The following is a 461373-nucleotide window of genomic DNA, read 5'->3' as shown; positions in this document are numbered from 1 at the left end:
ACTTGAGAAGTTTAGAGATAAAACAACAATTACAAAAGATAGACATAAAGTTATAATCGCTGCAAACATTGGTTCACCAAAAGATAGTGATGCTGCTATTAAATTTGGTGCAGAAGCAATTGGATTATTTAGAAGTGAATTTTTATATATGGATTCAAAAGATTGACCAACCGAAGAGGAACAATTTGAAAATTATGCTAAAGTCTTAAAGGACATGAATAACAAACAAGTTGTTGTTAGAACACTAGATATTGGTGGAGATAAAACTTTAGAATATTTTCAATTCCCATATGAAATGAATCCATTTTTAGGCTATAGAGCTATTAGGTTATCATTGGACAAACAAAATGTATTCAGAGATCAATTAAGAGCATTAATAAGAGCATCAGTTTATGGAAATTTAGCTATTATGTTTCCTATGATTTCAACAGTTGATGAATTTAAAAAAGCTAAAGAAATTTTTGATGATGTAAAACAAGAACTTATTAATGAAGGTTTAATTTTACATAATAAAATTGAAGTTGGTATGATGGTTGAAACACCAGCAGCAGCAGTTTTAACTGAACAATTTTGTCGTTATGCAGACTTTGTTTCAATTGGAACTAATGATTTAATGCAATATTCTATGGCTGCGGATAGAATGAATGAAAAAGTTTCTTATTTATATCAGCCACTAAATCCTTCAATTTTAAGATTAATTAAAATGACAATTGATGGAGCACATAAAGCTGGCAAATGAGTTGGTATGTGTGGTGAAATGGCTGGTGATATTAGTGCTATTCCATTATTACTTGGAATGGGATTAGACGAATTCTCTATGTCTGCATCTTCTATTTTAGAAGCTAGAAAACTTATTTCTGAAATTAATTTTAAAGACGCTCATATTTTAATGCATAAAGCAATTAATGCTGAAAATGAAGTTGAAGTTAAAAAATTAATGAAAGAATTTTTTCAAAAATAAATGATTTTTTACAAAAAATACAAAGATATTCCAAATAAATATAAATTTGACTTAGAAAGTTTAATAAGAAAAAATTCAATTCAAGAAGAAATTGAATTTTTTCTTATTAAAAAAAGAAGAATTTTAGAGTATAGAGACAAAAAATATGAAAGTCCTAAAAATTATTTAGAGTTTTTAAACATTGAAAAAGAAAATAATTTAATTTTTAATAGAATATATAATTATTTATCAAATAAATTAAATGTAAATTTAGTTGATGATAAATTAAATAATTTAATTTTAGAGTTTGAAAATAAATTAAATGATATTTATGAAGAAAATGGTTCAGAAATAAACAAAGAAATGCAAAATATTGAAAAATTAAAACAATGAAGTAAATTAGAGATGTTTAAGTCATATAAAAAATATTTTCTTGAAATTTTCGAAATTCAAAAATATAAATTAGATAGCAAAATAGAAGATTTTTTATTAAAAACAAACAAAGCTGAAGTAAATTTTGAAGATTATTTTAGTAATTTAATAAATGTTGAAATAGATTATGGAAGCATCCAAAAAAATAATAAAAAAATCTTTATTTCAGAAAATAATTTTAATGTTTTGATGACATCAAAAAATGAAAAAATAAGAAAAGAAGTGTTTTATAACTATTACAATAGTAAATACAAACATAAAGAAACATTAAGTAAATTATTAATTGATCATTTTACAAAGATTTCTGTAATGGCAAAAGCAAGAAATTTCAAAACAAGCATTGATTCATTATTAATAGAAGAAAAAATTGATGAAAATATTTTGCAAAATTTATATTCTATAATATCCAAAAATAGTTTTTTATTAAAAAAAATGCGTAAGTACAATGAAATATTTTTTACAAAAAAATTAAAAAGAAAACCAAGAATTTATGATAATTGATTAGACCTTATAAACACAAAAGAAAAATTCACAATAGAAGAAGCACAAAAAATTTTACTTATTGCTTTTGAACCATTGGGTCAAGAATATATATCAATGGTAAAAAAAGCTTTTGATGAAAATTGAATTGATTATCATTCAGCAAAAAATAAAATTTCAGGTGCTTATTCTATTAGTGAAGCTTATGGATTGGATAAAATTTTTATTTTGATGAATTGAGATTACACAATAGATTCAGTTTTTACCTTAGCACATGAACTAGGACATTCACTTCACACATATTTTACTAATAAATCACAATCTTTAGAAAATTCATCATATCCTATTTTTACAGCTGAAATTGCTTCTAGTTTTAATGAATTATTACTTTTTGATTATTTTATAGAAAAAGCTTCAAATTTAAAATTAAGGTTCAAAATTCTATCTAAGTATATTGAAAATTTTTTTGAAATTGTTTATCAATCGACTTTTTGATCAAACTATGAATATGATATATATAATAAAATTGATAAAAATGAAAATATAGGAACTTTTAGTGATTTAGTAGAAATTTACAAAAAAAATGAAAAAAAATATGCAATTAAAAAATCTAGTTTTACAAAAAAATATATTCATGCTGTAGATGTGCCACATTTTTATGCTAATTTTTATTTATGTAAATATGCTTTTGGTTTTTTAATTGCTAGCATTTTTTTTCAAAGATATAAATTAAAAGAAAACAAAATAATGGATAACTATATAAATAATTTTCTAAAATTAGGAGATATTGATTGACCTTTAAATATTTTGAAAAAATCTAAAATTAATTTACATGATGAAAATATTTTTAATTTTGTTTTTAAACAACTCGAAAATTATATAAATGAATACATCACAATAGGTCAAAAAATTTTTAAAAAATAAATATTTGTAATTTAAATAAAAATATTATGGAGAAATTATGATTTATAAAAATGCTTTAATTACTACAAAAGATGAACAATTTTTAGGTTATTTAGAAGTTGATGATAAAGGGACAATAATTAAAATAGGTAGAGGGACAACCAACAAAAAAGGAATTGATTGTAAAAAACTTATTCTCATGCCTGCTTTTATTGACTCACATACACATGGAGGTTATGGATTTTCTTTTCAAGAAATAGTTAATGAAAATTGACAAAATAAATTAGAAAATTACCTTGAAAAAATTCATCAACATGAAGGTGTAGCAGCAGTTAACATAACTACTGTTACTGATACTTGAGAAAATATTTTAAAAATTTCTAAAAATTTATTAAACTTAAAAAATACATCAATTTTAAATTGATATTTAGAAGGCCCTTTTATTTCAAAAGAAAAAAAAGGTGCACATAAAGAAGAATTAATTATTCCTATTGAAGAAAAACATTTAAATGAATTGAATTTAAATAAAAAAATTAAATCAATTATTGCTATTGCTCCTGAAAATAACAATAATGAGTTGTTAAAAAAATTTAAAAAACATTTTTACTATACTATAGGACATTCAAATTGTTATGATTTTTCAAAAAAATTTAATTTAAACACTTTTGATTTTTTTACACATTTTTATAATGGTTGCTCATCTTTTGATCATAGACAAGAATCGCTAGTAAATACTATTTTAAATAATAAACTATCTAAAAATTTTTTAGTTGAATTTATAAGTGATGGAATCCACACTACAAAAGAAATTATTAATTTTACTTATAAAAATATTGATAAAAATAATTTAATTATTATTTCTGACTCTTTATCACCTAAAGGTCTAGAAAATGGCGATTATTGATTAGGACCTTTAGAAATAACTAAAAAAAATGATATTTTTTATTTAAAAAATCAAAATAAAATTGCAGGTAGTGGAATGCCATATAACAAAATACTTAATGTTTTTCATAAAGCGACAAATTGTACATGAAGTGAAATGGTGTTATTTTCTTCTTATAATATAGCTAAAAAATTTAAAAAAACCAATAAATTTGGAACTTTAAAATTAAATCAAAAAGGTAATTTTGTATTAATTGATAAAAATTTTAATATAAAAATGAGTTTTATCAATAACAAACATTACACAAATGAAAATTAGTTTTTAAAAATTTTGTAATAAAAAAGTACATCTGCAATAGATACTGCATTTGTACTTTATTTTATTTTAATTTTAAAATATTGTGGCTAACTTTAGTAGGAGTTTTTTTACCAAAAATTTCTAATGAAACTAATGCTGTTTGTTCTTTGTCATCCACTTCAATAATAGGTCCTTCTTCACCTTTGAAAGGTCCTTCAATAATTTCTACAATAGAGCCTGGTTTGAAAGGGGAATCAATAATACCCATATCATATTTTTTTCACTCTTCTAATTCTTTTTTAAACATTTTATCAATTTGTTTTTGTGATAAAGGAGTTGGTTTGGCACCCTTCCCTGATGAACCAACAAGCCCTGTAACATACTGTGTATTTCTTATTAAAAATCAAGCTTTGTCTGTCATGTGAATTTTTATAAAGATATAACCTTTGTAAAGATTTTCTTTTTTTACTTTAAATTCCTGACCTAAAGCTCTTTTTTGTAATTCTTTTAATGTTAAATGTGGTCTAACAAACATTTTAATTTCTTGACAAATGTCTTCTAGCATCTCTGAACTAACAACATTTCTTAATGATTCAATAACTTTTTCTTCTTTTCCAGAAATAGTTGAAACCATATATCATTTAAAAAAAGTATTATTTTCCATAACTAATTACCAAACCCTACATTTGTTTTGCTTCATAAATATGTTGCTATTATAGATATTATAAAAAAAAGAATAACAAAAAAAACAACAAAAAGTATTGTATATATAAAGCTTTTAGTTGATGTTTGTGCATCAGGCCATTTAATTCTTTTTAATTCTTTAATTCAATTTCTAAGAATATACTTTTTATTTTTAGTTCTTTTTTTCATTATTTCTCTTCCTTGTGTAAAACTTGTGTTTTACATTTTTTACAATATTTTTTAATAATTAATCTTTCTTCTTTAGATTTATTTGTTACGTAATTTTTTGATCTACAATCTACACAACATAAAGTAATTTTTGATTTACTCATAATGTCTAAGAATTATACCATAATATTAATAAATTTATTGATCATTAATATAATTTATAGCTAGTTTTTTTGATGTTTTTATTAAATCATTTATTTTATTAGAACTTATATACAAAAGTTTAGAAATTTGTTTTACTGCAATTTTTTCTACAAAATACATTCATAAAATAGATTTTTTTTCATCTGAAAAATTTTTAAAAAAATCTTTTGTTTCAATTTCTTTAAAATTTAAATATTCAAATTCACTATTAGTCGAAGAATTTTTATAATATAATTTTTCATCTGCATAATCTGATTTATAATTCATAATTTTATGATTACTAGATGTAAATTTCTTACAATATTCTAATAATTTTAAATAAATCCTTTTATATAATCATGCATTTGGGTTATCTGATGGTATTAATAATTTTTGAGATAATAACTTATTTAAAATTCCCAAACCTACTACATATAAATCTTCATATTCAATAGGTATATTTTTAAATAAAAATTTAGCTTTTTTAGCTGCTATTTCAACTAAAGAAATATGTTTTTGAAATAAATTACTCATCATTCCTTTCGCTAATTTATTTTAAAAAGCACTATTCCAACTGCTACAGAAATATTAAGTGATTGAACAGTTCCTTTCATCGGGATATAAACTAACTCATCACACACTCTTTCTACTGCTTTGGTTAACCCATTACCTTCTGAACCAAAAATAATAGCTAATGGTTTATTAAAAAGTACGTCATTAATATTTTTAGATTTTTTAGTTAATGAAGTTCCATAAACTCAATAATTATTTTTTTTAAGTTTAAGAATAGTAGAAACAATAGAAGTAACTTTGATAAATTTCATATTTACAAAACCACCTGAAGATACTTTTAAAACAGTGGGTGTTACATCTACTGAACGATCTTTTGGAAAGATAATATGTTTAATTCCATTAGCATTTGCAGTTCTTATGATTGCTCCAAAATTATGTGGGTCTTGTATATGATCTAAAATAATAACCTCTTTTGCTTTATCTTTAATTATTGTATTTAAGTCATAAAATTTTATATCTAATATTTGAGCAACATAGCCTTGATGATTTTCGGTTGTAAGTTGATTTAAAAATTCATTAGTTACTAGTTTTATTTTAAAATTAGGAAATTCTAAGTGTAATTTGTGATTCGTTGTATAAACTAATGAAATAGGTAAGTTATTTTTTAAAGAATCAATAACAGAATTTTTCCCACAAATAAATTTTTTCATATTTTAATTAAATTTTTACCTTTTTTTATTTTCTTTTTCCTATTTTTTTAAACTAATTTTTTCTTTTGTAATTCTGCTCTTAATTTATCAGCTTCTAAATATTTTTTTGCTTTTAATAATTGTTGTCAATTAGCAAATTTTTCTTTATCTTCACTAGTTGGTAGGTTTTTATAAAAATCAAAACCTAATATATCTAAAAGTTTGATAAAAGTTGCTATCTCGTTTTCTTTTAACAAAATATTTAGTTCAAAATTTGCTATAGAAAATTTTAATTTTAAAAATAAATCTAAAATTTTTTCTAATTTTTCAAAATTTACATCTTGTTTTTTATTTTCTAAAAAATATAGATAATATTTTTTTTTGAAGTTTGTAATCTTGTTTTCTGATGATTTTATTAATTCATGTGTTAAATCAATTGGTGCTGTAATATTTGTAGTTAAAATTATATATCTAAATACATTTGAATCATGTTGTTTTACAAAATCTTTTGCATAAACTACATTTCCTAGTGATTTAGACATTTTTTTACCTTCATAATTTACAAAACCTGTATGAACTCATTGTTTAGTTAAAAAATTATTGGTTAATGAATAATGCTGAATATTTTCATTTTCATGATGTGGAAAAATAAGATCAATCCCTCCCCCATGAATATCAATAGTTTTACCTTTGAAGTGTTTATAAATAAAAACAGAACATTCAGTATGTCAACCTGGACGACCTCTCCCAAAAAATGAATCAAATTGAATACCTTCATATGTTTTTTTTCAAAGTGCGAAATCATGTGGGTTATTTTTTTTATATTCAGTTTCAGTAATAATAGAATTTTCTAATTTTCTATTAGAAATACTCCCATAAACTTTATGTTTTGAAACATCAAAAAAAACATTACCATCAACAAAATACGCATTTTTTGAATTAACCAAAAGTTTAATATAATTTTCAATATCTTTTAAATTTTCTGTAACTTTAACTAATTTAGTTGGTTTTTCAATATTAAATAAACTAAAAAGTTTTAGATATTCATTTGTATAAAATTCACTAATTTCTTTTTCGTCCTTTTGCTCTTGGATTGCTTTGTTAATTATTTTGTCATCTATATCTGTGATATTATGAAGATAATTAATTTGATAATTAAAATATTTTTTTACTCTATTTCATATATCAAAAAACATTACTGTTCGCATATTACCAATATGAACAAAATCATAAACAGTAGGGCCACAAACATATATATTTTCTTTTTTCATAAATTACCTTTTTTATAATAATTGTTTCTTTTTTAATTTTTCTTTCATTTCTTTGAACTCAGGGCAATATTTTTTAACTAATTGTCAAAAATCTTTTGAATGATTTTGAAAAAAATGATGAGCTAATTCATGAATTATTACATAATCAATAATTGTTTTTGAAAATAATAATAATTTATTTGAAAAAATAATATTTTTCTTTTTATAATAATTAGAAGCTCAAGCTGATGTTTTTTTTCTTATAACAACATTATAATTTGCATCTACATTCATTATTTTTTCAAATGTTTGAACTCTTTTTTTTAAATATAATAAAAGTTCATTTTTTAGCAAAGTTTCAATTTTATTTTGCAATTTGCTTTCATCTTGAAGTTTAAATTTCAAAAAATGTCCATTAGAATAAATTAAATATTCTAATTTGTTTTTTTGAATCTTGTAATTGAATTTTTTACCAAATAAATAATAAAAATTATTTTGAGTATCAATAAAATTTGAAATTTTAGATTTATCTAACTCTTTTTTTATTATTTCTAAATTTTTTTCAATAATTTCTTTTATTTTTTTTTCTGATAAATTTACAGGAGACATAAAGTAAATTTTTTCATTTTTAACATAAATTTTATAATTTGGCTTTTTTTGGATTTTGAAATTAATTTCGATTTTTTTATTATTTATTGATATAAAAAAAATTTTATTCATTTTTAGTTAAAAATATATTTCAAAAAACAAAATCCTGTTGTTTAGTTGTTATTCTTTTTTCTAAAAGTTTTTTAAATTCTAAAATTTCATTTTGGGTTTTAACTTGAAGTTGTAAATTTTGTTGCAGTTGTTCAATTGAATTAATAATTTCATTCTCTTTTATAAAAACTAAATGCTTGTATGAATTATTAGTAATATTTATATCTTCAACTTTTTTTGAAAAAACGAGTGCAGAAATAAGTGGTATTTTTTTATCAATAATTTGTTGTACATATGAAATATTTTTTTCTGTTAAAAATAATGGATTTCGCATTTTGTCTTCATATTTTTTTCCTGTATCTCAATAAAAAGCATCTACATCACCTTTGATTGATGAATTTTCATTTACAAATTTAATTAATAATAAAAATTTGTTTGTAATTAATATGCTATCCTGAAAAAACAAATTACCATCTTGTGTCTTAAATAAATTTTTAGGAATAAAAATAAAATTATTTTTTTCAGACCATTTTTTTAAAAGTAAAAAAGAACCCTCTAAATTTTCTCTATTTTCTTTTTTACTTTTTCTTACTTTTTGTATTTTAAGTAACAAAAATAAAATAAAAAAAAGTAAAAATAATAACAAAGAAATTGTGGTAAAAATAATAATTATAATAACCATTGTTTCTCCTTAGTTAAATAAATATGCACTTTTTAATAACTTATTAAATTTTCATAAGCATCTAAATCTGTTGTAATGTTTTTTGTTTTATCTAATCATTGACGTAAAATTGTTTTATTTTTTGATCTTTTAATTGATAATGTATCTAATGATCCAGTTCCATAAACTAAATTACCTTGTGTATTTAATGAATTTTTATCATCAAAAAATCCACCTCATAAAATACCAACTATCTGTCCACTTCTATTTAAAACCATTGAACCAGACATACCCTTACCTGTTTTAATATTAGGTAATATAAAATCAGTTGTATGTGTTTTTAAATCAAATACTTTCTTGTCTTTAATAATATTTTGTTGCCTCAAAATATTATTATCTTTATATACAAAAGCTAATGATTCTTGTTCCACTCATTCATGACCACCTAAATAACCACCTAAATAAAGATTCCCGGGTATTATTACATTTTCTGAATTTTCTTTATTATTTAATGTTTCATTTTCAAAAATAATTTTGTCACTAATTAAAAATTTAGGTTTATTTTTATTGTAATAGTTAACTTGATCTGGAATATTTTGATGTTTTAAAATTCTTGCTCTTTCTGGTTTATTAAAAATATGATAAATTAAATCTAATCCATCACCATAACCATTAAAGCCATTAAAATTATAAACAAATGGATTTCTTACTTTATATTCATAATCATTAGGAAAAGTTATTTCTAATATTGCAAAATCTAAATATTCATTATTTTCATTATTTTCATCAAAAAAAGTAAAAGGTTTTAAATTGCCTCAAAATTCCTCTGATTCTTTTGTTATATAAATAGAATTATTAACCTTTTTTCTTGCTCAAGAATATTTACTTTCATCTAATTTTCTATCAAAACGCCTAAAAACATCACTATATTTAGAGTTATTTGCTTCTTCATAACTTAAAAATGTTGGTATTGTGTCATATTTTGAATTAAATGAATATGAAAATGAACTAACGAGATCACGTTTATTAATTAATTCTGATAAAACATGTAAATTAGTTGCTAGATAATAAGTGTTTGATGGTACTAAATTTCCATTTGCATCTAATTCAAATTTTCTATCAAAAATTCAAGCTGTTCCACTAACTATTGACCGACTTGTTCCGTTTGGATCGTTTACAACATAATTTATAGATAAAGTTCTATTTTTAATGTCTTTAAAAATTTGTTCTTTTGAAAAAGTTTTATCTCCAAAATTACTTACAATACTTTTTGAATATTGATTTTCATTAGGATTTAAAGGAATAAATAATTCATACTCTTCACCAGATGCATTATGGAAAACAAAAGTTATTTTTTTTGTTTCTTTTTCAAAGTTAAAGTTAAAAATTGTCAAATATTTATGCGCAGAACTATTAGATTCTAAATAGTTAAAGAAATGCTTTTCAAAATCAGGTCCATTTACATAATTTCTGATGTGTTCACCAATCATTTTATATCTTAATGTTTTGTCTTTGAAATTTAAACTATAAATTGCTAGATCAGTTTTATTTGCCAAATTAATATTTTTATTAATCTCATTTTTATTTGTTTTTGTTAGATTAAATATATTTTTTGAAATCTCATTAAAACTAAAAACATCAAATTTAAATATCCTTGAAAAATTTAGATATTTTACTTTTATTAATAGAACACCATTTTGATCATAATAACTAGAAGCACTATTTCAAACACTTAATTTATAATTTTCAGCTAAAAAAATAGATTTCTTTTTTTGTATATCAAATTTTTCTGCAAGTTTTCCTGAGTCTAATTCTTTAAAACTTGTACTAAAATATTTTGCATTTTCTAATTTTAAATTTAATGCAAAATTTGCATCACTCAATGGATTTTTATCCTCATTAATTATAGTAAAATTAACATTAGAAAGTTTAGCAAGATTTTGGAATTTCTCTTTTGTTAATTTATCTTCTATTTCATAAGAATATCAAAAGACACCATTTTTATCTATATGATTAAATTCAAAATTAAAAAATAACAAATTGTCTTTTTCATATGTATTGCTATTTTTTTTAGTAAGTATAGATTTATCTATTTCAAAGTAATCTCAAAAATTTTCTTTTAAATCAGAATATTGAAAAACTTTTTTATTATTATTTGACTTTTCTTTAATTAATTCTTGAGAAAATAATTTTTTTAATTTATTTTTATATTGAAAACTTTTGTTTTTATTAGATTTAAAACCTGATACAGTATAAATTTTTTTAAAAAGAGTTTCATTAAAAATTGGTTTTTGAACCTCTAATTCAATTTGAATTGTCCCATTGTCATCATTTTTTGAACCTGGCACAATTTTAGGTAATAAATTAAAATCATTGATCTTGTTATTTCAATCAGGATCAATGCTATAAACTAAAAAATTATTTAAATTATTTTGTTCTCTTATTAAATCATCAACCGTAAAATCTTGATTTTGAATTCTCGGTCTTTTGTTTGTAGCTAAAGAAATTCCGATAATTGCTTTATCAAAATCTTGTGTAGAAACTGGATCTTCATCTACTGGTTTTGGAATTATAATACTACTTGGAGGGTCTTTAAAAATACCAAAACAACTAGTTAAAATTAATGAACTAGTTGTGAACATTAAACTAAATAAAATTAGTATTTTTTTAATAAATCAATATTTTTGCTTTTTCATTATTATTTTTTAAAATTTCTTTGTTATAATATAAAGACTATGGCTCATTGGTGAAATGGCAGACACGGTAGACTCAAAATCTTCTGCAAGTGATTGCGTATCGGTTCAAGTCCGATATGAGCCACCATTTATTCTATGGGATGCCAATAAAATATTAAACAGCTTTTTTAAAGCTGTTTTATTTTGTAATTTTTACAATTTTTACTTGATATTTAGTAGGAGCATAAACCTCTACAATATCACCTACTTTATGGTTTAAAATAGCATTAGCTAAAGGTGAAAGGTTGGAAATTTTATGATTAAAAGGATCCACATCAAGCGAACCAACAATTTTTATTTCTAATTCATCTTTGCTGTATAAATTTGTATTTTCTAAAATTTTAATTTTTACTGTTGAACCAATAGAAACAATGTTTTTAGTAGAAACCTCTTGAATAACTTTAGAATTAGCTATTATATATTCAAGTTCACTAATTCTTCCTTCAATAATACCTTGCTTTTCTCTTGCGGCATCATATTCAGCATTTTCTGATAAGTCACCCTGATTTCTAGCTACTTTTATTTCTTCTATAACTTTTGGACGCTCTATTTTTACTAAATTGTCTAGTTCATTTTTTAATTGTTCTAAACGTTCTTTAGACATTAAAAATTCATCATTTTTACTTTTCATTTTTTTCTACCTTTCTTTAATATAAATATTATTTTAAATTTTACTAAATTTTAGCAATTACTAAAAGATAATAATTACCATTTTTGTAAAATTGATGCTTTATCATTTTGTTGCTAATTTTTTTACCTAGTTCTAAAGACATTTTTTTATTAAATTTTTCTTTAAAAACTAACATTCCGCGATGTGTTAATTGTTTATAGAAAAAATCAATTGCATTTTCATCTTTTGGGAAAAAATCTAAATAAATAAAATCAAAAGTATTTTCTGGAATTTTTTCAAATTCTATTTTTTGTTCTACTTTAATTTTTTGTTTAGTTTTATCAATTATTTTATTAAATTCATCAAACTGTTTTTGACTAACAAATTCTTTATCACAATAATAATTCTCAAGGTTTGCTAATTGAAAATTAGTTACTAAAAAAGCATATAAATTCTTTTCCAAAAAGAAATTTTTTTTATATTTATTGTGCAAAATAGTGTTTAAAACAAATTCAAAATCTTCCTGCAACCAGTTGCTATTATTAATCAAGTCTAAAAAAATTGGATCAATTTTTATAGGATTGGGATTTTCAAATTTCTTCATTTGTTTTTTATATTCTTGTTGTTTTTGTTTGGCTTTAGATCTTAAAAAAAAGTATGCTGCAAAACCAAAAAACAAAACTACAAAAATTGATGCTATTAAAATTCATCTTAGTGTTGCGTTCATAAAATTTAGTCTTCTATTTCTTCCTTATTTTCTTTAGTGTATGCTGCTGATAATTGATTTAAATTTTTTAATGCTTTTTCAAATTCTTCATTATTTAATTCAAAATTAGAAAAAGTGTATTCAATTTTTTTATTTCCGAAAAAAAATTCTGTTTCACTTGTCATTATAAGGAAAAGTCTAGCTGCTGTTTCAAATTCCTGAATATTAGCTAATGGTTTAATAAATTCAGTCTCTGAATCAAAGTGAGCAATAATCACTTCCTTTTCTTTTTCTCAATAAAGATATATAAATTCTGAATCAAATTCATTAATTAAAGCAATTACATAAACTTCTATTTCTTCTTCTGTGTTATCTTCAAAAACAAATGGGATTTGCATTTTTCTATCTTTTTGTTTTATTTGTATTCTTTCTTTTTTATCTTTTTTCATATTATTTGCCTCTATTTATGTATTTTTCCAAGATAAGTTGTGCAGCTAATTTATCTTTTAAATTTTTTCTTTTTTTTCTTGAAAGATTAGCATTAATTAAAATTTCTGTTGCTTTTTTTGTTGTTTCATTTTCATTAACATAAACAACTGGTATATCAAAATTTTCTTCTAATTTTTGTTTAAATTTTTCAACATTTAATGTCATTGCAATTTTTTCACCTGATATTTTTGTTGGATAACCTAAAATAAATGTATCAATTGAATATTCAGCTAAAATTTTTTGGATTTTCAAAATAACTGCATCATAATTATTTTCATTAAATGAAAAATTTTCTAAAGGAAAAGCCATCATACTAAAAGCATCGCTGATTGCAAAACCACATCTTTTTGTCCCTAAATCTATAGCTAATTTTCTTTTCATTATTTTTTTAAAAACTCTTTAACTTTTGTTTCTAAATTTTCTTCATATGCAATTGCACCTTGTGCTAAAATAGTACTTCCACCACCATTACCTTTAAATTGGGTTAATATTTTTCTCAAAATGTCATTTGCATTATGTTGTTTGGAAGCAACAGTGATTAGTACTTTATCTTTATTATGTGCACCTAAAATAAAAATAGAATTATGATATTTTTCTCTTAAATCCACAGCTATATTTTTAAATTGATTTAATTGTAAATTAAAATTAATAAAATAATTAATGTCATTAAATATTTCAAATTTAGGTATAATATTTACTAAATTTTGTGATGATTTTTTTAGTAAAAGTTTGTAATCTTCTCTTGCTTTTTCAATTAAAATTATAATATTTTTTAAATATTTTTCTTTATCTTCATCTTTTTTTAGTGAAAGTTTATATTCTGAATCAATTTTGAGATTTTTATTAATAATTTGTTGAAGATTTGTTAATTCTGTTAAAATAACACTATTTAAATATTCATTTATTTTTGCATTAGAAGTAATAGCTCTAATTCTAAAAACACCAGTTCCTTTATTTTCAACACTAATGATTTTAAAATTTTCAATTAATTTTGTATTTTTAATATGAGTTCCACCACAAAGGTCGACTGTAATATCTTTAAATTGAACTAATCTAACATTATTTTGATCCATATATTCAGCTTCTTCAAGCGTCATAATTGCATTCATTTTTTCTGCTTCTTTTGTTGTTGTATTTAAATATTTACGATCAACTTCTTGTTTGATATAACTTTGAACTCTTTCTTCGATTTCTTTAATTTCTTCTTTTGTAGGTTTTCTATCTGATGGGAAATCAAATGTTAAACGTTCTTCATTATTATCAGAACCTAGTTGTTTAATATATAAACCATATTGTTCTCTTAGTGATTTAAAAAGAAGGTGTGTAGATGAGTGATTTCTTTCTAAATTTACTCTATTTTTTTTATCAACAAACACTTTGATAGGTTTGTTTTTATCAATTTTTCCTTTTACAACATGGACATTATTAGCAAATTTATCTTTAAAAATTTCAAAAACACAAATTTCATTTCCATCTTGCCACATGGAGCCTTGATCATGTTTTTGTCCGCCGGCTGTTGCATATAAAACTGTTTGATCAAGAATTAGATATGAAATTTCATCTTTATTAGACATTTCAATTTCATGATCTTTATTAGCTAAAAATAATATTTTTGCTTCAATTTCATATGTCTCATAACCAATAAATTCTGAAATTTTGCCTTGTATAGTTGCTAACGAATTAATAACAGTTTTCATTGCCATCTTGTTACTACTTTTTGAAATTTCAGAATGTTTTTTCTTATATTCATCTAATTCTTTTAAATCAAAGTGAATATCTTTTTCAGCTAAAATTTCTTGTGTTAATTCTAAAGGAAAACCATATGTTTCAAAAAGTTTAAAAACTATTGATAAATCAAAATTATCTTTTGATATTTTTTGTTCTAATAATATTTGCCCTTGTTCAATTGTTTGAGAAAATAATTTTTCTTCTTGTTTTATTATTTCAGAAACTTTTTCAACATTAATATCATATGGTAAAGTTTGTTTAACAATATCAGTTAATTTATAAAGAAAAGTTTTAGACTTTATATTTAATTTTAGACCTGCACGATATGAACGCCTTATTAGTCTTCTGATAATATAACCTCTAGAAACATTAGAAGGAGTTACACCATCATTAATAGCATTTACAACAGCTCTAATATGATCAGCAATGATTTTAAAATATGTATTAATTTTAGTTTGAAAAGGTTCTTTTTTAAAATAGTTATCTATTACATATTCAAATTCAGACATTTTTTCAATTTCTCTGATAATTGGTAAAAATAAATCTGTATCAAAATTAGTTGGCACATCTTGAATTATCGAAACTAATCTCTCAAAACCAGCTCCAGTATCAATATTTTTTTGTCTAAGTTCTGTGTAGTTATTTTCACCATCATTATTAAATTGTGAAAATACAATATTTCAAACTTCAATAAAACGATCATTTTCAATGTCGTTTTGTAACAACTCTATACCTCTTTTATCAAATTTTTCACCACGGTCATAAAAAATTTCAGTACATGGGCCACATGGACCTGAACCTAAATCTCAAAAATTAGTTTTTCTTGTTCCTTTAATAATATGTGAAGGATCGATATTTAAATTTAGTCATTGTTGCTTTGTGTAATCATCTTCTTCAAAATAAGTAAAATATAATTTATTTAAATCAAAACCTAAAACATTAATTAAAAAATCATAAGCATATTCAATTGCTTCTTTTTTAAAATAATCCCCAATTGAAAAATTACCAAGCATTTCAAACATTGTGTGGTGCCTAGTTGTAACACCTACATTTTCAATATCATTGGTTCTTATAGCTTTTTGGGAATTTGTCAACCTTAAACTTGGCGGTTGTTTTTTACCAGAAAAATAATCTTTTAAAGTTGCCACTCCTGAGTTAATTCATAAAAGCGATGGATCATCAACAGGTATTAAAGACTTACTTTCTACTATTAAATGATCTTTAGATTTAAAATAATCTAATCATATTTGTCTGATTTCTTTAGAAGATAATTTTTTATTTTTAAACATAATCAATTTCCTTATTTTTTCTATATATTTTGTCTATTGTTGCACCACCGATACATTTATCACCATCATAAAGAACAATGTGTTGGCCAGGCGTTACAGCTTCAAAGCCTTCTGGATATTCAACAACAATATTATTATTTTTTAAAATAGTTAGTGTCACAGGTACACTTTCTTGCCTGTATCTAAATTTAGCTTTTAAATTATAGTAGTCAAATTCATTTTCTATTAAATTAAAATCAGTAGCTAATAATTTATCTGAAATTAATCATTCTTTTTGGGAAGAAGGAGCTACATAAATTTCCTTTTGCTCAATATTATGACCTACTACAAAATACGGTTCCGACATCCCACCAAGATTTAAACCTTTTCTTTGCCCCAAAGTATAATACATCGCGCCTATATGTTGACCTATTATTTTTTTTGTATTAATATCAATTATATTTCCAGGTTGTGCTGGAATATAATTTTGTAAAAAATCACTAAAATTTCTTTCACCAATAAAGCAAATACCTGTAGAGTCTTTTTTGTTGGCAGTTATTAAATCTAGCTTAGCTGCTATTTTTCTAACTTCTTCTTTTTTTAAATTTTCTAAAGGGAAAATAGTTTTTGATAATTGATAATTATTTAATTGAGCTAAAAAATAACTTTGATCTTTTGAACTATCAGCTGCAACATATAACTTACCGTTTTTAACTTTAGCATAATGACCCATAGCTATATAGTCAGCACCATATTCTTCAAGGGCAAAATTTAAAAATTTATCAAATTTTATATATTTATTACACAAAATATCAGGGTTTGGTGTTCTTCCTTTTTTATATTCTGAAATAAAATTTTCAAAAACATTGTCTCAATATTCACTAATAAAATCTTTTCTAAAAATAGGTATATTTAATTTTTTTGCAACAACTTGGGCATCTTGTCAATCTTTTTCTTGAGGACACTGATTTTGTAACATTTTATTGCCTAAAATATCATTATTCACAATCGAATCTCAATTACGCATAAAAACAGCAATCACTTCATGATTTTGCTGTTTTAATAAATATGCTGCAACTGATGAATCAACACCACCTGAAAGTCCTATTACAATTTTAGCCATAATGTAAATTATATATTATATTGCATATTTTGTTTGTTGTTATTATAAAAAACCCACTTTTTATTAAGTGAGTAGTTATAGTTAATTATTTTTAATGTTATTACAAAAATTAAAATTTAAAAATCCAATAAAAATTCAAAAAATATAATGAGATAAAAGTAGGGAAATACTAAAATAAAAAGCATTATCATCATACAATTTAATTCATAAATAAATCAAACCTGCTGTGATAATAGTAAGAAAAGCAATTCAAAAATAAAAGATTTTGACATTATTCTTATTTGTTGTTTTTTTACAAAAGTCACTATGAAATTTTGGATCAACAATAAAATGTAATTTAATTTTTTTATAAGCTCTTTTTTTAAAAAAGACAACAAGAATAATCATAATTCAAATAAAAAAAGTTAAAAAAATGTGGAAAATCAAAAGTTCAATTTTTATTAAATCGTTTTTATAAACAATGGTGCTTTCTGCGATAATTCCAATAGTTGCCAAAATAAATAAAAAAAAGAAAAAATAAGTTAATAATTTTAATAAAATACTTTTTTTAAACATAAATAAAATTAGTTATTATTGCTTTCTAAAATTTTTTTATTTTCATTTAACAAAATTTCTTGAATTTGTTCTTGTGTTAAATTTTTATCTAAAAAAATAATTTTACCATTTTCAAGAATATAAGGTATTTTTTCTGATGCTTTTTTTTGTTGTATAATTTCAAATTCTTTTTGTTCAATCATCTGTTGAACCATTTCTCGTGGTCAATCTTCTTGGTAAACAAAAACTTCACCATTTGATAGAGTGTGCTCAATATAAACTATTTTCATTGCATTTCTGTTGTTAAACAAATCATAAAGCGCTCTATCGCTACTGTCGTTAATAAATACTTCGAATTTTTTGGTTGTTTCTTCTGTAAAAATTTGATAAGGATTTTTTTGTGAATATTGTACTAAATTAGATGAGGAACGTAAACGATCAACTACATCAATATGATCCTGTCATTTATTATCTAATGCAGTTAGCATTATTCTTCTTTCGTCAGAAACATAATATTCTTCACCTAAATTGTTAATCAAATTAATTCTTAAATTATTAAAATAAATATCACATAATTTGTCATATAAATATTCTATTAATTCTTCACGGTGAAACTTCAACATTTCTTTTTTAGAAAATGTAACTTTAGAAATATAAGAAAAGTTGTTATTTAAAAATTCTTCTAAAACTGAATAATTTACTTCATTATTTGCTAAAGCAATAAAATCTAGTGATAATATATTGCGAACACTTCTTTTAATAACTCTTTTAATAAAAATATCTAAATTATCACTATTTAAGATTAAGTCTCTTTGTGTATAAACAAGATCTCTTTGTTGTCTAATAACATCATCATAGCTTAGGACATTTTTTCTATTATCATAATTGAAACCTTCAATTTTTTTCTGAGCTCTATCAAAAAATCTATAAATAGACTTCCCTCGAATTGGTTCTTTACTATCAGAATTAAAGGATTCTTTAATCATTTCAAAATTTGAAAATCTAGTCATTAATAAATCTTCAATTGAAAGATAAAATTTAGTATAACCTACATCTCCTTGTCTTCCTGAACGGCCTTTTAATTGATTATCAATTCTTCTAGATTCAGCTTTATTAATACCCAAAACATAAAGTCCACCTTTTTCTAAAGCTTCAGGTGATGGTTTGATATCTGTTCCTCTTCCGGCCATATTTGTTGCAATAGTAACAGCATATTCTTGACCTGCTTTAGCTATAATTTCAGCTTCAGATTCATTTTGTTTAGCATTTAAAACTGTATGAGGAATATTTTCTTTTTTTAACATTTCATGTAAATGTTCTGATTCATCAATTTGAGAAGTACCAATTAATATTGGTTGCCCAATTTTATAAACTCTTTTAATTTCTTCAACTATAGCATCAAATTTAGCTTGCATTGAGGCAAAAATTAAATCTTTATCATCTTTTCTAATTATAGGTTTGTTAGTATCGATCACATTAACTCTTGTATTATAGATATCAATGAATTCTTGCTCTTCAGTTTTAGCTGTACCAGTCATACCAGCTAATTTTTTAAACATTCTAAATAAATTTTGATAAGTAATAGTTGCTAATGTTTTGGTTTCAGGTTCAATTTCTAAATTTTCTTTTGTTTGTATAGCTTGTTGCAAACCTTCAGAATAAGCTCTACCTTCCATAACTCTTCCTGTAAATGTATCAACAAGTTCTATTTTTTCATCACGCACAATATATTCAACATCTTTTTTCATAATTTTATGAGCACGTAGTGAATTTTGAATTCTATGAACAAGCTCAGAATTTTTTATTTCATATAAATTTCTAAGTTTAAAATAACTATTAGCTTTATCAATTCCACTATCTGTAAGTTTTATTGCTTGCATTTCATGATCAATAAAAAAATCATCATTTGTTAATGTTCTTACAAATAAGTCAGCAGCAACATAAAGATTAGAATTATTTTTTTGTCCCCCTGAAATGATTAAAGGTGTTTTTGCTTCATCAATTAAAATTGAATCAACCTCATCAATTAAAATATAATTAAGTCCTCTTTGTACCTTGCTTTCTTTATCTGTAACCATATTATCTCTTAGATAATCAAAACCTAATTCTGAATGAACAGAATAAGTTATATCACAAGCATAAGCAAATCTTTTAGATTCTGAATCCATTTGCGTTTTATTAACACCAACCGTCAGACCCATTCAACGGTGGACTTGCCCAACTTCTTCAGCATCCCTTTCTGAAAGATACTCATTAACAGTTGATACAATTACTCCGTTGCCTTCTAATGCATTTAAATATACAGGTGCAATTGAAGTTAATGTCTTACCTTCTCCTGTTTTCATTTCAGCAATAGATCCCATGTCTAAAATAAGACCACCTAAAATTTGGACATCATAAGGTCTCTTTTTCAAAACTCTAAAAGTTGCTTCTCTAATGGCTGCAAAAACTTCTACCCTAATTTGTTCTAATGTTTTTTTATTTTGCAATTGTTCTTTAAAAACATTAGTCATATTTTGCAATTCAGAATCTGGCATCTGAGAATATTTAGAAGATAGTGCATTAATTTCTTCTAAAAGTTTATGTGCAATTTTTATTTCTGCAGATCTAGATAGATTTTCTTTAATTTTTTTTCACATATTTGTAATATTTCACTCCATAATATAAAGAAATAAAGACTCAAAGAGTCTTTATAATTTATTTATTAGTTCTATTTTAATAATATACTAAAAACTCTAAATTTTAATTATTAGTTATTTTTAGAATTATATTCAGCTAATCTTTTAATAACTTTTCTATTAATAATAGGAATTTGTAATTGTTGTTTTGTAACTAAATTTTTTAATTCATCTGCTGTTGTTTTGTAGAATTTAGCTAATTTTTGATATTCTTGTTCATAATCTTCCAGAGTTGCTTCAATAACTTCTGATCTCGCAAGTGCAATATAAACAAAACTTTCTTTTAAGTTTTTTATAGCTTCTTCACGATATTGCTCTTCTATTTTACTTTGTGTTGAACCAGTTATTTTGAAAAATTCTTTTAAATCAAAACCTTGTTGTTTGATGTGTTTTTCAAATGTTTGAACTAGTCTTTTAACTTCTTGTTCAATTAAAATCTTTGAAACTGGTATTTCCACTTTAGAAATGATTTCTGCAAAACTTGCTTTTTGAAAATCAACCAAAGATTTTTCCGCATTTTCTTCAGAAAGTAAATTTTTGTAGTATTTTTTTAACTCTTCAATATTACTTACATTATCAAGATTTAACTCTTTGATGAATTTATCATTTAATTCAACTTTTTCATGAGTTTTAATTTTTTTAATTTCAACATCAAAAATTGCTTCTTTATTTGCTAATTTTGGTGAATGATATTCTTTAGGGAAGGTAATTTTAAGTTGTTTTTTATCTCCTTTTTTTAATCCAATCATTCCATCTTCAAAACCAGGAACAAATTGTTTAGAACCTATTACTAATTCAAAATCTTCTGCAGAGCCCCCGTCAAATTCTTCTCCATCTAAAGTACCTTTAAAATCAAAAACTGCATGATCACTTTCTTTAATCGGACCATCATATTCAACCATTTTCCCTTTTGAAACAAGTAATTTATTGATAGCTTCTTCTACATCAGCATCTGTCGTTTGTTTAAGTTCATATTTGGTTTTTAATTCACGATATTTTGGTAATTCAAATTTTGGATAAATTGGATAAAGTCCAGAAATTACTAATTTTTCTAAAGTTATTTCTTGAATTTCAAATGATCTTGCATTTCCAACAACATCATCTTTTTCTGTGATTTGATCATTCATCATAGGGATAATTTCTTTTTCTATTTTTTGAATGGCTTTAGATAAAATTTGTTCTGGATCTATTAATTTTAATGCTTTTTCTTTTGGAACTTTTCCTTTTCTAAAACCTGGAATTTTAACATTTTTTATTAAATCATTTTTTGCATTCTCTAATGCTTTTTGTCATTTTTCTTTTTCAACTTCTAATGTTATTTTTAATTCTGCTGAATCTTTTAATAAATCTTTTTTAATCATTTTACTCTCCTTACTATTAGTAATTTTAAATTATAAAACTTTTTTTAATTTTCTAATAAAACTTCAAATTTTATTTCTTTATTTTTCTTATTTTCAATAACTTTGTAATACAAATTATTTTCTTTGTGTTTAAATTTTAAGTTCATTTTTTTTGTTGTTAATGTTTCTAAATATTTTCCGATTGTTTCTTCTTCTAATGGGATGTCAACTTCTAATATTTTATTTATTTTATCAATTTTTGTTGAATAATGAACAATAATTTTGTTTGCATTAATTATATAAATCTCATTTTCATCACGAAAATCATGTTCATCATAAATTTCACCAACAAGTTCTTCAATAATATCTTCAATAGTTATAATCCCAATAATAGTTTTATCTTCATTATTTTTTGTTATAAAAGCAAAATGACTTTGATTTTCTTTTAGTTTATACAATGCATTTTTTAATAATGTGTTTGAAGATATATTAGGAACTTTAACAATAAATTTATCAATTTCAAAATCTTCTTCATTTTTTAAATAAAAAATATCTTTTAATAAAATAATACCAATAAACTTTTTATTTTTTTCAACTGGAAGTCTTGAAAAACCAGTGTCATAAAAGATGTTTCTAATTTCTTCTAGTGTGCTTTCATACTTAATAGATGTTGTTTTTCTAAGTCTTGTATAATGTTTGTGAACCTTAATAGAGTCAAAATCTAATGCTCGTTTTGTTAAAAGTGACTCTTCTTTTTCCAAAACACCTTCTTTTCCTGCAATATCAATAATATATTTAAGTTCGCTTTCTGTATTGGTGATAGGATTTTCCTTTGAAATTTTAGAAATCAAAAATGTAATTGGTCAAAATAAATAATAAAAAAAATATATAATTCATCAAGTATTTTTTAAAAAAGTTATTGGGAATTTTCTCGCAATAATTTTAGGGATAATTTCACCAATTAAAACAATAATAGGTGTCATAATAGCTGTTGATATAATAATTTCTCAATTATTATTTAAACTTAATGAACTAACTATAGCACTCATAGTTGCAGATGCTGCAATATTAACAATATTATTAATTAACAAAATTGTTGATAAAGTGCCTGAAAATTTTTTATGCAATTTTAAAATTTTCTTTTTAACGAATTGGTGTTTATCTTTAAAATAATCTTCAAGTTTGGCTGTATTAATTGATAAAAATGATGTTTCAGAAGCTGATGATAAAGATGAAATTATCACTAATATAAATATTAATAATGATAAAATAATTAATTTCAAATCTTGCATTATGATTCACCTTCTTCAAAAAATAAACCTATTTTTGGGTCAAATTGTAACACAATATCCCCTGTTGCTCCATTTCTATGCTTAGCAATAATTAAATTGGTATCTTGAATTTCATTTTTAGGCACATCTTTTTTATAATAATTAGGTCTATGTAAAAATGCTACAATATCAGCATCTTGCTCAATAGCACCTGATTCTCTAAGATCTGACATCAATGGTCTTTTATCTTCTCTTTCTTCAACTTTTCTTGATAATTGTGATAATGCAATAACAGGGCAATTAATTTCTCTTGCCAACTGTTTTAGTTGTCTAGATATTTTAGAAACTTCTACCTGTCTATTATTGCCTGAACTTGCTAAATCAATCAGTTGTAGATAATCTACTATAATTAAATCAATTTTTTTAATTCTATTCATTAATTTTTTAGTTTTTCAAATCAACTCATGAAGTTTCAAACCTCCTGAATCATCAATAAAAAGTTTATAATTATTAATTTTTTTTATATGCTCTGAAATATTTAGTCATTCATAACTAGTTAATAAATGAGGTTTTTTAAAAGAATTACCTTCAATACCTGTGTTAGAAGCTAAAATCCTTGTAACAAGCTGACTAGCTTGCATTTCTAAAGAAAAAAAAGCACATGTTTTATCATTTTCTACAGCATTACGCGCTAAATTAAGAGCCATTGCTGTTTTTCCCATAGAAGGTCTTGCTGCTAGAATTATTAAATCACCATTTTGTAAACCTGAAGTTATACGATCTAAACTTGGAAAACCTGTACTAATTCCTTTAAGATTTTGATCATTTTTTCTAGAAAATAAATCATTAAGAATTTCTTGTGTAATTTTTTTTATTTCTTGAAAATCTTTAATTTCAACACCCCGTGATATTTCGATTAATTTTGCTTCAAAATTATTTAAAATATCTTCTGCATTAACTGTTTCATTAGTGTTGATTTCTTTTACAGCAAAATCAATAGCAATTTTAGCTTTTCTTAAATTTGATTTTTCTATGAGTAAACTCATCGCTTCACGCACAGTTGAATAATATGGTGCATCTTCTAAATAAATAAGCAAATCCGATACTTCTTTTACATATGAATTTGCATTTTTTTCGTTAATTCAATTTAAAATACTAATTTGATCAACAGTTTTTGAAGCAAAAAATAAATCACTCATTGCTTCAAAAACTATCTTATTTTTTGGTCAGTAAAAATCATTTTTTTCAATATAAGGGATAATTTTATTATGTTCTTCTTTGTTTAATAAAATATAACTTATAATCGAGTTTTCAACATCTTCAGTTAAATATAATTTTCTAGACATCTTGTTTTATAACCTTTATTCTTAAATGTGCTATAACATCTTTATGTAATTTAATGTTAAGTGATCTTAAACCAAAAGAATTAATATGAATATGTTCTTCTAGAGTATGTTTTGGAAGTTTGATATTCAATTCTTCTAATTTTTTATGAATTTTTTTAGCTGTAATTGAATTATGAGGAACATCATTGTGTGCCTTTAGTTTAAATTCTATTATAGTATTGTTAATTTTTTCAGCTAATTGCTTCGCTTCTTCAACTTTTTGTTTAATTTTATTGTTTTCTTCTTCAATTCTTTTTTCTAAAAATAAAGTTGTTGTTTTATTCACTGGGAGAGCATAGCCATTTTTAATTAAAAAGTTTTTAGCATAACCATCAGATACTTCCACAACTTGATTTAATTTATAATCTTTATTAAATTCTTTAATTATTATTACTTTCATTTTTCACACTCACTATTGCTTGTCTTATATTATCAACAAAAACCTCAAGAGTTTCACCTGAACTTTCAGCTGCTGATGCAGCGAAGTGACCACCACCACCAACTCTTTCAGCAATAATTTGAACATTAGCTGTTCCATTACTTCTTGCTGACATTTTATATTTATCTCCATTTTTTATTTTAGCTATAATAAATACAGCTTGTCTACCTTGTACATTAAGCATAAAATCTGCTGCCATAGAAATAACATCAATATCTGCTTCTTGCTTAGAATATGCCATAAGATAACCGGGTTTTACTTCTTCATGCTTATATGTTAATTCTTTAATTAAATTGAAAATTTCTTCGCTATATTTTAATGTTTCAACTGAAATTTTACTTTGTGCTCCATATGTAATTAAAAATGCTGCTGCATCAAAAGTTTTAGTAGAAGTAGATTTAGAAAATTGTTTTGTATCCATATAAATACCATTTAATAACATTTGAGCTATAAAACTGTCAATAAATTTAACTTCTGATGTTGTATATAAATTTATAATATCTGTAACTATCTCTGATGTTGAAGAAGTTGTTGTATCTATATATTCATTTCCACTGGATATAAATTCAAGATTTTGATCACCAATTCTATGGTGATCAAAAATAAAGACATTTTCCGGTTTAGTTTTAGCAAAAGCATCTTCATTTTCAATTCTTTTTCTATCTGCTGTATCAACCATAATTACAATTGTATTTTCATCAGTCATTTTTTTAGCAACTGATGGTTTAATAAATATTTTATCAGGAAAGAAATTTATATTTGCTCTTATAAACATTTCAGTTGTTGTATCAAAAGTAGAATTTTGAATATAAAAATTTTTCTTTTGCTTGTACTTATATTTAGAATAATTTACTAAAAAATGACCTAGTCCATATGCAGAACCTAATGCATCTAAATCTGAAAACTTATGACCATAAATAATAATATTTTTTATTTCTGGTTTTTTAAGCCTATTTAATAAATTTTTAGAAACATAATTAAGTTCACTTCTACTAATACTTGGTTCAATTTCCATATTTGAACCATAAACAATCGGTTTATTACCATATTTAAAAACTGTAACTTGGTTACCACCTCTTGTTTTTGAAAAAAGCAAAGCATCTTTTGCAAGTTGATTTAATTTTAAAATTTCATCTGTTCCATAAGCAAATCCTATTGAAAAAGTTATGGGTTGATTCGCAACTTTGTAATTTGATAATTTAGTTTCGATTTCTTTAAAAGTGTCAAAATTTTTTGTTCTAAATTTAGCAAAATTTTCATAATTTGTTATTAGTAAAAATTTACCATTAGCATACTGTTTATATGAAAAATTCATTTTACTTGAAATTTCTTCTAACAAATTAACTGCAGTAATTTGATATTTGAAAAAATCTTCTTGAACCATAACAGTTGATAACAAATGATAATTATCAATCTCTAATTCACCTACAACTATTTTTTCATTTATATAATTCTTTAAAATATTTTCAGAAATTGTAACATCACTTATTGTAATAATGTTTTTATCATTATATTTTTTGATACGATATTCAAAACCAGAATGTTTGTAGTCTCATTCATAATCTAAAATATTTAAATTGCTATTTTGCTTTTCATCATTAAATAAAAAATCAACGCTTTTCCCTATTATTTGTTCACCAAATCTTTTTTTAATAAAAGAAGAAATTCAAATTATCTTTCCATTTGCAGAATATAAAATTAAACCTAAATTATTTTCTTCCACTACATCATTTACATATTCATAAATAGATGAATTAACAACATTAGTTCTTCTTAAGTAATATTTGATAATTTTCATAAACAAATAATTAATTAAAATAAGGTTGAGTATAATAATTATTGATGAAAATCACAATGGGAATGTTATAAACTGCAAAATAATTAATGAAAGCAAAATAAAACTAGTGAAAATAACAAAAAAAATTATTACTAATTCTAAAAACTTGGGTCTAAATTTCATATTTTAAATTATAAAACAAAACAATTTTTTTCACATTAAATAAATTATAAAAATACTTTAAAAATAAAAATATTGTTTTAAAAAAATATTTTTGTGTTAAAATTTAAATACTTTTAATTTTTAATAAATATATAAATTTTAATTAAAGTTAAAATTATAAATTATAGAACTAGAATTATTTAAACTTAATAAATAGAGGTGGATAATGGCAAATATAAAATCAAAGATCAAAAGAATTAAAACAAATGAAAAATCCAGAGTAAGAAATGCAGCTATTAAATCAAGATTAAGAAAAGCTATTAAAAAAGCCAAATTGGCTATTGTCGCTAAACAAAGCAATGCTCAAGAATTAGTTTCAAAAGCTCACAAAGAAGTTAATACAGCTGTTTCAAAAGGTGTTTTACACAGAAATAATGGTTCAAGAAAAATTTCTAGACTTGATCTTTTTGTTAACAAAAATTTAAATCCTAGTTCTAGCAACTAATTAATAAATTTATTTTTTTATTTTAATTTATAAATGCATCATTAAATTTTATTCCCTAAATTATAATGATGCATTTTTTTAATTTAAAATATTTTATATTTAAATGTTTTAAAAATAACACAAACTAAATAAAATAATAATAATAATAATAATAATTTTTATAAATATCTTTTTACACAAACGATATTTTAAAATTTATTTTAGGTGATGGAAAACAAAATATGCAATGATGTAAACGAAATAAAGGTATTTATGACATATATTCTTCTAAAACCATTGACGAAAAACCAATAACTAAAATTAATGAATATGATTTTGAAGATTATTATATAACAATTGCTGGTAGTGGAGCTAATTGTGGAAAATTTTTTTATAGAAAAGGCAAATTTTCTATAATGCAAAGTGTTTGATTAATAGTAAACAATCAAACATTATCACTAACAAATATCTTTATTTTTTACTTGGAAATAAAAAAAAGATGAGCGGTTTTGGTAAGAGAATAAGTGCATAACCTAACATAAATAAAAATGATCTAATAGATTTTAAAGTGAAAATCCCATTATTAAATATTCAAAATTCAATATAGATATTATTAAATTTTAGGTTTCAAGTAGTGGAATTTTGATATTGATTTTTTTTTATTTTCTTCAGTATTAATACCTTTAAAGTTTTTTATCATTAATTTAATAAGTTTGATTGTTTTCATTTGTTTTCTCCTTGAATGTTGGTTTTTTAGTTTGGTGTTCTAAGATGGTGTTTCGGTACTTTTGTTATATGAAGAGAGTAGTCTATAAAAATTTATATTAAATCATGAATGTCTACATTAAAGTAAACTATAGTGGACAGTAAAAAAATGCTTACAAATTACAAAATAAATTAAATATAACTCTAAGAAGAAAGGCCTGAATAATTGATTTTTTTTATAAACTACTCTCTTCATATAACAAAAGGTTTAGTTTTAATTGAATAATAATAGTATCTGTTCTAATTGTTTTGCTCTTGTATCATATAACTTTTTCTATAGAAGTTTATTAATAAATTTAAATCAGTACTATTATTATGATAACTATCTAAATAACCTTTTCTTTTAGCAATAAACTTATCACCTTCTCTTGTAACTACTTGATATGCTAAAGACCAAAAGTAGGTATTATTTTCATTTTCAAACAACTCAATATCGAATACAAAGAAATTATTTTCAAAATGACTAACATTTATGATTATTTCTCTTTAAATTTATATGTTATTTTATCTCATGATTCACCCATAGTGTAACGATAATTCTCAACATCATCATACCTAATTATATGATTTTTTTGTTCTAACTTTACTCGATTCATAATCACAGTTCTACTCATAATTCTTTTTTCTGTCACTTCAAGTTTAAAGTTTCTTAATTTACTATTAGTTTTGAGAATCTCTTGTGATTTTTTGTTAAGAAATAGTGCTGTTAAAATACTTGCATACACAAACGCTTCTCTAACATATAGAACTTTTGCTTGGTAGATTTTGTAAATAATTTTTACAGGTTCGAATAATGGGATGTAATCAATCTTTTTATCTTTTGTTTTGTAACCATACTTAGATTTGATATCACTTCTTGTAACAATGTATAACTTATTATTAACCCTATTGTATCAATAACTAGCAATCTTTATATTTTCGTAGACATTAATTACTCTTTTTAAAAAGTAGGTTTCATTTAAATTGTTCATAAATAACTTTGATTTAGTTTTGTTATATTTTATATCTTTAAATATTTCTGGATGCTTTTCTAATAACTTATCTAACTCTTTGTTACTATCTATTTCTATTATTGTTCGATCATCTTCTGCTATGTAAAGGGTGTATTCCCTTCCTTTTTTTACTTCATTAAACATATTTTTTATAATTTTAAACATGTTCTTTTCTTCAGTAGGTCTCTTTTTTATTGATAACTCTTTATATAATTTCATTTTTTCGTCTCCTTGAATATTGGTTTTGTAGTTTGGTGTTCTGATATGGTGTATTGATGCTTTTGTTATATGAAGAGAGTAGTCTATAGATTTTATTAATTTGTGAATGTCTACCCTAAGGTAAACTTAAAAGAGTGATTAAAAAACTTAAACTATGGATCATTAATAAAAAAAAATAGAAAGGAGGCTTTAAACAATTTAAAAATTAGAACAATTAATCAAAGATTTAAAAACATTAAAAGGCACAAACTTAATCCAAATTTCTCACATATTGGAAAACTTTACTATTAACATAGAAGAGTTAAGAAGTAAGGGAATAGATGTTCTAGACTCTGAAGACTTGGACTATTTAGAAAATAAAACAGTTAACCAATTACTTGGGGAAGTTTCTACCTTTGAGGGAATTAATAACTTTTTTGAAGTGATCCACTTCTTACAAAGAGCTGAGGAGAGCACCCCCCCGTGTTTGGCATCTTTTCATGGGGACAATTTGAGCCAATGAGTGGCCAAGAAGTTGCCGAATTAATAAATGATAACCCCGATTGTTTCACTCCTAAAAATTTAGAGAATTAAAAAGTCATTAAGACATACCACTAGTCCCGAATATAGCAATAAGCGATAAAAAATGCTTAAATAATTGATTTTTTATAGACTACTCTCTTCATATAACAAAAGGTTTAATTTTAATTAAATAATAAGAAATAAGTTTTATTTTTCTTTTTCTTGCTCATTAGCAAATTTAATTGCTTTTTTAATAGATTTTTTAACATCAGGAATTAAATTAGTGAACTCATTAAATAAAATTTCTAATTCATTTTCAATTTCTAAAATTTCTGCTTTTAGTTGTTCTTTATCCACTTCTTCTTCTAGTAAATCAATGTATCTTCCAGGTACAAGTGAATAATCATTTTCTTTAATTTCATTTAATGAAACTCTTTTTGCAAAACCTTTGATACTAAAATCTTTATTTAACTTAGCATCATTATAAGCAGAAACTATTTCATTAATATTTTCTGTGTTAAACACTCTAAGTTTTTTAGTAGCTAATTCTCCTAAATTTTCAGCATTAATAAAGATAACATCGTCATTTAATTTGTTATTATTAAAAATTCAGATTGTGGCAGGAATAGTTGTTGTATAAAATAATTTAACTGGTAAAGAAATTATTGCTTCTATTTTATTTTCTTCAAGCATTTTTTTTCTAATGCTTAGCTCTTCTTTTTGCGAAGAAGAAAGTGCACCATTAGCAAGAATAACAGCTGCTCTACCATTTTTATTTAATTTATATAAAATATGTGATAATCAAGCATAATTAGCATTCGTTGCAGGCGGTAGTCCTCATTTGTATCTTGGATCATCTGAAGCATTTTCATTTTCTCATATTTCAAGATTAAATGGTGGATTTGCTAATACAATATCAAATTGTTCAAAACCACTTAAGTCTTCTTTGAAAGTGCTTTCTGCTTTGGAACCAAGATATGTATCATCAGGATCAAAACCATTTAAAATTAAGTTAATTTTTGCTAATTTTCATGTTGTAGATGAAAATTCTTGACCATATACTCTCATTTGGGTTATATCTTTTTTATGTTTTTCTAAATATTTTTTAGCTTGAACAAACATTCCACCTGTTCCACAAGCTGGATCATAAATTTTACTATCGCTGTCTGGAGCTAAAATAGCAACCATAAGTTCTACAATTGATTGTGGTGTGTAAAATTCTGCACCATTTTGACCTTGTTTTCTAAAAAAGTTTCCTAAAAAATATTCATATAGTCCACCTATAAAATCTTCTTTAAGTTCAGAAAAATTAATGTCAGAAAACTGTTTAATTACTTTACTTAATTTTTGTTTGTCTAAATCTTCACGACTAAAATTTTTTTCAAATAAACCTTTTAATGAATTGTTTTGTTCTTCTAGCGCTAATAAAGCCTCATCGATTTTTATCCCAATTTCTTCTTTACTTATATATTTTTGAATATTTGATCAGCTGGCACTTTCTGGCACAATAAATTGAACATCATACCTTTTAAGTAAATTTAAATCTTTTTTTGCTAATAATCATTTTCTTTCACCATCATTCAAATATTTTTTTCTAATTTGTTCTCCTGCTTTTTCATATTTATCAGACATTGCTTTTAAAAATATAATAGCAATAATAATGTGCATATATTGTTCAGAAGAAACCTTCCCTTTCATTTCATCACATGATTTTCATAATTTTTCTTTGATTGAATCAATATAATTGATTTCGATATTTTGTTTGGACATTTTTTTACCTCTTTTTTTTTTTTTTGAATTTAATATATAAATTCTTATATATAATTTTTAATTAAATAGCTAAATAATTATTTAAAATTGCATTTATTTTTAGATGCAATAATATTATAACATGAATTATGAGTTTTTTTACAAAATTTTTATTTTTTATTAAAAATTTCTTTTTCGTGATTTTGAAAAGTATTTTTTTGTTTCTTTAATTAATATCTTTTATTGAATTTTGTGTTTTTAAAGGAGGAATTTTTACACTATATAATATAATAAATCATTATTGCTTAAGAAACTTTGAGCAGGACCTTTAGCGATTGTGTTTAAATTTAATTGCTCATTTTTAATAAATAAAATAAAAATTTTGTATCTACAATATTATTATCAAGTTTTAAAACAAAAGAGTTACTTGTAGTAGAAAATTTCTCATTTACATAAATAACTGTTCCAGCATATGGACCATGACTTGTAATTAATATATATTCATTATCAAAAATAAAAGTATTAAGTTTACCAAAAATACCATTATTTTTTGTTTTTGATGAATAAACATTAAATTCACCATTTTCTAGTGTTTCATTTTGTTTTATATTTTTACCTTTTAAAAATTTAACAATTTTATTCAATTCATAAATTGCTATTTACATACAAAAAAACATACAAAAACCCAACGCATTTATTTTTTAAAATGTGTTGGGTTTTATTTATAAATGGCAATTTATAAACTTGGTGAAATAATTCAAGTAATTTCAGGTAATAGCAAACTTACAAAAAAATATGTAGATGTAAATAATGGTGAATTTGGTGTTGTATCTAGTAGTTCATTTAATAATGGAATTTTCGGTTATATAAATACATTTATGTATGAAAAAGGAATTACAATTTCTAAAGATGGTAGTATTGGAAATGTTTTTTGACAAGATAAACCATTTTCTATTAATACAGGCGCATTTTTAGTTAAACCAAAAGATTTAAGCATTATAAGCGAAAAATATTTATTTTTTCTTTTAAAAACAAAAGAAAAAAGACTAAAACAAATAGGTGATGGCAGTGTAATCAAACATATTTATGCAAAAGATATTAATAACTTAGAAGCTATTATTCCTGATTTGAAAACCCAAAATTCAATAATAGATATTATTGAATTTTGGATTTCTAAAGGTGGAATATTAATGTTAAATTTCTTTACTAAACTTAAATTTAAATTTTTTTGTGTAGTTCCTGAAGAAAATTTTAAAAAATTATTTTTATTTTTTATTAAATAAAAATATAAATATTTTTGAATTACAATATGTGGGTTTGGAATGATTTTGCAAAAAGACTGATTAATATATAAATCATTATTTTCAAAGTTAATTGCAACAATTCCAGGTGTAGCGTACATAGAATAAACCATTTCATTTTTATTCAATTTTATTAATTTGTGTTTTAAAGGATCAAAATTATATTTTCCAATTTCACCTTGAATTTGATTACTTTTTAAATTTTTAACTAAAAGTCAATTGACTCCACCATATTCACTTTTAAAAGCTTCAATATTTTTTACTCCATTAGGTCCTCTACCAGAAATTACATTAGAAATTTCCCCAAGTTTATAAATTGCCATTTATGAACTCCTTTCTTTAATTTTTTTAAATATAATTTGATTATTAATCAAAATTATTTTCTGTATTTTATTTTGTATATTTGTTAATATTTTTATTAATTTTTCAAGTTTATTTATAATTAATATCATTTTTTGTTGATTTGCTAATGTTGGAAGTGAAAGTGTTAAATTTAAAATTGTTAAAAAATTTATTCCGCCCAATAATGTTGATGTTTTATTTTTTTGTTTTCAATTTAATCAAAAATTTGAATAATTAAAATATTTAAAAAAGTCTTTTTGAATTTTAGTTTCATCAATATTTAATTTTACTAATGAGCTATCAAAAACAGCTGAGTTTTCTTCATAAATATTTTGAATTCCAAAACTAGGTTCTGGGAATCTAGTAAAGAAAACATCATTTTTGTTAGCAAAAAAACTTTCTAATTTTTCATCATAAAATGTCATTTTGTCATTTAAATTATTATTTTTGAAACTCTTGTAAGTTAAAATATATAAATTATTTTTTTTATCATCTGACTCAAAGTTAATTTTACCCATTTTATATGGTTTTTGTTTATCTAATAAATCAGATAATAAATAATTTTGTTTATTACTTTTATTCATAACATAATTAAGTGTTTTAACTAATAAATTATTAATTTGAAATATAGGATTTTCAAAAAATTTTTCAAAAAATACAAGACTTTCGTTTGTTTTTTTTCAATTTTGAACAATTTCTTTTTGAATACTTAATTCAGGAATACTTAACTTTAAGCTTTTTAATTTTTTCAAACTTAAACGTTTGATTAAATCTCCCTCAATTGCATATTGACTAATTTTAGCATTTAGTGATTTTAATAGTAAATATAAAAAATCTAAAATTACAATATTTTTATTTGGTTTTACAATAATTAAGTGTGATGTAGCACTAAATTTATATTTCCTTAATGTTATAAAAATATTATCTTCAATCCCTAATCTTGGCAATGTAATACAATTTTGAAAATTAAATGTCTCAACTTTTCCAATAATCCCATCATTTTTGGAAGTAGATGAAATTAGAGGGTATTCGCCTTTGCTTTCTGTTGGTTTTTTTAAAATTTTACCAAGATAAAATTTAGCTATTTCTTCTAATTTGAAAATATTAGTATTTTGAATTTGTTTCATATTACTTTTCCTTATTGATTTTAATTTTTGTAGTTATAAAATATTTTTTTGCTTTTGTTTTATGGAAAGACTGTTGCTAATTAAATAAATAATAATGAATTGATTCTATTTTTCTTTTTCTTGCTCATCAGCAAATTTAATAGCTTGTTCAATAGATTTTTCAACATCAGGAATTAAATCAGTGAATTCTTTAAATAAAATTTTGAGTTCATTTTGAATTTCTAGAATCTCTGCTTTTAGTTGTTCTTTATCCACTTCTTCTTCTAGTAAATCAATGTATCTTCCAGGTACAAGTGAATAATCATTTTCTTTAATTTCATTTAATGAAACTCTTTTTGCAAAACCTTTGATACTAAAATCTTTATTTAACTTAGCATCATTATAAGCAGAAACTATTTCATTAATATTTTCTGTGTTAAACACTCTAAGTTTTTTAGTAGCTAATTCTCCTAAATTTTCAGCATTAATAAAAATAACATCGTCATTCAATTTGTTATTATTAAAAATTCAGATTGTGGCAGGAATGCCAGTTGTGTAAAATAATTTATCTGGTAAAGAAATTATTGCTTCTATTTTATTTTCTTCAAGCATTTTTTTTCTAATGCTTAGCTCTTCTTTTTGTGAAGAAGAAAGTGCACCATTAGCAAGAATAACAGCTGCTCTACCATTTTCATTTAATTTATATAAAATATGGGATAATCAAGCATAATTAGCATTTTTTGTAGGTGGTAGTCCTCATTTGTATCTTGGATCATCTGAAGCATTTTCATTTTCTCATATTTTAAGATTAAATGGTGGATTTGCTAATACAATATCAAATTGTTCAAAACCACTTAAGTCTTCTTTGAAAGTGCTTTCTGCTTTTGAACCAAGATGTGTATCATCAGGATCAAAACCATTTAAAATTAAGTTAATTTTTGCTAATTTTCATGTTGTAGATGAAAATTCTTGACCATATACTCTCATTTGAGTTATATCTTTTTTATGTTTTTCTAAATATTTTTTAGCTTGAACAAACATTCCACCTGTTCCACAAGCTGGATCATAAATTTTACTATCGCTGTCTGGAGCTAAAAGAGCAACCATAAGTTCCACAATGGATTGTGGTGTGTAAAATTCTCCACCATTTTGACCTTGTTTTCTAAAAAAGTTTCCTAAAAAATATTCATATAGTCTACCTATAAAATCTTCTTTAAGTTCAGAAAAATTAATGTCAGAAAACTGTTTAATTACTTTACTTAATCTTTGTTTGTCTAAATCTTCACGACTAAAATTTTTTTCAAATAAACCTTTTAATGAATTGTTTTGTTCTTCTAGTGCTAATAAAGCCTCATCGATTTTTATTCCAATTTCTTCTTTACTTATATATTTTTGAATATTTGATCAGCTGGCACTTTCTGGCACAATAAATTGAACATCATACCTTTTAAGTAAATTTAAATCTTTTTTTGCTAATAATCATTTTCTTTCGCCATCATTCAAATATTTTTTTCTAATTTGTTCTCCTGCTTTTTCATATTTATCAGACATTGCTTTTAAAAATATAATAGCAATAATAATGTGCATATATTGTTCAGAAGGAACATTCCCTCTCATTTCATCACATGATTTTCATAATTTTTCTTTGATTGAATCAATATAATTGATTTCGATATTTTGTTTGGACATTTTTTTACCTCTTTTTTTTTTTTTTTGAATTTAATATATAAATTCTTATATATAATGTTTAATTAAATAGCTAAATAATTATTTAAAATTGCATTTATTTTTAGATGCAATAATATTATAACATGAATTATGAGTTTTTTTACAAAATTTTTATTTTTTTTATTTTATTAGTTTTTCAAATATGTTGTTTTAAATAATAAAAATATTAAATGTAATAAATCAATATAAAAAAATGAAACATAACAAATTAAAAAAATTAAAATATTAGCTATATTTAAACAAAATGAAATTAAGTAAATAGATTATTTTTAACAAAAAAAACAAAACACTAATATTAAATGCTGTTAAATGCTGTGTTTTGTTTTTTTAAGATTTAATATAAATTTAAAAAATAAATTAAATGTTTTTATTTAAATAAACCAAAAAATATATAAAAATTGTTAAATTAAAAAATTTTATGTAAAGTGAGTATTTGTGTTTTAACAATTAGTTGAAAAATAAACAAAATTTAAAAAAATTATAATTAAAAGCGTTTTGAAAAAAATATAATAAAATTTTTTTAAATTATTTAATGTAATAAACTATTTTTGCAAAGATATGATTTGTTAATTTTGTAATTAGTTTTTGTTTTAAAACAAATATTAATGTTTAAAGTTATACCTTATATTATTTATTATTTAATTTGAAAGTTATAATTAAATTACCATTTGTAAATATTGGAACTTTTTGAATTAAAATTTTTATATTATCCAAAATTTCGTTTGTGGAAATTTGTGTATTAATATAAACATCACCAATAACTCTGCCATCATTTTCTAACCCTCTTTCATTTGAAATGAAAGGCAATCCAAAACTAAAAATAGCTTGATTTACAAATTCATACAATTTTTTAATAATATTAGTTAAAATCTCCATTCAATGATTAATTTGTTTTTCTTCACCAAACAAAGAGTATTGAATTGGAATCTTATCATTTGTATCATATATATTGTCAACTGATAAAGTAGTATACATTGTATTATCAATAATTTTAAATTCATTATCATTTATATTTTGAATTTTTGGAATTAAATTAACTAATTCATCAAAATCATGTTTAATTTCTAATTTAAAAAAATCAGCTAACAATTCAGTTCTTTCTTTTATTTCTGATTCTTTTCAATTTATAGCATTCAAAATAGTACTATTAGTTTTTGAATATTCAAAATTGTCAAGAAGCAATATTTTATCTTTTAATAAATTTGATATGGAATCATTTTTTTCATTTTTAGTTGGTTGTGATCGAAGCATTGCTCAATTACCAATTAAACCAAAGTAATTTTCATTTAAATATGTATATTCTAAACCCAATGCATCTTTTCAATTAGTAGCTAAAATAGGATATATTAATTTTTTGTATGCTTTATTTTTGATGCTTAGACGAGTGCTGTCTTCTGCTCAGTTTGCAAAACCTTTTTCTGCTATATTTAAAATTGTATAACCTAAATAATCTTTATTTTTTAAACCTAATAATTGTTTATCTATGAGCGCATTATGTACATCTTGAGGTGTTGGCATTTTATATGTAGGATATGAATGAAGCGTTTTAACAAATTCCATTAAAGATAATAAATAATTTTCATTATTTTTTATTTTATTTTTAAATGCTTTTTCATGAAATTGTATAAATATTTCATTATAAGTTGCATTGACTTTTGCAATAGATTGTCTAACGAAATAATTAATGAAAAATTTTAATGTATTTACCAATACTTTTTCATCTATTATTTTATTTTTATAATCATCTAATATTCAATAAAATAATGGATAAGAATCATCTGGGGCAAAAACATTAATTTTATTAAGTAAATTATTAACTACTGGTGAAAAAATATCATGCCTTTTTTTTATTGCATAAAAATATTGTGAAAACTTATACAAATCTTGCAAAACATCTAATTTTGTTTTATTTTCCAAATATCTTTTAAAAATTTTATATCAATTTTTTTTATTTTTTCCCTTTCTTTTTTCTTCATGTTTTAGTGTTCCGGCAAAATACAAAAAAGATTTTATATATTCATCAAATAATTCATCTTTTTTTAATAATTCTTCCATTGGTACTCAATAATCATTATATGCTTTTTCATTTGCCTCGTCAGCACCAAGTAATAATGAATTCCTAATTAAATCTGACAACATTAATTCTTTACCTGTAGAATTAATTCTTTCAAAAATTTCTTGTGGGTCATCATTTTTATTATCTAGCATAATAAAAACAATAGTAAGTTTTTTAATAGAATTAAAAATAATTGTTGCTAATTCAGAATATGAATAAAATTCTAACTTTTTTTTGAATAAATACATAAAATGATTGTAATTTTTTCAAATATTTGAATCTAAATCTCTTTCTGATAATTTGTTAGTCATTAAATAAATTAATTGCTTATTATCGCTAGAAATAGGTTTTAATTTCAATTTATTTTGCAAATGAATTTCATCAAAAGTTGAAAAGTTAAAAAGCAATTCTTCAATTTGTTGCATTTGATTCTTAGATTCAAAGTCATTACCATTATCCAATGTATCATATAGAGCTTTTAACAACAGATAAATCGTGGTTAATCTTTGTTGACCATCTACAATAGAAAAGACTCTTAAGTTATTTATTTTTTCATCTTCAACCAAAACAATCGAACCTAAAAAATGTTGTTTATTTTTTTCTTCAGTTTCAAAGACATCGTCAAATAATTCTTCACAGTGTTCTTTTTGTCAATCATAATTTCTTTGATAAACAGGAATGATATATTGAATATTGTTTTTAAATAATAATTCAGCTATGTTATTTTTTACTATTTCCATAATTTTAAATTATAAAATAAAAAGCATTATTTTTTCATAAAAATAAAACTTTAATTCAAAAACAAAATACATTATTGTTAGAAAGTGTCTAAATAAAATATTATTAATATTTATGACTAAAATTGTATAAAAATAACTTAATATTTTTTTGTTTTTATATTTTTTGATTAATGCAAAAAAATCGGTATCTTGTTTTAAAAACTTTTTTTACTATTGATAATTTTAATTTTTTTTATATATTTGCTTAAAAATTTATTATCAAAAATAAATTCTGAAGAATAATAAAGGTCAACAATTTTTTTTAATTCTTCAAATATTAATTTAGTAAGTTTTTTTGAATAATCCATTTTTTTAGCATTCATAAAAAATTCATTTTTATCAATAATATTTATTTCTTTACCATGATATACTTTTATATCAAGATCAAAATCAATATATTTAATTGTGTCGTCTTCCATAAAAAAAGGTGAAGCCAAATTTACATAAATATAATTCTTATTCCCTTCTATTGTGACTATTGCATTAAAAAAATTATATTTATGAAAAAACCACAATGTATTACTTTTAATATTTCAACGATGTGTTTTTTTCTCTTGAACTCTTGTTTTTTTATTCATGTAAGCAACTAAATAGTTTTTCTTATCATCAATTATTCTAACACCATTTCATTGTCTATACAATTTACCATTATACTTATAAGCTTGAACATTAAAATATTTCTCCAATTTATGCGTTTCCATGTTTCCCCTTTTTTTTAACTATTTTAAACCATTTTTTATTTTCAAAATTATTAATAATAATAAATTGATGATCGTATGACAAATTATCAAAAAAACTTCTCTTTGAAGAAATAGTTTTATTATTAAATGTAAAATTATTAGCAACTACTAATTCATTTGGTTCAATTTTACCATTATTATTTTTATCTTTTCAAAACTTTGGAAAAAATTGTTCATTTATTTCTTCTATATTAAAAAAATCTGATGTATAAACGTAATAATCATTTGATAACAAGTTATAACTTGCTGAATCAAAACTTTTTTTAGCTTTGTAAATTTCTTTATTTTGATAATTTAAATTTACTTTTATGTTTTCATTATTTTTATTTTGTAAAATTAAAAAATCATATTTTTCTTTTGTGTATCCAACAAATGAATAATTAGAAAAATTTCTTGTATTTTTAATCTTTGAATCGTTTGTTAAATATGTTTCATCTTTGTAAAAAACAGCACTTATATTTAACCCGTAATTAAATTGTTTTAATAATAAATTATATAATAACTCAATTTGATTATCAAGTTCTAGAATAAAATCATCATTATTTAAAATTTTACCGCTAAAAGCTGTTGTATTTACAAAAAGATTTTCAATAAAAAAATTATCATTTTTTCTTATTATTTTTGCAGTTCTAGACCATTCATTTAAAAAAGAATTTTGATCATAATTAATGGTATTTTTATTAGGAAGATAAAAATGTTTAAAAATTTCAATAGCTATTATTTCTTCTAAAGAATAGTAATAATTAATTAAAAAATCAAGTGTTTCATTTTTTTGAGTTAATAAACCATTTTTAGCATAAACACTAAACATTTTATTTTTTTTGTCTAAAAAATAATTGTTTGTCAATTCTTTTTGCATATTTAATTTTGCAATCTCATTTGCTGTTTTAAAATTAAAAAAATTATTTTTTTCTACAAAAGATAGATTTGGCTTAAAATTAATAAATTTATCATTTGTATAATTCAAATATTTAAAAAAATTTTGCACAAATTTTTTTAAATATTGTTTATTTGAGAATTTTATAACATTGTTTTCTTTTATTTCCTCTTTATTAGAAAGATAAACACTATCTAAATAATGTATGTATTCATGATAAATTAATTGTGTAAGAATTTCAATTTTATCATTACTTTTTTTTATATTTCGATATTTATCTGTATTAATGAAAATTTGTTGAGTATTTGAGATAAATTTTCCTTCATTGTTTAAATTATTCTTTTTTTGAAAAAACAATATATCTTGATCAATAATAATATTTTTTAAAAAATTTATTTCAGGACCAAAAAATAATTTATTTTCAATATTTTGAATTAAAATATTAAGCTCATTTTCATTTAAAAAAAAATTATTATTTTTTGAATATTGAATAATAGAAAAATTATATTTTTGAGATTTAATTTCTATTTTTTTTTGTTTAATTTCATAACATGAAACAGCAAAAAATGTTGGTATTAAAACAAAACCAAAAAAATAAAAAAATTTATTAAAAAAGTAATATTTTTTCATAATATCCTTATTAATTTTAATACATTTTAAAACAAAATAGTATTATAATTGTTATCATGAGATTAAAAAATAATCCGCTTGCAATGAAAAATTTAGAAAATAGTGGTTTTTTAATTAATGATTTTCCATATTCAATTAACACTAATACTATTTTAGAGTTGGGCATGGGCAAAGGAGAAATGATAACAGAATTAGCATTCCAAAACCCTAATGTTAATTATGTAGGTATTGAAAAATACGCAACAGCTGCTGAAAAAGCGGCTAAAAAAGCAAAAAAATTAAATTTACAAAATTTTAAAATTATTGTGTGTGATATAAAAGATCTTTTAAATTTGTTAAATGGGCAAGTAAATTTAATTTGGCTTACTTTTTCTGATCCATGACCAAAGAAAAAACATTTCAAAAGAAGATTAACATATAAGACTTTTTTAGAAATTTATAAAAAACTTTTAACAACTAATGGAGTAGTTAAATTCAAAACAGATAATGATAAACTTTTTGAATTCACTATAGAATCATTAAAAGAATTTGGAGCTAAAATCACTAAGAAAACATTAGATTTACACAAAAGCGAATGAGCTAACACTAATGTTATGACAGGATATGAAAAAAAATGATCAGAAAAAAATAAAAATATTAATTTTTTGGAATTTAAATTTTAAATAAGCATTATAATTTAAAATAAAAAATATTATTAATCGTAGAATGAGGTAAAAAAAATGATTAAATTTAGTAATAAATTTACAAAACAAAATATAACACTTGTAGCCCAATTTAAAAATTCTAATATTTCAAAAGAAATTATTCAGAAAACATTTGCTATTACAGAATTTTTAAATGAACATAAGGCTGTTATTTATTTAGGAAAAGAAAAAGATTATAATTTAGAATTATTAGATGATTTAGTTAATAAATTAAATTCATTAGACAGAAACTATGATTTAGATTTAAATTCATTTATTAATGAAAAAATAAGCGCTGAATTATTTGTAAAAAAATTATATGAAAGTAATTTATTTAAGAATGCTAATATTTTTAGCCTAAAAACTTCAAAAGAAGAAGAAAAGAAAACTCTTACTATTGTTTATGATAAAAAAGATAAATTAAAAGCATTAATTAATGAATCAAATATTTTAATGGATTCTGTAAATTTTGCTAGAAATTTACAAGCTACTCCACCAAATATTTGTAACTCTGAATGATTGGCAGAAACTATTAAAGAAAAAGTTAATGAAAATAAAGAAATTAAAGTAAAAATTTTGAATAAAAAAGAAATTCAAGATTTAAAAATGAATTTACTTTTATCAGTAAACAAAGGTTCTATGTTTGAACCTAGAGTTGTGGTATTAGAATACAATGGAAACCCAAAATCCAATCAAAAAACAGTTTTAGTTGGTAAAGGGATAACTTTCGATTCTGGTGGTTATAATATTAAGACTGGTAAACATATGAATGGAATGAAATACGATATGTCAGGTGCAGCAGTTGCAGCTTCTACAATTAAAGCAATTGCTGATTTAAAAATCAAAGCTAACTTTTCAGCTGTTTTAGCTATTACAGATAATAGAGTAAATGGTGATGCAAACTTACCTGATGCTGTATGAAAATCAATGAATGGTAAAACAGTTGAAATTAACAACACAGATGCTGAAGGTAGATTGGTTTTAGCAGATGGTATGACATATGCTATTCAAAAATTAAATGCAACTAACATTATAACAATCGCTACATTAACTGGTGCTATTTTAGTATCATTAGGTCATACATTTACAGGTGCATTTTCAACCTCTAATGAATTATGAAATAAATTAGAAGAATCTTCCAAAATTCAAAATGAATTAGTATGAAGAATGCCACTACACAAAGATTTTGCTAAAAACATTAGAAAATCTGCAGTAGCTGATTTAAAAAATACTGATCTATCAGGTTTAGGTGGTTCAATTTCTGCGGCTATGTTTTTAAAAGAATTTTCTGAAAAAACTAATTTTATGCATTTAGATATAGCTGGAACTGCTGATATTGGAGAAAATCCAATGGCTCCAATGGTTAAAACTTTAGTTGAATTATCTAAAAAATAAAAAAATTATATTATAAAAGTACAACATTTTTTGTTTGTACTTTTTTTTATTAAAAATATTTAAATTTAACATTTTTTAAATGTTTTAAATTTAAAAAAATTTTATCATTTTTAGATAGAAATTCTTTTAATGTGATTTTCTAAATTCTTTTTAAATTCTAAATTAAAAGAAATTTTTTGAAAATTTTGACTTTGAATTTTATTTTTAACATTTAAAAATAATTCTTCATTAAGCATTTTAGGGTTAGCTTCAAATATTTTTTTATTATAGTTGAAAAAAATAAACCCTTTTTCGAATTCTTTATCATGATTTGGGCAAAGAAAAAAACCATTATTGCCTGATGAAATTAATTTTTGAGCACCTATAAAATCTATTTTTTTGTTTTTATAATCATTTTTTATATCTGAGTATCTATGGATATGAGAAGCGATTAAATTTGTGGAAATATTATAATCACATGCAAAACATTTATTTACATTTAAAAATTTAGAATAGTTTTCTATTATTTGTTTTGTAAATAATTTTTGATTTCTTTTTAATTCATCAATATAATTAATATCAATTTTATTTAAACTATTAGTTGTGCTGCTAAAATCTAAAATTTCATATCCTAATTCTTGTATTTCTTTATATTTAGAATTGATTGTTTTATTTTTTTTATACCCAAATATTTCAGAAAAAAACAGTTTATATTTTTTAAAATTTAATTTTTTTATTATTAGTAATGTAAAAATAAAATCAGAAAAATTGGCTCCATCCAACCTTCCATAAACAACTATTTCTTTTTCGCTATTAAAAATTTTTGTATATGTAGAATTGTTTTTACTGTTTTTGTTTTTAATTTCATTTCTAAAATGTACATAAGTTTCAATTGATGAATAACAATTTATTAATTTTGAAGCATCAAAAATTATACTTTTATTTATTTTAATAGACAAAAAATGTAAATTCATTAAATCTTTTTTTATTGAATTAATATTGACATATGAACGATGTTCCTCTAAATCAAATGGATTAATAGAAATAGATAATTTTACATTTTTTTGATTTGAAAATTTATACGCTGTATAAGAATTTTGACTAATGAATGTGTTTCTAGACCTTGTTTTTCCTAAAAAATTTAGCATTTGTGTAAAACAAATAATTTCTTTTTTTTTAGGTAAATAAACACCTTGAAAAGAATTATTTATTATCTTAAAAGTAACTTTTTCAAAAAATTTTATTTTTTCATCAAAAATCAATGTTTTTTTTATTTTGTCAAAAATATCATTATTGTTTAAGTCTTCTTTTCAATCTCTTTTTCTTAATGTTAATAAATTTGAAATAAATTTTTTTGAAATTAAAATTTCCATAAATTAACAAAATTCTTTTTTATCATTTTTATAATTTACACCATTTCAAACTTGTATATCTTTTTTAAAGATATCATTGCATATTCACATACTTGCAAAAGAAGGCCTTTGTAAATTTTTGACATTATAATTTATATGATCTTTTGTAAAACACATTCTTCTTTTCAAATGAACATATTGAATTCTTTTAAATTCTTGTAATTTATTACAAAATTTTTCAGAATTTAATGCTTGAATACCAAAAATTAGTGCTCAGGGTTTATCTAATTCTAAAAGTCTCTCTAATATTTTGTATTTATTTCTAAATGGAGGATTAGAAATAATAATATCAAATTTTTTATTTGGGATATAATCATAAAAACTTTTGTCATAATTTAAATGTGAATAAATAACTTTATAACCATTTTGTTTAAAAACAGTAACAAAATTAGATGTTTTTAAGTCGAAAGGACATCAAATTACTTTATTTTTAGGTATTTGTGCCTTATTAATAAAATATTGAACATCTTCTTTCGTTGTATATCATTCATCATCATTTGAAAATTGAAATGCAGTATTTTTTTTATTTATCATAACTAAAATTCCTTACTTAAAAATCATACTTTTTTTTTTTTTTTCAAAGGAAATAGTTAAAAAATATTAAATTTTAATTTTTATACACTTATATATTAATTTTGAATTAAAAAATATTTTAATAAAATTTAATAATAAGAAAACATGATTTATTATTTTTGATTTGTAATTTTAATAATGTTTTTAAAAAAAACAAAACCTTAATGCGAAATTAAAGTTTTGTTTTTTTTAAATAATAATTTAATAAAAATATTTTTTTATATTTTTATTAAGTTTGTGGGGTTGCTTGTTCAGTAGTATCGTTGCCTGATCCAGTTTCTGTAGTTTGAGTTTCTTCTGATGTATTAGCTTTATCTCCTGTGTTATCGGAGTTACCACCACTTGATCCGCTTTCTGTTGATTCAGTTCCTTCTGTATTTGGGGTAGTATTTACTTTATCATTACCTGTTTGTTCTGTTGTATCAGGCTGCGCCATGTCTTTAGTTGTGTCACTAGAAGTTTTGTCGCTTGATCCAGTTTCTGTAGTTTGAGTTTCTTCTGATGTATTAGCTTTATCTCCTGTGTTATCGGAGTTACCACTACTTGATCCGCTTTCTCTTGATTCAGTTCCTTCTGTATTTGGGGTAGTATTTACTTTATCATTACCTGTTTGTTCTGTTGTATCAGGCTGCGCCATGTCTTTAGTTGTGTCACTAGAAGTTTTGTCGCTTGATCCACTTTCTGATTTATTATTGTCTTCTGTTGTGTCACCTTTTTGTGTTTTTGTGTCACTTCCTACATCACCAGTGCTATTTTCAGCGTTAGCATCTTTATTACTTTTATCTTCTTTTGGTTTTTCTGTATCTTGTGGTTTTACTTCTGTAGATGTATCGTTATTTGAATCACTTCCCGCGTTTGGATCATCACCATGTAATTTCTCATCCTTATTTTCTTCTTTTTTATCAGGAGTAGTTTTTTCTCATTTTGTTTTTTCTTCTTCTGTTATATCTAAACCATTAATTTTTTTAACAAAATAATTCAAGTGGCTAACTTGGTCATTTGTTGATCCTTCATGCATATATGGTGTTCCTAAAGCATCAGCAATGTCTTTTGCGGTAGTTTTACCATTGGTTAATGTGGTAAATTTATCTTTTGCTTCAGCTAAAGCTGCATCAGCTTTAGTTTTGTTATCACCTTCACCAAATGAGTTTTCAGAAACACTAACAGCTTTATCTGATCTACCGGAGAATATATTTAATGATTTTACACCTTTTTCAAAGCCAGTAATCAATGTGTCAGATGCTTTGTCTTTTAAGTATAAATCTCTTATAACTCTAAATAAAGTATCCCCTAATCTTTTTTCTATAGATGTAAAGAATTTTGCACTTTTATCTTTAAATGCTTTTGATTGGTCTGTATCAACACCAATTACATATTGACTTTCACCCATTGATTCTAACACTGTAGCAGTGAATGGACCTGCAACAGGTAAAATTATTCTAGGGTTGTTTGTTGTTACAATACTTTTAACAGCATTTGTTTTTTCTGATTTTCCAGTATCGAAACCTGTGTCTAAGGTTAATGCATTATGTGATAATTTAACTTTTTTATCACTATTGTTTGTATTTCAATAGTTAATACCACCTAAAAACCCTGCAATAAAATCTGTAACACCAGCTTCATTACCACCACCAAAAGTTGCTAATGTTCTTTTACTTACTTCAGTTTCAATATCAGCTAAGAATTTAGATGCTGCATACCCAGCAATTCAACCTGCTTCATTTGTTCTATATTTAATAGTAATAAATTTTCCAGGTGCAATTTTTGATTCATCTAAATTAAAATCAATACCTACAACTGTAATATTTTTTGCATCAAATTTTCCTTTATTTTCTGGTTTTGCATATCAATCAACAAATGAATTTTCAGGTAACCCATGGTTAAATCCAGAAAGAACTCAAACATTTGAATCTGATTTTAGCATTCTATCATAAAAATCATGCAATCTATCTTGTGATGGTGAGTTAGTATATTTAACTTCACTTGTTGTTAAACCTGCTAAATATCCAAAACTTTGTAAAGCTTCTCAAATTGATTGGTTAAAACTTTGGTCATTAACAGCTCCTGCTGCTGTTAATAATTGAATTTTTAACTTGTTGTGTTTTGCATCATCTTTTGATGCTGTTTCAATTGAAGTTTTATTATCTTTTACTAAAGTTTCGATATTAGAAACAGTATTTTTAGGTTCGGAGAAATTTTTAACTCCACATGAACTTGCAATTCCCACCATTGATAAAGGTAAAATTGCTCCTAATGTAAATAATACTTTTTTGTTTAATAAAATTTTTTTCATAATGTAAAAATTATAATTTAAAAAACAAAGAACTATTAAAAAAAATAATATTTTCTTTGTTTTTTTTAGTTTTTTTAGCCTATTATTCCTTTTTTACGTAATGTCTTAGCAGTTTTAGCACTAACTTTTAAGGTAATAGGTCTGCCATTTCCATCAGTAATTTTGATTTTTTGTAAATTAAGTCTAAAAGTTCTTTTTGTTGCATTTAAAGCATGTGATCTATTGTTACCAACCATTGGACCTTTGCCTGTGATATCATCTCTTCTTGCCATGACTCTCCTTATTTTGAATTATTTTGTGCTTGCTTTACAATTGAATTAAACACTTCAGGTTGGTGAATTGCTAATTCAGACAACATTTTTCTATTTATTTCAATGTTAGCTTTTTTAAGTTTGTTAATTAATTGAGAATAAGTAATCCCAAGTGGCCTTGATGCAGCATTAATTCTAGCAATTCATAATTTTCTAAATTCTCTTTTAACTTGTTTTCTATCTCTAAAAGCATAAGTTCATGATTTAACAACTGCTTGTTTAGCTACTTTAAATCCAATTGATTTATGCCCTCAATAACCTTTAGCTAGTTTTATTCATTTTTTTCTTCTTTGTCTTGTGACTGTTCCGCCTTTTACTCTCATAATTCTTTTCCTTCTTGTTTTATCTCTTTAACTAGTATTTTAAAATAAACCTTTTAATCTTTTTAAATCTGAATGTGATAATAATCCAGCTTTTCTTGATTGTCTTTTTTGTTTAGTTGTTTTATTTTGTGCTAGATGTGATCTATATGCGTTACCTCTTTTAACTTTTCCACTACCTGTTTTTTTTAATCTCTTTTTTAAAGCAGATTTAGTTTTCATCTTTGGCATTATCTACACTTTTTCCTTTCTCTTCTTTTTGAAGTTCTTTTTCAACTTTGGAACTTGTTAAATGTGGTTTTTTCTTTTTATCTCTTTCAATGTACATATCTAAAAAACGTTCATTAGGTTGGCTGTCTTTTGTAATTTTAGCTATATCTTCAACAAATTCATAAAATTGATCGAGAATTTTTTTACCATTTTCTGGACGTGATATTTCACGACCTTTAAATTTAAGTGAAACTTTAACTCTATCACCATCTAATAAAAATTCTCTTGCTTTTTTTGCTTTAGTTTCAATATCTTTGATGTTGATTCTAACTGAAAGTCTAATTTCTTTGTTATTAACAAAAGTTTGTTTTTCCTTTTGTTGTTTCTGTTTCTTTTTTCTTTCATATTTAAATTTACCATAGTCCATAATTTTAGCAATAGGTCTTGGAATTGAAGTGGTATTATCAATTGTAATAACAACAAGATCTAATTTTTGATCTTTTGCCAATTGAATTGCATCTTCTTTAGTCACAACCCCAATTTGCTCATTATTATGATCAATAACAAACATTTTTTTGAAAGGGATAGCATCATTTACCATGTGTTCTGGTTGAGGCTTTTTTTTATTATTTAGTTTATTAATATTTTCTCCTTAAAATCAATAAATATAAATAAAAAGTGGATTATTCCACTTCTTGTTAACTATCAATTATTATTATAAAATAATTAATTGTTTTAATTTCTTATTAAAACAAAAAATAATAAATTGTAGTATACCCAGGCTGAAATTTCCTTAGGTGAGAAGTGAATCTACTTTCTGCAATTTTTATTTGCCAATTAATTATATACATTTTTTTTAAAAAAAGAAATAAAAACACAATTTATTTCAAAATTGTGTTTGGCCATGTTATATGAAATGGTGGGAACGAATGGGATCGAACCATCGACCTCACGATTATCAGTCGTGTGCTCTAACCATCTGAGCTACGCTCCCAATATAAAAAAGCATAATTTAAAATAAAAATAAATTTGCTTTTACATTATACCAAAAAAATATAATTATTATATATTTTTTTAATATTAACGTTTTGAAAATTGTCTTGCTCTACGAGCTTTTCTAAGTCCATATTTTTTACGCTCTTTACTTCTCGCATCTCTTGTGAGCATTTTAAATTCTTTTAATTTAGCTTTGTAGTCTTCTGATGCTTCAAGAAGCGCTCTAGCAATACCTAGTCTAATAGCACCGGCTTGACCTGAAAGTCCCCCGCCTTTCGCTGTCACATAAATATCAAAAGTATTTTCTGTTTCAGTAATTGTAAATGGTTGTAATGCATCTTTAATTAATAAGTCTTGCATTAAATATTGTTTAGCTGGAATTTTATTGATAATAAATTGTCCTGTTCCACTTTTTAAAGTAACTCTTGCTGTTGAAGATTTTCTTCTTCCAAGTCCTTTGTATGCAACTATGTTATTCATTATTTAGTTACCACCTCTAATTTTTCTGGTTTTTGAGCTTGATGTTTATGTTCAGTTCCTGCATAAACAAATAAATTAACACCTTGTTTACGTCCTAATTTGGTATGTGGAATCATTCCCTTAATTGCTTTTTCTAATAATGCTGCAGGTTTTTTCTTTCTTAAGTCTGCTGCATTAATTTTTTTCAATCCCCCAGGGTAGCCAGAGTGAGAATAATAAATTTTATCTTCTTCCTTATTAGCAGTTAATATAACTTTATCAGCATTGATAATAATAATATTATCTCCCATGTCAACATTACGAGTAAATGTAGGTAGATGTTTACCTCTTAAACGATCAGCAACAAAAACAGCTAAACGTCCCAATACTTGCCCTTTAGCATCAATTACATATCATTTTTTTTCTACTTCTAAATGTTTAACAATAGTAGTTTGTCTCATCATAATAATCCATTCTCCTTTCTCTATTATACTAATTCAATGATAGCCATTTTAGCATTATCACCTAAACGATTAGGTAATTTAATAATTCTTGTGTAACCACCATTACGATCTTTATATTTTGGTCCTAGTGTTTCAAATAAGTGTGTTAAAGCACTTTTGTTATTTTTTGTTTCTACATTTCTTAAAAATGCAGCTGCTAAACGACGAGAAGCTAATGTATTTTTCTTAGCTTTTGTAATTAAACGATCAACATGTTTTCTTAATTCTTTTGCTCTTGCTTCAGTGGTTGTAATTCTTCCATAAATAATAATATCTGTTGCTAAAGAACGTAAAACATGTTTTCTTCATGCTGAATTTCTTCTAAACAATTGTGTAGGATTAGCCATGTTTTAATCTCCCTTCTTTTTTAAAACAATTCCATGTTCTTTCAATTTATCAAGAATCTCTTGAATTGATTTTTTACCTAAATTTTTAATATTGTGTAACTCTTCTTCATCAATTTTTTCTAAATCTAAAAGAGTTTTAAAGCCTGTTCTTTTTAAAGCGTTTAATGATCTTACAGTTAAATTTAATTCTGTAATTTCAATAAGTTTTGCTTTAGGAACTTCTTCTTTTACTTTCTTTTCTATAAAGTATTCTTGTTCATTGAAATCAAGATTTTCAGTTTCAGAAACTATTTTTAAATGAACCATTAGTATTTTTGCTGCTTCAGCAATTGCGTCTTTAGCAACAACTGTTCCATCAGTTTGAATATTAAATTCTAATTTTTCTTGAATAATATTTGAAGCTGAGTTTAATTCAACAACTTCGAAGTTTACATTAGTAACAGGTGAAAAATCTGAATCTATTGCAATAAATTTACCAGATTTAAGTTTAGTTTCAAGTCTTGGCATAAATTCAGAAATAGTTTTCTTATTTTCTTCAAAAGAAACAAACCCTCTACCTACTAATAAGTAAATTTCAAATTTTAAAACACCTATTTTTTTAACTTTAGCAATTAGTTGATTTCCATTAACAATTTTTAGTCCAGGTGGTAATGTTAAATCATTAGCTGTTACATCACCTTCTTGTTCTTTATCATAAAAAACTTTAATTGGTTCATTTACTTTAAAAATTTCAGAATCAAAAACAAATTTAACTTTTTTAATATTATTGAGAAGTCTTACAACATCTTCTTCAACAAAATCAATTGAACTAAATTCGTGATTTACATCTTCAATTCTAACAGCAAATGGAGCAATAGAAGTAACTGAAGATAAAAGTGTTCTTCTTAGCGCAATACCAATAGTATTAGCAAATCCTCTTTCTAAAGGTTCTAGAACAAATGATGTTTTATAATCAGAAATTTTTTTATCTTTTTCTTCTTTGTAAAAAACTCTTGTTAATTTTTGCATATTTTGTCCTATTTATTACTATCTTTTAGTTTCTCTTTTGAAAACTTTTCTTGGTGGTCTAGTTCCATTGTGTGGGATAGGTGTTACATCTTTTACTTCAATAACATTAATTCCTGAAACTTCAATTTGCTTTCTAGCAGCATCTTTTCCTGCTCCTAGTCCTTTTAACTGAACTTTAACCTCTTTAATCCCATGCTCTTTAGCCGCTTCAGAAGCTGCTGCTGCTGCTAAACCTGCTGCATAAGGGGTTTTCTTTTTAGTACCTTTATAACCAATAGCTCCTGATGAAGATCAAGCAATAACATTACCTTGTAAATCAGAAAAAGTAACAATTGTGTTTTGATGTGTTGAATGGATATGTGCAATTCCAGAAACAACATTTTTTCTTTTAATTTTAGTTTTTTTTCTGCTATCTTTTGCCATGATTATTTACCTTTCTTCCCAGCCACTGTTTTTCTTGGACCTTTTCTAGTACGGGCATTTTTTTGTGTTACTTGTCCACGAACTGGTAATCCTTTTCTGTGTCTAATTCCTCTGTAACATTTGATTTCCATTAATCTTTTAATATTTAGTGCAACCTCACGAATTAAATCACCTTCTGTTGTATATTTAGAAGCTGCATCTCTAATTTTACTTAATTGTTCTTCTGATAAATCTTTTACTCTGATATTTGGGTCAATATTAGTATCTTTTAAAATTTGTTGTGAAGTAGATTTCCCAATCCCTTTAATGTAAGTTAAAGAAATTTCAACTCTTTTGTTATTAGGAATTTCAATATTTAAAATTCTTGCCATTTTATTCCTTTCTTATTTTTTAATTTAACCTTGTCTTTGTTTATGTTTTGGTAATATACAAATTACTCTAACTACACTATTTCTCTTAATAATTTTGCAATCTTTACAGATTTTTTTAACAGATGCTCTAACTTTCATAGTTCTCCTTTATTTATGACGGTAAACAATTCTGCCTTTAGTTAAGTCATAAGGACTAACCTCAACATCAACTTTATCACCTAAAATAATTTTTATGTGATGGAGTTTCATTTTACCTGAAATATGACCTTTGATAATTAAATTGTTGTCATCTAATAGCACAGCAAATTCACTTGCATTATAAACCTCAACAATTTTACCAGTCAATTTTATTGCGTCTTTTGCCATTTTTAAAACAAGTACCTCGTTTTTTAAATATTATTAATTTTTTATTAAAAATAAAACAATTTAAAATAAATTTTGTTTATTTAAAAGAAATTGCAACTTTTAAATAAACACTTGGACTTACTTAAATTAAATTTAAAGCCAAGAAATTTAGTTATAAATTATAGCACAAAATCTTTAATTATTATTGTTTTAAGTTAATATTTCTGCCTTATTATTTTTGATTAAAACTGTTTGTTCATAATGTGCAGCTTTTTTACCACTTCTAGCAACTACGGTTCATTTATCACCCAAAATTTTTACTTTTGGTGAATCTTGTAAAATCATAGGTTCAATGCAAATGACCATATTATCTTTTAACATTGGACCAGTTTTATTAAAAAAAGTGTGATTTGGAATATCTGGTTTTTCATGTAGATTTTTTCCAATACCATGACCTGTAAATTCAAGTGGTGTATAAAAATTATGTTTTTTAATTTCTTGATAAATAGCATTGGAGATAGTGCTAATTTTAACATTTTTTTCTATTGCATTAATACCTGCGTAAAATGCATCTTTTGCAGCTTTAATTAAGCTTTCATTTTCTTCATTTGTTTTGCCAACACTTTTAGTAAATGCCGAATCTGAATAATAACCTTTGTAAATAACACCAATATCAATTGAAATTAAATCATAATCTTTTAAAATTCTATCATTAGGTATTCCATGAATTAACTCATCATTTAAAGAAGCACAAATAGTATTTGGAAAACCTTGATAGTTTAAAAATGCAGGTTTTCCTCCACGTTTTATAATTTCTTCATAAGCTAATTTATCAATTTCTAAAATAGATATACCTGGTTTAATGAAATCAAATAAAATTTTTTTAACCTCTTTAAGAATTTGACAAGATTGCTTAATTAATTGAATTTCTTGTTCGGTTTTAATTAAATTTGCCATATTTAATTCATTAATTTTAAAATTTCATCAACTAAAATTTCAGGATTATTATTAGCATTTAGTGTAATTAACATATTTTCTTTTTTATAAAAATCAATTAACACTTTTGTTTCTTTTTCATAGATATCTAATCTTTTTTTAATAGCTTCTTCTTGATCATCATTTCTTTGGATTAAAAGTGTATCATCATTTTCACATAATTTACCTTTTGTAGAAGGCTTAAAAATTAAATGATAAGTTTTTTGACATTTTGGACAATATCTTCTTTTAGTTAGTCTTTGGATGATAATATCTTGTTCAACATCAAGTAAAATAACTTTAAAAATTTTAATATCATTTAAAGTTTTTAAAAACTCAGCCTGATTAACAGTTCTTGGATAGCCATCAAGAATAAAATTCTTGTTTTTTTTTGTTAAAATCTGAAGCTGGTTTTCAACAACTTGATTAGTAATAGTATCAGGAACATAAAAACCTTTTTCAACTATTGATTTTAATTCAAGACCTAAAGGGCTAGCTTCTTCAATTGTACGACGGAAAATGTCACCTGTTGAAACATGAACAAGATTAGTTGCTTTTGCTAAAGCATTAGCTAGCGTTCCTTTCCCTGAACCAGGAGCTCCTAAAAAAATAAAATTAAAATTTTGAATTTTTATCATAATAAGAATGTATCTTTCTTTTTGTTAGAATGTTTATTGTGTTTGGAATTAATTTGTTTTGCCATTTGTTTTCTTTTTTTAGAAATCATTTCACTTTGTCTTCTTGCTTTGATTTGACTTATTGTTTCAAGTGCTGTTGTCACTAAAATTATTAATGAAGTACCACTAAATGTAACACTAATTGGTATTCCGATAAAATGCAAGATGGGTTGAAGCGAAGCTAAAACAATTAAGAAAATAGCTGAAAAAAATGATAATCTTAAAACAACAGAAATTAAATAATCCTCAGTTTGTTCTCCAGGTCTCACACCTGGAATAAAAGTGGAATTTTTAGAAAAATCTTCTGCAATTTTATCAACTCTTGATTGTTGAAGACCCATTCCAATAGATAATAAGAAAACTAAAACTATAAAAATGCTAAAGCCTATAGGGTTCGTTATTCTTAAATTTTTTTCAATTCAGTTTCTTGTTGGGGAAGTGTAGGGATCTAAAAGATTACTAAATAAAGTTGGTAAACTTAATAAAATAAGCGCAAAAATAACAGGCATAATCCCAGCGGGATTGATTTTTATTGGTAAATATGAAATGTCTTTTACATTTCTTGTCATACCAGCACCTGTTTGCTGGATTGGGATTTTTCTTTCTGCTAAATGAAAACGTGCAATTATAAAAATTAAAACCAAAAAGGCAACAATATAAAGAATAAAGACAATGGTATTAGAAATAGTAGCTGCATCTTTTCCATTGCCTAAAAAATAGTTAAAAGCATGTCTAAAAGTGCTTTGCAATCTACTTGCTATACCTGAAAAAATTAATAATGATGTTCCATTACCAACACCTTTTTCTGTAATTTGTTCACCTAAAAATAAAGCAAATAAACTTCCACCAATTAAAACTAAAGGAAGAGCTACATATTTAAATCCAATGCTATTATCTTCAATAATAATAAAATTATTTTCTTGTCTATCAACTACTGTTTTAATCAAAACAATAGATTGTATAATAGCTATAAAAATAGTTAATATTCTAGTAATAATATTAATTTTTTTTCTTCCTAAAGGCCCTGAGTTACTTAAACGATGTACAGGTGGAAAAAGTTTCGTTTGAGCTATCATCATAATTAATGATGCAGTAATAAATGGACCTATTCCTAAAGCCATAATGGAAAAATTACTTAAACCACCACCACCTACAATATCAATAACACCTAAAAAGGAATTAGGATCGAGTGAATTTTGTTTTAATTTGATTCCTGGTAAAGTAATAGTTGTAGAAATAACAAAAATAGATAATAATCATAAAGTGAATATTATCTTTTTTGTTAATATTTTTTCTCTTAAAAAAATTTCAATTTTAGCTTTAGTTTTAATATAAAGTTTAGTAATAACAAATCATATTAAAGCTAAAAGTTTGAAAATTTGTTTAAACATTTTAAATTAATTTTACTGTTCCTTTAAGATTTTCGATAATTTCTTTTGCTTTTGTTGAGCAAGCATCAGTTTCAATATGTAATGTTTTTGTTAATTTACCTAAAGCTAAAATTTTAACAGGCATTGTTTTTCTTCTAACTAATTTTTTATCAAATAAATCTCTAATTGTGATTGAACTATTGTTTTCAAATTTTTCTTCTAATTTTGCTAAAGAAACTGTTTGGTATTTAACGGAATTAATATTATTAAATCCAATTTTTGGAATACGTCTGAATAATGGGTTTTGTCCCCCTTCAAATCCAGGTCTTACACTTGATCTTTTTCTTTGTCCTGATTGACCTTTTCCAGCTTGTTTTCCTTTACCTGCAGCATGACCACGACCTTTACGGTGTTTTTCTTTTCTTGAACCTATTGTGCTTTGTAATTCATGCAATTTCATAACCTATCTCCTTATTTCTATAATCTTAATTTTTTTTCAAGTGTTCAACAGGGATATTTCTTAATTCAGCAATTTTTTCAACTGTTCTTAATTTGCTTAAAGCATTCATAGTTGCACGCACAATATTTGCTTTGGTTCTTGATCCATATGTCTTAGTATAAATATTTGAATAACCAGCTAGTTCAACAACAGCTCTAACAGAAGCTGAAGCAATAATCCCTTTTCCTTTTGGAGCAGGTTTTAATAAAACTTTTGAAGCTAAAAATTTTTCTTGAATTTCATGTGGTACAGTTGAATCAACGATTGGCACAGTAATTAAATTATTTTGTGCTGCTTTAATAGCTTTTTTAATTGAATCTTGAACTTCATTTGCTTTTCCATGCCCAAAACCAACTTTTCCTTTTTTGTTACCCACTACTGCATAAGCAGAAAAAGAAAATCTTCTTCCACCTTTGACAACAGTTGTAACTCTAGAAATGTTGATAACTTTTTCTTCAAATTCATTTTGGAATGGTTGAGAATTTTGTTCTCTTTTTTTGAAATTTCTTTTGTTATTGTTGTCTTTGGACAATGATTTAGAATCACGATTGTCTTTACGAGCAAAAGGTTTTGTGTTTTTTACTTTTAATTCATTTTTAATTTTATCAACTTTATTATTATTTTGTCCAACTTTAAAATTAGCCTTGATCTCTTTTGTTGGAGCTGCTTGTTGTACTTTTTTTAGTTCTTTTTTTTCCATTATTAAAACTTCACTCCTTCATTTCTAACTGCTTCAGCGAAAGCTTTAACTCTTCCATGGTAAATGTAACCTGAACGATCAAAAACAATTTTTGCATCTAGTAAATTAAGTTCTTTAATTTTGTTTGCTAATAAAACCCCAAGTTGTTCTGCTGCTTTTACATTTCCACCGTAAACTCCAAGATTTAATGTTGAAACAGAAGATAAAGTTTTGCCTGTTTCAACTTCAACTAACTGCGCATATAAATTTTTTAGTGATTTATAAACTGAAAGACGAATTCCGGTTGTAAGATTAAGTTTTGCCTTAACACGATTGTGTTTATTAATTCTTTTTTTATTTCTAGATAATTTTGCCATTTTATTAATTTAATCTTCAAATTATTATTTAGAAGATTTTTTCCCTTCTTTACGTCTAATGTTTTCGTCTTTGTACATAATACCTTTACCAGAATATGGGTTAGGTTTTCTAATTGCTCTAATGTTTGAAGCTAATTGCCCAACTCTCTGTTTATCAATCCCTGTAATGATTATAGAAGTTGCTTTTGGAATTTCAATTTTTAAATCTTCTGGAATATCAACATAAACAAGGTGAGAATATCCAGCTGCAATTTCGATTTTATTATCTTTTAAAGTTGCTTTGTATCCAACCCCTTTGATTTCAAGTTCCTTTTTAAATCCTTCACTTACACCTTTGAGCATTGAACCTAATAAAGAATTAGTTGTTCCATGTAATTGTTTTGTATGTTTTTCTTCATTTGATCTTTCTGTAGTTAATTTATTTTCATTAACTTTAATTGCGATTAATGGTGAAAAATCTCTTGTTAACTGACCTAATTTTCCTACTACTGTTACTTTTGTTTTATCAACTATAACTTGTGTGTTTTCAGGAATGATTAATATTCTATTACCAACTCTAGACATAAATTATTATCAAACGTAAGCGATAATTTCACCACCTACATTTTCCTTTCTTGCTTCTTTGTCAGTTAAAATCCCTTTAGATGTAGAAATAATTACTGTACCATAACCTGATAAAACTTTAGGTATATTATCTACAGAACTATAAACTCTTAAACCTGGTTTTGAAATTCTTTTAATATCTGTTATTGCACCAATATTGTTTTTGTATTTTAATTCAACAACAATTTTTTTCTCAACTCCTTCACCAACAGCTTCGAATTCTTTTATATAACCTTCATTTTTAATAATTTCAAGAATTTTAATTTTTTTGTTAGAATGTGGAATTTCAACAAATTTATGCTTTCTTATATTAGCATTTTTAATTCTTGTAATCATATCTGCAATTGGATCTGTAAGTTTTTTAGTCATGGATCTTTTTACATTTGCCATAATTATCAACTCGCTTTCTTAATTCCAGGTATTTTACCTTCATGTGCTAATTTTCTAAAACAAATACGACAAATTTTAAATTTTCTTAAAACAGCATGTGGACGGCCACAAATTTCACATCTTGTATATGCTCTTACTTTAAATTTTGGATGTTTTTTTGCTTTAACTTTTAATGATTTTTTTGCCATATTTACCTCTATTTTACAGCCTTAGCAAAAGGCATTCCTAGTTTTTCTAATAAAAATTTTGCTTCTTTGTCTGTTTTAGCACTTGTAACAATAATTACATCTAAACCTTTAATTTTTCTAATTTTATCAAAACTAATTTCTGGAAAAATTATTTCTTCTTTAATTCCTAAGGAATAATTTCCTCTACCATCAAATGCTTTAGGATTTAGACCACGAAAGTCTCTAATTCTTGGGATTGCAACATTCACTAATTTATTTAAAAAATCTCACATTTTATCTCTTCTAAGAGTTACTTTTGCACCCATAGGCATACCTTCACGTAATTTTCAAGATGCAAGTGATTTTTTAGCAACAGTTTGATATGGTTTTTGTCCTGAAATTAATTGAATTTCATTCATTACTTCTTCAATTGCTTTTGAATTAGTAACTTCTTTACCAGCTGTCATATTAAGAATAATTTTTTCAATTTTTGGATATTGCATTACTGAAGAATAATTAAACTTTTCTTTTAAAAGTTTACTAACTTCTTGATTGTACTTATTTTTTAAACTCATAATAATTTAATTACTCCTATTTTATAAATCTTTGTTAGTTTTTTTAGCAAAACGAACTTTTTTATTATCTTTTGTAAATCTATATCCAATTTTTGAAAACTGTGCTTTTTTACCTTTAGACTCTTTTTTGATTAAAAGAGCAACATTTGAAACATGAATTGGCCCCTCATAAATTTCAATACCACCTTCAGATCTAGTTTGTGATGGTTTATGGTGTTTTGTAATTTTATTTACATCTTTAACTATAACTTGTTGTTTTTTAGGGAAGACTTGTAACACTTGTCCTATTTTGCCTTTATCTTTTCCAGAAATAACAACTACTTGATCATTTTTATAAATTTTCATCTTTGTTTAAATTATTTCCTTTCTTTTATAAAACCTCAGGTGCAAGTGAAACAATTTTTGAATAACCTTTATCCCTAATTTCACGTGCTATTGGGCCAAAAACCCTTGTTCCTCTAGGTGTTCCGTCTTCTTTAATAATAACAACAGCATTATCATCAAATTTAATATGTGAACCATTCGCCCTTTTAATTCCGTATTTTGTACGAACAATAATAGCTTTAACAACTTGTCCTTCTTTAACAATCCCATTTGGTAATGCTTTTTTAACTGAACATACAATAACATCACCAATGTTTGAACTTTTTTTAACTGAACCACCAAGATTTCTAATTACTCCTACTTCTTTAGCTCCTGAATTATCAGCTACAACTAATCTTGTAAGCTCTTGTACCATTATTTAGCACCTTCTCTTCCTTTTTCAGTGATTTGAACAAGTCTAAACTTTTTAGTTTTAGATAATGGTCTTGTTTCACTAATTTTTACAACATCACCAACATTTGCTTGTTCAGTTTCATCATGAACTGAAAACTTTTTAGTTTTCTTAAATCTTTTGTGATATAAACGGTGTTTTACATATGTATCAACAACAACTGTTATAGTTTTATCTCTTTTGGTTGAAATAACTTTACCTTGAAATGTTTTTTTAGCATTTTTTCTTTTAATTTCATTCACTTCCATTATTTATCCCCTTTGTTTGATATTTGTTTTTCTCTTATTGCTGTTAAAACACGTGCTATATCTTTTCTAATTTCAGGAATTTTGTGAGTTTTGTCTTGTCTTGAAGTTGAATTTTTAAATCTTAGTAAAAATAATTCATTTTTTAATTCAGTTAAAAGTGTTTCAAGTTCTGAAAGAGATTTATTTTTTAATTCAATAAATTTCATTAATTATCTCCCTCTATTGTTTTTTCTACAATTCTTCATTTTACTGGTAATTTATTACCACCAAGTCTTAAAGCATCTTTAGCAATTTCAGGTTTAACACCCGAAACTTCAAACATCATAGTTTCTCTTTTTACAACAGCAACTCATTTTTCAGGCGATCCTTTACCTGAACCCATTCTTACACCAATTGGTTTAGAAGTGAGTGATAAATGTGGGAAAATTCTAATAATAACTTGTCCTTCACGTCCCATTCTTCTGGTGATGGCAATTCTGGCTGATTCAATTTGTCTTGATGTAATTCAAGCTGAGGTTATAGCTTGAAGTCCGAATTGTCCAAAAGATACATCTTTTCCTCTAAAAGCTGTTCTTTTGTCATGGTGAAGTCTAAAATTTTTTCTATGTTTTGTTCTTTTCGGTTGTAACATTATTTATCACCTTCTTTGTATTCACCTAAAGAAACTCAAACTTTAATTCCTAAAGCACCATAAGTTGTTCTTGCTGTAGCTTGTGCATATTCAACATTTTGTCTTAATGTATGTAATTTCATTTCACCTTCATTATAACCTTCAGTTCTAGCCATATCAACACCATTAAGCCTTCCTGAAACTTGAGTTTTAATTCCTTTTGCTCCAGCTTTAAGGGCATTTCTAATTGCAAATTTTTGTGCAATTCTAAATGATCCACGGTTTTCAATTTTAATTGCAATTTGCTCTGCAATTAAACGAGCATTTAATTCTGGTTGTGGTAAATCAATTACTTCAATTAATAAATTAAGTTTTTTGTTTTTAACAAATTTTTGAATATCAACAACCATTTTTTTAACATTTTCACCACCTTGTCCCAGTACAACACCTGGTCTAGCTGTGTGAATTAATAAAGAAACTTTATTTTTGTGGTCTCTTCTAATTTCAACTTTTCCAATTTGATAATCTCTTACAAATTTTTCAACATATTGTCTAATTTTCACATCTTCTAATAAATAAGTTGCAAAATTTTCTTTTGTTGCAAATCAATTTACTTCATGTTTTTTAGATATTCCGTATCTAAAACCATTTGGATTAACTTTTTGTCCCATAATTACGCTCCTTATTTAACTGTTTTTTCTGTTTTTTCTTTTAATGTAATTGATAAATGTGAAGTTCTTTTTAAAATTGAATATGCTGAACCTTTTGCTCTTGGTTGAAATCTTTTGTATGTAGGTCCTTCATTAACTGTAACATCACTTACATATAATGAGCTTCCATCCATACCATGATTATTTACTGCATTTGCAATAGCAGAGTTTAAAAGTTTAATAAATAATTTTGATGCTTTTTTATTTGTATTATAAAGAATAGATAAGGCTGAAGAGGTATCTTTATTACGGAATAATTCAGCTACTAAACGTGCTTTTTGTGCTGAAATTCTTTGCATTTTAACGTGTGCTTTTGCTTCCATTATTTTTTCTTCCCTTTGTCAGCTCCATGGCCACTATATGTTCTTGTTGGTGAAAATTCCCCTAACTTGTGCCCTACCATATCATCAGTTACAAAAACATCATGGAAAATTTTTCCGTTATGAACTTGGAAAGTTAAACCTACAAATTCAGGAAAAATTGTTGATCTTCTAGATCAAGTTTTAATAGGTTTTTTACTTTTTTGCTCATGCATTTTTTCAACTTTTTTCAATAAATAAGCATCTGCAAATGGACCTTTTTTTAGTGATCTAGCCATTATTTACCAACCTTTCTTCTTCTTACTATCAATTTAGTTGAAGATTTTTTATTATTTCTAGTTTTAACACCAAGTGCTTTTTTACCTCAAGGTGTAAGTGGGGATTTTCTACCAATAGGTTGTTTACCTTCCCCTCCACCATGTGGGTGATCAATTGGGTTCATTACTGACCCACGAACAGTTGGTCTAATTCCAAGGTGTCTATTTCTCCCTGCTTTACCAATGTTAACTAATGAATGTTCTTCATTTCCAACAACTCCAACTGTTGCTTTACATCTTGCTAAAATCTTTCTTACTTCATTAGATTTTAGTTTTAACATTACATATTTACCATTTTCATCTTTACCTAAAATTTGTGCTGAAGAACCAGCTGCACGAGCAATAATTCCTCCACCACCTGGTTGCATTTCAATGTTGTGAACAAATGTTCCTTCAGGAATATTAGCTAAAGGTAAAGCATTACCTGGAAGAATATCTGCATTTTCTCCTGATAATACTTGAGCTCCAACCTTAAGACCCTTAGGTGCTAAAATGTAACGTTTTTCACCATCAGCATAAACTAATAAAGAAATGTTAGCTGATCTATTTGGATCATATTCAATTGATTTTACTGTTGCCGGAATGTTATCTTTGTTTCTTTTAAAATCAATTAAACGATATTTTCTTTTATTTCTTCCACCTTTATGTCTGGTTGTAATTTTCCCTTGATTATTTCTTCCTGAATTTTTCTTTAATATAGTTAATAAAGATTTTTCAGGTCCATGTCCAGATAAATTGGCTTTATAATCAAGTGAAGTCATATTACGACGACCATTAGTGGTGGCTTTATAACTTTTAATTGCCATAATGTACCTTTCATTTAGTTTTACTTTAAAATAGTTAATCTTTAAAGTTTAATAATATTATTCTTTATTAGATTTAGATGCTAATTTTTCAGCAACTTTTTTCTCTATTGCAGAAGCATCTTTAGTTTCTCTGGTAGATTTTTTCTCTTCATTTGAAACTTGTGTGTTTTCTACAACTTCTTTTGAATCTTGACTTTCTTCTAAATCTTCATTTAATAAATTAATTGTATGTCCTTCAGCTAAAGTTACAATTGCTTTTTTATATGAGTTTTTAAAACCTTTGAATCTTCCTAATTTGGCTGGTTTTTTAGGAACATTAAAAATATTAACTTTAATAACTTCAACATCAAAAATAGATTGAATAGCTTTTTTTACTTCTGATCTATTTGTTTTACGATCAACTGCAAAAACATAAACACCTGAAGACATTAATTGATAACTTTTTTCAGTTAAAATTGGATATTTAATAATTTCATTAGCTTTCATTATTTAACAATCCCTTCTAAATATTTAACATCTTCCTCACTTATAATCATTAAATCAGTTCTAATTAACGCTTCAACTGAAATAGATGTTACTTTTGAAAAAGTTATTTTTGCAAGATTTCTCCCTGATAAATAAATAGCTGGATCATTAGTAATAAATAAAACATTTTTTAATTTATCTAAGTCAATATCTTTTTTTCTTAATTCTTCAATTAAAGATTTTGTTGAAATCTTTTCTAATTTAATTTTATCTACAACAACTTGATTATTAAGTCCAAGTTGACTTAAAGCAGATTTAAAAGCTAAATTTCTAACTTTTTTATTAATTTTTAAATTGTAGTTTCTTTCAACTGTTGGTCCAAAAGCTCTACCACCACCTACAAAAACAGGTGTTCTTAATGAACCAGTTCTTGCTCTACCAGTTCCTTTTTGTTTTCATGGTTTTTTTCCTGTACCACTAACTTCGGCTCTACTTTTAACTTTATGTGTCCCTTGTCTTTTAGATGCTCTTTCAGCTAAAATTACATCAAAAACAGTTTGACTATTAAAATCTTTAAAACCAAAAACTTTTTCAGGTAAATTAAACTTTGGTTTTGAAACAGAAGTAGTTGAAACATTTGTGTTTGTATTATTTGTTGTAGTCATTATTAAATGTTTTCTCCTTTTGTTTCATTTGTTTTATTAATTAATTCAACAGGACTTTTAGCAGGTAACTTTTTCACAGCTGATTTAATCACTAAAAATGATTTGTTAGCACCCGGAACAGATCCTTTAACTAAGATGTAATTATTTTTTACATCAATGTCAATAATTTCAAGATTTTGCATTGTTCTTTTAACATTACCCATTTGACCTGGCATTGTCATCCCTTTAACAACTTTGTTCCCTGAAATATCTCCAATTGAACCAGTTTGTCTAATTGGTTGTGATCCTCCACCACCACCATGAGATTTTGGTCCAATAGTTTGATTATGTCTTTTAATTGCACCAGCAAATCCTTTTCCTTTTGAAGTTCCTGTGATATCAACTAAGTCACCAACATTAAAAATAGAAGCATTTAATAGTTCACCTAATTGGTGCCCTTCCATACCTCTAATTTCTTTAACGAAGCGCTTAGGTGTTGTATTGGCTTTTTTAAAGTGACCTTCACTAGGTTTGTTGATTCTAGATTTTTTCTTATCTTCTAAACCTAATTGAGTAGCAATGTATCCATCTTTTTCTTTAGTAAAAAGTTGAACTACAACATTTGGTTTAACTTCAATTACTGTTACAGGTAATAATTGACCTGAAACAGAATAAACTTGAGTCATACCAATTTTCTTGCCTAAGATTCCTTTCATTATTTCTCCTTATTTATTATTTTTTATTAATAATTGTTGTTTGAACATGACTACCTGTTGGTAATTCAAGTCTTTTAATTTTATCAACTAGTTTTTGATCTATTGTGTTGATAATAATTAATCTTTGGTGAGTTCTACTTTCAAATTGTTCACGTGATTTTTTATTAATGTGAACTGATCTTAAAATAGTAATAATTTCCTTTTTAGTTGGTAAAGGAATAGGCCCATCAAACTTAGCTTTATTTTCTTTTAAAAAAGTAACTAATTTTAATGTAGCATTATCAACTAATTTATGATCAAAAGCTTTAATTTTCACTTTAAGTTTTGTCATTATGTTGTTTATCCTTTCTGTTCTTTATTGAACAAGACTCCGCATAAAAACTGATATTTAATAAAACAACTAATCTTGGAATATCACAACCTTATGCTTCATTGTCTAAAATACTTTTAAATTATACATTATTTTAAAAAAAATAAAAGCATTTTACTTAATAAAAGCACAAAAAAAACTCCCTTACAGGAGTGATAATTCTTTGAAAACTGAATAGCAATTATTTTCTACTTTCACCGATTAAATACCTATTTTAGCTATTAAATCAATCAATTTATTAGTATTGGTTAGCTCAATGTATTACTACACTTACACACCCAACCTATCAACCTCATCGTCTATAAGGAATTTCAAGGGAATATTCATCTTTGAGGAGGCTTCCCGCTTAGATGCTTTCAGCGGTTATCCTTTCCGTACTTAGCTACCCAGCTATGCTTCTGGCGAAACAACTGGAGCACCAGTGGTACGTCCACTCCGGTCCTCTCGTACTAAGAGCAGCTCTCATCAATATTCCAACGCCCACATCAGATAGGGACCGAACTGTCTCACGACGTTCTGAACCCAGCTCGCGTACCGCTTTAATTGGCGAACAGCCAAACCCTTGGAACCAACTCCAGCTCCAGGATGCGATGAGCCGACATCGAGGTGCCAAACCTTCCCGTCGATGTGATCTCTTGGGGAAGATAAGCCTGTTATCCCCGGGGTAGCTTTTATCCGTTGAGCGACGGCCATTCCACAATGTACCGCCGGATCACTAAGTCCTGCTTTCGCACCTGCTCGACTTGTAAGTCTCACAGTCAATCACACTTTTACCTTTGCGCTCTACATATGGTTTCTGACCATATTGAGTGTAACTTTGAACGCCTCCGTTACTCTTTAGGAGGCGACCGCCCCAGTCAAACTACCCACCACGCACTGTCTCCCTTCCAGATAATGGAAGCAGGTTAGAAAATCAATATAACAAGGGTGGTATTTCAAGGTTGACTCCATAGTGACTAGCGTCACTACTTCAAAGTCTCCCACCTATCCTACACATGTTAGACCAATTTTCAATACGAAGTTATAGTAAAGCTCCACGGGGTCTTTTCGTCTTGATGCGGGTACCCAGCGTTTTCACTGGGACCATAATTTCACCGAGTCCAATGTTGAGACAGTAGGGAGATTGTTACGCCTTTCGTGCGGGTCAATAATTAGTTGACAAGGAATTTCGCTACCTTAGGACCGTTATAGTTACGGCCGCCGTTCACCCGGGCTTCATTTTACTGCTTCGCTAGTGCTAACAGCTCCACTTAACCTTCGGGCACTGGGCAGGCGTCACCCTCTATACATCGTCTTGCGACTTAGCAGAGAGCTGTGTTTTTGCTAAACAGTCACCCCCCCCATTTTACTGTGGCCTAATTAAATTAGGCATCCCTTCTTGCGAACTTACGGGATTATTTTGCAGAGTTCCTTAACATTGGTTTTCTCGCTCGCCTTAGAATACTCATCTTGGGAACGTGTGTCCGTTCTCGGTACAGGTTCTTATAAATTTAAAGTTTAGAAGCTTTTCTTGGAAGTGTGAAATCATACAATTCGTTACTTGATTACTCTTTCACTATGCATCACATCTAAATATATTGTTATGCGGATTTGCCTACATAACTATCTCGAATGCTTACCCCACAATCCAGTAAGTGGTAGTACTATCCTCCTCCGTCACTCCATCACATTTATAAGAAGTATAGGAATATTAACCTATTATCCATCGACTATGCTTTTCAGCCTCATCTTAGGTCCTGACTAACCCTGGGTGGACGAACCTTCCCCAGGAAACCTTTCCCAATAGGCGTCAGAGATTCTCACTCTGAATCGTTACTCATGCCGGCATTCTCACTTCTAATCGCTCCATTAATCCTCACAGTTTAACTTCGATGCAATTAGAACGCTCCTCTAACGTAGTTTATCACTACCCGTAGCTTCGGTATTATGTTTAGTCCCGTTACATTATTGGCGCAAGCCTTCTTGACTAGTGAGCAATTACGCACTCTTTAAATGATGGCTGCTTCTAAGCCAACATCCTAGTTGTTTATGAAAACTCACAACCTTTCTCACTTAACATAATTTTGGGACCTTAGCTGACGATCTGGGTTGTTTCCCTCGCGAATACGGACGTTATCACCCATATTCCGACTGCATAGTAATACACACTGGTATTCGGAGTTTGATTATAGTCAGTACAGCTAGGCGCCGCCATTCCATATTCAGTGCTCTACCCCCAATGCTTAACACTACACGCTAGCCCTAAAGCTATTTCGAGGAGAACCAGCTATCTCCAGGTTCGATTGGAATTTCACCGCTATCCACAAGTCATCCGGGCACTTTTCAGCGTACTACGGTTCGACCCTCCACTTAGTTTTACCTAAGCTTCAGTCTGCTCATGGATAGATCACCTGGTTTCGGGTATATATCAACATACTAAAGCGCCTTTTTAAGACTCGGTTTCCCTACGGCTCCGTTTTTTTCCACTTAACCTCGCATGTTAACATAACTCGCCGGCCCATACTGCAAGATGTACGCCATCACCCTTTAACGGGCTCTGACTAATTGTAAGTATACAGTTTCAGAATCTATTTCACTCCCCTCCCGGGGTTCTTTTCACCTTTCCCTCACGGTACTGTTTCACTATCGGTGTCTGGTTAGTATTTAGCCTTACCGGGTGGTCCCGGCAGATTCAGACAGGGTTTCACGTGCCCCGCCCTACTCAGGATACATTCAAAAGATTTTATTATTTCGTTTACAGGAATATCACCTTCTATGTTAAAGCTTTCCAACTTTTTCAACTATAATAAAATTTTGTAACTTTATGTAGAATGTCCTACAACCCCATCAAAATGATGGTTTGGGCTCTTTCGCATTCGCTCGCCACTACTAACGAAATCATTATTTATTTTCTTTTCCTCTTGCTACTAAGATGTTTCAATTCACAAGGTGTCTCGCATTTATAACTATGTATTCATTATAAATCAACTAGAGTTTATCTAGTTAGGTTCCCCCATTCGGAAATCCCCGTATCATAGCGTATTCCAGCTCCACGAGGCTTATCGCAGGTAATCACGTCCTTCATCGACTTCCAGACCCAAGGCATCCACTATATACTCTTACTTATTTAAAAGCTAATATAACTTATTTTTTAAGCCTATTGTTTTAGATTTATATATCTAAGGTATCTATTTTAAGCTAACTGTTCAATAAAACAGTTAGACTCGGTGTTGTAATGTCGTTGTTGAAATATTATGAAATTAAAATTTCAATATTTGCTATTCAGTTTTCAAAGAACTATATTAAAACATTTATTAATTAGAAAGAAAAAATTAAATCTTTCAAAACTAGATACAAAACTATTTGGCAAGCCCATAATAACCTTTTTATTTATTATAAAAGGATTTTTAAATAACCAAATTTAATAAGATGTATGTGTACTCCGTAGAAAGGAGGTGATCCATCCCCACGTTCTCGTAGGGATACCTTGTTACGACTTCACCCCAGTCATCAGTCCTACCTTAGATAGTTGCCTCCGAGGTTAACTAACCATCTTCGGGTATTACCAACTCCCATGGTGTGACGGGCGGTGTGTACAAGACCCGAGAACGTATTCACCGCAGCATAGCTGATCTGCGATTACTAGCGAATCCGACTTCATGAAGTCGAGTTGCAGACTTCAATCCGAACTGAGATTGGTTTTTTGAGATTTGCTTGATATCACTATGTCGCATCTCTTTGTACCAACCATTGTAGCACGTGTGTTGCCCCACTCGTAAGAGGCATGATGATTTGACGTCGTCCCCACCTTCCTCCAACTTTCGTTGGCAGTCTCTCTAGAGTTCTCAACTTAATGTTAGTAACTAAAGACAAGGGTTGCGCTCGTTGCAGGACTTAACCTAACATCTCACGACACGAGCTGACGACAACCATGCACCATCTGTCACCTTGTTAGCCTCCATTATATCTCTATAACTTTGCAAGGGATGTCAAGAGTGGGTAAGGTTCTACGCGTATCTTCAAATTAAACCACATGCCCCTCCGCTTGTGCGGGTCCCCGTCAATTCCTTTAAGTTTCACTCTTGCGAGTATACTACTCAGGCGGATCATTTAATGCGTTAGCTGCATCGGTAAATTTTTCTACCAACTAATGATCATCGTTTACGGCGTGGACTACCAGGGTATCTAATCCTGTTTGCTCCCCACGCTTTCGTTCCTCAGTGTCAATATACAACCAGTTAGCTGCCTTCGCCTATTGGTGTTCTTCCTAATATCTACGCATTCCACCGCTTCACTAGGAATTCCGCTAACCTCTTTGCAATTCCAGTTTGCTAGTATCTAAAGCGGGCAAAAGTTGAGCTTTTGGATTTAACTTCAGACTTAACAAACCACCTACGAACTCTTTACGCCCAATAATTCCGGATAACGCTTGCGACCTATGTATTACCGCGGCTGCTGGCACATAGTTAGCCATCGCTTTCTAATAAGGTACCGTCAATTAAGGGTCATTTCCTACCCTATTTTTTCTTTCCTTACCACAGCAGTTTACAACCCGAAGGCCTTCATCCTGCACGCTGTGTCGCTCCATCAAGCTTTCGCTCATTGTGGAAAATTCCCTACTGCTGCCTCCCGTAGGAGTCTGGGCCGTATCTCAGTCCCAGTGTGGCCGTACAGCCTCTCGGCCCGGCTAAACATCATCGCCTTGGTAGGCCATTACTCTACCAACTAGCTAATGTTCCGCACCCCCATTTTTAAGTGAAGCGGAGTTACCTCTTATGCTTCTTTTAAAATTTTTTCATGCGAAAAAATTTGTTATTTGGTATTAGCAACTGTTTCCAGTAGTTATCCCAATCTTAAAGGTAGGTTAGGTACGTGTTACTCACCCATTCGCTACTAAGTCAATATAAATACTGCTTCGTTCAACATGCATGTATTAGGCACACAGCCAGCGTTCATCCTGAGCCAGGATCAAACTCTCAAAAATTGAATTGAAGTATTATGGTTTTTGTATCTAGTTTTGAAAGATCTAATTTAACTTTTTGTTATAAAAGTTTTATTGTGTTAATCAAAAAGACTAACTTATCTATTATACATTATTTTTTTGAAACACCAAAAAAAATATTTTTTTTTATTTAAAAATTTATTTAACTCAATGCTTTAATAAAACAATGCCTTACTATTATACAAAAAAAATAAAAAAAGCAAATAAAAAATTTATTTTTTTTACATATTTTTTTTTAGTCTTATTTTTAATCTAAAAAATATAGTTGTTTTATAGCTGTTTAATAGCTGTTTACTATTATATATATAATATAATATGCTTGTTTTTGACTTATGTTTATTTAAAATAAAAACCACCCTGAGGTGGTTTTAATTGAATTATTGTTTTTTTAAATTGATATAGGAAAAATTTTTTTATCTTTTTCATTTTTGCTTAAAAATAAATAAACAGCATTAAATTGCTCTGTTGTGTTAGATATTTTAAATTTTGTGTATTTACCAAAACGCATTTTTTGATAAATTTCCTCATAATTTGCACCAATTGCTGCATTTGAAGGTCCAGTCATACCTACATCTGTTATATATAATGTACCTTTTGGTAAAACTTTTGCATCATTTGTTTGAACATGTGTATGTGTACCTAGCATAGCTGAAATTTTTCCATCTAAATAAAGACCAAAAACATTTTTTTCAGAAGTTGTTTCAGCATGAAAATCAATAATATGATAGTCAACATTTTGATTTTTTAGATCATTTTTTTCTATTTCATCAAATGCATCAAAAAAATTGTTAGCTATCTCTTCATTTCAAGGTTTTAATAATTTATTAAATATTTGACCTAACATTGATGTAACTCTTAAATTAACACCATTTATTTCAAAAACTTCTGTTCCATGTCCAGGATATATATCATTAACATTGTAGGGTCTTAAAATGTCTTTATTTTCGATTATATTTAAAATGTCTTTATCTGCTCAAACATGATTGCCTAAAGTTATGATGTCAACACCTAATTTTTTAAGTATTTTGTAATCTTTTTGATTCATTCCTTTTCTATTTGTTACATTTTCGCATTGGGCAATTACAACATCAATTTTATATTCAGCTTTTATTTTGTTTAAATATTTTTCAATGGCGTGAATTCCTACATGACCAAAGACATCACCAATAAACAAAATAGCAAGTTCTTTATTTTTATTTTTATAAAACATATTTTAAATTTTAACACTAAAAAATTAAAATATTAAATTAATTTACTAATAAAGATTTTTTTAATTTTTTTGCATTTTTTCTAATACTTTTGCTTTAATTTCTTCAAAAAGTGAATTTGAATTTTCAAGAGCTAGTTTTAAATTAACTTTCCCCTGGGCAATATTTTCATCATTATATGAATATCATGATCCTTTTTTGATGACAATTGCAAAATCTTCAGCTAATTGTGCTACTTCAGCAAATTTAGAAATTCCTTGTGAAAAAATAATTTCAACATTTGCTGTTTTAAAAGGAGTAGAAAGTTTATTTTTTACAACTTTGATTTTAACCATATTACCTAGAATATCACCATTGGCTGCAATTTGTGTTGATTTTCTAACATCCATTCTGATAGATGAATAAAATTTCAATGCTCTTCCTCCTGGTGTTGTTTCTGGATTACCAAATATAACTCCAATTTTTTCACGCACTTGATTAATAAAAATAACAGTTGTTTTATTTTTATTAAGTGATCCTGTAATTTTACGTAAAGCTTTTGACATTAATCTTGCTTGTGCTCCAATTACTTGATCTTTCATTTCACCATTTAGTTCGGCTTCAGGCACTAAAGCAGCAACAGAATCTACAACTATTAAATCAATAGCGCCTGTTTTTACTAAAGTATCTACAATTTCTAGAGCTTGTTCTCCTGAATCTGGCTGAGAAATAATCAAATTATCTATGTTAATCCCTAAATTTATAGCATAATTTGGATCAATTGAATGCTCTGCATCAATAAAAGCTGCAATGCCACCTTGTTTTTGAATTTCGGCAATTGCATGTAAAGAAATAGTTGTTTTCCCTGATGATTCAGGACCATATATTTCTATAATACGACCTTTAGGAAAACCACCTATTCCTAAAGCATTATCAATAGCAATAGAACCTGAAGAAAAAACTTCAGTATTTATATCTGGTTTTTCACCTAAAAGCATAATAGCTTCTTTACCAAACTTTTTTTCAATTTCACTAAATGCTGCTTTTAATAATTTTTTTTCAATTTTCATTTTTACCTCTATGCTTAAATAGATAAATAACTAAAAAAAGTAATTAAAATTTAAAAAAATAAGAAAATTACATATTTTTTTTCAGTAATTTTAGAAGTTTGTCATAAGCAAAATCAACAGCAAATTTAATTATTTCATTTCTTTCTAAATAAAGTTTGAATTCAAAAACTTGTTCATTAATTGCAATATATATTAAACCAGGATCTTTGTTGTCTAAAACACTAGGTCCAGCATTTCCTGTAAAAGCAAAACAATAATCTACTTGAAAAAATTTTTTCCCTTCCATTGCCATAACTCTTGCAACTTCTTCATTAACAACACCATTTTTTGTATCAATGTTAAATTTTTCTTTTATTTCATTTCAATAAGTTACTAATGCACCTTTAAAATATTTACTGGCTCCTGGTTTGCTTACCACTTTCGCAGAAAAAGAACCCCCAGTAAATGATTCAACAGAAGCTATTGTTATGTTAGTGTTTAAAAGTTTCATTTTCAAAATCCTTTTTTTGAAAAATGTATTTATTTGCACAAAAATGACAAATAACTTCTATTTTTCCATCTTCAATTAAAATTTTTTCAAGTTCTTTTTTATCAATTGATTGAATAGTTTCAAACAGTTTTTGTCTTGAACAATTACAATGTCATTTTATTTTTTTAATTTCAATAAAAGTTGAATTTAATTTATTTTCATATTCATTAAAAGTTAAATTATTTAAATTATTATTTTCTATAAAGTTTTCAACTCACAATATATCTTCTTCTTGATGACCTGGTAGAAGTTGAAAAATAACAGAATAAACTTTTTCAAATGAATTTTGATCTAAAAATTTTACAGATGTTTTAATTGCTGTAAAAATTTGTTCAGATGATTGAAAATAGTAAGCTAAATCAGTTATTAAATCAGACTTTACAAGTTTAACTTCGCTTGTAAAAATATCAAATTTATTTTCTCTTGTAACGCGCAAAATTCCTTCACTACCTATTGCTAAAATCAAAGGAATGTTTTCGTTTTTATATTCTTTTTCGACAATTTCAATATTAGGGTTTCCAACTAATGCTTTAATTTCTCCATTACTATTAGTTTCAACAATTATATTTTTTATTGCACCAGAAGATTTTATAAAACTCACAATTTTGCCATGTTTTGATTGTAAAATAAAGGACAAAACACCCAAAGTAACCATTGCTTCTGCTAAAATTAATGAAGAAAAATTTGCTGTTTTATGTTTCTTAACTGCATAATTAACAACATCTGTAAAATCTGACAAAAAAATTCTTACATTATTTTTAATAAAAATTTTACTGAAACTCATTTTAATAAATTACTTTCTTTATTTTTTTAACACTATTATATTTATTTCAAAAACCTTTTTGGTTTTGCATAGCAAATTTTTGTGCTTGCACTAATTGATTGAAATAATTTTTGTCTTTTGTATAATATTTATCTTTTTGATCAAGAGATATATATTCAAATATAGCTAATCCTTCCTTAAGAATTTCTGTTGCAAAATCATTATTTTCATCATAAAGTTTAGCTACTATTCTTCCGTATTTATCTTTTGCAATTTGTTTATATTGAAAATTTGTGTGTTTTTTTGTTCACATTTTTAAAAAATGTTTTGCTTTTTCAGCATAAAATCTTTTTTCACCTTTTGTTGGTTCTTTAGGATTACTTCCTTTAATATTCATTTCTGGTGTATCTATTCCATAAATTCTTAAAGTTTTAGTTTCGAATGTTAATTTAATTTTTAATGTATCTCCATCAATAACTTCATGATCATATATATTATATTTTTCACTAATAACTGATGGTTGTTCTTGAAATTTGTTTAAATTTTCACAACTATAAGCAAAAAAGGCAAAAATAAAAAAGAAAATAAAGACAAAAAATTTTAGTATTTTCTTACTTTTACGCTTTATTTTCTGAGTTAAATTGAGCAATTTTTTCAAAAACTACTTTTTTCATTGCCTCATTGGCATTGAAATAAATTTTTCTTGGATCAAAATTTTTACCAATTTTAATTTTACCACTTTCAACAAATTCAGTTATAGCTGTGGCATTTGCTTGTTGTAATTCTGTATTAACATTAATTTTTGCAACACCCAATGAAATAGCTTTTTGAATTTGATCCACAGGTATTCCTGAACCACCATGTAATACTAGTCCAATTTTAGCTTTTGCTGTTATTTCTTTTATTGCTTCAAAGTTAAGTGACTTTCAACTTGCAGGGTATGGCCCATGAATATTCCCAATTCCAGCAGCTAACATATCAATTCCAGCAGCTGCCATTTTTTTAGCTTCTATTGGGTTTGCAATTTCACCATTACCAATAACACCGTCCTCTTCACCACCAATTGAACCTACTTCAGCTTCGACAGAAACCCCTTTAGCTATTGCTTTTGCTAATAATTTTTTTGTATTTTTTAAATTAACTTTAAATTCTTCATGTGAGCCATCATACATTACTGATGTATATCCTGCTTCTATTGCATTAAAGCAACCTTGTAATGTTCCATGATCAAGGTGCAAAGCAACTGGGACAGTAATTTTTAAATCTTTTATCATTGATGAAACTAGACCATAAACAGTGTTGTAACCACCCATGTATTTTACAGCTCCTTCAGAAGTTGCAATAATAATAGGTGAACGTTTTTCTTGCGCTGCTAATAAAACAGTCTTTGTTCATTCTAAATTGTTAATATTTATATGCGGTATTGCATATTTTCTTTTATAAGCGTTTTTAATCATTAATTTTGCATTTACTAATGACATTCTTACCTCCAATAATCATATTAAATAAACAACTAAATTTAATAAAAAATTTTTTAATTTTTATTTATTTTATTTAATTTATAAAATTATAAATTATTTATTTTTTTTAGATAAAAATAAATACAATTAATAAAATTAAAATTATAAAAATTCAAAAAAGTGATGCTATTTTAAAGAAAAAAGTTTTTGTTTTTCTATAGTTTGTGGATATTTTGGGATTAAACAAAATTAACTTTTGAATATTTTTATATTTATTAATTCTTTTCTCGCCCCAAAGTATTGTTAATATAAACATTAAAGAAATAATGTTAGGTATTAACCAAAAGATAATATTTTTAGAAAAAGAAAATAATTTTAATGTTTCTTGAACTTCTTGTGGACTACCACTAAAAACATTTTTGCTTAAGATGTGAATAGTTAATACATCCGAAGTTCCAATTCCACCAGGGATTGGTGATAAATTATTTGCTGCATCTATTAGTGAAGTTCCTGTTAAAAAATAAAAATATCAAGAAATCATTGATGAAAAATCATAATTATTATTTTGAACCATAAATGCTATTCAAAAATTTGGCATTAAAAAGTATCCAATTATTTTATAAAAAATACATTGAAAAAATAATCATTTATTTTTGAGTGTATTTTTATAATTTTTTTTAAAATTATCTAATTTTAACTCAATTAATTCTTTTTTTCTTTCAGCATTGAAATTTAAAACAAAAAAAGATAAAATAGCTAATCATAAACGTATTAAAAAGAATTGCACTTTTTTAAATGTAGAAACAAAAATAATAATTAATAGTAAAGAAATATTTAAAATAAAGCCTAAAATTGTGAATATAGAAGTAGTTATTGATTGAAAATTAAAATGACCAAAAAATATATCTTTATAAAGAACAAAACCTACAGGAATAAAAATTAAAGACTTCATTAAAACTAAAATTTGAAAAAACGTTGCTGCAATTGTAAAGCTTGCTGCTACAACAGTTTTTTTATAACCTTTTTTTTGCAAATATCAATATGAAATTATTTCACCACCAAAAGCAAAAGGTGTTATGTTAGCCACTAAAATAGATATAATAGTTGAGACAAATGTATGCCATAATGTTATTTTTTCTTTGTTGAATCGCATCAATTTATAAATAACTAGTGAATAGCTTATAAATATGCAAAATAATCATAGCAAAATAATTAAAATAATTTGTAATTTAGACATTGTTGAGCTTAAAAAATTATTGAAAAATTTTTTAAAAATTAATACACCAACAACTGATTCATTATTACTTTTGTAAATAGTAAAAAATAAAAATACAAAAGTTAAAATAATTAATAAAATAAAAAAACTAAATTTAATAATTTTCTTTTGAATATTTTGATTATTTTTTTCTATAGTTTTAAATTGCAAAATATTTTCGACTATTTTTTCTTCATTAAGAATAATACTTTTATAAGTATCTGTACTTTTTTGCAATGAATCAATTTGAATGGTTAAAAGTTGATTAATTTTATTATAATGCAAGAAAACTGTTTGATTACTATCTAAAGTCATTAAATAATCAAATTGATTTTCAGAAAGAAAATGATTATTTTTTACAAAATTATAATTAATTATTTTTAAGTCTGAAATTGTTTTAGTGGCTTTTGATGTTTTCACAAAGTGTAAAAATGACTCATAAGATAATTTGAATTTAGTTTCAAATTTTCTCTCAATTGCAAAATTTTTAGAAATGTTTTGCAATTTTTTAAAAATATCATTATTATTTTTTTTATTATATTCCAACATTTCTATAATCAAAAGAGTATTGCTTACATCATTTAAACCAATAATGTTATTATTTCAGTCTTTTTTAAAGCAATAAATTTTGTCTTTATTAATTAGAAAAAAATCTTGTTTATTTGTAATGTTAAAGTTTTGTATAAAATCAGTGAAATAATTTTTATTAATTTTTTGAATGTTTAAATTATAAAATTCAGTTAAAAATTTTAATAAATAGTTTTGTCCATGATTCATGAAAAAAACATTATCATCTTTTAATTTATTAGTTTTTTTTAAATAATCAATAATAAGCAAAGTTATGGACTGATTATTTAAAAATTTAGTTTTTTTATTATAGTCAATAAAAATATTCTTTTTATTTTTATATTTATCAATATATAAAATTACATTATTTTTACTTTCTTTAGTTTTTTTATAAGACAAAAACTTTAAATTTGAAAATAGTTTTTCTCAAAATGTTTTATCTTTAATTTCATTAAATGTAAAGTGATTTTTATTTTTTAAATTTTCTAAAATGTTTTTTTCATCATTTTTGTTTGTGAAAAAAACATATGAATTTAAAAATGACATATTTTTATCAAAAGAAACTAAATGATTAAAATCTTTTTTTATAAAAATGTTATCAAATTTTTTTTCAATATTTACATCATTTAAATTTGTAAAAATATTTGTCTTATTTAAATAAAATTCATCTTCTTCTGTTAGTTTTTCGAACTTATTTTTTCTAATTAAAATTTTATATGAATTAGAATCAGGTATCTTTAATATAAAAAGAGATAAATCATAATGATTATAAATAGTTTCGTTTATCATTAAATCAAATGAAAAATCATTATCATTTATTTGATAAATAATATTGTTAGAATTTATTGCAAATGTTTTAGAAAAAATTTCTTTTATTGTAATACAAACAGGTTTTGCATCATGAAAAATTAAAATTTTTTTATTTTTTTTCAAATTAGATTTAAGCCATTTATCTAATAAAAAAGCCTTTTGATAAACAAATTCAAAATTAATATCATCTATTTTTTTTATAGATTTTAAAAAAATACAAGAATCTTTTACGTTATTTTCTTTGTCTTTATCTAGTTTTTCCCTAGCTTCATCTATAATTGGCATCTGAGACTTTAAAAGAAATAAATTTTTTTTATCTAAATTTTCCATCTAATTGTTTTCATCCCTTTGTGAACCGAATAAATCAAAAACATCCTCTAATGGTTCTTCAATTGAATCAAAATTTTCATTATAGTTATCAAATTCAGGAAAACTAGGTAAATCTTGGAGAGATTTTAGTCTAAAATAGTCATAAAATCTATTAGTTATTCCATATAATGTTGGTTGTCCTACAGTTGGTGACACTCCAACTTCTTCAATTATACCTTTCATTAATAATGAAGCAACAATAGAATCAGAAGCAACACCTCTAATTTCACTAATCATAGATCTAGTCACTGGTTGTTTATATGCCACAATAGCCGCTGTCTCGATTGCAGCATTAGTTAATTTTTGTCTTTTTGTTGTAGAAACTAGATCAGAAATGTAATCTTTAACAATTTCTTTAGTAGCAAATTTAAAAACATCATTGAATTCAACCACAAAAATTCCGCGTTCTAATTTATTGAAATTTTCTGCAAATCTTTTTAAAAGAATTCTAGCTTCATCAACTTTGTTCAACTTTAAAACAATTTTTAATTGCTCAGATGATAAACCATCTTCACCTTGTAAATACAAAATAGCTTCTATTACTTTATTTTTCATAATTAATTCCTTTTTTAACTTTTATTTCTCCAAATTGTTGTTCTTGACTAATAATTAATTCTTCATTTCTTGACATATCCAGCATTGCTATGAAAGTAATGACAAAATGTTTTAAAGTAGGTAATGAAAATATTTTGTTAAAATGAATTTCTTCATTTTCATAAAATAATGTTCTTATCATATTTTTTTGCTCATCAGGTGTAACACTAATAGAATCAATTTTGACTTGTCTTAATTTTTCTGCACTTAATCTTTCAAACATCATTTTAATTATTTGAGTTAATTTGGCTTTTGATGATCTACCATCTACTTTTGATCTATCAGTAGGTCTAATAAACGGCTCGAGATTAGAAACTTTTTTTATGTAAATATTTAGTCTTTTGCTTTCTCTTTGTTTTAAAACATCAAAAATAGGCTTAAATTGTTGATATTCAGCTAATAATTTTATTAATTTAGCTTTATCTTCCTCAATTTCAGCGTCTTCTAACAGTTCTTTTTCAACCAAAAGCATTCTCGCTTTCATTTGAATGAGAGTTGCTGACATAACTAAATAATCTGCTGCAATTTCAAAATCATTTTCTTTTAAATCCTTTATTATTCTTAAATAATCAGTTGCTAATTCAGCGAGATTAATATCTAAAAGATTCATATTTTTTTCTTTTACAAGCGCTAGCAATAAATCTAAAGGACCATTAAAATTTTCAATGTTAATATTTGTTAGAGAGTTTTGTGCTACATTATCAAATTCATTTTCTTTTGGCATAACTTCACTCTATTTTTTATTTTTTTCTGGAGTACTTGGAATATATTTAGATGCTATTGTTTCAAATGTTTTATTTTTTAAAGATTCTATCGATAACATTGAAATGGTAGAAGATTTAATTAATGGATGAATATAAACATCAACTACTAATTGTTTGCTTCTTAATGAATTAAAAGTATCACCACTATAATTTATAGTAACTGGCAAAATATTTAATAAAGATTTTTTAGCTAAACTAAAAGGTGCTTTTTTAAATTCTTGCATATTTCCATCTTTACTTCTTGTTCCTTCTGGGAAAACAACACCATATGTTTTATTATCTTTAACAAATTTTCCAAAATTTTCTAATGTTTTTACAGATTCTTTAATTTTTGTTCTATCAATAAAAAAAGTATCAATTAAACTAAGAATATTTTTAATAGTTCTTTTTCTTTGTAATTCAGTTTTTGCTAAAAATGTAAGAATTTTTTTAGGTTCATCTTTTGACTCTAAATTAGCTTGTAAAGCATTAAATAAAATAAAAGCATCAGCATTGGAAAGGTGATTGGCCATTATTAAGCTGGATGACTTAGGTATAGCTTCTGGGTTAATGACATTTACTTTAACATTGTAAATTTTTAAAATTTTAGAAGAGTATTTTAAAATAAGATTATTTCTTGCTTGTGCATTTAATTCTAATTTATTTTTACGATACTTTTTAGCTAATTTTCTAAGTTTGTTTAATCTAAATAATCAAATTGGTGAAAGTAAAATTAATTTAATTCTTGGTAACATTTTAATTCTCCTTTTTTAGTGCAATAGCAGTTAATAAATTTTCTTCACACGATGTTGAAATAACAAAATTTTTATATATGTATTTGCCTTTAGTTTTTTTAATATTAATTTTTTTAAAACTATATTCAAGATTGTCTGCTTTAAAAATAGCCTCTTTTATAGCTCATCTTACAGCTAAAAATTTAATTTTGTTTTCTTCATTTTGATATATTAAAAATTCTTCTTCTGAAAGAAATCTTTTAATTGTTTTTAAACTAATATTTCTAAATCTTGCAATATTAGTTATATCTATTCCTAACATAATATTAAAGAATTATACTTGACTTAATATTTTTTATTTTTAAAAAAAAATATTTTTTTCTATTTTTGTTTTTTTTTTATTTGAAAAAAGTGTTTTTTTCTATTTTATTTTATGTTAACAAAAAATAGAGGTATGTTACTTGAAACACTTATTAACAAAACAATTAAATTTTATGAAGAAAACAATATTGCTATTTTTCATAAAAAAAATCTAGATATTACATTTAAAAAAATAAATAAAAATTTAGAATTAAAAAATGGGGTAATTTCTAAAAAAAGCACAGTAGACTACTATGGAGTTTTTAATGGAAAATTTGTCTGTTTCGAAGCTAAAAGTACAAATGATAATTTTTTATCTTGAAGCAATATTAAAGAACACCAATTAAATTATTTGAAAAAAATTCATAAACATCAGGGTCTTGCTTTTTTTATAATTTTACTTAAAAATATAGATAAATTTTTCTTACTTTTTGCAAATGAAGTAAATTACAAAAAAGAAAAAATAAATTTAGATTTTTTAAAAAATAAAGGTTTTGAATTAGATATAACATACCCAGGAATTATAGATTTTATTGAGATTTTGAAATAAAAAATAAAAAAAAATGCATAAAAAAACACATTTTTTCAAATGTGTTTATAAAAATTGTTGTTAATTGTTATTTTTTAAAGCCACAGCTTCTTTTAATGTTTTAGAAGGTTTAAATTTCGGAACTCTTTGTTCTGGTACTTGAAAAACTTCTTTAGTTTTTCAGTATGTTGTTTCCCTTGCTTTTTTCCTTATAGAAACAAACATTCCAAAACCACTAATATTAATTTTTTCATCATTACTTATTTTTTTAGTAACTATTTTAATGAAAGATTCTAGAAATTCTTCAACATTTTTTTGTGTTTGGTTTGTTTTTGTTGCTATTTCTAAAATTAATTCTTTTTTAGTCATAATCATCCTAACTATTTATTTTTATTTTTTAAAATTAATTTTATCGGCGTCCCTCTAAAATTGAAATATTCTCTAATTTTATTCTCTATGTGTCTTAAATAAGAAAAGTGGGCATATTCTTTATTATTTACAAACATTATAAAAGTCGGAATTCTTCCTTCAACTTGTTTAATAAAAGAAATTTCTAATCTTTTACCTTTAAATGAAGGGGCAGGTTGAATCATTTGAATTTCTATAATGGCTTCATTTAATAAATTAGTTGAAATTTTTCTTTCTAAATTATTTTTTACTTCAATTATTGTTTTTCTTAATTTTTCAATTCTTTGTTGGTAAAGTGAAGAAATAAAAACAATCGGCGCTCAATCAAGAAATTTATATTTTTTTCTTATGTCTTTTTCAAATTCATGCATTGTTTGTGTTTCTTTTTTAATTAAATCTCACTTATTAATAACAATAATGATAGGTTTTTGTAATTCAAAAGCATACCCAGCAAGTCTTAAATCAAAATGGCTTAACTCTGTTGTTGCATCAATAACCACTAATGAAAGGTTGGATTCTTCCAACGATAACATCGCTCTCATTAGGGCATAATGCTCAACAGATTCAATCAATTTTGACTTCTTTGTTATACCTGCCGTATCTATGATATCAAATTTTTGATTTTCTATTAATATTTTTGATACAACAGAATCTCTTGTTGTTCCAGGAATTGATGAAACAATTGATCTTTTTTCATTTAAGAGTGTGTTTAAAAGCGAAGATTTTCCAGCATTAGGTCTTCCAATAATTGATAATTTAAAGGCATTTTTTTCTTTTTGGACATCAAAATCAAGATATTGCACAACTTCATCTAACAAATCACCTAAACCTTCACTATGCATTGCTGAAATAGAAAAATATTTTTTAAAGCCTAATGAATAAATTGATGTATCAATGTTTTTATTGTTTTCCAATTTGTTACAACAAACAACAATTTTTTTACCACTTTTTCTTAATAAGTTAGCAACAAAAAAATCATCTTTATCAATTTCTTGATTTCCATTCAACATAAAAATAATAACTTTTGCTTCTTCAATTGCAATTTGAGTTTGAAGTCTTATTTGTTCTTGGAAAGGTTTATTTTCAATTTCTATACCACCTGTGTCAATGATTTTTATTTTTTTACCAACTCAATCAATATCATGATAAAGTCTATCTCTAGTTATACCTGGTGAATCATGAATAATTGAAATTCTTTTTCCAACTAATTTATTAAAAAGCGTAGATTTGCCTACATTAGGTTTACCCACTATTGCCACTAAATTTTTATTTGACATTTATTTTTTCCTCAATTAAATTAGAAATAAACTCAATCACTTCTGACATTGTCATATTTGTTGAGTCCACTAAAATAGAATCTTCTGTTTGATGTAAAGGATCAATTTTTCTATTTTCATCAAGAAAATCACGTTGTTTTATAGCTTCAAGAACTTTTTCATAATCTTCTGAAATGTTTAATTCTTTATTTTGTTTAACCCTTCTTTTAGCTCTTATTTCTGGTGATGCCCATAAAAAGATCTTCAATTCAGCATGAGGTAAAATTGAGAATGTGGTATCTCTCCCCTCCATAATAAAACCTTTTTCTTTTTTAGAATACATTTGTAAAAAATCAACAATTTGTTTTCTTATTTCTTTATGTGTACCAATAATACTTGCACCGCGTGAAATAAAATCATTTCTTAACCTAGTTGAATAATCAAATCCATTTAACAAAATAGTTCCATCTTTTTCAAGTGTTATATATTCCATTTTTCATTGTTTTAAAACAGTATCTTTATCTTTTAAAATATTTAAATCATTTCCATATTTTAAATAAAAATAAAAAGCTATTGTTCGATAAAAAGTTCCGGTATTTACAAAAGTTAAATTATATTTTTTTGCGATTTCACTTGAAATCGAGGATTTACCAGCTCCTGATGGGCCATCGATTGCAACATTAATTTTTGTCATTTCGCCCCTTTGTATGGTTTTGAATTTTTATTTTGTTTAATCTATCTTTTTCATTTTGTAAAAAATCAAATTCTAAATTTATATTTTCTAAAAATGAAAAATCACTAAAGAAATTATTTTCTAAATTTTGAATTTTTAGTTTTAAATTATCAATTTTTCAATTTTTATAATTAAAATTATTTTTAACATCATTATGAGAAAAAATATTTTTAATTTCTTCATTATTTAAAATATTTTCATAGTCAAAACTTTTGATTGTTTTATTCAATTTAGAAATTTTATCTTTTATATTTTTATTATTATTGAAAAAAGCTAAATAAAAAAATGAAAATCCATATATTGATTCTCTATATTTTTTTCATTTTTTTATTCTAGTGATTTTTGTTCTTTCCATAATATATTTAATTATTATATATTAAATTACTTTTTTATTCAGTAAAAAGTTCATCATGCACTAAACCTTTTATTCTTGTTATCAATCTTTTTATAAAATTAGCATCAATCTTCGGAGATTTATAAACATTCAATAATTCATCTTGAGGAAAATTAGATGAAAAATATGTAGGTTTTTTTAATTTATTTCTATAATTTAAAATAGGAAATAAAAAAGTATTTAAAAATCAAAAATTAGGGGTTTCAGAACCAATATCATCTAAAAACAAAACATCTACTTCTTTTATTTTGTCACTAATAGATTGAATTGTAGTTGTTTTGTTGTTGAATAAGTCAAAAACATATGCATATAAATCAGGCAAGTTTAAAAAAGCGATTGTTTCATTATTTTCTCTAGCTCTTTCAATAGCGATAGCTTCTAATGAAGAGGTTTTACCTTTGCCTGATTGACCACAAAGATAAAAAGGAACTCTATAAGCATTTTTATCACTTAAAAGTTCCACAACAGAAACATTATATTTTTGTTTTAATAATTTTTCTTTTGTGTTTTGATAGTTTATATCTGTAATTTCAGTAAGTCAAAATCTATTTTTATATGATTGTTTTTTGAATTCATTACTTAAAAAATAAACTTTTTTTAATTTTTTATTTTCATCTCTTTTCAAAGTTATAAAATAATTTGAATTAGGATTGAGCATTTGAATAAAAGTTGCTATATTATTTTGGATTTCTAAAAGAGTAATATTTTCGTCAATAATTATCTTTTTTATTTTTTCATTTTGATAAATTTTTTTAATAAGATTTTGTTTTTCTTCATCAATATTAAATTCTGATTGCCCTAAAAATAAATTTAAATCATTATTTTTCATCAATCAAGCCTTTAAAATTGTTATTTAAAATTTTTCTTTTTTTATTAGTGTTATCAAAAGATAAATCAATATTAGAATTATCTTGTGGAGAAATAAAATCATTTAAAATATTAACTTGTTTTTGTTGTTTTTTATATTCTAATACTTCTCTTAATTCAGACTTAATTTCATCAGGTAAAATAACTTTTTTGTCAATTAAATCTTTTGCTATTTTTTTAAAATAAGCAAGAGAAATTGAAGAATTAGAGTTAGCTAAATAACAAAAATTTAAAATTGTGTTAATTGCTTCTTGAGATAAATCATTATTTTCCAAAAATAGATTGACACCTTTCACTAAAGAAGGTTTGGGATCTTTTTGTGTTAATTGTTTTAAAAAATCTTCTGTATTTAAAACATTTTTGTAGGAAAATGTTGATTTTTCTTCTTTTTGTTCAATAATAAATTCTTCTTTTTTTAAATCATATGGAAAAATCTCATAAAATTTTTTGCTTATATTTTTAAAACGATCTTTTGAAATAAATTCTTTTTTATATCTGTTTATTAATTCTTCAAAATCAGCTTCAGAAATTTTTTCTTGAATTTTAGATTTAAGTAAGCTATTACCCAACAAATCTGAAATATCTAATGGTTTTTGGAGTAAAAATAAATATTCATCTTTATCTTCATTATAATAAGTTTGAAATAATGAAATAGCCTCAAGGACATTTCTAGTCTCTTCTCATTCATTTTGTTTAATATTTAATTTATTTAAAAAAGCATCTAAATCCAAGTTAAAAATTTGAAAATACCCTTTTTTAAATCTTTTATATAAATTTAAATATATAGCATAACCTATAGTGCCTATTATTGGTAAATAAAAGTCATTAATTATTTCTAAATCTAAACTAGATATTTCTCTTGTAACTTCAATTTTAACCCTTGACATAACCCACCTCTATTTTGTATTTAAAACTATGTGTCATAATTTTATTACAAGTCAAAAGCATTTTTAAAAAATGTTTCAAAAAAACCAGTTTTATTAATATCTTCCCACAAAATATTAACAGTTTTTTTGCCTACATTTCCAATATTTAATGAGTTATTTATATTTTTAACTAATTTATCAACATTCTTATTTTGAATGTTTTGTTGTCTTTGTTTTTCAGGTGTTACTAAGACATATATTTTAGTAAAATATTTACTGAAATCAATATTTTTACCTTGGATATTTGCTATTTCAACAAAATCATATGTATTTTGAATTAAATGTTGTTCTAAAATGGGATAAACTAATTTTTCAATAATATTAATATTATCAGGTTTTTCAACAATAAATTCTCGAAGTTTATCTTTTAAAACATGTTTTTCATTAACAAAATCATTTCCTAATGTTTCTTTTATTTTTAAATAACACAAGTTATTTTTTTGGTAACATTTTGTAATAAATTCATCGCAATTCAAAACTTTGTAACCATAACTTGCAATTTTTTTTAAAAATGTGGTTTTTCCAGAACCATATTTACCTGTTATTGCTATCATCAATGAATTTCCTTATTCTAAATATCAATTTTTTTAAATTTAAATAAGATAAAATTTTTTGAGCATCATCAGAAAAAGAAATATTTAATTTAATAGAGTTTAAATTATGTTTACTAGGTGCATTAAACAATAATTCAGTTATTTTTTTACATAAATATGCATTTTTTTTTGATTCAATAAATTTATTTTGGATGGAAGCACTTAATTTGTCAAGAGAAGCATAAATATTGTCAAGTGTTTGATATTGCAAAAGTAATTTTTTCGCTGTTATTTCTCCAATACCTACAACACCTTTTAAATTATCTGAATTATCTCCAGCAATAGCCTTAAAATCCACTATTTGTGTAGGTTTTAAATTTTCTAATTTTTCAAAATTTTCAATATTTTTTAACAAAAAATTATTTTTAACTTTACATAAAATCGAAACATTTTCAGAAACCAACTGCAAAAGATCTTTATCATCAGATCAAACTATAATTTCATTATTATCTTTTAATTTATTGCTAAATGTTGCTATTAAATCATCAGCTTCAAAATGTGGTATATTTTCATAAACAATTTGAAGTTTTTTTAATATTTTTTTAATTCAATCAAATTGAATTAATAATTCTTCAGGTGGTGATTTTCTATTAGCTTTATAATCACTATTTAAATTATGTCTATATGTTTTTTCTTTTGAATCAAAAGCTAAATAAATGTGGGTAGGATTCATGATCTCTATTACATTAAATAATGAATAAAAAAAAGTATTAATTGCATATGTTGGTATTCCACTATCAGATTTCATCAAAGTGTATTTAGTTCCAGAACTAGCATAAAAAGACTTAAATAAAAGTAAATTTGCATCTATTAATAAAATTCTATTTTTCATAAATTTCCTTTATTAATTTATAAATTGAATAACCTCTTGTGTTTTTTAATATTTCAAATTCATAAATTTTATTTATTTTAATCTTGTTTTCTATATTTTTTCAATAACTACTAAAAATAAATGCTGAAATTTGCTTTGAACTATCTGATAATTCTATTTTTGCCATCAATTGGTGTTTTTTATCATAAAATGGTGAAATTTTTAGTACTTGTAAAGGCAAAACATATTTATTGCCTTGTCTCATATCAGCTAATCTTATTTCGCCTTCAAATGATTTTTTAGCTGCTTTTGTAAAAATAATTCCTAAATAATTTAATTCATTTTTTTGTATTTCTTCTATATCATCTTTATTTTCAAAACCATCAATTTTTTCAGCAAAATTATCTACAATTTCTTTTATTAAACTATTATTTTTATCAAAATCATAAATATTATTTTCAACATTAAAAGCATTAAAAATGGATTTAATTTTTTGTTGACTACCAAATTCACGCAATGCATTTGATTCAATTAAAATTTTAATTATTGATTTGCTAATTTTATTTTCATTCATACGAATTAAAAAGTCTATCAAATCATCAAAAGGTTTTTCACTTCTAATTTTTAAAAGTTTTTGAGTTGCTACATTACCTAAACCTTTAATCATAATTAAAGGTAAATAAATTTTATTATCTTCAATAATCGGTAAATCAGAAATAGAATCAAAAACATTTATAGAGGGAGGTAAAATTTCAATATTGTATTCATTTGCTTCAGCTACATATTTTTTAATTACATCATGAGAACCCCGAGCATTATTTATCAAGGAACTGAAAAAAAATAAAGGATATTTAGTTTTTAAATATGCCATTTTATATGCTAAAACAGCATAAGCAACAGCATGTGCTTTGTTAAAACCATATTCAGCAAAATATTCAATAGATTTAAATATTTTGGTAACAAGGTTTTCACTATAATTTTGTTTTATAGCATTATTTATAAATTGTGTTTTCAACTTATGCATATTGTTATAATCTTTTTTAGAGATAGCTTTTCTAAAAATATCAGCCTCAGCAAAAGATAAATTAGCTATTTTTTGACAAATTTCCATAATTTGTTCTTGATAAACAATTATTCCATATGTAGATGATAAAATATCATCATAAACTTTTGAAATTTTAGGTATAAAAGCACCTTGTTTTCTTTTAACATATTCAGAAATATTTTCCATAGGTCCTGGCCTAAAAAGCGAAATCACACTAGCTAAGTCGTCGAGTGAACTAATACCTACTTTTTTTAATGTATTTTTCATTCCTGGAGATTCTAATTGAAAAATACCTGTAGTTTGGCCTTTTGACAAAAGAATATTAGTTTGAACATCATACAATGGGATATCTTTAAACTCAAGTTTTAAATTGGTTGAGTTATTAATAAATTCTATAATTTCTTGAACAATTGATAAATTTTTTAAAGCCAAAATATCTATTTTTAGTAATCCAAAATCTTCAAGATACTCCATTGAAAATTGTGTCTCTAAATAGCCTTTATCATTTAAAATAGTAGGTACTATGTTTTCTATTTCTTCACTAGAAAGTACAATCCCAGCAGCATGAGTTCCAAATTGCCTTGGTAAACCTTCGATTTTTTTAGCCATTTGATAAATTTTTTGATATAAAGGATTTGAATCTATTTTTGCTTTAAATTTCGGACTATTTTCATATGTTTGTTTTAATGTGGTAGTATCATCAAACATCCTTTTAGTTAATTCATTTACTTCAGTAATAGGAACATTGTGAATTCTTGCAACATCTCGAATTGCCATTTTTGCACCTAAAGATTGAAAAGTAATAATAGAAGAAAAATTTTTAAAACCATATTTATCACTTAAATATTGCAATACTTCTTCTCTTCTGTTGTCTGCAATATCAATATCTATATCAGGCATAGTAATTCTTTCAGGATTTAAAAATCTTTCAAAATACAATCCATATTTCAATGGATTTACTTCAGTTATATTCAAAACAAAAGCAATTAATGAGCCTGATACACTCCCACGTCCTGGTCCAACTAAAATATTTTGTTCTTTGGATCACTTAATTAAATCTCAAATTATTAAAAAATAATCAGCAAATTTAAGATTTTTAATTATATTAAACTCATAATTAATTCTTTGTATTGAATCTTTGTATTTTTTTAGTTCAATTTCTTTTTCTTTTAATTTTTCAAATATTATTTTTTTTAAATATTGTTCAGAAGTTAAATTTTCATTATTTTTAAATTTTGGTAAAAAATTTGGTCTTTCAGGAAAAATAACATTAATTTGATTAATAATGTTATTTATTCTTTTTGAAACTATTTCAGAAACATTTTCATTTAAAGCAAAAGCTAAATATTTTTTAGTATTAAAATCTTTTTTAGAAATAGATTTTAATGTTTCAAGAGCATCATATTCATCTAATGTTAAAATTTTAGTTTCATTAACATAAATAGAATTTTCTACACTTTCATCATTTGTTGAAATATAAAAATTTTTATAATTTAACAGTTGATTGTTTTTTGCATAAATACCATAATCAGGATGATCTATTATAAAAATATTATCATTTTCAATTTCTAATAAACTAATTACATTGTTATTATTTTTTTTAGAAACTAGTTTAGCTAAAAATTGATAACCTTGATAATTTTTAGCTAATAAAATAAAACGATAATTTTCTACATCCAAATCAACTCCAATAATTGGTTTAATATTAAATTCTTTTGCTTTTTTTAAAAATTTTGGTAAAGCAAACATATTATTTCTATCTGTAATAACAATAGTTTTTATATTATTTTGCTTTGCATAATCAAATAATTTATCAATTTTTATAGTTGATTCTAAGAAACTGTATTCTGTATGAACATTTAAATTAACAATTTTTCCCATAGCACCTCTTTTTTAACAAAATTATTATATTTTAAAAAATGGAAAGTATAAAAAAATACTTTCCATCGGTCAATTTGAAATGGCGCGCCCGGAAGGAGTCGAACCCTCAACCTTTTGGGCCGTAACCAAACACTCTGTCCTATTGAGCTACGGACGCATATTGGAGGCACCAACCGGATTCGAACCGGTAATCAGGGTGTTGCAGACCCATGCCTTGGCCGTTTGGCTATGGTGCCATTTTTTTTAAATAATTATATTATAAACAAAAAAATGTTTAAATAAATTTCTTTATAATCTTTGCAATACCTGCATTACGCCTTTTAGGGCCTATTTCATCAGCAATTTTTTTCAATTTTTTTGATCCTGATTTTACAGCTATTAATTTTCCAACAATATTCTTTGTTGAAGAATCATTCATTGAATCACCAATGTGAATAGTATTTTTTAAATCTACATTTAAAATTTTAGCAATTTCTTTCGCAGCAATTCCTTTTGAACAATCTTTTCTTGTTATCTCTATAGCTCAATTTTTACCAACAATTTCAACTGAAACTTCATCTTTAAAATGTTTTTTAATTTCAGAAAAAATTTTATTAATTTTTTTTTGACTTTTGTGAATTAATAAAATTTTATTAGTCTCATAAGGTTTAAAATCTGTGTATTTTTTAGCTTTAAATGAACTAAAAATAGAAAAAAAACGATTCCAAAAAAATGGACCATAAATAAAAAAAGAAGAGTTAGCCACAATAGATGCTTTAAATTGTTTAGCTATTTGAAAAATAGAATCAACAACTGATGAAGAAATCTTTTTATCTTTAATTTTATGAAAATTTTTATCATAAATTAAAGATCCATTTTGGCAAACAAGAAAACTTGCATTAACTGATTCAGCAATTTTTCTAACATGTCATGTAAAAGAACGACCAGTTGAAATAACAACTTTTCCAATTTTGGAAAAATTGCAAACAGCTTCTTGATTATTTTTACTAATTTTAGCTCACTGTCCAACACCAGTGTCTAATAAAGTACCATCTAAATCTAAAAACAAAACATCTATTTTATTCATTTATTAAAAAATTATATAATAATTTATCAAAAAATAATATTTTTTTATTTTATTATAATGTTTTTTATATATAATAATGTTTGTATATGAATAGTATGCGTAGAAAGAAGAAAAAAATAAATGTTTCCATTTACAAAAAATCAATTTAATGATAACTTATATGCGGCCATTTCTTTAAATTTAATTATTTATATTTTTATTTTATTAACATTTCCTGCTTTATTAGCTTTGATTGTTGCTTTTGTAAAACCAAAAATTAAAAAAACCACTAATATTTATTTATATGCTTTTAGCTCAGGAATTTTATTAATGATTGCAACAACAGGTTTACTTAAAGAAGCTTTTGAAGAGAGTGAAAAATTTGCACATACATTTTTAGAGTTAAGAAATATTGACCCACATGCTAACCCAGTATATGAACAACTTATTCAAGCTGGGCTTGTTACAGGTGGTAGTGTTTTAGGTGTGGCAGTATTTTTTGCAATTAGATATTTATTTGTGAAGCGTTTTCAAATTGAAAAACACAAAAATCACGAAGAACATGGGCATCATGATCATATTTTTAATTTTAATGATATTGACAATCCTAAAGCAGCTTGATTAGCTATTTTACTTTTGCTTTCTCATAGAACAATTGATGGTTTTATTTTAGGGGCTACAGTAGCAAGGATGTCAGAAGGTAAAGAATTAAATTATGGATTAGTTATTACTTTTAATATTCATATTGCTATAGAGATTTTGATTGTTCACTATAGACAAATACAATATGGACAAACTATTAAAAAAACAGTTATTTATAATATTTTAACAATAGCTTTAATTATTCCTATTATGATTGTTGGTTCTTTTTTAAATAAATTTTTAAGAGAAACAGGATGAATTTTACCTTTTGTTAATTCATTTGGTGGGTCTATTTTAGCTTTTGCAGTTATCATAGAATTAGTTCCAGAGTTTATCCATTTAAGAAATAGCGAACAAAAAGAATGATATTTAGCTTTATTATTTTTTGGTATAGGAATACTCTTGACTTTAATGCTTTTAGCTTTCCATACACATGATGATGTGGATATGACACATAAAATCAATGAAATAGCTGGGAATGCTGTGGTTGTTCCGCCTGCGCTTGAACCTTGTCCTATTGGTATGCATAGACATGGTACAGGACCTTGTCATTAAAAATTAAACTTCTTTACTGAAGTTTTTTTTATGCACAAAATTTAAATTTACATCACTTATTAATTCCAAATTAGTTTTTTTTATAAGTTTTATTCTATATTTGCCAGAAAATTTTGCTTTAAAATTAATTTCTTCATAATTTTTAGTTATTGAATCTGAAATATCAACCTGCTTTCATGTATTATCTAGATATTCAAGAACTAAATCTATATTATTTGACTCTTTTTGTTTTTGAAAAAAATTATAATTTGTATTTTTAAAAAAATTTATATGTTTTTCGAGCAAAATAAGTGGAATCAATGGTGAAATAAATGCTTCTGATGCTATCAATAAACTTTCATTAATAATTTCTGCTTTTGTTAAAGGATTTGTATTAAAATCTATAAAATTTAAATTTCAAATTGCATTTACATTTAAGTTATCACCACTATTTAAAAAAAATTCTTTTTCTAATAAAACATTGTTTTCTTTTTTGTGATCAATTTTTAAATTAATAAATCCAGAATTTTTAAATATATTTCAAGATTCTTCATAATCTAAAATACCAGAACCAATTTTTATATACTTATTGTTAAAATTTTTCTCACTAAAAAAAGCATGTTTTTTAGTTCCTAATAAAAAAGAATTAAGAATTTTAAAATTTTTATTTATTACTTGATCATTTTCTCCATATACTAAAAAATCAAAAAAAGAAGTGATAAAAAATATTGAAGCATAAATTTTAGGTTCTAATGAGTTATCTATTTTATCATCTATAACATCTTTAATATAAACAACTATATCTGGAGAGTTTTTTTGAAAAAAATTCCTATATTTATTTTGTTTATTTAATACAACTTTAGTTGTTTTTATTTTGTTTTCATTATTTAGTATTTTTGATGTATCTAAAGGTGATATAGTGAAAAAATTTGCAAAATTATTTAATAATGTTTCTTCCTCGGATCAAGGTGCAAAATTAATTATATTATTTTTTATTGTTAATTCATTTAAAAGCGAAAGGCATAGAAGTGCTTCATTAATATTTTTAGAATTTGGAATATCATTATAAATATGAAAAATATATTGTATATTTTGTTCTTTAATTTTTAAAATTTGGTTTCCATATTCCACTACATTATTAAAAGGTAAAAAAATTATTTCAATTTTTTCATTTAAAAAATTAAAAAGTTTTTTTAAAAAAATTATTTTTTCATTAATTATATGTTCACTTTGATCTGGGTATTTGGTTTTATCATAAAAAATAGCTAATTTTTCTGTTTTAACATTAATTTTGGTTTTTTTAATGTTTATAAAATTTATTGCACTTTTAAACTTGTCATAATTTATTATTTGTGTTTTTACATTATCTTGTGTTTGCGCACTAGATCCTACAAATAAAAACAAAAAAAACACAAATAAAAGAAGCGAATTTTTTAACATTTTTTTTATCATATTTTTAAATATAAAAAATATAATTTTATTTTTAAAAAAAGTAAAAAAATAGGAAAAATATTTTTGTTTTTTAATTTAATATTGAAATAATATATTTTTTCAATTAATTCAATGTGGTTAAATTCAAAAATTTATTAATTTATTTTTGCTTTTGAAGCAATTAAAGATTTAAAACATTTTTGGATGAAATAAATTTTGATAAATATATTAATTATGTTCAATATTTACGAACCCACTAAAGATGGCATTGATATTGTCTTGGTTGTAGATATGCTTTTAACAGGTTATGATTCATCTAAAACTAATACCCTTTATAAAAATAAGCAATTATTTAATCACAATTTAATTCAAGTTTTTTCAAGAACTAATAGAATTTATAAAAAAATAAACTTCATGGTTTAATAATTAATTTTTCTGTTTCAAAAAACAAAATTGATGATGCTTTTATAACTTATGCAGAAAGTGATAAAAACGATCTTGTTAACATTATGTATAGTGAGGCATATGATATTTAAAAAATCTTTTATAATATAAAAGAGAGGAAGGGGTTGGAGATTTGAAATTATCAGGTAAATTATGAAATCTTTTAAATACTCAAAAACAAAACTTATTAGATGAAGATCAATCAACTATCCCTGACAATAACTTAAAAAATCTTTATTCTTTAGTTTAGAGAATGGGTCAGGTAAATATAGAATACCTGCGTATTTAAAGAATAAGATACAAGAAGATTTTAATAAAAATAAAGCATTACGTGGAGCAAAAAAAGTAATGGATTCATATGAAGGACATGAAGAAAGCTCTTTTTATATAAAAAGTCATCCTGACAATATATCTCAAAAATTGTGAGAAGCTTTAATAATAACAAAACAAGAGTCAGTGTTATATGTAGACAATAATTTTAATGTTCTTTATGATATATAGAACCAAATCTTAAACCTAAATATTCAAAAGATTCTTGAGGCTTTTTGAGAAAATGAGGTAAAACAAAACCTACAAAGTTAGATTGATCTCATATTGATGGTATCTATTATATTATTACAAAAACAAAAGATGAACCACTTATTAAAGATAGTAAAGGAGAAAATACAATGAAAGCATTAAAATGATTTGGAGATAAAAATAAAAATAGAGTTTGAAATGATTCATTAACTAATCGTTCTTTTAGAGATATTCTTGATTCAAGAAAGAAAATAACTTGAGATAGTGAAACTAATCTTACTAAACAAGATTTAGAAGAATTGAAATTATGAGTTTCTGAAGAACTTTATGATAAAATTTTATTTTTAATTAATCGTAACAATTCTTCTGTTGAAAAAAATGAAGAAAAATCTTTTGAAAAAAATTTAACTAAAATTGAAAAATAATAAAACTCAAAAATTAGATTTAATTAAAATAGTCAAAAACCCAATAGTAAAAATTGTTAAAAATAGTTTTTACTATTGGGTTTTGGTTATAAAAGTTTTTAATTGTTAAAATTATCTATTTTTGCTTTTGAATATGACAATTTCTGCATCTTGCCTCATATTCATCAACATCTCCCAAAACTTTTAAAGCATTACTTTTTGTTTTTCTAAAAGTGGTAGATGCTGCTTTTTTACATTGTAAACAAATTGCTTGTAATTTTGTAATATGTTCTGCGATAGCTAAAATTTGGGGCATAATCCCAAAAGGTCTTCTTAGATAATCCATATCCAGCCCACTTACAATAATTCTTATTCCCTGATCTGCTTTTTCATTAATAAAATTAACAAGATCTTTTTGAAAAAATTGCGCTTCGTCAATGGCGATTGCTTGATGTATTCTAGGATTAAACAATTTTTTAATCTCTTCAATATTTGAAGCGCTCTTTGCTTTCACTTTTGCACCTGTTCTTGAAATAATTTCTTCATCTGAGAATCTTTTATCAAATTTATGTTTTATAACTAAAGTTTCAATATTTGCGTATTTTAAAATTCTTATTCTTTTTAACAATTCATCTGATTTACCTGAAAACATTGGACCTGTAATTACTTCAATCATACCTTTGTAAAATTTTTTATACATTTTTCCTCCATTTTATTAACAATAATTTTTATATTATAATGCTATAATTGAAACAAAAAAACTTTTTTTTGGTAAAATTTTTATAGTTTAATTTAATTAATAATAAATTAAAAATTTATTTTCAAAATAAGAGGTAATAATTATGTCAAAAAAAGAAAGTTGAAAAAAGAAAATTGCTAGACTAAATTCAAAGATAGAAAAAAAAGATAAAAAGAAAAAAGAATTAACTCCTCAACAAATCAAAAGAAGAAAAATTATTAAAATTATACTTGGTCTCTTGGTTTTCTCTGCTGTACTTGGAGCAGGTATTGGTGTACCTTTAGGTGTTATCAACACTAAAAAAACTATTCAAAGCACAAGACAGAAAGAAGATGTTATTGCAAAAATTAATAATAATAAAATTAACATGAATGAAATACTTGGTGTTTTAAACAATAACACAAAAATTGAAAATGATGAATTCAAAAAAGTTGAAAAAGAATTAATAAATTATTTGTATTCACAAGAATTAGAAGGACAAAAATTATTTAAAAAAGCATGAGATAAATCATATGTTAAAGATAAAACAAGCAGCAATGATACCTACAAAGTAACATTAACAAGTTATGAAGATGTAAAGGCTAAAAAACAAAATATTGTTAATGATCACAAATTACAATATCAAAAAACTTTTGGTTATGACAATTGAGAAACTGAATTTAACAAATTTTTAGCAACAGATCCTAAATTTAACAAAGCATCTACTATTGATGAAGCTGTAGAATTTTTAGTTCAAGAAGAAATTAAAGGTCATGCATTAGCTAGGTTTCAACCATTAATTAAAAGAGCTTTTAAACTAAAAGATGTTAAATACAGAGTTTTAAGTGAAGATATCAAAGATGAAAAAGACAATATAATTTACAAAAAAGGCGATAGATTATTTAAAGATATTATTGTTCTTGAAGACACAAATGATTCATCATCAATAGTGAATGCTAAAGCTGCAACAGAATTATCAAAAACTGATAAAGAAAAAACTGCAAAAGAACAAGAAAATATTTTGAACGAATCTTACATAAGTGCTTTTATGACAAATTCTTATGTCAAAAAATACATGAATGGTTTTAATTTAATTAATGAATTTTATTTTGAGGATCAAGCTATTTTTAAAAATAAATTTGAAATTTTTGACATTTCGCAAATTGTTTTAAATATAGTCCCTGATTCTACAAATATAAATAAAAATTGAAAAATCTCACAAGATACCTTAAAAGAGCTTTTGGGTTATTCAATAACAAAACTTGATGAAAAAAATAAAGTCCTTGAAGCTAAAAGTATTTTTAATTTATTAGAAAATTTCCAAGGTGCTATATCTAAAGATAAAACCTTAAATTCTAATGACAAAATTTTGTTAGGTGCTATTAATAAAGATGCAAACAAAAAAAATGTTACAAATTTAGGTCAACAGGAGTTTAAAAATTTATTTCAGTTTTTTGAGCAAGACATACCTTTTGCAACTACTTTTTTAGATGATTTATTTAAAATTCAAAAAAAAGAGAATGTTTTCAGTAAGGATATTTTAGAAAAAATTAAAAAAGACATTTTTGAAAAACATGGGAAAGAAAACTTAATAGTAAATGAAGCTGATTTGGTAGGAAAAGATCCTAATGAAATAGAAGGAATAAATGAATTAATTTTTGAATTTATAAATTCGTTAACAAATGAAAATATGGAAGAAATTGGCAAAATATTTAAAGAAGCTTTTCTAAATCCTAAAGATAAAAAAATGAATATGCTTTTTAAAATAAATGATGTAAATAATTTATACATGACATACAATTCTAGAGGTTTAATATTATTTAACAAAAAAAGTATTTCTAAAATAGATGATTTGAAAAAAATTATTTTAGATGATTTATTAATTGATGCAAATTCAAAATTTAATAAGACAAATGAAGCACGTATAAATATTTCTAATTTATTCAAAGAATTAGAACAAAATAAATTAATTATAAAAAAATTAATTAATGAGCCAGAATTTAAAAATGTTATTTTAGATAAATTGCAAGTTAATAAAACACAAGAACAAAAAACTAAATATATTGAAGCATTAGAAAATAATGTAAATAAATTTGCTAGCGGATATTATGTTTTAAAAGCTATTGAAATTGCTGAAAAAGTTAATAAACACTTTGAAGAAATAAAGAAAAATAATTCTAGCTCTGATCTTATCTTTGACGCAACAAACAAAGAATGAAAATTTGAAAACAAACAAGACCAAAATGATATTGATGCAATTTTTGAAAGTGTATTAAAAAAACTAAAAGTAAAATAAAAGGGGATAACATGAAAAAAAATAAAAAAATTTATACTTATTTAAGTTTTGGTTTGTTGTTCACTCCATTTATTGCTAATTCATGTGGTGAAGTTGTAACTTCAATAGATAGACAAAAAGAAAATCAAGATTTAAAATCAACAGAAGTTAAAAACTATTTAGAAAACAAAACTGTTGAATTAATTTTAAAAGATTATTGATATGGTAAAGATGTTGACTTAGAAAAAGAAATTGAGAAAAGCGAAAGTTCATATTTTAAAGATGCTTGAAAAGCTTTTGATTTTTATCAAAAATATAATTTAAAAAAGAATCCATATTATTCTTGAAACATAATTTCAGAGTTAAATAAAAATAACGCTCTAAGTAATGATGATTATATTAAACTTATAAATAATATTAAAAGCCCAGAAAAATTATTTTCTCAAGAAGATTTTAGATTATTGTTTAAATTGAATAATAGTAATATTAAATATGATATTAATAAAATGTTATTAAATTTAAATTATTTATCTAAAATGAAAAAAGAAAATATAGAAAAATCTAAGAAATATAAAAATGTTTTTGATACTACAAACAACAATAATTCTAAAAATAAAAATATTTATGAAAATATTAGTTTAACTTCTAATGATTTCTTCTTAATTTCTTTACTTTTAAACAAAGAAGTAGCTCAAGTTTGAAATTTTGAATCAGATGAACAAAACAAAGCTAAAACTTTAAGAAATATAAAAATTTATGGCGAAACAAGTGAAAAAGATTTTAATAATTTTTTAAGTCCTAAAACACAAAATTTAGAAATAACAAAATTAGCAAAAGATTTTGAACTTTTTGAAATTAATGATTCAATTGAATTAAAAAATTTGTATGGTTATAAAGGTATTTTATACAATCAAAATAATTTACGAAAATATGATTTTTCTTATTCTTTAAATGATTTAATGCGTTTACCTGAAATAAAAAGTGGTTTTTTAAATAATGAAGAAAAATTAATTTTATCAAAAAACAATTTAATAAATGCTTTAAAATGAAAAGGCAAAAAAGAATTGAGTGTTCAAATAAAAGAAAATTTTGATAAAAATAAAGATAGTTCAGTCATAACTAAAAATGATTTAGAAATTATTAAACCAAAAGATGTTGATGGTGTTAAATATGAAATTCATAGAATTTTGACCAAAGATAAAAATGACAAAAATATTGATGTATTAATCAAAATGACTTTAGATTCTAATGATTCAAAAAATTTAGACTCTAGATATTATTGAGTAAATAATTTAAGCTGAGATAGTACAAAAATTAATAAATCTATCCAAATACCAGAAGAAGGAAAAGAGTTAACACAATATCCTGACTTTATTAGTTATTGAGATTCAGAACAAGACAAATTATTTGCATCATATGTTTTACCAATAGTTCCACTTTACAATAATAATATTCTTGAAAATAATAAAAATAAAATTTACTTTTCTTTAAATTCAACTCCATGAGAAAGCGAAGAAAACAAAATTAAATTAATACATTCTTTATATTTAGCTGATGAAAATTCATTATTTAATGAGGCTTTAAGTTTTTTTGAAGATGAAGGTTATAAAATAGAATACATTGATGATATATTCACACCAACAGAAGACAATAAAGATAATAAAAAGGAAAATTAGAAAAAAATGGATAAATTATTTTTGAAAATAATTAACAAAGAATTGCCAGCTGAAATCATTTATGAAGATGAAAAAATTATTGCTTTTTTAGATAAATTTCCTGTAACTAATGGTCATTTTTTAGTCGTTCCTAAAAATTATTCTAGAAATTTAATAACAATATCTGATGATGATTTAAGTTATTTAATGATTAAAGCAAGAGAGTTAGCATTAATACAAATTAAAAAGTTAAATGTTAAAGGTTTTAGGTTGATAGTAAATAATGAGCCTGAGTCAAAACAAGTTGTTTTCCACACTCATGTTCATATAATTCCTAGTGAGCACTAAAATATAAACAACAAAAAAACAGTAGTATTGAATGATATTACTGTTTTTTTGGTTTATTTAGAAGTTTTTGTAATTCAAATTCTCAGTTCATTTAAAATAGGCATAGGTAATTTTGAATTAATTTGTTTGATTAGTGAAATAATGTTTTGTGCTGATTTTTTTCTAGTGTTGATAAAGATTTTATTGTCTATTGCTTGATATTCTTCAAAAATTGGTCTGTCTGATATAAAAGACAATTCTAAATTTAAAATATTTTCTTTCATAAATGAATATATTTTATTTACAATACACAAAAATAAGTTAGCTCAGCTATTTATTTGCATTTCATTATTTAAAAGTGAAATTTTATATGGTTTACTAAATGTCACATCCCCTAGTTCATAAAGTAAAAAAGAATTTTGTTTTTCAATTATTAAATTTTGTTTTTCTGGATAAAGCAATATTTTCTCTTCTTTTCCAGTTATATAATTCAAATTATTTTTTAAATTTTCACTAACTTTTTTTGCTAAATATTTGTTTCTTTCTTGAATTTCATTCTCACTAAATGTTTTTTGTTCTAGTATGTATTTATTTGTTTCAAAAAAAGTAGATTCACTTATAAATTCTTGCTTTTCGTCGAAAGTCATTTTTTTTATGTTATTTTTTATTTTTAAAGAAGCTATAATTTCTAAAATCATTCAGTTTCCTAACAAACCATAGTTATTATTGTTGATAATTTGTTCATAATAGTTGTGATTCTTTTTTTTATCAAAGAAAAAAATAGGTTCTACAAAAAATGATATGTCTTTTTCTTGAAAATATAAATTTATATTACTTTCTGCTCACTCTGAAAAACCTTTTTCTGCTATTAATAAAAGTGATAAACCTCACGTTGTTTTGTTTTTATCATTAATTTTTTGGTGGTTTAACAAAGCATTTTCTACTTCTGCAAATGATGGCATTTTGTATGTAGATAATTTTTCTTGTTTTTCCATTTCTTTAACTAAACAAGGCAAATAGTTATCATCATTTATTATTGTGTCTTGAAAAGCGCTTGAATAAAAATTTCTAAATAATTCATTGTAAGTTGGTTTTCCTGTTTTAACAATAAAACGTCTAACAAAATAATTAATAAAATATTTTAAAGCATTTGTTAATGTTGTTAAATTAATTTTCTCTTCTTCATAATCCTTCAAAATAAAATAAATTAATGGGAACGACTCTATTGGGGCAATAAAAGTGAATTTGTTTAATAAAGTATTTACAATAGTTGGGAAAATATTACTTCCTTTTTTTATTGCCAAAAAATATTCAGAAAATTTATGTAAATTTCTTAAAATTCCAAATTTTGATTTATTTTTTGCATATCTTTTAAAAATTTTATATCAAAATTTTTTATCTTCTTTACCTACTCTAGCCTCATTTGCAACTAATGTTTCGTCGAAATATAAAAAAGATCAGATATATTCATCTAGCAAATTATCTTTTTTTAATGAGTTTTCCATAGGTGTTCAATAATTCTCATATTCTATTTGATTATCTGTATTTATTCCTGTTAATAAAAAATTTCTTACCAAATCAGAAAGAGATAATTCTTTCCCTGTTGAATTAATTCTTTCAAAAATTTCATTTTGATCGTCTTCTTTTTTATCTAATTCAATAACAACAACATCAAGATTTTTTAAATTTTGTAAAATTTTTTTAGCTATTTCAATTCTTGAAATGTTTTTTTCTTTTTTTAAAAATCAATTTTTAAAAAAATTGTAATTTCTAAATATATTAGAATTTAGATTTATTGCAGGTTCGTTTGATTGCATTAACTTTAACAAATGTTCATTATCAAGTAAAATAGGTTTTAATTTTAATTTATTTTCATTTTTATATTGATTATTAAAAAGTAAATCTTTAATTTTATCTTGTAAATTTTGTTGATTGTTTGTATTTTCACTATTTTTTTCTAAAAGATCGAGAATAACTTTTAATAATAAATAAATAGTTGTTATTCTTTGCTGACCATCAACTATAGAAAAATGTTTAAAATAACTATCTGTATTTTCTTCAATTAAAATTAAGGTTCCTAAAAAATGATTTTTTTTATAAGTATTTATTTCTAATATATCATCAAAAAGATCTTGACATTCCTTTTCATTTCAATCATAGTTTCTTTGATAAACTGGGATATGATATTGAATTTGATTTAATATTAAAAAATTATATATATTATTTTTTTTTACTTTCACAATAAAATAATTATATTCCAAAAAAAAAAAAAAAAGCAACAATGTTGCTTTGGTCAATAAATTGATATGGAGCGAGTGAAGGGAATCGAACCCTCACAATCAGCTTGGAAGGCTGAAGTTCTACCATTAAACTACACTCGCAAATCCATATTATTATACACTATTTTTTCAAAAAAAAATAAAAAAAATTAAAATTTAATTACTACAATTCTTTCTTTACCGTTTATATCTTTGTGAATTTCAATATTTAAATAAGTGAGTGCCTTAAAAAAAAATACATTTGAAGGTGATATTTCAAATATTAAAATTCCTTTTGGTTTAAGAAAAAAAGGTGCTAAATTAATAATTTTTTTATAAAAATAATTGCCTTTATCATCTGCAAATAAAGCCTTTTTAGGCTCATGATTTAAAACAGAAATATTTATTGTATATTGTTTTTGTAAATATGGGGGGTTTGATACAATAACATCAAATTTTTTTTGTCCTAAATTTTCAAATAAATCTGATGTTATTATTTCAATATTATCAACCTGGTTTATTATTTTGTTGATATGTGATTGAGAAATAGCTTCATAATCAATATCACTTAAAACAACATTGCATTTTTTATTTTTAGCAATTGCAATACCTATAAAACCACTGCCAGAACATAAATCTAGAACATATGAATTTTTATTGACAAATTCATATGTTTTTAAAATTAACTCTTCTGTTTCATACCTAGGTATTAAAACATGCCTATTAACTTGTATTTTTACATTTTGCATTTCTACAAAACCTATAATCTTTTGAATAGGTATGTCACTATTTAATAATTTTTCTTCTTTATTACTTATGGTTAGTGGCAAATTATTTCTTAATTTTTCATGTAATAAAGCATCTTTTCTAATTTTATAATCCTGCATTTTGAATTTTTTCTGCTTGTTCTTCGCTTAATAAACTATCTATAATTGAATTAAGTTGCCCAGACATTACTATTTTTAATGATGATGAATATGCAATTCTATGATCAGTAACCCTATCTTGTGGATAATTATATGTTCTTATTTTTTCACTTCTAGCACCTGAACCTGCTAATTTTCTAAAATGATCTTCTTGCTCTTGTATTTTTTTTATTTCTAAATCATAAAGTCTAGATTTTAGTATTTTCATAGCTTGCTCTTTGTTTGCAATTTGACTACGACCATCTTGTGAAGTTGCTACTACTCCTGTTGGAATATGTGTTATTCTTACAGCTGAATCTGTAGTATTAACAGATTGCCCACCCGCGCCTGAAGATCTATATGTGTCAACTCTAATTTCACTAGGGTTAATTTCTATTTCCACATTTTCATCAGCTTCTGGCATAACTGTTACTGTAGCTGTTGATGTATGAACTCTTCCTTGAGTTTCTGTTTCAGGTATTCTTTGAACTCTGTGAACACCAGATTCAAATTTAAGTTTGGAATAAACATTTTCACCTTCTACTAAAAAAACAATTTGAGTAAAACCACCAGAATTAGCAAAAGTTGAATCTAAAACTTTAACTTTCATACCATTGTTATCAGCTCATTTTGAATACATTTTAAATAAATCACCCGCAAAAATATTGGCTTCGTCACCGCCAGCTGCACCTCTAATTTCAATAATAACATTTTTATCATCATTTTTATCTTTGGGTAAAAGCAAAATAACCAATTCTTTTTCAAGAATTGGCATTTGTTCTTCTGTGAAAGCAATTTCTGATTTAGCAAACTCTACTATCTCATTGTCTTTTTCATTTAGCAATAATTTTGCTTCTTTGTTGTTTTTCTCATATTCAAGATATTTATCAAATTTTTCAACAATATTTTTTATTGATGCAATTTCTTTGTTAATTTGAGTATATTTTTTTATATCGTTTAAAATTTTAGGTTCTAACAACAAATTATTTAATTCTTTATATTTATTTTTGATTGTAAGCAGTGAATTATACATTGAAGTTTCCATAGTATTTTTAATTATATTAAAAAAGTGAAAAATTTAAAAATTTATATTTTAAATAATGTTTTAATTTTAATGAGTTTTACTAAAAAATAAAACTTTCTAAATGTTTTTATTTGTTGCTTAATTAAAAAATAAGTAGTAAAACTTGTTTTACTTTTATATTTTGTTTTCATTATTTTTCAATATTTTTTTAGTTCTTTTTCGTTTTGTTGATATTCTTTTATAATTTCAAAATTTTTAAAAACTAAAATAGGTTTTAATTCATCATCGTTTATTATTAACTTTTTAGTTTGTCAATAACTCATTTTTTTTCTAAAAATAATTTTATATCAAATAAAAGCAATAGTGTAAACTATAAAAAATCAAAATAAAATTAAAAGAAGAAAAAAAATTAAATATAAAAACATTCATAGTTCATAATTTAAACCTAAAACAGAAACGGTCTTTCTAATTAAAAAGAGGAAAAATAAATAAAAAATTAAATAAAATAAATTTTTAAAAAATAAAAATAATTTATTTTTTAAAAAGAAAATTTTTTCTTTTTTTAAAAAAATAATTTCTAAAAAATTTATAATAAAAATTGTACAAAACACAATAAAAATATGCAGCATTTTAGAAAAAATTAAATACAACAAAAAACTAGTTGCACTGTTTTTATCTCAATTTCAACTTTGTTTTATAATTGCATTTTCTTCTTTAAAAAATAAAAAATAAACTTTATTTAAAAAATTGCTAAAAATAATCGCTGTTTTTCAACCATATTTATATTCTAAAAAAAGAAAAATAGCTGTTGTGGTAAAAGCAAAAGCTTTTACATAAATATTTGGGTTTAAAAAGTAAATTTTAATACTTTTTGATATTCAATGGATTATTGTTTTTTCATGAAAAAAAATATTTTCTTTGCTTAACATTTTTTTACTGCGTATTTTGTAATATTTTTGTATTAAAAAAATAATTACAAAATATAAAATAGAAAACACTAAATAATATCAATACATTTTTTATTTAACTGCGTGTTTATTTAATGTTCAAGTTCCATCATTATTTTTTATAAAATGTCTATCTACTGTTAATAATTTATATAGTTCACCCATTTTTTTCTCAATTAAAGCATTTGTTTCACTATTAGTTCTAACTTTTTCATCTTCTGATCAAATTGAAAATAAATGTTTTTTTACATAATCGAAAATTTCATAAAATTCTAAAGATTCATTTTTTTGTAAAATTTCTACAGCTAAATTAATTATTTTATAATTATTATTGTTCATAATTTACATCCTTTCAGGTGAAGAAACACCTATTAAATCTAATCCTATTTTTAAAACTATCTGTGTAGCTTTTGCTAAAGCTATTAAGCTTTTTTCATTTGGATTATTGATAAATTTTGTATTTGAATAAAGAGTATTAAAATCTTTGCTTAAATTTAATAAATACTCAGTTAATAAATTAATTTTATAGTTTTTTGAAATTTTATCAATTAATTCAGGAAAAATTTTTAAATTATTTATTAATTTTAATTCTAATTCATTTTCAAAAGAAGTTGCTAAAAATTCCTGTATATTTGTTTTTAAAAGCAATTGACAAATTCTTGCATATGAATACTGAATTGAGAAAACAGGATTCTTGCTGCTTTGCTCAAGGGCTAGATTGATGTCAAAATCTAAAACTGAATTTTCTGATCTATGTAACATAAAAAATCTCATAGAATCTTTGTTTACAACTTTAAGTAAATCTTTTATTGTAAAAGAAGTTCCTTGTCTTTTGGACATTTTAAAAAGTTCTCCATTTTTTAAAAATCTAACAATTTGACAAGTCAAAATTTTTACTTTATCTTTTGAAAAACCTAAAATTTCTAAAGCTATTTCCATCCTTTTAATATAACCTATATGATCTGAACCTCATATGTTTATAAGTTTGTCAATTCCACCATCAGCATTAATTTTTTGTTTATGATATGCAATATCAGGCGCAAAATATGTATACTTTCCATCATTTTTTACTAAAACTCTATCTTTGTCATCACCGTATTTAGTTGTTTTTAATCAAAGAGCTTTGTTATCGATGTATGTATCACTAAGACTATTTAAGGTGTTTTGAATTTCATTATTTTGATATAGTGTTTTTTCACTTGAGAACCTATCAAAAAATACATTAAAATCAGATAAATCTTTTTTAATTTCTTTTAACATGATGTTGATAGATTCATTTTTAAAAATTTTTATAATTTCTTTGTCATCAATACTTTTGTTTTGAAACTTATCATTATATTTTTGCTTTATTTTTTTTGCTGCAAAAATTATATCTTCACCCATATAACAATCTTCAATCATCTTTACTGAAGGGTCGAATAATTGTTTATATCTTAATAAAACAGAAATAGCAAGTCTTTCAATTTGATTACCTGCATCGTTAACATAAAATTCTTTAATAACTTTATTTCCAGTAAAAGTTAAAATATTAGCTAATGTTGAACCTATTGCAGCCCCCCTTGCATGACCAACATGTAAAAAACCTGTAGGATTAGCTGAAACAAATTCAATATTTATCTTTTGGTTTTGATTTTGAGCACCATATTTTTCATTTTTTTTAATTATTTTATTTATAACATCTACAAAAAAATTATTTTTAACAAAAAAATTTAGAAAACCTGGTTTTGCTATCTCAATTTTTTTAATTAAGAATTTATCATAATCAATAGTGTTTTTTATGTTTTCAGCAATTTCTAAACTTGTCTTATTTATTTTTTTTTGCAATATTAAAGCAATATTGGAAGAAAAATCACTAAATTTTTCAGATTTTGTTAGTCTAATATTATCAACAGGATAATCTAATTTTTTAAGCGCTTCTTCTAAAGCTTTTAAAATTAAATTTGAATTATTCATTTAATTATTCACCTACAACAACAATAGCAGGTCTTATCACTCTATCATGTAACTTATAACCAAAACTTTTTATTTCAATAATTAATTCTTTAAATTTAGGATTTGGTTTTTTTTCTGTTATTTGATGAATTTCAGGATTAAATTTTTCACCAATATATGGTTCAATTTTTACAAGACCATAATTAGCAAATAAACCTTCAATTTGTTTGTAAATCATAGAAAAACCTTGTAAATATCTTTTAACTTCAATATTTTCTTGTTTTTCACCTGCTTTAATTGCAAATTCAAAATTTTTCAACACCATTATAAAATCTTCGAAGAATTTTTGATTTCCATATTTTTTTAATTCTGTTGATTTTAATTCAAATTTTGATGAATTTTCATCTTTATGTTTTTGAATTTCATCTTTTGCTTTCTGTTCAATTTCGACTACTTTTTCTTTAAATTGCTTTAAACTTTTTTCCATTTGAAATTTAAGTGTTTCAATTTCAATTCCAGATAATGTTAATTGTGTTTGTAACTTTTCATTTTGTGCTTGGAGTTTAGCAATTTGTGTACTTTCTTTTGTTTTTGGTGTTGATTTAATTTTGTTATCAGATGTTTGTTCTGTTTTTTTGTTTTCTATATTACTTTTATTTTTTTTAAAAAAACTTTTTTTTGTATTTACTTTAGGTTTTTGTGTATTTTCTTGCTTTATTTCTTGTGATTTTTTATTTTGTTTTTGTTCTTTTTTAATTGTATTTTCCATTTTTTATATCCTTACATATGTATTTTTACGAAATTTAATTAATTAAAAAATTATTTCTTTTTTAAAAATTTTTCTAAAACTTTTAAGGTTGTTAAAACCATTGTATAATCTATTTTTTTGGGAGCACCAATAAATGTTATTTCTTTAAAATTACCGTCTAAATCTTTCATTTTTTTGGAAATAAATGCTGTTTCTTTTGAATCTATTTTAATTTTAAGATTATTATTTTCATTGTATTTTGCTTCAATAGATTCTCAAATAGATTTTTTTTCTACTAAATCTAAAATTTCAGCTATTTTTTCTCTTGAAATTTCTTTAGATAAAATTAAATCATTTTTATTAAAAACTTCAGATTTATAATATTTTTTAAAATTAAAAATGTTTTGAACAAAAGTTTGTATAACAAAATCTATGTTTTTAATTTCTCTAGATAAAATAGGAGCTAAAAGTTTAATGATTTTTTCAATTTCCTCAATAGGTACATTGTAAAGTCTCTCATTAAAAACTCTTACTGCGACTTTTACATCTTCTTTTTGAACAAATTTAGAAAAATTAATAGTTTTATTTTCAACCCTTCCTGTTGATGTAACTAAAATAATTACACCTGAGTTTTTATCAATAGGTGTCAATGAAATAGATCTTATTCTTTCTTCATCTGAACTTGTAGAAGTGATAATTGTTAAATTTGTTATTTCACTTATTGCATTCACAGCTTCTTCAATTGTGAAATCAATAGATGTTCTTCTTTTATTGAAAATATTTATTATTTTATTTTCTCAATGTTCATCATTATCATTCACTAAAACATTTGCATAATATTCATATGCCTTTAATGTGGGAATTCTACCACTAGAAATATGTGATTTTTCTAAAAAACCTTTCTTTTCTAAATTGAGCATAAAACTTCTAATTGTTGATGAAGAAACATTTAAATTATAAGCTTCTTTAAGTGTTTTTGAAGCAACAGCTTCACCTGTAGATATATAATTTTCTACAATTTTTTTTAAATAAAATTTTTCTTTTTCACTTGCAAAACTCATGTTTGCATTATATCAAAAAAAATACTATTTTTTTTCAGAATTATCATCTTGAATATTATTTTTTTTGTTTTTAAAATTAACATTTGCTAAAATAGTTGCAACAATAACTAAAATTATTGAAACAGCAATGAAAATATCTGCAAAATTAAATGTTCCTGTGTCAAATCAAGGTAAAAAAATCAAATCTTTAACCCCATAATCAACATATGCGATTCTATCAATTGTATTTCCTAAAACACCACTAAAACATATTGCATATGTAATTATAAAAATAATTTTCTCGCTTCAAAAACTTAAAAATAAAAGAATAATCATAAATAAAAAACTTAAAAAATGTATTCCATTTATACCTATAAATTTGTGAAGGCCAGATGTTACACCATTATGAAAAACGGGTCTAAAACCTATAATTCCATAATTATGTACATTTTCTTTTAAAAAACCTAATTTAAATTCTTCATTAGTAAAAATTTGTGTTTTTGTTAACTGATCAATCAGCAATGCAACAGTAATAATAGTTCAAAAAACAAAAATATTAATTATTCTTTTTTTTATAGGAGTTTTTAATCATTCTTTTTTTATTTTTTTTAATAAATTTTGCATTTTATTAGATTCCTTTTAAAACTTTATCACAACTTTGACAAATATCATTAATTATATCTTTTTGTTCAAAGTGATTTCAACATCTTTCACATTTTATAGAATTAAATTTTTCTATTTTCAATTCATTCCCAAATGTAATTTTACCAATAATTAATAATTTTTTCAAATCAAGAGATTTTAAAAAATTACTTGGATTATTTATTGTTAAATGCACTTCATTCGATCTTCTAATTAAATTAGATTTTATACTTTCTTCAATTAATTTGTAAGTTGCATCTTTTAGTGTGAAAAATTCTTTTCACTGTTCTTCATAATTAGTTTTAATTTCTTCATAGTCGAAGAAAGTTTCTAAATGTATACTTTCTTTTTTATTTTCTTTTTTAAAGAACGAATAAACTTCCTCAGTTGTAGTTGGTAAAATTGGGGCCAATGCAATTGTCAATGTTTCTAATATTTGATAAAAGTTTTTTTGAAACATTCTTCTTTCTCGCGAATTAATTGCCTCTGTATATAAATAGTCCTTTGCAATTGAAAAATAAAAGTTAGATAAATCAATAATAAAATTATTTATATCTTTAATTACAAGTAAAAAACGATAATTATCATAATTTTTTATAATTGAATTTTTAAGTTTTTTTAATCTTTCTTCAATTAATAAATGAATCCCTGTAAGTTCAATATTATTTTTGTAATCATAATCATTGATATTGCCTAATAAAAACCTAATAGTATTTCTAATTTTTCTGTATATTTCTATGTTTTGATCAAAAATTTTATTTGAATAGGAGACATCGCTTGAATATTCACTATTTGCTATTCAAATCCTCAAAATGTCAGCCCCATATTTTTTTATTATATCTAAAGGGCTCACTACATTACCTATTGATTTAGACATTTTTCTATTTTTTTCATCAACAACAAAACCATGACTTAATAATTCTTTGTAAGGACTTTTACCTCTATAAACAACACTATTAATAATTGAAGAATTAAATCAACCTCTATATTGATCTGAGCCTTCAAAATATAAGTCAAATGGCTTTTTAGTGTTTTCAATGTCAACAGCAATTGATGTAGAACCTGAGTCAAATCAAACATCCATAATATCTTTTTCTTTTGTTCAACCTAAATTACGATATTTTTCAGGTAAAAGCTCATCAACTGATCATGAAAATCAAATATCACTACCATGTTCTTCAATTAATTTAATTACATAGTTAAAAATTTCTTCTTTAATTACTATGTTTTTATTTTCATCATAAAAAATAGTAATTGGAACTCCTCAAATTCTTTGTCTTGAAATAGTTCATGCTCCTCTATTTTTAATCATGTTTATTAATCTTAATTTGGCTCATTCATAAGGGAATTTTACATTATTTATTTCAGCTAAAATTTTATCTTTAAATTTGTTGATTGAAACAAATCACTGAGGTGTACCTCTATAAATAATAGGTTTTTTTGTTCTTCAATCATGAGGATAAGAGTGTTTTATAAAACTTAAATTTAAAAGTGTTTTTTCTTTTTCTAAAAATTGGCCAATGTTTTTGTTTGCTTCTTCATAAAAAATACCAGAAAATTCGCCAGCTTCTTTATTTAGTGTTCCATCATCATCAACATGCATAATGAAATCAAGTTTTTCTTTTTTACCAATTAAAAAGTCATCTTCACCGAAAAGTGGTGCCATATGTACAAGCCCTGTACCAACAGAAATATCAACATGATGCCCAGCAACAACTTTTCCAAATTTATCTTTTTTAATCGGTCTTATATATTCCACATTTATTAGTTCTTTTCCGTTGAAAGTTTGTGTAATTTTGTAATTTTCTCATTTTAAAGTTTTAGCTACTGAATCAACTAAATCATGAGCAATAATAAAAATATCTTTATCATGTTTTACTTTAGAATATTCAATATCATTACCTACAGCAACACCTGAATTCGCAATCAATGTTCATGGTGTTGTTGTTCATATAATTAAATTTTCATTTTCAAAAACAATATTATTTCCCTTTGAGATTTTAAATGCAACTAAAATAGAAGGAGATTTATGATCTGCGTATTCAATTTCAGCTTCAGCTAATGCTGTTTGACTAGAAGGAGATCAATAAACAGGTTTTAAATCTTTTGTTAAATATCCATTTAAAGCCATTATTTTTAATAATTCAAGTTGTTTTGCTTCAAATTTAGGATCTAAAGTTATATAAAATTTTGAATAATCAGTCAAAAGTTGTAATTTTTTAAATTGATTTTTTTGATTTTCCACTTGTTCTAAAGCGTATTTTTTAGCTTCACTTCTCAAAAATTGTGCTGACATTTCTTTGTGGTCTTTTTTAAGTTTTTGCAAAATTTTTATTTCAATTGGCATTCCATGTGTGTCTCACCCAAAAACCATAGGTGAATAAAAACCTTTAAGATTTTTATATCTAACAATAATATCTTTAATAACCTTGTTTAAAGCATGGCCAATGTGTATGTCACCATTTGCATATGGTGGTCCATCATGTAAAACAAATTGTTTATTATTTTTGTTTTTTTCTAAAATTTTATAATAAATTTTATTTTCATTTCAAAAGTTTGCATATTGTTCTTCTTTAACAACTAAATTTGCCTTCATTTCAAACTCAGTAAAAGGCATATTTAATGTATTTTTATATTCTTTTGTCATTTTATCCTCATTTCATAATAAAATTGTGAATTTTTTTAATTTTTATAATAAAATTTACTTAATATTATAAGTACAATTTTAAATTATAATATTAAAAAAGTATTTATATTGTATAATTTAAAAAACTTCTTTGTTTTTTGATGATGATTTCTTAAAAATAAATAAAATTTTGAGGTGAAATTATGGAAAAAATTTTAACAAAAGAAAAAAAAGCTAAACCAAGAAAGCATTAACTTCTAGAACTAGAAGAAATAGATGATTATATGGAATTTTTCTTTCATTTTTAATTGTTGGTCTTACATCTGGATCTTGTTTTTTAATTTATTCAATTGTAAAAAAACACGAAGAAAAAAGACAAATTTATAATGATGAACAAGAGAAAAGAGTTGAAACAGAGAAAAACAGAAAATAGTTAAAAAATTATTTTCTGTTTATTTTAATTTATTATTTATTTGATAAAACTAGTTAATTATTTGAATTATGAACAAAAAAAAAATAAGAAATTTTTGCATCATTGCTCATATTGATCATGGTAAATCAACATTAGCTGATAGAATATTAGAATTAACAAATGCTGTTGAAAAAAGAGAATTAAAATCTCAGCATTTGGATTCAATGGATTTAGAACAAGAAAGAGGAATAACAATAAAGTTAAACTCTGTACAATTAAAATATAAAGATCACCTTTTCCATCTAATAGACACACCAGGTCACGTAGATTTTACATATGAAGTTTCTCGTTCATTAGCCGCAACTGAAGGTGCATTGCTTTTAGTAGATGCAACTCAAGGTATTGAAGCACAAACACTTGCTAATGTTTATTTAGCTATTGAAAATAATTTGGAAATTATTCCAATTATTAATAAAATTGATCTTCCATCAGCAGATCCTGAGAATGTTAAAAAAGAAATAGAGAATATCATTGGAATTCCGGCTGATGATAGTATTTTAATTTCTGCTAAAACAGGGTTGAATATTGATAAGGTTCTTGATGCTATTATTGAAAAAATACCATATCCTCAAGATGCGGATGATTCTAAACCTTTAAAAGCTTTGGTTTTTGATTCATATTTTGATGCTTACAAAGGTGTTGTTCTACTTGTTAGAATTATGGAGGGTACAATTTCTGTAGGAGAGCATTTTTATTTGATGTCAAATAAAAAAAGATTTCATGTTGTTGAACTTGGTGTTAAAACACCTGCAGAAATTAAGAAAAATAAATTAGTTTCTGGAGAAGTGGGTTGAATTGCTGCTTCCATAAGGAATGCAAAAGATATTTCTGTAGGGGACACAATTACTTTAGTGGAAAATCCTACAAAAGAAGCTTTGCCAGGCTATAAAAAGTTAAAACCTGTTGTTTATACAGGGTTTTATCCTGTTGATAGTAAAGATTTTAATTTATTAAAAGAATCATTAGAAAAAATTTCACTTTCAGATTCTTCTATTACTTATGAACCAGAATCATCTAAGGCTTTGGGTTTTGGATTTAGAGTAGGTTTTTTAGGTATGCTACATATGGAAGTTTTACAAGAAAGACTTGAACGTGAATTTGGTGTTAGCTTAATAGCTACCACACCATCAGTAGAATTCGATGTTTTTAAAACTGATAAAACTGTTGTAAAAATATCAAACCCTTCTTTATTTCCTGAACCAACTTTTATTGAAAAAATAGAAGAACCTTTTATTAAAACAACAATAATTGTTCCTGATGTTTATGTAGGTGCTATTATGGAATTATGTCAAAATAAAAGAGGTAATTTTATTGATTTAGAATATATTGACCACACAAGAAGAAATGTTATATATGAACTACCCTTAGTGGAAATAATTTTTGATTTTTTCGATAGCTTAAAATCTGTTTCAAAAGGTTATGCGACATTTGATTATGAATTAATAGGTTATAGACAATCACCATTAGTAAAACTAGAAATTTTACTAAATGGTGATAAAGTAGATGCATTCTCAATTATAGTGCATAAAGATTTTGCTTATAACAAAGGTCGAGAATTAACTGAAAAGTTAAAAAAAGCAATTCCTAGACAAAATTTTGAAGTTCCTGTACAAGCTGTGATCGGAGCAAAAGTCATTGCTCGTGAAACTATAAAAGCATATCGTAAAGATGTTACTGCTAAACTTTATGGTGGTGATGTTACAAGAAGAAAAAAATTACTTGAAAAACAAAAAGAAGGAAAGAAAAGAATGAAAGCTATTGGCTCAATTGAAGTGCCTCAAGAAGCTTTTCTTGCTGTTTTGAAAAAAAGTGATGACAAATAGTTTAAAAGTATTTTTATTTAATGAAAGGATTATTTATGAATATAAAGCCATTAAATAGCGAAACAACAGAAAATGAAATTAATGCACCAGAAATTAAAAAAGAAGAAAATTTAGATTTAAAAACCGATGAAGCTTTGAAAGTATTTCATAATGAAAAAGGTTTTCTTTTATTTAGAATAATTATTTATCTTTTTTTATTTATTATTATTTCTATTTTAGTTGTTTTAATTTCTACAAACCAATTCAAAGCTATGAAAATAACAAAATTAGATTTTCATTGATCATGACTAATATTGCCTATTATTGGTTTGACTTTCTTATTTATTAAATTAATAAGTTGTTTTTTTACATTATTTGAATTAAATAGAGGAATTAAAAAATTTAAAGCAACAGCGAACCAAGATGCTGCACTTGTAATGATCAAAATATATAAAAAATTAATTTTTTCTCAAGTGCATCACAATTGATGAGCTTTTATTGTTTCTTTTTATACAACAATTATTACTTTGATTATTTATGGATTATCTAAATGAAAACTAACACAAGAAATTATTAATAATTCTATTCCTAGTTGAGTTTATTTTTACACAATTATTGGGTGTATCCTAGGCTCTATTTTTATTATATGATTAATTTTTACAATTATTAGAAAAAAAAGAATTATTGATATCAGTCATTATTTTGGACTAAAAATTAGTCAATTTGATAGTTTTGATAAACAAAAAAATCAACTTAACAGATTGTATTTAAAATGATTTATTTTAACTTTTTTATTTTTATTATTTCTTCCTTTTTTAATTTTGTTAATTATCAAAAAAGTAAGAAAAAAATAAATAAAAAAGGGAGTAAAAATTTAAAACATGAAAAAATTAAAAGTTTTTGAAACATTTTCAGGAATCGGAGCACAACACAAAGCACTTGAAATTTTGAAAAAAGAAAATCCAAATTTTGATTTTGAAATTGTAGCTACTTGTGATTGAGATGTATATGCTAATATTGCATATGATGCAATATTTCATAACTCTATAAGAGAGAGAGAGAGAGAGAGATTTCGCAAGAAGAAATAAATAATTTTCTCTCTAATTTCAACCACTCTTTAGATGGAAAAACTGCTACTAATATTATTAATAAATTAAATTATAAAACAAAAAAAGACCTTTATTTTGCTATAAAGCGTGCAAATAATTTTGTTGATATCCAAAAAATAAACAAGCAAAACATTCAACAACTTTTAAAAGAAAAAGGAAATGTAGATTTACTTACATATTCTTTTCCTTGCCAAGATCTTTCAACAGCCAATACTTCAAAAAACAATGTAAAAGGAATGAAAAAAAATTCTAATTCAAGAAGTGGTTTAGTTTGAGAAATCGAAAGAATTTTAAATATATTCCAGGAAGAAAATAAACTTCCTGGTTTTTTGCTTTTAGAAAATGTTCCCGCAATGTTAAATAAACACCATAAACAAGATTATGAAAGTTGGCTAAAAACTTTAAAAGAATTAAACTATAGTACTTTAACTCTGGTTTTAAATTCTTTTGATTATGGCTCGATTCAAAAAAGAAAAAGAGTTTATGGGATTTCAATTTTAAACTATAACGGCAAAACAAATGAAAAAGGTGAAATTTTAGATTTAAAAATTCCTAAATCTATAAAAAAAGAAAAACAAAAAATTCAAGATGTTTTAAAACTAGATTATACAAATTCTGTTTATTTAAAAGAAGCAATAGAAGCGCAACCAAAAAGAACTAAATCAAGAGAAAAAATTTATATAAAAAATCCAAAATTAAATTTAAAAACTAAATCAATTAGAACTTTAACAACAAGACAAGATAGAAATCCTAATTGTGGGATTGTTAGTTTGAAAAACACTATTTTAGACAATCAAAAAAGAAAATTAAATAATAAAGCTAATTTTCGTTTTATAACTCCCAGAGAAGCCTATCTCTGTATGGGGTTTAATGAAGAAGATTTTAATAAAGTTTCTATAAAAAATATAACAAAAGCAAAGTTGTATCAACAAGCAGGTAATAGTATAGTTATTTATGCATTAAAAGTAGTAATAAAATTAATTCAAAAACAATTTAATAAAAAAAAATAAAGAGGTGTAAATATGAAAAATTTAAAAAAATTTTGAAAAATAGGTACTAATATTTTTACATACTTAAGTGAATTAAAAGATAAAAAACCTAATTATTTAAGTGAATTTATTATTCTAAAACAAACTACAGATTTAAATAAAGAAATTTATTCTTTGTTATCTATTGATGATCATACATTTAGAATTATAAATCAAAATGAAAAATCAACTTTTTTTCAAAAAATTCGAGTTTTATGTTTTTTAGGAATTTTAAAAATTCATAATTTTGATGAAGAAATTTATAAATTAGATAATTTTGCAAAAGAGTTTGAAAGCAGGAAATTTATATGGAATATTAAATTTAAAAAAGATTGAGATATTTATGATCATATTCTTGTTTTTTTGGATAATCAATACACTTTAATAAACCAAACTTTAAATTGAGAAGCACAAAAAATAAGTTTTTTCTTTTCTTTCGCTTTATCTTTTGTGTTAAATAAATTGTTTCAAAAAAATTGAGAAGAATTTAAAAAAATAACACAAAAATTAAACTTAGATAAAAAAGATTTAAATTATTATTATGATGATGAATTTTATAAAAAAATATCAAATCATTCAAATTTACCTAAAATAATTATTGAATTTTTAGAAAAAAATGATTTTCATATAGAAAAAATTAGCGAAAATATTGATTTAGAAAAAAATGTTTTATCTCACTATGAAAATACCTTACTATTTTTAAAACAAACAATAAATGATAAAGAAAATTTAATTGGTTTTCCAGAGAAAAGAAAAATAATTCACCCATCTTCTGAAACATTTAATCTTGCAAACTTTTTTTGATATATTTATTATAATAGAAATCAAAAATTAAAAATACCTGTATTTCAAAGGAAAATTAGTTGAACTAAAAATATTGTTTATAATTTATTAGAAGATATTAAAAATGTAAGTGATTATACAAGAGAATATATATATTTAGGGGTTTTAACTTGTACTGCATTAAATAATAACAAGAATTTTAAAAATATAATTGATGGTCAACAAAGATTATCAACATTGCTTTTAATTTTTAATGCTTTAAGTGTTTTTACATTAAGTAAAAATTTTTTTTCAGAAGAAGAATTTGAAATAAATTTAGAATTTATGAAAAATGAAAAAATAATTTCTTTTTTAAATATTTTTAATAAATCTAGCGATAATGAAAATTCAATAATTTATAATTATTTTATTAGAATTCAAGGTAATAATGATTATGAAGAGTTTGAAAAAGTTTTAAATTTAAAAAATTTTGATAAAGTTGATTCTAAAATTTCTAAAATTTTATATGATATATTAATTTGAATTATTAATAATTTTAAAAATTCTCAACAAAAATTGTTTAATTTTTGACAAGCTTTTTTGCACAAAATATATTTTATTATTGTTGATCTTGAAAACATTAATGAATTTGATTTATTTGAAAGAATGAACACAAGACAAAGACCACTTAATGCAATTGAATTAGTTAAAAATAGAATTTATTCAGAATTTGAAAATGAAATAATCAATGCTAGTATAGAAAAAGAGTTTCAATTATTATTTGATAAACAAATTTTTTCAAAATTTTGAGATGTAAAGAAAAATGATATTTTTTTAAAAAAAATAAATGATTTTTTATGATACATCGACTCTATTTATAGCGATGATGAATGAGGTGAAATAAAAAGTGAAAATGATGACACAATTGATTTAAAACTTTATAGCAAATTTTGAATTTTTATAAAAGAACAAATAATTGAAAGAAATCTTAATAATAAAATTAATTTTAAAGAATGCATAAGTAAAATAAGTGATGAAATTGATTTATTTTTTGAATTAACAACTCCTGAAAAATATTTTTCAGAAAACCAAAGATTTTATTTTATTTCTAGCTATTTATATTCATTAATGCCTAATAGTAAAACTATTTACATACCTTTAATTAGTAGTATTATTAAAGCAGCTTTAAATGAAGATGTTTTTAATTTTTCAGACCAAATTAAAAACATCAAAGTTAAAAATATTATAATAGATTGTTTAAAAGTAATTCAATCTTTTGAAATTAAAAGACAAATGATTGCACAAAAAGGTGAAAGTTTAATTAGTTTTTTATCTAAAGTTTTAAGAGATTTGAAAAAAAATGATAATCTTTTAAATCCTAAAGCGATTTTTAATATTTTAAAAACTTACAAACATTTTGACAAAATTAATGATTTAAAAACATTATGAAATAAAGTTTCTGGCGATGCTTTAACACAACATGAAAAAAATATTTTATTAGTTATTTTTGAATGATATATTTTTAATGAAGAATGAACTTTAAAATTCTTTGAAAATCACGATTTAAAAATTAAAAATCAATTCACATTAGAACATATTGCTCCAAAAAAATTAAATCTTTGATATGAAAATTACAAATATTCTAATAATGAGAAAAAACAATTAGAATCTTATATAGAAAATATTGGTAATTTTTTACTATTAAAACAGAAAACAAATGCTAAAAATAGTAATAACATTTTTTCTAAAAAAAAGGTTATATATGCTAGTTCATTTAAAAACACTTCTTTAGCTACTTTAAAAGGTGTTGAAGGTTCTAGATTTAACATAATAATCAATGATATTAAAGAACTTATAAACAAATATAATTATGACAAAACTGGTTTTAAAAAATGAATTGTTAAACCTGAAAGAATTGAAAAATCCTTAAATAGTTTAAATCTTTTAGTTGATCATAAAATGACTTTTAATTGAGAAGATATAGAATTGAGAAGTGAGGCTATCGCGTGAGTAATTTGCTTAGCTTTATCTAACAGCAATAATAATTAACAATAAAAAAACTACATTAATAGTAGTTTTTTTAATTTATTTTTTCAATTTTTTCTATCAATATTTTATTAGCTAGTTGTGGATTAGCATTACCTTTTGTTTCTTTCATTATTTGACCTAAAAAGAATTTTAAAACTCTTTCTCTTCTAGTTGAATAATCATTTAACATTTCTTTATTTTTTTCAATTAATGTTTCGATTAAAGCAGAAATTTCATCTATATTTTCTAATTGTTGAATTTTATATTTTTTTACCAATTCTTGAATGTTTAATTCTTCATTATTTTTATAAATAACTAGTTCTTTAGCTTGTTTTGAGGAAATTGAATTATTTTTTTCTAAATTTAAAATTTCAACAATATCTTTTGGTTGAATTTTTAAATTTTTATAACCGTTATTTTTGATTAAAGGAACAATTTCCGAAAATAAAAATTTAACAGATTTGTTTTTGTCTTCATAATTAATCTCTTCAAAGAAATTTAATAAATCTATATCATTAATTAATTGTTCTATAAACTTATTATTAATACCTAATTGTTGATATTCCTCAATTCATTCTCAATGCATTTTATTAACTTTTATACTGTTAATAAAATTATCACTTAGTTTCATAATTGGAATGTTTGGTTCTGGAAAATACCTATAATCTACGCTATCTGTTTTTTCACGCATAACAATATTTTTTTGTTGTATATCATCAAATCTTTTTGTTTGTTGTGTAATTTTTAAATTTTGATCTAATTTTTTTGTTTGCTCTTGAATTTCTAATTCAATAGCTTTTTTAATATTATTTAAAGAATTAATATTTTTAATTTCGACTTTTGTACCAAAAACTTCATTTGGTTTATTAAGTGAAATGTTAATATCAGCTCTTAATGAACCTTCCTCTAGTTTTGCATCAGAAATATTTAAAAATTTTGCAATTTTAATTATTTGATCAACGTATAGTACAGCTTCATTAGCATTATTTATAACAGGTTTTGTTACTATTTCAATCAGTGGCACACCTGCACGATTATAATTTAAATAAGTTAAATTTTCTTTATGTATTTGTTTAGCTGTATCTTCCTCGATGTGAATTCTTTCAATTTCAATATTTTTTTTATTATTATTTTGTTCAATTTGAACAACTCCATTTTTACCTATAGGTCTAAATTGTTGTGTAATTTGAAATCCTTTAGGTAAATCTGGATAATAATAATTTTTACGGTCAAAACATAGATGACTTTCAATTTCCATTTTTAATACTTTTGCTAATTGAATTGCTTTGATTACTGCTTCTTTATTAACTGTAGGCATAGTCCCTGGATATGCTATATCAATTAAGTTAACATTTTCATTTACAGGTGCATTAAAATCATTTGGTGCACTTGAAAACATTTTTGATTTTGTATTAAGTTCAAGATGGATTTCTATCCCAATTACAACATTATATTTATTCATTTTGTTCCATCTCCTTTATTTCTTTTTCAATTCACAAACTATGTGATAAAAGATCTTGGTCATTATATAATTTTGCATCAATGGCGATGCTAAAAGGCAATTGTTCTGCTGGGCTTTCACCAAGTTTTAAAGTTAAAGATGGGTTTCAAGCTAAATTTGAAGCTGTTAATATTGTATCTATATAATTAAATGTTTTTTGTTCATTAATTAATGGTGCAATGCTTTGAGTACATGGATAAATTAAAATATCATATTTAGAATGTATTTCATCAAAATAATTTTTAATTAATCTTCTAATTTTTTGAGCTCTTAGAAATAGAAATTCTTGGTTATTTTTTTCAAGGAAAAATGATCCTAAAATCATTCTTTTTTGCACCATTTTACCCAAATGCTTACTCCTACTTTTTATCATAATATCTTCTCAGTTTTTACCTTGTTCTCTTTTTCCAAAAGCTATTGCATTTAAATTAGCTAAATTTGATGATGCTTCTGAATAAGATATTATTTCATAAGTTGGCTTTATTGCATTTAATAATGTTTCATTTATTTCTACTTTTTCAACAGTTGTTTTTTGTTTTAAATGCTTAATAAATTTGTTAAATTTATTATAAAAATAATCATCAACTTTAAAATCAAAAAAACCAATTTTTAGTGGTTTTTTACTGTATATATTGTTAATATCAACATATTTTGATGTTAAATCTTTTTCATCTTTTCCATATAAAACTTGAGCAATTTTTGCTATGTCATTAACATTATGTGCAAATCATGAAACTGTATCTAATGATGAAGAATAAGCAAACATTCCATATCTAGAAACAGCACCATAACTTGGTTTAAAACCAACTTTACCTACGAAAGATGCGGGCAACCTTACAGAGTCACCCGTATCTGATGCTAAAGAAAAAGAAATATTTTCAGTTAGTGTTGCAGCTGAACCAGAAGATGAACCACCCACTTTTCTTTTTGAATCTAAAGGATTATAAATTAAACCAAAAGCTGAATAAATACCTTCACCACCTAAAGCTAATTCATCATTATGAACTTTAGCAACTGGGCTAGCACCTTCTTTTAATAATTTTTCTACTACTGTAGCATTATAATTTGGTTGAAAATTTTCTAAAAACAAAGATGATGCTTGTGTAGGCGCGTTTTTAGTTGCAAAAACATCTTTAATAGTAAAAACAACATCTTTTAATTTTCCTGTATTTTGTGTATTTTTTTCTGTGAATATAAAGGAGGTTGCATTATTTTTATTATTTTTTAATTCTATTTGTGCTTTATTTCAATTACCTTTATTTATCATTTTTTATCACCTTTGTTAAAGTTATAAAATCACTTGTTTTTTCAGTTGCATTTTCTAAAATAATATTTTTATTTTTTTGTTGATTTTCTGCTATATCATCTCTAAGTTGTAATTCTTCATAATTTTCAATTCTTGATAATGGTTCTATATTTGAAACATCAATTTTTTCAATTAAATTCATCATTTTGTTTAGTTCAATAAAATCTTTTTTTAAAAGCTCGATCGCTTCTTTAGAAGGATTTAGCATTATTTTATGTGCCAAGTCATTAATTTTTTCATCTGTTAATAAAATATTTTTATCATTGTTTTTCATCTATGAACTCCTTGTTGTTTAAATATTTTAATTCATTTTCTAAATTTAAAAATTTAATTTTCCATGAATGTAGAAAAAGACGGCTAGATTTTCGACCACCATATTTTAGATCGCCTTCTATAGGATGTTTTAAATGGGCTAATGTTACTCTTATTTGGTGTTTTTTTCCTGTAATTAATTTAGCATACTTTTCACTTTTTTCTTGATAAAAAAATGTAGTAGCTATAGTTTTAGATTTTTCAGAAACAACCATCTTTTTTAATTTTTCGTTTTTTTCTAACTTTAGCGAAATTTTAATTGGTTTTTCTAAATTTATTGTTGATTTAAAACAATAAATTTTTTGAAAAAATTTTTGTTTTTTCTTTAATTCCACCAACGATTTGTAGTTTTTAGCATAAACAACGATTCCTGAAGTTGCTTTATCAATTCTTCCAATATGCGAAGGACAAAAAGAATTTGTTTGTGCAAAATTTAGATATGATAAAACTTGATTATCTAGAGAATTTGCCTCACTATGTATAGCTACATTTATCTTTTTAGAAATAATTAAAATATTTTCATCCTCATAAAGAATATCAAAGTTATAAACCAAATTTTTATCAAATTCTATAAATTTTTGATTAAATTTTTTTTCATCTAAAGAATAGACTAAAATTTCATCATTTTTTTGAACTATATATTTTTTATTATTTGTTTTTTGTTGATTTATTTTTATTTCTTTTTTTCTGAAAATTTTTTCTATTTTAGATAAAGGAACATTATTTAAAACTTTTGTTAAAAATTTAAAAAGTGTTTTTCCTGCATCGTTGTCAGTTGCTATAAATTTTTTCATACTTTTATTTTACTAGTTTAAATTAAAAACCATGTAAAAAAACAACTTTTTTAGTATAATTTAAAATATTATATTTTAAATAGTTAGGAGGGGAAGATGAGTCATAATTATGATGCAAATAGTATCCAAACTCTTGAAGGATTAGAAGCTGTTAGAAAGCGTCCTGGAATGTATATTGGTGGAACTGGGATTGTTGCGCTTCATCATTTAATTTGAGAAATTATAGATAATGCTGTTGATGAGTCATTAGCAGGTTTTGCTAATGAAATACATATAACTTTAAATAAAGAAGGTTATGTAAGTATTTCTGATAATGGTAGAGGTATTCCTGTTGGAATAAATGATAAACATGGTGTTTCGGCTGCTGAAGTAGCACTTACAATTTTGCACGCTGGGGGAAAATTTGATTCTGATGTTTATAAAGTTTCTGGTGGTCTTCATGGGGTTGGAGCTTCTGTAGTTAATGCTTTAAGTGCTAATTTAAAAGTTTGAATTAAAAGGGATTCAAAAATTTATTTTCAAGAATTTGTTGATGGCGGAAACAAACTAGATGATTTAAAAGTTGTGGGTGAATGTGATGAAAACGACACAGGAACCACTATTGAATTTATTCCTGATTTTAGCATTATGGAAAAACATGATTTTAAACTTGATATGATTGTTGACAGAGTTAAACAAACTGCTTATTTAACAAAAGGTTTAAAATTTGTGGTTGAAGATCAAAGACAAAATATAACCAAAGAATTTTGTTTTGAAGGTGGAATTATTGACTATATTTCTGAATTAACACAAGGTTATGAAAAAGTTATTGAAAAACCTATTTATTCTGAAGGTGTTTTTTCAATGAATGATTCAAGTCCACAAGTTAGTGTCGAAGCTACAATTCAATATGTTTTAGAAGACAGAGAAGAATTGCTTGCATATGCTAACAATGTTTACAATAAAGAAGGTGGAACCCACGAAATAGGTTTATTTGATTCACTTTCAAGAATAATCAACAATTATGCTTTAGAAAATAAATTTATCAAATCAGAAACTGATAAATTTTCACGTGATGATTTAAAAGAAGGAATGTTTGCTGTTGTATCTATCAAACATAGCGATCCTATGTTTGAAGGTCAAACAAAAGGAAAATTAATCAACAAAGATGTAAGACAAGCTGTTAATAAAATATTTTCAGGAACTTTTGAACGTTTTTTAAAAGAAAATCCAAACGAAGCTAGAAAAATAATAGAAAGAAACTTGCTAGCACAAAAAGCAAGAAAAGCAGCTGCGAACGCTAGAGAAGCAACCAAAAGAAAAAATCCTTTTGAAATAGGTTCTTTACCAGGGAAATTAGCTGATTGTACAACTAAAAACGCAGAAATTGCTGAACTTTATATTGTCGAAGGTAATTCAGCTGGTGGAAGTGCTAAAATGGGACGTGATAGACATTATCAAGCTATTTTACCACTAAGAGGTAAAGTTATAAATTCACAAAAAACTAATGATGAAAAAGTTTTTAAAAATGAAGAAATTTTATCACTTATTACAGCTTTTGGAACAGGAATTGGTTCAGAATTCAACATTAATAAATTAAGATATCACAAAATAATAATTATGACTGATGCTGATGTTGATGGTTCTCACATCAGAACATTGCTTTTAACATTTTTATATCGTTATTTTAAACCTTTAATTGAATTTGGTTTTATTTATATTGCACAACCACCTTTATATAAAATATCACATGGTAAAAAAGATTTTTATGCATATAATGATGCTCAAAAAGATGAAATTTTAAACAATTTAAAAGATGCAAAAGTTTCAATTCAAAGGTATAAAGGTCTTGGTGAAATGGATGCAGATCAACTTTGAGAAACAACTATGGACCCTTCAGTAAGAAGAATGATCCAAGTACAAATTCATGATGCTATGATTGCTTCTCAGGTTTTTGAACAACTTATGGGTGGTGAAGTGTTACCAAGACGTGAATTTATAGAAGAGAATGCTAAATTTGTTAAAAACATTGATTTATAAATTAAATATTTGAAAGAGAAAATATGAAATTTTTTAGTAGATTAAAAACAAGACTTTTTGGTACAAGCGAAGAAAAAGAAGAGTTAAAAAAAGCAATTTTAGAAGATAAAATTAAAAAGTTTGAAAAAAATTCTCAAAAAGAATTAGAAAAAAAATTAGCTAAAGAAGATAAGATAAATCGTTATGTAGCTGGTTTAAAAAAATCAAATGTTTCTTTAACTGAAAAAATTAAAGAATTACAAAATTCAAAAAACAAATTAAATGAAGAATTTTTTGAAGAATTAGAAGAAATTCTTATTATGTCTGATATTTCATATTCACTTGTTCAAACAATGATTTATGAAATTAAAAAAGAAGTTAAAAACGAAAACATCGACAACCCAAAGTTGATTGGCGAAATTATAGCTGATAAAATTTATACAATTTATGCAAACAATTCATTCATTAATACTAATTTAAATTATGAAGATGGTAGATTAAATGTATTTTTGGTTGTTGGTGTTAACGGTAGTGGAAAAACTACTTCAATTGCAAAATTAGCTAAAAGATATATAGATAAAAACAAGAAAGTTTTAATTGCCGCTGGTGATACTTTTAGAGCTGCAGCTGTTGAGCAATTAGAAGTTTGAGCTAATAGAGCTAAAGCTGATGTTGTAACACCAAATCATAATGAAAACGACCCTGGTTCAATAATTTATCGTTCTTTAGATAAAGCTTTAAATGAAAAATATGATTTATTAATCATAGACACCGCGGGAAGGTTACAAAATAAAATCAATTTAATGAATGAGTTAGCAAGAATCAACACAATAATTCAAAAAAAGGTTCCTAACGCACCTCATGAGTCGCTTTTGGTTATCGATTCAACAACAGGACAAAATGGTGTTTCACAAGCTAAACACTTTAAGGAAGTTACACCTATTTCTGGTATAGTTTTAACTAAAATGGATGGAACTAGTAGAGGTGGTATAATTCTTTCTATTAAAGAAGAATTAGATATCAATGTTAAACTTATTGGTTTGGGTGAAAAAATGGAAGATTTAGAAGAATTTGATTTAGACACTTTTATTTATGCTTTAACTAAAGATTTAATGGAGAAACAAGAAATTAATGACTAAAAACAAAAAAAATAATGATTATAGTGATAAATATTACATAGATTTATATAGTAAATATTACAAATTTTTAACCCAAAGTCAAAGACAAGTTTTTGAATTGTATTTTTTAGAAGGTTTTACTATTAGTAAAATAGCTGATATAATTGTAACAACAAGACAAGCTACTTACGATAGTTTAAAAAAAGCTAAAGAAAAATTAATAAAAATTTTTGAAAAAATGGAAGGCATGGAATAAATATGATTTTAGTTGTTGGACAAATTATTGTTTTCTTTTTGTGGCATTTTTTTTCCTGTTTAATTCTAATACACAGAATTAAAAAACCTTATATTCAATTTAAAAAAACTCATATTTGAGGTAAGATTGAAAAATTTAATTTATTAACTTTTAATACATATGTTTTTGCTTCTTTAGGTGGTTTGATTTTTTTAATTTACAATGTTACAACTAAAATTCCAAATACAGGATTAGTTATTTTTATATCCATTTTCACTTCTTTTATTTATGTTTTGGTTGTTGGGTTTTATATTTTTGAAATATATGTATATTTAAAAGTCAAACAAAATCCTTTATGACTTTATAAAGAAAAAAATTATAAAGAAACTATTGAAAAAAAATAAATTATTGCAATATTTTTTAAATAGAAAATCAGTTGTTTTTAATTGTAATTTAGAATAAAACAACTGATTTTTTTGTTTTGGATTACAATTAAAAAAATAAAAAGTGTTAATATATAAAAATTTAGTAAAATTAAATATAGTTTATGAATAATAAAAAAAATGATGAATATAAAAATCTTTTTATCACAACAACAGACACAGTTGTGGGTTTGGGTGTGCCTGTTATTAGTGATGAATTAGAATTACTTTTCAAAGTTAAATCAAGAGAAATAAATAAAAAAATAATTATTTTAGTAGCTTCAATAGAACAAGCAAGATTTTTTAAACAATGGAATGCTGAAGCTGAAAAAATGGCTTTAAAATTTTGACCAGGAAATACAACATTAATTGTTAATGATCAAGGTTTTAGAATGCCTAAATGTACAAAATTGCTAAAATTATTAGAAGAAAAAGGCGCTTGTTTTGTCACAAGCGCTAACATTTCCGGAGAAAAAACATTGGATTTTGAAAATGCTATAAATAAATTTCCAATGATTAAACAAAGATATAATTTGTGTCAAGGAAGCGGTGTTGCTTCTAAAATAATTAGAGTAGAAAATAAAGAGGTAATTAGATATGGGGAATAAAAAAATTATTTTTGCTAGTGACCATGCAGGTTTTGAATTAAAACAGGAACTTATAAATTACTTAAAAAGTATGAACATTAAAATTGTAGATCTCGGACCTTTTGATAATAAAACACCTGTTTCTTATGCTTTTTATGGAAAAAAATTAGCCCAAGAATTATTAAAAAACGAAGATTATGTAGGGGTTGGAATTTGTGGGACAGGTCTTGGAATTTCATATGCTTTAAATAGATTTAAAAAAATAAGAGCTGCTAGAGTTACAGAAATAGAAGATGCAAAATTAGCTAGAGCACACAACAATGCTAATGCTATTGCGCTTTCAGGAAGATTTGTATCATTTCAAAAATCTAAAGAAATATTAAATGCTTTTTTAGAAACTAAATATGAGGGTGGTAGACATCAAAAAAGAATTGAGGAATTAGATTTATAATGCCTGAATTGCCTGAAGTGGTTGTTGTCTCTAGACAATTAAATAAAAACATAACTGGTAAAGTTATTAATGATGTTATAGTTTATAACAAAAAACTAATAAAAGAAATAGATGAAAATAGTTTTAAAAATAAATTAATCGATAAAACTATTTTAAAGGTTGATAATTTTGGAAAATTTATTGTTTTTCATTTAACAGACAATGTAATTATGCTTAGTCATTTAAGAATGGAAGGTAAGTATTTTTATTATGACCAACCTAACTTCAAAATGAAACATGATTATATAATTTTTAAATTTAATGACAATAGTTTTTTGCACTACAATGATACAAGAATGTTTGGAACATTTCATTTAAGAAATAAAAATTCTTACAAACAAATAGATCCTTTAAATAAATTATCTCTTGTTCCTTGAAAGTTGCAAATTGATGATTTTTACAATAAACTACAAAGAAAAAATCAAAAAATTAAAACTGCGCTTTTGGACCAAACATTAATATTGGGTTTAGGTAATATTTATGCTGATGAAGTATTATTCGCATCAAAAATAAGTCCTTTTAAAAAAGCTAACAAAATAACAAAAATTGAAGCTGAAAATTTACTTAAAAATTCAACAAAAATATTAAAAGCTTCTATAAAATTAGGTGGAAGCAGTATAAATTCATATACTTCTTTAAACAAAACAGTTGGAGAATATCAAAACTTTTTAAAAGTACACACAAAAGCAAACCAACCTTGTGTTGAATGTAAAAATTTTATTTTAAAAACAAAAATAAATGGGAGAGGCACATATTATTGTGATGTGTGCCAAGAAAATAATGATATTTAATAATCAAACATTTGATTTTCATGGTTTGTTTGGTGATGAAGCTAAAATAAAATTAATGCATATATTAAAAGAATTTAAAGAAAGTAATTTTTATTCAATAAGAATAGTTGTAGGTAAAGGGACAGGAAGACTTAAACAAGTTATATCTTCTCACTTAGAAAGTGAAAATTGAAATTTTTTATATGATAATTATTATGCTGTTTTCACAATTTATAATGACAGTAACAATTATTCTGATTCACAAGAAATAAATGAAGATTTTGAATATTATTTCAACAAATTAAAAAACTAATTTAAATTATTAATTTTTTAAAAAAAACAACAGCAACGTTTAATGGGTTGCGGTTGTTTTTTTATTATGTGTTTTGTTTTTTAAGGTTTTTAAAATTATTTTGAGCATACTATCTCTTTGATGCCTAATTAATCATGGTTCAAATTTATTTTTAAAAGTTTTAGTTTTTTGGAAATAATGAACAAATAAAATTTGTGCAATTTCTCATATTCCACCAAAAATTCAATAAATCTGAACAGAAGCTTGGAATGCAAGTCCCATTATAATAAATACAAACATTATTATATAAGTAACTTTTTGCTGTTTTTTATACGTACTGTTTTCAGTTTCGTTCATCATTCTTTTTGTTTTTTTTCGATTAAGAATTTTTGGTAAAATTTGCTGCATCAGCTGAATTATGAACACCACGATTAAAATAGGTAAATAAATTCATTGTTTTTGATATATTAGTTCTTGATATGATGTAGAAGCTAAATTTATACCTAATCATGTTGTGGCTTTTATGCTTGGAATACCTTGTAAAATTCTTCACATAGCTAAAAATATAGGCATTGTTATTAACATTTGCTTTATAGGTCCTACAGGACTCATACCATGTTTTTTATACAATTCAGAAACTTCTTGTCTCTGACGATTTTCCATTTGCTTATTACCTTTATATTGCGCATATTTTGCATCAATTTTAGCTTTTTTCATTTGAACATCTTGTTGTTTATTTTGTGAGAATAATGTTCTAAATCTAAAACCTAAAGCAATAATTTTAGTTATAAGAGTAGCTATTAAAATTGTTATTATACTTATTCAACCTGATGTTGCTTCTATAGATGAAGAATCATTTATAGCAATCATTAATCTTGACATTGGCCAAACAAATATTGAATAAAATGGTCCTAATTTTCATGACTCACCTCATGTAACAATAGCTTTTTGTTCAACAGGCGAACTAAAAGCAACTCGTCTTTTTTCAGGTGTATTATGTTTTTCTATATCTTTATAAAAGTTGGTTAGCTTGTAGCCATTTTTAGTTACTTCAGGTTGGACAAAAAAAGCTTTTTCTGATAATTCATGAAAGTTTTTAGAATATTTTTTTACCAACTCTTGGTTTTCTAGAGATGCTGTTTTCCCATTTTTAATTACATCCTCTATTGCTTTTTCAAGTTTACCATCTTTATATTGTTCTAAAGCTAGTAACTTAGAATTTAAAAATTCAATAACATCTCTAGCAAAAATAGCTTCTTTTGAGGTCTTTTTATCAATTTCATTATCAAGGGTAATAAAATTTTTTGAATAATCATTGCTTTCGCTATCTTTTTTCAATCCTTCTATGTCAATTAAAACTATTTTTTTTGTTTCTTTTCAATCTTTATTTAGAATTTTAATATCACTTCATTTAGAAAATTTACTTTTATATTCTTTACTTTTTGATGATAAAAAAAGGTAATCTTTTTTATCTTCAGATTTTGGAAATATATATTTATTATCTTTAGAATCATATCAAGAAATAAGAGAATTTTTATTTCCTCAAGCTCCAAAAGCTTCATTACCATCTATAGATTCGCCTGCTTGTTGTCTTAATTCTTTTATAAGTTTAATTCTTTCTTCATCTTGTGTCGAAACATAAAAATTGTCATTGTATTTTTTTACTTTAATTTCGCCATTTTCTTCATAAAAAGTGGTTGTGTTAGGTGATACTGCTTCTTTTGATGCATAAAACTCAACCCCTGATCCTGGTTCGTTTGATGATTTAACCACAAAGGATTGAATACACCCTGTAAGAGAAATTCCGAAAATGATTGTATAAATGAAAACTTTAATTAATTTTCAAAAAAGTTTTCATTTACTTTGTTTATTTTCTTCCTCTAGCTTTCCACGAAAAAAACCGTATGAATTTTTTTTATGATTAGTTTTTTTCATTTTTTAGCCTTTCATATATTTTAAGTATTTCACTTTTCTTTTTTTCAAAACTTAATTTTAAAAAATCTTTTCTTAAAATTAAAATAGTGTGATAATTAAAATTTTCATAATCAACACTTTTCATTATTGCTTTAACTTGTCTTTTATAGTAATTTCTTTTTACAGCATTAGAAAATTTCTTAGGTACTGAAATACCTAATTTAAATTCATCATTTTTTTGAAAATATAAAATTAAGTTTTTAGTAATAATTTGTTTTTTTAAATTAATGATTTTTTGAAAATCTCATTTTTTTTTAAGAATGTATTGTTTTTTCATAAAAAAGACTATTTATCTGATACTGTTAATCTTTTTCTTCCTTTTGCTCTTCTAGCTGATAAAACTTTTCTACCACCTATAGTTTTCATTCTCGCTCTAAAACCATGAGTTTTAATATGTTTTCTTTTGTTTGGTTGATAGGTTCTTTTCATTTTTCCTCCTTAAAAATTTCAAAAATATTTTTAATATTTTATATTAATTTAGGTTTTAATAAAAGTTATTTAATTTTGTTAATTTAAAATTATTTAAAGTATAACAAAAAAAAGTATTTTTTTGCAAATTTAAATAAAAAATTATTTTTTTGTTATTAAAAAATATTAACATTAATTTTTTGTTTTATTCTTTTTTTTTGCCTAAATATAGGGAATTTTAATGTTGAAAAAATGTTAATAATTAATGTTAATAAATGTTGTTTTTTAAAAAAATAATCTTTTTGCTTTATCATTTTAACAATATGTTAATAACTAATGAAAATAAAAAATGAAATTTAAATGATATTAACCAAAAATTATTAAATTGGTTTAAAAAAAATATAAACGATTCAATAGTTTTCGATTCTTTTTTAACACAAATAAAAATTTGCAAAATAGATAAAGAAATGGTTTTTTTTAAAACAGATGATAACTTTGTTGAAAACTTTGTTGAAACACACTTAAAAGATGTTGTTAAAAAGGGATTGAATGTTGTTTTAGAGAAAGATGTTGACTTTGTTTTTGTCAAAGAAAAAACAACATTAAAAACAAAAGAAAGTTTTACTAAAATTGTTGATGATTTAAAAAAAGAAGAAAAAGAAAACTTTTTTTATGATGAAGGTGATTTTTTGATGGAAAATTTAACCTTCAATAATTTTGTAAAAGCTAATTTCAACAAAGAAATTATAGAATTATCAAAAATTGTCATAAACAAAGAACAAGTTGAGTATAATCCTATATTTATCCACTCGAATTCAGGGCTAGGTAAATCTCATTTTTTAAATGCATTAGGTAATGAAGTAAAAAAACAAAATAAAAAAGTTTATTACCTAAACCCTAATAAATTTATCAACATAATTTCAACAAGTTTACAAGAGAAAAATTCTGTTAAATTAAACAATTATGCTGATATGTTGATTAATGTAGATTTATTGTTGGTAGATGATGTTCAAATTTTTGGTAATAAAACTAAAAGTTTAGAAATTTTATTCAACGTTATTAACGAGTTGATAAAAAACAACAAACAAATTGTTATTTGTGCTGATAAAAAACCTAGGTTTTTAGGTGGCTTTGAAGATAGATTTATAACAAGATTTGAAAATGGACTTACTTTAGAAATAAAACAACCAAGTAACGATGATTTAAAAAAGATATTGAAATTTAAAATTGAAAAACAAAAATTAGAATTTAACAATTGAGATGAAAGTTCCTTGAATTTTTTAACAAGAAATTTTTATAAATCAATAAGAGAATTAGAGGGCGCTTTAAATAAAATTAAATTTTTCTCAAAAGATGTTACTAACATGAAGTATACAGAGATTGTTTTGAACAATATTTTCAACGATATAAAAATCTCTAAACAGAGTATTACTCCTGAACGTATAATCCAGTGTGTGGCAAACTATTATAGGGTTAAACCAAGCGAAATAACTTCTAAAAGTAGGCGTAAAGATTTGGTTATAGCGAGAAATATGGCGGTTTGATTAATGCGTAAATCACTTTTTTTTGCCTATGAAAAAATAGGTAAATATTTAGGGGGTAAAAACCACTCTTCTATTCTTGCTTCTTATAAGAAAATAAGCAATCAAATACAAAAAGGTTCAGAGGTTAAAAACGCTGCTTTATCTATCGAAGAAAAAATCAGTAAAATAACATAAAAAATACCTATTTGTAGTTTAAGAAATAAGTTATTAACTTTTTTATGTCTAGTATAATAATATTATTTATTAAAATAATATAATAAAAAATAAAATAAATAAAAAGGAAAAAAATGAAATTCACTATTTTAAAAAAAGATTTAGATAAAAATATTGAAAATATTAGCTCAGCTATAAATAATGCTAATTTTTTAATCCCTTTGAGAGGTGTATATTTAAAATTAACAAGCGAAGGACTTTATTTTATAGGAACAGATAATGAATTAACTATAAGAAGTTTTGTAGAAACTGATAAATTAATTAAAGTTGATGAATTAGGTGAGATTTTAGTTAACCATTTGCTATTTAAAAATGTTGTTAAAAAATTACAAGGTGAAATTGAAATTAAGGTTAAAGATAATTTTTTAGTTATCTCTAGTGGTGATGATTTATTTGAATTAAATATTATGAATTTTGAGGAATATCCAATTTTAGATTTTAGTTCAATTGAAGGATGTAGATTTTTAGTAGATTCAAAAGATATTAGAAAAGCTATTAAAAATACTATTTTTGCCACAAACTCAGAAAGTATTGAATTCGTTCTTGGTTGTTTGAATTTGGTTGCTAAAAATTCTAATTTAACTATTTCAGGAACAGATAAATATAGAATTGCAACTGAAACTATTCAAATTAATACAAATAGCGAGTTTGATATCTCTATTTATGCTAAAAAATTGAAAGATTTTATCCCTAGTAATTATGATGGGGAAATTGAAATTAATGTAAATGAGCATAAAATTGAAACCAAAATTGATAATATGTTAATTCAGTCTAAAGTTGTTGAGTTTCCTTACAAAGATATTTCTAATGTTTTCCCTAAAGTGGAAGATTTAAAATACAAAATTGAAATAGATAAAAAAGAATTAAGTGATTTGATCAACAAAGCTACAGCTATTTCTAGTGATTCTAATTACAAACTTGAATTTAGAGTTAATAAAGATATTTTTTCAATTAGTGGTCACAAAGATGAGATGGGAAGTACATTAGTTAAAACTAAAAAATTTACTTTTACAAATAATAATGAATTTAATTCTGAAAATGAAATATACTTTTGTTTAAATCATAAGTTTTTAAAAGAATCTATTTCAGTTTTTGAAGGTACTATTCATATTTTGGTGGATAAAGTCATTAAAAGAGTGTTGATAATTTCTAATTCAAACAAAACAAACAGACAATTAATAGGAACAACTTAATATGGATATCAAAATTTATGGTGAATTTATAAAATTAGGTCAATTTTTAAAAAAAATTAAAATTATTGATTCAGGAGCGGAAGCAAAAGAGTTTATTTTAAATCACAAAATAACAATCAACAACAAAAAACCAGAAGGCAGAAATTCTAAAATTTATGTTGGAAGCATTGTTTGAATAGATGATGAAATTTTCAAAATAGAATCAGAAAACTAAAAAAATAGATTTTAATTTTAAAGTTAAAATCTATTTTTATTGAAACAAAAAGAAAGGTTGATAATTTGATGGATAAAAAAATATTTGATGCTATCGTTGTGGGTGGTGGTCATGCTGGAATAGAAGCTATTTATGCTTTAGCAAAACAAGGTTTTAAATCACTTTTAGTTACATTAGACAAAACAAAACTAGCTTCTATGCCTTGCAACCCTTCGATTGGAGGACCTGCAAAAGGAATAATTACAAGAGAAATTGACGCATTAGGTGGTGTTCAAGCGATTTTCGCTGATCAAGCTATGATTCAAATTAAAATGTTAAACGAATCAAAAGGACATGCTGTAAGAGCCATCAGAGCTCAAATTGATAAATTAAAGTATTCAAAAATAATTTTAGAAAACATTGAGCAAAATAAAAATATCACATTACATGAAACTATGGTTGATTCTTTGATTTTAGAAAATAATGAAGTAAAAGGTGTTGTAACTAGTAAAAACGAACATATTTATGCAAACACTGTTATTTTAACAACAGGAACATATATGGACTCTAGGATATTAAGAGGTGATGAGATTACAAAATCAGGTCCTGATGGTCAACCAACTTCAAATAAGCTTTCTGATTTTTTAAAAAATAGTGGTTTTGAATTATTAAGACTCAAAACAGGTACACCACCAAGAATTTGAACAAATTCAATTGATTTTTCAGAAGTTGAAGAAGAAATTTTAGATGCAAATGATTTAAATTTTAGTTTTAGAACAAAGAAAAAACTAGATAAACAAATTCACTGTTATTTAACATACACAACACCTGATACTCACAAAATAATTATGGCTAATTTGAATAAATCAAGTATGTACTCAGGTTTAATTGATGGTGTTGGTCCTAGGTACTGCCCTTCAATAGAAGATAAAATTGTAAGATTCCAAGATAAACCAAGACATCAGATTTTTTTTGAACCAGAAACAATCAAAGGAGATGTTATTTACGTTAATGGTTTATCCACTTCGATGCCACAAGATGTACAAGCTGAAATTATCAAGACAATTCCTGGACTTAAAAATGCAAAAGTTGCAAAATGAGGCTATGCAATTGAATATGATGCAATAAATCCATTAGAATTAAAAAAATCACTAGAAACCAAAAGAATTAAAGGTTTGTTTTTAGCTGGACAAATCAACGGGACGAGTGGTTATGAAGAAGCTGCTGGCCAAGGACTTATTGCAGGGATAAATGCTGCTCAGTTTTTAAAAAACAAAGAACCAATTGAAATTTTAAGAAGTGATGGTTATATAGGTGTTTTAATTGATGATTTAGTTACCAAAGGTACAAAAGAACCTTATAGAATGTTGACGTCAAGAGCTGAATATCGTTTATTATTAAGGAATGATAATGTAGATGTAAGAATGTTAGAATACGCTTATAGTTCGGGGATGATAAGTGAGCAAGAATATACAAATGTTAAAGAAAAATACAGTAAAATTTATCAAAAAATAGAAGAATTAAAAAATCAATTTATTTCTTCTAAAAGTGATTTAGCTGCAAAATATCAAGCACAAAATGGTCAATCGATGTATCAATTATTATCAAGACCAGAAGTAGATTACAAAGATATAGTGAATGACTTTGAGTTTGGTTATGAACTTGCAATTTTTGCAAGACTTGATGGTTATATCAAAAAGCAAGTTAATGAAGCAAAAAAAATGATAAGACTTGAAAATTTAAAAATACCTAAAAATATAAATTATGATGACGTAATAAATTTAGCTACAGAAGCAAGACACAAACTAAATTTAATAAAACCCACAACAATTGGACAAGCATCTAGAATAAGTGGCATCAACCCTTCTGATATACAAATGTTAATGTTTTATTTAAACACAAGAAAAAAATAAAATGAAAATAACAGTTATTTGTGTAGGTGATTTAGAGCAAAAATTTAGAGAAATTTTTGATAATTTTTACAAAAAAATTACTTTTATAGCAGAATTAAAAATAACACAGATAAAAGAAATAAATGATAAAAACATTGATATCAAAATAAAAAAGGAAACAAAATTAATTTTAGAAAAAATACCAAAAAATTCTTTGGTATTTCTTTGTTCTTTGAATGGTGTTCAATATGATTCTGAAAGTTTTTCTCATTTTTTTGATAATAGTAATTTAACATTTGTTATTGGTGGTTCTAATGGGGTTGATGAAAAATATTTTGATAAAAAAATTAGTTTTTCTAAAATGACTTTTCCACATCAACTATTCAGAATAATGTTGATAGAGCAAATTTATCGTTCTTTAACTATCAAAAAAAACATTAAATATCATAAATAAAAAAACTACCAAACACAACACTTCTTGATGTGGCTGCATCATTTCTGCTCTGACCAAGTTACAAGGTTGTTGTTTTGATAGCAAAAAAATTATAACATTTTTTTATTAAATGTATATAATTAAAAAATATAAATTTTTAAAAAGAAAGGTAAAAAATGAACTTTTTCTATTGAAAAAAAAATAATTTTTCTTTTATTGATTCAATTTGAGTTTTTTATCTATTTTTCACATTAGCGATAATCGCTTGTTTTTTTATTTGAATTTTCAAAAAAAAGATTTATCTTTATTTTAATTCAAATTCAAATAAAAAATTTTTGTTTAAAACACTAAATTTAAACAATGTTTTTGTTTTAGTTGGTATCATAACTCTCTTTTTTAATTTAATTAGAATTATTATTTTGATAGCTACTGATTATCCTTGAAAATGAGAATTAATTCCTTTACATTTATGTCGTTTTTACATAATTTTAATAAGTATTTTGTTGATTATAAAAAAAATACATTTAATAAAATATTTTGCTATACCATGTATAGTTGGTTCATTGGCGGCTTTTTTATTCGCTAATCTTGGTGTTGTTCAAAGTTTTATAAAAGATGACATTAAATACAATTCTTTAATTAAAGGAACAGTTGAATATGAAAATGCAGGCACTAACCTAGGTGTTGATAATTATTTCTTTTGAGATTATATATTAACCCATTCATATGTATTAATAATGCCTATATTTTTAACTATTGTTTTTAATGACAAAGCCAAATTAAAATTAAAAGAATTTTTATTAGGGAATTTATATTTATTTATTTTTTCAATTTTTATTTTCTTTTTAAATTGAATTTGCTTTGCTATTGGTCAAAAATCTAACAGCCCTAAAATACAAGTTATGTTAAATTCTAACTGATTGTATTTAGGACGTGATGGTGTAACATCACTTGGACCTTTAAGTAAATGACCACAATCTATTATAGGTTTAGTAACTGTTATCTTTATTATAGATTGTATTATTTATTTTGTTTATACATTATTTGAAGCAATTAAATTTGATTTTAAAAATAAAAAAATTAATTTTATTTTTAATAAAAATTTATATAAAATTAAACAGTAAAAAGGAGGAAATGTGGATAAATTTAATGAAGAAATAATTGGTTATATGACCAAAGAAAAAAACAAATTAGAAAAAACTTCTAGATTGTACTGATTTTTAGATACTTTTATTAGATATGCTTTAATCATTTTAAACTTAACTATAATAGCGATTGCAATTGTTGTTATAGTTATTGAAAGCAAACGTTATTCAGTGGCAAAAAATAATGAAGAAAATGGAGCTTTTGGATTAACAATAGTTCTTGCTATTTTTATTGTATTAACATTCTTTTTTAACATGTTTTTATCAGTTTATAAAGAAATAATGAAATATAAAGATTATAAAAAAGCTGTTAGAAAATTACAATACATAAGTTATAAACTTCAAGAAGATCCAGAATACACAGAAGCAGAATTTAATAAACACTATGATGAGATAGTAACAAAATATTTATCAAAAAAAGAAAAATCAAAAATAAAGCTTATTAAAAAATTCTTAATTTCTAAAGGAGGTAAATAGTATGTATTTTAAAGGTAGAATTTTTAGTTCAACAAAACAATTTATTCGATTTATTGAAAAAAAAACATTATTTAAATCAAAACTTTTTCAAACTATTTTTTGAGTAACAAGTATTTTTGCACTTTGCTTTGTAACATTTTCTGCTTTTATGGGAACTGCTAAATTAGCATCTTCAAGATTACCTGAATTTAAAGGTTTTGCTACATTATTTATACAAAAAAGCATTGATAACAAAGGAAAACCAATTGAAATAGACCAATGACCAATTTTTACATTGTGAATAGGTATTGCTTTAGCTATTATTAATGGCTTAGTAGCTTTATTTGTTGTTAAAAAAAAATGAATAAGAAATGAAAAAATCAATACATTAATCCAATTAGAAAAAATACTTTATAACAATTCAAAAGGAAAATACAAAGACGCAAAAAATAAAGATATTGTATTTTTTGACAAAATTTCAGAAATAATAGGTAACAAACATGAATAATACAAAACAAGAGATTATATTAAAAACCGAAGAACAAATTCTTAAAATAAGAAAAAAATACTTTATTTCTAAATGAATTTTCTTATTTGTTAGTGTTTCTTTAATTTTAATGACGGCATTTAATGGTCTTTTATCTGCTTATGCAATTTCAAAAAACCCAAATATTCAAACAGTTTGATTGTTTGTTGCTATAGCTTTTATAACCGCAATTATGACATTTTTAACCTCAGTATTAACATTATTTTCATTTTCAAAAAAGAGAGATGAAAACAAAGAAAGAATAGATTTTTTAACCGAAAAAATTGAGAAATTAACTACAACACCTTCAAAAGTAGATGAAGATGAATTGGTATTATATCTTTCTTCAGTAAACAAAGATGAGTAGAAAAAAAATTATTTTAATTATTTTAACAATTTTATTTGGATGGTTAGGGGTTGGAAGGTTTTATCTTAGAAAATTTTTTTCTGGAACTATCAAATTTATTTTTGCGATTTTATTTTTAATTTTAGCAATTTATGTTTTATATAATTTTTCAACTAATTGAAACGAAGCTACAAAAATAGCTACTGAAAAATCATCAGAAATTGATAAAACAATAAAAGAAATAGAAGAAAAAATAAATAATTCTTCAAATGGAATAGTTGCTCTTGATGGTATAACTAATGCATTGTTAGATATAGTTGGTAGAGAAAACATAAGACAAATAAAAGATGTTGTTTATTGAGTTAATTTTGTAATTTATTTTAAAACAAATATATTATTAACCTTTGTAACTTTGATACTTTTTGTTTTTATAATCACAATGTGAATTTTAGATATAATTAGTGTTATTTTTATAAAGTCTCAGAGATTAAAAACATGTCATTGAGTTGCATAGCAATCAATTTAAAATAAAAAAAATGCACCACTTTTATGTTTTGCATTTTTTTTATTTTTTTATACATAAATATATTTTTTTAAAAGTTTAATTATAAAAAAAGTTAATATACTTTTTTATAATTAAATATGTAAATCTTCATTATTTTTTTCTTCATCTAAATCTTCATCCATCTCAAAATCATCAATAATTTCTTTTGGATTTTTGTTCTCTAAATCTTTTAGTGGATTGGTTTGTTCATCTACAAATAAAAACGTTGACATAATTATAGGGTTTCTTCTTTTTTCTTTGTAGAAAAATGGTTCCAGTCTATCTTTAATTAATTGTTTTAATTCTGGTATTGTTCAATTATCTTTGTTTTTAATTGTGAATAAAATTGCACCATGAACAATTTTTTTAATTTTTTCAATAAGTTCAGTTGAATTTTTAACAAAAAAACAACCTCTTGATATTATTCTTGGTCTTCCAACAATAATGTTTTTATTTTTATCTAAAGCAACAACAACATAAACAAATCCATTTTCTCCAAGAACAACTCTATCTTTAATTAAATTAGAATTTATTTTAGATATGTTACTTCCATCAACAAAAACTACACCAGCTTTAATTTTTTCGTTGCTTTTATATAGATTATTTTTAACTAGATGTAAAACTTCCCCAATTCTAGGGATAATAATATTATTTGGATTAACACCATTTTCAACCGCTGTTTGTCCATGGACAACTGACATTCTAAATTCCCCGTGATAAGTAACAAAATATTTAGGTCTAGTTAATCTAAATATTTTCTCATGTTCTTCTTTATAAGCATGACCTGAAGTATGTAAATAACCATCAATACCATTTTCTTTGATAATCGCACCTAGTTTGTAAAGTTTGTTAACTAATAATTCTATTTTTATTCTATTTCCAGGTATTGGAGAAGAAGAAAAGATAACTAAATCATTATTTTTAATAGTTACTTGTGGGTGTTTACCTATTGCCATTCTTGATAAAGCAGACATTTGTTCTCCTTGAGAACCAGTGGTTAAAATAACAAGTTCATTTTCATCATATTTATTTATATTTTTTTTATTTATAAATAATTCATCTGAAGCATTGATATATCCCATTTTTCTACCAATTTGAATACCATTAACCATTGATCTTCCAAAAGCAATTACTTTTTTACCAAGTTTTGCAGCTAATTCAATAATAACTTTAACCCTTGTTAAATTTGAAGCAAATGTTGTAACTATAATCTTCCTTTTTGCTTCTAACATATAATTTTCAATATCTTTTAAAATATCTTTTTCACTAGGTGAATGGAAAGGTCTCATAGCATTAGTTGAATCAGAAAGCAACACACTCAATCCTTCATCACCTATTTTTTCGAGTTTTGAAAAATCAGTAAAATTACCTATCGGTGTATAATCAAACCTAAAATCACCTGTACACATAATTGAACCATTGGGTGTAGAAACTCTAACACCAAAAGCATCCGGAATAGAGTGTTGTGCGGTTCAAAAATCCACCTTTATGTTATCGAATTTATGAACATCATTTTTATTAATTTCAATAAATTCTATTTTTAATCTAATATTTCTTTCTTCAAATTTAGCTTTTAAATATTGGATAGCTATTCTTGGGGCATAAATTTTAGTTATATGAACTTCTTGCACTAAATAAACAACACCACCTATATGGTCTTCATGACCATGTGTTATAAAAATTCCTTTAATTTTGTTTTGATTTTCTTTTAAATAAGAATAATCAGGTACAATACCTTTTATTCCTGAAGCAAAATAATCTGCAAATTTTATACCAGCATCGATTATAACAATGTCTGATTTATATTCAACAACTAATGTCGATTTTCCTATTTCTTGCATTCCTCCTAAAGCAAAAAGCTTTGTTGGAACAATACTTATTTTTTTCATTGTTCTCCTAAATTAAAATCGTCAAGTAATAAAATTAATTTTTCTTAATTTTAATATTTTAAATTTTACAAAAAAATATTAAATTTGCAATAAAAAAAATATTTTTTTATTTATAACTAAATAATAAACTAATTATTTTTTTGAAAGTGTTATAATTTTTTGAAATTATGGAAAAAAGAAAAATTGTAAAAGGGAAAGTAAAAGAAATTAACAAATCAAACCTTTTAATCTCTTTTGGTGATAGATTTGAAGGTTCAGTTTCGATAAAAGAAATTAGTGATTATTTTATCGAGGATTTAAATGATATGTTTAATATCGGGGATACAATTTCGTTTTATGTTTTAGGTTATAATGAAAAAAAAGGAAAATTTTTATTATCTTTTAAAAAAATAAGACCTGAATATTTAAAAAAACCTTTTAAAAGTGAAATTTCTGAAACTAAAAATCAATTTAATAATTTATTCAAATTTACAAAGGATGAAATTAAAAAATGAAAAAAATAAATTTAGATTTATCAAAAGCAATTAATTTAGAAAAAATATTTGAATTACAAGATAAAGTTACTGAAATAAATAATTCTATGAATAATTTAACTGCTATTGGTTCTGATTTTTTAGGTTGAAAAGATTTAACAGAAAATATAAACTTGGCAGAATTAAAACAAATGAAAAAAATAGCAAATAAACTTCACAAAGAAAACGTTGAGGTTTTGGTTGTTATAGGAATAGGTGGATCTTATTTAGGATCTAAAGCAGCATTAGATTTTATACAAGGGAATTATCCAGGTACTGAAAGAAAAATGGAAATAATTTTTGCAGGTACATCTTTAAGTTCGATGCAATTATCACAACTACTAAATTATGTAAAAAATAAAAAATTTGCAATTAATGTTATTTCTAAGTCAGGTACTACAATTGAACCAGCAATAGCATTTAAATTTTTTAAATCTTTTTTAGAACATAAAATTGGAAAAGAAAAAGCAAATGATTATATTTTTGTCACAACTGATGCAAATAGAGGTCAATTATTTGAAATGGCAAGAACTAAAGGTTATCAAAAATTTGTAATTTTAGATAACATTGGTGGAAGGTTTAGTGTTTTATCACCTGTTGGTTTTTTTCCACTTATTTGTGCAGGTATTGATGTTGATAAAATTATTCAAGGTGCTAAAGAGGCTAATAAATTGTATGAAAAAAATTCATTAAAAGAAAATGATGCATATAAATATGCTGTTGCTAGATATATTTTATATAAAAAATATCAAGTAGAACTTTTGATTTCTTATGAACCAAACATGATGTATTTTAATGAGTGATGAAAACAACTTTTTGGTGAAAGTGAAGGAAAAAATCAAAAAGGACTTTTCCCAGCATCAGCTATTTTTTCAACAGATTTACACTCATTAGGTCAATTTATTCAAGAAGGAAGTAAAATCTTTTTCGAAACTGTTATGACTATACAAACACCAGAAAAAGATTTACTCATGTTTGATGATGAAGAAAATTTAGACAACTTAAATTACCTCACAGGTTTAACTTTACACAAAATTAATAATATAGCTTTTACAGCTACACAAGATGCACACACAAATGTTGGACAAGTACCTAATATTCATTTGTTATTGAAAGATAATAAAGAAAAAACTTTTGGTTGATTAGTTATGTTTTTCGAAAGAGCTTGTGCTATTTCAGCATATTTATTAGGTGTAAATCCATTTAATCAACCAGGTGTTGAGGTGTATAAATCTAATATGAAAAAAATCCTAAATAAAAAATAATTTTTTATATATTAAAAACCCAGTTAAACACTGGGTTTTTAATAGCTTTATTTCCCCACTCTAAAATAACAAATATCACCATCTTCCATCAAATAATTTTTACCCTCTAGACGCATTTTACCATTTTCTTTTGATTTTTTTTCGCCTTGATTTTCAATATAATCATTGTATGAAATAACTTCAGCTTTAATGAATTTTTTTTCAAAATCACTATGAATAACACTAGCGCATTCTGAGGCATTCATGTTTTTAGTAAATGTTCAAGCTCTAACTTCTTTAACGCCTGCTGTAAAAAAAGTTTTAAGATTTAAAATTTTAAAAGCTTCACGAGTTAGTAATTCTAAACCTGAATATTCCAAATTATATTCTTGTAAAAAAATATCTTTTTCTTCGTCGTCAAGCTTACTAATTTCATATTCTAAAACAACAGAAATAGGTAATAAAAAAGCATTCTCTTTTTTTGCAAATTCCTTCATTTGTGTAAAATAATGACTTTTTTCTATGTTTTCTAAATCTTTTTGTGAAATATTAGCAACATATATCATAGGTTTTAAAGTTAATAATTGATAACCTTTAATAATTTTTAGTTCATCTTCTGATAACTCTATATTACGTGCAAAAATATTATTATTAAAAGCATTTTGTAACTTTTTTGCAACTTCATATTCTTGTTTTACTACTTTATCATTAGTGTTTAGTGCTTTTTTTTCTACTCTTTTTATAACATTTTCTATAACCTGTAAATCAGCAAAAAGTAATTCTAAATTTATTAACCTTGCATCTTCTACAGGGTTGATTTTATTTTCAACATGAACTATATCATCATTCTCAAAACAACGAACAACATGAATAATAGCATCTACTTCACGAATATTGGATAAAAATTTATTACCCAAACCTTCACCTTTTGAAGCTCCTTTTACAAGACCTGCTATGTCAACAAAAGTAAAAGTTGTAGGAATAATTTTTTCAGCTTTAACAAATTCATTAATTTTACTCAATCTTTTATCTTTTAATGAAACAACAGAAATATTAGGTTCTATCGTAGTAAAAGCATAATTTGCAGATTCAACTTCAATAGAAGTTAAAGCAGAAAAAAGTGTAGATTTACCAACATTAGGTAAACCAACAATACCAGCTTTTAAAGACATTAGTCCTCCTTTTTATAAAAAAATAGTAATAAAAAAACTTAGAAAAATCTAAGATTTTTTATTTTAAAAATTATTGTTTTCTAACTCTGTCAAGTACGAACGGTAATAATGCAACATGTCTTGCTCTTTTGATAGCATTACCTAGCATTCTTTGGTGTTTTGAACATGTACCTGTCAATCTAGATGGTTGAATTTTTCCGTGTTGTGAAACATATTTTTCAATAACAGGAACATTTTTATAATCAATATATAAAACAGATTCTGAGCAAAAATTACATACTCTTTTTTTATATTTTTTTAAAGGTTTAAAACGTTTTTTCATATTTCCTTCTTTCTGTAAAATTAATAAATATTATCAACATCATCTCATGAAAAATCATCAATATCAGATGAATCGTTTTGATTTTTAATTTCAAAAGTTTCGTTTGTTATTTCTTCAGAATAAAATGTAGGTTTTTTGTTATTTGTTTCATCTGATGTTAGATTTTGAATATTTCTATTCATTCTTTTGTTTTCGACGTCTTTAATAGTTTCTAAAATATAAACATTTTCAGCATTTACTTCATTTGTAACAACTCTTTGACCTTGTGAATTTGTGAATGAATTAGAAACAAATGAACCCTCAACTAAAACTCTAACCCCTTTAGTAGCATTTTTTTCTAAATATAACGCAGTTTTATTTCAAGAAACAATAGGTACATAATCAACAATTTCATTTCCTTGAGAATTTTTATATCTTCTTTGCACAGCAACAGAAAATCTCAAATATGGAATATTACTTTTTGTTAATGTTGATTTTAAATCATTTGAAATTCTTCCAACTATTATAACCTTGTTCATAATATTTTATTTATACCCCTTATTTTTTTGTTTCTAGTTTTGTTTCCTCTGTTTTTTTAACAAAATTTTCTTTTTTAACTTTAAAATTTGGGTTATTTTGTTTTGTAAATTTATTTTCAAAGTTTCTGTTTTTTCTTTTGTCAACCACTTGTTTAGGTTTTTTATTCAAACCTTTTTCTGTGTCTAAATTAATAACCAATGTTCTTCAAATTGTTTTTTGAATATTTGATTTTCTTGTAAATTCAGAGATATCTTTTCTTTCAGCTTCTACTTTTATTAATACACGAGTAGCTGTTTTAGAATTGTTAATTTCATATCTTAATTTGTTGTCTTCTAGTTTTTCAATAGATTCTACACCTTTGCCAAAAACACTATCAGCTATTTTTTTTACAACTGATATATCTTCGTTAGGTGATAGTAACAACATAATTTCGTATTTTGATTTTGCCATCTTGGCTCCTTTCGGTCATCAGGGCCTTTTTTATTAAAAGACCAAGGAGTATATAAGTTAATTATTAAAATATTTCATAAAAAAAATAATGTTTAACACATTATTTAAAATACTCTTTTGTATTATACATTATTTTTATTTTTTTAATAAAAAAATAGGCAAAAATTTACCTATTTTTTTAAAACAATTATTTATCTAAATGATTTTTAATTTGATTTTCAAGTGTTTTAAAATCAATTTGCTCATGAATATCAGTCATATATGAAAATTCTATAATTTTTGAATTTTTGTCTACTAATAAATAACCTCTATTCAATAAGAAAACATCTTCAATTAAAAAACCAAATTTTTTACCAAACTCTCTATTTTTATAATCAGAATAAATTTCAATATTGTGAATTTGGTTTTTAGTTTTTCATTCTGAAATTGTAGGTGGAAGATTTAAACTAATTGAAATAAAATTAACTTCAGGATATTTCTTTGCTAAATTTGAAATACCAACTGTTTGTTCATCGCAAACAGATGTATTTAAAGCTGGGAAAACAGATATAACTGTTAATTTGTTAAAGTTTTTTAATTCTACATCATTAAAAAAAACATCAGTTACACTAAAACTAACTTCTTGTCCCTTTTCGACAGTTTTACCATACAATTTAAAAAAATCATCTTTAAATTTTACTTGCATTTCTCTCCTTGTTTCTAATATTTTGAATATCTAACTATGTTAATAAATTATATATTATTTCAAATAAATTTATGTTAAATTAAAATTAAATAGTATATTTTTTTAAAGCCTTTAAAATTAAATTTAATTTCTTTTGCTTTGTATCCATTTCAAAAAGTATTTTATTTTTTTGAATTTTTGTATTTGTAAAAAATTTTATAACATGATTTTTTTTGTTTTGGAGTGTGAAAACAAGATTTCAATATTCATTATTTTCTTTTTTTATTTTAACTACTTTATATTTTTTTGAAATAAAAAAATTTACAAATTCCTTAATATTAATTTTTTTGTTTCATTCTAAAATATCAATATTTTTATAACTATAAAATTTTTGTAATAATTCTTTAATTTTTTCAAAATTTTGGAATTGTGTTTTTTTATAATTTAAAAATGAAATAACCAATAATATTGGAATTAAAGGATTATTTTTAATTTTGTCATCAATATTTTCGAAAACCAATTGTCCCAAAAAATTAATTTTTAAAATATTATTACCATTATTATTTGTTTCTATATTTAACATTTTGTCAAAATTATTATTTATTACAAAAGAATTATTGGTTGATTCCTTATTTAAAAAATGATGAATTATTACCAAAACTTCGCTAAAAGTAATTTTTAAAAAATGATTCTTTTTTTTATAATAAAAACTAGCTAAATCATTATTTTTTTCTAAATAAATTTTTAAATCTGTTTTTTGTTTTGAAAAAAATTTTTTAGTTCCAATTGAAAAATTAATGTCCATTAATAATGACAATAATTTTTGACAATAATTAATAAAATCATCATCATTAATAAAATTAACATTCAACAATTTATCATCATTTTTTCTCACAAAAAATAAATCATAAATAGTAACAAGCATATCAAAAGCAAAATTTTTATTTTTTAATTTATAAAAATTTCTATTTGAAATTTGATTTTCATAAATTACAAGATTATCAATCAATTCTTTTTTAAAAAAAATATGTTTTAAATCATTATCAAAAATTTCGAAAAAAAATTTATTATTTTCAAAATAAAAAAGAAAAAGATATTTGAACTGAGTTTTTTTAAAAATATAATATGAAAATCATTTGGAAAATTTTTTTTCTAAATTATGAATTGCGATTTTTTTATTTAAAGTATTTAAACCTTCTGAAATAATGTTTAAAAAATTATTGTCTCATGTTTTTTCATCACAAATAATTAAAATTTTTGAATTATCTTTTAAAAAATAACTGTCAAGAAAAAACAAAATTTTTGATAAATTTTTATTTTTAAAAAATTTTTTTACATTTGTTTCATCTACAATTATTAAAGGTCCTTGCTTGTTTAAAAAAAATTTTTTATCCATTTTTTCCTTTATTTTTTTTAGTATTTTATAAAATAATAATAACTTAAATTTATTAATTTTTTTTAGATATTTTATTTTACTTTAAAAAAAGAATTTTTTATTATTGTTTTTTGGTAAAATTTAAAATTAATATAATAAATATTAAACTTTTATTTTTTACAAATAATAATACAATAAAACAAACAGAAGAAAGGAAGAAATGGCTAAAATTAATATATTCGCGCTCGGTGGTTTAGATGAAAATGGAAAAAATTCTTATGTAATAGAAATTGATGATTCTATTTTTTTGATTAATGCAGGTTCTAAAATCCCTATAAATTCAACCAATGGTGTAGATACATTAATACCTAATTTTAATTATTTAGAAAAAAACAAAAAAAGAATTAAAGGTGTTTTTATCACTGATGCAAAAAATGAATCGTTTTCTGCTTTACCATGATTATTAATGAAAATTAAAAAATTAAAAATTTATTGTTCATCTTTTACAAAATTTTTAATTTTAGATAGAATTTCAAAATACAAAATTGATGAACTAAGTTTTGAAGTAATTTCTGTTGGAAGTAGCAAGATAGATTTTGGTGACAATGTTTCTGTATCTGCTATTTCATTAGCTGGATCAATGGTTGGGACATATGGATGAAATTTTGAAACTGAAGATGGTCACATTTTGGTTTTATTAAACTTTGTTTTAGGATCTTTAGGTGTTTATGGAACAACAGATCTTAAAAAAATAAAGCAAAATATAACTTCACCAAAAGGATTACATTCACTACTAATGGTATCTGGTAATGCAATAGGAAATGCTGTTGGAAATGCTATAGATAAAATTTTTATAACCCCAATAATTGAAACTGTTTTTTTTAATGGTAAACCTGATTCTAGAATAATTGTTGGGGCTCTTGATGAGGAAATGGCTAGTTTACATGAAGTTTTAAATTTAGCTATTAAATATGATAGGCCACTAGCTATTTATGGACGGACATATTCAAAATTAATTGAATTAGTCAAAAAAATAAGAATTAATTCTGAATATGTAGAGATGCCTAAATTTATAGATTATAAAGACATTGATAAAGTAAATAATGCAGTGGTTTTAGTAACTTCTACAAACGAAAGACTTTATAAAAGGTTTCTAAGAATAACTGAAGGAAATGATATTTATTTAAAATTAAGAAAAACGGATAATGTAATAATGGTTGCTCCACCAATTAATGGTTTGGAAGTTTTATATGCGCTTATTTTGGATGAAATAGCAAGAATCACACCTTTAATAACAGATGTTACAGAAAATGAACATTACAAAGCAAGACCTGCTAGAAAAGATATTTATACAATTGTAAAACATCTTAAACCTAAATTTTTTATTCCTTTACAAGGGTTATATAGATATTTAGTTGTTACTTCGCAAATTGCAGCAACAGCAGGAATGAATAGAAGTAATTTAATTATCTTGCAAAATGGAAAAATAGCAACATTTATAGATGGAAAATTGTATTCTACAAAAAAATCAATTAAGGAAGTTGGGGAAGTTATTATTGATGGTTTTGGAATGGGTGATATTTCTACTGAAGTTATAAATGAAAGAGAAACCCTCGCAAGAGAAGGGGTTATAGCAATAACAGGACTAATAGATTACAAAACAAAACAACTAAAAAGTGAATTAAAAATTACAACATCAGGAATAATTACAAGTGAAACAAAAAATGAAGCTTATGAAATTATTTCTTCATTAGGATATCAGCTATTTTTAAATAATAAAAAAATTAATTTAAAAGATATACAAGATAAACTAAAAAAAATGGTAAGAAAAAAAATGTACAAACTTTATGAAAAAGAACCAATGGTTGTAGTGGTGTTTTATGAAATTTAAATTTAACAAATTCAAAAAAATTAATTTTAAACTTTTGTGAGTTTTTTTATTATTTATTCATATTTTTCTTTTTTCTATTTCATTTGTTGAAATACCAATATTGTCATCTTTATTTTCATATACTTTTGGCTTATATTTAGGTTATTTCGCTTGAAGTTATTTAATAATTTTTATTTTGTATAGCATTAAAAAAATTTTTAATTTTAATATTTTAAAAATAAAAAATTTAAAAATAAGTATTTGATTTTTGTCTTTTTTAAATATTTTTATTACATTTTTAGCAATTTTTATTTTAAAAAAAGATTGAAATAATTTAAAAGTTGGCTTTTCTTTTTGACCAAATGATTTTAAGCAATGATGACATGATTATTCATTTGAAAAAAATGCTTTTTTTCCAAGTCATAATCATTATGGTTTTTTTAATATTTTTATTTATTGCATTATTAAAACTATTTCTAGTTCAATAGGAGCAATATTAATACCATTTCTTTTACTGTTTTTTTCAATTTTTTTCAATATAAAATGAAAAAATACTATTTTATTTGTTTTAATTTTTAAAAAAACTTTTATTATGAAATATAATTTTTTTAATAAAAAACAAAAGGAGGATAAAGGATCTGAAAAATGATTTATAGATAAAAATGTAACAACTAAAATTAATGATGAAATTAAAATTGATGATGAAACAAATGAATTTAATTTTGATACAGTTGAAAATGAAACTGAAATTTCACTTTTAGATACAGAAGAAAATCAAACAAAAACAAAAACCGATTTATCATTAACTTTACCTTTTGAAGATCCTTTTGATAATGTCTAAATTAATCCATATGAAATGAGCAGATGCTCAAAAAGAAATTGAAAATGGTGTTGTTTACTTAGAATTCGCAGTTGATTGATGTGGTGACTGTATAATGATGAAGCCCATTATTGAAAAAGTAGCCAATCATTTTGAAAACAATAAAAATGTTAAGATGATTAGAGTTGATGCAGAAGAATCTGGTTTGTTTAGAAAAGCAAACACAAGATTTGAAGTGTTGAGAGTGCCAACACACATTATTTTAAAAAATGGCGAAATTATCTTTAAAAAATTTGAATATATTCATGATTCTATTTTGATTAAAGAAATTGAAAAAGTTTTAAATTAATAAAAAAAACAAGCCAAAAATCGCTTGTTTTTTTTAACATAAAAATATCAAAATTATTTGTTGTAAAACTCAACTATAAATGTTTCGTTAATTTCTTGATTTAATTCAGATCTTTCAGGCAATCTTTTAAGAGTAGATGTAAAATCTTTGTATTCCATTCATTCAGCTTTCACTCTTTTTTCCAAGGATTCTAGAATTTGTACATTTTTTCTTGATTTTTCTTTTAATTCAATCACACTTCCAACAGAAATTTGCATTGAAGGAATATTTGCTTTTTTACCATTAACTAAAAAATGGTTGTGATTAACAAGTTGTCTTGCTTGTCTTCTTGTTAGTGCAAAACCTGCTCTATAAACTAAATTATCTAATCTAGTTTCTAACATTTGTAAAAAGTTTGTACCAACAACACCTTTTCTTTTTGAAGCTTTAAAAAATGTGTTTTTAAATTGCCTTTCATTTACACCGTACATAAAACGAACTTTTTGTTTTTCTTGTAGATGTTGACCATAATCTGAAATTTTTGCTCTTCTTTTAACTTGATCTGCTGATGCTCTTGTATTTTTTGCGAATTCTTTTCCTGATTCTAAAATTGAAAAATTTAGTTTTTTTGATTTTTTGAAAATTGGGCCTGTATATCTTGCCATGTCTTACCTCTTTCTGCATTTAACAAAAAAGGGAGCAACTCTATAATAATTTATTTAAATTTAATGATTTCGACATCCAGCAAGTTTACTCTCAACTTTATTGCAAATTTAAATTTTTTAAAATATGTTACTCAGCTGTGTTAATGCATTTTAAATTTTACCTTATTTTCTAAATAACTAAAGCATTTTTTATAATAAAATGTTAAAATAATTAAGTAAAAGTTCAAGGCGGTAATAATGAATCAGATAACTTTAATTTTGTTTTTAATTCTTTTTATATTTATTTTAGGTGGGTTGTTTTTTTTAATGTATAAAACATTAGTTATAAGACACACAAATACATTAATAAAAAACAAGCAAAATTTAAAAAATCACTCTTTATTTTCAACAAACCAAATTTTGATTGAATTAATTCAAAAAATAAAAGAACACTACAAAAAAAATTCAATTAAAAATGATGAGATTAAAAATTTAGAAGCAAAATGAAAAATAATTCAAAAAAAAGAAGAAACAGTGCTAAATGAAGTTGAAAAAGTTAAATTAAAAAAACAGTTAATAAAAAAAGTGGACAAAAGATTAAGCACATTAGATAAACAATCAAAAATCATTGTTAATGAAATAGAAAAAAAATTTTCAAAAATTTTAGATAACAATGAAAATTTAGAAAAATTATCTTTGTTAAATAAAAATTTAGGGCCTTTAAGAAAATTTTTTGAAAAAAACATTTATTTATATGAAAAAGATAAAGAAAAAATTTATTCTATTTTTAAAAAAATAAATTTAAATATTAGAAAAATAAGAAAAGATGTTCAAGATTTAGAAAAAAGGAGTGAGATTTTAACTTTTTTAACAAATCATAAAAAATTAATTGAAAAATTAATTGATATTTTAAATTTTTCTCCCTTTTTTTGATTGCATATAAATAAATATTTACCGCTTTATTTTGAAGAAGTTAAGAAATTGTATTTTCAAAAAAAAGATATTTTAAATTTAGAAAGTTTTTTTGCTTTTGAAAAAATTGAAATATGATTTAATGAAAAAAAACAAGACATAGTTGATGCATATAAAATAGAAGAGTTTGATCTTGCTCAAGAAGAAATAATAACAGCAATAAAAACACTTGAAGAAATTAAAGAAAATATTTATAAAGAACAAAATATTAAAAATTTTCTAGAAGCACATCAAGAAGAATTTAAAAAAATAATAAAAAATTTTATTGATGTTACAAAAATTCAATTAGAGTTTGCAAAACCTAAATATAAAGATTATTTTCAAGAAATTATCAATTATTTTGAATCATTGTATTTAAATTACAAATTGGAAAAAAATAAAACATTTTATAGGCAATTAAATGATTTAAAAAAAGTTTTAAAAATAATTGAAAATGGTAAAAAAGAAATTAAAAACAAGATGGTAACTGAAAATTTATTTGTATTTAAAAATAAGCAAGCAGATCTAGAAAAACAATTTTTCTTTTTGAAAGAAATAGTAAACAATTTTATTTATCAAACAACAGAAAAAGAAGTTATTTTCACAAATAATGAACTTGAACAAATCAATTTATTGAAAAAAAATGTTAGAGATGTTTTAAATGAAAAAGATCAAAAAAACAAAATTAGAAAAATAATTTTTTTCTTTAAAGAAATTTATAAATTTCAAAATATTTTTAATAAATATACACATAAAGTTATTTTAGATAAAATAATTTCTCAAACAAGTAATTATAGAAACGCGCAAAATAAATTACACATATTGATAAAAAACGCTGAAAATTATAAAAGCACAGGTCATTATGAAAAAGGTATTAATGTAATTTATGAACAAACTACAAAAGGAGTTAAATAATGTATGATCAAATACTTTTGAGATATGGCGAATTAGTTTTAAAAAAAAATAATCGTAAACAATTTGTCAATTGTCTAAAACAAAATATTATTAATATAATAAAAGAAGAACCTTTAATTGAATATGATAGAATGTTTTTGAAATATAACACAAATAATATTGATAAGTTAAATTATATTTTTGGTTTATCATCCTATTCTCCAGTTAAAACATCAAAAAATTCATTAGATGATATTATAAAAACTGTTTTGTCTGAAATTGATGATTTTACAAAAACTTTCCGTTTATCTATAAGAAGAAATTGAAAAGGTTTTGAATATTCATCTGAAGAATTAACACATATTATTGCAAAAGCTATTTTGCAGCATAAACCAAATTTAAAAGTTTCTTTAAAAAAATATGATCAAAATATAAATATTGAAATTAGAAAAAATAATACCTATATTTTTTCTAAAAATATTCAAGGATTAGGTGGTTTACCTGTAGGTATAACAGGAAAAAGTTTACATTTAATTTCTGGAGGTATTGATTCACCTGTTGCTGCTTTTCAGTTAATGAAAAGAGGTGTAAAAATAGATTTACTTTCATTTATAACACCACCTACAACAGATGAAAAAACAGTTCAAAAATTAGATAAAATAGTTGAAATTTTAAATCAATATCAAACTAGTACAAAACTCTATCAAATTAATTACACAGATGTAATGAATTATATTTCCCTTGTTTCAGATCAATCATACAAAATAACTTTAATGAGAAGAAGTTTTTATAGAATAGCAACATTTTTGGCTAAAAAATATAAATATCAATCAATTTCAAATGGTGAAAATTTAGCTCAAGTTGCTTCTCAAACAATGGAATCTATTTATGTAATTTCCGCTGTAACAGACATACCTATTTTTAGACCGCTTTTAACTTTTGATAAAAATGAAATTATTAAAATTGGTGAAAAAATCAATACATATAATTTATCAATAATAAAAGCTAATGAAACTTGTGAACTATTCGCTCCTAAAAATCCAATTATAAAACCTACAATTGAAAAAGCATTAGAACTTGAAAATGAATTAGATAACTTAATTCAAATGGAAAAAAATCTTTTGATAAACAAAATGGTCAAGAAAAATTTTAGTAATTAATTTTTGTTTAATAAATAAACTATATTTCATATATAATTCAAATTATGTTTAAAAATCAATTTGACCATAAAAATGTTGAACAAAAATGACAAAAAATTTGAGATAAAACTAATGCTTTTAAAACAACAAATGATAAAAATAAAAAATATTATGTGTTAGATATGTTTCCATACCCTTCAGCTTCAGGACTTCATGTTGGACATCCTGAAGGTTATACAGCATCAGATATAGTAGCAAGATACAAAAGATTAAATGATTTTGATGTTTTACATCCGATTGGTTGAGATGCTTTTGGACTACCAGCTGAACAATATGCGCTTAATACCAAAAATCATCCAGCTACTTTCACAAATAATAATATAGAACTATTTAAAAAACAGTTGAAGTCACTTGGTTTCTCATATGATTGAGCTAAAGAAATAAACACTACAGATCCAAATTATTACAAGTGAACACAATGAATTTTTAAAGAATTATATAAAAATAATTTAGCAGAAATTAAAAAAATAGATGTAAATTGATGTGAAGAATTAGGAACAGTTTTAGCAAATGAAGAAGTTTTAACTGATTCAAAAGGAAATAAAGTCAGTGAAAGAGGGTCTTTTCCTGTTGTTAAAAAACCAATGTTTCAATGAGTTTTAAAAATCACTGAATATGCAGATAGATTAATTAAAGATTTGGATGAAGTAAATTATCCAGAATCTTTAAAAATTCTTCAAAAAAATTGAATTGGTAAGTCTAACGGTTATGTTGTTAAATTTAAAATAGAAAATTTAAACGAAATAATAGATGTTTTTACAACTAGAATTGATACAATTTTTGGTGTTACATTTTTAGGATTGGCACATGACCATGAATTTGCAGATAAAATCAAAATCAAAAATTCTAAATTTGCTAAAAAAATAGAACAAATCAAAAATTCAGTTAATGAAAAATTTCAAAACACTAATCAAAAAAACAAAGATGGTTTTTTTACTGGTTATTACGCAATAAACCCAATAAATAATAATAGAATACCAATTTATATTTGTGATTATGTATTTAAATCTTATGGAACTGGAGCTATTATGGGCGTTCCCTCCGAAGATGAAAGAGATAATGATTTTGCAAAATTATTTAATTTAAAAGTTATTGATATCTACAAAGTTAATAATGGTGAAAAAGTTCTTTTTAATACAATAAATTTTGATAATTTGAATCAACAAGAAGCAACAGAAAAAGTATTTATTTTTCTAAATAAATTAAATTTAGCTATTAAAAAAATTAGTTACAAATTAAGAGATTGAATTTTTTCAAGACAAAGATATTGAGGAGAACCTTTCCCTGTTTATTTCGATGAAAATAATAATATTTATCTTGAGGAAAAATTAGTTGAATTACCTTTTATTGAGGACATTGAACCTTCTAAAACAGGTGAATCACCATTAGCAAACAAAAAAGATTGATTAATTTTTGAAAAAAATGGTAAAAAATACAGAAGAGAAACAAATACAATGCCACAATCAGCTGGTAGTTCATGATATTTTTTAGCATATATATTAAAAAATGATGATGGAACTTACTTAGAATTAAATTCAGCAGAAGCATTTGAAAGATTTAAAAAATGAATGCCTGTAGATCTTTATATTGGTGGTCAAGAGCATGCTGTAGGTCATTTATTGTATTCAAGATTTTGACAAAAATTTTTATATGATAAAAAAATTGTCCCACATAATGAGCCATTTATGAAAATAGTAAATCAAGGAATGATTTTAGGTCCTGATGGTCAAAAAATGTCCAAAAGTAGGGGCAATGTAATAAACCCTGATGATATAGTTGAAGAACTTGGTGCAGATACATTGAGACTTTATGAAATGTTTATGGGGCCTTTAGTTGATACGAAAGAATGAAGCACAAAAACTATTAGAAGCATCAGAAAATGACTAGATCGTGTTTGAGTTATAATTACAAAATTTGCCAAAAACGCTCAATTATTGGATGCTAATTTTGAAGATAAAGAGTTTATTTCTATTTGACAAAACACAATTAAAGATACCACAGAAGCTATTGAAAAATTAAAATTTAATATTGCAATTAGTAAATTTATGGTATTTATAAATGCACTATATAAAGTGGAAAAAATACCTTCATTAAAACCTATTGAAGATTTTTTGATTATGTTATCTACTTTCGCACCTCACATATCAGAGGAATTATTAGAAATAATCAATTCTAAACAAATTAAATACCACAAATGACCAAAATATAATGATGAATTAATTATTTTGGAAAAAATTCAAATCCCTGTTCAAGTTAATGGAAAAATTAGAGGATTTGTTGAAAAAGAAGAAAAAGATACAGCTGAACAATTAATTCAAAAAGCAAAAAACATTACAAATGTTCAAAAACATTTAAAAGATAAGCCTATTAAAAAAGAACATTATGTTGAAGACAAAATTATTATTTTGAATAATTAAAGTGATGAAAACTTTAAAAGTTTACTGATTTTAAAGCAATAAATGATTCTTTTTTCAAAATATTTAAGAAAAGTTATGAAATTTTCCTTTCAAAGTTTTAAAAAGTATTAAAAAAACAATATTTATAATTAAAATTAAGCCACATTTACATAAAAATCAAAAATTTGAATTTATTGTATATAATATTTAATTAGGAACAAAATTTAAAACATGCTTTGCTTTTCCTAATAATAATGTTATTCATGCAATTAATGATTCGAATTTTTATTTTTTAAAAAAATAAGTGATTATTTAGATAAAAAAATGTTCCAAAATAATTATTCTCAAAATACAAAAAAAAATTTTACAAATGTTCTTATAAAAAATGTAAATGATAAAAAACTATTTAGAGGTGATAGTGTTTAAGTTATATTTATTGAAATTTTTTAATTTATAAAATAACAAGTTGAATCATAAATACAACTTAAATCCAAAATACGAACTTTTCACAATAAAACAATTGCAAAGCAATATAATTTTTTGAAAAAGAATTATTTATTTATCTAAATGATCATACAAAAATACTTATTCTTCTATATAACAATATAATTAAAATAGAAGAAAAAATCAAAAAATTTAAAAATAGTTAAAACTATAAAAAACTCTTTAACCCAAGTAGTAAAAGAAATAAATAAAAAAATACAGTTTAATCTTGAAATGGTAATAATTTAACAACTTTTAGATAAATTAAAAAAAAGAAAATGAAATAAGTTAAAAAGACTATAAAAAATGCCCAAAATTCAAACAGTTACCAGTTTTATAACGAATTTGTTGATTTTTAAATGATTAGCATAATTTATTTTTATTAAATATCGAAAACTTTTGTATTAAAAAAATAATCTTTTTAAAAAATTATTCTTTTTATAAAAAAGACTTATTTTTTATTTTACTCAAAATAAGATCTAGATTTTTTTCCAAAAATTGAGTATTTTTGTTGTTAATTATAATAAAGTCAGACACAACCTTTACAGTATGTGCGTTTTTGTTTTTTTTAAATTTTTCCTTTTTTTTAACTTTTTTTAATGTTTTAAAAAAAGTTAAATTAGTTTTTCTTTTTTCTCTTAAAATCCTTTTTAACCAATTTGCTTTTAAAAATATGCAAAAAGTTTGAGAATGTAGTTTTTTAATTTCTAAATAAATATTTTTATCATAAAGAGATTCTAAAACAATATTTTTATCTTTTGCTTCTTCCAAAATTAAATTAATAAAATTTAAATAAATATTTTTTATTTTAAACAACTTGGATAGTGATTCAGAAAAGTTATTTTCATTATATTCTATATTATTAATTTGCATTAATTTTTTTTGAATTTTAATAATTTTTATTCTTTGGAAATTATGTTTTTTTTCCAAATAAATACCTGTATGACTTTTGCCACTTTCACTCATTCCTCCAATAAATACAATAATATTATTTTTCATTTTTATACCTCAAATTATTTTTTTATTTAAAATAAATTTTATACTTTAAATGATATAATAAAAGCGTGGATATTTTTTGAATTTTCTTGCTTTTAATATTGGTAATTTTTTTAAATGTTAAATTTAAATTAAATATAATTTTTTTGTTAATTTCTATGTCTTTTTTAGTCATGCTTTTTACATTTTTGAACAAAAATAATGATTTAGATTTATTTCTTATTTTTAAAAATTATTTTTCATATGCTTTTTCAGAAAAAATAGGGAAAATTGGAACATGAATTTTGTTAGGATATATTTTTTCACATTTAATTGATGAATTAAATTTAATCAATATTAATGATATAAAATTCAATAAAAACACATTATTTATAGCTATATTTTTATTGAATTTTATATCATTAATATTGGCAGGTTTATTATTTTTTGAAATTGTTTTAATAATGTTTTTGTCTTTAATAAAAAAAATAAAACAAAAAATAAATTCTAAAATTTCATGAATGTGTTTATCATTGTTTTTAATTTCTATTGCATTAGGTCATATTTTTGTTTTTCCTTCAGTAGGTCCTTCTATTATTATTGAGAAGTTAAATATTGAGATCATTTCTATAAAAATTTACACAACTATTTTTTTATTTATATTTAATATATTTATTATTATGCACATATTTTTGTTTTTATTTAAAAACAAATTACTAATAAAAAATAATTTAAATTTAAATGAACAAACTCACCCAATCTTGCTATTAAAATATTTTTTATTTTTAATACCATTTTTTAGTATAGCTATTTTTAAATTTTTAAACTTAAAATATAAAAAAAATATTGTTTTTTATATTTTAAGCGAACCTTTAAGTTTTTTTGTAATTTTTATTGCCTTTTTATATTTTTTACTTGCTATAAAGAATATAAAAAATAAATCTAAATATAATTATAATTCATTAAATAATAAATTAAATTCAGCAGGAAACATAATTTTAGTAATTTGTTCTACTTCTTTATTATCATTTGCTTTACAAAACACAAACATAATTACTATGTTATCAACATCATTAATTCATAAAAAAGAACATTTAATTTTTTTGGCATTTGCCTTTTCCTTATTTTTAAGAGTTTCAATTGGATCTGCTACAATTTCTTTTTTAATTACTTTTTCACTTTTGGAAAAATTTATAATTTTTAATACAAGTTATTCACTAAAATATGTGGGTATTATTTTGTCTATTGGTGCAGGTTCTAGCTCTGTCTCTCACATAAATGATACAGGCTTTTGGTTAATTAATAAAACATTTGGTTTAAATTTAAAAGAAACATTTAAAATTTGAACTATACCTTTATTTTTCGTTAGTCTGATAATATTTTTTATTTCAATAATTTTATTTTATTCTGGAAAGGCATATTAAAATGAAAAAAATATTTAAGTTAAACAACTCTATTATAACTTTAAATTTAAACAAAAATTTAGTTTGCAAAAAAAATAATTTAAGTTTTTATCAAATAAGTTTAATAAATGAAATTAAAAAATATTGAAAACTACCTAACATTTATTTAAATGATAAAAAAATTTGTATGAGTATAATAAATGAACCTATTTTATCTGAGTATATTAAATATGATCAAATTCCTAAATTATTTTTTCAATCTCTAAATTTAAGCATTAAAAATATTCAACAAAAAATTTCATACACATACAATGATTGTGAAAAATTTTTTTTAAAAAGATATACAAGACTAAATGATTGGTATGGTATATTTTCAAATAACAAAAAATTGAAATTTATTTTAATTGTAAAACAAAAATACAAAAAAATTATAAAACAATATCAAAATAATTATTGAATTTCTAATGGTGATTTTCATTTTAATAATATTTTTTATCCTAATTTTTTAATAGATTATGACAATATAAATTTTTTTCCAATTTTTTATGACTTAGTAAATTTTTTAGCTTTTGAAATATTAAATAATATTTTTGGTATAAAACAAAAAAATGTTTTGAGATTACAAAAATATTTGAGACAAAATCAAATAAACAAAAAAAAATATTGTAAAAAAAAATGAATAAAAAATATAAAAAAAATTTATTTTTGATTTAAAAAAATAATAAATAATTTTGTTTTTAAAAATTTTATTTTAATTTTAGTTTTTAGACTTTTGACAATGAACAATTGAACAGAAACAAATTTATTTAAGCTTAAATATTTGTTTTATTTAAAAAATGAAAAAAAATTGTGATTATTTATGGAGAAAAATGTTAATTTCTTTTAATGGTTTAGATAAGGTTGGCAAAACAACGATTGCGAAGTTATTTTATTTACGAAATAGTGAAAATTGTATTTTTTTAAATATTATTTCTCCTTTGCAAAAAGGTGAATGATTTAAAATAAAAAATGAAGAATTAATTGATATATTTTTGGATGAATATAAAAAAATATATACTTTATCAAAACAAACAGAAAAAATAATTGTTTTAGATAAAGGATTGAAAGAATTGGAAAGAAGATTATTAGCAACCGCAATATTTAGCGGCATATCTAAAAAAAAATTTTATTTAACATGGAATCAAAAAATAAAAAATAAAAAAATCGAAGAAGAAAATGCTACTTTTTTAATAAAAAGAAAAAAAAGAATAATTGATTATAAAAACAAAAAATATTTTAGGTACCAAAAAATTTTACAAAATATTCATTTTACTTATAAAGCAAACATAGTTTTAAACATGGATAAAATAAGTTTATTTAATTCATTAAAAAAAATTGAAACATTTTTAAATTTAAATAAAAATTATTTAGAAAAATTAAGAAAAATAAAAAATATTGAATTAAATAAAGAAATGACAATAAAAAAATTTAATAAAATATTTTATTGCTATTTTTTGAAATTAAAATCAAAATATAAGTTTGATTATTTTTTAACTGGTAGTTATTCTAATTCTCAAAATTCTGAAAATAGTGATTTAGATATTTTGATTTTAATAGATGATAAATATTACAATTCTTTTATGCTAAATGAAAAAATTGGTACTTGAAATAATGTCGGTATTAATGTTATTTCAAAAAAATATAAAAATTTTGAATACATAAAAAATAGAAGTTATTTATATTTAGAAAAAAAGTTATTTATCAATGAAAAAAGAGATAAAATTGAAAGAGTTTTTAATTCTATTTATTTGATTCATTTGCTCAAATCTAAAATATTAAAAAAAGAAATAATTCCTATAAAAATTATTATTATTTTAATTAAAAATTTTTTTTATTTATTTGGCGTTGTGCCTAAAAACAAAAACGAAACTTTGTTATTTTTTGATTTTTTTATTGACAGAAATAAAAATCAAAAAAATAATTATGATTTAGTCTTGACAATTGAAAAGGAGTTTATAAAATGATGAAAAATATTATTTGGAAAAAAAGTAAATTTTCATTTTTAATAAAAATAAAAATTTTTATTTATGTGTTTTTTCTTTTTTTTGGCACACTTTTTATTTATTTACCTTCTTTATTTTTGCAAAAAATATATAGCAACAACTGAAATGTTTTGCAACAAATTTTTTTATTTTTTTCACTCACTTTAATAGCACGTCTATTTATAAATTACATAATAATGTTCACTGGTGAAAAAATTAAAAAAAGTATTGAATTTAGTTATCGTGAATTTATATATCAGAAATTGGTGTCACAAGAAAATGATGTATTTACAAAAACTAACATAAATTTTTTAAGTATTAGTATTAATAAAAATATAAATATTTACGCAGATAATTTAACAAATATAATTCAAAGCATTATTTTTACAACTGTAGCTTTTCTTTATTCACTAATTTATCTATTGTTACAGCATTATTCACTATTTTTATTTTCTTTTTTTATTATAATAATCTGAATTTTTTTTTCATTGTTTATAAAACCAAAATTATTTTATAGTATGAAAACTTTGAATAAGACTGAGGTTGAGTTTACTGATGATTTTAATAATATATTAAAAAATGCATATATACCAATAAATCTTAAAAAAGATAAATATGTTTTCAATAAAATACATAGCAAAAATCAAAATCTTTATTCAAAATCTAAAAAATTTATTATTATAAAATCTTTAAATAGTGCTTTTACAAATTTAATATTTGGTTTAAGTCAAATTGGGATAATAATTATTGGAATTTTTTTGCAAAAAAAACAATTATTAAGTAATGAAAATAGTTTATCATCTATAATATATTTATCAGGATTAATGAATATACCATTAGTTAGAATAGAAAAATTTTTTAATGATTTAGTTAGTTTGAAAACATCTAAAACAGAAATAATTAATAATATTGAAAAATGAGGTCTTAAAAGAAGAGAATTATTTTTTGAGCCCATTGAAACAATTTGTTTTAAAAATGTTTCATTAAATTTAACACCTAAAATAAACTTGTTTAAAAATGTAAATATTACTCTTGAAAAAAATGATATTTTAAAAATTTCAGGAAAATCAGGTGTTGGGAAATCTACTTTTGCTAACCTTTTAATTAAAAAAAATATAGAATATAGTGGCGAAATTCTTTTAAATAATAAATTTAACATAAAAAATTATAATATTAATTTAGGGTATATTCATCAAGAATTATCTCTTTTTCCGGGAACTATAAAAGAAAATATTGTTTTGGACAAAGGGGATGATGTTAATTGAAACATTTTTTATAAAGTTTTAGAAATTGTAAATCTTGTTTTTTTGAAAGATAAAATAGAATCAGATGTTTCAACATTGTCAATAGGTGAAAAAAGAAGAATAGAAATAGCTAGAGTTTTATATCATGAACCAGAAATTATTATTTTTGATGAAGCATTCACCGGAATAGATGATTTTAATAAAAAAATAATTCTCGAAAAAATGTTAAGTATGTTAAAAAACAAAATTTTTATTTTTATTACTCATGATGAAAAAATTCAAATTCACAATAAAGAAATTAAAATTAAAAAGGTAAATAATGAAAAAAATTAATGAATTAATTAAATTGATAAAAACACAATATAAATGTTTTAATATTATCATAAAAAAACATGGATCTTCTAAATATAAAATAAATTATAACATAACTAATTCCCCTAGACTATCAAGTGATGATGACATAATGATAATTTTTGATTTAAAAAACTTAGACTATAAAGATCTTAAAATTGCAATTCATAAAATAATTAATAATATATTTTTATTAGCTAAAGTTATGTGTGAAAAAGAATTATATAAAGTAAAACTTTTTCCTTCATTATTGAGAATTACAACCAAAGAAAAAATTTTTGATTTGTCATTTTGCTTTTTGAAAAATAACAATTATTTTACATTTGATAACATGAATAGCAAAGTTGTTAAAGTAGATTTGTTTACATTTGAAAACGAAATAAAAAAATTTATTAAAAAAACAAAATATGGTAAACATACCTTGAAATTCATTAAAACATTCATGGCATGTTATAGAATATATCAGCATAGATTGCCCAAAGGTCAATTGCTGACTATTTTGACGTTAAAATTATATAATGAGCAAAAAAACTTAGAATCCACTATTTTTTATACACTTAAAAATATTTTTGAATATGTTAAACAAAATTTTTTATTTTTTACAGATTCTAGTCCAGAAAAATTTATTTATTATAAAAAAATTAAAATAAAAATTAAATTTGATAAACTTGCATTTGAAAGTTTTATAAAAATTTTAAATAGTTTTTTAACTTTAGAAAAATCATTAAAACTTTATTTAAAATAATTTATATATAATTAATTTTGTGATTTTAATATTTGTTAATTTACTTTTAAAATCTAATATTACAAATTCAAAAAAAGTTTAAAATTTAAATAATGATTACAAAATCCATTTAAAATTTTAATGATTTAAGCAACTTTTTAATATAAAAAAATTTATTAAAAAAACAAAACATTTATTTATTGTTTTTTGTAAATTTTTTATTTTTTTTAATTACAGCAGAAATAAGTGTGCTATCTATATTATTAATTTTAAATTGATGTTGCAGTGATGCTATATCTTTAGGTAAACATTTACCACCATACCCTCTATTTTCTTCATAAACAAAAGTATGGCTAGACCCAATTCTTGGATCGGCGATTCATAACTCACGTGCGATGTTGTAATTTATATTTAATTTTTTAGCAATTTCATACATTTCATTACAAAAAGTGACTTTTGTAGCTAAAAAAGCATTTTCCATATATTTGGCAAGTTCAGCTTCATCACTAGAACATTGATAAATTTTAACATTTGAGTTAATTACTTTTTGATAAATTTTTATTGCTAAATTTCTTGCTTTTTCTCCCCCACCTAATGTTATTCAGTTTCTATCGCTCAACTTAGTAAAAGGGTGGGCAATAGTTTCGCCATAATATTCTGGCTGAAAAACAATCAATTTTTTATATTTTTCTACCATTTTTTTAGTAAAACCAATTTCAACTGTAGATCTTATAATAAACAATTTAGCATTACTTTCAGCAATTATTTCTTCAACAATTGATGTATCACAACTACCATCCTTTTTTTGATTAGTAGGAACACAAATAAAAACAGCATCACAAACATCTAGTTTTTTTATGTCTTTTTCAATTTTTACATTTTTGTCTTTGTTTAGCTTAGGGTCTATATCATAAATTAATGAATCAGTAAATAGCGATTTCATTGCTTTCCCTACTACACCATAACCAATTATTCCTGTTTTCAACATTTTAGTTAACTCCTATTTTTTCTTTTAAATCATCAATGTAAAACATTATGTCTTTATTTTGTATAAATTTTTTTGAATATTTTTTTATATTGTTTTTGATAAATTCTTCTAAGCTAAAATTATTTGAATATTCATACAATTTTTGCTTAATAACTTTAAAACATTTTAATTTATAAATGTTTAAAATATTTTCAAAATCTCAAGGTATAGAAGCTCTTAGAACATTTATATATTCAAAATCATTTGAACTATTAATTATTTTGTCTAGTGAATCTTCATTATAAAAAGCACCATTATTGTTAATATAAATAATTTTATTAAAATTTTTATTATTTAAAATTTCATTGTAAATTCTTTTTTCTTGTAAATTATCTTTTTTATAAATTCAAATTTTTTCTTTTAAGTAAACATCATATTTAATTAAAAAATTTATATAATCTTTTATTCTTTCGTTGCAATTGTTCAAAAATAAAAGCACTGTAAAATTTTGATTTTTTTGATTTTTTAATGAATCAAAGAATTTTTTAATTCTTTCTGGCGAAGAATTTTTTCAATTTAAAAATATTAAATTATCTTTTAATTCAATTTCAAATTTTGAAATAGCATTTATTTTATCTACTTTAGTACATTCAAAAATTAAATGCTCACCAATTAAATTTAAACTTTCTGTATTAACACCTGAAGTTTCTCATACATTATTAATTTTAAAATTTCATTTTTCAAAAAGAGCTTCATAAAATTTTATGTTTCTATGATGTTCATTTATTGTTGAAAAAATAGTTTTTTTATAAAAATTATGAGATTTTGAATATTCTTGAGTCCCATTTAACCTTGTTTCGGTTTTGTTTACATAATTATAAAAAGGATTACATATACTAATAATTGCTTTGCCATTTATTTCTAATAAATTATTTATTTTTTGTACAATATTTTTTGCTTCCAAATCATCAACAAAGCAAAGAACTAAGTTCGAATTTATTAGCTCAAATGTTTTTTTAATATCATTAACATCTTTATAAATTTCAATATTGTTTTTAGCATTAGCTTCTATAGTTTTTTGATCAGGGTCATAAGCTGAAAATTTTATTTTTTCGTTTAAGCTATTTGCAATTCTGCATTTACCAGCACCATAATCAAAAGCATTTTTTGGTTTGTGCTTTTCTATTATTTTTTTTACCAATGTATCATGTATATCTTCTTTCCTCAAATCATTAAAAAGCCTATAAAAAATTTCAATTCCATAATTACTATAATCTATTAATTGATATTTATTACAAAAATGACTTAAAACAATTATTTTTCAAAAATTTTGTGAATTTGTTGGGTATTTAAGCATTTTGTAAACAATTTTCATACTTTTGTTAAAGTGTTCTTCATCATAATGTAGAAATGACTCACCATAATCAATTCATTTAAGTTTGTCATTAACAACAATAAAGTTTTCTTTTTTAAAATTTGTAATTTCTAAATTATTTTTTTTCAAAAATTTAATTAAATTAATAATTTCAAGGACATACCCACTTTTGTAAATTTGAAATTTTGGTTCGAAAGGGTATTTTATTATAGAATTGGTTTTGTCTTTAATTACATCTACTTTTATTAATTGATTTTCTTTTTTTAAATTTTTTAATGATTCATTTACTTTATTTAAAATGTCTAAATTTTTTAATTTATAAAAAATTTTGTAAACTCATTTATCATCATGAAAAACAACGGCTTCATTTCCAGAACCTAATTTTTTTATATTCTTAATTTTAAAAACTTTTTTTATTTTATTTTTTAAAGAATCTTCATTTTGTAAAAGAAGTTTTTTTGAAAATGCAAAATTTCAAAAAGTATAATTTGATTTTATATTTTTTTCATCTATTATTTTTCTAAAACGTTCAATAAGTTTTAATAAATTTTTAAAATTAAAAAAATTACTATATTTTTGATCATTTGCAATTTTTAATAAGCCAATAATTCTAAAATAACACAAAACAAAATTAGTGCTTTTTTTTAAAAAATTAAGTTTAAATAGTTCATTAAATTCATCAATTGTTACATATCCATTATGTTCATAAATTTTAGTAAATGAATAACCAATAAAATCATCTATTATTTTTTCTATTTCATCTGCATAATTAAATTTAAAAAAATTATTTTCATGAAAAGTTGTAAAAGTAGAAGATACAATCTTAAATTTTTCTTTTTTAGCTAGAATTGTTCAAAAAAAATCACTTCTTCTTGCAAATTTTTTATTATATAAAAATGAAATGTTAGGTATTTTTAAAATGTTTTTGTTAAAAATTAAGGTATTACCACCTCTGTTTTTTGTAATAATTTGCTTTTCTGAATTGTTAAATAAAAATCTAGTTTGAGCCTTTTTCGCAAAAATATCATCTAATGTTTTGGTTTTGTCAAAATCAACTCTTAATGGTGTTTCTCAATGTGTTTTATTTTTTTCATCTGTCAAATCATAATAATAATCTTTTTTATAGTAAATTTTGTTGTCATATATATCATTTTTATTTAAATATTTAAAATAAACAAAATCTAATAGATTTGTTCTTAATGTAGATAAAAAAGGTAGTGGTGGTTGATTAGAGTAACCTCCTATAAGAGCATCACATTTATCTTTATATTTACTAATGACTTTATCAATTTGAACTTGTTTTTTTATTTTTTTAGTGCCATCAAAATTAATTTCATAAAAATCCATGTCATCATCTAAAATTCATGCTATTTCATTTTTTTGTATTAATTCATAAAGCATAAATTGCAATGTTGTTCTTGCTAAAGCAATTGTGTTTAAATTTTTATTGTTTTTGATTTGTGATTTTAAAATATTCAATTTTAAATTGTGTTTTATAAAATGTTTGGCTTCAGGCAATGTTATAAGTTTTAAATCAATATTTTTATAATCATTATACAAATGATCATATCCATTGTTGTTTTCAAAGTTAGCCAATGCAACAATTTTTGTATTTTTATAATTAAAATCTATAATGTTTTGAATAAATTTTCTTAAATTTTTTTCTGAGGTTGAAACAAAACTAAAGATAATTGTATTTTCATCATCACTTTTTTCTTTAAGTGATGAAAATTTATCATTGTTATTCGTATTTCTAGATCTAATTTTAAATTTTTGTTGAATATTTTTTACTGTTAAATGAACTTTGAATTTTTTTGCTCTTTCTAAAAAACTTTTTGTTTCATTATCATTCATTAATCCACCATATTTAACAAAAAATTTTGAAAAACTATCTCTTTTGTTTTTTACATCTTTTGTTAAACGTGATTTGGAATGTGAAGTGTTAATATTAACTAAAAAATCATTAATAAATTTTATTTTAGGTTTCAATAAAAAAATTCTTGTAAATAAATCTCTATCTGTTGTAGAAGATAGATTTTCATCAAATGCACCTGCTTCTAATAAAGTGTTGAGTTTAACAAATGTATTAGATCCTTGTATACCGGGATTAGTCACTAAAAAATCTTTATAGTTTAATTGTTTTTTAACTTTTAGTTTTGAAAAAAATATTTCATTTTTATCATTCTTATTAATAAAATTTAAATTTGATATTACAAGATCTACATCATTTTTACCATTTAATTTATTAACACATTTTTCTAAATATTCTTTTTCTCAAAAATCATCATCATCCAAAAAAGCAATGTATGTATTTTGAAATTCTAGTTTTTTTTCAATTTTTTTGCTTATTATATAAGTTAATGTGGCATTTAAATTAGCACCATAATTTTTAGCTCCATCATTTTCAAGAAATGTAAAATTAAATCTATTTTTCAATTCTTTTTCATTTTGTTTTTCTTCCAAAATATTTGAATTTGATGAAACTATTATTTCATGTGGCGCAAAGGTTTGGCTACTAACTGATAAAATAGCTTTTTTTAATAATTCAGAACGATTTTTAGTAGCTATTATTACTATAACTTTTATTTTTTTCATAATTATTCCTTAGAACCTTTTCATGACATTATATATATATATATATATTGGAAGAGTTTTTTAAAAAAACAAAAAAAACACATAAAAAATATCATTTTTTATCATTTTTTATTTTATTAATATAAAAATTGCATTTTTTGTACACAAAATTTCAACATAATTTTTTTAAATTTTAAAAAAACTAAAAATGTATTAAAATTTTATAGATAAAATTTATTTTAAATTTTTTACTATAAACTAAATTCAAAAATACATAGATTAAAGAGGTAATATGAAAAAAGGTACATGAAAAAATATTGTTAATGCAATCGAAGAAATGGAAAATATTTTTATTTTTCATCATATTAGACCTGATGGTGATTGTTTAGGTTCGCAATTTGGATTAGGTAAATTAATTCAGAAAAATTTTCCTAAAAAAAATGTTTTTTTTATTGGTGATTCAAAAAATATTTTAAATTTTTTAAATTTTAATCACGATGATGAAAAAACAATTGATAGTAAATTTTTTAAAAATTCTTTAGGAATTGTAGTGGATGCTTCTAGTGCTGATAGATTGGAAAAAGTTGAATTAATTCATTCTAAAAAAATAACAAAAATGGCAAGAATTGATCATCATCCTAATTTAGCTGACATTAATTATGATATTAACTGAGTAGATTCATCATATGTAGCTGCTGCTGAAATGATTGGTTATTTAGCGATGAAAGCAAAATGAAAAATTACTCCAGAAGCTGCTGAATATATTTATTTAGGAATTAACACAGATTCAGGGAGATTTTTGTTTGCTAATACTTCTGCTAGAACTTTTAGTGTAGTTTCTCATCTATTAAAAAATAACTTAAATTTAGATAGAATTCATTTAAATTTAGCACAAAAATCATTAAATTTAGCTAAATTCAATGGTGAAGTTTTACTTAACTTTAAAACTAAAGGAAAAGTAAATTATTACTATGTAACTAGAGAAATACAAGAAAAATATAACTTAAAATATGAAGAAGCTTCACAAGTAAATATACTATCAAATGTTGGTGATTCAAGAATATGAATTTTCTTTATTGATCAAGCAGATAGTTTTATTAGAGTTAGGTTAAGATCTAATGGTCCTAAGGTTAATATAATTGGTAGACAATACAATGGTGGCGGGCATGATCAAGCTTCAGGAGCTATGATTAAAGATCCTGAAATAATTGATGAAATAGTGGAAAAAGCAGCAAAATTAGCGGAGGAATATATAAATGAAAAAAGGTAGCATCCAACAAGTTACAGAAGAAATATTAAATCATAATAATATTGTTATTTTTCACCATATTAGACCTGATGGTGATTGTTTAGGGGCTCAATTTGGACTAAAGGAACTAATACAAAATAATTTTCCTGATAAAAAAGTATTAGCTATTGGAGACAAACAAAACTTATTTACTTTTTTAGATATAGAGCATGACAAAATACCAAATGATGATTTCTTAAAAAATGCATTAGCTATCATTGTGGATGCTAATTTCAAAGATAGAATTGAAAATAGATATCTTTTAGATGAAAACAAATTTAAAACAGTAATAAGAATAGATCACCACCCAAATGATGATGATCTTAATGCTAAATCTTTGTGAGTTGATTCAAGTTATGTCGCTTGCTGTGAGCAAATTGCTCATTTAGCTTTTCGAAACAAATGAAAAGTTACACCCAAAGCAGCTGAATACATTTATTTAGGAATTTATACAGATTCAGGAAGATTTTTATTTAATAATACAAGCCACAGAACACTTTTGTTAACATCTAAATTATGAAAAACAAAAGCAGATGTAAATAAAATACACTCTAACATAACCAGAAGTTCTTTGAATGATATTAGGTTCAATGCATATATTCAATCAAATTTTAAAAGTCTTGATAATGTTGTTTATTATGTTTTAGATTTAAAAAAACAAAAAGAATTTGATAAAACACCTAATCAAGCAACAAGACCAAATTTATTAGCAAATATTGAAAATTTCAACATTTGATTATCATTTGTTCAAGAAGAAAAAAACAAATGAAGAGTTGAATCCAGATCTAATGGGCCAATTGTAAGAGATGTTGCTGTAAAATGAGGTGGTGGTGGGCATGCCAACGCTTCAGGCGCTATAATTAATAGCAAGAAAAAAATTGAATTAATAGTTAAAGACTGTCAAGAAGTTGTAAATGCTTGAAAGCTAAAAAATAAATAGCTTAAATATAAACATTTTTAACAAATAAAAAGTAAAAAGTTATATAATTTAAAATATAAATTATGATTTATAATTAAAAATATAATTAAATTAATAAGGAGAAAACATGAAAATTATATCAATAGGTGCAAATCATGCTGGTACATCTTTTTTAAGAACATTAAAAAAAGTTGCACCTGAACATGAAGTTGTTGCATACGATAGAAATACTGATATCTCATTTTTAGGTTGTGGTATTGCTTTATGAGTAGGAGGAGAATTTGAAAATCCTGATGGTTTATTTTATTCAAGCATCGAAGAATTGAAATCATTAGGAATTGACATGAAAATTTCACATGATGTTATCCAAGTTAACAGAAGTGAAAAATATGTTGTTGTTAGAAATTTAGAAACAGGTGAAGAGTTCAAAGATTACTATGACAAATTAGTTTATGCTGGAGGGACATGACCAATTGTTCCACCATTTGAAAATGTTAATTTAGAAAACATCTTAATTTCTAAAATTTTCGCCCATGCAAAAGAAATTAAAGCTAAAGCAGTAGACCCAACAATAAAAGATGTTGTTATTATTGGAGCGGGATACATTGGTATTGAACTTGTTGAAGCATTCCACAAATATGGAAAAAGAGTAACTCTTGTTGATATGCAAGATAGAATTATTCCTAATTATTTTGATAGTGAATTTACATCAAAAGTTGAAAACTCAATGGCAAGTCACGGAATTAGAGTTAGACTCGGAGAAAAAGTTGAAAAATTCTTAACAAATGATGGTGTTAAAGTTTCTGGTGTTGTAACAGATAAAGATGCTTATAATGCTGATTTAGTAATTTTAGCAATCGGATTTAGACCAAATACAGATTTAATCCAAGGTGTAGACAAATTACCAAATGGAGCAATTAAAGTTGATCAATTCCAAAGATCATTAAGTGATCAAGATATATATGTAATTGGTGATTCAGCATCTATGATTCATAGTTCAACTAAAGAATATGCAAACATTGCTTTAGCAACAAATGCAGTTAAAACAGGTATTGTAGCAGCATTCCATTTATCAGGAAGCGATGAATTACCATTCCCAGGATACTCAGGGACAAATGCAATTAATGTTTTTGATTACAATTATTCATCAACTGGTTTAACAGAAGTTTCAGCATCTAGAGTTGAAGGAATTAAAGATAATTTTGCTGTTGAGTATTTTGAAGACAATGATAGACCTGAGTTTATGAAACATCACTATCCTGTATGATTCAAAATCACATATGATAAAACAACATTAAGATTATTAGGTGCTCAAATTGGTTCAAAAGGTAGAGCAGCTAATCATACAGAAGTAATGTATGCACTTTCATTAGCTATTCAACAAAATTTAACTTTACCACAAATTGCATTAATGGACTTTTATTTCTTACCACACTTCAATAAACCATTTAACTTTATAATTCAAACCATTTTAAATTCTTTAAACTTAAATTATCACAAAAAATAATGTGTATTTCTAGTAAGTACAAACTAGTTCATCACAAAAAATACAAGCGTAAATAAATTCTTGTATTTTTTTAATAACTATTTTATTAATAAAGGAGTTAATATGAAAATTTTTGTAAGTAAAAAATATTCACCTTTTTTTAATTTAACTATAGAAGAGGCAATAGCTAAAGATGAAGAATTACAAGATGATATTATCTTTTTTTATCAGCATGATAATGCTGTAATTATTGGACAAAATCAAAATGTACATAAAGAAGTTAAACTAGATGTTTTAAAAAATGAGAACATCGAATTATATCGTCGTCTTTCAGGTGGTGGAGCTGTTTATCATGACTTAGGAAATTTAAATTTTTCTTTTATTACTAAAAAAGATAATAGCAGTTATGAAAAATTTTTAAGTCCAATTTTAGAATTTTTAAAATCTTTAAATTTAGATGCTAAATTTAAAGGTAGAAATGATTTAGTTGTAAATGATGCTAAATTTTCAGGGAATGCACAATTTATGCACAAAAACAAAATTGTACATCATGGGACAATTTTGTTTAATGCAGATTTAACTAAATTGTCCAAAGTTTTAAATCCAAGTAAATTAAAAATGAAATCAAAAGGAATTGAAAGTGCAAGACAAAGAGTCACCAATCTTTTAAATGAAATGCACAACAAAATATCATTTGAAGAATTTTTCACAAAAATGCTTACTTTTTTTAAATTAAAATACAATGCAGAAATTAGTGATATACCAGAAAAATATTTAACAAAAGCTGAAGAGTTTAAAAAAATTAGAATTTCTGATGAATGATTATATGGTAAAAATCCAGAATTTAGTTTTTTTAATGAAGCAAAAACTGATGGTGGAATTTTACAAATAAGTGCAAATATCATAAAAAATAAAATTAGTGAAATTTTATTTGAAGGAGATTTTTTAAGTAAAAAAAATCTAAATGAAATTAGAAAAAGATTTGTTAATGTTGAATACAACAAAGAAGTACTAACAAATCTTTTGAATCAAATAGAAAATTTAGAAGATTATTTTGGTAATATAAAAATTGAAGAAATAATTAGAATAATGTTCGGAGAAGAAAGTGAATAAAAGCACTTTAAAAATATTAAACGAAGATGTTTATTATGTTTATGAAGATACAGGAAAACCTAAAGTTTTATTTTTACATGGTTTTAATTCTTCATATAGTTTTGCAACTCAAGTTTATAATTTAAAAAATAGAAATTACGATGTTGTTAGTTTGGACTTCCCAGGTTGTGGTAAAAGTACTAACAATGAAACAATAACTATAGAAAGATATCAACAAATTGCAGCAGAATTTGTCAAAATTTTAGGTTTTGAGATTGAATTAGTTATAGGTCATTCTTTGGGTGGGGCAATGGCTTTATATTTACTTAACAACAATTTAGCAAAATATGCATTATTAGCAGCCCCAATAAATTATCAGTTATTAAATCCCTTATATTTAAAAGATAATTTAAAAGGCATAACAACTAAAATTAAACAATGATTATTGCCTGAAAATTTTGAGCAAGCATTTGAAAGTCAAGATAATTTAGTTTATTCAAATGTTAATAAATATAAAGATAATCTTAAAAAAATATCTGATGTTTTTTTAGCTCTTACTAAAAGCAAAAAAGCAATTTTTAGTGATATTGTCACTAAGCAAATCACTAATAAAGAATATTTAAAAAAAGAAATCTTTAACCTTTATAATAAAAATCAAAATTATGAATTTATTATAGGTATGAATGATATGTTTGTAACAGCTTCATCCATTTTTGAAATAGCAAAAGCCCAAAATAAAAATTTAACAATTATCTCTAATTGTGGTCACGCATTATTTTTTGAAAAACCAATTGATATAAATAATAAAATTAATTTTTTAGTTCAAAAAAATAACCACTAATTTTTAAACAATTAACAATTACAATTAAATGTTTAAAAATTAAGAAAACACCTAAAAATAAGCAAAAAATTTATTTTTGTTTATTTTTTTATTTTATTCTATTTATTTTTTGATATAAAAGTATAATTAAAGTGTGTTAAATTATTTTAAATAAATTATTTTATTTTTTAATACAAAAAAAATATTATTTTATAAAAAAGTTTGTTACAAAACATTGTTATAAAAAATGAGTAAATATATTTTTAAGTTTAAACAATGTAAGAACAATATCATTTAATCTGTTAGCTTTGCAAAATCTTGAAACACAAAATTATAAAACATTTGAAAACAATGTTCTTGTTTATTTAGATGCTCTTTCTAAAGAAAAACAAAAACAAATAAAAAAAGAATATGTTCAATCCTTACAACAACTTCAAAAATTCAGTTTTGATGAAGCGAAAAAAATTATTTTCAAGCAAAACATAAATCACAAGATTATTATACTAATATTCAAGATGATGAAGATGATAGATATTTTTATAGATATAGGGGGTACTAAATAAATGGAAAAAACTAATAAAAATTTAAAATATAATGAATTTAAAATTAAAACAATGTATTTTTTTGCACCACGTGTTACTTTATTTTTATTTACGGCTATAATGTTTATAATAATCTGACTTGCATTTATAACTCGCACACCTAGATATAATGTACATTTAATTATTTTCATTACAATTTTGATAATTGAATTCTTAATTTTTGTATTTTTTATATTTTTTAAAATTTTGCCTTTGATTATGTGTTTGAGAGAATTAAAAACAAAACAAATTATTTCTCAAGAATTTCTTAAAACAAAAAAAACATATTGATTTTGAAAAAATGAACTAATTTTAATTAATTCAGGTATTAATGTAGTTGAAAATCCACTTATTCAATAAATAAAAAAAACAATAATAAAAAAACCAGGGAATTAAAAGATAACCCCGGTTTTTTTATTATAAAAATTCACCTATAAATATCGTTTTTAAAACAACACCTATTCCATATAAGGATAAAATAGTTAAAATTAAACCTATAATAACAACAATTAAAATTAAAATATTTTTAATTGTACTACTAGATATTTTTTTAATTTTTGTTAAATTTCTTTTGTTCATTTTTACCCCTTAATTGTAGAACCTTGTCTTGAAATAGCATTTAAAATTCTTTTTCTAAATAAAAAGTAAGCAATAAACATTGGTAATATAGCAAGAATAGCACCAGCCATTTTAACATTTTTAAATGTACCGATTGGTGAATCGTGATCAGGATTTATTCCGACATCTAATAAATAAATATTAATTAATTTAATTGGTGAGTCTTTACCTAATAATAATAATAATGGTCATAAGAATGAATTTCAAGCAGCAAAAGCTGTTAAAATACCTACAGTTCAAATGGTTGGTGTAATCATTGGAAGAGCTATTTTGAAAAAGTATTTAATCCCTGAACAACCATCAACCATTGATGCTTCTTTAATTCTATCTGGTATTGCTTCAAAAGCGTTTCTAAACATATAACCAGAAAAAACAGAAGCAGCAAAAGGCATCATTAAAGCAAGCGCTAATCAAACAGGTTCTCTTTCTCACTCTAAAATAATAATAGTTCTATATTGTCCAATTAATAATGCAACTTCAGGAAGTATTAATATAGATAAAAAGAATATTCATGAAAGTTTTTTAAATCTTCATTTTTTTAATGAAAAAGCATAACCAAAAGTTGCAGAGAAAAATATTTTAACAATAACTGAAACAAATGTAATTAATGTAGTTCAACCTAAAGCAGGTCAATAATCATCGCTTAAAGCCCTATTAAAACTATCGACATTAACACTTTTTGGATAAACAATAGGTAAAACATCATTAGCTTGGCTATCAGGTGCAACAGCTATTATTACCATTATATAAAATGGTACAAAAATAATAAAACCAAAAGTAATTAAAACCAATGCTTTAAAAAGTAAAGATAAAAATATATTTACTTTAGATGTATCTTTAACTTCTTCAAGTATTTTTTCTGTTTTTCTCTTTGCTATATAGTTAGAAAACAAATTTTGAATTTTTAATTTTATTCAGAACATTTCTTTCTCCTAACTTATTTGAGACATAAATAATTAATTTAAATGTATTTTTTAAAACAGTTGAGAAAACAACCCCAAGAGAGAATAACATAACTGTTGCAGCACCTGCGAAGTCATAATTTCCACTTTGAACAACTTTGTAAATATATAACATAATTGTCATACCACCATTACCCTCTGCTTTAGTTACTTGGTTTTCAAAAATCGCAAGTGGGAAAACTTTAATTCCGCCTAAAATTCCTACTGTAATTAAAAAGTTAATTGTTTTATTAATAGATGGTAAAGTAATTCTAAAAAATTGTTTTAATTTGCTTGCTCCATCAATTGTAGCAGCTTTATACAAGGTTTTATCAACAGCTAACATTGCAGTTGTAATAATTAAAACTTGAAAAGCTAAATTTTTTCAAATACCATAACTTAAAATAATGGTAATTGGTTTATATGAATCCATTTCTCCACTAGCCAATCATTTTGTTTTAATACCAAAAATATTGTTTATAATCCCTACTTCATGATCAAAAAGATAAACAAAAGCCAGAGAAATAGCAACGGCATTAGTTACATAAGGTAAGAAAAAAACAGTTTGTCAAAATCCTTTTACTCATTTTTTATGTAAACTTGCAATTACTGATGAAATTAAAATGGAAAAAGTTAATGATAAAGGAAGTGCTAATATTGCATAAATTAATGAATTACGAACACTTATTTGAAATATAGGGTCGCTAGCAACTAATTTATATGCTTCAAAACCAACTTGGATAGAACTTGCATCATTAATATCTGAGTTATAACTAAAAGATTTTATTATTGAATAAATAAAAGGAAAAATTGTAAATAATAAAATAATAAATAAAGAAGGTATTAATAAACTAAAAGGAATTAAGAAAAAAGATTTTTTATGTAAAATGCCTAAATTATGTGATTTAGTTTTATTTTTTTTGTTTAATCAATAAATATAAATTTTTTCAGATAAATTCATTTTAAATATCTATTCTTTCCTTTGTATCTACATCAAAAAAATGTATTTTTTTACTTACAAGATTAAATCTAATAATGTCGTTTTCAAAATAATTTTCTCTTTTTCTTAAAAAAGCATTAAATACACCGATGTTTTCGACTTTTAATTTAGCAAAAATTTCTTTTCCTAAAAATTCAACATTAATAATTTTGCCCTCAAATTTTCCATTGTCATCTTCAACAATGTGTTCAGAACGAATTCCATAACGAATTTTATTTGAATTTAAAGGTTTTTGAAGTGTTTTAATGAGGATACCATTTGTAGCAAAAACTTGATTATTTTTAATCTCAGCATCAAATATTGACATTTCAGGCACACCTAAGAATTTAGCTACAAATTCATTTGTAGGTTTGTTATAAAGGTCACTAGGAGTACCGATTTGCTGTATAATTCCATTAGACATGCAAATAATTTTATCAGAAATTGACATAGCTTCTTCTTGGTCGTGTGTAACAAAAATAGTTGTAGTTCCTAATGCTTTTTGAAAACGCTTAATTCATTCACGAGTTTGAACTCTGAGTTTAGCATCTAGATTACTTAATGGTTCATCCATTAATAAAATTTTAGGTTCTCTAACAATTCCTCTAGCAATAGCAACTCTTTGTTGTTGCCCACCAGAAAGTTTGCTTGGTTTTTTGTTAAGTTGTTTTGAAATTTCAACTTTAGAAGAAACTTCTAAAACTCTTTCTTCAATAGATTTTGAAACGCTTTTATTATTAGCTATTAATTCATTGTATTTAGATAATTGTTCTTCTGAAAGTTTTGAAAGTTTAAGGTTATATTTAGATTTTAGTTTTTTATCATATGCATAATATTCTTTTTTTGTAAATTTATGTAGTGTTTTTAAACTTTTTTTCTTTTCTTTCAAATCTGCTAATTCTCTAGAATTTTTAATTCTATTTTTCTCAATGACTATTTGTTCTTTTAAAAACTCTTTTTGTTTTTTAAATTTGTTTTTAATTTTGTTATAGTTTTTTTTGTATTCCAAACGAGTATCTGTTTTTTCTTTTTGTGAAGTAGCTTTTTTAAGAGATTGAATAACTTTATTACTCTCTTTTTTGAATGCAGCTTGTTTGTGCAAAGGTAAAAGTTCCAATTGTGCTTTTAAATAATTTAAAAGTTTATATAAATTAGAGTTAATATTATTTATTTCAATTTCTAGTTGTTTATAGACATCTAAATAATTGTATAGTAAATTATCATATTCATCTAATTCATCTTTACTAGCACCATTTACACTATAAACTAAAGATTTTGCTTTATGAAAACTTATCAATGATTTTTCTTGAACGCTAATTTTTCATGTTTTGTCATTTGTTAAAGGAAAAGCGATATTATCATAAGAATTTAAATGAGGGTATAAAGCATAATTTTGAAACACAAGACCAATTTTACGATCTTTAGGTGCTACTTTTGTAACATCAATTCCTTCAAAAATAATTTGCCCACTAGTTGGTGTTAATAACCCTGCAATTGAATTTAAAATTGTTGTTTTCCCACATCCACTTGGTCCAAGTAATGTAACTAATTCACCCTTTTTCACTTCAAAATTAACATTATTAATTGCAATAGTTTCACCAAAATCAACAACTAAATCTTTAACTTCGATTGCGTTGATTAAATTTTTAGTTCTAAATCTTTCATCTGCTGAATCTTTTATTTTTTTGATTATTTCTTTATTTTTATTTTCATTATCAATATTCATGAATTTCTCTTTTCACTATTGTTATTTGTTTTTATTTTATTCATCTGTTTTATCAGATTTTAAGCTATTATAAACATACATATATTTGTTATAAAATTCATCTCTCATAAACTCAATGCCAGCTGCGCCATGTTTTCCATAAATACTTTCTAGTTTTTTTAGCAATGATTCATAATCAAGGTATTTTATACCTTTATAAAAACCTCTTTGATTTTTTCATGCTTCATTAAAAGCTTTTCAAGCTTTTGGAGCTTCATAAAAACCAATCTTTGAGTCATCTCCAAAGCTTTCTGTGTCGTATGTTGGGATAGATAAACCAGCAGCTATTATTTCAGTTGAATAATTAATTCACTTTCCACTATCATCTTTATAATAAAATGAACCCACTATTCTATTATAACTTCCAATAGGTTTTGTACCAGAAAAAACATAAAGCAATTCTTTGCCCTTAGGCAGAATCTCTTTTGCATATTCGGTTACTTTTTCAGCTCATTCTCTTTCAATACCCTCTGTTTTTTTATAATTACCATCTGACTTTATACCCATTTCAGGTGTATCTATAAATTCAATTCTTATGTTTTTCTTAAGGCCAGGACTTGCAAAATTTTTATTTTCACTAAATTCTATTTCCGCAGTATCACCATCAGTTCATTTAGAAATAGTAGCTTTAATTGCGCTTATACCTTTAATTTTTTCAATATCAAATTTAGTCTCAGGAATACTCTTATAACTTTGGCATGAAACAAATGCAATTGTTGTTATTGGTAAACTAACAATTAAAGGAATATAAATTTTTTTCATAATTTTTATTTTTTAAATGATGCCCCTAATGCAATTTTTAGTTTCTTGATAAATTCACTAAATTTAGATTCTTTTTCAATATCGCTTGTATTTTTTTCTTGGATAGCAGTATCCATTCTATTTCTTAAATTAGCATAGCTTGAATCAATACTTTTTCTAAATGTATCAGCACGAACTTCTGTTGGATCAGAGTTTCATCTATACTCATTACTTTTATCAAGAGCATCTTGGAATAATTTAGCTCCTTCATTAGCAAAAGGAGTAGTTCCTTTTAACTCTTTATTTTTTTGTAATGCAATGTATCCTGATTTTTCAATAAAGTAATTTAGAGCTGTTTTTTTAACAACTTCTTTCTCTTTAATCTTAATATCAATAGATTTTTCAATGTCTTTTGTTAATGTATTTGTAACATCTTCTGTACCTTTTTTAAATGTTTTAACTCTTCATTCACCATTTGTTAAAGCATTTTTACCTTCGAAGACAAATTTTAAAGTCTTTTTATTATATTTAGCTTTCGCTGTTTTTGTTTCATTATCTTTTTCAAGAGTTAATTCAAATTCTTCAGTTGCATCTTCATACTCTTTAAATCCATTTGCATAAATATCAACTGAATTTTTTGTTGCATTGTTTGGGTTGAAACCTTTTGCACTAAATTTAATGTTTTTAAGATCATCACTCAATTTAACTGATTTTCCTAATAAGTTTTCTTTTTTACCTTTTTCAGTTATTGATGTAATTTCATATCTTGCATCTTCAAGTTTGTTAGCATCTTTGAATTCTAAAGTTATACCATATCCAATTTTATTATTAACAAAACTGTTTTTACCACTTGCAGTTTTGGTTTTTGTTTTATCTGCTTTATCTGTTAAAGTAAAAGTATATTCTTTGTCTTTGATTAGACCAACAATATTATTAACATATATTGTTTGTTTATCTTTATCTGTTTTTGTACGGTTAAAAGATACACTTGGATCATATGATTTTTCTTCTTCTATTTTAATACTAATATCAAAAGTTTTTGCGGTTTCACTTAAAGTGCTGGTTATGTCTTCTGTGCCTTTTTTAAATGTTTTAACTTTTCATTCACCATTTGTTAAAGCATTTTCACCTTTAAATTCAAATCCTAAAGATTTAAATTTATTTTTTCCAGATTCTTTAAATTTAGATTTAGATGTTTTAGTTACATTATCTTTTTCAAGAGTTAATTCAAATTCTTCAGTTTCATTTTCATACTCTTTAAATCCATTTGCATAAAGGTATGTTTTATCTTTTGTTGGCTCTTTTGGTTCAAAGTTTTTTTCACTAAATTTAAAGTTTGTAAATTTACTACTTAAATAAATCTTGCTGTCTAATAAATTTTCTTCAGAATCTTTTAATTTTAATGAAATAATTTCATATTTTCCATCTTCAAGCTTGTCTTTATCTTTGAATTTGAAATCTGCTTTATTTCCTTTTTTCTTTTCATCCTTACTTACTTCATATTTTGCTGTAGCGCTTTTAGTTTTTGTACTATCAGCTTTATTTTTAACAGTAATAACATATTCTTTGTTTATTTCTAAATCTTTTACATTTTGAACATATAAAGTTTGTTCATCTTTAGTAGATCTAGAAGAAAGCCTAATTTCAGTTCCAAAATCTTCTTTTTTTGCTTCTGAAAAATTAGCAATAATTTCCTCTTTTGCTTTAGGATCTAATGTATTTAATAATTCTGTGTCATTACCTTTTTCTTTGAATGAAGTAATTTTGTATTTTCCATCTTCAAGTTTGTTATCATCTTTAAATTCAAATTCAAATCCATAACCTTGACCAGAAACTTCTTTGTTTTTGGCACTAGCTGTTCTAGTTTTTGAATTATCATCTATTTTTGTAAAGACAATTGTATATTCAACATCTTTTTTCAATGTTTTAGATGCATTATTAAAATAGAATTTTTGTGTGTTAGCATCTGATTTGCTTGAAAATCTCATTGAAAAATCTTCTTTTTCAACAAAGTATCTATAATCGTTTGGATAATCTTTACCATCTTCTTTTTTATCTTTTTTATCTTTTTTAGTTTCTTTTTTACTGTCTTCGCTATATTTATCTTTTTCTGCTTCTCAATCAATTTCTTCGGTTAAGAATCATTTTAAGAATTTTAATGTAGCAAGATTTTCCTCTTTATTTGAGTGCATTGCAAAAACACTTGGCCCTTGTAAAGTGAATGTTTTTTTAATTTCTTCTTTATTTACATCACCTTTTGCAGCATATAGTGGAACTCTTAAAGTAATAAGTTCGCTTTCTTGAAGTGTTTTTTCGTCAGATATAGTTTCTTCTACAATTCTAAGTTCTTTTTCTTTATCTTTTGTAGGATTAATAAATTCATTACTAATTAATGCAAGCTTGTCATTTTTATCTATTAAAAGAATTTTGTTTTGTGCTCAATCTCTTTTGGCAATAGATTTTTTAGAATCTTCTTTGTTTTCAAAGCCATTTAAGTATTTTTTAACAAAACTATTAAGTTCAGAATCTGTACTTAATGAAAAATCAAATTGTTCGCCTTCTTTTTTAGAATCATATTTCAACAATTCTTTTAATTGCTTTTCATATTCTTGTCCAATTAAATAACTATATGAACTTCCTAAAATTCCAATTCCTTTTTCTTTTGTTAATTTTTCGCTATAAACATAGTTGTTATATTTATCACCTCTTAAAACAAAAATAATTCCTGCATCAACACCAGCTTGAGTTGGTTTTTCGATTTTCATAATAGTTTTTAATTCAGCACCAGAGGAAGACTCAATATCCTCATTATTTTCATGAACTGTATATTTGTATTGTTTAGTTCCTTTTGCAACATGATTGTGTTTGTATCCTGTTGAAGAACTTATTTGAAATAAAATTCTATGATTTTTAAATTTATTTGATGAATAATCAGAACCTGTTTTTATAAATAAAGTCCCTTCTTTTAACATACTAATAACTTGGTTAAATACTTTTTCAAAGTTTTTATTTGCTTCTTTATCTATTTCATTTGTAAGATTTTTAGCATCCTCTTTTAGACCAGTATAGAATTTTTTAGTTTCTTTGTTATAAAATAAGTCATATAAATCTTTATTTGCATATGAAGCCATCATGGCATAAACAGTATTTGCCATAGCATCTAGACCTAAAACATTTTCAGCTTTTTCTTCAAACTTACCTTCACTAGCTTGTGGATAACTATTTTTAATTTTATTTGAAAGTTCGAAAAGTCCTTCATATGATTCAAAGTCAGATTTTTTAAATTCATGACCTTTTAGTCCTTTTTCACTAGAAACATATTTTCCTCAAATTTCTTTGATCCTTCTACTATCATTTTCACCTTTTTCTTTAATATTTTTAAAAAATTCAGCGTCTTCTTTTTTGATAGTAGCTTCACCATCTTTAACTGAAGTTTCTAAGATATATGCGAAAACTGAACCATTAATAGACAAAATTTCTGTTGATGGAGCTGCTGGGAATAATCACATTTTTTTCTCATCATTACTTTTATCTAAATCATTTATTGCATTGTTAGATGAAAGTAATTGTTCATTATACATGTTTTGAATTACATCATATAATCCAACTGCTTTTTCATCATCAGTTGAACCAGCTAAATTAAGCTTCATATCATATTTATTCAAGTTAGCAACAACTGTTGGATAATTAAACATAATGTTGTATAAATTGGTTTTAGATTTAGCTTGAATTTTTGTATTTAAATCTTTACCTAATGCCTCGTATCCACCTGCTATTGAACGGATTTCTATTTCCATTAAGGTTTTATCACCATTTTCTTTTTCTCTTTCTTCTTTAACATGAGCATTTCATTTTTTAATTATCAACTCTAATGCTTCATGACTTGGAGAACTAGCGCTAAAAGTACTTGCAATAACAAGTTTATTGTCAAGAGTTTGATCATATTTTTTGACACCACCACATGACATTAAACTAACTACTGAAGTAGTACCTGCCAAAACCATAGCACTTATTATCATTTTCTTTTTAAAATTTTTTTTTACCATAATACACCTTTTTTTAATATTTAAATAATAAAATATTTTTTCTATAATTTTAGTATATAAATTTTAATATTTTTTTTAAAAAAATAATAAAATAAACATTTCAAATTTAAAAAAACAACAAAAAAACTGTTTTATTTGTGTTTTTTGTTGTTTGATTTATTTTTTAGCTTGAGCTGCTCTTTTGTTAAATCTTTCTATTCTTCCGGTTGCTCTTGCTTTTGATCTATCTCCAGTGTAAAATGCATGACAACCAGAGCAAACATCAATAGTAGCCTTTTCAACAGTAGAACCAAATTCAAAAGTACTTGAACAAGTTGAACAAGTAACTTGAATTTGTTGATATTTAGGATGAATATCTTTTCTCATTTTTACTCCTTTCACATGAAACATTAAAATTTCATATTTTTAATTAATAATTTTAAAAAATTATATATTAAAATAATACCAAATTTTTTTTATTTAATGAAAAAACAAAATATATTTTCATATTTGGAGTAAAATATATAAATATGAAATTATGAAATAGTCGTAATATTGCTTTTGTCGCAGTTTTTATATCAATTTCAACAATAATGCTTCTATTGGGTATTAGACTTTTTCCAATTGCTGTTTTGCCATCACTAAGGTTTTCAATAATAGGTCTACCTATTAAAATAACAGGTTTTATTTTTGGACCAATTATTGGCTTGTTAACAGGTTTTTTAGCAGATTTAATAAGTTTTTGATTTGCTCCAACAACTTTTTCATATTTTTACACAATAGCTCTTTCATTAACAGGGTTTATCCCTGGTTTGATTGCTAAATTATTTTTAAATTTTATTAAAAATCAAATTAATGAAAAAATTTTAGAGAGAAAAATTAAAATTAAAAAACAAAAAATATCTTTTAAAATCGAAAAATTAATAGAATCTAAAATTGGAATGCCAGAATCTAAAATTATTTTAATTAACAAAAAAATATCAAAACTTAAAATAAAAAAAGAAAAATATGGACCTGAAGTTATTGAAAGAAATCTTAAAAATCTCTATCTTAGTATTTGTATTACAATTATAATGGTTTTATTTTTTATAATTTTTATTTTAATTTATAAAAGTGATAATCAAGTTTTTGATGGAATTTCTAAAAAAATTAAATTTTTCAAAAATAAATATATTTTCTTAGCATTTATATTCGCGGGAACTGCAAGTATGCTTGTTTTTATTACAATAGCAAGATTTTTAAAATTTTTCCAGAAAAAAAATAGATTTTCAACAATGGTACCTATTATAGTTTTTTCAGCTATTTTAGAGCCTTTAACAACTGTAATTCTTTCTATGGGTGATGTTCAATCTAAACAGTTTGATAGTTATGAACTTGCACTTGTTAGTCATTTTACTCTTTCACCAATAAAAATTTGGATAAATTTATTTGTTATATATTTAACAAGTCTTGTTGTTCTACCAATTGTTCAAAACAAAACAAAAAATGTTTATTAATTAAAAAAAGAAAAATGAGGAATAATGCAACAAAATAAAATTATTTCATTTTTAGATGTAAGTTTTAAAAAACAATTTAAACAAATAAGTTTTAGTTTAAAAAAAGGTGAAGATTTGATTATTTATTCATCAGATGACTCTATCCCTTATGCTTTTAAAGAGTTATTAATTTTAAAAAAAAGAAACTATGATGGGTTGATAAATATTGGTGGACAGTTTCTAGAAAAAAATAATAAAGATTTTTTTTTAAATACAAAAGTTTTATCTATTTTTAGTAAAAAAAATAAACAAAATTATTATTCAGAACTTTTATATGATGTTTTGAAATTTTCTTTTATTAACAATAATTTTATTTTTAATATTTTTAATGATTTTATGAAAGATTGAAAAGAAGTTAGTTTTGAATATGGTTTTGATATAAAAAAAGGTGAAATCGAGAATTTAAAAAATTTTAATCTTCAAAAAATTTCTATTTACAAAATTTTTCTAAATTCATTTAAATTTAAAAAAATTCAAAATCTATCTAATCATTCAATAGAAGATATCAATAATTATTTAGACTTTAAAATTAGTTTTTTAAAAAAAATTTTAAATTTAAATTCCATTTTTGAAATTAATAAATTTGAAAATTATCTAAAATTTCAGAAAAAATTCCGTAATAAAGAAGGACAAATTCATGAGTTAAAACTCAAAGCAATTAATTTAAAAACACAAATTAAAAATTTCGCAAATACATCAGACTATAACCAAGCATTGCATAAAAAAAACAAAATTATTGCAGAATTGTTAGAAAAACAAAATAAAATTAAAAATATTTTATCTAAAGGATATGATAATTATGTTTTTTATAATTTTTTACTTAAAAATTTTAAATCTAAAATAAAACTTGCTAAAAAAGAATTAAATGAAGAAAAGAAAAATAAAAATCAGGATTCAATTTATAAAGCAAAAGTTAATTTATTAGTTAAAATAAAGAGCAAAAAAATATTTCAAAAATATAAAAAATATTATAAATTTATAGATAATAATTTATTACATAAATTTTATTTATCATTAAACAATTTTGAATACAAAATGTTTAATGAAATTTTCTTCTTTTTTAAAAGAAAAAAACATTTAAATTTCAAGCAATATAACTTTGTTTATTCAGAACAAAATTTTAAAAATGATAGAACACATATTTTTAACATAATAAAATATAAAAATGAACAAAACGCAAAAGAGTTAACAGAAAAACTAAAAATTATCTCTAATGTGTTGATAAAAAATAAGAGAGTTAATATTAATAATTTATCTAAAAAAACTAATAAATTTCAGGAATTATATTTAAAAAATGAATATTATAAATTTAATGCTGATTATAAGTGGTTAAAAGAAAAAAATGAAGAAAATTTACAAAAACAAATTGCAGATGAAAGTTCTAATATATTAATTTTAGAAAAAGAATTAATTAACTATATGTATAATTCAGCTAAGATTGACAAAAATCTTTTTGTTTATATTAAAAAACAATTTAATTTAATAACTCAAAGCGAAAAAGAAAAAATAGAAGCAAAAATTTCCACAATAAAAAAATTAACACAATTACAATCAACTATTTATAAAATTAATGATTTTATTTATAATAAGCATCTTGATGAAGATAATATTATTACTAAAATAATATACAAAAAAGAAATGAAAGATTTATTGAGTAAAATAAATATCCCATTAAAAAAATTGTGAGAACCATTTGACACATTAACACAAGAAGAAAAAATAAATATTGATTTTGCCAAATATAATTTTTATGAACCAGAAATAACTTTGGTAGATTTAGAAAAAACATTATTTGATCAAAAATATGTTGATAAATTATTAGATTTTAAAAAACCAAATACATCACTAATAATTTTTAGTAATAAATTAATTAATACTAAAAAAATTAATAATTTTTTGTTTATTGAAAAAGGTAAAATTATTGAATCAAGTTTCAACAATAGCAGTCTTATTTTTGACACTAGATTTGCAAAAAACTTTGTAGAAACCAATGAATTAAATTTGAATTTTTTATATACAATAAATGATAAAAATTATGAAGAAATTTATAATGGTAAAAAAAATATAGAAATTAAAAATTCTGTAGTTTATACATCTGAAAATGAACTCATATTATTAGATGCAACATACAATGATAAAAATAATTTAAAAAACACAAAATTAACACAAATAATTTATTTAGATAATGTTCCGATTATTGATAAAACTAAAAAAAATAAGGAAAACTATGAAAAATATTAATCATAAAATAATTGAAAAAAATAGAAATCAAAAATGAATTAATAAAAAATATTTTTCAAATCATGATTTAAGCAAAAAACCTTTTACAATAATTTTACCTCCTCCTAATGTGACTGGAAAATTACATCTTGGTCATGCATGAGATGCATTTATACAAGATGTAATTATTAGATATAAAAAACTTAAAGGTTTTGATGTTTTGTTTTTGCCTGGTGTAGATCATGCAGGAATAGCTACACAAATTAAAGTTGAAGAAAGATTAAGAGAACAAAATATTTTTAAGCAAGATTTAGGTCGTGATAAATTTTTAGAACAGATATGATCCTGAAAAGATGAATATTACAATATTATTAAACAACAATGACATTCATTGGGTATAGCACTAGATTATGAAAGTGAAAGATTTACTTTGGATGATCTTTCAAATAAAGCTGTTTTAAAGGTTTTTATTGATTTATATAATAAAAATATTATTTATAGAGCTAAAAAAGCTATTAATTGAGATCCTAAACAACAAACAACTTTATCAAATATGGAAGTTAATAATAAAGCTGTTGAACAAAAAATGTACTACATCAAATATGAATTAAAAAATCAACCTAATAATTTTTTAATAGTTGGAACAACAAGAATTGAAACAATTCCTTCAGATGTTGCTCTTTGTGTTAATCCAAATGATGAACGTTACAAACACTTAATTAATCAAGAAGTAATTCATCCATTCACTAAAAAAATAATACCTATTATTAGTGATGAATATATTGATATGAACTTTGCATCAGGAGTAATGAAGGTTTCGGCACACTCAATAGTAGACATTGATATTATTAATAAAAATAATTTAGAAATTCATGAATCAATAACTAAAGATGGGAAAATGAATTCATTAGCTTTAGAATTTGAAGGTTTAGACCGTTTTGAAGCAAGAAAAGAATTTTATAAAAAACTTGAAAAAGAAAATTTAATTGACAAAGTGGAAAATGTTATATCTAATGTTGGTTTTTCAGAAAGAAGCAATGAAATAATTGAAATCCTTGTTTTTGATCAATGATTTATTGATATGAAACCATTGAGTCAAAAATTAGAAACACACTTAAATTCCAAACAAGCAGTATCTTTTTTACCAACTAGATTTAAAAAAGTGTTAAAAAAATGATCGGAAAATGCTTATGACTGAAATATATCTAGACAACTTTGGTGAGGACATAGAATTCCTGCATGATACAAAAATGGCAAGATGAAAGTTCAAGTAGAATCTCCAGGAAAAGATTGAAAACAGGATGAAGATGTTTTAGATACATGATTTTCTTCAGGTCTTGCACCTTTTTCATTTTTAGGTTGACCAGAAAATAATACAAAAACTAGTCGCTATTTTCCAACAAGTTTACTTGTTACAGGTTGAGATATAATTTTTTTCTGAGTTCTAAGAATGTATATTTTTGGTTTAGAAGTTATGAATGATAAGCCATTTAACCAAGTTTTATTACATGGTTTAATTAGAGATGAGCAAGGCAGAAAAATGTCTAAAAGTTTGAATAATGGAATTGATCCAATGGATATAATAGATAACTACGGTTCAGATGTTTTGCGTGAATCATTAATTTTTCACTCAACACCAGGTCAGGATATAAAATTTAGTAATGATAAACTAGAAGCAGCATGAAATTTTAATAATAAAATTTGAAATATAGCTAATTTTATAAAACAAATGAAAGACGAAACCACTTCAATACAAGATAGAGATAAATGAATTTTAAATCAAATTTATAAATTAAATAAAACAATTGACAAGCATATGAAAAAGTATGAATTTACTTTAATTTATAAAGAAATTTACAAATTTATTTTTGATGATTTATCATCTTGATATATAGAATTTTCTAAAATTGAGCCAAGTCAAAAACAAGCTTTAAATATTTTTAAAAAAGTTTTAATTATTCTTCACCCGTTTATTCCGTTTTTAACTGATTATTTATATGAAGAGTTATATAATGAAGAATTATTAGAAACTCAAAAAATAAATTTGAAATCATATAAAGATATTGTTTATATTGATGAAGTTATTGAAATTGTTCAAAATTTAAGACAATATAGAGAAAAATACTCTATTTCTAAAAAAATAAGATTAGAATATTGTATTAAAAATAAAAACATTAATTCTAAAGCAATACAAATGATTAATAAGCTTATTAATGGTGAATACAAAGAAAATAATACTGCATTTTATAAAACAAATAACTTTGAGATTTTTATTAATTTAAATTCAGAATTTTTAAAAAAACAAGTTGAAAATCAACAAAAAGAGATTGAAAAAATTAAATTTGAAATCGAAAGAGCAAAAAACTTGTTATCTAATTCTAATTTCTTGACTAAAGCACCAAAAGAAAAAGTTTTAATTGAAAAGAAAAAACTATTTGAATATGAACAAAAATTGAAATCATATACAAAAAAATAAGCAAAATACTTATAAACTTGTTAGTGAAAATATACCACGTGGTGATCAACCTGAGGCTATAGCCGAACTCACTAATAATATTTTGAAAAATCAAAAAAAACAAATTTTGCTAGGTGTTACAGGAAGTGGTAAAACTTTTACAATTGCAAATGTCATTAAAAACACAAATAGACCAGCTTTAGTTTTGTCGCACAACAAAACTTTAGCTTCGCAACTATACACAGAATTAAAACTACTTTTTCCGGAAAATAAAGTAGAATATTTTGTTTCACATTTTGATTATTATCGCCCTGAGTCATATGTCCCATCAAAAGATCTTTATACTGAAAAAAGTAGTAAAACTAATTGAGATTTAGAATCTATGAGAATGTCAGCAATGAATGCTATTTTAACACGAAGCGATACAATTATTGTGTCTTCTGTTGCAGCTATTTATGGCGCACTTAATCCACAAGAATATGAAAAATCTTTTTTTTATATAGAAAAAAACTTACAAATTAAAAGAAGTGCTTTTTTTAGACAATTAACAAAAATTGGTTATTTAAGAAATAATGTAGATTTATCACCTGGAAATTTTAGGGTGAAAGGAGATGTTGTTGAAATATTTCCTGGATGAAGTGATGAATTTATTGTTAGAGTTGATTTTTTTGATGACGAAATTGAATCGATTTCATTGATAGATTATATTGAAAAAACACTTATAAAAAAACAACAAAATTTTGTTATTTATCCAGCTAGTTCTTACACTGTAACAAATAATACAATTGGCCAGGCACTTATTACAATTAGAGAAGAATTACAAGAAAGATTATTATTTTTTGAAAAAAATAATTTACTTTTAGAAAAACAAAGACTTGAGCAAAGAGTAAAAAATGATTTAGATTCATTAGAAGAATTTGGTACATGTCCAGGAATTGAAAATTATGCAAGACATATGGATCAAAGACTTCCAGGCGAAAAACCATATACTTTAATAGATTATTTACCAAATAATACATTAATTATTATTGATGAATCACACATTACTGTGCCGCAATTATTAGCGATGTATAAAGGTGACTATACTAGAAAAAAGAATTTAGTTGATTATGGTTTTAGATTACCATCAGCATTAGATAATAGACCTTTGAAATTTGAAGAATTTGAAAAAATAGACAAACAAACAATTTATGTCTCAGCAACACCTGGAAAATATGAATTAGATCAAACAAATGGTGAAATTGTAACTCAAATAATAAGACCAACAGGTTTGTTAGACCCAATAATAGAAATTAAACCTACTAAAAATCAATTAAGTGTTATTTTAGATGAAATTCAAAAACAAATTTCACAAAAAGAAAGAACTATCATTATTACTAACACAAAAATGTCAGCTGAACAAATTTCTCAAACTTTAAGAAATAATAAAATTAAATCAGCTTATATTCATTCAGAACACAAAACTTTTGAAAGAAATGAAATATTAAGAAAATTACGTAAAGGTATTTATGATGTTGTTGTGGGTGTTCATCTTTTAAAAGAAGGGATAGATTTACCTGAAGTTTCACTTATAATGATTTTAGATGCTGATGTTGCTTCTTTTTCAAGAACTAAAAGTAATTTAATCCAAATGATAGGTCGAGTTGCAAGAAATGATCATGGTCGTGCAATTTTATTTGCTGATAAAATTAATAGTCACATTCAAGAAACACTTGATGATAATAAAATGAAAAGAAAAATACAAATTGCATACAATAAAAAACATAATATTATTCCTAAAACTATTATCAAACCAATACCTGAACCTATTGAACTTTATTTAAATGATGATGATAGTTTAAATAAATTTAAAAGCACTAAAAAATCAAAAAATTCTCTTGATAAATTAATAAAAGAATGAGAAAAGAAAAAACAACAATTAATTAAAGAAGACAAATTGGAAGAAGCTATAAAAATACGTGATTTAATTTTAGAATTAAAATCAGAACAATAAGTAAAATAAAATACAAAATCGCTTAAAAATGTTATAATTTTTAGATAATTATCAAAAAAATAATAATTTACAAAAAAGTTATAATATTTTTAATATTAAAAAATTTTATTTTTTTATTTTTTTTGTTAAAATTTTATTAAAAAATTACATTTTAAGCAATTAAATGGACAGGAATTAGTTGAAAGGCTAGTTATTAGGTAGGTTTTAAGCGCTTAAAATATTTTATTTTTTATACTAAAATCAAAAAATTAATGAAAGGAGCCAAAATGGCAAAATTAAATTTTGATAGATCAAAAGAACACGTAAATATTGGAACAATTGGACATATTGACCACGGTAAAACTACTTTAACTGCAGCTATTGCAACAGTTTTATCAAAAAGAGGTTTAGCAGAAGCTAAAGATTATGCTTCAATCGATGCTGCTCCAGAAGAAAGAGCACGTGGAATTACTATTAATACAGCTCACATTGAGTATGAAACAGAAAAAAGACACTACGCACACGTTGATTGTCCAGGACATGCTGATTATGTTAAAAACATGATTACAGGTGCTGCTCAAATGGATGGTGCTATCTTAGTAGTTGCTGCTACAGATGGACCTATGCCACAAACAAGAGAACACATCTTACTTTCTAAACAAGTTGGTGTTCCAAAAATCGTTGTTTTCTTAAACAAAGTTGACATGCTTGAAGGTGAAGATGAAATGCTTGACTTAGTAGAGTTTGAAATTAGAGATCTTTTATCTAAATATGAATACGATGGTGATAATTTACCAATTATTAGAGGTTCTGCAAAAGGAGCTCTTGAAGGTAACCCACAATGAGAAGAAAAAATTCTTGAGTTAATGAATGCTGTTGACTCTTACATCGATGCTCCAGTTAGAGAAATGGACAAACCATTCTTAATGGCTGTTGAAGATGTTTTCACAATTACAGGACGTGGAACAGTTGCAACAGGTAAAGTTGAAAGAGGACAAATTAAATTAAACGAAGAAGTTGAAATTGTAGGATACAAAGACCAACCTAAAAAAACAGTTGTTACTGGAATTGAAATGTTTAGAAAAAATCTTGATTCAGCTATGGCTGGGGATAATGCTGGAGTTTTATTAAGAGGTGTTAATAAAGACGAGATTGAAAGAGGACAAGTTATTGCTAAACCAAAAACTATTATTCCTCATACAGTTTTCAAAGCAGCTATTTATGCACTAAAAAAAGAAGAAGGTGGACGTCATACACCATTTTTCCAAAACTATAAACCACAATTTTACTTTAGAACAACAGACGTTACAGGTGGAATTAAATTTGACGCTGGTAGAGAAATGGTTATGCCAGGAGATAATGTTGACTTAACAGTTGAATTAATTGCTCCTATTGCTGTTGAACAAGGTACAAAGTTCTCAATCCGTGAAGGTGGAAGAACAGTTGGTGCTGGTTCAGTTACAGAAATTATTAAATAATTCATCAATTTAATTAAATAAAAAAACAAGATTCAATTTGCATCACTGAATCTTGTTTTTTTTATTTGTTTTATTTTAATTTTTCTTTATTTGTTTTATATAAGGTTATCGATGTTGTAACTAAAGGTAATATCAAGAAAACAGCACCGATAATATTGAATATTGGAATTCATAAAAAGAATAAATTTATTCCTAAAAAAATTGAAGAAATAATTCATAAAATAAAAATTGTTATATCAAATTTTTGACTTTTTACAGCTAATATTATTGCTAAAACTAACATAGCTATAAAAATCATAAATATCAAAATAGTGATAATGAACGTCGAAGTAATACTTTTTACATTATAGTCATAAATGGTAGTAGCTATATTAGCGATTAAAATATTTGATATTACTATTAAAACAATAGAAATAATTATTAAAACAAAAAATGCAATATTAATATTTTTTATTTGATTTCTCATTTAACACCTTTCATATTTAATTTTAAATGAATTTAAAATAAAAAAAATAAAAATAATGTTTTATTTTAAAAAAGCATTATTTTTTACAAAAAAAACATTTTTTCAAAACTAAATTCAAATAAATACAAAATATAAATTTATATCAAAATTTAAAATTAAATTAGTCATTTTGTTTATATGTTAAAATTTTATTATATAAATATTTTAAAAAATATGCTTTAAATATTAAGGAGAAAATAAAATGAAAAAAAAGAAAATATTAAAATCATTTTTTTTAGCTATGAGCTTAGGTTTATTTGTTTTTAGCAATATTCCTTATACAAAGCAAAATATTGAAGTAGTAAACTTACAAAAACATATTAGTCAAAATTTTAATCATTCTAAAGTAATAGAAAGAACCGTTTCTTTTGATGTTCCACAAAATGATAATTATCTTGAAACTTCAAAACGAATTAATGGAATTAAAGAACTAAAACTATTATTAAATTATGATATTGAAGAATTCGAAACACACTCAGAAACAAAAACTTTTTTTGAAACACAAAACAATAATTTTTCTAAACTTTTTAAAGAAAAATTTAGTTTTATTAAAAATATTGAAATAAGTAGTTTAACGCCAACTATTTGAATTTATTTTAATAATGATGAAGATAAAAATAAATTTATTAATTTAGCAAAAGAAGATAATTTTATATTTAAAATTATAAATTTAAAATATGAAATAAAACCTTTGTACAAAGTCCCACTTTTATGTATGGATGTTGAGTGTTTACTTAGAACAGACCAAACACCTGAAGAATTTAATGAAGCTTTAAAAAACCACCCTACAATAAGTCCGAGATCTAATACAGTTAAAAGTCCTGATTGAAATAAAATTTCTAAATTAAAAATAGTGGAAGATTATCCTGTTGAATTTATTGAAACAAATTTAGATAAAATTGATTTTAGCATGGCAGATATTAAAACACCATGAAAACCTAATGAGCATAACAAAATTGGAATTTTAGAAGCAAAAAATGGAGTTATTTATAAAGAATTAGACCAAGACATTTTATATGATCCTAAAATTTATAGTGAAAGTAGCAATATAAGAAGTATTCATGCAGGGATAGTTGCAAAAATTGCTGCAGGTTATGATGGGGTTGATAGATATGCAGAGATATATTCTGCAGGGTTTGCAAGTACAGATAGTCTATGACAAAAACAAATAGAATGAATGATTGAAAATGGTGTAAAAGTTATTAATCATAGCTATGGTTTAAGAACACATAGCAAAGAAAATATATATAATGAAGAAGCATTTTTTCTAGATTATATTGCAAGAAAATATGGAATAATTAATGTTTTTTCAGCTGGTAATGATCATGATAAACCAAATAAAAATAAATACATTGATAGTTATAAACTATCTTTTAATTCCATTGTTGTTGGTGCCCTTGATAAAGGTATTAAATATGATAATTTTTGAATAGCTCCTTATTCAAATCGTACATTAGAACCTGAGTATGAAGACTTACCAAAACCATTAGTTGTTGCGCCAGGTTATTTTGAATATTATGATCAACATAAAACAGTAAAAGAAGTAGACGGTACAAGTTTAGCTGCTCCAATGGTTTCAGGAGCTATTAGTGTTTTGTTAGGTAACGAAAAGAAAATTGATTTAAAAAATTCAAGAGTAGCTGCAATTAAAGCTATTTTAGCAGCTTCTTCTAGATTACCTAAAAACATTTCTAACTTAGAATATAAATTAAGCGGATTAGAAAAAACATATGGTTCAGGATTGATTGATTATCAAAGAATGAAAAAAGCTGCATTTAATCTTGAAATTGTAAATGTATCAAAAGGAAGTATAAAAGAATTTATTTATACAAGTAATAGTATTTATTTAGATAAAGATGAAAATATAAAAATTGCTTCAGCATGAATGAATAATGGTGGAGTTTTAAAAAATAAAGTATCTAAACCAGGATTTTGAAAAAATCTTTTTGGTATAGATCAAAATTGAGAAAACATTCACCGTAATGAATATAGTTTAAAATATAATGAAAATAATTCAAGACAAGAAAAAAGATTTTTTACAGATTTTGATTTAGTTTTAGAAAAATATGATGGAAACAAATGAATTGAAATAAAAAGAGTTACATCTATAAAAAGCAATGTAGAAATTATAAATTATAAAGCTATACAATCTGAAAAGTATAGAATAAGAATTTTTAAATATAATGATATATTTGAAAATTCAATAGATGATGTTATAGGTGTTACATATGTTAAAAATTAAAAAGATTTTCAAGTGTTGTGTAGCTATTGTTTCTTTTTCTACATTAGTAGGTTTAAGTTCTTGCTTTAAAACTAAAGACATAATTGAAATTAATAAAGAAGAAAAAAAGGAAGAAAGTAAAGGTAGAATAATAATTAATCAAAGTAAGGATATTATGAGTAAAATGTATTCTTATTTTAATATTAAAAGATATGTTATACGAAAAGAAGTTAAAAAAGATAAATCTATTAGCAACTATATTGAACCAGAAAATTTTGATTATTTAAGACAAAATAAACATATTGATCTAAAATCAAAAGAAGAATATGATAAATATTTTTCTAATATTAAATACCCTAATATAGATAATTTTTTTGAAACACATAATATGTTTGCTTTTTTTTCACATAATCAATCATTTGTTTTTAAAGCATCTGATCAATTTTATCCAATTGTAAATGAAAAAGATAAAAAAATAGAAATTAAAATTTTCGAGCCTGCATCAGAACTTGAAATAGTTTTGCCAGATATACGAGGTCCTGACACAATTTATTTATTTCCTTATGAAAAAAAATATGAAATAAATAAAATATCTGAATTTTCTAAACATGATGAAATAGTAAATATTTTAGAAGAAATTCAAAAAAAGTATAAAGAATATTCTTATAAAGAGGAAGAATTGTATATTAGTAATTAAAAAAATTAATTATATTTAGTTTATAAAAAAAATTTCTATATTTTTTGTTGATAATTAAACAAAAATTATTATCTAAATTTTTAACAATAGCAAAATTAGCTATTGTTTTTTATTTAAAGTAAGCTACATTTTCATTTAAAAATTCTTGAATTTCCTTGTAAATTTTAAAATTAGCACTAGGGGTTGCAAATTTTAAATATAAATTTATATCAAAATTTAAAATTAAATTAGTCGTTTTGTTTATATGTTAAAATTTTATTATATAGATATTTTAAAAAATATGCTTTAAATATTAAGGAGGAAATAAAATGAAAAAAAAGAAAATATTAAAATCATTTTTTTTAGCTATGAGCTTAGGTTTATTTGTTTTTAGCAATATTCCTTATACAAAGCAAAATATTGAAGTAGTAAACTTACAAAAACATATTAGTCAAAATTTTAATCATTCTAAAGTAATAGAAAGAACCGTTTCTTTTGATGTTCCACAAAATGATAATTATCTTGAAACTTCAAAACGAATTAATGGAATTAAAGAACTAAAACTATTATTAAATTATGATATTGAAGAATTCGAAACACACTCAGAAACAAAAACTTTTTTTGAAACACAAAACAATAATTTTTCTAAACTTTTTAAAGAAAAATTTAGTTTTATTAAAAATATTGAAATAAGTAGTTTAACGCCAACTATTTGAATTTATTTTAATAATGATGAAGATAAAAATAAATTTATTAATTTAGCAAAAGAAGATAATTTTATATTTAAAATTATAAATTTAAAATATGAAATAAAACCTTTGTACAAAGTCCCACTTTTATGTATGGATGTTGAGTGTTTACTTAGAACAGACCAAACACCTGAAGAATTTAATGAAGCTTTAAAAAACCACCCTACAATAAGTCCGAGATCTAATACAGTTAAAAGTCCTGATTGAAATAAAATTTCTAAATTAAAAATAGTGGAAGATTATCCTGTTGAATTTATTGAAACAAATTTAGATAAAATTGATTTTAGCATGGTAGATATTAAAACACCATGAAAACCTAATGAGCATAACAAAATTGGAATTTTAGAAGTAGAAAATGGAGTTATTTATAAAGAATTAGACCAAGACATTTTATATGATCCTAAAGTTTATGGCGGAAATAACAATATAAAAGATAGTCATGCCGGGATAGTTGCAAAAATTGCTGCAGGTTATGATGGGGTTGATAGATATGCAGAGATATATTCTGCAGGGTTTGCAAGTACAGATAGTCTATGACAAAAACAAATAGAATGAATGATTGAAAATGGTGTAAAAGTTATTAATCATAGCTATGGTCCAAGAACACATAGCAAAGAAAATATATATAATGAAGAAGCATTTTTTCTAGATTATATTGCAAGAAAATATGGAATAATTAATGTTTTTGCAGCTGGTAATGATCATGATAAACCAAATAAAAATAAATACATTGATAAAACTAAACTCTCTTTTAATTTAATTGTTGTTGGTGCCCTTGATAAAGGTATTAAATATGATAATTTTTGAATAGCTCCTTATTCAAATCGTACATTAGAACCTGAGTATGAAGACTTACCTAAACCATTAGTTGTTGCGCCAGGTTATTTTGAATATTATGATCAACATAAAACAGTAAAAAAAGTAGACGGTACAAGTTTCGCTGCTCCAATGGTTTCAGGAGCTATTAGTGTTTTGTTAGGTAACGAAAAGAAAATTGATTTAAAAAATTCAAGAGTAGCTGCAATTAAAGCTATTTTAGCAGCTTCTTCTAGATTGCCTAAAAACATTTCTAACTTAGAATATAAATTAAGCGGATTAGAAAAAACATATGGTTCAGGATTGATTGATTATCAAAGAATGAAAAAAGCTGCATTTAATCTTGAAATTGTAAATGTATCAAAAGGAAGTATAAAAGAATTTATTTATACAAGTAATAGTATTTATTTAGATAAAGATGAAAATATAAAAATTGCTTCAGCATGAATGAATAATGGTGGAGTTTTAAAAAATAAAGTATCTAAACCAGGATTTTGAAAAAATCTTTTTGGTATAGATCAAAATTGAGAAAACATTCACCGTAATGAATACAGTTTAAAATATAATGAAAATAATTCAAGACAAGAAAAAAGATTTTTTACAGATTTTGATTTAGTTTTAGAAAAATATGATGGAAACAAATGAATTGAAATAAAAAGAGTTACATCTATAAAAAGCAATGTAGAAATTATAAATTATAAAGCTATACAATCTGGAAAGTATAGAATAAGAATTTTTAAATATAATGATATATTTGAAAATTCAATAGATGATGTTATAGGTGTTACATATGTTAAAAATTAAAAAGATTTTCAAGTATTGTGTAGCTATTGTTTCTTTTTCTACATTAGTAGGTTTAAGTTCTTGCTTTAAAACTAAAGACATAATTGAAATTAATAAAGAAGAAAAAAAGGAAGAAAGTAAAGGTAGAATAATAATTAATCAAAGTAAGGATATTATGAGTAAAATGTATTCTTATTTTAATATTAAGAGATATGTTATACGAAAAGAAGTTAAAAAAGATAAATCTTTTAGCAACTATATTGAACCAGAAAATTTTGATTATTTAAGACAAAATAAACATATTGATCTAAAATCAAAAGAAGAATATGATAAATATTTTTCTAATATTAAATACCCTAATATAGATAATTTTTTTGAAACACATAATATGTTTGCTTTTTTTTCACATAATTTAGCAAAAGTTTTTAAAGTATCTGATCAATTTTATCCAATTGTAAATGAAAAAGATAAAAAAATAGAAATTAAAATTTTCGAGCCTGCATCAGAACTTGAAATAATTATACCAAATCAAGTAGGTCCTGACACAATTTATTTATTTCCTTATGAAAAAAAATATGAAATAAATAAAATATCTGAATTTTCTAAACATGATGAAATAGTAAATATTTTAGAAGAAATTCAAAAAAAGTATAAAGAATATTCTTATAAAGAGGAAGAATTGTATATTAGTAATTAAAAAAATTAATTATATTTAGTTTATAAAAAAAATTTGGTAGTGTTCAATGGTTGGTGGTAATGTTTTTTTTAGTAATCACCCCGTTAGCTAAATTATAACATTTTTTTCAATTTTCCTAGTTTTTATTAAAAACGGCATTTTCTCGCGCGTGCGCGCGTTGCTTTGAAGCAGGATAAGACCTGTTACATAACTTCCTAAACGGAAGGTAAAAAAATAAAATTCAATAACATATAATGTTATTGTTTTATCATTTTTTTTTATTAAAAGTTTAATAAAAGGTATTTGTTTTTATTAAAAACCTTAATAAAAATGATTTTTTTTTAGAAGTTATAATACTATGTATTATATTTTTATTATGTTTTTTTATTAAAAACCTTAATAAAAGCATTTTTTTTGCTTAAAAATTTAGTTTATAAATTTAACTGATTTAGTGTTTTTTTGATTTAGAAAAATTAATTTTTTAAACACATCTAGACTAAAAATTGCAAATTTTTTAGTAGTATTTTTTTTGATAAAATGTGAAATCATCGTTTCTGTTTTGCTACCAATATCCATGACTTGATTGTAAAAATTTAATGCTTTTTTATTAAAAATTAAATATTGAATAAACTTGTAAATTTCTAAAACTTTATTTGGTATATTTCGTTTTTTAATTGAATTTAGTTTAATATTTCATAATTTTTTTACAACATTTTTTAAAATAAAAATTGCATTTTTACTATCATTTTCTCTAATTAAATTTTTAATTTTTTTATACAATGTTATATTAGAAATTTTTCTAAAATAATCAAAATATTTTTTATTTTCAGTATTATATTTACCATACCCCACAGTTTTTAAAAGTAATTTAGTTACATGAAATCAGTCTAAAATGTATATTGCATTTAAATGTTTAGAAATTGTTTTCATATACTTGGCACCGTCACCATAAATCACTAATTTTAAATTTAAATCATAATTTTCTTTAATGTGTTTTTTTATACTTTTAATAGTAAAATCTACAAATTTTTTTGATGTATTTGTTTTGGAAGTGTTTACTAAAAGTGAAGTTGCAAATACTTTTTTCTTATTATTTTTTTCTACTAAATGAAAATACATTGCTCTAGTTCTAAACTTACTTTTTTTATTGTTTTCATCTATTAAATCTTGGTATGCATCATCAATATGCATGTACAAATAACCATTGTTTTCTTTAGAATGAATATCTAGTTTTGTAGTTTTAATTTCTACTTTTTTCATTAAATATGTAATGTATCCAATTGAAATTATATTATTATATCTTTTAACGATATTTCTATAGCTAAGTCCCATTTTAACATTTTGTAAAATAGCTTTTTTTAGTTCAGGTGTGATTATTGTTCCTTTTTCAAAAATTAAATGAGGTGCATAACCATAATTTCATTTATCATTTTTATAATATTTATATTTAGTTAGTTGTATTTCGGCTTCTCCATCTTTTATCTTAAAACTTTTTGTTCTTTTTGAGTGTATTATATAACCCAACTGTTTTCTTAATTCAGAATTAAGAAATTTTTCATCTTCATATTGAATTCATTTTACAAAAGAATTTATCCCTTTTTCACTTGTTCAATTTAACACAATTTTTTCCATAATATATAAATTTTAAATAAATTATTTGTAAATTAAATTTTTTTGTTTTAAATATTTATTAAATAATAAAAATAATACAAAAATAAAAACCAACTAAAAGTTGGTTTATTTTTTAATTTTTTTACCAGGACCAAAACGATAATATATTCAGATTACGATTCCAAAAGTTAAAATAGTTAAAACTATTGCTAAAGGAATAATTCACATTAATTTTTTCTTATCTATAGATTTATTTATATTTTTAGAAATAGCTTGATTTTTATTATTTTTTACTATTTTTTCAATAGCATCATTTTCAAGCCCGGGATCACTATAGGGATCATATGTTGAATCATCAGCTTTAAGCATATTATTTATAATATTTAGCTCTGCAGAATTGTACATAATAAAGTTTTTAGGTTTAACAATAGCTTTGATTTTATTAATTTGATTTTCTGTAGTTAAAAGCTCTAATATTTTATCTCAATTTTCTATTATTAAATATTGTTCAAAATTTAAATTATAGTTTTTTAGTTGCTTATTTAAATCTTCAATAATTTTAGCTTTTAATTTATCTTTATTAGAAATATTGGCTTTAATTGTCTTAAGCTTTAGAGTAGCTAAATTTTGTTCTGAAGGCACTTCGAGATTATCAACTAAATTAACTAAAACTATAGTTTTTTTACCAATTAAATTTTCATTATTTTGTATTACTTCTAAATTTAAATAATATTCTTTATATTCTGCATCTTTAAATTTATATACTTTACTAATAGCTTTTTTCACAGCATCACTTAAATTAGTAATTTTTCAATGGTCATTATACTTAAATTTAGAATCCATATTTTTTTCAATTGTTTCAATAATGTAATTTTCAGCTTGCTTTTGTTTTTTAATAGCTTTTAAATTAATTTCATCAATTTTTAAATCATTAAAAATATCTTGTAATTTAGATGTATTAGTTTCGTTTATATTTTTTGTTTTATTTTGATTTAGGTTTGTATCATTTAAAGTTTTTAGTTCATCAAAAGTTAAATAAATTTTAAAAACATTTTTATTTAAGTAGTATTCGTTTTTATATTTTTCTAAAAGTTTATAATTAATAATAATATTAAAGTGTTCTTCAAATGTTTCTTCATTGTATTCAATATTACTTATTAATTTATCACTATTGTCAAAATTTAAATATCATTTGTATCATAAAGTGCTAGTTAAAAAATTTGCTTTTGTTGTATTTTTAGCAAAAAGTTTAATTTTTTCAACATCAACTATTGGATGGATAGCTATTTTAGTTTCATAATCTTTTTCTTCATCTTTAAATTTTAGGTCACTAATTATGATTTCTTTAGCTGATTTATCAATTTGATAATTCAAAGATCTTGTATCATCTTTAATTGAAAAAACAAATTTTAAATTGTTTTTTTCATCAATTGTTATGTTACTATCAACTAATTCTTTGTATTGAAAATCAGCTAAAAATTTATTTAAGGTTTTTAAATTATTAATGAAATTATTTTTTGTTTGACTTTTAGCATAATTTCTTAATTCTTGAATTTTAACTAAAGGTTTAATATAAAAAATTGTATCTAAAGCTTTATTGTTTTGGTAATTAAATGAAACATATTCTTTTCAATAATTAATGACATTTTCATAGATCAAAGTATTTATTTGTTCTTTAGTCATCTTTTTTTCAATATTTAAAAAATTAAATAAATGAATACCTGGAAGACTTGTTCAAAAAGAACTTATTTTTTGATTTACAAATTGTTCTGTAAATAAATTTTTAGGGTTGTTGTCCCCTATTGCAACAATTTTATAACTATCAATACCTTTTTCTGTTCTAGAACTAAAGAGTCAAATTCCTGAAGATGAAAAATAATTTTTTTCTTCTTGTGATAATTGGATTATATTACCTTCTTTTAAAGTGTCGGTGTCATTTTCGTTATCATCAATTAATTCAACTTCATTAATATTTTTAGAATTAATTTTAAATCTTTTAGTTTTTTGATTATCTGCTTTTTCTAATGTGAGTTTTGCCCCTTTTCCAACTAAAGAAGCTTCAGCAATAAAACCTCATTTATATTGTGAAACTGGAATAAGCTTTTTTTCTATGCCTAGAGGATCTTGGAGAAACCTTGTATCATTAGGAAGTTTATTATTTTGATTTTCAAAATCAACTCAAACTAGTTGTTTTTTAGTTCCAGTTTTACGATCAACAAGTGGATCATAATCAGGGTTTTTAATTTTTTCACCATTATTATCTCTTACAAAATCATTTGTTGATTTATCAATCAAAAATTCGGTTATTATACTTTTTTGCTTTGGATTGTTATCTGGATCTCAAGCAAACCATTGCGCTTCTAATTTAGGATTAACTGAATTTATTACAATATCAATGTAATATTTTTGAATAGGTTTTATATTTTCAGCATTAATATTTTTTTTATCATATTGTACAACTTCAACTCGGTATTTGTTTGCGTTTTTAGCTTGATTACTATTAGTGTTATCATCTTTTGCATCAGATCTTAAATCTTCTAAATTATATTGAAAGTACCTATCTAAAACATCAACTTTTTGACCATTAATAAAAAGAATTTCATTTTCTTGTTTTTGTGTGTTGAACATAACTGTAGCTAAAGAATTGTATTCCCATTCACCACCATATTCAACTAAAACATTATCTATATTTTTACTAGGATGTCCTTTAATAATTTCTTTGGGTTTGTCATCAACAAGCTGCCCATTATATACATTAGTTAAATCTAAATATTTTGATGGTTTTACTATAATTCTATTTTTTAAACTTAGTTTTTTTGCTTTATCAGTTAATTCAAAATTAATTTTAACATTTAAAGCTAAAGTAAAATATTCTTTTTTTTGACTTAAATTATTTTTAAATTCTAAATAAAAATCAACAATTGAATTTTTTTTATCATTGGAATTTTTAACATTGTAAACAATTTTTTCTTGATATTTATTCAAAATATTTTTTTCAGTTCATTTAGTTATTTTTAAATCAAAAAAAGCTTGTGTATTTTTTAAATTTAAACTTTTATTAGCTTTAGTATATAAACCATCAGTTGGATAAACATCACTCAAAGATTTAATTGTATTATTTGTTTTTGCAAAACTATTATTAAATTGGCTTTTAATTTTATGTAAATAATCATCAAGTTTTTGAGCATAATTTTTATTTGCAACATTTTCATATTCATATTCAAAATTAAAATTAACTTTAACTTTAAATTCAGTTATTTTATCACCTAGTAAAAGAGTATCTGTTATTGTAACTTCTTTTGTGACTGAAGGTTCACAATAAGAAGAATAATAACCATAGCATTCGCCACCTGATGTTTCAACTCTTGTTGTTTTACCAAAATCCATTTTAAATTTTACTTCTAATTTTAAATTTTTAATTTTTAGATTTTTAATTCTGAAATCACCTGTATTATGTTTGTTGTGAATTTCGTCATTATATTTTTTAATAATATTGTTTTTAATTTCACTTTTTATATTTTTTAATATAGAAGGGTTAGAATAAAAATAGCTATTTTTAGTTTCAGATATATATTGCTCATCATTAGATCTATAGATATCTGTAACATTTTTAAGTTTAATATCTAAATTATCAATTCAATTTTCTAGTTCTTTTTTATTATCAATGGATCAAGAAATATTTGAAAAATCATGTTTTGCAAATGATCCATCATCTAAATTTTTTTTATTTCAATCAACACTATATCAATAGCTTTTTAGTTTTGTAGGGTTTTCATGATAATTATAATCTCAAAGCTTATTTAGTTTTACATCAGCACCAAGTCACTCATTATTTGCATCATTATAAGCAAATCAATAACCATTATTATAACCAATAGCTCGATGTTGCGTATATGTTATAGATGCTTTTTTAATAACATCATTTTGATCTTTAGTTTTATAAGTAAAAGTAGGTACAAGTGTATTTATTAAATAATTTTCTCCACCCGAAATGTAGCCACTAAATTTTGTTAATTGGTAGTCACTAAGTTTTATATTAAATTCTTTGTTAAATGTTGTTTTGTTTGATATTGATGGCATTGTGATTTTTTGATAATTAGTTTTGAAACTCAAAGCTATAGCAAATGGCAAAACAACACTAGAAAAACCAGTTAAAATCAACAATGTTTTTTTAATATTTTTATTCATTTTTATTTCTTATTTCTTTCTTTAGTTTTTCTTCATGAATTTCATCAAAAATATCGCCTTTGCTAAACCTATCAAATATTTTTTCAGTTTTATTTGCATTTTTAGCTAAGGTTTCATTTAAGATTTTTAGTGTTTTTTCATCATTTTTTGCTTTTTGAATGAAATACAAACTTTCATTCAAAGCTTTAGGAGAAGGTTCATCAAAAATTTCATCATTTATATCTATATTTTTAAAAAGGATATTTGATATTAAATCAAGTTTTGAATTTAAAATTTTATTTTTAAAATTTTCATCTGTTTTTCTTATTTGAAATTCTTTGTAGACACTTGACATAGAAGCGAAAATAGCTTTTCTAATTGCATAAAATAAATCATCTTTAATTGACCTTATAATTTGTTTTTCTTGTTCTTTTTTAATATGAGTTATTATTATTTCGCAAATAGTTTGATTTAAAGATAAACCTTTATCAAGGATGTTTTGCTTTCATAAATTAAAAGTTTGGATATCACTTTTTTCACCAAAATAACCACTAAATCTTACTTCTCTTTCTTTAATCATAATTTTTTTTATCTCCTTGTTTGAAATATAGTTTTTTTTCCAAATCATTAAAATAGCTATCAACTAAAAATCTTTGATTAGATGTTAGTCCAAAAAGAAACTCACCAATTTTTGCATTAGCAATAAATTTTTTTTCTTCAGAAGTTAAACCACCTGAATTTTTATATAAATCATCAACAATATCAATATCTTTCGAAGTTAAATTATGAATAACAGCATATTGAGAATTATCAACAATAGCTTCAGATTTTCTTTTGGCTTCTCCTGACACTGAAAAATCACGAGGATTTTGTGTTGTAGCTATTGCAGCTCCATTAAATTTTCTAATAGTTTTTCATGTTGTATTCATAATGTCTAAAGCATAAGTATTTTTTTCATCAATAAATTTATGTGCTTCATCAACAATGAAAAGAATTTTTTGTTTTTTATTAATGTTATTTGAAATTTGACCTTGAATAAACGACATCATTAAGAAAAAACCAGCTTGAACAATTTTTAGTGATGCAGATTCTAATAGTGGAGCAACATTAAAAATAGTAAATTTATTTGAGATTTCAAAATTTGTTTTTCCATTATAAAGTTGTCTAAGTTTTCCATTCTTTCCGAATTCATAATCCAGTAGATCAATTAAATCTAATTTTTCATTTTCTTCTAACGTTGTAAAATTAGAAGTTTTTATTTCTAATATTAAATCATCAATAGTTGGATAATGTTCATTAGCATAAGCACTGATATCAAAATTACGATTTATTGAAATATTAAATTTACGATATAAATTTCTTCAACCTCTACCCAAACCTCTAAGCATTCTCGAAGTTAAAGTTGGAAAAATAGTTTCAAAAAACTTTTCTAAATTTTGTTCATGCAACATCATAATTTCTTGATTGTCAAAAGTGCTTTGGGCATTGTTTGATTCTTCTAAAGTTTTAGGGTTAAAATTTTTTCTAATTTGTAAAGGGTTAAAGGTTGTATCTGAACCTGAACCAATATTTATAATTGATGCATTTAATTTTTGACCTAAAGTTGCATATTCATTTTGAGGATCAATTAAAATGATTTGATTACCCAATGAATATTGATAAGTGATGATTTTGTTTGTTAAAGTTGATTTTCCTGAACCTGAAGTTCCTAAAATGAACATATTGTTATTTTTTCTATGATCATCATTTTTAAATTGATCAAAAAATAATGGTTCATTATTTATAAAGTGCGTCCCTAGAAGATGATAATTTCCATCATTTAAATGAGCATTAGCAAATGGTCAACCATATGCGATGTTTGAAGAAATTATTTCAGTTTGATCTTTGGTTGAATCAAACATTTTAAAATAAACACTACTTAAACCTTCAAATTGTCTAAAAGTTAAATTATTAATTTTAGCCCCTAAAACTATACAATTATTTTTATTAACTTCTTCAATGTAATTTAATTCTTTTTTTGATAATGCTCGATTAAAAAAAATAAAGTCAGATTCAAAAATTTCTTCAGTCCCTGAAGAAGCTATATCAATAATATTATCTAAAGCTTGATATTCAAATGAATCACGTCTTCTACTTACACGGTTTTTTTCATCTTCAATATTACTTTCAATTTTTTTAGCAGCACTGTTAAAACGTCTTTTTTTAGCACTTTCAGATAATTTTCTTAAATTTCAAACTACAACTGAATTTGAGTCAAACAATTTGTTTGCTCAACCAGCTTCAAGCTTAAATGGATATTCACCAATTGTTTGTGTTGAAAATCAATAATCATTAATGTTAAAATGACTAGCTTTAAATTTAATGTTTTGTTGTTTGAAAAAGTTTTCAATATTTTTAGATTTCAAAATTTTTTGAATTTCCTCATCACTAAATTTTGCAGCAGGGTTAATGATTTCTATAGTTAAATTTAACAATTGTTTTAATGTTAATTGTTTATTTTCTAATTTAGAATGAAAAAGATTTTGACTTATTAAATTAAATTGTTTTTTAAGTTTTTCGATTTTGGTGTCAAAAACAATAATATAATAATGATCTTTTGTTCTTTCATTAAAAATATTTTCAATATCTTCTTCATATGATTTGTATAATTCATTTGAAATAGTGTTATTTTGATTTTGAAAATTAGTTTTTAAAAATTCAAGATTTTTACTTAAGTTTTGTTTTTTAGGTAATTTGACAATAGAAATTTTATTTGTAACTAAATTAAGTGTTTTGGCAAAACGATCAAGTAAATTAGAAATTTCATCACTATCATAAGTAGATATATTTACACCTGTTATTTCAAGAGCTCCAAAATAACCTTCACTAATTTCAATAAAATTTTCATTAATTTTTTTATAGGGAATTAGTGCTGAAGTATTAGTAATTTTGTTATTACTTTTATATTTTTTAGGTCTTGCTAAAAAGATAAATCAACGATATAAAAATACATAACCTTTACATTGTTGACTTGGATAAAAAAATACTAAAGGAAATAAAATTAAATTTAAAACAATAAAAATAATTAGTTGAATAAAAACATTTAAAAAATCTAAACCTAAAAAAGCTATAGCAGCACTTGTAAGAAAAATAGCTAAAAGAACCGGGACATCATTTAGTGTTATAAATTTTCAAAGTTTTAAACCTTTGTTTTTAATTCTTTTATTTTGTAATTTCATTTAATTATTCTCCTTTTTTAAACTTATTTTTTATCGCTTGTTTAAAGTTTTGCATTTTAATTTTGTTATTTTCTTTTTTGGCATCTTTATAATCATTTTGAGAGTTTTCAAATTCTTTATATGCTTTAGATATTTCGCTTTGTGTTAAGTCATATTTTTTTAAATTTTCTGTCATTCTTTTTTGAACCGAAGTTTTAGTTTGAGATTTTACAGGATTTAAATTAGATATTTTATTTGCTCATTCTTCCCTTGGTTTATTTTCTTGTTTTAAGTATTCTTTTTTGTTATTTAATAAATCAAGTTTTGCATTATGAATTTTTTGTTTTTCAGGTTTAAGATTTTTATATTCATCACTTTCCATAAAATTAAGTTTTTTATCGATTTGATCATCAATTTTAGCAATTTTATTTTGAGTTTTGTAGAGTTTATTATTTGTTTTACCACCAGCTAATAATCCATCTCTTGTATCTCTTCAACTAAGTCCTTCTGCTTTTCTTTCATTTTTTAAATCTCTTAATGCATTTTTATAACCTAGTTTTGAAATGTCACCTTCTTTTAATTGTTTTTTGAGTTGATTTTTGTGAAAATCTTCACCAATTAATTTTTTAGAAGCAAAACCTGCAGCTGCTGCTCCACCACCGAGAAGCATAGCTCCTGATTTAATAGATTTATCAAACATTTGTGAAGCTTCATTGTGTGAAATGCTTGAACCAAACATTTGGGCAATTTCTGCAGATAAACTATGAATTGTTATTGCCCCTGCTCAAACTAAAGCTAAATGCAAAAGTCAACTTAGTATTTTTGAATTTGCTTCTATTTCAAAAATATTATTCAAATTATTTACAACACCAATTCAAATCATTAAAAGACCTAAGGCAACTTGATAATATAAAAGCATAAAAAATTTACCTAAATAAATATTTTTTCAAGTTTTAAATTTTTCTCCATTATCATAAATACTTCAAACACTAAAAATAGGACTTGAAATAAAAAGCCAAAATATTTCAACAATTTTAACAGCGTAAACAAATAATAGTTTTATCATTCCATAAAGAATTAAAATTCCAGAGATTGAAAGAAAAATAATGGTTTGAACACCTTCACCTCAATTAAAAGTAGAATAAGTATTTATACTTATAACTGAAAAAGGTTTTTTAGTTGTTGCTATTTCACTTCAAGTTTGCGACTCTATTTTGTCAGGTTTATTAGAAATAAATAAAGATTCAGCTAAACCTATTTTTTGACCATTGATAGCAATAAAAAGCAGATCTAAAAAAATTTGTAAAATTATAATAAAAGCAAAAGTTAAAAAAGGGATTAAAACCAATAAAGATATTGAAGGTAATAATTTTTTTAATGCTTTTATTAAAACATTACTTTCTTCATTGTTATGTCGATGCTTAGCAATAAATTTAAAAATAACTGCAATCATAACTACAATTAATAAAACAATTGCAATAATACCCATAGCTCAATAACTAGTTGGTACATTTTTTCAATTTTCATTTTGATTTTCAGAACCAAACAATATTTTTTTAACTATTGGAAAACCTAAATATTGAAATGTTGAAAATGTAATTTTTAATATTGTATAAGGAAATCAAACTAGTATGTACCAAAAAATAGAAAATACACCATAGGCAATGCCATTTATAATTCCATCAAAAATCATTTTAAATTAAACCACCAATTTTAGCTAAGACAATTGGAATAGATGCTATAGCAACAATCACAATCACAAGACTTATTAATACAATTTTGAGTGATTTTTTATAAAATGATCTTTTTTCTTGATCTGTTGATGTACTCATTAATGTTGAAAATATAACTATTGCTGAAATAAATATAATAGCTACAATTGGAATTGAAATAGTTAAAAAATAATAAATTCAATTACTAGCTTCTTCAGCAAGTGTTTTAATAACTTCAGGCGCTTTACCACTTGGTGTGTTAAAACCACCTGTTGTTGTATCGTTTAAATATTGTAAAAATTTCATATTTTTTTTCTCCTAAATGTTTTATATTAAATTTAATAAATGCGCTATAGCTAAAACTCAGGCAATAGAGTTAATAGCTAATAAAATGTAAACTTTTTTATAAAGTTGTTTTTTTGTATATATACTTTTATTTTTTTTAATTTTTTTAAAGTAATAAATAAGTGAATTGATTAAGAAAAATATTGGTACAACTAAAACAAAACTTTGATACATAAAAATAAATAAAAAAACTAACAACAAGATTTACATCTTAATTTGTTAGCATATAAAAATAATGTTTTTTAATAAATTCTTCAGCTATATTTAATAGAGTTTTTACGTTCTCATTCTTCATAAAAAGCATCTATTTCTGAAGTAGTGTAATTAGTTTTAATTGTGGTATTGATTAAAGGATAAAAGTATTTAGTGATGTGTTTGTTGTATTGTCACTGAGTTAAAGGATTATTTGTTTCTAAACCAAGTTTAATTTGGAGCGGAGCTATTTCTTTGTTATATCAATTGATTAATTCTATGTAAAGTTTTTTGTAAAAAGGATTAAAATTTGAAAAAACATATTGCTCATTATATGAATAATGATTGATAGGATCTATATATGCTGAGACACTTTGGTTTAGTTGTTGAAAAATATTTTCTAGATTTTTATTATTTTTTAATTTTTCAAGTATATCATCTCTATAACTGCCTCTTATTTCTTCATAAAATATTATTTTTAATTCAATATAATTTCTAATAATAGAAAAAATGATAGGACTAGTTTTTCAATATAATACACCATCAGCATAAATTGATGATCATCAACTTTTATCGTTTTCATCTAAAATAGTAGAAAGATAACCATCATTAAAAAGTCTGTTTTCATCAGATATTAATTGAAATGCATATTTTGTATCTTTTTCAAGACCGTTTTTAGAGATTTTATCTAAGTCTGAATCTATTTTTTCAAAAATGGTGTTTGTTTTTTTATCTGAAATTTTATATCCTATTTTATCTAATGCTTTTTTATAAATTTCAACTATTTTAGAAATTCTTTCTTCTTTAGATAATGTTGGATTATTTTTATTAACAATATTTTCTAATTCTTTTGCTCATTCTCAATTTTTCTCTAATGTTTCATATACATAAAAATCAGGAATTGGCATTTCTTCAGTTAAATATTGATTTTGAACTTTAGCAGTAGGAGTTTTTGGTTCCGTAATATCAGAAGATGGTGGACTAGAAGGTGGAGTGTTTTCAATATCTTCAGAACTTTTATTTGGTTCTTTAAGTAAACCTTTTCAACATGAACTAGATAATAAAACAAAAACAGTGGGTATTACTAATAAATTACAAAATAAAAAAAATTTTTTAACGTGTGAAATCATCACCTTCTTTTTCAAATTCTTCATTTTTTTCATCTCCTATGTTTTGTAATCTTTTTTGCTCTATTTTTTCTTGTTCGAATTTTTTATCATCTTCTCATTCCCATAAAATATCTGAAAATTCTTCTCGTACACCATTTTTAAGGTTTCTTAATTCAATTAATGTTTCTTCAATTAAATTTTTGTTTTTTAAAATGTTATCTTTAAACTCTTCTTTATCTTTTCTGGAACTTTTAGAATATTCTTGATATAAAAAATCTTTATGACTATATTTTAGCTCACCAACAAAAGCATTTGTTTTGTTATTTAGTTTAACATCCATGAGTGAAACGTATGGTGGCTCTTGCGTTAAGTTTTTAAGAACACTTCTATAAATTTTGTCTATTTGATATTTTGTTAAATCATATGTATCAGCAAAAATAACATTTTTTTTATCAACTATATTGCTTAATTCTTCTTCTTTAATTGAATAAATTTGTGTTGTATCAACATATGAATCTTTTGTTAATAATCCTATTTCAGCTTTTTCTAAAAAAATTTCACCCTTGTTAGCTTTTTTTCTATTACCATGTCTATCATGTGCACTTCTAGTTTTAATATAATAATATTTTTCTATAATTTTCCCATCTTCAGTAATTTCTGCATATTCATCTCTAAATATAACAATAGGTCTATGTTTGATTGGGCCTTCAAAACGATCAAAAGTAATTTCATATTTAGTATTTTTTGTAAACATTGGTTTCATTTTAGGTAAATTTGTACTCATTTTTTAACTCCTATAATTTATTTTAATAAATTATACCACAATTTATTTAAAACATTATTTTTTATGCTATTTTTTTATTTTTTATACCTCCTTGTTTGTTAATGTTTTTAGATTTTATTTATTATTTTTAAATATTTCATCAACATCATAATTAAATGTTTTATAAGTATTTTCATTGATGTCTTTTGGATATTTTGTTCCAAATAAATGTTCAATACTACTTTTATTTGTTTCTTCTTTTTTAGGTTCAGAATTTGTTTCTTCAATTGGATCTTCAATTTTTTCTATTAATTCTTCATTTGTAGTTCAATCACAATAAGTAGTATTTAAATTATTCTTATTTTTTCTATTTTCAATTTGTTCTTTTGTTTCTAAAAGTTCAATTGCTTTAGCTTGGAGCATAAATGAAAAAGTTTTTTTATTTTTAATAACTTCTTCTACAACATTTAAATTTGCTTCAAGAAAAATTTTCACCCCTTTCACTGCATATTTATTTAATATTTCTGCTGTTTTATTTCAAGCAACAAAAGGTATAAAATCGGTAATTTCATTACCTTCATTCGACTTATAATTTCTTCTTACAGCAAGTGTTATTCAAGTGTAATAATTATTATTTGCACTTGTCATTAACTTAAAATCATTGGCAATTCTGCCGGCTAAAAAAACTTTGTTCATATATCTCCCTATATATATAGTTATTTAATAAGAAAAAAATAGGTCTTTTTTATGCTAATTTTTTCTTATTTTTATTTTGTAATTTCTCATTGATTAGATAATTTTTTTTCATATTCTAATTTATGTTTTTTTGTTTTTTTAAATATCAAATATTTTTTGAATTTTTTTTTGGCAATGTATTAAATGTTTTGGGTTGACATTCTCTCACATAGTATTTTTCTTTTTTGGATAATTCGATTATTGTTTCACAATTTTTTTCATCACAATAAGAGCATTTTTTTGTTTCTATAAAATTTATATCTTCCATTTTTAACTACCTTTTAAAAATTTTATTTTCTTTTCTATGATTTTATATTCTTCGTTATCTAGCATTCCACTTTTTAGTTTTGCTTCTAAATAAGCAAGTTGTTTTGTTCTGTTGTTTACTTTATCATTTTTTTCTTTGTCCATAAATTCTATTTCATCTAAATCTTCTACATCAAATTCTTCCTCTTGTTCAAAATTTTTATTATTTTCTTTTTCTTTTTTTACTGTGCTAATTGTTTTTAAAAGCATTTCATCCAATTCATCTTTTTTTTCTTTTTCTATTATTTCTAGTAATTCTTTGTTGAGGTTTTTATCTTTAGTATCATTTTTTGCAATTTCTGTAAATAAATAAAAATAATCTTTTTCATTAAAAATTCTTATTTCTTTTTTTTCTATTTCATTTGATTTAGTGTTTCAAACATCATATGCATATGTTGAGTTAACTCTAGAAGGTTTAATTCCAGATTGAATTATTAAATGAACTTTAGGTGAAATATTTTTTAATTCTTCAATTGAAACTAATGGTTTATTTGACAATGAATCAGTTGAACTTTTACTTTTATCATTTTTAGAATTTGAAAATGATGTTTTAACAACATTGCTTTGACCTAAAATTTCAGATGTTTTTTTTAATGTTTCATGATCAGAAGAATTTAAAAAAATAGTTAAGTTAGTATTGTTTTCAATTATTTTTTTATCATTTTTATATTTAGCTAATTGGTTTAAATCTTGCAAAACAATTGAAAAGAAAATATTTCTACTTCTCGCAATAGTAACTTTATTGTCAAAATCTTTAATAACAGGCAAATTACCAAACTCATCACCAAAAAATAAAAGTGTTCTTTTAAGTTTTTGATTTTTTGAAGCATTAGCAATATCAATTGCTGTTTGATAAATTTGATCAATCAAAATAGAAATGTAGCGATGTCTATCTTTTTTATGATCAGGAAATTTAATAAAAATAGCAAAAGGTTTACCATTATCTAAATGTGAATCTAAAATAATTTTTTCAATTTCAATATTATGTCTACAACTTCAAGATTTAATAGCTAAATCATTATTAAATTTAACAATAGCATTTACAGCGCCTGAAAGTTGACTTGTTAATGTACGATCATTATTTTCAATTAATGGTTTAACTTCTGATAAAAAGAAATTTTTTATTTCTTGACTTTGAGAATTTTGCAAAATGTTAATTCATTTACCTTTTGAAAATTCTTTGTAAGATAAAAACTGATTAAAAGAAGCTAAATTAAAATGTTGTTTTTTAAAATTTTTATCAATTGTTGAATAATAGAGCATAAACTTACCAATAATCTTTAGGCAATTTTTAGAGCTATCAGATCAAAACTTGTTATCACCACTTGTATTTCAATCATCTAATGATTCAATTACATCTGCTAATAATGAAAATGCTAATGATTCACGCTCAAGCTTATTCATGTTTTGATTATGAAAAGTTTTTCATATTTTAGATAAAAAGTTAAAACCATCAGAAATTAATGGATTAGTTAAATCTAAAGTAAATATTTGATAATTGTTTTTATCTAAATCATTTTTAAGTTCTAAATATAATTCACCTTTGGGGTCGATTAAAACAATATTTGGTTTGACTTCAGTGTTTTTAATATTTATGTTATATTTAGCACTTGGAATGATAAATCTCTGCGTTTTACCACTACCTGTTGTGCCAATAATTTTGGCATGTGTTTCTGTTGAAACAAAATATTTAATTTTTGAACCTATTCTTTTATAACTAACAACTCAACCAGGTTTTTGATTTTTAAAGTTTTTAAAATATATTTTTGAAAACTCGCTAAATGAACCTTTTTTATTTGGTTCATCTCATAAAAAACTTGCCCCACCTTCTTCAAGTTTTTCAAATTTATTTTTATTTTTCTTAAATTTAAAAAATATCAATACTAAACATAAAAATGTAAATGAAAAAATGAATGAAGATAATAAACTTATAGAAATTACATTTCAATTTGTAATATTTAATTTTCAATAATTTTTTAATTTTGGGAAAATATCAACAAATTTTTTTAAACTACTAATTTCAGAGAAAGGAAATAAAATATAAGTTAACAAAAAAACTGGAATTCAAAATAATATAAAAATAAAAAGATATTTTAAATTTTTTTTACCTTTCATAAACTAATTCATCATTCTCCTTTGCTGAACTAAAATCTTTATTGTTGATTTTTAAAATTTTGCTAATAAAAGTATGATTATTTTTTTTTGTTATTATTAATTTGATTTCATCGTTTTTCTTTACTTGTTCATAAAATGCATTAACTTGTTTTTTATTTAAAAGAAATAATTTTAAAGTTTTTTCGTTTTTATATTTTAGTATCATAAAAAGAGTTTTAGTTTCATTAGTTTTATAGTCTTTTATTTTTGTATATATTTAAGTTTTGCACTTATGCTAATAGATTTTTCATTAGCATAATTAATAGTTTTTTTAGACTTTAGATCATCAGTTTTATAATGATTTAAATTCAGTCAATTTAAATAATGTAATTTTTTCTGATATGCATTTTTTAAATCATTATCCATGCTAAATTCATCAGCATCTTTAAAATTTAAAAAGTCAATTACATAAATATTTTGAAAATTATTTTTAAAAAGTTTTTTAATAATTTCATAAGTAGCTTGTTTACCTGCTTCATCACTATCTAAAGCTAAAGTTATTTGTTTATTTTTTAATAATTTGATATGATGATTTGAGAGATTTATACCCATTAGCGCAACTGAGTTATAAATTTGATTTCTTTCAAAAGCTAAAACATCCATATAACCTTCAGTTAAAATAATTTCTTCATTATTTTTTGCGTTAAATCAATTCAATAATATTTTGTTTTTGTTAAATACAGAGTTTTCTTTTGAGTTAAGATATTTAGGAAAATTACTATTGTTATCTAAAGTTCTCCCTGCAAATCCAACAATTTCATTAAATTCATTTTTAATTGGAAAAATAATTCTATTAATAAAAAAAGAATTTTCATTTTCGGTTAATAAAGATGAATTTATTAATATGTCTTTAGGTATTTTTTTAACATTAATTAAAAAATTTTTAAACTTTGCATTATTTGAGTTATAACCAATATCAAATTTTTGAATAATATTGTTATTTAATTTTCTTTTGTTTAAAAATGTTTTAAGTAAGATATTTTCATTTATTTCACTTAATAAATTTACTTTAAATAAAATAGTTGCCAATGAATTAACGTTGATAATTTCTTTTTCATTTGTCTGAAAGTCATTTTCCGGTTTTTTAAATTGATGTTTTTTTAATGAAATTATATGAAATTTATTTGTTAGCCATTCAATTGCTTGTTTTGTATCAATTTTTTGATATTCTTTGACTAATTCAATTGCATTTCCGCCTTTATTACAACCAAAGCATTTTCAAATGTTTTTGGAAGGGGAAATAATCAATGATGCATTTTTATCACCATGAAAAGGGCAAATGACTTTAAAGTTAGAACCTTGTTTTATTAATTTAAAAAATTCTTGTGCAACATCAACTATGCTGAAATTAAAAATATTATTTTTGTTTTTATCTTGATTTATTTTCATTATTTTTACCTATAACTTTTTAATCATTTATTAAGTCATAACCTTTATCAAAAGATTTTTTAATTTGATATATTTTGTATGGCATTCAAGTTAATTTTTTAATAATTTTTTTAAGTAATGTTTTTTCATGAAATTTACTAGATTTTAATTTTGCAATTATTTTTTCATTTAAAAAAGCAGCATTTTTTAAAATTTGATTATTAAGTTGATTATTAAATTCATTAAGTTGATTATTAATAAATTCAGTTTTTTCTTCATCAAAAATTTTATCTATTTCTAATTCTTGGAGTGTGTCAAGTTTTTGTTGAAAAATATTAACCTTTTTAAAAAATAATTCATTGTTTTTCAACAAATAATCTTTAATTGCTATAACTGATTCTTGTATTTCTTTAGGTGCTAAATTAAAAGTAGGCTTTTTATTGTTTTTGTAATATTTTTTTATTTTTTGAAGGTCATCATAAAAATTATTTTGTTCATTAAACATTACTTTAAAAATTGGTTCATGCTTAATTTCTGTTTTAATTTCAAAAACTTCTTTTTTGATATTTCATAGAGTTTCATAATCTTTTTTGTGCAAAAGTTTCATGTCTAAATATTTTTGAAATTTTTTAATATTTTCAATTTCTAATGAGCCTTTTGATCTAAATTTAAATTTTTTTTGTTTGTAATTTCATGTAGTAGGCATCTTCTCACTAAAAAGAATATGAAAATGTGGGTGTTTAGTATTGGTATGAATTGCAAATAAAATATCTAAATTTTTTAAATTAAATTTTTCACTTTTTAAAAAATATTCAAAATTACTTGCTAAAAAATCAGCATATTCTTGTTGTGAAACAATATTAGCATTTTTCATTCTTTCATATTCAAAAGACAAGACAGCATCCCAAATTAATTGTTCTTTTTTTAATTTTTTATAAATATTTTTAGCTTTTTCAACAGCAATTAAATTAGCTTTTTTGCTTTTGATTTTAAATAAACCTGAATTAATTGAACTTTGTTCATTAACTAAGGAATTTAAAACTTTTTCTAATTGCGTTTGTTCATTTACTAGAGCAAGTATTTCATTTGATGTTTTTGTTGATTTATAAACAGCGCTGGGCCTTGTAATGTAATCAATTACTTTTCCCTTTTTGTAATATTCATTAGTTCCTTTAGCAAAACGAGTTATTTTAAAAACTGAACTTTGCATTTTTATTTTTTAACAAGTTGAATCTCACTTTCATAGCGTTGCTTTGCTTTTTCTAAAATGTATTTGCTCATTTCTCATGAAAAGTTGAAATAAAAATCTTTTTTATCATTTTCACTTTTAACAATTAAAGGATTGAAAACAAAAAAGTCATGCTTGTTTTTGTAAAGTGATAGTTTATTTAACTTTACAAAAAATGATTTATGTCTTGTGCCAAAATTAACAATTATTGAAAACATGGCTACTTGTTTATAATCATTTTCACTTTGTTTAGATATAAGAAAAAAATTTGTGATTTCAATTTTCATTAATGTACAAGCCCTTCGTCTTGAGCTAAAAAATCTGAATTATCAATAATTTGTTTTTCATTTTTTTTAGTATCTAAATATTTTTCTAATTTTTGAGAAATATATTCAACAGCTTCATTTGCTTTGTTAGCTGCTTTAAATAGTTCATTTGGATTATCTTCAAGTATCTTAATTCAACTTTGAATATATGCATAATTATTATCTTGAATTTTCTTAGTTTGAAAACCAAACTTTGAATTTAAAAATATCGCCCCTAATTCAGCAACTAATTCTTCTATAGCTCTTGTTTTGATATTTTTACTATATGATTCAATTGAAGTTCTATTGAGTCTATCTTTATGCCCTGTTCAATGTGTTAATTCATGAAAAAAAACTGCTATTTTTGCTTCAGGACTTACAAAAGTTGTTGGCATTTGGATGTAGTCTTGATTTGGAGAAAAATGTGGAGTTTCAGTTAAAACATTGTCGTATACTTTTAATTCTAAAGCTTTAGACAAATTTTTGATTAAATAATCTACTCTTTTATCGCTAGAAACTTCAACAAATTTATTTTTGTATTTAGGTATATTTTCAACATCCTTTGCATTGAAAACATAATACGTTTTTCCAAAAAAGTAATTAGTTTTTTGCTTTTTTCCATTATTTTCAATTTCTGATTCATCTAATTGTTTGATGCCTCAATATTCAATTGAACAACCTTTTGCCCCTTTTTTTAGTTTAAGATTTGATCTGTTTAATATTTGCTTAAAAGTTAAAAACCTTGGATCTTGAATATTTTTCATTTCAGAAAAAAGTTGAAGTCTTAAAATGTTTGTTCCATTATAGTTTTTGTTGCTTACAAAATTCAAAGGATACATTGCTACAAAATTTTTATCTCAAAAATAATTATGTGTTTTTAAGTTTTTGATAATTTGTTCAACAATTTTTTTCCTTTCATCTAAAAGCTTATTTAAATTTTTCATTTTTTAAACTTTCTTCAAATTCAAAACCAAATGAAGTTAAAAAGTTTTTAAATTTTTCAGCATTTTTAAATGTTGGATTTTTATAAAATTCAAAAAAAGCATTATCTAAATCTTTTTCAAAATTTATTAAATCATTATCATTTCATTTTTTCTTACTTTTGTAATTGGAATCAAAATTAAATTCTTTCATCTTCAAATGTCACTCCATATTTTTTTTCAAATTCTTTTTTCATTTTTTCTGTTGGATTATTATTTAACTTTTTTAAATCATTAATAATGTTTTTCATAAGTAATTCCTTTTTCTTTTTTTTATTTTTCTTTTTTATTTCTTCTAAATATTTCTAGTTTTATTCTTTAAAACTTAAACTAAAATGAGATATATAACCCCCTACCCCCTTAAAAAAAGCATTTTTTTACGAGTGATCCACTACATTTTTACGAGTGATCCACTACATTTGCTATAAAACTACTAATCAAAAAGTTTTGTTTCATCTTGAATGAGATAATTATCAAAAACAAAATGAATGTAAGGTGTTTGGCCTTTTTTTGCAATATGGTAAAATGAATCATCAATTTTCAAAAGTTTGGTTTTTGCTATTTTTTGATAATCTTTAACAACAACATCAATGACGTATTTTTTAAAATCACTTAAGTTTTTATATGCATCAGTTTTAACTCCTAAAATATTTGCAAAATTTTTTAGAGAAATTCATGTATCTATTTTTTCGCTATAGCTTCTGTTTTCCATTTCTTGAAAAAATCAAAAACTTAACGAAGATTTAAACTTTACAAGATTAGATAAATTAAACTTTTTAAAATGACCAAGGTTTAAATAATCATCTATGTATTTTGTGAATTCAATTTCAATCATTTTAGTTTTTTCATTGTATTGAAAACTTTCAATAAGCATTTTTTTCTTAGTTATGTTTTCTGTTTTTTGACTAATTGAAAAAATGGACGCAGCATCAAAACCCGCTTTTGAAATTTGACGCAACAAATCAGTTCGATCTACTTTTAAACTTTTTAAAAATAATCTTGAAAATTTAAATTTTAAAATTTTATTTTTGTCATGATTTGTAATGTATAAAAAACAGCTATAAAAAAATATTTTTAGCATTACAAGAGATGGACGCTCTTTTTGGATATACAATTTGTGGACTATTGAAGTAGGTACGAATTTATTTTCAAATTCATTTAAATTCAACAAAAAAACTACCTCGCTTTCTAACGAGGTAGCCAAACCACCATCTATTGAACACTACCAAAAAATTTCTATATTTTTTGTTGATAATTAAACAAAAATTATTATCTAAATTTTTAACAATAGCAAAATTAGCTATTGTTTTTTATTTAAAGTAAGCTACATTTTCATTTAAAAATTCTTGAATTTCCTTGTAAATTTTAAAATTAGCACTAGGGGTTGCAAATTTTAAATATAAATTTATATCAAAATTTAAAATTAAATTAGTCGTTTTGTTTATATGTTAAAATTTTATTATATAAATATTTTAAAAAATATGCTTTAAATATTAAGGAGGAAATAAAATGAAAAAAAAGAAAATATTAAAATCATTTTTTTTAGCTATGAGCTTAGGTTTATTTGTTTTTAGCAATATTCCTTATACAAAGCAAAATATTGAAGTAGTAAACTTACAAAAACATATTAGTCAAAATTTTAATCATTCTAAAGTAATAGAAAGAACCGTTTCTTTTGATGTTCCACAAAATGATAATTATCTTGAAACTTCAAAACGAATTAATGGAATTAAAGAACTAAAACTATTATTAAATTATGATATTGAAGAATTCGAAACACACTCAGAAACAAAAACTTTTTTTGAAACACAAAACAATAATTTTTCTAAACTTTTTAAAGAAAAATTTAGTTTTATTAAAAATATTGAAATAAGTAGTTTAACGCCAACTATTTGAATTTATTTTAATAATGATGAAGATAAAAATAAATTTATTAATTTAGCAAAAGAAGATAATTTTATATTTAAAATTATAAATTTAAAATATGAAATAAAACCTTTGTACAAAGTCCCACTTTTATGTATGGATGTTGAGTGTTTACTTAGAACAGACCAAACACCTGAAGAATTTAATGAAGCTTTAAAAAACCACCCTACAATAAGTCCGAGATCTAATACAGTTAAAAGTCCTGATTGAAATAAAATTTCTAAATTAAAAATAGTGGAAGATTATCCTGTTGAATTTATTGAAACAAATTTAGATAAAATTGATTTTAGCATGGCAGATATTAAAACACCATGAAAACCTAATGAGCATAACAAGATTGGAATTTTAGAAGCAAAAAATGGAGTTATTTATAAAGAATTAGACCAAGACATTTTATATGATCCTAAAATTTATAGTGAAAGTAGCAATATAAGAAGTATTCATGCAGGGATAGTTGCAAAAATTGCTGCAGGTTATGATGGGGTTGATAGATATGCAGAGATATATTCTGCAGGGTTTGCAAGTACAGATAGTCTATGACAAAAACAAATAGAATGAATGATTGAAAATGGTGTAAAAGTTATTAATCATAGCTATGGACCAGAAACACATAGCAAAGAAAATATATATAATGAAGAAGCGTTTTTCTTAGATTATATTGCAAGAAAATATGGAATAATTAATGTTTTTGCAGCTGGTAATGGTCATGATAAACCAGAAAAATATAATAATAAATACATTGATAAAACTCAACTCTCTTTTAATTCAATTGTTGTTGGTGCCCTTGATAAAGGTATTAAATATGATAATTTTTGAATAGCTCCTTATTCAAATCGTACATTAGAACCTGAGTATGAAGGCTTACCAAAACCATTAGTTGTTGCGCCGGGTTATTTTGAATATTATGATCAACATAAAACAGTAAAAGAAGTAGACGGTACAAGTTTAGCTGCTCCAATGGTTTCAGGAGCTATTAGTGTTTTGTTAGGTAACGAAAAGAAAATTGATTTAAAAAATTCAAGAGTAGCTGCAATTAAAGCTATTTTAGCAGCTTCTTCTAGATTACCTAAAAACATTTCTAACTTAGAATATAAATTAAGCGGATTAGAAAAAACATATGGTTCAGGATTGATTGATTATCAAAGAATGAAAAAAGCTGCATTTAATCTTGAAATTGTAAATGTATCAAAAGGAAGTATAAAAGAATTTATTTATACAAGTAATAGTATTTATTTAGATAAAGATGAAAATATAAAAATTGCTTCAGCATGAATGAATAATGGTGGAGTTTTAAAAAATAAAGTATCTAAACCAGGATTTTGAAAAAATCTTTTTGGTATAGATCAAAATTGAGAAAACATTCACCGTAATGAATACAGTTTAAAATATAATGAAAATAATTCAAGACAAGAAAAAAGATTTTTTACAGATTTTGATTTAGTTTTAGAAAAATATGATGGAAACAAATGAATTGAAATAAAAAGAGTTACATCTATAAAAAGCAATGTAGAAATTATAAATTATAAAGCTATACAATCTGGAAAGTATAGAATAAGAATTTTTAAATATAATGATATATTTGAAAATTCAATAGATGATGTTATAGGTGTTACATATGTTAAAAATTAAAAAGATTTTCAAGTGTTGTGTAGCTATTGTTTCTTTTTCTGCATTAGTAGGTTTAAGTTCTTGCTTTAAAACTAAAGACATAATTGAAATTAATAAAGAAGAAAAAAAGGAAGAAAGTAAAGGTAGAATAATAATTAATCAAAGTAAGGATATTATGAGTAAAATGTATTCTTATTTTAATATTAAGAGATATGTTATACGAAAAGAAGTTAAAAAAGATAAATCTTTTAGCAACTATATTGAACCAGAAAATTTTGATTATTTAAGACAAAATAAACATATTGATCTAAAATCAAAAGAAGAATATGATAAATATTTTTCTAATATTGAATATCCTAATATAGATAATTTTTTTGAAACACATAATATGTTTGCTTTTTTTTCACATAATCAATCATTTGTTTTTAAAGCATCTGATCAATTTTATCCGATTGTAAATGAAAAAGATAAAAAAATAGAAATTAAAATTTTCCACCCTACATCAGAACTTGAAATAGTTTTGCCAGCTATACGAGGTCCTGACACAATTTATTTATTTCCTTATGAAAAAAAATATGAAATAAATAAAATATCTGAATTTTCTAAACATGATGAAATAGTAAATATTTTAGAAGAAATTCAAAAAAAGTATAAAGAATATTCTTATAAAGACGAAGAATTGTATATTAGTAATTAAAAAAATTAATTATATTTAGTTTATAAAAAAATTTCTATATTTTTTGTTGATAATTAAACAAAAATTATTATCTAAATTTTTAACAATAGCAAAATTAGCTATTGTTTTTTATTTAAAGTAAGCTACATTTTCATTTAAAAATTCTTGAATTTCCTTGTAAATTTTAAAATTAGCACTAGGGGTTGCAAATTTTAAATATAAATTTATATCAAAATTTAAATAATAAAATGTTTTAAGTTCTTCAAGTGTCTTAATATTTTCTTTTTTAGAATGCAAATAACATAAAAAACCACCTTTAGCAACACTAAAAGTTTTTAAATTTTTGTTTGAAAAACATTCTAAGCATTTATCAGTAACTTGTTTGTAGCCAAACAATTCCAATAGGTGAAATAAGATAAATGTTTTTGCCACAAAATAATTATATTTATTTACATTTTGAATAAATGAAATTAAATGATTAAAAAATTTTGAATTGGATGTTGAAATAAAAGATAAATAAAACAAAATATCTTTTAGTTCTAAAAAAATTTGTGAAAGTAATTCAAAATTAATTTGTTGAATAATTGTTCCTTTTTTTAGTTTGGACATTTTGTTATTTAAACGAGCTAAAAAAATTTCATATTCTCCATAAGTTAAAAGCATTAGTGATGTTCTATTTTTGCTTAAAGGTTTTTGTGTTCCTTGTGCCAAAAAAGTAATTACCTTATTTCGACTAATTACTTTAACTATGGAATCATTTTCTTTATAATCTTGGTTATAAATAACAATTGCTTCTAGTATTTTAGCTGACATTTTTATCTCATAATTTTGTACGATGATTTACATCATCAATATTTCTTGCTCAATCTGTAATTAAATAAGTTATTTCATAAACACAAAATTTTAAAATGTCAATTGTAAAGAAAACTCAGTAAGCTTGGAAAAGACTTCAACCTAAATTTTTAGGTTGAATTGCATAAGTCATTGTTGCAATTCATGCAATAGATAAAAGTTCTAAAATTAAATCAATAATAGGAACTATATTTGTTCTACCACCTGACGAAATTAATCTGGCAGATGTTAAATATCAAACTCAAATAGGATTAAAAAAAGCAATAACTAATATAGTTTGTTGTAATTCAAAAAGATAAGTTTTTTTACCTTCTAAAGGGATTTTATCTGCAAAATAACTAATATGTGGAATACATAAAGCAACTAATGCTAAAACTATACCTAAAAATAATGCTAATGAAAAATGAAATCCTTTTAATTCATTTGCTTGTTTTTTGGCTATTTCAAATTCTTTTTTTCCTAGATGTGTGCTTACAAATATAGCAACATTAGAACCTAAAATACTTCCTATTTGTAAAAACACAGAACTAATAGCAGTTGTTAATCCTAATATTGATGCAGCCCCTATTTTTCATTCATAATTACCTATTGAACCTTCAGGGTACATTAAATTATAAAACCGGTCTCTAAAAATAATTAAAATTATATTTGTAGATAAAATAGCTGCACTATGTAATCTTATAAGAATTTTTTTTCAAATTTCTTTAGTAACTCTAAAAATACTTCAAGGTGTTATAAAACATTTTTTTATTTTTAAATAAACAAATATTGTATCCCCAAAAATTCCAAAAATTCTTGCAACAATAGAAGCATATGCAGCCCCTTTTACACCCATTTTCAATATATAAATAAACAAAATATTTAATGTAATATTTAATAAAAGAGAACCTATTGAAGAAATAAAAGCTTCTCTACCATGACCAGTTTCAGTTAATAATGAACTCATTGGTGCTGTTCATATATAAATAATTCACGTAATTACAATTAATTGTAAATAATCTATTGATTGTTGAAGTGTTTGTGAATCTGGATTTGAATTAGCATAAAAAATTTGTATCATATTTCTAGGGATTGATCAAGATAAAATAGCAAAAATAGATGTAAAAACTAAAAGTAAAATTACTCTAATTCTTGTTACTTGTCTAATTCTTCAATAATTATATGTTCCATAATATTGACCAATAAAAACACTTGTAATTATCATAATACCAGCAATAATTGCATTAATAATTCCTGTTCATGCATTTGCATAAGATAAAGATGCTACACCTTTTTCAATATTAGTAACCATAAAATTATCAACAAAGTTATTCAATGAAAAAAAAACACCTGTCAAAATAATTGGCAAGGAGTAAGTTAAGTATAATTTTCATTTTGCTCTATTTTCTGGGAAATGAGATGCAATAAATAACCAACTTTGTTTTAAAAAATTCATGCTTAAATATTTTAACATTTTTTTTATCAAAAAATGAATAAATAATGTATAATGTAAAAGAATCTTTTTTTAATAAAAGGATTATCGAAGTTAAATACTTCATACGATAATATTTCCGATGCAAAAAGCATTATTTCACATATTAATTTGGTTAAGGAGGGTGAGCCGTTCTTAACTTTTTTTGTTTTTAAATTTAAATAAAAAGTGCCCACTATTTAAAAATTAGTGTTGCACTTTAAAAGTAAATTTAAAATTTTTTAGTTTTTATCTTTGTTTTCTTCAGCACGTTTTTTTTGAGTTTCTAAGTTTTCTTTGTAAAGAGTTCTTAATCTTTCTAATGTGTCGCTTTGGGCATAACCTTCATTAGCTAATTGACGCATTTTGTCATTATAATAAACCATTCCTTGTGGTAAATAAGAATGTGCTCAGCTACCTACATTTGTTATACCATCATATTTAGTTCCTGAATCATTTAGTGAACCTTGTTTTTGTTTAGCGTTTGCACCTTCCGGTTTGGTATATGGAGATATAACTTTAAAACCATCCACTAAATAGTTATACCCTGTTTTACTATTGTGTAGTGCATGTAAAAAAAGTTTTGCTGTTTTTAATTTTGATTCATCTTTAGCTAATGATGTAATAGCTCATTTGTGTCCAGGACCTCTAAAAATCATTGCTGTTTGGTCTTTCTTATTAAAAATAGGTAATGGGAACATTCCGACATTAGAATCAGGATCATCTTTTTTGATTGCAACATCATTATAAGCACCACCTTGAACCATAGCTACTGTTCCTGTACCTACTTTTTTAATCCCTTCTCTTGTGTCGTTAACTTCTGTTCCATCTTTTTCTGGAACATAACCCATAATTTCAACTGCTTTTTTCATAGCATTAACAACATCCATGTTTACAACTTTGTCTACATCATCATAACCATTAGACAAATCACCATGTTGATCTACAGCAGCAGCAAATAAATGCTTAGAAATTGGTCAAACTTTTTTTACATCCCCACCTTTTGCAATGGAGTAAAAAGGTTTGTCAATACCTTTGGATTTTAAAAATGATATAACTTTTCTGTAGCCACTTTCTTTTAAATCGTTAGTAAAAACATAAAGTTTATTATCTTTTTCTATTGTTCCATCATATGCTTCACCTTTTATTAAATCAGGATTTTTTTCATTATTTGTGTCAAAAGATGCACCTTCATAAACTGTTACACCATTTTTATTAAAAGTGTCTCTATTGTAAATCACACCAAAATAACTATAAGTGAAAGCAGGGAATTTTTTATTTCCAACTGTAATTGTTCCGGTTAAATCATTTTTATTGTAATCTAAAACTTTTGCGGGGTCAGTGTCGAAAGTATATTTGTCAAATTCCTCAAAAGTAGCTTGTGGTTCAACAGCGAACATCAAAATATTACCAATACCATTATTAGTTTGGATTTTTTCTGAAATAGTTTTTTGCATTTGATGACCTTGAACTCAATTAAGTTTAGTACCATAATATTTATTAAATGCTTTAATAAAGTTTTGTGACTCTTCATTAATTTCATTAGCTGAACCCATAATTTCCATTTGATCTTTTGAATAACCAGCAAATGTATTTTTGAATTCTTTAATTTTTTCATCAGTTACAAAACTTTCTTGCATTGTTTTAAGAGCTGTGTTTTCTTGATCATTACATGAAACAACAGATATTAAAGGTACTAAAGAAGAAATGGTTAATAAACCAAAAAATAATTTTTTATTTAATTTAAATTTCATATTTATCCTTTATTATTTTTAAATTTATCAATAGTCTTAATAATTACATTTTTAATGAAAGATTTTTTTTCTTTAACTTTTTTAGTTTCTTCTAAAATTAATCTTCTAATTTTAATCTTAGAACTTGAATTTAGTCAATTTTCTATTGCTTCTATTGTTTCGTAATTAAATTTCGAAGTAAGAGCAATAGTTGATTCAGTATCAAATAAATGAATTCTTGAACTAATTATGAAAATTTCTACTTTATCAGAAATTTTAAAATCATTATAAGAAGAAGTGATAAATGTAAATTCTTCATTATTTACAACAGTTTTTCCTTTATATTGGATTTCATTTCCTAATAATTCTTTAGAAACAATTTTTACTTTAATTTTAGTTTTGTATGTATCATAAACAAATTCTTCTGTCGAAAAATCACTCGGTCTTATTCCTAAAGTTATTTTTTGGCTTTCTTTTAAGTGTGGAGTTTTATCAATTGGAATATCAATAACAAGCCCTTTTTTTGAAATAAACTGTTGATTTTTATAAACTCCCTCTACAAAATTCATTGCAGGTGTGCCAACAAAACTTGCAACAAATAAACAAGAAGGGTTTTTATACACATCTTTCGGAGTTCCAATTTGTAAAATAAATCCATCTTCCATTACAGCTAATTTATCTGACATTGTCATTGCTTCAACTTGGTCATGAGTTACATAGATAGTTCCTGAATTAATTTTTTCATGAAGTTTTCTAATTTCTTGTCTCATTGTTGATCTAAGTTGAGCATCTAAATTACTTAATGGTTCATCCATTAAAAATAAAATAGGGTTATTTACAATACTTCTACCCAGTGCAACCCTTTGTCTTTGACCACCTGAAAGTTGAGAAGGTTTACGATTTAAGTAAAAATCTAATCCTAAAGTCTTTGCTGCTAGCTCGACTTTTTCATTTATTAGCCTATTTTTTTCATTATTAGATAATTTTTTAATTTGTTGTTTTAATTCTTTTATTTCTTTTTGATGTTGTATTTTCTTTTGAATTAGTTTTTCAAGTTCAGGTCTTAATTTTTCAAAAAAAGTAATATTTTCTTTTTTATATTCAATTGTTTCATCTAAAAAAGTTACTTTAGCAAATAATTTATTGTATTTACGAATTTGCTTTGCTTTGTTATTTTCTGTAAAATTTTGTAATTTATTAAAAGCTATTTTTCTTTTTTGTTGTAATTTATTTAACGAATATTTATTTAAATGTAAAAAACGAACATTTTTAATTTTTCAATTTATTTCTGCAATTTGATTTTTTTTGAAATTAATTTTTTGAAAAATTTCAATGTTGTCGCCTGATTTATTTTTATTAGCATTAAGACCAAAAGCAATATTTTTTTTAACACTTAAATGCGGAAAAAGTGCATAATTTTGAAAAACCATTGTTAAGTTTCTTGATGAAGATTCTGAATGTGTTACATTTACATTGTTAATATAAATTTCACCTTGGTTTGCTTTTTCTAGTCCTGCTATTACTCTTAAAGTAGTGGATTTTCCACAGCCACTAGGACCTAAAAGTGATAAAAAATCACCTTTTTTTAATTTAATATTTGTTTTGAAAATAGCTTGAAAACCATTTTCGTAAATTTTATTAATGTTTTTAAGTTCAAGAACATATTTTTCTTGTGTTGCTTGTGAAGTTGCCAATTTTTGTTTTAATTTTTGTAAATAAACGGGCAAACTTTTTTTAGTTGTGTTTATTTTATTGTTATTTAATTGAGCCATTAGTTATTCCTGAAATAATATTTTTTTGCATTATGATAAAGAAAATAATAATAGGTATAATTAAAAGAGTTAGTCCAGCAGCCATACCTAATGTATCATTATCTTCAGAACCAAACAACCCTGTGTATAGTCTAACTGTAACTGTTGTAGGTTGTGAAATGTTATTTTGATAAACAAGTAGCGGTAATAAAAAGTCATTTCAAATTCATAAAGTATTTAAAATAAGAATTGTTGTTATTATTGGTTTTAATAAAGGTAAAATAATTAAAAAATAAACTTTTAAAGGATTATAACCTTCTACCTTAGCAACCTCCTCTAGAGATAAAGGAATGTTACTTAAAAAACCATGCATCATAAAAATAGAAATTGAAACACCAAAACCTGTATACATAAACATTAGTCCAAAAATATTTTGCATATTCATTACCTTCATAACTCTCATAAGTGGGAGCATAATAGCTTGAAAAGGAACAATCATAGTTATTAAAAAAAGATAAAAAATAATTTTTGAAATCAATGTTTTTGATCTTGCTAATTGTCAAGCTGTGAGTGATGAAAAGAAAATAATTGATATATTTGAAACAACAGAAATTAATACACTAACAAAAAATGATTCACTAAAATGTAAAACTTTTATGGCACGATCATAATTTTTTGTTATATATTTTTGAGGTAATAAAAATAAACCATTTATTTGTAAATCCTTTTCTGTTTTAAAAGAAGTATTAATCATCAAAAAGTAAGGCAGAACTCAAAAAACACTAACTAAAATAAAAGTTAAAAGTAGTGTGATTTTTAAAGCCTTGCGTTTTGAAAAGAAAAATGAAATATTTTTTAAAATGTTCATTAGTTTTGCACCTCAAATTTTTTAGATATATAAACTTGAAATACAGAAATAAAAGCAACTAAAATTAAAAAAATAAAACTTTTAGCTTGAGCTACAGCCGATGTTTGATTATAAGAAGGAACAAAGGCACTTGCGTAGATATCATATGATACAAGAGAAGTTCCTTCTCTTCCTCCTAAAAGTGCGAAATTTATATTAAATGTTTTAAATGAACGATTTAAAACTAAAAATAAAGCAATTGTGATTGCTGGAAGTATAACTGGTAGGATAACCATAAAAAATCTTCTAACTGGTTTGCATCCTTCAATTTTAGCTACTTCCATCAAACTTTTATTAATATTTTGCAAAGCAGCTAAGTAAATTATCATTACATAACCAGCCATTTGTCAGGTAAAAATTATTGACATTGCAAAAAGCGCTTGTCATCTACTAGCAATTGAACTAATAGGCGAACTTCCGAAAATACTAAAAATTGCTCTATCAAATATTAATTGCCATAAATATCCTAAAACAAGACCTCCAATCATATTTGGTACGAAAAATATTCCTCTAAATAAATTTTTTGCAAATATTTTTTTATTTAAAATATATGCGAAAGCAAATCCAAGAATATTGACCATGATTAGTGATAACAAACTAAAAGCAGTTGTATATCATATAGAATTTATAAATCTAGAATCATTAAGTGCAATTTTGTAATTTTTAAAACCAATTCATTCCCCATCAAACATTAATTGACTTTGATTTCAATTAGTGAAAGAAAGTAAAATTCCCAAAATAATTGGAACAATTAAAACAATAGTAAAAATAATAAGAGTAGGCGAAATCAGCAAAATAAAATATTTTTTGCTATACATATTGTTATTTAAGCACTAAATTAAATTTAATAATAAATTCAATTTTTAATTTTGTCTCCTTTCGTTTTTTAGTGAGAATACCCACAATTCCATTGTAAAAAAAAAAAAAAAAGCAAAGTTTTTACAAAAAAAGCTACTAAAAAAGACATTTTTTAACAGTTTTTTTATTTTTTAATGAATTTATATAACTAATATTTTTTTAAAAAATAAGTAAATAAAAAAAGCAAGCTATAAAGCTTGCTCCCGATCAAAGTCCTGTGCTTACATCACAGTTAGTGCAATACACGACAAAATGATTGTTACAACAGTATGAAATTTTCATCTGTAATGTCATTATACCATATTTTTGTGTCTTAATAATGATTTAATTATTACCTTTTCTTCAAACACAGTTATTAAATCACAAATAAAAAAATTTTGTTTTGCAATTTTATTAAAATTATTATTTGAAATATTAAACCTTAAAGTATTTGCTACCATATCAGAAGCTCTAACTAAGATGCTAGTTTTTGAATCTTGATATTTTAGTTTTAAATTAACTTTGTTTTTTTGAAGAATTGGAAAATTAAAATTTGTAGAAAATTCTCCCAATAATTCAGCTAAAATCAAATCATTGAGTTTATAATAACCATTTGATTTAATAGTTTGATTATCAATTATTATATAAATATCAATTAAAGAATTTATATCGATTAACTTTTCATTTTTAAGTTTCACCATTATTTTTTTAATTAACAATTTAATTAAAAAATCTTTAAATCTATTAATAGAAGCTATGTCATTAAAATCAATATAAGAAAATTTTTTAAAATCGCTAATAATACTAATTTTTAAAAAATTTGGTTCTTTAAGTATTTTACTTAAAAATAATTTGTGTTTAGGTTTAATCAAACTTGCTTTTAGTTCTGGATGTTGAGGATATTTTGTTTTTATACTTTTTTCATTTTTTAAATAAATGTATTTTGCATGCTTTGTTTTTTCTTCGGAAAGAAAAAGATAACCTGCATAAACAAAATAATTATCTTTGCTATTCTGATGCATCACACCAGAATCATCCAAATAAAAATATATTTTTTGTTTTTTTAGATTATCTTTTTGCATATTAGTCAAATTTAATTTTTACTGAAGGTCCCATTGTAGCAGAAACTGTTAAGTTCAAAATATAAGCACCTTTTACTACACTTGGTTTTAATCTTTTAATTGTATTAATTAATGTTTGTGCATTTTCAACCAATTCTTTTGTCGACATTGATGATTTACCTATTAATGAGTGAACAATACCTGATTTATCAGCTCTATAATTAGCTTTACCTTTTTTAAGTTCAGCCACAGCTTTTGCTGGTGTAGGAGTAACTGTACCAGTTTTAGGGTTAGGCATTAAACCTTTTGGTCCTAATTTTTTACCATATTTTCCTAAAACAACCATCATTTTTGGGTCAACTACTATAACATCAAAATCAAATTTATCAGTTTTTAGTACTTCTTCTAATTCTCCTGAACTATAAACCAAGTCAGCTCCAGCTTCTTTGGATGATTTTTGAATTTCAACGTCATCTGAAGCAACTAAAACTCTAACATTTTTTCCAGTTCCATTAGGTAAAACAACTGCACCCCTTAATTGTTGGTCTGCTTTTCTTGTATCTAAATTTAATTTAATTGCTAAATCAATTGAAGCGTTAAATTTTGCATATGAAGATCTTTTTGCTAATTCAATCGCTTCTTCTAAAGAATATACTTTATTTTTATCAACTAGTGTTCTAGCTGCTTGAAGTCTTTTTCCAATTTTTTTCATATTATTCTTCTTCAGCTCTTTCTATTTTTTTAGTTATAACTTCTGCTTCAACAAATTCTTTTTTCTCAGCAGCTAATTTTTCATCTTCTTTTAATTTAGCAGCATTTTTTTCTAATTTAGCATTTTCAATTGCTTTTCTTTTAGCTTCTTTTTCAGCAGCTACAATATCATCTCATCCTTCAATTAAAACACCCATATTTTTAGCTGTTCCAGCAACAATTCTCATTGCTTTATCTAATGAATCAGTGTTTAAATCAACTAGTTTGTATTGTGCTATTTCCTTTAGTTGTTCCAATGTTATAGTTGCAACAATTTTAGTTTTTGCATTTGAAGAACCGCTTTCAATTTTCGCAGCCTTTTTAATCATGTATGAAGCCGGTGATGTAAATAATTTAAAATCAAATGATTTATCTTTGTAAATTGTGATAGCAACAGGAACAGGTTCAGAACCTCTATCTCTTGTTTGGTCATTAAATTGTCTTGTAAATTCAGGCATAACAATACCTAAACCTGCCAATGCTGGACCAGGTTTAGCTTGTCCTGCATTAAACTGTAATTTAGCAACACGAACTATTTCTTTTGCCATATCGAGCATCCTTTCTTTTGTTTATAAAATCTCTTAGTGGTATTAACGAATTTTCTTCCACTTAAAGGCAATAAAATATTGCTTTTAAATTATACACATTTTTTAATATTACAAAAGCATTTTGATTAATTATATCTATTTTGTAAAAAAGGTAGTTTTGATATAATTTTTTAATATGAATATAAAATCAATTAAAGAATTGTTGCCAAAAAAAATTTATGAAAAATTGAGTGATATACAACTCTTTTATGAGGGATTTCATAATAAAACATATTTAGCAAATTACGGAGATGAAAAGGTCCAAATTAGAGTGGCAATTAACAAAATAGCACAACACAAAGATGAGATAGAATACATTAAAAATGATTATGATTACATTTATTTTACAGATGAGATTTTAGTCAAAAAATGATATGAAGGTCATATTTTGAATGAAAAAAATTTAACTAAAAAAGATTGTTATGTTATTTTGGATAAAATGAAAAAAGTTTGAGAAAACAAAGGCAACTACACAAAGATGAATTGATTTTATTATACAATTGATGATGTTAAATACAAAAAAATTGTAGAAAAATACAAAGATGATTTTAATGATACAATACATGGTGATATAAGAGCAAAAAACATCATTCATACATATAACAATGATTTTATTTTGATTGATTTTGAATGAGTGAGAAAAGGCTCGAAATATTTTGATATTTGTTCTTTTTTAAAATTTTCTAAATTAAGTAAACAAGAAGTTATTGATTATTTAAAATTAGATAAAGAAAAATTGGAAGATTATATTTATATAACGAATCTTTTTAATAAAAATGCCTATTATCAAGTTTATGATAAATTAAAAGATTTTTACATAGGTGAAATAAAAAATAAGAAATAATATTAAGTGATTTATTTGTTATTTTTTTTATTTAATATTAAAATAAAATTAAAAAAAATTAAAGTTTAAAAAACTTACACAATATATTCATTTACAAAAAATTTTTTAAACTAGAGAGAGTAGAGATGAAAAAGTTATTTACAAGCGAAAGTGTTGGAAGAGGGCATCCAGATAAAATATGTGATCAAATTAGTGACAAAATATTAGATGCTTTCCTTAAAAAAGATCCAGATTCTCGTGTTGCATGTGAAGTTATGGCATCTAATCGTCTAATCATTATTGCTGGAGAAATTAAAACAAAGGGTTATGTTGATGTTGTAAAAGAAGCTTGAAGTGTTGTTAAAAAAATAGGATACAATGAAAATGATTTTACTATTATTTCTAATATAAACACTCAAAGCTCAGAGATAAGTCAAGGTGTTGATCAATCTAATGATGTTATTGGGGCTGGAGATCAAGGAATAATTTTTGGTTTTGCAACTAATGAAACTGAAAATTACATGCCACTTGCATACAGCATTACAACAGATTTAATTAAAACTGCAGATCAATTAATAAAAAATAAAAAATTTAAATGAGCTAAATATGATATGAAAAGCCAAGTTACTATTGACTACAGTGAAGAAAAACCAAAAATTGACACTGTTTTAATGTCAATTCAACATCATGAAAATTATAATAAAAAAGAATTTTATAATTTTTTAACTAATAAAATTATAAAACCTGTTGCATCTAAATATAATATGAATAATGATTTTGAAATTTTAATTAATCCAACAGGTAAATTTACAATTGGAGGACCTATTGGGGATACAGGACTTACAGGTAGAAAAATTATTGTAGATACTTATGGCGGTTATGCAAAACACGGTGGTGGGGCTTTTAGTGGAAAAGATTATACCAAAGTTGATAGAAGTGCTGCATATGCTGCAAGATGAGTAGCAAAAAATTTAGTTGCTGCAAAAATTGCTGACAAAATAGAGATTCAACTTTCTTATGCTATTGGAGTTGCTAAACCTATATCTATTAGTGTGAACAGTTTTAACACATCTAAATATTCAGAAGAACAAATTTTAAAGGTTATAAATAAACTTTTTGATCTTTCTCCAAATGGTATTATTAAAGCCTTAAATTTAAAAGAACCTATTTATTCCTATACATCTATTTTTGGTCATTTCGGAACAAACCCTCATGAATTCACTTGAGAAAAATTAAACAAAGTTAATGAAATAAAAGCTGAAATTGCTAAATTTAATAAAGTAAATTAAAAACAGATATATTCAAAATATTAGTGAATATATCTGTTTTTTTTATAAAAATAATTATTTCACAAAGTTAACCATAATAGTTAATGAACCTTTAACTTTAAATTCTTTTAGTAAACCGCTTACTAAAAAAGCACTACCTTTTTTTATTGGCATGTCATTAACAAAACCATTTCCTTCTACAACAACAACTTCAGCTCATTTATTATCTTCTAATGATATTGCTTTTGGTGAAGAAATTACAAATCGATTTAAATTAAAATATTTATTTTGAATTAAATCCTCAGTTAAAACTATTATTGGCTCTTCATTTATGTCAGTTTTAATTGCTTTTATAGCCTCTTTTATGTGTAATTGTCTTCCTTCTCCATTTAAATCAACTCTATCATAATCATATATTCTATATGTAATATCACTTGATTGTTGTAATTCATAAACAAACATATTTTTTGCTAAACCATGAACCATACCTGCTGGAATATATAAAAAATCATCTTTCATTAAAAAATCAAATTTTAATCATTTTTTAATTTTATTATTTCTTAAATCATTTATTATTCTTGATTTTCTACCTTTTTTAAGACCTATTACAGATTTTTCAGATGGATGGTCTAAAACATATCAACACTCATCTTTACCAAAAGAATTATGTTGTTCTCTAGCCATTTCATCATCTGGATGTACTTGAATACTAAGGTTATCTTTCGTGTCAATAAATTTAGTTAAATTAGGATATTCCCCTTTATAATTAAGAAAAAATTCTTTATTTTGTTTAAAAAAATCATTTAGTTTTATATTTTTGTAATCTTTATTAATAATTGTGGATTCATAGTTTTCTATAGCTGAAATTAATCAAGCTTCACCTATGTTTTTTTGTTCTGTTTTATAAAGCTTTCTTAAATTATCTCCACCTCATAAAACACTTTTTAAAAAAGGTTTTAAAAATATTATTTTGTCCATAATAAGCCTAATTTATTTAATTTCTTTTTTATTATTCATATAAGGAACTAAAACTTTTGGAATTGTAATTGTTCCATTTTCATTTTGATATTGTTCTAATATTGCAGCAAATACTCTATCGATAGCTAAACCTGAACCATTTATCGTGTGTGCATAGTGATTTTTGTTATTTTCTTTATATCTTATTTTGGCTCTTCTTGCTTGAAAATCACCAAAATAAGATATAGAAGATACTTCTCTAAATCTTTGTTCTGATGGCAATCAAAGCTCAAGATCAATTGTTTTTTTAGATGAAAAACCTAAATCGCCTGTAGATAATAAAATTTTTCTATAAGGAATTTCTAATTTTTGCAAGATGTTTTCAGCATCTTTAACTGTTTTATTAAATTCTTCTTCAGCATCATTAGCATTTGTAATTTTTACTAATTCTACTTTGTGAAATTCATGTGACCTTATTAGCCCTTTTGTGTCTTTTCCACCGCTACCACTTTCTGCTCTAAAACATTTTGTATAACCAACATATTTTTTTGGTTTTGATAAATCTAAAATTTCATCATTATGAAAGTTAGTGAGTGTTACTTCGGCTGTAGGAATAAGTCACAAATCATAATTTTCAATTTTAAATAAATCTTCATGAAATTTAGGTAATTGACCTGTTCCATACATTGTATTTGTACTAACCAATGTTTGTGTTGTGATTTCAACATAATCATTTGCAATATGATTATCCAACATAAATGAAATTAAAGCCCTCACTAGTTGTGAACCTTCATTTTTGAAAATTGCAAATCTTGACCCCGACATTTTAACAGCTCTTTTAAAATCTAAAATATCTAATTCAACACCAATTTCATAATGAGGTTTTTGTGCTTTAACTAATTTTCTACCTAATTGATCAAAAGTCTCTAAAATCACATTATCATCTTCAGAATTACCAATAGGGACAGAATCATCTGGTAAATTAGGAATTAAATAATTTAAAGAATTAAATTCAACATTCAAATTATTAAGTGTTGTATTTAAATCATTTATTGTTTTATTAATAGTTAAAACATTATTTTTTAATTCACTTGTATCTTTTTTTTCCCGTACAAATTTACCAATCATTGCTGATATTCGATTTCTTTGATTTTCTAAATTTTGAACTTCTGTCATTATTGAATTTTTATTTTTAAGTATTTCAAAAATCTTTTCAACAATTGAAGTATCAAAATTTCTAGTTTTTAATTTTTCAATTACTTTTTGCTTATTTTCTAATATATATTTTGAATATAACATTTTTTAATTATAAATTAAAAAGGCTTTTGTTATTAATTTAATTTATTTATAATTAAAAAATGTTATTAATTAAAGGTAAAGTTAAATATTTGATTTGAGCAAGTGAAAATAAAAATTTTTTCATTTACATTTTTGAAAGCATCGAAAATGAAAAATATAAAATAAAAACTAATATTGAACTTTTGCTAAATAAAAGTTATGAGTTAACTTTAAACAAAGTAAACCATATAAAATATGGCGAATCTTGAGAAGTGATAGAACAAAAAATTATTGATCCAGAAAATAAAAAAGATATTATTCAATATTTTTCATCTAATTTATTTAACAAAATAGGAAAAAAAATTGCTGAAAAAATTTATGATAAATGAGGTGATAACTCTATTAAAATTTTAAAAAAAGAACCTGATAAAATTTTTGAAATAAGCTCAATTATCAACATTAAAAAAGCTCAAATTATTTTTGATACTTTAAATATTTTTTCTTTAGAATTTACAATCAAAGATTTTTTTATTTTAAATAGTATTTCAATAAATTTTTACAACAAAATTAATACATTTATAAATATTGTTGATGAATGAGAAAATATTAAAATTAATCCTTTTTTAATTTTAGAAAAATTCTATGATGATTTTACATTTGATGAAATTGATAAGCTAGCTTTAGCTATTGGTATAAAAGAAAATGATATAAATAGAATAATATTTTTGATTTTAGATAAAATAAGCAAAAATATTTTAAATAACAGTGATACTTTTTTTACTAAAAATGATATACCTCTTATTTATAATTTAATTACTAAAAACATTTTTATTTCAAAAGATGAATTTTTCAATATTTGAAAATTAATGTTTAGAAACAAATATCTCATTTTTTTACAAGATAAAAATGCATACTCACCTTTTTTCTTGTTTGAAAAAGAAAAATTTATAGTTGAACAATTAATTAAAGTCAGTGAAACAAAAGAAAATATTAAAGCAGAAATTTTATCTGAACATTTAGATAAACAACAACAAAAAGCAGTTAAAATTGCACTAAAAAATAGTTTATCTATTATCACAGGAGCGCCTGGAACAGGAAAGTCTGAAATTTTAAAATATATTTATTGAAATATAAATCAAAAATATAATCAAGATAAAATAGCTGTATTAACTCCTACAGGAAAAGCAGCTATAAGACTGAAGGAAAAAGCAAATTTTCAAGTTAAAACAATTCATTCATTTTTACAAAGTGAAAAAATAAATGAACAATATGTAATAAAAAATCCAATTAAAAAAAATATAAATGTTTTAATAATTGATGAATTTTCAATGGTGGATTTAAAATTATTTTTTAATTTACTTGAGTCAATAAATATTTGAAATTTAAAAAAAATTATTTTAATTGGGGATCAAAATCAATTACCTTCAATAAGTTTTGGTGAATTATTACGTGATTTTATTAATTCTAATTTTTTTCAAGTTATTTTTCTTGAAAAAAATTATCGACAAAAAGATAAATTAGGAATAATTGATGATGCACTAAAAGTAAACAAGCAAATGATGCCTTTATTCAATACAAAAGAATCAAATTTTATTGAAATAAAAGAGAAGAAATTTTATTCTCAATTAGATAAAATTTTTAATGAAATTTTAAAAGAATATGAAATTAAAGATATTATTATTTTATCAGCAAATTATAAAGGTGAAGTAGGTATTGAAAAAATAAATGAACATATTCAAAAAAAATTTTTCAAAAAAAAAGACAATTATTTTTTAATTAATAACAAAAGATTTTATATAGGTGATAGAGTTATTCAAATTGAAAACAATATTGAAAACAATGTTATGAATGGTGAAATTGGATATATTGAAAATATTGCAATTTATAAAGATAAAATTCAATTTATTCATGTAAAATTTGAAAATGATAAAAATGTTAAATACACAGAATTTGCTTTTAAGCAATACTTAAATTTAGCATATTGTATATCAATACATAAATTTCAAGGTTCAGAGTCGAAAGTTGTAATTTTATCTATTTTTAGCCAATTTACTTTCATTTTAAATAAAAAACTTATTTATACAGGGATGACAAGAGCTCAATCATTATTGAAAGTTATCGGCAATAAAGAAATTTTTTACAATGCTATTCAAAAGGATAATAGTGCTAAAAATACAAATATTATTTATTTCTTTGAAAAAAATAATTTAGCAAATAAATAATTTATTATAAAATTTTAATTATGAAATTAATAGTAGGATTAGGAAACCCTGGTGAAGAATACAAATTCACAAGACATAATGTTGGGTTTTTGGTCATAGATCAAATAGCAAAAGAATTAAATCTTGGATTTAAAAATCATAAATCAAAAGCATTAATAGCAAAAGGTGATGATTTCATTATTGTAAAACCTCAAAATTATATGAATAATTCAGGTGAAGTTGTAAAAGATATTGTAGATTTTTATAAAATTTATGTTGATGATATTTTAATTATTTTGGATGACATTAATATAGATTTTGGTAAGGCTGTTATTAAAAATAATGGCTCAGCTGGTGGACAAAAAGGTATGCAAAATATAATAGATGAATTAAAAACAAAAGATATTAAAAGAATGAAAATAGGTATTTCACGCCCAATGCATTCATCACAAGTTAAAAATTATGTTTTGAGCAATTTTACACAAGAAGAAAAAAAACTCATAAGCGCAGTTATAGAAGAAGCTGCTTTAGCAGCTATTGAATTTATTTCAAATGATATAAGATTTGTTATTGAAAAATTTAATGCAAAAAATAGAAGAAAAAAAGTTACTGTTAGCAGTTAGTGGGGGACCTGATTCCATTTTTATGTTGGAAAAATTTAAACATAAAAATATAGTAGTGGCTCATGTTAATTACAACAAAAGAATTGATAGTGATATTGACCAAAAAATAGTTGAAAATTTTTGTAGAAAATGAAATATTAAACTTTTTATTTTAAAAATTTCTAAAACTTTCAAAATTTATAATAATTTCCAAAATGAAGCTAGAAAAATTCGTTTTAATTTTTTTAGAAAAATTTATCAAAAAGAAAAATGTGATTTTCTTTTACTTGCGCATAATAAAGATGATTTTTTTGAAACAGCAATAATGCAAAAACAAAAAAATAAAATAGTAAATTATTGAGGAATTAAAAAAAACATCCATATTTGGAACATGAATGTTTATCGACCGTTTTTAGAAAAATATTGAAAAGAAAATATTGAGAAATATTTGCTAAAAAATAATATTAACTTCGCTATTGATTCATCTAATAACACAAATAAATATCAAAGAAATAAAATTAGAATTTTTTATAAAAAGAAAAAATTATGCAAATTTTTTTATTTTTATAAGTTTATGTTTTTAAATATTTTTCTTAAACACAAAGAAAAACAAAATCAAAAAAAATATTTAAGATGAGAAATGAAAAATTTTTCCATTAATTATTTTAAAAAAGAAAAAAAACAATTAACATTATTGTTTTATACTTTAAACAAAAAATTCAATGATTTGAATTTAACAAGACAAAAACTACTTTCAATTTTACAATTTATATTTTCTAAAAACCCTAGCAGTGAATATAAATTAAAAAAAGATTTTTATTTAGTTAAAAAAAACAAAAAATTAGAATTTAAAACCACCATATTTTCCGGATAAAATATGGTGGTAATTTTAAAATTTATAAATTTCACGCGTTTTTAAAATTCTGATTTAAATGAGTAAAACTATTTGTTATTTACATAACTTGGAAAATAATCTTTCAAAACTATACATTTAAAATAAAAAGGAAGGGATATGCACAAATGAGAATAATAACGAATAATAAAGCAAGTATATACAAATATAAAAAAACAAAAAACAACTATCAAGAAATATTAGGGATATTTTAAAATTGGAGTTAAGTATGTAAAACAAATAAAAAAAGAATGAAAAATAGAAATTACCCTATGTTTATATAAAACCCAAAATTAATTATAAAAATTATGGAGTAAAAATAATAGTTTTAATCATTTGATTTTTAGGGGAAGCCCCTATAATAAGTATAAAACAAAAAATAAAAAAAAAATTAATTTTTCAAAATAATTTTATATTTTATTATCTTTAAGATGTGGAAATAATAAAACTTCTCTTATTGATTCCTTCTCTGTTAATAACATAATTAAACGATCAATACCAATTCCGCAACCACCTGCTGGAGGCATTCCATATTCTAAAGCTTCAACAAAATCATAATCAATTTCATTCGCTTCAGAGTTTCCAGCTTCTTTTTCTTTTAATTGCTTTTTAAATCTTTCAAGTTGATCTAAAGGGTCGTTCAATTCACTAAACATATTAGCATATTCTTTTTTATTAATAAAAAGTTCAGCTCTATCTGTGAACCTTGGATCTTTTTCACTAACTCTTGCAAGTGGTGAAATTTCAATAGGATGACCATAAACAAATGTTGGTTGTATTAATTTATCTTCTACAAATAATTCAAATAATTCATTGATAATATGTCCAGATGTATAATAATTTTCAATTTTTATATTATTTTTAATTGCTATTTCCTTGATTGTATCAAAGCTAGCTTTTTTTAAATCAACACCAACATATTTAGATGTTTCATCAACCATATCAATTTTTTTAAATGGTTTGGTTAAATATATTATTTTTTCACCAAAAGAAATTTTTTCTTTTTTTAATTTTATAGCTAAAGTAGAAATTAATTGTTCTGTATATTCCATCATTTTAAATAAATCACTATATGCTTCATAAAATTCAATAGAAGTAAATTCAGGATTATGTGTTGTATCAACACCTTCATTTCTAAATATTCTTCCAATTTCATAAACTCTATTAAAACCACCCACTAATAATTTTTTTAATGGTAATTCCGTTGCTATTCTTAAGTAAAATTCACTTTTTAATGCATTGTGATATGTTACAAATGGTTTTGCACTAGCTCCACCTAAAATTGGTTGTAAAACAGGTGTGTCAACTTCTAAGTAATTATTTTTATCAAAAAATTGTCTTGTAAAACTAATAATTTTACTTCTAGTTTGAAAAACTTTTTTTGTATCTTCATTAATAATTAAATCAACATATCTACGACGATATCTTTCTTCAACATCAGTTAATCCATGATATTTATCAGGTAAAGGTTTTAAAGATTTTGTTAAAAGTTGAATTTTTTGAACTTTGATTGCAAATTCTCCTGTATTAGTTTTCATTACTTTACCAGATGCAAAAATGATATCTCCTAAATCAAAAGTTTCAAATAATTCATTAAATTCTGTTAGCTCTTTTTTATTATAATAAAGTTGAATTGTTTCATTTTCATTTTTAATAACAACAAAAGCACTACGAATAGTATGAATTCTTCCAGCAACTTTTAGTATATTATTTTGTTGTTCTAACTCTTGTTTACTAAAATTTTTTAGTTTTTCTGTTTCTAAAGTATAGTTGCTTAATGTTTCATTAATTTGAGCAAAAGGATTTACATTTATTGCTTTGTATTTGTTTAATTTTTCCCTTCTTACAAGTTCTTGTTCGCTAAATTTTCTTTCCATATTTCTCCTTTTAATATTTAAATTAAATAAAACAAATTATAACATTTTAACACAAATAAAAATAATTATTGTTTAAAACTTAAAGCTGTTTTATAAAAATAATTTGGTCATTTTTTTGTGTTTTTTTATTTTTTTTAACGAATAAAAAAAATAATTTGTAATTCTTAAACAAAAATAAAAGAACAACTATTTTTTTTAAAAAATGTTAATTTCTGTTTTTTTTATAAGTATTTTTTCATTTTCTTACTAAAGACTTCTTACTTTTTTTTTTTTTTTTACAATGGAAGTGTGGGTATTCTCACTAAAAAATGAAAGGATTATAAATGAAATTATTTAAAAAACAAGTTTGAAATGAAAAAGAACAGTATTATCAACTTTCAGTAGTTCATAAATTTATTTCTATTTTTATAATTGCATTAGGTGGAGGAACTATTTATTTAACACCTTATTTACTTTATTCATTTAAGAGTCAAATAATTAATGTTACTCAATCCAATGAAACAGAAATTCAATTTTTATTAACTGCATATGGTATTTTATCTTTGCTTTTATACATTCCTGGGGGATGGTTGGCTGATCGAGTTCAAGCAAAAACACTTTTTGCATTTTCAATGATATCAACTTCTATAGTTACTTTTTGGTATTCATTAGTTGGCTTTGAAAATATTGTAAATTATAGTCAATTAATTATAATTCACTTGTTATTTGCACTTACAACAGTTTTAACATTTTGAAGTGCTTTTATAAAAAGTGTTAAATTATTAGGTTCTAACAAAGAACAAACTTCATTATATTCAAAAGCAGAAACAACAAGATATTTACTACAAGTTATTTTTAACTACATTTCAGTTGCGCTTGGTGCAATTTTAGTTGTAGCAAGTCCATTTGTGGTGTTTAATGTAGCTGGAAAACCTACTGATTTTTCCAATTTAGATATTGCTAGTTCATCATCAGGTATATTTTTCAGTTTATTCTTTTATGCTATTGTTTATCTTGTGTGTGGTATTTTAGCTTTAATAATTTTGCCAGGACCACTTTATATAAAAAGAAAAAAACTTCTTGAAAATGGTAAAATTCAATACTACTGTGTAACAAAAGAAAAAGAATATATTTTCAATAATGAACAAGAGTTAAAAAAATATAAAAAACAAGCAATTAAATATTTTTGAAAAAAAGTAGGAGTGGACACTTTAAGTTCGCTTAAAAGTGTAAATGTCATTTTAATTGGATTGTTAATTTTCTTTACAATGAATGCATATACAGTATTTTCAAATTATGGAACAACATTTTTAGAATCATTAGGTTCAAAAAATAAATCACTTAATTCATCATTGAGTGTTGTTTATATTTATGGTATTCCCATTTTAGGAGCATTAGTTGCTGGCTTTATTACAGCGAAATGAACTAAATCAACTAGCAAATCTATATTTATAATTAGCATAATGATGATTGTTGGTTCTGTTTTATTACTTATAACTTTATTGTCTTCTTATGATTCTGTTAAACCTTCGAAAGGTGAAAAAGGTCAATTTAACAATTACACATTGTGATTTACATTTATTTGAATTTGTTTTACAATGTTTTTTATCGGAGCAAGTAGATCAATTTATTGAAGCACTTTAACAGAATTAAAAATTAAACCTCAAATTTTAGGTATAGCTGTTGGAATTATTTCTATTATCGGATTTTCTAAAGATGTTTGAGCAGGAATATTGTTATCAAAATTAATTGAAAATGATTTTGCGAAAGATCCAAAAACCCAAGAATTAAGTAAAACTATTTATGAATTAAAAGCTTTAATTACTTTAAGTATTTTTGCTATATTCAATACAACATTAGCTGCAGTTACATCAATTTTTATTGTAATAAGAAGAAAAAAATAATTAAAAATTAAAGATTAATAATTTTAAATATTTAAACTAAGGAATTAAAATATGATAAATAAAATATTTGATAATTTTTTGTTTTTAAACAATAAATTTGAAAAAATTTATAAAAATAAAAATATTGAAAATATACCTAATTTACCTGTAGAAAAACCTGAAATATGAACTAAAAGATTTTTAGAATGATCAAAACCTTTGTTATCAAAAAAAGAATTTGAAGAAGCTAAAATAGCAGTTGAAGATTTTTTAAAAAGTAAAAGTTCAAAAAAAATATTTGATTTTTTAAGTCAAAAAACTTTAAAAAAAGAAAATAATTGGCTTGCACAATGATGAGTTGAATATGCTTATTTAACTTCTAGAAAACCTGTGATGCCAGATGTAAATGCACCTTTTTTTATAGAATTTACAAAGAATAAAACATTAGATGGTGATGTTGCTAAAAAGACATCAATTATTATTCATCAATTAGCACAATTGTTTTTAAAATTTAAAAATAACGAATTAAACACATTTATTTTAAAAAATAATAAGGTTTTATCTTTGGATGGTCTTGAGTTGCTTTTTAGCTCAGCAAGAATTAGACAAGAAGATAAAGATGATATTTATTTCAATAGTGAAATACAATCAGATTTTATTGTAATATTGAAAAATAATATTTTTTACAAATTAAGAATTATTAAAAATAATAAACCTATTAGTATTGAAGAAATTTACTATAATATAAATTTGATTTCTCAAAAAACAACAAAAGAAAAATTTAATTGAAACTTTTTAACAGCAGAAATGTCACCTAAAAAGTCAAAAAAAATTTTCGATTTTTTAACAAAAAATAATTCAAAAGAGCTTTTAGATGTTTTAGATTCGTTGTTTATTATTAATTTAGATTCAGGTATTGAACAAAATGCTAATAGTGTTTTACAAAAAGCATCTATGGCAAAAGATTTTAATCGTTGACATGGTAAAGGGCTTCAAATTATTATTAATAAAAAAGGAAAAGTAGTATTCTTACCTGATCATTCAGTTATTGATGGTTCAAATATTGCGACAATAAGTGAAATCATTGATCAAGAACTTATTAAAAATATTAATTTTATAAATAAAAAATTTAAAACTACTTTTGAAGTAATTAATTTTATTAAATTAAGTGAAAAGCAACAACAAAAGTTTAAAATAACTTTTGAAGATTACAAAAAATTTGTTAATAAAACAAATTTTATTGAAGTTGAATTAAATTGATTATCAAAAGAAAAACTTAAAAAATTAGGTGTTATATCAACAGAAGCATTTATTCAATTAGTTTATCAATTAGCACAATATAAAACTAATCAACAATTAAAAAATATTTATGTTGCTGTTGATATGAGAAGTTTTTATAGAGGAAGAACTGAATGCATTAGGCCAATTAGTGATAAAAGTGTAGAGTTTGTAAAATTATACTTTCAAGATAAAGAAAAAGCTATGAATCAATTTTGAAGTTATTTTACAAAAATTGAAAAAGAACATTATGACAAAACTAAATTAGCACAACAAGGTAGTGGAATTAATAGACACATGTTAGGTAGTTATTTAGCTTGAATAGAGAATCAAACCAAAATTAAAAAACCAAAATTATTTGATACAAAAGCATGAAAAATAATTTCATCAAATCATCTTTCCACTTCTTCTATTGTTCACAAAAATCTAAAAAACTTTTTATTTATTCCTGTTGAAAAATATGGTTTAGGAATTGCTTATGCACTAGATAATAATTATCGAGCTATTTTTTCAGTTTTTAAACATAACCAAAAATATTTATATGATTTTAAAAAAAATTTTGTTTCTATTTTAAAAGATTTATTCAAATATTTAAAATAGAAAAATAAAAATAGTTAAATTTATAAATCAAGTGTCACTTTAAATCTCATGATTTAAAAAATATAGTGGCACTTTTTATATTTTTTTAAATGCTCAAAACAATTAATAACATTTTTAAAATTTATTAAGTATTTTTATTTTTTGCAAAAAATTATTTTAAGCTTAAAATTTAAAAAAAATTAAAATTTCATTGTTTTTTTGCCTAAAAATAAACTTTTTTTTTTTTTTTGCATTAAAGAATTTTTCTAAAAAAATATAATTTTATTATTTAAATTTAGAAATTTTTTCAAAAATTATTTAATAACATAAATAAAAAACGAGGTTATTTTAATTATGGATAATAATTTTAACAATAAAATGAGTGATGAAGAGAAAAAAAATAAGAAGAAAAGACTTATTGCATTGCTCGCATTCTTAACTAGTGCTATCGGAGTATCGGGAGCAAGTGTTCCACTTTTTCTTGAAAGATTTAATTATCATAGTTTACCTGATGAAATTAAACCAAAAGTTAAAGTTGTATATGACCATGACAATAAAGGAACTTTAGAACTTGAGCTTACACCTGAGTTAGCTGGTAAAAAAGTTACAGCACTTTTTGAAGATGACCATGGTAGAGCTCATCTTATTAAAGACTTAGTTGTTGGATCAGATGGTAAAGTTTCTATTGATACATCTAGTTTACCTCAAGGTAGCAGATATACATTTAAACAACTCCATTTTGACACTAAATCAGGTTCAAAACCATTATTAAATTTAAGCGATGTTTTACCAAAAAACAAAACAATTGACAAAACCCATTTTTATGATAAAGATGGGGATTTAGTTTTTCAAAAGAATTTTGGTAAATCACAAGCTGGCAAAAAAGTAAAAGTTGCCATTAAAAATCATGATGGTGGTGGAAATGGAACAACTAAAGTTTTAGAAGTTACATTAGATGAAAATGGTATTGCTAAATTTAAGCCAAGTGATATTGATGAATTTAAAAATAATCCAAACGGTAAATATTCAATTGAAAAATTCATGGATGAAGATGATAATGAAATTTCAAAAGAAATTGCAACAAATGCTACAAATCAAAATTTAGCATATGGAAAAATGCCAATTTTGGTTGATAAGAAAAATAAATATGATTTAAGTAAATGACGTTTACCACAAGAAACACCATACAACTCTAAAACAAAAGTGTTAGTTTCTTATGTTAATGAAAAAGGTGAACATAAAGTTGCAGAAATCCCTGTTATTTCAGAAGATGGTTCTTTAAATGGAATGTTAAATCAAGATGCAATTAAAAACTCAATTCCTAAAAATGCTGCAATTGATTTCGACAACATTAAGCTTAAAGATGAAAATGGTCAAACAACACCACTTCGTCCTATTTCTGATGATCAATATCAACATGACAATCATTTAAATAAAGATAATTTAAAACTTTATGTTGGTAATCCAAACAGTAGAAAAGGTGAAATAGCAAAACCTGTTGAATTTACTTATAAAACTGTTGATAAAAATGGTGTTGAAAAGAAAATTAGTATTACTAAAAAACCTAATGAAGACGGTTATGTAGATTTACCAACTGCAAATGATTTAATTGAAAAAGGTGGAAAGGGTTATGTTTGAGAACTTGAAGATGTAACAACAGCTTCTACACCTAAGAAAAATTTATATGATCCTAAAGATATAGATAAAATATCTACACTAGATTTAGTAAATCATGCAATTGATGATGAAGCTGTTCTTTCTGTTCCTGTTGGTCCAAATGAAAAAGAAAATCAGCAATTTGAAGCTATTTTTGAAGATGAAAGTGGAAATACTTACCCTGTAAAAGGCAATGCTAAAAATGGTGTTGTAGATTTTGTATTACCTGAAACAAAAGATGGTGCAAAACCAAAACTTAAAACTATTAACAAAATTAATGATAATCAAGATAGAGAAGATGTAACCAAAGATTTAATTGGTGATTTAAAAGAAAAAAATAATCCATATAATAAAAAACTTGAGAAAAATAATAACAAATATGTAACACCTTCTTTAACAGAAGATCCTATTACTAAGAGTCTTAGTATTGAATATCCTTTAGGAAAAGAAAATGCAAATAAAGATGTAACTTTGATTGCTAAAGATAATAAAGGTAATCTTATTAAAATTAAAGGGAAAACTGACCAAAATGGTATTTTCAATGCTGAAAATGATGACATTAGAGGTCTAGATTTAACTCTTGAAAAATTTGTTGATACAAATGATGAAAATAATGTAATTGTTGATTTAACACAATCACCTGATAAAGTAAAAAATCTTAATGCTTCAACTGGTGGAAGCGAAGATGGTGAAAAAGAATTAATATTTGATGTTTCACCAAATACTGATCCAAATACATCAGAAGCAACTGGAAATGATAATCCAAATAAAAAACCAAAAGCTATTATCATTAATGAAAAAACAGGAGAAATTCGTGAAGTCGATCTTGTTCCTGAAAATAATATTCATTCTAAAAATCCAGATAAACCAATTTGAAAATTACCACTTAGTGAATTAAAAGATGGTGAAAAAGTTGATAAAGTTATTGATAAAAATAACAGTGATGAAATTTTAATTTCTAATGCTAATATTCCTGAAGAACAAAAATATAAGCATAAAACTCCAACAGTTAAACAAGAATTAACAGATGATAGACAAACTAATGACATTGTTATTAGTGATTTACCTAATACTTTAAAACCTGGTGATTTTGTAATTGTAGAACTAGAAGGTGTTGATTCTGAAGGAAATCCAATTAAAATTTCAGTTCCTGCCAAAGTTAATGACAATAATGAAATTGTTGTTGATGCAAATGATTTACCAAAAGATTCAAAGTTAGAAGTAAAAAACATTTATCAAAATAAAAATCCTGGAAAAGGAAAAAATGATATTTCAAATGGTGATAAAGGTTACAAATTAGTTGATGTGCCAAATGCGCTTGACAAAGATAAAAATGTTACTATTGATGCAAGACACGTGCATAAAATTAGTGCACTTAAACCATTAATTGTTTTTGAAAATAACAATTTTAATGATATTAAAATTAAAATTCAATTAGAAGATTTAAGTGATTTAATAAAAGAAAATAGTCAAAAACCTATTGTTACAATAGTAAATCAAAATAATAAAAAAATTACTTTTGAAGGTAGAAAAATTAATTATCTTTTTGAAAATGGCAAAAAATATATTATTTTTAACCCAACTGTAGAAAATCAAAACTTTTCTTTAAATGATACATATACTGTAAGTAAAATCGAATATCGTGATGGTGCTTTTGACCCTGAATTTGATCAAACAATTGGGCACAATTGAACTAATATTATTTATGATAAAAGTTTAGAAAAACCATTGGAATTATTAGAAGATTATAGTCATATTTTAAAAGTTGTTGCTATTAACAAAGATAAAAGTACAAAAATTGAAAAAAATTCAAATGATAAATATGAGCAAATTACAATTAGTGTTGATTTAGAAACTAATTTAACCCAACAACAATTAAATGAAAATAATTTTGTTTTAGTTTATAGAAATAAATCTAATTCAAAAGATATTGTATACAACATTAATAAAGCTCCTTCTATTGTTGCAACAGGCGACAATAAATTTAAAGCAACATTTGTTTTAGAATTTCCACAATCTAATAGAGAATATGAACTAGTTGGTTTAAAAATTGGAGATACAAAACATTCTATTGAAAATTTTGATCCAGATAATTTAAATAGTAAAAATTATCAAAATCTTTATTTAGAAAATGATAATAATATTAAAACATCTTTAATAACAGAAAAGGGTGAAACAAAAGTTGAAACATTAAAAATAACACCTACAGACGTAGATACACTTGATGTTGAATTAAAATTAACTTCAGATGATGCTTTCTTTGAGAAAAATCAAGAATTTGTTGTTAAATATGATGAAATAGATGAAAATGGTAATGTTATTCCAGGGACAAGTAAAACCATTACTGTTAGTCCTAGATCTGTTAAACATTCAGTTAATAACTTAGATCAACAACATAAAGAAGCAGAATTTAAATTTGAAATTCCAGATTTAAAAGAAAATACAAAATATAAAATTAGTAATATTGAACTTTCAAATTCAAATCAAGTTGATTCGTGATATGAAAATCCATTAGTTGATCAAAAAGATTTTGAAATTTCAGCAGAAATTAATCCAACGCTACAAGAAACAACACTTGATAGTACAGCACAAATTACTTCAATCAAACCAATGAATACTACAAGCGGAAATGTTGAAATAGAATATGATAAGCTTGTAGATGCATTTGTTAGTTTAAAATTTGAAAATATTCTCAAAAAATGAAAAGAACAAAAAATTGTTTTAGAATTTAAATCAAAACATTTTGATGAAGTTGTGCATTTTAGCCAAGTTATTACATCAACACAAGATAACAAAATTGCAGTACCTTTCCAACTAGATAGTAGTGTTTTACATGCTAATCGTGAATATGAACTTACAAATATTTATGCAATTGACGCTACAAAAAATGTAGTGAATTTTGATGCAACTAATAGTGATTTAAATCCAATTCAATATATGAAATTTGTAGGTGAAAGACCTAATGATTTTGTTTTAAGTTTTAAAACTAAAGCACACTTTAACAACATTAGAGTTTCATCACTAGAACAACAACAAGTAACAAGTATTTTTGATTCTAAACTTAGAATAAATATTGCTGATATAGATGATGTTTTAGTTGAAAATCAAGATCAGCTAGAAGTAGTTTATAAACTTAAAGACTTACAAAATCCTGAAACTAGAACTTTAAATCTTCAAAAAGATAGTAATGGTAAATATATTGAATTAGAAATTAATAATTTAATTGCTTTAAATCAAAATAATGAAATTGTCAGTGTAAAACTTAAACAAAAACCAACAAAAGCTATTTTTGATTTATGAAAAGATAAAGAATTAAATATTTCAGAAGAAGATAAAATCTTTAAAAATGAAATTAAAATTGACTTCGTTGGAGTAATTGATCCTCAAAATCCAACAGTTGATTCAACAACTAATAAAATTAGTGCACAAGTCGAATTGCCAATTTTTGTAAGTAGTCATATTAATAAAAATACACTTAATTTTAAAGCAAAATACACACAAAATACACAAAGTTATAATAGAGATGAAAATTCAAGAGAAATTTTCTCTAATGGAGATGTAAAAATTGTCGATGATAAAATTACTCTTGATTTCAGTGATCTTGTTTCTAATAGACTTTACAATAATTTTGAATTATATGTAAATGATTCAGCATTTAATCAAGAAACTCCAGCAACTAAAAACAGTATCAAACAACAATTAGTTAGTGATTTAAGTGTTGCACCTCGTGAAACCAAAGTAATAGAATTAACTAATGCAAATTCAAGAATTATTAATAACAACAAAAAACTTAAACTTAAATATGAAATTCAATCAGAAGATGAAATTCTTAATGAAAATATAAATGTAAACTTAGTATTAACACCATTAGGTAACTTTAATTATAAATTTATTCAAAATTCATCAATTAAAAAAGAAAATGATAAATATGTTGTTGAGTTTGACTTTGATATTGTTGAAAATGTAGTTAAAAGCAATAAAATAAATAGATTTGTTGCAGGTAGAACTTATGAAGATGGTGTAGTTGAAGAAGAATTACAATACAGTGTTGAATTAAAATTTAACTCTAAATTACCTTGAGCAAATACAAACATTAATGTTAAAGACAAAAATGATCAATTTATTAGTTCAAATAGAGACAATATTTTAATTAATGCACAAACCAAGAGTTATGATGCTCAAAATCCAGATTTTGAAAAAAATGTTGGTTTACCAAGAGAAACATTAACTTTTGCACCTAATTTAATATTCCAACAACATTCAAATAAACCAAATGAAATTGTTTATACAAAAAATTCTTCAACTAATATTTCACTTGAAGTTAGTTCAAATATTACAAAACAAATTAGAAATCAAGAGCTAAGACTTGTCTTTAGTTACATTGCTAGTGATGGCTCAGAACAAGAAATTGCAACTAATTTTGTAAAAGTTGATCCAAATAACATTATTGATATAAGTCAACCTAATAAAAAATTAATTAAATTTATCGAAAATTCTTCTGCTAACAAGATTAATTGAAAAGCAAACCGCGAATATACATTTAAACGTCTTGAAATTAAAACACCTACTTTAGTGGATGGTTATTCAGAATTAAAAAATGATCAAAATCAATCTTTCAACATTAGTGGACAATTCAAAATTAGTCAAAATGCAAGCGAAGAAAATGTTAAAGTTAAAAATGCAAGTTTCATTAAAGAAGAATCAACTATTGACAAAGCTACAATTAACATCACACTTCAAGATCTTGATGATGTTTTAAGAGTAGATACTTTAGATGATCAAGGTAATACAAAATCAAATCCTCATAAAGAAAAACTTGTTATTAAATTAGCTAAAAAAGCAGATGTTGCTGATAGTTCAAAATGAATAACAGTTGATAAAAATACTCAAGATGCTAATATTGAAATTAAAAAGCAAAACAAAGATAAAATTATTAGTTTTAGTCTTAATAATTTAAAAGTAAATAATGAATATGTAATTGTTTACTTAGGTTTTGAAGACAATAATGCAGCTTTAGATGGTCTACCATTTACAATCAATCAAAATTCAAACAAAGTATTTGACTATAATGATGAACAAAAAGATATTGCAATTAAGAATCAATTATTAAGAATATCTAATAACCCAACTTGAAATATTAATGATATTGATTTATCAATTAATTATAAATTAGAATCACAAATGTTTAAACTTGATGGTTCAAATTTTGTTGCACACTATACAGATATTTTAGGACAAAATTATTTTAGTAAAGTTACTAGTGCACAAAATTTAGAAACTTTAAACATTGAATTAACAAGCACAGAAAATACAAGAAATAATAACACTTACACACTAAAAAATGTATATGTCGCTTCTAATACAACAAAAGATGAATTTAATACAAAAACAACTGATACAGAAAAATTATCACATTTACAAAATAATTGAATTCCTTTAGTAAAAACAGTTATTACAAATGATCATGCTTCTGTTACTACTGAACCATCCGAAACAAAGGCAGTTGTAAAAGAAAAAAACAGTGATTACTTTACAGCAACACATGAAGGTGTAAAATTTGATCTTGCTATTACTACAAAAGATAAAATTTTAAAAGATAATCTTAAAGTTAAAGTTACATTTGCTATTAAAGAAGAAGATGCTATTAAATATAATATACCTGAAGGTTCAAAAGAATATGTTTTACAAAATCAAGCATTAACAAACATTGACCAAGATAAAAATAGTGCAGAAGTTGTTATTGACATTCAAAATGGTCTTATTGATGATGTTGATTATTATGTAAAAGAAGTTATTATTGAAGATTTTGATCTAAATACTCAAGGTGCAGCATTTAAATTCAACAAAAACAACATTATTGCACAAAATCAAAATGATATTTTTGATAAACCAGAAAATGAGAAAAAACCATGAGTATTCCATACTCTAGAGCAACCATTTAATATCATTAGTCTCAAAACAACCAAAAAAGAGTATAAAAAAGATGAAATTAATGATGCTAATAATATAACAGTTAAATTTGATGCCTTGCAGCAAAAATGAGTTGATCAAAAAATGGTCTTAATTTACAAATCAAAACATTTAAATGAAAAAGTTTATTATAGTCATGTTATAACTCAAGAAAACAAAAATAATAAAAATAGCATGTCCTTTAGACTTGAGAATTCTTTTGCTTTAAAACACAATCGTCAATATGAATTAGTGGATATCAAATTTGGCCCAAAAACAAGTGATATTGCAACAATTGATGATACAAATGTTTGAAGTTCGCTTGACAATACAAAAGTTCCTAAAAATGATGATAACACAAATGGAAATGACATTACAGTTGATTTCAAAGTTAAACCTTCAGCTAATGTTGAAGCAACATCATTTATTGAAAAAGCTCCTGATTCTGTAACTAAATCTAAGTTATATTTTGCAATTAGTGATTCAGATGGAGTTTTAAGTGCTAATGCTAATGATAAAGTTAGAATCACTTACAAACTAAAAAATTCACAAAACCCTTCAATACAAACTCAATATTTACCATTGCAAAAAGATGCAAATGGTGCTTTTAATGTTGAATTTGATCTTGATAATATTGAATTAAATAGTGAATATGTAATTGAAAAAATTGAATTTGAAAATTTACCAATTAATGCTATTTACAATATCAACACTGAATCAGATGATAATACTATTAAAAATACATCTAATAAAGATAACTTTAAAAACAAATTTGAAATAACAGAAACAGAAGTTGATCCAACTATTGAAAACATTAAAACGGCTAAAGTTATATTCAATCTTGATATAAGTCAACATTTAGATCATTTAAAAAATAATTTAGAATTTATAGCTCAAATTAAACAAAACACAGCTTCAAATAATAGAAATGCAAATGATATTATTTGAAGTGATGTTGCAACTTTAAATAATAATCAAATTACATTAATATTTAATAATAATTTAGTTTCAAATAGAAAATATAGTGACTTTAAATTTTATGTAAAAGATAATAATACAAATATTATTATTCCAAACAATGATAAAACAGATGGAAGTCATAAAGTTAATGACTTTGAAGTTGCACCACAAGTTACTGAGGTTATAATTGAAAATAAAGTTATTACAGAAGATAAAGTTCAAATTACTTTCAAAATTACATCACCAGATGAAATTTTAGAAGCAAATCAAGTATTAGAATTATTATTTACAAATGATGATAGTTCAAAAACATATAAATTCAAAAAAGAAGCAACAATTACAATGGATGTAAATGATTCAAATGTTGCTCGTGCAACTTTTGAATTAGAAGTAGATGTTTTCGATGATACTTGATTAAATCAGCAAAATTCAATTAGTGACAAAATTGAAGAAAATTTTTCTTACCACTTTGATCTTAAATTCGTTAACAAGCCATCAAGAGCAAATACAAATATCAAACTCGAAAGCTTAGATAGTATAAACAACACAGAAAATCACTTAGTTAAAGAAAATGCAAATAGTGTTGATAGAGCTATTGTTGTACCACCTATTTCTATTGTTTTTGAAAATAACTTTAAATTTAAAATGGATGGTAATGAAATTAGCGAATATGATCCAAATAATAAAAATGCAAATCAATTTACTATTGAATGAAAATTTGATAAATATGTAACTAATGCAATAAGAGATAAATTTGTTTCTATGACCTTCTGTTCAAATGATGGCATTTGCTTTAGCACAGAAAAAATACAATTAGAAAATAATTTAAATGATAAAGCTACTAAAAAAGTTGCTTTAACATTTAATATTTCAGATGCTGAATTTGCTAAAATTAAAGCAAATCGTCAATATAATTTTAAAAATATTAATATTTTTGATAATGCAAATGCAAACTCACAAGTTTGACAAGATTCACAAAATACACAAATTCATGGGAATGTAAAAGTTTTACCTTCACAAAATGTAGAAATTAGTTCATCAGCATTTGATCAAGCTAATACAACTGTTGAGAAAACAACAATAGTAATTCAATATAGCGATGCAGATGATATTATTAGTGAAAATGATGTAAATGATTTAGTTCTTACTTATCATGAAGAAAATTCAAATAATGATATTGAAATTAGACATAATGAAAATGGTCATAATGTTACTATTAATCCGAAAACTAAGACAATTACTGTTGAAATACCGAGTTTAAGGTTGGATAAGAAATATTTATTTAAATCAATTAAATTTAATAATAATGTAGCTAATGCTGCTTATGGCTTAGTTAAAGATAATAATACAAATAATTGAGATAAAAATGAATTATTATCTAATGAAAAATTAATTGAAAACAATGATCTTAAATTAGTATTTAACAATACATATCAAGGTTATAAAGGATCAGATGAAACCAATCCATTAACTACAAAAGATATTACAAAAGTATTTAAATTAGAAAATAATAAAATTACTATTAATAACAAAACTAAGATTAAAGCACACTTTAGTGATATATCAAATAAAAATTATTTAGTTGATGTTGAATATGATGATAACGCAAAAACACTTACAGTTCAAAATATTGATGCTTCAGAAATACGTCACAACAATAAATATAAATTAGAAGCAATTTTCTTTGCTACAGAGCCAGAAATTAATGCAATTAATCGTGATGATATTGCTAATACAACTGCAAATATCGCTAAAATTGATATTCAAGATATTATTAATAATCAAGCAAATGAAGTTGTAATTAATTATTCATCCACAACTTACAATACACTAAAAACTGATGGAACTAAAAATATTAAAGCAACACATGAAAGTGTTGAAATAAACTTAGATATTGAATCACAAGATGATATTTTTGGCGATGACTTTAAAGCTATTGTAATTATCGCTGAAAAAGATGATCAAAGTGTAACTCATGAGTCGCAAGAAGTATTATTAACAAGAGAGAGTGTATCAAAACTTAAAGCAACATTTAACATTGCTGGTCTTAAAGATGATTTTGATTATATTATTAAAGAAGTTAAATTTAGTCACTTTGGTAATATTGATGCACAAGCATCAGTAAATAACAAAGCGCCAAATACTGTTTATAGTTTTAACAACAATAACATTATTAATAATAAAAATAATCAAGATGCAATTAGTTTCCAAACACTTGGAAAAGATTATGACATCAAAGTGTTTAATGTTATTGATACAAACAACACTAGCCAAACATTATTAGAACAAAATAATTTAGAAAACAATAAAATTAAAATCAACATTGACTTTATAAGAAATGCTTGAAGAAATAAAAAGTTTGTAACAAGTTTTAAAGATAAAAAACGTAATGAATTTATTTATTATGAACTTTCTATTGATGCAAATACTACAGCAGGTGATCTTGAATTAACATTAAATCAACAAATGGGCAACATAAAAAATAACCGTGAATATGAATATCAAGGGTTAATTTTAGTTGATGCAAATATTCAAGATTATGCAACTGAATTTAATAAATTAAAAGTAGCTAACTATGATGCAAGCACAGATAGAAATAATATTGGTCATAATTCAACAACACCAATTAATTCAAACAATAATAATCAAACAGAAGCTCGAAGTTATACAACAATTTTCAAAACTAAAGCACAAGATAATGCAATTAAATTCCATAATTTAGAAGAAAAAGCAGTTAATAATTTATCAAGTTCTAAATTAAAAATTGATATTGAAGATCTTGATGATATTTTAACAACAACAGATGCAGTAGAAATTTCGCTAAGTGCACCAAATGTTCAAAGTTTTATTACTTCTACAAATGTTAAAGAAAATCAAGGTAAAAAATATCTTGAATTTGAAATAAATAATATTAATTTAAATACAGAATACACAATTAATTACATTAAATTTAGTCAAAAAACACCTTCTATGTCAGCTCTTGAGTTAACAAGTGCTAATAACTTTAGTTTATTAAATAATCAAGATAGTACATTTGAATTAACTGGAGACAAAAATTTTGAAAATAAAGTCAAATTAATTCAAAGCCCTCCTGATTCTTATGAAGTTGCATTAAATAATTCAGATAATTCAACTGGTATATTAAATTTAGCTTTTGAAATCAGTGATCATTTACCAAAAGATATTACTTTAAAAACTCAATTTAACCAAGCTAGTGAATCAAACAAAAGATCTGCAAATGCAACAGTAGAATCTACAAGTCAAACAATCAATTCTAGTGCTAATAATAACACAAATGCAGCATTAACATTTAGTGACTTATCACTAAATAGATTGTATAATACACCAAAAATTTATGTAAAATCAGCTAACGATACAAACCAAATTGAATTAGTAACAGAAAATAGTAAAATTAAACAATTTATTACTGAAGCTGGTTTTTCAAAGGCAAAACAAATTGAATTAATAGATGGATTTGAAGGTGAAGTTAAATTTAAATATGAAATCGAAACAGAAGACGGTTATTTATTAGATTCTAATAACGACACTGTAACATTAATATTAACACCAACAGATACAAATAAAACTTTCAGTTTTAGTAAAGATACAGTTATTACTAAAGAAACTGATGGTAAGTTTTATGTTGAATACAGCTTTGAAAATGTTAAAGATACAAGCCAATTCAACGGGCTTCAAACTAATGCGACCCAAATCATTGAATCTCTTGAATATAACATTGTTTTACAATTAAAAGATAAAAATAAACCTAATAGAACTAATGATAACATTAAAGTTAAATTAGATGCTAGTGGTCTTTTTTCAAGAGATAATATTTTAATTAATCATTTAACACATCACGAAATTGCAGATAATGTTGCAAAAACAATTAACGTAAAACAAAGTTCAATTGAATTTGATTCAACATTTACAATTGAAGGAACAAATGATAACATTGTTGAAAACCTTGACAATGATGTTGTTATTGTTTGAAAATTTAAACCAAATGTAACTAAAAAAATTAAAAATCATAAAATTAAATTTATATTTAACTACTCTTCAACCCCAACTAAAAAAGATAACTTAGAAACACAAGAAGTTGTTTTAGATTTAGCTCAAAGTCAAGTTTCTTATGATGCAAATGAAGATAAAACAACAGTTAAATTTACTATACCTAAAGATTCATTAAAACACAATCGTGTTTATACTTTGAAAAACTTAAAAAAATCAACTGATGGTAAAAGATGATTAGATTGACAAGATAATTACAACACGACTGTTGGAGGAGAATTCAAAATCAAACCTTCAGCTCCAATTAGTTTGGATGAAACAAATATTCAAGTTCGTTCAGCAACTCAAGGAAATCAAGTAAATGATGAACAGATTACACTTACTATTAATGATCCAGATAATGTACTAGATTCAAAAGATGCAAAAAATATTGTAATAGAAGTTAAAGAAGCTAACGGCTCAACAGCAAAATTTACTAAAGCAAATACTTTTACTACAACAACAGATGGTAAAAAACAATTTACATTTACTATTAAAAATGCTAAATTTGATCAAACATATAAATTAACCAAATTAGAGCTCAATAAAAAAGGTAAAATAGCAGCTTTTGATATTGATCAAACAAATCAAACTAATAAATTAACATCAAAAGAATTTGATTTATCAACTAAAAAATTAAGTGTCCAAGAAATCGAGTCACTTGATAATGTTCCAAATAAAAGAAAACTTAAATTTAAATATCAAATTGAGGGAATCAACCCTTCAGAATTTAATGGTGTAAAATTTGTAGCTTTATTTAAAAATCCTGAAGATGAGGATATTTTTATCAATGCAAATTATGATACAACAACAGGAGAATTAACATTAGAAGATCCTCATGATCAATTAGCATTAGAAGGTAATACACAACATAGACTTATTGATATTTTATATAGAAATGATTCAAATTTTAACAGAGATAGTGCTAAAAATAAATTATCAACTGCAAGAAGACTTAATCTTGATGGTCTTACAACAAAAGAGATTACAACATCTGTTAGTGAAATATATGTAAGAGACATTAGAGGTGATGTACCTTTCAAATGATATGAGTATAAAATAGATCTTTATATCGAAGATGAAGATGGTATTTTATTAAAACATTTAAAAGATATTCATGTTCAATGAAAATTGCAAAATGAAAATATTAGTACAGCTAAACATGCTGAAACAACATTTGATCCAAATGTTATAAATCGTTATGTGCATTCACAAAATGGGCAAACATATGACAATATTTATAAAGTAAGTATTAAAATTGAAAAACCTCCATTTGAAAAGAAAATAGAAACTCCAAATATTGATTTTGGAAAAACATTAAGAGCTCTTAATAATAAACAACACATTGCTTTAAGAGGTAGTGATGGGACTGATTTAGGCTTTACTTTAAATTATAAATTCGCAGTTCAAAATATAGGAAATGATCATGATGCTTTAAAAAATAATGGTCCAAAATTTGATGTAAATTATGAACAAGTTAAAAACATTAAAGAAGACGAGTTTTTTGAACAAATTCGTTATACTCAAACATTTGGTTCCAATGATAGAGATGATAATGAAAAAATTAAAATAAAATCAGAAAAAGATAGTAATGTTTTTACAAAAGCTACTACAGGTCTTTCTCCTTATAAAGTTTACAAAAAATGAAAATATGAAAATCTTGTACCTAATAGAAAATATACAGATTTTGACTTTTTCATTTCACAAAATGAAGATGGAACTGGTCATACTAAAAAAATAGATTATGCTTATACAAGAAATGCATTAAAAGAATTTACAACACACGCTTCTGAAACTAAAGCTGAATTAACAACATCACAAAGTGATAGTAATACTTTGAGACTTGAATATAGAATCACTTCAGGTGATCAATTGTGAGTTCCACTTTCCAAAAGTACAGATGCTAATAAACCATCATTTAAAATTAAATTAACACCAAAAAATAGATTACTCAAAAATAAAGATTATTACTTCACCAAAGAAGCAATAATTGAAGCAAGTAATATTGATTCAAGTGATAAAAATGTTTATAACCTTACTTTTGATTTTGATATTCATTCATATAATTCAAGTTGAAGTGGCGAAGTTACTAATGGAGCTCTTGAAGATGGTGTTGAATATGATGTAGAATTAATTCTTAACACAGATTTAACAGATAAAGTTGCTCATGATCTTAATATTACAAGTTACACTCAAAATACAGACAAAAAAAATAGTCCAATTTTATGAAAACAAGATATACGTACTAATAAAAAAGAATATAGTTTTGAAAATATAGAAATTTCATCTCCAGGTAACACTGATGTTTCAGATGCATCTGAACAAAATAGTCGTATTTATCATTTCCAAGATAGAGATAATGATGATATTACAATTAAAATTTCATTAGATCATTTAGCAAAAGAAATTCATAACAAAAAATTCAAACTTAAATTTATTGATAAAGAAAACAATGAAATATTTACTGAGATAACAACTTTTGACTATAGTTCAGAAAAACCAGAAATTGTATTTAAATTTTCAGATGCAGTAAAAAATAGTTTAAAACTTAATCGTTCATATACTTTTGCTGATATTTTGGATGATACAGGGCAACTAGCAAAAGATTCATATAAAAATAAAGAATTAACGAAACTAAAATCAAAACTTAGTTTCTATTTTGAACCAAAAGAGTCTGCTTCATGAGCTAACCCAGCGTTCGTTAAAGATCAAACTAATTTAAATAAATCAACTATTTATATTGAATTAAATGATCCACATAATTCCGTAGTTTCTGCTGATTTTAATAATAATAATGTTCAAGTTACTTATGAAAAAATTAATGAAGGTTCTGAAGAAACAGTAGCTGCAACATGAGAAAACAATAAAATTAAAATTACAATTCAAGATTTATTACTTGATGAACAAATTAAAATTAAAGAAATAAAATTTTTAAATAAACCTAAATTTGCAGTAAAAAATATTAATATTGATAATAATGATAATGTTCTAAAAGGGACAGAAACTGATGCAGCCAACACAAAACTTGATATCACTAATGTTACTAAAAATACTAGTGATATAAACAATATTACTTTAACATATACACTAGATAATGACCACTTTAATCCGCAAAGTTTATATTTTGTTGCTGAATATGAAAATCTTGATGGTGAAACTGTATTTTCTAGAGTTGCTACAATTAATAATAATCAATTAACTGCAACTTTTGATAAACAAAATCTTAGACATAATGATAGATTGACATTAGTTAACATTTGAGTTGGTGATCAAAGCAAACTTAATGCTAAAGCAGCTAATAATTCTAGCGATGAATTTGCTAAATTAAACTTAGATCCATTAAATGACAAAACATTTGAGATTCATTCTAAAGCAACTAGTGTAACACTTGCAGAAGCAATGATTAATAATGTTGAAACAGATAGTGCAACTATTAAATTAAATTTAATTTCTGAAGATGGATTTTTTGAAAATGTTCTAAGTAGTAATAATAGTCCAAAACTTAAATTAATAATTCAAAATAAAGCAAATGAAAATGAAATTCATGAAGTTGAAGCAGAATTAAACAGCATTGATAAAAATAGCGCTTCAATAGAATTTAGTTTTGATAATTTAGAAGATGGAACAACTTATTCTATTAAATCATTAGAATATACATTTGATGATAATGAATTTGATAGTTTGAAAATTATTGAAAAACCTGAAGTGACAATGCCAATTAAAGGTCTTAAAAACCAAGGGACTTTTGAAGAATTTAGAACTAAAGATCTTCCATATGGAATTGAAAAATTCTATTTAGAAGTAAATGGCACAAAAGCTACAGAAGTAGAGAATACTAAAACACAAGATGATTTACAGTTAAATGTTGAACTTAGTGGTATTAGAAGCAATTGACTAAATAAAGAAATAGTAGCAATATTTAGTTATAAAGATCAAACTACTGAAAAAGAAATTATCTTTAAAAAACAAATTAGTGATAAAAATCAAATTCTAAAATTAGATTTTCATAGTGGTGAATTAAAACGCAATCGTGAATACAAATTCAAGAGTTTAATGTTAGATGGTAATTTTGATGTTGATGCAAATTCTACAAATAGTAACGAAATAAAACAATCTGTTGCTGGTAATAATCTTGAAAATACTTTCAAAACCAAACCAACTAAAGATTCTAAAGTTGAAGTTCTTAATATGAACTTTAAAGCAAATACTATTTTAACTAAACCAGAAGTTGAAATTGAAATAGAAGATTTAGATGATGCTTTTGTTGCATCTAACTTAACAAAAAATGAGTTTATAGTTAAATTAGCTTTTAAAAATGATAATAATAAAAATAATATTACAACTACAATTACTAAAGTAGAAAAATTAGCAGATCACAAACTAAAAATAACTTTAGAATTTGCTAATGGTAAAATTAATAAAGACTATGTTCTTAAATATTTAGGTTTAAATAAAATTCAATCTACCTTAATCGATAATTATTGAGAAGGAGCATATAAGTTAAAAAGTGATGAAATAATTTTTGGAGATAAAAATGCTTATAATGTTCAACCACAAGATGAAAAAAATATAAATATTTCGTTAAAATTAAAAGATGAACAAATTCATGCAAATAGTGTTGCCTTTAAGTTAGATATCGAAAATAATAATGATTTAAAAATTGAAAAATTAAATTTAGTATCTAATGTATTAGATTTAACTAGAAAAGATGTTGGACTTTATTTCTTGATTGAAAATCTAAAAAATATTTCATTAAATCATGTATTAAATATGACTAAACCAATAGCGAATGAATTTAATTCAAGCATTAATGAAACTAAACCAGTTGTAATTTCTAAATTTGTAAATAATAATGATAATTTATGAAATAAAAAAATTCAATTAGATGATATTTATTTTGCAACTGAAGATGATATTAATGCTGCAAGACAAAATAATAATTACAACACTTTAGCACATATTAGTCTAAGCAATGTGTTTTCTAACACCCAACCTTCTAATACTACAGTTACTAATTTCTCAATTGCAAACGCAATAAAAGGTGCAAGACAATATAAAAATATTCAATTTGATTTAACTTCTAAAGACTTTAGATTTAGGGATCTTTTTGATTCAAAACTACTTACTAAAGATAATCTAAAAATTCGATTAAATGAAGCTGACTCAACAATAAATATAGTGGAACATGATAAAATAAAAGTTAATTCCATTGTTAAATTATCAAATGGGGATGTTAGAGTTTCATTTGATGTTGAAAGTGTTTTAGAAAGAAATAAGCAATATCAAATTAATGAAGTTGCAATTTTAAATTTAACTAATGATAAATTACATAATGTCAATAAAATTAACAAAATAAAAGAAAATGAACCTACAAAACAATTTGTTAATATTCCGAATAATGCTAATTTTAGAACACTAAAAGAAGCTACATTAAATGTTGATAAATTAAAACCACTAGAGTGAGCTATAAATCAAAGTATGAAAGTTAAAGTTGTTATAAAAGGTGATACACATATTTTTGATAATAATGATAGTGATTTATTTAGAATTACATACAACCAAGATGATGATACATCAAATAAAACAATTCTTGTTCAAAAAATTGCTACAAATGGAAATGAAAAATATTTTGAATTTGAAATACCAAATGGAGAATATGAACTTAACAAAAAATATGTTATTTCAAAAATTGAATATGTACCACAATTAAAAAGAACAGCTACATGAGCAAATGAATATGAATTAACTAATCCAGTAATTTATGATAATACACTCAAAAATAATAATTTACACTTTGGATTATCAATTGGAGAATTTAATACAAATTATAAACAAGGAAATGATATATATAAAGATGTTTGAAAAGTTGACATAACTTCAAATTATGTTGATAATAAAAATGAAAGCTTTTGAACAAAAATTGATTTATCAAAACATGATGTTTATCTTAAGGTAGGTAATACTAGAAGAGCTGGTGTTAAAGCTGATGGAACACCATCTATTATGACTTTATTACCAACTACTGTAACAAATAACACTAACTTTACTTTAAAACAATATGATGCAAACTTTACTAATAATAAAATTTTTACTGAAGTAGTTCTAGCTACAAAAGGTTCAGATCCAAATAATCAAGTAAATACTATGTCTATCAATTCAACAAATAAAGATTACATCCTTAATAGTCGAAAACCAGTATTAAAAGATACACCATGAGAAGCAATAGAAAATAAAACAGCTTCTACTGTTGATATAAGGTTTAAATTATGATCACCTGATGGATTGTTCACTAATAATACAAATTGAATGCAAATTCAATCACGTGTGTTTAGTATTGCAAAAAGTTGGTTAATCATTGATACAAGTAGTAATCAAAAAGATGAGGGGATTTTCCGTGGTGAAATTTATCATCTAGATAATTCAAATAAAGAAGCACATATAAGATTTATTTTAGGTAATCCTACAAATATAAATAGACCATTAGTTTTGGCTCCTGAAACAAAAGTTATTTTAAGAGAGATAAAATTACTTTATCCAAAAAATGAACATGAAAATATGTCTGGGGTTCAATCAAATATGGGTGGAATAGCACGCGAGAATATAATAGATTTAGATATAGTTTCTGAATTATCTGCTACAATGGGTATTAAGAGATAAATCAGAGGAAAAATATTTAAATGATTATCTAATTATAGTAGTTTTCAATAAATGGTAGTTTGGCTACCTCGTTAGAAAGCGAGGTAGTTTTTTTGTTGAATTTAAATGAATTTGAAAATAAATTTGTATCTACTTCAATAGTCCACAAATTGTATATCCAAAAAGAGCGTCCATCTCTTGTAATGCTAAAAATATTTTTTTATAGTTGTTTTTTATACATTACAAATCATGACAAAAATAAAATTTTAAAATTTAAATTTTCAAGATTATTTTTAAAAAGTTTAAAAGTAGATCGAACTGATTTGTTGCGTCAAATTTCAAAAGCGGGTTTTGATGCTGCGTCCATTTTTTCAATTAGTCAAAAAACAGAAAACATAACTAAGAAAAAAATGCTTATTGAAAGTTTTCAATACAATGAAAAAACTAAAATGATTGAAATTGAATTCACAAAATACATAGATGATTATTTAAACCTTGGTCATTTTAAAAAGTTTAATTTATCTAATCTTGTCAAGTTTAAATCTTCGTTAAGTTTTTGATTTTTTCAAGAAATGGAAAACAGAAGCTATAGCGAAAAAATAGATACATGAATTTCTCTAAAAAATTTTGCAAATATTTTAGGAGTTAAAACTGATGCATATAAAAACTTAAGTGATTTTAAAAAATACGTCATCGATGTTGTTGTTGAAGATTATCAAAAAATAGCAAAAACAAAACTTTTGAAAATTGATGATTCATTTTACCAGATTGCGAAAAAGGCCAAACACCTTACATTCATTTTGTTTTTGATAATTATCTCATTCAAGATGAAACAAAACTTTTTGATTGGTAGTTTTATAGCAAATGTAGTGGATCACTCGCAAAAAAATGCTTTTTTTAAGGGGGTAGGGGGTTATATATCTCATTTTAGTTTAAGTTTTAAAGAATAAAACTAGAAATATTTAGAAGAAATAAAAAAGAAAAATAAAAAAAAGAAAAAGGAATTACTTATGAAAAACATTATTAATGATTTAAAAAAGTTAAATAATAATCCAACAGAAAAAATGAAAAAAGAATTTGAAAAAGAAGGTGATGATTTCACACGTTAAAAAATTTTTTTATCTTGTAATTTATTAGTAATACCCACTGTTTTTGTTTCATTATCTAGTTCGTGTTGAAAAGGTTTACTTAAAGAACCAAATAAAAGTTCTGAAGATATTGAAAACACTCCACCTTCTAGTCCACCATCTTCTGATATTACAGAATCAAAAACCCCTTCTGCTAAAGTTCAAAATCAATATTTAACTGAAGAAATGCCAATTCCTGATTTTTATGTATATGAAACATTAGAGAAAAATTGGGAATGGGCAAAAGAATTAGAAAATATTGTTAATAAAAATAATCCAACATTATCTAAAGAAGAAAGAATTTCTAAAATAGTTGAAATTTATAAAAAAGCATTAGATAAAATAGGATATGAAATTTCAGATAAAAAAACAAACACCATTTTTAAATATTTTGATAATTTTCCAAATTATAGCGAATTTTTAAAGATAAAAATAATGAAATAAATACAAAGCAAATAACTGAAGAGTTTTTTGCTAAAAATAATATTTTTTTTATTGAAAACTATTGGGTAAATAATAGTAATACTGTTACTAAAATTAATTCATAAAATAACTTTTGATCAACAAAATAACAAATTATTAGTTTATATTATTTCAAAAAAACATAGTTATAAAATTCCTGACACTAAAATTTTAAAAGATGAAAGTGTTAAAACCCAGTGATTACTTTCTTTTGATAAATTAAAAATAATAAATGAAAAAGATAATACAACTCATGAAACAATTCATATAAATAATAAAACTACTTTAGAAGTTCATATAATTGATTAAACAACAAAAAAAACTTGGCATTATTACCAAGTTTTTTTTGTTGTTTATAAAAATTAATTCTTATTTATTGAAATTAGTGTTTTGTTCATTTTGATTATTTGTATTTGTTTGACTTTTGGAATTTTTAATTAGCTCATCTAATGATAATTTTTTGTTTCTTCTAACTTCTTCAGCTTGTTTTTTAGGAGGTAATTTCATATGTTTTGCTATATATTCAATTTCTTCTGAAACAATTGTTTCATTTTCAAGCAATGATGTTTTGATTAATTCTAAAAGTTCTTTGTTATTTAAAAGAACATTTCTAGCTTGTGAATAAGCTTCAGAAATTATTTTTCTTACTTCAATGTCAATTTCATGCCCAACTTTAGAAGAGAAAGACATATTTTTAGCATAATCGCGTCCTAAAAATGGATTAGTTGTATCTGCTTCATATTGAATTGGTCCGAGAGCTGACATCCCAAATTCTGTTACCATTCTTCTAGCTATTTTAGTTGCTTTTTCAATGTCATTAGCTGCTCCTGTTGAAATTTCCTTAGGTCCATACATAATTTCTTCAGCAGCTCTTCCACCCATAAATGAAGCTATCATAGCTAACAATTCTGATTTAGTTGCATTATATTTTTCTTCTTCAGGAAGCATTAAGTTATAACCACCAGCATTTCCTCTTGGGATTATAGTAATTTTTTGTACCTTGTTTCCACCAGGGATTTTTATTCCTACAACAGCATGCCCTGCTTCATGGTATGCAACCATTGTTCTTTCTGCTTCTGTTATAGTTCTATGTTTTTTAGCTGGTCCACTCATCACTCTATCAATAGCTTCATCAATTTGACTAGAAGTAACAACATTTGTGTTTTCTCTTACTGATAAAATAGAAGCTTCGTTAATAACATTTTCTAATTGAGCGCCTGAAAAACCAGGTGTTCTTTTGGCTATATTTTTAAAGTTAATCTCTTTGCTTATTCTTTTACCTCTAGCATGAAGTTCAAGAATTTCTTCTCTTTCTTTAACATCAGGATATCCAACAGTAATTGTTCTATCAAATCTTCCTGGTCTTTGTAGTGCAGGATCTAAAACATCTGTTCTGTTTGTTGCAGCCATAACAAGAATTCCACTGTTGTTTGTCATACCATCCATTTCAACTAACAATTGGTTAAGTGTTTGTTCTCTCTCATCATTTCCACCACCAATACCTGAACCTCTTGATCTACCAACAGCATCAAGCTCATCTATAAATATAATAGCAGGCGCTTCTTTTCTTGCTTCTTTGAACAACTCTCTTACCCTTTTAGCCCCCATACCTACATATAATTCAACAAAATTAGACGCAGATATAAATAAGAATGGGACATTAGCTTCACCAGCTGTTGCTTTAGCTAATAAAGTTTTACCTGTTCCTGGAGGTCCGCCTAATAAAATACCTTTTGGAATTCTAGCACCAGCTGCTTGATATTTCTTAGGATTTTTTAAGTAGTCAACAAGCTCCATTACTTCTTCTTTAGCTTCTTTATTACCAGCTATATCACTAAATTTTTTGTCTGAAATAACTCTTGAAGCAAGGTTTTGTGATTGTGGTCCAAAAAGTCCACCTCCACTCCCTGTTTGACTTGAACTTTTGTAAATAAAGTAAAAGAATAAACCAAAAATTAAAAAAGGTAATATTCCAGGAATAAATCCTAAAATTCTTTGAGTTAACCCTATTTCTGTACGTCCTGAGTTATAAAAACCAAGTTGTTGGATATTTCTTAGTTTATTAATTTTTTCGCTTATTTCAGAAGGAAGTGGTGTTGTGCCCACATTCCATTTAACTGCTTTTGCTATATTTTCATAAACTTCTTTATTAGTTTGGTATTTACTAATTAAAGAAGGATCAAGTTTCACAACATAGTTGTTAGTTTTACCTTCTTCAACCGCCATTATATAAGCTTTTCATTTTTCAGGATTGATTTCAAATTTCATAAAAAAGTTGTTGTCTTTTTCATCTTTGGCAAATTTTTCAATCATTTGATCTAATTCATTAATTGTTATAATATTTTCTTTTCCTAAAAATCTATCATATATTATTGAACCAACTAATAAAGTTATAAAAATTAATAATATAATTTTTAAAATTTTTCATTTTTTAAAAAATTTCATTAATTAACACTCCTTTCATTTTATTAAAAATTAACTTTAAAATTATAAACTATATTTTTTTAAATATATGTTTATTTAAATAATTTTTAATAAAAATAAAAAAAATATTTTATTTTTTTAAATTTTAATGTATAATAGTTTCAATACCAATTAAAGCAAAGGGGAGCACCTGATACCATTCCGAACTCAGTAGTTAAGCCCTTTTACGCCGACGATACCTGAAATATGGGAAAATAGGGAGTTGGTAGTTTTTTTATTTTTTAATTTTTAAATACTAAAAAAGTGTTCCACTATTTAAAATTGAGTGTACACTTTTTTAGTATTTATTATTATATTGAAATAACTATTTTTTTAATAAATCAAAATTTATAACTTCATCAAAAAGTTGTTGTTCTTTAGGTTTTAAATGGTGTGAAATTAAAATTAATGTTACATTTGATTTAATTAAATTTTTTAAAATTTTTTTTGCGTTTTCTTCATCGATATTAGATAAAACCTCGTCTAACAACAAGAAATTTTTTTCAAAATAAAATAGTCTTGTAATGTTTAGTCTTTGTTTTTGTCCCACCGACAATTCAGTTGCATTTTTATTTTCTATATCCTTTTCATCAATACTACTTAAAAAAATTGAATTTTTAATTTTTTTATTATCAATATTATTTGTTGTTAAAGCAATGTTGTTTTCATAACTTCCTTCAAAAATATATGATTCATTTTTAAAAATAGTTATTTTTTTTCTTAAATTGTAATTATTAATATCATTAATATCATAACCATTTATTTTAATTTCACCTTCAAAATTTGTTATTTCACCTGTTAATAATTTAAATAAGCTACTTTTACCTGAACCTGATTTACCAATAATTGCATATTTTTTACCTTTTTCAAAATTTATATTTAAATTTTGAAAAATATTTTTGTTTTTTATTGTTAAACTTACATTTTTAAGTGAAATATTTTGAATTTCATTTATTTTTATTTTATTTGCATCAGTCAATAATTGTAAATTAAATGATTTTGTAATTTTTCTAGATGATATTATGTCTTTGATGTTTCTAAAAATATTTAGTATGTAATCCTTGAATTTTTCTAATGAATATTTAAATAAAAAAATTATTCCTATTGAGACATCAAAAATGTTTTCGATATAAAAATATATCAAAAGTAAAAGTACTAAGTTTTCAATAATTAAAATAACACTTGATTTAATAAAATCATTAAAAAAGGATCAATTATTTTTTTGTTTTCACATTTTGAAAGTTTCATTTGTTATATTATCAAAATGGTTATATAACAAATGAGTTTTATTTGCAAAATACAATTTTGTATAATTTTCAAAATAATTCTCGCTTTCTGATAACAAAGCATTAAAGTTATTAACATATTTTTCTTGATAAAAATTATTTTTTCTTTGGAGTAAAACACTAGGTAAAATTATAAATAAGATAAATGCGACAAATATAATTAATACATAATAATTGCTGAAGCTTCAAAAAGCTACAATAATACTTATAACAATAAAATTTGAAATTAATTCTAATCAAGAAATATAGTTTAAACCATAATATTGCATTCCCTCATTTAAAGACTTTTGAATAAATAAATTACTATTATATTTTTTGATTTCAGAATTTTTAGCTTTTAAAAATTGCATGCCAATTTCTTTTACAATTACTTTATATATAAAAAAAGTTTGTAAACCATATATTTTATAATAAAAATAATTAATAATTAAATTGAGAACATAAAAAGAAAATATTAAGGATGCAATAACCACAATTTCAATTCAAGGGTTTAAATTAAAAATATTTTTTTGTGATACTGTATAATCTATTAAAAAACTTTCTGCATATATAATTAATATTGGTAAAAATATTCAAAATAATGTAACAAACAAAAACAAAATAACTTTAAATTTACTATTTTTTCAAATTAACTTCATTTAAAGCCTCCAAATTAATTATTTCATCATAGTTTTCAAAACCATTAATATGATGCGTTATATTTATTAAAAGCAAATTTTCTATTTTGTTAATTTCGTTTCAAATATTTCTTAAATTTTTATTATCTATTTGTGAAAATGCTTCATCTAAAATTAAAACATTGGTTTTTTTGAGAAAAAAACTTGCTAAATTTATTTTTTGTTTTTCACCAGAAGATAAATTATTAACATTATTTTTTAAGTCATTTTCAGAGATTGAAAAACTGGCTTTTTTTAGTGCATTTAATACATCATTGTGTTCATTTTTTTCTCATAATGTTATATTATTATAAAGATTTGTATCAAATAATGTAGCATTAGAATCAATATAATGAAAAGAGTTATTTAATTTGCAACTTTCAATTTTTTCTATATTTATTCCATTAATATAAATACTTGAATTTTGTGTTGGCAGTTGCTTTGTAATTAAATGAATAAGAGTTGATTTTCCTATTCCAGAAGAACCTATAATAGCATATTTTTTACCCTTTTCAAAAATCAAGGAAATATTTTTTAAAATTTCTTTTTCTCCAATCTTATAATTTAAATTTTCAATTTTTATTTCTTTTATATTTAAATATGAATTATCACATTTTTTAATTGATTCAAAAGAAGATATTTTTTTAAAAAATTTTTTATGTGTTTTGAATCTTTGTAATGAAAACAAAAAAACTCTTAATGCTTGTATTATTGTTAATAATAATGAAGGAATTATGAATAAAATACCAATTTTTTCAATTTTGTTTAGAACAAAAAATATTGTAAGTAAAAAAATTAAAAAGTTAAAAAAAATTGTTATAAATGAATTTATTATTTCTAATAAAATAACTTTTGTTTTAACTTTTTTAAAATTTTTTTCTATTTTATTGACATTATTTTCGTTGCTTTTAAAAAATAAATTTTCTAAACCTATTTGTCAATATAATAAAAAATTATCAAAATTTTTTATTCATAAATTATTTGTCAGTTCGTGTTTATCAAAAAATACAGTATCTAATTTTACTGTTTTTTGAGTTAAAAATAATGAAATAAAAAAATTTATAATTATGAAAACTAGACTAATTAAAGCTATTTTTCAACTTAAAATAAAAACAATGATCAAACTAAGTGCTGATATAAAAATATTTTCTAATGATTGCATCCCTAAACTAAAAACTTGTTGTATTATTTCTTCTCTTCTATCTGAAATTCAATACAAATATTTTCCTTTGTCTTGATTTACAATATTAGGTTTTTGGTTACTAATAAAATTTAATGATTTTTTAACTATTGTTTTGTTGATGTTAAAAAGTAATTTATTTTTCAAAACAAAACCAAATAATGAAAATATTATAGAGATTATTAATAAACAAGGGATTAAAAAAACATAAATTTTAAATTTATTTAAATCATTTAAATTATTTATTAAATCTGATATCGAAAATAATAAAATTGTTAAACTCAAATAACTAATTAAATTTAAAAACAAAATGCTTAAAACTATTTTTCAATTTTTTTTAAAATATTTTAACATTAAATTCTCTTTCTAAAAAATTATATAACTAATAAAAAAACAAATAACCTTCATAAAAATTTTTTTTAGCACAACCCTAATATGATCTAGAGGTGATTTGGTTTTATTAAATATTAAAAAAACAAAAAATCTAGATTCCATTTCCTTAATATTTAACATATTTTTTAGTTTTTCAATAAATTAATAATCCATAAATAATTCCAGAAATACCATGATTAAATGATTTTTTAGTGTTTACTTTAATTAAAGAATTATATAAATTATCAACATATATATTATATCTATGATCATTTGTTATTGAAAAATATTTTAAAAAAATTATCAATAGACCAGCACTTCTATTTTTTAAATAAGGAGAGAATTTATTTTTCCATCTATATCTAGTGAAACTGCCTTAAGATTATATAAACTATTCAAAATATTTTTCTTTTTTTAAATTACAATTTTAATTGTACGATTTAAAATATTAAAAAAATTAAAATTCAATATTTTTTTATGTATAAAACTAAATTTTATTTGTTTTTATTAATTATTTTGTTTTCTGCTTTGGTCATAAAATTATAAATAATATTTGTAATTATATTTTTACTTAAACATAAAGCATTTTTTATTACAAATACTAAGCTACTACTTTTATTTTTTAATTATTAAAGATTCTTCGTTCATTTCATCTGGTTTTTGAATATTCATGTAGTCTAAAATAGTAGGTGCAATGTTAGATAATTTTCCATTTTTTAACTTTAGTGATTTATCTGTTGTTATTAACATAACAGGATATGATGTATGTTTAGTTGCTGGGTTATTATTTTCATCTTCTGTAACTTCAGCATTTCCATGATCAGCCGTGATAAATTGCACAGCATTATTTTCTTCAACCCACTTTTTAATACGCCCAAGTTGTTCATCTAAAATTTCAACAGCTTTAATTGTTGAATTTAAATTCCCAGTATGCCCAACCATATCTGGATTTGCAAAATTCATAATTACTAAATCAAAATTTTTAGCTTTTGCTAAAAGCTCATCTGTTATTTCTTTTGCTGACATTTGTGGAGCATCTGCGTAGGATTCAACTTTTAATGAATTTACCATAATTCTTTCACTATTTTTAAAAACTATATCATTTCCACCATCCATGAAAAATGTAACATGAGCATATTTTTGTGTTTCAGCTAATCTTAATTGTTTTAAACCAGTTTGTTCAATTACTTTCCCAATAGGAGTTTTAACTTCCATTTCTTCAAAAGCTACTTCAGTTTCTAGTCCTTCATATTTCATCATTGAAACAAAAACGTTTGTTTTAATGATTTCACTTGGTTTATAATCATATAAATCACTATTTAGTATCATGTGGCTAAGTTGTCTTGCTCTATCAGGTCTAAAGTTAAAAAAGATAACTGAATCATTGTTTTTAAGAAAATCATTTTTAGAAATTTTTTTGTTTTGAGCGGGAACAAAAAATTCATCATAAATTTTTTGATCATATTGCTCTTTTATATATGTGCTTGCATTTTCAAAATAACTTTGTGATTTTCCTAAAATTGTTTGATAAGCAATTTCATTACGATCAAACATTTTATCACGATCCATTGCATAAAATCGTCCAGCAATAGTTGCAATTTGGTAATTTTCATATTTATTTAAAATATTTTCTAGTTTTTCTATTGAAGTCAAAATAGATTGTGGTGCAACATCTCTCCCGTCACCAAAAACATGAACGTTTAATTTTTTTACCCCAAAGTTATGCGCTGCTTCAATCAAAGCAAATAAGTGTTTTTCTAATGAATGTACACCACCTGGTGATAAAAGACCCATTATTTGTAGTGTGCTATTTGTTTTAATTGAGTTTTTAAAAGCTTTAATAAATTTTGAATTTTTTTCAAAAGTTTTTTCTTTTAAAGCTTTGTTAATTAAAGAAAGACCAGTGTAAACAACAAAGCCAGCACCAATATTTAAATGTCCAACTTCACTATTTCCCATTTGTCCTTCTGGCAATCCTACAAATTCACCAGATGCTTGAATAATTGAGTGAGGATAATTTTTGAAATATTCATCAAATGTAGGTGTTTTTGCTTGGGCAAAAGCATTACCTTGTTTTTCATTTCTTAGACCTAAGCCATCAATTACAGTTAAAATCACAGGTTTTTTCATAATCCATCCTTTTTTTAAATTAAAATTAATTATATTAATTTTTTTAAAAAACCATAGCAAAATCTATGGTTTTTTAATTTTAGCTCATTTTCTTGGATAACCTTTAGGTGTCTCAGAATTTTTTTCAAATCAAAAAATATAATTTGTTTCATTTGAAGATGAAATATATTTAGTTGAATTATAATTTTTGATTTTAAAAATTTTTAATTCAGCTTCAGCTCTTTTTATTTCATCAAAAATTGCTGGTCCTTTTAAAAAAAAGAATTTACCACCTTTTTTACCTAAAAAATGAGAAATTTCTATTAAAATTTTTAATTCAGATACAGCTCTAGCTGTTATATAGTCAAAGCGTTTTTCCTCTTTAGAATCTTCTGCTCTAATTTTTTTAATATTAACTTTTAAATTCAATTCATTTGCAACCATTTTTAAAAAATTGACTCTTTTTTGAATAGGTTCATAAATTGTTAATTCAAAATTATTATTTGCTATGAAAAAAGGAATGGAGGGGAAACCCACACCCGATCCTATATCTAACATTTTTTTATTTTTTAAATTTTCATTTTGAAAAATATTTGACAAAAGAAACAAAGATTCATAGATGCCTTTTTCTCAAAGCCTATCTCCACTAAAACCAGTTAAATTTATTTTTTGATTTTCTTGTTCTATTAATTCTACATATTTTTCTAGTTTACTAAAAATGTTGTCATCAACCATTTCTTTGGTAATTTGCTTATATGATTTCATTTTTAATTATTTTATATAAACTTGTTATTGAAGTATTTCTTATAATCGCATTAATTGTTTGAGATACAAAACTTGATAATGAAACAATTTCAAGTTTTGAAAATTTTTTGATGTCTAAATTTTGATGTTTAATTGAATCGGTGATAATAACCTTATCAACTTCTTTGGCTTCTTGGAACATTTCAAAGCCTCTTGAAAAAACACCATGTGTTGCAGCAATAATAACTTTTTTAGCCCCATGTTCTTTAACTGCTTTAGCAGCTTTGATAATTGTGCCGCCTGTGTCTATAATATCATCAATAATTACAACATTTTTACCTTTTACATCACCAATAATACCTAAAATTTCTGTTTTATTAGTGCCAATTCTTCTTTTATCAATAATAGCGATTTTTACTGTATCAGCAATTAATTCAGATAAAATCCTTGCTCTAACAGCTCCGCCATGGTCAGGTGAAACAACTGTAAATCTTTCACTTTCTTGTTTGATTTTTTTAGCTAAAACATATTGACCTTTTAAATCATCAACTGGTATGTTAAAAAATCCTTGAATTGATGGATTGTGTAAATCAACTGCAATAATTCTTGTAGCTCCTGCTCTTTCTAATAAATCAGCAATTAATTTAGCTGTTATAGGTTTTCTACCATGGTCTTTACGATCTTGTCTAGCATAGCCATAATAAAGCAAGACCACTGTAATACTTTTGACATTAGCTCTTTTTAATGAGTCTATAAAAATAAGTAATTCCATAATATTTTCATTTGCAGGCATATGTGTACTTGCAATAATAAAAGCATTTGAATTTCTAACTGTTTCTTCTGATCAAAGTACTACTTCGCCATCAGCAAAAACTTCTCTATTAACTTTTAAAAGTGGGAGTTGCGTTTCTTCTGCAATTTTTTCTGCCATTTCAATTGCATTCTTCATTCCAAATAATACATTTTTATAATTCATTTTATAATCCTTTTGAACTTAATTTAAAAACAAATTATAAAACAGATATATTAAAATAGTAATTAAATATAAATTATTTTTATTTTTTCATTATAATATTTGATAAAAATATTATTTTTGTTTTAAAATAAAGAAAAATAAAGAGGAAAAATGTCTTACTTAAAATTAATAAAAATATCAAAAGAATTTACAAATAAATTAATTAATTGTAATTTTAATTATAAAAAATTTCAACTTTTTGACAAAAATATTTCATTTAAAAATTCAGCAGAGTTAATTCAATTTGTTATATCAACTAATAAAAAAAACAATAAAGACAATTCTTTTTACATTTTTTTAGATAATGATAATTTTTATGAACAAGCAATAGCATTAATACATGTGAAAAACAATGAAAAATTTGAGTTTATTGTTAATTGAAATTATGATTATCAAAATGTTAATTTTCAAAAAAATTTATTAAATTTTATATTTAAACTAGCGAAAGAAAAATTTAACAAAAAAGAAATAATTTGAATTGAAAAAGGCAAACATATTTTTAGTGAAATAAAAAATTATTTTTATTTTCAAAAATATGAAAATAAAATTTTGATTCAAAGTAAAAAGAATAAAAAGAATTTAAATGATATTCATTTTCATCCTTTTAAAGAATACTATAAAAACCCTACATATGAAATTGAAAAAAGCTATGAAAAAGGTTTAGAAAAAATATTTTTTGTTTCATGTTCATGAAAAGAAATTGATGAAATTGAAAGTGAAATTCAAAAACATAATAATTTATTTCCTGTTTTTGGTATTCATCCTAGTAATGTAAAAAAAGAAGATAATTTCTATTTATTAGAAAAAAAAATACATTCAAAAGTTGTTGCCATTGGGGAAATAGGATTAGACTATCATCACCCTAAAAATCCTGAAAAAAGTATTCAAAAATGAGCTTTTGAACAACAACTTGATGTTGGACTAAAGTTTAATTTACCTATAATTCTTCATGTTAGAGAAGCTTTTGAGGATGTTTATAAAATAATTACAAAAAACAAATATAAAAATTTAAAATTTATTTTTCACACCTATAGTGGTAATTTAGAGTGAACTAAAAAATTATTAAATCATAAAAATTTTTATTTTTCATTCTCAGGTGTAATAACATATAAAAAAAATGTTGAAACAAGAAAACTAATTAGATTAATCCCTAATGATAAAATTTTTAGTGAAACAGATGCTCCATATTTAACACCAGAAGAACATAGAAGCAAAATCAATCATGCATATTATGTAAATTATGTTGTAGAAACTATAGCTTTAGCTAAAAATATTGAATATAATAAAATGTTACAAATAATTAGCGAAAATATTAAAAAGGTTTTTGGTGTTTAATGATTGATAAAACTATTAAAACGAAAAAACATTTAGGTCAAAATTTTTTAACTAATAAAAAAATAGTTAAAAAAATAATTGAAGTATCTAATGTCAACAACAAAGAAATAATTGAAATAGGTCCTGGTCAAGGAGCTTTAACTTTTGAATTAGTAAAATATGCTAAAAAAGTATATGCATATGAAGTTGATGAAAAAATGATTGAAATTTTACAAAGTAATATAAATAATGAAAATTTGATTTTAGAACATCAAGATTTTTTAAAAGTTACTTTTGATTGAGAAGGTAAAAGGGATGTTGTTGCTAATTTGCCTTATTATATTACAAGCAATATACTTTTTAAAATTTTTGAAAATATTGAATATTTTTCCAAACTTACAATAATGGTTCAAAATGAAGTTGCAGATAGAATTATTGCCAAACCCAAAACTTCAGAATATAGTAAATTATCAGTTAGTTGTCAATTTTTAGCTAATGTTAAAAAGGAATTTATTGTTAAAGCGAATAATTTTTTTCCTGTACCAAAAGTGGATTCAGCTATAATAACATTAGAATTTAAAAAAGATTTGAATAAGAAAAATACACAAGATTTTTTGCTTTTTATCAAAAAATGTTTTTTAATGAAAAGAAAAACACTTTTTAATAATTTAAAAACATTTTTACAAACTGATAGCATTTTGAAAATGTTTGAAGAATTAAATATTAAAAATAATGTAAGAGCACAAGAATTATCAGTAGACAAATATTTAGAAATTTTTAATTATTTAAATCATCTTTAGTATAATTTATTTAATAAATAAAAAGTTGGAAATTGATGAAATTACGAAAAAAATTCAAAAATTAAATATAATTTTTACAATTTTTATAATCATTCTTTTGTTTTTGGCAATATTAGAATTTTTTATACCTAAAAAACTTAACCAAAATATTGATCCAGAAAAAGCAATAGAACAATTTTGATTATGAATAAAACAATTAGTTTTTTTATTAATATTTTTTATATTTAATATTATTGCGTTTATTTTTGCAGTAAAATTAGCCATTAATAGTAGAAAATATGATTTAATATTTTTTATCTTGTGAATAATTTCATCAATTTCACTTGGTTTAAGTTTTACTTTAACATGAATAGGTTTGCCTTTTATCACTTTTGTAATTATTCCACTAATTACTTGTGTAATTACTTTTATCAAAAAAAACTAAAGTTATTCCTAATTAAGTTTTTTAATTAAAAAATAACTTTAGTTTTTTAATTTAATATTTTATTTACTTTTTCTTTCTGAAAAAGAGAAACAAATGGAAATATCATTCATAATAGAACAGTTTTCTTATTTATTCCAAAAAATTTTATAAGTTTTATTAAATTTATAAATCAAACAATAATAAACAAAAGAAAATAAGAAAGACTTGTATATAAAAATATTTCGTACCCTAACAATTTAAATAAATTAGTGCCAATAGTATCTAATTCAAATGTGAAAAGTATATACAATCTTGCTATAAAAGAGATTACAACTATGTAAAAAACAATATTTAAAATAGCAGTTGTTTTCAAAAATTTTTTATTTTTAGTAACCATATAATCGACTACTTTCTTTTTTTTATGTGCAAAAAAATTGTAAAAATATTTATCCTATATATAATAATTATATTATTTAAAAAAATTTTTTGTAAAAAAAATTAAAAAAATAAAAAACAAGTAAATTACTAACATTTTTAAACTATTTTTAGTGTAAAAAAATAAAAAAAACTACTTGTTTACTTTTATATTATTTACCTAAACAAAATTTAAGTTATATTAATTTTTATACTTTTAAAAGATATTATAATAATTTATACATAAGCTTTAAAAAAACTTTAAGATTTTATAAAAATGTTGTTGTATTTTAAAAAAAATTATATAATAAATCCATAATGGCAATAAAAAGAAAAAAAATTTTATTACTTTTATCACTTTTTTCAACAATCGGAATAACAACTGGAATTACTATTGCTGTATTAAATAATAAAAAAAATAAAACTAATAAAAAAGAAATAAAATTTCTAGATTTTATTATAAGCAACAATCAAAAAATTGGAATAAATTTTGAACTTGATGATTTAGATAAAAATAAAATCTTAAAATTAAATTTAATTGATGAAAATGAACCAAATAAAAATCTTTCACTTTCTTCTCAAATAAAAAACTCGAAAATTTATTTTGACTTTAATGAATTAGAATTAAATAAAAAATATATAATTAAAAGTATTTCAGATGATTTTTTAACTTATGAAATTATTAATTTAAATGATCAAGATAAAATTATAAATAATAAATATCATAAAACAGAAGTAAAATTTGTTAATTTTGATATTTCACCATTAAACAATAATTTAAAAATTGGTATAAATTTTGAACTTGATGATTTAGATAAAAATAAAATCTTAAAATTAAATTTAATTGATGAAAATGAACCAAATAAAAATCTTTCACTTTCATCTCGAATAAAAAACTCGAAAATTTATTTTGACTTTAATGAATTAGAATTAAATAAAAAATATATAATTAAAAGTATTTCAGATGATTTTTTAACTTATGAAATTATTAATTTAAATGATCAAGATAAAATTATAAATAATAAATACCATAAAACAGAAGTAAAATTTGTTAATTTTGATATTTCACCATTAAACAATAATTTAAAAATTGGTATAAATTTTGAAACTAATTTATTAAAACAAGATGAAATTTGAAAATTAAATTTAATTGAAGAAAACAAACCAGACAATACAATTTCAATTTTAGGTGAAGTGCAGGATAAAAATATTTATTTTAGTTTTAAACAATTAGAAACAAATAAAAAATATAAAATACATAACATCTCAAATATTAAATCTAATTTTGAAATTACTGATTTAAATGATAAAAATTTTGAAATTTTTAATTCTAATGATGAAATTGAAATTTCAAAAATTAAATGAAAACATGTTTCTAATAATTATGCTATTATAGATGTTTTTTATGACAAAGAAAAAACAAAGCTTTTATCTGAAAATTCTAATGTTTTTAAAATTCAAATTATTAACAAAAATGATTTAAGTGAAATAAAAGAATATGAAAGCAAAGATTTTAACAAAGATACTTATTCAGCAACTTTTGTTTTAAATAAACTTACTGAAAATTCAGATTATAAAATTATTAAATATTCTGTTAACAAAACCCAAACTAAAGATTTTATAAGTAAAACAGAAGAAGATGACGAAATAAATTTAACTAAAAATTTTAAAGATTTTTTCTTAAATTATCATATTGAAAAAGTTTATGGCATTGATGTAAAAACTGGAAAAGAAGCAAAAAATTTATCTATTTTAAAAATATCATTAGAATCTGAAAAAGAAAAATTAGTTCAACATGGTATAAATTCATTGGAAAGTGATGAAAATGCTGGCGAGGATGCACCTAAACTTTTTTTAACATTAAAAGATTTAAAACAAAACAAATATTACATAGTTGATTTATTTTTGGAAAAAGAAAATGAAAATAATCATAAATATATAACAGAAACTTTTAGGATAGGCGGTCTTGATGATGAAGGTAGACCAGATTCTTCTTTAACTCAAGATTATTCCCCTTTTGAAATAAACATTGATGAAATTAAAAATAATAAAATTTATTTTGATAATAATAAAATTAATATAACATTTGATGGTATAACCAATTATGGTTCTAAATTAGAGATAGTTGATTTAAAAATTATTTATGATTCATCAAAAATTACAAAATATCAAGACAATGAAAAATCAAAAGATGCTATAGAAAATTTTTATAAAAATAATGTTATTCAATTAATACCAATAGGTAATAAAACAAATTATATTGATTTTTCAAGTGATAATTCATCATATTATGAATTAGAAACAAAATATGAAAATGAAAAATTGAAATTTATTGTCAAACCTAAATTATTAAAAAATAAAGAAGAACAAAATATTGATTCATTATTATTAGAAATAAATACAAATTTTGGACCTAATTATAAATTAGAAGCTGAAAAAGATACTAATAATCCTGAGCAATGAATTGTTACTATTGACAAACCATTAAGTGGAAAAAAATATTTTTTAAATTCTGTTATAGCAAACAAAGATCAAGAAATATTCAAAAAAACTTTAGAAATTCAAACTGACTTTATTATTCCTAGCTTGGATATAGATATTAAAACAATAAATTTTGATAATGAAAAAAACACTGTAGATATTACTTTTGTAAATTCTGATGATGTTTTAGATAAATACAAATTTAGTAAAAATATATTACAATTTGAAAGTGATGATGACCCTAATATCAAATTTGAATCTATTTTAGTTTTCGATTTGAATTTGCAGAAATGAATATCAAATATCAAATCATCATTTTTGAATAAAAAATATAAATTGAAAAAAGTTATTTTTGGAAATAGTGATTTAGAAATATCAACAAACAAAATAATCGATCTAAGTTTAAAATTGAATTTTGTTGAAACAAACACTTTAAATGAATACATCAATAAAATTCAGTCATTATTTTTAAGTAAAAGATGATGAGCCTCAGGAATTAAGAAAAAATTTGAAAGTATTAATTCTAAGGAAAATAATATTTTAAATATCATTGACTTAACTAATATTCAAAAATTAATTCCAGAAATAAAAAATTCAAATATTTCAGTATATTTTAGTGATTTTTCAAATGAAGATGAACTTAAAGGTACATTAAAAGCTAAAGTCAAATTTATTTCAGGAAATAATGTTTCTAATGAAAAAACAGTTGAAATTTTAAATTTATACAGTTCTAAATTTTTATCTGAAATAAGACAAAATGAATTAAAAGCACAAAAAGATTTTGAAGAAATTATTAAACCTAGTTCAGAAGGCATGAAAAAATCATCTACTGAGTTTGATAACGAATTTAGAGATATTCATATAAGTCATTGAGATCCTTCACGTGGTTTTGGGTTTTATAGAACCTGAATTGATATGAATGAAAAAGATAATTTAGAAAAACTCAAAAAATTCTTTGACATTGATGAAAGTTTACTGGATTATGATAAATCAAAAGTTAAACTATTTTTTATAAAAATAAGAGATGATAGGGATATTTATTCTCCGCCTTCAACAAGTTATAATGCAATGTTTGGAATTATTAATTACGAATTATCTTTTTGAACAACCCCTGAAGATTTTCCAAAAGAAAAAACTGAAGATCCAGAATCTAAGTATTCTCTAACTCCTGCAATGGAAGCATACAACTTTAATAATCCACAATACAACATTGTTGCTTATTTAAAAGAAAAATATGAAAAGTTTTCAGAAAATGATAATACTTTATTCAATACAAAATATGGTCTTACAGAAAATATTGAAAAAATTACACAGGAGCTCAAAAGAAAAAATAAAATTGATCAATGAACATACCTGCTTGAAAATAGCAAATTAAAACAAGATTTAGAAGATACAGTTAAACATCTAAGATATTCAATTAGTAAATACCCAATTACACGGGGAACTATTATTTATGAATTAGCAAATTTTGAAATTGTTGAATATAATAACCAAAAATTTTTAGATGTTTATTTAATTCTAAAAAGCAAAACAATAGATGAAAAAATTAATTTACTATTTAATAGTGCTATTAAATTACGTTTCAGCGATGTAAAATAAAAAAAATAAAAGTGTAATACAATAAATTTACACTTTTATTTTTTGAACTAAAAATTATTTTTCACTTAAAATTTTACTTACTTTTTCTTTTTGAAAAAGAGAAACAAAAGGAAAAATCATTCATAATAAAATGCCTTTTTTATTATATTGATTATATTTTTTTGATAATTTTATTATATTTGTTACTCAAAAAAATAAAAACACTAAAAAATAAATGAAAAAAGCTGCTCATACCATTAATAATACAACCAAACCAATCCCAGTTGTTTTATTTAACCAAAATACTAGTATACTTAAATAAAAAATAAAAATTACAAATAAAATAATATTTAATATTCCAGTTATTTTTAAATAAGTACTTCTTTTAATAATCATTAGTTATACCTAGCTTCCATCTTCAAAGTATAAAACCTAATTTAAAAGCATATGCTAATGTACCATATCTTTCCATATAGATCATCACTTTTTTTATTTTTTATTATATATGTGATTTGTAAAATATTTATCTCATATATCAAAATTATATTACTTTACAAACTTTTTTTATAATATAAAACCAAAAAATAAAAAAAAATAAAAAAACAAGTAAATTATTAAGTTTTTTTATTTTAAAATGTCTAAAAAATAAAAAAAATACAAGCTGTTGCTTGTATATTATTTACCTAAACAAAATTTTTTAAACATAGTGTTTAGCATTAATTCATTATCTGCTTTTCCTGTGATATTAACAAGATTTTCTCAAGCTTGTCTTATATCGATAATAACAACTTCAGGACCATAATTTTCTTTTAAAGACATAAGTGCACTTTCGATATTTAAATATGCAGCTTTTATTAAAGATAATTGCCTTGAATTAATAACTAATTTTTCATTATTTAAATCAACATTTTTTACTAATTTATTAAGTGCTTTTTCTAGTTGTTCAATATCATTGTTTTTCACTGAAATTTGTATTTTTTCTTGTGAATTCTTTGTGTTTTCTTTTAATAAATCAATTTTGTTAAAAATTTTTAAATAAAATTTATTTAAAGCTTTTTCTTTAATTAACTCATCAAATTTATCTTCTTTTTTTGATGCATCAACAATATGAAGAATTATTTCTGCATTTTCAATTTGTTTTAATGCTTTATCTATCCCTATTTTTTCAATTGCATTTTTCGAATCACGAATTCCAGCGGTATCTTTAATAGTATACAAAATATTATTTAAAACAAACTGGCCTTCTACAATATCTCTTGTTGTGCCTTGAATCGATGAAACAATCGCTTTTTCTTCATTTAACAAATTATTTAATAATGATGATTTACCAACATTAGGTCTACCAACAATTGCAACACTTATACCTTGATAAATTAATCTTGATCTTTCTGAAATCTCGATTGTTTCTGATAATTCTTTCAAAATAAAAGACAATTTAGGAATCAAAATATCACTAGTTAAAATTTCAACATCGTCATATTCAGGATAATCAATGTTAACTTCTATTGTTCCGATTAAAAACACTAATTTTTCAATTAAAGAATTAATAAATTTGCTGGTTTGACCATCAAATTTTGCAACAGACATTTCAACCTGTTTTTTTGTTTTGGCATGAATTAAATCATTGATTGCCTCAGCTTTAACTAAATCAATTTTTCCATTTAGAAATGCTCTTTTACTAAACTCACCAGGTTCAGCTAATCTTGCACCATTAGCAAGCAAAAGTTCTAAAATAATATTAGTTACCACTATACCGCCATGTGCATTAATTTCTACAGTATCTTCACCTACAAAGTTTTTAGTTCCTTTAAATCACATTACTAAAACTTCATCAATAATTTTTTCTTTATCTTTGATATAACCATAAGTTATTTGATGGTTTTCACCAATTTTGCCATCAAAAATTTTTTTTACAATTTCAAATGCTTCCGGACCTGAAATTCTAATTATTGAAATAGCTTGATTAACATTATTTCCTGATGAAATAGCAGCTATTGTATCAAACATTAAAATTAATACCCCATTTTTTCTTCATATTCATCTAATGTACCACGGAATATAAATGAAGAATCATTTTTTATTTCTAAAATCACATTAGATACTTTTTTTACAAAAGCTCTATTATAAGTTGTAAAAATCAAAGCTGATTTATATTGTTCCAACCCTTCTATTACAGAATCTATTGATTCTGTGTCTAAATGATCTAATGGCTGATCAAAAAGTAAAAAGTTTGCTTCTTTAAGCATCATTCTAGAAAACATTAAACGTGCTTTTTCGCCACCTGAAGTAACTTGAACATTTTTAAAAACAGAATCACCACTAAAAAGCATTCTTCCTAAAAAACTTCTAATTTTATGATCTGAATTATCTTTATTTTCATCAAGTGAATTATCTAATGGTCATTTACTTAATCATTCTATTAAATTTTCTTCTTTATTAAAATATTCAGAATTATCTGAAGGAAAATATTCATATTTAATTGTAGATCCTCAATTAACAACGCCAGTTGTAGGGGTTTCTTTACCAATTAAAATTTCTAGAAGTTTTGTTTTAGCTATGTCATCTTCACCTAAAACTACCATTTTTTCTCCAGGCAAAACATCAAAAGTTAAATTCTGAAATAAAAATTCTCCTGTTGCAGGATTTTTATATGATAAATTTTCTACACTTAAAATTTGTTTACCAGGTTGTCTAAAGATATCAAATCTAATAAAAGGATATTTTCTTGATGAAGGTTTTATTTCATCTAATTGAATTTTTTCTAGTGATTTTTTTCTTGATGTTGCTTGTGATGATTTAGAAGCATTAGCAGAAAATTTAGCTATAAAAGCTTGTAATTTTTCAATTTGTTCTTCTTTTTTAGCATTAGCATTTTTTTGCATTTCTCTTAATAAAGTGGATGATTCTTTTCAGAAAGTGTAATTTCCTGTAAACATTTTAGCTTCATTAAAATCAATATCAACAATGTGTGTACAAATTTGATCTAAAAAATCACTATCATGAGAAACAACAATAACAATATTTTGATAATCAATTAAAAAGTTTTCAAGTCATTTAATTGCTTTAAGATCAAGGTGGTTTGTTGGTTCATCCATGATTAAAATGTCAGGATTACCAAATAATGCTTTGGCAAGTAAAACCTTTACTTTTTGTGAAGCTTTTAGTTCACTCATTTTTGAGTTTCATTTATCTTTTGGAATATCAAGTGCTGATAATAAGATTTGAGCATCGTTTTCAGCGCTTCAGCCACCAAGTAAACCATATTGTTCTTCTAATTCCCCAGCTTTTGTATAGTCTTCTTCTGTTGAATCTGGATTTTCATAAATTGCATTTTTTTCTTTTTGAATATTGTATAAAATTTCATTTCCCATAATAACAGTATCAGTTACAGTGTAATCATTATACATGTTATGATCTTGTGATAATACAGAAATTCTTTGGTTTTTATCTTTAACAACTTCGCCTGAAGTTGCTTCTACTTGGTTTGCTAAAATTTTCAAAAAAGTAGATTTTCCTGCTCCATTCGCTCCTATAATACCATAAGTATTACCTTCAACAAATTTTAAATTAACATTTGAAAAAAGTTTTTTATCTGAAAAAACTTTTGATAAGTTTCTTATTTCTAACATCTAAACCTCACTATAATAAAATTTATTTTAAATTTTACTATATTTTGTAGCTTTTTAATAAATTTAAATTTTTTTAACAAGCAAAATTAAAATATTTTTATTATTTTTTTATTATTAAAATATAATTTTTATTATGAAAAAAGATTTTTGAAAAGTGTTCTTTTTTATTATTAAATGCACTTTTGTAGGTTTTGGTGGTGGTAATGCCATTATGCCTGTAATTAAAGAATTCGCTGTTAATAAATATAAGTGAATTAGTGATGAAGAATTTAATGATGGAATTGTAGCATGTAATTTAATTCCAGGACCAGCTGTTATTGAGATGTTATCTTATATTGCGATAAAAAAATTAGGTAAATTTAAAGGTTCTTTGGTAGTTTTAATTGCTGTTATACCACATGTTACATTAGCTTTGATTTTATATTATTTAGCTTCTTATTTACCGCTAAAATATTTATATGTAATAAATGTAGGGGTTATTTCTGCACTAATAGGGATAATAGCAGCTTTTGCTTACCGTTTTTTAAAAAGTAGCATGAGTCAATTAAATCTTATTGTTTGAGTATTATTATTTTTATTTACTTTGCTTTTTTGCCTTTTTATACCAGCGCCCTTTAATATTCCTGCTATTCCATTGATTTGTATTATTTTTTCTATTTTTATATTAGAAATTATAAAAACGAAAAAAAGCAAAGGGAAAAAATAATGATTTTACTTTTAGGCGCGATATTTAGTTCATTAATAGCAATGGTAATAATTAGTTTGATTGTTTTTGGTGGTGGTCAAGTTTTCATGCCAATTTTTCAATCATTTTGACTATTTATAGGAAAAACTTTTAACTTAAATATAACACAAAAAGAAATTGATTTAGTTTTTACAATTTCAAATTTTACACCTGGAGTTGTATCAACGAAATTTTCAGCTTTTACAGGTTTATTAATTTCAGATAATTCTTGATGAGGAATACTTGTTTCTTTAATTTGTTATATTTTATTTTGTTTACCAGCTATTTTTATGATGATATTATCAACAAAATTATTAAAAAAAAGCAAACAAAATAAATATTTACTTAATTTAACGAAATATATTAATCCAGCACTTAGTGCCATTATGTTAGCATTAAGTATCCAACTTTTAATTTCCACTATGTTTCCAAATGTAATTTTTAACCGAAGTATCAATAATTACTTTAGTTGAAATAATGTAAAAAATAATAAAAAATTATTATTTTTTTCTAACTGAAGATTAATTGTATTATTGATTTTTGTACCTACATTTAGTATTTTTTCTTTTGTTTGATATCAAAAGAAAAAACCTATTTATTTTTTATTTATTATAGGAGTTATACTAGCATTTATTGCTTTTCAACCATGACTTTAACACTTGAAGAAAAAATCAAAAAAAATGTACCAGAAAAGCCTGGCGTTTACTTTTGAAAGCAAAATAATAAAATTATTTATATAGGTAAATCAGTTAATCTTAAAAAAAGAATGTTGCAATATTTTAAAGGAAGTGTTAATTCTTTTTTTACACCTAAAATGGTTGAAGAGATTGACGATTTTGAATTTATAATAACTAAAAATGAAAAAAGCGCTTTAATTCTTGAAGCAAATAAAATTGAACATTTTTTTCCAAAATATAATATTTTGTTAAAAAATAATGGTAAGTACCCATATTTAGCTGTAATTAAAGGGAAAACGATAAAATTTGAAGTTAAGTATAAATATGAAAAAAATAAAAATATATTTTATTTTGGACCTTTTCCACCTAAATTTGGTTTAGGTAATATAAAAAAAATTCTTGAAAAAGAATTTTTGTATGAAATTGGTTTTTTAATTCCTAAAAATGAATGAACTTTACCAAAAGTAGAAGAAACTTTTTTAAAAATAAAAAAAATTTTTTTAAACAAAAACACAAGTTTTTTAGCTTATTTAGATAATATATACCAAAAAGCTAAAATGGATGATACAAAATTAGAAATTGCACTTGAAATAAAAAAATCTATAGATTCTCTAAAAAAGAATTTTGAGGAAAGTCAGTTTATCAAACTTAATTCTAATAAACATTCTGATTTTATAACTTTTATTGAAAATGATAAAAACATAATTGTTGTTATATATTTTTATCGCTGAGGCTTTTTATTTAATTCAACTGAAGAAATTTTTGAAAAAAACATTGCTTTTGAAAATTTTGTTTTTGAGTTTTTGCAAATTTTTTATCAAAAAAATGTTATCCCTGATCAGATTATAATGAATTCAAAATTCAAAGATTTAAATCTTGATAACATATATTTTAAAGAAAAAATATTGTTTCCACAAAAAGGAGATATAGCTAATACTTTGAATAATTTAGAAAATCAAAGTTTAGAAAAAAATGAACAAATTTTAAATTTAGAAATTAAAAATGAAATTATTTTAAATGAGTTTAAAAATTTATTAAACTTAAAAAAATTAGACCATTTTTTAATTGTTGATAACTCATTTACAAATAAAGATTCAGCTATTGGTTTTGTTATGTTTTACAATAAATTAAAAAATATATCAAATAAAAATTTTTTTTACTTTCATCCTAAAAATGAAAAAAATTCAGATTTATTTTTAATGAAAAAAACAATTCAAAAATATTTTGAAAAAAACAATAAAAATTTTTTGATTGATTTAATTATTGTAGATGGTGGAAAATTACAAATTAATGCAGTAAAACAAATTTTAAAAAAAATGAAAATAAATGATGTTAAAGTGGCTGGGCTTGTTAAAAACGAAAAACACACAACTAATTATTTAATTAATGATGTTTTTGATCGATTAAATGTTTCTAAAGATTTATTTTTATTTTTATCAAAAATTCAACATAAAGTAGATTATATAGCGAAAAAAGGCTTTAATAAACTAAAAACAAAACAATTTACAAAAAGTTAAAAACAATATAAATAAACAAAATTAAATATTATATTTGTATAAGTAATTTAGTAAATAATTTTGCTAAATATAATGCAATTAAAGTATTGTAAACATTTACAAAACATGCGTTTTGCTTTGTAGATTTGCTATATTTTATTAAATAATTATCAAGAAAACTTAATAAAAACTAAAGAAAATCAATTTAAAAAATGTAAAAAATGAAATAATTTTTAAATTGAAGCAAATAAATAAATCTAATATAAATTTAGTGAGTTTTGTTAATATAAAATAAAAAAAATCAAAAATTAAAAATATAATTATTCAAAATAGAAACATAAAAAAACCATTAAAATTATTAATGTAAATATTAAATTATTTTTTTTCATTAAAAATAATAAAATAACTTATTTTTAGCATTTTTTATATTTTTCTAATAATAAGTATTGAACAAACAATGCTTATGCTAAAATAAAATTGCAATAATACTTTTTTGAATTTAAAGACAAAAATAAAAAATATATTTACAGAATCAACAAACTTTATAAGTGTTCTTGTCTTTGAAAAAATGAGTTTTTTTATTACATTTATTGAAAAATATTAGTTGAAAATTTTTTGGAGGGAAATACGTTGAAAAAAATTTTATTATCCTTAGCTGTGGTCTCAACTGCAATATTAAGTGTTTTTTCTTGTACTTATAATGAAAAAATAGAAAAAATAAAAAGTTACAGTTTAAAAAATATTAACCTTTTAGATAAATTTGTACTTAATAAAATTATTTATGATGAACCTTTTTCAAATGAATTTAAATATTTTAATAATTTTGATAGTTATAATAGTTTTTTTGCTACTTCCAAAGAAAAAGAAAAACAATCTTCCAAAGTCGACAAAGATTTTTTTAAAACAAAAGATTTGATATACATAAAAGAAATTGTTCGAAATGGCTATGAATGAAAAGGTTTTATTCCAAGCAAAATTAATAGTCTTGAGTTTAAAGAAAGTGAAAATACATTAATAGCTAACAAAAAGCCATATGAAAGCATAACTGGTATTGGTCTCCAAACCCATGATATAAAAAATGAAAGTTATATTACATTTTGAATCATTGCAATAGACAAAATGAAAGAAAATAATTCAATTAATGATAATACAGTTTTTAAAAAAAATTTTGAATAATTTTATTTTATTTTAAAAAAACACCAATAAATTACTTTTACAATTTAGGTAATCTATTGGTGTTTTTTTAAAAAATTAAAGTCCTATTAATTCATTTTGAATTATATTTTTATGGTTTTTGCCTTGAAAAATTTCAACTATTTTTAGTCCTAATTCTATTGCTGTAATAGGACTTCGAGCAGTAACAATTTTATTATCTACAACAACATTTTCAGGTACATAATTTTTGCCTTTAATATGATCTTTAATAGGATAGGCTGTATATTTAGTTTCAGAGCTGAAAACATTATTTTCAAATAATGCATTTGGTGCATCGCAAATTGCAAAAACTCATTTATCATTTTTAATAAATTTTTCTACAATTTCAAATGCTTTTTTATCTTGTCTTAACAATTGTGCACCTTGACCACCTGGGATAAATACAGCTTCATAATCATCTATATTTAAATCTGAACCAAAAATTGTATTTTTTATATTAACCAGGTTAAATTGTCCAGTAAAAACTTTTGTATTTTTGAAATTATAAAAATCAATATTTTCAAAAGTTTTTGCTTTAATTACTGTAGATAATACAGCAATTAATTCATAATCTTGAAATTTATCATGAATTAAAACTAACATTTTTTTTGTCATTTTCTCACCTTTTTAATCATATGTTACATTAGTTATTTTTCTTAAATAATTTCTAAATCATTGTGACGTTTTTTCAACATCCAATTTATTATTTTTTAATAAAAAATTTTTATTTTTAGCTAATAAATAGAGATTATTATATATTTCAACTTCATCTTCTGTTGGAGTTAAATTTAAATTTAAAATTTTTTCAGGATAATATTTAGATAATAATCTATAACCAAAAGTAAAAAAACTTTGTTTTGGGATTATATCTGGATTGATAGAACCAATAATAGCTAATTTCATAGCTACAAACTGATCATCAAATTTAGGTCATAGAATCCCTGGAGTATCTAATAATTGAATATTTTTTGCTTTAATTCATTGCTGTGATTTTGTAACACCTGGTTTATCACCAACTTTTGCTTTTGAAGATGCTAATAAATTAATTAATGTAGATTTACCACTATTTGGCACACCTACAACAAAAACTCTTAATTGCGGTTTCAACAATCCTTTTTGTAAATCTTTTTGTTTTTTTTCTTTTAATAGCTCATTGATATTTTCTAAAATAATTTTTTTTGAAAAATTATTTTTTAAATTAACTAAAATCACTTTTGATTTACTATTATTTTCGAATTTTTTTAAAATCAATTTTAGTTTTTTTAAATCACCATAATCTTTTTTTGTTATAACAAACAAACGTGGCTTGTGTGGAGAAATTTTATCAAATTCTTCATTATATGTACTTATAGGGGCGCGAGCATCCAAAACAATTACAAAAAGATCACAAATTTTTTCTTTTTCTTTTATTTCTTTTATAGCTTTAGACATATGTCCTGGAAATCAATGAATCATTCAATAATTATATATCATTTAAAAATATTTAATTTTAAATAGATATTTACAATATTTTAAAAATATATAAAACACGTTTGCTGATTATTAACAAAGGCGCTAAATATAATATTTATAATTTATATATATTAAATTATTATCTAATTTTTTTTATATGTTCTAAAATTGAGGTTTTTATATTCTTATCTCTTAGTGCATAATCAATATTTGCTTTAACAAAACCATCAATAGAACCTAAATCATATCTAATACCATCTAATTGATAAGCATAAATTTTCTGTTTTTTAATTAATCCATCAAAAGCATCCACTAATTGAATTTCATTATTAACAGTTGGTTTTAAATTTTTAAGTAAATCTAAAATTTCTGGTGTAAAAACATATCTACCAATTATTGCTTTATTGCTTGGCGCTGTTTCGATAGAAGGTTTTTCAACAGCTCCTATAATTTCAAACACTTTATTATTTTTTTCACTTTCATTTTTAGGTACAACAATACCATATTTATTCACTTCTTTAGCATCAACATTTGCAACACCAATAATTGATGATTGTTTTTGTTCAAATTGCTCAATCAACTGTTTTATTGCTGCTTTTTTATCATTATAAATTAAATCATCACCTAATATTATTCCGAAAGGTTCGTTGTTTATTGCTTCAGCAGCTATTGCTATTGCATGACCAAGACCTAGTTGTTCATTTTGGTAAACGACTTTAATAAATTTTTCTTTATTTGTTTTTTTTACTAAGTCTAATAAATGAATTTTATTTTTTTGCTTTAATTCTTCTTCAAGAAGCTCGTAAATTTTGAAATAATCCACAACTTCATTTTTTCTTGGTGATATAATCAAGATTATTTCAGAAATTCCAGCTTCTATGCACTCTTCAACTAAATAACTAATAGCAGGTTTATTTAAAATGGGCACCAACTCTTTATGTATTGATTTAGTTAAAGGTAAAAACCTTGTTCCTCAACCAGCAGCAGGGATAATAACTTTATTTATTTTCATAAGTAAATTTTACCTTAAAAAAAATAAATAAAAAAAAATTGGCAATATTTGCATTAGAGTGCTAATTTTGTGGTACAATGTTATTTAAGCTAAGAAAAAGCTTTTAAAAGGAAAAAATAAAAACACAAAATTAGGAGATTAAAACATGGCAAAAGAATTAATTTTAGGTATTGACTTAGGAACAACAAATTCTGTTGTTTCAATTATAGAAGATAAAAAACCAGTGGTTTTAGAAAATCCAAACGGAAAAAGAACAACACCTTCTGTTGTAGCTTTTAAAAATGGTGAAATAATTGTTGGTGAAATTGCAAAAAGACAACTTGAAACAAATCCAGATGCAATAGCATCAATCAAAAGATTAATGGGTACAACCAAAACAGTAAAAGCTAACAATAGAGAGTATAAACCAGAAGAAATTTCAGCTATTATTTTAGGTTATTTAAAAGAATATGCTGAAAAAAAAGCTGGTAAAAAAATTAATAAAGCAGTAATTACTGTTCCAGCTTATTTTGATAATGCTGAGCGTGAAGCAACTAAAACAGCAGGTAAAATTGCAGGGTTAGAAGTTTTGAGAATTATTAACGAACCTACAGCAGCAGCATTAGCCTTTGGACTTGATAAGTCAGATAAAGAAATGAAAATTTTAGTATTTGACTTAGGTGGAGGAACATTTGACGTTTCAGTTTTAGATTTAGCTGGAGGAACATTTGAGGTATTGTCCACAAGTGGGGATAATCGTCTTGGTGGAGATGATTGAGATAATGTGATTGTTGATTGATTAATTAAAAAAATTAAAGATGAATATAAATATGATGTATCAAATGACAAAATGGCATTAGCAAGACTTAAAGAAGAGGCAGAAAAAGCTAAAATTTCTTTATCTGCACAGTCTATCACTACAATTTCATTGCCTTTTTTAGCAGTTTCAGATACAGGACCAATTAATGTTGAAACCGAATTAAAAAGATCAGAATTTGAAAAAATGACTGCTCATTTATTAGATAGAACTAGAAAACCAATTATTGATGCATTAAAAGAAGCTAAACTTGAAGCTAAAGATTTAGATGAGATTTTATTAGTTGGGGGTTCAACTAGAATTCCTGCTGTTCAACAAATGATTGAGCATACATTAGGTAAAGTTCCTAACAGATCAATTAATCCAGATGAAGTTGTAGCAATTGGTGCTGCAATTCAAGGTGGGGTTTTAGCTGGGGAAATTGATGATGTTTTATTACTTGATGTTACACCTTTAACACTTGGTATTGAAACATTAGGAGGTATTTCAACACCTTTAATTCCTAGAAATACAACTATACCAGTTACAAAATCACAAATTTTTTCCACTGCCGCTGATAATCAATCAGAAGTTACAATTTCAGTTGTACAAGGTGAAAGACAAATGGCAGCTGACAACAAAGTTTTAGGTCAATTTAATTTATCAGGTATTGAACCAGCACCTAGAGGTGTTCCACAAATTGAAGTTTCTTTTTCAATTGATGTAAATGGAATTACAAAAGTAACAGCTAAAGATAAAAAAACAAACAAAGAACAAACAATTACAATTCAAAATTCAGGTCAATTATCAGAAGAAGAAATTCAAAAAATGGTAAAAGAAGCTGAAGAAAATAGAGAAGCTGATGCTAAGAAAAAAGAAAAAGTTGAAACTATTGTTAGAGCAGAAACATTAATAGCTCAAATTGAAAAATCAATAACTGATCAAGGTGATAAAGTTGATGCGCAACAAAAAGAAATGCTTGAAAAACAAATTGAGGAATTAAAAACATTAATTAAGGAAGAAAAAATTGATGAACTTAAAACAAAATTAGATCAAATTGAACAAGCAGCACAAGCATTCGCTAATCAAGCAGCAAATAATGCTCAAAGTTCAGAAGCAAACGATTCAGATGCAATTAAAGCTGATGTTGAAGAAAAATAAAATTTAACAAATCAAAATACAAACTTTAATTTAACACAAAAAGTTAAATTAAAGTTTTTTTATTTTTTAATTTTTTTATCTTAAAAACTTAAAAATATATTTTTTTATAGATTTTTTTATAAAAAATAAACACTTTTTTGTTTTTTCTTGACAAAAAAAAAAAAACTATGATTAATTATGTAGACTTGTTTTTTGCGCAAATTATTTATTTCTACACATAAAAAAAAAAAAAAAACAAGGAAAAAATGAAGTTTTTAAAATCAGTATTGGAGAAAATAACGCTAAAACAATTAATAATTTTAGCGATTCTTGCTGCAGCTGACGTTTTTGTTATTGCAGCACCATATTATATAAAAAACATTATTCCGAATTTACATAGTTATTTAGGAATAAATGAACATGATATTGCTAAGTTAACATCTATCATTGGATGAGTTACTTTAGCAACGCAATTACCTGGCGGTTTTTTAGCTAATAAATTTAGAAGTAAATATTTATTAGCACTCGCCACTTTGTCAACAGGTTTAATAACTATTTGATTTGGGATCAATATTTTAAATTCTAAATCTACTAGTCAAGAAAGTTTATTATTACAATACCAAATTATGTTTGGGCTTTGAGGTATTAGTACAACCTTAATTTTTTGAACCCCACTTTGAAAATTAGTTTCTCAACAAACTACAAAAGAAAATCAAGGTTTAGCTTATGGAATTCAAGGTGTTGCAAATGGAATAATCGGTTTTGTTTTAGTATTTTTATTAGGTCTTTTAATCACTAATGTGTGAGCGCCTAGACAAAAAGATTCAGCTGCACCTTTTGCAACTTATGCTTTTACTATTGCAATATTTTTAATTATTACTACAGTATTAGTAGTAGTTTATGTACCAGAAAAATTTACAAAATCAACAGAACCTTTAAGTCTCGAAAAAATAAAGAAAAATATTATTCATATTTTTAAAGCAATGTCAAATTGAAAATTGTGAATGCTTTCATTTTTCTTACTAGGTATGTATACTTTTCAGTCAGTTTTTGCTTATTATTTATTGCAAATGATTCAAAATGCCTTTTTAGGACCTGTATTGTTAGTAACAATTTTAGGTGGAATGCGAACATATTTAATGCGTGTAGCTATTTCAGGATTTGCAGGTAGACTTGCTGATAAATTTAGGTCTTATGTATTATTTTTAATGATAGTTTTAGGAATTGGAATTATTTTAATTGGAATAATGGTGCTCTTACCTTTTGCTGCTTCAAAATCAGGGGAAAGAAACATTTTTTTAATTATAGCTAGTTCATTTATTTTCATACTAGTTGGTTTATTGTCATGAATTATGGTTACATTAAGATATGCACAAGTAGGTGAAACACATATTGAAAAATCATCATATGCTTCATCAATTGGAATTTTAAGCTTTGTAGGTTTTAGTTCTGATGCTTGATTGTATGAGGTAACAGCTTATGTTGGAAAACAATACACAGAAGTGGGAAATAGTAATACATCTATTTTGGGTTACCAAATAATAATTATTATTTCATTATCTATTGCTTTAGTTGGACTACTTGCAGGTGCACTTGTATTTATTGCAAATACAAAAGAGCTTAAAAAATTAGGTAAAACTAACTATCGTTGAAGAGAATTAGAAAATGCCTAAACAATTATTGTTAGCACATAGAGGCTATATGGCTATCGCGCCTGAAAATACAGATTTAGCTTTTGAAACTGCAAATATATTTGGTTTCGATGGTGTAGAATTAGATGTTCATTTAACAAGTGATAGTCATTTAGTAATCATTCATGATGAAACAACAGAAAGAACAGCTTTAGCCAATAAAACAATAGCTAAAAGTACTCTATCAAATTTGAAAAAAGATGATCATAGTAAATTTTTTAAAATAACTGTGCCTGAGCAAAAAATTTTAACACTAAAAGAATTTTTAGATAAATATTTAAAAGTGTTTAAATATATTAATGTAGAAGTTAAAACGGATATTTATCATTATCCAAAAATTGAAGAAAAAATTTTAGAGTTATCTAAAAATTATTCATCTGATTTTTTTGATAAAATAATTTTTTCATCATTTAATTTTGAAACATTAAAAATTATGAAAAAATTAAATCCAAAATTTAAATTAGCTTTTTTATTTTGAAAAAAAACTGAATTTTATAAATTAAATGCTGAAGAAATAAAAAAAGTTTGTGATTATTTAAATCCTTGAGTTGATATTTATGATTCAATGAAATATAAATTAGATAAACTTCAAAAACCATATTTATTATGAACTATTAAGTCAGAAAAAATTTATAAAAAATATTTAAAAGATAAAAAAGTTTTTGGGCAAATTTCAAATTATAAATGAAAATAATTTTGACTAAAAATACACCACTGTTTCTAGTGGTGTATTTTTAGTCAAGACTATAAGCTAATTATTTATTTTTAAAAAGTTAATAAGCTTACTAAATGCATTAATTTTTTTAGTGCTTTTTCAAATATAGATGATCTACAAGCTGATTTTGATTCAAGTGATTTATCATTAAATCCATTGTATGAGTTAGATAAACTTTTTGTTATTCTTCATTTCTATGTTCTATATAAATAGAACAATATTGATTTCATGATTATAAACATCTAAATTTGAAAAACTAGTAAAAAGATTGTTATTTTTTTTATTATTAAATGTCACCATTTTTATAATACATTTTAATATTATTTCTCATTTTATAAGTCATATTTTTGCTGATAAATAATAAATTAGCAATCTATTTTAGTTGCAAATTATTTTTAGATTTAATAAAATTTTTGTGCTTTTCAAATTCAACAAAAATGCTTTATTATTTTTGATTTATATTTTTTTATTAATAATTTAACACCAATGAACAGTGGAATGAATACACTAACAACTTCAAAAAAATTAAAGATAATAATATTCAAACCATCTTTTTGTTTTATAAAAATATTATTAAAATTTTCAAAAATAATTACATCTTTTATTTGTTATAAAAAGCACAAACAGGATTAATATTATAACTTTACTTGGCAAAAAGATCGATTATAACATAGAAAATAAAATCAAAAAATTATCTTGCATTGATTTAAGTTGGAGTTAAAATTTTCAATTACTTTTTACAAGTCAAAAACAAAGATTAAAAAATAGTATTTTTACTTATTAAAATAAAGAAATAAAATTTTTTAATTTTTTTTTAACATATTTTTAAAAATATGTTATAATAATTATCTTAAAAAATTAATTAGGAGGAAAAAACGATAAAAAATAAATCAAATTTTAATGAAAAAACTCATTTAAAAAATGAACAAATAAATGAAGACACAATACAATCATTAAGTGTTCCAATTTTAGGTGAACCTACACCACCTAAATTTGTCTATAGAGTGGATACTAGACCACCTGAAGTGATCTTTAGAGAAGGTTTTAAAAATTTAGGTGATGTTCGTAACTTTTATGAACACATAGTTTCTACTAATTTTGGTAGAAGTTGATTTGTTTCATTTGCTGAAACACCAACTGCTGCGATGAGATACTTTGGTAGCTGGCTTAGAGAGTATGTGCCAGGGCATCCAAGAGAAGCTTATTTATATGAAGTAAGAGCTGATCAATTTTTTTATAATGCAAGAACAACAGGAGAAAATTTGTTAGATCTAGTTATGAATGATGACATACATTATGATGAATCAGATCGTGAGATAGCTCAAATGGCAATAAGAGCATTGAGAACATCATTTTCTTACCAAAGAGAGTGATTTTCAGATGGACCAGTTGCACCAACTTCTGTTCGTTCAGCATGAAGAGTTGATGCTGTTCCTGTAGCGCCAGGTCATGCCCACCACCCAGTAGGAAGGATTGTGGAAACAACAAGGATTAATGATCCTGAGATACTAAACGAATCTTATCAAGAGCAAGAAACAGAAGCAAATTCAAATCCATGAAATCCACAAGCTGTAGCAGCACAATATTTAACTGTGCCACAAACATTTGAAGCTGGAGATGTAAGTGAAGGAGCTTCTGCATCATATAGTTTTGCTTGTCCTGATTGACATAGTGAAAGCAACATTATTTATGAGGAACCACATGGTTGCATTTATGAAAATGCCAACAGGTATGATGCAAAATATTTCCCAATGAAAGCGCCAAGTTATGACATAGAAGCAAGAGATATGGATTTAATATTAACAGCTTCTAAAACTAAAGCAAATTTTTATCTTTTTGGCTACAGATTACCTAACACAGAAGTAAGGGTTGAAGATATAACTGAAAGAGATAAACTATCTTTAGGTGAATTAGAGCAATTAAAAGAGTATAGTGTTTATTACGACACACAACAAAGACTCACTTTTAAAAGAGGATTATTAGATGATGTTTCCTTTTCATTAACTCCACGTAAAACTAGAGTTGCTGGTGTTTATTTAATTGAGACAGAAGTTTCTACCAATAATAGAATGGATCAAAAATGACTTTTAACTCCATTAGATGATGACATGAGTAAATATAAAGTTTCATCTTATTTATTTAGAGTAAAAAATGGACTTTATCGTAGAAGAGGTGATGTTGATTCGAGACTTTATTTAATGCCTGATTCATTAGCATCAAATGAATATGAGGAATTGATTCTTGAAGTTTCAGATAAAAAAACAAAACCTGCTTTTATAACTCCTAGAGCATCAGACACACACATTTCTGAAATTAGACTTGAATGATATGCAGATAAGCATTATTATTCACCATTACTTACAGGCTGATCCAAGGCCTCACACTCAAAAGAATTTTCAATATTTTATGACTTCGAGAGATCTGTGATATTTTATGTAAGTGAAACAGGGGAAACTTGAGTTTTAACAAACAAAAGAGATAAAAGATATTATGATTGAGATTGAGTACAGTGAGTGAAAAAACCTATTAGCGAGGCTACATCACTAGCTGAAAAATGATATTTTTCATTAAGAGGTGTAAAACAACCACCTGTTGACCGTGAAAACTTCAGAGTAGTTAGATCGTATTTAAATAATGATTATTTAAAAGTGATTTATAGCGGTTCAAAATGAGGGGGTTGATACACAAGTAAATTTTTTGAAGAAAGAAACTCCATTAATCAATTTGTGATAAGCGATAATTTTGAAAAATAAATATTTTTCAAAAAATATAATAAAAAAAACAAAAGCGTTTTATTTAGTGCTTTTGTTTTTTTATATTGTTTATTCATTATAAAAAGTTTGAAATAATGTAATTATGTTAATAAAGAGTTAGCCTTTTGTCGAAATTTATTTTATTATTTTTCACTAAAATTTTTAAAGCAATTATTGTTTAGATATTTATACTATAATAACTATTTTTTATATAATAAAACGCTTAAAAATTTAATCGCTAAGCTTATAAATGTAGATTTAGTTTTTTAAACTACGAATATATTTATTATAAACTATCAAATAATATAAAAAAACAAAAATGTTGTTAGCTAAATTTTTAACCATAAATAAAAAAACACAATCGCAAGATATTTGCATTGTATTTTTTTATTTTAAAAGTGGATTAACAAAGTTATCAAATGTTTGGATTTTTTTGTATTTTTCTGGATACAAACGGTTTGCAAGTTGAACTTTAGAAGCAAAAGATTTATCATTGAATTCATTGTATGAACCAAACAAATCTAATCTTGGATTGGAAATTAAAACTGTTTGTCATTTATCCTTTTCATGTCCCATGTGAAGACCATAAATATTGCCTTCATCATCATAAACACCTGAACCTGATGAACCAGCAAGAAGATTGTTTTTCTTTGCTTCTCAAATGCCAGTAGTTTCATGATACATTCCAATATTATCGCTTGTTTCATAGCCAAAATTACCACCAATAGATAATAAATCACCAAATTTCATTTTTAATTGTAAATTATTTCTTACAAAAAAATTATCTTTGTTTTTTTCTTGAGCTCCACTAAGTGGTTGATCATGATCATTAGGGAATGCAGAAATATATGAATCAAAAATAGTGTTAACTTTAATATGTTTAATTTTTTGTGAAATTTTTAAATCAGGTAAATCTCTTCATTTATAAAAATGTTCAGCAATTAAAAAATTAACATCTTTTTCTTTATTGTCTTTTGTTTTATTATTTTCATAGTATTCAACCAACTCACTTATATCAATAATTCCTACTTGCAAATCAGCTCCATCTTTGTGTGCTTTTTGTTCATTTGTTCCATCAATAACCATATTATTTGTTGCTTCTCAAAATGTAAAAGATTTTAAACTTCATTCTTTATCTTTATTAAAAATAGCATTAATATCTTCATCATTTTCATGAGTTTTAGGAATAGCCAGTGTTGTTTTTGGAATTATATGAACATGTTTATTAGTTCCTATGTAATAACGATGATCATTTACATCATCATTTACTTTTGCAATCATTCATAAACTTCCAAATTTATTTCCAAAAGCTCTAGCTTTCACTTTTTTAATAATATCATCTTCATTATTTTTTGTAAATTTTTCATTTACATCAAATTTGTATTTTTTTAGTGATGTATCATCATTTCTTTGTGTTTTGAAATCTCAATTATTACTTTTGCTCACTAATGCACTAGTGTCTTTAAAAATTGCTTTTTCACTTCAATACATCATTGAAATATAATTTTGATTTAATTCAACAAAAGTTGAAATTTCATTTGTTAAATTATGAATATAAATATCTTTATTTAAAACGCCTTTTCTTGCTTGAATCTTAAAAACTATTTCATCATTATCTATTTCAACACTTGCTTTTAATCTTTGGTTAATAATTTTTTTATTATCAACATTTTCTGAATTAACTATTAAATCAATTTCAATATTTTCAATTTTATTTTTTTCTTTTAATTCTTCTAAACTAAAAGTAATTGAATATGAATTATGATTATATTGTCAGTTATAAATGTCAACAAAATTATAATTAGCAAAAAAATTAAAATTAATTAATAAATTTTTAAATTCACTATCATCAAACAAGTTCATTTTCTTTCTTATTTCATAAGTTTTTTTGTCATCACTTATTTTGTATTGTTTTTCTTTAAAAGTTTCAAATAATATTTTTCAATCATAAAATATTATGTTATCCATTAAATTTATTTCAACATTTTTTAAATTAGAATCTATATTTTCTTTTTTGTTGCATTCTACACAGAAAAGACCTGTTTGTGTTTTTTTAAGATAGTTTTTATTAGTGTTTAAATAATTCTCTTTATTTAGTTTTGGATTTGAATTTCCAATTTGAGAAATGGAATTTTCAAAATTTAATTTAATATCACTATTTAAATTTAAGTCTTGATCTAAAATTTCAAATTTTAATGGTTCTTCTTTCCATGAACTTATATTATTATCAACTTCATTAATTCATTTTTTTGATTTATATAAGCTTTTTATAAATTGTAAATTTTCTTTTTGCAATAAATCTATTTGCTTTAACTTTCAATTATTACCTTCAGGTAAGTTGTTTATTGTAAAACCTTCTTTAAATTCTTTGTAATTAAAGATTTTTCTAATGTTTTGCTTTTGATTTTCTGTATTTTCAAATGTTAATGAAAAATATTTATTATTATAAAATAATTCATTTTCATTTAAGTTTATAGCAACTTTAAAATTGTATGAATTAATAAAATCATCATTTTTTGTAAAAGCACTTTGAATTTCCTTGGAAGGCCCTCTTCCTTTTTGTATTCTGTTGATTGTGATTTCATATTTTTTTCGTAATTCAAATTTTAAGAATTCTGGTATTGAATAATTTGTTTTTAAATCACTTGTATAAATATTTGTTAAATAAAAAGTTTGATAAAAATTAGAAATTCAATCTATGTCTTTTACAATTATTTTATTTTGGCTATAAGTTGATATATATTTCACACTAAATTCTTCATTATTTTGTAAAGGTTTGAAGTGGAGAATTAATTTTTGATTTTCTTTTAAATTTAAATTTTTATTTTTTAATTTAATTATTAAATTGGCACTTGATTTTTCGAATTCAAATTCTTCATCATTTAAATCTAAATCAGTGATTTCTGCTGTTGTAGAATTGTTTACTTTAGTAAATTTTATGTTATTTAAATTATTTATTAAAATATTGTTTATTTTTAAGTTGTTTATTTCTTCTAAATTATCAATCTCATCATTTATATCTTTTAGCTCAATAAAAATGTTTTTTTCTCAAATTTTAAATTCTTTAGCAAATTCTTTATTTTTAATTTTAAAGCAAATTTTATTATCTCATTTATCATTCAGTTCATTCTTGTTTAGTAAAAAAACTAATGTATTTTTTGCTTGTGTATCATTTTTAAATAACACTACTTCATTAATAAAGATATTTTGTGGATTAGTTTTTAAAATATTTTCTGAATCAACATTTTGATCATTTTGTAAAACATCTTTTTTAGGATCTGTTTTTTCTATTTCTTTTTTTTCTGGAACATTTTTTTCATTATTAATAATTTTGTTATTATTTGTGTCTTTTGAATTTATTATTGTTTCTTGCTTTTTTTCATTTTCGTTTTTATTATCATCTAAGTTTTCAATAGGAGGAATCGACTCTTTTGTTTTTGATTCGGTAATAATATTTTTATCTTTTTCTTTTTGTAAATTTAGATTTTGGCCATTATCTATAATTTCTGTAGAAGAATTTTGTTCTTGTTTTTTCATTTCTTTAGGAATTGTTTTTTCTAAATCAGAAACATCGTTTGGTGACTTTTTATATTCTTTTTTATCTTCGATAATTTTTGAATCATCTTTTTTGATTTTTTCTTCTTTTTTCTTGATATGAATAATTTTTAAATTATTTTCTATAAAAATTATTTCATTATTATTGTTATAAATTTTTTCGATTTTATAAGCTCCAGGTTTTAAAGAAGTTAAAATAAAATAACCATTCTGTGATTGAATTGGTTCTTGTATGTCTTCAAATTTAATCAAAAATATTTCACTATCTTTTGAAAAATATTTTTGATTTATTTTATATTTATTATTTTCTTCTACTTTAAGTTCAATGGTTTTAATTGCAGGTTTTTTTAGTTTAATAACAAGTGGAGTTGATATACCAATGACTGTAAGAGTTCCTATTGTTGACAACAATAAAATCATTTTTATTTTTTTTGAGTATATCATAATATAATTATATTTCTTTTATTTAAAAATTAACAAAATATTTTTTCATATATTTTGTTGTATAATTTTAAAATTATAAAAAAAAATATTTTTTATTTTTTAATTTTTCAAAAAGGAGTTTTTATGAATAGAATAAAATTAATAAATTAGAAAAACTAAAAAAATACATCACCTAATAAATTTTATTTATTCTAATTTTTTAGATTATATTAATAATCCCGACTTTTATCAAAATGATTTTAATATTTCTGATATAATGAATTTTAAGGTTCAACACACAGTAAGGACTAGAGGATGTTCTCCAACTAGACCATTTAATGAAAAGTTTTAGAATTTATTTTTTTATTTATTAATATGAAAAAAGATATTTTTTATGAAAGCAGAAATTTAGAATTTTTTCCAGAAATTAAAAGTTTTTGAAAAATTCATATTTCTTCTTTTTTTAATAATAAAAAAGAAATTTTAAAAATTGTTTCAAATTATTGTAACAAAAATAAATTATCTTATAAATATATAAAAAAAATAAAATTTTACAAAGCTTCATTATCGAAAGATTTTGCTCCCAGTCAAGTAGGAAAATACATAACTATATACATGTCGAATATTAAAGTTTTTGAAAAAACCGTCACAGATCTTTATTTATTATTAAAAAAATTCAAAGCGACAGAAATTTTTGGAGATTTTCAATACAAGAATTCAATAATATTTTATAGATATGGTTCATTTTTTGATTCTTTTGTATATGACTTAAAAAGTGAAAATAATAATAAAATATTGGATTTAAGACAAACATACCCTAATAATATCCCAAATTTAAAAGAGGTTCCATTTTTTCACAAAATAAAGCCTATAAAAAAAATTTTATAAAAGATTTCGAAGCGTTAAAAATAATTTCACAAAATGCATGAACTACAATTTTATTATTAAAAAAAAATAAAAAAAAATTTATAGCTAAAATTGCAAGATTTGGAGTGGGAACTTCTGAAATTAATAACCCTATTTTTTTACTCAAAAAAGAAATTAAGAATTATAAAAAGTATAGCAAAGAAGAATGAATTCCAAAATTTTTTGAAAAAGGTAAATTAAACAATAATGAATTTATTATTAGAGAATTTGTTGATGGTCAAAAGTTAGAAGATACTTTTTTAAAATTAAATATTCAGCTACAAAAACAACAGGATTTAAATGAAATAAAAAAAACACAAAATAAAATTAATTCTTTGATAAAAAAAATAATTTTTTTATTTTTAAAAATAAAAAAATTAAAAATTCAGAATATAGATTTTTCTGTTGAGAATATAATAATAGAAAAAAACCAAAATTTAAAATTTATAGATTTAGAATATTGAGTAGAAAATAATGATTATTTTAGAAAAGATTATATTGATTTATTAAAAACATTATTAAATGTTTTTGGTTTGTATTCAGAAACTTGAAAAATAGGTGATAACAAAAATTACACTATCCAACAAATAAATAAGATTAAAATTTTATTTAATTTAAAAACAGAATTTATATATTTTTTAAAATCATTATTTTTGGTAAACAATAACTCTATTTTAAACATAATAAAATTATTTATCGATAAAGACATTCAGATTTTTGATAATAGCAAATCTAATGTAAAAAAAAACAAAAAAATAATTATAAAAAAAATTAACTCTTTTTTTCTAACATATCAAATACTTTTTTAAGTATAAATAAAAAAGAATTTTTTCAGTACATAGATGATTCATTTGTCAAACAAAAACAAAATTTATCTTTTTATAATGCAGAAACAGAAAATTCTGAAATATTTTTTTCATTATATCTTTCCATAAAAGAAAAAAATATTCAAAAAGCAAAAAAAATTTTTAAAATTATAATTCGTGATTTTTCTAAGAAAAATAATTTTAGTATTGAAATTTTTGATAAAAATTCAAATACTTACAATCCTTTTATTTTTTTTGGTAATTTAGGTTTAATTTTTTTAATTAATTTATTTAATTCCGAATTTAAAAATTCAATTTCAGAAAATGACAAAAAAATAAAAGAAAAACTTTTATTTACACATTTACAGTTTTTTTATGCATACAAGATTTTCTATTTTGTTTGGTTCTATTTCTATATGAGTTATAGCTTTTTTTGAAAAACAAAAATTTCAACACATTATTTTTGAAAAATTTTTATTTTGTTTAGCAAATAAAATAAAAATAAAAGATAATATTTTTATTCAAAATGCACAAACAAAAATTATAATAAAAAAACCATATGTAAACACTTATTTCAAAATTTTTAAACTATTGAGGAAAATATGAATGAAAAAATAAAAAAATTATTTTTAAACAAAACTTTATTATTTTTGTTGTTATTTTTATCTGTAATTAAAAATATTTTTTTTGGTGCATCATTTTTTTCTTTATATCAAGTATTTGAAAGAATAACAAACAATAACACATGAAAAATAATTTTTTTTTATGCAGGTATATCATTACTTTTTTTATTATTAAATTTTTTAGTGAATTTTTTTTATAAAAAATTTTATCAAAAACTTTTATCTAAATTAGTTTTAAATTTAAATGAAAAAGCTATAGAAACTATAATTAAAAATTCACCTTGCAAAATATTTGAAAAAAGTGAAAATGAGATTTTATATTATAGTTATGATTTACCAATACAAATATCAAATTATTTTTATGAACCTATATTTTTATTAATCGAAGATATAATAAAAGCAATTATTTTAGTTACTTTATTTTTTTATTTTAATTGATTGCTTGGGTTGATTTGTTTAGTGTTAGCTATATTATTGATTGTATATTTTAATATATCATTATTAAAAATGACAGAATATGATTATAAAATTATTGATATTGAAGAAAATAATAGATATAAAATTGAGTATTTTATAAAATTACATAGTGATTTTTTTTATTTAGATAAAAAAAATAAATGATTCGATCTTTTATTTTTTCAATTTAGAAAAAATCATAATTCATTTTTAAAATATTCAAAAAAATTTGCTAAGTGAGACTTTTTAAATCAAATTATATCAGGTATAGTTTCAACAGTACTTTTATTAATAATTTCTTTTTTCGCTTATTATCATGTTTTTGATTTTAATATTAGTTTATTCATGATTTTTCTTGTAATGATAGGAATTTGGTTAAGACTTATTATTGATATTTACAGAACAATACCTGCATTTAAACTAGCAAAAGAAATCCAACAAGAAATTGACTCTTTTTTCAGGTTACAAACAAATAAAAACATAATTTATAATAATGAGAAAATCGAAACATTATTAATAGAAGATTTAAATTTTTTAAATTTTAAAAATTTAAATCTTAAAATAAAACAAGGAGATAAATTGCTTATTAATGGATCTTCGGGAATAGGAAAATCAGTTTTAATGAAATTAATTACTAACAATATAAATTTAGAATACAAAGGCAATATTTTGTGAAATAACATTAATGTTAAAAAAATTTCTAACAAACAAATGGTAGAAAATATAACTTTTATTGATTCAGAAAATCTTGTATTAAATGATAGCATTATAAATAATATTACTTTTTATAATTCTAATCCTGATTTAGAAAAACTTTCAGAAGTTTTAAATTTACTAAATTTGAAAATTGATTTAAATTCTAAAGCAAATAATTTAAGCGAAGGTCAAAAGCAAAGGTTAAATTTTGCAAAAATTCTTATGGAAAATAATGATAAAATTTTAATTTTAGATGAAGCATATAATAATATAGATGAAGCAACAGCAAATCAGATAAGAAAAATTTTGATGAGTAAATCCAGAATTTACATAGAAATTTCACACCATTTAAATAATAAAAATCAACAATTTAATAAGTATATTGATTTAAACAAATGAAAAAAATAATTTTAAAAAATAATTTTTCTTATTTGATTTTGTTTATTTTTTTGTTGTTAGGTTTTTTATCTTTTGCATCTATTTATTTTCAATTAGAAGTAATTAAAATTTTATTTAATTTTTCAGAAAAAAATATTTTAAAGTTTATTTTATTTCAACTTTTATCTTTGTTTTTAGAAGTAGCATATAAAGCTTTTAAATCATTAACTAATATTTTGATAAAAAAACAAGCAAACAATTTTTTACTTTTTAAAAAAGAACAAATTTTTAATTCAATTAAAAATTATTCACCTAAAGATTTAAAAAGAAAAAGCACAACCGAGTATATTTTTGATTTAGAAATTAATTTAAACAAATATATTTTTGATTATTTAGATCTTTTCTATGATATTGTTTGAAATATAATTATTTTTAAATTTTTATTTATATTTATAATAATTCAATCTGTTTTACTTTCGCCTTGAGTTTTACTATTTTTACTTTTTGTTTGTATATGTCTTATTTTTTCTGTTATTTTACCTATTATTTCTACAAATAAAAATAAGAAAAATAATTCTATTTTTTTAGAAATACAAGAAAAAAATTTGTCTTATTTTACAAATTTGATTCAAAATTTCCAAACATTTTATTGATTTAATAAAATAAATATCTTTAAAAATAAAACTTATTCTTCATTAGAAAAAATTAATTATGAACAATTGAAAGTTTATAATAAAAAAAATATTTTTGTTTTTTATGAAAATTTTATAAATGGTTTTCTAGAACAACTGAATCTTTTAACTATTTCAATTACTACATTACTTAATCCAATAAATAAATTGATTGTTTCAATTTCTGAAAATATTTTTTCTACACTTAAAATGTCAAGTCAAGAAGTGATAAATGATTTTAAGGACTTAAAACTTACTAACAGCATAAAAGAAAGAGTAGGGAATTTTGAAATAAATAAATTCGAAGTTTTATCAGAAAAAAAAGATATAAATAAAATCAATATTTCAAATTTAAATTTAACTTTTAATAATAAAAATATTTTTACAAATTTTAATGTTGAATTTAATAAAAATAAATCATATTTAATAGATGGCAAATCCGGAGTTGGTAAAAGCAGCTTAATTAAAATTATTTTAAATGAAATAGATGAAACAAAATATTCTGGAATACTAAAATTTAATAATAAAAAAGTTTCAAAAAATGATTTCAACAATATGTATAAGCAATTAATATATTTAACGAATGAAGAGAATAAATATAACACTAGCGCTATTAATGTTATAACTTTATTTGATGAAAACATTGATTATTCTAAAATAGAAAAAGCTAAAAAATTAGCTTGCATTAATTTTGATTTAAATCAAAATTTTGATTTACTTTCTACTGGTCAAAAGCAAAGAGTAAAAATTGCACGTTTATTTTATTTTAATAAAAAAATAATAATTTTAGATGAAGCGCTTTCGGGGATAGATAATATTAAAAAAATTGAAATTTTGCAAAAAATTTTAAGTTTACAAAATAAGATTATTATTTTTATTTCACATCATTTAATTAAAGAAGAAAAAGATTTATTTAATTACACAATCCACATTAAATAATCAAAACTTGAAAGTGAAATTGTAAAATCAGTACCAACAAACTATAATTTATAAAATTCAGTTTTTGTTGATTTAAATAAAAATATATTAATAATCACTATGTTTTATTGTCAACTCTTTCTAGTTTTTATTTTATAAATATTAAAAAATGCAATACTATAATTTTGACTTATTTTATAGTATTGCATTTAATTTTTTATATAAGTGTATTCATTATAACTATTAATTAAAAAAATAATTATGCTATTTTTTATCTTTCTTGAAATTTAAAATATTATTTTCAGATTTTGGTTGAATGTTTTTGAAAACAAATTCTTGAATATCATTAGGAATATTATATTTTTGCATTAAATGTTTGTCAATTTCTTCAATAGATTTTTCTCATCAAGGTTCACTAAAATCTTGTAAAGGTATTGAATATCACGCTGTTCTTGCATGGTGACTAAATTTATTTTTATATAACAAAGCTCTTAAGAATTTGGTCATTAAATATTTAGCATATTTTTGAGCCTCTTCAAATGTTTCGAAAGACATTTGTTCAATAAAACTACTTGTAGCTATTTCGTTGGGACTTGCAATTATTATATCTGAATAACTACCTCCTAAATACTTTGCTTCGTTCATATCACCTCATGCATATGGAATAAAAACTTTATATTTATTTAAAAAAGTTTTTTTACTTGTTTGAAAATTTTTTAAAAATTTTATTTTTCTTCTTCTATTTTCAGCCCCATAAACCAAAATGTTATAATTTAAATCTTTGTGATCTAAAAAAATATCAGTTTCATTTATTCTATCTATATCAAATATATTTGTAGCTAAATTATAATTATTTTGATTTTTTGCTTTTTTTGTAATAGAAATAAATTTTTTTGATGTTTCTACAAGGTCTGCTAATTTTAAAATTTCATCGTTTTTAAACATTTCACTTTTTAAAATAGGCAAGATTTTTATTTCCTTATTCTTCCCGTTTTTGAGGAAAAGCTGTCTACCATTTAATTTGTTATCATAGTTTTTTATTCAAAGTATAAAGTTAGTTCATTCAGCTCCAGCTATTCCTTTGAAAATATTTTGTCTATTATCGATAAAAACAATTTGTTTATCTTTTTTAATTTCATTTGTATTCATTTTTTGCAAGTTGTTTGTATTTTTTGCCTCTTGTCAACCAGTAGGAAAAATCAAACTTACAATATTACCAATTTTTCTTGATAATAAATAAAAATCTGTGTAAATTTGTTGCTTTGCATTACCTTGGTATGGTGGATTCCCCACTATGACATCAAAAACAATTTCATTTTTATCTTTTATATTTCAATTTTCACTATTTTTAATTTTTTTCATCATTTTAAAATAAACAGGATATTGTTGTCCCATTTCCTTTACTATATTTTCATTAATAATTATGTTAACTTTGTAATTTTCAAAAATTGCAAGTGTTCTTCTAACAATAGCGGCAGCCATTTTGGTTCTACATATTGCAAAAACATTATTTTCAATAATTTTTTGTCATAATTTTTCTCTATTTTGCTTATATCCTTTATCAATAAAATGTTGAAAAATGTTGTAAGCCACAAATAGTAAATATAAACCTGTTTTAGAATTTATATCTAAAATTTTTGCTTTTAACGAATAAATATTTTCTGTTAATTTTAGTTTTTTTACTATTTCATTTTTTTTATAGAAAAGTCTAATATTTTCATCATAATCTAATAATTCTTCTTCATTTTCATTATTATAAAAAACATAACCACCCAATGTTTGTCCAAGATGTTTATTAATCACCAATCACGGAGTTAAAACAGTTTCACTATCAGGATTTTTAAAAGTCGAAAATAATTTTGTTATTTCGAAAACTTTTTCAAGAACATCTAAATTTTTTATGAATTCTAATTTCATATGTATTTTTTTAGCAGCAGCAACAAAAATATCTTTGTTAAAATATTTGGTAAAATCGTTAAAATGTTCTTTTGTTATACCTTTGGGCATAAATTCATTTCATGATTCTTCATCAAATAAAGAACTAAAGTTTTGAATATCTAATGTTTCTATTTTCTTGGTATTAAGTCCATAAATCATCAAAGGAATTCTTATAGCTATGTTTCTTAATATCAAAATTGCTTTGTACTTTAAATTATTTTTTCTTTTTATTTCTTGTTGTTCTTCAGAAATAAATTTTTCTTTTAGTTCATTAATTTTTTTAGAATGAATTTCTATATCTAAATCATGTTTATTAATTTGAACATTTTGATTTAATATATTTTTGTTTGCTTTTAAAATATTTTTTAATTTTTCAAACGAAATTAATTCATCTTTAGTACATGAAAAAGAATTTTTATCAAACAAGTTAATATCATCGAAACCATTTTTTACAATTTTTTCAATCATAACATTATAAACTTGATTTACTAAATCCTCAGTTTGATATTTGGTCATTTCTGCGCCTTTATAACCAATAACAGGACAAAAATTTAAAAATTCACTTAATGCATCATTATTATTTCCATTATTTCCATTGTTGTTTAAAACCTTCATAGATTCAACAATAATTTTTAAAACTCTATCAGGCGCAAAATCAAAAACATAAGAATTTTTTTTCATTTTTCCACCAATTATTGCTGGATTTTGAACTCTAAAAATAGTTTGTAAATAACTACTTGCAGATGTACTAGTAGAACCTGATAACATCAAAACAGCTGTTCAGGCAGGGACAGTAACACCTGTTGTTAATCTACCACATGAAATGGTTATTGTTTTAGTTTTATCTGGATCTTTACCAATAGCTTTATTAACCTTTTCTAAAGCATTCAAAAGTTCTTCATTTTGATCACCTTCGCCAGCAACATTTACAATTTCATATTCTGAAAATTTTGGATGTATTCTTAATAAATCAACTAAAGCTTTTGCAGCTTTAACACCAGGTACCATTCATAGTGTATGCTTGAATTTTTCTCTATACTCTGAGTTTGAAAATGGATATTAATGAACGAATAGGTATTTTAGACCGGAAAATAAGAATTATTAATGATAACTCAAGTAAAAAAAAATGATATTTTTGAGTAAAAAAAGCTTTTATGTCAATATATGGTTTTGAATTTCAAGGTGATAATTTATATATTGCAAGAAAAAATTTATTTCTTAGTTTTATAGAATATTATTTAAATAAATTTAATAGAAAACCTTCACAAAAAAAACAAAAAGAAATAGCCGAAATTATTTCATGAAATTTTTGGCAAATGGATGGTCTTAAATTTGTCATTCCTTTTTCATGTGAGAAAAAAAGCAAGCAAATAGATCTTTTTGACCAAAACAAATTCAATTTTTTAAAATGTGAAGCTTGCCATAAAAATAACAACACAAATCACTTAGGAATAAGTTCAAAAATTAATTTATGACAAGAAAATTTACAAGAAAATATTTTAGAATTTAAAAAAATATTAAATAAAGGAGTGTAAAAAATGTTTGATACTACATCAACAACAATTATTTATATTTTAAGAGTCTTAAATTCAGAAACTCATAAAGGCTTATTAAAAATTGGTAAAAGTTCTGGGACTAATATTGATTTAAAAACACAACCAAATGATGATAAATTAAATGAAATTGCAAAACAAAGAATTAAAAATTATGTTGGTACGAGTGGTCTAGAATTCGAGCTTTTGCACACAGAAATTGCACAAAATTTTAAAAGTGATAAAGATATTCACAAAATTTTGAAAAATTCAGAAATTCACCCTTTACCTTTAAGTAGTTCTAAAGAATGATTTAAGTGTAGTCTAGAAGATGCTTTACAAGCTATAACAGCAGCAAAGAGAGGTTATTCATCTATCAACACAACTATAAGCAACATTAAAGAAGAACCTATAGTTTTGAGAGAAGAACAAAGAAATGCTGTTGATAAAACGAAAAAAATTTTTTTAAAAAACAATAAATTAAGAAATGAACAAAATTTTTTTCTTTGAAATGCTAAAATGCGTTTTGGTAAAACAATTACTGCTTTAACTCTAATAAAGGAAATTGAAGAATTTAAAAAAATTTTAATTATTACTCATAGACCTATTTTAAAATCATCGTGAAAAGAAGAATTTAACAAAGTTTTTTTAAATAAAAATAAATATGGCTATTTTACCAAAAACAGTTTTAATCAAAAAGAATGAGAATTGAAAAATACTAAAATTTATTTTGCTTCAATTCAAGATTTAAGAGAATCAAAAGATGTGGGCGGAAAATATGAAAAAAATGAATTTATTTTCAAAGAAAAATGAGATTTTTTAATTATTGATGAAGCACATGAAGGTACACAAACATCAATAGGTAAAAATTTAATTAAAAAAATCTTGAATTATTCTACAAATATAAAAGTTTTGTTTTTATCTGGAACACCTTTTAATTTATTAAATGATAATATTAATTCTATTTATAAACTTGAAAGTAATGAAATTTTTACTTGAAGTTATGTTGATGAGCAACGAGAAAAAGAAAATTGAGATAAAAAACATTTTGGGGACTCAAATCCTTATGAAAATTTACCCAAAATGAACATTTTAACAGTGGATTTAACTAAAATATTGAATTTAAGTTCAAAATTTGTTGAAATTGAAGATAAAGCCTTTAGTTTTAAGGAGTTTTTCAGAACATGAACTGGTGAAATAGAAAAAGATAATAACAAAAAAATTCCTGATAGTAAAATAAATAGTTTTATGTATGAAAAGGAAGTTTATAAATTTCTAGATTTACTTTCTAGTGATGGAGTTCATAAATATCCATTAATGAACCTTCAACAACATCATATCTACTAACAATATAAGGTGCCTCACCACATGTAATTTCAAGCCTTTTACTTAAAACATATTTTTGTCAAACACTTTCTTCTAAAATAATTTTTTCTTTATTTGTTTTTCATTTTTTGCCAATTTCTCTATTAAAAACATTTTTTTTACCAAATCATTTTTCATCAATCAAATTGTTTTGCTTATTACAAACTCAAGAAGGAGTAAAAACCTCTGCTTTTTCTTTTATTCTGTTTTTTTTAAGTATTTTATCTTTAATAAAACTTGGTTGAATAATATCAATGAAATCTTTTTTTTGAAATAAATTTAGACTAATTTCAGATTTTTTTGTGTAATTTTTATCATTTATTAAATAATCATTTGTGGCTCAAATAATATTTTTTTTGCTAGTTTGATCATAAAGTAAAATTTTAATAATTTCTATATTAATTTTTTCATTCATTTTTTCCTTAACTTTTTAATATATGCTATTTTTTTATTATATAAAAAATTCTTTAAAATTTGTATATTCTAAAAAAATATTATTTGTTTTGTTTTTTTAAAAAAACCAAAAAAACTAAAAAAATATACAATAAAAACCATTCTTAAAATAACAAAATTTGTTTTTTTTTGTATAATTACAAAATGTTAAGAATAATAGCTGGAAGTTTAAAAGGTAGGAAAATAAAAAATATTGACTTAAATATCGCTAGACCTACAAGTGATAGAATTAAAGAAGCTATTTTTTCATCAATTCATTTTGATATACCAGGTTCTAGAGTTTTGGATCTTTTTTCTGGTTCAGGTAATATAGCTTTTGAATTTATTTCGCGTGGCGCGTCTTTTGTAGATGCTATTGAAATAAATAATAAAATGTTTAAATTAATTAAAGAAAATCAAATTAATTTTAAAATAGAAAATTTAAATCTTTTTAATGTCGATGCTTTAACTTTTTTAAATAAAAATCAAAATGAAAAATATGATTTTATTTTTCTTGATCCTCCCTATAAAGAAATTCAGCTATTAATTGAAGTAATAAATAAAATTTTTAACAAAAATTTATTAACACCTAATGGAAAGTTAATAGTTGAAACAAGTGAAAAAAACCTTCAAAATTTTACAAATTTTCAATTAATAAAACATAATAATTACCCAAAAGTACAAATTTATTTTTTTACTAAAAAGGATGTAACGAATGAATAATAAAAAATTAATAATTTTAACAGGACCATCGGGCGTTGGTAAAGGATCATTGGAAAAAATTTTATTTACTTTTCCTGAATTAAAACTTAAACTTTCATGCTCTGCCACAACTAGGAAACCTAGAATAGGTGAAAAAGAAGGTTTTCACTATTACTTTATATCCAAAGAAGAATTTGAAGAAAAAATAAAAAATAATGAATTTATAGAATGAAATCTTCATTTTGATAATTATTATGGAACTTTATATAGTGAAATTACTAAAATCCAAAATGAAGGTTCAATTCCTATTTTAGAAATAGAAACCTATGGAGCTCTAAATATATTTGAGCATTTTGTTAAACAAAACAAACAAAAAGATTTGATTTCTATTTTTATAATGCCGCCATCTATTAAAGAGTTGAGAAAAAGAATTAAAGAAAGAGGAACTGAAATTTCAGAGCAAATTGAAAAAAGAATTAAAAAAGCAAAAGAAGAACTAAAACAAAAAAATAGTTTTTCTTATGTTGTTATAAATGATAATTTGCAAGTTGCAGCTAAAAAAATAAAAGATATAATTCTAGGTGAAATAAATGGTTAAATACAAAACAATTTCTGAAATAGGGACAAGAAAAGATAATCAAGATAAAGTTAATATTTTAGAAAGCAGCAACAATATTTTAATGATTTTATGTGATGGTATGGGCGGTCATTTTGGTGGGCAAATAGCTTCTAAAATCACATTAGATGAATTTGATAAATTATTTAAGGGTCCTTTACCTAAAGCAAAAGAAGATTTAGTATTAGACTGATTTAATTTAGGAATTCAAAAAACATTAGTTAAAATGACGGAATATGCAAAAAAAAATCCAAATTATAGTGACATGGGTACAACATTAGTTGCCATTTTGATTTACAAAAAAGAAAAAAAAGCGTTTATAGCAAACGTAGGCGACTCTAGAGCTTATTGTGTTGATGATACATTAATACAATTAACCAAAGATCAAAACTATTTAAATTATTTGATAGATGAAAAAAAATATAGTTTTGAAACAGCTATTAAGGTTAATGGTTGACATTTTTTAATGTCATCAATTGGCCCTACAAAACAAATGAAATTAGATTTTTTATCATTAAATAATATTGATGACTACAAATATTTTGTTTTAACTTCTGATGGTGTTCATGATTTTATTGAATACAATGAATTTGAATCACTTTTAGTCAATAGTGGTTTTAGTGTAAAAAAACAATGTGAAAAAATAATAGAAAAATCATTGAAAAATGATTCAAATGATAATTTATCCATTGCACTTTTAAGGTTGTAAAATGAATGTTCATAAAGCAAAAAAATTAAATGAAAATTATCAAGTTTTTAATTTAATTGCTCAAGGTGGTATGGCTAGTGTTTATTATGCAATAAGAAAAAAAGATAATTTACCTTGTGCAATTAAATTAATTAAACCTACTATTGTTGATAAAAATGTTTCTATTAAACGTTTTAAAGAAGAAATAAGAATTCATGAAAAAGTTAAATCTTTGTATGTAGCAAAAATTTATGATACATGTTTTGATGAATTGAATCAGGAATTTTGAATTTCAATGGAGTTTGTAGAAGGTGTAACTTTAAAAAATAAAATTGAAGAATCAGGTAGTTTAAACGAAGAAGATACTGTTGAGTATGCAAAACAAATTGCTTTAGGACTTAAAGCAATTCATGATGTAAATGCGAATCATCGTGATATTAAAGATACAAATATTATGATAACTAATTTAAATGAAATTAAAATTGTAGATCTTGGTATAGCGATTGATGATAAAACTAAAAGGGTTACTGGGGAACAAAAAGTTGTAGGAAGTCCTCACTATATACCTGGGGAAATTTCTACTTATAAAAGAGAAAAATCATCTATAAAAATTGATGTCTATTCATTAGGCATTACTATTTATCAAATGCTTTTAGGTCGTGTACCTTTTGATGGAGAAAATTTTATTGAAATTTTAGACAAACATAGAAAAGCACCAGTCCCTAGAATAAAAAGTTTAAAACCAACTACTTCTAATGGATTAATTAATGTTATTTTAAAAGCATTAGCTAAAAATCCTAAAGATCGTTACAACAATATGTTGGAATTTTATAATGATCTCGACACATGTCTTGATGAAAATAGAAAAAATGAGCAAGAAATTTCTTTTAAAGAAGAAAAACCTAAAAAAATAGTAAATTTATTAGAATCTAACAAATGATTTTTAATTTTAATCATTTCAATAGCAATAATTATTATAATTATTATAGTAATAATTATTTTACTTTATATAGGTGGTTCAAAATAGATGAAAGGTCAAGTTGTAAGAGTTATTGCCGGTTTTTATGATGTTTTAGATGAAAACAAAATAGAGCATAGATTAAGAGGGAGTGGCAAGCTAAGACAGCAAGGAGTTAATCCAGTTGTAGGTGATATTGTTGAATTTTCTCCTAAAGGTTTTGTTGAATTTATTTTTGAAAGAAAAAATTTTTTTGTAAGACCAAAAATAGCAAATGTTGATCAAGTTATTATTGTTTGTTCAATTGAGCAACCAAAATTTTCTAGTTTGTTATTAGATAAATTTTTATTAATTGCTGAATCTAAAAATATAAAACCAATTATAATTATTACAAAAGTTGATTTAGTAAGTAATTACAAAGAAATATTATCTGATTATATTAAAATGAATTATGAAATTTATTTTAATAATAATAAAAAACCAACTGAAGAAATTATTAATCAACTTAAAAATATTTTTAAAGATAAAATTAGTGTTTTCATGGGTCAAACAGGGGTTGGAAAAACCACTACAATTAATTTATTGTCAAATAAACAGTATGAAACTAATGAAATTTCTTTTTATTTAAATAGAGGCAAACACACAACAAGAGTTGTGCAAATTGTTGATTGAAATGATGGGCAAATTATAGATACGCCTGGTTTTTCTTTTTTTGAAATTGATTTAGATAAAAATTCACTAGCAAAAAGTTTTAAAATTTTTCAGGAAAATTTAAATAAATGTAAATTTAATACATGTTTACATTACAAAGAAGAAACAAAAAATTGTGAAATAAAAAAAATGGTTGAACAAAATTCGATCCCTGAACAAAGATATGAAAACTATTTATTTTTTTTAAAAAAAACTTTAGGAGAAATTGATGAAAAAAATTAGTCCATCGCTTTTAAGTTTAGCAAAAGATCAAAGAATAGAAACTGCGTTTTTACTTATAAAAAGCAAGATCGATTGAATTCATTATGATTACATGGATGCTAAATTTGTACCTAATAGAGCAATAGAAATAGATGAAATTGCCAACATCAAAAAACATGTTCCTAAACATATTATGGACATCCACATAATGGCTTTTAATCCTGAAATAATTATTGAAAAATCAATTAATTTAGTTGATTATGCAACAATACACTATGAAGCTTTTGAAAATAAAAATAATATTTTAAACTTAATAAAAAAATATGAAGATAAAATTAAAATTGGTCTTTCTATTAAACCAGAAACCCCATTTGAACAAATCATTCCTTTTTTAAAAAAAATAAAATTACTTCTAATAATGTCGGTAGAGCCAGGTGCAGGTGGGCAAAGTTTTATTTTTGAATCATTAGATAAAATTAAAAAAGCAAAACAATATATAAAAGATAATAATTTAGATGTTATAATCCAGGTAGATGGTGGTATTAATGATAAAACAGCTAAATTATGTTTTGAATCAGGTGCTGATGTATTGGTTTCAGGTTCATATTTAACTTTAAATTTTAGTGTAAAAAAATTAAATAAACTATTAAGTTAGGAGAAGAAAAATGTTAGTTTTTGGCACAGCAGGAATGCGCGGTATTTTAGGATCTGGTATTGATAAATTAAACATCAAACATGTATATCGTGTAGTTGATGGTTTTGCTTTGTATTTACTTAAAAAATATCCAAATATTAAAAAAGAGGGTATTGTTTTGGGGAGGGATAATAGATCTAAATCCTTAGTTTTTTTAAAACTTGCAGCTAATATTTTATCTAAAAAACACAAAATCAAAGTATATACAACTAAAAGTCATTTAGCTACTCCAATTTTAAGTTTTGCAATTAAATTTTTAAAAGCAAAAGCAGGGATTAATTTCACTGCTTCGCATAATCCAAAAGAATATAATGGTATTAAAATTTATAATCATTTAGGTGCACAATGTTTACCTGCTGAAGTTGAAAAAATTTTACCTTTTATCAAACCATATGAAAGTATAAATAAAAGAATAACAAATAAAAAATTAAATTTTAATAAAAAAAATATTAACATAAATTTTATTAAAAATATTTATATTGAAAATTTAAAAAAACTTCAAATACAAAAGGAAAATACAGAAAAAAAATTAGAATTTGTTTATTCTCCTTTACATGGAACAGGTTCTGATGTAATGAAAGATTTTTTTAAAAATATAAATGTTAATGTTTTTTATGTTGAACAAGAGATGAAAAATTCTACTAAATTTCATTATGCAACAAATCCTAATCCTGAGTTAGAAAGTGCTTATTTTAATACAACAAAATTAATGCAAGAAAAAAATATTAAATATGGTTTTATCACTGATCCAGATTCAGATAGAGTTGGTGTTGTTGAAAAAATAGATAATTCTTTCTATTATTTTACAGGTAATGAATTAGCTACTATAATTTTCCATTATTTAGTTGAAAATAACTATTTAAATAGCAAAAATGGACTTTTAATTTATTCATTTGTATCTAGTAATTTACCACATTTAATTGCAGAAAAAAACAATATTAAAGTAGAAATAATTCCCACAGGTTTTAAATGAGTTGCTCCAAAAATTGAAAAACATAAACACCAAACAAAAGATTTAAAAATTTTTGCTTTTGAAGAAAGTTATGGTTCTTTAATTGACTATAATTTAGCATATGACAAAGATGCTTTTCAATCTATTAGGGTTTTAATAGAAATGTTAAAAAATAAAAATAATTTTTCATTATTAAAAGAATTACATAGTATTTTTGCGAAATATGGTTATGTCAAGAGTAAAATTAATTCATTAGTATTTGATACTCAAAATACAATATTACTAAATAAATATTTTAAAAAATTATTAGAAATTAATTTTAGTCTAGAAATTGATAATATTATTGATTATCGCCAAGGTTTTCAAGATATAGAACCAGAAAATATGATACAAATATTTTTTAAAAATAAATCATGACTTGCTTTAAGACCTTCAGGAACAGAAAATAAAATTAAAGTTTATCTATTTTCAATAGATCTTAATGAACAAAAAGCTATTGAAACCTTAGAATTATTAGATAAAGGAATTAAAAAACTTTTTGTATAAAAAAAATAAAATTTATCAAATAAAAATGAATAGATTTTATTTTTTTTATGCAATCAATTTTTATATTTTTATTATAAAAAATTGTTATAATTAAATAATTAATTAGTAAATCACAAAAAATAAGGAGGAAAAATGTCAGTAATAACTAGTATTCATGCAAGGGAGGTTTTAGATTCAAGAGGCAATCCTACAATTCAAGTTGAAGTTAAAACAGAATTAGGTGGTTTTGGAAGTGCTATTGTTCCATCAGGAGCATCCACAGGAACAAGAGAAGCTTTAGAACTAAGAGATCAAAATACTAATTTTGCATCTAATTGATTTGGTGGTAAAGGAGTGATGACTGCTGTGAAAAATGTAAATGAAAAAATTGCTCCATTAATTATTGGTATGGAAGTTACAAACCAAAGAAAAATTGATGCTGAAATGATATATTTAGACGGTACAGAATTTAAGAAACATTTAGGCGCTAATGCTATTTTAGGTGTTTCTTTAGCTGTTGCAAAAGCAGCAGCTGATGAATTAGATCTTCCTTTGTATAGATACATTGGTGGAACAAATGCAAGAAAATTACCTGTACCAATGTTAAATGTTATAAATGGTGGAGAACATGCATCAAACACAATTGATTTTCAAGAATTTATGATTATGCCTTTAGGTGCAAAATCAATTCGTGAAGCATTACAAGTTGCAAATTTTGTTTTTCATAATCTAGCTAAATTACTCAAAAAACACAATCATGGAACACAAGTGGGAGATGAAGGAGGATTTGCACCAAATTTACTTTCACACGAGCAAGCATTAGACTTTTTAGTAGAAGCTATTAAAATGTCAGGATTTAACCCTGCAACATCAGGTGAAAAAGCAGTTGCTATTGCTCTTGATGCTGCAGCTTCTGAGTTATATGATTCAAAAAAAGAAAGATATGTATTTAAAAAATTAAAAGCAGCTATTGAATCAAAAAATCCAATTTTTGCAAATATTAAAGACAAAGTTGAATTTACAACCGATGAATTTATTGAATATTATGCACACTTATTCAAAAAATATCCAATTATTTCAGTAGAAGATGGCTTTGCTGAATCAGATTGAGAAGGTTTTGCTAAATTTAATGCAAGATTTGGAAAAACTCATCAAATTATGGGTGATGATTTAACAGTTACAAATGCGTCTATTTTATCAGAAGCAATTAGAAAAAATTCCATTAATTCTATTTTGATTAAATTAAATCAAATTGGTAGTTTATCAGAAACAATAGATGCTATTGAATTAGCACACAAAGCAGGATTTACTGCTATTGTTTCTCATCGTTCAGGTGAATCCGAAGATACTACAATTGCTGATTTAGCAGTTGGTCTAAATGTTGGACAAATTAAAACTGGCTCATTATCTAGAACTGATAGGGTTGCTAAATACAATAGATTATTAGCTATCGAAGAAGAACTAGGTTCAGTTTCTTCATATGACGGTGAAAGAACATTTCATAATTTAAAAAGAAATGTTTAATAAAAAAATAGTTTAAAATAAAAATACAAATACACTATAAAGTATTTGTATTTTTATTTTAAAAAACTAATCATTTAGAAAAGATTTTATTTTTTTATAATAATTAGAAAAATTCTCTAAATATATTAAATGACCTGTTTTGGGAATTATTTGAATTTTAATATTTTTTATCGTTTTTTTAAAGTAATTAATACATTTTTCTTGCATAATTATTCCATCTTTTTCGCCTAAAATTAAAAGTGTGGGTATTTTAATAGATTTATATGCTTTGTCTACTAAAATATGTTGTTGCTTATCAACTAAAGATTTTGCTAATTCTTGAATGTGTAAATTATTATAAAAATTAAAATCAATTTTTTCATTGGTAATTTTAAAAAAATCACTATGTTCTAAAAAATCATCAATATTATAAGTTAATATTTTTAAATAGGTTTTGTATTCATCAATATTTTTAGGTAAAAAATATTTTTGAAATTTATCTTTTAAAACTAGTGATGTTTTATTCATAGGTGCGATTAACACTATTTTAGAAAATACTTCTGGAATTTGACTATAAACCAATGCAGCTAAAGCACCACCCATAGAGTGGCCAAAAATTATTATATTTTTTAAATTATTTTGCTTAATAAAATTAATAATTAATTTAACGTAAGTTTTCAAATTTGCTGAATCATCATCTTTTGGTTCAACCATAGAACAACCAGGTAATGAAATAGCATAATAATTATTATCTTTTCATTTATTTGCAAAAATATTATGTGCATTAGAGGAAGAATTAAATCCATGAATAAATAATATTGGGCTAGCGTATTCTTTTTTATTATCAATAAAAACAAAAGGGTAATTATATTTGATCATTGTATTAAAATTTTATAATATTTCATTAATAAAAATAATTATTTGTTATTTTTTTTAAAAAAATCTCTAGTTACCTCAGGAATTGAAGCGCTATAATCCAGCATTATTTCAATTTTTTTAAATGCTTTTTTAGGAATTGCTAATTTTTTTAAATCTTTTTTGCTAATTTTTAAATTAATTTTGTCTAATTGTTGATTTTTAATTTTGTTTACAAAATCTGGTTCAACTATAAAAACAGATGACAAACCAATTAAATCTGCATGTTTGATTGCTTCAATACAGTCTTCATAACTGCTTATTCCCCCATTTATCATCAAATTAATTTTATTTTTAAAATGTTTTTTTATTGCTTCTGTTCACAACATTCCATAATATTTTTTACTAAATGTCCTTACTTTGCTTAAATATATTTTTTTACCTCAACTAGCAAGTGCTAAATAATCTATTTGTACTTCTTTTAAAAGTAAAGTCATAAATTCTAAAAATTCATCAAAATTGTAACCAACATCTTGTCCAACTATTTCTTCTGGTGTAGCTCTATAACCTAAAATAAAATTATCATCAGCATTTTCTTTTATAACTTTTTGAACTGCTCTAAAAACTTCCAAAGATATTCTTGAACGATTTAAAAGGTTTTGTGTTCCATATAAATCTGTTCGTTGATTTTCATTTTTTGAAAAAAAAGTTTGTAAAAGTAATTTTTGAGCTGAGGATATTTCAATTCCATCAAAACCAGCCTTGATAGCAACTAAAGTTGCTTTCTCATAATCTCTAATTATTTTTTTTATTTCTCTTATTTTTAACTCTTTTACTGTGTGTTGAATAGGAAAATTTAATTTTTTTTCAGACGGTCCAACAACATAATTAAGTTTCTTTTGAGTGGCGATAGAATATCTCCCAGAATGTGTTAATTGTAAAATAGCTTTTGCACCTTTATTTTTCATTGCTAAAGCAAGTTTAGAAAGCGAAGAAATATTTTTTGTTCTATCTGCTGCTAATGAAAATTCAAATAATCTACCTTCTTTATTAATATTTGCGGCAGTTGTTATTGCTAAAGGAGCACTATGCGCTCTTTTTAGTGCATAGTCATAATCTTTTTTAGTAGCAATACCATTTTTTGTAGAAACATTTAATGTAATAGGAGATAATACAAATCTATTTTTTAATAAAAAATTTTTTAACTTTAGTTTTGTGAATAATTTTTTGTATTCTTTGTTTTGCATTATTTTTTTAATTTAAAATTAAATCTATAAATTCATCAATTTTTATTGGTTTTAAAAAATAGTTTTCAAAATCAATTATTTTTAAAGCTTTGATTAATTCCTCTTTTTTTAATGGAATTTTAAGTAATGCTTTTTCTAGTGCTTCTATTTGCTTTTGAGGTTTTAGAAAAAAATCACCACTAATTTTTATTTGATTTATTTTGCCATTTTCAATATCTAATGAAACATTTAATGTACCAGCTTCGAATCTTTTTTCTTTGTTATATGAATATCTTGGACTTAAGCCATAAGTTCAATCTCAATTTTTATATTTAGTTTCAACTAAATAATCTATTTCTTTTCAAATTTCTTCTGTAATAATAAATTTTTCTACATTTTTTGTTTCACTAATACTTAAAAATAAATTTAGAAATTCATTTTTGAATTCATGTGTAGTAAGGTTTTGGTACTCTTTTAAAAGATGATTTTTAAAAGAAGTAACTCTTTGTCTTATAGAACTAATTCCTTTTGCTTTAAACTTATTCAAATTAATTTGCAAAATGTTTTGCATCATTTCATAATCAATGTCATATATTAATGAAAAACCACCATAAAAAATGTTATTATCCATTAAAAAAGCTGCTCCAGATATTTTTTTATTATCTAAAGTCAAATCATTTTTTCCACTAAATTCAACATTACTAAGTCCCATTTTTTTTAAAACTGTAATTGGCTTTTCATAAAAGTCCTTATAAGTTATTTTTTCTTCAATTTTTTTAACAAAACAAAAAGCTACAATATTAGAATCCAGATATATTGCTCCACCACCTGTATTTCTTCTTACTACTTGAATTTTGTTTAGAAAATTTTTATTTATTTCCATTAGTGGATTTTGGAAATATCCAATTTGAACATGTGGATCTGAAATATAAGGGAAAATTAAAGTTTTATTATTTAAATTTAGTTTATTATAATTTTGAAAAAATCAAACTTGCATGGCCATGTGATATGCGCCATCTGAAATATATTTATTATTTCTAATCGGTTCAACAATAATCATTTTTAACTACTCCTTGTATAAATCTGCTATTTTTTTTAAAATAGTTGCTATATCAATTTGAAAATATTTAGTTTGATTAATAATATTTTTGTTCATTCTATATTGTTTTTTGTTTAAAACTAAATATGTAGATTTTGGATTTTCTTCAGTTAATTTTCAAAAATTCCACTTAATAAATTGTGGTGTAATGTTCCCACACCCAATTTCTCAGTAAACAATTTTTCTATTTTTATTTTTTTGTAAAAATAAATTGTAATTTTTTTCTTCTGTTTTAAACACCTCATTTTGTGCCAATTCATAGAAGCAATTTCTTTTATTTACCTCTAAAATTGCATCACAAAATTCACATCTAGGTAATAATTCATGTGGAATCATGCAATTTTCTTGTTTAGCAATCATTTCATTTATTAATTCTTGATTTTCATATGTTTTGTTTGAACATTTTTGTGAACATTGCATCAAATTATATTTACCTTGAATATGAAAATATTTATTTGAATCAAAATGTGCTTTATCAATTGCGCTATCTGAGTTGGTAGTAATAATAAAAAAGTTTTTATTTTTTAAAATGGTTTTTAAGTTTAAAAATGATGGTCCTGTTTCTTGGTCATAATAATTCATCTTAGTAAAGCGACTGTGAAAAGCTCAATATGTTCTTCAATCATTAAAGTGATAAACAGATGCTTGTAGCATATCAATGAATTTAAATTTTTCTTTGAAATCACTAAAATTTTGATCAAATCTTTGTCCATAATAGCTAATATCATCTGCATTAGTCATACCTGATCCTATTCCAACTAAAATTGCATCTGCTTGATCTAAAATATTTTTTATTTTTTTAGCTATTTCCATAATTTTTAATAGTCTTCTAAAATATCAAACTCTTCAAAATTTACATCTTTTAACTTAACAATTCAGTTTTCATTATCTAAATGTGAGTTAATTAAATCAGGTTTTTTAATAGCATTTTCATTAATTTCAATTATTGTACCACTAATTGGTGTTCTGACATATAAGACAGCTTTTGATGCCTCAATTGTTAAAACTAAATCACCTTTCTTTAAATGCTTCTTGTCTTTTTGATATTGCAAAAAACCAGTGGTTCCTATGTCATCTTGTAATTCAGCAGAAGGATAAATTGTATAAATATCACCATTTTTTTCAATTATTAAAAAATTATCAATTTTTTTCATTTCTATTCCTTTGTTAATTCAAATGTTTTACTTATAAATTTTAAATTTTTCAATCTCTGTTTATAATTTGGTAATAACTGGCAAGCAACAAAATGATTTATTTGATACTTATTAGCTATTTCCATAATTTTTTCTTTTACTATTTTTGAATCGCCAAAAATAGTTTTATTTTTTGTGTTTTTAATTGTTTCTAAATCTTTTGTATCATATTTATAATTTTTAATGTCTTTTAAATCTGGAAAATGTTTAAATTCATTAAAATCATTTTTACCTAGTAAGTAAACATCAAAAGATTCAGCTAATTTTTTTGCCTTTTCTTTATTTTCTTCAATAATTATATTTATTGCAAAAGCAATTTCTGGTTTTGAAAAACTATTTTTCCAGTTTGTTTTATATATTTTTAGAGCTTTTTCAAATGTTTCGTAATTGCTATTCAAGAAAAATCCATATATCATTTTTAGATTATTTTCTGCAGCAAAAGTAGCACCTTCAACTGAGCTTACAAGCATTCAAATGTCTGGTTTATTTTCACTATAAGGTATTGAAATTACGTTATCAGACTCTAAAGTCATTTTTTTAATTTTTAAATAATGCAATAATTGCAAAAATTTCTCATGATAGTTTAAAGTAGTGTTCATAGCTAGTTGAACAGGTGGTAAACCAGGGTTTGAACCAATTCCAAATTTAAATCTTTTAAAATTGAAAATTTGAAGACTAAAGATATCTTCAGCAATTTTATAAGGTGCATAATGACAAAGTAAAATACCTGCAGATCCTAAGTTAATTTTTTTTGTTTTGTTTGCAATGTAAGCCATGGCTAAAAGTGGGTTACTCAAACCTAAAGAATAAACATTGTGATGCTCTGCAAATCAAATAGTATCAAAATTTAATTTCTCTGCTAAAATAGCAGTTTTTTCAATATTTTTAAATGCTTCTTCAGAGCTTCTATTTATGTCTATCAAACCATATTCCATTATACTAAATTTCATTATAATTATAATTATAATGTTTTTTTTGAAAAAATAGAATTTAAATAATAAAAAACATAAGTAAAGAAAATACACTTATGTTTTTTATTATTAAAAATAACTAAATAAAGTTTTATAAATTATTACAATAATATTTAGATTATAATTTTATTTTCTTAATTCACGATTAATAAATTTAGAAAATATCAGATAAAACATATATGGAATAGAAAGCGAGACAAATGCACCAGCTGCTTTAACATTAACAAATGAAGCACCTAACCCAACCTCACCCAAACCTCGGAATCAAATTGTAATATTTTGTTCTTTAAAACCTGATAATAAAAAGTTAGGTCATAAATAATCATTTCAAACATTAATGATACTAAAAATAATAATTAGGAAATAAGGCATTTTTAATTTTGGTAAGTAAACTATTCTTAATTTGTCTAAAGCACTTAAATTATCATTTAAAATTATAAATTGTTTTTCTTTTTTGATTTTTTCTACCTGCCTAAATAAATAATTTAATAAAAAGTAGGCGAAAATTGAATTAGCTGTCATTGTAATAAAAAAGAATTTTTTTTGTTCATCTATGCTAAATAAAATCTTTTTCAATCCCAAATAAAGACTAAATTCCGGAATTACTGTAATTATTAAAATTAAAAAAAGAAAAGTTTTTTTTGCAATATTTTTAATATTAATAAAAATAATTGTTGAACAACTATAAACAGTTATTCTAAAAATAATCATCACAAAAACTGAACTTAATGTTAATAATAATGCTTTGTTAAAGTTTTCATTAAATATTTCATGATAGTTTGAAAAATTTATGTTAAGGCTAAACAATGGTAAAACATTATCTTGAAATTCTTTTTTACTTAAAAATGAAAACAATAATAAATAATAAATAGGATATAAAAGTAATAAAACTAAAAATGAAAGAATTGATATTTTTAACAAGTTTTTAATAATTTTTTTTAACATTTTTGAAATATTTTTTAACCTTTAACATTTTTTTAATATTTTTAAAATTAAAAATTTTAATTATAAATAATAAAAAAATAATATATAAAATTGAAATAATGCTTGAAGCAGCGGCTTTACCAAAAGAAAAATCTAAAGAACCTTTTTCAGGTAAAATTTTATTATAGATATAACTTGCTAAAGTGTGACCATTTATAGATTCTAAATTGTAATCAATAATAGCTTTAGGAAATAAAAAGAATGCAAAAATTAAATTAGTAATTAAAATTGTTGAAAAAGAAACTTTTATTTCTTGTCAGTAGACAATTTTAATTTTATTTCATAAATTTAAATTATCAACTTTAATATTATATCTACATTTTTCAATACCTTTTTGCATTGCAAATACAAACAAAACTGTATTAAAAGGAATAGCTCTTCAGATTTGAAAAAATAAATATAATCATAAAATATTTATCCTTTTTTTACCACTGAAAGAAATATCACTATTAAAAATATATTTAAAAGCAATATTTTTATCACCAAATAAATAACCAAAAACAATTCCAATAGCAAAACTAGAAACAAAAAATTGTGAATAAATAGTTGTTATTCAAAAATCATTTGCCAATTTAGAACTAATTGAGCAAATTATCAATGAAACTAAAAATGATAAAAATAAAGCAATGGGAGTAGCAACAAAAAACATTATTGTTGAATTTTTCAAAGCAATATTAAATTGAGAATCTTTTAATACAGATTCAAAGTTATCAACTCCATAATTAAATTTTAATTTATTAACTGGATTTTCAACTTTAAACGCTTCATAAAATGTAGAAACTAATGGCCAAAAATTAAAAATAACTAAAAAAATAACTAAAATTATAAAAGAAGAAAAAAATAAGCTTTTTTTTACATTAAAATTTTGATCTTTTTTATAATTTTTTAAATTTTTTAAAAAATTATTTATTTTTTTCATTATAAACTCTTTGCTCAGTTTTTTTGTCAAAAATAATTAAATCATTTTTGTGGAAATATAAGTTTAATTTATCATCAATTTCAAAATCTTTACAATTTCATTTTGATTTTGCAAATTTATTATTATCTAGTGTTTCAAGGTTAAAAATACAAAAATCACCAATTATTTTTTTGTCTTTTACTTTTCATTTGCCATTTTTATTTTTTGTTAAAAACATCTTATTATCACGAACAAAAAATCAAAAATCTTTATTTTCCCCAATTTTATGAATTTCTGGAAAACCAATAAATTTTGCAACAAATAAATTCTTAGGATCATCATACAATTCTTGGCTTGTCCCTAATTGTTGAATTTCCCCATTTTTTAAAACTAAAATCAAATCACTAATTTGCATTGCATCAATTTGGTCATGGGTAACTATAATTATTGACAAGTTATATATTTTTTGAATTTTTTTCAACCAATCAATTGTTTGTTCTTTAATTTTAGCATCTAGGGCAGAAAAAGGTTCGTCCATCAAAATTAATTTATTTTTTTTAATAATAGATTTAGCAAAAGCAACTCTTTGTTTTTCACCACCTGATAATTCATTAGCTTTTTTGTTTAAGATATTTTCAATACCTAATTGTTTTGCTATGTCTTTCAAATCTTTTTCAAAAAAACTTTTTAATTTATATTTTTTTAATTGTTTTAAAAAATTAATATTGAAAAACAATTTGGCTTCTATTTTCAAAAGCGTCCATTTAATTTTTGAATATTTTTTAAGTTTAATAAAATTTTGCATTTTATCTAAATGCAAAGTTATTTTATTTTTATTTTTTATATTTTTATTATTCTCTAAAAAATTGAATCAAAAGTTAATTTTATTTTGATATTTTCAACTAAATGAATTTTTAGCACTAACATAAATATTTTCTTTAGCACTAACATTTTCATATAATGAAAAATTTTGCATTATGTAACCAATTTCATTAATTGATAAATTATTCTTTATTTTAATATTTTTGCTTTTAATAAAACCAGCGATTAAATTTAAAAGTGTGGTTTTTCCTGAACCAGAAGGTCCAAGTAAAGTAATTATTTTATTTTCTTGAAGATTTAATTTTTTAATTACTAATGTCAACGATTTATTATTATATTTAAATTTTAAATCTTCAATCGAAAGAATTGTTTGATTGTTAAAAACTTTTTTTTCCATATTTAATTTCTATTAAATATTATTTTTGATTATTAATTTTTGCAAGTATTTCTTCAACAAGTTTTTCTTTATCTTTGTATACATGACTTTCATCTGCTTTTTTAGTTGCATCAAGTAATGATTTAGAAATTAACTTAACAACTTCAGAAGATGTTCCATCTAGTGAATATGTATTAAGTAATTCAACTGAATTATTATCTTGATAACTTAATGCTGATTCAATAGTGTTAAGTGCTGATTTAATATTGTTTTTTCTTAATTCATATTGTGCAGCTTTTGGATCATTACTTTTAATTTTTTCTTCATATTCATTCATTTTTTGTGTATATTCTTGCTTTTTAGTATTAGAAATATAATCCTTAGTTGGAACAACATAAGATGAAGTTTCTAAAATATAATCAGCAACTTTAATTCTTCCTCCTAATTCTGGATCATCCATTTCTCCCTTGTATAAGAAATCTAAAAATCTTTTTGTGGATTTATCAAAAATTTCATTCCCTGTTTTAATCGGAATGATGTTAGAACCACCTTTGAGATAAGTTGCAGATTTTAAACTATCAGAATTAATCATTGCTTGTGGTTTAAACAAGACATCTTCGTTTGAAGCAAATGTGTTAAAAATTTTGTCATCATTTTCTGCAAAAACCTTTTTACTCAAAGGTGATTTTATTGTTTGATTAATACCTACTAAAGGCGCAAATGCAATTGCAGTTTTGTAGTTTCTTATATCTCATGATGCTCAATCAGTAGCTCCGTTTGCTGCATAACGAATATTAAAAAATGTTTGTTTTGGTATAACTTTTCCTTCTTTATCTTTTTGAGCTTCGCCATCTTTTTGTTTTTGTTTAATTTCATTTTCACCAGCAAATTTTTCATAAATTTCTTTAAATTTGCTTTGATAACTATTATCTTGAATATTAAATTTAACTAATTGTGGGTTTTCTTTTTTATATTCTACTGTTTCAACTAAATCTTTTTTTGTTTCATTTTTTAAAACTTTAAAAAATGTGTCTTCTTGATAATCGATTGTAAAAATTGTTGCATCACCTTCTGTATCATTAAAGTCAATACTTAATCCATCATAAAATTTTTTAGAAAAATCCATTATAGACAAAATACTTTCAAATGTTTTGTCATTAATTGACAAATTATTATAAGCAGTTGTAGATTTGGCTTTCATTTTTTTGAATAAACTTTTTTCTGGAATACTTGATCCAGCTTTAGATGCAGCATCAGATTTCTTATAAATTTCAGAATTTTCATCAACTGTACCACCATTGTCTTTAATTAGTTTTAAAATTTCTGACATTATATCTAAGTTAATCACAGTTGCATCAACATCAGTTACATCAAATGGAATACTATAAATTTTGTTTGAATCAATCCCTTGACCAGCTAATGTGTTATGAGCTTTCAAGATTCTTTCGTTAAATAAATCTGATTTAATAGATGTATCATCTAATTCTAAAAGAGATTCATAACTATGTGCTTGGAATGCTGCAGCTTGATTTCCTAACACTAGATTATAAGTGTTTTCAATATTTTTGTCTTTAAGTTGAGTAGCAAGTTGTATTGCCAATTGTGATTCTGAATGATCAGCTTTAGTCTGTTCATTTGTCATTAATTCTACTTCTAAAAAATTTTGAAAATCTTTATTTTGATCTTTTTGTTGTTTGTTATATTCAGCAAGTTGTTTATTATATTCAATGATCACTGGTTTTAGTGTTCTCATTAAAGGTCAAATGTTTCCTTGAGCTGTTGCAAACTTCACTTTTGAGTTTGAATAATCTATTTTTGTTGAATCTCCATCTTTGTTACTTCCACATGAGGCGGCAACAGTAGTTAAAGAAAGAGTTGTGAGCGCGCTTAATATTAATAACGCATTCCTTTTTTTAAAAAATTTCATTTTTTCTCCTTAAATATTTTAAATAAAAATGTAAATAAAAAATAAATTTATAATAATTAAAATTTTTAGTTTTTTTAAAAAAAACATTTATAAAATTATATTATAAAACAAAAATAAAAAATAATTAAATTTTTAATTTTTAATTTATTAATAAAAAATTATTTATAAACTTAAAAATAAAATATATAAAAAAATAATAAGTGTTAAATTTAGATAAAAATATGTTGCAATATATTTTTATAAAATATTTGCTATTTTTACTTTAAATAAAAAAATAGTTATATAATTTAATTTATTATAAATTAAAATGTAATTATTACAATGAAGGGATGTTTTATGAAATTAAAAAAGAAAAAAATTTTAAATTTATTATTAACAACATCATTTTTTATACCTATTTTTAGCTTTGTAAGTTCTTCTTGCGCTAGTGGTCAAACTTCAGTAGAAAAAAAACCTGCAAAAAAAGAAAAAGAATTTTCAAAAGTAGAGAAAACTATTTTGAATTTAAATCAACTAAAGAATTCTGTTTTATTTTCTAATTTTGCTAAATTAAATGAAAATAAATTAAATGAAATTTTTGAAGTTTCTAATAATAACTTTAATGATAAAGATTTTGAAAAAATTTCTTTATTATTTTTTCCTAATTTAAAGTTAGATAAAAATTTTGATATTTTGTTAAATAGTCCAGACTCTGATTTTAGCTTTGGTTTGAATAGATTAAAAAATAATGTCGAAAAATTAAAATTAATTGATGAGATAATGAAAAATGTTAAAATCCCTAATTTTTATAAAGTTTCAAAATGAAGTGATATATTAAAGGAACCGTTGGAAGCAAATAAAAAAACTTTTGATTTTTATAAAGAATTTTTAAGAAAAGTTTCTACTTTATGAAAAAAATACTTTATTTTTAACGAAAATTCTAAAAACATAGACAAATCTATAATTAAGTATAGAAATTGAAAAATAAATTCAGAATGAGATAAAGAAGATGCTGAGTGATTTTTAAATTTTAATATTGATAAAGATGTATATTTTGAGAATTTAAACAATGAAATTGAGAAATACAAAAATTTAAAAGGTTATAAAATTTCCGAAAGATTTGAAACTATACAAGAAGAAAATTTTTATAAACAATTAGATTTTATAAAAAATCAAGTTAATAAATCAGAATATTTATTGTCATTTATGGATGAAATGGAATTGTTCAATCCTTTAGTTAAAGCTGATAAACCAATTTTAACGTTAAAAGAACTTTCAGAAAATGAAAAAGCCCTTAATGAAATAAATAAAATAATGATTAATGAACCATTGCCATCTGGATTTAATTATTCTAATTGAAAAGAATTTATAATTTCTTATAAAAGTATTGCTAAAAATGTGAAAGAAATTTTTGATAAATATATAACTTATACAGATGATGATTCAGAATTTTTAAATGATGAGATCTTCAGAAAAAATAATTATGAAATTTTATTAGAATGAAATTCTGTTGATAAGCAAATTTTAAACATGTTTATCCCAGAATTGAATAAACCAAATAATCATTTTAGAAAATACTATATTATAAGTGATGTATCAAATCAAAAAAACAAAAATATTTTCTTCTTATATTTTTTAAATAGAAAAATTAGAGAATACTTAATTAATTCTAAAAATATTAAACAAATAAATTTAACTAATGAAGAAATAGAAAGAAATTTTTTATTTAATATTGTTACTTCTCAATTTCAAATAAAAACAAATAACGATCCATGAGAAGAAATAAAAAAAACTTTTTTTAATTTCGAAATTATTAACCCTTTGTATGTTGAAGAAACAGAAAATATTAGTAATAAAACAATATTATTTCATGAATTGTTTTTAGAAAAAAATAAAGAAATTTTAAACGAATTAAATAAACGATTAGAAAATGTATATTCATTAGAATATTTTGATGATATTTCACTTGCTGAGAAAATTAATATATACAAAAAACAAGCTGATGATGTACTGAATATTTTAAAAAAATATGTTTTTTATATTCAAAATGATGTTGATAACAATAAATATGATGAAAATAAATATTTGAAATATTCTGATTTTGTGGTTAATAAAATTTGAGATGCAGAAGATTATCAAAAAATTTGAAATTTTAAAAAATATTTAAATCCTTTTTATGAGTCAAATGTTGAGCAAGAAGAAAAACTTTACAACAAAAATCATTGAAGTTCTAGCATAAATAAATACTTGCATGAAGAAATGGAAAAAAAATTAATAGCTGAAAATAAAACGAGATTTTTTAATGATAATGAATTAGACAAATTAAAAATTATCAATGAAATAAAAAAATTGGATAATGGAATAATAAAAAATGAAAATGATTTAAATGTTTTTATAAAAAATGCACTTATACCTGATATTTTAAATTTATCTGACAAAACATTTTATAGTGAAAAAAAACTTAATGAAATACTTGCTAATAAAAATGCTTTAGAAAAAATAGATGAAATAACATCACATATTCAACCGCCAAGAATTTCTGATTCAAAAACTTGAAAAGAGTTTTTAATTAAATATAATGAAATTTCACAAAAAAGCATTGAAATTTTAAAAAAATACTTAATTTTTAGTAATGAAGAAAACGAAGGAAAAGTAAAAATTCAAAATAATTGAGAAGTTAGTGATTATTATTTAATTTATTCTTTAAATTCTATGTTAATTCCAACAGATTTAAAAAGTCGAACTCCAGCATTAGCAAGTTATTCTGAAATAAAAAAATTTCATCTGCCACCTATTTATTGAAATGTAGAATTAAACTCAATTATTGAAAATGCTATTTCATTTGAAAAACGTTATTATGAAGAAGATTTATTTAAAAATTTAGATTTTTATAAAATTTTAGATAATTATCATTACACAAATACTGAAGATAAAGAAGAAATTTATAAAACATTTATAAGTAATTTAAAGATAATTGATCCAAAATCATTATATGAAAGCAAAACTATTACATTTGTTGATGCAATGAATGATGAAGAAATTATAAAAATAATTAAAAATATTAAAGACCTACCATTTGACCTGGATAAAGAGGTAAATTATTGAGACAATTTTTTCATTGAACAAAAAGATTTTTTTGATAATTTAAAAAATATAATTAGTAAATATGTATTTCCTAAAAAGACAGATGATACAAACCAAGATGAATATATAAAATTAAAAAATTTCATAATTAAAAAACAATGATCAATAAAAGATTATGAAATAGTTAAAAAGTTACATTTATTTGTATGAGATGGTATAATAAAATATAATTTTAATAAATATATTGAAAACCAAAGTATTAAAAAAAATATAACTAGACAATATAGCAAGGATGAAATTAGTTCTAATTTATTTATTAATAGCTTATCAAAACTTGATAAACAAGAAAATAATGATTATAAAAAAGCTATTGGGATTTTTGATTTAATAGATCCAACAGGTAATGATACAAAAACTAGATTATCATTTAAAACTATTTGAGATAGTCGTGAAAAAAAATTAAAATTAATTCAAATTTTAAATAAACATAAGATTCCGTATTATCATAGTTATAAGGATAAATATACTTTTGAAAATAATAATCTTAATTGAGAAAATTTGATTAATAAATTTTATGAAAACAACAAGGAAATTCAAAAAATTTTAACTAAATATATTACTAATGCTAATGAAAATGAAACAGATGATGAAGAACATTACATTGTTAATAAAAAATTAAAAGTTAAAAAAAATTGACTTGTAAAAGATTTTATAAAACTTTCTAATTTTGAATTTATAGTACTGGAAAGTGATTGAATGAAAAAAATATTATCAGATGATAATTTTGATACTACAAATTATATATATGATAATAATGTTCCTTTGATTTATACAATGAATGAAATTATTCAAAACTATATCAATAATAACAATAAAAATAGCGAAATGTAATTATTGAAAAATTTATAACAATTTACTATTTTTGTTTAAAATTAAAACTCTATAGCAAAATTATGTTTTAAAAAGCTATGGTGTTTTTATTTTATTTAAAAATTATAAATAATGCTGCAAAGTTATTTTTAAAATCAATATTTCTTTATTAAAATATATTAAAACCCAAGAGAATACTTTAAACATTATTTTGTATTCTCTTGGGTTTTAATAATATTAATTTATTAATCTAAAGTAACTTCAGCACCTAATGCTTCTAATTTAGCTTTTATTTCCTCGGCTTCAGACACTTTAACATTTTCTTTAATTACAACAGGGATTGTGTCAACTAATTTTTTAGCCTCCATTAATCCAAGTCCCAATAATTCTTTAACAGTTTTAATAACTTGAACTTTTTGTCCACCATCAGATTTTAAAGTAATGTTTACTTCTGATTTAGCTTCAGCAGCAGCCTCAGCCGGAGCTGCTGCAACAGCAACAGCTGAAGGGTCGATTCCGAATTCTTCTTTCATTGCCTCTACTAATTCCATCACTTCTTTAATAGACATTTCTTTTAATGATTCAATAAATAATTCTTTAGTTAATTTTGCCATTTTAATCTCCTTGATTCTTTCTATAATTTATTTAGTTTAATTAATTTATTTAATTTTTTCTTCATCAACTAGCATTTTTAGTCCAATTGATAATTGTCTGAGTCCGCCCATCAATGAACTTGCAAGCATTGTAAGTGCTTCTTCATAGTTTGGTAATGTTGCAACTTTTTGAGCTTCATTTGCATCAATAACAGTATTTTCATAAATACCACCTTTTAATACAACATTTGGGTGTTTCTTAGCAAATTTAGCAATAATTTTTGCTGGAGCAATTGAATCTTCTGTTCCAAATGCAAAAATATTTGGTCCAACAAGAACATCACTTAAAGTTCCATGGTTTAATTCATTTGCAGCAATTTTAAACAATCTATTTTTATATACTTTAACATTAACTTTAGCTTCTTTAAGTTCTTTTCTTAAATTTTGCAATTCAGAAACCTTAAGTCCACGATATTCAGCGATAATTAAAGATGATGAATTGTTTAAATTATCTTTAATTTCAGAAACAATGTTTTCTTTTTCTCTTCTAAAGGAATTCATTTAACCTCCTTTTATTATAAAATTTTTAGTTTAATGCAATAAGGTTATAAGTTTTATATATTCAAATAACAAATTAAGTATTTTTTTATACAGTTATTATCTCCATATATTGCATTTAAAATTTTACCAAAAAAAATATTTTTTAAAAGTTAAAAAATACTGTTTTTTGTTTTTAATCTTTATAATCATCTTCTCAAGTAAATTCATAATCTAAAATCCTTACTGTATCACCAACATTTATTTTTAATTTAATTAATTCATCTCAAATTCCCATTTTTTTGAGTTGATAATTAAAACGCATTAAATTATCATGAGATACTAAAGGAATTTTGTTGTAAATTTTTTCAATTTCAGGACCTAAAATTTCATATAAACCTTCATGAATTTTTTTAATTTCATGTCAATTTTCTAGTTTAATATTAATTTCTGAATATGTTTTTTCTATAACTTCTGTTTTTTCTTTTGACAATTCATTTCATAAAACTTTTTTTAGTTCATCTATGTTTTTGGAATTTAAAGCACTAATTTCTACAATTTCTAAATTTTTAAATTTCTTTTTAAAAATAGTTAAATTACTTTTAAAAAAAGGTAAATCTGATTTATTAGCTACAATAACTTGTTTACGCATTGCTAATTTTTCATTATATTTTCTTAGTTCATTATTTATTTGTTCAAAATTATTTATTGAGTTTTTTTCTTCTGAACCAAAATCAATTACATGAGCAATAATTCTACATCTTTCAATATGTTTTAAAAATTGATGCCCTAAACCTTTACCTTCAGAAGCACCTTTAATTAAACCAGGTAAATCTGCAACAACAAAAGAGTTATCGAAATATTTTGTTAGTCCTAATTGCGGAACTAAAGTTGTAAAATCATAATTAGCAATTTTAGGTTTTGCATTTGAAATTTGAGATAAAATAGTTGATTTTCCTGCTGATGGTTTACCAACAAAACCAACATCAGCTAAAACTTTTAATGTTAATTTTAGGTCCATTTTTTCCCCTAAATCACCATTTTCACAAAGCCTTGGTGCTGTGTTTCTTGATGATTTAAATTTGGTATTACCTCTTCCACCCTTACCACCTTTAGCTATTAAGTAAGGTTTTTCTTCGATAATATCATGCATTAAATTTAAACCATCATAAACTAATGTTCCTAATGGCACATCAACAAAAACATCTTTTCCTTTTGCTCCATATTGATTTTTTCTTCTACCATTTTCACCATCAAAACCTTTAATCATTTTTTGAAGATGTAAATGTAATAGTGTGTTTTTACCAGGGTGACCTACAAAATAAATTGAGCCACCATCTCCACCATCTCCACCATCAGGACCGCCACGATCGACATGCGCTTCTCTCCTAAAGGAAATAATACCATTTCCACCTTTACCAGCAATCACTTTGATTTTCACTTCATCAACAAATTTCATAATGCCTCCAATATTGTTTATAATTTAATGTTATATAATATAATATACTCTAAAATTAAAAAAAAATATCAAAAAGAAAGTAAAAAAAATGAAAAAAATTAGAACAAGATATGCACCAAGTCCAACAGGTTTTCTTCACATTGGAGGTGCTAGAACAGCATTATTTAATTATTTATTTGCAAAGCATCATAAAGGTGAATTTATCGTTAGAATAGAAGATACTGATGTTGCAAGAAATGTTGAAGGTGGGGAAAAATCACAACTGGACAATTTAAAATGATTAGGAATTATCCCTAATGAATCACCATTAAAACCTAATATAAAATATGGGAAATATCGCCAAAGTGAAAAACTTGAAAGGTATCAACAATTAATCAATGAATTATTAGAAAAAAACATTGCTTATAAAGCTTATGAAACACCTGAAGAATTAGCAGAGCAAAAAAGACAACAAGAAGAGATGGGAATTTTTAGTTTTAGATATGATAAATATTGACTAAAAATTTCAGAAGCAGAGAAGAAAAAAAGGGAAGAGAATAAAGAGTATTCTGTTAGAATTGCTTTACCAAAAAATGAAATTTATTCTTGAAATGATATTGTTAGAGGTAGTATAAGTGTTAACACTAATGATATTGGGGATTGAGTAATTCAAAAATCAGATGGTTATCCAACATATAATTTTGCAGTTGTAGTTGATGATCATGATATGGAGATAAGTCATGTTTTGCGTGGAGAAGAGCATATAACCAATACACCAAAACAAATTGGTATTTATAAAGCTTTTGGTTGAAGTATTCCAGAATTTGGGCACCTTACAGTTATTACAAATATGGAGGGTCAAAAGCTTTCAAAAAGAGATTTAAGTTTAAAACAATTTATTGAAGATTATAAAAATGAAGGGTATATCCCAGAGGCAATTTTTAATTTCTTAGCTTTACTAGGTTGAACTAGTAAAGATGCAAAAGAAATTTTTAGTCAAAATGATTTAATTAAAGTTTTTGATGAAAAAAGATTGTCTAAATCACCTTCAAAATTTGATATTAAAAAAATGGAATGATTTTCTAAACAATATATGAAAAAATTAGATAATCAACTTATCATTTCGAAATTAAAAACTAATAGACAAAGTGATTGGCTAGAGTTATTTGTAAACATCTACAAGCAAAGTGCTGCAACTATTGATGAAATTCAAAATGCGCTCTTGATTTATGAAAATATTTCATTTGATATTTATCAAGATGATTTACATGAAAATAAAGAAGTTATTAAAATTTTTGCTGAGTTTTTAGAACAAAATGTTTTTGAAGTAAATGGAATTCAAAATGCTATTAATCAAACAAAAGAAAAAACCAAATTAAATGGCAAAAATCTTTTTATGCCAATCAGAAAAGCAACAACATTGCAGGAGCATGGGCCTGAATTAGCTAGTTCTATTTTTTTGTTTGGTAAAAAAGTGATTTTTGAAAGATTAAAAAAGTGAAAATAAATTATAAATCTATCCAAATCCAAAATGATGAAAAAAAAGTTGAACAATTTATTAGTGATCTAAAGCAAACTAAAACAAAAAATAAAACAATTTTAAATTTTAAACATTTGATAAACAAAGATAATATTTTTATTGAAATTTTAGAAAATGAAATTTTTATTATTAATTCGTTTTCTAAAATTCATATGATTAAAAATAAAATTGTTGAAAATATTTACAATTTACCAAATTTAACTTTAAAAATTTATTTTTTACTTTTAGAACTAAAACAAAGTGAAAATAACTTTTATTTTAAATATGAGGTTTATAGCAATAAAAATGACCAAAAAGTTAATGAATTCATTTTTGATCTTAAAATAATAGATAAATAAAAAATAAAAAAAATATAAGATAAAATTCACCTTATATTTTTTTTATTTTTTATTTAATAAAGCAAATTTTTTTTTCTGAATCTTTATTTTATAGACTTTTTTTCAAAATAAGCTTATTAATAAAGGGAAAACAATAGCTAAAACAAAAAGAATTAAATCTAATACTATAACTAAAGGCATATATTTTTCTTTATATAAAAAAGGCTTTGAATAGTTTGAAAATTCATAAATAGAAATACCATCATAAAATTTAATTTCTTTACCATCAGGCGCAATATAGTTTCATTCTTTAAAAGTTGAGCTATAAATTAAAGCTTGAAAAATAAAATAAGAAAAAAAATAAAATGAAGCAATTAGAATAACTCTTTTATTTACAATTAATTTATTTTTTATTAAATATAAAGCATAAAAACCTATTAGTGGATTAATTAAATGTGTTGTTATCGAAACAATTGAATGTCAAAAGTTATTTCAAGAATTAAAAGGTCCAATTAAAGTTCAATATACTAAAAATGTAATTGTAATTAAAGATGTGCTACCAAATAAAAATTGTCTTGCACTCATTGAATTAGGACGTAAAGCAACGACTATAAGTGCTATTGATAATAAAAAATTTGTCTGATATGTAAAATAAAAAATAGATGATGCTCTACCAAATAATATATCAATATCTAAAGTCTGACTTTCAATAATAAAAGGTTGATACATTACAATATTTTTAATTATACCTAATAAAGTTGTAATAAAAACAAATATTCCAAAAATTAAAAATTTTTTATTTTGTTTTTGTTCTAAATTAAAAAATTTTGTTGTCATAGGCATAATTATAAATGTTTTTTAAAAAAAACAAAAATAAATAGTTTTAACAAGTTGGTAAATAAATTTATTATATTTTTTATATGTCTAAAAACATAAAATTTAAGAAAAGTAAGATGCATGAAGATTAATTTAAACAAAAATTATTATCTAAATTTTTAATTCTTATTTAAAGAAAATTCTTAGAAAAAAATCTTTTTTTATAATACCTAGCTTATGTTTGTTTTTTTCATTTTTTGCATTAATATTTTATTTTAAGGGTTTTAAAAACTTTGATATCTAGCTATTTTTGTAGTTCGACAACTTTTACCTATTTTTTGATTTCAATTTTAGTTGTAAATATATCATCTATTATTTTTGATAAAACTAAAAAAATAATTTTGATATTTGATAATTTTTAAAAAATTTACTAAAAAAACATTTTTTTAATAAATTATTACTGCTTTGTACAATAGTGTTTGTATATTTAATTTAGCTAATATATTTATTACTTAATGCACTTTTATTTTGGCTATGCAGACATATGGTTTGTGCTTTTTTAATTTTTAATGTACAGTTGAATTTCTGTTTTTTATTGAAAAAATACCAATAAAAATTGTTTTATTTATTTTAATGCAATTTATTTTTAGCATTGCTTTTCAATTTGTAAATACAAAAAAAGTTTTATTAATTCAAGTTATTTTAACCAAATTAGACTTATTTATTTTGGATAAACAAAGAATTAATTTAAATGTAACAAAAAGATTTGAACAATTAAATTTTTTAAAATAATTAAAGAATCCTAGAACAACAATAATTATTAGTTTTCATATTTTATTTAAACTTGAAAAATATTTCAATACTTTAACTTTTATTGGTTAATAAAAAAATTTATAAAGCGGTCTAAAATGTAGAAATATTGAAAAAATCTATAAAGATATTTATAGTAAAAAAATAAAAATTAAATATTTTTTAAACAAAAACTAAATCTAAATTTTTGCACTTGGATTTAGTTTTTTTATTTCCTGTAAAATGTAGATAAAAAATTAAATATTTTTTAATATGCTATAATTTTTATAAAAAATATATATTTTTTAAAAGGGCTTATTTTTATGAATGAAATTAAAGGCGAAACAAAAAAATTAGAAAAAAAAGTTGCTGTTGAAAGAAAAAAACAAAACATTGATTAAAAACTGTTTGTGCATTTGCTAATGGATCTGGTGGTACGATTCTTTTTGGTATCTCTGATAATGATGAATGAGTAGGATTGAAAAATGCTAAAAAAGATTCTGAATTTATTAGCAGTAAAATAAATGAATGTTTTAGTAAATTTATAAATCATGATTTGTCCATAAAAAATAAAGAAAACAAAGAAATTATAGAGCTTATTATTTTTGAAGGAGAAGAAAAACCTTATTATTTTAGTAATAAAGCTTATATTAGAAATGGTAATACAACAATCAATGTAACCGGTTCTCAATTAGATAACTTAATTTTACAAGGTAAAAAAGTAAGATTTGATGAAATGGATTCTGGAAAAAATAAAAATGATACAACTTTTAAGAAATTTGAAAAAATTTATTTAGAAAAGACAAATAAAAGAATTGACATAAAAGACTTTTATTCATTTAACTTAATTAATAAAAATGAACAATTAACTAATGCAGGCCTTCTTTTTTCAGATGATGGATTGCCTGAAAAATATTCAAGAGTTTATTGTAGAAGATGAAACGGCCTTGATAAAGCACCTAATAATGATATTAAAACATTAGACTATGTTATATATAAAGGAAGTATTTTATATTTACTAGAAAAAAGTATTGAATTCATAAAAAAACATTCAAATTTAATGTGAAAAAAAGATTTGTATGGACGTAATGAATATTATGATTATCCAAAGGAAGCAATTAGAGAGGTAATTGTTAATGCATTAGTTCATCGAGATTATACAAGAGATGATTCAGAAATTTCTATAGATATTTATGATGATAGATTAGAAATTACTTCTCCAGGTGGAATGTATTCTAATGAAAAAATACAAGATTTAAATATTATGAATATTCCATCAGAAAGAAGAAATCGTATTACTGCTGATCTTATGTTTAGAATGAAATTTATGGAAATTAGCGCTAGTGGAATACAAGAAATTATCAAATCATATGAACGTTCTGAAAAATATAGTAAAAATTATAAACCTATTTTTGAATCTACTGATAGATATTTCAAGGTTAAATTATGAAATTTAAATTATGAGATACATAAAGATATAAAATCTAAAAATAGTTTTAATGAAATAGAAAAAACATTTATAAATTCATCAAACCCCGGCGATAAATCTTTAACCCCGGCGATAAATTCATCAAACCCCGGCGATAAATCATTAACCCCGGTGATAAATTCATCAAACCCCGGCGATAAATCATTAACCCCGGCGATAAATTCATTAAATTATCAACAAAAATTAGAATCAAATAAATTAGCAACTTTTAACAATATAGATAATTTAAAAGTAAAAAAAATAACTTATTTAAAGGAAAATATAGAAAAAATTTTATCTTTTTCAAAAAATAATGAATATTTTAAATCTTCAGAAATAGAAAAAGAATTAAATTTGAAACGTTCTAGAGTTAGAGAAATACTTTCTAAAATGGTAAAAGAAAACTTAATAGAACCAATGGGCAAAAACAAGAGTAGAAAATATAAAATAAAAAAACCACAAAAATAAGCAGTTTTTTATTTTATATTTTTATTTTAGTAATTCTTATTTTTGTAATGTTTATGGTGATAACAATATAAACAATATACAAAATTCAAAATGTTAAAAAACAATAAAAATTAGTTTAAAGCATCAAAATCTTTCTATTTAATAATTAAAAATATTATGATAAAAATAAATGCCTGAATAAAAATTATTAAAAAATGAATTTTTAAATAATTTTTATTTAAATAATTTTTTCTTTATATTTAAAAATTGTAAACAGTAGAAAAAATATTTAGTTTAGCTTATGAAATAAACAAAAAAACAAAAAAGTTTTTAAGATTAGAGCCTTTGGTATATTCAATAGAAATAAAGTGCTAAACTATTCACTTTATTAAGTTGAATTAAAAGTTGAAAAAATAAAAAATGTTTTATATTTATGAAGTTAATAATTATAACTAAAAGAAAATATGATTTTTTATTTAAAAAAATTTAGAAAAAAAATAAAAAATAAAACATTGCAAAACATATTCAGGAAAAAACAGCTTAAATTCTAGTGAAACAATAGATTCAAATAATACTTGTGAAAGTTTAAACTTAAAATTATTAAAAAATTATAAAACAAAAATATATTTAATTCAAATTTTAGTATTCTTTTCACAACTATACATATCAAAAGAAAAAACCAAATTGATGCGTTTATTAGAAATTTATCACTTCAACAATGATTAGTTGAAAAAATAAATATTAAAGAAAGTCTTGTTATTTATCAAAAAAGTAAAAAAAATTGAATTTGAATAACAATAATCTAAAAAAACATCAAACATATATTAATTATTTATATATTTGATGTTTTTTTTATTTTGTAAAATTATTAAATTAATGAAAATAATCCAATTGTTGTACCGGCTAATAATGGAGAAATAATAGGAACAAAACTATAGTCTCAACCACCATTAATTTTCTTTTGTTTTCAAATAAAAATACTAAATAATTGGAAAGCCACTCTAGGACCTAAATCACGAGCTGGATTCATTGCATAGCCAGTTACACTACCTAATGATAAACTTAATGAAGAAATAAGCAATACAACAGGAATAGGTCCTAAACTTTCGAAATATTTTTTATTTTCACCTTTGCCTAAAGCAAAAATAATTCCTATTAAAACTAAAGTTGCTACATATTCATACATAAGGTTTTGAGCAAGACCTTTTTCTTTAAAGTTACTAAAACCTCCACTTGTACTACTACAGCTTCTAATAATTGCATAATCATCTGTTTCTTTGATGTGTTTATAGTTAATAATATATAAAATTATTTGTCCACTAAAAGCACCTAAAATTTGTACAGCACTATAAGCAAAAAATTTATCTATTTTTTTATCACCAAATAGTGCAAATAATGAAACCGCAGGATTTATGTGCCCCGGTGCACCTAATGAACTTGCTACAATTACACCCATTAAAACAGCAAATGCTCATCCAAAAGTAATCATGAGTCATCTGCCTGATTGGTTGGCAAACATTCTTTTTAAACTAACAGACATACCAACCCCATTACCTAATAAAATTAAAACTAAGGTACCAAGAAATTCCCCTAATATATCAAGGTGTTGCATATTATTCAATATCTTTCACTCAGTTTAAAGTTCTTTTAATTGCTGAATCTCAGCCTTTTAATAACTTAGTAACTTCTTCTTTTGGTAATGAAGGTTTAAATTGTCTATCAATTTCAGCAATTTTTTTAATTTCATTAATGTCTTTTCAATAACCAACAGCTAAACCAGCTAAATATGAAGCTCCCATAGCTGTAGTTTCAACATTTTTAGGTCTTTCAACATTTAAATTAGAAATTGAAGATTGGAAATTCATTAAATAATTTGATTTAGAAGCTCCACCATCAACTTTTAAAAGACTAATTTTTTTACCTAAATCTTTTTCCATAGCTTTAATCAAGTCATTAGATTGGTAAGCTATACTTTCTAATGTTGCTTTAATAATGTGTTCATTTTTTGTTCCTCTTTCAAGACCAAAAATAGCCCCACGAGCATATGAATCTCAATAAGGTGCTCCAAGCCCTGTGAATGAAGGAACAACATAAACTCTTTGATTATCTTTAACTAATGAAGCATAAAAATCACTTTCAGCTGCATTATATAAAATTCTCAGTGAATCTCTAAGTCATTGAATAGCCGCGCCAGCTACAAAAACAGAACCCTCAAGAGCATAAACAGTTTTTTGTCCTTGAAGTTGTCAAGCTACTGTTGTTAACAGCTTATTATTTGATTTAATTGCTTTATTTCCTGTGTTAACAAGAGTAAAACATCCTGTACCATAAGTGTTTTTAACCATTCCAACTTCTGTACACATTTGGCCAAATAAAGCGGATTGTTGATCACCAGCTACACCTGTAATTGGTACTTTACCAACTGCTTTATTTGATCAAAATTCAGGCTCAACATAACCATAGTGACCTGAAGAAGCTTTAACTTCTGGTAAAATACTTCTTGGTATATTTAATAGATCTAAAATTTCTTGATCTCAATCTAGTGTATGAATATTAAAAAGCATAGTTCTTGATGCATTTGAAACATCTGTAGCATGAACTTTACCTTTGGTTAATTTTCAAATTAATCAAGTGTCAATTGTTCCAGTTAATAATTTATTTTGAGCTAATTTTTCTTTTGCAACTTCAACATTTTCTAAAATTCATTTTAGTTTTGTTGCACTAAAGTAAGGGTTAATAATAAGTCCTGTTTTTTCTCTGAAAAAATCAGTTTTATTTTCTTTAATTAATTTATCACAAAAATCACTTGTACGGCGATCTTGTCATACAATTGCATTATAAACCGGTAGTCCTGTTTCTTTATCTCAAACTACAATTGTTTCTCTTTGGTTTGTAATTCCTAGTGCTACTATGTCACTAGATTTAATTTGTGCTTTATTTTTTACACTTTGCATTGTAGAAAGTTGTGTGTTTCAAATTTCTAAAGCATCATGTTCAACTCATCCTGAGTTAGGAAAATATTGACTAAATTCATTTTGAGCAATGGCAACAATATCTCCTTTTTTGTTAACTACTAATGAACGACAAGAAGTTGTACCTTCATCTAAGGTAATAATAAATTTTTCTTTTGTATTCAAATTAAACTCCTTTTTTTGATAAATTAGTAAGTTATTTAGCAAAATTAAGTTTTTAATTTAAAATCTGTTTTTTCAATTAATTTAACAATTTCTTTAGCAATTGCAGGAGCTGAAGATAAACCAGGTGATTGCATACCCGCGGCATTAATAAAGTGTTTATTAGCTTTAGCATAACCAATAACAAAATCATTTGTTTTTACATCAATTGGTCTTGAACCTGCAAAACGAGAAACAATTTTTTCTGTTTCTAATTCAGGAATTAAATGTTTACCAATTTTAATAATTTCTATATATTTTTCATGTGTAATAAAGGAAGTTTCGTCTTTTTTAACATGATCTTCAGCTGTGGGACCAACTAAAAAATTACCATTTAACATTGGAGCCACAATAACACCTTTACCGTGAATTGTTGGTACCATAAAACAAACATTAGAAACTTTGTTTTTAATGTTATGACTTAAAACAATATATTCTCCTCGTTTTGTTGTTTGTTCAAAATCGGGATAATTAGCTAATTTGGCAATTTCATCTGCATAATGACCTGCAGCATTAATAATGATTTTAGCTTTAATTTCAGTGTTTGTTTTACTTTTTATCGTAAACATTTTATCTTCATATTTTATTTCATTTACATGAAATTCTAGCATTGTTTTAACACCAAAATTTTCACTAGTTTTAATAAATTCATTTGTTGCCTCGTAAGGATCAATTGCATAAGAATTATTGCATAAAAGTGCACCAAAAACATTTTTATTTAAAAAAGGTTCTTTTTCTAAAGTCTGCTTTTTATTTAATATAAACAAATGCTTTTTATTTACTTTATTTTTTAGACCTCTTTCATATAAAAGTTTTACATGTTGCATTTCATTTTCATTAAATGCAACAACTAATGAATCAACTTTTTTTCTTTTAAAATTAAAAATAGGAAAAATTTCTTTTTGTCATAGTTTATTTCCTAAAACGTTAAGACTAGCTTCAACTTTATGACTTTCAGCATCAAAACCACAATGAATAACACCAGAATTATTCTTTGATGTTTCTTCTCCAAAAGAAACATTTTTTCTAATAAAACAACTTTATTTTTATATTTAGATAATTCATAAGCAATGGATGCACCTATTATTCCGCCGCCTATAATTGCTATATCATATTTTTTAATCATTTTTTTCTTCATAAATAACTTACTTAAGTTTATTATATGAAACAAAAAAAAAAAAAAAGATTTACTAAAAAATATTAATTTTATATGGAAATTTTGGCATTTTTGCACTTTTTTTTGATTTTAATTACCAAAAAAAAAATAAAAAAGTATAATAAAAAACTTGGAGGTAAAAATGAATTTCAATTTAAAAGAAGAACTAGAAAAATGAAAAAAAACTAGAATTGTTATTTGAGTACTTTTTGGTGCATTTGCTTTGTTTATAATTATAGGTATTATATTAATGATTAAAGCTGCGAGTGATGTAGTGATTGTTCAGACATTATTAGGTCCGGTATCTCAAAAATCTAATTCACTTTTAGCTTTTACAGGCGTAGGTTTTGCATTAGCACTTGTTGGGTCTATTGGACAAGGGATTACACTAATAGTTGGAAGAGTTTTAAAGTATAGTTTAGCTAATAAAATAGAAAATATTTATTTAATGCAAAAACAATATCCAAGTAATTCAAATTTAATAATTTGACTTGTTCTTTCAATTTTTTTATTGCCTATAATTGCAACAATAATATTTCATGTAAAAGCCAATGATATATTTGCCAAAGTTCAAATGTTAGATTCTTTAGAATCTGAGACAACAAATAGAACATTATCATAATATTTAGTCATTTTTTATTTGAAACCATTACTTTGTAGTGGTTTTTTTTATTAAAAAAAAGTATAATAAAAAATTAGAGATAAAAATAAATTTAAACAAAAAAACATGAATTAGAATATGAAAAAAAATAGAAAAATTATTTGATTTGTCGCATTTGTATTTTTATTATAGAAATTATATTTTTAATTTGTTTCCACGAAATATAGTATTATGACTAATAGAATTTTTATGTTATGTTATTGTTTCTACTGTTTTATTTATTGGAAGAGTTAAAAAATTTAACATAGCTAGAAAAATTATAAAAAAACATTTTCCTGTAAAAGAGCATGAAAAAAACACGTTTTTAATCATAAGTTTATACTTTCAACAACAGCTCTCTTATGATAACCTATTGCTTGAATATTTTTTAATATAATTGCAAACAAAATTTTAAATCATAATAGTCAATATTATAAAGAAATAAATGAATTTAATAGTGATAAAAGTAATTTAAATATAAATTATTTTAAAAAAATAAAAAATTTAATTAAAATAATATAATAAAACATTTTTTTAAAACATTTTTGAAAAAAAATTATTTAAAATATATAATAATATTATATTTAAAATATTGAGGAGAAAAATGCAACAAGATTTAGCAAAAAAAATACAAAAATGAAAAAAAGTAAGAATTATAGTTTGACTTCTTTTTGGAATATCAATGGCTATTGTAATTATTCTTATGCTTATTGGACTTATTTCAGCAATTAAAGCACAACTAGAAATGCTAGAAGAAAATAAAATAATTGATTTACAAAAAACAATTTTTTCTTCTGTTTGATCATTATCTTTTGTTATATTTTTTATTGTTTTGGCACAGATGTCTTTATTTTTTGGTAGAACTTATAAATATATTTTAGCAAACGATATTCAACACTTATATTCTCAAACAAAAACATTAAAAACTAACAAATCTACTTTATCTACTTTATTTATTATTTCATTTTTTACATCATTTGTTGGGATTTACTTTTTTCATACAAGAGCAAATGAAGTAATCAATAATTTATCAAAAGAGTTATAAATTTATGTTGTTTCAAGTGTTGATTGTTTAAAAATGTAAAATAAAGTATAAAAAAGCATTGTAAAAGAACTAAAAAAATTTTTACTGCTTTTTTTTATAAAGTATGTTCTATATTTTTTATATATGTTTTTTATAAAACATATTACAAAACACGAAAAAGGTATTACCATATCTGTGGCCCTTTTTCGTGTTTTTATATATATTTTTTTATGTCAAACTAATAATTTACATTTGATTAGTTATGTATTAACATATAGCAAAAATATAAAAAATAATTAAATAACATTTGTTTAAAAAAATAGTTTTAAAAAATGATAAAATAAAAATATAAAAAATTCAATTTTTTATTTATATTTTTAGCCAAAAAGGAAATTATGAATTTAGAAACAAAAATAAAAAAATTAATTAAAAAAGGTGAACAATACAATATTGAATTTAAAGAGTCAAAGACATCTTTACCTGAAGATGTTTTTAAAACTGTTTGTGCATTTAATAATAGATTAGGCGGACATATAATTTTAGGTGTAAACGATAAAAAGGAAATTATTGGTGTTGAAGAAAGTAATATAGATGATATTAAAAAAAATTTTGTTACAACTATAAATAATCCAACTGCATTTAATCCTCCATTATATTTAGAACCTATAGTTTTAGAAATTAATAATTTTAAAATTATTTATATTTATGTTCCTGAAGGTAAACGTGTTTGTAATTATAAAAGAAAAATTTATGACCGCATAAATGACAGTAATCTAGATATTACTAATTCTCATGATAGAATATCCAAAATATATTTAAAAAAAAGTAATATTAGTTTTGTTGAAAATATTTACCCTGATATAGACATTAATTCATTAGGTGACAAAACTATTGAGAAGGTTAAAAAGATGGCAATAGCTAAAAATCCTTTTCATATTTGAAAAAATATGTCTAAAGTTGAAATGCTTAGAAGTTTATCGCTTATTTCTTTTGATTTAGAACAACAAAAAGAGAGTTTAACATTAGCAGCAATTTTATTATTTGGTAAAAAAGAAACTATTTCATCCATTTTATCTTATTATAAAACTGATGCTATTTTAAGAATTGAAAATACTGATCGTTATGATGATAGAGAAACTATTGAATTAAATCTTATAGAAAGTTATTATAAACTTGTTCAATTTGGGCAAAAACATTTAAATGATATTTTTGTTTTAGACAAAATTCAAAATGTAAGTGCAAGAGATACTATTCTTAGGGAAATAGTGGCAAATACCCTAGCGCATAGAGACTATTCTAGTAGTTTTGTTGCAAAAATAATAATTGAAAAAGATAAAATAATTGTTGAAAATTCTAATATACCTAACAGTTTTGGAGAACTAAAGCCAAAAAAATTTGCACCATTTCCTAAAAATCCTTTAATATCAAAGGTTTTTAAAGAAATTGGTTTTGCTGATGAATTAGGTTCAGGTGTAAATAATATATACAAGTATACTCAAATATATTCACAAAATAAACCTATATTTGAAGAAGGCGAAACTTTTAAAACCATTATTCCTTTAAGAGATATTGCTATCAGTAAAATTAAATTTCAAAACTTTAAAAATGATAAAGGTATTTTACACAAAAAAACAATTAAAAGCAATGAAATAAATAAAATTATTGAAATGATTAAAAATAACAAACATATAAAACTTGATGAAATAGCTAATAAATTAAAGCTAAGCAAAAAAACAATTCACAGACATATTAAAAATATTCCTAATTTAATTTATATTGGAAGAGGAAGAAATGGTTATTGACAATTTATTGATACTAAAAAATAAAATTTTTATTTAAATCTATCAAATAATTTTTTAATTAAAAAATTGCAAAAAATTATTATTTTACTTTTGTTAAATGTCCACCGGAGATTTTTTTAAATGTTTACCAGAAATGTCCACTAAAAATGTCCACCGGAAAACATTTTTATCATAAAAATAACATATTTTTTTAAAATCTTTACTAAAAATGTCCACTGGAAATTTTTTTAAAAATATCAGCTAAAAAAATATTTTATTTAGATAAATAATGCATAATGTTGTTAAAATGTTTAGTAAAAATTTTAGTTTATAAATTTAAAATAAAAATTTAAATATTATTTAATTTTACCTATAAATAGGTATTAAAACTATTTATTTGTACAGACTTTTATCAAAAAACAAATATTTTTATATGTTTTTTTATTTAAATATTTATTTAAAAAAATTTTGAAAAATATTTATTTAAAGATTTTTTTTGTTTTAAAGAACATAAAAAAAATATCAAAATGTCTATTCAAGGTTTTTTCAAAATGTCCACCGGAGATTTTTTAAATGTGCACTAAAAATGTCCACCGGAAAGCATTTAAATTACAAATTATTCTAAATAAAAATATATAATATAAATAAAAAAATTAACAAAATAATAATCAAATAATAATAACGATCAAAAAATGCATTTAACTAAACTAGTTCAAAATTATTGAACTAGTTTTTATTTTAAATTTTTAACATTTACTTTAACTTAATATTATTATTGACTGAAAAGTCGATTAATTTTTAAGCAAATTCATTATTTGCATAATTAAAAAAATATAACTTATTCTTGCTGAAGTATGTTGTTCAAAAATATCTTCATTTTGATAAATAACTAAATGCTCATTTGCATCTTGCATAAGTTGTGATTTGATATTTGAACTTAATGAAACAGTTTTAGCTTTAGTTTTTTTCACTTCTAAAAAAATATTTAAAATTTCTTCTGTTTCACCTGAAAATGAAAAAAATATACATAAATCATCTTCACTCAAAATGTCAATTCATTTTTTTTGAACATCTAAATCATATGAACTAAAAGCATTGTAATTATTTTTTATTAAATAATTATAAAAAATAATAATTATCTCAATATTACTACCTTTACCAAAAATAAAAATTTTTTTACTTTTTTTTATTTTATCAACAACTTTTAATAAATTATTTTTATTTTTTTTAAAAGCATAGTTGATGTTGCCTATTGTTTTTTTGTAATAATTCTCAATTTTTAATTCATCAGAAATAAAAATATTGTTTTTTGAATTAAAACTAAATAAGTTAAAACTTTCATCAATTTCATACAATAATTCTTTGTAATTGTTAAAACCAAGTTTTTTAACAAAAGATGATACAGAACTTTGTGAACAATTTGAATTTTTTGCAACTGTTTTAATTGGCAAAGATTTAATTTTGTTTAAATTTTGTAAAAAATATTTAGAAATTTCTTTATGTGTCAAATTTATATTTTGATAATCATACTTTTCTAAAGTAATAATAATGTTATATTTTCTCATATTTAAATTATATATTAAGGATTTAATTAAAATGTTAACTATAAATAAAATTAAAACAAAAATTCAAAATTTAGGTTCGCTTTTATCGTCAAGTGTTTTACCTATAATTGGAATTTTTATTGCTTGAGGTTTATTAACTTCATTTTTTATTCCAACAGGATGAATTCCTAATAAAACATTATCAACAATGGTAGGAATAGGAATAACATATATTATCCCTACATTAATAGGATTTTTGTTAGGTAAAAAAATATATAATATTCGTGGTGGTGCTATAGCTGGTATTGTAGCACTTGCCACAATTGCCGCAGGGCAAACCGATGCAATAAAATACATTTTATATGAAGGTATTAATGAAGACATGTTACAGAAAAAAAGTGGTGTACCTATGTTTCTAGGTGTGATGATTTTTGCACCAATAGCTTCTTTAGTTCTTAAACATACTGAAAAACTTTGAATTCAAAAAATTAAACCAGGATTTGAAATGCTTGTAAATAATTTTTATTTAGGAATTTTAGGTTTTATTTTAGTTTTTCCTGTGTTTTATGCATCAATTTATGTAATTGGATATTTTCAATTAGGTTTGTCTAAATTTATTTTTGAAATGCAAAAATATAAACTTTATCCAATTTTAGCTATTATTATAGAACCAGCAAAAATATTATTTTTAAATAATGCAATTAATCATGGTGTTTTTACACCACTTGGTACTGCACAAGTGTTGGAAGCTGGTAAATCCACTTTATTTTTACTTGAAAGTAATCCGGGACCAGGTTTAGGAATTTTAATTACATGAATAATTTTTGGTTTTAAAAAAAATAAAGCTATTTCTTCACAAGCAGCAAGTAGTAGTGTTGTGCATTTATTTGGTGGGATTCATGAAGTTTATTTTCCATTTGTGTTATTAAGACCAATTTTAATTTTTCCTTTAATTGCAGGAGGAGCTATTGGTAACTTAATTTTTTTAATTTTTAATGCAGGAGCTATTGCACCTATCTCACCTGGATCAATAATAGCTGGATTTATTCAAATTAACAAAACATGAAGCGATGTTTTAGGTTATACTTTAGGTATAGCAGTTAGTGCAGCAGTTACAGCAGTTCTTAGTTTATTTATCTTATTGTTTTTTAGAAAAAAAGATCTATCTAAAATTTTTGAAGAAGCAACAGACAATTCAAAAGCAATGAAAAATAATTTAACTAATAAATTTTATTGTAAAAATATTGTTTTTGCTTGTGATGCAGGAATGGGTTCTTCAGCCATGGGGTCTTCCATTTTTAAAAAAACTCTTAAAGACAATGACATAAATAATATTACTGTGATTAATAAAGCAATTAATAATTTGACAAATAGTGATAAATGTATTATTACTATTAGTTCTTTAAGAGATAGAATCAAACAGAAAGTACCTAGCTCTAAAATAATAACAATCAATCAATTTTTAGACCAAAAAAAATATCAAGAAATTGTGCAAGAAATAAAAAATGAAAAAAAATAAAGTAATTCATTTTGGGGCTGGAAACATAGGTAGGGGTTTGGTTGCCTATATTTATCAACAAAATAATTATGAAATTTATTTTGTTGATACAAATTTAGACATAGTAAATAAACTCAATTTAGAAAAAAAATACAAAATAAATTATTTTAACCAAAAAAAATTTAATTTAATTAAAAATTTTAAAGCATTACACATTAGTGAAACAACAGAAATACTCAAATTAATAAATGAAATGGATATTATTTCAACTTCAATAGGAGCAGAAAATTTACATCATTTAAAGCCTTTATTTCAAAAAGCAAATTTTAAAAATAATACGAAAATCATTTGTTTTGAAAATGGTTTTAAAATTAGTGACAAATTTAAGGAAATACTAAATTTAAAAAATAAAAACATTGACTTTATTAATTCAGTAATTGATAGAATTATTCCTTTATCTACAAAACAAAACCAAATTTTAGATGTTCAAAGTGAAAAATATTTTAATGTAGTTCTAGAACAAAAAAATAACTTTCAATTAAATAAAGTTCAATTAACACAAAACATTGATTTTTTTATAATAAAAAAATTAATATTTGTTAATGCAATACATACAACATTAGGAATTGTAGCAGCAGCTAAAAAATATAAATATATACATAATGCTTTTAAAAACAAAAAAATTATTTTTTTTATAAAGAATTTTATAAAAGCAATTATTAGTGTTTTTGAAAAAGAATTTAATGCTAATACAAAAGAGTTACAAAAATATTCAAATCAAAATTTAAAACGTTTCAAAACAAAAGAATTTAATGATTTAAATATAAGATTAATTAGAAATCTAAATTCTAAATTTGCTTTAAATGAAAGATTCGGGATAATTTTTTCTTTATTTCAAAAATATAAAATTGATAATTATTATTTTAAATATATTTTTGAAAATATTTACAAAATCAAAAATTTAAATGATGAATTTTTTGCTAATTTTTTTAAAGAAAATAATGTAACTTTTTTTAAAGAAGATATAATTAAAAAATTTTTGGTAGTGTTCAATAGATGGTGGTTTGGCTACCTCGTTAGAAAGCGAGGTAGTTTTTTTGTTGAATTTAAATGAATTTGAAAATAAATTTGTACCTACTTCAATAGTCCACAAATTGTATATCCAAAAAGAGCGTCCATCTCTTGTAATGCTAAAAATATTTTTTTATAGCTGTTTTTTATACATTACAAATCATGACAAAAATAAAATTTTAAAATTTAAATTTTCAAGATTATTTTTAAAAAGTTTAAAAGTAGATCGAACTGATTTGTTGCGTCAAATTTCAAAAGCGGGTTTTGATGCTGCGTCCATTTTTTCAATTAGTCAAAAAACAGAAAACATAACTAAGAAAAAAATGCTTATTGAAAGTTTTCAATACAATGAAAAAACTAAAATGATTGAAATTGAATTCACAAAATACATAGATGATTATTTAAACCTTGGTCATTTTAAAAAGTTTAATTTATCTAATCTTGTAAAGTTTAAATCTTCGTTAAGTTTTTGATTTTTTCAAGAAATGGAAAACAGAAGCTATAGCGAAAAAATAGATACATGAATTTCTCTAAAAAATTTTGTAAATATTTTAGGAGTTAAAACTGATGCATATAAAAACTTAAGTGATTTTAAAAAATACGTCATTGATGTTGTTGTTAAAGATTATCAAAAAATAGCAAAAACAAAACTTTTGAAAATTGATGATTCATTTTACCAGATTGCAAAAAAAGGCCAAACACCTTACATTCATTTTGTTTTTGATAATTATCTCATTCAAGATGAAACAAAACTTTTTGATTAGTAGTTTTATAGCAAATGTAGTGGATCACTCGCAAAAATGTAGTGGATCACTCGCAAAAAAATGCTTTTTTTAAGGGGGTAGGGGGTTATATATCTCATTTTAGTTTAAGTTTTAAAGAATAAAACTAGAAATATTTAGAAGAAATAAAAAAGAAAAATAAAAAAAAGAAAAAGGAATTACTTATGAAAAACATTATTAATGATTTAAAAAAGTTAAATAATAATCCAACAGAAAAAATGAAAAAAGAATTTGAAAAAAAATATGGAGTGACATTTGAAGATGAAAGAATTTAATTTTGATTCCAATTACAAAAGTAAGAAAAAATGAAATGATAATGATTTAATAAATTTTGAAAAAGATTTAGATAATGCTTTTTTTGAATTTTATAAAAATCCAACATTTAAAAATGCTGAAAAATTTAAAAACTTTTTAACTTCATTTGGTTTTGAATTTGAAGAAGGTTTAAAAAATGAAAAATTTAAATAAGCTTTTAGATGAAAGGAAAAAAATTGTTGAACAAATTATCAAAAACTTAAAAACACATAATTATTTTTGAGATAAAAATTTTGTAGCAATGTATCCTTTGAATTTTGTAAGCAACAAAAACTACAATGGAACAAACATTTTAAGACTTCAACTTTTTTCTGAAATGAAAAATATTCAAGATCCAAGGTTTTTAACTTTTAAGCAAATATTAAACAGACCAAATCTTAAACTAAAAAAAGGGGCAAAAGGTTGTTCAATTGAATATTGAGGCATCAAACAATTAGATGAATCAGAAATTGAAAATAATGGAAAAAAGCAAAAAACTAATTACTTTTTTGGAAAAACGTATTATGTTTTCAATGCAAAGGATGTTGAAAATATACCTAAATACAAAAATAAATTTGTTGAAGTTTCTAGCGATAAAAGAGTAGATTATTTAATCGAAAATTTGTCTAAAGCTTTAGAATTAAAAGTATACGACAATGTTTTAACTGAAACTCCACATTTTTCTCCAAATCAAGACTACATCCAAATGCCAACAACTTTTGTAAGTCCTGAAGCAAAAATAGCAGTTTTTTTTCATGAATTAACACATTGAACAGGGCATAAAGATAGACTCAATAGAACTTCAATTGAATCATATAGTAAAAATATCAAAACAAGAGCTATAGAAGAATTAGTTGCTGAATTAGGGGCGATATTTTTAAATTCAAAGTTTGGTTTTCAAACTAAGAAAATTCAAGATAATAATTATGCATATATTCAAAGTTGAATTAAGATACTCGAAGATAATCCAAATGAACTATTTAAAGCAGCTAACAAAGCAAATGAAGCTGTTGAATATATTTCTCAAAAATTAGAAAAATATTTAGATACTAAAAAAAATGAAAAACAAATTATTGATAATTCAGATTTTTTAGCTCAAGACGAAGGGCTTGTACATTAATGAAAATTGAAATCACAAATTTTTTTCTTATATCTAAACAAAGTGAAAATGATTATAAACAAGTAGCCATGTTTTCAATAATTGTTAATTTTGGCACAAGACATAAATCATTTTTTGTAAAGTTAAATAAACTATCACTTTACAAAAACAAGCATGACTTTTTTGTTTTCAATCCTTTAATTGTTAAAAGTGAAAATGATAAAAAAGATTTTTATTTCAACTTTTCATGAGAAATGAGCAAATACATTTTAGAAAAAGCAAAGCAACGCTATGAAAGTGAGATTCAACTTGTTAAAAAATAAAAATGCAAAGTTCAGTTTTTAAAATAACTCGTTTTGCTAAAGGAACTAATGAATATTACAAAAAGGGAAAAGTAATTGATTACATTACAAGGCCCAGCGCTGTTTATAAATCAACAAAAACATCAAATGAAATACTTGCTCTAGTAAATGAACAAACACAATTAGAAAAAGTTTTAAATTCCTTAGTTAATGAACAAAGTTCAATTAATTCAGGTTTATTTAAAATCAAAAACAAAAAAGCTAATTTAATTGCTGTTGAAAAAGCTAAAAATATTTATAAAAAATTAAAAAAAGAACAATTAATTTGGGATGCTGTCTTGTCTTTTGAATATGAAAGAATGAAAAATGCTAATATTGTTTCACAACAAGAATATGCTGATTTTTTAGCAAGTAATTTTGAATATTTTTTAAAAAGTGAAAAATTTAATTTAAAAAATTTAGATATTTTATTTGCAATTCATACCAATACTAAACACCCACATTTTCATATTCTTTTTAGTGAGAAGATGCCTACTACATGAAATTACAAACAAAAAAAATTTAAATTTAGATCAAAAGGCTCATTAGAAATTGAAAATATTAAAAAATTTCAAAAATATTTAGACATGAAACTTTTGCACAAAAAAGATTATGAAACTCTATGAAATATCAAAAAAGAAGTTTTTGAAATTAAAACAGAAATTAAGCATGAACCAATTTTTAAAGTAATGTTTAATGAACAAAATAATTTTTATGATGACCTTCAAAAAATAAAAAAATATTACAAAAACAATAAAAAGCCTACTTTTAATTTAGCACCTAAAGAAATACAAGAATCAGTTATAGCAATTAAAGATTATTTGTTGAAAAACAATGAATTATTTTTTAAAAAGGTTAATATTTTTCAACAAAAACTTGACACACTCCAAGAATTAGAAATAGATAAAATTTTTGATGAAGAAAAAACTGAATTTATTAATAATCAACTTAATGAATTTAATAATCAACTTAATAATCAAATTTTAAAAAATGCTGCTTTTTTAAATGAAAAAATAATTGCAAAATTAAAATCTAGTAAATTTCATGAAAAAACATTACTTAAAAAAATTATTAAAAAATTAACTTGAATGCCATACAAAATATATCAAATTAAAAAATCTTTTGATAAAGGTTATGACTTAATAAATGATTAAAAAGTTATAGGTAAAAATAATGAAAATAAATCAAGATAAAAACAAAAATAATATTTTTAATTTCAGCATAGTTGATGTTGCACAAGAATTTTTTAAATTAATAAAACAAGGTTCTAACTTTAAAGTCATTTGCCCTTTTCATGGTGATAAAAATGCATCATTGATTATTTCCCCTTCCAAAAACATTTGAAAATGCTTTGGTTGTAATAAAGGCGGAAATGCAATTGAATTAGTCAAAGAATATCAAAAAATTGATACAAAACAAGCAATTGAATGACTAACAAATAAATTTCATATAATTTCATTAAAAAAACATCAATTTAAAAAACCGGAAAATGACTTTCAGACAAATGAAAAAGAAATTATCAACGTTAATTCATTGGCAACTATTTTATTTAAAGTAAATTTATTAAGTGAAATAAATGAAAATATCTTACTTAAAACATTTTTAAACAAAAGAAAATTAAATAACAATATTATTCAAAAATTTGATATTGGTTATAACTCAAATAATGCAAAGTTTAAAAATTTTTTAATTAATGTTAAAAAAATACCTAAAGATATATTAATAAATTCATCTTTATTAACCGAAAATGAAAATTCTTTTTTTATTAATAGAATTATTTTTCCAATTAAAAATGAATTTAATGAAATTGTTGGATTTGCAGGGAGAACTTTAGATAACAATAGTAATTTTCCTAAATATCTTAACTCAAAAGAAAACTCTGTATTTAGCAAAAACAAAATATTATTCAATTGATTTAATGCAAAAAATAATGAAGAAATTATTTTAACTGAAGGTTATATGGATGTTTTAGCTTTTGAAAGAAATCAAATTTATAACTCAGTTGCACTAATGGGTATAAATCTCTCAAATCATCATATCAAAATATTAAAAAATAAACAAATAACTTTAGCTTTAGATAGTGATGAAGCAGGTAAACAAGCTACTTATGAAATTATTAAAAAACTTTTTAAAAATAATTTTCAAAATATTTATGTAATTGACTTTTTAAATTTTAAAGATGCTGATGAATTTAGCATGGATAATGATTTAAAAAATGCATATCAGAAAAAATTACATTATTTAAATTGACTGAATTTAAATCATTATAAAACTGATGATCTAAAGTCTAAAAAAACTATTAATTATGCTAATGAAAAATCTATTAGCATAAGTGCAAAACTTAAATATATACAAAAAATAAAAGACTATAAAACTAATGAAACTAAAACTCTTTTTATGATACTAAAATATAAAAACGAAAAAACTTTAAAATTATTTCTTTTAAATAAAAAACAAGTTAATGCATTTTATGAACAAGTAAAGAAAAACGATGAAATCAAATTAATAATAACAAAAAAAAATAATCATACTTTTATTAGCAAAATTTTAAAAATCAACAATAAAGATTTTAGTTCAGCAAAGGAGAATGATGAATTAGTTTATGAAAGGTAAAAAAAATTTAAAATATCTTTTTATTTTTATATTATTTTGAATTCCAGTTTTTTTGTTAACTTATATTTTATTTCCTTTCTCTGAAATTAGTAGTTTAAAAAAATTTGTTGATATTTTCCCAAAATTAAAAAATTATTGAAAATTAAATATTACAAATTGAAATGTAATTTCTATAAGTTTATTATCTTCATTCATTTTTTCATTTACATTTTTATGTTTAGTATTGATATTTTTTAAATTTAAGAAAAATAAAAATAAATTTGAAAAACTTGAAGAAGGTGGGGCAAGTTTTTTATGAGATGAACCAAATAAAAAAGGTTCATTTAGCGAGTTTTCAAAAATATATTTTAAAAACTTTAAAAATCAAAAACCTGGTTGAGTTGTTAGTTATAAAAGAATAGCTTCAAAAATTAAATATTTTGTTTCAACAGAAACACATGCCAAAATTATTGGCACAACAGGTAGTGGTAAAACGCAGAGATTTATCATTCCAAGTGCTAAATATAACATAAATATTAAAAACACTGAAGTCAAACCAAATATTGTTTTAATCGACCCCAAAGGTGAATTATATTTAGAACTTAAAAATGATTTAGATAAAAACAATTATCAAACATTTACTTTAGATTTAACTAATCCATTAATTTCTGATGGTTTTAACTTTTTATCTAAAATATGAAAAACTTTTCATAATCAAAACATGAATAAGCTTGAGCGTGAATCATTAGCATTTTCATTATTAGCAGATGTAATTGAATCATTAGATGATTGAAATACAAGTGGTGATAACAAGTTTTGATCTGATAGCTCTAAAAATTGCCTAAAGATTATTGGTAAGTTTATGCTCTATTATTCAACAATTGATAAAAATTTTAAAAAACAACATTTTAATTTAGCTTCTTTTAATCAGTTTTTATCTTACAAAGAATTTTCAAAAGGTAAATGAATTAACATTTTGCAAAATTCTCAAAGTCAAGAAATAAAAAATTTCTTTTTATCAGAAGTTAAACCATTAATTGAAAATAATGATCGTACATTAACAAGTCAACTTTCAGGCGCTGTAAATGCTATTGTTAAATTTAATAATGATTTAGCTATTAAATCTTGAAGTTGTAGACATAATATTGAAATTGAAAAAATTATTTTAGATTCACATTTAGATAATGGTAAACCTTTTGCTATTTTTATTAAATTTCCTGATCATAAAAAAGATAGACATCGCTATATTTCTATTTTGATTGATCAAATTTATCAAACAGCAATTGATATTGCTAATGCTTCAAAAAATCAAAAACTTAAAAGAACACTTTTATTTTTTGGTGATGAGTTTGGTAATTTGCCTGTTATTAAAGATTTTGACAATAAAGTTACTATTGCGAGAAGTAGAAATATTTTCTTTTCAATTGTTTTGCAAGATTTAAACCAATTAGCTAAATATAAAAATGATAAAAAAATAATTGAAAACAATACTAACTTAACTATTTTTTTAAATTCTTCTGATCATGAAACATTAAAAAAAACATCTGAAATTTTAGGTCAAAGCAATGTTGTTAAAACATCATTTTCAAATTCTAAAAATGATAAAAGTAAAAGTTCAACTGATTCATTGTCAAATAAACCATTAGTTTCAATTGAAGAATTAAAAAATATTTCACCTAAAGTTCATTTAATAATTCAATCTGGAATTAAACCTTCTAGAGTTAACTCAACATATGCATATGATGTTTGAAACACTAAATCAAATGAAATAGAAAAAAAAGAAATAAGAATTTTTAATGAAAAAGATTATTTTTATTTATTTACAGAAATTGCAAAAAATGATACTAAAGATAAAAACCTCAACAAAGAATTACTAGAAATAATAGAAAAAGAAAAAAAAGATGAATTGGATGAAATGCTTTTAAAAACAATTAGAACAATAAAAGGAGAAAAAGAAGATAATAATAATTTTGAACAAGAGGAAGAATTTGATGTAGAAGATTTAGATGAAATGGAATTTATGGACAAAGAAAAAAATGATAAAGTAAACAATAAAACAAAACAACTTGCTTATTTAGAAGCAAAACTAAAAAGCGGAATGCTAGATAACGAAGAATATAAAATCATAGAAAAGAAAATAAAATTTTTAAAAGGTAGTTAAAAATGGAAGATATAAATTTTATAGAAACAAAAAAATGCTCTTATTGTGATGAAAAAAATTGTGAAACAATAATTGAATTATCTAAAAAAGAAAAATATTATGGGAGAGAATGCCAACCCAAAACATTTAACACATTGCCAAAAAAAATTCAAAAAATATTTGATATTTAAAAAAACAAAAAAACATAAATTAGAATATGAAAAAAAATTATCTAATCAATGAGAAATTACAAAATAAAAATAAGAAAAAATTAGCATAAAAAAGACCTATTTTTTTCTTATTAAATAACTATATATATAGGGAGATATATGAACAAAGTTTTTTTAGCCGGCAGAATTGCCAATGATTTTAAGTTAATGACAAGTGCAAATAATAATTATTACACTTGAATAACACTTGCTGTAAGAAGAAACTATAAATCGAATGAAGGTAATGAAATTACCGATTTTATACCTTTTGTTGCTTGAAATAAAACAGCAGAAATATTAAATAAATATGCAATGAAAGGAGTGAAAATTTTTCTTGAAGCAAATTTAAATGTTGTAGAAGAAGTTATTAAAAATAAAAAAACTTTTTCATTTATGCTTCAAGCTAAAGCAATTGAACTTTTAGAAACAAAAGAACAAATTGAAAATAGAAAAAATAAGAATAATTTAAATACTACTTATTGTGATTGAACTACAAATGAAGAATTAATAAAAAAAATTGAAGATCCAATTGAAGAAACAAATTCTGAACCTAAAAAAGAAGAAACAAATAAAAGTAGTATTGAGCATTTATTTGGAACAAAATATCCAAAAGACATCAATGAAAATACTTATAAAACATTTAATTATGATGTTGATGAAATATTTAAAAATAATAAATAAAATCTAAAAAGATTAACAAACAAGGAGGTATAAAAAATAAAAAAATAGCATAAAAAATAATGTTTTAAATAAATTGTGGTATAATTTATTAAAATAAATTATAGGAGTTAAAAAATGAGTACAAATTTACCTAAAATGAAACCAATGTTTACAAAAAATACTAAATATGAAATTACTTTTGATCGTTTTGAAGGTCCAATCAAACATAGACCTATTGTTATATTTAGAGATGAATATGCAGAAATTACTGAAGATGGGAAAATTATAGAAAAATATTATTATATTAAAGCTAGAAGTGCACATGATGAAAATGGTAATAGAAAAAAAGCTAACAAGGGTGAAATTTTTTTAGAAAAAGCTACAATAGGATTATTAACAAATGATTCTTATGTTGATACAACGCAAATTTATTCAATTAAAAAAGAAGAATTAAACAATATAGTAGATAGAAAAAATGTTATTTTTGCTAGTACAAATGATTTAACAAAATATCAAATAGACAAAATTTATAGAAGTGTTCTTGAGAATTTAACCCAAGAGCCACCATATGTTTCATTTATGGATGTTAAACTAAATAACAAAACAAATGCTTTTGTTGGGGAGTTAAAATATAGTCATGAATATTTTTTAGATCAAGATTACTTTGAAAGTTCCAGAAAAGATAAGAAAAAATTCATGGCTAACATTTTAAACAAAAAAAATTTAATTGAAGAAACATTAATTGAATTAAGAAACCTTAAAAATGGTGTGCGAGAAGAATTTTTAGATCTTTTAAGGGAATGATCTTATGAGAGGAAGTTAAAAAAAGAAAAAATAGAGCAAAAAAGATTACAAAACATAGGAGATGAAAAAAATGAAGAATTTGAAAAAGAAGGTGATGATTTCACACGTTAAAAAATTTTTTTTATTTTGCAATTTATTAGTAATACCCACTGTTTTTGTTTTATTATCTAGTTCGTGTTGAAAAGGTTTACTTAAAGAACCAAATAAAAGTTCTGAAAATATTGAAAACACTCCACCTTCTAGTCCGCCATCTTCTGTTACTCCAGAACCAAAAACTCCTACTGCTAAAGTTCAAAATCAATATTTAACTGAAGAAATGCCAATTCCTGATTTTTATGTATATGAAACATTAGAGAAAAATTGGGAATGGGCAAAAGAATTAGAAAATATTGTTAATAAAAATAATCCAACATTATCTAAAGAAGAAAGAATTTCTAAAATAGTTGAAATTTATAAAAAAGCATTAGATAAAATAGGATATGAAATTTCAGATAAAAAAACAAACACCATTTTTGAAAAAATAGATTCAGACTTAGATAAAATCTCTAAAAATGGACTTGAAAAAGATACAAAATATGCGTTCCAATTAATATCTAATAAAAATAGACTTTTTGATGATGGTTATCTTTCTACTATTTTAGATGAAAACGATAAAAGTTGATGATTATCAATTTATGCTGATGGTGCATTATATTGAAAAACTAGTCCTATCATTTTTTCTATTATTAGAAATTATATTAAATTAAAAATAATATTTTATGAAGAAATAAGAGGCAGTTATAGAGATGATATACTTGAAAAATTAAAAAATAATAAGAATCTAGAAAATATTTTTCAACAACTAAACCAAAGTGTCTCAGCATATATAGATCCTATCAATCATTATTCATATAATGAGCAATATGTTTTTTCAAATTTTAGTCCTTTTTACAAAAAACTTTACATAGAATTAATCAATTGATATAACAAAGAAATAGCTCCGCTCCAAATTAAACTTGGTTTAAAAACAAATAATCCTTTAACTAAGTGACAATACGACGAACACGTTACTAAATACTTTTATCCTTTAATCAATACCACAATTAAAACTAATTACACTACTTCAGAAATAGATGCTTTTTATGAAGAATGAGAACGTAAAAACTCTATTAAATATAGCTGAAGAATTTATTAAAAAACATTATTTTTATATGCTAACAAATTAAGATGTAAATCTTGTTGTTAGTTTTTTTATTTATTTATTTTTATGTATCAAAGTTTTGTTTTAGTTGTACCAATATTTTTCTTAATCAATTCACTTATTTATTACTTTAAAAAAATTAAAAAAAATAAAAGTATATATACAAAAAAACAACTTTATAAAAAACTTTACATTTTATTAGCTATTAACTCTATTGCCTGAGTTTTAGCTATAGCGCATTTATTAAATTTAATATAAAACATTTAGGAGAAAAAAAATATGAAATTTTTACAATATTTAAACGATACAACAACAGGTGGTTTTAACACACCAAGTGGTAAAGCGCCCGAAGTTATTAAAACACTTGCTGAAGAAGCTAGTAATTGAATTTATTATTTTTTAACTATTTCAATTCCAGTTGTAGCTATTATATTTATTTCAGCAATAGTTATATTTTCAACATTAATGAGTACATCAACAGATCAAGAAAAAAGATCATTTTATAAAAAATCACTCAAAATTGTATTAATAAGTCTTGTAATTGTGATTGTTGCTATAGCATCTATTCCAATTGTCTTAGCTAAAATTGGTGGTTTAATTTAAAATGATTTTTGATGGAATTATAAATGGCATTGTCTATGGTGTATTTTCTATTTTTTGGTACATACTAGTTTGATTTCCTTATACAATATTAAAAATTACATTTTCAACATTTCAATATTTAGGTTTTCCAATAGTTAAAAAAATATTGTTTGGTTCTGAAAATCAAAATGAAAATTGAAAAAATGTACCAACTAGTTATTGAGCTATGGGTATTATTGCAATTGTTTTATTAATTGTAGTTATGATTGCAGTTATTTTTAAATTTATTGCTAAGCATCGACATAACAATGAAGAAAGTAATGTTTTAATAAAAGCATTAAAAAAATTATTACCTTCAATATCTTTATTGGTTTTAATCCCTTTTTTAACTTTTGCTTTTATTATAATTTTACAAATTTTTTTAGATCTGCTTTTTATTGCTATCAATGGTCAAAAAATAGGTTTAGCTGAATCTTTATTTATTTCTAATAAACCTGACAAAATAGAGTCGCAAACTTGAAGTGAAATAGCAACAACTAAAAAACCTTTTTCAGTTATAAGCATAAATACTTATTCTACTTTTAATTGAGGTGAAGGTGTTCAAACCATTATTTTTCTTTCAATCTCTGGAATTTTAATTCTTTATGGAATGATAAAACTATTATTTGTTTACGCTGTTAAAATTGTTGAAATATTTTGGCTTTTTATTTCAAGTCCTATTTTTAGTGTTTGAAGTATTTATGATAATGGAGAAAAATTTAAAACTTGAAAAAATATTTATTTAGGTAAATTTTTTATGCTTTTATATTATCAAGTTGCCTTAGGTCTTTTAATGATTTGAATTGGTGTTGTAAATAATTTGAATAATATTTTTGAAATAGAAGCAAATTCAAAAATACTAAGTTGACTTTTGCATTTAGCTCTAGTTTGAGCAGGGGCAATAACAATTCATAGTTTATCTGCAGAAATTGCCCAAATGTTTGGTTCAAGCATTTCACACAATGAAGCTTCACAAATGTTTGATAAATCTGTTAAATCAGGAGCTATGCTTCTCGGTGGTGGAGCAGCTGCTGCAGGTTTTGCTTCTAAAAAATTAATTGGTGAAGATTTTCACAAAAATCAACTCAAAAAACAATTAAAAAAAGGTGACATTTCAAAACTAGGTTATAAAAATGCATTAAGAGATTTAAAAAATGAAAGAAAAGCAGAAGGACTTAGTTGAAGAGATACAAGAGATGGATTATTAGCTGGTGGTAAAACAAATAATAAACTCTACAAAACTCAAAATAAAATTGCTAAAATTGATGATCAAATCGATAAAAAACTTAATTTTATGGAAAGTGATGAATATAAAAATCTTAAACCTGAAAAACAAAAAATTCATAATGCAAAACTTGATTTATTAAATAACAAAAAAGAATACTTAAAACAAGAAAATAAACCAAGGGAAGAATGAGCAAATAAAATATCTAATTTAAATCCTGTAAAATCTCAAACTAAAACTTCGGTGCAAAAAAGAATGACAGAAAATTTAAAAAAATATGACTTAACACAAAGTGAAATATCTAAAGCATATAAAGAATTTGAAACCTCTCAAAATGATTATAAAGATGCCAAAAAAGAAAATAACAAAATTAAAATGCAAAACTTTAAACAAGCGATAAAAAATAAGTTTAAAAAAGGAGAATAATTAAATGAAATTACAAAATAAAAGAATTAAAAACAAAGGTTTAAAACTTTGAAAATTTATAACACTAAATGATGTCCCGGTTCTTTTAGCTATTTTTCTTACAAGTGCTGCTATAGCTTTTTTAGGTTTAGATTTTTTAAATGTTTTTATTCAACTAATTATTTTTATTGTTTTAAATTTAATTTTATTTCCCTTAGTATTTTTTTATCCAAGTCAACAATGTAAAGGTTATGTATTTTTATATCGTTGATTTATCTTTTTAGCAAGACCTAAAAAATATAAAAGTAATAACAAAATTACTAATACTTCAGCACTAATTCCCTATAAAAAAATTAATGAAAATTTTATTGAAATTAGCGAAGGTTATTTTGGAGCTCTTGAAATAACAGGTGTAAATATATCTACTTATGATAGTGATGAAATTTCTAATTTACTTGATCGTTTTGCCAAAACACTTAATTTAGTTACAAATAAAATTTCTATTGTCAAATTACCTAAAAAACAAAACTTAAGTAAAAATCTTGAATTTTTAAAAACTAATTTTCAAAATCAAAATAACACTATTTCAAATGAATTATACAAATCATATGAAGAAGATATTGAAAATATTTTTAATGAAAGAACAAAAGATCACTATTATATTATTGTTTTTGACACCAAAATCGAAAAACTTAAAAAACAATTTAATTTAATAAGTCAAAATCTTTTTCATTCTAAATTAGAAAATAAACAATTAACATTAAAACAATTGTTAAATTTAACTATAGAAATCATTAATCCTGCTGCAAAATTTAGTGATGAGGAAATTCAAAAAATTTTGAAATCTAAAAATATTGAAAACTTTTTTAAACAACAAAACATTAAATTTAAAGCTAGTCATTTTAACATTAATGATTATTGATTTTCAACACAAACAATTGGTGAATATCCATTTAAGCTTGAAGCTGGTTGAGCAAACAAATTGTTTGACTCAAATTCAGTTGTAGTTTGAAATTTAAGAAAATTATCTGAAAGTGCTAAAAAAAGACGTTTTAACAGTGCTGCTAAAAAAATTGAAAGTAATATTGAAGATGAAAAAAACCGTGTAAGTAGAAGACGTGATTCATTTGAATATCAAGCTTTAGATAATATTATTGATATAGCTTCTTCAGGGACTGAAGAAATTTTTGAATCTGACTTTATTTTTTTTAATCGAGCATTATCAAAAAAAGAATTAAATTACATTGAAGAAGTTAATAAAAATAATTGTATAGTTTTAGGGGCTAAAATTAATAATTTAACTTTTAGACAATTTGAAGGTTTAAGTAGTGTTTATTTTAAAATGTTTGATTCAACCAAAGATCAAACTGAAATAATTTCTTCAAACATCGCATATGGTTGACCATTTGCTAATGCTCATTTAAATGATGGAAATTATCATCTTCTAGGGACACACTTTATAAATAATGAACCATTATTTTTTGATCAATTTAAAAATGATGATCATAGAAAAAATAACAATATGTTCATTTTAGGAACTTCAGGTTCAGGAAAATCAACTTTAACAAACAAAATCATCACTTATCAATATTCATTGGGCAATCAAATCATTTTAATTGATCCTCAAAATGAATATGCAACTTTAGGTCAAAAATTAAATGCATCAATTATAAATATTGGTTCAGGTTCAGATACAACCTTTAACCCTTTACAAATTAGAAAAAATTTTAACCCTAAAACTTCAGAAGAATCAAACAATGCCCAAGGCACTTTTGACAATCAAGAAATTATGATGTTGCATGAACAAAATTTAGAAAAGTTTTTTGAAACTATTTTTCCAACTTTAACTTCGAGAATGCTTAGAGGTTTGGGTAGAGGTTGAAGAAATTTATATCGTAAATTTAATATTTCAATAAATCGTAATTTTGATATCAGTGCTTATGCTAATGAACATTATCCAACTATTGATGATTTAATATTAGAAATAAAAACTTCTAATTTTACAACGTTAGAAGAAAATGAAAAATTAGATTTAATTGATCTACTGGATTATGAATTCGGAAAGAATGGAAAACTTAGACAACTTTATAATGGAAAAACAAATTTTGAAATCTCAAATAAATTTACTATTTTTAATGTTGCTCCACTATTAGAATCTGCATCACTAAAAATTGTTCAAGCTGGTTTTTTCTTAATGATGTCGTTTATTCAAGGTCAAATTTCAAATAACATTAATAAAAAACAAAAAATTCTTTTCATTGTTGATGAAGCACATAAATTTATTGATGAAAAAAATACTTATGCTTTAGACATTATGAATACAACATGAAAAACTATTAGAAAATTTAATGGAGCTGCAATAGCTACAACACAAAATCCTCGTGATTTTTCAGTATCAGGAGAAGCCAAAAGAAAATCTGAAGCTATTGTTGATAATTCTCAATATGCTGTTATTCATAATTTAACTTCGAAAGATATTGATATTGTTGATGATTTATATAAAAATTCAGGTGGTTTAACTTCTGAAGAAAAAAAATTTATTGCTAATGCAAAAATTGGTGAGTTTCTTTTTGGACTAACATCTAATCAAAGATTTTTAGTTGATAGCTATTTTAATGATTTGGAAAAAAAACTATATTTCAAACAAGGAGATAAAAAAAATTATGATTAAAGAAAGAGAAGCAAGATTTAGTGGTTATTTTGGTGAAAAAAGTGATATCCAAACTTTTAATTTATGAAAGCAAAACATCCTTGATAAAGGTTTATCTTTAAATCAAACTATTTGTGAAATAATAATAACTCATATTAAAAAAGAACAAGAAAAACAAATTATAAGGTCAATTAAAGATGATTTATTTTATGCAATTAGAAAAGCTATTTTCGCTTCTATGTCAAGTGTCTACAAAGAATTTCAAATAAGAAAAACAGATGAAAATTTTAAAAATAAAATTTTAAATTCAAAACTTGATTTAATATCAAATATCCTTTTTAAAAATATAGATATAAATGATGAAATTTTTGATGAACCTTCTCCTAAAGCTTTGAATGAAAGTTTGTATTTCATTCAAAAAGCAAAAAATGATGAAAAAACACTAAAATTCTTAAATGAAACCTTAACTAAAAATGCAAATAAAACTGAAAAAATATTTGATAGGTTTAGCAAAGGCGATATTTTTGATGAAATTCATGAAGAAAAACTAAAGAAAGAAATAAGAAATAAAAATGAATAAAAATATTAAAAAAACATTGTTGATTTTAACTGGTTTTTCTAGTGTTGTTTCACCATTTGCTATAGCTTTGAGTTTCAAAACTAATCATCAAAAAATCACAGTGCCATCAATATCAAACAAAACAACATTTAACAAAGAATTTAATATAAAACTTAGTGACTACCAATTAACAAAATTTAGTGGCTACATTTCGGGTGGAGAAAATTATTTAATAAATACACTTGTACCTACTTTTACTTATAAAACTAAAGATCAAAATGATGTTATTAAAAAAGCATCTATAACATATACGCAACATCGAGCTATTGGTTATAATAATGGTTATTGATTTGCTTATAATGATGCAAATAATGAGTGACTTGGTGCTGATGTAAAACTAAATAAGCTTTGAGATTATAATTATCATGAAAACCCTACAAAACTAAAAAGCTATTGATATAGTGTTGATTGAAATAAAAAAAATTTAGATGATGGATCATTTGCAAAACATGATTTTTCAAATATTTCTTGATCCATTGATAATAAAAAAGAACTAGAAAATTGAATTGATAATTTAGATATTAAACTTAAAAATGTTACAGATATCTATAGATCTAATGATGAGCAATATATATCTGAAACTAAAAATAGCTATTTTTATTCTAACCCTTCTATATTAAAAAATATAAAAAGTGAAATTAAAAACAATATTATTAAAAAATATAATGACGAAATTCACAACAAACATAATACAGGTGATTTCAGAATTAAAAATCTAAAAATTAAAAATTTAAAATTAGAAGTAAAATTTAAAATGGATTTTGGTAAAACAACAAGAGTTGAAACATCAGGTGGCGAATGCTATGGTTATTATTCTTCTTATTGTGAACCTTCAGTCACAAAAGAAGTTACAATAACAGATACTCTTTTACTAGGTGATAAAATAACTGAATTTAAAGTTAAAGTTAATTTTAATTTTGAATATGAATATGAAAATGTTGCAAATAAAAATTATGCTCAAAAACTTGATGATTATTTACATAAAATTAAAAGCCAATTTAATAATAGTTTTGCAAAAACAAATAATACAATTAAATCTTTGAGTGATGTTTATCCAACTGATGGTTTATATACTAAAGCTAATAAAAGTTTAAATTTAAAAAATACACAAGCTTTTTTTGATTTAAAAATAACTAAATGAACTGAAAAAAATATTTTGAATAAATATCAAGAAAAAATTGTTTACAATGTTAAAAATTCCAATGATAAAAAAAATTCAATCGTTGATTTTTATTTAGAATTTAAAAATAATTTAAGTCAAAAAAAAGAATATTTTACTTTAGCTTTAAATGTTGAAATTAATTTTGAATTAACTGATAAAGCAAAAAAACTAAGTTTAAAAAATAGAATTATAGTAAAACCATCAAAATATTTAGATTTAACTAATGTATATAATGGGCAGCTTGTTGATGACAAACCCAAAGAAATTATTAAAGGACATCCTAGTAAAAATATAGATAATGTTTTAGTTGAATATGGTGGTGAATGGGAATACAATTCTTTAGCTACAGTTATGTTCAACACACAAAAACAAGAGAATGAAATTCTTTTTATTAATGGTCAAAAAGTTGATGTTTTAGATAGGTACTTTCAATATAATTTAGAAGATTTAAGATCTGATGCAAAAGATGATAACACTAATAGTAATCAAGCTAAAAACGCAAACAAATACCGAGTTGAAGTTGTACAATATGATAAAAAAAATATTAATGCTGAAAATATAAAACCTATTCAAAAATATTACATTGATATTGTAATAAATTCAGTTAATCCTAAATTAGAAGCGCAATGGTTTGCTTGAGATCCAGATAACAATCCAAAGCAAAAAAGTATAATAACCGAATTTTTGATTGATAAATCAACAAATGATTTTGTAAGAGATAATAATGGTGAAAAAATTAAAAACCCTGATTACGATCCACTTGTTGATCGTAAAACTGGAACTAAAAAACAACTAGTTTGAGTTGATTTTGAAAATCAAAATAATAAACTTCCTAATGATACAAGGTTTCTCCAAGATCCTCTAGGCATAGAAAAAAAGCTTATTCCAGTTTCACAATATAAATGAGGTTTTATTGCTGAAGCTTCTTTAGTTGGAAAAGGGGTAAAACTCACATTAGAAAAAGCAGATAATCAAAAAACTAAAAGATTTAAAATTAATTCTAAAAATATTAATGAAGTTGAATTAATTGATGATAACGAAAATGACACCGACACTTTAAAAGAAGGTAATATAATCCAATTATCACAAGAAGAAAAAAATTATTTTTCATCTTCAGGAATTTGACTCTTTAGTTCTAGAACAGAAAAAGGTATTGATAGTTATAAAATTGTTGCAATAGGGGACAACAACCCTAAAAATTTATTTACAGAACAATTTGTAAATCAAAAAATAAGTTCTTTTTGAACAAGTCTTCCAGGTATTCATTTATTTAATTTTTTAAATATTGAAAAAAAGATGACTAAAGAACAAATAAATACTTTGATCTATGAAAATGTCATTAATTATTGAAAAGAATATGTTTCATTTAATTATCAAAACAATAAAGCTTTAGATACAATTTTTTATATTAAACCTTTAGTTAAAATTCAAGAATTAAGAAATTATGCTAAAAGTCAAACAAAAAATAATTTCATTAATAATTTAAAAACCTTAAATAAATTTTTAGCTGATTTTCAATACAAAGAATTAGTTGATAGTAACATAACAATTGATGAAAAAAACAATTTAAAATTTGTTTTTTCAATTAAAGATGATACAAGATCTTTGAATTATCAAATTGATAAATCAGCTAAAGAAATCATAATTAGTGGCCTAAAATTTAAAAACGAAGAAAAAGATTATGAAACTAAAATAGCTATCCATCCAATAGTTGATGTTGAAAAAATTAAACTTTTTGCTAAAAATACAACAAAAGCAAATTTTTTAACTAGCACTTTATGATACAAATGATATTTAAATTTTGACAATAGTGATAAATTAATAAGTAATATTGAATACAATGAAGAAACATTTGAAGAACACTTTAATATTATTATTAATTATAAACTTTTAGAAAAATATAAAAACGAATACTACTTAAATAAAAATGTTTTTAAAATTTATTTAACTTTTGATGAACTAAAAACTTTAAATGATACAAACCTAAATCAAAATAAAACAAAAAATATAAACGAAACTAATACATCTAAATTACAAGATATATTTAATGATTTAAAAATTGATGAAATTAATTTAAAAGCTATTAAAAAACAAAAGCAAGCTGAAAATTACATTATTGAAACAATTGAAAAAAATATGGATTCTAAATTTAAGTATAATGACCATTGAAAAATTACTAATTTAAGTGATGCTGTGAAAAAAGCTATTAGTAAAGTATATAAATTTAAAGATACAGAATATAAAGAATATTATTTAAATTTAGAAGTAATACAAAATAATGAAAATTTAATTGGTAAAAAAACTATAGTTTTAGTTAACTTAGTTGATAATCTCGAAGTGCCTTCAGAACAAAATTTAGCTACTCTAAAGCTTAAGACAATTAAAGCCAATATTTCTAATAAAGATAAATTAAAAGCTAAAATTATTGAAGATTTAAATAAGCAACTAAAAAACTATAATTTAAATTTTGAACAATATTTAATAATAGAAAATTGAGATAAAATATTAGAGCTTTTAACTACAGAAAATCAAATTAATAAAATCAAAGTTATTGTTAAACCTAAAAACTTTATTATGTACAATTCTGCAGAGCTAAATATTATAAATAATATGCTTAAAGCTGATGATTCAACATATGATCCCTACAGTGATCCCGGGCTTGAAGATGATGCTATTGAAAAAATAGTAAAAAATAATAAAAATCAAGCTATTTCTAAAAATATAAATAAATCTATAGATAAGAAAAAATTAATGTGAATTATTCCTTTAGCAATAGTTTTAACTATTTTAACTTTTGGAATCGTAATCTGAATATATTATCGTTTTGGTCCTGGTAAAAAAATTAAAAAATAAACCAACTTTTAGTTGGTTTTTTATTTTTGTATTATTTTTATTATTTAATAAATATTTAAAACAAAAAAATTTAATTTACAAATAATTTATTTAAAATTTATATATTATGGAAAAAATCGTGTTAAATTGAACAAGTGAAAAAGGGATAAATTCTTTTGTAAAATGAATTCAATATGAAGATGAAAAATTTCTTAATTCTGAATTAAGAAAACAGTTGGGTTATATAATACACTCAAAAAGAACAAAAAGTTTTAAGATAAAAGATGGAGAATCCGAAATACAACTAACTAAATATAAATATTATAAAAATGATAAATGAAATTATGGTTATGCACCTCATTTAATTTTTGAAAAAGGAACAATAATCACACCTGAACTAAAAAAAGCTATTTTACAAAATGTTAAAATGGGACTTAGCTATAGAAATATCGTTAAAAAATATAATAATATAATTTCAATTGGATACATTACATATTTAATGAAAAAAGTAGAAATTAAAACTACAAAACTAGATATTCATTCTAAAGAAAACAATGGTTATTTGTACATGCATATTGATGATGCATACCAAGATTTAATAGATGAAAACAATAAAAAAAGTAAGTTTAGAACTAGAGCAATGTATTTTCATTTAGTAGAAAAAAATAATAAGAAAAAAGTATTTGCAACTTCACTTTTGGTAAACACTTCCAAAACAAATACATCAAAAAAATTTGTAGATTTTACTATTAAAAGTATAAAAAAACACATTAAAGAAAATTATGATTTAAATTTAAAATTAGTGATTTATGGTGACGGTGCCAAGTATATGAAAACAATTTCTAAACATTTAAATGCAATATACATTTTAGACTGATTTCATGTAACTAAATTACTTTTAAAAACTGTGGGGTATGGTAAATATAATACTGAAAATAAAAAATATTTTGATTATTTTAGAAAAATTTCTAATATAACATTGTATAAAAAAATTAAAAATTTAATTAGAGAAAATGATAGTAAAAATGCAATTTTTATTTTAAAAAATGTTGTAAAAAAATTATGAAATATTAAACTAAATTCAATTAAAAAACGAAATATACCAAATAAAGTTTTAGAAATTTACAAGTTTATTCAATATTTAATTTTTAATAAAAAAGCATTAAATTTTTACAATCAAGTCATGGATATTGGTAGCAAAACAGAAACGATGATTTCACATTTTATCAAAAAAAATACTACTAAAAAATTTGCAATTTTTAGTCTAGATGTGTTTAAAAAATTAATTTTTCTAAATCAAAAAAACACTAAATCAGTTAAATTTATAAACTAAATTTTTAAGCAAAAAAAATGCTTTTATTAAGGTTTTTAATAAAAAAACATAATAAAAATATAATACATAGTATTATAACTTCTAAAAAAAATCATTTTTATTAAGGTTTTTAATAAAAACAAATACCTTTTATTAAACTTTTAATAAAAAAAAATGATAAAACAATAACATTATATGTTATTGAATTTTATTTTTTTACCTTCCGTTTAGGAAGTTATGTAACAGGTCTTATCCTGCTTCAAAGCAACGCGCGCACGCGCGAGAAAATGCCGTTTTTAATAAAAACTAGGAAAATTGAAAAAAATGTTATAATTTAGCTAACGGGGTGATTACTAAAAAAACATTACCACCAACCATTGAACACTACCAAAATTTTTTAATGATTTGTGAGATAAAAAATGAAATTAACTAAAAATAATATTTTTTTAAACCAAAATTTGAAAAATAAAAATGAAATTTTTGAACATATTTTTAATTATTTTTTTAAAAAAGGCTCAGTTACAAAAGATTTTTTAATTTCAATGATAAAAAGAGATGTTGAATCATCGGTGGCTATAGGAAATTATTTATTTTTGCCACATGCTAATTTTGATGGTAAAAATTCAGTTTTAAAAAATGATATTGTTTTTTTGCACCTAAAAAAAACAATAATAATTGATGATCAAAAAATAAAATTTGTTGTTGGTTTGGCTTGTTATGATGCAAAACACATAGAAGCATTACAAAAAATTGCAATAGCTTTTTCAAACATTGAAAAAATTGAAAAATTGGTAAATAAATTATTTATTAATTACGAAGATATTTTAAAAATTTTAAATTAAAAAAGTTTATTTAATCTTTCTACTTAAATACAAAAAAGGTAAAATTTTTTTTCACTTTAATGTAAAAAAATAAATTTTTACCTTTTTTTACATAATAAGTTGTTTCATAAAAAAAAAAAAAGTTATAATATCTTTATTAATGTATAATATATTAATTTTATATTTAAAACAAAATTGCATTACAAATTATGTAAGCGATAAATTGTTTAAAAAAACTTAAAATGAGGTTATTTTAATTTATGGATAATAATTTTAACAATAAAATGAGTAATGAAGAGAAAAAAAATAAGAAGAAAAGACTTATTGCATTGCTCGCATTCTTAACTAGTGCTATCGGAGTAGCGGGAGCGAGTGTTCCACTTTTTCTTGAAAGATTTAATTATCATAGTTTACCTGATGAAATTAAACCAAAAGTTAAAGTTGTATACGACCATGACAATAAAGGAACTTTAGAACTTGAGCTTACGCCTGAGCTAGCTGGTAAAAAAGTTACAGCACTTTTTGAAGATGAACATGGTAGAGCTCATCTTATCAAAGACTTAGTTGTTGGATCAGATGGTAAAGTTTCTATTGATACATCTAGTTTACCTCAAGGTAGCAGGTATACATTTAAACAACTCCATTCTGACACTAAATCAGGTTCAAAACCATTATTAAATTTAAGTGATGTTTTACCAAAAAACAAAACAATTGACAAAACCCATTTTTATGACAAAAATGGGGATTTAGTTTTTCAAAAGAATTTTGGTAAATCACAAGCCGGCAAAAAAGTAAAAGTTGCCATTAAAAATCATGATGGTGGTGGAAATGGAACAACTAAAGTTTTAGAAGTTACATTAGATGAAAATGGTATTGCTAAATTTAAGCCAAGTGATATTGATGAATTTAAAAATAATCCAAACGGTAAATATTCAATTGAAAAATTCATGGATGAAGATGATAATGAAATTTCAAAAGAAATTGCAACAAATGCTACAAATCAAAATTTAGCATATGGAAAAATGCCAATTTTGGTTGATAAGAAAAATAAATATGATTTAAGTAAATGACGTTTACCACAAGAAACACCATACAACTCTAAAACAAAAGTGTTAGTTTCTTATGTTAATGAAAAAGGTGAACATAAAGTTGCAGAAATCCCTGTTATTTCAGAAGATGGTTCTTTAAATGGAATGTTAAATCAAGATGCAATTAAAAACTCAATTCCTAAAAATGCTGCAATTGATTTCGACAACATTAAGCTTAAAGATGAAAATGGTCAAACAACACCACTTCGTCCTATTTCTGATGATCAATATCAACATGACAATCATTTAAATAAAGATAATTTAAAACTTTATGTTGGTAATCCAAACAGTAGAAAAGGTGAAATAGCAAAACCTGTTGAATTTACTTATAAAACTGTTGATAAAAATGGTGTTGAAAAGAAAATTAGTATTACTAAAAAACCTAATGAAGACGGTTATGTAGATTTACCAACTGCAAATGATTTAATTGAAAAAGGTGGAAAGGGTTATGTTTGAGAACTTGAAGATGTAACAACAGCTTCTACACCTAAGAAAAATTTATATGATCCTAAAGATATAGATAAAATATCTACGCTAGATTTAGTAAATCATGCAATTGATGATGAAGCTGTTCTTTCAGTTCCTGTTGGTCCAAATGAAAAAGAAAATCAGCAATTTGAAGCTATTTTTGAAGATGAAAGTGGAAATACTTACCCTGTAAAAGGCAATGCTAAAAATGGTGTTGTAGATTTTGTATTACCTGAAACAAAAGATGGTGCAAAACCAAAACTTAAAACTATTAACAAAATTAATGATAATCAAGATAGAGAAGATGTAACCAAAGATTTAGTTGGTGATTTAAAAGAAAAAAATAATCCATATAATAAAAAACTTGAGAAAAATAATAACAAATATGTAACACCTTCTTTAACAGAAGATCCTATTACTAAGAGTCTTAGTATTGAATATCCTTTAGGAAAAGAAAATGCAAATAAAGATGTAACTTTGATTGCTAAAGATAATAAAGGTAATCTTATTAAAATTAAAGGGAAAACTGACCAAAATGGTATTTTCAATGCTGAAAATGATGACATTAGAGGTCTAGATTTAACTCTTGAAAAATTTGTTGATACAAATGATGAAAATAATGTAATTGTTGATTTAACACAATCACCTGATAAAGTAAAAAATCTTAATGCTTCAACTGGTGGAAGCGAAGATGGTGAAAAAGAATTAATATTTGATGTTTCACCAAATACTGATCCAAATACATCAGAAGCAACTGGAAATGATAATCCAAATAAAAAACCAAAAGCTATCATCATTAATGAAAAAACAGGAGAAATTCGTGAAGTTGATCTTGTTCCTGAAAATAATATTCATTCTAAAAATCCAGATAAACCAATTTGAAAATTACCACTTAGTGAATTAAAAGATGGTGAAAAAGTTGATAAAGTTATTGATAAAAATAACAGTGATGAAATTTTAATTTCTAATGCTAATATTCCTGAAGAACAAAAATATAAGCATAAAACTCCAACAGTTAAACAAGAATTAACAGATGATAGACAAACTAATGACATTGTTATTAGTGATTTACCTAATACTTTAAAACCTGGTGATTTTGTAATTGTAGAACTAGAAGGTGTTGATTCTGAAGGAAATCCAATTAAAATTTCAGTTCCTGCCAAAGTTAATGACAATAATGAAATTGTTGTTGATGCAAATGATTTACCAAAAGATTCAAAGTTAGAAGTAAAAAACATTTATCAAAATAAAAGTCCTGGAAAAGGAAAAAATGATATTTCAAATGGTGATAAAGGTTACAAATTAGTTGATGTGCCAAATGCGCTTGACAAAGATAAAAATGTTACTATTGATGCAAAACACGTGCATAAAATTAGTGCACTTAAACCTTTAATTGTTTTTGAAAATGACAATTTTAATGATATTAAAATTAAAATTCAATTAGAAGATTTAAGTGATTTAATAAAAGAAAATAGTCAAAAACCTATTGTTACAATAGTAAATCAAAATAATAAAAAAATTACTTTTGAAGGTAGAAAAATTAATTATCTTTTTGAAAATGGCAAAAAATATATTATTTTTAACCCAACTGTAGAAAATCAAAACTTTTCTTTAAATGATACATATACTGTAAGTAAAATCGAATATCGTGATGGTGCTTTTGACCCTGAATTTGATCAAACAATTGGGCACAATTGAACTAATGTTATTTATGATAAAAGTTTAGAAAAACCATTGGAATTATTAGAAGATTATAGTCATATTTTAAAAGTTGTTGCTATTAACAAAGATAAAAGTACAAAAATTGAAAAAAATTCAAATGATAAATATGAGCAAATTACAATTAGTGTTGATTTAGAAACTAATTTAACCCCACAACAATTAAATGAAAATAATTTTGTTTTAGTTTATAGAAATAAATCTAATTCAAAAGATATTGTATACAACATTAATAAAGCTCCTTCTATTGTTGCAACAGGCGACAATAAATTTAAAGCAACATTTGTTTTAGAATTTCCACAATCTAATAGAGAATATGAACTAGTTGGTTTAAAAATTGGAGATACAAAACATTCTATTGAAAATTTTGATCCAGATAATTTAAATAGTAAAAATTATCAAAATCTTTATTTAGAAAATGATAATAATATTAAAACATCTTTAATAACAGAAAAGGGTGAAACAAAAGTTGAAACATTAAAAATAACACCTACAGACGTAGATACACTTGATGTTGAATTAAAATTAACTTCAGATGATGCTTTCTTTGAGAAAAATCAAGAATTTGTTGTTAAATATGATGAAATAGATGAAAATGGTAATGTTATTCCAGGGACAAGTAAAACCATCACCGTTAGTCCTAGATCTGTTAAACATTCAGTTAATAACTTAGATCAACAACATAAAGAAGCAGAATTTAAATTTGAAATTCCAGATTTAAAAGAAAATACAAAATATAAAATTAGTAATATTGAACTTTCAAATTCAAATCAAGTTGATTCATGATATGAAAATCCATTAGTTGATCAAAAAGATTTTGAAATTTCAGCAGAAATTAATCCAACGCTACAAGAAACAACACTTGATAGTACAGCACAAATTACTTCAATCAAACCAATGAATACTACAAGCGAAAATGTTGAAATAGAATATGATAAGCTTGTAGATGCATTTGTTAGTTTAAAATTTGAAAATATTCTCAAAAAATGAAAAGAACAAAAAATTGTTTTAGAATTTAAATCAAAACATTTTGATGAAGTTGTGCATTTTAGTCAAGTTATTACATCAACACAAGATAACAAAATTGCAGTACCTTTCCAACTAGATAGTAGTGTTTTACATGCTAATCGTGAATATGAACTTACAAATATTTATGCAATTGACGCTACAAAAAATGTAGTGAATTTTGATGCAACTAATAGTGATTTAAATCCAATTCAATATATGAAATTTGTAGGTGAAAGACCTAATGATTTTGTTTTAAGTTTTAAAACTAAAGCACACTTTAACAACATTAGAGTTTCATCACTAGAACAACAACAAGTAACAAGTATTTTTGATTCTAAACTTAGAATAAATATTGCTGATATAGATGATGTTTTAGTTGAAAATCAAGATCAACTAGAAGTAGTTTATAAACTTAAAGACTTACAAAATCCTGAAACTAGAACTTTAAATCTTCAAAAAGATAGTAATGGTAAATATATTGAATTAGAAATTAATAATTTAATTACTTTAAATCAAAATAATGAAATTGTCAGTGTAAAACTTAAACAAAAACCAACAAAAGCTATTTTTGATTTATGAAAAGATAAAGAATTAAATATTTCAGAAGAAGATAAAATCTTTAAAAATGAAATTAAAATTGACTTCGTTGGAGTAATTGATCCTCAAGATGCAACAGTTGATTCAACAACTAATAAAATTAGTGCACAAGTCGAATTGCCAATTTTTGTAAGTAGTCATATCAATAAAAATACACTTAATTTTAAAGCAAAATACACACAAAATACACAAAGTTATAATAGAGATGAAAATTCAAGAGAAATTTTCTCTAATGGAGATGTAAAAATTGTCGATGATAAAATTACTCTTGATTTCAGTGATCTTGTTTCTAATAGACTTTACAATAATTTTGAATTATATGTAAATGATTCAGCATTTAATCAAGAAACTCCAGCAACTAAAAACAGTATCAAACAACAATTAGTTAGTGATTTAAGTGTTGCACCTCGTGAAACCAAAGTAATAGAATTAACTAATGCAAATTCAAGAATTATTAATAACAACAAAAAACTTAAACTTAAATATGAAATTCAATCAGAAGATGAAATTCTTAATGAAAATATAAATGTAAACTTAGTATTAACACCATTAGGTAACTTTAATTATAAATTTATTCAAAATTCATTAATTAAAAAAGAAAATGATAAATATGTTGTTGAGTTTGACTTTGATATTGTTGCTAACGTAGTTAAAAGCAATAAAATAAATAGATTTGTTGCAGGTAGAACTTATGAAGATGGTGTAGTTGAAGAAGAATTACAATACAGTGTTGAATTAAAATTTAACTCTAAATTACCTTGAGCAAATACAAACATTAATGTTAAAGACAAAAATGATCAATTTATAAGTTCAAATAGAGACAATATTTTAATTAATGCACAAACCAAGAGTTATGATGCTCAAAATCCAGATTTTGAAAAAAATGTTGGTTTACCAAGAGAAGCATTAACTTTTGCACCTAATTTAATATTCCAACAACATTCAAATAAACCAAATGAAATTGTTTATACAAAAAATTCTTCAACTAATATTTCACTTGAAGTTAGTTCAAATATTACAAAACAAATTAGAAATCAAGAGCTAAGACTTGTCTTTAGTTACATTGCTAGTGATGGCTCAGAACAAGAAATTGCAACTAATTTTGTAAAAGTTGATCCAAATAACATTATTGATATAAGTCAACCTAATAAAAAATTAATTAAATTTATTGAAAATTCTTCTGCTAACAAGATTAATTGAAAAGCAAACCGTGAATATACATTTAAACGTCTTGAAATTAAAACACCTACTTTAGTGGATGGTTATTCAGAATTAAAAAATGATCAAAATCAATCTTTCAACATTAGTGGACAATTCAAAATTAGTCAAAATGCAAGCGAAGAAAATGTTAAAGTTAAAAATGCAAGTTTCATTAAAGAAGAATCAACTATTGACAAAGCTATAATTAACATCACACTTCAAGATGTTGATGATGTTTTAAGAGTAGATACTTTAGATGATCAAGGTAATACAAAATCAAATCCTCATAAAGAAAAACTTGTTATTAAATTAGCTAAAAAAGCAGATGTTGCTGATAGTTCAAAATGAATAACAGTTGATAAAAATACTCAAGATGCTAATATTGAAATTAAAAAGCAAAATAAAGATAAAATTATTAGTTTTAGTCTTAATAATTTAAAAGTAAATAATGAATATGTAATTGTTTACTTAGGTTTTGAAGACAATAATGCAGCTTTAGATGGTCTACCATTTACAATCAATCAAAATTCAAACAAAGTATTTGACTATAATGATGAACAAAAAGATATTGCAATTAAGAATCAATTATTAAGAATATCTAATAACCCAACTTGAAATATTAATGATATTGATTTATCAATTGATTATAAATTAGAATCACAAATGTTTAAACTTGATGGTTCAAATTTTGTTGCACACTATACAGATATTTTAGGACAAAATTATTTTAGTAAAGTCGTTAGTGCACAAAATTTAGAAACTTTAAACATTGAATTAACAAACACAGAAAATACAAGAAATAATAACACTTACACACTAAAAAATGTATATGTCGCTTCTAATACAACAAAAGATGAATTTAATACAAAAACAACTGATACAGAAAAATTATCACATTTACAAAATAATTGAATTCCTTTAGTAAAAACAGTTATTACAAATGATCATGCTTCTGTTACTACTGAACCATCCGAAACAAAGGCAGTTGTAAAAGAAAAAAACAGTGATTACTTTACAGCAACACATGAAGGTGTAAAATTTGATCTTGCTATTACTACAAAAGATAAAATTTTAAAAGATAATCTTAAAGTTAAAGTTACATTTGCTATTAAAGAAGAAGATGCTATTAAATATAATATACCTGAAGGTTCAAAAGAATATGTTTTACAAAATCAAGCATTAACAAACATTGACCAAGATAAAAATAGTGCAGAAGTTGTTATTGACATTCAAAATGGTCTTATCGATGATGTTAATTATTATGTAAAAGAAGTTATTATTGAAGATTTTGATCTAAATACTCAAGGTGCAGCATTTAAATTCAACAAAAACAACATTATTGCACAAAATCAAAATGATATTTTTGATAAACCAGAAAATGAGAAAAAACCATGAGTATTCCATACTCTAGAGCAACCATTTAATATCATTAGTCTCAAAACAACCAAAAAAGAGTATAAAAAAGATGAAATTAATGATGCTAATAATATAACAGTTAAATTTGATGCCTTGCAGCAAAAATGAGTTGATCAAAAAATGGTCTTAATTTACAAATCAAAACATTTAAATGAAAAAGTTTATTATAGTCATGTTATAACTCAAGAAGACAAAAATAATAAAAATAGTATGTCCTTTAGACTTGAGAATTCTTTTGCTTTAAAACACAATCGTCAATATGAATTAGTGGATATCAAATTTGGCCCAAAAACAAGTGATATTGCAACAATTGATGATACAAATGTTTGAAGTTCGCTTGACAATACAAAAGTTCCTAAAAATGATGATAACACAAATGGAAATGACATTACAGTTGATTTCAAAGTTAAACCTTCAGCTAATGTTGAAGCAACATCATTTATTGAAAAAGCTCCTGATTCTGTAACTAAATCTAAGTTATATTTTGCAATTAGTGATTCAGATGGAGTTTTAAGTGCTAATGCTAATGATAAAGTTAGAATCACTTACAAACTAAAAAATTCACAAAACCCTTCAATACAAACTCAATATTTACCATTGCAAAAAGATGCAAATGGTGCTTTTAGTGTTGAATTTGATCTTGATAATATTGAATTAAATAGTGAATATGTAATTGAAAAAATTGAATTTGAAAATTTACCAATTAATGCTATTTACAATATCAACACTGAATCAGATGATAATACTGTTAAAAATACATCTAATAAAGATAACTTTAAAAACAAATTTGAAATAACAGAAACAGAAGTTGATCCAACTATTGAAAACATTAAAACGGCTAAAGTTATATTCAATCTTGATATAAGTCAACATTTAGATCATTTAAAAAATAATTTAGAATTTATAGCTCAAATTAAGCAAAACACAGCTTCAAATAATAGAAATGCAAATGATATTATTTGAAGTGAAGTTGCAACTTTAAATAATAATCAAATTACATTAATATTTAATAATAATTTAGTTTCAAATAGAAAATATAGTGACTTTAAATTTTATGTAAAAGATAATAATACAAATATTATTATTCCAAACAATGATAAAACAGATGGAAGTCATAAAGTTAATGACTTTGAAGTTGCACCACAAGTTACTGAGGTTATAATTGAAAATAAAGTTATTACAGAAGATAAAGTTCAAATTACTTTCAAAATTACATCACCAGATGAAATTTTAGAAGCAAATCAAGTATTAGAATTATTATTTACAAATGATGATAGTTCAAAAACATATAAATTCAAAAAAGAAGCAACAATTACAATGGATGTAAATGATTCAAATGTTGCTCGTGCAACTTTTGAATTAGAAGTAGATGTTTTCGATGATACTTGATTAAATCAGCAAAATTCAATTAGTGACAAAATTGAAGAAAATTTTTCTTACCACTTTGATCTTAAATTCGTTAACAAGCCATCAAGAGCAAATACAAATATCAAACTCGAAAGCTTAGATAGTATAAACAACACAGAAAATCACTTAGTTAAAGAAAATGCAAATAGTGTTGATAGAGCTATTGTTGTACCACCTATTTCTATTGTTTTTGAAAATAACTTTAAATTTAAAATGGATGGTAATGAAATTAGCGAATATGATCCAAATAATAAAAATGCAAATCAATTTACTATTGAATGAAAATTTGATAAATATGTAACTAATGCAATAAGAGATAAATTTGTTTCTATGACCTTCTGTTCAAATGATGGCATTTGCTTTAGCACAGAAAAAGTACAATTAGAAAATAATTTAAATAATAAAGCTACTAAAAAAGTTGCTTTAACATTTAATATTTCAGATGCTGAATTTGCTAAAATTAAAGCAAATCGTCAATATAATTTTAAAAATATTAATATTTTTGATAATGCAAATGCAAACTCACAAGTTTGACAAGATTCACAAAATACACAAATTCAAGGGAATGTAAAAGTTTTACCTTCACAAAATGTAGAAATTAGTTCATCAGCATTTGATCAAGCTAATACAACTGTTGAGAAAACAACAATAGTAATTCAATATAGTGATGCAGATGATATTATTAGTGAAAATGATGTAAATGATTTAGTTCTTACTTATCATGAAGAAGCTTCAAATAATGATATTGAAATTAGACATAATGAAAATGGTCGTAATGTTACTATTAATCCGAAAACTAAGACAATTACTGTTGAAATACCAAGTTTAAGGTTGGATAAAAAATATTTATTTAAATCAATTAAATTTAATAATAATGTAGCTAATGCTGCTTATGGCTTAGTTAAAGATAATAATACAAATAATTGAGATAAAAATGAATTATTATCTAATGAAAAATTAATTGAAAACAATGATCTTAAATTAGTATTTAACAATACATATCAAGGTTATAAAGGATCAGATGAAACCAATCCATTAACTACAAAAGATATTACAAAAGTATTTAAATTAGAAAATAATAAAATTACTATTAATAACAAAACTAAGATTAAAGCACACTTTAGTGATATATCAAATAAAAATTATTTAGTTGATGTTGAATATGATGATAACGCAAAAACACTTACAGTTCAAAATATTGATGCTTCAGAAATACGTCACAACAATAAATATAAATTAGAAGCAATTTTCTTTGCTACAGAGCCAGAAATTAATGCAATTAATCGTGATGATATTGCTAATACAACTGCAAATATCGCTAAAATTGATATTCAAGATATTATTAATAATCAAGCAAATGAAGTTGTAATTAATTATTCATCCACAACTTACAATACACTAAAAACTGATGGAACTAAAAATATTAAAGCAACACATGAAAGTGTTGAAATAAACTTAGATATTTAATCACAAGATGATATTTTTGGCGATGACTTTAAAGCTATTGTAATTATTGCTGAAAAAAATGATCAAAGTGTAACTCATGAGTCACAAGAAGTATTATTAACAAGAGAGAGTGTATCAAAACTTAAAGCAACATTTAACATTGCTGGTCTTAAAGATGATTTTGATTATATTATTAAAGAAGTTAAATTTAGTCACTTTGGTAATATTGATGCACAAGCATCAGTAAATAACAAAGCGCCAAATACTGTTTATAGTTTTAACAACAATAACATTATTAATAATAAAAATAATCAAGATGCAATTAGTTTCCAAACACTTGGAAAAGATTATGACATCAAAGTGTTTAATGTTATTGATACAAACAACACTAGCCAAACATTATTAGAACAAAATAATTTAGAAAACAATAAAATTAAAATCAACATTGACTTTATAAGAAATGCTTGAAGAAATAAAAAGTTTGTAACAAGTTTTAAAGATAAAAAACGTAATGAATTTATTTATTATGAACTTTCTATTGATGCAAATACTACAGCAGGTGATCTTGAATTAACATTAAATCAACAAATGGGCAACATAAAAAATAACCGTGAATATGAATATCAAGGGTTAATTTTAGTTGATGCAAATATTCAAGATTATGCAACTGAATTTAATAAATTAAAAGTAGCTAACTATGATGCAAGCACAGATAGAAATAATATTGGTCATAATTCAACAACACCAATTAATTCAAACAATAATAATCAAACAGAAGCTCGAAGTTATACAACAATTTTCAAAACTAAAGCACAAGATAATGCAATTAAATTCCATAATTTAGAAGAAAAAGCAGTTAATAATTTATCAAGTTCTAAATTAAAAATTGATATTGAAGATCTTGATGATATTTTAACAACAACAGATGCAGTAGAAATTTCGCTAAGTGCACAAAATGTTCAAAGTTTTATTACTTCTACAAATGTTAAAGAAAATCAAGGTAAAAAATATCTTGAATTTGAAATAAATAATATTAATTTAAATACAGAATACATAATTAATTACATTAAATTTAGTCAAAAAACACCTTCTATGTCAGCTCTTGAGTTAACAAGTGCTAATAACTTTAGTTTATTAAATAATCAAGATAGTACATTTGAATTAATTGGAGACAAAAATTTTGAAAATAAAGTCAAATTAATTCAAAGCGCTCCTGATTCTTATGAAGTTGCATTAAATAATTCAGATAATTCAACTGGTACATTAAATTTAGCTTTTGAAATCAGTGATCATTTACCAAAAGATATTACTTTAAAAACTCAATTTAATCAAGCTAGTGAATCAAACAAAAGATCTGCAAATGCAACAGTAGAATCTACAAGTCAAACAATCAATTCTAGTGCTAATAATAACACAAATGCAGCATTAACATTTAGTGACTTATCACTAAATAGATTGTATAATACACCAAAAATTTATGTAAAATCAGCTAACGATACAAACCAAATTGAATTAGTAACAGAAAATAGTAAAATTAAACAATTTATTACTGAAGCTGGTTTTTCAAAGGCAAAACAAATTGAATTAATAGATGGATTTGAAGGTGAAGTTAAATTTAAATATGAAATCGAAACAGAAGACGGTTATTTATTAGATTCTAATAACGACACTGTAACATTAATATTAACACCAACAGATACAAATAAAACTTTCAGTTTTAGTAAAGATACAGTTATTACTAAAGAAACTGATGGTAAGTTTTATGTTGAATACAGCTTTGAAAATGTTAAAGATACAAACCAATTTAACGGGCTCCAAACTAATGCGACCCAAATCATTGAATCTCTTGAATATAACATTGTTTTACAATTAAAAGATAAAAATAAACCTAATAGAACTAATGATAACATTAAAGTTAAATTAAATGCTAGCGGTCTTTTTTCAAGAGATAATGTTTTAATTAATCATTTAACACATCACGAAATTGCAGATAATGTTGCAAAAACAATTAACGTAAAACAAAGTTCAATTGAATTTGATTCAACATTTACAATTGAAGGAACAAATGATAACATTGTTGAAAACCTTGACAATGATGTTGTTATTGTTTGAAAATTTAAACCAAATATAACTAAAAAAATTAAAAATCATAAAATTAAATTTATATTTAACTACTTTTCAACTCCAAATAAAAATAAAAAAGATAACTTAGAAACACAAGAAGTTGTTTTAGATTTAGCTCAAAGTCAAGTTTCTTATGATGCAAATGAAGATAAAACAACAGTTAAATTTACTATACCTAAAGATTCATTAAAACACAATCGTGTTTATACTTTGACAAAATTACAAAAATCAATAGATAGTAAAAGATGATCAGATTGACAAGATAATTACAACACAACTGTTGAAGGAGAATTCAAAATCAAACCTTCAGCTCCAATTAGTTTGGATGAAGCAAATATTCAAGTTCGTTCAGCAACTCAAGGAGATCAAGTAAATGTTGAACAGATTACACTTACTATTAATGATCCAGATAATGTACTAGATTCAAAAGATGCAAATAATATTGTAATAGAAGTTAAAGAAGCTAACGGCTCAACAGCAAAATTTACTAAAGCAAAAACTTTTACTACAACAACAGATGGTAAAAAACAATTTACATTTACTATTCAAAATGCTAAATTTGATCAAACATATAAATTAACCAAATTAGAGCTCAATAAAAAAGGTAAAATAGCAGCTTTTGATATTGATCAAACAAATCAAACTAATAAATTAACATCAAAAGAATTTGATTTATCAACTAAAAAATTAAGTGTCCAAGAAATCGAGTCACTTGATAATGTTCCAAATAAAAGAAAACTTAAATTTAAATATAAAATTGAGGGAATCAACCCTTCAGAATTTAATGATGTAAAATTTGTAGCTCACTTTAAAAATCCTGAAGATGAGGATATTTTTATCAATGCAAATTATGATACAACAACAGGGGAATTAACATTAGAAGATCCTCGTGTTCAATTAGCATTAGAAGGTAATACACAACATAGACTTATTGATATTTTATATAGAAATGATTCAAATTTTAACAGAGATAGTGCTAAAAATAAATTATCAACTGCAAGAAGACTTAATCTTGATGGTCTTACAACAAAAGAGATTACAACATCTGTTAGTGAAATATATGTAAGAGACATTAGAGGTGATGTACCTTTCAAATGATATGAGTATAAAATAGATCTTTATATTGAAGATGAAGATGGTCTTTTATTAAAACATTTAAAAGATATTCATGTTCAATGAAAATTGCAAAATGAAGATATTAGTAGAGCTAAACATGCTGAAACAACATTTGATCCAAATGTTATAAATGGTTATACGCATTCAAAAAATGGGCAAACATATACATATAACAATATTTATAAAGTAAGTATTAAAATTGAAAAACCTCCATTTGAAAAGAAAATAGAAACTCCAAATATTGATTTTGGAAAAATATTAAGAGCTCTTAATAATAAACAACACATTGCTTTAAGAGGTAGTGATGGGACTGATTTAGGCTTTACTTTAAATTATAAATTCGCAGTTGAAAATAAAGGAAATGATCATGATGCTTTAAAAGATAATGGTCCAAAATTTGATGTAAATTATGAACAAGTTAAAAACATTAAAGAAGACGAGTTTTTTGAACAAATTCGTTATACTCAAACATTTGGTTCCAATGATAGAGATGATAATGAAAAAATTAAAATAAAATCAGAAAAAGATAGTAATGTTTTTACAAAAGCTACTTCAGGTCTTTCTCCTTATAAAGTTTTCAAAAAATGAAAATATGAAAATCTTGTACCTAATAGAAAATATACAGATTTTGAATTTTTCATTTCACAAAATGAAGATGGAACTGGTCATACTAAAAAAATAGATTATGCTTATACAAGAAATGCATTAAAAGAATTTACAACAAAAGCTTCTGAAACTAAAGCTGAATTAACAACATCACAAAGTGATAGTAATACTTTGAGACTTGAATATAGAATCACTTCAGGTGATCAATTGTGAGTTCCACTTTCCAAAAGTACAGATGCTAATAAACCATCATTTAAAATTAAATTAACACCAAAAAATAGATTACTCAAAAATAAAGATTATTACTTCACCAAAGAAGCAATAATTGAAGCAAGTAATATTGATTCAAGTGATAAAAATGTTTATAACCTTACTTTTGATTTTGATATTCATTCATATAATTCAAGTTGAAGTGGCGAAGTTACTAATGGAGCTCTTGAAGATGGTGTTGAATATGATGTAGAATTAATTCTTAACACAGATTTAACAAATAAAGTTGCTCATGATCTTAATATTACAAGTTATAGTCAAAATGCAGACAAAAAAAATAGGCCAATTTTATGAAAAGAAGATATACATACTAATAAAAAAGAATATAGTTTTGAAAATATAGAAATTTCATCTCCAGGTAACACTGATGTTTCAGATGCATCTGAACAAAATAGTCGTATTTATCATTTCCAAGATAGAGATAATGATGATATTACAATTAAAATTTCATTAGATCATTTAGCAAAAGAAATTCATAACAAAAAATTCAAACTTAAATTTATTGATAAAGAAAACAATGAAATATTTACTGAGATAACAACTTTTGACTATAGTTCAGAAAAACCAGAAATTGTATTTAAATTTTCAGATGCAGTAAAAAATAGTTTAAAACTTAATCGTTCATATACTTTTGCTGATATTTTGGATGATACAGGGCAACCAGCAAAAGATTCATATAAAAATAAAGAATTAACGAAACTAAAATCAAAACTTAGTTTCTATTTTGAACCAAAAGAGTCTGCTTCATGAGCTAACCCAGCGTTCGTTAAAGATCAAACTAATTTAAATAAATCAACTATTTATATTGAATTAAATGATCCACATAATTCCGTAGTTTCTGCTGATTTTAATAATAATAATGCTCAAGTTACTTATGAAAAAATTAATGAAAGTTCTGAAGAAACAGTAGCTGCAACATGAGAAAACAATAAAATTAAAATTACAATTCAAGATTTATTACTTGATGAACAAATTAAAATTAAAGAAATAAAATTTTTAAATAAACCTAAATTGGCAGTAAAAAATATTAATATTGATAGTAATGATAATGTTCTAAAAGGGACAGAAGCTGATGCAGCCAACACAAAACTTGATATCACTAATGTTACTAAAAATACTAGTGATATAAACAATATTACTTTAACATATACACTAGATAATGACCACTTTAATCCGCAAAGTTTATATTTTATTGCTGAATATGAAAATCTTGATGGTGAAACTGTATTTTCTAGAGTTGCTACAATTAATAATAATCAATTAACTGCAACTTTTGATAAACGAAATCTTAGACATAATGATAGATTGACATTAGTTAACATTTGAGTTGGTGATCAAAGCAAACTTAATGCTAAAGCAGCTAATAATTCTAGCGATGAATTTGCTAAATTAAACTTAGATACATTAAATGACAAAACATTTGAGATTCATTCTAAAGCAACTAGTGTAACACTTGCAGAAGCAATGATTAATAATGTTGAAACAGATAATGCAACTATTAAATTAAATTTAATTTCTGAAGATGGATTTTTTGAAAAAGTTCTAAGTAGTAATAATAGTCCAAAACTTAAATTAATAATTCAAAATAAAGCAAATGAAAATGAAATTCATGAAGTTGAAGCAGAATTAAACAGCATTGATAAAAATAGCGCTTCAATAGAATTTAGTTTTGATAATTTAGAAGATGGAACAACTTATTCTATTAAATCATTAGAATATACATTTGATGATAATGAATTTGATAATTTGAAAATTATTGAAAAACCTGAAGTGACAATGCCAATTAAAGGTCTTGGAAACCAAGGGACTTTTGAAGAATTTAGAACTAAAGATCTTCCATATGGAATTGAAAAATTCTATTTAGAAGTAAATGGCACAAAAGCTACAGAAGTAGAGAATACTAAAACACAAGATGATTTACAGTTAAATGTGGAACTTAGTGGTATTAGAAGCGCTTTTGTAAACAAAGACATTATTGCAACATTTAGATACTATGATGAAAATAGAATTGAAAAAGAAATCACATTCAAAACACGTATTAATGATAAAAATACTACAGCTTTAAAACTTGCATTTGCTACAGGTGAATTAAAACGCAATCGTGAATACAAATTTAAATCTTTAGTGTTAAATAATAATTTTGATGTTGGTGCAAGTTCTACAAATAGTGATGACATAGAACAATCTATTGGTGGTGGTGAACTTGAAAATACTTTCAAAACCAAACCAAGTCAAGATGCTATAATTGATATTAAAAGTATGGACTTTAAAAAGAACATTACATTAACTAAACCAGAAGTTGAAATTGAAATAGAAGATTTAGATGATGCTTATTGATTTAATAATCTTGAAAGCAAAAATCATTTTAAAGTATTATTAGCTCTCAAAAATGATAATGACAAAAATAGTATTACTACTAGAGTTACTAAAGTAGAAAAATTAGAAGATCACAAACTAAAAATAACTTTAGAATTTGATAATGGTAAAGTTAATAAAGACTATGTTCTTAAATATTTAGGTTTTGATACATCTTCAAATTATATTTATAATGGTGCTTTTGCATTTAAAAATGATGCAATTTTTGGAGAAAAAGACAATTACAACATTCAACCACAAGATGAAAAACAAATGTCTATCACATTAGCATTAAATGATGCAAATAATAATACCAACAGTGTTTCATTCAAATTAGAACTAAAAGATGATGATACAAATACTTTCAAAATAGAAAAATTAGGATTATCATCTAATGTCCTTGATTTAGAGCGTAGTGATCTTGGTTTATTCTTTATAATTCCTGAATTAAAAAATACTTTATTAAGTGAAGAAATTAGTGCTCAAAATCCCGATATTAAACAATTTACTAAGAATATAAGTGAAGCAATGCCAATTTTAATTGAGAACTTTAAACAAAATAATGATAATTTATGAAATAAAAGAATTGAAATTAAAGACATTTATTTTGGAACTCAAAATGATGTTGAAGCAGCTAAAAACTCTAATAGTTATCATAATTTAGGAAGTGTTTCAATTGAAAATGTATTTTTCAACACAAGACATTCAGAAACTAAAATTAAAGATGTTTTAATAAATGATATTGTGAAATATAGAAATAAAATTGAAAATATTAAATTTACTTTAACATCTAAAGACTTTAAATTCAGTGATCTTTTAAATTCACAACCACCGTTACTTACTAAAAATAATTTAAAAATTGAATTAATAGAAGATAAAAGATCTTTAGCAACAACAATTACGGGTCGAGATATACAAATAACTAATCTTAATCCATTAAATAATGGTGACGTTGAAGTTACATTTAATGCTTTTCGTTTGGAAGACAGTCATAAATATAAATTTAGATCTATAACACTTAAAAATATAAATAATTCACAATTAAAAATTGTTACTAATATAAATGCTTCAAATAATATTAAATTAACAAATGATAGACTTGCAACAATAGAAAAGGCATACATAGAAGCACAAAACAAAAAACCAATAGTAGAACAAGCTTCAGATATGAAAATGCAATTAAAAATTGAAGTTCAAGATTCAAAAAACATTTTAAAAGATTCAGATGCTAAATTCATTGAAATTTCTTATAGGTTAAACAATTCACGAACAGTAATGAAAAAATATGCTTCTGGAATTATTGAAAATTCTAATAATATGAAACAATTAGTATTAGAACTTTCAAAAGATGAATATGAATTTGATAAAGTATATACAATTACTAAAATTGACTTTGTGGAACAACCAAATGAAAAGCCATCATGAGTAAAGGATTATTATTTAGATAAGTCAAGAAATAATGCTATTTATGCAAAAGGAAAATCAAAAAATGAATTTAATCTAAACTTTGGATTCGGTCTAGGATCTCTTAATTTTGAATATGCACCTGAAGGGGATAGTAGAACACAAAATGACAATCATATTTTAATTAATGCTGATCATAACAGAGATGGAATGAATGAGGATTTAACATTATTTAATATTTCTGATTTTGATATATATATAAAAATTGGAAATACTAGAAATGGTGTTGATAAAAATGGTAAACCAACAAATTGACAGTATTTAAAAAATAGTAGTCAAAAAACTACAATACGTAATAATTATGTATACAATTATGGTTTTGACAGATATGATGCAACTTTTACTAATAATAAAATTTATCTTGAAGCTATGTTTATGAAAAAAGGTGAGCGATTTGATGAAACAAAAGCCCGTCCTATTAGTGCAAAAAAAAAAGAATACGTTTTACCTTCATCAAGAATAAGAATTATGCATTCAAATTCAATAATTGATGGTCCTGGAAAAAGTGATTCTTCTCTACATATTAAATTTCAATTATGATCCACTGATGGTTTACTTGATGATGATTTAGCTTATGCAACTATAGAAGGTGATTTATATACAGATCAAAATACAAAAATTGGTGAAATCAGAGGACAAATTGACTCTTTAGCAAATAATAATAAAGAAGCAAGTGTGTCCATGTTTTATAGAAATCCTGCCTTAGGTGCAAAAACACTTAATCCAAATACCAAATATTATGTAAAAAATCTAAAAATGATTTATCCAAAAGAAACCCACAAAAATATGACCGGTGTTCAAACTATCATGGGGACAAATGATAAAACAGCCGAAAGCGTAGCAATTGATTTAAATAATAATACAGTCGCTGGTAATACAGATAATAGTTTAATCTTTAAAGAGTTTATTGTAAGTGGAAATTCATCTGGTAAGTTCTTAAGTGTATCTAGAGATGCTAAAGATGAATTAATTGCAAGAGTTAAAGTAGATAAAACAAAAATTACTAGCGACTTAGAAGGTAAACGAATCAAAGTTATTTACAGGTTAGTAAATAAATTTACTGGTGAAACTCTCAATAATGGAAAAATATTGAAAACTAGTTCCAAAGAAAAATTAAGTAAAAATATAGAAGAATACAGTTTACATGTAGAACATAATTTTGTTCTTGGGCAAATCTATAATTGAAGCCATTACATACTTGTTCCTGATAATCTGCTAATAATTGATTCTAGTAATAACCTCCTTTATAAACATAGTTTTCCTCAATTTGACATTAATAATAAAGATCAAATCCATTTAGGTTTTTAATAAGTTGATAAAAAAAGGAATAAATAATGAAAAAAATAACAATTTTAGCTTTTTTTAATTTAATAATAACAATTTTATTTATTGGTTCATTTAGTTTGTGGATTTTGGATTTTTTAAAAATAATTAATCTTGTTAATAATGATTTTAGTTTTTTAACTTTTTATGTTGTGTTTCCAACTTTTAGTTCTATATTAATGCTTTATATTTTTTTATTTAGGATTAAATTCATAATAAAAATGAAATCGAATTTGAAAATAAAGTTTTTGTTTTTTATAAGCCCTATGCTTTGAACTATATTTTCTAGAAAAAGTGTTAAGCATTTAGAAGATATTAGGTTTAAAATGTATTTTGCATTACCAACAATTTTCTGTCTTTTGCAATTTTTAGCTTTAGGAATAATTTTAGTTTTTATATTTTCATGATATGAAACAATAAATTTTAGTGTTATTAGTTTAATTATTTTACTTACAATTCCACTCATTATTTCGATTATTTTTATAATAACTATTGAAATAATGATTCATGATACATTTGTAAGGAATTATATTTAATATTAGAGGTGTGATTAATGAAAAATAAAAAAGGTAAACAAAAAAATAAAAAAGTTTTAGCATTAGCAATACTAGGTACTTTTTTTGGTTCATCAGCAGTTATATTAGCTACTATTCCATGATTAATTGAAAGATATAATATGGCAAAAAGTGCTATTTCTATTTTTCCAGAGATTATTCGTGTAATTAAAGATGACCAAAATAATAATAAGTTTTATGCTAAACTAATATCCAATTGAAAAGATAAAGAAGTAGAAGTCATTTTTGAAGATGAACAAAAAAAATCTTATATTGCAGAAGGCAAAATTAATAAAAATGGTGAATTAATTATTGATACTGCTTTTTTACCAAAAGGTAAAAAATATTATGTTACTTCTGTTAAAGATAAAAAAAATGAAAAAGATTTAATTGATATGGACAAAGTGTATATCAACAATAAAATTATTGACAAATCTTATTATTATGATAAAAACAATAAATTAACACTTCAAAAAAACTTTGGAACTAATAACGCTAATAAAAAAGTTAAATTAAAATTAATAAATGATAAAGATGAAGAAAAAGAATTAGAAGTAACACTAGATAAAGATGGTATTGCTACAGTTGTACCAAGCGATCATTTTCCGTTAACTTCTAATAGCAAGTATGCTATTAAAAGTTGAGAAAATGTAGATGGGACACCTTTAGTTGATTTAAATAATAAAAAGGAAGAAAACAAACCTAAATTAAATAATGATCAGCCAACACTTGTATATGATAAGGATTTAGATTCTATTTCTAAATGAACTTTACCTCTTGAAACAGGATTTTTACCAAATTCTACTTTAACTTTTAATTATAAAAAAGGTAGCGAAGTTATAACTGCTACAGTTAATGTTAATCCAGATGGAACTATTAGTCAAGATGATATAAACAAGTTATCAGATATTTCTAATGTTGATTCTAAAAGTTTTAAATTAAATAATCAACCTATAGATGTTGTTGATCGTCGTCAATACCAAGTTGAAAAACACAATATCGCACCCAAAACATTTAGTGTAGATTTAGGGCCTGATAAAGCCAATAAACCAATTGACTTTAAATATCAAACAACTCTTCCTAATGGAGAGAAGAAAAATATTACCATCACTAAACAAAGTGATGAAAAAGGAAATGTTATTTTACCAACACAAGAAGACATCATTAGAGAAGGGGGAAAAGGTTTTGAATGAGATTTAGACTCTATAACAACTAATGATCCAAAAGATGATAAACCTTATTCAGTTTATGATAAAAGAAATATAGACAGAATATCACCAATTAGTGCTTCAAGATATATTAAAAATAAAAAAGATACTTTAGCTATTCCTTTTTTATCAGATAAAGATAAAATTGCAGAGCAAAATGATAAATATCGTGTATCTTTTGTTGATGATGAGGGTAACATTAAAACAGTTGATGTTAATCCTAAACTATCAGATTTAGATCAAAATTTAAGAATATTAGAAGTGCCAATCCCGGGTTTTGATAGTGGTAAATCTAAAATATCAAAAATTGAAAAAATTGGTGACAATAACCAAGTAGAAGAAGATGTTACTGAAAAAATGAATTTATCAGATTTACATAAATCAGATTTATATGTAACTAATGATAAATTCTATAAATTATCATCTAGCCAAAATAAAGATAATCCAAAAGCAACAGATATAAGTTATCCATTAGGTAAAGAAAATGCAAATCAAAAAGTTGATTTAATTGCATATGATGAAAAAAATAACAAAATTGTTGTTGAAGGAACAACAGATGAAAATGGAGTTTTCCATGCTACTACTTCTAAATTTAGAGGAAAAAATATTACATTAGATAGTTTTGTTCCAAGAGGAAAAAACAATGATGATAAAAAATGTGAAGATTGCATTGTTGACTTTAATGGAGCTCCTAAAGATATTAAAGAAAAAAACTTTAGTATAGTTGAAACACCAAAAGGTAAAGAATATATTTTTGATGTTGAAAAAAAACTTACTAAAGATGAAATTCTTTCAGGAAATGTTAAGCCAAAAGCTCTTATTGTTAATCCAACAACTGGAGAAACAAGAGAAATAGAACTTGAAGTTGATCCAGAAAATAAAACCTTTTTCTCATTACCAGATAATCAACTCAAACCAGAAGAAAAAATTGATAAAATTTTCAATCCTGAAAACAATAAAACAATTGTTGAGAATAAAGATATTCCAGAAGAAAAACGTAATGAGCACAAATTACCTAATATTACTAATAAATTGAATGACAACAAAACTAAAAATGAACTAATTATTAAAGATTTACCATCAACTATTAAACCTAAAGATAAAGTTATTGTTGAGTTTGAAACAAAAAATGAACCTAAAGAAACAATTCTTAAAGAAGTGGAAGTTGATGATGAGGGAAAAATTATTATCGATATTAATGACTTGCCAAAAGATAAAGATTTAGTTATTAAAGCAATTCGTGAAAATAAAACACCTAATGGCTCTAGTGAACCTGTCCCTGGTCATGAATTAGTTGATTTAGATAACATTTTTGATCAAGATAAAAGTTCAAGTGAATTTGAAGCAAAACACATTAATAAAATTGCTGTTAAAAGTATTACTACAAATCCAAATGAAAAAGATTTTGATTTAAGTCAATTTATTATTGATTTAGAGGATGATAAAAATCTTATTCAAAGCAATTCACCTAAAGCTAATGTAATTATAATTGATAATTCTAAGCGTGAATATGTAATTGATCACTCAAAAATAGAATATCAAATTGATGCAACTAATAACACTAAAAAACTTTTAGTAAAAATGAGTGATTTAGATATTAATCAAACATATTCAATTTTCAAAATTTATTATAATGATAATGATTTTGGAGAAGATAAAAATAATACTTTAAATCCTGATGATAAATCAAACATTATCTATCAAAAAGATAAAAATAGTATTAATGATGTAGCTGAATACAATAAAAATATTAGTATTATTTCATTTTCAGCAGAAGAAAATGGAAATTGAAGCTCTGGAAATAATACAGCTCAAAACTTTACTATTACTATAGATATTGAAACTAACATGTCTAAAGAAGAGTTAGAACACAACCAATTTGCTCTTAAATATGTCAACAAATCAAATGATGCTGATGTTGTCTATAATGAAAACAAACCTGAAGTAATAGATCAAAATGATAAAAAGCAATTGAAATTTAGTTTACAATTTAAGCAATCAAATCGTGAATATGATTTTGCCAAACTTGTAATTTATAATTCTAATAAAGAACTAGTTAAATTAAAAACCAAAGAAGAAGAAAAATCATCATCTGAATTACTTAAAAAAGAAGGGTATCAAATTGTTGCTCAAAATAAAGAAGAGCAAGGAGTTGATGCTTCTAAAGTAAAAAACCACAACATTAAAACTAAAAAAGGTAAAACTGAACTAAAAGATTTAAATATTTCTCCCTCAGATACAGATGAAATTTCATTTAGTTTTGAAGTCGAATCTGAAGATGCTCCATTTGAACGTGATCAAGAATATGAAGTAACGTTTAAAGATGAAGATGGTAATACTAAAACAATTATAGTAACACCAAATGAAGTTAATAATCCACAAAGTGGTGAAAAACAAAACAAAAATGCAAAATTCGAAGGCAAAATTTCAGGATTAGAAGAAAATAAAAAATATGAATTTGTTGGTGTAAAACCAGCTAAAAAAGAAATTGCTAAAAATCCTGATGAACAAAAACCACATTTTAGTGATAACATAGTTGATGATCCATTTGCATCAACAGATCCAAACAATCCATCAAATAGTTTTGATCTTGACAAAGATTCCAAAACTGAAAAAGAAAAAGAAATTAAAACACTTGATAGCACAAAACAAGTTGTGGAAATTAAAACCGCTGATAGTAATGGAACAGCTAAAGATGAATTTAATGTTGATGATTCACCAAAAATTACAATTAATTTTGCAAACATTTTAGAAAAATGAAAAAATAAAACAATTATTTTAGAATATCATTCAACTTTTGATGAAAATGAAAAAGCATTTTTCAGTGCTAATATAAGTCAAAAAACTAAACCTGGAGATATTGATTTCAAAAAAACTGAAAACAGTGTTTTATTAGGGAATAGAGTATATAGTCTTGCTAAGGGATATTATTTACTAAATACAGATTTAGTAAATATTAAAAATTTAGATGAAGAAACTATTAAAGCAAATTCAATTACTATGTCACCAGAAGATCAATCAAAAAATAAAAATTCATTTAAAACTTTAGCTACTGATGAAAAAAATGCTCTTACTATCTCAAAAGTTGAACAAAAAGATGTTTCTACACTTGATGAAGCTAACTTAAGAATTTATTTTGAAGATAAAGATGGAATTTTATTAAAAAATACAAAATTAAGTGTTAAATTTACACTGAAAGATCATTTAAAAAATGATAAAGCGAATCTTCAACCTATTGAAACAAATGTTCAATTTGATGAAACTCAAAAAGATACAAATAATAAAGTTGAAAAATACATTGATATTAAAATAAATGGATTAGCTGTAAATCAAATTGATAATACAATTGATGAAATTAAGATTGATTTAACTAATGCTGAAAATCAAAAATTACGTACTATTGCAACTAATCATTGAGTTGGTCAAAACAATAATGAAATTATCATTAAATCTGATTATACAAATAATTCTAAAGAACAATTTGGTAATGAACTTAAATTCCAAGGCAATAGTTCATTGACAGAAAGAATAGATAATGATAAAGTTATTGGTGAAACTACACTCAAGTTATTATTTGATGATACAAATAAACATTTAAATAATACTAAACTTAAAAATTCACTTAGATTTAGAGCAGAAATGGTTCAATCAGCTCAAAGCTATAAACACAAAGTTCAAGGGCAAGCTAATTCAACTGTAAAAGTTGTTGAAACTAACTCATTTAGTGTAATGACTAATGATGAAATTAAAGTTAAATTTAGTGATCTTGTTTCTAATCGTCAATATAAAAATTTTAGATTATATGTTGGTAATACTGATGATGCTTTTGTAAAAGCAACATCATTACCACCTGAAAATCTATTAAACATTTTAAATTTAAATATTCGAGAATTTATAACAACTTCTAGAGAGTCAAAAGCAACTGTAGTTTCAAGTGTGGTTAATAGTGATTCAACACCAAAAACATTAAAAATTAAATACAAACTAGAATCTAAAGATGAAGTTTTAGTAGCTAATGATAAAATTAAATTAAAACTTGTGCCAATAGGAACTGGTTATAAATATAACTTTGAAAAAATTGCTGATATTCAAGAAACAAATGGTGAATATTTTGTTGAATTTACTTTCCAAATAGTTGCTAATACAGATTCGAGTGGAAATGTTAAATTTAAAGCTAAAGATGATGGTTCAACTCAAACATATACTAACAATGAAATTGAAGAAGGAATAGATTATGCAGTAACATTATCATTTAATGGATCTATTGACAGAGCATTTAACAAAGCTATAAAAGTTAATGGTGTTAATGGATTGATAAATAAAGATTTTGTTAATAATGAATCGCAACATGAAGATGATTCTATTAAGAAAATTACAACACCAGGAGAAGTTATTAACTTTAAAGGTATTACATTTGAAAATCAAATAGATGCAAGTGCTTCAATTGCTGAATATAATGCTGGTAGTTCAGTTACTATTAAAGTTAACTTTGAAAAAACTGTTGCTAAAATAGCAAATCAAACTTTAGCACTTGAGTTTAAAACTAAAATTGTTGATGATGATGGGAATATTGTTGAGAAAACTATTATTTCACAAGGGGCAACTGTAACAAATGATGGAAATAACAAATCACAATTAACTGTCCAGATTGATGCTAAAGATAATTTATTACCAGGGCACTTATACCAAATTTCCAAAATTAAGATTTTAGATGAAAATAATCAATATCAAGATTTAGAGCATGACAATGCTCCAATTCAACCAACTAGTGGACAATTTAAAGTAAAATCATCAAATACCAATATGACTGCATCAGGATTTAAATTTAATAAAGATTTAAATAGTTTTGAAAAAGCTAATGTAAGTTTTGAGATAAATGATATTGATAATGTAATTTCTTTTTCTGATAAAGATAAATTAACAATTCAACTATCAGAAAAAGCTAATATGGCTAATGAAAGTGAATGAATTACTGTTGATAAATCTAATATAAACATAACTTATAAAGAAGATGATAAAAATACTAAAGTTGTAACATTTAGTTTTGATAATCCAAAAGCTAATAGTGAATATGTTATTACTGTTATAAAATTTGAAACCTTAGCTGTGCCAGCTTATAATTTAGATACAACTAGTGATGATAACACATTATTAGAAAGCCGCGCAAATGGTTCTTCAATTGCAAATCAAAGCATCAAATTATCAAACAACCCAACATTAGAAACACGAACAAGATATTTACTTACATCTGATATGTTTGATTTAAGTGCAGATAACATTACATTTAAATTCCACTATAAAAATAAAGCAAATCAAAAATCATATTTTGGTAATGCCTTAAGTGCAACTAAAATTACAAATTCATCTGATGGAGATTATGAAATCACTGAAGATTCAAGTAGTTTATCAAATGGTGAATATCAAATTGAACAATTATATGTAGGACCAAAAGAATGAATTTCAGCAATGGAAGAATCCAAACTTAGTGATTCAGAGTTTATGAATAAACTTTCGAAAGTTGATATTTCTATACTTACAGATGATCATAAGATATTAAAAAAATAAAAAAATTATAAAATTAAAAAACGTGGTCTAAACTACGTTTTTTAATTAGTTTTAATAAATAAATACATTTTTTAAAAAATAGTTTATAATTTATTTTTTAACAATAATTTAGATTATTACAAATGTTTAAAAGGAGAAAAATGTTAAAAAATAAAAAATTATTTTTATCTTTAGGTTTAGCTTCATTATTAGGTGCTGCACCATTAGCTATTGTTGCATGTACAAAACAAGAAAAAATTTCTCAAAGTGATTTTACACTTTCAGAAGAAAACAAAAGTAGTAAAAAAACTGTTATTACTTTTAATCCAGCTAACCTAAATAATAAATTGAAGGAAAAGGATAAGTTACTTTTAGTACTAGACACAAAAGATGACCACAATCACAAAAAAGAAGCTACATTTACAGTTAAAGGTACCGAAGGTGAAAAAATTGAATTTACTTTTGAGAATCTAGAAGTTCATGAAGAAAATGAAGAATATGTTGTTGTAAAATTTAGTATTAATGGTAAAGAAGCACGATTAAGAAGTGAAATTAAATTTACAATTTCTAAAGATAATTCTACACCACAAACTCTAGAAAATAAAATGAGTCAAATAATTGATGATATATTATCAAAATATAATGATGATAGTCAAAAAAATCAAGCTGCTCAAGCTCTTCTAGATTTTTTAGAAGGATTTTTAAAAATTTTAAATCCAGAAAAATCAAATAATTCTACAAATAATTCTACACCACAAACTCCAGAAAATGAAATGGGTAAAATAATTGATAATATATTATCAAAATATAATGATGAGAGTCAAAAAAAACAAGTTGCTCAAGCTCTTCTAGATTTTTTAGAACAATCATTAAAAACTTTAAATTCAGGAAACACTTTAGAAACTAAAAAATAATTTTTTTAACTTAATGTTAAGTTAAGATTAATATAAAAAACACAAGCAAATTTATTTCGCTTGTGTTTTATTTAATTTTTTTAAAAAATAAACAATTTTTTTTGTTTTTTTTAAAAAATGTTGTATAATGTTTTAAGCTTAAAGATTTAAGTGCTAAAACGCCGATTTAGCTCAGCGGTAGAGCAGCTGGCTGTTAACCAGTTGGTCACAGGTTCGATCCCCGTAATCGGCGCCATTTAGGCCCATTGGTGAAGCGGTTAACACACATGGTTTTCATCCATGGATTCACGGGTTCGATCCCCGTATGGGTCACCATTTAGGAAGATTAGCTCAGTTGGGAGAGCATCGCCCTTACAAGGCGAGGGTCGTGGGTTCGAGCCCCTCATCTTCCACCATGCCGTCTTAGCTCAGCAGGCAGAGCAACTGACTTGTAATCAGTAGGTCGTAGGTTCGATTCCTATAGACGGCACCATTTATGTTGCTTGGTAGCGCTTTGATAAAAGTAATAAGGTTCGATTCCTTATAAAACATACCTTTAAATTTTATTATGCACGAGTGGTGAAATTGGCAGACACGCTAGATTTAGGCTCTAGTGCTTAACAGCATAAGGGTTCAAGTCCCTTCTTGTGCACCATTTATAAACATTATTCCATAAAAGAAAAAAAGCAAAATTTTTTTGCTTTTTTTTCTTTATAAAATAATGTAAAATTTATTAAGCAATGATAAAACTTTTATATAAAGAAAAAAATGTTTCTTCATTTCAAAAAATTAAATCTTTTGCTAAAAATAATAATATTAAAAAAATAGGGCACACTGGGACATTAGATCCAATAGCAGAAGGATTATTGCTAATTGCAACAGAAGATGATACAAAGTTAATACCATATATTGATACTAAATATAAATCATATATTGCAACTATGCAATTAGGCATTAGTTCTACAACATGAGATGTAGATGGTATATTAACTAAAAATAATTTAATTTATCATTTAAATGAATTGAAAATATTAAAAGCTTTTGAAAAATTTAATGGCTTTTATGATCAAAAACCACCTATTTTTTCAGCTAAAAAAATTAATGGTCAAAGAGCATATAAACTAGCTCGTGAAAACAAAGAAATAACATTAAAAAAACAAAAAGTTGAAATTAAAAATTTAAAATTATTGAATTTTAATTTTGAAAATCAAACAATTGAATTTTCTGTAACTGTATCACGTGGAACTTATATTAGATCATTAATCCAAGATATAGCAAAAGAACTTAATGTAATTGCGACAATGTCAAAACTTTTAAGATATGAAATTAATGATTTAACACTTTCAGATTTAGAAAAAACTGAACTTAACCCATTAGAATTAATAAAAGAAAAAAAACATTTTTTAAATTTACAAGATTTAAAAATATTAATCAAAGGTCAAAATGTTAAAATTGATGAAAATATTAATGAAAATCATATTTTTTTAGTTTACAAAAAAAATATTGTTGGTCTTGCCATAATTAAAAATGGATATTTAAAATCTAAGAAACTTTTTGGTAAAAAAATAGAAAGGATATTAAAAGATGAAAAAATATAAACTAATAGTTTTTGATATCGATGGTACCTTATTACCTTTTGGAGTAGAAAGTTTAAGTGCGAAAACTAAAAAAATGGTGCATGAGCTTAAAGAGAAAGGTTATGTTGTAGTTTTTGCAACAGGTAGAGAATTTGTTACTATTGGGACACTTCTTGATGATATACCTGTTGATTACTTTATAGGAGCTAATGGTGCTTTTATTTATGATTTAAACAAAAAAGAAGTAGTATTCGAAAACAAAATAATACTTAGTGAATTTCAAACACTAAGTAACTTTTTAGAAAAATTTAATTGTGAATATAGTGTTATGACTGATAAATGAGGATATTTTTCTGATGGTCATGATTTAGATACTTGATTTTTATCGCCACACAAAGAAAATTTTAAAAATTTATGTGAACTTACATGTGATGAAGAACCTTTACATCTTGTTACAATTAGAGCAAATGACAAATCATTTAAAAATACTGTTCAGGAGTTTATAGATAAAAACAATTTGAATATGGAAATTAATGCACAATGATCAAAAGGTTTTTTTATAGGCCCTAAAAATACAAATAAAGCTACAGGACTTAAAAAATTATATAAATTTACTAAAATAACATTAGATGAAATGATTGCTTTTGGTGATAGTTCAAATGATGTTGAAATGTTAAGCGAAGTAGGCTATTCTGTTGCTTTAGCGGGTGGTTGAAGTTATTTAAAAACTATAGCAAAAGATGTTACAACTAAAACAGTTGAAGAAGATGGTGTGTATTATAAATTAAAAGAATTAGGTATTCTTTAATTATAATGACTAAAGTTTATTATTTTGAAAAAGAAAATCACATAATTGAAAATTCAGTGTTTGTTTTAGGTGGTTTTGAATGTTTTCACAAAGGACATTTTGAATTATTAAAACAAGCTAAGTTAACAAATCAAAAAATCACTTTTTTTATATTTGCTAATCCTAAGGATTTACCTAAAAATAAAACATTAAATTTTAGTGATATAACTTCTAGAATTCAAGTATTAGCTAATTTAAAAATTGATAATATTTTAATCACAACATTTAATGAAAAACTCCAAAATCTTAGCGGCGAAGAGTTTTTAAATATTTTAATAAAAAAAGGTGCGAATAATTTTATTGTTGGCTCTGATTTTTCTATTTCGAAAAACTATGATGCAGCAAAAATAAAAAAAGATTTTCCAAATTCTATTATTGTTAATGTTTTAGAAGATGAAAATAATAAAAAAATTTCAACTAGAATTTTAAAAGAATATTTAGCAGAAGGTAAAATTACACTCGTTAATAAATATTTAGTAAGCAATTATTTAACAGAAATATACATTAATTTTAAAAACGAAGTTATTTTTAATTTTGATAATATTTCGCTTGCGCCAGGAATATATTTAACTAAATTAATTATTAATAATTTAAAATATTTTTCTTATCTTACTATTCCATTAGAAAAAAATAAACCTAATATAATTAAAATTTTTAATTTTAATTATAATGTAGAAACAATAGAAAAAGCATTTTTAGAAATAATTCAAGAATATAAAATCTTTAATAAAGAAGTCAATTTTTCACTAAATAAAAATGATTTTTCAAAAATTAAAAATTTATTGTTGGAAATAAATTAATTTTTCTTTATAATTTTGCAGTTATGAAATTAATTAAGTATATTAAAGATGTAAAAAACTTCCCTATTGAAGGAATTATTTTTAAAGATATTTCACCATTATTGGCGAATGGCGAAGCATTGCATTATACTATTGAGACTATGTCACAATTAGCTAAAGATGCAGATATAATTATCGCGCCAGATGCAAGGGGTTTTCTTTTCGGTACACCTGTTGCAGCTAAATTATCTAAGCCATTAATTATGATTAGAAAAAAAGGAAAATTACCTGGAAAAGTAATTCAAAAATCATATGATTTAGAATATGGTTCAAATATCATTGAACTTCAAGAAAATATGGTTAAAAAAGGTCAAAAAGCAGTTATTATTGATGATGTTTTAGCTACTGGTGGAACTGTAAAAGCAATATGTGAGCTTTTAGAATCACAAGGTGTTGAAGTTATAAAAATTTTATTTTTAATGGAATTGAAAGCGTTAGAAGGTCGTAAAAAAATTGGACATTATAATGTTGAGTCCTTAATTGAAGTTGATAATTAACATTTTGTTGTCTTTTATAATAATTTAGTGCTTGTTTAAGCACTTTTTTTATTGCAATTTAATAATTTAAAACATTTTAAGTTAATTTTCAAATAATTTTAAGTTTTAATTAAAATTATTTATGAAATTAAATATAATTTGAATATATAAAATTTAAAAAAATTTATTTCAATTAATTACACAAAAAAATAAATTAAAGGTTTTTAAATATGATAACTAGAAGAAAAAGGTCTGAAGTAATTCAAAAATTAAAAGAACATAATTTTGAAAAAATCAACACAAGCACTTTCGATTATAAAGATTTGTATTTATACCCTATTACATATAGTGAGATCATTTAAAAATTTTTCCTTGAAAAAACCAAAATTTAAATAGTATTAATCATTTTAGAATGCTTAATTTTGTCAACACTAGATTTTTTTATCCAGATAATTCATGTGAATATACATATGATTGAGAATTTGAAAGATATTGAATTTATGAAAGACTCAAGTGAGATTTTTATATTTTGAAAATAGAAAATTTTATTGACAACACAAAAGCATTGAATAATTATGTAAAAACCATAAACAAACAAATTAAAGCTGGTTTAATAAAAGACACATGATGAGGTTGAATACCAAAATTTCCCGATAGAAACAAGCATACTATTATTCAAGTTGAACGAACTCAAGAGGATCGCCCAGTAAATGTTATATTTTATCCTTCAGAATATTTTATGTTTATATATGGGAATTTAATTGAAAAAGAACAAAATTTTAGAAAAAAAAATTTTCTCCATTGCAGCTGATATTTTTGGTTATAGGAATGGCTTTCAAGAATATCGAAGGTCTAGGACATTAATAACAAATGTTGATGAAACAGAAAAAGAATATTATTTATTTGCTAAAAAAAAATTTAAACAAACATCACTAAAAGAATTATTTAAAAAAAATTTTATTAGTAACAAAAATAATTTTGAAAAAATGTTTAATAATCCTTTTAGTGATTTAATTGCAAATATTAGTTGCAGAGCTAAAATTGAAAATACATGTATTTTATCCAAATGAACTTTTAGTGTTTTTAAATTTTTAGAATTTTGAATTGTACCAAATGAGGTTTTAGATTTAAATATATCAAGTATTAAAATAAAAAAACAAATTAATTTATCGATAAATAACAAAAAAATAATTCAACAGATTAAAGAAGAAAAAAAATCATTTTATGAAAAAATAAAAGAAAAAGCATATAGTGGTGATATTCAAACAGAAGAAAGAGAATTTTTTCTTTCTATTAAATTTTCTGATTTATTTGACACAATAGTTTTTATTATGGATAAAAGAACATATTTAAAACCCTCTTTTTTGTTTTTGATACCTGATTATTTTTTAAGTTTTTCACAAAAAGAAGCCTTTCAAGTTATAAAAAATATTTTAAATAAAATTTTGTATTTCATAAAAACAATGAAATTACTACCTGATTATATTTATGATGATACTAATAAAATATTTTAATAAAATTAAAAGGAGACAAAATTAAAAAAATTCATGTTAAATGAAAAAAAATTTTATTTCCAATTTTTAGTTTAACAACTATTTTAGAGACAACAAATATTACAAGTATTAGTAAAAATGAAAATTTTGAAATTGAAAATAATGTCCCAAATTTTAAAGATATAAAAAAAACTAATACAATAAACTCACCAATTGATGAAATAAATCAACAAATTTTCAATTATATATCAAAGAACACTTCAAATTTTACTTTAAATTCTGAAAAAATTTTAATTAAATTTTTAAATAATAAAAAAGTTTTTGTAAAAATTTATGATAAAAAAGAAAAATTTTTAAAACAATATTTATTTGATTTAATTGTTGAAGAAGGAAATGTATTGAAATTAAAATATAAAGATGAAATTTATAGTTCATTAAATTTTGATTTTTTAATAATGAAGGATTGGCACCTATAAATGTTTAAAAGTAATAATAGTTATGAAATAATTCAAAAAAAATTAAAAAAATAGGCTTTAAAAAAATAGATTATTGATCTTATGATATAAATGATTTTTGAATGAATTTTTCTTTAAAAGAGGATTTAAATACTAAATCATATAATTTGAAAAATGGAAAATATTTTCATTCTAATTTAATTAAAAGATTAAAAGCTTTTAATCCAGATTTCTTATTAAATTCAGAAGTATTTATTTTAAAAAATGAATACTTTAATTTTGATAGTTCGAAAATAAAGCATTTTAAATTTGAAGAAGGATATATTAATGATTTTCTTCTTCATAAAATTGGTATACAAAAAGGACCTTATCAAACTTTATTTTTTGTTTAAAATAACAAAGAAAAGAATGAAGTTTTTTTGATTTTATTCCTTCTGCATATTGTGCATTTATTTATGGTATTGATAGTTTTGAAGTGATGAACAATTTAAATGAAATAGAAAATATAATTTCAAAAATAACATCTTCAAATACAAAAGGAATTTGAAAAATTAGCAATAAAATAAATAAATGAAAAAAATATAGTCATCTTTTAAATAAAAGAATTTTTAATAATGAAAAATATCAAGAGATTTCATTTAATGATTATCTTTCTAATTATCTTCCTGAATATCGTGCATATATATGATGATAAGAAACATCACCATATAGCGAGGTTTTGTCATGGGATAGTTACAATAGATGATTGAAAAAAGATGGTAAAACCTACCAAAAATATGGTAATTTTTTTAAACGCAAATTATTACTTAAAAAAAATGAATTTTTTTTAGATAATAATGAATATTTTCTTTTTAATTATGCAAAAAGAAAACATTTAAAATTTTTTGTAGTAAAAAATTTTAATTTTGATTTAAATGAAGAAGAAGTACAAAAACAAAAAAACTTTTTCATTCATTTTAAATTAGCGATAATAGTTTTTATGCTAAAGATTATCATAAAGCCCCGCAAGAAATAAAAAATTTATTTCATCATGAGCAAAACAAAGGCACATTGGATATTTTTTCTATAAACAAAGAAATAACATATGATAAAAATGAGTTTCTTTTTGAAACTAATATTGATTCTATTGTGCTTGTTGTTGATACCACTTGTTATTGAAATTTCAATTTTATGTTTTTTTACGATACAAATTTGTATTTTTATTTTCTAAAGAATATAGAGAAAAAATGTTTGATTTTTTACTAAAAGAAATTGAATTTTTGCAAAAACATTTTATACAAAAACCATATAAAAAATGTTTAAGTTATGCTGTTTAATTTAAATTTTTTTAAAAAAATACAGAGTGAACACTGTATTTTTTTAAAAATCTTTTAATCAGTCATTTTTTTTATTGTCTTTAACTTTTGAAAAAATATCTTTAATTTGCTCAGATTCTTTTTTATTTAAAGATGGTACGTATAATAAAAGATGAATTTTTAAATCTCCTTTTTGTGAGCGATTTAATAAACTAAATCCTTTATTTTTTAGTGTTAAAATTTCACCTGATTTATAATGTGAGTACATTTTAACTTTTTCTTGACCATAAGGTGTTGGAATAATAATTTCATTTTCAGCAATAATATCATAAACTGATACAGGAACTTTTAAATGAATATCATTACCAGCTCTTACATAATGTTTATGATCTTTAACAATTATTTCAATATATAAATCACCATTAGGTCCACCATTTGTCCCTGGACCTCCATAACCTTCAACAATAATGTTTTGTCTATTATTGATTCCTGCAGGAATATTAATTGTCACACGTTTATTTTCTTTTGTAATTTTTCTGCCATTACATTTATGACATTTTTTAATAATCTCTTTACCTTTTCCATGACATTTTGAACATGTTTTTTGGTTTTTGATTGTTCCAAAAGGTGTTTTCATAACTTGATAAACACTTCCTGTTCCTTGACAAGTTAAGCAAGTTTTTATGTCACTTAAACTTTCTGCTCCACTACCTTTACAATGACTACATTCAGAATATTTATCTAATGTTTTTTCAAAACTTGTACCTAAAACTGAATCAACAAAACTAATTGAATATTCAGTTTTATAATCATCACCCTCTGTTGCATAATTTCTAGAACTTCTACGTGATGAACCAAAACCTGAAAATAAATCTTCAAAAATATCTCCAAAACCACTAAAACCACTAAAACCACTAAAACCAGATGCTCCTGCGCCAGCGCCATTTGCAGGATCAAATGCAGCATGTCCATATTGATCGTACATTTGTCTTTTATCTTTATCAGATAAAACCTCATATGCTTCATTAATTTCTTTAAATTTAGTCTCAGCATCGCTTTCTTTGTTTCTATCTGGATGATATTTCATAGCAAGTTTTCTATAAGCTGTTTTTATTTCTTTTTCGTCTGCTTGCTTTCCTACACCTAAAATTTCATAATAATCTCTTTTATTATTCATAATTGTTAATTTTAGCACAAAACTCATTAGAGTGCTAATTTTTTTTATTTTTATTTAAAACAATAAAAAAATAAAAATTAGTTTAGTTTTCAATAAACTTAAGCTTTTATACTTAAATGTTTTAGATTTTTTTAGTGTTTTTTTGATTTTTTAATATGATTATTAACTTTTTTCAATGCTTAATGTTAAAAAAGTAGTACTTTAGTGAAACAACAACAAAATATTTTATATAAAAATTTACGGTCTACCAACTCTAGGAAACAGTTAATCTTTAATTTTTGATAATCATAATAATATAATTGCAATGACTATTTTTATAATACAAAATAATGGTTTTTATTTTCTTCTATACTCACTATTGAAATGATAAATTTTTTAAACAAGTAAAATTCAAAATAATGCTTAACAGAATTTATATAGATAAAAAAAATTAAAAATTTTATTTTGTAATTTAAATATGATAACAAGAAGAAAAAGGTCTGAAGTAATTCAAAAATTAAAAGAATATAATTTTGAAAAAATTAACCCAAGTACTTTTGATTATAATGATTTATATTTATGGCCGAATACATATAGTAAAAGAGCATTTAAAAATTTATCCTTGAAAAAACCAAAATTTAAATAATATCAATCATTTTAGAATGCTTAATTTTGTGAATATGCGCCTTTTTTCTTAAATGATTGATGTTCATATTCGTATGGCGGAAATTTTGAAAAATATTGAATTTATGAAAGATTAGAATGAGATTTTTATATTTTAAAAATTGAAAATTTCATTAATAATACAAAGGCATTAAAAAATCTTGTAAAAACTACAAACAAACAAATACAAGCTAATTTAATACATAGCGCATGATGAGAATTTGCTCCGAAACCTCCAGACAAAAACAAACATACCATTATCCAAGTTGAAAGAACTAAGGAAGATCACCCAGTAAATGTTATATTTTACCCTTCAGAATACTTTATGTTTATGTATGGGAATTTCGTTGAAAAAGAACAAAATTTTAGAAAAAAAATTTTTTCAATTGTAGCAGATATTTTTGGTTATAGGGATGACTTCCAAGAGTTTCGAGATGAAAATACATTAAGAACAAATATTGCTGAAACAGAAAAACAATATTATTTATTTGCAAAAAAACATTTTGAAAAAAATCACTAAAAGAATTGTTTGAAAAACATTTTGTACAAAAACCACACAAAAAACATTTAAGTTATGCTGTTTAATTAGTCATTTTTTATGTTAAAATTTCATTTAGTTTATAATGAAGTACATTTTAATTTTTTTTGTCTAAAAGGTGTTTTCATAACTTAACAAACACTTCATCAACAAGTTTTTATGTTGCTTAAAGTTCTATGTCAGCACCATTTGCAAAGTTAAATGCAACAAGTCCATATTAATCATATATTTTTTTATCTTTATCAGATAAATTTCATATTTAGTATCACTTTTTTGTTTTTATTTAGAAGGTATCTCGTTACAAGTTTATAAGTTGTTTTTATTTTTATTTAAAACAATAAAAAAACTAAACCTTAGTTTAGTTTTTTTATAAACTTTATTTTAGAGTCGGATCTTTAGAATTCTTTTACTGCTTTTTCAATTTCTTTAATATGACTATTGATTTTTTCATCAATGCTTAATGTAGAAAAAGGTGGTACTTTTGTACTAGCAATTTTTAAAATTGCTACTTCTTTAGCACCTAAAAATTTTCATACACCTTTTAAGTTTTCAGAAACATTTCCAAAAGGATATCAATCAATTGGTGCTCCTTGTGTTGCTAAAATTTGCACTTTTAAATGATCTAATAAACCAATTGCTTCGCCCTTTTTGCTATATTTATAACTAAAGGTTTTATCAGCAACTGAAATTGTATCCATAAAATTTTTAACAGGTGCTGACATGTTAAAATTAATCATTGGTGTTGATAAAATAACTTTATCAACACTTTTTAGTAAATCGATGTATTTATCTGCATTTACATCTTTTCAAAAAGTTGCAAAATTTTTTGCTGTTAAAGGTTGTGAAGAAAAACTCTCATTACTAAGATCCATTTCAATAATTTCATGATCAGGATTTATTTTTTTATATAATTCAACAAATTTATTTGTAAGTTGTCTTGATACTGAATTTTCTTCAGCAATAATTGAACCTTTTAAAACTAAAACTTTCATTTCTACCTCCATTTTTTACTATCAAATTAAATTATTAAAATATAATTTTTCTAATTAAATTTTAACTATATTTTATTAATTTTTATTTAAAATATTTTTTTTTTGCTTTTTAATGTTAAAATTTATTTTATTTTTTTAAATAAATATATATTTATAAAATATTTTTATATATTTTAATAAATAATAATTTTGAGGTTTTTAATTAATTATGTTTAAATTATTTAAAGAAGTTTTTAAATCATTATCTAAAAATAAAATAACTGTTTTTTGTTTATCTATTTTGATATTTTTAACAACAGTTGTTTTTTCAACACTTTTTAGTGTTAAAGAATCTTTTTCTAGATCAATTAAAAATTATAATAATGTTTCAGTTTTACATGATGCAACAGTTGATTTAGACATAAACCTTTTACAAGAAAATTCTCCTAATTTTTATAAACTTGAAGATAAAATTCAAATATATGATAAAAATTCTAAAGAAAGTAATGAAGAAAAACTTATTAAATCATATAGTGAAGAATACTTTTTAAAAAATGCTGAAAATTTTGAAACATTAAGTCTAAAATACCCAGATAAAGAATTTATTAAATTATCTGATTTAGGTGTTGCAGATGAAAATAAAGACTATTATATATCTTCTTATGAATTTAATTTATTGTTCGAAAATCGTAATTTTAAAGATTATAATTTTTTAAATTTCGATTTTCAAAATATAAATAATGCATTTTTTCAAGCTGGTAGTGCTAATAAACTTTTAGTTTTATATGAAAAACCAGATTTTTCTAAAAAAGTGGAACAATATTCAACACTAGAAAAAAATTCAGATATTAAGCTAGACCGTAAATATACTTTTGGTGAAATTGTAAATATTATTGATAAAGGTGGTGTAAATACTTCATTAATTGGTGGCTACACTGATGGTAGAATTAAATCTATTAACAAAATGAGTATTAATTTAAATACACGTGAAGCTAGTTTTGATGCTGAAAAAAATATTGAATGAAAAAATCAAGGTGTTTTAAAAGAATTAACAGAAGATGAAACAAATAAATATCTTCAATTAGAAAAACAAAATGATGGAACTTATATTTTAAGTTATGGGAAAGATTCATTATTATTTAATTGAAATGATATAGGTTATTGAGATAGTAAATCTTTTTTGAATGAAGCGGCAAGAGTGATAAAACCTGAAGGTGAGATTAAAACTCGTGTTTTAAAATATTTAGGTGATGATGCAACTAGTTTAAAAATCCCAAAATATTTTTATTTTAAACCTAATTTAATATATACAATTCCAAAAAAATGAATTCAGAAAATTACCAAAAGCATAAAATATATAAAATATAATTATGTTTTGCCAGATTTAAATTCTTTAGCAAGTGAATATAAAAATATTGTCGAATATTTAAAATTTTTAAAAACCCACAAACCAGATGAATTTAAAAAATTTGAAAATTTTTATTATTGAAAAAAAGAAGTTACAACAATAATAAATGGTGAAAAAAAATACTCAGAATTTAATATTTCTAAAAATGATTTATTAAAACAAATCTATTCTATTGATGATAAAGATAAAGTAACTACAATTGCTAGTATCGAAAATTTAGGAAATGAAAATAATATTGATTTAATTAGTGATTTTGATTTATCACAATTATCAAATGATAAAATTGCAAAGCAAAAATATCAGCAAATTTTCATTCAAACAGCGAGAAATTCAGATGAAATAGTTTATTCATATTTAACAGAAACACAAAAAAATAATGCAAGTAAATTTGTAGATAAAATTGGAAGAAGAAAATTTAGAACTGTTAATGCCACTGATAGTACATTAAATAATAAAGAGATTGTTTATCAATTTATAAATTCTGGAATTTCTAAAGATCAATTTAATATTTCACAAAAAAACGAAGTTGGGAAACTTTTTTATGAAAATAATATTAATTCACAAAATTCAAGATTATTTATTGAAAAAAGTTTAAATACAGAAATTGCAAAAGATCAAATTCCTGTTTATTTTATTCCGCAAATAATAGAAAAAATTTTCCAAGGTTTTAACACTGACCCTGAATATATTGATATTGAAGTACACTTTATAAGTAGAAAAATTTTGAGCGAAAATGGACTTGATTATATTCCAACTCCTGCAGAAAAAATTATTTTATTAGAAAAAATTAATAAATTAGGGGAAAATAATAGTATTTTAGAGTATCAATATGCAATTGGACAAAATGAAGATAAAAACTATTTAATATATAGAAAAAAATTCAATACTGATGATTGAGAAATTTTTAATTATGAAAATAAACAATATTTAAATAAAATAGAATTATCTGAATTTTTACAAAAAAATAATTTTACTTTGAATGCTAAAATTGGACAAAATGGTTGATTTAAACAAAGCTTAGAGTCAAAAGATATATATTTTATACCTTTTGTTTATAGAGTGCCGGTTTCAACAGCATTTGATGAAATAAAAAAAGAAAAAAAGGCAGATCTTTTATTTAACACTTTGTTTGCAGCTTTAAAAAATAGTGAATTAGTAGAATTTAACTTTATTTCAGAAGAAAATTTAAAAATTTTGTTAGATAGTTTACATTTAGCATTTATTAAAACAGAATTTTATAAATTTTTAACTGATAGTTCAAGTGATATACCATCAATTAGAAGATTACTTTTTGAAACATTTTATTATGCAACATCAAAATATGATGGAAACTTTTTTGAAAATATTATAAGTGATTTTTTTAAAGCTATAAAAATTCAATTAAATAAATTTAATTCAGTTGAAGATCAAAAAAATTACATAGAAGAACAAATACAAACAATTAATGAAATTTTAAAAATTTTTCATATAAATGATTTAAATAACTTTTTAATATCTGTTGATTTACAGACAATTTTGAAAACAATTAAAGATCCAGTTGCTTTTTTAGATGCAATGAAAAATATTTTATTATCAATCGATTATAAAGATTTCTTTAAAAAAATGCATACCTGAGATTTAACAAAAGAAAATAAATTTAAAGAAGAAAATGGTAATAAAATTTATTATGTTTTTTCTATATATGATTTACTAATACCACTTTTAGAATCAATAAATTTTGATAAATTTAAAAGAGCAGTAAATAGTTTGATAGATGAAATATCATTTAGTGATTTATTGTCGACAAAAAAAGTTGATAATGAATATCAAGGTTTATTACTTAAAGAACTTAGCAACAAAAACCCAGATAAAAAAGACATTCTTGATCAAGTGGCAACTGTTTTAAATAAATTAAACGGAAATGAAACTAATGATCCAAAACAAGATTTTAATAATATTGCTAGTTCAATGAAAAACTTAATAAAAATTTTAGATATTGATGTTTTACTTAAATACATTAAAGCATCACAAGAAAAAAGATATTTTTATGACGATAATAGAAAAAAACACTATGAAGAAACAGTTATTAAAAAAAGTGATTTAATTACTTCTATTATTATTTCTTATTTTAAAGATGAAAATAGTCAAGAAACATTCAAGAAAAATTTAATAACTCTTTTAAATGCATCAGGAAAAACTGAAAAAACTGGTGAAAGTAAAAATATAGTAATTGGTACAATAGATGTTTACTATTCAAAGCCAGTTCAAGATGATAAAAAAATAACTATTTTTGATCTTCAAGCTTTTGGTGCATTAGAAAATCACAATATTAAAACCACTTTAGAAAAATTAAACAAATTGTTAAATTCTTTAGAAAAAGCTGAAAAAGAAAAAATTGTTAATATTCAAAATTTTTTAAATATTAAAGATGCACAAAATATTAAAGAAAATTGAAATATTGTTCCAACAATTAAAATGGATGATTCATTAAAAACAATGCTTAAAAAAGCTAAATTTTATAAAAAAATTTTAAATTTTTATTCTTTATCTCCAAGTAAAAATATTACTTTTTCAGATAAAATTTTTAATTTAATTTTCAGTGAAAAAGAACTTCAAGGTAATTATGGTTATAATGAAGCAAGAAAAGAAATAATAAATTTTAATAAAAATGTTTTTGAAGAAACACCTGATTATTTTATTTTTAGTTCTAAACAATATTATGAATTTTGAACAAAATTTATGCTTGAAAACAATTATTTTGGCGAAAAAATTTTAGGGCATTTAAACAATGTAATAAGTTTAGTTACAGAAAATTCTCCTATTTATGACAAATTATCTGAAACTAATTTTGAAGTTATAAATATAAAAACTGAAAATTTCAAAGATCAATTAGAAAAACAATTGGGTCCTGTTTCGTCTCTGCCTCTACTTAAAAGTGAAAAAGAAAAACAAATTCAACCCATTCCTATATCATTAGTTTATCCATTTGAAATTTCACAACAAATTTTTAATGATAAAGATACAATGTTGAAATTAGTAAAAATATTGTTTGTTTATTCAAACATTGACAAAATTGAAAATTTAAATAAAAAGCAAAAAGAAGTATTAAAATGAGTTTCTGAAAACTTACAAAAAATTTACGAAGGTGAAGAAAAAGATAAATATCAAAAATTATTTATTCAAAAAATATTTAATGATCCAAATATTCAGAAAATTGAAAATTTAAATAAAAAGCAAAAAAAAGTATGAGAATGAATTTCTCAAAATTGAAAACAAATTTTTAAAGATGAAAAAAGTATTTCAAAATCAGCGGTGCAGATATTTTCTTATTGAAAAATTCAAAGCATTGAAGATTTAAATGAACATCAAAAAAAATTATTAAATTGAATTTATCAAAATAGAGTTGAATTTGTTTATGAACTTGCAAAACTTACTTATTTAAAAAATGAACTAAGCACTAAAGATTATTCAAAAATAGTTGATAACATGATAAAAGTTAATGGTAAACTTGAAGATGAAACCTCAAGTAAAGAAGGTGCTTTAAAAGAGATATATAATTTTGTAAATAATTTAAAAGACGATGAAGAAATTGAAATTTTTAATTCATTTTATAAATCTAATTCTTTTGTAAATAGTCTTTTAATGTTGATGGGATTTCCAAAATATTTATTTTCTTCAGTTGATGTGGCTCTTTTACCTACTGCATTACTTTGATTCACAGCTAATGCTGATAATGAAGTTGCAAAAGATAAAGAAGGTAATGCTAATTTAAAATGAATTATTAATAATAGACTAACTGATTTTGCAAAAATTAAAAAACAAGATGAAAAGAATTTTTATTTAACAATTAAAGAACGTGTTAATTCTATTTTTAATGAAGAAGAATTAAGACTACAAATAAATAATTCTAATTCAACAAAAATGAGTTTTGATTTAACTTATTTGAAATATTTAACTAATAATCTTTTAACAAAAGAAGAAATAGTAAACAATGAAATAGTTAAAAAAGATATAAGAATTTTAAACATTTCACTTAAAAATCTTGTTAACATATTACTTAATTCTGTAACTTTGGTTGTTAATGAAGAAAAATTAGTAGTATTCTATGACCGTAGCTCATATGTTGCTAAAGTTAGTGAAAGCTTTTTATATGCAAACAATAAAGAAGTATATACAGGTCATATTCCTGAAAAAACCACTGATTTACTAGATTTAATTGAAAATAAACTTGATCCAAAATATTTAATTGATGTTTCTGGTTCTAAATTTTTAATTACAGGAATAGATTCGACTGCTGATTATTTATTTCCAGTAATTAATGAAGAAAATCTTCAAGTAAATACAGAAAATCAGGCATTAGTTTATTTAAATGATTATGGATATGATAGAATTAGAAATTCTTTTGCTGATTTTCAAGAAAAAGATTATTTCTTAGTAAAATTAAAAAATAAAAAAGATTTAGCGAATTTTAATGCAAAAATGAATTCATTTTTTGCTAAAAACTTTAGTGAAAGCCTAAATAAAAAAGTTTTTGCTACTCATGAATTAGATTACTTAAATCCAGAGCGTTCATTAAGAGTTTCAACAGCATTTAATGTTATTAAATTTATTTCAAATATTAATTTATATATTGTTGCACTTCTTTCATTTTTAGTTGCTATGTCATCTTTATTTATAACAAAAAGATATATTTCAACAAGAAATAAAGTTATAGGTATTTTGAAGGCACAAGGTTATTCATCATTTCAAATTGCTATTTCCTTTTTATCATTACCTTTAATAACTTCGATAACTGGGACATTTTTAGGTTACTTAACTTCATTAGGGGCTCAAAGTATTGTAAAAAATGCTTTATCAAGTTATTGAACACTACCAAATAATAATTTACAATTTGAATTATTTTTATTTTTAGGTATTATTTTTGCACCATTAATTTTCTTATCTATTATTGTGGTATTTTCTGCTTTATTCATCTTAAGAGCTAAACCAATTGATTTACTCTCAGGAATAAAAGATATAAACATTGGAACAGTTAGTCAAAAAGCAAATTTAATTTTTAGAAATTCAGGACTTAAAACTAAATTCGTTGGTTCATTAACTATTAACTCATTTTGAAAATTATTTTCATTAATGATTTCAGTTATTTTAGCTTCATTTATTTCTATTTTTTCAATTTCATCATACAAAATTTTTGATAAAGCTATTCAATCAACATATGAACATAGAAAATATAACTATAAATTGGACTTAGAAACTCCAACAAATGAAGGTGGACAATACAATACTTTTAGTCAAAGTGAACTACAAAATATTCTTTATTCTCCAATTGGAATAATTGAAGAAGCTAACCAAAATAGTTCAGGTTATTTTGCAAAAGGTAAATCCATAAATATAAATGGAAATGATAGTGTTGGTTGAGAAAAAAATGGTGATCCTCATGCCTTTGAACCACATGCTATTTCCAGAAGTTCATTAAATATAAAAATTGATTCAGTAGTAAGTTTTTCACCTTGAGAATTAGTTTTAAATGCTATGCCAAATAGTCAAAGGTCAAGAACGCTGCAATTCTCAAGAGGAGCAATAAGTGCCCTTGAATTATCACAAGATATTAAGTATGATTCAAAAAAAGATTTAGAATATGTAGGTGAAGATTCAGATAATCCTCAAGATTATTTTGTTTATCAAGAAGAAGACTATAATTCTCCATATGGTAAATTTTGATATAATGAGTGAAATTCACAAAAAGGTATTTATGAACTAAAAGAAATTAACACATCTAATTATCGTGATAAATATCGAGAGTTTTTAATTAAAGGTTATACAAAAATTAACACACCTGCATTTAAAGAAAAAATAAAAACCCCAGAATTTAAAAAAGAATTAATGAAACTTCTTAAAGTTAAAACTGAGCAAGAACTTTTAAATTCTAAACATAGAAATGTTGATGCAAATGAATTTTTTGTAGGATTCCATGGTGTTTTATTTGATGAAACATTAAATGAAAAATATTCATATTTTAATACCAATTACAAAGGTAGAAACTTTAATGTTTATGGTTATAATTCTGAAAGTAAATTTATTCAAATTATGACATCAGATAATATAAATTTACTGAAAGAATTTGAAAAAAAAGAAAAAGTAAAATTAACAAAAAAACAACAAGAATTTTATGATGTCTCTGATAACACAATCTATCCTCTTGCTGTTAATCATGTATTTTTACATAAATATAAATTAAAGTTAGGTGATTTAATTGCGCTTGATATTTTAAACACAACTGATAGGCATCAATTGAAAATTCATAATTTAAAACCACCAAAATATTTATTTGAAATACAAGGAATTATTAACACTAAAATAAATAATGAATTAGTAACAACTAAAGCAATTGTTGATAAATTAACGAGAATGTCAGACAATTTATTAGATGGGGAAGAGGCATTTAATGGTGTTTTATCTTCTGATAGTGTCCCAAGACAAACAATTAATAGTGTTTCATTATATTCACATTCTAGTTTTAGCCCTATTAATAATAAAATTACTACAGATAATTCAATAACTAATGGTGAGATATTTAGAGAACTTTTTACTATCAAAGCTAATGAACCAGAACAATTAGGTTCATTACTTAAATCCGGTATGTCAGAAAATACAATTTATAAAATAATTTTTTATGACAAAATAAAAGATCTGGGTTATGAACAACAAAATCAAAAAATTGAAGAACTAAAAGATACAATTTCATTAGATTATGAAGTATTAAAAAATTTACAATATGCTGAAGAAAAGAAAGAATTTATAAAGCAAGCATTAGAGAATTTTATTTCTATTTATAGTGATAAAGCTTATACAATTTTATCAACAAACGTAAATGCTAAAGAAATTGAAGTTGGTTTTGTATCAGGAATTTCAAAAACAATATCTAAATTAACTCTTTGAATTATTTCAATTTTCTTTATTGTTTCCAACATTATCTTAATAATGATTTCAACAATGATAATTGCTGAAAATGAAAAAAATATTTCTATTTTTTCTATTTTAGGTTACAACAACAAAGAAAAAATAAAACTATTTTTTGGCGTTTATTTCCCGCTTATCATTATTGCTACACTTATTTCAATTCCAATCTTATTATTAACTATTTCTGTATTTAACAGTTTTATAGTTGGTGCAAACTTAATTTGATTAAGTTTAAGTTTAGAATGATGACATATTATTGCTTCAACAAGTATTATTATTATTGTCTTTATTTTAACTTCTATTATTTCATGAATAAAATTAAATAAAATTAAAGCAATTTATATTTTGAAAGGAAAATAATGATTTTTTGAAAGAAAAAAAAGCAAAATGACAATACTATAAAAAGTAGTACAAAAGAAGTTAATATATTATCAAAAAGAGAAGTGGCTAAAATTAAAAAAGCAAATAATAAACCAAAGAAAAAAATAGGAACAATTTTAAGCCAAAATAAAGATGATAATATTATTGATTTGTATAATGTTAAAAAATCATATTTATCTGGTCAAGTTGTAACTGAAGTTCTTAAAGGTGTGAGTTTGTCAATTAAAAAAAGTGAATTTGCAGTTTTATTTGGTAAATCAGGTTCAGGTAAATCAACATTATTAAATATTATTTCAGGTCTTGATCGCGCTTCTGATGGGGAAGTGATTGTGTCAAATAACAATCTAACATATTTTTCTAATTCTAAATTAACCAAATTTAGAAGAGAAAAAATTAGTTTTATTTTTCAAAGCTATAATTTACTTCAAAATTTAAATGGTTATGACAATGTTTTAACAGGTGCTTATTTGCAAAAAGATAAAAGTAAAATTTTAAATATTGATGAATTATTTAAAGAATTTGAAATTGAAAATATTAAATATAAATACCCTTCACAAATGTCTGGAGGTCAGCAACAAAGAATAAGTATTTTAAGAGCATTAGCTAAAAATGCAGATATTATTTTTGCTGATGAGCCAACTGGTGCTTTAGATGAAGCAACATCTAAAATAGTTATGAAGTCATTAAAATATATTAATAAAAAATATAAAACCACAGTTATAATTGTTTCTCACGATCCTTCAATTGCAAAAGCCTGTGATAAAGTAATTACACTTTCAGATGGTTTGATTGAAAGTGTTCATATTAACAAAAACCCTGATGAATTATAATAAAACAATAATTTAAAAATTGCTAAAGTTTAAAAAACTTAAAAGCAATTTTTTTTATAGTTTATATTTTTAAGTATATTAATGTTATTTTGCATTAAAAATGCAATATTTTATTTTGATAATTTAATTTTAATTTATAATTAAAAAATAAAATATAAATAATGAAAGGAGATGTATGAAAAAAGATTATGCAATTGAGTTTATCAACATTTCAAAAGCTTTTGGTAATTTTTATGCAAATAAAAATATTAATATTGCAATTGAAAAAGGAACAATACATGCATTAATAGGTGAAAATGGTGCTGGTAAAAGTACATTAATGTCTATTTTATTTGGTCTTTATAATCCAACAGAAGGTAAAATAAAAGTTAATAATCATAATATTTTTATTCAAAATCCAAATCAAGCTAATAATCTAGGTATTGGTATGGTGCATCAACATTTTAAATTAGTAAAATCTTATACAAATTTAGAAAACATAATTTTAGGTGAAGAATTTGAAAAAAATCATTTTTTAGACAAAAAAATAGCTAGAACTAAAATTGAATTAATTCAAAAGAAATACAATTTAAAATTTGATTTAGACCAAAAAACAGGGAATGCAACTGTCGGAACCCAACAAAAAGTTGAAATTTTAAAAATGCTCTATCGTGATGCTGATATTTTGATTTTTGATGAACCAACCGCTGTTTTAAATCCACAAGAAATCAATGGTTTGTTAGAAACAATGAAAATTTTTAGAGATAATAATAAAACCATCATTTTTATTAGTCATAAATTGAATGAGGTGAAGGCAATTTGTGACAAAGCAACTGTTATTAGAAAAGGTGAAGTAGTTGCACATTTCGATACATTAGAAAATGTTAAAACAAGTGATTTATCAAATGCAATGGTAGGTGAAAAAGTTGTTATGCCTAAAAACATTAACAATAATTTAAGTGATGAAGTTGCATTTGAATTTCGAAATGTTTGGGCTAAAGGGGATAAAAGTGTTGAAGATATTTCTTTTAAAATAAATAAAGGTGAAATTTTAGCTATTGCTGGAATTGAAGGGAATGGACAAGAAGAAATTGAATTTTTAGCTTCAGGACTTCTAAAACCAACAAAAGGTAAAATTTTAATGCATCATCAAACACTTAATGCAAACAAAGAAATAGAAGATACAATGTTAGATATTACAAAGTTTTCTGTTGAAAAAAGAAAAAAACAAAAAATTTCATACATTCCAGGTGATCGTCATAAATATGGTTTGGTTCTTGATTTTAAAGTAAATGAAAATGTTGTACTTAGAAGGTTGAAAGATCCAAAGTTAACAAATAAATTTATTTTATCTTTTAAAAAGATTAACGATTTTTATCAACAAATCGAGCAAGAATATGATGTTCGTGGTGCGAGAAATGGAAGAGCAATTGCTCGTTCATTATCAGGAGGTAATCAACAAAAACTAATTGTAGGGAGAGAAATTTTAACTGATCATAATTTTATTATTGTGGTTCAACCTACAAGGGGATTAGATGTTAAAGCTATTCAAACAATTCATAATAAAATTATTGAAGAAAAAGAAAAAGGTAAAGCAATTTTATTAATTTCATATGAATTAGATGAAGTTTTTGCCTTAGCTGATTCAATTATAGTTATTAATAAAGGAAAAATTTCTGCTAAAACTCCAGCTGGAAATATTACAAGAAATGAAATTGGACTATTAATGGGAGGTGTACAAAATGACTAAAAATTTAGTTAGTGAATCTTGAAAGAAATTTACTACCTTTTTTTGTAAGGAAGAAAAAATAACTACAAGAAGAAAAGTTTTCAACTCATTATGAGCTATTTTGTTTGGTGTTATTATTTCTTCAATCTTTATTGCATCCATTGGTGTTTCACCATTTTCTGTGTTACATGAAATTTACACTACATCAATTTCACTTCAAAAAAATAAATTTATTATAACAATTGCTGTATTTATTTTTAGTTCAATTGCTGTTGGTATAGCTTTTAAAGCTTCAATGTTTAATATTGGAATTCCAGGGCAAATGATGGCTTCAGGAATTATATCTTTTGCTGTAATTGGAGAATTAAGCAAAATGAATAATCCAGATTGATATATTTTAGTTTTAGCGTTTGTTCTAGGAGTTTTAACTTCATTAGTTTTAGGAATGCTTTCAGGAATTTTAAAAGCATTTTTAAATGTTAATGAAGTTGTATCAACAATTTTATTAAACTGAATAATTTTTTATATTATTTCAGGAATTTTAAAAAAATCTAATTTATCATTTGTTACAAATTCAGCAAGTGCTTCAGGTGCTTATTCAACAGAAAAATTAAGTTACACTAATTTTATTAGTACAGAATATTTTGCATATATCATTTTAATTTTAGCAATCTTTTTTGCTTTTTTAATGTGATTTGTATTTAAAAGCACAACATTTGGTTATAAAATTAAAATGATTGGTTTAAACAAAGATGCAACAAGATATTCAGGAGCAAATAGTAAAGCTTTAATTGTTACAGCTTTAACATTATCAGGAACTTTTGCAGGAATTGCAGGATTTTTATGATACATTTTAGCAAAATATAATTTAGCTTTATCAATAGGACCAGAAGCGCTTGGTTTTGATGCGATAGCTGTTTCGCTTCTTGCATATAATTCACCATTAGGTTCTATTTTTACCTCTATTTTCTATTCATTTTTAACAACAGGGTCATTTTCATTACAAATTCTTGATTCAAGATTAGATTCATTTATTGTACAAATTGCTACAGGATTAATAATCTATCTTGCAGCTATATCAGTTATTTTTACTAAGTTTAAGCCTATAGAAAAACTAACAAGATTGTACTTTTTAATTAAAAGTAAGTACTTTTTTGTTGAAAATCGCAAAATGTATAAAAATATCTTAATAAACAAAAAAAATAATCTTTTACATATTTTAAATGAAGAATTATCAAATAAAGAAATAGATTTAAAATATAAAAATGAACTTGAAAATCAAATTTGAAATTTAGAACATTTACTTGAGTTGAATAAAACATCGATTTTTAAAAGCTTGAAAAAACAATTTTATTTATCAATTCAGAGTAATAAACAATATTTTATAAATATTGAAAAACAATGTTACATTAAAAATAATAAAGATTCAAATTTTAATACTAATATAGACAAAAAAATAGCTAAAAATTTAAAAAATAATATTAAATTCTTAGAAAAAGAAAATTTAATATATATAAAATATATAAATTTTTTAACTCTTTTAATTAAATGAAAATTGGTCCCAATTTTTCAAGCTAAAACATTTATTAGTTGTAAATTGTATAAAAAATATAGAAAATCTAAATTAACACTTAATTTAATTAATGCAGAAAATAAACCGAAATGAAAAGAATTAAAAAATCAATTAAAAAATAGTTTTTATAATAAAGCTACTAAAAATTTAACTGATGAACAAAAACTTGAGTTGTTTTGAGAAATGTCAGAAAAAAGAAAAAGTGTCAATAAACAATTATTAGAAAATGGTTATGAAGATCAAAAAATTTTAAAAGAAACATATAAAGTTGAAAAAAATGACTTAAAAAATACATATCTAAAATCAAAACAAAATATTTATAAGTCATTAAATAAATCAAAATTATTAGACTGAGAGGCCGAATAGTATGCAAACTGTATTATTTATAATAGTTCCTGCAATAGTTTTATTTACAATTATTTCACTTTCAGCACTTTCTGGTCTATTTAGTGAAAAAGTTGGAATTGTAAATATTGCTATTGAATCAATGATTATCATTGGTGCAACTTCATATTTAATGTTTAGACAAATTTTTAAAGTAGAATCACCATGATTCCAAATTCCTTTAATGATTATAGCTTCGTTTAGTGCAGGACTATTTGCACTATTACATGGTGTTATAACTATTAAATTAAAAGGTGATCATATAATTTCTGGTGTTGCCTTAAATCTTTTTGCTCCTGCTATTGCTTTAGTTTTACTAAAATTAGTTGGTGTTGCTAATAGATTTGAAGGTTCAATGAAAGAATTGGCTTGATCCTCAAATTCAATTAATGATTGAAAAAATATTATTTCATTAAAATTATTTTTAACTTTCTTTATTTTTATTGTTGCAATTGTCTTGCTTAATAAAACAAAATGAGGACTAAGACTTAAATCAATTGGAGAAAATCCACAAGCTGCTGATGTTGCTGGGATAAATGTTAATTTCTTTAAATGACAAGGGATTTTTATCTCAGGATTAATCGCAGGACTAGCAGGTTCCATTTTTGGACAATGAAAAGGTCTTACTTTTAGTGGGCAAGCTGAAGGGTTTGGATTTTTAGCACTTACAGTGTTGATCATGTCTCAATGAAAACCTTCTATTATTCTTGTTGTATCTATTTTATTTTCAGGTATTTATTCAGCTGGGCTTGTAATGTCAACAGGGCAAGGTGTATTTGTACCCTTGAAAGAATATGGATCATTCTTTAATGCTCTTCCATTCTTTATTACGCTTGTTATATTACTTGCTACATCTAAAAAATCGCAAATGCCAGCTGCTCTTGGTGTACCTTATGATAAATCTACAAGATAATAAAAACTTTAAAAAAACCCATGAAATGTGGGTTTTTTTAGTATAATATAAACTTTATTATGATTAATAAAAATATTAAAAAAGCTTTTGCTAATGACAAAACTATTGCTACATATGTAGATGCTAGTTATAGAATTGGTCTTTGAAAATCAGAAAAAAAAATTTTACAAAAATACTTTGCTAAAAAATCTAAAATTCTGGATTTAGGTTGTGGCACAGGTAGAACTACATTTAGTTTAAGAAAACTAAAATATAATAATATTATTGCAGCTGATGTTTCACCTAAAATGATCCAAGCTGCAGAAAATATTATGAAAAAAACAAATATTAAACAAATATTTAAAATTGAAGATGCATCAAAACTATCATTTGATAATGAAAGTTTTGATAATGTTTTTTTCTCATTTAATGGGTGACCTGGGATAGTTAATTCTTTAAATAGAATTAAAGCTTTGAATGAAATTTATCGCATTTTAAAACCAAATGGTATTTTTATTTTTAGTGCTCATAATAGAGATGAAGAAAAATATAATTTGTTTAGAAATCTAAATTTAGATAAATGTCCTGAATTGAAGATGAAGGAATATGGAGATTTTATTTATAAAAATAAAGAAAATGTTTGTGATTTTATGCATCTTTATACAATAAATGAATTAGCAAATTTAATTTTAAAAAAAACTAAATTTAAAATTTTAGAAATTATCGACCGTGATTTAAATTTTAAAGAAAATAACTATGTAAAGGAGTTTAGTGAAAATACAATTTTTTGAATTTTACAAAAATAATTTATCACATTATAAATAAAATGGAACTTATAGTTAAATATAAATCTAGAATTGATAAATACATTAGTGATAACACTGAAATTTCACGTAATGATGCAAAAAAAATGGTCGAATCTTCACTTGTGAAAGTAAATAATACTATTGTTGTGAGAAAAGCCAATTTTATTGTTGAAAAAAATCAAATAATCACTATTGAAAAACTTTTAGATAAAATTACAAACATTTTACCAGAAAAAATGGATTTAGATATTGTTTATGAAGATGATTTTTTAATCGTAATTAACAAACCATCTAATATGGTAGTACACCCTGCACCAGGCAATTTATCAAATACTTTGGTTAATGGTTTATTATACTATTTCAGAAATAATTTATCAGATATAAATGGCTTAATGCGCCCTGGGGTTTTGCATCGTATTGATAAAGATACATCAGGTTTATTATTGATTGCAAAAACAAATGAAGTTCATATTTTTTTAGCTAATGAGCTTAAACAACACAGAATTAAAAGAAAATATAAAGCAATTGTTGAAAATTTTTTAAATCATGAACTTATGCATATTGATTTGCCAATTGGACGTGACCCTATGAATAGACAGAAAATGGCTATTTTAAAGCAAAATTCAAAAAACGCTATGACTCATGTTTATTTAGAAAAAAATTTTTATTATCAAAATAAACCACTTGCACTTGTAAGGTGTGAATTAGAAACTGGAAGAACTCATCAAATCAGAGTTCATTTATCATATATTAAACATCCTGTGTTAGGTGACCCTTTATATGGTAAGAAAATTGATGATTTTAATCAGAGATTACATGCATATGAAATAGAATTTATGCACCCAAATGGCAAAAATATGAAATTTACAATAGATTTACCAAAAGAATTTGCTATTAGCAATTAATCACTTTAAATTTTAATTATTAAAAAAATGTTATAATTTATGAGTTGAAATGGAGGTATATGATTTTTAATAATTTGTTTAATAACCAAAAAGATTTTGAAACAGTTTTAAAACTTTGAGAAAAAGAGCCGAAAAAATTTAGAATTTGAATTATTATGCAATCAATAGCAATTGCGTTATATTCAATTATATATATAACAACTTTTATTTTATTGATTGTCTCTATTGCAATGAATAAAAATGCACCAGAAGAAAATAGACTTTCAAATATTAACTTTACAATTTTCTTTTTTTTCCCATTATTAGTTTTATCATTGTATTCACATTTCAAAAATTTAAGATTATCATACATTAAAAGAAATTTTATGTATTTAAGTGGGGCAGCTTTATCTTTTTTTTCTTTTATATCAGTTGGTTTTTTAATTTTTCAAGCTATAGTTTTAATGGTTCATAGAGATGTTTTCTTTGCTGCATTAAGTTTTCAAAATAATATTGTTTTTTCATGATTTATGGTCTTATACATAATTTTAACTATTTTTGGAATATCAACATTTTTTATTCACCAAGCTGTAAGAAATATCAAAAAACAATTTATTATAGCAGATCAAAATGAAAAAATTAATCAGTTTAATGAGCTTTTAAAAACTCAAAAACCTGATTTTGAGAACTTTTTTGAAAATATTTTTTCTGAACAAAAAAATCAACCAAAGAACCAAACTAACGATAAGAAAAATAAAAGTCCTGAATCTGGCATTAATGAAGAAAGAGAAAAAGAGACACTAAAATATCAAAAGTTAAATAAATTAACTTTAGAACAACTAAGAAAAATAGCAAAAGATTTAGAAATCTCAGGTTATCAAACTTTAACAAGAGATGAATTAATTAAAATTATTTTAAAAATTAGTGATTAAAAAAATGTAATACTTTGTTGTATTACATTTTTTATTTTCTTTTTAGTGATAATTTATTTTCTTTTTTATTTAATAAACGGACAATATTTGCTTTATGAGAATAAACTACAAAAATGTAACTAACAAGCAAAATTAATGTGTTAATTCAGTATAAAGTGTATTTATCTTGTCAGTTTAAATAACCCAAAGGCCCCATGATAATTCATGGAATAAATGATAACATTATTAAAATAAATGGTGCAACTATTGAACCTAATGAAACATATTTAGTTGTCAAAACAATAGTAAGGAAAATAATTATTCCTATAATTACAATAATGATGTTAATTCCTAGAAATGCACCTAGTAAACAAGCGGCACCTTTTCCACCTTTAAAATTAAAATAAATTGGTCATATATGACCTACAACTGCACCTAAAGCTGAAAATTGTGGAATAATATATTTAAAAGCAATATTATTGTTTAAATGTTTTTGTAATAAAGCAAAAAACATTAGACAAAAAAAACTTTTTAAAATATCAAATATAAAAATAGGAAGTGCAACTTTTGTACCATGTACTCTTAAAACATTTGTAGAGCCAGCATTATTCGAACCCTGTTCTCTTATATCTTTTTTATACTTAAGTTTAGTTAATATAATAGATATATTTATAGAACCAATTAAATATCCTACTACTAACGCAGATAAATTTATTAAAATAATATTAAGTCAAAGCGGCATAAAAAAAACTCCTTTATCCAATTAATATATCTTCTTCTATATATTCTATTTTTCTAACTTTAAAGTTATGATTTCCTCAAATTAAAATTGTTGATGAAATTCCTAACTGTCCAATAAACATTAAAAAAACAATTGTAAATTGACTAGCAAAATTTAATTTATTCGTAATTCCTGTGGAAAAACCAGTAGTTCCAAAGGCTGATGTAACCTCGAATAATAAGTCTATCATATTGTATGTTCTTGTGCTATCATGAGTATCACTTGGTATATTACCACCATATTTTTTAAATGATGTTACTAAAATTATTCAACATAAAGTAATTAAAATAATTGATCAACAAAATACAACAAAAGCTTGTGTAATAGTTGAATCTTTAATTTTTTTCTTAAAAGCATGAGTAGAATTTTTACCTATCATCATTGAAAAAATAGTAATAATAACTAGTGACAATGTCGTTGTTCTAATTCCACCACCAGTTGACGAAGGAGAAGCACCCACAAACATTAAAAATGATAAAAATAATAAACTACCATCTGAAAGATCATAAATATCAAAAGTTACAAAACCAGCGTTCCTTGATGAAAAAACAGAAAAAATTAATGCTCAAACCTTAGATGCTTTTGAACCATAATGAAAAGCTTGTCTTTGTCCAAGATCATTTATGTAATAGTAGTGTTCAATATCAGAGGTTGATTTATTTCAAAATGAATTTGGTCTTTGGTTAGAAATTTCAAAAAAAATAATAAAAGTTATTCCTATAATTACAATAAAAAAGTAACTAAATAAAGATAATTTGGTCAATAAACTAAATTTAAATTCAACTTTATTTCCTTTATTTAACTTATTTTTTAATCAGCAATGTATATCATAAATAACAGGATAACCAATACCACCTATTACAAATAAAATTAAAGTTCATACTTGTAAAAAATAATTGCTATAGTAACCAGATAATGAATGTGCTCCAAAAATATCTAGACCTGCATTATTAATAGATGCAATAGCGTGAAAAATACCATATCTTAAAGAACGCCCTCAATTTTTATATGCACTCTCAGGAACATTTATATCAGGCTTGGAAAAATACAAAATAAAAGCAAAAATTATTGATGAAATAATTATAAGACTAAAAATTATAGTTAGTGAAACAACAATTGTTTCTCTTAAACTTTGGCGATTTTTAGAACCTCTTTCCATTAATATAAGTTCATTTTCAAAAATACTATGTTTTCTTTTGAGTAAAAAATTAAAAAAGTAAATTTTAATAGCAAAAAAACCTACACCGCCGACAATAATCAATAAGGCAATAACTATTTGTCCAAAAATAGTTCAATTTTCATTTGTTGGTTTTAAACTAAGTCCCGTAACACTAAAAGCAGACATTGCAGTAAATAGCGATTCAAAAAAACTACTACTTTTTTTCTGAGCTCATGAGCTATAAAGTAATAATGTCCCAATGAAAATTAATAAAAAATAAATTAAAAATAAAAATCTTATTTTCCCGATTACTCTTATAATTGTTCATAAAACATTAGAAACATTTTTATTCAAATAATTTAATTTATAAAAAACAATATTTCGAGAAATATTATTTTTTATTTTTTTTCATATTTTTTTCAGTCAATTCATAAAAACAAAAATAATTATATTATTTTTTTAAAAAAATAAAACTTATTTATGAATAAATTGACATTTTTAAAATAAAAATAGCAAAAAAATAAAAAAAATGATTTTATATTTAAAAAAAATATTTTTTAGTGTAAAAAAATATTAAAGCTGTTAAACTGTAATTATGATTACAAATGAAAAACAGGTATGAGCAATCCAAAAAGACATAAGTGAAAAAGTTCACTTTTTTTCACCATTAGCTAAAAAAATTAAATTAATGAATTGAAATGAAATAAGCCCTTCATATTCATGATTTGAATTTTATACAATAAATAAACAAAATAAAAAACACAAAACATTTAGAGTCGATTTATTATTTCCTTCATTTTTATGAGATTTTATTTTGGACAAAGTTTTAAATAAAAATCTTGAAATAAATGGCAAAAATAAACGTTTTAATGGTGCTAATATAGAAAAATATATTTTTCAAAATAAAGATGATGTTTTGAATCATTTTAATAAAAAAGTTGATGATTATGAATGAAATCATTTTATAGATAGTTTAAAAACCCAAGATCAATACACAACAAAATCCAAAACAAAAGGTTGATATGGTAGCGGAGTTTTAAGAAGGTTTTATATTCCAACAGATAAATGGTTTAGTAAAAATAAACATAGTGAAATAGATCAAAGTATAATAAACGAACATATAACATTAGTTACTTTTTTATGATATAAATATACAGAAAAAGATTTAAGAATATTTGCTAAAAACTGATTAGAAAAACATTTAAGTAATTATTTAGAGAGTGAATGATATATAAAATTATCTAATAATGATTTTGTTTTGGATATAAATTCAACATTTAAAGAACCAAATTATTTCAATCAGCGTGTCACAGAAAGAATAATAAGTGAAAAAGCTTTTTTTACAAGAAAAAAAATAAAAATTCCAAAAATTGATTATGTTAAAAGTAGTTCAGCAAGTATTGAAGAGGTTAATAAGGTAATCTTAAACTATATAATTAAACAAAAACTAAAAATTCAAGACTTTACATTTTTTAGTGAACATTTATCTCTAGATAATTTAAATGATTTTTCTCATAATAAAAATTATTTTTTATATTTAGAATTATTATCAACTGATATTGAAAAAAATAAAAAAATTAATTTACAAATTTCTTTTGAAAACAATTTGATTTTTTTAGATAATGTATCATTGTTAAACAAAGAAACAATGACAAAGTATCAAAAATATTACTATTGTGAATTTAAAGAAAATTCACAAAACCAAAATTATATAATAAATTTAAAATGAAAAATTAGTGAAAAAATAAAATATTAAATTATTTTATTTTTTTTATACTATTTTTAAGTAAAAATTAAATTTATGCTTTTATTGTTTGTTTTTTTATCTAATATTTAATTTTTAATTAATTTATTATATAAAATTTATATAAAAAAATCAAACATTTTATTTATAATTATTTAATAATAATTTTGAGGTGTTTATGTTTAAAAAAAATGAAAATAAAAATATATGTGTTGTTGGAGTAGGGAGATATGGGAGAGCTATTATTGAGCAACTTTATAAATTAAAAAAACAAGTTATTGCAGTTGATAAAGAAGAAGCAACTCTTAGAGGTATTAAAGAATTTGTTGTTGATTCTTACGTGGCTGATGCAGCGGATCCTGAAGTTTTAAAAACTATTGGTCTTGATAATATGGAAACATTTATTGTTGCATTATCAGAAAATATCGAAATCATAGCATCACTATTAGAATTAAATGTTAAAAATATTATAGCAAGAGCTAGTACGAGATCACATGCTAGAGTTTTAAAACAAATTGGTGTAGATGTGATTATTTTACCCGAAGAAGAAGCTGGTGTTCGTACAGCGTTATTAGCAGCACATAAAAGCTTTATCAAATTTACTGAAACTTTTCAAGAGTTGGGTGATGGCTATGTGGTTGGGTCAGTAGTTTTAAACAACACTAAATTTGACAAATTGTCTCTAAAAAATTTAAATTTTGCAAAATATAATGTAATTATTGTTATGGTCAAAAGACAAAACCAAAGCTTCTTACCAGATGGTAATTTTATTTTAAATCAAAATGATTTAATAACAATAATAGGCAAAGTTCAAAATGTTACACAAGTATTTGAATTAGTTTCGCAACAAATTTAAAAATCTTAATATTAATTTTTTATTTTTTGTTAAAATAAAAAAATGAAAACAAAAATAGAGGCTGGTTATACTAATATTTCTTATAAAGAGAATAATACATTTTTCCAAATTAAAAAAGAGAACAAATTTAATCATAAAATTGACTATAATCTTTTAGAAAATTTTGATTTTGTACCAAAATTAATTGAAAATACTAAAGAATCAATTAGATTTGAATGAATTGAAGGCGAAAAATTACAAGTAAATGATAGCAATATTAGAAATATTGCTCAAATTATGAAAAAAATTCATAATTCCAAATTACCTTTTCCACAATCTAATCATGCTGCTAGAGTAAAACATTATCAAAATATTTTAAGAGAGAGAAACATTAATATTCCTGTTATTAATGAATATTATAGAAAAATAAACTTAATTTTAAAAAATATGAAAAAAGATACCCCTCTTCATAATGATTTATGGCCACAGAATATGATACAAGATGGAAGTGGTAAAATTTGATTAGTAGACTGGGAATATGCAACTAAAGGTGATAAACATTTCGAATTAGCATACTTTATTGAAGCAAGTAATTTAACAGATGAACAAGAAACAATATTTTTAAAAGAATATGATGACTATGATTATGAATATGTTTTACAGCATAGAATTTTAGTACTTTATTTAGTTATTTTATGATGTAATTCACAAGACGTTAAACCTTTTGATGACCAACCATTTATTGATAGAATAAAAAATGTTTCACAAATTTTAAAAGCAAGAAAGAAAGAATGAAAATAAAAATATAGACTTATATTAGTCTATATTTTTATTTCTTTTATTTTTGTATTATTTGAAATTTTAACACTCAAATCTTTAATAGATAAACTAACTTTTAATAAAGATTTAATCGCTTTATTCTTTTGTGGAGTTTTATAAATTATTTTTTTTAAATTGTAAAATTCTTGATATTTTGTAAGATGAGTCAATAGTAAATGTTTAAATTTTATTTTTTTATTATTTTGTTTATTTGTTTCATTTATATTTATAATAATTTCATTTATATTTTTTATTTCACCTTCACAAACAACAATATTTCTAGAATTATTAAAAATAATTGTTTTTATATTGTTGTTTCAAAATGGTAAATTTTTAACTTTAACATTTTTTTTGTAAAATTCAATATTTTCAATAAAATTATCGGCAAAACTTCCTTCACCGATGAAATTAATCCCTTTGTTAAAAACAATTTTTTTAAGTTTATTATTAGCAAAAGCAAAATCATCTATTTTTTCTAATTGTTCATTAAAATTAACATTTTCAATTAAATTATTTTCAAAAGCTGACTCTGAAATAAATTTTAATTTTTTGTTAAAAACAACTTTTTTAAGTTTATTATGGGCAAAGGCCCCAATACCAATTATTTCTAGATTAGGAGGTAATATAATTTTTTCAAATAAAAATTTTGAATTTGTAAAAGCAAAATCATCTATTTTTCTTATATTTGTAAAATCACTTAAGTCTAATATTTTTTTATAATAATATTTTTTTTCACTAAAAATTTTATTTGTTTCATTATTTGACAAAATATCCATTTCTTCTCTTTTCTTTATTTTTTTTATTTTTTTACTATAAATATACGATTATTCTATTTAAAATGAAAGGAGGTTTTATGTTAAAAGAAAAACTTAAAAAATTAAATAATGATCAGTTAGAAAACATAGGCGGAGCTGGTTTTGCAGCTATTGTTCCTTTTATTCCTTTAATTGTTAATTCTATAGGATCTATTTTAGCTTCGATAAAAATGTTTACTAGTTCAAGTGGCGAATATAAAACAAAAGATACAACACAAAAATGAAATTCTGATACCAAAAGTAGCAATAATAACAATTCTAGTTCTCAACCAATTTATATCATTCAATATTAATAATAAAACAAAGATAGTTTTGCTTAAATCAAAGTTATCTTTGTTTTATTTTTTTATCAATTTTTTTATCTAAAAATTTTCTTTTCTTTTTCTTATTATCAATTTTTTTATTATCTAAAGTATTTTTTGCTTTTTTAATAACTACACTAGGTTCAGGTGTAAGTTTTATGTTTTTTTCATATTTCTTACTTTCGGAAATATAATCTGCTAAAATAAATGCAAGTTCTTCAGAGTTGTATTTTTTCATTAATTCATCTTTAATAGAAGTATTTTCTAAAGTTTGACTTTCATGTAAAATTTTTTCAAATTTTTTAAAAATTTTATTGTTTCATATTTTTTTTAATTCATTTTCAGCAGGTACAAGTATTTCTTCGATTGTTGAAAAAGTATCAACAGCAATTTTTTCTAAATGTAAAATTTCATCCGGTTTAACAAAAGAAAGAGAATATCCATTTTTACCAGCGCGCCCTGTTCTTCCAATTCTATGTGTATAATATTCAGTTTCTTGTGGTAAGTCAAAATTTATAACTCACTCAATGTGTTCTACATCTATTCCACGTGCCATTACATCTGTGGCAACTAAAATTTTAACTTCTTTTTTTCTAAATCTTTCAATTATTTTATTTCTTTCTTTTTGTAATAAATCACCCTGAATTCCAGCAACTTTAAATTTTAATGATTTTAAAGCCTCGGTTAGTTCATCTACTCTTTTTTTGGTTCTTCCGAAAATAACAACAGATTTAGGGCTGTTTAATTCTAAAAATTTTATTAAAGAAATAAATTTGTTTTTTTCTTTTAAAACAACGAATTCTTGCTTAATAGAATTAGCTGTTTTTTTTCCTTCTGATACAGTAATATTTTTAGCATTATTAGTAATAATTTCGCTAAGTTTTTTTGTTTTTTTATCAAATGTTGCAGTAAAGAAAAAGTTCTGCCTTTTGTAAGGTAAAAATTCAAGAATTTTTTGAATTTCATCAAAAAAACCAACTTTTAATAATTCATCAGCCTCATCTAATGTAAGTGATTTAACATTTAATAAATCAATTTTATTTTTAAATTCTGTTTTATTTAATAAATCTAATAATCTACCTGGGGTTGCGATTAAAATATGTGGTTTATTTTTAAGTGTTTTGCTTTGTTTATCATAGCTCATACCACCGATAATTGTACCTATTTTAATTTCAGGATAGTTTTCTGATAGCATAACAAATTGATCAGCAATTTGATTAGCTAATTCTCTTGTAGGGGCTAAAATTAAATGTTGGATATTTAAATCATTTAAAATTGTGTTTTCAATAATTGGAATTGCAAAAGCAGCTGTTTTTCCTGTTCCTGTTTGTGCTTGTCCAATAATGTCATTACCTTCAAGAGCTAATTTTATTACTTTTTCTTGAATTAATGTTGGTTTATCAAAACCAATATTTTCTAATGTTTTTAGCATTTTTTTACTAAGATTTAAATCTTTAAAATTCATTGTTTACTCCTTATTTTTAAATTAAATTTACTAATTTTTTTAAGTATCTTATTTCTTTTATTGTTAGTTTTCTGTATTCTCCTTTTTTTAGTCCAATATGTGATAAACCAGCAAATTCAATTCTGTTTAGTGATCTTACAAAACAAGAAAAAATTTCAAATAATTTTTTAACATGGTGGTAACTACCTTGTTTTAGTTCAATAATATAAGATTTATTATCTACTTGTTTTACTACTTGTTTTGATGGTTTGTCATTAATAATGACTTTATCACTATTTAAAAAAAGTAATTGATCTTTTGTAAGTGCTTTATCTAATCTAGCTCTATAAACTCTTTTAATCATAAATTTGGGGTGAGATAATCTTTGTGAAAGTTCACCATCATTAGTTAATAATATGGTTCCTGTTGTATTATAATCAAGTCTTCCAATAGGAAAAATAGTAGTTTTTTCATTCATTAAATCAGTAATAATTTGTCGATTTTGTGGATCTTTTAAACTACAAATAGTTTTTTCAGGTTTATTCATTAAAAAATATTTTTTTTCAATTTTGTTAATTATTTGACCATTAACTATAATTTCATCGTTAAATGAAGCTTTTGTTCCAATAGAAGCTATAATTCCATTAACTTGAACTTTTTTTTCTTTAATTAAAATTTCAGCTTTATGTCTTGAAACTAATCCTGATTGTGCAATTATTTTTTGTAATCTTTCTATTTTATTTTTCATATTTGTATTAAATTTTAAATTAAAAGTCAATAAATTTAAAATATTTTTTTTATATATTTATATAAAGATAATTATTTTTTATCATTTATTAAAAAAAAATATCTTTTTTTATTTTTTTTAATCTTTTTTTTTTTTTTGAATACAAAAAAAGATTTTTAGTTTAATATATGCATATGAAGAGCAAAATATTTTCATCAATACTTTTGACAGTCTCAATGGCAACATTTGCAATTGCTGCACCGCTAGCAACTTTATTAGTTACAAGTAAAAAAATACGTGAAAACAATCAAAAAATACATGAAAAAAATAAAAAAACAGAATTAAATATAGATAATAATAAAAAAACAGAATTAAATATAGATAATAATAAAAAAACAGAATTAAATAATAAAAATATTTCAACCAAAAATGATGAAATAATAGATAAAACCTCAACATCACAAAATCCTATCGAAGAGAAAAAAATTGTAGAAGATCCTGATTTTCCAACACATTTAAAAATAGCTATGTGAAATGTTTTGAATTTATACCCTAATTCTAAAGAAACAAAACTAGAAGCTTTAGCTAAAATAATTATTCATGAAAATCTCTCTCTTGTTGGATTGACAGAGGTGCAAGGTGAGAAAAAAAGAAATACAATTGATCCAAATGAAATTGATTTAAAAGCAAAAAAATCAACTGAAAATTTAATAAACAAATTAAATAGCATTGACACAGTAAAAGATTGAGATTATGTAATTAGTCCAAAATTAGCAGCACCAGGAAAAGATAGTCAAATGGAGAGTGTTGCAATTATTTATAAAAATAAATATTTAAAACCTATTCCATTTGTTGGTTATGAAAATTTAGATCATAAATTATTAGGTGCTAAATACCATAACACACCATGACAAAGTAGATTAAAAGTATCAAATGAAAAAAGTCAGTATATTCGTGAACCTTTTGGTGCAAAATTTCAAGTAAAAAATAAACATCAAAATGATTTTACAATTGTTGTGGGACACTTTGATCCTCCCGGATCTAAAGATAAAAGAGGAGAAAAAAATGCTGGATCAGGTTTTGCAGGGCAAGGAAATTTTGAAATAGAAGAAGCCTTTCAAACACCAGAAGTTATGCAATGATTTGATTCTATTGATGGTAAAAATGATGATTTATTTTTTATGGGTGATACCAACATTAAATTAAAGCCAGGGTTGAAAGCATTTGAAAGACTTGAAAAAACTGGTTATAAAAATTTAATTCCTATTTCAGAAGGTGGGACAACACTTAATGGTTCAAGCACAAATTTTACAGAGAATCCTTATGATCGTATTTTTTATAAAGGAAATATACCTTATACAAAAGTAGGTAAATTCAAAGAGTTAGCACAAATTAATGAATCAGGTATTTTAGGTAATTTAGAAATAAAAAGTATTCGTGATGACATTAGTGATCATACTTTGGTTTATGTTGAATTAAAAGTTGATGAAAAAGATGTGGATGATGATACAGCACAACCAATTGTTATTCCGAAAAATGATGAAATAAAACCAGATGTAAAACAAGACCAACCCAAAAATACCAAAGAAAAAACAAAAACAAATAAAAATAATATAAATTTATTTCAAAATGAAGCTAAACTAACAAATGAACAATTACTTGAATTTGTAACTGAAGAAAGCTTAAACAAAATCAAAAACATAAATTCAAGACAAATCGAAAGTATTTTAAACACTTTAAAAAATTCACCAAAAAAAATTATTTCAAATTGAGATGATGTAAAAGAAAAAAATGTAGTAGGTGGTAAAACAATTGAAAAACTCAATAATGCTTTTCCATTTAATGAACTAGCTGAAAAAATTCAAAATAAAAAAACAAAAAAAGAAACTTCAATTAATGATAATGAAAATATTACACCACAGGATAATGGTGAAAAAAATATAAAACCACAAAAAGATGGTAATCAAAATACAACACCAAAAGAAAATGGTGAAACAACAGATAATACAAAAGATGCTATTAGTAACCAAGATGAAGAAATATTACCAAAAATTAGTGAAGTAGAAAAAACTGATATTCATGAAATAAAATCAAATGCAAAACAAGACCAACCCAAAGAAAAAACAAAAAAAACAAAAGGCAAAAAAAAGAAAAAGAAAAAAAGCAAAAAAAGCCAAAAAACAAAAAAAGAAACTTCAATTAATGATAATGAAAATCTCCCACCACAAGAAGATGGTGATGAAAATATAACACCACAGGATAATGGTAAAACAACAGATAATACAAAAGATGCTATTAGTAACCAAGATGAAGAAATATTACCAAAAATTAGTGAAGTAGAAAAAAATGATATTTCACAGAAAGAATCAGAAAAGAAAAAAATAACATTAAGTATGTTGTTGGAATCAACAATCACAAAAGAAACTTTACTTAATGCAGGAATTACAGATAGATATTCAAAACCGTTATTAGAATATTTAAAGAAAAATCCTGATAATGAATTTAAAGGATGAAAACCACTAAAAGATGCTATTAAAGGTGTGGGTAAAGCGACATTAAAAAAACTTGAAGAACATTTTCCAGAAGATCAATTGTTTGGGAATAATTAACATATTAAAACTCAAATTTAAAAATTAAATTTGGGTTTTAATTTTTAAATTAAATAATAAAGATTTAATATAATTGTTTTGAATATTCTGTTTCTTTAATCTAAAGTAAAAATAAAAAAAATCTTATAGCAAATATAAGTTTGTTATAAGATTTTTTGTTTTAATTTATATTAATATTAAATTTAATTCATATCACTTGAATTTATTGTTTTGATACTACTGTCAGTATGTTCTGAATCATTGTTAATTAAAGTTTTATTTCTTTCTTGGTTTATACCTTTAACTTTAATATTTTTATCAAATGGTCTATCAACAGCATTTGCTACAGTTAATTCCACTGAATAATCAATATTTTTTGAAATTTTATCATTTTTATTTTCAATACCTTTAGTGAAATCATCACTATTGTCAGCTATTTCAAATTCAAATGTAACAATATAATCATCACCTTCTTTTTGAACTGTTTTTTCTTGTGAAGTGCTAAATTTGTTTTGTTCATTTTTGGAAGTGAGTTTTAATTTTATCCTTTGATCATCAGTTAATACTTCATCTAATGAATTAATTTTGTATTTGATCTCCAACATTTTTTTACCATTATTATCTTTTGTTTGCTTACTTACTAATTCAACTGTGGTTTCTCTAGGTTCTGTAATAAGTGGTGATATTTGTTGTAATGTTGTAATATTTAATACACTTTTTAATTCTGTTCCATTTTTAAATTTTCGTAAAGATTCAACTAAATTTTTTTTATTTGTATCTACAGGATCTCACATAACATAAAGTTTTAAATTAGAGTACTGACGGTTAGAAACTAAATCATTAAATTTAATTTTTAACTTATTGTCTTTTATCTTAAATACATTAGTTGCAACAATTTTACCTTTTTGTGTCTTATATCCTGCTTCACTCTGTGTCATTTCAGCTTTAAAAATAAGTGAATTACCAAAAGTTGTTGTTTCTTTTAAGTGTTTATTTGTATCATTAAATAACAATTCAAATTCTATTTCAGCATTAACTTTATTATTTTCTATACTTTGATTTCACTTATAATCAATTGTTTTAAATTTAATTTGATTTCCAAATTCAAATTGATCATCTAGATTTTCATAATTTTTATTTATGTTAAGAACTTTTGTGTTTGCATCATTATTCATTCATAAATTTTGCGCAATTTTGTCATGCTCACTAAAATTAGTTATTTGTAATCCTTTTAAAGTGTTATTTTTGTTAAAATCATTTTGACCACTAGAAACATCAATATATTTTTTTCCATCATCAGACACTTTTATTTTTATATCATTGTTGAAATTATCATTGTGAATAAAATTTGTATCTTTGCCAGTTTTGCTATTGTGGTATTTTCATTTTATTGGTGTTTCAGCTTTTATAATATCATCAGTATCTTCTAAATAAATTTTTATAGTAAATCTTGTGATATCTTTTACTGTAGTTTCATCACCTACAACATTTGAAATCCTTAAAGAGTTTTTACCATTGGTAGCATTTGTCTTGAAAGTATTTTTATTTTTTTCTTCTATTGGTAAATTACCTTCATTATCAGTTTTTGTTAAAGAAGTTGTGTTTAGTGCTCCGGGTGTTTCAACTAAATAAATTTTTTCAAATTTATAAATTCTATTACCTTTAAATTCGCTATCTTGTACTTTTTCAAAGTTAATTTTACCTTTTTGTGTTTCATCTGTGATGTTTGCTGCAAATAGAACACTTCCATCATCATCATTAAAAGATGATTTATATTTTAAGACTATTGTATGATTTTTTCATTTTTTAAAAATATTTTCAAATTCTACTTCCATTTTGAAAGGAGAAGTTTTTTCAAAAAATTCACCTTCAGTTCCGTTAGTATCAATAGATCTTATTTTTCTTATCTGTGTTTTTGAACTATCAAGTGTTTTTGCTTTTTTATCAGTAACAGAATCATTAAAATCAAAATTTTTGCTTGCATAATTATTATTAGCAATAAAATCGCTATAGTGCGGCTCTTCGGTGTTGTTTGTTGTATTTTTTTCAACAGCTTTAATACCAACAATTTCATATTCTTTATTTTCTTTTAAATTTGATATTTTTCCTTTTAAAATTGCTTTTTTGTTTTGTTTATTGTCATCTTCTAATGGGTTTTGAACTTGCTCTAAAGTAACAGCATCAGATGTTTTTTCTGTGTTTGTTTCAACATCTTTATAAATAACCACATATTTTTGTCCCAAAGTAAAAGGAGCGTCTTCTGAATTAATTTCAGCAGAAAATGCTATTTCATCAACATCTGTTGCATTTAAACTTAGAGTTGTAATTTCAGTTTTGCTTTCTTTAGTTTTAAATTCATTTTCTTTAGAAAATTCCGCAAAATCATTAATTATTAATTTATCTAATTTATATTTACGATTAGATTGTTTAAAAGAAATTTCAAATTTAAGTTGTTGTTTACCATTTTTTTCAGTAATTTCAGGTTGTTGTTCATTTTTTGATATATCTTTTGAATTTGTTTCATTAACATATTGAAGTGTAAATTTATTTTTTTTCATTTGTTCAATAGTTATTCCATTTTCAAAAGCTAAATCGATTGAAATTTTTGCTTTTTGACTAGAAGATGAATCTTGAGTTGATTCTTGTGTAATGTCGCCAAGTGTTATTTTAGATAAATCTAATGGTTTATTTTCTTTTTCATTTACATTATATGTTTTATTATTCATTGAAAATGACTTTAGTTTTCATATAAAACCTAATGTGTTTTCATGATTTTTTATTTCATCTATTGTTGGAATATCAATTGTAGAATTTTTATCTATTGTTTTTTTAATATCTATTTTTTTGCTTTGTACATTTTCTTGAGTTGTGACAAAACTAAAAGTAATTTCAGTTTTGTCATTTTTAATTAACTCATTATTATCTAAAATTATTTGATTATTTTTGATTGGAGCTGTTTTATCAACTATTTTTTCTTCAATTGAAATTTTTGATAGATCCAAATTAAGATCATTATTTGTATTTTTTGAATCTAAAATTTTTATTGAAGTAATAGTATATTTTTTACCAAATGTTAAAAAATTAGTGTCAATTAGTAATTGATTATTTTGAATAGTAATTTTTTCACTTGAGCTATATACTTGATTTTCTTCATCTTTTAATTCAATTTTTGCCTCAGTATTGTCATCTACATTTTCAAAAGTTGCTTTAATTTCAATTTCTTTATTTTCTTTTTCAACAATTTGTAATGTTTTTAATTTAATATCTTTTTGTGTTGGCTCTTTTTCTGTTTTTTTATCTTCATTAGTAATTTTTGTTTTTTTACCTTTTGATAAAGGAACAGCGATTGCAGTAGCTATTATTGCTATTGCGGTAACTGAACCTAAAATAAGAAAAGCCATTTTTCTTTTTTGTTTTAAAATATTATTTTTTTTGTTCATTACTTCATTATATGTATTTTTGACAAAAAAAAAAAAGCTAAAAAAAAGATTTTTTTGCCTTTTTTTTGTTACTTTTTTTACTTTTTTAGAAATAAAACATAATTTAATTTTTAATTAATAATTATATTTATATAAATAAAATATTGCCTAAATTTTGTTTTTAACATGTTTTCAAAACACTTTTAACTATTATTAATATTTATAGAATTATTTAAAAAACATACAAAAATTATATTGTAAAATTTGCATTAATTATTTATAACTTTTTTTATGTTTTGCTAAAAACTAAAAAAATCTTATAGCAAATATAAGTTTGTTATAAGATTTTTTGTTTTTATTTATATTAATATTAAATTTAATTCATATCATTTGAATTTATTGTTTTGATACTATTGTCAGTATGTTCTGAAGTATTGTTAATTAAAGTTCTATTTCTTTCTTGGTTTATACCTTTAACTTTAATACTTTCATCAAATGCTCATTTAACAGGACCTTCTACATTTAATTCAACTGAATAATCAATATTTTTTAAAATTTTATCATCTTTATTTTCTTTATTCAAAGTAAAATCATTGTTATCATTATTTTCAATTATTTCGAATTGGAATGTAACAATGTAATTATTACCTTCTTTTATAATATTTTTTTCTTGAGAAGTGCTAAATGAAGTGTTATTATCTTTTGATGTAAGTTTTAATTTTAGCAGTTGATTAGTTAAAGTCTCATCTAGTGAATTAATTTTGTATTTGATCTCCAACATTTTATTAACACCTTCATTTTTTTGGTTTTTACTTAGTAATTCAACTGTGGTTTCTCTAGGTGTTGTTTTTAAATCTAAAATATTTGGTAAATTATTTAATAAACGATCAATTGTTATTGATGTTGCATTAGGATTTTTAAATTCTTGTATATTTTTTTTGTTATATTCAGACATAGCATAAATTCTTAAATTAGAATATTTTCTATTTGAAACTAAATCAGTAAATTTAATTTTTAATTTCCCATTTTTTACTTCTAGCACAGTTGGTTCGATAATTTTTATAGTTGTTGAATCAGGTTGCCCTGGAATTTGGTGTTTGTAGCTTTGAGCGCTTTGTACCATTTCAGCTCTAAATTTAACTGACTTACCAAGATATTTATCTTCTTTCATGTGTTGATTTGTTTCATCATAAAGCATTTCTAACTCAATTTCAGCATTAACTTTTCCGTTTTCATCAATAGATTGAATTCAATCATATTTTTTATTTACAAATTTAATTTTATTCCCAACAAAAATCTTTTTGTTATTATTTGTATAATCATGTTTAATTGATATTTCATCATTGTTGCCTCATAAATTTTTGGCAATTTTTTTGTTAGTTTTTGATGCAATTATATCATAAATATAATTATCACCTTCATTAAATTTTATTCCTAGAACAGTTCTTCTAATAAATTTCTCATTTTGACTATTAATTTCTATTTTGTTATTATTTCAAGAATCCAGATCAGGATAATTGATATCTCTATTTTTATTTTTCCATTCTAAAGCAACACCAATCCCTAAGTTTTCACCTTTAGATAAAATATTATCTTTATCATCTATTATTGCTGAAAAATAGTCAACTGTTAAATTTCTTTCTACATTTCTACGGTCAACTCTAACTATTCTAAGTGCATTTTTTCCATCAGTAGGATTTGTCTTGAAAGTATTTTTATTTTTTTCTTCTATTGGTAAATTACTTTCATCATCAGTTTTTGTTAAAGAAGTTGTGTTTAGTGCTCCAGGTGTTTCAACTAAATAAATTTTTTCAAATTCATAAATTCTATTACCTTTAAATTCGCTATCTTGTACTTTTTCAAAGTTAATTTTACCTTTTTGTGTTTCATCTGTGATGTTTGCTGCAAATAGAACACTTCCATCATCATCATTAAAAGATGATTTATATTTTAAGACTATTGTATGATTTTTTCATTTTTTAAAAATATTTTCAAATTCTACTTCCATTTTGAAAGAAGAAGTCTTTTCAAAAAATTCAGCTTCAGTTCCATTAGTATCAATAGATCTTACTTTTCTTATCTGTGTTTTTGAACTATCAAGTGTTTTTGCTTTTTTATTAGTAATAGAATCATTAAAATCAAAATTTTTGCTTGCATAATTATTATTAGCAATAAAATCGCTATAGTGCGGCTCTTCGGTGTTGTTTGTTGTATTTTTTTCAACAGCTTTAATACCAACAATTTCATATTCTTTATTTTCTTCTAAATTTGATATTTTTCCTTTTAAAATTGCTTTTTTGTTTTGTTTATTGTCATCTTCTAATGGGTTTTGAACTTGCTCTAAAGTAACAGCATCAGATGTTTTTTCTGTGTTTGTTTCAACATCTTTATAAATAACCACATATTTTTGTCCCAAAGTAAAAGGAGCGTCTTCTGAATTAATTTCAGCAGAAAATGCTATTTCATCAACATCTGTTGCATTTAAACTTAGAGTTGCAATTTCAGTTTTGCTTTCTTTAGTTTTAAATTCATTTTCTTTAGAAAATTCTGCAAAATCATTAATTATTAACTTATCTAATTTATATTTACGATTAGATTGTTTAAAAGAAATTTCAAATTTAAGTTGTTTTTTACCATCTTTTTCAGTAATTTCAGGTTGTTGTTCATTTTTTGATATATCTTTTGAATTTGTTTCATTAACATATTGAAGTGTAAATTTATTTTTTTTCATTTGTTCAATAGTTATTTTACTTTCAAAACTTAAATCAATTGAAATTGTTGCTTTTTGACTAGAAGATGAATCTTGAGTTGATTCTTGTGTAATATCGCCAAGTGTTATTTTAGATAAATCTAATGGTTTATTTTCTTTTTCGTTTACATTATATGTTTTATTATTCATTGAAAATGACTTTAGTTTTCATATAAAACCTAATGTGTTTTCATGATTTTTTATTTCATCTATTGTTGGAATATCAATTGCATCATTTTTATCTATTGTTTTTTTGATGTCTATTTTTTTGTTTTGAATATTTTCTTTAGTTGTGACAAAACTAAAAGTAATTTCAGTTTTGTCATTTTTAATTAACTCATTATTATCTAAAATTATTTGATTATTTTTGATTGGAGCTGTTTTATCAACTATTTTTTCTTCAATTGAAATTTTTGATAGATCCAAATTAAAATCATTATTTGTATTTTTTGAATCTAAAATTTTTATTGAAGTAATAGTATATTTTTTACCAAATGTTAAAAAATTAGTGTCAATTAGTAATTGATTATTTTGAATAGTAATTTTTTCACTTGAACTATATACTTGATTTTCTTCATCTTTTAATTCGATTTTTGCCTCAGTATTGTCATCTACATTTTCAAAAGTTGCTTTAATTTCAATTTCTTTATTTTCTTTTTCAACAATTTGTAATGTTTTTAATTTAATATCTTTTTGTGTTGGCTCTTTTTCTATTTTTTTATCTTCATTAGTAATTTTTGTTTTTTTACCTTTTGATAAAGGAACAGCGATTGCAGTAGCTATTATTGCTATTGTGGCAACTGAACCCAAAATAAGAAAAGCCATTTTTCTTTTTTGTTTTAAAATATTATTTTTTTTGTTCATTACTTCATTATATGTATTTTTGACAAAAAAAAAAAAAGCTAAAAAAAAGATTTTTTTGCCTTTTTTTTGTTACTTTTTTTACTTTTTTAAAAATAAAACATAATTTAATTTTTGATTAATAATTATCTTTATATAAATAAAATATTGCCTAAATTTTGTTTTTAACATGTTTTCAAAACACTTTTAACTATTATTAATATTTATAGAATTATTTAAAAAACATACAAAAATTATATTGTAAAATTTGCATTAATTATTTATAACTTTTTTTATGTTTTGCTAAAAACTAAAAAAAATCTTATAGCAAATATAAGTTTGTTATAAGATTTTTTGTTTTAATTTATATTAATATTAAATTTAATTCATATTACTTAAATTTATTGTTTTGATGTTGCTGTCATCATGTTCTGAATCATTGTTAATTAAAGTTCTATTTCTTTCTTGGTTTATACCTTTAACTTTAACATTTTGATCAAACGCTCAATCAACAGCACTTGCTACAGTTAATTCCACTGAATAATCAATATTTTTTAAAATTTTATTATTTTTATTTTCTATATTATTATTATTATTATTTTCAATCATTTCAAATTCAAATGTAACAATATAATTATCGCCTTCTTTTGTAATATTTTTTTCTTGAGAAGTGCTAAATGAAGTGTTATTATCTTTTGATGTAAGTTTTAATTTTAGCAGTTGATTAGTTAAAGTCTCATCTAATGAATTAATTTTGTATTTGATCTCCAACATTTGTTTATTATTTTCATTTTTTGTATTTTTACTTACTAATTCAACTGTGGTTTCTCTAGGTGTTGTTTTTAAATCTAAAATATTTGGTAAATTATTTAATAAACGATCAATTGTTATTGATTTTGTATTAGAATTTTTAAATTCTTTTATATTATTTTTGTTATATTCAGACATAGCATAAATTCTTAAATTAGAATATTTTCTATTTGAAACTAAATCAGTAAATTTAATTTTTAATTTCCCATTTTTTACTTCTAGCACAGTTGGTTCAATAATTTTTACATTATCACTTTGTGAATTTGGATTTTCTTTTGGATGGTTGTAGCTTGGAGCGCTTTGTACCATTTCAGCTCTAAATTTAACTGACTTACCAAGGTATGTATTTTCTTTCATGTGTTGATTTGTTTCATCATAAAGCATTTCTAACTCAATTTCAGCATTAACTTTTCCGTTTTCATCAATAGATTGAATTCAATCATATTTTTTATTTACAAATTTAATTTTATTCCCAACAAAAATCCTTTTGTTATTATTTGTATAATCATGTTTAATTGATATTTCATCATTCTTGCCTCATAAATTTTTGGCAATTTTTTTGTTAGTTTTTGATGCAATTATATCATGAATATAATTATCACCATCATTAAATTTTATTCCTAGAACAGTTCTTTTAATAAATTTCTCATTTTGACTATTAATTTCTATTTTGTTATTATCTCAAGAATCTAGATCAGGATAATTGATATCTCTATTTTTATTTTTCTTTTCTAAAGCAATACCAATCCTTAAGTTTTCACCTTTAGATAAAATATTATCTTTATCATCTATTATTACTGAAAAATAGTCAATTGTTAAATTTCTTTCTGCATTTCTACGGTCAGCTCTAACTATTCTAAGTGCATTTTTTCCATCAGTAGGATTTGTCTTGAAAGTATTTTTATTTTTTTCCTCTATTGGTAAATTACCTTCATTATCAGTTTTTGTTAAAGAAGTTGTGTTTAGTGCTTCAGGTGTTTTAACTAAATAAAATTTTTCAAATTTATAAATTCTATTACCTTTAAATTCGCTATCTTGTACTTTTTCAAAGTTAATTTTACCTTTTTGTGTTTCATCTGTGATGTTTGCTGCAAATAGAACACTTCCATCATCATCATTAAAAGATGATTTATATTTTAAGACTATTGTATGATTTTTTCATTTTTTAAAAATATTTTCAAATTCTACTTCCATTTTGAAAGAAGAAGTCTTTTCAAAAAATTCAGCTTCAGTTCCATTAGTATCTATAGATCTTACTTTTCTTATCTGTGTTTTTGAACTATCAAGTGTTTTTGCTTTTTTATTAGTAATAGAATCATTAAAATCAAAATTTTTGCTTGCATAATTATTATTAGCAATAAAATCGCTATAGTGCGGCTCTTCGGTGTTGTTTGTTGTATTTTTTTCAACAGCTTTAATACCAACAATTTCATATTCTTTATTTTCTTTTAAATTTGATATTTTTCCTTTTAAAATTGCTTTTTTGTTTTGTTTATTGTCATCTTCTAATGGGTTTTGAACTTGCTCTAAAGTAACAGCGTCAGATGTTTTTTCTGTGTTTGTTTCAACATCTTTATAAATAACCACATATTTTTGACCCAAAGTAAAAGGAGCGTCTTCTGAATTAATTTCAGCAGAAAATGCTATTTCATCAACATCTGTTGCATTTAAACTTAGAGTTGCAATTTCAGTTTTGCTTTCTTTAGTTTTGAATTCATTTTCTTTAGAAAATTCCGCAAAATCATTAATTATTAATTTATCTAATTTATATTTACGATTAGATTGTTTAAAAGAAATTTCAAATTTAAGTTGTTGTTTACCATCTTTTTCAATAATTTCAGGTTGTTGTTCATTTTTTGATATATCTTTTGAATTTGTTTCATTAACATATTGAAGTGTAAATTTATTTTTTTTCATTTGTTCAATAGTTATTTTACTTTCAAAACTTAAATCAATTGAAATTGTTGCTTTTTGTTCTTCATTATTACTAGAAGATGAATTTTGAGTTGCTTCTTGTGTAATGTCGCCAAGTGTTATTTTAGATAAATCTAATGGTTTATTTTCTTTTTCGTTTACATTATATGTTTTATTATTCATTGAAAATGACTTTAGTTTTCATATAAAACCTAATGTGTTTTCATGATTTTTTATTTCATCTATTGTTGGAATATCAATTGCATCATTTTTATCTATTGTTTTTTTGATGTCTATTTTTTTGTTTTGAATATTTTCTTTAGTTGTGACAAAACTAAAAGTAATTTCAGTTTTGTCATTTTTAATTAAATCATTATTATCTAAAATTATTTGATTATTTTTGATTGAAGCTGTTTTATCAACTATTTTTTCTTCAGTTGAAATTTTTGATAGATCCAAATTAAGATCATTATTTGTATTTTTTGAATCTAAAATTTTTATTGAAGTAATAGTATATTTTTTACCAAATGTTAAAAAATTAGTGTCAATTAGTAATTGATTATTTTGGATAATAATTTTTTCACTTGAACTATATACTTGATTTTCTTCATCTTTTAATTCAATTTTTGCCTCAGTATTGTCATCTACATTTTCAAAAGTTGCTTTAATTTCAATTTCTTTATTTTCTTTTTCAACAATTTGTAATGTTTTTAATTTAATATCTTTTTGTGTTGGCTCTTTTTCTGTTTTTTTATCTTCATTAGTAATTTTTGTTTTTTTACCTTTTGATAAAGGAACAGCGATTGCAGTAGCTATTATTGCTATTGTGGCAACTGAACCTAAAATAAGAAAAGCCATTTTTCTTTTTTGTTTTAAAATATTATTTTTTTTGTTCATTACTTCATTATATGTATTTTTGACAAAAAAAAAAAAAAAGCTAAAAAAAAGATTTTTTTGCCTTTTTTTTGTTACTTTTTTTACTTTTTTAAAAATTACAAAAATATTTTAAAATTTACTTTTCAATTAAATAATTATAGATTTCTAGTTGTTCTTTAGAAACATCGGTTTTAGATAAATTAAAGTTTTTTGTTTTTTTAACAATTAATTTAAAAGCTTCTTCAAAATTTTCAAAAGATAATTTTCTAATTTTTTGAATACCTTCAAATTTTCTCCCTTGACAAAGTTTATCTGCCATAAATACAACTTTGTCGAGCAATGATAAATTTTTTGCTAATGATGTGTGAACACTAATAGCTTTTATAATATTTTCGTTTTTTAATTTATAAACATTTTTTAATCAAAGAGATCCAGTTAATTGATGCAATTGATAATCTTTTATTTTTTTATCATCGATATTATTTTGTTTTAAAAACATTCTATGTTTTTCTAGAGTTCAATTTTTTGTTATATCATGACATAAACCCGCAAATCATGCTTCTTTAACATTTAATTTTAAATTTTGAGCATATTTAGCAGCAAGATTACCAGCTGCAATTGAATGTTTATGCCTTTTAGCTTCTTGTGTGTTTTTTAATATATCGTCAATGTATAAATAATTTTCAGCTATATATTCATTTACTTTTGGATTTAAGAAACTAAAATCACCTTTTTTAACTTGAGTTGAAGAAATTTCATAAATTTTATTATTTAATAATTTGCAATTATATTTTTTTAAATTAATTTTGTTAATATTTTTACTTCTTTTAAAAACAATAATTTTGGCAATCTCACTTATTTCCTTAATATTTTTTCACTTATTTAGTTTTGGTAAATTATCTGAACCAATAAATAAGTATAATTTACTATTAGGATATTTTTTTTGAAAGTATTTAATTGTGTCAATTGTATAACTCACACCTTTTCTTTTAACTTCAAAAAGTGAAATCTCACTTTTTTCAGGTTTAGATAATTCCAACATTTTTATTCTATGTTTTATATCTATGCTTTTTTCATTTTTTTTAAATGGGGATTTAAAAGTAGGTACAAAATAAAATTTATCTAATTCTAAAGTTTCTATTGCAAAATTAGCAATGTTAATATGTGCATTGTGCACTGGGTTGAAACTTCCGCCAAATATTCCTATTTTCATTTTTTCTCCTATAATTAATTTATTGCTTAATTCTTGAAAGAATAAAAAGAGTAGCTGTTTCAGCTCTTAATATTCTTTTACCTAAAAAAATTGTTTGAAAACCATTTTTTTGTGCTAATTCAACTTCTTTTTCACTAAAGCCACCTTCAGGACCGATTAAAAAAATAGAATTTTGTTCATACAATTCATTTAAATTATTGTTATTATTGCACTTTTCATGAGCAATATATTTATTTAAAATTTTTTCTTTTATAATTTCATCAAAAAAACATGGCATTTCAACAATCATTGCTTTGTTACGAAATGATTGTTCTGAAGCACTTTTAGCAATTTTATTTCATCTCTCGACTTTTTTTTCAATATTATTCCCTAATTTTTGTACAACATTTTCTGAATACATTGGAAAAAGTTTTGTAGCACCTAGTTCTGTTGCTTTTTGAATTAATCATTCAAATCTTTTGGTATTTATAATAGAAGCAGCAATTATGACATCATTTTTAAATTCATGATTTTCATTTAATTTTTCAAGAATTTTAGCTTTATTTGCTTCTAAAATTGTTATATAAAATTCTTCTTTATAAACACAGATAAATTTTTGTGATTGAATTCTACTAACTTTTATATGGTTTAGTGTTTCTTTATTAAGTAAAAAATAATTTTTTTCTTTTTGGTCTACAAAAAATCTAAACATTAACTTTCCTTTTTTAATTAAAATCTAAAAAAAAATATTTTTTTTATTTTTATTATATTATAATATAAACAATATTGCCATCATAGCTCAGTAGGTAGAGCACATCCATGGTAAGGATGCGGTCGCAGGTTCAATTCCTGTTGTTGGCACCATATGTTTTTAAAACTCCTATATCTTATATAAAAAATACATAATTTTATTTTATGTATTTTTTTATTTTTTTTCTCCAATTTCATTCATGAGAAATTATATCTTTTAAATTATATTTATTTTTAAAATTTAAAAGATTTTTAATTTTGTTTGTACTTGCAATTAAGATATCAGGATCACCTTCCCTTTTGCTTTTGAATTGAAAATTAATTTTATGATCAACTATTTTTTCAAAGTTTTGAATTATTTCTAAATTAGAATAACCCTTTGATGAACCTATGTTAAATATTTCACTAGGATTATTTTCCAAATATTGTGAAACTAAAAAATGAATTTTTGCTAAATCATCAACATGAATATAATCCCTAATACATGTACCATCTTTAGTTTTGTAATTATTACCAAATAAATATATTTGTTTATTTTCTAACAAAGAATTAGAAATAACAGGAATTAATAAAGAGTAATTATTGTTTTTAGAATAAAGACCACTTCTTAGTTGTGAATCAGCACCAGCTACATTAAAATATCTTAATATTCCATATTTAAAATTTTTATTATTTTTTGCATAATCTAAAATTATTTGTTCACCAAATAATTTCGAAAAACCATAAGGATTAATTGGATTTTGAATATCTGTTTCTTTGATTTTTTTCTTATTTAACTGTCCATATGTAGCAGCTGATGAAGAAAAAAGTAATTTATTTATTTTGTATTTATTCATTAATTCTAAAATATTTATAAGACCAATTAAATTATTTTTATAGTAACTTAGTGAATTTTCAACACTCTCTCCAACTTTTATGTATGCTGAAAAATTTACAACTATATCAATTTTATTGTTTAAAAAAATTTTTTCTAGATCTAAATAATTTTTGTAATCTATTTCATAAAATAAAATATTTGGTGGTAAAAAC

365 protein-coding genes, 11 tRNA genes, 3 rRNA genes and 3 pseudogenes (2 of these 382 only partly in view) are annotated in these 461373 nt (G+C 23.4%); 170 read left to right on the top strand and 212 right to left on the bottom strand.

Features of this window, described 5'->3' with window-relative positions; translation table 4 throughout:
• The 3 genes in view from ptsP to EXC65_RS03830 are tightly spaced (at most 37 nt apart) and all read left to right on the top strand, a layout consistent with a single transcriptional unit that may run on beyond the window.
• Window positions 1-961, top strand: partial view of a phosphoenolpyruvate--protein phosphotransferase gene (ptsP, locus tag EXC65_RS03840; RefSeq protein WP_129720166.1) — the 3' portion only. Its footprint begins 773 nt before the window's first position; the window shows 961 of its 1734 coding nt (coding positions 774-1734); its start codon lies off the left edge, out of view; the stop codon is at window positions 959-961.
• On the top strand, window positions 962-2776 hold the full coding sequence (locus EXC65_RS03835) for a M3 family metallopeptidase (RefSeq protein WP_129720165.1): 1815 nt from the start codon (window positions 962-964) through the stop codon (window positions 2774-2776).
• 37 nt (window positions 2777-2813) lie between these two features.
• Window positions 2814-3956, top strand: a complete 1143-nt coding sequence (locus EXC65_RS03830) for an amidohydrolase family protein (protein WP_129720164.1) — start codon at window positions 2814-2816, stop codon at window positions 3954-3956.
• Between the two features lie 61 nt (window positions 3957-4017).
• Here the strand turns inward: EXC65_RS03830 and nusG are convergent, their stop codons facing one another.
• Genes nusG through EXC65_RS03785 form a run of 9 tightly spaced genes read right to left on the bottom strand, consistent with a single transcriptional unit; the run spans window position 4018 to window position 11478 of the window.
• On the bottom strand, window positions 4018-4599 hold the full coding sequence (gene nusG / locus EXC65_RS03825; RefSeq protein ID WP_129720163.1) for a transcription termination/antitermination protein NusG: 582 nt from the start codon (window positions 4597-4599) through the stop codon (window positions 4018-4020).
• A gap of 2 nt (window positions 4600-4601) precedes the next feature.
• Complete coding sequence (gene secE, locus EXC65_RS03820; protein WP_129720162.1) at window positions 4602-4808, bottom strand: preprotein translocase subunit SecE; 207 nt, start codon at window positions 4806-4808, stop codon at window positions 4602-4604.
• Window positions 4808-4951 (bottom strand): 50S ribosomal protein L33, encoded by a 144-nt coding sequence (gene rpmG, locus EXC65_RS03815; RefSeq protein WP_129720161.1) that lies wholly within the window; start codon window positions 4949-4951, stop codon window positions 4808-4810. Before rpmG ends, secE begins: the two co-directional genes overlap by 1 nt.
• 34 nt (window positions 4952-4985) lie before the next feature.
• Complete coding sequence (locus tag EXC65_RS03810; protein ID WP_129720160.1) at window positions 4986-5507, bottom strand: sigma-70 RNA polymerase sigma factor region 4 domain-containing protein; 522 nt, start codon at window positions 5505-5507, stop codon at window positions 4986-4988.
• Between the two features lie 8 nt (window positions 5508-5515).
• Window positions 5516-6193, bottom strand: coding sequence for a 23S rRNA (guanosine(2251)-2'-O)-methyltransferase RlmB (gene rlmB / locus EXC65_RS03805; protein WP_129720159.1), 678 nt, complete (start codon window positions 6191-6193; stop codon window positions 5516-5518).
• A gap of 47 nt (window positions 6194-6240) precedes the next feature.
• Window positions 6241-7443: a cysteine--tRNA ligase gene (gene cysS, locus EXC65_RS03800; protein WP_129720158.1), complete on the bottom strand. Its 1203-nt coding sequence runs from the start codon at window positions 7441-7443 to the stop codon at window positions 6241-6243.
• Window positions 7444-7455: 12 nt separating this feature from the next.
• A complete protein-coding gene (locus EXC65_RS03795; protein WP_129720157.1) occupies window positions 7456-8142 on the bottom strand; it encodes a YgjP-like metallopeptidase domain-containing protein in 687 nt (228 codons plus the stop codon).
• Window positions 8135-8803 carry a hypothetical protein gene (locus tag EXC65_RS03790; protein ID WP_129720156.1) on the bottom strand — a complete coding sequence of 223 codons (669 nt, stop codon included), beginning with the start codon at window positions 8801-8803 and terminating at the stop codon, window positions 8135-8137. Before EXC65_RS03790 ends, EXC65_RS03795 begins: the two co-directional genes overlap by 8 nt.
• A gap of 32 nt (window positions 8804-8835) precedes the next feature.
• Window positions 8836-11478 (bottom strand): hypothetical protein, encoded by a 2643-nt coding sequence (locus tag EXC65_RS03785; RefSeq protein WP_129720155.1) that lies wholly within the window; start codon window positions 11476-11478, stop codon window positions 8836-8838.
• Between the two features lie 41 nt (window positions 11479-11519).
• Here EXC65_RS03785 and EXC65_RS03780 point away from each other — a divergent pair.
• A tRNA-Leu gene (locus EXC65_RS03780) sits at window positions 11520-11605 on the top strand.
• 51 nt (window positions 11606-11656) lie between these two features.
• On the opposite strand, the gene greA is transcribed toward EXC65_RS03780, so the two are convergent.
• From greA to EXC65_RS03720, 13 genes are all read right to left on the bottom strand, one after another.
• Window positions 11657-12148, bottom strand: coding sequence for a transcription elongation factor GreA (gene greA, locus EXC65_RS03775; RefSeq protein ID WP_129720154.1), 492 nt, complete (start codon window positions 12146-12148; stop codon window positions 11657-11659).
• A 43-nt stretch (window positions 12149-12191) separates the two neighbouring features.
• Window positions 12192-12854 carry a BC85_0335 family putative methyltransferase gene (locus EXC65_RS03770; RefSeq protein WP_129720153.1) on the bottom strand — a complete coding sequence of 221 codons (663 nt, stop codon included), beginning with the start codon at window positions 12852-12854 and terminating at the stop codon, window positions 12192-12194.
• Window positions 12855-12859: 5 nt separating this feature from the next.
• Window positions 12860-13282: a hypothetical protein gene (locus EXC65_RS03765; protein ID WP_129720152.1), complete on the bottom strand. Its 423-nt coding sequence runs from the start codon at window positions 13280-13282 to the stop codon at window positions 12860-12862.
• Between the two features lies 1 nt (window position 13283).
• On the bottom strand, window positions 13284-13703 hold the full coding sequence (ruvX, locus tag EXC65_RS03760) for a Holliday junction resolvase RuvX (protein WP_129720151.1): 420 nt from the start codon (window positions 13701-13703) through the stop codon (window positions 13284-13286).
• The gene (alaS, locus tag EXC65_RS03755; RefSeq protein WP_129720150.1) at window positions 13703-16339 is read right to left on the bottom strand and encodes an alanine--tRNA ligase; all 2637 of its coding nucleotides are present in this window, start codon (window positions 16337-16339) and stop codon (window positions 13703-13705) included. Before alaS ends, ruvX begins: the two co-directional genes overlap by 1 nt.
• Window positions 16332-17441 carry a tRNA 2-thiouridine(34) synthase MnmA gene (gene mnmA, locus EXC65_RS03750; RefSeq protein WP_129720149.1) on the bottom strand — a complete coding sequence of 370 codons (1110 nt, stop codon included), beginning with the start codon at window positions 17439-17441 and terminating at the stop codon, window positions 16332-16334. The genes alaS and mnmA overlap by 8 nt, the downstream gene beginning before the upstream one ends.
• Window positions 17442-17522: 81 nt before the next feature.
• Window positions 17523-17996, bottom strand: coding sequence for a hypothetical protein (locus tag EXC65_RS04485; RefSeq protein WP_165001351.1), 474 nt, complete (start codon window positions 17994-17996; stop codon window positions 17523-17525).
• An 8-nt stretch (window positions 17997-18004) separates the two neighbouring features.
• A complete protein-coding gene (gene secA / locus EXC65_RS03745) occupies window positions 18005-20614 on the bottom strand; it encodes a preprotein translocase subunit SecA (RefSeq protein WP_129720148.1) in 2610 nt (869 codons plus the stop codon).
• 110 nt (window positions 20615-20724) lie between these two features.
• Window positions 20725-22014 (bottom strand): trigger factor, encoded by a 1290-nt coding sequence (tig, locus tag EXC65_RS03740; RefSeq protein ID WP_129720147.1) that lies wholly within the window; start codon window positions 22012-22014, stop codon window positions 20725-20727.
• A gap of 44 nt (window positions 22015-22058) precedes the next feature.
• Window positions 22059-23285 carry a CNNM domain-containing protein gene (locus EXC65_RS03735; RefSeq protein WP_129720146.1) on the bottom strand — a complete coding sequence of 409 codons (1227 nt, stop codon included), beginning with the start codon at window positions 23283-23285 and terminating at the stop codon, window positions 22059-22061.
• Window positions 23285-24610: a replicative DNA helicase gene (gene dnaB, locus EXC65_RS03730; protein WP_129720145.1), complete on the bottom strand. Its 1326-nt coding sequence runs from the start codon at window positions 24608-24610 to the stop codon at window positions 23285-23287. The genes EXC65_RS03735 and dnaB overlap by 1 nt, the downstream gene beginning before the upstream one ends.
• Window positions 24603-25049: a 50S ribosomal protein L9 gene (gene rplI, locus EXC65_RS03725; protein WP_129720144.1), complete on the bottom strand. Its 447-nt coding sequence runs from the start codon at window positions 25047-25049 to the stop codon at window positions 24603-24605. The genes dnaB and rplI overlap by 8 nt, the downstream gene beginning before the upstream one ends.
• Complete coding sequence (locus EXC65_RS03720) at window positions 25030-26886, bottom strand: GGDEF domain-containing protein (RefSeq protein ID WP_165001350.1); 1857 nt, start codon at window positions 26884-26886, stop codon at window positions 25030-25032. Before EXC65_RS03720 ends, rplI begins: the two co-directional genes overlap by 20 nt.
• A gap of 367 nt (window positions 26887-27253) precedes the next feature.
• Between EXC65_RS03720 and rpsT the strand changes: the two genes are divergently transcribed.
• Complete coding sequence (rpsT, locus tag EXC65_RS03715; protein WP_129720142.1) at window positions 27254-27532, top strand: 30S ribosomal protein S20; 279 nt, start codon at window positions 27254-27256, stop codon at window positions 27530-27532.
• Between the two features lie 221 nt (window positions 27533-27753).
• The gene (locus EXC65_RS03710) at window positions 27754-28035 is read left to right on the top strand and encodes a restriction endonuclease subunit S (protein WP_129720141.1); all 282 of its coding nucleotides are present in this window, start codon (window positions 27754-27756) and stop codon (window positions 28033-28035) included.
• Between the two features lie 717 nt (window positions 28036-28752).
• Here EXC65_RS03710 and EXC65_RS03705 read toward each other — a convergent pair.
• The 3 genes from EXC65_RS03705 to EXC65_RS03695 all read right to left on the bottom strand — a co-directional run bounded on the left by EXC65_RS03705 (window position 28753) and on the right by EXC65_RS03695 (window position 32381).
• Entirely contained in the window at window positions 28753-29487 is a 735-nt protein-coding gene (locus tag EXC65_RS03705) for a hypothetical protein (protein WP_129720140.1), read from the bottom strand.
• A 708-nt stretch (window positions 29488-30195) separates the two neighbouring features.
• Complete coding sequence (locus EXC65_RS03700; protein WP_129720139.1) at window positions 30196-31758, bottom strand: type I restriction-modification system subunit M; 1563 nt, start codon at window positions 31756-31758, stop codon at window positions 30196-30198.
• Between the two features lie 326 nt (window positions 31759-32084).
• Window positions 32085-32381 carry a restriction endonuclease subunit S gene (locus tag EXC65_RS03695; protein WP_165001349.1) on the bottom strand — a complete coding sequence of 99 codons (297 nt, stop codon included), beginning with the start codon at window positions 32379-32381 and terminating at the stop codon, window positions 32085-32087.
• 84 nt (window positions 32382-32465) lie between these two features.
• On the opposite strand from EXC65_RS03695, the pseudogene EXC65_RS03690 reads away from it, so the two are divergent.
• Window positions 32466-32840: pseudogene (locus EXC65_RS03690) on the top strand (restriction endonuclease subunit S); the annotation flags it as partial.
• Here EXC65_RS03690 and EXC65_RS04740 read toward each other — a convergent pair.
• From EXC65_RS04740 to EXC65_RS03660, 6 genes are all read right to left on the bottom strand, one after another.
• A complete protein-coding gene (locus EXC65_RS04740; protein WP_129720136.1) occupies window positions 32822-33361 on the bottom strand; it encodes a restriction endonuclease subunit S in 540 nt (179 codons plus the stop codon). The pseudogene EXC65_RS03690 and the gene EXC65_RS04740 overlap by 19 nt on opposite strands.
• On the bottom strand, window positions 33362-34507 hold the full coding sequence (locus EXC65_RS03680) for a restriction endonuclease subunit S (protein WP_129719499.1): 1146 nt from the start codon (window positions 34505-34507) through the stop codon (window positions 33362-33364).
• A gap of 105 nt (window positions 34508-34612) precedes the next feature.
• Entirely contained in the window at window positions 34613-36175 is a 1563-nt protein-coding gene (locus tag EXC65_RS03675; RefSeq protein WP_129719500.1) for a type I restriction-modification system subunit M, read from the bottom strand.
• A gap of 666 nt (window positions 36176-36841) precedes the next feature.
• Entirely contained in the window at window positions 36842-39010 is a 2169-nt protein-coding gene (locus EXC65_RS03670) for a DUF262 domain-containing protein (RefSeq protein WP_129720135.1), read from the bottom strand.
• 194 nt (window positions 39011-39204) lie between these two features.
• The gene (locus tag EXC65_RS03665) at window positions 39205-39750 is read right to left on the bottom strand and encodes a DUF402 domain-containing protein (protein WP_129720134.1); all 546 of its coding nucleotides are present in this window, start codon (window positions 39748-39750) and stop codon (window positions 39205-39207) included.
• Window positions 39737-41296: an MYPU_1760 family metalloprotease gene (locus EXC65_RS03660; RefSeq protein ID WP_129720133.1), complete on the bottom strand. Its 1560-nt coding sequence runs from the start codon at window positions 41294-41296 to the stop codon at window positions 39737-39739. The genes EXC65_RS03665 and EXC65_RS03660 overlap by 14 nt, the downstream gene beginning before the upstream one ends.
• Window positions 41297-41352: 56 nt before the next feature.
• On the opposite strand from EXC65_RS03660, the gene trmB reads away from it, so the two are divergent.
• Together trmB and EXC65_RS03650 are read left to right on the top strand one after the other, a co-directional pair.
• Window positions 41353-41958, top strand: coding sequence for a tRNA (guanosine(46)-N7)-methyltransferase TrmB (gene trmB, locus EXC65_RS03655; protein ID WP_129720132.1), 606 nt, complete (start codon window positions 41353-41355; stop codon window positions 41956-41958).
• A gap of 57 nt (window positions 41959-42015) precedes the next feature.
• Window positions 42016-43374 carry a M17 family metallopeptidase gene (locus EXC65_RS03650; protein WP_129720131.1) on the top strand — a complete coding sequence of 453 codons (1359 nt, stop codon included), beginning with the start codon at window positions 42016-42018 and terminating at the stop codon, window positions 43372-43374.
• A gap of 110 nt (window positions 43375-43484) precedes the next feature.
• On the opposite strand, the gene EXC65_RS03645 is transcribed toward EXC65_RS03650, so the two are convergent.
• The 52 genes and pseudogenes from EXC65_RS03645 to EXC65_RS03390 all read right to left on the bottom strand — a co-directional run bounded on the left by EXC65_RS03645 (window position 43485) and on the right by EXC65_RS03390 (window position 80601).
• The gene (locus EXC65_RS03645; protein WP_129720130.1) at window positions 43485-44726 is read right to left on the bottom strand and encodes an HNH endonuclease signature motif containing protein; all 1242 of its coding nucleotides are present in this window, start codon (window positions 44724-44726) and stop codon (window positions 43485-43487) included.
• 3 nt (window positions 44727-44729) lie between these two features.
• The gene (locus tag EXC65_RS03640; protein WP_129720129.1) at window positions 44730-45299 is read right to left on the bottom strand and encodes a sugar-phosphate nucleotidyltransferase; all 570 of its coding nucleotides are present in this window, start codon (window positions 45297-45299) and stop codon (window positions 44730-44732) included.
• Window positions 45300-45567: 268 nt separating this feature from the next.
• Entirely contained in the window at window positions 45568-47631 is a 2064-nt protein-coding gene (locus tag EXC65_RS03635; protein WP_129720128.1) for a BMP family ABC transporter substrate-binding protein, read from the bottom strand.
• A 74-nt stretch (window positions 47632-47705) separates the two neighbouring features.
• Entirely contained in the window at window positions 47706-47903 is a 198-nt protein-coding gene (gene rpmB, locus EXC65_RS03630; RefSeq protein ID WP_129720127.1) for a 50S ribosomal protein L28, read from the bottom strand.
• An 8-nt stretch (window positions 47904-47911) separates the two neighbouring features.
• The gene (gene rplT, locus EXC65_RS03625; protein WP_129720126.1) at window positions 47912-48265 is read right to left on the bottom strand and encodes a 50S ribosomal protein L20; all 354 of its coding nucleotides are present in this window, start codon (window positions 48263-48265) and stop codon (window positions 47912-47914) included.
• A gap of 39 nt (window positions 48266-48304) precedes the next feature.
• Window positions 48305-48493 (bottom strand): 50S ribosomal protein L35, encoded by a 189-nt coding sequence (gene rpmI / locus EXC65_RS03620; protein ID WP_129720125.1) that lies wholly within the window; start codon window positions 48491-48493, stop codon window positions 48305-48307.
• Window positions 48474-49073: a translation initiation factor IF-3 gene (gene infC, locus EXC65_RS03615; RefSeq protein ID WP_129720124.1), complete on the bottom strand. Its 600-nt coding sequence runs from the start codon at window positions 49071-49073 to the stop codon at window positions 48474-48476. The genes rpmI and infC overlap by 20 nt, the downstream gene beginning before the upstream one ends.
• Window positions 49074-49389: 316 nt before the next feature.
• Window positions 49390-49466 (bottom strand) — tRNA-Ile (locus EXC65_RS03610).
• Window positions 49467-49552: 86 nt separating this feature from the next.
• A complete protein-coding gene (rpsI, locus tag EXC65_RS03605) occupies window positions 49553-49948 on the bottom strand; it encodes a 30S ribosomal protein S9 (protein ID WP_129720123.1) in 396 nt (131 codons plus the stop codon).
• The gene (gene rplM, locus EXC65_RS03600) at window positions 49948-50388 is read right to left on the bottom strand and encodes a 50S ribosomal protein L13 (protein ID WP_129720229.1); all 441 of its coding nucleotides are present in this window, start codon (window positions 50386-50388) and stop codon (window positions 49948-49950) included. The genes rpsI and rplM overlap by 1 nt, the downstream gene beginning before the upstream one ends.
• A 26-nt stretch (window positions 50389-50414) precedes the next feature.
• A complete protein-coding gene (rplQ, locus tag EXC65_RS03595) occupies window positions 50415-50777 on the bottom strand; it encodes a 50S ribosomal protein L17 (protein ID WP_129720122.1) in 363 nt (120 codons plus the stop codon).
• Between the two features lie 3 nt (window positions 50778-50780).
• Entirely contained in the window at window positions 50781-51785 is a 1005-nt protein-coding gene (locus tag EXC65_RS03590) for a DNA-directed RNA polymerase subunit alpha (RefSeq protein WP_129720121.1), read from the bottom strand.
• A gap of 18 nt (window positions 51786-51803) precedes the next feature.
• Window positions 51804-52208: a 30S ribosomal protein S11 gene (rpsK, locus tag EXC65_RS03585; RefSeq protein WP_129720120.1), complete on the bottom strand. Its 405-nt coding sequence runs from the start codon at window positions 52206-52208 to the stop codon at window positions 51804-51806.
• A 2-nt stretch (window positions 52209-52210) separates the two neighbouring features.
• A complete protein-coding gene (gene rpsM, locus EXC65_RS03580) occupies window positions 52211-52579 on the bottom strand; it encodes a 30S ribosomal protein S13 (protein ID WP_129720119.1) in 369 nt (122 codons plus the stop codon).
• Between the two features lie 24 nt (window positions 52580-52603).
• On the bottom strand, window positions 52604-52717 hold the full coding sequence (rpmJ, locus tag EXC65_RS03575; RefSeq protein ID WP_129720118.1) for a 50S ribosomal protein L36: 114 nt from the start codon (window positions 52715-52717) through the stop codon (window positions 52604-52606).
• A 9-nt stretch (window positions 52718-52726) separates the two neighbouring features.
• The gene (gene infA / locus EXC65_RS03570; RefSeq protein ID WP_129720117.1) at window positions 52727-52945 is read right to left on the bottom strand and encodes a translation initiation factor IF-1; all 219 of its coding nucleotides are present in this window, start codon (window positions 52943-52945) and stop codon (window positions 52727-52729) included.
• A 189-nt stretch (window positions 52946-53134) separates the two neighbouring features.
• A complete protein-coding gene (map, locus tag EXC65_RS03565) occupies window positions 53135-53881 on the bottom strand; it encodes a type I methionyl aminopeptidase (RefSeq protein ID WP_129720116.1) in 747 nt (248 codons plus the stop codon).
• A 2-nt stretch (window positions 53882-53883) separates the two neighbouring features.
• Window positions 53884-54537 (bottom strand): adenylate kinase family protein, encoded by a 654-nt coding sequence (locus EXC65_RS03560; RefSeq protein ID WP_129720115.1) that lies wholly within the window; start codon window positions 54535-54537, stop codon window positions 53884-53886.
• Window positions 54531-55967 carry a preprotein translocase subunit SecY gene (gene secY / locus EXC65_RS03555; RefSeq protein WP_129720114.1) on the bottom strand — a complete coding sequence of 479 codons (1437 nt, stop codon included), beginning with the start codon at window positions 55965-55967 and terminating at the stop codon, window positions 54531-54533. Before secY ends, EXC65_RS03560 begins: the two co-directional genes overlap by 7 nt.
• Window position 55968: 1 nt before the next feature.
• Window positions 55969-56406, bottom strand: coding sequence for a 50S ribosomal protein L15 (gene rplO / locus EXC65_RS03550; protein WP_129720113.1), 438 nt, complete (start codon window positions 56404-56406; stop codon window positions 55969-55971).
• Window positions 56407-56431: 25 nt separating this feature from the next.
• Window positions 56432-57145 carry a 30S ribosomal protein S5 gene (gene rpsE / locus EXC65_RS03545; RefSeq protein WP_129720112.1) on the bottom strand — a complete coding sequence of 238 codons (714 nt, stop codon included), beginning with the start codon at window positions 57143-57145 and terminating at the stop codon, window positions 56432-56434.
• Between the two features lie 2 nt (window positions 57146-57147).
• Complete coding sequence (gene rplR, locus EXC65_RS03540; protein WP_129720111.1) at window positions 57148-57501, bottom strand: 50S ribosomal protein L18; 354 nt, start codon at window positions 57499-57501, stop codon at window positions 57148-57150.
• A 24-nt stretch (window positions 57502-57525) separates the two neighbouring features.
• Entirely contained in the window at window positions 57526-58065 is a 540-nt protein-coding gene (gene rplF, locus EXC65_RS03535) for a 50S ribosomal protein L6 (protein WP_129720110.1), read from the bottom strand.
• 6 nt (window positions 58066-58071) lie between these two features.
• Complete coding sequence (gene rpsH / locus EXC65_RS03530) at window positions 58072-58494, bottom strand: 30S ribosomal protein S8 (protein WP_276310795.1); 423 nt, start codon at window positions 58492-58494, stop codon at window positions 58072-58074.
• Window positions 58495-58496: 2 nt separating this feature from the next.
• The gene (locus tag EXC65_RS03525; RefSeq protein WP_033160832.1) at window positions 58497-58682 is read right to left on the bottom strand and encodes a type Z 30S ribosomal protein S14; all 186 of its coding nucleotides are present in this window, start codon (window positions 58680-58682) and stop codon (window positions 58497-58499) included.
• 8 nt (window positions 58683-58690) lie between these two features.
• Window positions 58691-59236: a 50S ribosomal protein L5 gene (gene rplE, locus EXC65_RS03520; protein ID WP_129720109.1), complete on the bottom strand. Its 546-nt coding sequence runs from the start codon at window positions 59234-59236 to the stop codon at window positions 58691-58693.
• A 21-nt stretch (window positions 59237-59257) separates the two neighbouring features.
• Window positions 59258-59581, bottom strand: a complete 324-nt coding sequence (gene rplX / locus EXC65_RS03515) for a 50S ribosomal protein L24 (protein WP_129720108.1) — start codon at window positions 59579-59581, stop codon at window positions 59258-59260.
• A 25-nt stretch (window positions 59582-59606) separates the two neighbouring features.
• Window positions 59607-59975, bottom strand: coding sequence for a 50S ribosomal protein L14 (gene rplN, locus EXC65_RS03510; RefSeq protein ID WP_129720107.1), 369 nt, complete (start codon window positions 59973-59975; stop codon window positions 59607-59609).
• Window positions 59975-60259 carry a 30S ribosomal protein S17 gene (rpsQ, locus tag EXC65_RS03505; protein ID WP_129720106.1) on the bottom strand — a complete coding sequence of 95 codons (285 nt, stop codon included), beginning with the start codon at window positions 60257-60259 and terminating at the stop codon, window positions 59975-59977. Before rpsQ ends, rplN begins: the two co-directional genes overlap by 1 nt.
• Window positions 60259-60465, bottom strand: a complete 207-nt coding sequence (gene rpmC, locus EXC65_RS03500) for a 50S ribosomal protein L29 (protein WP_129720105.1) — start codon at window positions 60463-60465, stop codon at window positions 60259-60261. Before rpmC ends, rpsQ begins: the two co-directional genes overlap by 1 nt.
• Window positions 60465-60890 (bottom strand): 50S ribosomal protein L16, encoded by a 426-nt coding sequence (gene rplP / locus EXC65_RS03495; protein ID WP_129720104.1) that lies wholly within the window; start codon window positions 60888-60890, stop codon window positions 60465-60467. The genes rpmC and rplP overlap by 1 nt, the downstream gene beginning before the upstream one ends.
• Window positions 60890-61540 (bottom strand): 30S ribosomal protein S3, encoded by a 651-nt coding sequence (rpsC, locus tag EXC65_RS03490; protein ID WP_129720103.1) that lies wholly within the window; start codon window positions 61538-61540, stop codon window positions 60890-60892. The genes rplP and rpsC overlap by 1 nt, the downstream gene beginning before the upstream one ends.
• Before the next feature lie 11 nt (window positions 61541-61551).
• The gene (gene rplV, locus EXC65_RS03485; RefSeq protein WP_129720102.1) at window positions 61552-61902 is read right to left on the bottom strand and encodes a 50S ribosomal protein L22; all 351 of its coding nucleotides are present in this window, start codon (window positions 61900-61902) and stop codon (window positions 61552-61554) included.
• Window positions 61902-62177, bottom strand: coding sequence for a 30S ribosomal protein S19 (gene rpsS, locus EXC65_RS03480; protein ID WP_129720101.1), 276 nt, complete (start codon window positions 62175-62177; stop codon window positions 61902-61904). The genes rplV and rpsS overlap by 1 nt, the downstream gene beginning before the upstream one ends.
• The gene (gene rplB, locus EXC65_RS03475) at window positions 62177-63022 is read right to left on the bottom strand and encodes a 50S ribosomal protein L2 (protein ID WP_129720100.1); all 846 of its coding nucleotides are present in this window, start codon (window positions 63020-63022) and stop codon (window positions 62177-62179) included. Before rplB ends, rpsS begins: the two co-directional genes overlap by 1 nt.
• Window positions 63023-63079: 57 nt before the next feature.
• Complete coding sequence (rplW, locus tag EXC65_RS03470; protein ID WP_129720099.1) at window positions 63080-63508, bottom strand: 50S ribosomal protein L23; 429 nt, start codon at window positions 63506-63508, stop codon at window positions 63080-63082.
• Window positions 63508-64152, bottom strand: coding sequence for a 50S ribosomal protein L4 (gene rplD / locus EXC65_RS03465; RefSeq protein ID WP_129720098.1), 645 nt, complete (start codon window positions 64150-64152; stop codon window positions 63508-63510). The genes rplW and rplD overlap by 1 nt, the downstream gene beginning before the upstream one ends.
• 35 nt (window positions 64153-64187) lie before the next feature.
• A pseudogene (gene rplC / locus EXC65_RS03460) lies at window positions 64188-64847 on the bottom strand (50S ribosomal protein L3); the annotation flags it as partial.
• Between the two features lie 16 nt (window positions 64848-64863).
• Complete coding sequence (gene rpsJ / locus EXC65_RS03455; RefSeq protein ID WP_129720096.1) at window positions 64864-65178, bottom strand: 30S ribosomal protein S10; 315 nt, start codon at window positions 65176-65178, stop codon at window positions 64864-64866.
• Between the two features lie 256 nt (window positions 65179-65434).
• Window positions 65435-68329: ribosomal RNA gene (locus tag EXC65_RS03450) — 23S ribosomal RNA — on the bottom strand.
• 315 nt (window positions 68330-68644) lie between these two features.
• Window positions 68645-70180 (bottom strand): 16S ribosomal RNA (locus EXC65_RS03445).
• A gap of 406 nt (window positions 70181-70586) precedes the next feature.
• Entirely contained in the window at window positions 70587-71408 is an 822-nt protein-coding gene (locus tag EXC65_RS03440) for a TIGR00282 family metallophosphoesterase (RefSeq protein ID WP_129720095.1), read from the bottom strand.
• Window positions 71409-71468: 60 nt separating this feature from the next.
• Window positions 71469-72455 carry a recombinase RecA gene (gene recA / locus EXC65_RS03435; RefSeq protein WP_129720094.1) on the bottom strand — a complete coding sequence of 329 codons (987 nt, stop codon included), beginning with the start codon at window positions 72453-72455 and terminating at the stop codon, window positions 71469-71471.
• A gap of 67 nt (window positions 72456-72522) precedes the next feature.
• Window positions 72523-72945: a CinA family protein gene (locus EXC65_RS03430; protein WP_129720093.1), complete on the bottom strand. Its 423-nt coding sequence runs from the start codon at window positions 72943-72945 to the stop codon at window positions 72523-72525.
• Window positions 72926-73768 carry an Hsp33 family molecular chaperone HslO gene (locus EXC65_RS03425; RefSeq protein WP_129720092.1) on the bottom strand — a complete coding sequence of 281 codons (843 nt, stop codon included), beginning with the start codon at window positions 73766-73768 and terminating at the stop codon, window positions 72926-72928. The genes EXC65_RS03430 and EXC65_RS03425 overlap by 20 nt, the downstream gene beginning before the upstream one ends.
• 1 nt (window position 73769) lies before the next feature.
• Window positions 73770-74405 (bottom strand): thermonuclease family protein, encoded by a 636-nt coding sequence (locus EXC65_RS03420; RefSeq protein WP_129720091.1) that lies wholly within the window; start codon window positions 74403-74405, stop codon window positions 73770-73772.
• Window positions 74365-75228, bottom strand: a complete 864-nt coding sequence (fba, locus tag EXC65_RS03415) for a class II fructose-1,6-bisphosphate aldolase (RefSeq protein ID WP_129720090.1) — start codon at window positions 75226-75228, stop codon at window positions 74365-74367. The genes EXC65_RS03420 and fba overlap by 41 nt, the downstream gene beginning before the upstream one ends.
• A 106-nt stretch (window positions 75229-75334) precedes the next feature.
• The gene (locus tag EXC65_RS03410; protein ID WP_129720089.1) at window positions 75335-78169 is read right to left on the bottom strand and encodes a lysylphosphatidylglycerol synthase transmembrane domain-containing protein; all 2835 of its coding nucleotides are present in this window, start codon (window positions 78167-78169) and stop codon (window positions 75335-75337) included.
• Window positions 78170-78763, bottom strand: a complete 594-nt coding sequence (gene scpB, locus EXC65_RS03405; RefSeq protein WP_129720088.1) for an SMC-Scp complex subunit ScpB — start codon at window positions 78761-78763, stop codon at window positions 78170-78172. It lies immediately after the preceding gene.
• Window positions 78753-79526: a segregation/condensation protein A gene (locus EXC65_RS03400; RefSeq protein ID WP_129720087.1), complete on the bottom strand. Its 774-nt coding sequence runs from the start codon at window positions 79524-79526 to the stop codon at window positions 78753-78755. Before EXC65_RS03400 ends, scpB begins: the two co-directional genes overlap by 11 nt.
• Window positions 79527-79535: 9 nt before the next feature.
• Entirely contained in the window at window positions 79536-80300 is a 765-nt protein-coding gene (locus tag EXC65_RS03395) for a lysophospholipid acyltransferase family protein (protein WP_129720086.1), read from the bottom strand.
• A 1-nt stretch (window position 80301) separates the two neighbouring features.
• Window positions 80302-80601 (bottom strand): 4'-phosphopantetheinyl transferase superfamily protein, encoded by a 300-nt coding sequence (locus EXC65_RS03390; protein ID WP_129720085.1) that lies wholly within the window; start codon window positions 80599-80601, stop codon window positions 80302-80304.
• A gap of 111 nt (window positions 80602-80712) precedes the next feature.
• Here EXC65_RS03390 and recU point away from each other — a divergent pair, with 111 nt between their 5' ends.
• Window positions 80713-81189, top strand: coding sequence for a Holliday junction resolvase RecU (recU, locus tag EXC65_RS03385; protein ID WP_129720084.1), 477 nt, complete (start codon window positions 80713-80715; stop codon window positions 81187-81189).
• A gap of 60 nt (window positions 81190-81249) precedes the next feature.
• Here recU and EXC65_RS03380 read toward each other — a convergent pair whose 3' ends face one another.
• From EXC65_RS03380 to EXC65_RS03325, 12 genes are all read right to left on the bottom strand, one after another.
• Window positions 81250-81537: an HU family DNA-binding protein gene (locus EXC65_RS03380; protein WP_165001348.1), complete on the bottom strand. Its 288-nt coding sequence runs from the start codon at window positions 81535-81537 to the stop codon at window positions 81250-81252.
• An 11-nt stretch (window positions 81538-81548) separates the two neighbouring features.
• Window positions 81549-82853: a ribosome biogenesis GTPase Der gene (der, locus tag EXC65_RS03375; RefSeq protein ID WP_129720082.1), complete on the bottom strand. Its 1305-nt coding sequence runs from the start codon at window positions 82851-82853 to the stop codon at window positions 81549-81551.
• Window positions 82843-83526 (bottom strand): (d)CMP kinase, encoded by a 684-nt coding sequence (gene cmk / locus EXC65_RS03370; RefSeq protein ID WP_129720081.1) that lies wholly within the window; start codon window positions 83524-83526, stop codon window positions 82843-82845. The genes der and cmk overlap by 11 nt, the downstream gene beginning before the upstream one ends.
• Window positions 83513-83920, bottom strand: a complete 408-nt coding sequence (locus EXC65_RS03365) for a hypothetical protein (RefSeq protein WP_129720080.1) — start codon at window positions 83918-83920, stop codon at window positions 83513-83515. The genes cmk and EXC65_RS03365 overlap by 14 nt, the downstream gene beginning before the upstream one ends.
• Before the next feature lie 34 nt (window positions 83921-83954).
• Entirely contained in the window at window positions 83955-84788 is an 834-nt protein-coding gene (locus EXC65_RS03360) for a DnaA ATPase domain-containing protein (protein WP_129720079.1), read from the bottom strand.
• Window positions 84778-85713 carry a replication initiation and membrane attachment family protein gene (locus EXC65_RS03355; protein WP_129720078.1) on the bottom strand — a complete coding sequence of 312 codons (936 nt, stop codon included), beginning with the start codon at window positions 85711-85713 and terminating at the stop codon, window positions 84778-84780. Before EXC65_RS03355 ends, EXC65_RS03360 begins: the two co-directional genes overlap by 11 nt.
• A 44-nt stretch (window positions 85714-85757) precedes the next feature.
• Entirely contained in the window at window positions 85758-86306 is a 549-nt protein-coding gene (gene coaE / locus EXC65_RS03350; RefSeq protein WP_129720077.1) for a dephospho-CoA kinase, read from the bottom strand.
• Complete coding sequence (locus EXC65_RS03345) at window positions 86287-87177, bottom strand: 5'-3' exonuclease (RefSeq protein ID WP_129720076.1); 891 nt, start codon at window positions 87175-87177, stop codon at window positions 86287-86289. Before EXC65_RS03345 ends, coaE begins: the two co-directional genes overlap by 20 nt.
• Complete coding sequence (gene dnaE / locus EXC65_RS03340; RefSeq protein ID WP_129720075.1) at window positions 87167-90082, bottom strand: DNA polymerase III subunit alpha; 2916 nt, start codon at window positions 90080-90082, stop codon at window positions 87167-87169. The genes EXC65_RS03345 and dnaE overlap by 11 nt, the downstream gene beginning before the upstream one ends.
• 80 nt (window positions 90083-90162) lie before the next feature.
• A tRNA-Arg gene (locus tag EXC65_RS03335) sits at window positions 90163-90239 on the bottom strand.
• A gap of 4 nt (window positions 90240-90243) precedes the next feature.
• Window positions 90244-90318: transfer RNA gene (locus EXC65_RS03330), tRNA-Cys, on the bottom strand.
• 38 nt (window positions 90319-90356) lie between these two features.
• Window positions 90357-91148, bottom strand: a complete 792-nt coding sequence (locus EXC65_RS03325) for a Cof-type HAD-IIB family hydrolase (protein WP_129720074.1) — start codon at window positions 91146-91148, stop codon at window positions 90357-90359.
• A gap of 120 nt (window positions 91149-91268) precedes the next feature.
• On the opposite strand from EXC65_RS03325, the gene EXC65_RS03320 reads away from it, so the two are divergent.
• Window positions 91269-92324 carry a ZIP family metal transporter gene (locus tag EXC65_RS03320; protein WP_232018837.1) on the top strand — a complete coding sequence of 352 codons (1056 nt, stop codon included), beginning with the start codon at window positions 91269-91271 and terminating at the stop codon, window positions 92322-92324.
• 3 nt (window positions 92325-92327) lie between these two features.
• On the opposite strand, the gene EXC65_RS03315 is transcribed toward EXC65_RS03320, so the two are convergent.
• Window positions 92328-93743 (bottom strand): hypothetical protein, encoded by a 1416-nt coding sequence (locus EXC65_RS03315; RefSeq protein WP_129720073.1) that lies wholly within the window; start codon window positions 93741-93743, stop codon window positions 92328-92330.
• A gap of 225 nt (window positions 93744-93968) precedes the next feature.
• On the opposite strand from EXC65_RS03315, the gene EXC65_RS03310 reads away from it, so the two are divergent.
• The 3 genes from EXC65_RS03310 to EXC65_RS03305 all read left to right on the top strand — a co-directional run bounded on the left by EXC65_RS03310 (window position 93969) and on the right by EXC65_RS03305 (window position 95122).
• On the top strand, window positions 93969-94157 hold the full coding sequence (locus EXC65_RS03310; protein WP_165001347.1) for a type I restriction enzyme subunit R domain-containing protein: 189 nt from the start codon (window positions 93969-93971) through the stop codon (window positions 94155-94157).
• Between the two features lie 369 nt (window positions 94158-94526).
• On the top strand, window positions 94527-94679 hold the full coding sequence (locus tag EXC65_RS04480; RefSeq protein WP_165001346.1) for a hypothetical protein: 153 nt from the start codon (window positions 94527-94529) through the stop codon (window positions 94677-94679).
• Between the two features lie 44 nt (window positions 94680-94723).
• Window positions 94724-95122 carry a hypothetical protein gene (locus EXC65_RS03305; RefSeq protein WP_129720071.1) on the top strand — a complete coding sequence of 133 codons (399 nt, stop codon included), beginning with the start codon at window positions 94724-94726 and terminating at the stop codon, window positions 95120-95122.
• Window positions 95123-95237: 115 nt separating this feature from the next.
• Here EXC65_RS03305 and EXC65_RS03300 read toward each other — a convergent pair whose 3' ends face one another.
• The gene (locus EXC65_RS03300; RefSeq protein ID WP_129720070.1) at window positions 95238-95801 is read right to left on the bottom strand and encodes a thymidine kinase; all 564 of its coding nucleotides are present in this window, start codon (window positions 95799-95801) and stop codon (window positions 95238-95240) included.
• Window positions 95802-95943: 142 nt separating this feature from the next.
• Between EXC65_RS03300 and EXC65_RS03295 the strand changes: the two genes are divergently transcribed.
• From EXC65_RS03295 to hinT, 3 genes are read left to right on the top strand one after another with little or no spacing between them, the layout of a single operon-like run.
• Complete coding sequence (locus tag EXC65_RS03295; RefSeq protein WP_129720069.1) at window positions 95944-98115, top strand: HinT-interacting membrane complex protein P80; 2172 nt, start codon at window positions 95944-95946, stop codon at window positions 98113-98115.
• A gap of 11 nt (window positions 98116-98126) precedes the next feature.
• Complete coding sequence (locus tag EXC65_RS03290; RefSeq protein WP_129720068.1) at window positions 98127-99770, top strand: HinT-interacting membrane complex lipoprotein P60; 1644 nt, start codon at window positions 98127-98129, stop codon at window positions 99768-99770.
• Window positions 99771-99776: 6 nt separating this feature from the next.
• Window positions 99777-100097: a histidine triad protein HinT gene (gene hinT, locus EXC65_RS03285; RefSeq protein WP_129720067.1), complete on the top strand. Its 321-nt coding sequence runs from the start codon at window positions 99777-99779 to the stop codon at window positions 100095-100097.
• A 53-nt stretch (window positions 100098-100150) separates the two neighbouring features.
• On the opposite strand, the gene EXC65_RS03280 is transcribed toward hinT, so the two are convergent.
• The 11 genes from EXC65_RS03280 to ileS form a co-directional block, all read right to left on the bottom strand.
• Window positions 100151-102316, bottom strand: a complete 2166-nt coding sequence (locus EXC65_RS03280; RefSeq protein ID WP_165001345.1) for a DUF262 domain-containing protein — start codon at window positions 102314-102316, stop codon at window positions 100151-100153.
• A 67-nt stretch (window positions 102317-102383) separates the two neighbouring features.
• A tRNA-Gly gene (locus EXC65_RS03275) sits at window positions 102384-102457 on the bottom strand.
• Window positions 102458-102504: 47 nt separating this feature from the next.
• Window positions 102505-103221, bottom strand: coding sequence for a peptide chain release factor N(5)-glutamine methyltransferase (prmC, locus tag EXC65_RS03270; protein ID WP_129720065.1), 717 nt, complete (start codon window positions 103219-103221; stop codon window positions 102505-102507).
• Complete coding sequence (prfA, locus tag EXC65_RS03265; protein ID WP_129720064.1) at window positions 103208-104284, bottom strand: peptide chain release factor 1; 1077 nt, start codon at window positions 104282-104284, stop codon at window positions 103208-103210. Before prfA ends, prmC begins: the two co-directional genes overlap by 14 nt.
• A 41-nt stretch (window positions 104285-104325) precedes the next feature.
• Window positions 104326-105192 (bottom strand): hypothetical protein, encoded by an 867-nt coding sequence (locus tag EXC65_RS03260; protein ID WP_129720063.1) that lies wholly within the window; start codon window positions 105190-105192, stop codon window positions 104326-104328.
• A 90-nt stretch (window positions 105193-105282) separates the two neighbouring features.
• A complete protein-coding gene (rpoE, locus tag EXC65_RS03255; RefSeq protein ID WP_129720062.1) occupies window positions 105283-105549 on the bottom strand; it encodes a DNA-directed RNA polymerase subunit delta in 267 nt (88 codons plus the stop codon).
• Window positions 105550-105552: 3 nt separating this feature from the next.
• A complete protein-coding gene (gene argS / locus EXC65_RS03250) occupies window positions 105553-107163 on the bottom strand; it encodes an arginine--tRNA ligase (RefSeq protein WP_129720061.1) in 1611 nt (536 codons plus the stop codon).
• Window positions 107164-107167: 4 nt separating this feature from the next.
• Window positions 107168-107911 (bottom strand): nucleotide exchange factor GrpE, encoded by a 744-nt coding sequence (locus EXC65_RS03245; RefSeq protein WP_129720060.1) that lies wholly within the window; start codon window positions 107909-107911, stop codon window positions 107168-107170.
• 50 nt (window positions 107912-107961) lie between these two features.
• On the bottom strand, window positions 107962-108951 hold the full coding sequence (gene hrcA / locus EXC65_RS03240; protein WP_129720059.1) for a heat-inducible transcriptional repressor HrcA: 990 nt from the start codon (window positions 108949-108951) through the stop codon (window positions 107962-107964).
• Window positions 108952-108975: 24 nt separating this feature from the next.
• The gene (locus tag EXC65_RS03235) at window positions 108976-109554 is read right to left on the bottom strand and encodes a signal peptidase II (RefSeq protein WP_129720058.1); all 579 of its coding nucleotides are present in this window, start codon (window positions 109552-109554) and stop codon (window positions 108976-108978) included.
• A gap of 4 nt (window positions 109555-109558) precedes the next feature.
• Entirely contained in the window at window positions 109559-112219 is a 2661-nt protein-coding gene (gene ileS / locus EXC65_RS03230) for an isoleucine--tRNA ligase (RefSeq protein WP_129720057.1), read from the bottom strand.
• Between the two features lie 480 nt (window positions 112220-112699).
• Here ileS and lepA point away from each other — a divergent pair, with 480 nt between their 5' ends.
• Genes lepA through EXC65_RS03205 form a run of 5 tightly spaced genes read left to right on the top strand, consistent with a single transcriptional unit; the run spans window position 112700 to window position 119420 of the window.
• Complete coding sequence (gene lepA / locus EXC65_RS03225) at window positions 112700-114493, top strand: translation elongation factor 4 (protein WP_129720056.1); 1794 nt, start codon at window positions 112700-112702, stop codon at window positions 114491-114493.
• Between the two features lie 35 nt (window positions 114494-114528).
• The gene (locus EXC65_RS03220) at window positions 114529-115326 is read left to right on the top strand and encodes an MSC_0882 family membrane protein (RefSeq protein ID WP_129720055.1); all 798 of its coding nucleotides are present in this window, start codon (window positions 114529-114531) and stop codon (window positions 115324-115326) included.
• A gap of 27 nt (window positions 115327-115353) precedes the next feature.
• Window positions 115354-115560 carry a DNA cytosine methyltransferase gene (locus EXC65_RS03215; RefSeq protein ID WP_129720054.1) on the top strand — a complete coding sequence of 69 codons (207 nt, stop codon included), beginning with the start codon at window positions 115354-115356 and terminating at the stop codon, window positions 115558-115560.
• Window positions 115542-116591 carry a DNA cytosine methyltransferase gene (locus EXC65_RS03210; RefSeq protein WP_129720053.1) on the top strand — a complete coding sequence of 350 codons (1050 nt, stop codon included), beginning with the start codon at window positions 115542-115544 and terminating at the stop codon, window positions 116589-116591. The genes EXC65_RS03215 and EXC65_RS03210 overlap by 19 nt, the downstream gene beginning before the upstream one ends.
• A gap of 12 nt (window positions 116592-116603) precedes the next feature.
• On the top strand, window positions 116604-119420 hold the full coding sequence (locus EXC65_RS03205; RefSeq protein WP_129720052.1) for a DUF262 domain-containing protein: 2817 nt from the start codon (window positions 116604-116606) through the stop codon (window positions 119418-119420).
• 31 nt (window positions 119421-119451) lie between these two features.
• Here the strand turns inward: EXC65_RS03205 and gatB are convergent, their stop codons facing one another.
• From gatB to EXC65_RS03185, 4 genes are read right to left on the bottom strand one after another with little or no spacing between them, the layout of a single operon-like run.
• Complete coding sequence (gene gatB, locus EXC65_RS03200; RefSeq protein WP_129720051.1) at window positions 119452-120861, bottom strand: Asp-tRNA(Asn)/Glu-tRNA(Gln) amidotransferase subunit GatB; 1410 nt, start codon at window positions 120859-120861, stop codon at window positions 119452-119454.
• Window positions 120854-122167 carry an amidase family protein gene (locus tag EXC65_RS03195; RefSeq protein ID WP_129720050.1) on the bottom strand — a complete coding sequence of 438 codons (1314 nt, stop codon included), beginning with the start codon at window positions 122165-122167 and terminating at the stop codon, window positions 120854-120856. The genes gatB and EXC65_RS03195 overlap by 8 nt, the downstream gene beginning before the upstream one ends.
• Window positions 122157-122480, bottom strand: a complete 324-nt coding sequence (locus tag EXC65_RS03190) for a hypothetical protein (RefSeq protein WP_129720049.1) — start codon at window positions 122478-122480, stop codon at window positions 122157-122159. Before EXC65_RS03190 ends, EXC65_RS03195 begins: the two co-directional genes overlap by 11 nt.
• The gene (locus tag EXC65_RS03185; RefSeq protein ID WP_129720048.1) at window positions 122464-123312 is read right to left on the bottom strand and encodes a pseudouridine synthase; all 849 of its coding nucleotides are present in this window, start codon (window positions 123310-123312) and stop codon (window positions 122464-122466) included. Before EXC65_RS03185 ends, EXC65_RS03190 begins: the two co-directional genes overlap by 17 nt.
• A gap of 96 nt (window positions 123313-123408) precedes the next feature.
• Between EXC65_RS03185 and EXC65_RS03180 the strand changes: the two genes are divergently transcribed.
• The 8 genes from EXC65_RS03180 to EXC65_RS03145 all read left to right on the top strand — a co-directional run bounded on the left by EXC65_RS03180 (window position 123409) and on the right by EXC65_RS03145 (window position 129245).
• On the top strand, window positions 123409-125331 hold the full coding sequence (locus EXC65_RS03180) for a DNA gyrase subunit B (RefSeq protein ID WP_129720047.1): 1923 nt from the start codon (window positions 123409-123411) through the stop codon (window positions 125329-125331).
• A gap of 23 nt (window positions 125332-125354) precedes the next feature.
• Window positions 125355-126449 carry a signal recognition particle-docking protein FtsY gene (gene ftsY / locus EXC65_RS03175; protein WP_129720046.1) on the top strand — a complete coding sequence of 365 codons (1095 nt, stop codon included), beginning with the start codon at window positions 125355-125357 and terminating at the stop codon, window positions 126447-126449.
• The gene (locus tag EXC65_RS03170) at window positions 126442-126684 is read left to right on the top strand and encodes a helix-turn-helix domain-containing protein (RefSeq protein ID WP_129720045.1); all 243 of its coding nucleotides are present in this window, start codon (window positions 126442-126444) and stop codon (window positions 126682-126684) included. Before ftsY ends, EXC65_RS03170 begins: the two co-directional genes overlap by 8 nt.
• Window positions 126685-126686: 2 nt before the next feature.
• Window positions 126687-127067, top strand: a complete 381-nt coding sequence (locus EXC65_RS03165; protein ID WP_129720044.1) for a hypothetical protein — start codon at window positions 126687-126689, stop codon at window positions 127065-127067.
• 143 nt (window positions 127068-127210) lie between these two features.
• Window positions 127211-127693, top strand: coding sequence for an L-threonylcarbamoyladenylate synthase (locus EXC65_RS03160; protein WP_129720043.1), 483 nt, complete (start codon window positions 127211-127213; stop codon window positions 127691-127693).
• Window positions 127683-128123: an RpiB/LacA/LacB family sugar-phosphate isomerase gene (locus EXC65_RS03155; protein WP_129720042.1), complete on the top strand. Its 441-nt coding sequence runs from the start codon at window positions 127683-127685 to the stop codon at window positions 128121-128123. Before EXC65_RS03160 ends, EXC65_RS03155 begins: the two co-directional genes overlap by 11 nt.
• Window positions 128123-128953: a DNA-formamidopyrimidine glycosylase gene (gene mutM, locus EXC65_RS03150; protein ID WP_129720041.1), complete on the top strand. Its 831-nt coding sequence runs from the start codon at window positions 128123-128125 to the stop codon at window positions 128951-128953. The genes EXC65_RS03155 and mutM overlap by 1 nt, the downstream gene beginning before the upstream one ends.
• On the top strand, window positions 128943-129245 hold the full coding sequence (locus tag EXC65_RS03145; protein WP_165001343.1) for a Smr/MutS family protein: 303 nt from the start codon (window positions 128943-128945) through the stop codon (window positions 129243-129245). Before mutM ends, EXC65_RS03145 begins: the two co-directional genes overlap by 11 nt.
• 39 nt (window positions 129246-129284) lie before the next feature.
• Here the strand turns inward: EXC65_RS03145 and yidC are convergent, their stop codons facing one another.
• Genes yidC through rpmH form a run of 3 tightly spaced genes read right to left on the bottom strand, consistent with a single transcriptional unit; the run spans window position 129285 to window position 131627 of the window.
• On the bottom strand, window positions 129285-131159 hold the full coding sequence (gene yidC, locus EXC65_RS03140; protein WP_129720039.1) for a membrane protein insertase YidC: 1875 nt from the start codon (window positions 131157-131159) through the stop codon (window positions 129285-129287).
• Complete coding sequence (gene rnpA / locus EXC65_RS03135) at window positions 131146-131475, bottom strand: ribonuclease P protein component (protein WP_129720038.1); 330 nt, start codon at window positions 131473-131475, stop codon at window positions 131146-131148. Before rnpA ends, yidC begins: the two co-directional genes overlap by 14 nt.
• A gap of 8 nt (window positions 131476-131483) precedes the next feature.
• Entirely contained in the window at window positions 131484-131627 is a 144-nt protein-coding gene (gene rpmH / locus EXC65_RS03130; protein WP_129720037.1) for a 50S ribosomal protein L34, read from the bottom strand.
• A gap of 302 nt (window positions 131628-131929) precedes the next feature.
• Here rpmH and dnaA point away from each other — a divergent pair, with 302 nt between their 5' ends.
• From dnaA to EXC65_RS03080, 10 genes are all read left to right on the top strand, one after another.
• Window positions 131930-133324: a chromosomal replication initiator protein DnaA gene (dnaA, locus tag EXC65_RS03125; protein ID WP_165001342.1), complete on the top strand. Its 1395-nt coding sequence runs from the start codon at window positions 131930-131932 to the stop codon at window positions 133322-133324.
• A gap of 113 nt (window positions 133325-133437) precedes the next feature.
• Window positions 133438-134556 (top strand): DNA polymerase III subunit beta family protein, encoded by a 1119-nt coding sequence (locus EXC65_RS03120; protein ID WP_129720035.1) that lies wholly within the window; start codon window positions 133438-133440, stop codon window positions 134554-134556.
• 1 nt (window position 134557) lies between these two features.
• Window positions 134558-134770 (top strand): RNA-binding S4 domain-containing protein, encoded by a 213-nt coding sequence (locus EXC65_RS03115; protein ID WP_129720034.1) that lies wholly within the window; start codon window positions 134558-134560, stop codon window positions 134768-134770.
• Between the two features lie 68 nt (window positions 134771-134838).
• Window positions 134839-136662, top strand: a complete 1824-nt coding sequence (mnmG, locus tag EXC65_RS03110) for a tRNA uridine-5-carboxymethylaminomethyl(34) synthesis enzyme MnmG (RefSeq protein ID WP_129720033.1) — start codon at window positions 134839-134841, stop codon at window positions 136660-136662.
• 1 nt (window position 136663) lies between these two features.
• Window positions 136664-137095: a 23S rRNA (pseudouridine(1915)-N(3))-methyltransferase RlmH gene (locus tag EXC65_RS03105; RefSeq protein WP_129720032.1), complete on the top strand. Its 432-nt coding sequence runs from the start codon at window positions 136664-136666 to the stop codon at window positions 137093-137095.
• Between the two features lie 155 nt (window positions 137096-137250).
• Window positions 137251-138198 (top strand): TMEM164 family acyltransferase, encoded by a 948-nt coding sequence (locus EXC65_RS03100; protein WP_232018836.1) that lies wholly within the window; start codon window positions 137251-137253, stop codon window positions 138196-138198.
• 12 nt (window positions 138199-138210) lie between these two features.
• Window positions 138211-138696: a hypothetical protein gene (locus EXC65_RS03095; protein WP_129720030.1), complete on the top strand. Its 486-nt coding sequence runs from the start codon at window positions 138211-138213 to the stop codon at window positions 138694-138696.
• A gap of 1 nt (window position 138697) precedes the next feature.
• Entirely contained in the window at window positions 138698-139183 is a 486-nt protein-coding gene (locus tag EXC65_RS03090) for a DUF4231 domain-containing protein (protein ID WP_129720029.1), read from the top strand.
• The gene (locus EXC65_RS03085; RefSeq protein WP_129720028.1) at window positions 139176-139568 is read left to right on the top strand and encodes a DUF4231 domain-containing protein; all 393 of its coding nucleotides are present in this window, start codon (window positions 139176-139178) and stop codon (window positions 139566-139568) included. The genes EXC65_RS03090 and EXC65_RS03085 overlap by 8 nt, the downstream gene beginning before the upstream one ends.
• A complete protein-coding gene (locus tag EXC65_RS03080) occupies window positions 139561-140061 on the top strand; it encodes an NINE protein (RefSeq protein ID WP_129720027.1) in 501 nt (166 codons plus the stop codon). The genes EXC65_RS03085 and EXC65_RS03080 overlap by 8 nt, the downstream gene beginning before the upstream one ends.
• A 122-nt stretch (window positions 140062-140183) precedes the next feature.
• On the opposite strand, the gene EXC65_RS03075 is transcribed toward EXC65_RS03080, so the two are convergent.
• Window positions 140184-141980 (bottom strand): ribonuclease J, encoded by a 1797-nt coding sequence (locus EXC65_RS03075; RefSeq protein WP_232018835.1) that lies wholly within the window; start codon window positions 141978-141980, stop codon window positions 140184-140186.
• 167 nt (window positions 141981-142147) lie between these two features.
• Here EXC65_RS03075 and EXC65_RS03070 point away from each other — a divergent pair, with 167 nt between their 5' ends.
• A complete protein-coding gene (locus EXC65_RS03070; protein ID WP_129720026.1) occupies window positions 142148-142483 on the top strand; it encodes a S1 RNA-binding domain-containing protein in 336 nt (111 codons plus the stop codon).
• Window positions 142471-143757 (top strand): glucose-6-phosphate isomerase, encoded by a 1287-nt coding sequence (locus tag EXC65_RS03065; RefSeq protein ID WP_129720025.1) that lies wholly within the window; start codon window positions 142471-142473, stop codon window positions 143755-143757. Before EXC65_RS03070 ends, EXC65_RS03065 begins: the two co-directional genes overlap by 13 nt.
• A gap of 47 nt (window positions 143758-143804) precedes the next feature.
• On the opposite strand, the gene ychF is transcribed toward EXC65_RS03065, so the two are convergent.
• The 6 genes from ychF to EXC65_RS03035 all read right to left on the bottom strand — a co-directional run bounded on the left by ychF (window position 143805) and on the right by EXC65_RS03035 (window position 148259).
• A complete protein-coding gene (gene ychF / locus EXC65_RS03060) occupies window positions 143805-144908 on the bottom strand; it encodes a redox-regulated ATPase YchF (protein ID WP_129720024.1) in 1104 nt (367 codons plus the stop codon).
• A 70-nt stretch (window positions 144909-144978) separates the two neighbouring features.
• Window positions 144979-145230 (bottom strand): 30S ribosomal protein S18, encoded by a 252-nt coding sequence (gene rpsR, locus EXC65_RS03055; protein WP_129720023.1) that lies wholly within the window; start codon window positions 145228-145230, stop codon window positions 144979-144981.
• A gap of 20 nt (window positions 145231-145250) precedes the next feature.
• Window positions 145251-145748 (bottom strand): single-stranded DNA-binding protein, encoded by a 498-nt coding sequence (locus EXC65_RS03050; RefSeq protein ID WP_129720022.1) that lies wholly within the window; start codon window positions 145746-145748, stop codon window positions 145251-145253.
• A gap of 19 nt (window positions 145749-145767) precedes the next feature.
• Window positions 145768-146199 (bottom strand): 30S ribosomal protein S6, encoded by a 432-nt coding sequence (locus EXC65_RS03045; protein ID WP_232018834.1) that lies wholly within the window; start codon window positions 146197-146199, stop codon window positions 145768-145770.
• A gap of 187 nt (window positions 146200-146386) precedes the next feature.
• Window positions 146387-146884 (bottom strand): redoxin domain-containing protein, encoded by a 498-nt coding sequence (locus EXC65_RS03040; RefSeq protein WP_129720021.1) that lies wholly within the window; start codon window positions 146882-146884, stop codon window positions 146387-146389.
• 85 nt (window positions 146885-146969) lie between these two features.
• Window positions 146970-148259: a hypothetical protein gene (locus tag EXC65_RS03035; RefSeq protein ID WP_129720020.1), complete on the bottom strand. Its 1290-nt coding sequence runs from the start codon at window positions 148257-148259 to the stop codon at window positions 146970-146972.
• Window positions 148260-148458: 199 nt separating this feature from the next.
• Between EXC65_RS03035 and EXC65_RS03030 the strand changes: the two genes are divergently transcribed.
• The 3 genes from EXC65_RS03030 to EXC65_RS03020 are packed head-to-tail and all read left to right on the top strand — an operon-like array spanning window position 148459 to window position 151277.
• Window positions 148459-150129: a ribonuclease J gene (locus EXC65_RS03030; protein ID WP_129720019.1), complete on the top strand. Its 1671-nt coding sequence runs from the start codon at window positions 148459-148461 to the stop codon at window positions 150127-150129.
• Window positions 150119-150949, top strand: a complete 831-nt coding sequence (locus EXC65_RS03025) for a hypothetical protein (protein WP_129720018.1) — start codon at window positions 150119-150121, stop codon at window positions 150947-150949. The genes EXC65_RS03030 and EXC65_RS03025 overlap by 11 nt, the downstream gene beginning before the upstream one ends.
• Window positions 150942-151277, top strand: a complete 336-nt coding sequence (locus EXC65_RS03020) for a thioredoxin family protein (protein WP_197724531.1) — start codon at window positions 150942-150944, stop codon at window positions 151275-151277. The genes EXC65_RS03025 and EXC65_RS03020 overlap by 8 nt, the downstream gene beginning before the upstream one ends.
• Window positions 151278-151330: 53 nt before the next feature.
• Here EXC65_RS03020 and rpsD read toward each other — a convergent pair whose 3' ends face one another.
• Window positions 151331-151921, bottom strand: a complete 591-nt coding sequence (rpsD, locus tag EXC65_RS03015; RefSeq protein ID WP_129720017.1) for a 30S ribosomal protein S4 — start codon at window positions 151919-151921, stop codon at window positions 151331-151333.
• A gap of 237 nt (window positions 151922-152158) precedes the next feature.
• Here rpsD and EXC65_RS03010 point away from each other — a divergent pair, with 237 nt between their 5' ends.
• From EXC65_RS03010 to leuS, 3 genes are read left to right on the top strand one after another with little or no spacing between them, the layout of a single operon-like run.
• Window positions 152159-153766 (top strand): hypothetical protein, encoded by a 1608-nt coding sequence (locus EXC65_RS03010; RefSeq protein ID WP_165001341.1) that lies wholly within the window; start codon window positions 152159-152161, stop codon window positions 153764-153766.
• A complete protein-coding gene (gene thiI / locus EXC65_RS03005; RefSeq protein ID WP_129720015.1) occupies window positions 153766-154905 on the top strand; it encodes a tRNA uracil 4-sulfurtransferase ThiI in 1140 nt (379 codons plus the stop codon). The genes EXC65_RS03010 and thiI overlap by 1 nt, the downstream gene beginning before the upstream one ends.
• A 44-nt stretch (window positions 154906-154949) precedes the next feature.
• Window positions 154950-157361, top strand: coding sequence for a leucine--tRNA ligase (leuS, locus tag EXC65_RS03000; RefSeq protein ID WP_129720014.1), 2412 nt, complete (start codon window positions 154950-154952; stop codon window positions 157359-157361).
• A gap of 900 nt (window positions 157362-158261) precedes the next feature.
• On the opposite strand, the gene EXC65_RS02995 is transcribed toward leuS, so the two are convergent.
• Window positions 158262-158822, bottom strand: coding sequence for a hypothetical protein (locus tag EXC65_RS02995; RefSeq protein ID WP_129720013.1), 561 nt, complete (start codon window positions 158820-158822; stop codon window positions 158262-158264).
• A gap of 65 nt (window positions 158823-158887) precedes the next feature.
• Here EXC65_RS02995 and EXC65_RS02990 point away from each other — a divergent pair, with 65 nt between their 5' ends.
• The 5 genes from EXC65_RS02990 (at window position 158888) to EXC65_RS02970 (ending at window position 164562) form a co-directional block, all read left to right on the top strand.
• Entirely contained in the window at window positions 158888-160222 is a 1335-nt protein-coding gene (locus EXC65_RS02990; RefSeq protein ID WP_232018833.1) for a GntT/GntP/DsdX family permease, read from the top strand.
• Between the two features lies 1 nt (window position 160223).
• Window positions 160224-161087 carry a hypothetical protein gene (locus EXC65_RS02985; protein ID WP_129720011.1) on the top strand — a complete coding sequence of 288 codons (864 nt, stop codon included), beginning with the start codon at window positions 160224-160226 and terminating at the stop codon, window positions 161085-161087.
• Window positions 161071-162246, top strand: a complete 1176-nt coding sequence (locus EXC65_RS02980; RefSeq protein WP_165001340.1) for a nucleotidyltransferase domain-containing protein — start codon at window positions 161071-161073, stop codon at window positions 162244-162246. The genes EXC65_RS02985 and EXC65_RS02980 overlap by 17 nt, the downstream gene beginning before the upstream one ends.
• A 173-nt stretch (window positions 162247-162419) precedes the next feature.
• Window positions 162420-163799: an ABC transporter ATP-binding protein/permease gene (locus EXC65_RS02975; protein WP_165001339.1), complete on the top strand. Its 1380-nt coding sequence runs from the start codon at window positions 162420-162422 to the stop codon at window positions 163797-163799.
• A complete protein-coding gene (locus EXC65_RS02970) occupies window positions 163786-164562 on the top strand; it encodes a hypothetical protein (RefSeq protein ID WP_129720008.1) in 777 nt (258 codons plus the stop codon). Before EXC65_RS02975 ends, EXC65_RS02970 begins: the two co-directional genes overlap by 14 nt.
• 172 nt (window positions 164563-164734) lie before the next feature.
• Here the strand turns inward: EXC65_RS02970 and EXC65_RS02965 are convergent, their stop codons facing one another.
• Together EXC65_RS02965 and EXC65_RS02960 are read right to left on the bottom strand one after the other, a co-directional pair.
• Window positions 164735-165529, bottom strand: coding sequence for a Rossmann-fold NAD(P)-binding domain-containing protein (locus EXC65_RS02965; protein WP_129720007.1), 795 nt, complete (start codon window positions 165527-165529; stop codon window positions 164735-164737).
• A gap of 1 nt (window position 165530) precedes the next feature.
• Window positions 165531-169478, bottom strand: a complete 3948-nt coding sequence (locus EXC65_RS02960) for a glycosyltransferase family 2 protein (protein ID WP_129720006.1) — start codon at window positions 169476-169478, stop codon at window positions 165531-165533.
• A 271-nt stretch (window positions 169479-169749) separates the two neighbouring features.
• On the opposite strand from EXC65_RS02960, the gene EXC65_RS02955 reads away from it, so the two are divergent.
• The 7 genes from EXC65_RS02955 (at window position 169750) to EXC65_RS02925 (ending at window position 176003) form a co-directional block, all read left to right on the top strand.
• Entirely contained in the window at window positions 169750-170727 is a 978-nt protein-coding gene (locus EXC65_RS02955) for a DHH family phosphoesterase (protein WP_129720005.1), read from the top strand.
• The gene (locus EXC65_RS02950) at window positions 170714-171685 is read left to right on the top strand and encodes a DHH family phosphoesterase (RefSeq protein ID WP_129720004.1); all 972 of its coding nucleotides are present in this window, start codon (window positions 170714-170716) and stop codon (window positions 171683-171685) included. Before EXC65_RS02955 ends, EXC65_RS02950 begins: the two co-directional genes overlap by 14 nt.
• Window positions 171686-171791: 106 nt before the next feature.
• Window positions 171792-173171, top strand: coding sequence for an FAD-dependent oxidoreductase (locus tag EXC65_RS02945; RefSeq protein ID WP_129720003.1), 1380 nt, complete (start codon window positions 171792-171794; stop codon window positions 173169-173171).
• A gap of 102 nt (window positions 173172-173273) precedes the next feature.
• Window positions 173274-174263, top strand: coding sequence for a lipoate--protein ligase (locus EXC65_RS02940; RefSeq protein ID WP_129720002.1), 990 nt, complete (start codon window positions 173274-173276; stop codon window positions 174261-174263).
• Complete coding sequence (locus EXC65_RS02935; protein WP_129720001.1) at window positions 174256-175083, top strand: alpha/beta fold hydrolase; 828 nt, start codon at window positions 174256-174258, stop codon at window positions 175081-175083. The genes EXC65_RS02940 and EXC65_RS02935 overlap by 8 nt, the downstream gene beginning before the upstream one ends.
• 287 nt (window positions 175084-175370) lie before the next feature.
• Window positions 175371-175625, top strand: coding sequence for a hypothetical protein (locus tag EXC65_RS02930; RefSeq protein ID WP_129720000.1), 255 nt, complete (start codon window positions 175371-175373; stop codon window positions 175623-175625).
• Window positions 175626-176003: a hypothetical protein gene (locus EXC65_RS02925; RefSeq protein ID WP_129719999.1), complete on the top strand. Its 378-nt coding sequence runs from the start codon at window positions 175626-175628 to the stop codon at window positions 176001-176003.
• Window positions 176004-176060: 57 nt separating this feature from the next.
• Here the strand turns inward: EXC65_RS02925 and EXC65_RS04475 are convergent, their stop codons facing one another.
• From EXC65_RS04475 to rpmE, 7 genes are all read right to left on the bottom strand, one after another.
• Window positions 176061-176222 carry a hypothetical protein gene (locus EXC65_RS04475; RefSeq protein ID WP_165001338.1) on the bottom strand — a complete coding sequence of 54 codons (162 nt, stop codon included), beginning with the start codon at window positions 176220-176222 and terminating at the stop codon, window positions 176061-176063.
• 2 nt (window positions 176223-176224) lie between these two features.
• Window positions 176225-177184 (bottom strand): carbohydrate ABC transporter permease, encoded by a 960-nt coding sequence (locus EXC65_RS02920; RefSeq protein ID WP_129719998.1) that lies wholly within the window; start codon window positions 177182-177184, stop codon window positions 176225-176227.
• The gene (locus EXC65_RS02915; protein ID WP_129719997.1) at window positions 177144-178163 is read right to left on the bottom strand and encodes a carbohydrate ABC transporter permease; all 1020 of its coding nucleotides are present in this window, start codon (window positions 178161-178163) and stop codon (window positions 177144-177146) included. The genes EXC65_RS02920 and EXC65_RS02915 overlap by 41 nt, the downstream gene beginning before the upstream one ends.
• Window position 178164: 1 nt before the next feature.
• Window positions 178165-179907, bottom strand: coding sequence for an ATP-binding cassette domain-containing protein (locus EXC65_RS02910; protein WP_129719996.1), 1743 nt, complete (start codon window positions 179905-179907; stop codon window positions 178165-178167).
• A 36-nt stretch (window positions 179908-179943) separates the two neighbouring features.
• Complete coding sequence (locus tag EXC65_RS02905; protein ID WP_129719995.1) at window positions 179944-180708, bottom strand: thermonuclease family protein; 765 nt, start codon at window positions 180706-180708, stop codon at window positions 179944-179946.
• 5 nt (window positions 180709-180713) lie between these two features.
• On the bottom strand, window positions 180714-184733 hold the full coding sequence (locus EXC65_RS02900; RefSeq protein ID WP_129719994.1) for a P68 family surface lipoprotein: 4020 nt from the start codon (window positions 184731-184733) through the stop codon (window positions 180714-180716).
• 156 nt (window positions 184734-184889) lie between these two features.
• Complete coding sequence (rpmE, locus tag EXC65_RS02895) at window positions 184890-185099, bottom strand: 50S ribosomal protein L31 (RefSeq protein WP_129719993.1); 210 nt, start codon at window positions 185097-185099, stop codon at window positions 184890-184892.
• Between the two features lie 143 nt (window positions 185100-185242).
• Between rpmE and EXC65_RS02890 the strand changes: the two genes are divergently transcribed.
• The 5 genes from EXC65_RS02890 (at window position 185243) to tuf (ending at window position 194372) form a co-directional block, all read left to right on the top strand.
• Window positions 185243-186208, top strand: a complete 966-nt coding sequence (locus tag EXC65_RS02890) for a substrate-specific component FolT of folate ECF transporter (protein ID WP_129719992.1) — start codon at window positions 185243-185245, stop codon at window positions 186206-186208.
• Window positions 186209-186232: 24 nt separating this feature from the next.
• Window positions 186233-188488, top strand: coding sequence for a hypothetical protein (locus tag EXC65_RS02885; RefSeq protein ID WP_129719991.1), 2256 nt, complete (start codon window positions 186233-186235; stop codon window positions 188486-188488).
• Window positions 188475-190943, top strand: a complete 2469-nt coding sequence (locus EXC65_RS02880; protein WP_129719990.1) for a valine--tRNA ligase — start codon at window positions 188475-188477, stop codon at window positions 190941-190943. The genes EXC65_RS02885 and EXC65_RS02880 overlap by 14 nt, the downstream gene beginning before the upstream one ends.
• The gene (gene uvrB, locus EXC65_RS02875; RefSeq protein ID WP_129720224.1) at window positions 190909-192915 is read left to right on the top strand and encodes an excinuclease ABC subunit UvrB; all 2007 of its coding nucleotides are present in this window, start codon (window positions 190909-190911) and stop codon (window positions 192913-192915) included. The genes EXC65_RS02880 and uvrB overlap by 35 nt, the downstream gene beginning before the upstream one ends.
• Window positions 192916-193181: 266 nt before the next feature.
• Window positions 193182-194372: an elongation factor Tu gene (tuf, locus tag EXC65_RS02870; protein ID WP_129719989.1), complete on the top strand. Its 1191-nt coding sequence runs from the start codon at window positions 193182-193184 to the stop codon at window positions 194370-194372.
• A gap of 70 nt (window positions 194373-194442) precedes the next feature.
• Here tuf and EXC65_RS02865 read toward each other — a convergent pair whose 3' ends face one another.
• Window positions 194443-194838 (bottom strand): hypothetical protein, encoded by a 396-nt coding sequence (locus EXC65_RS02865; protein WP_129719988.1) that lies wholly within the window; start codon window positions 194836-194838, stop codon window positions 194443-194445.
• Between the two features lie 241 nt (window positions 194839-195079).
• Between EXC65_RS02865 and EXC65_RS02860 the strand changes: the two genes are divergently transcribed.
• The 4 genes from EXC65_RS02860 (at window position 195080) to EXC65_RS02845 (ending at window position 200819) form a co-directional block, all read left to right on the top strand.
• Window positions 195080-197119, top strand: coding sequence for a S8 family serine peptidase (locus EXC65_RS02860; protein ID WP_129719987.1), 2040 nt, complete (start codon window positions 195080-195082; stop codon window positions 197117-197119).
• A complete protein-coding gene (locus EXC65_RS02855; protein ID WP_129719986.1) occupies window positions 197106-197795 on the top strand; it encodes a hypothetical protein in 690 nt (229 codons plus the stop codon). The genes EXC65_RS02860 and EXC65_RS02855 overlap by 14 nt, the downstream gene beginning before the upstream one ends.
• 308 nt (window positions 197796-198103) lie before the next feature.
• Window positions 198104-200143: a S8 family serine peptidase gene (locus tag EXC65_RS02850; RefSeq protein ID WP_129719985.1), complete on the top strand. Its 2040-nt coding sequence runs from the start codon at window positions 198104-198106 to the stop codon at window positions 200141-200143.
• Window positions 200130-200819: a hypothetical protein gene (locus EXC65_RS02845; protein WP_129719984.1), complete on the top strand. Its 690-nt coding sequence runs from the start codon at window positions 200130-200132 to the stop codon at window positions 200817-200819. The genes EXC65_RS02850 and EXC65_RS02845 overlap by 14 nt, the downstream gene beginning before the upstream one ends.
• 405 nt (window positions 200820-201224) lie before the next feature.
• Here EXC65_RS02845 and EXC65_RS02840 read toward each other — a convergent pair whose 3' ends face one another.
• The 17 genes from EXC65_RS02840 to EXC65_RS02760 all read right to left on the bottom strand — a co-directional run bounded on the left by EXC65_RS02840 (window position 201225) and on the right by EXC65_RS02760 (window position 222174).
• On the bottom strand, window positions 201225-202430 hold the full coding sequence (locus EXC65_RS02840) for an Mbov_0401 family ICE element transposase-like protein (protein ID WP_129719983.1): 1206 nt from the start codon (window positions 202428-202430) through the stop codon (window positions 201225-201227).
• 105 nt (window positions 202431-202535) lie between these two features.
• Entirely contained in the window at window positions 202536-206597 is a 4062-nt protein-coding gene (locus EXC65_RS02835) for an Mbov_0399 family ICE element protein (RefSeq protein ID WP_129719982.1), read from the bottom strand.
• The gene (locus EXC65_RS02830) at window positions 206590-207156 is read right to left on the bottom strand and encodes an Mbov_0398 family ICE element protein (RefSeq protein ID WP_129719981.1); all 567 of its coding nucleotides are present in this window, start codon (window positions 207154-207156) and stop codon (window positions 206590-206592) included. Before EXC65_RS02830 ends, EXC65_RS02835 begins: the two co-directional genes overlap by 8 nt.
• Window positions 207149-209794 carry an Mbov_0397 family ICE element conjugal transfer ATPase gene (locus tag EXC65_RS02825; RefSeq protein WP_129719980.1) on the bottom strand — a complete coding sequence of 882 codons (2646 nt, stop codon included), beginning with the start codon at window positions 209792-209794 and terminating at the stop codon, window positions 207149-207151. Before EXC65_RS02825 ends, EXC65_RS02830 begins: the two co-directional genes overlap by 8 nt.
• A gap of 4 nt (window positions 209795-209798) precedes the next feature.
• Window positions 209799-211466, bottom strand: a complete 1668-nt coding sequence (locus tag EXC65_RS02820; RefSeq protein WP_129719979.1) for an Mbov_0396 family ICE element transmembrane protein — start codon at window positions 211464-211466, stop codon at window positions 209799-209801.
• A 1-nt stretch (window position 211467) separates the two neighbouring features.
• Window positions 211468-211791: an Mbov_0395 family pilin-like conjugal transfer protein gene (locus EXC65_RS02815; protein ID WP_129719978.1), complete on the bottom strand. Its 324-nt coding sequence runs from the start codon at window positions 211789-211791 to the stop codon at window positions 211468-211470.
• A gap of 281 nt (window positions 211792-212072) precedes the next feature.
• Entirely contained in the window at window positions 212073-213176 is a 1104-nt protein-coding gene (locus EXC65_RS02810; protein ID WP_165001337.1) for a hypothetical protein, read from the bottom strand.
• A complete protein-coding gene (locus tag EXC65_RS02805; protein WP_129719976.1) occupies window positions 213136-213915 on the bottom strand; it encodes an Mbov_0400 family ICE element protein in 780 nt (259 codons plus the stop codon). The genes EXC65_RS02810 and EXC65_RS02805 overlap by 41 nt, the downstream gene beginning before the upstream one ends.
• Before the next feature lie 114 nt (window positions 213916-214029).
• Window positions 214030-214590, bottom strand: a complete 561-nt coding sequence (locus EXC65_RS02800) for a single-stranded DNA-binding protein (RefSeq protein WP_129719975.1) — start codon at window positions 214588-214590, stop codon at window positions 214030-214032.
• 309 nt (window positions 214591-214899) lie between these two features.
• Window positions 214900-217050 (bottom strand): type IV secretory system conjugative DNA transfer family protein, encoded by a 2151-nt coding sequence (locus tag EXC65_RS02795; protein WP_129719974.1) that lies wholly within the window; start codon window positions 217048-217050, stop codon window positions 214900-214902.
• Window positions 217040-217255: a hypothetical protein gene (locus EXC65_RS02790; RefSeq protein WP_129719973.1), complete on the bottom strand. Its 216-nt coding sequence runs from the start codon at window positions 217253-217255 to the stop codon at window positions 217040-217042. Before EXC65_RS02790 ends, EXC65_RS02795 begins: the two co-directional genes overlap by 11 nt.
• A gap of 35 nt (window positions 217256-217290) precedes the next feature.
• Complete coding sequence (gene dnaG / locus EXC65_RS02785) at window positions 217291-218478, bottom strand: DNA primase (protein WP_129719972.1); 1188 nt, start codon at window positions 218476-218478, stop codon at window positions 217291-217293.
• Between the two features lie 19 nt (window positions 218479-218497).
• On the bottom strand, window positions 218498-219667 hold the full coding sequence (gene mobL, locus EXC65_RS02780) for a relaxase MobL (RefSeq protein WP_129719971.1): 1170 nt from the start codon (window positions 219665-219667) through the stop codon (window positions 218498-218500).
• A gap of 2 nt (window positions 219668-219669) precedes the next feature.
• A complete protein-coding gene (locus tag EXC65_RS02775; protein WP_129719872.1) occupies window positions 219670-219972 on the bottom strand; it encodes a hypothetical protein in 303 nt (100 codons plus the stop codon).
• Window positions 219972-220934 (bottom strand): zincin-like metallopeptidase domain-containing protein, encoded by a 963-nt coding sequence (locus EXC65_RS02770; protein ID WP_129719970.1) that lies wholly within the window; start codon window positions 220932-220934, stop codon window positions 219972-219974. Before EXC65_RS02770 ends, EXC65_RS02775 begins: the two co-directional genes overlap by 1 nt.
• Complete coding sequence (locus EXC65_RS02765) at window positions 220918-221124, bottom strand: hypothetical protein (RefSeq protein ID WP_129719969.1); 207 nt, start codon at window positions 221122-221124, stop codon at window positions 220918-220920. Before EXC65_RS02765 ends, EXC65_RS02770 begins: the two co-directional genes overlap by 17 nt.
• A gap of 279 nt (window positions 221125-221403) precedes the next feature.
• Window positions 221404-222174: a replication initiation protein gene (locus EXC65_RS02760; protein WP_129719968.1), complete on the bottom strand. Its 771-nt coding sequence runs from the start codon at window positions 222172-222174 to the stop codon at window positions 221404-221406.
• A 305-nt stretch (window positions 222175-222479) separates the two neighbouring features.
• On the opposite strand from EXC65_RS02760, the gene EXC65_RS02755 reads away from it, so the two are divergent.
• Both EXC65_RS02755 and EXC65_RS02750 read left to right on the top strand, forming a co-directional pair.
• Window positions 222480-224525: a S8 family serine peptidase gene (locus tag EXC65_RS02755; RefSeq protein ID WP_129719967.1), complete on the top strand. Its 2046-nt coding sequence runs from the start codon at window positions 222480-222482 to the stop codon at window positions 224523-224525.
• Window positions 224512-225201, top strand: a complete 690-nt coding sequence (locus tag EXC65_RS02750) for a hypothetical protein (protein ID WP_129719966.1) — start codon at window positions 224512-224514, stop codon at window positions 225199-225201. Before EXC65_RS02755 ends, EXC65_RS02750 begins: the two co-directional genes overlap by 14 nt.
• Before the next feature lie 108 nt (window positions 225202-225309).
• Here the strand turns inward: EXC65_RS02750 and recO are convergent, their stop codons facing one another.
• The 9 genes from recO to rplK all read right to left on the bottom strand — a co-directional run bounded on the left by recO (window position 225310) and on the right by rplK (window position 235069).
• Window positions 225310-225993, bottom strand: coding sequence for a DNA repair protein RecO (recO, locus tag EXC65_RS02745; protein ID WP_129719965.1), 684 nt, complete (start codon window positions 225991-225993; stop codon window positions 225310-225312).
• Window positions 225983-227467: an MATE family efflux transporter gene (locus EXC65_RS02740; protein ID WP_165001336.1), complete on the bottom strand. Its 1485-nt coding sequence runs from the start codon at window positions 227465-227467 to the stop codon at window positions 225983-225985. Before EXC65_RS02740 ends, recO begins: the two co-directional genes overlap by 11 nt.
• A gap of 257 nt (window positions 227468-227724) precedes the next feature.
• Complete coding sequence (locus tag EXC65_RS02735; RefSeq protein WP_129719963.1) at window positions 227725-229236, bottom strand: type 2 periplasmic-binding domain-containing protein; 1512 nt, start codon at window positions 229234-229236, stop codon at window positions 227725-227727.
• A gap of 2 nt (window positions 229237-229238) precedes the next feature.
• Window positions 229239-230987 carry an ATP-binding cassette domain-containing protein gene (locus EXC65_RS04605; RefSeq protein ID WP_129719962.1) on the bottom strand — a complete coding sequence of 583 codons (1749 nt, stop codon included), beginning with the start codon at window positions 230985-230987 and terminating at the stop codon, window positions 229239-229241.
• Window positions 230971-231834 (bottom strand): carbohydrate ABC transporter permease, encoded by an 864-nt coding sequence (locus EXC65_RS02725; RefSeq protein ID WP_129719961.1) that lies wholly within the window; start codon window positions 231832-231834, stop codon window positions 230971-230973. Before EXC65_RS02725 ends, EXC65_RS04605 begins: the two co-directional genes overlap by 17 nt.
• On the bottom strand, window positions 231834-232691 hold the full coding sequence (locus EXC65_RS02720; RefSeq protein ID WP_129719960.1) for a carbohydrate ABC transporter permease: 858 nt from the start codon (window positions 232689-232691) through the stop codon (window positions 231834-231836). Before EXC65_RS02720 ends, EXC65_RS02725 begins: the two co-directional genes overlap by 1 nt.
• A 333-nt stretch (window positions 232692-233024) precedes the next feature.
• On the bottom strand, window positions 233025-233792 hold the full coding sequence (locus tag EXC65_RS02715; protein WP_129719959.1) for a DUF3800 domain-containing protein: 768 nt from the start codon (window positions 233790-233792) through the stop codon (window positions 233025-233027).
• A 1-nt stretch (window position 233793) separates the two neighbouring features.
• On the bottom strand, window positions 233794-234483 hold the full coding sequence (rplA, locus tag EXC65_RS02710) for a 50S ribosomal protein L1 (RefSeq protein ID WP_129719958.1): 690 nt from the start codon (window positions 234481-234483) through the stop codon (window positions 233794-233796).
• 1 nt (window position 234484) lies between these two features.
• On the bottom strand, window positions 234485-235069 hold the full coding sequence (gene rplK / locus EXC65_RS02705; RefSeq protein WP_129719957.1) for a 50S ribosomal protein L11: 585 nt from the start codon (window positions 235067-235069) through the stop codon (window positions 234485-234487).
• Window positions 235070-235244: 175 nt separating this feature from the next.
• Here rplK and EXC65_RS02700 point away from each other — a divergent pair, with 175 nt between their 5' ends.
• Window positions 235245-235952 carry a phosphotransferase family protein gene (locus EXC65_RS02700; RefSeq protein ID WP_129719956.1) on the top strand — a complete coding sequence of 236 codons (708 nt, stop codon included), beginning with the start codon at window positions 235245-235247 and terminating at the stop codon, window positions 235950-235952.
• Window positions 235953-236077: 125 nt separating this feature from the next.
• Window positions 236078-237220, top strand: coding sequence for a methionine adenosyltransferase (gene metK / locus EXC65_RS02695; RefSeq protein ID WP_129719955.1), 1143 nt, complete (start codon window positions 236078-236080; stop codon window positions 237218-237220).
• A 54-nt stretch (window positions 237221-237274) separates the two neighbouring features.
• On the opposite strand, the gene EXC65_RS02690 is transcribed toward metK, so the two are convergent.
• Both EXC65_RS02690 and serS read right to left on the bottom strand, forming a co-directional pair.
• On the bottom strand, window positions 237275-238177 hold the full coding sequence (locus tag EXC65_RS02690) for a type I phosphomannose isomerase catalytic subunit (protein WP_129719954.1): 903 nt from the start codon (window positions 238175-238177) through the stop codon (window positions 237275-237277).
• A 12-nt stretch (window positions 238178-238189) separates the two neighbouring features.
• Window positions 238190-239455, bottom strand: a complete 1266-nt coding sequence (gene serS / locus EXC65_RS02685) for a serine--tRNA ligase (protein ID WP_129719953.1) — start codon at window positions 239453-239455, stop codon at window positions 238190-238192.
• Between the two features lie 59 nt (window positions 239456-239514).
• Here serS and EXC65_RS02680 point away from each other — a divergent pair, with 59 nt between their 5' ends.
• Genes EXC65_RS02680 through tilS form a run of 3 tightly spaced genes read left to right on the top strand, consistent with a single transcriptional unit; the run spans window position 239515 to window position 243111 of the window.
• Complete coding sequence (locus tag EXC65_RS02680) at window positions 239515-241656, top strand: ATP-dependent DNA helicase (RefSeq protein WP_129719952.1); 2142 nt, start codon at window positions 239515-239517, stop codon at window positions 241654-241656.
• A 20-nt stretch (window positions 241657-241676) separates the two neighbouring features.
• Window positions 241677-242258, top strand: a complete 582-nt coding sequence (gene pth / locus EXC65_RS02675) for an aminoacyl-tRNA hydrolase (protein ID WP_129719951.1) — start codon at window positions 241677-241679, stop codon at window positions 242256-242258.
• The gene (gene tilS, locus EXC65_RS02670) at window positions 242218-243111 is read left to right on the top strand and encodes a tRNA lysidine(34) synthetase TilS (RefSeq protein WP_232018832.1); all 894 of its coding nucleotides are present in this window, start codon (window positions 242218-242220) and stop codon (window positions 243109-243111) included. Before pth ends, tilS begins: the two co-directional genes overlap by 41 nt.
• 428 nt (window positions 243112-243539) lie before the next feature.
• Here the strand turns inward: tilS and lysS are convergent, their stop codons facing one another.
• Complete coding sequence (gene lysS, locus EXC65_RS02665; RefSeq protein WP_129719950.1) at window positions 243540-245006, bottom strand: lysine--tRNA ligase; 1467 nt, start codon at window positions 245004-245006, stop codon at window positions 243540-243542.
• A 323-nt stretch (window positions 245007-245329) separates the two neighbouring features.
• Between lysS and EXC65_RS04600 the strand changes: the two genes are divergently transcribed.
• The 4 genes from EXC65_RS04600 (at window position 245330) to EXC65_RS02645 (ending at window position 268923) form a co-directional block, all read left to right on the top strand.
• Window positions 245330-246889, top strand: coding sequence for an MFS transporter (locus EXC65_RS04600; RefSeq protein ID WP_232018831.1), 1560 nt, complete (start codon window positions 245330-245332; stop codon window positions 246887-246889).
• A gap of 51 nt (window positions 246890-246940) precedes the next feature.
• On the top strand, window positions 246941-248746 hold the full coding sequence (locus tag EXC65_RS02655) for a choline/carnitine O-acyltransferase (RefSeq protein WP_129719949.1): 1806 nt from the start codon (window positions 246941-246943) through the stop codon (window positions 248744-248746).
• Window positions 248747-249079: 333 nt separating this feature from the next.
• Window positions 249080-267994, top strand: a complete 18915-nt coding sequence (locus EXC65_RS02650) for a hypothetical protein (RefSeq protein ID WP_129719948.1) — start codon at window positions 249080-249082, stop codon at window positions 267992-267994.
• A gap of 59 nt (window positions 267995-268053) precedes the next feature.
• The gene (locus EXC65_RS02645; RefSeq protein WP_129719947.1) at window positions 268054-268923 is read left to right on the top strand and encodes a replication initiation protein; all 870 of its coding nucleotides are present in this window, start codon (window positions 268054-268056) and stop codon (window positions 268921-268923) included.
• 155 nt (window positions 268924-269078) lie between these two features.
• On the opposite strand, the gene EXC65_RS04675 is transcribed toward EXC65_RS02645, so the two are convergent.
• The gene (locus tag EXC65_RS04675; RefSeq protein WP_276310787.1) at window positions 269079-269201 is read right to left on the bottom strand and encodes a hypothetical protein; all 123 of its coding nucleotides are present in this window, start codon (window positions 269199-269201) and stop codon (window positions 269079-269081) included.
• Between the two features lie 85 nt (window positions 269202-269286).
• Between EXC65_RS04675 and EXC65_RS02640 the strand changes: the two genes are divergently transcribed.
• Window positions 269287-269544, top strand: coding sequence for a hypothetical protein (locus EXC65_RS02640; protein WP_129719946.1), 258 nt, complete (start codon window positions 269287-269289; stop codon window positions 269542-269544).
• A 387-nt stretch (window positions 269545-269931) separates the two neighbouring features.
• On the opposite strand, the gene ftsH is transcribed toward EXC65_RS02640, so the two are convergent.
• A complete protein-coding gene (gene ftsH, locus EXC65_RS02635; protein ID WP_129719945.1) occupies window positions 269932-272007 on the bottom strand; it encodes an ATP-dependent zinc metalloprotease FtsH in 2076 nt (691 codons plus the stop codon).
• Between the two features lie 142 nt (window positions 272008-272149).
• Here ftsH and rrf point away from each other — a divergent pair.
• Window positions 272150-272257: ribosomal RNA gene (gene rrf / locus EXC65_RS02630) — 5S ribosomal RNA — on the top strand.
• A 93-nt stretch (window positions 272258-272350) separates the two neighbouring features.
• Here rrf and EXC65_RS02625 read toward each other — a convergent pair.
• From EXC65_RS02625 to EXC65_RS02600, 6 genes are all read right to left on the bottom strand, one after another.
• A complete protein-coding gene (locus EXC65_RS02625) occupies window positions 272351-273949 on the bottom strand; it encodes an ATP-binding cassette domain-containing protein (RefSeq protein ID WP_129719944.1) in 1599 nt (532 codons plus the stop codon).
• On the bottom strand, window positions 273927-275294 hold the full coding sequence (locus tag EXC65_RS02620) for an ATP-binding cassette domain-containing protein (protein ID WP_165001335.1): 1368 nt from the start codon (window positions 275292-275294) through the stop codon (window positions 273927-273929). Before EXC65_RS02620 ends, EXC65_RS02625 begins: the two co-directional genes overlap by 23 nt.
• A gap of 352 nt (window positions 275295-275646) precedes the next feature.
• A complete protein-coding gene (locus EXC65_RS02615; protein WP_129719942.1) occupies window positions 275647-275826 on the bottom strand; it encodes a hypothetical protein in 180 nt (59 codons plus the stop codon).
• Between the two features lie 308 nt (window positions 275827-276134).
• The gene (gene gpmI, locus EXC65_RS02610) at window positions 276135-277649 is read right to left on the bottom strand and encodes a 2,3-bisphosphoglycerate-independent phosphoglycerate mutase (protein WP_129719941.1); all 1515 of its coding nucleotides are present in this window, start codon (window positions 277647-277649) and stop codon (window positions 276135-276137) included.
• Between the two features lie 63 nt (window positions 277650-277712).
• Complete coding sequence (rsmG, locus tag EXC65_RS02605) at window positions 277713-278393, bottom strand: 16S rRNA (guanine(527)-N(7))-methyltransferase RsmG (protein ID WP_129719940.1); 681 nt, start codon at window positions 278391-278393, stop codon at window positions 277713-277715.
• On the bottom strand, window positions 278380-279348 hold the full coding sequence (locus EXC65_RS02600) for a ribose-phosphate pyrophosphokinase (protein WP_129719939.1): 969 nt from the start codon (window positions 279346-279348) through the stop codon (window positions 278380-278382). The genes rsmG and EXC65_RS02600 overlap by 14 nt, the downstream gene beginning before the upstream one ends.
• Before the next feature lie 150 nt (window positions 279349-279498).
• Here EXC65_RS02600 and EXC65_RS02595 point away from each other — a divergent pair, with 150 nt between their 5' ends.
• Entirely contained in the window at window positions 279499-280722 is a 1224-nt protein-coding gene (locus tag EXC65_RS02595) for a TatD family hydrolase (RefSeq protein ID WP_129719938.1), read from the top strand.
• Window positions 280722-281501 (top strand): 16S rRNA (adenine(1518)-N(6)/adenine(1519)-N(6))-dimethyltransferase RsmA, encoded by a 780-nt coding sequence (gene rsmA / locus EXC65_RS02590; RefSeq protein WP_129719937.1) that lies wholly within the window; start codon window positions 280722-280724, stop codon window positions 281499-281501. Before EXC65_RS02595 ends, rsmA begins: the two co-directional genes overlap by 1 nt.
• 6 nt (window positions 281502-281507) lie before the next feature.
• Here the strand turns inward: rsmA and EXC65_RS02585 are convergent, their stop codons facing one another.
• Window positions 281508-281915: a hypothetical protein gene (locus EXC65_RS02585; protein WP_129719936.1), complete on the bottom strand. Its 408-nt coding sequence runs from the start codon at window positions 281913-281915 to the stop codon at window positions 281508-281510.
• A 721-nt stretch (window positions 281916-282636) separates the two neighbouring features.
• Here EXC65_RS02585 and EXC65_RS02580 point away from each other — a divergent pair.
• On the top strand, window positions 282637-286398 hold the full coding sequence (locus EXC65_RS02580) for an RNA polymerase beta'' subunit family protein (RefSeq protein WP_129719935.1): 3762 nt from the start codon (window positions 282637-282639) through the stop codon (window positions 286396-286398).
• 54 nt (window positions 286399-286452) lie between these two features.
• On the opposite strand, the gene EXC65_RS02575 is transcribed toward EXC65_RS02580, so the two are convergent.
• The 3 genes from EXC65_RS02575 to EXC65_RS02565 form a co-directional block, all read right to left on the bottom strand.
• Window positions 286453-286773 carry a hypothetical protein gene (locus tag EXC65_RS02575; RefSeq protein ID WP_129719934.1) on the bottom strand — a complete coding sequence of 107 codons (321 nt, stop codon included), beginning with the start codon at window positions 286771-286773 and terminating at the stop codon, window positions 286453-286455.
• 279 nt (window positions 286774-287052) lie between these two features.
• A complete protein-coding gene (mnmE, locus tag EXC65_RS02570; RefSeq protein WP_165001334.1) occupies window positions 287053-288384 on the bottom strand; it encodes a tRNA uridine-5-carboxymethylaminomethyl(34) synthesis GTPase MnmE in 1332 nt (443 codons plus the stop codon).
• Between the two features lie 5 nt (window positions 288385-288389).
• Entirely contained in the window at window positions 288390-290006 is a 1617-nt protein-coding gene (locus tag EXC65_RS02565; protein ID WP_129719932.1) for an ABC-F family ATP-binding cassette domain-containing protein, read from the bottom strand.
• A 133-nt stretch (window positions 290007-290139) separates the two neighbouring features.
• Between EXC65_RS02565 and EXC65_RS02560 the strand changes: the two genes are divergently transcribed.
• From EXC65_RS02560 to EXC65_RS02545, 4 genes are all read left to right on the top strand, one after another.
• Window positions 290140-290712, top strand: coding sequence for a chromate transporter (locus EXC65_RS02560; RefSeq protein ID WP_129719931.1), 573 nt, complete (start codon window positions 290140-290142; stop codon window positions 290710-290712).
• Window positions 290712-291386 carry a chromate transporter gene (locus EXC65_RS02555; protein ID WP_129719930.1) on the top strand — a complete coding sequence of 225 codons (675 nt, stop codon included), beginning with the start codon at window positions 290712-290714 and terminating at the stop codon, window positions 291384-291386. The genes EXC65_RS02560 and EXC65_RS02555 overlap by 1 nt, the downstream gene beginning before the upstream one ends.
• On the top strand, window positions 291377-292924 hold the full coding sequence (locus EXC65_RS02550) for a GIY-YIG nuclease family protein (protein ID WP_129719929.1): 1548 nt from the start codon (window positions 291377-291379) through the stop codon (window positions 292922-292924). Before EXC65_RS02555 ends, EXC65_RS02550 begins: the two co-directional genes overlap by 10 nt.
• 609 nt (window positions 292925-293533) lie before the next feature.
• Window positions 293534-294079 carry a hypothetical protein gene (locus EXC65_RS02545; protein WP_129719928.1) on the top strand — a complete coding sequence of 182 codons (546 nt, stop codon included), beginning with the start codon at window positions 293534-293536 and terminating at the stop codon, window positions 294077-294079.
• A 75-nt stretch (window positions 294080-294154) separates the two neighbouring features.
• Here the strand turns inward: EXC65_RS02545 and EXC65_RS02540 are convergent, their stop codons facing one another.
• From EXC65_RS02540 to EXC65_RS02530, 3 genes are all read right to left on the bottom strand, one after another.
• Window positions 294155-294712, bottom strand: a complete 558-nt coding sequence (locus EXC65_RS02540) for a DJ-1/PfpI family protein (RefSeq protein WP_129719927.1) — start codon at window positions 294710-294712, stop codon at window positions 294155-294157.
• Between the two features lie 12 nt (window positions 294713-294724).
• Entirely contained in the window at window positions 294725-295552 is an 828-nt protein-coding gene (ylqF, locus tag EXC65_RS02535; RefSeq protein WP_129719926.1) for a ribosome biogenesis GTPase YlqF, read from the bottom strand.
• 136 nt (window positions 295553-295688) lie between these two features.
• Entirely contained in the window at window positions 295689-296567 is an 879-nt protein-coding gene (locus tag EXC65_RS02530; protein ID WP_129719925.1) for a UTP--glucose-1-phosphate uridylyltransferase, read from the bottom strand.
• A gap of 139 nt (window positions 296568-296706) precedes the next feature.
• On the opposite strand from EXC65_RS02530, the gene dnaK reads away from it, so the two are divergent.
• From dnaK to EXC65_RS02510, 4 genes are all read left to right on the top strand, one after another.
• On the top strand, window positions 296707-298497 hold the full coding sequence (gene dnaK, locus EXC65_RS02525) for a molecular chaperone DnaK (RefSeq protein WP_129719924.1): 1791 nt from the start codon (window positions 296707-296709) through the stop codon (window positions 298495-298497).
• A gap of 245 nt (window positions 298498-298742) precedes the next feature.
• Window positions 298743-300149, top strand: coding sequence for an MFS transporter (locus tag EXC65_RS02520; protein WP_129719923.1), 1407 nt, complete (start codon window positions 298743-298745; stop codon window positions 300147-300149).
• Window positions 300142-300861: a glycerophosphodiester phosphodiesterase family protein gene (locus EXC65_RS02515; RefSeq protein ID WP_129719922.1), complete on the top strand. Its 720-nt coding sequence runs from the start codon at window positions 300142-300144 to the stop codon at window positions 300859-300861. The genes EXC65_RS02520 and EXC65_RS02515 overlap by 8 nt, the downstream gene beginning before the upstream one ends.
• A gap of 899 nt (window positions 300862-301760) precedes the next feature.
• Window positions 301761-303635, top strand: a complete 1875-nt coding sequence (locus EXC65_RS02510; protein ID WP_318025975.1) for a toxin — start codon at window positions 301761-301763, stop codon at window positions 303633-303635.
• A 387-nt stretch (window positions 303636-304022) separates the two neighbouring features.
• On the opposite strand, the gene EXC65_RS02505 is transcribed toward EXC65_RS02510, so the two are convergent.
• Window positions 304023-307634, bottom strand: coding sequence for a hypothetical protein (locus tag EXC65_RS02505; RefSeq protein ID WP_129719920.1), 3612 nt, complete (start codon window positions 307632-307634; stop codon window positions 304023-304025).
• Window positions 307635-307988: 354 nt separating this feature from the next.
• On the opposite strand from EXC65_RS02505, the gene EXC65_RS02500 reads away from it, so the two are divergent.
• The 4 genes from EXC65_RS02500 to EXC65_RS02485 all read left to right on the top strand — a co-directional run bounded on the left by EXC65_RS02500 (window position 307989) and on the right by EXC65_RS02485 (window position 313088).
• The gene (locus tag EXC65_RS02500) at window positions 307989-308501 is read left to right on the top strand and encodes a class III lanthionine synthetase LanKC N-terminal domain-containing protein (RefSeq protein ID WP_129719919.1); all 513 of its coding nucleotides are present in this window, start codon (window positions 307989-307991) and stop codon (window positions 308499-308501) included.
• A gap of 104 nt (window positions 308502-308605) precedes the next feature.
• Window positions 308606-309328 carry a hypothetical protein gene (locus tag EXC65_RS02495; protein WP_129719918.1) on the top strand — a complete coding sequence of 241 codons (723 nt, stop codon included), beginning with the start codon at window positions 308606-308608 and terminating at the stop codon, window positions 309326-309328.
• Between the two features lie 599 nt (window positions 309329-309927).
• On the top strand, window positions 309928-311508 hold the full coding sequence (locus EXC65_RS02490) for an ATP-binding cassette domain-containing protein (RefSeq protein WP_129719917.1): 1581 nt from the start codon (window positions 309928-309930) through the stop codon (window positions 311506-311508).
• Entirely contained in the window at window positions 311496-313088 is a 1593-nt protein-coding gene (locus EXC65_RS02485) for an ATP-binding cassette domain-containing protein (protein ID WP_129719916.1), read from the top strand. Before EXC65_RS02490 ends, EXC65_RS02485 begins: the two co-directional genes overlap by 13 nt.
• A gap of 243 nt (window positions 313089-313331) precedes the next feature.
• Here EXC65_RS02485 and EXC65_RS02480 read toward each other — a convergent pair whose 3' ends face one another.
• Complete coding sequence (locus EXC65_RS02480) at window positions 313332-316013, bottom strand: Eco57I restriction-modification methylase domain-containing protein (RefSeq protein WP_129719915.1); 2682 nt, start codon at window positions 316011-316013, stop codon at window positions 313332-313334.
• A gap of 44 nt (window positions 316014-316057) precedes the next feature.
• Between EXC65_RS02480 and EXC65_RS02475 the strand changes: the two genes are divergently transcribed.
• Both EXC65_RS02475 and EXC65_RS02470 read left to right on the top strand, forming a co-directional pair.
• Window positions 316058-316540, top strand: coding sequence for a hypothetical protein (locus tag EXC65_RS02475; protein WP_129719914.1), 483 nt, complete (start codon window positions 316058-316060; stop codon window positions 316538-316540).
• Window positions 316541-316543: 3 nt separating this feature from the next.
• A complete protein-coding gene (locus EXC65_RS02470) occupies window positions 316544-317884 on the top strand; it encodes a DEAD/DEAH box helicase family protein (protein ID WP_129719913.1) in 1341 nt (446 codons plus the stop codon).
• Here EXC65_RS02470 and EXC65_RS02465 read toward each other — a convergent pair.
• Window positions 317826-318317, bottom strand: coding sequence for a hypothetical protein (locus tag EXC65_RS02465; RefSeq protein ID WP_129719912.1), 492 nt, complete (start codon window positions 318315-318317; stop codon window positions 317826-317828). The genes EXC65_RS02470 and EXC65_RS02465 overlap by 59 nt on opposite strands.
• 182 nt (window positions 318318-318499) lie before the next feature.
• Here EXC65_RS02465 and rsmD point away from each other — a divergent pair, with 182 nt between their 5' ends.
• The 8 genes from rsmD to eno all read left to right on the top strand — a co-directional run bounded on the left by rsmD (window position 318500) and on the right by eno (window position 325905).
• Window positions 318500-319057 (top strand): 16S rRNA (guanine(966)-N(2))-methyltransferase RsmD, encoded by a 558-nt coding sequence (rsmD, locus tag EXC65_RS02460; protein WP_129719911.1) that lies wholly within the window; start codon window positions 318500-318502, stop codon window positions 319055-319057.
• Complete coding sequence (gene gmk / locus EXC65_RS02455; RefSeq protein WP_129719910.1) at window positions 319050-319634, top strand: guanylate kinase; 585 nt, start codon at window positions 319050-319052, stop codon at window positions 319632-319634. Before rsmD ends, gmk begins: the two co-directional genes overlap by 8 nt.
• Window positions 319627-320361 (top strand): PP2C family protein-serine/threonine phosphatase, encoded by a 735-nt coding sequence (locus tag EXC65_RS02450; protein WP_129719909.1) that lies wholly within the window; start codon window positions 319627-319629, stop codon window positions 320359-320361. The genes gmk and EXC65_RS02450 overlap by 8 nt, the downstream gene beginning before the upstream one ends.
• Before the next feature lies 1 nt (window position 320362).
• Window positions 320363-321367 (top strand): serine/threonine-protein kinase, encoded by a 1005-nt coding sequence (locus tag EXC65_RS02445; protein ID WP_129719908.1) that lies wholly within the window; start codon window positions 320363-320365, stop codon window positions 321365-321367.
• A complete protein-coding gene (gene rsgA, locus EXC65_RS02440; protein ID WP_129719907.1) occupies window positions 321368-322231 on the top strand; it encodes a ribosome small subunit-dependent GTPase A in 864 nt (287 codons plus the stop codon).
• Window positions 322218-322865 (top strand): ribulose-phosphate 3-epimerase, encoded by a 648-nt coding sequence (locus tag EXC65_RS02435; RefSeq protein WP_129719906.1) that lies wholly within the window; start codon window positions 322218-322220, stop codon window positions 322863-322865. The genes rsgA and EXC65_RS02435 overlap by 14 nt, the downstream gene beginning before the upstream one ends.
• Before the next feature lie 10 nt (window positions 322866-322875).
• Window positions 322876-324402, top strand: coding sequence for a phosphohexomutase domain-containing protein (locus EXC65_RS02430; RefSeq protein WP_129719905.1), 1527 nt, complete (start codon window positions 322876-322878; stop codon window positions 324400-324402).
• 132 nt (window positions 324403-324534) lie between these two features.
• Window positions 324535-325905 (top strand): phosphopyruvate hydratase, encoded by a 1371-nt coding sequence (gene eno, locus EXC65_RS02425; RefSeq protein WP_129719904.1) that lies wholly within the window; start codon window positions 324535-324537, stop codon window positions 325903-325905.
• 66 nt (window positions 325906-325971) lie between these two features.
• On the opposite strand, the gene EXC65_RS02420 is transcribed toward eno, so the two are convergent.
• The 10 genes from EXC65_RS02420 to EXC65_RS02375 all read right to left on the bottom strand — a co-directional run bounded on the left by EXC65_RS02420 (window position 325972) and on the right by EXC65_RS02375 (window position 336235).
• Complete coding sequence (locus tag EXC65_RS02420; protein WP_129719903.1) at window positions 325972-326763, bottom strand: alpha/beta fold hydrolase; 792 nt, start codon at window positions 326761-326763, stop codon at window positions 325972-325974.
• 38 nt (window positions 326764-326801) lie between these two features.
• Window positions 326802-327986 carry an oxidoreductase gene (locus EXC65_RS02415; protein ID WP_129719902.1) on the bottom strand — a complete coding sequence of 395 codons (1185 nt, stop codon included), beginning with the start codon at window positions 327984-327986 and terminating at the stop codon, window positions 326802-326804.
• Between the two features lie 7 nt (window positions 327987-327993).
• Window positions 327994-329025, bottom strand: a complete 1032-nt coding sequence (locus tag EXC65_RS02410; protein WP_129719901.1) for a lipoate--protein ligase — start codon at window positions 329023-329025, stop codon at window positions 327994-327996.
• A 6-nt stretch (window positions 329026-329031) separates the two neighbouring features.
• Window positions 329032-329877, bottom strand: coding sequence for an SIR2 family NAD-dependent protein deacylase (locus tag EXC65_RS02405; protein ID WP_129719900.1), 846 nt, complete (start codon window positions 329875-329877; stop codon window positions 329032-329034).
• Between the two features lie 5 nt (window positions 329878-329882).
• Window positions 329883-330218, bottom strand: a complete 336-nt coding sequence (locus tag EXC65_RS02400) for a glycine cleavage system protein H (RefSeq protein ID WP_129719899.1) — start codon at window positions 330216-330218, stop codon at window positions 329883-329885.
• Window positions 330219-330220: 2 nt separating this feature from the next.
• A complete protein-coding gene (locus EXC65_RS02395; protein WP_129719898.1) occupies window positions 330221-331207 on the bottom strand; it encodes an MsnO8 family LLM class oxidoreductase in 987 nt (328 codons plus the stop codon).
• A gap of 147 nt (window positions 331208-331354) precedes the next feature.
• The gene (locus EXC65_RS02390; protein WP_129719897.1) at window positions 331355-332173 is read right to left on the bottom strand and encodes an ABC transporter permease family protein; all 819 of its coding nucleotides are present in this window, start codon (window positions 332171-332173) and stop codon (window positions 331355-331357) included.
• Window positions 332154-333131: a sugar ABC transporter permease gene (locus EXC65_RS02385; protein WP_129719896.1), complete on the bottom strand. Its 978-nt coding sequence runs from the start codon at window positions 333129-333131 to the stop codon at window positions 332154-332156. Before EXC65_RS02385 ends, EXC65_RS02390 begins: the two co-directional genes overlap by 20 nt.
• A complete protein-coding gene (locus EXC65_RS02380) occupies window positions 333115-334329 on the bottom strand; it encodes an ATP-binding cassette domain-containing protein (RefSeq protein ID WP_129719895.1) in 1215 nt (404 codons plus the stop codon). Before EXC65_RS02380 ends, EXC65_RS02385 begins: the two co-directional genes overlap by 17 nt.
• A gap of 19 nt (window positions 334330-334348) precedes the next feature.
• Window positions 334349-336235, bottom strand: a complete 1887-nt coding sequence (locus tag EXC65_RS02375; protein ID WP_129719894.1) for a P68 family surface lipoprotein — start codon at window positions 336233-336235, stop codon at window positions 334349-334351.
• Between the two features lie 336 nt (window positions 336236-336571).
• Here EXC65_RS02375 and EXC65_RS02370 point away from each other — a divergent pair, with 336 nt between their 5' ends.
• Window positions 336572-340189 (top strand): hypothetical protein, encoded by a 3618-nt coding sequence (locus tag EXC65_RS02370; protein WP_129719893.1) that lies wholly within the window; start codon window positions 336572-336574, stop codon window positions 340187-340189.
• A gap of 224 nt (window positions 340190-340413) precedes the next feature.
• On the opposite strand, the gene rplL is transcribed toward EXC65_RS02370, so the two are convergent.
• The 3 genes from rplL to obgE form a co-directional block, all read right to left on the bottom strand.
• On the bottom strand, window positions 340414-340782 hold the full coding sequence (rplL, locus tag EXC65_RS02365) for a 50S ribosomal protein L7/L12 (protein WP_129719892.1): 369 nt from the start codon (window positions 340780-340782) through the stop codon (window positions 340414-340416).
• Window positions 340783-340827: 45 nt separating this feature from the next.
• Window positions 340828-341322 carry a 50S ribosomal protein L10 gene (gene rplJ / locus EXC65_RS02360; protein ID WP_129719891.1) on the bottom strand — a complete coding sequence of 165 codons (495 nt, stop codon included), beginning with the start codon at window positions 341320-341322 and terminating at the stop codon, window positions 340828-340830.
• 172 nt (window positions 341323-341494) lie between these two features.
• Window positions 341495-342757: a GTPase ObgE gene (gene obgE, locus EXC65_RS02355; protein ID WP_129719890.1), complete on the bottom strand. Its 1263-nt coding sequence runs from the start codon at window positions 342755-342757 to the stop codon at window positions 341495-341497.
• An 88-nt stretch (window positions 342758-342845) separates the two neighbouring features.
• Here obgE and gltX point away from each other — a divergent pair, with 88 nt between their 5' ends.
• Entirely contained in the window at window positions 342846-344243 is a 1398-nt protein-coding gene (gene gltX / locus EXC65_RS02350; RefSeq protein WP_129719889.1) for a glutamate--tRNA ligase, read from the top strand.
• Window positions 344234-344614 (top strand): hypothetical protein, encoded by a 381-nt coding sequence (locus tag EXC65_RS02345; RefSeq protein ID WP_129719888.1) that lies wholly within the window; start codon window positions 344234-344236, stop codon window positions 344612-344614. Before gltX ends, EXC65_RS02345 begins: the two co-directional genes overlap by 10 nt.
• A gap of 42 nt (window positions 344615-344656) precedes the next feature.
• Here EXC65_RS02345 and EXC65_RS02340 read toward each other — a convergent pair whose 3' ends face one another.
• On the bottom strand, window positions 344657-345430 hold the full coding sequence (locus EXC65_RS02340) for an MAGa3780 family membrane protein (protein WP_129719887.1): 774 nt from the start codon (window positions 345428-345430) through the stop codon (window positions 344657-344659).
• A gap of 612 nt (window positions 345431-346042) precedes the next feature.
• Here EXC65_RS02340 and EXC65_RS04470 point away from each other — a divergent pair.
• The gene (locus EXC65_RS04470; protein ID WP_165001333.1) at window positions 346043-346201 is read left to right on the top strand and encodes a hypothetical protein; all 159 of its coding nucleotides are present in this window, start codon (window positions 346043-346045) and stop codon (window positions 346199-346201) included.
• A 349-nt stretch (window positions 346202-346550) separates the two neighbouring features.
• Entirely contained in the window at window positions 346551-348134 is a 1584-nt protein-coding gene (locus tag EXC65_RS02330) for an RNA-binding domain-containing protein (RefSeq protein ID WP_318025974.1), read from the top strand.
• An 847-nt stretch (window positions 348135-348981) separates the two neighbouring features.
• On the opposite strand, the gene EXC65_RS02325 is transcribed toward EXC65_RS02330, so the two are convergent.
• From EXC65_RS02325 to glpO, 3 genes and pseudogenes are all read right to left on the bottom strand, one after another.
• A complete protein-coding gene (locus EXC65_RS02325; RefSeq protein ID WP_129719885.1) occupies window positions 348982-349725 on the bottom strand; it encodes an MIP/aquaporin family protein in 744 nt (247 codons plus the stop codon).
• Between the two features lies 1 nt (window position 349726).
• Entirely contained in the window at window positions 349727-351250 is a 1524-nt protein-coding gene (glpK, locus tag EXC65_RS02320) for a glycerol kinase GlpK (protein ID WP_129719884.1), read from the bottom strand.
• Between the two features lie 44 nt (window positions 351251-351294).
• A pseudogene (gene glpO / locus EXC65_RS02315) lies at window positions 351295-352412 on the bottom strand (type 2 glycerol-3-phosphate oxidase).
• A gap of 172 nt (window positions 352413-352584) precedes the next feature.
• Between glpO and EXC65_RS02305 the strand changes: the two are divergent.
• The 3 genes from EXC65_RS02305 to EXC65_RS02295 all read left to right on the top strand — a co-directional run bounded on the left by EXC65_RS02305 (window position 352585) and on the right by EXC65_RS02295 (window position 355932).
• Window positions 352585-353064, top strand: coding sequence for a hypothetical protein (locus EXC65_RS02305; protein ID WP_129719881.1), 480 nt, complete (start codon window positions 352585-352587; stop codon window positions 353062-353064).
• A 622-nt stretch (window positions 353065-353686) separates the two neighbouring features.
• Window positions 353687-354127, top strand: a complete 441-nt coding sequence (locus EXC65_RS02300) for a hypothetical protein (RefSeq protein WP_129719880.1) — start codon at window positions 353687-353689, stop codon at window positions 354125-354127.
• A gap of 374 nt (window positions 354128-354501) precedes the next feature.
• The gene (locus EXC65_RS02295) at window positions 354502-355932 is read left to right on the top strand and encodes an RNA-binding domain-containing protein (RefSeq protein WP_129719879.1); all 1431 of its coding nucleotides are present in this window, start codon (window positions 354502-354504) and stop codon (window positions 355930-355932) included.
• Window positions 355933-356678: 746 nt separating this feature from the next.
• Here the strand turns inward: EXC65_RS02295 and EXC65_RS02290 are convergent.
• A complete protein-coding gene (locus EXC65_RS02290; RefSeq protein ID WP_129719878.1) occupies window positions 356679-357452 on the bottom strand; it encodes a MurR/RpiR family transcriptional regulator in 774 nt (257 codons plus the stop codon).
• A 31-nt stretch (window positions 357453-357483) separates the two neighbouring features.
• Between EXC65_RS02290 and EXC65_RS02285 the strand changes: the two genes are divergently transcribed.
• The 39 genes from EXC65_RS02285 to EXC65_RS02105 all read left to right on the top strand — a co-directional run bounded on the left by EXC65_RS02285 (window position 357484) and on the right by EXC65_RS02105 (window position 415935).
• Window positions 357484-358950: a PTS mannitol transporter subunit IICB gene (locus tag EXC65_RS02285; protein WP_129719877.1), complete on the top strand. Its 1467-nt coding sequence runs from the start codon at window positions 357484-357486 to the stop codon at window positions 358948-358950.
• Complete coding sequence (locus EXC65_RS02280) at window positions 358937-360055, top strand: mannitol-1-phosphate 5-dehydrogenase (RefSeq protein ID WP_129719876.1); 1119 nt, start codon at window positions 358937-358939, stop codon at window positions 360053-360055. Before EXC65_RS02285 ends, EXC65_RS02280 begins: the two co-directional genes overlap by 14 nt.
• On the top strand, window positions 359994-360764 hold the full coding sequence (locus EXC65_RS02275) for a replication initiation protein (protein WP_129719875.1): 771 nt from the start codon (window positions 359994-359996) through the stop codon (window positions 360762-360764). The genes EXC65_RS02280 and EXC65_RS02275 overlap by 62 nt, the downstream gene beginning before the upstream one ends.
• A gap of 279 nt (window positions 360765-361043) precedes the next feature.
• Complete coding sequence (locus EXC65_RS02270; protein WP_129719874.1) at window positions 361044-361250, top strand: hypothetical protein; 207 nt, start codon at window positions 361044-361046, stop codon at window positions 361248-361250.
• Window positions 361234-362196 (top strand): zincin-like metallopeptidase domain-containing protein, encoded by a 963-nt coding sequence (locus EXC65_RS02265; protein ID WP_129719873.1) that lies wholly within the window; start codon window positions 361234-361236, stop codon window positions 362194-362196. Before EXC65_RS02270 ends, EXC65_RS02265 begins: the two co-directional genes overlap by 17 nt.
• Entirely contained in the window at window positions 362196-362498 is a 303-nt protein-coding gene (locus EXC65_RS02260) for a hypothetical protein (protein WP_129719872.1), read from the top strand. The genes EXC65_RS02265 and EXC65_RS02260 overlap by 1 nt, the downstream gene beginning before the upstream one ends.
• Before the next feature lie 2 nt (window positions 362499-362500).
• Complete coding sequence (gene mobL / locus EXC65_RS02255) at window positions 362501-363670, top strand: relaxase MobL (protein WP_129719871.1); 1170 nt, start codon at window positions 362501-362503, stop codon at window positions 363668-363670.
• Between the two features lie 19 nt (window positions 363671-363689).
• A complete protein-coding gene (gene dnaG, locus EXC65_RS02250) occupies window positions 363690-365129 on the top strand; it encodes a DNA primase (protein WP_129719870.1) in 1440 nt (479 codons plus the stop codon).
• On the top strand, window positions 365119-367269 hold the full coding sequence (locus tag EXC65_RS02245) for a type IV secretory system conjugative DNA transfer family protein (protein ID WP_129719869.1): 2151 nt from the start codon (window positions 365119-365121) through the stop codon (window positions 367267-367269). The genes dnaG (EXC65_RS02250) and EXC65_RS02245 overlap by 11 nt, the downstream gene beginning before the upstream one ends.
• Before the next feature lie 2 nt (window positions 367270-367271).
• Window positions 367272-367439 carry a hypothetical protein gene (locus EXC65_RS04465; protein ID WP_165001332.1) on the top strand — a complete coding sequence of 56 codons (168 nt, stop codon included), beginning with the start codon at window positions 367272-367274 and terminating at the stop codon, window positions 367437-367439.
• Between the two features lie 138 nt (window positions 367440-367577).
• On the top strand, window positions 367578-368138 hold the full coding sequence (locus EXC65_RS02240; RefSeq protein ID WP_129719868.1) for a single-stranded DNA-binding protein: 561 nt from the start codon (window positions 367578-367580) through the stop codon (window positions 368136-368138).
• 114 nt (window positions 368139-368252) lie between these two features.
• A complete protein-coding gene (locus EXC65_RS02235) occupies window positions 368253-369032 on the top strand; it encodes an Mbov_0400 family ICE element protein (protein WP_129719867.1) in 780 nt (259 codons plus the stop codon).
• Window positions 368992-370095 (top strand): hypothetical protein, encoded by a 1104-nt coding sequence (locus tag EXC65_RS02230; protein ID WP_165001331.1) that lies wholly within the window; start codon window positions 368992-368994, stop codon window positions 370093-370095. Before EXC65_RS02235 ends, EXC65_RS02230 begins: the two co-directional genes overlap by 41 nt.
• Window positions 370096-370380: 285 nt before the next feature.
• The gene (locus EXC65_RS02225) at window positions 370381-370704 is read left to right on the top strand and encodes an Mbov_0395 family pilin-like conjugal transfer protein (protein WP_129719865.1); all 324 of its coding nucleotides are present in this window, start codon (window positions 370381-370383) and stop codon (window positions 370702-370704) included.
• Window position 370705: 1 nt separating this feature from the next.
• Window positions 370706-372373 (top strand): Mbov_0396 family ICE element transmembrane protein, encoded by a 1668-nt coding sequence (locus EXC65_RS02220; RefSeq protein WP_129719864.1) that lies wholly within the window; start codon window positions 370706-370708, stop codon window positions 372371-372373.
• A 4-nt stretch (window positions 372374-372377) separates the two neighbouring features.
• Entirely contained in the window at window positions 372378-375023 is a 2646-nt protein-coding gene (locus EXC65_RS02215) for an Mbov_0397 family ICE element conjugal transfer ATPase (RefSeq protein ID WP_129719863.1), read from the top strand.
• Window positions 375016-375582 carry an Mbov_0398 family ICE element protein gene (locus EXC65_RS02210; protein ID WP_129719862.1) on the top strand — a complete coding sequence of 189 codons (567 nt, stop codon included), beginning with the start codon at window positions 375016-375018 and terminating at the stop codon, window positions 375580-375582. Before EXC65_RS02215 ends, EXC65_RS02210 begins: the two co-directional genes overlap by 8 nt.
• Window positions 375575-379636, top strand: coding sequence for an Mbov_0399 family ICE element protein (locus EXC65_RS02205; RefSeq protein WP_129719861.1), 4062 nt, complete (start codon window positions 375575-375577; stop codon window positions 379634-379636). Before EXC65_RS02210 ends, EXC65_RS02205 begins: the two co-directional genes overlap by 8 nt.
• A gap of 106 nt (window positions 379637-379742) precedes the next feature.
• Window positions 379743-380948 carry an Mbov_0401 family ICE element transposase-like protein gene (locus tag EXC65_RS02200; protein ID WP_129719860.1) on the top strand — a complete coding sequence of 402 codons (1206 nt, stop codon included), beginning with the start codon at window positions 379743-379745 and terminating at the stop codon, window positions 380946-380948.
• Between the two features lie 398 nt (window positions 380949-381346).
• A complete protein-coding gene (locus tag EXC65_RS02195) occupies window positions 381347-381769 on the top strand; it encodes a PTS sugar transporter subunit IIA (protein ID WP_129719859.1) in 423 nt (140 codons plus the stop codon).
• A gap of 239 nt (window positions 381770-382008) precedes the next feature.
• Window positions 382009-392118, top strand: a complete 10110-nt coding sequence (locus EXC65_RS02190) for a hypothetical protein (RefSeq protein WP_129719858.1) — start codon at window positions 382009-382011, stop codon at window positions 392116-392118.
• A 339-nt stretch (window positions 392119-392457) separates the two neighbouring features.
• Entirely contained in the window at window positions 392458-401340 is an 8883-nt protein-coding gene (locus EXC65_RS02185; RefSeq protein WP_129719857.1) for a hypothetical protein, read from the top strand.
• A gap of 281 nt (window positions 401341-401621) precedes the next feature.
• The gene (locus EXC65_RS02180) at window positions 401622-401891 is read left to right on the top strand and encodes a hypothetical protein (protein ID WP_129719856.1); all 270 of its coding nucleotides are present in this window, start codon (window positions 401622-401624) and stop codon (window positions 401889-401891) included.
• A 17-nt stretch (window positions 401892-401908) separates the two neighbouring features.
• Complete coding sequence (locus tag EXC65_RS02175; RefSeq protein ID WP_129719855.1) at window positions 401909-408682, top strand: DUF1410 domain-containing protein; 6774 nt, start codon at window positions 401909-401911, stop codon at window positions 408680-408682.
• 140 nt (window positions 408683-408822) lie between these two features.
• Window positions 408823-409575, top strand: coding sequence for a hypothetical protein (locus tag EXC65_RS02170; protein WP_129719854.1), 753 nt, complete (start codon window positions 408823-408825; stop codon window positions 409573-409575).
• 160 nt (window positions 409576-409735) lie between these two features.
• Window positions 409736-409810: transfer RNA gene (locus EXC65_RS02165), tRNA-Asn, on the top strand.
• Between the two features lie 4 nt (window positions 409811-409814).
• Window positions 409815-409890, top strand: a tRNA-Glu gene (locus EXC65_RS02160).
• A 4-nt stretch (window positions 409891-409894) separates the two neighbouring features.
• Window positions 409895-409970: transfer RNA gene (locus EXC65_RS02155), tRNA-Val, on the top strand.
• Window position 409971: 1 nt separating this feature from the next.
• Window positions 409972-410047, top strand: a tRNA-Thr gene (locus EXC65_RS02150).
• Window positions 410048-410124: 77 nt separating this feature from the next.
• Window positions 410125-410209: transfer RNA gene (locus EXC65_RS02145), tRNA-Leu, on the top strand.
• 85 nt (window positions 410210-410294) lie between these two features.
• Window positions 410295-411152, top strand: a complete 858-nt coding sequence (gene truB / locus EXC65_RS02140; RefSeq protein WP_129719853.1) for a tRNA pseudouridine(55) synthase TruB — start codon at window positions 410295-410297, stop codon at window positions 411150-411152.
• Entirely contained in the window at window positions 411139-411939 is an 801-nt protein-coding gene (locus EXC65_RS02135; protein WP_129719852.1) for a YcsE-related riboflavin metabolism phosphatase, read from the top strand. Before truB ends, EXC65_RS02135 begins: the two co-directional genes overlap by 14 nt.
• A gap of 5 nt (window positions 411940-411944) precedes the next feature.
• Window positions 411945-412778: an FAD synthase gene (locus EXC65_RS02130; protein WP_129719851.1), complete on the top strand. Its 834-nt coding sequence runs from the start codon at window positions 411945-411947 to the stop codon at window positions 412776-412778.
• 23 nt (window positions 412779-412801) lie between these two features.
• Window positions 412802-413314, top strand: a complete 513-nt coding sequence (locus tag EXC65_RS02125; RefSeq protein WP_129719850.1) for an adenine phosphoribosyltransferase — start codon at window positions 412802-412804, stop codon at window positions 413312-413314.
• Window positions 413315-413523: 209 nt separating this feature from the next.
• Window positions 413524-413655 carry a hypothetical protein gene (locus tag EXC65_RS04670; protein WP_276310786.1) on the top strand — a complete coding sequence of 44 codons (132 nt, stop codon included), beginning with the start codon at window positions 413524-413526 and terminating at the stop codon, window positions 413653-413655.
• A gap of 50 nt (window positions 413656-413705) precedes the next feature.
• Entirely contained in the window at window positions 413706-414119 is a 414-nt protein-coding gene (locus EXC65_RS02120; protein ID WP_129719849.1) for a hypothetical protein, read from the top strand.
• Window positions 414055-414807 carry a hypothetical protein gene (locus EXC65_RS02115; RefSeq protein ID WP_129719848.1) on the top strand — a complete coding sequence of 251 codons (753 nt, stop codon included), beginning with the start codon at window positions 414055-414057 and terminating at the stop codon, window positions 414805-414807. The genes EXC65_RS02120 and EXC65_RS02115 overlap by 65 nt, the downstream gene beginning before the upstream one ends.
• 556 nt (window positions 414808-415363) lie before the next feature.
• Window positions 415364-415633: a hypothetical protein gene (locus tag EXC65_RS02110; RefSeq protein WP_129719847.1), complete on the top strand. Its 270-nt coding sequence runs from the start codon at window positions 415364-415366 to the stop codon at window positions 415631-415633.
• A gap of 86 nt (window positions 415634-415719) precedes the next feature.
• Entirely contained in the window at window positions 415720-415935 is a 216-nt protein-coding gene (locus tag EXC65_RS02105; protein WP_129719846.1) for a hypothetical protein, read from the top strand.
• A 665-nt stretch (window positions 415936-416600) separates the two neighbouring features.
• Here the strand turns inward: EXC65_RS02105 and dnaJ are convergent.
• On the bottom strand, window positions 416601-417713 hold the full coding sequence (gene dnaJ, locus EXC65_RS02100) for a molecular chaperone DnaJ (protein WP_129719845.1): 1113 nt from the start codon (window positions 417711-417713) through the stop codon (window positions 416601-416603).
• 457 nt (window positions 417714-418170) lie between these two features.
• On the opposite strand from dnaJ, the gene EXC65_RS04460 reads away from it, so the two are divergent.
• Together EXC65_RS04460 and EXC65_RS02095 are read left to right on the top strand one after the other, a co-directional pair.
• On the top strand, window positions 418171-418338 hold the full coding sequence (locus tag EXC65_RS04460; RefSeq protein ID WP_165001330.1) for a hypothetical protein: 168 nt from the start codon (window positions 418171-418173) through the stop codon (window positions 418336-418338).
• A gap of 348 nt (window positions 418339-418686) precedes the next feature.
• Entirely contained in the window at window positions 418687-418875 is a 189-nt protein-coding gene (locus EXC65_RS02095) for a hypothetical protein (protein ID WP_129719844.1), read from the top strand.
• Window positions 418876-419288: 413 nt separating this feature from the next.
• On the opposite strand, the gene EXC65_RS02090 is transcribed toward EXC65_RS02095, so the two are convergent.
• Window positions 419289-419885: an FMN-dependent NADH-azoreductase gene (locus EXC65_RS02090; RefSeq protein ID WP_197724530.1), complete on the bottom strand. Its 597-nt coding sequence runs from the start codon at window positions 419883-419885 to the stop codon at window positions 419289-419291.
• A 208-nt stretch (window positions 419886-420093) separates the two neighbouring features.
• Between EXC65_RS02090 and EXC65_RS02085 the strand changes: the two genes are divergently transcribed.
• From EXC65_RS02085 to EXC65_RS02050, 8 genes are all read left to right on the top strand, one after another.
• Window positions 420094-428571: an ABC transporter permease gene (locus tag EXC65_RS02085; protein WP_129719842.1), complete on the top strand. Its 8478-nt coding sequence runs from the start codon at window positions 420094-420096 to the stop codon at window positions 428569-428571.
• Window positions 428571-429422 (top strand): ABC transporter ATP-binding protein, encoded by an 852-nt coding sequence (locus tag EXC65_RS02080; RefSeq protein WP_129719841.1) that lies wholly within the window; start codon window positions 428571-428573, stop codon window positions 429420-429422. The genes EXC65_RS02085 and EXC65_RS02080 overlap by 1 nt, the downstream gene beginning before the upstream one ends.
• 175 nt (window positions 429423-429597) lie before the next feature.
• Window positions 429598-431151 (top strand): ABC transporter ATP-binding protein, encoded by a 1554-nt coding sequence (locus EXC65_RS02075; protein WP_129719840.1) that lies wholly within the window; start codon window positions 429598-429600, stop codon window positions 431149-431151.
• Window positions 431144-433069 (top strand): ABC transporter permease, encoded by a 1926-nt coding sequence (locus EXC65_RS02070; RefSeq protein ID WP_129719839.1) that lies wholly within the window; start codon window positions 431144-431146, stop codon window positions 433067-433069. Before EXC65_RS02075 ends, EXC65_RS02070 begins: the two co-directional genes overlap by 8 nt.
• Window position 433070: 1 nt before the next feature.
• The gene (locus tag EXC65_RS02065; RefSeq protein WP_129719838.1) at window positions 433071-434000 is read left to right on the top strand and encodes an ABC transporter permease; all 930 of its coding nucleotides are present in this window, start codon (window positions 433071-433073) and stop codon (window positions 433998-434000) included.
• Between the two features lie 59 nt (window positions 434001-434059).
• Window positions 434060-434785, top strand: a complete 726-nt coding sequence (locus EXC65_RS02060) for a class I SAM-dependent methyltransferase (RefSeq protein WP_129719837.1) — start codon at window positions 434060-434062, stop codon at window positions 434783-434785.
• A 20-nt stretch (window positions 434786-434805) separates the two neighbouring features.
• A complete protein-coding gene (locus EXC65_RS02055) occupies window positions 434806-435690 on the top strand; it encodes an RluA family pseudouridine synthase (RefSeq protein ID WP_129719836.1) in 885 nt (294 codons plus the stop codon).
• A gap of 59 nt (window positions 435691-435749) precedes the next feature.
• On the top strand, window positions 435750-436601 hold the full coding sequence (locus EXC65_RS02050; protein ID WP_129719835.1) for a Rho termination factor N-terminal domain-containing protein: 852 nt from the start codon (window positions 435750-435752) through the stop codon (window positions 436599-436601).
• A 31-nt stretch (window positions 436602-436632) separates the two neighbouring features.
• Here EXC65_RS02050 and plsY read toward each other — a convergent pair whose 3' ends face one another.
• Together plsY and EXC65_RS02040 are read right to left on the bottom strand one after the other, a co-directional pair.
• Window positions 436633-437322: a glycerol-3-phosphate 1-O-acyltransferase PlsY gene (gene plsY, locus EXC65_RS02045; RefSeq protein ID WP_129719834.1), complete on the bottom strand. Its 690-nt coding sequence runs from the start codon at window positions 437320-437322 to the stop codon at window positions 436633-436635.
• A 13-nt stretch (window positions 437323-437335) separates the two neighbouring features.
• Entirely contained in the window at window positions 437336-438952 is a 1617-nt protein-coding gene (locus tag EXC65_RS02040) for a TrkH family potassium uptake protein (protein WP_129719833.1), read from the bottom strand.
• A gap of 163 nt (window positions 438953-439115) precedes the next feature.
• On the opposite strand from EXC65_RS02040, the gene EXC65_RS02035 reads away from it, so the two are divergent.
• The 3 genes from EXC65_RS02035 to EXC65_RS02025 all read left to right on the top strand — a co-directional run bounded on the left by EXC65_RS02035 (window position 439116) and on the right by EXC65_RS02025 (window position 441900).
• Window positions 439116-440276: a hypothetical protein gene (locus tag EXC65_RS02035; RefSeq protein ID WP_129719832.1), complete on the top strand. Its 1161-nt coding sequence runs from the start codon at window positions 439116-439118 to the stop codon at window positions 440274-440276.
• Window positions 440277-440442: 166 nt separating this feature from the next.
• Window positions 440443-441120 carry a potassium channel family protein gene (locus EXC65_RS02030; RefSeq protein WP_129719831.1) on the top strand — a complete coding sequence of 226 codons (678 nt, stop codon included), beginning with the start codon at window positions 440443-440445 and terminating at the stop codon, window positions 441118-441120.
• Window positions 441121-441162: 42 nt separating this feature from the next.
• Window positions 441163-441900 (top strand): phosphotransferase, encoded by a 738-nt coding sequence (locus EXC65_RS02025; protein WP_129719830.1) that lies wholly within the window; start codon window positions 441163-441165, stop codon window positions 441898-441900.
• 20 nt (window positions 441901-441920) lie between these two features.
• Here EXC65_RS02025 and EXC65_RS02020 read toward each other — a convergent pair whose 3' ends face one another.
• Window positions 441921-442694, bottom strand: a complete 774-nt coding sequence (locus tag EXC65_RS02020) for a leucine-rich repeat domain-containing protein (protein ID WP_129719829.1) — start codon at window positions 442692-442694, stop codon at window positions 441921-441923.
• A 77-nt stretch (window positions 442695-442771) separates the two neighbouring features.
• Here EXC65_RS02020 and EXC65_RS02015 point away from each other — a divergent pair, with 77 nt between their 5' ends.
• Entirely contained in the window at window positions 442772-443026 is a 255-nt protein-coding gene (locus EXC65_RS02015) for a hypothetical protein (RefSeq protein ID WP_129719828.1), read from the top strand.
• A gap of 34 nt (window positions 443027-443060) precedes the next feature.
• Here the strand turns inward: EXC65_RS02015 and EXC65_RS02010 are convergent, their stop codons facing one another.
• Window positions 443061-444500 carry a DEAD/DEAH box helicase gene (locus tag EXC65_RS02010; RefSeq protein ID WP_129719827.1) on the bottom strand — a complete coding sequence of 480 codons (1440 nt, stop codon included), beginning with the start codon at window positions 444498-444500 and terminating at the stop codon, window positions 443061-443063.
• A gap of 16 nt (window positions 444501-444516) precedes the next feature.
• The gene (locus EXC65_RS02005) at window positions 444517-445227 is read right to left on the bottom strand and encodes a pseudouridine synthase (RefSeq protein WP_129719826.1); all 711 of its coding nucleotides are present in this window, start codon (window positions 445225-445227) and stop codon (window positions 444517-444519) included.
• Window positions 445228-445400: 173 nt separating this feature from the next.
• Between EXC65_RS02005 and EXC65_RS02000 the strand changes: the two genes are divergently transcribed.
• The gene (locus EXC65_RS02000; protein WP_165001329.1) at window positions 445401-447815 is read left to right on the top strand and encodes an endonuclease/exonuclease/phosphatase family protein; all 2415 of its coding nucleotides are present in this window, start codon (window positions 445401-445403) and stop codon (window positions 447813-447815) included.
• A 182-nt stretch (window positions 447816-447997) separates the two neighbouring features.
• Here the strand turns inward: EXC65_RS02000 and EXC65_RS01995 are convergent, their stop codons facing one another.
• The 5 genes from EXC65_RS01995 to EXC65_RS01975 form a co-directional block, all read right to left on the bottom strand.
• The gene (locus tag EXC65_RS01995; protein WP_129719824.1) at window positions 447998-451234 is read right to left on the bottom strand and encodes a hypothetical protein; all 3237 of its coding nucleotides are present in this window, start codon (window positions 451232-451234) and stop codon (window positions 447998-448000) included.
• A 355-nt stretch (window positions 451235-451589) separates the two neighbouring features.
• Entirely contained in the window at window positions 451590-454826 is a 3237-nt protein-coding gene (locus EXC65_RS01990) for a hypothetical protein (protein ID WP_129719823.1), read from the bottom strand.
• Between the two features lie 357 nt (window positions 454827-455183).
• Window positions 455184-458423: a hypothetical protein gene (locus EXC65_RS01985; RefSeq protein ID WP_129719822.1), complete on the bottom strand. Its 3240-nt coding sequence runs from the start codon at window positions 458421-458423 to the stop codon at window positions 455184-455186.
• Window positions 458424-458538: 115 nt separating this feature from the next.
• Window positions 458539-459615: a nicotinate-nucleotide adenylyltransferase gene (locus tag EXC65_RS01980; RefSeq protein ID WP_129719821.1), complete on the bottom strand. Its 1077-nt coding sequence runs from the start codon at window positions 459613-459615 to the stop codon at window positions 458539-458541.
• 19 nt (window positions 459616-459634) lie between these two features.
• The gene (locus tag EXC65_RS01975) at window positions 459635-460306 is read right to left on the bottom strand and encodes a 16S rRNA (uracil(1498)-N(3))-methyltransferase (RefSeq protein ID WP_129719820.1); all 672 of its coding nucleotides are present in this window, start codon (window positions 460304-460306) and stop codon (window positions 459635-459637) included.
• A gap of 76 nt (window positions 460307-460382) precedes the next feature.
• Between EXC65_RS01975 and EXC65_RS01970 the strand changes: the two genes are divergently transcribed.
• Window positions 460383-460458, top strand: a tRNA-Thr gene (locus tag EXC65_RS01970).
• A gap of 44 nt (window positions 460459-460502) precedes the next feature.
• Here the strand turns inward: EXC65_RS01970 and galE are convergent.
• Window positions 460503-461373, bottom strand: the 3' portion of a protein-coding gene (galE, locus tag EXC65_RS01965; RefSeq protein ID WP_165001328.1) for a UDP-glucose 4-epimerase GalE. The gene runs 125 nt beyond the window's last position; only the last 871 of its 996 coding nucleotides appear in the window; its start codon lies off the right edge, out of view — the gene reads right to left on this strand; its stop codon occupies window positions 460503-460505.

Origin of the sequence: Mesomycoplasma neurolyticum, assembly GCF_900660485.1 — a bacterium.
In the GTDB taxonomy this organism is placed as follows: domain Bacteria; phylum Bacillota_I; class Bacilli_A; order Mycoplasmatales; family Metamycoplasmataceae; genus Mesomycoplasma_A; species Mesomycoplasma_A neurolyticum.
Note: the sequence above shows the minus strand (reverse complement) of the source record. Positions and strands in the feature narration are given on the sequence as shown.